Origin of the sequence: Chitinophaga sp. Cy-1792 (assembly GCF_011752935.1) — a bacterium.
GTDB lineage: Bacteria > Bacteroidota > Bacteroidia > Chitinophagales > Chitinophagaceae > Chitinophaga.
The window spans coordinates 2,190,749-2,652,121 of sequence record NZ_VWWO01000002.1 but is presented as its reverse complement, the minus strand read 5'-3'; the positions used below and the strand labels follow the sequence as shown (position 1 = coordinate 2,652,121).

The following is a 461,373-nucleotide window of genomic DNA, read 5'->3' as shown; positions in this document are numbered from 1 at the left end:
TTTATAAATATTTATAAAAAACAGGTCGCTGATTTATTACGTATTGCCACCAATGGTACAGGCATACTGCCACAGGGAGAGCTTCATCCGGACCTGGTAAACCGCCTCGCTGCAGAGGCAGCGAAAATTGCCAACCAGGTACTGCAAATGTGTATCCGGGCACTTGATTATTGTCCGCCGGTAGATATCACCTTCGGCGATTTTTTACGCGCCATCATAACGGCTGATATCGACCTGGTCGCGGATGATAACAGGAACTACCGGCTGTTCTTTATTGATGCATTCAGGCGCAGAGGCATTTATCCGGATGGTATCAAAAATCTAAGCGTTGATAGCTTGCGCCATTCCTTCAGACCATTTACCGATGATACTTTGCCAGGCTTGCTTAAAATCCTGGCTGATTTCCTGAGAGAATTCAGGGCCGACCTGATGTATGAGACTGACAGGAAGGAAATCTATTTAAGAACAAAAGGTTATATGGGGAAGTCTTATGACAAAAAAGATGAACGACATAAAAATCAGCTACCCTTACATGAACGCCTGGGTATTAAATTTGAAGGTTCTTCGGCATTTGAAAAATTAACAGGCCTCATATTTAACAATGGCTGGGAAAATTTGGGTATACGGACTTCCACAGTTTATGGTACGCGACAGCCTTCCTTTTATGTGCAGAACCTGAGATTAATTTCGCGGATAGGCCCGGATGGTAACCAGATCAATCAGATTATCTTTTCCATCATTCAACGGTCAGGGGTTTTACTGGACAGCGACGGAAACTTCAACGGTACCTATAAACGCACTGATGAAGGTACTACTCCTGAAAACGGATTCGAGCTGTATGGTGGATGCACCCTTATTTTTGACCTGGACACACTACAGCTCAAGTACGTTATCAGCAAACCGCTGCTGGATATGGAACTACTGGAACGTGGCGACAGGAAGATAGACCGTAAAAGAGTAGAAAGTCAACATCAATTTAAAGCAGATGCTTCCCTGAACATGACAAATGGTTTTTTTGGTGATACTATTGACCTTTTGTCGGAGCCATTTGCATTTTTACATCAACATTAACTTATAGTTATGCCAAAGAAAATAAGTGTTACAGTAAGAATGTATCGGATGGGTACCGGAGATTGCTTTATCCTGAAGTTTTTTGAAGGGAAGAAGGAAAAGTATAAAATGATGATTGATTGCGGTACCTGGTTAGGAAGTAAGGAGAAGCTGACGGAATATATCCAAGATTTGAAAGCCTACGTAGATAATCATATCGATGTACTGGTGGTAACGCATGAACACAAAGACCATGTATACGGATTCGATGTTTGCCGGGAATTATTGACAAAGGATTTTGAGATAGACCGGATCTGGATGGGGTGGACGGAAGATGATAAGAGTGCTAAAGTAAAGAAATGGCAAAAAGACTTTGGTGACAAGAAGAAAGCGCTGGCGATAGCCACCAATGAGCTTCAGCTGCTGATCAATGACCCACAGTATGCAGAAACAATGAAGAAGGAATATGATGGTAAGAATAGCCTTTCCTTGCGCCAGGGATTTGTTGCTTCCCTGAATCAGCTAAATGAATTACATAATGATATCAAAGAGGGAAATTATGTGGGTGGTTTGGCCGGTATGAAAGTAGTAAAAGATGAAATTGCTAAAAATAATATTGACTACTTAGGCCCGGGGGATATCATTGATATGGCACCGGATTTAGAAGGGATTAAAATATATGTGCTGGGACCGCCTCAAAATTGGGAAAAGGAAATAAATGTACAGACAGGGGGCAAAGGAGAATCATATGACCACAATAAAGAGTTGGATGAAGATGATGCTTTTGCTGCTGCTGTACATGCCATCAGCAACCCGGATACCTTCACGCAACCCTTTGATGCCGTATTTATCGCTGACAATAATGCTGCATTTACTACTGAGCTTTATGATAATCCGGCAGAAGCGTGGCGGAAAATAGATACCGAATGGTTAAATGCTGCAGGTGGCATGGCTTTAAGGATCAATAGTATCACCAATAACCTGAGCCTTGCATTGGCCATAGAATTTGAAGATAGCGGGAAGGTGATGCTTTTTCCCGGTGATGCTGAATATGGCAGCTGGGCCAGCTGGCATAACATTCCATGGGAAGTGCCCTGCAGGAATGGTAAACCACATTTTACGGAAGATTTGCTGAGTCGTACGGTTTTCTATAAGGTAGCCCACCACCTTAGTCATAACGGTACTGCCGAGCGGTTGGGAATGGATATGATGACACATCCCGACCTGGCAGCCATGGCAACGCTGGATTATACAATTATCAGCAAGCCCTGGAAAAATACAATGCCCAACAGTGCCCTGCTGAAAGACTTACTTACCAAAACCAAAGGTAGACTGATGGTTATGAACGAAGAAGGGTTGTACGCTGACCCCGGGAATAAAGTGCCGCTCACTGATAAACTGGCAGAGGCAAGGAAAAGGATGAGCAAGAAGGAACGGCAGGACTTTGAAAAGAATTATCTAAATCGTAAGCTATACCTGCAATATACTGTAGATCTTTTCTGATTTAAAACATAGATGAATGAAGTTTGAAATAGATATGTTATCTGTCGGTCGCGCTGACGCGATTATTTTACGATACTTTAATCGCTTTGATAAGGAAGTCGTTATTGTTATTGATGCCGGACGCTCCGGTGATGGTAAAAAGGTCCTGGAGCATATTGAAAACCATACTGATAAGAAAAGTATTGACCTGGCTATCTGTACCCACCCGGATAAAGACCATATTGGTGGCTTCTTTGATATCGTCGGGAAGGTGAAAATTGATAAGTTCTGGATCCATAATCCCGCCAATCATAGGAAGGAAGTAGAGAAACTTAAAGGAAAAATATCAAAGGAAAAGCCTATTCACGAAAGCCTGAGTGAGGCAGAAAGTCTGATATCACTGATCAAAAAAAATAGAATAGTTTATGAGGAACCATTTGCCGGTTTGAAATATGATAAAGCTCCATTAATCGTAGTAGGTCCAAAAAAAGAGTATTATCAGGAGCTGCTGAGTGATTTTAGGGATATTGGTACGCTGCTTAATGAAGGGCTTACAGCGGACTGGTTACAGGCTGATGATAAGTTACAAGAATCTGAAATGTCAGAAAAATTGGACCGGAAGAAGGATGAATCAAAAGAAAATAATAGTAGCGCTATTATTTTGTTTACCCCATCTGGATCTAATCATAAATATTTATTTACTGGGGATGCTGGCCCTATTGCTTTACGGAAGGCCGATGATTTCAGAGATCTGTCTGGATTATATTGGCTGGATGTTCCCCATCATGGCAGTGTTTATAATTTAAAACCAGACTTAATTAATAGATTCAAACCAAAGTATGCATTAATATCTTGCAAAAAATCGGATCATTATCCTATTGATAAAGTAGTGGATGCTTTAAGAGCAACCGGGTGTTTGGTCTATCCTACTTATGATTCCAGACTTCACTACTATGTTGGTTTGTCTTTAAGACCAGGGGAGTGCTCAGCCAGACCAATGTAATGGGTTGTATCAATATAGAATTTCGATTTGATACATAGACGTATTTTACCATTTGATGAAATGGATTAAAAAGGGTGGGTGCAATAGCCCACCTTTTTCATTAGCAACATTCCTGCCCCCTCCATCAAACAATCCGCTGGCTTTTACTGTTAAGTTTCCATTGCCATCAGGCGGCCATGCCGGATGGCTGTTGTAAGATCACGGCTGTGGTACGGCTGTCCCCGATAACTTAGCTGTTTGCCCCAACAGCATTGCGAAGAGAATACCTCGTTGTACCGGTAGTAAAATGAAAATCATTGTATGCGCTGTAATCAGCTGGCAGCAATGTTTTGTGTGAAAGCTTATTTTAATTGTTCTGCTTAAAAATGATTAAAGATGATGACACCGGAAAAATTATATGTTCAGTATGGCTCTGGCCCATTCTCCGCACCTGCAGGCTGGAAAAACTACGATGTATCGCCCACGTTAAGGCTCCAGAAACTGCCCCTGATAGGTAAACTCCTGCAAAAGCGCATGCATGTTGCCTTTCACCCGGATGTTATTTTGGGAGATATCATCAGCGGTTTACCCGGCGTCACCGCAAATTCCTGCGACGGCATTTATTGTAGTCATGTGTTGGAACATCTATCTTACCACGACTGCAAAAAAGCGTTGGACAATACTTTCGCGTTACTCAAGCCAGGTGGCTATTTCCGCTGTGTGGTGCCCGACCTGGAAAGTGCTGCCAAAAACTATATCGCACAGCTAAACCAGCAGGACCCCGAAGCCAACGTAAAATTCCTGGACGAAACATTGCTGGGTAAGCGGGAGCGCGTTCGTGGCGTGAAACAGCTAATCCAGGCCACCTATGGCAATAAGGAACATTTATACATGTGGGACCACCTTTCGCTGAGCAAAGCCCTGCAACAGGCAGGATTTAAGGAGGTACGCAGCTGCGCCTTCAACGACAGCAAAGACCAGATGTTCCAAAGAGTGGAAGAAGCATCCAGGTTCAATAATGCCGTGGCGCTGGAAGCCACCAAATAATCGCCGGCGCTTATTCCGCTATCATCTCCGCATATTTGCGTTCATACTTTTCACCGTAGATTTCCTGGTAATCTTCCTGGAACCGCAGGAATAATTTATGCGCGGAAGCATGTTGCTGCTGCTGTGCCAGCGCTTTACATTTATACATCACCGCCGACTCACATACCGGATCGAAGCGAAGCATACAGTCACATATCGCTACAATACGTGCCGGCGGCAACTGACAATGGTTATGTTGGAGGTACTCGTCCATATTACTGATCACTTCCTGGCAAATGGCTGCCCGGTAGCTATCCAGCCATTGATAGTCGAGACCCTCCAGTAGCGGCCCTTTCAGCAATTCGAGGTGCTGGTCCGGCGCCTGGCAGAAGGCAGGCAGCTGCCGCCATTGCAACAGGTCTGTCTTAATCTGTGTTTCATCTGCCAGCAATATCCATCTTCCTTTCTCTTTCTGCAATGAATATTCTCCGAGCTTGTCTAACAGGCTTCTCAGCTTGGCGATGTTCACCGAACGGTTGTTTTTGGCGGCAGCCTGTGTCATGCTGGGCCAGAGAATGTCTGTTAGTCGTGCAGTGGTAATGCCCTGGCCATCGGTAATATTGGGCAGGAGTATCAGCAGGAATAATTCTTTTACCAGCGGACTAAACTGCCGGCTGATATCTTTTCCGCTACTGTCCACTACTTTGAAAGTGCCAAACAGGCGTATCGATGCCTGTAAAGGAGCTGCTGGTATGGCGTTTACCGCTGGTTCGGGGATTACTTCTTGCGGCATCGGTATTTCAACCGGTGTTATATCAGGAATAAAATGAATAGGTTGTAGCACCGGCGCCGAAGTAATCATACGTTCCGGTAAAAGCAGTACCGGTTCTTTCCTTGTATCTGGTGTGGTAACGGTATTGCCTATACGGAATGGCCTCCATTCTGCCCAGATAACGATCAATAACATCACCAGGCAAGCCAGCACTTTCCAGGATAGCAATACCATATACCAGGGCGCATGTACAGGTGTAATTTCTGGTAAGATAACCGGCAGCAGCAGCGTGTATATCTTTACTTCACTGATTTTATTATCCGGCGAATAACTTGTTACTGCCAGCAGTTCACCGGTTTGTTCGCAATAATAAAGGGTGGCTCTGGACTTCACATCTACAAAGGGAAAAGCGATCGTATCGCCAATCAGTTCATGTCTGGGATGGTGCAGGTCTGTTTTCATTAACCGGAAGGCCGATTGAAGGCGGTCATTCGGATATATCAGCGTATAGGCTGCCTGCTGCTGTGCATCTATCACCAGGTTTCCCCCGAAGGCATAGGGGTGTTCCGGTTTAGGGAGTGTATATATTTTTGTATACCGATGATGACGTATATCTAATACCGTTAGATCATATAATTGATGTGGATTGAGTAATTGTTCGCCGTTCAGGCTGCCATAACCCCCAAGAATATACGCAGTATCTCCTGCACTGTTCATTCCTACAGCAGACAGATAACGGGGCGTGAACCGTTCCCCCTGTACCGCAGGTGTATCCCATTGCTGCGTATCTGGGTGGTAGCGGCGCAGCAGGTTTTTATACTGGTAATCGCCATAGCCGCCTATCTGGTAAATGGCGCTGTCATAGCTGGAATAGAATACGGTAGGATGCCAGAAATGCGTAACAGGGTTGCTGTCCAGCGCATGGGACCAGCGAAGCTGATGCGGATCATATGCTGCTACCTGCGGGCTGTCCGGGAAATAATTGTATAGTCGCTGGTGCTGTTCATCGAAGACGGTCTGGTTGCCCTGGGGTGCGCCGGTAGGCTGGAAGAGGAGCTGCTGCTGCATTTCCCTGCGGCCTGCATTCCATTGCAGCACTTCGTGCTGACCGGTAATATATAAGGTGCCGGCTTTGTTGTTGAATGCGAGCGCGGCATTACCTTTTACCTGCCAGGTGCCTGCCAGCTGCCAGTTATGATAGCGGGGCTGCAGCCATACCGGATGTTCGGTATAGGCTACTTTTCCTTTCACCAGGTCGGTATCGCGTGTGCCGGCATGTTGCGCCAGCGGGAAATGTAGTTGTAGTTCATCATCGCGGTACCATTGGATATCGCGCAGCCGCATCGGCGGCAGGTCTATGTTTCTGAAGCTGCCATCGCGGTTGGCGCCAAAAAGCAGGTTACCCGATTTTGCCGGCAGTAACTTTAAAGGTACCTCACCTACCTTTTCCTTATCTACCCAAAGGGATAACCGATGGCTGTTAACCCCTATGTTAACCCGGATGTTTTTCCATTTACGGGCCATGGTACCAGGTTCCATGGGATAGCTGATGCCGGAGAACTCGTTCCCGGTGACTATCTGTAACGCCCGTGCATGTACGTTGTATATCAGATCAATATTCTGTTCCCTGTCATCTATAAACCGGAAAAGGTATCCAAAATAGCTGGTAGATAATGGTGCAAATGAGAGCGAAAAAGATAGCGTGTAGTCGTAATCGTTAGATAGTGGCACAGTCGGGATAACCAGCGAGGTACGTTGTTCGGGCATAATGTTTTTGGCCCGGAATTCCAGTCCGTATCCTTCCTGGGCAGCCGCACGGTTTGTCAATGCTAGTATTAATATGGCCAGTATACGAGTAAATTGATAATACATCTTTGACAAAAATATTTCAATAAGCGTGGTTCTACTGTTAAGTTTATATTATCAGATCGGTCCCTTTTGATAGGGTTAATGGTTGATAATCCTTGTCTGTGGCTATTCTCTGTACAGCAAATGTTGGGTCTGTTAATCTTTCATTATCCCTCTTGTTAATCGCCGCTTATTTACTTCACGGCAAATCTTTCTGATTAAAATAAAATAATATTCTTAAACAACAAAAGCATCATGAGAAAATGGTTTTGTATGCTTTGCCTGGTAAGTGGTACAACTGCAGTGTATGCGCAGTCGCACCCCACTACGGGCAAGGTAACCGATGAAAGTGGCCAGGGCCTGCCTGGTGTTTCGGTGAAGGTTTTGGGCACCAGTCTTGGTACCAGCACAGACGCAAAGGGTGGCTTTAGCATTAATGCTGCTCCTGACGCGCAGCTGATCTTCACGTATGTGGGTTTCAATACGGATACGGTATTGGCCAGTCGTGCCGCACATGGAGTAAGGCTGAAAACAAAAGTAGCTTCCCTGAACGACGTGGTAGTAGTAGGGTATGGTACGCAAAAGAAAGCGAACCTGACAGGTGCTGTTGCACAGGTTACCGGAGAGGTGCTAAGTAACCGTTCTATCCCCAACATCACCCAGGGGTTACAGGGTACTATTCCCAACCTCAACCTCGTAATGGGTGATGGTAAACCTTTACAGTCACCTTCCTACAATGTGCGTGGTAATACTTCCATTGGTCAGGGTGGTAGTGCGCTGGTACTGATAGATGGGGTACAGGGCGATCCTTCGCTGATCAACCCGAACGATATCGCCAGTGTCACCGTACTGAAAGATGCCTCTTCGGCAGCGATCTACGGCGCCCGCGCGGCTTTCGGTGTGGTGCTGATCACGACCAAAAACCCTGCTAAGGGAAAAACAACCGTTACTTATTCTTCCAACTATTCCCTGAAAAGTCCGACTTCGGTGCCTGATATAGTAGACAATGGCTACCAGTATGCATCTATGTTTAATGAGGCCTGGTCGGCATGGAATGACTATTCACAGACCGCCCAGAACATTAACAAGACGCAGCCTTTCTCTGCGGCATACCTGGCAGAGTATAAAAAACGCAACGACGACCCTTCGCTGCCAAAGGTAGAAGTAGGGCCTAATGGCAACTACGTATACTATGGCAATACCAACTGGTACGATCTGCTCTATAAAAAACACAATTTCGCTACAGACCAGAACCTGGCTATTTCAGGTGCCAGCGAAAAGGCCAGCTATTATATTACGGGCCGCTACTATGGTCAGGAAGGCCTGTTCCGCTTCAATTCTGACGATTTCAAAGCCTATAACTTCCGCGCCAAAGGTAGTCTCCAGGTGTTCAAGTGGCTGGAGCTGAACAACAGCACGGACTTTGCTTACCGTAGCTACCATAACCCGCTGAACGTGGGCGAAGGCGGCGGTATCTGGCGTAACCTGGCCGATGAAGGCCACCCTTCTTCCATGCTGTTCAACCCGGACGGTACGCTGACTTTCACGGCGGCCTATACGGTGGGTGATTTCTTCTATGGAAAAAATGGTATCGATACCACCAACCAGCAGATTCGTAATACGACCGGCTTCGTGGCCAGGTTTAATAACGACCATTTCCGCCTGAAAGGTGACTTTACTTTCCAGCTGTTCAACAACGGAGAAACGCAGAAGCGTGTACCCGTTCCGTATAGCACGGCGCCTGGTGTAATCTCCTATGTGGGATCTGCCTATAACGACCTGCAAAACCTGACGGCACGTACACAATACATTGCCACCAACATCTATGGTGAATATGAAAACCGTTTCGGTGGCCATTATTTCAAAGTGCTGGCAGGCTACAACTTCGAACAGTCGGCGTACTCCGGCTTCTCCGCACTGCGTAACGGGTTGTCTTACCCGGGAGCTAAAAACCTGAACCTGGCACTGGGACAAAATATCTCTACCGCCGGGTATTGGGACAAATGGGCTATCCTCGGTGGATTTGGCCGGCTGAACTACAGTTATAAAGATCGTTACCTGCTGGAGTTCAACGGGCGTTATGATGGTTCTTCTAAATTCCCATCCAATCAGCGTTTCGCGTTCTTCCCATCTGTTTCCGGTGGCTGGCGTGTATCCCAGGAGCCTTTCTGGCATGTATCTCCACGGGCAGTGTCTGACCTGAAGGTACGTGGTTCCTATGGCTCGCTGGGTAATGGTAACGTTGCCTCCTATACGTACCAGGAGAACTTCAATATCACCCAGTATGGCCGCGTAATTGGTGGTGTATTGCCACAGAAAACAAGTCAGCCGGTGGTACTTCCTGATGGCCTGACCTGGGAAACCGCCCGTACTGCGGACCTGGGAATGGACATCGGCTTCCTCAGCGACCGCCTCAACTTCAGCGGGGATATCTACGAACGTAAAACAATGAATATGTTTACCGTAGGGCCCACCCTGCCGGATGTATTCGGTGCTGATCCGCCAAAAGGTAACTATGCCGACCTGCGTACCCGTGGCTGGGAAGCCAGCATCAACTGGCACGATAAATTTACTGTTGCCAATAAGCCATTTAACTATAGCGTAGGCGTGTGGATGTCTGACTATTCCGCAACGATATTACGTTACAACAATACCAGCGGTATACTCACCGATTATTATGTGGGTCAGAAACTGGGAGATATCTGGGGTTTGGTAAACGATGGCTTTATGACGCAGAAAGATGCAGATTATGCCAATGCCAACCAGACACAGACGCAGTATAAATCTTCCACCAGTGGCCACTGGATGGCAGGCGACCTCAAATTCAAGGACCTGAACGGCGACGGCAAGATCAACAACGGGACCAATACGTTGTCTAACCCCGGCGACCAGCGCGTGATCGGTAACAGCACCCCGCGCTATAACTTCGGTATTAAACTGGATGCCTCCTGGAACAACTTCTCCATTGGCGCATTCTTCCAGGGAGTAGGCAAGCAGGACTGGTACCCTGGTGGTGAGGCAGATGCCTTCTGGGGACAATATAACCGCCCTTACAACTATGCCCTGAAATATCAGCTGGGGAATATCTGGACAGAAGATAATCCGAACGCCTATTTCCCGCGTTACCGCGGCTATGTAGCCCAGGGTGGTAATGAGTTGTCTATCGCACAAACAAAATACCTGCAGAATGTTCGCTATATCCGGCTGAAAAATCTGCAGATAGGCTATAACCTTCCCGCACACCTGATTTCAAGAGCGCACCTCAACAGCATGCGTGTATATATCTCCGGTGAAAACCTCTGGACAGCTTCTCCATTGTATAAGCTGACCCGTAACATCGACGTGGAAAATATCGGTAAATCAGATGTGATCCTGACAGGTAACTCCAACAATGGTAACGGTAACAACTATCCGATCCTGAAGAGCTATACCATCGGACTGCAGGTTTCATTATAATTCTATTCAAAAATTTCAGAACAATGCATATACCCTTTAAAAAGCAATGTGCTGCAGTGATCATAGGGGCAGCTGTACTGGCAGGTTGTACAAAGAGCCTGGACCAGCAGCCGCAGGCAAGCGCTACCCGCGATGCGGTGTTTGGCAGTGAGGCCGGGCTGAAACTTTATACTACTTCTTTTTACGATATATTACCGGATATCAATACTCCTTTTCGTACCGATTGTAACCTCTCCGATTATGGTGCAGTCAATGCGGTGCCGGATTATATCCGTACTGGTGTTTACAGTGCGCAGTCAGAGGCTAAAGGCAACTGGAGCTGGACGGCATTGCGCAATGTCAATTATTTCATCGTAAATAACATCAACCCGACAGTGCCAGTGGCCACGCGTGATAACTACACTGCGCTGGCACGCTTCTTCCGTGCTTATTTTTATTTCGAGAAAATTAAGCGTTATGGAGATGTGCCCTGGCTGAGCAAGCCGCTGGCGGTAAACGACAGTCTGCTCTATGCAAAGCGTGATTCCCGTGTATTGGTGATAGACTCTGTCATCGCCGATCTGGACTGGGCTGCCAGTCATATTATCGCCGGGGAAGATGCTACCCGTAGTACCATCACCCAGAACGTCATCCTGGGCTTCAAGTCACGGGTATGCCTGTACGAAGGTACATACCGTAAATACCGTAACGATTCGCTGCCGGGTTCTACCGACCTGCTGACACAAGCCGCTGCCGCAGCAAAAGCCGTGATAGATGGTGGTAAATATTCCCTGAGTATGGGAACGCAGTCGTACCGCAACCTGTTCATCAATGCGGCGCCGGTGACGGCAGAAATCATGCTGGCAGACCTTACCAGTAGCTCGCTGGGAAAAATGAACGATGCCAACTGGTACTTCACCAGTGCCACCTACGGCAGCCGTTTCAGCTTTACCCGTGATTTCATCAACACCTACCTGCAACTGGATGGTACCGCCTTTACAGATGTACCCGGCCACGACACCATGACGCTGGCACATGAAACACAGAACCGTGACCTGCGCCTCGGACAAACGATCCGCCTCGCAGGATATACCCGTGTCAACAATGGTAAAACCATTGCGGCGCCACCGGTATTTTCGTATACCTATACCGGTTACCAGCCTATTAAATGGTGCCTGGACGATATGTATTACGATGCCGGCGCACTTAATACCAACAGTGTTTCCCTGATGCGTTATGCCGAGATACTGCTGAACTATGCAGAAGCCAAGGCAGAGCTGGGACAAATGGACGGTAGCGTATGGGCGCAAACCATTGGCGCACTGCGTACCCGCGCAGGTATCGCCAATGCCAACACCTTACCGGTTAACGTAGACCCATATATGAAATCGCGCTACTATCCTGATGTGACCAATGCCGCACTGATGGAGATCCGCCGTGACCGCGCCATTGAGCTTTGCCTGGAAGGCTTCCGCTGGATGGACCTCACCCGCTGGGCGCATGGCGACCTGCTGCTGAAGAAATGGAATGGTTTCTATGTGCCGGCACTGAACGTACCAATGGACCTCAACGCGGATGGTGTATTGGATGTATGCTTCTACCAGACAACCGCTCCGGCAAACCCTGTGGCAGGCGTTACCTACGTGAATGTAGGGCCTACCGTTGGCGGCGTTACCAATCCGCAGCAGCTGGCCAATGGTACCTACGGCGAACTGCACTGGCAGGATGCTACCCCGCGTACCTTCCAGCCGTTTATGTACCTGTACCCGCTGCCGATCACTGCGATCCAGTTAAATCCTAACCTCTCGCAAAACCCGGGATGGGGACAACCTTAATAACTATAACGTCTATACGATGATGATCAAAAGAAATATACTGCTCATCGCCATCTGCCTGATTACAGCGCAGGTGGCCATGGCGCAGCGTTTTACAGTTGGAACCTACAATCTCCGTTACGATAATAACGGCGATTCTCTCAAAGGAAACGGCTGGCAGCGCCGCTATCCGGTAATTGCCAGCCTGGTACGCTTTCATGGCTTCGATATTTTCGGTACCCAGGAAGGACTCAAACATCAGCTGGAAAACCTGAAAGATAGTCTGCCAGGCTTTACCTACATTGGTATTGGCCGCGATGATGGTAAAGAAGCCGGCGAACATTCTGCTATCTTCTATAATACCAACATGTTTACTGTAGTGAAGCAGGGGAATTTCTGGTTGTCTGAAACCGAAGATAAGCCCAACAAAGGCTGGGATGCGGTCTTGCCGCGTATCTGTACCTGGGGACTCTTTAAGGAAATCAAAACAGGCTTTACGTTTTATATGTTCAACCTGCATATGGACCATGTAGGCGTAAAGGCCCGTGCGGAGAGTTCAAAGCTCATCCTGAAAAAAATCAAAGAGATGACCGCAGGCCGCCCGGTAATACTGACCGGCGATTTCAACGTGGACCAGCATAATGAATCGTACCTACTGCTGGCCAGCAGCAACGTATTATTCGATGCATATACGACTACGAAGCTGCGCTATGCCAATACGGCTACTTTCAACAATTTTAAGGGAGATGTAGCTGCTGATACCCGTATCGATCATGTGTTCCTGACTAAGAACTTCGAAGTGCAGCGCTACGGTATCCTCGATGATACGTACCGCAGCCAGGAAAACGGCGTAGGTACTGCACGTACCCCTTCTGACCATTTTCCGGTTCTGGTGGAAGTGACGCATGGGAAATAAATCAGGCGCCTGCGGCGGGCTTTCTCGCAGAGCAGCATAAGCAGCAAAGCAGCAGAGATCTACATTTTGTTGTATAAATTTGATGCAATCTAAATAACATAATCCTTGGCTGCTTTGTTGCTTATGCTGCTCTGCGAGAGAGAACTGCGCCGAAGGCGCCTTTGCGGGAAAATCACAAATTTCCGCAACCAGATAATGCAATCAATCGCTTTACGTCCTGTACATATATCTTCCTGCCATTAGTGGTGATGATACCATCTGACTTTAATTCTGTCAGGAAGCGCACAATATTCTCCGTGCCGGTACCTACCATGTTGGCAAGGTCTGCGCGGGAGATATTGATGCCGATATCGGTAGCATCCTGGTGGTCTTCCTTAAACTTTTCCCTGAGCAGGATTAATGTAACAGCAAGGCGTTCCTTTACAGTATGTTGCGCAAGTAAGGAAATCGTATTGGAGAATACCACAAATTCGTGGCAAAGGTTTTTCAGGAGTCGCTGTGCCAGCCTGGGCGATTGTTCCATTGCCCTGAGGAACGACTCCCTGGGAATAAAGGCGATGGTGCTCTGTTCCAGCGTTGCGGCAGAATCGGGGTATCGTTCGTCCAGTACTACCGCATGGTAGCCTATTATTTCACCGGAGTTGGCCACATAAATAATCTGTTCCTTACCGGTTTTGTCGGCTTTATACTTTTTTACTTTCCCTTTCAGGATGAAGAATATGCCATAGGCGGCATTGTTTTCACGAAAGATAACCTCACCTTTCCCGTACTGCTGCTCGGTCATTCCCTGGAATAGCAGCTCCATGTCCTCCTCCGGAAGGTTTTTCAGAATAGAGTGCGATTTAAAACTCCATTTATCAATGGGAAAAAGACCATGCAGACTCATAACGGTTAAAATTCTTTTATGCGTTTTCAGGTATCAAAAAATTGATATTTTTCAACTTTTTACCTGAAAAGTATCAATGCTTTTTTACCAGCTCAAAGTTACCTTTGCAAAATGAAATTATCAACTATTTCATGGCTGGGTACAGCGCCGGATTTGCTGTACAGGTAATGTGCAGCAATGTAATACTATGTAATTGAAGGACCACCAAATAAATCGTATAATAGTAAGGATGACATATCAATGTTGTTAACAAATTGATTGTTATGATAACCGGGAAGTACTTCTGTGCTTCCTTTTTTTATGTGCTGTTTTTCGTAGAGAGATATCGTAGCAATTTTCTTATCCGGAGGCGGGAAATATCATACCAGATGGTAAAAGCCAGTATGCCAGCCGGCAGGTAAAAGGTATGGTATTTCAGGGTGATGAATGCGTAGCCACCCGTGATGCCACCTGCCAGGAAAAAGAGGATGATGGTAAGTCGGAGTGCGATCTTCTGTTTGAGTTCAGCTGTTTTTGCTGCTATAGAAAACCAGGTGTAAAGATCAATGCCCAGATCCGTGAACATACCTGTCAGGTGTGTGGTTCTGACAACCGATCCCGATATTTTTGAAACGAGTGCGTTTTGCATGCCCATGGCGAATAGCAGGCTGCCGGCGAAATATTCTGTTTTGATGATGGAATGGTCGTAGGTATAGCCGAAGATGGCCGTCAGCAGCAGGATACACATTTCTGCAATAATCGGAATGGTATAGGTGTAGCTTTTATTGGCTTTGGTTTTATCGATACACCAGGCGGTGAAGAAGGCGCCTGCCAGGAACAGGAATAGCCACAGCGCGATCATCCTGGCGGCCCTGAACTCACCCAATGCCAGCTCATGTGCCAGTAACGCCGCATGGCCGGTAACATTGGTGGTCAGTACAGCAAAGGCAAAAAATCCTGCTGCATTGACCATACCAGCTGTAAAACAGAGCAGTATGGCGAGTCGCAGGTTATGCCTGTAGGTTCGTTTTCTTCCTGTATGGCGTAACACAGCGTTACTGTTTGATCCACATTTTCAGTAAAAGGTCTACGGTGGTATCTACCAGCTGGTAAGACGGTGGTATCTCGTCTTCCATGCTGTGATAGGTTACCAGCCTTGTGCCGCGTGGTTTCTTGTCCAGCTCCCTGAACAGGTACCTGCAATAATAATGATAAAGGCTGCTGGAGTATTCGATGCTTTGGTCTATATGGCCGGTACTGACAAGGTTTTCAAAGAAAGCGTTATAGAAATAGAAGTTATCGAAATCCTGGAGATCAAGCTGGGTAAGGTTGCCATGAATGAAGGTGGCATTACGGATACCGGTCATGGCTTTCGCTGACAGGGCATGTTCGTGTAAATCTTCTCTTTGTTCTATGCCGTAGAAACTGGCCTCCGGATTGTGAAAAGCCGCCAGCAGCGCAAATTTCCCGACACCGCTTCCGATGTCCAGTATTTTAACATCCTTTCTGGAGGCCAGGAACCTGGCAGCTCTTAAAGCCACCGGCATCGGTGTCCAATGGCGTTTAGACAGCTGTTGGACAGGCTCAGGATATAACCAGTCGAATGATACATCATTTTTATTCCATGCAGGATGCGGTATTATACTTCCCATGTGCTCGAAAATGGCTGCCCGTCTCACTTACAGGCGGGTTAATGTTACAGTTGGTGTCGTTGCACAAAGGTAGGCCGATTGTTTCGCTTAAAAATTGATACTCTGCAACCGGTAAATTGAAAAAAATCAATTTTTGAAACGCAGATCCGGTGGCGCATTTGAAGGATGATAATTCTTATATAACTTTATGCGAAATTTACCTATGTCCAGAATACTATACCTGTTACTGTCTGTTGCATTATTCGCCTGTAATACCGGAACCCGTCCATCAAAGGCTGATCTCCGCGAAGAGCAGGCCATACAACACCTGCTTGCCCGATATAAAAAAGTCAGCTTCGATTCTTTGAAAGTCTATCCTGCTTCAGACCTGGAGGATGCGGCCTATAGATTTAAAGGCAAGGCACTGGATACAAACGATGTCAGGCTGTTGCCAACGGGAGATTGGTCAGGAGATACCGGCGTGTTTGGTTGCTTCAGGTTCAGACTGGATAGTACCCGCTGGGGGCTGCTTACCCGCGTACCTTCGTACTATGAATCCACTTCCATCAGAATATTCATCTATGATCAGGTTACAAAAAAAATTACTGACGGAACACAGCTGGCGGAAACCTGGGGAGACGAAGGCGATAGTTTTCAGCAGGAATCCTGGATCTATAAAGAGAAAACAAATGGCTGGAATATCTGCTCAAATTTATCCACGGGTTATGATCATTCAGTGAATGATGCCAATGATACAACTTATGAAACGAAGGAAATGTATTATCTCTTCCGTATCAACCAGCAAAAGGTAGACACCATAAGGCAGGAGGAAAGCCTGGTGGCAGAGAAATGGAATACCCTGAACCGCCATACAAAATTGTAAAGTTTTCATGTAGCGTAACAGCTAAAGGAACGGTTGGAAGAGGCATCTTTCAACCGTTTTTATTTTATCCAGTTGTGTATTGTTGTCATCAGCTGCTCTTCACTTACCACCCTGGGGTCAGCATATTGCTGCGGTGTTACCGGCCCGGTATAGGCGTTGCCGTTACGATCGCAGGTTACGCTGGATGCCAGGGATATAAAGGCACTATCTGCCAGGAATATATTGCTCTTGCCGGTGGCAACGCCATAGGTAGGCGCGCCGAAGGTTTTTACGTTGGGTAACCCCAGGAAGGCGATGAGTATCATTTCTCCGGCGCTGGCGGTGTAATTGCCCGTAATGATGGCAATGGGTTTTTCTGACAGCTTTAATGGTGCATAGTCGGTCAGGTAACCCAGGCGGGTAGTTTTGCTGCCGCTTTTGGTATAGATGCCATTTTTATAGCGGGTGATATAAGATGCATGTCCTTTGTTATCCACGTATTTCAGCAGTATGTCCTGGTTAATCAGCGGGGCAAAGGCTGTCAGGAAAGGTACGGTGGTGCCGCCTTCCATTTTACGGAAATCGATGATAAGCCCCCTGACGTTTTCCTGGTCCATTTTTTTCAGCGTGGCATACAGACTGTCTGCAATCCTGTGCCGGTCAGAGAGGTCGATGGCATTGTACGACTTTAATTCAATGAGCCCGTATGAATTGTTAATACTGGCATGGAAGGGAATGCTACCTGGTTTGGTACTTAATGAAGCGAGTACGGAACTGCCGGCAGCAGGAGGAGCCTTAAAAAAGCTATGCCGGTCGTTCAGGCCTGCAACCAGGTCTCTGATGGCGGGATAGGTATCGCTGCAGCTATCCGCATTTTTCATTTGCGTAACCGCCGACAGGTACAGTTGTTTGAAATCAATGTCTTTTTTGAAGTAGCTCTGGCTGCTGACTTGCTGAAATGCGGTATTGAAATAGTGTATGGCCACAGGCGAAATATGCTGCTGTGCAGCTTCACGGCTGGTCAGCAGGTAACTCCTGCTGCAGCCGGCTACTGCCATGGCGCCAATAAGAAACATGGACTTGCTATAGAAGCGTATCATGCGTACAGAGATCAGGTGTAGAAATAGTGGGTATACTTACGGTGATGAATATATGAAAATCATGGTCGTTTTCAAAAATCGAAAAATGGTAAAAATGAGATAAGGCATATTTACATCCGGCATATGACAAATATAGATAGCTATAACGCTTGTGGCCGGCTATGCTGGCGGGTTGTTTTAATAGTATTTAATGCTTAATTTCCTGCTGTTTTTCCAGCTATTAACAAAGACAGCTCATACTATGCAGGAGATAAATGCCAGCGACAGCAAAGCTTTGCGGATAAAACAGGTGGCCTGGTCATGCTTTAAGTTAGGAGTAATCGGTTTTGGCGGCATTGCCGGAATGGTGGCTACTATTGAAAATGAAATGGTAGTCAGAAGAAAATGGATAGATCATCAGCATTTCACAGACATTCTTAGTACTTCTTATATTATTCCCGGTCCCAATGCAGTGGAAATTATCATGCATTGCGGAAAGGAGCGTGGCGGCCGCTTAGGACTGGTGGTGGCAGGCATCTGCTATATTTTTCCGGCGATGCTGATTTGCCTGGTATTCGGCTATTTTTACCAGCGGTACAGCGCTATTCCTGATGTGCAGGATTTTATCTTTGGTATACGCCCTGCTACTACAGCGCTGGTGATTGGTGCGGTGATACGCCTGTCTAAAGGCACCATCAAAACCAACTGGCGACTGATTACATTGTGCCTCCTTGTATTTGCAGGGGCATTATACGGCATCAACGAAGTTTACCTGTTACTTGCTGCCGGCTTCATCAACTTACTCCTCTCCATACGAAAGCCTGCTATGAGCCTGCTGCTAGGGCTGGTGGCCACTCCGGCAGGAATGGCCGCAACAACATATTCCAATTCAAAACTCTTCCTGATATTCCTGAAAATAGGCGCCATCCTGTATGGTAGCGGGTATGTACTCTTTGGTTATATGGATGAATCGCTGGTGAGGCACCAGCACTGGATTACAAGGCAGCAGTTGATAGACGCCATCGCGGTAGGACAAATAACGCCGGGGCCTATACTCTCCAGTGCTACTTTCGCAGGATATCTCATCAATGGTGTTACCGGCGGCGTGCTGGCTACCGTAGCCATCTTTCTGCCTTCTTTTTTTATTTCCTTTTTTCTGCATAAAGTAATTACCTGGGCCAGGGGCAGCCAGCGGCTGCGTTACTTCCTGGATGGACTGAGTGCTGCATCTATAGCCGTAATAGCGGTGGTGGGTATACATTTGCTGGGAGAAAACCTGAGCAGTTATAAAAGTGCCATCATTTTGCTGATATGCCTGGTACTGAGTTTTTTCAGTAAGAAAATCACCAGTCTGGCGATAATACTGATCGGTAGTATAGGTGGGTATTTAATGCTGATTATCTGCCATGTGCTGGGGCGCTGACAAAAGCAAAGGGAATATGGGCTCCCTTTGCTTTTGGGGCACATTTGCAGCGTTTACGTTTATGCGACACTGTAAATTCTTACATCGGGAACGGCTTTCAGGAAGGGTTGCAGGCCATTCACAACGTCATTTACAAACAGGTCACTCTTTAAATAGGCTGCTGCATTGACAGTCGTGTCAAAGCCATGTAATACCTGAACGTCCTCGTCTCTGATCAGTAATTCCTTGGAAAGCGCACCTGTAATATGTTCCAGGAATGGCGCCTTGTAGGCGGCGTATATGCCTGCTGCTTTTTCTCTGTCGGCAGCATCAATAGTCAATGTAATTTCCAGGTAAGTTTTTTCCATTTTCAGATTATTTAAATTGATCTCACAAATGTCGGCAGGCATAAAAAAAATGAAAATGGACATATAGGAGAAGCTATGGTAAATTCCGGCAATAGCTATTTCTAACGAACAGATTTTCTGAATACGGAAGGTGCGGTCTGTGTATGTTTTTTGAAATATTTTACAAAATAGGAAGGGTCTTCAAACCCAAGATGATAGCCGATCTGGTTGATGTTCAGGTGCGAGTGCAGGAGCAGTCGTTTGGCTTCCAGTATGATGCGCTCCTGTATCAGCTGGGAAGGTGTTTTATTGACAACCATATGTGTGAGGTCAGAGAGGGTACGGGTAGAGATATGCATACGTTTTGCATAGTCGGCCACGCTCAGGTTTTTACTGTAATTTTCTTCTATCAGGTTAGATAATTGCAGCAATTGTAATCGCTTTTCATCTACCATAAAAGGTGTGTTGCCATTTGTTTGTTCATATTCGTATTTTCTGCGTTGTACCTGTATCAGGAAGGCCTTCAGATAGGTTTTGAGTAATTCCTTTTGTCCGAACTGGTCGACATGAGGTAATTCTGCTTTTATCTGCCGGAGGTATTCGTCCAGGGTTTTATTGACACTGGCCCCGACGCAGCAGGAAGGCAGCTGATAGGGATTGTTGAATAAACTGAATTTCAGGAATAAGTTCAGCTCATTACCTGACCCTGTGAGAAATTCTTCATTGAAGTGAATTAAAACACCCTCATAATGTTTGCCATGGTCGAAGTAATGGACCTGGTTTTTGGCAATGAAGAAAATGGCATTGTCAAATACTTCATATGCTTTAAAGTCGACATAATGCTTTCCTTTGCCGGATTTGAACCATATGATCTGGTAGAAGCTATGTATATGTGGCCGCGTTGTATTGGCCTGGTGTTCGTCCAGGTAAATATGCAGGTCGTGCACAGAAAATTGTAGCTGCTGTGGCTGGTCCTGGTGCAGATGATATTCCGCTATGTTTAATTGCTCCTTTCTGGCCATATATCCTGTGTTGTATATTGGAAATTAAACATTAAAAAAAGATGACTGCCGGAGATTGCCGGTTTTTACCAGTATTTTTCTTATATCTACCATACATTTTAATAACAACAACTGTTCATCATCTACCTGAAAAAAATGTTGACAATTGCCGGATATTACCATGATTATGCTGATTTTTACTAGCATAGGCAGATGATTATAGCGGACTTTTGCCGGATATGAATAATAAGGTTGTCATTATCGGAGGCGGACTCGCAGGCCTCACACTGGGCTATTTTCTTCAACAGCGTAATATCGGATGTACAATACTGGAAGCCGCAGTCAGACCCGGTGGCAGAATACAGACTATCTACGGAAATAGAGGCACACCTATGGAGCTGGGAGCAACCTGGTTTTCGGATATGCACCAGTCGCTGAACGAATTGATCGCACAGCTCGGACTTGAAAAATTCAACCAGTTTGCGGAAGGTATATCGTTGTTCCAGACGAAGTCCTTCGAACCACCACAGGCATTTTATGTACCCGAATCTTCGGCGCCTTCTTACAGGATCGCTGGCGGAAGTGCAGCGCTGATTGCCGCATTGGCGCAGGAGATAGGAGAGCAGCATATTCACCTGGGTACAAAAGTGCACCGTATAACGGAACGTCCGGACGGGATTACTGTTGCCTGTAACAATCACCAGGAGTTCCACGGACATATGGCCGTGCTTTGCCTGCCACCACAACTGGCAGCCGCCAGTATTAACTTTGCACCAGCCTTGCCGGAAAGTACCATGAAAGTATTGCCGGGTGTACACACCTGGATGGAAGGTGCAGTAAAGTTCACCATCGAATATGATCACTGCTTCTGGCGGGAGGCGGGCTACTCGGGTATGTTGTACAGTCATGCCGGTATCATTACGGAAATGTATGATCACACCAGTCAAGACGGGAAGCATTATGCTTTTACGGGATTTTTAAATGGTGCCGCGGCCGGATATACGCCAGAAACGAGGAAGACGCTGGTCATTGCCCAGCTCCGGCAGTTGTACGGTGAAAAAGCAGGCTTATTTTCATTTTATCAGGATAAGGTTTGGCTAGATGAATATATCGGGAAGGGTAGTCTTACCCCACTACGCCCGCATCAGCATAATGGTCATCCGGTATTGCATGAGGGCTATATGGGCGGAAAATTGTTTTTCTGCGGGACAGAAACGGCCGGTAAATATCCGGGATATATGGAAGGGGCAGTAATTGCAGCAAGGATGCTGGCAGAAAAGTTTTTTTTATTATTTTAGAGACGATAACCACTAAAATCCCGCTGAATGGAACATTATACCTTCAGCATATCAACCCATACCATTATAAACACAACCCTTGCAATGACAACCCAATCCCGTAAAACAGTATTCCTGGTGATGGCTTTCGTATGTACCGCCATCGCCTCCGGCCTGATCGGTTATAACCTGCACCCCAATGCTGTTGGTGCCCATCACGATGGACCTGCGCCCGACTCCACCTATTCCTTGTCTGTAACAACAGCAAAGGATTATGTCAGAAATTATGGACAATGGACAGATTCCGTAACGCGTTACCCCGGCCTGTTAGGTGACAACATTTCCACGAAAGGGGTAAAGTTCGAAAACTCCCGTTGCCTGTGGTTCCCGGCCTGGCGTATGCAGCGATTGCTGGACCAGATCAAGGCAGATTCAGGTTCTGGTGTGCGATTCTATTTTGCCGCCTATAACGTGGATTATGACCGGAAATTTTTTAACGGTCAGGAACCTGCGCCCGACAGCGCCTACTGGGGCCTGAAAACACTCCTGTTTGTTCCTACCAGGGATAAGGTCAGTGGCCGTGATACCATCCACGTCGATTACTATCCCGGTATGCCTGGAAGTCTTGCCAGAAGAGGGTTTATTATTGAGGCTTCTGCATATGACAACAACGGCGAAATGTGTCCGCCACCGTCTAATTGCTCGGCGTTAGGCGCTACACTGCTGGAAAAGTAATCCTATGCTGCCTTATATTACTGTTAATACCTTCATGGAATGGAGCTGCTTCCTGGCAGGAGTTGTTTGTCTGCGTAAGGATAAAGACCTTGTCTGGAGACTGTTTCCTATCTATCTTTTGCTGGTCTGCCTGGTAGAAACAACGGGTATATATCTGCGTTTATGCCATCACGTTAGTAATGCGTTTCTATACAATTATTACCTGCCGGCAGAATGTATTTGTATCAGTATTTTCCTGTTTCATCTGCTGCGGCCATCCGGGCTGAAACGTCTTTTCCTGCTGCTATGGCTGGGCATTTTTATAGTGCTGTACCTGGTGGAATCTGTTCACAACAACTTTGCGCAGTACAGCAGTCAGGTGGTGGTGCTGATGTCGGTGGTTTTTGTGCTGGCATCTTTATATTACTATTACCTGGTACTTAAAAGCGACCGCTATATCAGGCTGGGTAGCTATCCGCCTTTCTGGTGGGTAAACGGCGTGCTGATATTTTATTTTGGCGGCGTGGTGACCTACATTTTTTTCAATTACCTGCTACATACACCTGCTGTTAACAGTATCCAGTTTTCTTTGAGATATATCATTTTCAAGGTGCTGAACGTACTGCTTTATGGTAGCTGGATATACGCTTTTATATGTCGTTATCGTCAACAGAAATAATTTCCCTGATCGCATGGGTAAGTGCTATCTTCCTGATAGCACCCGGGTTTCTGATCGTATATGTAGTCGTATACAACCGTAGAAAGAAGCGGCATCAGGAGGAAAAGGAGCAGCTACAGCAACGCTTCCGGCATGAGCTGCTGCAATCACAGATGGAAGTGCAGGAGCAGACACTGAAAATGATTGGCAACGACCTGCATGATAATATCAACCAGTTGCTGGGCCTGATCGTCATCACACTCAGTGCGGTGGACATAGAAAATAAGCCGAAGGCCACAGAGCGGATCCAGGCTGCCGAAGCACTGGCCAGGCGTTCTATACAGGAAATCCGTGGACTGTCGCGGCTCCTGCATGGTGAAGAGCTGATCGGGAAAGGACTTCAAAACGCCATTACATTTGAATTGGAATGGCTGGAAAAGGCAGGCCACCACCAGGTGACACATACCGGTCATCTTGATGGAATGCCAGCCATGCCTGAGCAGGAGCTGATCATCTTCCGTATTTTCCAGGAAACACTGCATAATATCATCCGCCATGCGCAGGCTACAGCTATCACGGTTGAGCAGCAATATGAGCAAAAATTACTACGTATAGGCATTACCGATAACGGGACCGGTTTCGATGTAAATGCGGCACTGTCCAAAGGTACCGGCATGGGACTTTCCAGTATCCTCCGCCGTGCCGCCATGGTGGGTGCCAGCGTTGATATACGTTCTACGCCTGGTGCAGGTACCACTGTTATTATTACTTTACCCACATAATCCGCAATATGCAGGAAAATATTATACGCATCGCTTTGGTAGATGACCACCATTTATTCCGGCAGGGACTGATCAGTTTACTGTCGGAGTACGAAGAGATATCCCTTGTATTTGAGGCTGCCAACGGCCTGGAAATGCAGGAGAAGATGCGTGCCGGCGCCATGCCCCAAGTGGTGCTGCTGGATATTAATATGCCGCTGGCGGATGGATATGCCTCCGCGCAATGGCTACGGCAGCACTATCCTGGCGTGCATATCCTGGCGCTGAGTACCTTCGAAGATGATAAGCCTGTCATTAAAATGCTGAAGAGTGGCGCTGGCGGCTATCTCTTAAAAGAATCACGTATAGGCGATGTCGTTAGCGCCATAAAAGGCATTCACGAGCAGGGCTTTTATCTCAACGACCTGGTATCCGGGAAGATGCTCCGCAATTTACAGGGACATAACGGCACTGATAATCCGCTGGCATTGCTTAGCGATAACGAAGTCAGGTTTCTGCAGCTTTGCTGCTCCGAACTGACCTATAAGGAGATTGCGGCTGAAATGAAACTGAGTCCGCACACAATCGATAACTACCGCCAGGAATTGTTTGATAAGCTGGAAATAAAGTCCAGAACGGGGCTGGTACTGTTTGCGATCCGTCATGAATTATATGTTCCATAAAAATGCATTATTACGCACCGGCAGCAGCCATTGCTTTAAAACTGATGCTGGTTTTGAAACTGGTAGGGATAATTAGAACGGAACAGGAAGAAAGGCCGGTAACGCGAATGGGAATACGAAAAAACAATCTTGAAAACTTGGATATGCTTTTTTGGGTGAATGAATAAATTGCCGGTATAAAGATCGGATAAAGCGGGATCAGCCTCCTGGCTGAAAATAGCTGATAACTACCTGAAAATAGCTGCTGGCCGGGGTAAAAATAGCTGATGATTTTCCGTTATATTTAGTGGTTCAAGTAGTTTGTAATGGGACAAAGAGCTAATTATATTATCCGGCAAGATGGACAGGAGATAGTGCGTTATCATCATTGGCGGGCAAACAGGATAGCCGGAGATTTATACCTGGGAGAGACGGTATTCCTCAATTTTGTGAGAAGCTGCCCAATCAAAGAGTATATCCTGGACCACGTCTGGATGGAAGGTTGTGTATGTATCGATATGGATAAAAAGCAATTATTCTTTTGGTCAGGGGAATTTGCCTACGATACCTCTGACATAGAATACTATTTATCACAGTTGCCGCAAAAGTGGCCTGGGTGGGAAGTGGTCATGCTTCGAAACAGGATGTATGATGCAGAACGTGCCTTTGGGCTGGATTATCTGTCGTGGCAGGAGGCGCCGGAAGATCTTGATCCGGTTTCCGAAGACTATGTGATAAATGATATTACAGAGGAATGGTCTAATACATTGGTAATTGTCAGAAATCCAGATGGTTTGCTGATTACAAAAAGCGGTAATCTGTCGGTAGATCGGATACTGAATTATGGCGTAGATATTATTCCATTGTTCAGCCATTGGCCGGTAGCAGCATTACCGCATGAAGAAAAATATGATGTACTCGATACAATATTCATCGATACTATTACAAAAGAAATATTGATAAATGAAAGCACGTTTGGTGTATGGGAACGCTCCGGGCACCTATGGCCAGGCTATAACTTTACCATGGGTGATTACGGTTACATTGGTGTGTTGGAACTGGCTGGTATTGAGGCCGCACATTTGAGAATGTCAACAGAAAAAGTAATAGAGAATTTTAACTGGCTGGTAAAAGTTGATGATGGTTTTGATCCCAACGCCTTTGCTACAGCCTTCCTCAAGGAAAATAAAGATGTGGAATTTAATCCGGATTTTTTCAATAATGTAAAGCCACAATAAACGTACTGGATAAATTGAAGCATATCTTTAAAAAATAGCGAAGAAAAGCTGGAATTAATGCAGATACATTACACATGCGGTTAAAGGCGGCATTAGCTAAAGAAATCCCTCCTGCGGTAGTGAATAAATATTTTCAGGAACATTTTAATACAGACAAATAAGTTATGGGACATAGTGCAAATTATATCATCAGGGAACATAATAAACAGACCATATACTATAATCACTGGGGGGGAGTTGATATCGCGAAAGACATGCTGAAAGGAGAAAAGGAATTTCTGAAGTATGTCAGCAGCTGTACTGTAAAAGACCAACTGGTAAGTTTTCCGTGGTTGGAAGGCATTGTAATTATAGATATTGATGTCAGAAAGCTGTATTTCTGGGAGATAGAATTTACTGATACTGCTTCTGTTATGGAGTATTATATATCACAGCTGGCCAATATTTGGGCAGGCTGGGAAGTTATACAGCTTAAGAATGAGATGTATGATGCAGATAAGATTTTGCAACTAAATTACTTCCAGCAACAAGAAATGATGATTTTTGATGAACACATTTCAGAACAGGATATCATTAATGATGAAGAAGTAGGATTTGTTGATACATTGGTAATTATCCAGGAATCAACAGGGCTGTATGTCACCAAACTAATGTTTTTACTGGATCAGATTATTCATTATGGGGAAGCGATTATTCCTTTGCTGAAGAATAAGCCGCCAATTGAATTGCCCAGGGAAGGGGATGGACTGGATAGTAGATTGATAGTGATTGATGTTGTCAATAAGCGTATACTCGTTGACGATAGTTTATTCGGTGATTGGGAAGATGCATCGGCATTATGGCCGGATTACAGTATTATAAGAGGCCGGTATGGTTATATAGGTATCCTGCGTAAAGCTGGGATAATGTGTGAGCATCTGAAAATGACGGAAGAAGAAATAAAAAAAAGTTTTTCTTCATTCATGTCACATAATGATGATTTTGATCCGACGGTATTCGCGGCTGCCATCAGGGCACAGCATGAAGATATTCGGTTTAATCCGGATTTTTTTGACAGAAAGATGCCTGACTAATCATTTGATCAGGAAGAATTTGATTACTTTTTCTATACTTATTTCCATTGAGATAAACACCCGTTTCTGTTCAACAGAAACGGGTGTAATATTTATATCTCGATGATCGTTGGCTTATGCCCGGCATAGTCCAGGAAATCATGAATCACCCAGCTGGTATTCACTTTCATATAGCTGGTGGTGGTGCCATCGCTGCAGCCATACCAGGCTTCTGATAATATGTCTTTATCTACCACTACCTCTACTTTGTTTTCTGTATCCAGCAATACCCCAAAAACAGTTGCCGCACCAACATCCGTACCCAGAACACTTTGTAGTAATTCTACTGAAGCAAAGGATACACGCGGTATACCCATGGCGCTGCTCAGGTCTTTGGTGACAAATGGTTTGCCGGCAGTAGTAATATAGAGATAGAATTTCGTCTGCTGCCTGTTACAAAGAAAGAGTGTTTTGACAGTTCGCATATCCAGCTTTTCATCTATGCGGATGCAATCTTCCATGGTAATGGCAGGCGCAGTATCTACCCGTTCAAATGTTACCGCAAACTGTGCTAATGTGCTATATACCTTTTCCTGTAAAGGCGTCTTAAATGCGGCTGGCGCTTTATCTGTTACTTCACTTATAAAAAACATAATTTTCTCCTTGATGTTAGATAATGAATTCATCCTGTAGGTTAAACCATCGGAGGAGGTGTATTGGCAGCAAATAATCTATACATGAGTTTTTAATTGTGACTTGCAAAGTTAAGCAACGGGTGCGAGATTGTGTAGTATATTCAAATGGTCCGGAAGAAAAGAAATGCCAGACTTTACAATATCCCCAGTATTTTTTTAGGGAGAGATTTAAAGCGCATACCAGCGGTAAGCGACAGCGTCCAGTAAACACGCTGCATGTCCTGGATCAGCAGATGTGTGTTGAGGTTATACCAGTCTGAACTCAGGTAGATATAGTAATTATCGCCATTATAACCACCGTTGATGGTGGCCCGCAATTCCGTAACTACACGCACTGAATAATTGCCGGTGTTTAATTCCCGCAAGGCGCCAGCTCCTGCCTGTACGGTAGGGGCTAACAGCCATTTATGGTGAACCAGGTTATAGGCATATCCTGCCTTGGGGATCACGGAAATCCACTCCGGATTCGCGGAAAGTAAGGCATAGGTGGTGGAATCTGTAATCAGCTCTTTAGAAGGAGCAGGCCATCTTACCTTATTCCAGATCCCCGACAACGAAAAATATAAGGAACCTGCAGACCGGGTCTGGTCTTCAGAAAATGCATATCCTGCCTTGTGCGAAAAACGGCTGGCATTAACAAAGTAATAGCAGTCCAAACCGGCGCTCATAAAATCAATACCGCGAAAGGCATCATATCCGTTACGACTCGCCTGCGGAATCAGCAGCCCGTTATACGATTGATAGTACGGCTGAAATACAAACCGGTGGTTCCCCCAGCGAAATTTATAGTTCTGGTATTTGAACTTAATCCTGTTGTCTAATGAAGTACCTGGTATATTGAAAGCCAGCTGCACATACAGCCATTTGTAGCTGACGTCTGCACCAATATAGGCGTTGCTGTTAGCCCGCAATTGGTAACTGTTTTTATTACCGGTAAAATTGAAATTCGTATAGTAGAGTCCGGTATATACTTCAGCCATATTTCTTTTGAGGAAAGGCCGCAGGTAGCTGCTGTCGGGCCGCGACTGGCAATCTGCCAATGTGGGTATCAGCAGCCATAATACATTCACGAAGGAGAAATATGCAGTAATTCTATAACCCATGCATACAGTCAGGAATGATGACTATTAAATTTCGCATTTTTTTGTAACAATACGAAATGCCGGTCATATGCTGTTTTTTATCTAACTAAAAAAACAGCGGCATAATAAAAAGGTAGCTGATGCCTTTTTATTATGCCGCTTCGTACATGTACTTTGAGCTTAGAACAACTTCAGTCTTTGTATGGGCAATACCAGCCAGATAGAATACCGCAGGAGGTTGTACAGGTTTTTTTTGAGGTAACCGGAGCGGCTGCCCAAAAATGCAAAACGCTGATACAGCATCTGTAAAACGGAAGATGCGAGCACATGTGCACAGATCATATTCTGGTCCCTGGCATATTCAGGCCGCATGACGTCAATGATTAAAATAAGTCTCCTTTCACCTGAATTATTCCAGGCGGTATGCGTATGTGCATCACAGAAGGGCAGGGCCTTACCATTTTCCCAGGGCCGTATTTCCTTAGACACCTGAAAGCCGCAATCAGGCAGCGCCGCTGGTACCGATAATCCCAGGTGACAACGAATGATGGCATCTGTATCACCCTGGTGCGGATTGATATTGGAGCCCGGCTCCAGCACACTCAGCGAACACGAAGTAAGGTTGGGTATCTGCCGCATCAGCTTCACTGTTTCCGGGCACTTCTTGCAGTTGTCATGCATGGTGAATTTCCAGAAATACAGCCCCATCGTCTTCCATTTTTTAGGTGGGAAAGACATGGACTTATTGATAAAGTAAGGACGTAGTCTGGCCGGTTTCTCCTGCATGAGGCCTGTAACTTCGTCTCTGATGGTTTCCCAGTTGTTTTCGAGTACACCAATCCAGGGAAGTTCTGCTGTATTATAGAAGGGAGGCTGTTCGCCGGTATACCTGCCTCCGAAAACATTATACCAGGGTTTGCGCGTATTACTCATAATGTACTACTTGATTGCTGCTGAAATAATTTTGATCAGGTCTGTACTCTTTTGCTGCACAAGGTCATGGCCCGCCTTGAGATAGCAGATGGAGAAGTCGTTGGTGGAAAGTTCCATCCAGCGGCGTACTTCGGCAGGAGGAGCAAGCGGATCACTAACGCCGGCCACTACTGTCAGCGGAACATTGATGGCTGCGCCATTGGGCTCATAACATTCCAGTACCTGGAGGTCGGCACGGAGTAGCTCACTGGTATGCTGTAATGCTTTCCTGCGCTCGGCAGCTACGCCAGGATCACCGTAACTCTTGAGTACTTCTTCTATAAAAGCTGTTTCATTCAGCTGGTGCAAAGTGCCTGTGCCGGCTGCCAGTGGCGCACCGCAACCGGAGAGTATCAGTCCTGCCGGTAACTTCCGGCCGCTACGCTGCAGGGCGGCGTAAAACTCATAGGCTACCAGTGCACCCATGCTATGCCCAAAGAAATAGAAGGTTCCTTCAGGATCGGAATAGTCGTTCAGCAGGTCGGTGATCATGGCGGGTAGTGCGGTAAAGGCTGGCTCATGACTCCTTTCTTCACGGCCACGAGGCTGTACTGCGATGATTTCCAGGTCATCGCCAAAGGCATCTGCCCAGCGCGTAAAGGCGGAAGCGCCAGACCCGGCATACGGAAAGCAATACAGCCGGACTTTCGCCGCCTGCGGCCTTTCGTTCATGGATACAAAGGCTTTTGGTATTGCTGCCGGCTGGACGGGAGTTTCCTGCGTGATAACCGGATTAACCCCTTCCTTGTTTTCGTATATCTGAGAAAAAATAAAATCACTTACCGCCTCAATGGTAGGGTAGTTGTAAGCCAGTGTTGCCGGTAGTTTGCAGTGGAAATACTGCTCCAGCTTTGCTACAAAGGAGATGGCCATCAAAGAGTCCATGCCGAGGAAATTGAAGCGCTGTCTGGCATCGATGGTATCCATGGATTCTATGAGCATCACCATGCGCAGCTCCATTCTTACTACTTCTTCTATCTGTGCCCTGGCTTTTTCCGGCGTGCTGCCAAGGATATTGTCCAGGTTATTTGTGGCTGCCTGCGTGTTGTTACTGCCTTTCGTTACGGCGGTAAACAGCGAAGGTTGCAGGGAGAAGTCGGTGAATAAACGGAATTTCTCCCAGTCTATATCTGCAATTAATGACAGCGGCATTTTTTTGGCGATGGCGGTGTCCATACATGCCAGTGCCCTGGAATTGCTCATCAGCCTGAATCCCAGCTGTTCCAGCACATGCGTCTCCTGCTCGCCGGCACTCATGCCCGCTTCGGCCCACGGCCCCCAGTTGATGCTTGTTGCCGGCAACCCCATACCGGCTCTGTATTTGGCGAGCATGTCCATGTAATAGTTGGCTGCGGTATAATGACTGAGGTCTACCGAGCCCCAGAGCGCAGAAACACTGGAGAACAGCAGGAAGCAGTCCAGGTCCCTGTCTTTGGTGAGCTGGTGCAGCTGCCAGGAAGCATCGGTTTTTATTTTCAGTGTGGCGGACAGCTGACTGTTATCAAGGTCCATTACTTTAGCAAACCAGTTTACACCGGCAGCATGTAATACGCCACGAACAGGTATGTTACTGTTGTCAAGCTGCCGGAAAATATCTGCCATGGCGGCAGCATCGCGTACGTCTATACGATGGATATCCAGGTGTACCCCTTCCTGTTGGAGTTGCAGTAATTGTTTGATCACCGCATATTCCGGATGTGTATCACTGATTTGTGCCCAGGTATCAGCCGGAGGTAACTGGCGTCTGCCGGTAAGCACCAGATGGCTGACGCCTTTTCCGGCCAGCCATTGGGCACAGGCCAGGCCCAGCCCGCCGAAGCCACCGGTAATAATATAGGCACCATCGTTGCGGAGTGTAGCCGTAGCCGTTGGTACTTCCGCAAGTGGTTGCAGCTGCGTGATATATTGCTGGCCGTTGCGCAGAGAGACGCAGTGCTCTTTCCCCGGCTGCATAACTTTATATAGTAATGCGGGAACATCAGCAGCGCTGGCAATATCTATCATCCCACCTCGCCATTCGGGATGCTCGAGGAAGAGTGTTTTTCCGAAACCCCACAGCGTGGCGGCATTCAGCTGTAGCTGATCGCCTGCCGCCGGTACGGGCTGCGCCTGACGCGTCAGCAACCACAGCGGCATTACCAGCGCACTTTCCTTTACTGCCTGCAGGAAAGGTACCAGCATACTAACGCTAACGGATGAACTATTTTCTATAATATCTGCAATGCCTGCATCTGCATAAATGATTTTCCACTCGCGCTCATTTTCTTTCCGTTGCAGGTTTACGACTTTATCAAGTGCCCTGCGGTAATCGGCTTTAACAGAACGTGCGTCGAACTGGTAGTCTGCACGGTACTTACCGCTATCGCCTTCACCGGTGCTAAACCAGTATACGCTTTTCTGGGATGCCTTTAACTGCTGTAATAACTGCCGGGTAATATCTCCCGGCGGAGCGGCCACTATCCAGTTGATTTTTTTATGAAGTATTTCTTCGGGTATACTTGCCGGAATATTGCCGGCAGCATTCCAGTTGACCTGGTAAAAACAATTGCGTAATACCTGCCTGGAGGAATGCGGCTGCCGGGATGGATTGGCGAAGGCGGTTAACTGGTCAGGACTTAGTCCTTCCAGCCAGTAGCGTTTATGCTGGAATGCCTGTCCGGGTATACCTGCTGGCAGTGCCTGGCCCTGTATCACCTGTTCCCAGTGTACCTGTGCACCTGCGGTATACATTTTACAGAGTGCTTCCAGCAGGAAATAGGCTTCTGTTCTGTCGCCCTTGCGGAAATTAAGGGTACGTAGCAGTTGTGCATTGCTACAGTCTATGGTTTCGCTGACGGCCAACAAGGTATTGCCACCGGGCCCTATTTCTACGAATTCACGGATAGGCTCTCCTGCCAGCAGCATCAATGCCTGCCTGAAGTTTACAGCCTGCCGTGTTTGTTTTACCCAGTAGTCCGCATCCGGTGCCGTGGTCATCTCACGGCCCAGACAGGAAGAAACCCATCTGCGTGCAGGCGCACTGAATGTGAACTGTTGTAAGTATTCGCGATACGTTTCCAGCATAGGCTCCATGTAATGACTATGAAAGGCCTGGGATACCTTTAACTGGTAAATGCCTGTTTGCTGCGATTTGAAATGGGCTGCCAATACATTCAGTGATTCCATGCCCCCGGAAATGACGGTTTTAGCCGGGCTGTTGATGCCGGCGATACAGATATCCGGATAGGCGGCGATAGCGGCTGAAACGGTTTCTTTATCTGCAAAAACCGTTAACATGGAACCTCGCCGGGGAAGACTATACAGTAATTCTGTCCTTTTCTTCAGGAGCAAGATGCCTGTTTCAGGTTCGAAACAGCCTGCCAGACAAGCAGCGGCGTACTCACCGATACTATGCCCCAGGAGTATATCCGGTACACAGCCTGCTTCTTCCAGTAGTATGCCCAATGCATACTGCACAGCAAATAGTATCGGCTGATACTCATGGTCCATGATCGGACTTCCTTCGTCTTTGCCGTTGATCATAGCCGTCAGCGAATAGCCGGCAGCAGGATCTTCCGCAGCAGCGGCACAGCGGTCAAAGGCACGGCGGAATGCGGGAAAATGAAAATATAATTCTCTCCCCATACTCATATACTGATCTCCCTGACCAGAAAAAATAAAACATCTTAACCCTTCTGCGAGGAGCTCATTGGGCTGGTAAATCCCTTCCCTGAAGGCTTTCAGCTTCTGCAATAAAACGGCTTTGGTATCTGCCAGGAAAGTCAGGCGGTAACGTAGATCGGTACGCATGGTGGCCTGTGTATAACAAAGATCATGAATGCCTGCAACAGGTTCCCTGCCCAGGAAATCAATCCAGTTGTCAGCCTGCCGGTGCAATCCTTCCGGAGAATGTGCAGAAAAAACAAATGGCGCCTGAAAGAACGGCGTGCTGGTGGATGCCGGCGCAGCTGCTGTAGGTACGGCTTCTTCCAGAATGGCATGGGCGAGTGCCCCACCAAAGCCAAAAGAGCTCACCGCCGCACGCCTCGGGATGCCCGGCGCCCAGTCATTCAGCACACTGGCTATTTTCAACCTGCTGCCTTCCAGGTGAATCCGTGGATTTATTTTTTGCAGATGTGGCTGTGGCGGAATTTTTCCATGCTGCAACATCAGTACGGATTTGATGATGCCGGCAATACCGGCGCCGGCTTCCAGGTGCCCTATGTTGGCTTTAACAGCGCCTACATAGCAAGGATGACCGGATTGCCCGTATATCTTTACCAGCTGCTCCATTTCTACCGGATCACCCAAAGCAGTGCCGGTACCATGTGCTTCTATATAAGACACGGTAGCTGCGTCAATATTTCCTGCTGCCAGTGTTCTTGCGATCAGCCGGTGCTGTGCCTCGCCGTCAGGGGAGGTGATGCCGTTGCTTTTACCATCCTGTCCGGTGGCGGTGGCCAGTACAGTGGCCAGTATCGGATCGCCGTCCTGTACCGCTGCTGATCTGCGTTTCAGCATGACCAGCCCGCAACCTTCTGCGCGTACATATCCATCGGCGCTGGCATCAAAAGTTTTACACCTTCCTACCGGCGACATCATCCCAAACTGCGACAATGTAATGGTTGGCCCCGGAGATAATAACGCATTTACACCGCCGGCAATGGCCTGTGTACACTCCCCATCCAGAATAGCCTTTACTGCCAGGTGAAAGGCGGTAAGAGAAGAGGAACAGGCCGTGTCTACGGCTATGCTGGGACCTTTCAGGTCGTAGGTATACGAAATACGGTTCGCCGTAAGACTATTGGCATTGCCCAGCCCCGAATAGGCGTTGAAGCTCTCCATACCAGGGATGAGCTTTATTTTCATATAGAGGTAATCGTTAGTACTTACACCCAGGAATACGCCGGTATCACTGCCGGCCAGACTTTCCTTCTTCCATCCCGCATTTTCCAGCAACCGCCAGGAAGTTTCCATTAATAGCCGCTGCTGCGGGTCTATCTCCGGTGCTTCATAGGGCGAAATGCCAAAGAGTGCCGGGTCAAACTGATCGATATCTGTTACAAACCCACCCCAGCGTGTATTTACCTTTCCGGGTACTGCCGGCTTCTCATCGTAGAAAACATCGTTCTCCCATCGGCTCGCAGGTACTTCACTGATAGCATCCGTGCCCTGCTGCAACAGCTCCCAGAAAGCTTCCGGGGAATCCGCTCCGGGAAAACGACAGGCCATCGCTACAATGACTACATCATCGTTTGCTGGTGCAGGCATGGTGTCTGCTGTATGAAGCGTGTCGGAAATGATGGGTAATGTACCCTCCAGGTAGCTGTCCAGGCAAGCTTTCCGGGAAATCTTGTAGCTGCTGGTTCTTGGAATACAGCCCGACGGAACTAATACGATATTGTCGGGTATAATGCCGTAACCTTCTGCCAGCGAGCCTTTGATATGCGCAATGAGCTGTTCTTTTTTAGCAGCATCTGTATGCCGGTGTATTTCCTGGAAAACGATCAGTTCTTCCGTAGTATTAAAATACGTAATACACACGGTGCGGTCGTTCGTGGCCAGATCCGGCTGCTGGTAACGAATACAGCTCTCCAGGTCGTTAGCGGCATAATTTACACCGCGTACAATAATGATATCTTTTGTTCTGCCGGTGATATAAAGATGCCCACCTTGCAGAAAGCCGGTGTCGCCGGTTTTTAGCAGCGTCGTATCTGTGATCCCTGCTGTGGCTTTGTCTTCCAGGTAACCGCTGCTGTTGCCGCTGCCCTGAATGTAAATTTCTCCCGCTGCTCCATCTTCCAGTAAATCACCTGTGCTGATATCATGTATGGAAATGACCACTTCGGGGTCTGTACGATAGGGGAGCAGCGACCTGCTGCTATTACCTGTATTACGTGTATGCGTCAGCGGTAGCAGCTCATCCAGTCCTGCCGCACCTCCTGCGGCCAGCAGCGTAGCTTCTGCAAGTCCATATACCGGCTTGAAGGCATTTATGTCAAAGCCGGAAGATTTAAACTTGTCTGCAAAGCGTAGTAATATTTCGGGAGATACTGTTTCTGCACCTACATAGGCGTACTTCCAGGACGATAGCTGCAAACCTTCGGTGGTACTGATTTTGCTGCAACAAAGGTCAAATGCAAACGGTGGCGCTGCGGCCGCATTGGCCTGGTACTGCCCGATTATTTTTAGCCATAGTGCAGGTGTGGCCATAAATGCCTGCGGACTGATAAATACACCGAAACCATGTTCGAAGAGTACCGTCAGTAAGTGTCCGATGAGGCCCATGTCGTGGTGAAAAGGAAGCCATCCTGCCACCCGCACAGATTCACTGCGTTGAAAGGTGCGGTACATGAATGCCAGGTTTCGCATGGCATTGCAGTGCCGTATGATTACGCCTTTAGGTGTACTGGTAGATCCTGACGTATACTGGATATACGCAATATCATCTGCTGCAATTTCCGGCAGGGTGATTACACTGATATTTTGATGGTGTAAGCGTTCCAGCACAATAAACTGAATGTCGTTCAGTCCTGCTGCCTGCATCGCTTCCCTGAACAGGGGTAATTGCTCTTCCGCTATTAGCATGGTGCGGATAGTGCGTTGCTGCAACACACGGATGATCCGCTCCATGCCACTTTTGTCTTTGCTGTTACGCACCGGCGCCATGGGAGCAGGTATGATGCCTGCCATCATACACCCGAAAAAGGCCGTGGTAAACTCGGCCTGATCGCGTGCGCATAACAATACTATTTCTTTTGGTGTAAGATGATGGTATAGATTTTCTGCAATGGTAATACATTGCTGCTTCAGGCTTCGGTAAGTATATGACGTTGATTCGTTGCCGTTAGTATCCAGGAATACAAGTGCCTTTTCGTTGGCTTTGCCAACCGGGAACCTGGATATGAGGTCTACAATCGTTGTATGCTCCATGCATAATATTTTTCAGAATTTCCGTAGAAAGGGTTTCGTATATGGACTGCCGGTATTCCTGGTGGAATACCGGCACGGGGAAAGCGTTACCAGGTTTTGGTATTGAAATAGGTGCAATTGTTAGCTGTTTTTTTATCATATGCCCTGATTTGCCTGGTGTTTCCCGCATATTCGAAGTATATATCGTAAGAACCTCCGCGGGTGGCACAATTATCAATATCCCAGTTGTCGTTTGTTGTAAATCCCATAGCAGGCCCCAGCCCGGCAACATTGGTCACTTTCTTACCATTGATGATCAGGTTCTTCGTTTGTGGAAGCTGTGACCAATCCTGATTCCAGGTGCCAATGTCGCCGATGATAATCAGCCGCGTGCTATTACCTTTGTTGGCGAATATTTTATCACAGATATCTTTTAAGCTAAGCTGCTGGTCGGTGTTAAACATAACAACATGCCCACCATATCTTTTGCCATCTGCAAAAACGGCAGTAATAGACAGACAGCTATTGATGTTAGGGTATTTAAGAATGTCCTGACCGGTTGCCTGGCCTATTTCTCCTTCATTTACGCTAATTGTATTTGCCATAATAATTATTTTAATAAATGTTAACGTTAATGGATATACGAATGATAATAGTTTGTTGATGCCTGTTATAGTTTTTGTTTATGTAGATAGAAACCGGGCCGCATTGCTGCGAACCCGGCATGTTGACTATTTACAGGGATTATTCACATACGTAACAATCAGGATGTAACCGTCAGAATGCTGACAACAGTGCTGTTGTCAGTACCTACAGCTGTTAAAAGGTAGTCGCCCACCTGCCAGTTTTCCTTCAGCGTACCATAAGCAATGGCATTGGTAGGTACGTTATAGGTAGTTTTATCAGGTCTGGTAAGTACCAGCGATTTCACGTTTTTGCCTACCCAGCTGAAAGTACCATTGCTGCTATCTTTGGCCAGATTAAAATACTGTACCTGCGGATGTGTATCTGGTTCGCCGAGGTAAAGCACCACTTTGCTGCCTCCCGGCTGCGTTATGGTTAATATATTCGGCTGGCCGCCACCAGAAGAGAGTACCCTTGCTGGCCAGTCGTACGGTACTGTTTCAGCAATCATAGTGGATAAATTACCGTTTGCGTCTCTGTCTTTGTACTTGAAGTATTTAACCACCACCGGTTTGATCTTAAAGTGCAGCTCCTCAAATGGGTCCGGCTGCGGATTGAGCGGGTCCTGGTAACCGAAGACGGTCAGCCGGTAGGTAGCGGTATCCGGCATGCGGTCGTATTTGCCTGCATAGGCGGTTACCAGGTCCTGACCAGGGACGACCTGCGTTTTTACATAGTGCGCTGAACCATTGATAGGTCTGTCTGGCTTCTTAAACTGCCAGCTGGAAGCATATTGTACGGTCTGGGTGATGGTTACCGGTTCGTCCACGTCCAGTTGGGTGTTGTCCGGCAGCAAATCAGCCTTCAAGGTCAAAGCCGAACTGTAAGCAGAGAAATCAATAATCAGGGCGGCGCTTTGATACAACTGTACAGTAGTTCTCGGATTGCTGGGATCGTTGCCATTGCCGGTGTAGGCGATCAGGGTATAGGTGATTTCTTTATCCGTTTCACCAATATTTACCTCACATTCTCCCGGCGCAGGTGGAGGAACAGTCACATCAAAGATTTTTTCCCGTGGCGCATCAGGGAAACCTATCACCTTTACATGGGTGGCGCCCGTAGTATACCAGTGCAGCGTGGTTTTCTGATCTAACCCAACAACGTTTTCCTCGAGATAAGCCAGTATATCTAATTGCTTTTGTTCCTCTTTGGTCACTGTCACATATCCTGGGCCTGTCGGCTTATCGATGACGAACTCCGATATTTCTATCTGGGCAACACCTTCCGTTTTGTTGATGGACACATCCTTAAAAGTGACTTTAATGCTGGCGCCATTGGGTAATGGTGTCTGCATCGGATTACCATCGTTATCAAAGGGAGTGCCGGCAATAACAAAAAAAGATCCATTATAGTCACAGGTAAAGTCTGTAGGATCCGCGGTACCAGTGAAGTTTTCGTCCGTCACAAGGTCCGTATCCTTGTCGCCCATAGGAAAGCTGACATCGATCGTACTTTGGTCATTGCCGCCGTCAAAGTATACCGTATCACCTGTGTTATTGGTGATCGTCAGGATGAGCTGTGCCTTGGCATTCGTCGGTATAGTGGACGGTGTAATGGTATATTTAAAAATAAGTGGTAGTGTATCTGCCATAATATTTTTTTAATTGTTTTGTGGTTCCTGGCTATTGGCGCCGGAAAGTGTAATCCATCCTTCCGTAAGCCGAAGGTTATCCTGGTCTCCTGTAGCAATTGGGGTATACTGTTCTATCTCCTGTTCCGGGTTCCAGGAGGTAACATCTTTTCGGCCTACCCATCCCCATTTACCTTGTACTTCCGCTGGTGTAGGCATCTTGATCTTATCCGGATCAAGTAATAACGGCCCTGTACGGAAGGTGGATTTCAGATTGCCCAACGCATTGGACACCGGCCCTGTAGGCAGGGTAATGTTGAATTTCGGCTGACTGCCCGGGATGACAGGAATAACACCGGAAGGATCTACCAGCATTGTCAGTTTAGTATTACTACGTTTAGGTGTCAACGTTACCGTATGTCCCTGTTTGACATAATTGGAAGCGAAACGGCTACTGGTAAACGGCTTCGCTGCAAACCCTGCCAGATTGATCTTTCCCCTGGCATTGCGTGAAAACATTTGCAGCAAATCCCGGGTTTGCCCGTCTGCACCATACACGGCATAAAAACTATTGTAATCATCTCCCTGGAAATAACCAATGGTGCCATTGCCAGCGAGATAGGCATCGCCGATCCTGATGTTAAAAGGTGTATTCAGGTACGGCGGATCAGTAGGTTGGTACGCTGTGCCACTGGTATAATATTCCCCGGTATCTTTCCAGCTCTGGTTATACATAGGCGTGCCTGCGAGCTCCATTTGCACTTCTCCACGCACTACTGCCAGCGGTCTTCCGATCAGTATGCTCTGGTTGCCGGCCTGACTTTTGAAATTACTCATCGGCCACAGCGTTACGTCTATTACACTGATGAGGTCATCATAAGCATCGGCGCCATCAAAACCGGTTTTGAGGAGGCCCATTACAAAGTCCTGTAAATGCTGGTTCTCCAGCGCAGGTGGCGCACCCAATGCCGTATTGCTTCCTGGTACTGCATCCCAGCGAATCGTATACTGGAAGTCGTTCGCCTCATTGCCGTCTGTTATCTGCCGCTGTACTTTGATGATGGAGCCCTGGTTGAGCCCATTGGCATCAAATATCATGAGGGAGTTGTCCAGGTGGTTCGGCATCACCCAGCCACAGATAGGACTGGTGAGGTCAGAGGAATTCGTACGGATGTTATCGTTATTCTGTTGCAGCAGGTCCAGCCGGACGTTTACCGGTTGCGCTACTCTTGGCGACAGCTGTGCGAATGTTTTACTGTTGCTGTTCAGATAGTTAGGACTGCTGGTAGTGAGATTCTCAGAAAAATAGACATTGGGCAATGGGTCCAATGGCGCTGCCAATCTGGGCTTGGTCATTAATACCTGCCCGAAGGAATCTACCACCCAGAGGTCTACCAGCTGGAAATGCCCTGAACGGATAGGAAAGAAGCTTTGAGAGGTGGTGTAATCTGTTAACCGCGGCCGGAAATTCAGCTGAGAATCGCCTAACAGCCTTAAAATATTAGCATCTGTAGGTGCATAGCTGAGTGCCACCTGAGAGGTAATCAGCTGTCGCGTGAAACCACTCATGGACTGTGTCAGCAGATCTATCTGGCCTATCTGATCGGCAGCTGTTTTCAGGTCATCGAGAATGTACTGCGGCAATCCATCATACATAGGGTCGTTCTGGAAGGCAGCCATTTTTGTTTTGATGACCTGTGAAGATTTTGCATTCATAACGGCACGCCCGTAGAAGACGATGCCCGAGGTGCTCAGGCTGCTACCCGTCCAGTCGTAGTCTATTTCTCCCAGGGTCCAGTCTTTCAACGAATCTGTAGTGACCGCGGCCGAAGGAATATAATTCATTTTCCAGTCCATGTATATCGGTGTCCATGGCTGTTTGGTAATGAATGCTACTGCAAATGGTGAAGGAACAATGCCTTCCATACCTGCTACGGCTGTCAATGCCTGCGGATGTACTCCCAGGGAGTTACTGTCGTTCCATACAGCTGTCTGTTGTGTCTGTATCTGCAACGTCAGTTGACTCATCTGTGTATTCGTTGGCGTTACACCTGCTTTTTCAAACCATATTTTTGCTATCAGCGCTGCGCAGGAAGTATCTAATATCATGGCTTCTACCCATAGGTCCATGGCCTCTTTAGGGAAGATATTCCAGGAAGGAATGGTTACTTTATTCAGCAGATCTGTTCCATTCACCAAAAAAGTACGGGGTGAACCACTCACTGTAAAAGTGATATTGATGCCGGTAATGGTTTGCCCGGTAAATCGTACAAACAGTTCTGTAGTATCAGTATACTGTTCGGGAGAGGTCAGCTTAGGATCCATAGAAACGCCACCCACCATAATAACAGGGTCCACAGGAGCGGAGGAAGCTGGCTTGTCAATGGCTTTCAGTACGAAGTTTTTGTCCAGTCTGCCCGCCAGTGTCTGGGCATCGGTAGTGACTTCCGCCTGTTTGGAATCCCGTTGCTGCGTTGCCGTATCGAGGGCAGAAGTAATGGCAGCCATACTGTTGGTGACCAGCGTTTTGATCTCAGTAGGTACTGACCTGGTAAACAACGATTCTTTTACACTCAGCTGAAACATTTCCTGTCGTAATGTTAGCAGCTCTTCATTCAGGTTATTTAAATCCTGTTGTTTGTTATTCAACTGTGTGAGTGCGTCTGTATCTGCGGCATTCAGGGGGATGGAATGTTGTCCGCCGGTACCGAGGATATTGTCATCAGTACTTTCGGGCCTTACTACGATCCATTCCTGGCCGCTGTAGTGCTGTTCAAACCGGTCGGTATGAATGGCCATTTCCACTGCGGTAGGGTCGCTGTTGAGCTGTGCCAGCAAATCTTTCTGAAATGCTTCCAGCGCCCTTTCTATAATTGGAATGTCGGAGTCGGGCTGCCCATTCTGTTTCGCAACTGTGGTGGCCATATATACAGAAATGGCTTCCATGGCGTTATTACCAACGGCGATGCTGACGCCTCCCTGTGGCGTAGGTACGCCGGTGCCATAGGCTAGCTGGTTACCTTTCCATTCTACAGAAGCCATGGAATGACAGATGCATTGCTTTGGCAGGTCGGGCTGGTCTTCTTTTACGCCATGTTGTAAGCGCCAGCTGTTCCAGGCTGTCATGGCCGTTTTTATCTGTGCAGGCAACTGCGGGGAATAACTGCCTTTAAGGCCATAGTTCTGCTGCCATTGCTGCCAGGACTGTATCGCTTCCTGCAATGCAGCCACACCGCCTACGGACCATCCATACTGGCCTTCCAGTATGTTCATCCAGTTGGCTTCATCGCTGGTGTCCATTTTAGACAGCATATCATCATTGGGATCATCATACCAGCCTAACAGTGAATAGGTATATTGCGCCGTACCACTGCCTACATCATCGTGCAGGGTAAATACATTCTTCACATTGTCGTAGGCTACCGACCAGGATACATCACCCGGGCCCACTGCTTTGATCAGTGGCTGCCCGTCCTTTGCCTGCCCTGTCCAGCTGGCAAGCGGCATACTGTTACCAATTGCCCGCACGGGTAAATTGGGGTCTGTTGGATACGGGTACTGACTGGCTGTATTTCTGTTGTCGTTGTTGAGTCCGGCGAGTGCATCACTGCATACAATGGTGGCCTGTAATTCAGGAGGCGCCGGATTGGGATTGTCCTTATTGGGCACCGGGTATTTGAAACGTGTGATCAGCCAGCGGTTAGGTACATATGGAAATGTAACGTCGCCGGAAGGATTGTTCACGTCGGATTGTTGTCCCTGCCGCATGCTGTAGGGGAGTGTCCACATCAGGTGTATACCTACCGGTGGGCAGGTGCCTGCCTGAAAAGGTTGTGGATCTGCCACCAGCTTCATGTAGAGGTTGTAGTAGTTGTTTCTGGTAGATGCCCACGTAGTAGCAGCGTAAAAATCGGCCTGGCCTATACGGAGGATATCCATAGGAACAGGTACCATTACAACAGGGCCGGGCCATACGGGGATATAGTTAGTAGCCATGACTTAATTTTTTTTAAGATTGTGGAATAGGAGGGTCACATGCCAGTGAAGCTGCATCCAGGTTGTATTCCTGGTTTCCTGCTGCACGGACCAGCTGAATAGCCATAGCGCCTGGTGTCAGCTTTCCGTTGGGAAGCGCATTGGCAGGCATCGCGGCGATGATATTTTCCCGGAGAGTACTGATGTCTATCACCCCGGGTTCAGCGCCACTTCGCAGGCTGCCGGCCGCAGTAACCGGTGATGGACCATTCATGATCTGCTGCCCTGCAGGATATGGATTGTTTGTCGGGAAACCCAGCCCGCGTAATGCAATGGTAAAGGTGGTAGCGCCTGAATTACGCGTTACGCCAAACGCCAGGCCTTCAGAAGGTTCGATGACGTTCACCTTATCCGGTATGCCATCCCAGATGATGAGCAGTACATTGTCGGAAAGGCGATCCATCCGCAGGATGGTTACCGGTGTGCCACTGCTGGTAGCTTCCACTTCCAGTCCTGGCCAGCCAGCCACTACTTCCGATCTGAAGATCATGCCTGTCATACCGCCACCAACCATAGTGGTAACGGGTGGTGCCTCCTCTCTCAGCTCCGAACGAAGCAACAGCTGTTTGGCATCTATCTGCGCATATATTTCTTCATAAAAGGTTTCATTGAATACCTGCTCCTTGGAAGAGAGTACACCCACACTCAATGCTCCGTCTACAAGCCTGTCCAGCCAGTTCCGGTCTATATAGAAAAAGCGCATGGATTCTATTGGCAACATGCGGTTGTCTGCTACCATATATTCTACCGGCATACCATAGAGCAGTGTCAGCTGTGCCAGCCAGGTAGTCAGGTGATCCGGTAACTCCGGTGGCGGATAACTACCATCCCTGACAGATAACAGTCGTTGCATCACGTTGGTGCATAAGGCAGCCCTGTTTCCCCATGATTTCATATTATACGTTTTTTATTTTATTAACGAGCATCAGTAACGGGTCTGTGTCTTCTATTGCCATCGCCGTTTTTTCTTCTGAAGTAAATACTCCCGGCAATCCATCCTGCAATACAGCTGCTGAACGGGAAGTGATCTGCGGCCATTTGACTTTGCTGAAGCCGCCTGACATGAGCATCACTACCGCTTCGCGTGCGTTTTCGGAAGACTTATTGTTATTCATACTGCCGGCAATTGCGCTGAGCTTACTGTTGTCCAGTTGTCGTGAGCTGGCAAGGATACCATAGAGGTAGTTGTTCCGCCAGGTAAACATGGCCGACGAAAAAGAGGCATCCGACAACGCCAGTAAACGACCTGTCTGCCAGGCAGTGCTATAGGCATGATTGAATATGCCTGTTTCCGGATCATAATGGATGGCGTGGTCGCTGTAATGATAGGGCCCATAGGCCAGGTCACGCTTTGTAGGGGAAGCGATCAGCGGCCCCCTGTACCAGGAAGTACTTTCTTCTCCCTGGCGCATGTTATTCTGTAATGGTACATAGCCCATCTGCAATGCTTTCTCCGCATCGGCAGATATCTGGCCGGTGGCCGCAGACAGGGGCATCTGCAGCAGTTTCACCCCACCTCTGCCTGGTTCGCAAAGATTTGCCATCAACTGGATGAAACTGCCTTGCGCAGCTTTAGCCCTGAACTGCCAGGATCCCAGCAGTACCAATCGTATCTTCGTATAGCCGCCACTGATAGTGCTGCCATGTAAATGTTCCTGGTGCCCTTCGTAAGAAACCAGGAACATCGTGTTTTCTGCTGCTGCCATCGGCAGCCTGTTGCCAAATACCAGGGAAAAACAACCGTCATCTTCCATGCCCAGTAATATCTTTCCGCCGGTATTCACTTCTCTGCCATGTGCGAGAAAAGGCAATTCATCCAGACTCGGTGCAATGGCCTGAAAGTAAGCCAGGTCAATGTCGGTCACGGTTACCAGGGTGTCATCTGCCCCCAGTAAATCTCCCAGTGCCGGCGGTAGAATTTTGCTGTCTGCTGGTTTTACAACTTCCGATGCCTTCATTACCTGTGGTTCGCCCACTTTGTTTTTCAGGTCATCAGGGTATATGGTTAGTAGCCCTATCCATGGAATGGGGTTCTGGTCATTATCTACTGCAAGTGTGGCCATCCGCGTAGTGGTGGCAGGATCTATGGAACGTGCCCAGGGAAGGGTAAAGCTGGTGAATACCATATTGGGCATGTTGTTGTCGTACAGGCCTTCCGAATTGGCGGGAGGGTACACCATATGGATTTCCGCCGGGTTAATGGCAAACCTGGGCCCATCTACCACCAGGTCCTGCGTGGCTATGTACGGGGCAGGATTTTCACCTGGCAGGTCATTGATCTCCTGTTTTGCCTCCAGGGTATATATGCCTGCTTCCAGCGGATTCAGGATCGCGTCGTAGAAGCGGATCATTCCAGGACCAATACTGCCGGGGGTAGTGTCAATAGTGGATGTTGTCATAATGCCTGTTTTTGAGTGTTAATACTAACAGTGGCTGTTTGTATAGTGGCTGCCTGAAGGTCAAGTCCTGCCTGACGCAGCGGTGCATCTGCTGTAAATACCTGGTTGCTGTTACTGTACATACCTTTGATCTGCACCTTATTGTCTTTAGGAATGGCCAGGATGGCAATGTATGCATTGGTATCACCTGTCGGGCAATCATACACCAGCAGCGTGCCTTTCTCTGTTTCGCTGGTTTGCACCGGCTGCAGCTGGCTACCCTTTAATGGTAAACTGCCTGCGGCAATGGCAACATCCAGTCTGTCGGCACTGCTATGCTGGTCTACCAGCACCGCGATCTGCCGGGTACCTGCCGGGAATACTGCCTGTATCCAGCCGTTACGTGTAGTCTTGCCCGTATCAGTGATCCTGTTATTGATTACCAGGTCGGCAGCATCTATCAGGCCTGTATTGGCATGTGTACCGCGAACGCGTATACGCTGACTGTTCTGTACGCGTACCATCACGCCATCACCCAATGCCCATACAGTATTGGTTTTGAAGAGCTGTGAGGCCATATCCCAGCCTATGGTACCAGTAGTATCCGCCTCTTCGCCCTGAACGGCTACCTGCGCAGTGCCGGCTGCCAGTGTCAGCTGATGGGCGCCTGTGCTGACATGAATACCACTCAGGCGGCCATGTTTGTCGAAGGAGATAACACGCACAGGCAAACCACCGGTAAGCGAAAGGGTAGTAGTGCCTCTGCTGTCTGTAGACCATAATACGGCTGATCCGTCATACAGCTGCCGGATGTCGGTATTGACACGAGTGGCTGCCAGCCTGGTTTTGCTGCCCAGGTTAGGCGCCTGCTGATAATGACTTCTGACGCCTGCAGCGGTGTTACCACCACTGGTTCTGTACCGTTTAACCATGCCCGTAAGCTGTGGTGTTTTTATGGCTGCTTCGGGCGTTAATGTCACGGCCCTGGTCTGTGGCGCCAGTATTCTGCCGGCTTCCACGACACCATTGTTCTGATAGATGCCTATCCGTGCGATAACAGGTAATGCCTGCAGGATCATATCTGCGGAAGATGCCATCACACTGAGGTCTGGTCCGAGCGGCGCCACGATATCACTGGCGGCAATACCTTGCAGGATGGTGTTACGTTTGCTTATAATGCTTTCCGTCATGATGGAATGCATGATTACATTATAGGCATTGTTCTGGTCACTGACAGGGTACCTTGCTGCAGGAGGGAATTTGACAACGTTTTTATAGGGTAGTATGCGTTTGGTGCCAAACTCATACTTCAGCAGTGATATAGCAAATGCAGGTACATCTCCCCGGAAATTATATTCATCGGCATCCAGTATGATGCCATAGGAGGCGCCGGGTATCAGTAAATCGTCTGATTGAGGCGGTTTATTGCGGTTTAACGGATCTTGTGACCACATGGCTGCCGGTGCGCCGTTCTGGTCAATAATGAGCTTTATTTTGCGTGCAGTGAGGTCTACTTCGCCTTTGCTATTCCTGAGGGTGATGGTCAGCGGTGCATTTAAATTATCTACATAACCCATCGGCCTTACCCCCACGTTTACGCCTGGCTTGCTGAAATCGCTGCTGGCAACTGTGATAACAGAAGCCGGGATGGCGGATTTAGCGGTCAGTATAAACGGATACGGCTGTATGGTCCAGCGGTCGCCGTTATCGTTCAGCAACCCGGTTTCCGGATTGAGTTTCACCACCTGTTGTACCGGCTCGGTATTGCGTTGCTTTAACAGGGCATTTTTCATGGTACTGCCAGGAACTTCTGCCGGCGGCAGGAAGGCGTCTGCAAATTCTTGCCAGGTGATGTTGTTGTCGGTGGTCTCGGTTTTGCCGGAGCCGATAGGAATGGTGAAGGAGATCACGAACCAGTCTACCTTCACGGAACCATGGGTAGGAGGGCCTTCCAGCTTGAGGGTGGCGCCCAGCTCTGCACGCAGGGTAACAGATACGCCCAGGATGGTGGTGCCAAAGGAAGCGCCCACTGTAATGCTGATGCCTACATTGAAATAGAACGGATTCCATTCGATCAGGAAATCGGCAGAGGCATTCAGCCAGGCTTTCAGCGGACCTAGCTGATAGGCGACATTCAGGTAGCCACCGGCCATTACTGCGGTCGGACAAATCGCAAAGTACGCGCCGCCGCCAATACTGATGCTGCCCACGGAAATATCCATCTTCCACTGCATCCCCAGTCGAGGCACTTCCGGGTACCAGGCCGGCTTTTTGAAGTCGGGATGGTAACCTCCCAGCGAGATCACGAAATCACCCGCAGGAATAGTGCCCGCTGCGGTAGAAATATTTTTAAACCACAGGAAGAAGGCAAATCCGCCTGTTACTTTACAATCTTTGGATAATACAAATGAATTCGGCGTCAGCTGTGCTTCTGCTGAAAGAACGCCATAGGAAGGTTTGAAGGAGATCTTCAGCGCCAGCTCGAAATAGGCAAGGGCATACTGACGTGGTATCTTCGGTGGCAGCGACGTAAAGCTCAGCCCCAGCAGGTTCACCTCAAACTCTTTACCAAAGCTGATGAATAGCAACGCAGAAGTTGTCAGCAGTTCGAAGGAGGTGAACTTGATACCCGCTGCAAGCCAGTACTGGCCTACTTCCGGTTCTACTACTGAGCTAAGCGCCACTAGTGCCGTGCCTGGGTCTTCGCCATCTGCAAAGGTGCCGTCAGACAAGCCTTTGAGTAATGGGAAATCCTGCACCTGCGTTATATCAGGGATTTTCAATGAACGGTTGAAACTGAAGCCTGCTGCCACACCGGTGATGAAGAAGAATGGAGGGCCACCCAGCGGGGCTGTCAGCACGGCGAAAATAAACAGCGACGGTTGTTTGGAGGCATTAGGTGCGGTAGAAACAGCAATTTCTGCATAGGAACCTAACGCCATCAACGCAAAAGTACCTGCTTTAATTACGGCTACACCGTTGTACACAATCACATCCTGCCCGGAAACAACGGTGGTGGTTTTTACGAAGCCGCCGTTGATTTCTACGGCGCCGCCTTTGAAGCTGATATCCAGCCCCTGTAAATCGGCGCTGTACTTGCTGAAGTTGGTAGGGTCTGTAACGGGAACGCCTACTGTTAATCCAACAACAGATGCTTTCAGGCCCGCCAGCGCTACGCTGCCGGTAAACAGGAAATCCAGCAGCTTCTGCTGATCTTCCCAGCCTAAACCAAAACTATCTATGTACAATGGCCCGAAGGAGCGTTCTATCGGTACGATCACCTGCGACCCATTGCCGGTATTGCTTTTCAGGTTTACCCACAGCTTGCTGATATAAGCGGTGCTTACGGAGAATTCAGGGTTCACCGGCGGGTTGCCGCTGTCTTTTCCTGATCCGAGGATATTGTTGGCGATAGGGTTGGTGCCTGCTGATCCGGCGAGTTTATCCGGCGCCAGCGATAACCCGATTTTTGCCAGTGTAACACCTGCGCCAAATTGAAGGGTAGGGCCACCGCTGGCATTAAAGGTCAGTGAGAAGACTGTCCTTGGCTGTACAGCGCCAATCTTAAACCGTGGCTGGTCCACGATAGGCTTGCCGCCAGTACCTATGATATCAAAGCCCAGGTTGAACAGCAACATGCTGAATAACCTGAAGTCGACGGTGAAATCGCTTCCGTTTTTTGTTATAGGGAGATAGAACCCTATACCCGGATCTCCGGCTATATTGCCATCTCCGGCTTTATCGATCCAGTCGCGGTCATCAGCGCCAAGTTGTAATACCAGGTTGGGTAATGCCGCGATTTTCAGGTTTGGCGCAGCCACGGTAACACCAAAATAATTGGCTTTGCCGGTCAATGGCCCCACTACAATTTTACCACTGTTGTTGGTGCCAAATTGTAAGAGCGTGGTCTTCGTCTGCATCAGCGTATACAACAGATTGCCGAAGAAGGCCGTCGGTGTCAGCTTGAGCAGGTTATCAATGCTGTTGAGCTCATACTTGCTGCCTGTTTTCAGTATCAGCGAAGTGGCTTCCAGCAATACCGCCGGCGTTGGTGCATTGGCTACTATCGGTGCTTCCAGCCACGCCTTCACTTTATCCAGGTTCAATATCAGCAACGATACATAGCGTGGTAATACTACTTTCACTACCTGTAGCAGCCAGTCTGTAACGCTGGTGCCCATCGCCGCCGCTTCTACTGCTGATTTGCCGAAGAAATTAGGTAACAGCTCTATTGCAAGACTGGAATGCTGTGTGGCATCGGTGCTGTTGCTGATAGGGTCAAATAACAGCTTAAACCCTTTCTGCAGGTCATAGGTCATCGTAAGACCCGGCCCGCTGCTATCATCTACCGGTATTAATAAATCCATACCAAAGGAGAAGGTAACAGCGCCACTCGTGTTTACGCCTACGCCTGTTTCAGCGAGTTTTATTTTCAGTACCTGTGTATCCGGTAGCGTGAAATCTGCCCAAAGCCCTATGTAGCCTGCATCATTGAGGCCCGCGAGGATGGTAACAGGTATCTTGCTGTCTGGCGTAAAGGCGAGTCGCCCGCCCTGTGCCGACACGCCTGGCATTACATCCTGCAATAAGGTGATCAGGCCCTGTACGGTAGCAGGTGCGCCGGTGGTGGAGAATTTCTCTCTCAGCCATCCCAACGCTACACTTTCTATATCCGATAATATATCTTTCTGTGCTTTTACAGCAAATGTATTTGGGGTAAGTACGCCAATAATGGCATCTACCAACGCCGTTGTATTTACCTGTTTGCTGAAGTCCAGCATTTTCTTTACAAAGTCACCGGCGCCACTATCAGATAATTTCTGCAATACGGTAGGGACGAGGTTCTTGAGTACAGCTGCTGCTGCAAGTCTTGCGCCCTGCTCTGCCAGCGATCCCCATCCCAGGAATGGCAACAGCTGTAACGCTAATCCGCTGGCACTGTCCGGAGTTCCCTGTGATATCTTCAGGAAAAATTCTTTATTATATCCTGTATTGACGAAGAAAGATGCAGGTATCTTACTACCGGAAGAAATGGTCAGCTCTCCGCCAAAGGAAGGCTGGTAGTTGCCATCAATGCCTACCTGGAACGATAGCAGGTTTAAAGTTCCCCAGCTTTCGCTGATCACAAGATCTTTGGTGGTAAAGCCAAAATTGGCCACATCATCTTTCCCGCTCATCGCTATCTCAAAACCATATGGCATGCCGGTAATCGTCATGCCGCTGGCCGCTGGCGTCAGCCTGATGCCATTAGGAGCAGTGACTTCCGGCAGATGACTCAGCATTGCTACCAGTTTGGAAACACTGAATTTACCGTTAGTGCCTAATACATCGTCTGAAAGTAGCCATGCCAGCGGGTCGTAGAGTATGCCCATTAACGAAGGCATCTGCCACAGCAAATCTGTTTTGCTGAGCGCTACTACCGCAGTGCCGCTATTTAAGCGCTGTACGGCCAGGCTCTCCGTAGGCGCTTGATCTGCCAGCCCAAGTCCTTCAAATATCTGCTGTATCAGCGGGTATTTTTTCAACAGCTGTTCTTCAAAAACAGCATTTAGTAAGATATTGAGTGAGAAGGCCGGTGCTAGGTCCGCTACATCATCCAGGAAGTCATTGGTATGGAAAGGTATCAGCCGCAGTGCTTTGGCAGATGGCTTGCTGTTATCGCCCCAGGCAGCCACGGAAGTGAAGGAAGGTGATACACTGCCGTTTTGCAGTTGCAGCGTAAAACCGCTTTTCAGCGTCACGCCTACGTTTTCACAGTAGATGTCCAGTTCACCCTTCAGTACCTGGTTGTTTAAATCCAGCTGTATGCCGCCACTGACCAGCAGAAAGGACCCCAGCGGGAAGCTGTCTGCCGGCAATATGCCAAAGGAAATAACGCCGGTGGCATCTGTGCTGAACGTCCAGCGGCCCGCCTTGTATGGCCCCAGGTTCTTCGCCAGGTTGGCTGCCAGCTGCTTCAGGTTGTCGGCGTTTGCAACGGCAAACAACTGCCCGAACAGCTGCTGGAAGGTCTGGTAAGGATTGGAAATAAGTTCAAGTAACTTATACGGATATACGGTGTAACCTTCTTCGGCAGGGGCACAGATGCCCAGGCCTGTTAACAACTGCAACACCGGCACCTGGAATTCCGGTAATTTAAAACCAAGTATGTCCGACAGGAAAGAATATAGCAGGTCGCGCTCTTCCTGTACGGCCAGTAGTTTGTTGAACTGCGTTTGTATGTAGGTGTCGAAATTGGCGAGTAACCCGTTCCATCCGGCGGCGTTAATACCAAGCAGTCCATCCGGCAGATTATACAGCTCAATAAAACGAAGGTCTGTTTCGCCGTCAGGTGCTAATGTCAGGCCCAGCATAGATAACAGGCTATAGGCCTTCTGGAACAAAGGCTGATTTTTTACCTGCTGGAATGCTGCCTGCAATCCCTGGTTCAGCAGTAGCATAAACCCGTTTTGCAGACTGGAAGGGAAGGATGGACTCATAAAGTCCTGCAACGTCAGCTGGTCCTGCTTTTGCTGTCCTGGTAATGTAACATTGAGTAGTGTTACAATAGGCAGGAAATGGAATGATTGGGTAGTAGTATCGTAGGAGAGATTACAGCCTACAATAATTTTTTCTACGCTGCCCAGCGATTCCGGCAGGCTCACCAGCATGCCATCCGGATTGTAGAGGGTGCCGCTGAGGGTGAATGATGGTACTTGTCCGTCAAATACCAGTGTACCGGTACTCAGGTTGTATTTCAGCGCATGTGCACGCGCATGCAGGTCGAAATTGAATTTTGTACCCGAAAGGGTGTACGACCATGATTCGGATCTGCCGGCGCCGAGCCCCAGGATTTTTCCGGTGTTCTCAAACCACGACAGTCCTTCAAATCCTGCTGGAAGTGCAAACGTCCAGGGATCTTCATAACTGCCACTGCCACCTGTTGCCGGCGCCGCCGTGATGTCCGTATTTATTACATATGATAAGAGGGAAAGCAGACTTTTAGCATTTGCAGTATTGGCAAATGTGGTAGAAAGATGATTGCGTATATCCGGCCACGGATTGCTCAGGCTACTCAGTGATAGCTGCTGGAATCCGCTCCAGGAAAGCCCTGTAGGGAATACCGGTGATTTGGTGATGTCAGGTATCAGCCCCAGTGAGCCGATGGCAAAGAGCGCCGCCCTGTTTTCCACGCGCATCAGCAATGTACCTAAAGCGCCCAGCAGGAAAGGACTGAAGGTACTGGCAGATTGCTTCACCAGGTCTTTTAATGCCGTCTGGTTATTGAAATTCAGGTCCTGACCCAATACAATAGTGTTGCCATTGATGATCAGCTTAGGGGCTTTAATCAGCATAGACCATCCCCATCCTGTGCTCCGGTTCCATCCTGCTGAAAGCTGCGCGAGGTCTACGTTTACCGCAGCACCTCCCACATCCGGTGTTTTGAAACCCTGTGGCAGTTGGAGGTTAGCGCTTACTTCCGGCAACCATCCGGCCTGAATACTGCCGTTGGCGGCAAACAACAGGGACAATCCCTGTAAATTCAGCGATGGTTTGATATCTACGCCTGCAATGGTAATGGTAGGCATCAGCGACAATCCCATCACCAGTTCCAGGCTGTTATCCTTAGTATTGTTTACGGTATAGGCGGTGAGGTAGGCAGGCAGGGTACTGCTGCTAAGTGCAATGGCTGCTTTCCATGGATCATCCACGGTGCCACTACCGGTAACGGATATATTTAATCCTGTTACCGTTTGCTGCAGCAGGTTTGCCATCTCCTGGAGCAGATACGCAAAGGCCGACTTACCATCAATTGCAGTGGTATATTGTAGGGTATGCAGGTAGAAGTCGGACCATGCCTGCACCGGGTTAAGGATGGAATGCGCCATCTGTGTGCCCGCAAATGGCGGCGGCAGCGTTGCTGGCCAGCTACCTTTTGCGCTTGCAGGCGGAATCAATCCTATCAGTGCGCCAATACTTTTTGCAAAATCATTATCGTTGACACCTATCAGTGTGGCCAGTGCTGCGCTGAGTGCTGCGGCGCCGGCTTCGGCCAGCTCACCCGGCGAGAGCAGGTTTACACTGTCAAAGGAGGTAATGCCTGTTACCACCTGGTTCAGCGAGAAATCAGGAACGATCTTTCCATCACTGCCCAGTATCAGTCCGGCAGAGAGTGTACCCACACTGTTGCCATCATAGGCTACCAGCGGCTGGCCATCGGTCGCATTTTTCAATGCAAACCGGAAAGCGAATTTTATCTGCGGTGAGGCAGTCACGGCCTGTGCACTGAGTCCGAACTGTCCAAGTTCCAGATCGGCCTGTGAGGTGAATACGGCAGGAGAGGAGCCCAGCCTGATATTGTTGCCCCTGAAAGATAATCCGGGATAGAAATAGCGGATGCCGCCATCATCAACGGTGGTGGCCACACAGAAATCCAGGTTGCCTATATTGTTGACAGCAATGATACTCAGCCGGAACGGATCGATGCGTGTACCCGTACCCGTTATCTGTAAATTGGTATTGCCAAGGAAGCCGCTGAAGCTGGTGATCCAGCCTTTCAGCGCATCGGTATCACTGCAGAGTGCATTGAACCAGTTAAAGAATAAGGTTTTAACACCATCAGGATATTTAGATGGGTTTGCTGCCGCTTCAAATAGTTTGTACCACTCCATGACAGGCAGCTGTAGCTGCTGCAGGCCTGGTACTGCGGAGCTGAGACCCAGTAATGGCGGAATATAGTTGAGGTATTGCTGCTGGTTGGGGAATACATAGCTGAGTGCCCCGATAAACAGGTTGGTGGCTATTTCCAGTATTTCCTCGCCGCTGATGGCCAGCAGGTCGGCCAGCGATTTATTGGCTGCCGGCGCATTGCCCAGCTTCAGCGACAATACTTCCAGTGATACATTGAATGGGTCGCTGGCAGCAACATCTATTAATGCGCTGAACTTTACCCCATCGAAAGAGATACCATTGATATCTACCAGCGGAACTTTTTTATCGCCGCCTTCGGCAGCAACACCCAGACTGATCGGATATCCTGTACTGGTAAAAGTGATTTTGAAACTACCGTTGCCGATGGCCACAAAAGGCATCAGTCCCCATACGTTCACGGTAAGTGCCGCATTGGTGGGAGGGACCTTCCAGCTATGCAAAATACCCAGGCCCAGCACGGTTTCTGTGACCCCATTATCTTCTTTCTGGTAACTCACGATGTAAAATCCGGTAGGGTCGTTACCGTTTTTAATGGGGTACCAGGTGCCGAGCAAAGCGGCGTCCTGTATCGGGATTCCCAGGGCATTGCCCCCGATTTTTCCCAGTACTGCTGTCAGCAGTTGTTCAAATTGTTCCGGGCTGCTGGTAATACCTTTCTGTGTATTATCGATAGGGTTTGCAAACCAGCCGGGGTTAATACTGTAGGTATCTCTGTCGGGGTCCGGTTTGGTTAGTAGTCCTATTAATAGTCCCAGGCTGGCCAGCACGGGGTCCAGTCCGGAAAAGGAGATACCATTGTCGCCACTGAGGTTGTCTGTTCCGACGCGTTTTTTTCCCTGGGCAGTACTATATTCATTAATCATCTTACATGATTTGAAGGGGTCAGGAAATCGGGGGCTATGGGTAGATTACCAGGCGTTTTTAGATGTATCCAGTAAATTCTGATAGTTGAACAACGAGTGGTAATCCGGTTCTTCCAGCGACATAGCACCTCTCAGGTCCATGGTGTCGATGGCAAAGAATCCAAGTGCAGAACCATAGTACGGTATGTCGTCATTCGTTCTGTTTATCTGGAAGCTTTTGCTGCCCAGTTTCTCTTTGAAAGCCTGTGCGAATGTATAATCCATTGTCATCGGTGCGCCGAAGGTATATACCGCTTTAATGGCGCGTATAGGCGTCATTTCGTATTCGGATGCCGCTATATTGGCGAGGACACCGCCGAAGTCGTGGCCGGTGAAATAGATGTCTCTGCCGGAGTAGTCAGCGGACTGTAAGGTCGTTTTTAATTTAGCTCTGAAACCATCATAGATGGCCAGGGCGCCTTCATGCACATGTGCGGAAGGATTGGTGTTCCATGGTGTGCCTGATAACCCGGACAAGGCAGCATATGTATTGAACTCGGAAAAGTTGATAGCACCACGGAAAGCCACTACCACAGAGTTATTGAAGTCATTGGTAAAAATAAATCCCCAGGCATCGCCGGCATACAGCAGCTTATCTTTGTAGGTATAACCTGAAGGAGGAGTTCCATCGCTGCCATCCGGATGTTGCACTTTGTGATAGAGGAACATACACATCTTCGCAGCTGAAAAAGCGAAGTCCTGAGAAAAGAGTGCAGGCAGGGGTTTGGGGTAGATATCCGGACTTTCCGGTGCATTAGGTAATGGTTTGCCGCCTAATGTCTGGGTATAGAAAGTGGTAGCGCGTTCCCACCATGGATCGTCTGCAGTGGCCACTAAGCTGGCATCAATGGAGATATTGTTTCCGGGAACTACAAAGCCTTCGTCACTATCGGGCCATTGGTCAACATTGGTGTTTCTATTGGCTCTGATGGCGTTAACAGCTCCGGTTACGGTTTTATTGAAATAATCCTTGAAGGCATCATTGGCGTATCCGGCGGTAGAGAAGGTGTAGCATGCAGGCGTAGGTGAAGGTGCTACCGGCTGAATGCCGCCGGCATCCTGCGGGCCTCTGTTGCCGGTTCGGAGGTCCAGTGCTGCAATCTGTGCCAGCGGTGCGCCGAGGCCATGGCCGCAGATATACAGTGGATTTTTTTCGGAGTGAAGTTTAAGACTTTCCCAGAGGGGTTTACGGAGGTAGTTATAGGCTTTTACATATAATTTCATCAGCTGGGCGCTGGCAGGGGGATTTCCTGCTATATCTTTCACAAGGCTGTCCAGTAGCCATTCTCCATCATATTGATATTGGAAGTATCTAACCCAGGTACAACCTAATGTCAGCACATCTGTGTCTACGCCATTAATGCTCTTTGTAACGAGATAACCTTGTGTTGGGATAACAGGCATATCAGTGCTGGGGGCCTTTTCACTGGAGAATTTCGTTTGAACCCTGTAGCCGCCAGGTAAACTGGGGCCATTATCCACCATCCCGTAAACATTTGCCTGTCCGGCAATAATTTCAAGAGTAATACGGAGGGTCTCCTCGGTGGTTGCTCTGATCACTTGAGCAGCAGCAGTAGTAGTATGATCCATGATGATAATTTTTTTTGGCTCCGGAATGCATGTCTGTTGTTGTTTTCCGGAGAAGTAAAAATATTTTTCAGATAGATGGAGACCGGTGCAGGTTTCCTAATTTTCAGGTATAACTGAACCGGCTATGGGGTGTGCTATTATAATTATTTGTATAACAGTGAAGTATATACGATATGCTATTCCTGTCTTACATTGATGGTAGAAGCAGAGCCAGGGATACCAGGAAGACCAACGTCACCCGGGCCTTTATGAGAGCTGCCTTTTCCGCCAATACCAGCCTTTCCTTGCTTACCGGACTTGCCGCTGAATGTTATCGGAATGATCTCGGCGCCGGGTTCAAGCTCTTTATACCATAGGAAGACAGTATTGCCATTACCGCCATCGCCGCCTTTACCACCGTTTCCGCCTCTTCCACCAACTCCCTGGAGACCAGCTTTCGATTTCCCGCAATATTTTTCTACGTCTTTGTCTGAACCGGCATTGCCACCTTCGCCTCCATTACCTCCATTGCCGCCGTTCCCGGCATCCTGGCCATCGCCGCCGCCCACACGTACCTCTAATGTTCCGCGTATAGTGCCCAGATGTTTATCTGTTATCGGTACAGGGTTACCTTTTTCTCCATTGCTACCTTTTGTACCGGGGCAGCCTTCGCTGCCCATGGCGCCGTCTGTAGGATCTGTTGCACACGTGATGCCACAGTCATTCTTTTTGGTGGTGCCCGGACTGCCATTAGTCCCTTTGTTGCCATCATTGCCCTTGGTTCCGGAATTAGCAGGCGTTTTATGGGAGGGGCCTGTAACAACTATTATTGCCATAAGAATTGCTTGATGTCTGTAAAAATTATGCTTTCCTCATATAGACGAATGATGCCGATCCCGGATCATGCCAGGAAACAACATCCAGGTACTCAGCGTTCTTTTTCTATTCGGATTGTAGAATGTGAACCATTTTTTCCCTTAGCGCCTATTTTTCCTTTTTTCCCATTCCAGTAACCACTACCGCCCTCTCCACCAGCGCCAGGCGTTCCTGGGGAGGCCTGAACCGACGTGAACCTAATGTATTGATCGCCACCGGCATTCTTATAATAAGCGATTACGGTAGTACCATCGCCTCCATCGCCGCCTTTGCCGCCAGGACCACCATCACCGCCCCAACCCTGAAGCCCATCGCCGGCTTCGGGGCAGCCTTTTGGGCAGTAACCAGGATCTCCACCAGGCCCGCCTTTACCACCCTTGCCACCATCGCCGCCATCCTGGCCCGGGCCACCCCATGCTGCTATAGAAATTATGCTGGTAACAATGCCAAGTTTTAAATTAGTTGGAGGCGCTGGCAGGCCTTTGGCTCCTGCACCACCAATGAGTCCATCGTGACCATCGTCACCCTTGCCGCCTTTGTCGGGGTCGATGTCACATTTGTAGTTACAATTTTTGTCTAAGGAAGATTTCCCCGAACTACCTTTCGTACCTTGGGCGCCGTCACTGCCATCACCGCCATTAGGCGCCTTTTTGTTAGCTTTCGTACCTCCTTGTACTTCGATATTATATTTTTTGTTCATCGTCCATACTTTCTTTTTTGAGATAATAAATAGGATTATGCTGCGGCATTAAAAAACCATGTATGCAAACTGGTTATCCTGGTGATTCCCAGCTTGCATCCCTGTCTCTTTAGGTATATCGTATAACTGGTATGGTTATACGATATACTACTCCTTCCTTACATTGACGTAAGAAGCAGATCCCGGATTGCCGGGGCTACCTATACTACCAGGGCCAAGATTGGAGCTACCCTGTCCTGCACTTCCTCCAACTCCCTGATTACCGGGCTGGCCATAGAAGGTACTGGGAATGATCTGGCCGCCGTTTACGTATTCGGTATACCATACAGTAACAGATCTGCCATCGCCGCCATCACCGCCTCTGCCTCCGTTACCGCCTCTGCCACCACGTCCCTGCGGGCCAGCTTTTGAGGCGCCACAATAGGAGGCGACGATCTGGTCAAACATGGGAACCCCGGAAGTGCCTTTATCTCCACCTGGGCCGCCATCACCACCGTTACCGCCGTTGCCGGCATTCTGGCCGGTACCGCCACCCACTTTTACTTCTACCGGTCCGGATACAACACCCAGGTGTTTGTCAGTGATCGGAATAGGGTTGCCTTTTCCGCCGTTGCCACCACTGGAGCCGCTGGAGCCATCGCTGCCCATAGCGCCGTCTGTTGGGGGAGATTTACACCAGGTACCACAGTCATTGCTGTCTAAGGCTCCGATAGCCCCAGTGGCGCCCTTGTTGCCATTATAACCCCTGCTGCCGGAAACAGCAGGGCCTGAGTATGGAGCACCAGTAATAATAATAGCCATTGCTTATTGAGGTTGCTGTTTAAGGATATGGTATAACAGTGAAGTGTATACGTAGTACTATTCCTGTCTTACATTGACGTATGAAGCAGAGCCTGGGTTTCCGGGATAGCCAACACTGCCCGGTCCCAGATTGGTGCTGCCGTTACCGCCGCTGCCACCAGATCCCGGATTGCCGGGCTGGCCGAGGAAAGTACTGGGAATGATCTGGCCACCGGGGTCGATCCGGGTGTACCAAACGGTAACAGATCTGCCATCACCGCCACTGCCGGCATTGCCGCCGTTGCCACCTCTGCCGCCACGTCCCTGCGGACCTGCTGTGGAGGCGCCACAATAGGAGGCAATGAATTGGTCAATTGCTGGGTTGCCGGAGGTGCCCGGATCGCCACCCGGGCCACCGTCACCGCCATTGCCGCCGTTGCCGCCATCCTGTCCCTGTCCACCACCCACCTGTACTTCTACCTTTCCGGTAACAACGCCCAGGTGTTTATCAGTGATCGGAATAGGATTGCCTTTGCCGCCAGCACCACCAGCCGAGCCGCTGGAGCCATCGCTGCCCATAGCGCCGTCTGTTGGGGAAGATTCACACCAGGTACCGCAGTCATTGCTGTCCAGGGCTCCGATTGCGCCATTAGCGCCCTTGTTGCCATTATAACCTCTGCTGCCGGAAACAGCAGGGCCTGAGTATGAAGGGCCGGTAATAATAATAGCCATTGCTTATGGAGGTTGCTTTTTAAGGATATGGTATAACAGTGAAGTGTATACGTAGTACTATTCCTGTCTTACATTGACGTATGAAGCAGAGCCTGGGTTTCCGGGATAGCCAACACTGCCCGGTCCCAGATTGGTGCTGCCGTTACCGCCGCTGCCACCAGATCCCGGATTGCCGGGCTGGCCGAGGAAAGTACTGGGAATGATCTGGCCACCGGGGTCGATCCGGGTGTACCATACGGTGACAGATCTGCCATCACCGCCACTGCCGGCATTGCCGCCGTTGCCACCTCTGCCGCCACGTCCCTGCGGACCTGCTGTGGAGGCGCCACAATAGGAAGCAACGATCTGGTCTATAAGAGAATTGCCGGAGGTTCCCGGATCGCCACCCGGGCCACCGTCACCGCCATTGCCGCCGTTGCCGCCATTCTGTCCCTGTCCACCACCCACCTGTACTTCTACCTTTCCGGTAACAACGCCCAGGTGTTTATCAGTGATCGGAATAGGATTGCCTTTGCCGCCAGCGCCACCAGCCGAGCCGCTGGAGCCATCGCTGCCCATAGCGCCGTCTGTTGGGGGAGATTTACACCAGGTACCGCAGTCATTGCTGTCTAAGGCTCCGATAGCGCCGGTAGCGCCCTTGTTGCCATTATAACCTCTGTTGCCGGAAACAGCAGGGCCTGAGTATGGAGGGCCGGTAATAACAATTGTTGCCATTGCTTTTTGTTTGAAGTTGTTGTTTAATGACCTGATGTAACAGTGAAGGTTATACGAAATACTACTCCTGTCTGACATTGACATAAGAAGCAGATCCCGGGTTACCAGGAGCGCCAACAGTACCGGGTCCGGCACTGGAGCTACCTTGTCCGCCATTACCTCCTGTTCCCTGTTTGCCTACCTGACCAAGGAAGGTGCTGGGAATGATCTGGCCACCGTTTACCAGTTGGGTATACCATACGGTAACAGATCTGCCATCACCACCATCACCGCCTTTGCCACCATTACCACCTCTGCCTCCGGGACCTTGCTGACCTTTCTGCGGTGCGCCGCAATAATAATCTGCACTTCCCCCGGCTGCTCCGGCATCGCCACCAGGGCCGCCATCACCACCATTACCGCCGTTGCCTGCATCCTGGCCTTGCCCGCCGCCCACCTGTACTTCTACTCTTCCGGATACAACGCCCAGGTGTTTATCTGATATGGGCACGGGATTACCTTTTGCTCCACCGCCTCCACCTGAGCCATTGCTGCCGGCACTACCCATGGTGCCATCTGTAGGAGGGGAGGAACACCAGGTGCCGCAATCATTGCTGGATGTTCTGCCAGAACTACCAGTAGCACCTTTGTTGCCATTATACCCTCTGCTGCCGGAGACAGCAGAGCTGGTATAAGGTGCTCCCGTAATAACTATTGCCATAAAAATTTTTTGAAGTCAGTGAATACTATTCTTTCCGCACATCAACGAATGAAGCAGATCCCGGATTTCCCGGATAGCCGATGTCTCCCGGACCGAGGCTGGAGTTGCCATTTCCCGGATTTCCACCAGCCCCCGGCATACCCGGCTGGCCAAAGAATGTATCGGTACTTATCTGGCCACCTGATACAAGTGCGGTATACCATATCGTCACAGAGGCGCCATTACCACCATCACCTCCACGGCCGCCGTTTCCGCCTCTGCCACCGCGTCCTGGAAGGCCTGCAGCCGGTGCGCCGCAAAGTTTGTCTGCATCAACGTTGCTGGACCCCGCGTCACCACCAGGTCCGCCATCACCACCATTGCCGCCATAACCGCCGTCCTGGCCCGTACCGCCACCAACCTTTACTTCCAGCTGCCCGGAAACAATGCCCAGGTGCTTGTCAGTGATCGGTACAGGCACACCTTTCTGCCCATTGCCGCCATTACTTCCGTTGCTGCCGGCACTTCCGTCAGTACCATTGGTAGAAGGTGTGGCACAATAGATCCTAAGGGGTATGACAGTTACACCAATCTGGCCTGAACTGCCATGGGCCCCTTTGTTGCCCTTGTTGCCGTTATTACCGGGAACAGCAGGGCCGGCAAATGGGGCGCCGGTGATAATGATCGTTGCCATAAATAGAATAATCAGGATTCTCTGATACGCTGAATAGTAGAATCGGTGCCCTGTGCACCCGTAGCACCCGTAGATCCCTTGCTGCCTGCAGGATTGCCACTGCCTGGGTTACCACCATTGCCCGGGATACCAGGAGAAGCACGGACAGAAGTAAACTGAATGTACTGGTCACCGCCAGGATTGGTATAATAGGCATTGACGTTAGTACCATTACCGCCGTCTCCACTTCTGCCACCAGGACCGCCGTTGCCGCCTCTTCCCTGGTTGCCGGTGCTGGCATTCGAGCAGCCTGCTGCACTGTTGCCCGGATCTCCACCAGGGCCGCCAGTGCCACCGGCACCGCCGTCGCCACCATTCTGGCCAGGGCCGCCCCAGGCTCCGATAGAAATAGTCCTGGTTACATTTCCAAGATGTAAATCAGTAGGAGGGGCTGGCTGACCTTTTGCGCCCGCACCGCCGCCAACTCCACTTGTGCCGGTACCACCCGTACCGCCATTAGTAGGAGCACTATCACATACATCCTTACAGTTGCTATCAACATGGGATTGTCCGGCATTTCCCTTATTGCCTTTCACACCAGTACTGCCGTTACCCCCATTTGGAGCCTTGGGATTAGTATATGGATCGCCTTTAACTATGATATCATATGCCATTGTAACCTGTGTTTGAGGTGATGAATAGGATTAATCTTCTGCATTAAAATACTGTGTATGCAAACTGGTCATCGTGGTAATCACCAGTGTAGCACCGCGGCCTTCATTAATTTCTTCGAAATTGAATACCACAGGATCTTCACCTTTAATGGTGTATGTCTCACCTGCAGGGATGTCCAGGTCTTCACCGGTAAATACAGCAATTCTTCCAGGGAACATCAGGGAGTTGATCAGTGGTTCATATTCGGCTACCCTACGGGAATCGCCCATTACATAAGCATGTGCCGCCTGGCGCATCTTGTCATACAATTGCTCGTCCATCTTCTGTAAGAGTTCCGCCTTAGAGTGAACAGATGCTAACAGGTCGCGATGATTGACAGATAATGGGCCAGGATATTCGATGTCGTAATCATCATTGCCATCAGGGCGACCCACCATTTTTTTGAATTCAGCAATGGAGCCCACACTTACATGAATGGGAGGAACGTCAGATTCTAATGGATCAGAAGAGAATACCAGGTCTTTTTTCTCCTGCTGTATTGCCTTGATTTTGCTACTGAGTTGGAGATGTGCATCAGGCGCAAGTCCCAGACGTGAATTGACTAATGCGTAATTTTCTTTCTGTGCTTGAGTAAGTGTGTTCATAAGAGCATTTCATTTTATGGAATAATGAATAAAATAAGCAGCATGGTAAGGACAATACTAACCCACCCGGCTATACGCCAGGTATATAAAAGCATATAAAAAGATACAGGCCAGCGGATAACGAAATTGTTATCTGGCCACAGTCATAAGTAAATCAGAGATACCACTCCATAAACGATAGATGCCGGTTATTAAACAGTGATGTTAAAGGGGATTAAAATGGCGAGTTGATAGTTAACACCGATCCGATCTTTGAGGGTATATTCACATGATATCAGTTATTTGAGGTATGGACAGTTTAGTGTGATGAATAATTGTTTTACAACATTGATGCTGTCTAAATTAAATAAAAAAACAAATTTTCAATGCAAGGCACAGGGATCATTTTTCCACATAAACTATTTTTAGATGTATTTTAAAAATAATTTGAGCTACTGTATTGTTGGTTAGGATATCAAACTGGAAAAAACTATCGTAAAAAAATTTTCTTAAAATAAAAATGTTGCTCATCTCTATAAAGAAAAAAACGAGCTGATAAAAAATGCCGGATGTAATCCACCTTTAAAGGGTTACATCCGGCATTGTCTTATGATTTTCTTTTGAGTACATTTATAAAGCCTTCGTCATAGGCCATGGTAACGGATTTGATGTCGTCGGAGAAAATAATTTTTACATAATCGTATCCGTCCATTCTGAAAATTTTATCACTGACAGGAATCAGCGGCATATACTGGCCTCCCTGATTCGTAATAAATAACTGACCGTTGTCGAACTTTACCTGCCTGTTGCCATATTCACCGGCATATTTCTTCAGGGTATTCGCATTAACTTTAGATGGATGCAGCTGCGCAGCCGCCATGTCTCTGGCCCATTGGCGACTCCTTTTTAAATTTATGTCCAGTGTCTCCTCTAGTTTTTTGTCGAGGAAATCTACCATTGCCGTCGGGAGTGCGTCCTGGTTTTCCACTGCAATAGTAGGCGTGATGCCCTTACCTTCCCAGTTGGTATGTGTTACCGGATTTATAGACCGTGCAAACGGAATCAAACCGATGAAACCGTCTCCTAACTGAAACGGCTGTACGGGATGCGCACCGCCACCGGTATTTTCTCCTACTACCTGCGCATTACGCGAAAATTTCAGGTTGTAGGTACATTCTTCCGCGGCAGAATAAGTACGTGGACTCGTCAGTACATAAACCGGTATTTGCTGGAAATGTCCACTTGTGTCTACCAGCGTTGTAGTGAAAGACATCGTCTTGTTGGTCCTGCGCTCATAGATGTCGTTCAGATGGGTATTGGGAGGGAGAAAGAAACTGCAGATATATTTGACCATTTCCCCATCACCACCTCCGTTATTGCGCAGGTCAAGGATGAGGGCGTCTGTATGCTTTAATAATCCGAAAGCGGCATTCACCGCAGTTTTGGCTTCCTCGGTGATGTCTGCAAACTGGTTCAGCGATAGGTAGCCTATGTTACCATAGAGTACTTCCACCTTTTTCAAACCCCAGTTGCGATAGTCGTCGCCGGGAGTAGATTGCACCGGCTCAGATCCGGCACTGGTATCTTGTACCGGCTGTGGGCGAGGGTCATAGCGGACGGCCAGGTGACCATCGTGATAAATATGGTACAAGTCAGTAGATAATGCCTGCGCAAATTCCATCGGACTGCCAATCTTATCATAGGCACCCGATTTTAGCCGCTCGCCGATGTAGTTGCTCATACGTTGCGCGGTGTCCAGGAAGATGTAGTTTGCTACCAGCGATTCCTGCAACTGCTTTACTACAGCCTGTTTTGTGGTGTTGGTAAATGGTGTTTGTGCCCGGGAAAACCAGGCGCTCAATAAGATGATTCCAAGGATTAATAAACGTTTCATATAGCATGATTTAAGTTGCTGATGCAAAGTACGAAGATTTTCGTATCAAATACGAAAATCTTCGTAAATGCTTTTTTTGAGCAGATGACCGGTTATTTTTTCTGAAGAATGGGAGCGAAGGCCGGAAGCTTTACTTTATACCGGTGCATACGATCGCCGATACGGTCTTCTTCTTTCAGGCATTCATGGTTTTTGCAGCTGATCCAGAAGGTTTGTGTATACTTTCCCCGCTTGCTGCTGCCTTCGGTATAGAGCTTCCAGCACGTTACAGTGTGATTGTCCAGCGTAGCAATGGTTTCCGTGCCAACAACCCTGTAGGTTACATATGCGGGCGGATCGAAACCTGCATCATAAAACCGGACCACAAAGGTTTTGCCAGCGGCCAGCGGCAGCATTTCAAACGTTTCCAGGTCAAGGTTCCAGTTGTAGTTGGGGCCATCAAAGGCCAGGGTAAAGTCCTTCGCCTTGTTGCCATCGGTAGTGTCACCCCGGATGCCGGTGGCAGACCATTGATACGCACTAACGTTATCGCCTGAACGCTGTTGATGGTAAACAGGAGAGAAGTCCGTGGCATTATTAATGCTCAGGCTCTCATGAAATTTGGTACTGTCTTCATTATACCATTGTTGTTTGGTGGAGATGACCGGTGTGTTGTTAACCACCGTTTTACTGATTTCGCGATTCCAGATACTCATCCAGAGCTGTTTGTTCATCCCGTCAACTTCATAATAAACCAGGTACTGACGCAGGCCGGGTTTAAGGTTCCCGGTAGTGAGGGGGCGATGGGCAGGGCTGATGGTATCCTGCGCCAGTGTCCTGGTAAACCCAAAGAGCAACAGCATGATGATGAATAAGCAGTGCTTTCGGGAATAAAGTTGGCTATTGGTAATGAGGTGCCACATATGCAGAGTTGTTATTTAACACTGCAAAAATCCATCAGCGCAAAAACTTTAAAAAATGATTTCAACAGCAGCCGGCTGATTTTCAATGGCTGGGGGAATTGCGCACTATTGAAGAAAAGGGCTGTTTTGCTGAAGAAAGTCCTGTACTGATTGAAATTATTATTAAAGCGAAAATCCCATCGAAATCCTTTGTAATTTGGAGCATGCAATTTTTACGGGAAAACACAACAAGCACACGGTTGCAATGGATTTGCTGGATAGTCATATTTATTATGATGCTGTTCACCATGCTGCCGGAAGATGGTTTCGGACAGGCCCTGGTTTTTGCATCTGCCAATACAGCCTTCTACGCGCTGATCATCTATGGTAATATGAGTGTGTTGTACCCACGGTTATTCCAACGAAAGAAATATGCTGCGTACGTAATCGTTACATTGGTGTTCCTGATCGTGGCTGGTTTAGGCAGGGCTTATGGACTCAGCTATGTATATAATACCTGGTTTGCAGCTACCCGTGAGCCTTTGAGTAATAAAGCCGTCCTGCGGTATATGGCCGGCGTACCATTGTTGCTTATGTTAAGCTTCCTGGGGCGCATTGTGCTGGATTATTTCGAACTCAGAAGAACGGCAGCGGCATTGGTGTTACAAAACACACAGGCAGAGCTGAACCTCCTTAAATCCCAGGTACAGCCGCATTTTCTTTTCAATACCCTGAATAACCTCTACTATGAGGCCTACATGGAATCGCCCCGGACGGCCAACCTGATAGAACAGCTCTCCGAAACCATGCGCTATTTTGTGGATGAAAGCCATAAGGATAAAGTGCTGCTATCTGCAGAAATCAACTTCCTGGAAAATTATATGGCACTGGAATTAATCCGCATCCGCCATACCATCGACCTGCAGTTCTCCCGTAAAATGGAAACCGATTGTCACCTGCCACCCATGCTGCTGATGACTTTCGTAGAAAATATTTTCAAACATGGTATCGATAAAACCAGCAGGAATAACCGTATCATCATTCGCCTGCAACAGGAAAATGGCCGGCTGGAGTTTTCTACGGTCAATAACCAGTTCGGAGAAAATGCTGAAAATACCAATGGACGCGGTTCCGGTATAGAGAATTTGCGGAAACGCTTATCCCTGCTATATGGTAAAGACTTTATTCTTAGAACAGACCGCGAAGCGGAATCCTTTACTTCTTATTTATCTATTCCTGTATGAGTTTAAAATGCATAATTGTAGATGATGAGCCCAACGCAGTTAATCTCCTCGAACTGCATATTCAGCAGGCAACAGACTGGCAGCTGCTGGACAAGTGCTATAATGCCCTGGAAGCACTGGCGGCATTAAAAGTACATCAGCCGGATATCATCTTCCTGGATATTAATATGCCACGTCTCAATGGTATGGAGCTGGCAGGCCTGCTCCCTGCCGGCATGAAGATTATTTTTACCACCGCCTATACCGAGTACGCCGCCGTCAGTTACAATTTTGAAACGCTGGATTATCTCCTGAAACCTATCACCCTTACGCGTTTTCTACAGGCAAAACAAAAGGTGGACAACTACTACGCCGATAAACATCTGCCTAAAACAGCAGCAGCAACAGAAAGCAATGATTCCTTTTTTGTGAAATCCGGCAAAACCATTCAGCAGCTTCGTTTATCTGAACTCTGCTACTTTGAAGGTACCCGCGAATATGTTAAAATCGTCAGTACAAAAGGAGAGGTGCTGGTGTACAAGCGCCTGAAGGATATCGCCGCACAGCTGGACGCGCCATTTGTGCGTATCCATAATTCGTATATCGTCAATACTAATTTTATAGAAAAGATCCAGGACAACCAGGTGTATATCCAGGGGCAAATCATCCCGCTGAGTGAGAAGTTCCGGCCTGCCTTTATGGAGCTGATCCAGCAGCAGTTGTTGTAGGCAGATGATCAAAGCGATTGGCCCAGCTGTAGCATTTCCCATTTGCAGATTAATTGCCTAACTTCCTTTATCATTTTATACCCCTAAATCAGTAAATGATGAAACACCTGCAACTGCTAATGCTCGCGACAATGGTCGCAGGAGCAACCTATGGACAGGTAACCCCTTACCAGGCAAAGGAGATTAAGCCTTATACCGGAAGGGACCTGAGTACTGAGCAAAAGAAACCTGCTACTGTTCAACAGAAAGTAACCAGTCCCGCCTCGCTGCAATTCTTTATTCGAAAATGGAAGACGGGCGTTACAGATGCTTTTTATGAAGTTACTACTGCTGGTGTCAGAACGTTGGTTGTACAGGCCAATGCCCGCACCAAACCGCTTTACATCAACAGTAATGGTACCTATTACTGGGAAGCCTATGGTGAGCAGAAAAGTGGCCAGTGGGTGGCTACCGGCAAAACGGATTATCCTATTATGCTAAAGAATGCCATTGAAAACAAAAACTGGTATGTCGGGCAGCATAATAACGGTAAAAACGCCATCTATATCTGGGACCACAATGCGATCAGCTATACGGGTGTGCCACTGTAACTTCTAAAACTACGGAGACACTACGTATTGGCATATACGTAGTGTCTGCATGACAACTACTTGCCTTTTATACTTTTGGCAGACTATTGTAATCCTCTTCCGATACCGGTTCCAGCCAGGCAGCATTGACGCCGTCTTTAAAATTTGTGATGGCAATATGTGTCAGGTGGCTGTTGGCCGAAGCGCCATGCCAATGTACTACCCCGTTCGGAATCACCACTACATCACCTTTTCTGATAATCCTTGCCGGCTGGCCTTTTTCCTGGTAATAGCCGTTGCCTTCGGTAACCAGCAGTATCTGTCCGGCCGGATGTGTATGCCAGTTGGTCCTGCATCCCGGTTCAAACTGCACGTCGCCAATGGCATAGGTGCCGGTTTCATCTTTTGGTACCAGGATATTTACGGAAACATCGCCGGTGAAATAATTCGCAGGCGCTTTGTCGCCCCTGGGAAATAGCTGATCTGTATGCATGGTTGTCGGTTTTAATGGTAGCAAAATTAAGAAGGCCCTATATCCATTTCCTAACAGGAATCAAACCAAAAAGTTAACTAATCAAACAACATCATTTAGACACGATGCCGATGGCGTTCATATCCCGGAGGGTGAGCGACTGTACCATGCCTTCCACGGCGGCCTTGTATTTTTTGAAGTGGGCTGTCTGGATATGCGCCTGGTAAGCTGCTATGCTGGCATACGTTTCGAAAATAGTGATATGTGCCGGGTTGGATTTATCTGCCAGCGCCGTATAGGCCAGTACGCCGGGTTCCAGTCTGATGGCGGTGTTCATTTGTTCTTTCAGCGCGGCGTTGTACGCGGTCAGTTGCGTTGAATCGACTACGATCTCCGCTATACGGTAATAGGGCGCCGGCTGTTGGGCATGGGCCTGCCCGGAGGAAATGAGGGTAGTCATCATAAGAATCAGGTTGAGCAACAGGAATCTATAAATATGCATACAATTAAAATTTATGGTAGGAAGATAATGACAATCATCTGCATAAAATAAAAAACAGGGTATGCCCTTACGGACATACCCTGTTTTCAGCACAGTTTTAAGATTAGAGATTGATCGTAACGCCGAGTGTTGCATTTGCCCCGGAGCCTTTCACATAGTAGCGGCCTTCGGTAGTTGCCCCGCGTACTTCGGAATGGATAGGGTAATAGCTGGCATTAAAGAGATTATTGACCGCGAAGTTGATCGTAACCTGTTTGAGTTTATAGGATGTCAGCAGGTCGAACAGCGTATAGCCGGTAATAGGATATTTACCATAATTATATTGTTCTTTCGAAAACACGTCCCTGGCACCCAGGTGAACCATTTGTACCATGAGGTCCCAGCTTTTGGTGACTTTAAAGCCCGCGTTACCAGTGATTTTGAATGGACTGATGACGGAGTTGTCCGGTTTGGTATCGTAGCTGCCGTTATTCTTCGGGTCTTCACGTCCGTCCATATAGCTGACGGATGAACCCAGGTGCAGCCAGGAGGTAGCCTGCAGGCCTAAGATAGCCTCAATACCGTATATGCGTTGCGGTACGGCAGACAAAGTATAGTTTCCCGGCGTGCCTGTTTCTGCAAAGGTGAGTCCTTTCGGTGTAGTGCTGTAATAGCCGCTGACCTCATAGTTGAATTTGCCGGCGTTGCCATTAAAGCCCAATTCGTAGTTGTTGACCTTCACCGGTGAAACGTCCATGGCATTCAGCGAAACGCCGTTACGCAGTATCAGTCCTACATCGCCCACAGAAAATCCCTGTGAGAAACTAAAATAGGGCTGTAGCAGTTTCAGTTTGTTATAACGGAAGCCGGCATTGAATACGACGGCATCATAGGTATTATTGGCGGCTGGTGTTACTTTATTGTTTTTGGTCAGCTCACCCACTTTGAACAGCATATTTTCATAGCGCATACCAGCTTTGAAGATCCAGTCGTGGTGGATAACCAGCTTGCCTTGCACATAAGGCGCCATGCTGATCAGGTTCATTTCCGGCGTTACCAGCTTTTCGGCCATATCCTTCTGAACGGTATAGTCTTTCAGTACATCCAGTCCGTAGATCAGCTGCAGACTATTATGTCGTCCTGCCTGGAAAGGTGTGTTGAAGTTGATCCTGGCGCCGGTATGGTGGGAGTATACCTGGTTATAGGCTTCAAACACGGAATTGATGTCATCATAGTAAAGGGTCGCATTGGCATCTGTTCTGCCGTAGGAGCCGGTATATTTGACACTGAGCGTTTTGTTGTAGGGCGTGCCTCCCAATATGTTTGTATCACCCGGAACTCCGATGGCAGGCGAAACGCCATAGTTACCTTTGGTACCGATATATTTACTGTCCTGGATGCTGTTGAAATAATTCCCCATGACATCGATGCGGTGTTTTGGGGCGATATCATAGCCCAGTTTGACCAGTGCGTTGTAGGTGCGGGTTTCGCCCAGGCCATAGAACGGGCTGACAACCTCACCATCTGAAGACCTTACAACCCCTGTATTAGCGATTTTTCCCTGTACCAGGTAATCGAATTTGTTTGACCTGCCACTGAATACCTGCGAGATATTATAGCCGTAGGTACCGTCAGGTTTTGCCAGATTCAGACTGTTGCTGAGGTAGGTAGATGAGCTGAAGGGGCGGTTTTGCACGCTCTTTTTGGTGATGTAGTTGATGATACCACCAGCGGCGCCGTTGCCATACATGGAGGATGCCCCGTTGATGACTTCAATATGATCGATGGCGCTGACATCGATGGTACGGAGGTCGCGGCCACCGTTGCGTAACGGTGTCGACTGTGGCACGCCATCTATCAGCACCAGGAAATTGCGGCCACGGAGCTTTCCGATGAAGTTGTTCTGGCCTTCCTCGCTGGCCGACATCCCCGGAACCTTTTGCATCAGGATGTAGGGAAGGTTGGTATTTATCTGTGATTGCCTGTTTAATTCCTTGGCGCCGATAAGATTTACGGAAGAGGGTACCTCGTTGATACTTTCCGCTACCCTGCTGGCAGTTACTATTACTTCGTTTAGCTGGCTGGTAGTGTCGGTGATTGCTTTTCGTCCGCCGTTGTCCTGTGCCTTGCCTGCAAAACTGCCGCAGGTCAGCAAAGCAGCCATTGCTATTATCTGATGTTTCATTTACGGAAAAATATAGGTGATAGATCCGGCGCAAAGATAGTTCGGGGTGTATAGAAAGATTAATCGTATCGGGAATAATTACAGGGGGAGAATCTGAAACAAATCTGAATTTCCCGGTGTTAACTACACTGGCTCCACATTACGGGCATTCCACTTCGTATAGGCATGATTAGCATCTTCAAAGACCTTATCAACTTCTAAAGTTTTGTTATGAAGAAAACCATTCTGCCGTTATTACCTGTTTTTATAATGGCGGCCTGTAACAGTGCCGCGCCTACGAAAACCGGAAAAGGAGATAGCGCTGTTGTTGCCGGTGCTGAAGGTTATGAGTTTAAGGGTGGGTATCCTACAGATGCCACTATTGTGAAAGCTTATGACGATGCGGACCTGATGCGGGCGGTGCAGGCCTACAAGTTTTTCTATCCCACTGTTTCAGGAGATGCTATTCTGCAAGGAAATCTGGTATTGGGAATCAAGCCAAATGTGGTTTCCGGTACCCTGGATACAAAGCCGGAGCAGATTGGGTTTACGCTCAACTCAGACACGCCTTATGGTCCTTTGCTGGTAGATCTCTCGGATGGGCCATTCGTTATTGAGATTCCACCTGGGCCATTGATTGTGGTGGCTATGGACGTGAATCAGCGTTGGGTCGCCGATATGGGTATTCCGGGCCCTGATGAAGGAAAAGGTGGCAAGCACCTGATACTGCCACCGGATTATAAAGGCACCGTTCCTGCCGGATACCATGTCTGGAAGTCTTCCAGTAATAACCTTACGGTAGGAATACGTTCCCTTCCTGTTGGTGGCGATGTAGCGGCAGCCCTGGAGAAAATAAAAACGGTAAAATTTTATCCCCTCAATAATCCGGCATCAGCGAAGTCTGTTACCTTTCTGGACCTTACCGGCAAACCACAGAATACTACGCCGCTGGAATACGAAACCAGTTTCAAATACTGGGAGATGCTGAAAAAGATCATTGACCGTGAACCGGTATTTGAAGGCTACCGGAATAATTATGGTGACCTGGCAGTATTGGGTATTATCAAGGGGCAGTCTTTTAACCCTGATGCACGTATGAAGGGGATCCTGGAGAAGGCAGCAAAGATTGGTAATGCGCAGATGCGTGTACAGTCGTTTGCAGACAGGCGGCCAGATAAAGTGGTATGGAAAGACCGGCAGTGGGAATGGATAGGCCTGCGGCCAGAGAATGGAGATTTTGATGCCCCTTCCTATGTAGACCTCGATGCCAGGGAAGTATGGTTTTACCAGGCCATTGGTGCATCGCCGGCGATGTTTAGAAGAAAAGCCGGTTTTGGCTCTTTGTATTGGCTGGGACTCCGGGAGAAATCCGGTGCATATGTTGATGGCGGAAAAAATTATAAGTTGACCGTACCACAACCTGTTCCTGCCGGTTTGTTCTGGTCAGTAACGATTTATGATGCGGAAACCCGCAGCCAGATTAAGACAGACCAGGGCTATGCAGCTTTGCGTTCCATGTTTGAGCTGAAGGATATGGCCAAAGATGCATCCGTAGACCTTTACTTTGGCCCACAGGCGCCTGCAGGAAAAGAGAAGCAATGGATCAAAACGATCCCTGGAAAAGGCTGGTTTGCCTACATCCGGGTGTATGGGCCTGGCGAAGCCGCCTTTAATGGTAGCTGGAAACCGGGAGATATTGAGGAGGTGAAATAATATTGCAGTGCGGATCCGGAAATAATAGGATAAAAGTATTATTTCCGGATTTTTTGCTTCTGTATATAGAAGTACTGCTGCCATGGCATTGCTTCGAACGGGTCGCCGGCATTGAAAAAGCTGATGAAAAATTACGCTTCTGCTGAGGGTTATTTTTAGGCAAAAAGTTTGGCGGCTAAAGATTTTAATTTATATTGCTTTACATTCAAAGGATACTCAAAGTGCCATCTACCGATAGCGAAATACTCACAGCGCTTAAAGCCGGGCACAACCTGGAAGCGGTGTATAAAGAATTATACACGACATATTACAGGATGTCGCTGAATGTTGTTGTCTCTATTATAGACAATCAGGAGGAAGCGCATGACATCGTCCAGAACGTTTTCATTGAACTATTTACCAAACAATATTACAAGGATAGTAATTCTATAACAGCATTATTGCTGATGATGTGCAAACAGCGGGCACAGAATTATTTACGAGATAAAAAAACGGAACACCACTACCTTAAAGAATATGCTGAATTAGAGCGATCCCGCAACATACCGCATTTTGCAGCCGAGTTTCATACAAAATTTGACAACGCAGTAGAGCAGCTTCCCGAGAAGTTACGTACAATTTATATGGCCCATCTCGAGAAAAACAGGTATGATCAGATTGCTGTAGCTTTCCAAATGAATATCAATACAGTAAAATTCTCTTTAAAGAAGGCAGTAAAGTTCATAAAACTTCATCTTGCTAATGATGAATCCTAATCCTGACAGAGAGAACCTAAAGGAATTACTTTTACTGAAAATAGCTGGCTTCTTATCAGAAGAGGAGGATCGTGCATTGGATCACCGTATCAGTACAGAACCGGAAGTTGCCCGCTTATGGGAAGATATTCAACAGATAGATGCCCTGAATGAAAATACCGGTTACTTTTCTCCTGAATCCCGTATCAAGGGCTGGAATGAAATTCAGAAAGCCCTGAAAGCCGAAAAAAGGCATAAAGCACTCCACTATGTGTGGATTATCATCTGCTTAATTATCACGCTGTTAGTCATCTACGTCTACATCTTCAAAAATCTTTAGCATCACATTACCCTTTTTGTTTTTAGCCGTGTACTACTAATGCACGCTGCTGTTTTATTGCAGTAAGGAGGGGTAGGATAGGTTGCAGAAAATTTTTTCAAAAAAAAGTGAAGCAACATTACCCTTTTCTTTTTTAGCCGTGTACTACTAATAGCCGCTGCAATTTTGCAGCAAACGGACGGGAAAGAGGTTGCCGGAAAAATTTTTCAAAAAAAAGTACAGCAACGTTACCCTTTTTTCTTTGAGCCGTGTACTACTAATGTCGGGGGTTGCATTTTAGGATGCTTTTTCTGGCAAACAGGTTAGAAACAATAGAATTAAGTCATAAATGTGCGTGTTCGAATGCAAGTCATTCCAATACTCTTTAACCGGAATACTGAAGTTGGGTACAAGTAGCTAATGTGCCGTAACAGAAGTCCGACAGGTTATTTAGTTTGGGTTTTTGGCCCTAACTATGAAGATCACAACGGATCCCATGTGAATGAAATGATGAGTATAGAGCTTCGGGCAGGTCTTTTTAGTCCTGCCTTTTTCTTTTTTACCCGCCGATGAACAGGGCGTAGTTTCCTGATATTTCCCACATTCCTTTATAGAAAAACAGCCATTGCCTGGCTGCTGTTCCGGTAGGCCGGAAAAGGAGAAAATGCTTTCTTTGTCTTAAATTTTTTGGAAGATAATAGCCGGTTACCGATTGATAATCAGCTGGTAGTGTCTGCGGTTGTATCTTGTTGGATATAATGCAGCAATAGGATTTTTATTTCTTCTTTAATGCCTGTGAGGGATTCGCCGGAGAGTGTTTTGTATTGTTCCTGCGTCAGAAACCTGATAAAGAATGATTGGACGCTGGCAGAAGTCCCGCCAGGTTCCCGATCATATACATCGAGGATGAGGTTGTCACGGAAGCTCATATAAAATGTTTCCCATGCACGTTGGTTCCCTGCTTTTAACTGCGATACAAACTTAGCTTCTTCTTCAGTGAGCCCTGTGGACATTTTCAAAGGTTTTACTTCTTATAGATCTTTATGGTATTACCCACCTGCGTATAATCGAGCTGCTGGGTATTTTTGAGCATATTAATAAACGAAATTAGTGGAACATTCTTATTTACGGATGTAGTTAATTTCAGGTTTTTTGCATTGTCGGCCACCTGCAGGTCGAAGTCGTACCAGTTGGTCACCTGTTCAATGATATCAGAGAGCGGTGCATCCTGGAATTTGACGATACCATTGGTCCAGGAGATAACATCTTCGTTGTCGGAGGCCTGTAGTTGCTGGGTACCGTCTGCGAGTACGACGGACTGTGTACCTGGCTGGAGGGTATGGGCTTCGTTGCTGCTTTGCACCTTGATAGCGCCGGTAATCAGGGATACAACCGGATTGGCGTGGTAGGTGTTGACATTAAACGATGTGCCTAATACCTGTACTTCAGCGTTCCTGGTGGTGACGCGGAAAGGAGCCTTGTCATTTTTAGCGATCTTAAAGTAGCCTTCACCGTTATAGTCTACGGTACGTAGTTTGGAGAAGTTGTCGTTTAAGGTGATTTCGCTGCCGGAGTTCATTTGCACGGAGGAGCCATCAGGGAGGACCACGTTGAAGGTCAGCTGATTGGGCACTTTAATGCTTTTGAGACAGGCGAGGGGAGTGGCGGTGAGATCGAGCGTATTATCGGCAATTACATAGCTGCCACCTTTTACAGAAAGGGTGGTATCACCTCTGAAGGCAAACTGGTTGCCGTTTACATCGGTGATGACGATGGAATTTTTAGCCAATGCCTTGCTGACCGTTGTTTTGCGGTTTTGCATGACGCCTATGGTTGTACAGGCGACAACAATAGCAATACTGGCGGCTACGCCGATCCTTGTCACTTGTGCACGGGTTTCCTTTTGTTTCTGGTCCAGGTATGCCACGAACAGATGATCGATCTGGTCGTAGGGGATACGCTTTTTGGTTTTCTCGGTCAGGATGAACTCTTTGAATGCAGCATCCATTTTCCGGACCTGGTAGGATTCCTCGATTGCATTGTGCAGGCGGATCGCATCTGCGGTTCCTAATTGGTGCAGATACTTTCTAATGATCAGGCCTCGTAAATTTGCGACGTTGTTGTCCATTTTAAGATGCAACGGTTTGAATGTTACATACTAGAACGCTTCGCGAACAGCTGTTTGTTCCGGTGATTAAATGCCAGTCTTGAATGTCAGCTTCACAAGCTGTAAGGTGCGCTATAGCACTATTGAATTGATGAGTATATACGTTTCGTATGGTTTTCAAGGGTGGTAGTTTAAGAGTGCATTGTTCTTCAGGGCCAATATTTTCAGGTCTACATTCCTTCCACCCGTTCTTGTCTTTCCGCTTCTGAGAATATATCGGTTGATATTCCTTCTTCCGGTAACAGCTTAATCTATACTGTAAGCTACAATATTTTCTACAAAAAAAATACTACCGGTATTAAAATAATAACAGGAATCACCCCGGTGGGGTACTGCTTTTTTATCAATTATTTTAAAAACAACTTTATTAAGGACGGGAAATAACGGTCCTGCATATCCGTACGTCACTTTTGCCATACGCGCATCGACTGGGTTGCGGCATGTATGCGGTATGAATATGGTATGTACAGGTGTGGTGATTTAGCGGCAGCTATTTAAAGAAGGAAGATCAATAATTACAGAAGAAATGATGGAATAGGTAAAAGCCTTTATTAATAACGGTTAAGCGGGCGCAACAAGATAATTTGATTATCAAAATGAGAATGGCAATTAAGGGAAGATGGTGGGGGAGATACTGTAAGCAGCAGTTAATTGCTATTTGTTAGTTTTTGTTATGCAAATGTAAATCAGGTAAGATAGAAAAAAGTTATAGTTTAAAAAATAACACGAATTTTTCAAAAAAGGCGAAATCCGACAAGTACCTGTTGACCGTAAATATACTTGAACGCACATTCAGCTTTCAAATCGAGAATGATATTTTCAGATTGACATGTACCTTATACTTTGATAGTAAATACAGTGACAATAATGTGAATGCCTTTTTTTGATTGTGACCAATACCTTTATATCTATCGAATCTGATAAAGTAAACGTGGGATCAAAAATAGTAAATTTCCAGAACTTTCAATTGTATTTAGGATTTAAGTCGACCAAGCACTCGTCACTATTCACACTTTAATCACAATGAAGTTAAATCGCGTATTGATTGAATCCATTATCTTCTTGTACGTGTTGGTATTTTTCTATGCAGGACTTACGAAGCTACTAAACCATGAGCAGACTTACCGTCAGATGTTCAATCAGCCTTTCGACACGCGCTTTGCTGGTTTTATGTCGTGGTTTATTCCCTTACTGGAATTGAGTTTATGCGTATTGGTTTTTCTTGGCAGTACCCGTAAAATCGGACTTTGGGGTAGTACCCTGCTGATGTCAGTATTTACGGTATATGTAGGAATAATCTGGTTCGGAAGAAACAATTTTAAAGTACCATGCAGTTGTGGTGGCCTTATTGCCGCACTTGACTGGCCACAACATTTCTGGTTCAATCTTACCCTATCTCTTCTCGGCTTCATTGCAATCTTCCTTTTCTACAAATCAAACAGGGCCGACAAAGTTACCGTTGCCTGAATTATCTAATCATACTTTTCTTTGTCTGTTGTCCGTTAGCCCCTTTGAGTTACCAACTTTTATCCATAGCTTTGCTAGCGTTCCCCTTATCCAATTTAATTCCTTCGATCTTAATGGTATTCACACGCATTGATCTCGGTATGAGAAATGGGAAAGTCGTGCACTTTACACCCGGACAATGCAGCTGAAACACGTTAATTGCAAGTACCGCCATGCTTGCGCAGGGAATCCTATGTGTTATCAACTTCATTAATCTTGTTTTTATCTCTTAATTACCAATATTTTAACTAAACCAAAATCTTAATCCATGAAAAAACTCAAGATTAAGCTGTTCCTTGCTGCGCTCATGATTGCCGGTATCTTCGCATTTAGATATGCTGATGATACAGTATGTACTCAACCTGTGCCTGGATATTATAACGATCCTACCGGGCAAAAAGATCCGAATGTTTATCTTATAAGTGGTACGTATTCTATTAGCTACACCTGCCTTGCTTCACCAACTAATATTTGTCGTTATGTAAAGAACGCAAGTGGAGTTTATGTTCCTTGTAGTGGGTCTTATGCTGTACTTTAATGTGGATTACCAACAAATAGATAAGATGATGGCAGAAATTTAACTGCTGTCATCTGTCATTTTGTGGAATGCCTGACAAGTTTATTTCATCAGGAGGTATTGGGAGTGCATATTTTTTATCGTTAGGTAGGAGGGTATAAGTAAAGCCATTGGTAATTCTCGTAAGGACAATATTTGCACTATCCCGATTTAATCGTTTGATATCACTGAATCTAGTCCCTTTGAATACCATTTCCTTCCTTCTTTCTATAAGAATATATGCTAAGAGATCTTGACCATTGTTGAAATCCGGAATTTTATATAGACTTTGACCAGTATTTTTATTTCGTTTCCATCGGGACTGCATCAGCTTAATGATGGCAGCTTTTGCTGTAGGCAAATCCTGTAATCTTGCTGCTGATTCAGCGTAAATTAAGAGTGTTTCTGATATTGACAATCCGGTAAAAAAGTTTCCTAAACCTAGATAACCTCCTTTAGGGCCATAATCATTACCTCCAAGGTTCCTAAAGAAAAGCGTCTTCCTACAATCATTGCTGTTATAAGTATTATAAAGAGTCGTATCGACCAGTAGACCTGTGCTTAGTATAGTAAACCAACTACCATAACCAAACTTATCATAATATAAAATCTCTGGATTGTTACTGCCTGGGATTACTGGAAATGGCTTCAACGCAGTGGTGTCCCATACGGAATAGTCAAGTAATACTGATTTCAGATCCAGACATGCCTTTGAGTATTTCAATGCTTTTGTATAGTCCCCAATATATAGATATACTCTTGCAGCCAATGAATATAGTGATTCTATACCTGGTCTGTTAGGTTGAGTAATATCAAATGGAACAGTAAGATTTATTTCTGCAGCCTCTAAATCTGAAATTATTTGCTGGTAAGTATCTTGTAAATTAGATCGTAACACGGTATCATTAACATCGGGAGATAAGCGTAATGGCAATCCCATTATTTTAGCTGCAGTACTACTATCATAAACAGTGCAAAATACAGTGGCCAGATTGTGTAATGCATAGGCTCTAAGAAAATAAGCACTTCCTAATATTTTATGCCATTGTACTTTATTATTGTTTGTAACGGTGATTTTCTTTATTCCTTCAATAATGATATTGCAATAGAAGATTTGTTTGTAGGGATAGTCCCAATCAAATATCTGCGTATCCCCCTGATATATATCTGGAGCCCAGATATAACAGTTTCTGGTTTTAAGGATGGGCAATGAATTGTAAATAGCATCTTTAATATAGTAGTCGTCTGAGGATAGTTCTCCCATATCAGGGAAATTGCAGAAAGCGGATCCAACGTCATTAAGTATCAGATCAAAATCAGTTAGTGTTTCTGGTATGATCAGGTTATTGTTAGATTTTTTATTGAGAAAATCCTTTTTGCAACCACTGACTATTACCATTAATGCTATTGGTAGAAGTAATAATTTAAAAACTTTCATCATAAACTATTTAGAGAAATACTTTTACACCAATATTGTATGTTCTAATTGGTGGTATTCGTAAATAATTCCCTGGAACATAATCAGGATCAATATTATAATGCGTTTTTTTATAAAGAATACCTATATTATTGATATAGGTATATACTTTTATGACTTTTAATTTGCTGGATTTAGGTTGGATGGAATAGGAGAGGTTAATATCTTGAAAACGGATATGGTCTCCTGGTTCCACCAGTATCTCACTATACTGGTAGAGTGCTGATCTTGCGTCACTTTTGGGATAGGTTTGACTTGGCACATTGGTGTTTTTTTCATCGCCAGGTTTCTGCCATCTTAGGCTGTAGTCAGGGTTGTAAGGACTAATTCTCTGATCAGCAGTTAACATAGTTGAGTAATTTACTGATGTTCTTCTGAAGAAGTATAGAAATTTTCCAGTGATTAGGAAGGATAATTCCACATTCTTATAACTAAATTCATTTCTTATACTGGCTATGTAAACTGGATTGGCAGGTCCATTATATACTAATGTGGATAGGTCTTTTGTGCCTGTAATTGCTGCATAATCTGTAGATGGTTTACCATTAACGATCCCCTGTGGGTCACCCGTTTCAGGATTTAGCCCTGCCCATTTATAGCTGAATATGGAATAAACAGGTTTTCCTACCAATGGATTAATGCCTAGTTGTGTCATGTAATTATTGACAGCAGTAGCTTCAGCTTTATATTCCGTAACCCGGTCGGTAGCTTTACTTAACAGAAAAATGCTATTCCATTTGAACTTCTGATTTATTATTAATGTATTTAGTGAAATTTCGTAACCAGCTCCCTTCATATTAGCAACATTGCCTTTATAGGTCGAGTTCCCGGTGGATGGTGCTAAAGGTCCATATCCGATCAGGTCTTTGCCATTTTTCTTAAAGTAGTCAAAAGAGCCTGATATTCTTTTAGATAGAATACTGAATTCTACACCTAAATTAGACATGCCAATCTTCTCCCAACGCAGGTTGGCGTTTGGGGGATTAAGTATATATAAAGACGGCTGGCCGAAAATGCTTACAGATCCAGTATTAGCTGCGGTAGTGTAAGCTGTGATTGTTTTATCAACGTTTCCACTATATCCATAGGAGTATTTAAAGTTCAACCTATCAACCCAGGATATATTAAAGAATTTTTCATTGGAAAGGTTCCATGCAAAACCTAATGCATATAGTGGTACTCCTTTATTATTTGTATTTACACCAAATAAATTGGATTCATCTCTCCTCAAAGTAGAAGAAAATGTATACTTATTGAGGTAGGATAGACCCAAATGGCCATAATAGGATAAATTATTGTCGTAAGTTGATTCTTCCCTGATACCAAACGCATTATTCGGAATCCTTGTTTCTTGGTAAGGGGTAGGTAATATAGTATAAGAATTAGTAAAGTCGACAGGAATGGAAGTGCTATTGCCTGAATTATAGCCATATAGCCTATCATTTGGTTTTAACTGGGCATCCAGATTTCTACGCTCTACTCCAGCTATCCCTTTAACAGCAAATTTTCCAAAGTTATTAGCATAAGCAATTTCACCTCTGATATTATTAGATTCATAGGCGTATTTTAAATAATCGAGGATCCCGCCGGTTGGAATTGGTCTTATCGTTTGGCCATTTGCATCAAAATAGGAATAGCTATTGACAAGGTTTCGGGTATAGTAAGAATTAGGACTGTTATATATTTGAGTGGTTGTAGCGCCATTGCCATATTGGTAATATAGATTTACTGATAACTTAGGCAAGACAATATACTGTACACGAATATTTAATAATAAATCTACATTTTTAGTGGTAAGGTAGGGCATGTTTTGTTCATCTAAGGGAACATAATTCCAGTTTAACAATCTACCTCCACCAATAGTGTCCACATATGATTGCCGCCAATTACCAGGAACAATTGCATTGGTGCCATCATCATTTTTTAGTTTGCCATAGGGGAGCTGTGGTGTAAAGGGGGATGTAGCTTTACCATGATTCTCCATGTACATCATGCCACCAGAAACTGATAGTTTATCTTTGATAATGGAATAATTATCGTTAAAGGTAAATTTTGCAACATTGGTATTATAGTTTTTATTGGATTCTTTGTTCCTGTTATATCCTACCGATAAATAATACTGATTTTCTGCATTACCACCACTTGCCGATAACGAATACTGTTGTGTTACACTTGACTGATAATAATATTTCTTGAGATCTCCCCTGATATCTTCCTTGGAGATCTTGTCTAACGCATCGTTCAATTCCGCATCACTGATCTGTTTGTCCTTGTTCTTATATAGCAATTCCACTACTGGTGAAACAAAGTAAGCCGGACTTTGCTCCATATATAGATAATACGCCCCGGTATTAAACAGAAACTTCTCCGCATCAATGTAGTCCTTCACGCTCATCTGAGGGGTATAGAACAGGTTGGGTTTCTCTGAAATACTGATGTTGCTGTTGAATTCCAGCTTCAGTTTATCCTTTTTACTGCCTTTCTTGGTGGTAATAACAATGACGCCATTGCCGGCGCGGGCTCCCCAGATGGAAGCGGCGGCAGCATCTTTTAGAATGGTGACACTTTCAATATCATTCGGGTTCAAATTATCAAGTGTGCCATTGTATGGGAAATTGTCTACAACGATCAGCGGTTCCGCATTGGCGAAAATAGTACTACGACCCCTGATCGAAATAGATGGCTGGTTGTTTTTGCCGTCCGGATTGCGGTTGATGACAAAGCCGCTGGCTATCCCGTCCAGTCGCTCGAGGATACTGGAAGAGGGGTTCCGGTTGAAGAGCTCTGTGGAAATGGCGGTGTAGGCACCCGTTGCCCTTTCCGGTGAAATCTTCTGATAACCATCGGATAATACGTTTACCGTCTTGAGCTCCGCCATGATAGGGGTAAGCACAATGTGCACGTCGTCGGGGTTGTCTACCTTGACCTGCCGGGTTTCGTAGCCATAATAGCTGACCAGTAATACCGGGTGCTGCTCCGGTGTCATGATGCTGAACTGACCGGATTCACTGCTTTTACAACCTGCCGTGGAACCAACAATCCTGATGGTGGCCAGAAATAAAGGATTGCCTGCAGTATCCACCACACTGCCCCGCACCGTGGTGATGCCGGAACTAACGTTTCCGGACTGGGTGGTTGATGGCCCGGGCAAATCCTGGTACAACGTGATATAATCGTCGGAAAGCGTCCATTTAACTACACTGGGCAATACCGTTGCAAGAATAGCGTTTGCTGTGCCTTTTAGTTGTCTGGCCAGCACTACGCGCTGCTGATCATCCAGGACATTGGTGGCGTAAGCTACCTGCTTACCCGTATGCCTGGTGAGGATGCTGAAAATTTCTTTAAGGGTATAGGTGCCTTTCTTAATGGTAATGAGAATGGAATCCTGCGCTGGTTCCGCCTGGGCTCGGAACATCGACAATGTAAGAATAGAAAATAGGATTAGAAGAATAAGTTGTTTCATTTTCGCGCTAGGAATTATTCAGGCTTTACACACTGGTCTCTTTTGAGGTATCATCATTTTTGTTGTTTCTTTGGGAATACTCCATATGGAGTTGGCGGATAGAAATTTCACACGCAGTATTTTATAGTTATTAATCGGGAAATAAATAAAATAATCATTGTGAGATTGAGAAAAAGCCACATGATCCATGCATTCCGAACGCGTTGTTGTGATTTTGGTTTTAATTGTATTTTTCTCAAAATTCCTACGGTTCCCAAATATAGAAAATTTTGTTTTAACATGTGTGTAGTAATTTATCCTCTTTTACGCTTTTTAATACGCTTTTAATGCTACAGTAAACACCCGACAGTTACGCCTCACACCCGTTAGCGAACTGATATCAATCGAAGCTCCTTATATCTCTTTAAATATAAAAATGATACGGAGGGTACTAAGTTTTTATACCCATAAGCAGTAGTGAAATCCGGCATTTTAGCCGGGTGAAGCTATGGAGCTATTGCCTGTGGCTGATTACAAGATGCCGTACGCGTGAAAGGCAATATTGTTAAATATTTCAATCGTTTTATTAGACTAGTACTATCGTGCTAAATTTCGTATGACCGTTACCGTACCCCGCAGCCAGTATATACCCTTAATGAAGGAACCGTTCTCCAGTTGAATTACAATCGATTTCAGGTAAACGTAAATCCGTAGTTTTCCATACCCAATTTGTTATGCATGATAAATTTTCTATTTTTGTCTGCGGAACGATGGCTGTAAGCTGCCGCCCACCTTACGTTTCTCTCAAAATATACCGGGATTTAATTTTTACTTATGAGCCCTATATCCCTATTGAGTGCTATTAAACGTCTGGTTAATGCAGGCACTGCCAAAGTAGATGAAGCACAAGCACCCGCATTGCGGATTTTAAACACGTTATCCCTGCTGACTGGTTTCATGGTGTTTGCCTTTGGTATGCTGTTCTACGGGCTGGTAAAAAGTAAACTCCTCCTGTACGGTGTCATCTTTGAAGGGTCCGTTTTCTTCAGCCTGATATACATCACCGAATGGCTGGCCAGCACTAAAATAACGGCCTTCTGTATGCTGGCCATACACAGCTTCTCTGCCATTTATTTCGGGGCACTACTGGGAATGGCCATCAATACCAATGTAGTAGGGTTCTTCCTCCTGGTATTCCTGGTGCTGGGCTCGTACTTTATCTTCCGTGACCTGCGTATAATGGCCGCCAACCTGCTGGTTACCGTCTTCCTGCTCGCAGTCACCGCCTACAATAATCATTACCACATCATCCGGCCCATACAGCTGGACCATACCAATCTTTATATTTTCCGCTGGTTCAGCATCTTTGGGATGCTTGTACTCACGCTTACGGTATCGTCCGACTTTATCCGGATGGTCAATAACCTGCTCATCAGGATGCGGGAGGCGGATGCCAACAGAAGAAAATACCTCGTGGAAACCTCCCATGAGCTGAAATCTCCGTTAAGCGCCATCATCACACTGGCTTCTAATAATATCCATGATAAAAACCTGGACGACCGTACCGTGAAATTGCTGGAAAGTATCATAGATGCTGCCACCCACGGACTGAAAGTGGTCAACAACGTCCAGGAGGTAGCTAAAATAGAGGCAGGCCGCCCCTCAGAAATCGTAAAGGTGTCCTTTGAACTCAAACGCTTCATGGCCAGCATCTATAACATGATGGTGCTTTCTGCACGTAACAAAGGCCAGGAACTCCACATCAGCTATGCCAGCAACCAGGTGCCACGTCGCGTAACAACAGACGAGACCATGCTCCGCCAAATTATGCTCAACCTGATCTCAAACGCGGTAAAGTATGCACCGGTTAATTCACCTTTACGTATATACGTAGACTTTGAATGCCATGCCAATACGCTACTGATAAGTGTGGCCAACCAGGGCATCGCATTTGAAAATGACCGGGTGGGGGAACTCTTTACCAGCTTCGTTAGCACCGATTATACCGCTACCGGTGGGTCCGGCCTCGGCCTCGAAATCTCCAGGAAATTCGCCAGACGACTTGGCGGTGATATCCTCCTGCAGGCGGGGAGCCCGGGAGAGGAAATCACTTTTGTCGTGAAAATTCCGGTAGTGGCCAATGAAAAACTGCTGCCGTCGGCTTCTCCCGTGATTACAGCAACACGCCAGGATGCCGTCATCAGCGGAAAGAAAATCCTGCTCATCGACGATGAAGACATCAACTTTAAAAGTCAGCACCACCTTTTCCGTAAATGTGCCAACTACTACGCCCGGGAAGGTACCTCCGGACTGCGTATGGCCCGGGATATCCGGCCAGACCTTATCCTGCTCGATGCAGAACTGAATGCCGCTCAATCGGGGAAGGATATCCTGCTTTATATCAAAAGTACTGATGCGCTAAAACATATTCCTGTCATCATAGTGACGGCAACAAGTTTTAAGGAATGCCAGGAAGAATTTATGGAGATGGGCGCCAGCGCTGTATTGACAAAGCCGCTGGGCATGAGTGCGATGAAGGTTTTTGCGGATATTTTACAACAGGCGGCAGCACACCAGGCAAACAACAATGGATGAAACCGGAATTTTAATAATGGTAACCGTTTAAGAATAGCGGAACTTACTGCGCTGCGTTATTTTTTAACCATTGCAGCCTGCGTGCATCCGGCAGGTGCTTTACAGAAAATGATTCAAATACCGCATGGAAGCCATCGCCATCCGGCGAGGCTGCCATCAGACCTACCATCAGCGGCTGATTATCCTTCATAGGGGCATTCCTGGTCATGATATAATTTTTATCGTCATAGGAGTAGTAAATTTCTATGGCATCCAGTCTTCGTACTGCCTTTACCCAAATGAACGGCGGCGTCTTTTCCAGCGGCAGCACGCTCCAGTCGCTTGTATGGTGTGTCACCACTGTGCTTACATTGAATTTACCATCATAGAATTCGATACCTGTTTTGATGTAGTTTTCCTGGTCTGCCCTGATCATCAGGCCCATCTGATCGAAACGTGATTTATAGGCACCCGTCAGTTTTACTTTTACTTCAAACTCTCCGCCGTAGGTGGCATAATAAAACGGTGCGTCGTCAACGGTAAATCCATAGTGAGAAATCCGCCAGTAGTCGGTTTGTGGTGTTACCGACATAGAAAGTGCATTGTTTTTTACCTCCCATTTTGACGGTTCGTTAAACCATTGCATCTTTTCTAAAGTCTGGGCATATACCGTCTGCAATGCTGATAACGTCAGCGCTGTCAACAAAAATTTCTTCATATCTTGTTTCTGGTAATTGATTAAATATCCATGGTAGTATTGGCAGCACAAAGCTAGTGGCTACGCATTTTACGGACAATGGTTATTAATAACCATTTTTGTCGTAATTATTGCTGGTGGCGGTTTTGGCAGATGATCGCCCTGGGAAAAATATAACAGATGAAGGACAGAGCGCGCCTGAACGAAATACTTTTGCAACAGCACTTTGTTGATGCCGCAGATGAAACGGCCCTGCATAATGCCATCCTGGTAGCACAAATGTATGCGCAGGTAGAAAATGCCATCAGTGTTTTAAGTGACATGAAGGAAAACCGAAGCTACATCTATACCGGTGGTGCAGGAGAGGAGCTGGGAATACCTGCCCACAGGGAAGCGAAAGTCATTGACTCCATCTGGGAAGAGGAAATCTTCAGCAGGATACGGCCTGCCGACCTGCTGGAAAAATATTCGCTGGAGCACCAGTATTTTCAATTCCTTAAAAGTATACCTGTGGCAGAAAGGTCGGCCTGGCAAGTGCAGAGCCGTATGCAGATGCGCGGTAAAACAGGGGCTTTTGTACCGGTACAGCACAGAATATTTTATCTCAGCAGTACCATCCATGGTACGGTACAACTGGCATTATGTCTCTATAATATTGGGTCTGTTCATACGGAGCATCCGGGGTACCACGGCGCCATCATTAATACCCGTACCGGGAAGCTGGTACCGGTGGATGACCCGGAAGGAAATGAATTCCTTACCAGGCGGGAACTGGCGGTTCTGAAACTGATAAAGGATGGTAAACGTAGCCGGGAAATTGCAGACATATTATCTATCAGTCTCTTTACCGTCAATCGTCACCGGCAGAATATCCTGGAAAAATTACATGTAAGCAATTCCATGGAAGCCTGTCGCATTGCGGAGTCAATATTGCTGATTTGAGTGATGGAGATTGTGTAGATTTATATTTAGTACATTGCAGCTATCTCCCGGGATAAAATTTTAAAACATATGGCTAAAAAACAAAAGGCAGGTATCTCCCCGACAGCTTTTGAATTTCTTCAAAAACTTGGTCAGCATAATAACAGAGAGTGGTTTAATGAACATAAAGGGGAATTTGAGGAAGCCCGGCAGGCCATGGAAGTATTTGCAGAAGCACTATTGCAGAAAATGAATGAACATGATGTGCTCGAAACGCCATCCGGTAAAAACAGCTTGTACAGGATTTACAGGGATATCCGTTTCTCCAATGATAAGACGCCGTACAAAACGCATTGGAGCGGAAGCTTCAAACGGGCTACCAAACAGCGTAGGGGCGGATATTATTTTCATATAGAACATAATAACAGTTTTATTGGAGGTGGTTTCTGGGGGCCTTCGGCAGATGACCTGAAGCTGATCCGTGATGATATCGCTTTTGATGATACGCCGGTGCGTAAAATCATCACCTCAAAAAAATTTATCAAAACATTTGGGGAACTGGAAGGGGAGCAGCTGAAAACTGCGCCCAAAGGCTTTCCGAACGATCATCCTGCCATCGATCTGTTAAGGTACAAGCAATTTCTGTTGCGCAGAAGGTTCAGCGATGAAGAAGTGCTTAGTCCGGGCTTTCTGGAAGAAGCAGATAAAACTTTTCAGGCTATGCGGCCATTCTTTGATTACATGAGCGAAGTTTTGAGCAGTGATGGTAATGGTGTATAATTGATTTTTGATAACACCCCACCTATGGATGAAATAACAAGAAACTGGATAGACGTGGCCAAAGTGCTGGCAGCCGATCCTGCAGCAAAGGTGCAATGCCACCTCTGTCATGTAGGTTATTTCCAGATAATAGATGTTCCGATTGACGAGCATTACTGGGATAGATACATCTTTTGTGATCATTGCAGGGAATATGTGTCTATAACCAAAATGAGCAATTCTTAATCCCTGATAACGTATACACTTCCCCGTTATGCATATAATTTCAAGAACGATAGCCATTGGCGATATACATGGTGGACTGAGCGCACTGGAGCAGGTGATAGCACTATTAAATCCCCTGGGTGGCGACCGCCTGATTTTCCTGGGCGACTATGTTGACGGCTGGTCTGAATCTGCGCAGGTGATAGATTACCTGCTACAGTTAGAGCAGTCGGTTAATTGTATTTTTATCAAAGGTAATCATGATGTTCAGTGTGAACTATGGTTAAGCGGAGCCCTTCCTGACGAGGAATGGGCCGAGGGTAGCGGCGCTGCTACCATTGAAAGCTATGCCGGCTATTCCGATGAACAGCGCGGGAAGCACCTGGATTTCTTCCGCCGTACCCGCTATTATTTTGTAGATGAGCAAAACAGGTTGTTTGTGCATGGCGGCTTTACTGCCGATGATGGCCCTGCCGCCGAACCATTTCCGGAATTGCTCACGCGCGACCGTTCACTGCTGCAACTGGCCTTCACGCTGAAAGATATGGTGCTGGATGACCCTGCATGGCTGCCGGAAAAAATGGCGCAGTTTAAGGGCATCTACATCGGGCATACGCCCACCATCAACTATCATTCCTTTGAGCCGGTTCATGCCTGCAACCTCTGGGATATAGATACCGGCGCTGGCTTCTATGGCCCGCTCACGGCAATGGATATCGACACAGAACAGGTATACCAGTCCAAACCCCTGCCAGACCTATATCCTGACGAACAGGGACGAAACAGCTACCTCGAGTGGGAAGAGGAAGAAGCGCCCGATGAAGATGATTTCGAAGATTTTTAATAAATTTCTGTTGATCATCTGCCTGAAATAGCGGATCATATTTCCGGAAATGTAAAAAGCGTATATGCTTACCTGTTATGAGCATGATTTCAAGAACGATAGCGATCGGTGATATCCATGGAGGACTAAAAGCCTTGGAGCAGCTGATCGCTGTGCTGAAACCCACTGCCAGCGACCGGCTGGTATTCCTGGGCGACTATGTGGATGGCTGGTCGGAATCAGCACAGGTAATAGACTACCTGATACGGCTGAACCAGTCGGTCAATTGCGTCTTTATCAAGGGAAATCATGATGTGTTGTGTGAGTCGTGGTTAGGCGGTCAGTTACTAAAGGATGCCTGGTTGTATGGCCATGGCGCTTCCACCGTTAAAAGTTATGCGGGCTATTCTGCTGCACAGCGGATGGTACACCTGGATTTCTTCCGTAGTATGTCCTATTTTTTTACAGATGAGCAGAACAGATTATTTGTGCATGGCGGCTTTACTGCCGCAGACGGGCCGGCGTTTGAATTGTTGCCCGATATCCTGACGAAAGACCGTACCCTCCTGGAACTGGCCATCACTATGAACAAGCGGGTAGTTACGCACCCGGCGTTAATGCCTAAGAAACTGGCGCGCTTTAAGGCCATTTATATCGGGCATACGCCTACCATTAATTACGATTCCTTCGTGCCTATCCATGCCTGCAATGTCTGGGATGTAGATACCGGCGCGGGCTTCTATGGCCGCCTGACCGCGTTGGATATCGATGCAGAAAAAATATATCAATCCACCCCCTTACCGGAGTTATATCCGGATGAACCAGGCCGGAATAAGTACCCGGGCTGGTGAAACCGTATATCCTTATTGCGGAAGGGCTGGCAGACTGTTTATAAATTCCTGCTGGTCATCTACCCGGAAATAAATATGCGCAATATTTTTCTTCTCTTTAAACAGCAATTTTACGCTTACCGGCATATGTAGTTCCAGCCGCATATTATGTTGCTCCATGGCACTCAGCAGTGCCAGTTTGATATTTCCATTTCCTTTGGTGAAGGTCTTTTTATTCATGGCCACCTCCTTGATGGCCGTCCATGGGATTCTGACAGATGTCAGCAGGCCATATCGCAGCTGGAGGTATTCGCTGGTAAGCAATATGGGCCGCTGTTTCATGGCGCGGATATGTGCAATGAGAAACAGAACAGAATAGATACTGAGAAGTAACAGTGAGCGTTCTATCACCGGTGGTGCCAGTTTGTGCAGCAGTATGGTGGTGCCGGCACCTTCTATCAGCAACAGGAAAATAAAGACAATATATACAGCGGTGATGCCGCCAAACCGGTGATAGCTGAACCCTTTCGCCGGTTGATTACCCTTGTAGAGGTAATACATTACCCCGATCTCTGAAGCCAGCAGCTCGCGGGGCTTTTCGCCGGATATAACGCCTTTGAGCGCTACAGGCATCTTTTCCAGGAAGTCGTCTGCAGGAGCGGCCTTGCTAAGCGTGTTATAGTTGTGTACCGTCTGTTTCACGATCATGGCTATACGAATTACCAGTACCAGCATCACGGCGGCGGAGAGGTAATGGTTCAGGAGTATACTTTGGGCGGAATGGAACTGTAATTTGAGCAGAAAGGCACTTATTTTCAGTGAAAGGGAGAGCACCAGCAGGAAAGACAGCCATCGGAACGATTTTGCGGCGATCGTATCGCGTGCCCAGGTGATGGGCACCAAAATGGCAATGATGCCTGTAATGGTCCAGAAAAGGGTAATAGCAGGGTGCAGGAGGTATATGGTGCTGGTGATGATGGATAAGAGCACGGAAAGTATACTGGCAGGATAGCGTTTGGTAAGGGTCGTTAACGTCATAATACGGATATTATGTGAGGTAATCGGCCCCAAAGTTAACATAAAGGGGGGAATAGCTGCTGTTTTTCTGCCGGGAAGGGGTGGCTGGCCGGCATCCCTCCCGGAGCGGAAAATGCCGGCAATTTGGTTATGCGTTGCCGTTAGTGCTAGTACTGGATGTTGACGGTAAACCGGTCTTTCCCGAGGATGATAGTACCGCCGTCTACCAGTGGCACCGGCTCTTTACAGTCTGTCTGGGTGCCATCCAACTCGAAGAAGGTACCGGCCATGGATCCCAGGTCCTGTATGTAATATTGATTTTTACTGAGTTTGATCAGGAAATGTCTTCTGCTGATTTCTACATGTGGGCGGAAAAGAGTTTTGCCCATATGTTCTCTCCCGAAGAAGGCCAGTTCAAAAAATTTCAGGATGAAATTGTCATTACTTTCCTGGTTCGTAATGATAATGCCAACGGGCGTTTTCTGTTTCTCTGCAGGCAGTGAATCTGCGAGGGCGGCGCCACAATTCTTACATGCAGCAGGCCTGTTGGACAGTTTGTCGAATCCATTGTCCTGCTGACATTTAGGACAAACAATAATAAAGCGATTATTCATGCTGACAATAAATTACTATGGTCGATAAATATCGCATGAGATACTGTAATGAGGCGGCAGTAAAAGAAAAAGGGCCGGCCAGGAAAAGCAATGCTTCCTGGCCGGCCCCTGATTTAAAACCCTTAAACTACATCATGGATTGGCATTTTGCACGGCATTCAGCATGTCGTTTACATATTTTTTGAGTTTTTCTTTGTCTGCAGGATCGAGTTTATCTGCTTTTTTATCATATTCCTGTCTTAAAGCCGTTAGCTTGTCCATGTATTCACCGGCTTTTTTGCCGCTATTCGCATTCACCAGCTCGGAGAGGTATTTATGGAAGTCGTTGGCAAAAGATTTTGCGTTATTCTTCTTAAAATCCGGCATGGCGATTTTCGACATGGCATCGTTGATATTGGATTGGATGGCTGCTTTCACGGCATTCACCGCATTTGCGTCGCTGGCGGCCTGTTGTACTTCGGAGGCAGCGGCAGACTGAGCAGCTTCATTCGCCTTTGATTCAGCATTCCGTGCATCCTGTTTTTGTGGATTGCCACATGCTACAGCCAGTGAGCCGGCAAAAACGAGGTAACGTGCAAACTTCATAGAACAGTAGTTTTTAAGTTTATAAAAAAGGTTTGTTTATAATATTTTTTTAGCTGGATGATGACCTTGACTGCAAATCAAAACTGACAGTTGATACCAGCAAAGAGTTGCAGGGCGGGTTGTCCGGCGCCATAGTGTACTATGGTAAACTGTGGTTCCAGGAATATGTTGAATACAGCTTTACCGGCTTTGACTACTTTACCCAGGCCAACACCGATAGGTACATTGTAGGTATTTCCTTCTATGTTGATGGTGGAGAGTGCAGTGGAGCGGAGGTAGGTACCTTTCCCTAATTGAACCAGGAGGAAGGGTTGTATTTGCAGACCGCTGGTAGAGCTCCTGTCTTCCTGTCCGGCAATGGATCCCAGATAGGTAATCAGTGCTCCGTACTGTATTACAGCAGAGGCCATATTGAATATGATAAATGCGCCACCCAGCTGCCATTTACCTGCGCCGGTGTAATCTGAATTCGCCGTAGGAATAGACAGGGATGGTCCTGCACCTATCAGCAGATGCGAAGTCGGTTTTGTAAAGGTATAAGTCGCAAAAAAGCTGAGGTCGCCGGTACCAGAGGCGTATTTGGCAACGTCATTTTGCACGGTGGTAGGATTGGTATTAAAAGGCATAGTAAATCTTGTCAGGATTTTACCATTGGCAAACGGTAGAATGACCCGAACCAGCATACTATTGGCATGCATGTCTGCATTATCATAAATCGTAGGTACGTAATAGTTTTGCAGGTTGATGGCTTTGGCGTTGGCCAGCGGGTTATTGGCCTTTTTCATTTCATCTTCGCTGACTTCCTGCTGGGCCATGGCTTTGACACCGCCTAGCAGCAGGAATAAAAATAAAAGCTTCTTCATAAAGTTTCATTTTGGACGTTGAAAGCTTTGATGAAAGTGCTGGTGATGTTTATGCAGTCGGAACGTGGAAAATTATAAAAACTCTCTATATAACATAATCAGTTAATAAAAGGTTCAACAAAAAAATGGTAAAGGAGACGGCTAAACGTAATCTTTTTTGCCTTCCATATTGTTAAGCAGACAATAAGTACCCAAAATCTGTTTATATGTATCGTACGCTGCAATTAATTTTTGCGATGCTGCTCGCAATAACCGTATCTGCTCAAACACAGCCTGATATTGTTTTTAAAACCAATGGAGAACAACTTAGCGGCAAGGTAACAGCCATTAATGACGCCGACATCAGGTTCCGTTATACCGGTGAAACGTTGGACTACACCATTAAGAAATCAGATATTCAGAAGATCAGGTTTGCCAGTGGCCGGGAGGAAGTATTTAATCAGCCGGCCATCGTAAACGGCGCTGCTGCCACGGAAAATTCCGGGGATGCCGCACCCGCCGGGGACCCGCATAATAAGGTCGCTATTCTGCCCTTTTCCTTTATCAAAGATGGTCATCCGCAACCAGATGAAGCAGGGCAGGAAGTGCAGAACGAAATCTATAACATGCTGAGCAAACATGCAGGCGTATACGAAATCCTGCAACCCCGCCGTACCATAGTGATGCTGAATAAAGCAGGTGTCACCAAGGATACATATATGAATTTCACGATGGATGAAATCTGTAAAAAACTGGGCGTAGAATATATCCTTACCGGCAGTATCAGCGTCAATAGTACCACCGTTACCAGTACCGGCACCTCCAGCTATAACGATAAAACAAAAAATGAGGACGATAAAAAGAAGAATTCCGGTACCAGCAGCAGCTATTCTACCGCCAAACAGAATTATAAAACAGTAGTGGATATGAAAATTTACAACGACAAAGGCACCAGTATCTACAATCAGAACCGACAGGCATTCTGGAATGACCAGGATTCCTATAAGAGTACGGTGGAGTATTTGCTGAAGAGATGTCCGTTGTATAGGAAGTAAGATAATATAGGGAGAAAAAATCCCCTGCTGCCATTGGCAGCAGGGGATTTTTCTTTTCGGGAGATACGGCAGGTATCTCCCGAAAAGAAAAAACAGACGTGGTTTTTAATAAATCTGATCTGGTCAAAAAATAGTAAAACTGCATCTGTTTTGGTTGGATAATAAACTGGAATTTTGCAGCAGGTAAAAACAAGTTTTATGACGATTGTAAACAGCACAATGGCCGATATCGACAGGCTTTTTGAAATGTATGATGCAGCATCCGTTTATATGAAGGAGAAGGGCGCCCCTAGTCCCTGGCAAGGGTTTGAGCGCACTAAGGTAGCCGCAGAAATTGAAGAAGCCCGCCAGTGGAAGGTGGTAGAAAACGGGGAGATCACCGCTGTTTTTCTGACTACCTATAACGACCCGCATATCTGGCAGGAGAAAGATCAGGACCCTGCGGTATATATCCACCGGATTGCGACGCATCCTGAACACCGTGGCAAGGGATATGTGCAGGATATTGTGGACTGGGCCAGGGAACATGCACAGGAAAAAGGGAAGAAATTTGTGCGTCTGGATACCGGTGCAGGCAATAAACCACTGATCAATTACTATATACGTTGCGGATTTAATTTCCTCGGCGATGTCTATATCAATTCACCGGAGTTGCCGGCACATTACCGTGGTGGCACTTTCGCGCTACTGGAAATTGAATTGTAAAGAAATCTGATCCGGTCAGCAATCGTACATCTGCCTATTTTTTTATAGTAGAATAAATTAGATTTTTATGTAAAGTTAAAGCAGGCTTTATGATGATAGTAAACAGTACGATGGCCGATATGGATACTTTATTTGCATTTTACCGTGCAGGTGCCGTGTATATGAAAGACATGGGGGAGGTGCGCCCCTGGCAGGAATTTGAACGTACTGCCGTAGCGAAGGAAATTGAAGAGGGCCGGCAGTGGAAGGTATTGGACAATGGAGAGACCGTAGCGGTATTTCTGACCACCTATAACGATCCATTCGTATGGCAGGAGAAAGACCAGGACCCCGCCGTATATATCCATCGGATAGCGACGCATCCTGAACACCGCGGAAAGGGATATGTGCAGGGAATTGTGGATTGGGGAAGGGAACATGCGCGCGAAAACGGGAAAAAATTTCTGCGGTTGGATACCGGTGCCCGAAACACCCGCCTCGTCAATTATTATAAACGTTGCGGATTTAATTTGCTCGGCGAGGTATATCCCGATTCACCGGCGCTTCCTGCGCACTATCGCGGAGGTATCATTGCCCTGATGGAGATAGCTATATAGTTTTATTACAGCGGTAGTCCGGAATACAGCTGTATTTACCTATCCATTGAGATAAAGATGGTATGAAATTTGGCGGGCAGGCCTGCAAATACGCCTGTGCGTATCACCATATCACATCACCATATCTTTATTAAAACAGATGGAAAACCGTATCAATGCCCTCGACGGGTTTCGGTTCCTGGCGATCAGCCTGGTTGCCGTATTTCACTATTACAGCCGCTTTACGCTGCCACAGTCTCCCGTCAATTACTACCCTTATGGCAACAGCTTTAACAATGTATTTTCTGCGAATGCCTATCTTGGTGTACACTTTTTCTTTATCATTTCAGGTTATGTTATCTACTTCAGTATCCTGAGAAGCAGCCACCTAAAGGATTTCTTCCTGCGGCGCTTTATCCGCTTATTTCCGCCGTTACTGCTGGCTTCCGTGATCACCTTCGTTTTTGTGGCGGTAGCAGATCCGCAGCAGGCGTTTCCGTTTCATGTCAGTGTATTTTCCTTTCTGCCTTCACTGACTTTCACCGACCCGCTTTTCTGGCAGCCATTGCTGAAGGGGCATAAGATCGCCCTGATCGATGGGGCGTACTGGTCTTTGCTGGTAGAAGTGAAATTTTATGTGTTGATCGCCCTGATCTATTTTCTGCTGCCCAGGGAGAAATTTTTACGTAACTGGACTTCCCTGATGGCCGTACTGCTGGTCGTACATACCCTGGCAGCGTATGTTCATTTCCCGATGTCGGTGGCCATACGTAAGGCAATGGATATCTTTTTCTTCTATAACTATATTGCATTCTTTTCTGCCGGCATCTGCTTTTATGATTTTTATATTCATAGGAAATGGCGGCCGGAGTACCTGGTTACAGCGGTGATGGCGGGTATTACGCTATGGTCGCTGGGATGGGCAGGTATGGCCTTTATGGCGGTTTTCCTGGTATTATTTACCATGCTGGTAAATGGCAGCCACTTGTTGGGGTTCTTCGCTTTGCCGATGGTAAGAAGAATCGGCGTGATCAGTTATACACTGTACCTGTTGCACCAGTTCATAGGCCTGATACTGATCAATGCGATCTGTAAATGGGTGCCGGCGGAGGTATTATGGCCGGCAGTGCCCGTTTTCGTATATGCCTTGCTGATAGTAGTCACGGAATTGATTTACCGCTTTTATGAAGAGCCGGTAAGAAAGCTCCTGACCAATTACTATTTTCCAAAGCGTGTGCCGGTGCCTATGGTGGAGAAACAGGCCGCCTAATCCAGCGTATTCAGGATTTCCTGTATGGAGAAACTGGCCCCGCAAACATATTCATCCGCAGCGCCGTAATAAATGGTGAGCTGATCGCCATTGACCAGGTGGCCATTGGTGAATACAACATGCCCGAAGAAGCCCGTCAGTTCGTACGCAGCGCCTGGTTCCATAATAGGAAGGTGGGAGCGGGACAATACCTTCGCAGGATCTTGCAGATCGAGTAACAGCGCACCCAGACAATACCGGTGCATGGCATCGGCGCCATGGTAGATGGCCAGCCAGCCATGCGCCGTTTTTATAGGCGCAGCACCCGCGCCTACCCGGGCGCTATCCCACATGCCGGGCCTGCTTTTGGCAATACACTGGTGCTGGCCCCAGTGAATGCTATCCGGGGAAGATGCCAGCCATATGTAGTTGCCACCCAGCGTTGGACTGCTGGGCCGGTGAAAAGCATAATAGCTGCCGTTTACGCGTTCTTCGAAGATGGCACAGTCCTTATTGTGCGGCGGGAATATCAATCCTGCCGAATGATAGTTTTTCCAGTCGGTCGTTGTTTTCATACCTACAGCCACCCCATTTTCAGAAACAGCCGTATAGGTGAGGTAGTAAGTGCCTTCCAGGAATGATACCCTGCAATCCTCTATGCCAAAGGTTTCCAGGCTCCCCGTGCCATAAATGGCTGGATAGTCCGGGTCTTCTTTAAAATGAATGCCGTCGTCGCTGGAGAAAAGCCGCAGATGAGAAAGGGTGGTGAGGAAGTCGACCCCCTGGTAATTGATGACACGGGCATCTGTAGCGATAAGGTCCGGATCATTGAGGAGAATCTCCCGGATCATCATCTTCCCATCAGGTTGTAATACCGGAAAGGAGACGTGTATCTTGGACTGCTCGGGCCTCTCCGCCACCCGAACGATGAGCCAGGTTTTACCATTGAAAGAGAATACGCCCGGATTAAGCAGACAGGCTACTTTGAGTCCGGGCATACTGGCGGTGATGTCACCAGGCTTTAATAAAGGGTTTGCAGGAAATCTAGTTGCTAAATCAGGCATCTGCAGAAAAATTTATATGCTTCCCGATCAGGTATTTATCTCCTGTAAATACAATTTATCCAAACCGAATGTTTATCGTATTAACAACGGTCCTTATTTCGCGAAACCTATCGTTAGGGTCGTTACTTCCCATACCCAGCGTGCAGGGCGCTTTTCTCCGGGTACTACCAGCCGGTAAGGGCCTTTGCCGGAAGGTAATGGTTGTCCGTCGGACTCCATCGCCAGCAGGATCGTTTTATCGTTGAATGCGGGGTCAATTTCAGGAAGGGAGAACAGCACTTCATAACCATCGCCGGATTTTACCAGGAGGTATTTGGCCATGTTCTCACCACGGAGTGCAGTGCCGAAGGTGACACCGGCTGCCTGTAAAATATCGTAGAGTGCCACGCCGCTGTATACATGGGATTTACCGTCTTTATCCGCAGCAGTGACCGTGCTTTTCTTCATCTGTTGGAGCGTCTCGGGCGTGAGCGTCAGCGGGGTGGTAACTTCACCGGTAACGGTGATGGTAGCCGGTTTGGTTTGTGCAGTTGCCAGTATGCTGCCGGAGCAGAGTATAGCCAGTAGCCATGTTTTTATCATTGGTACAGCGATTTACAGATGTGGATCAGAGAAACGTTTGTCGTGAATAAAGGTACTATCTGTGAGCATATGAAGAAAGGCAATGATATCATTTTTTTCTTTTTCAGAGAGATGCAGTGTATGCGTGAGCGTATCATTGTAGTTGCCACGGATAGCCGGACTCAGCGTACTGCTTTGTTTGATATGATCGCTGTAGTGGTCGAGGACTTCTTCCAGTGTAGCAAAGCGGCCGTCGTGCATGTAGGGCGCCGTTAATGCGATATTGCGCAGGGTCACCGTCCGGAAGCGGCCGATATCAGTAGGTTGGCCGGTGATGGAAGCGCGGCCTTCATCGGCAGGGAAACTGTCGAGGCCATTGTTATGATATAGCTCTACGAATAGTTTCGGGCCGCCATGGCAATGGCCGCAGCCTGCGCCACGGATCCCTTTTTCCGGAGCAGGGTTGCCCATGAAAAGCGCCATACCGTTAGCTTCTGCGGTAGTAGGCGTGTATTGGTGCACGAGATATTTATCGTAGTTGGAATTGGCAGAGATCAGGGAGCGTTCGAATTGTGCGAGTGCTTTGATGATAAGTGTATCAGTAATGGTGGCGGTACCAAATGCAGCTTTGAACAGGGTAGGGTAATGCCTTGTTTGTGAGAGCTTATGCACAGATATAGCCAGCGGCTGCCCCATTTCATGCGGGGCGGTGAGTGGGGTAGCGGCTTGTGCTTCCAGCGAGGCCGCGCGGCCATCCCAGAAGAAGTTACGCACCCATAATAAGTTTGCCAGCGACATCGAATTACGTGTAGTCGTTACCGTGTCAATTCCGGTACTGAATTGCTTTCCGTCTGTAAATGCTTTTGATTGCTGGTGGCAGCTGGCGCAGGAGATGGTGTTGGTGCCTGATAGTAATTTTTCGTAGAAGAGCATTCTGCCGAGGTATACACCATTTACGGTGGCTGGATTATCAGGAGGTGTATTGATTCTGTTGGAGAAATAAGATGGATATATATAAGTATAGGTGGTGTCTTTTAAAACGATTGGCGCATGACTAAGATGGATGCCGGACACCGAAAATGTCAAAAATAAAAGAGTGGAAATTAAAACATTTTTCATCATCCTAAAAGTAGAAATATTTTATTAACGTTCAATGTATGTTAGAATCTAACATGTTTTTATAATATAATATTCTATTAATAATGAATACTTTATGATAATAATTTGTTAATCATTTGGACGCATTTGCTTAACAGTTGGCGGATAGATTTGCCGTCTAATTTTTGCGTATGCGTTACCTATTTATCCTTATTCCCCTGATATTTTGTTTTCTATCAACCAACGCACAATTTAAAGGTTTAGTAGTAAATGAATTTTCACAGGGAGATGCTGGCAACAAAGAATACTTTGAGCTGGTAGTTGCAGGTACAAGGACCTGCACAGAAACCACCGCAGATTTGCGGGGATGGATTTTTGACGATCAGAATGGATGGTATGGAGGATCGGGAACCGGTATTGCCACAGGGCATATGCGGTTTGCCAATGATCCTGCATGGGCGGCCATTCCGTTTGGGTCAATTATCGTATTATATAATAAAGATGACATTAACACGGCTATCACTACTGCCGGGTTAGCGGACGATCCTTTTGATGCCAACAAAGATGGCGTATATGTGATCCCTATCAGTAAAACAGCCACTTCGGTAAATGGCGTGATTGACATCAATACGACCTCACCGACTTCACCTTCTTCAGCTACATTTGTTTATGGTTCTGCCGGGAGCTATGCGAAACTTTCTACAGCAGGCGCTACTGCCTGGAATACTATACTAGGGTTAAGTAATTCCGGCGATGCAGTCATCACAGTAAATCCGGCAAAACCCGGACAACCATTTTGCTCCGTTGTATTTGGTTTTGTTCCGACAACAGGTAATACACCAACCGTAACATTGGGTGCCGTTGTTGCCAAGAAAAATGCTTACCTGAAAGATGGTAATGGAGACAACTATAATATTGCCGGTAATTGGGCCATCGGCGATGCAAATACTGACGAAACGCCGGGGCTGCCGAATACGCCCCTGAACAAGGCCTGGATCGATGCCATGAGACAGGATCCGCTGCCGCCAACTGCCAACACCGGTAATAATACTGTTTGCGTAGGTGCAACAACCGCCCTTAGCAACGCCACTACTGGCGGTACATGGTCTTCCGCTACTCCCGGTATTGCTACAGTAAACAGTACTACCGGATTGGTAACAGGTGTTGCTGCGGGTACAGTAGATATTATCTATACTATTGGTGGTTGTAAGGCTGTTACATCTGTTGTTGTTACTGCGGGTGCTACCACACCTGTTATCACCGGTCAGGCAGCCATGTGTACCGGTAGTACTGCCTTGTTCACTGCGGATAATCCTGGTGGTACCTGGAGCAGCAGCAATACTGCCATACTCACTGTAGATCCTGCCGGTAATGTTACCGCTGTTGCTGCCGGATCTGCCAATATATTATATACCACTACCGGCTGCGGTGGTGCTACCGGAACATACGCTGTTACAGTAACGGCTGCCGTTACACCTGGTGCTGTCAGTGGTCCTGACGATGTATGTAAAGGTACTGTGATCACGTTAACGAATACGGTTGCCGGTGGCGCCTGGAGCAGCAACAATACCGCTGCCGCCACTGTAAATGCTGCCACCGGTGAGGTAACCGGTGTTGCCGCTGGTACTGCTACCATTACCTATACACTGTCCGGAACCTGCCAGACCGGCTCTTCTTCTAAAACTATTACAATAAATGATAAGCCTGCAAAGCCGGTAATTACCGGCCCGACCAGTGTTTGTAAAGATGCAGATATCACCTTATCTGCCGATATTACCACTGGTAGCTGGACATCAGCCGATAATGCCATCGCCAGTGTAGATGCTACTACAGGCCTGGTACATGGAGTTGCCGGTGGCAATACCATTATTACCTATACTGTTTCCAATACATGTGGCAATAACGCTACCGACTATACGGTTTCGGTGAATGATATTCCTGCGGTACAAGCTATCCAGGGTGGCAGCAGCATCTGCGTCAGCACTACCGCTTACGCCTATACGGATGCAACTGCCGGTGGTACCTGGAGCTCCAGCAATACCAGCATTGCTACCGTTGACGCTGCAGGTAATGTGATGGCGTTGACAGCAGGTAATTTTACCCTGACTTACACAGTGCCTGGCACTTGCGGCAATGGCATTAAAACACTGGATATTACGGTGGGTGATGTGCCTGCCAACGCTACAGTTACAGGTGCTTCCAATGTTTGCATCAGCTCTGCTGTTGATTTAACCGCCAACATCGCGGGAGGCAAATGGACTTCCGGCGATGATAACATAGCCACGGTAGATATCAATACCGGAAAGGTTACCGGCGTGAGCGCAGGTACTGTAACCATTACCTATACACAAACCAACAGCTGTGGCAGCACTGCCAATACGCATGTTATCACAGTGGCTGCCGGTGCTACCGCCGCTGCCATAGCGGGTAACAACAGCATCTGTACCGGAACGGTTTATTCCTATACCAACGCTACTCCGGGCGGTGTCTGGAGCTCCAGCGATAATACCGTTGCAACCGTTGACGTCAACGGTAATGTAACGCCTGTCAAAGCAGGAACTTTTACCTTATCCTATACTGTTAGCAGCGCCTGCGGCAATGATACCAAAACATTAAATGTTACGGTAACGGCTACACCGGTAGATGCCACTATTTCCGGCCCAACAAGCGTTTGTACGGGAGCAACCATTTCCCTGACGGCTGATCAGGCCAACGGTACCTGGACCTCCGGTAATACTGCCCTGGCAACCATAAATGCTACCACCGGTGTAGTAACGGGTGTAGCTGCGGGTAATGTGGTGATCACCTATACACAGTCTAACAGCTGTGGGATCAAAGCTAATACCCAGACAGTAACCATTAACGCTGCACCTGTTTTAAGTACTATCGGTGGTAATACGGCTATCTGTACCGGCACCGATTATAACTACACGAATACGGTAACAGGCGGTACCTGGACATCCAGCGACCTTGCTGTTGCTACCGTAGATGTCAATGGAAAGGTGACGCCGGTTAAAGCTGGTACCTTCACCTTAACCTATACTGTCAGCAGCAGCTGCGGCAATGTTTCCCAGACACTGGGTATCACTGTTACTGCTACACCGGTTGATGCAGTCATTGCAGGTCCTGCTGCTGTATGCACCGGTTCCACTATCACACTTACTGCTGATCAGGCAGGTGGCAGCTGGACTTCCGGTAATACCGCAATCGCTACCGTAAACAATACTACAGGTGTAGTAAGTGGTATTACAGCTGGTAATGCTGTCATCACCTATACACAAGCCAATAGCTGTGGTACCAAAACCAATACACAGACAGTTACCGTAAATGCGGCTCCTGTATTAACTGCCATCAACGGCAATGCCAGCATTTGCATGGGTAACACTTATGCCTATACGAATTCGACCCCGGGAGGTACCTGGACGTCCAGTGATATTAATGTTGCCACCGTTGACGGACTGGGAAATGTAACCCCTGTTGCGGCGGGAAGCTTTACCTTAACCTATACTGTAAACAGTACCTGCGGTAATGTATCCACAACGCTGGCCATCACCGTAGGTGATAAACCATTAGTGAGCACTATCAATGGCGCAGGCAGCGTTTGTGCAGGCGCCACCATTTCTTTGAGCAACAGTACACCTTCGGGTACCTGGAGCAGTACAGATAATACCATTGCCACGGTGGATGTAAACGGCACCGTAACCGGTGTTGCCGGCGGAATGGTAAATATTACCTATTCCGTATCCAACAGCTGTGGAACATCTGCCCAGACAAAAACAATTACGGTGAATACCCAGCCTGTAGTGGCTGCCATTGCAGGTAGCAACAACATCTGTACCGGTGCTACTCAAACCTATACCAACGCTACGGCTGGTGGTACCTGGAGCAGCAGTGACAACAGTATTGCTACCGTAAGTGCTGCCGGTGTGGTTACACCGCTGGCCAAAGGCACGTTTATACTTACCTATACCGTAAATAGTGTATGCGGCAACGTTAGTAAAACACTGTCGGTTAATGTTGATGCCAAACCAGTGCTGAGTGCCACTACCGGTACCAGTACACTATGTGCAGGATCTGTTGCTACGCTGAACAACAGCTACCCTGGCGGTACATGGAGCAGCAGCAATACGGCTGTAGCCTCTATTGATGCTACCGGCAAGGTAACTGCAAATGCAGTGGGTACTGCTGATATGTACTATGCAGCTACTAACGGTTGCGGTACTACGCAGGTGCCATTCACAGTAACGGTATCGGATAAACCGCAGGTACCAGCGATTACCGGTGTTACTGATATCTGTAAAAATGCGCAAACGAATTTCTCGAATACTTTAGCAGGGGGGCAGTGGAGCAGTGCCAATAACAGTATCGCTACCGTTAATGCAACTACTGGCGCGGTAAGCGGTGTAAGTGCAGGTACTACCAATATCATCTATACTGTTACCAATACCTGTGGCAGCAGTGCACAATCACATGCCATTACTGTAAACGATATCCCTGTAGTACCTGCTATCAGTGGTATTGCAGATATCTGTCAGAATACCGGTATACAACTGAGTAATACGACAGCCAACGGTGTCTGGAGTTCTTCCAACAGCGCAGTGCTTACGGTGGACGCCAGCGGTTGGGCGACGGGCTTAACTATCGGAACTGCAGATATTACCTACACGGTGGATAACAAAGGTTGTGTGGCAAGTACCAAAGCTACCATCCAGGTGCAGGGACTCAAGCTGACGCTGAGTACCAGCACAGAAACACTGGTGGCAGGAAAGCCATTTACTGTTACCAGCACTGGTGATGCAGTATACACCGTTACCGACTGGAAACCGGCAGGTATGTTTACCAACCAGCAAGCCAAGCAGCAAACAGTCACCCTGTACGACCAAACGCCGGTAGTGATTACCGTTAATGGTAAAACCACTGCAGGATGTCTGGCTTCCGCTTCCATTACTGTAGCAGCTGTTCCTAACAGCGCCGACTTCTTCGTACCGAATGCCTTCACGCCTAATGGCGACGGCAGGAACGATGTGTTCAAAGCCTATGGTTCCGGCATCAGGGAGATCACGCTGCAGGTATATACCCAGTGGGGCGAGAAAGTATTTGAAAGCAATGATGCCACCCGCGGATGGGATGGTACCTATAAGGGTCGTCAGCAGCCTGTGGGCGTGTATGTATACGCGTTAAAGGCGGTTATGCTGGATGGTGCGGTAATTACTAAAAAGGGTTCTGTTAATTTAATTCGATAATTACGATGAAAAGAAATCTTGGTTTTTCATTAATGATATTTCTCCTGGCTGCACTTAAAGTGCAGTCAGGTTATGCGCAGGTAGATCCGCATTTCTCACAATATTATATGTACCCTATGAGTCTGAACCCTGCGCTGACAGGCTTGATGGACGGGGATTACCGGGTGTCGGCCATTTACCGCAGTCAATGGGGGAGTGTGGCCAGTCCTTATTCCACGGTAGGATTGTCGGGAGATATGACCACCAACAAGAACATTAATATTGGCGCAAACATATTTAACCAGAAGGCCGGTAATGGTGGTTACAACTACCTGAACGGCTATGTAACGGTAGCCTATACCGGTGTGAAGTTTGGTCCTGAGGGAGATCAGCATATTTCTTTCGGTTTCCAGGGAGGTTTGCTGAGTAGAAGATTTGATCCGGCGAAGTTCCAGTTTGGGCAGCAGTGGCTGCCAGGCACGGGGTATGATGCGGGCATTCCGAATGGAGAAAGCTTTCAGCAATCTAAGTCCAGCGTTTTTGACGCCGGCTTTGGGGTGGCTTATTATGATGCCACACCGGATAAAACAGTGAGTCTTTTTGGAGGGGTGTCTGCCTTTCACCTGACGCAGCCTAAGGACCCGTTCCTGAAATCGGGTAATAAGGAAGTGATGCCGGTACGGTACAGTGCACATATGGGGGCACGTATAGCTATGAACGAAACGGTAACTTTTGTGCCTAACGGCGTATATTCATTACAGGGAAATTCACAGGAAAAGATGCTGGGGGCGTATTTCCAGCTGATGGCCAACGAAACTACCGATGTGATGCTGGGTGCCAACTGGCGTATGAATGATGCGGTGTCGCCGTTTGCGGGTATTTACTTCAACGGTATGACCATCGGCCTGAGCTATGATGCCACCACTTCCCAATTGGGAAAGCTGGCGAATGCCAATGCCAACAGCTTTGAGCTGAGTATCTCTTTCACCGGAAAAAGACGCAACAGCATTAAAACGAACTATTTCAAATGTCCACGTTTATAATGCCAACATTTTAAGACCCTGATTTATCCTTATCAACGTAATGAAAAAGTATTACCTACAAATATCATTGCTGACAGTAGCCGCACTGGGTATAAGGCCGGTGATGGCACAATCGCCCCGGTCGGCAATCGCCAAGGCAGATGCCTTGTTCGGCCAGCAGGAGTATTTTGCTGCCGCACAGCTCTATGAGCAGTGCTATACCGGAAAGGCCTTGTCAGACAAGCACTATGCAGCCCCGTTCTCCGTAAAAAAGATCCGCAGGAAATCAGCTGCAAAAAAATATAATAATGCAGACCTGGCTTTTAAAGTAGCGGAAAGCTATCGCCAGTGTTTTCATTACCAGCTGGCAGCAGACTGGTATGCGAGGGCTATTGCGGAAAATTCGCACCAGCCGCAGCTACAGTATTGGTACGGGGTTACACTTCGCGCCACCGGCCATCCGGAAGAGGCTAACGCTGCGCTGACGAAATTTCGTACAGGCCTTCCCGATACCGACCTGTACAAGCAGGCTGCTGCCGCTGAGCTGGACAATATCTCCTTTGCTGCCACGCAGGCTGCCCATGAGGATATCCGTACGGCTATACTACATGTTGCCGGTGATTCCCTGACCGCTATCAGTGCGCTTTCCTGGAAAGACAATAATCATGTCATTTTCACGGGTGTGTCGCCGGATGGGGCTGTATTCGGCAATAAACTATATGAGGCCGTATTACAGGACGGGAAGCTAACAGCGGTAACGCCGTTAGGCATTGCGTCGGAAGGCGCACAGCTGGCCGCCGGCAGCTATACGCCCGATGGCCGCACCATCTATTTTACCCGCTGGGAAATGGTGGACAGCAAAAAACAGGCAGCTATCTACAGTACCACGCTGGCAGATGGTAAGTGGTCGGTACCTGAGAAAGCGCCAGCAGCCATCAACGCACCGGGTTATAATGCCATGCAGCCCTTCGTAACGGCGGATGGTAAAAAACTGCTGTTTGCGTCCGACAGGCCGGGAGGCGCCGGAAAATATGATATCTGGATAGCAGACCTCAACGGCACTAATGTAGCAGGAGCGGCCGTGAATGCCGGTACCAACGTGAATACCGCCGGAGATGAAGTGACGCCTTTCTATGATCAGGAGGCCCAGGTACTGTATTTCTCTTCTGATGGAAGACCTGGCATGGGCGGACTGGACGTTTACAGCAGTGCGGGCCCTCTGTCTGATCTGCGTGTAGCCGTGAATGTGGGTATGCCGGTAAATTCCATAAAACATGACAGCTATTTCACATTACGTCCGGGAAGTGGTGGTAAGGAAGCTACGCTGAGTTCCGACAGAAACTCAGATTGTTGTCTGGGAATTGTCTTTTTACAATTTCCACCGGAGCCGCCAAAGGTAATAACGGAAACGCCTGTTGTAGCCGTAACACCGCCACCACCTGTGGTTCAGGAGAAAAAAGATACCAGCTGGTTTATACATTTTGATTTCGATAAATCAATTTTAAAACCGGAAGCGATGACGATTCTGGATGAATTGGCAAAGATTTTGAAAGAAGATAATGCATTGAAAGCAGAAATTTTTGGGCATACCGATGGTAAAGGTTCGGATGATTACAACAATAAACTAGCCGACCAGCGCGCTCAGATATGTATGCAGTACCTGCTGAAACAAGGCATCGCAGCCGAAAGAATTAGTGGTAAGTCGTTCGGAAAGCATCAGTTACTAAAAGAAGAAAGTGGAAAGGATGATGCAGCCGCACGTGAAATGAACAGAAGGGTGGAGTGCAGGGTGTTCAGTAGCCATTAACTACGGGTGAATGACAAAAATGAATAACGGTAAAAGGATGTCTCAAAAGGAGGCGTCCTTTTTATTTTTATCAAGGTATGAATACGATTGCATAAAAATACTTTTTCCCAAAGGACTTCTTTTATGGAAGATGATAAAAGTACTGTCCACCTGGTAGTAGTAATCCCTTTCGTTACAGCATAGGGTCAGATGCTGAGGTGATCGCCTCATATAAAGTTATCAGCTATCCGCCGCAGATATTAATTGACCCGGAGGGAAAGATTGTATTGAGGACAGCAGGGATTCCTGGTGCGAAAGAAGTGGCGGGGAAGTTAAACGGGCTGCTCCCAGGGCATTGAATTCATGTAAGTTCTGCAATAAAAAAAAATGGAATGCCGTATGGCATTCCATTTTTTTTTATTGCAGACGGATCGTCTTATAATGCTTTTATCAGCGTAATGTATGTCGGGAAGTGATCACTGAACCCACCTGCGTAATTGTCAAAATCGTAGGTGCGTTTAGGATAGCCTTTATACCTTCCGGAAGTCTGAATCATATCTTCTCTCTTAAAAATATTGGCTTTATAGAACCTGAACTGTTCGTCTTTTTTAACCAGCAGATTTTGTGAGATAATGATCTGATCGAAGAGTGCCCAGGCATCCTGGTAGGCCAGTGTGCCGATTCCCCTGTTATAGAAAGCTACCCATGGGTTGAAGAGTTCCTGCGACTTCAGTTTGTCGGCGTTGCCACCGGCTTTCAGCACTTTGGTAACGCTTTCGTTGGTAGGGTTGTCGTTCAGATCACCCATTACCACCGCATTGACGTTAGGATCTTCTTTATACAATGAGTCGATGAACTTGCGGCAAACATCGGCAGCAACGGCGCGGTTAGGTGCGGAAGCTGCTTCGCCGCCAAGGCGGGATGGCCAGTGGTTCACGAAAATATGAATGATTTGTCCGTCGATACTGCCTTTTACCCAGAGTACATCGCGGGTTTTATGACGGTATCCGTTTGCATCCGGCGGGAGGTCTACGCGCAGCGGGCGGCTGTCGATGACGGTGAAATGGGCCGGATTGTACAGCAGGCCTACGTCTACACCGCGGGAATCCGGTGAGTCATAATGTACGATCTGGTAGTTCCTGGATTTGAGATAGTCGTGGTGGGTGAGTGCTTCCAGTACGCCACGGTTTTCTATTTCAGAAACACCCAGTACGGTGAGTCCTTCCGGGGAGATATCTGTTCCGATATCTTTAATAACAGAAGCAAGATTTTTTAATTTATCAAGATAAACATCTCCTGTATATCTTTTTTTTCCCGTAGGGAGAAATTCATAATCGTTGACACCTTCCTGGTGAAGGGTATCGTAGAAGTTCTCCAGGTTATAGAAACCGATGTTGACCACTTTGTATTGTCTGGACTGCGCAAAGGAGCTGGTATGCCAGCACGCCGCCAGGAGACCAATAAGCAGGAATATTCTGTACTGCATGTTATTTACAGGTGAAATAATCTGGTGATAGAATTTTATGTGCGTCATGATCGAATTACCTGTGGTAATTTTTTTGCCAGAGACCCAGTATTACGGATAACGCAACCGGTTAAACGAAGCGCGAACTTCGTAAAAATCTCTCAATTAATAAATCTAATTACAGAAAATGTCAGAATCTAACACGGATTTGCAAATTTCCTTTCCGAACGGGCGTTTCAGCCCTAAATTAATAATTTGGTAATAGTAGTTTCAAATCCCAAAGCTACTTTTGCGACTCGTGATTAAGGTGGACCCAGCCTGTTATATCAAGCGCCGATTAATCAACCGTATGCAACGAATATCCCTAGTGTGAATAGTTTGCTATGCCAGGAACTTTCCCATAGATGATATCACCTGTAAACAAACAACAATTGTTCAAATCATTAATGCATGAATAGATCTGCCAGGTTTTTTTCAAAAAGACTTTTTGCCGGGATAGGCTTTGTATTGGCCGCCCCTGCGGTGTTTGCGCAAGTCAAAAAAGACAGCGTGAATGCACTGGAGCTGAAAGATGATATTAAGAGTAACATCCCGGTAGTTGTACTGGATGAAAATGATGCCGACAATAACGTTGGTTCTTCCGGTCAAAGTATTTCGTCTATCCTTTATGGTGGTCGTGATCCTTACTATTCCGGTGTGTTTAACTTCAATGTGGCCAGGTTTAAACTCCGTGGGTACGATGCTTCCTATTTCGATACCTACATCAATGGTGCTCCGGTAAGAAACCTGACCAACGGGTATACATCCTGGAGCCTGTGGGGTGGACTCAACGACGTGATGCACAGCAGACAAACCAGCAATGGCCTGCGTCCTGTGGATTTTGCCTATGGTGATATCGGTGGTGCCAACTATATCGATACCCGTGCTTCCAAACAACGTAAGGAGCTGAGTGTAAGCTATGCACAGTCGAACCGTAACTATAACAACCGTGTAATGGCCAGCTGGAATACCGGCATGATGGCCAATGGATGGGCGTTTTCACTGGCAGCCTCTTTCCGCTATGCCGGCGAAGGTTATGTGCAGGGTACCTACTATAACGGCGCTTCCTACTTTGCTTCCGTAGACAAGAAAATTAATAAGAACCACCTGTTGTCATTTACTACGTTCGGTACCCCAACGGTTTCTGGCGGACAATCAGCCGTAACCCAGGAAATGTACGACCTGGCGGGTTCTAACTTCTATAATCCTTCCTGGGGTTATCAGCAAGGCAAAAAACGTAGCTCCAACTATACCTCCAGCTACCAGCCTTACTTTATCCTCAACCACGAATGGACGCTCAATAACAAAAGCAGCCTGAAAACATCCGCCAGCTATACCTTCGGCGAACGCGCCCGTACCGTGCTGGACTGGTACAATGCACCAGATCCACGCCCGGACTACTACCGCAACCTGCCTAGCTATGCTACAGATGCCGCTACCAAACAAATGCTGACAGACTATTACCACAATAATCCGGATGCATTGCAGGTAAACTGGGATAATCTCTATGATATCAACCGTCATGGTACCACTACCATCAACGGAAAAACGGGTAACCTTTCCCGTTATATCATGGAAGACCGTGTTACCAATACCAAAAAAGCAAACTTCAACAGCGTATACAATACCACTATCGGGAAAAGACAGGAATTCACTGCCGGTATCACCTACAGCCGCCAGGAAGACCGCAACTTTGAAAGAGTGAACGACCTGCTCGGTGGCGACTTCTTCGTAAACCTGAACCAGTTCGCTGAAAGAGACTTTCCAGGTAACGGCAATGTAAACCAGTACGACATTGATAATCCTAACCGTACTCTCCAGAAAGGTGATAAATTCGGTTACGACTACACGATGACGCTGAACGAAGCCAAAGCTTTCGCTCAGACAGTGGTGAAATTCGATCACGTAGACTTCTTCCTGGGTGCCAACTATACCTATACCTCCATGTGGAGAACCGGTAACGTTAGAAACGGACTGTATCCGGATAACTCAAAAGGTAAATCCGATACCTATACCTTCAATAACGCCGGTGTAAAAGGTGGTGTTACCTATAAACTGGATGGCCGCAACTACCTGTTTGCAAACGCTTCCTACAATACCAGGGCACCTTTCGTAGAGAACGTATTTATCTCTCCTCGTAACAGAAATACTGCACAGGCAGATCTTCGCTCTGAAAAAATCTTCACGGCAGAAGCAGGCTATGTGCTGAACTGGGAGAAACTGAAATTCCGCCTGAATGGTTACTACAGCAACTTCGCGGATGGAATGGATGTACTCAGCTATTACGACGACAGCTACCAGAACTTAGTGAACTATGCCCTCACCAACATCGGTAAAGAACATATCGGTCTGGAGATCGGTCTGGAAGCTCCTATCTATAAAGGACTGAGCCTGAAAGCTGCTGCCAACATCGGCCGCTACTATTACAACACCCGTCAGAATGCCGTGGTTACCGTTGATAACAGCTCTGCTATCCTCGCCAACGAAACCGTATATGCGAAAAACTACCGCATCGGACAAACGCCGCAGGAAGCATATACCGTAGGCCTGAACTACCAGGGCAAACGTAACTGGTTCGCCAATGTCAATTTCAACTACTTCGATCAGATGTGGCTCGACATGAACCCGATCAGACGTACAGAACGCGCTACCGCCGGTCTTAAACCAGGTACTGATGCATGGAACAACGTGCTGGCTCAGACACAGCTGCCTTCTCAGTATACCGTAGACCTCTATGGTGGTAAAACATTCTCACTCAGAACAGGTAAAATCAGATCTACACTGGTACTGACTGCTGGTATCAACAACCTGCTGGATAATAAGAAATTCGTTACCGGCGGATTTGAACAGCTGCGCTTCGACTATACTGATAAAAACGTAAACAAATTCCCTGCTAAATACTACTATGCTTATGGTCTGAACTACTTTGTCAGCGTAGGTTTAAGAATGTAATAGCAGTACCGAATATATCTAACTACATCTAATTAAAATTACTAAATAATACATCTGATGAACAAATTGTGTAAGCAATTCGTAAGGTTTTCCGGGGGAATGCTCTTCATGGGAGCATTGGCGATAACAGCTTGTAAAAAGACTTTTGACGAGCCTCCTTATAACAGCGGAGACCCTGCTATCAAGGTAACCAACTCTATTGCCGACTTACAGGCGCTCTACAAAGGCAGTCCTGTTACCATCACCAGCGATATGGTATTTGCCGGTGTTGTTATTGGAGATGATAAATCCGGTAACCTTTTCAAACAGATCGTTATTCAGGACAGCACCGCTGGTATCAATATCCAGCTGGACGCATCTAACCTGAACGCTAAGTACCCTGTTGGACGTAAAGTATTCGTGAAAGCAAAAGGGCTGACCCTGGGCGCTTATGGCGGATTACTCGAACTGGGCCTGGGTGTTAATGATCAGAACCAGCCGGTACGTATTACCCAGGCAATGATCGACTCTTTCCTGGTAGCAGGTAGCTCCAACAACGTAGTAGTACCACTGGAACTGACCATTGCGCAGCTGAACCAGAAATACCAGAACATGCTGGTAACGCTGAAAGACATGCAGGTAATTCCTGCTGATACCAGCAAAACCTATGCAGACAGCACTAAAGTAACTGCAAACGTAAATATCAATATGGCTAACTGCGACGGTGGTGCTATCGTGCTCCGTACCAGCAGCTACGCTAACTTTACCAATATTAAAGTTCCAAAAGGAAAAGGTAATATCACCGGTATCTACACCATTTTCAATACCACCAACCAGTTCGTTATCCGCGATACCGCTGACGTACGCCTGATGAATGGTGTTCGTTGCGAAGGCGGTGGCACCGGTACAGCAATCACCATTGCTGACCTGAGAAAAATGTATAAAGGCGCTGACCTGGTACTGCCTGCAGGTACTACCATCGTTGGTACTGTAGTTTCTTCTACTGCCAATGAATCTACCGGTAACGTACGCCTGGCCTCTGCTGACAACAGCTCCGGTATCCTGATGTACACCCTGAAAGGTTCTCCTGACTATACACTGGGTAGCATCCTGACTGTAAACGTAGGCGGCGGTACCCTGACTGCTTACCAGGGTGAGCTGGAACTGAAAAACGTTCCTATCGCACAGGTAACTGTTGGTGGTAACGGTACTGTTACACCACGCGTAGCTGATGTGAAAACTGTTGTTGCCAACAAAAGCAACTGGTCTTCTACACTGGTGACCATTAAAAACGTGAACATCGCGCAAACCAGCACCAGCAGCACCGGCACCAACTACGCTATCACTGATGCCACCACTGGCAGCATCGTGGCTTTCGTAAGAGATGCAAACATCAAAATCAGTGCTCCTGTTACTAACGCCAACATCACCGGTTACGTATCTGTATTCCTGGCAAACGGCGCAACAGATACCACTACACAGCTGGGTCTGCGTGCTACCAGCGATATCACCGGCGGTTCAGAAGTAGTAGCTACCAACATTGTACTGTCTACTTCTCCATACCTGATCGACTTTAACAACCTGGCTGCCGGCTTACCTGCTGGTGTAACTACCAAAGGTAAAGTAACCACTACTGCCATGGGTAATGATACCACGTTCAAGTCTGCCAACACACCATGGACAGAAACTGCCTTCGGATTTAAAAACGTTGCTTCTTTCCTGAATAGCAGCCTGACATCTGCTTCTGATGCTACTGCACAGGCAGCAAGCACAGACAGAGCACTGGCAGTTAGACAAACAAGTGCAGTAGAAGGTGTTGCCTTTGTATTTGAAATCAATGATACTAAAGGTAAATCCAACCTCTCCATGAGCTTTAACCTGCAAAGCCTGGATGTTTCATCTACTGTAGGCAGAACTACTACCTGGAACGTAGATTATGCTTTCGGTGATAATCCTACTTCTTTCAATAAGGTAACAACACCATCCGATATGACTACTGCTAATGGTTATACCGGTAAAGACTATACTGTTAATTTTGGCAGTGCACTGGATAATCAATCCGGTAAAGTATACATCCGTATCTATGCGACTGCTACCACTGGCGCTAATAGCCGCCCAATGAGTGCGATCGATAACGTGAAATTCAGCTGGTAATTCCGGTAATTGAAATAGAAATGAAAAATGGTCTCTCTCTACTTGTAGGGAGGGACCTTTTCAATTTATAAAATCTCTACTTCTTCCGGTATCACAAAAAATAGCGTACAGCCGGTGGTGGTAGTGACCGCATGTTTGTATCCCGGCGGCGTATACAGGTAATCACCTTCCTGCAGCAGCGTGTCGTTTATAAGCACTGTACCACTGAGTACGTAGATTTCTTCTCCCGCAGGATGGTTGTGGTACGGATAGGCTGCGCCAGGCTCAAATTTGAGCAGTATGGTCGTAGAGCGCTCTTTCGTGCTGTCATACAATAAAGAAACAACGGAGATCCCTTCATAATGGATCCCTTTTTCAATGAGTGGCTGAAAAGGTTTGGTATTTTTTCTGACGATATAGTCATTGATATTGGTAGATGCTTGCATGATATAAAAGTTTATAGATGAAATAATGAATCGAGGCTCCAGCGGCCGGCGGGCATGGTGTAGAGTAACAGTGCTCCGGCACTGAAGGCAAATACGGAATAGTCCAGCGGATCTTTGACGCTGCCGGAAATACTCATCGCGACGGCAAAAAGAAAGGTAAGTGCCGCAGTTCCTATGGCGGCATAAGGAATTTTAAACCCGGCCAGCAGCATAATGCCAAAAGCGGTTTCCAGGATGGTGGCGCCAATAGCCAGCGCCGGCGCCCAGGTATTGGGTAAAAAAGAATTGACTTCGGCAGTATACTTAACAAAGCCCTGCCACCCCGAAGAACGTTGCCCCCACAGGCCTAGTCTGCTTGCAACGGCCGATAGTAAACTCCCTGATAATCCGAGGCGTAACAGCAGGGTGGCGATGTCCTGATTTATTTTCATATGCTGTATGATTTACAGCTACAAAGTTGCACCAGAAAGGATCGCCGGAACATAGAGGATCCTCAGAAAAGCATGTAATATTTAGATTTCGTATTGTTCCCTGAACTGGGAAGGGGAGAGGTTCGTCTGTTTTTTAAAGAAATTGGAGAAATAGAAGGGATCATTAAAGCCCAGCTGATAGGCTACTTCCTTGATAGACAGGTTTTCGTATATCAGTGACCGTTTGGCGGCGGAGGTCATCAGGCTGTAGATGACGTTCTGGGCAGTTTTGCCGGTATGGAGTTTCGACAGCTCGTTGAGCTTGAGTTCTGTGGTAGCCAGTATCTCTGCATACTTCGCTACGGGATAATGATAGGTAGAATGGTCACGGATCGCCTCCAGGAAACGGAGAAATAAGGCATCCGGCTTCCAGATTTCATCGCCACGGCGCACCTTGGCCCTGTTAATGGCCACCAGTATAAGTTTGATCCTGCTATGAACGGATATGAGGTATTGATATGGCTGTTCCTTTAACTCGCTGCTGATGCATTCCAGTTGTTCTTCTACAACTTTTCTATCTACCGGAATAACTTCATTCATCCCAAAATGACAGAAAAGGCCATTATGAAAAATGAGTTCTATATCATGGTCATCTTTGACAAAATAATCGAGGGTGAAAGTGAGTAAATAGCCGGTAGCATGGGCTGATTCCCGGAACTGATGGATCTGGCCGGAGGTAATTGTTACGACATCGCCGCTGTGCAGCGTAAAAAGGGTGCCATCGATGGTGAGTGTCAGCTGTCCGCCGGTGCAGTATACCATGATATACTGCTGGATGCGTCTTGGGGCAGTCAGTTCATGAAGGTTGTCAAACGTAGATATTGCTACCATAATTACTATATCGGATATACTTCAAATATAGGGGTTTACCTGGCAGCTATAAAAAGATAAAGGGTCTTCCATGGTGTAGGAAGACCCTTATCGTGTAAATACATGGCAGCAACGCCACTATTATTATTGGTAAATTTTAGCTTTCAGCTGTGTTCTGATTCCGTCAGGAATATTTTTGAAGAGGTTCAGTGTTAAGCCTTGTGCCTGCAGATAGGTATTAGCTTTATCTTCCAGTGTTTTGACAGATACCAGGTAATTTTTCCAGGCAGCTTTACCGGCAGCATTGGTGCTGTACAGGGTATGGTCGTTTGGCATATCTACCGCCAGCACAGTGGTATTGGCATCGATACGGGAAAGGTCGTTATTGCCTTTTGGTAATATGATTACAACTTTCCATACTGATTTAGGAACCACTACGTTACCATTATCAACGGTATTCATGGCTACTTTGGCGGAGTTCACGCCACCCTGGCCGTAGGAACCCATTATGATATAGGCTTCATTACCAGAGCTTACAAGGGTATTTCTAATATAATCTTCCAGTCCTTCCCAAGGGCCCTGATTCAGATAAGGTGCCTGTGGGATCATGTTAGTCATATAGAAAGTGGTCTGATTGGCTGTCAGGGATGCAGTACGGTCAGCTGAAGGACAGTTGTGCCCACGGTCAAAACTACTGTTTCTATAGCTGGTTTCATTCACCTGGTACCATCCGGCAGGTACGTTTGGATCTGCACGGAAGGCATCTGTACGGCTTTGGCTGCCGATATCGTCAGACTGCAGGTGCCAGCTTACCCAAACAGGTGTACCACGGTTCTTGCTGTAAGATTCAACGAAATATGTTTGATCCATCAGGTAGTTTTCGATAAACACCAGATTCTTCTGTGCATCTGTAGGATTACCAAGTAACAGATGGGTATTGTCGCCCAGGGACGTACCGTTGTCCGTACCGCCGTTACCGTTATTGGTGTCACCAGGATTTTTTACGACGATGGTGTCAGGCGTCTGTTGGTTGGATGGTGGAGATGCTTTACGGATATCATCTTTGGCACAGGCAGCCAGCACTAACAGGGCAACATAAATACCCCATAATCTTAAATTCATTCTCATATGAGTTCCTCGTTGTGAATTGAGTTGTAAAGGAAATACTTTTATGTTAAGAAACTATTAAGGATTGTAACCTTCAGTCGTCAAAAACCGATCATAAGCAGGCAATTTTTTCTTGATTACTAACGTACGTTATCATACAGCGGTAGTGGTTGTTGTGGGTTGTAAATGGCTATGGTATTGACTTACAAAGAACTGAACAATTGAATTTCCGGAATTGAAAAATTCTTTTCCTGATCTGATATAAGGTACAAAGGCTTGTTGATTTAATATTGCATTATTGTTTAAATGCTGTTAGAATCTAACATTTCGATATAAAGTCAAACTAAAATTACGATGCTATGAAACACCCTATGATCATCTGACCCTACCCCAAAAACTACCAGTCAACACAAGCTGGTATATCCGGGATGAAGTGCGTGCATACATTTGCGTGGATACACAAAGCCGCCCGGGATACCGGTCAGGCAATACCCACTAACCCATTAGGTGGAACTGCTGCTGACTACATTTGTTGTTTGTTTACTCCAAAGCTAACTAAGTACAAGCACGAATACGGAAAGGGATAAACGCTCCCGTTTGTCCATCATAAAATACGGATGCCTCACCAGTTAACTTTCAGCTAACCGGTGAGGCATCTGTTTGTATATTAGTTTTTAAAGAAGTCCTGTGCAGTAGTAGTTTTCTCTACCCAGCAGCCGGTATTTTGCTTCATTACAAATTCACTCAAACCTACTTTGTTTCCATTAGGTGCCCAGTCGTAGGTATATCCCAGGCGTGTCCATGGGTAATGGAAGTCGGTAGCGGATGTGAGCGGATGGTAATAGGCATAGATGATATAATTATTGAACCATGTCAGGTAGTTATTGTCAGCAATACCTGGTACAGGTCCGGTGGTGGTGGCGGTGATATCGGGATTACCGGCAGGCCGGAACAGCTGACTGGTTGGCACCCACATCTGTGCGATATGCGTATTGGTTTTGGGGTTGATAGGCGGTAATCCCAGGAGTTCGCATACACGTAAAAGTGTGTCGGTGGAGGCGGTGAGCTGGGTACTCAGTTTCTGTTTCATTTGTGCCGGCACGAAGAGCCAGGCTTCTCCCCAGGTGGTGGTGATGCTGTCGCCCTGCGGATAGCTGGAAGGGAAACGCATAAAAGTGGCCATCAGCACATATTGCTGGCCATTAATGGTTTTCCATTGCAGGCGTGTGTTCGATGCCGTTATAGGCCACAGGGTGTCGATGATCTCGCTGCTGTCGGCTGTCATGGCATCTTTAATGGAGGCGGCATACAAAGAATTAAGATCAGGAGCGGGAGCAGGGGTGTCGTTGTTGTCTTTACTACAGGCAGATAGTACGAACAGGAACCACAAGACAATACCCAGTAACGGCAGGTTACCCAGACGGAAGTTTTTCATAGTGAATTTTTATTTGGTTTTATAGTATAATGGTTATCGAAGCGGGCGACGGTAAGGACGGTTAACTAAAAATTCATTGAGCTGCAATTAAGATAAATATTTCGAAATATCAAAATCTACACCCCACTGCTTCTATAATGCAGTCAAAATTTTTTTCTTGCAGATAGTACCTGCCGTTTGTTTTTACGACTACCATACGTGCAGCCCTGTACTGTGTATTGCAATCTGTCGCTTCTATCAACCCGAATCAAAATAACCCATATAGGTATACCTGAAAGACAGGCCTTTGTATCGCGTGGCATTTACCAGTGAACCCATAACCAATTTCTTAACCACCATTAGTCTAAACTATCTTTATGACTTGTAATTCTATTCGTACCAGCGGATGGCGGCTACTGTGCCTATGCTGCTGTCTACTATTGACGGGTATGGCCCATGCCCAGGTTAGCCCGAATGTTCCTGCTACCACCGCACAGCACAACAAACAGGTAATCGGATATATTACCCAGTGGGATGCCTGGAAAAACGTTTCCGGTATTGTACCGGCTGGGGGCTACAATCAGCTGAATGTGGACTACTCGCAGTACACCATCCTCAACTTTTCCTTCTTTGGTGTAGCCGTTGATGGCTCCCTGCACAGCGGCGACTACCGCAACAAAAATATCTATCAGGCCGGCCAGGTACAGCAACCTGCGCCGCTGGTAGATGAAGACATCTATAGCAGCTGGGATATGTACCTGCTATATGGTGAACTGGATATCCTCTACTATATCTCCGACGGTAGCAATGCCTATAATCTTGGCTACCGCAACAGCGGCAGCGGCTGGACAAACATCAATACCGGCGCCAGCGGCAGCTTCCCGTTATCAGTACATAAAGCCGGCGGCGCTCCCGGTGTGATCGACCTGGCTCACCAGAAAGGCGTGAAAGTACTGGCCTCCATCGGTGGATGGAGCATGTGCCGCCACTATCCTGAAATGGCCGCCGATACCACCAAAAGAAACCGGTTTATCGCCAGCATTCAAACACTCATGAGCATGGGCTTCGATGGGGTCGACTTCGACTGGGAATACCCCAACGATCCCGGTATGAATATCGTCAACTATAGCAGTGCCGACTATACGAACTTTGCCCTGCTGGTAGAGAAGGTCCGTGCTGCCATCGGCCCTAATAAACTGATCACCGCCTGCTTCTCCGCTTCCCCTTCCAAGCTGACAGGTTTCGACTGGCCAAGACTCAACAACAGCATGAACTATTTCGATATGATGACCTATGATTATAATGGCGGCTGGTCTAACAAGGCCGGACACAATGCACCATTATATGATTACCCTGGCGCAGAGTATGCAAATTTTTCCCTGAATGCCACTACCACGCAATTGAGAAGTCTGGGTGTTAACATGAGCAAAGTCAACCTGGGCGCTCCTTTCTATGGAAGGGGAGTGATTACCAGCGGCACCGCAGACCTCAACGCCGCCACCGTAAAACGTGCGGAAACCGTTCAGCCGGACGGTCCCATCCAAACCTGCGCCGACTATACAAACTGGGCAAAAGATGTATGGGATGGTACGCCCAACTACAGCTATATTCTGCAGCAAACGGGCAGTGGCAGCGGCTGGACAGACCACTGGGACAGCATCGCACAGGTGCCTTATATGACCAAAGGCAGCTACTTCCTGAGTTACGACAACCCACGTTCTATCGGTGCAAAAGCACAGTATATCAAAGATAACGGCCTGGCAGGTGTCATCATCTGGCAGGTATATGGCGATATGCTGAACATGACCAGCAGCACCACCGCAAAAGGTAAGCTGATCTATTGCCCCAATACCACCAGTCCGCTGGTAAATAAAATCAATGAAGTATTTGCTGCGGGTGGAGCTGCCAACAAACCTCCTGTTGTGAGTATTACATCGCCTGCCAATAATGCTACCCTGGCAGGGCCACTGAATATCACCATCACCGCCAATGCCAGCGATTCCGATGGTACGGTAAGTAAAGTGGATTTCTATAACGGCAGCACCTTGCTGGGAACCGCTACCACAAGTCCGTACAGCTATACCTGGAACAGCGTAACCGCCGGTACCTATGTACTCAAGGCTATCGCTACTGACAATAAAAATGCCAGCACCACATCTGCACAGGTAACGATTACTGTAACAGGTACAGCCAACCAGGCGCCAACAGTAAAGCTGACTTCCCCTGCTAACGGCAGCGTATATACGGCGCCGGCCACTATCTCCATCGCCGCTAATGCCGCTGATACCGATGGCACCGTGAAGCAGGTTACTTTCTATAATGGGAATACAGTACTGGCCATAGATTCAGTAGCGCCATATGCATACAGCTGGAGCGGCGTAGCCGCAGGTACCTATAAGATCCGGGCTATTGCCACGGATAATATGGGCGCTACCTCTGTTGCAGATAGTGTAAGCGTTACCGTTAATGCGGCCAACATACCGCCAACCGTAAGTATTACCAGTCCTGCCAATAATGCTTCCTTCACGGCGCCGGCCAGTATTACGATCAGTGCCAATGCCGCCGATGCCGATGGAACCGTAAAACAGGTGGCCTTCTATAACGGCAGTACCCTGCTGGCAATAGATTCCACGGCTCCTTACAGCTATACCTGGACGGGCGTAGGGGCAGGCAGCTATGTACTTACCGCCAAAGCTACCGACAACAGCAATGCTGTGACAACCAGTACCGCCGTGAATATTACCGTGAGCAGTGCCGGCGGCGATTGTAATGGTATCCCGTTATGGAGTGCTACCGCTGTTTACTGGGCCAACGATTCGGCCGTTTATAACGGTTACGTATATAGGGCAAAATGGTGGACACAGAACAACCGCCCCGACCTGAGCACCGGTGATGGCCAGCCATGGCTGCTGGTACGTCAGTGCAGTACCGCCAGTCTGGCTGCTGTCAATGCCGCCAGTACCATGGTGGAAGGAAGCGCTGCCCACGGAGATGCTACTGCCGATGAAGCGGTAGTCCTGTACCCTAACCCTGCCGTTACTTCCAGTGTGCAATTGCAATGGACAGCCAAAGCCGGTGACCAGGTGATGATTGAGCTGACAGGTGTCAACAGCAACACACCACTGTTACGCCAGATCTATACTGCCGGCGCCAAAGGCCGCCAGCAATTACAGCTCGACATAAGTAAAGTGCCTGCAGGTACCTGGATGATAAGGATCGTCAACCGCTTTAGCGGTAAGGTTTCCAGCGCCAAACTGGTGAAAATGTAGACATAAACTAGTATACTTATATGGTTTGAAAAGGGTGCCCATGGCTTAGCCGGGCACCCTTCTTCATTAATTTATTATTAACTGTTACCATCCGTCACAAAATCATAAATACCAAAAATATCTTTGCTACATTATAGATTCAAAGCCAACTTATATGACGGACAACAGACGGGACTTTATTAAAAAATCGATTTTGCTCTCAGGAGCAGCAGGATTTTCGTCCTTACTTCCTTCCTCCGTTCAGCGTGCATTAGCCATCAATCCAACACCTGGCAGCACATTCCTAGATGCTGAACACATCGTTATTCTCATGCAGGAAAACCGCTCCTTTGATCACTGCTTTGGTGCTTTACAGGGAGTAAGAGGTTTTAATGATCCACGTGCAGTCATACTGCCAGACGGAAATCCCGTATGGTGCCAGACCACTGAGGATGGTAACACGTTCGCGCCTTTCCGCCTGGACATAAAAGATACTAAAGTGACCTGGATGGGCTCCCTGCCGCATTCCAGACCCAGCCAGGTAGATGCCTTCAATGAAGGTAAATACGATAAATGGCTGCTGGCGAAGAAATCAGGGAATAAGGAATATGCCGCCATGCCACTTACATTAGGGTACTTCAGCAGAACGGACCTTCCTTTCAATTACGCCATGGCAGATGCTTTCACTGTTTGTGACCAGAACTTCTGCTCCGGCATGACCAGCACCACACCTAACCGTTCCTTCTTCTGGACAGGTAAAATTACCCACGAAGAAGATGGTCATATGAAAGCCAACATCCGCAATGATGACTTCAGTTATGGCAAACATCCCTGGAAAACATTCCCGGAACTGCTGAGTGAAAATGATGTCAGCTGGAAGTTTTACCAGAATGAATTGAGCTGCGGTGGCGGATTTAAAGGAGAAGAGCGGGCATGGTTATCTAATTTCGGTTGTAACCTCCTCGAATTCTTTGCCGCCTATAACGTTAAATTTTCAGAAAGATATATACAGAACCTGATCAAACAGGTAGATACCCTGCCTGCTGAGATCAATAAATTACAGGAAGCCAGTCCGTCTTCTGAAGAAGCAGCGCAGAAAAACCGTGCTGCCCTGACAAAGAAGCTGGAAGCGCTGGATAATGCGGCTTCTGAACTAAAGCAATGGAACAAGGAAAGCTATGAAAAGCTGACGCCTGCACAGAAAGAGCTCTACAACAGGGCTTTTGTTATCAATAGCGGTGATAAGGACTTCCGCAATATCACCACCCTCCGTTACAAGGATGGCGGCACCAAACGCGAGGTAACCGTACCTGCCGGCGACCTGTTCCATCAATTCCGGCAGGATGTGAAAGACGGTAAACTGCCCACCGTTTCCTGGCTGGCAGGCCCGCAAAACTTCTCCGATCACCCCAGTGCGCCATGGTACGGTGCATGGTACGTTTCTGAAGTGCTGGATATCCTGACGCATAATGAAGAAGTATGGAAGAAAACGATCTTCATTCTTACCTACGATGAAAATGACGGCTACTACGATCATATACCGCCATTTTCCATTGCCGATGCCAGCAAACCGGGTACGGGTAAGGTTTCTGAAGGCATCGATACGGAGATAGAACATGTCAGGCTGGAAGCGGAACTCAGACAGGGAATTCCGGAGAAGCAGGCCCGTGAGGCAGCTGTAGGATTAGGTTTCAGGGTGCCGATGATTGTGGCTAGTCCATGGAGCAGGGGAGGTAAAGTGTGCTCTGAAGTATATGATCATACCAGCACACTGCAATTCCTGGAAACATTCGTCAACAGAAAATATAAAAAGAACATACACCTGGAGAATATCAGCGCCTGGAGAAGGGCCATCTGCGGCGATCTGACGGCAGTATTCAGTCCATATGATGCTGCAAGTCCAAAGCAGCTGCCTTTCCTCGATCAGCAGCGGATGGTGGAAGATATCTACAATGCGAAATTTAAAGACCTGCCTACTGGCTATAAGGCATTAAGTAAAGCAGATATACAGGACATTGCAGCCAAAGGACTGAAATTGCAGGAAAAAGGGATCCGTCCGTCGAGCGCACTGCCTTACGAGTTATACGCAGATTTTAACAGAGACGCACAAACGAAACAACTGCAGCTGAAATTACGTTCCGGCATGAAATTCTTCGGCAAAGAAGCCGCAGGAGCACCTTTTACGGCCTATGCGCCGGGTGGCTTCGAAGGCAATAAATGTCGCAACTGGTCGTTTGCTGTAAAGCCAGGCGATACCATTGGCTATGAATGGCCGGTGTCGGGTTTTGATGGCGGTAAATACGACCTTCATCTGCATGGACCAAACGGATTTTTCCGGCAGTTCAGCGGTGATGGCAATGATCCGGGTGTACAGGTTACCCTGGCCTATGAAGCAGCTAACCTGGGCACCAAACCAACAGGAAATATTTTGGTAAAACTGGTGAATTCATCTAACCAAACCAGGAAAATAATTATACGCGATAATGCCTATGGTAACAACCAGGTGAGTCGCGACCTTGCGGCCAACGCCAACGAAGAAGTACTGTTGCCACTGGGCAAAAGCTTTGGCTGGTACGATTTTGCTGTTAGCGTGAAAGACTATGGCAACTTCGCTCAGCGTTATGCAGGAAGGGTAGAAACTGGTAAAGAAACTTTTACTGATCCGTTTATGGGCGGTATAACTGTTTAGTATAAACGTAGATTGATGAATAAGCAAGAAAGGCATCCCTTTTGGGAAGCCTTTTATTTTTTATACACCCCGATCATCTTAATAAGCTAAAACGATGGTTATGCTTAAATGCCGGCTCTCTATACCGGTTTGCTCACTGCCTGAATAATCAACAATAACCGGACTAAAAACAATTGATTTTTTAGAATAGCCTTCGGCAGATACCGAAATGGTGTCACCTGCCTTTACTTCGATCGGAGCGGCTGTCCCGGCTTCATCTGTAGCTACTTCCCCGTGCCGGCTGGTACTGACAATAGCGCCGTTTACCGGGATAGGAGCGGTAGCTGCGTTGCTCACCACATGGATGGTCACTGTGTAAAAAGAATCAGGTTCAGGTAAAGTTAATATTGGCTGTGAGGATACTGTGTAGGAAGTAAGTGTCAGCAGCAATATCTGGCAGGAAAAAAGTAGTGTTTTCATAACCGGTTAAAGTATTGAAGGTGATGAATTTATGCCGTTGTCGTGTACCGCTAAATAAAGAAGAAGTACTGCAATATGAAAACAGGGAGAACGTAATATTAAATACCTGTCAGGTATTATTTTTAAGTTGAATATTATCGGTAAAATCCTTGTTGAAATAAATAGAGAAGTATCCCGGAATACCATACACGGGATACTTTCTCTATTTATGGTAATCAGCTGCCAGACAATGACCTTGCAGGGTTATTACCTTCATTGATCAAAAATCGTTTTTTTACTTATTGCATTAACCTCACTTTGATATTAATAGGTGTTGGAACACTATTACCATTTATGTAATTGGATGTTCCCGGATCAAATGCAAAGCTTTTAGTTGGATAACCGAATGCAGATACCGTAATTATATCTCCTGCTTTTACATCAATTGGCGGTGCAATTCCGAGCAGATTAGTAAGCAAACTTCCAACCAGTCCGGAACTAACAACTGCCAGGTTGATAGGGACCTCTAGTCCGAGTATTTGTGCTACTACGGTAACAGTAACAGAATAGGTAGAGTCGTCTGTTGCTACGGCGGGTACTTTAATGCTATGGTCAGCTACAGTCGGGGTAGCAGCAAATGTTGTGCAGGCCGCGCCGAGCAATAACATCAGAGAGAAAAATAACTTTTTCATAGTAATGCATATTAGAAGGTGAAGAAAAATAGAATACTGTTTTTGTGTAACGTCAGAACAGTTATTGCTACCTAAATGGAGGCAGCATAAGTTGTATGGTCATTGGCTACAGCATGGATCATATCGCAGTTTTTTTCAAAGAAAAGTTGCATAGTGCACTTATACCAGTGCTAAATAAGGAATATACACTGCAAAGGGGCTACAGGGATAATTTGGGGTACGAACAAAAAAAGCGCAGATGCTTCTGTGTAGCATCTGCGCCTTAAGATATTTTTAAATGAAATATTACTGGTTGTTGGCAGTATTGGTAATCGCTGTTACCGGTTTGCCCACACAGCCGTTAGGCATCTGGATATGCAGCATGGCAGCCAGTGTAGCGGCGATGTCTGTCATATGGGTGATGTCGTTGGTAGCACCGTGCTGAACATGCCAGCCCATAAACACCATTGGAATGTGGATGTCGTAAGGGTTCCAGTTACCGTGGGTAGTACCTTTTGCTGAACCGGCAAACCATCCTGGTTCTGGAATGATCATCACCTGACCGGTACGTTTAGGGTTGTAGCCGTTGGCGATCATCATTTTGATAGGCTCAGGAACCGCGCTGTTACCGATATTGTCGATATCTACTGCAAACTGGATACCTGGTTGTTTAACGAGGAAATCAACTGTTGCTTTCTTGATGGCGGTAAAGTCCAGATTTTTATTGGCAGCGATCTTTGGCAGATCGAAGTTTACATGGTAGTTCTGGAAAGATTTAGCCAGATTGTCCTCGCCGAATTTATCTTTTAATACGGTGTTCAGTTCAGCCATTGTTTTTTTGTCCTGGCTGAGTCCTGCAGGGATATTGTGTTCTTTCATGAACTCGATGGCATGTGCGGCGCCATGGTCGGCGGTCAGGAAAACGAGGTAGTTACCTTTTCCTACTTTCTGGTCCAGGAAGCTGAAGAAGGCCGACAGGTCTTTATCCAGGCGGAGATAGGTATCTTCTATTTCGATGGAGTTAGGGCCGAACTGGTGTCCTACATAGTCGGTAGAGGCGCAGTTGATGGTCAGGAAGTCTGTCACCTGGTTATTGCCGAGGTCATAGCCTTCTACTGCGGCTTTGGCAAAATCGAGTGTCAGGGTATTTCCGAAAGGCGTGCTGCGTAAGCTGCCTGGGTCCTGTTTGTAAATTGCCGGCAGGTTATGCGGGAATACAGGACTGGTTTCTCCTTTATAGGTACCTTCCCAGCGGTTGTTATCTTCTGTGCTCTGCACATAGGTATCCATTGGGTACAGTGGTGTCCATGGTTTAGACATCAGCTGCTGTGGCTCTTTGCGTGCATTGAATTTTTTCACCCACTCCGGCAGGTCTTTCATATAGTAGGTGCTGGTGATGAAGCTTGCGTTGGCATCATCCAGCCAGAAGGCGCCGTTCGGAGTGTGGCCGGCCGGCAAAATAGATGCGCGGTCTTTCAGCGATACGCCTACTACTTTGGAGCGGAAATTGGTGGCCAGTTTCAGCTCATCGGTGATGGTGGAAGCCAGCAGGTTACGTGGCGACATCTTACCGGCATCACTGTTGCTACCTACAGGCGATACGGTGGTATCTTCTGTACAATACCATTTTCTGCCGGTCACCTGGTCTGTCCAGTCGTTGCCGGTAATACCATGAATGGCAGGTACAGAACCGGTATAAATGGTACTGTGACCTACCGCTGTAAAGGAAGGTAAGTGGCTGATATAGGCATTTTCACAAGAGAAACCTTCGCCCAGTAAGCGTTTGAAACCACCGCCTTCATAACGGTCATAATAGCGGTAAAGATAGTCCCATCTCATCTGGTCTACCACAATACCTACGATCAGTTTTGGTTTGGCGTTTACCTGTGCTGATACCGAAAAGCTCTGCATTACTGCAATAGCGCCCAGTACCAACGTGCTCACCATTCTTTTTCTTACAGTCATATCGTATTAAAGTTTTTTATTGGAGGGGTCAAACTTAACGTTTTTCTCATAAAGAGACACGCTTTAATGGATTAACGGTAATTGTGCTTAGGTGGAATAAGAGGTTAGGGGTGCCAGCGTTTAACTGCCGTGGTGCTGATGGGCACCGCTGTCATTACCCCCGAAGGATAGGTTCCCATCAGTGGCATTCAACTGCCGTGGTGCTGATGGGCACCGCTGTTATTACCCCCGAAGGATAGGTTTCCATCAGTAGCGTTCTACTGCCCTGCGTCCGAAGAGCGCCGCTGCTGCTAACCCGGAAATATAGGGCCCCGGCGCAGCCGGGGCCCTATATTTCGTTTTCGATCCGCCGAAGGCGGATCGAAAACGAAAGGAAAAATAAAATACAGGATATTATAAACCCGCTTCTGCAAAACGATTCGGATAATCAGAAATAATACCATCCACACCCATCTTACGCAGTTCCTGCATCTTCGCTACTTCCTGCACCGTCCATGGCACAATCACCATTTTCTGTGCATGGCATTGCTGTACCAGCTCCGGTGTCACCAGGTCTGAATAAGGGTTATAGAAGAATGGTGTGAAGCCTAGTCCTTTCATGTTTTCTTCAAAAGTGGCTTTTTTGTCACCGGTAAGGAATCCTAATTTAATATTAGGATAGCGGCGGTGCATCACCTGTAAGGGACGCATATCGAAAGACTGCACATAGAGGCGGTTGCCCAGTTTGGCCAGCTGTTTCACTTTCATCATCTGCGTAATAAATTCTTCCGGAGCAGGTTGTTCTGTTCCATCGGTTTTTTCGGAAGATTTTATCTCCAGCAGATAGTAAGGGGCGGGGAGATGGTGTTTTTTAGCATAGGCATCTACAGAATCGATCATTTCTCCCAGCAGGGGTGCATATGATTTCATGCGTTGCTGCTCAGGGAAGGCAGGATAAGGCTTTTCACCGATGATGAACGGACGGATGTCTTTATAATCCATCTGGTAAAAAGTATACTTAGCCCTTTCTGCTGCGGGAATATCGCTGCCATCGGGCATGGTGGTGTAGGAAGGGGTGAAGGAGGCGTCGTGGTATACTACTACCTGGCCGTCTTTGGTGATATGAATATCAAATTCTACGGTGTTGGCGCCTGATTCAAGGCCTTTGTACATGGCCGGGATAGTATTTTCAGGCATGAGGCCCCTGGTGCCACGGTGTCCTACTTTAAATACTTTCGGGTCCTGACCCTTTGCCGGCGCAGATTTCGCAAATACGAAGGCGCCGGTGGCGGCGATGGCTGCCAGCGACAGCACGGCCATTGCTAAGGAATTATTTTTTTTCATGTGAATGTGTTTCCGTAATAACAGGTGAAACACAACGGCCCGCTATGGCAGGCCGTTGCGAGCGTTTTATTTCAGTGCGCCATAGGCCAGTGCAGCCAGTACGCCGCCTGCCAGTGGCCCCAGAATAGGTACCCAGGCGTAGCCCCAGTCGCTGTCCGACTTACCATTAATAGGCAGCAGCTGGTGCATGATACGAGGGCCAAGGTCTCTTGCCGGGTTGATGGCATAGCCGGTAGTGCCGCCAAGGGAAAGGCCGATGGCCCATACCACGAAGGCTACCGGAATAGCACCCAGTGAGCCCATGCCCATTGGTGTTTTACCTTCTCCCAGTTCTGCGCCGGTGAAGTAAAAGACCGCAAAGAGTAATACGAAGGTACCGGTGATCTCACAGATCAGGTTACGCATGGTATTGCGGATAGCAGGTTCTGTGCAAAAGGTAGCGCGTTGTAAGCCTCCGTCGGGCGTGATATTGAGATGATCTTTGTAGTTGAGCCATACCAGGCTGGTGCCCACCATGGCGCCCAGTATCTGAGCGGCGATGAAGCCAGGGACCTGTGCCCAGGCAAACTTTCCGGCGACTGCCAGTGCAACGGTAACGGCAGGGTTGAGGTGCGCGCCGCTGTAAGGGCCGGCAATGACTACGCCCACAAATACGGCCAGTGCCCAGCCGGTGGTGATAACGATCCAGCCACTGCTGTTGCCTTTGGTTTTGTTGAGGACTACATTGGCTACCACACCGTTTCCTAGCAGGATCAGTATTGCGGTGCCAATAAATTCTGCGATAAAGGGAGACATAACGTGAATAGGATTTTAGGTTGATTAAAGTTGTGCCCAGGTTTTAGCGGTAGTAACGGCTTTGTTCCACCCATGAATCCACGCTGCACGCTCCTCGCCGAGATCTGCCGGAGAAAAACATTTCTCCATATTCCACTGGCTGCGTATCTCTTCCAGGTCCTGCCAGTATCCGGTGGCAAGCCCTGCGAGATAGGCGGCGCCTAAAGCAGTGGTTTCCGTTATACCAGGACGTACTACCTGTGTTTGCAGGATGTCGGCCTGGAACTGCATTAATAGGTTATTAGCGGTAGCGCCGCCGTCTACACGCAGTTCTGTAATATTCATGTTGGCATCAGCCTCCATGGCTTTCAATACGTCCATTGTCTGGTATGCGATGCTCTCCAGCGCTGCGCGGGCAATATGTCCGGCATTGGTGCCGCGGGTCATGCCTACGAGGGTGCCTCTTGCATGCTGGTCCCAGTGCGGTGCACCCAGTCCGGCGAATGCAGGCACCAGGTATACGCCGTCGTTTTGTGCGGCACTTGCTGCCAGCGCTTCCACTTCCGAAGAAGAACGGATAATGCCCAGTCCATCGCGGAGCCACTGTACAATAGCGCCGGCAATGAAAATGCTGCCTTCCAGCGCATAGTTCACCTGGCCATTTACTTTCCAGGCAACGGTGGTCAGCAGGTTATTTTTACTGAGAATAGGCTTTTCGCCGATGTTCATCAGCATGAAACATCCGGTGCCGTAAGTGTTTTTCACCATGCCGGGAGCGGTACACATCTGTCCGAACAGCGCCGACTGCTGATCGCCTGCGATACCCGCAATAGGGATCTGCGCAGCAAACATACCCGGGGTTGTTTGACCCACTACTTCGCTGGATTCCTTTACCTGCGGTAACATGGACGCCGGAATATCCAGCATGTCCAGCAGTTCCGTATCCCATTGCTGGGAATGGATATTATACAGCATGGTACGGGATGCGTTGGTGATGTCGGTGGCATGAACTTCACCATGGGTGAGGTTCCATATCAGCCAGCTATCTACGGTGCCGAAGGCCAGCTGACCTTTGGTAGCCAGTTCACGGGCGCCTGCAACGTTGTCCAGTATCCATTTTATTTTAGTGCCGGAGAAATAGGCATCGATCACCAGTCCTGTTTTTTCTCTTACCATCGCCTCTTTGCCGGCGGCTTTCAGGCTGTCGCAGAGGGCGGCAGTACGCCTGTCCTGCCATACGATGGCATTATATACCGGTTTGCCGGTAGTTCTGTTCCATACTACGGTAGTTTCACGCTGGTTGGTAATACCGATGGCAGCGATAGCAGTGCCATCCAGGCCTGCTTTGGCTATCGCCTCAGTAGCCACGCCTATCTGACTGCTCCATATTTCGGTAGGATCATGTTCTACCCATCCCGGTTGCGGGAAAATCTGGGTAAACTCTTTCTGGGCCACCGCCAGGATAGCGCCGGCTTTGTCGAAAATGATGGCTCTTGAGCTGGTGGTGCCCTGATCCAGGGCCATAATGTACCTGTTCATGTTTTTCGTTTTATCGTGGATTGTTATCAGTGTAAGGAATGTATTTTTCGTATAGTCAGCATAGTGATATCACTTTTTCATTGTCTTGGCAGTACGAGTTTACAGCTTTATGCCGGTACTTCCAATGACTGCGTTTGTTTTTCTCCGTTGAGCAGGTAATGGCGGGCCATTTCATGGAAGGCCTGTACCTGTTCCTGCTGCCACTGTTCATCTTTGCCGTTCACGCTGGCCATCAGTGCTGCTACTTCCGGCGCCATTTCCATAGCGGCGGCGGCGTCCAGGAATAATGCCCGCAGTCGCCTTGCCAGCACATCTTCTACGGTATGGGCCATTTCATGTTCTGCTGCCCAGATCACCTGTGCCCTGATGTACGGAAAGGCCGGGTGCAGCTGTTTGCCCATGTCAGGTTTGCGCATCACGTAACCACGGATGCTGATAGCCTCACTGCCGTAAACGTCCAGCGGTGCATATTCGGTATTGTTTGGCTGGTAGCCGTGTATGCGAAGGTCTTTTGTCTTGCAGGGTACGGGAGTCAGCTTTGCCTGGGTGATGGCCAGGTCTACGGTATCCTGGGCCATTCTGCGGAAGGTGGTCCACTTACCGCCGGTAATGGTGATGAGCCCGGATTCTGCTACCATCAGCTTATGACTGCGGGAAATTTCCTTGGTGCTGCCGGTATTTTTCTGTGGTGCCGCCAGTGGTCGCAAACCGGCAAACACACTCTTTACATCTTTGCGTGTAGGCGTCCGGGTTAGGTACTGTGCGGCGGTATTGAGGATAAAATTAATTTCAGATTCCAGTGCTACCGGCTCCAGACTATGCTCATTCAGCGGCGTGTCTGTGGTGCCGAGCAACACTTTATTATGCCATGGAACCGCGAATAATACGCGTCCATCGGAGGTTTTAGGGATCATAATGGCGCTGCTGCTGTCGAGGAAGTCGCTGTCGAGCACCAGGTGTACACCCTGACTGGGCCTCACCATATTGGGAGCGGTGGGGTTGTCCATCTGCAATACTTCATCTACAAAAACGCCGGTAGCATTGATCACTGCTTTGGCCTGTATGTCAAACTGCTCGCCGGTTTCTATATCTTCCGCGGCTACGCCGGTGATCTTTCCGTTTACCTTGTCCAGGGCAATCACTTTGCAATAGTTGAGCAGCACGGCGCCATAGGCGGCGGCGGTCTGTGCAACGTTAACGGCTAAACGTGCGTCATCGAACTGGCCGTCGTGGTATACGATGCCGCCTTTCAGGCCACTGGCCTTGATGTTGGGCAGACGTTCGGTAACAGCTTTTTTGCCGATATGGTGGGATTTGCCCAGGCTCAGTTTACCTGACAGCAGGTCATATATTTTGAGGCCGATGGTATAGAAAGGCCCCTGCCACCAGCTGTAATGCGGTATAATGAATTGTTGGTTATGTGCAAGATGCGGTGCATTGGCGAGCAGCAGCCCTCTTTCGTATAGGGCTTCCCGTACCAGGGCAATATCTCCCTGCGCCAGGTAGCGTACGCCCCCGTGTACCAGTTTGGTGCTGCGGGAAGAAGTGCCTTTGGCGAAGTCGGCCTGCTCCAGCAGCAGTGTTTTGTAACCTCTGCTGGCGGCATCCATGGCAATACCCAGTCCGGTAGCGCCTCCGCCTATGATCAATATATCCCAGACATTGCTGCCGGCTTCCTTTATGCGTTGTATGGATTCTAACCGCTTCATGTGGTCGCTTTCTTTTGTTTTATTTCGGATGTTTCTCTTTTCTTTTGCAAGATAGTAAAACGAAACATTTCGAAACCAAAATAGAAAATAAAATGAAAAAAGAAAAATTATTTCGATAACCGGCAAAACCTATATAATTTATTTAACTTGTTGATATATTATTGTTTATGTAGATGATTTGTGTAGATAGATTTTTTTCATATTGTTTCGTTATTTTTACGTTATGTCGATGATCAACATTGCCGAAAGGCATAAATATATACTGGGGAAACTTCATGAAACAGGTGCTGTAACAGTATTGGACCTATGTAAGGAGCTGGATGTTTCTGCCGTAACAATCCGAAAGGACCTGAAACTATTGGAAGATAAAGCCCTGCTTTTCCGCTCACATGGAGGGGCTACCATTGATAATCCCTATACAAACGATAAACCGGTCAACGAAAAGGAAAGCATCCGCCGCGAAGAGAAAAACACCATCGGACAGGCAGCAGCGGCGCTGATAGACCGTAACGACGCTGTCATCATCGCCTCCGGCACCACTGTGCAGGCACTGGCACGTAGCATCCATCCAAAAGGACAGCTGACAGTCATCACGGGCGCCCTGAACGTATCGCTGGAATTACTGCGCCACCCGGAGATTGAAGTGATACAGCTCGGCGGACATCTCCGCAACAGTTCCACCAGCGTCACCGGCCCCTATGCCGAGCGGGTACTGGCCGACTTCTCCTGTAGCAAACTTTTTCTGGGGGTAGACGGTATTGACCTGGAGTTTGGCTGCACCACCACCAATATATTAGAGGCGCACCTGAACCAGAAAATGATGGCCGCAGCACAGAAAACCATCGTGCTGGCCGATTCTTCCAAATTTGGAAAACGTGGCTTCGGCCGTATATGCGGCCTCGAAGAAGTAGATGAAATCATCACCGATAAAGGCGTGGCAGACCACCTGGTAGCGAAGCTGGAAGAAATGGGCGTGAAAGTGACGATCGTGTAGGGGGGTAAATAAAGCCTTCGGCTTTCTGATTCTTTTATCACGCAAAGCAGCATAAGTAGCAGAGGAGCAAAGACCTGCATTTTATTTTTAGACGAAAGAGTATAGATTATCTTTTAAGCAACATAACGTAAGCCTTTGCTGCTCTTCTGCTTTGCGTGAAAGATAAAAGCCGAAGGCTTTACAACTTCTGCTGCACCCTTCGCTTATACTCCGTCGGCGTTTCTCCCGTAACCTGTTTAAACAGCCTTGCAAAGTAATTGGGTGACTGAAAGTTCAGTTCAAAGGCAATGCCTGAGATATCCCGGCTGCCATCCTGCAGCAGCACCTGACTATGAAGGATATTGACCTCGTTGATCCATTGCTTGGGAGGTTTGCCCGTGGCTTGTTTAATAGTTTTGTTGAGATAATTTTCTGAGATATTCAGCTGTCGAGCATAGAAAGATACCTGCCTTTCTTTCAGATGATGTTGCTGTACCAGCTCCCTGAACTGAAGCGAGAGTTCCAGGGTACGGGTAATGGAGCCATGGGCTTCCCCTGCGGAGGCGATGATCTTTTGCAGGAACGGACGAAAGAGCCCCACGGCCACTTCCAGCGAGGAGTGTTCCAAGGCCAGTTCCTCTTCCAGTAAAGTGCTTAACCGCGATAACCATTTGACCGTTACCGCTTGCAGCTGTACAAAAGGGGCGGAAAAGAAAAAATTTAACAGCTGCCGGTTCAGGGCCAGACTCTCCACCACTTCATTCTCAAATACCACAAAAAATCCGGTAGCATCCTTTGATATCTCCAGCGTTGCCGTTATGCTGCCCTGCCTTATCAATAATAATGAGCCGGCATCGATCCGTTGGGAACCTGCCTCCAGTTGTTGTATTATATGCCCTTTAGTGATGAAAATGAGGAAGTTGAAGCTGGTGCGATAGGGAAGAACCGGGATGACGATGTCGCGCAGGTAATGCTCAATGCGGTATACCTGCAGTTGCGCATCATTTAATAATACCTTCCTGGAAATTCCCGGAAGGAATTGCTGTTTATATTCAAAATTTGAAAAAATTTTTACCGATGACCTCATAATTACAAAATTACCCGATTCTGGCTATATTAGTCATGATTTGTGCTAGCTGTATTTTTGATTAAAAAGTAATTTGCATCACGAAATCATGAAACTGTTTGTCAGATACATATTATTGTTTCTATTCCTGACAGGATTTACATTCACAGGAAAAAACAAGGGACCGCTGCAGGTCAGCAGTCAAAGGGCACAAATAGCTATGGCCCATACCATGCCAGACAGTGTGCATTCCGGGAAATCCTGTCACCAGTGTGGTGAAATTACTTACATCAATGATTCCGACAGCGACGAAGATAGCAACTTATTGTCGCACCACCAGCCTCGTACCTTACTTAATAACCTGATTATTTATTACGACTCCCTCATCGACAGAGCAGATCCGGTTATCGTAGATTATACCCGATTTGTGCACGCCCAGGTACCCGATATCATCGTGCCCAGATTCATTCGCTTCCACCAACTGTTAATTCCTTTTCAAGCTTAATTTTTTACCGCTCTTTCAGCCACTGTAAAGCAGTCCGGCTTCGTAAGCGCCTTTGTAAACCGGTGTGTTTTACCGGGTACGGCTGGCTTTGCGTCATATTAACACATTATAGGGTCGTAATCGTATATTCGTAAACATAATACGATATCCGAACGTATATCCTATTGCACTCTTCTAAAATTTTACTCATATGCATCTCACTCCAAGAGAAACAGAAAAACTGTTACTCCATCTGGCGGGCGAACTCGCGGCCAAACGTAAGGCCCGTGGTGTTAAACTGAACTACCCGGAATCTATCGCCTTTATCAGCAGCCACCTGCTGGAAGCCGCACGCGACGGGCGTTCCGTAGCCGAACTTATGCAGTACGGCGCCACTATCCTTACCAGAGAGGATGTCATGGAAGGCATTCCTGAAATGATCCATGACGTTCAGATCGAGGCCACCTTCCCGGATGGTACCAAACTGGTGACTGTTCACAATCCAATCCGATAACCTGCTAAACTAACCAAGATGATTCCTGGAGAATATATCATCGCCGATGGTGACATCACCTGTAATGAAGGCCGCGAAACCGTTAAAATAAAAGTCATTAACACGGCAGACCGCCCTGTTCAGATAGGTTCGCACTTTCACTTTTTTGAAGTAAACCGTAAAATGAGCTTCGACAGAGCAAAAGCATTCGGTATGCGACTCAATATCGCCGCAGGTACCGCCGTTCGCTTCGAGCCGGGAGAAGAAAAAGAGGTGACCCTCGTTACCATGGGCGGTAACAGAAAAGCCTTCGGTAGCAACAACCTGGTAAACGGAGACACCACCACAGCTGAAGCCAAAGCCGCCGCTGTCGCTAAACTGGAACCAAACCACTTTTCAAACAACGCATTATGAGTCTGCTGATCAACAAAACCAAATATGCAAATATGTATGGCCCTACCACCGGCGACAAAGTACGCCTGGGCGATACAAACCTCATCATAGAAATTGAGAAAGACCACAACATATATGGAGAGGAAAATAAATTCGGTGGTGGTAAAACCGTAAGAGACGGTATGTCGCAATCCAGCACCGCCCTCCGCGATGAAGGCGTCCTCGATTTCGTGATTACCAACGTGATCGTTATTGACCACTGGGGCATCCAGAAAGGTGACCTGGGTATCAAGAACGGCCATATAGTAGGCTTCGGTAAAGCCGGTAACCCCGATACCATGGACGGAATTGCGCCAGACATGATCATCGGCGCTTCTACTGAAGTGCATGGCGGCGAAGGACTCATCGCCACTGCCGGCGGTATCGATACGCATATCCACTATATCAGCCCGCAACAGATCGAAACAGCACTGTTCAGTGGTGTAACCACCATGATTGGTGGTGGTACCGGCCCTGCCGATGGTACCAACGCGACTACCATCACACCGGGTAAATGGTTCCTGGGCCGCATGCTGCAATCTGCAGAAGCTTTCCCGATGAACCTTGGCTTCTTCGGTAAAGGTAACTGCGCCACCGAAGGTCCTATTGAAGAACAGATCGAAGCAGGTGCGCTGGGAGTGAAAATACATGAAGACTGGGGCGCTACGCCTTCAGTAATCGACGCTTCCCTGAAAGTGGCCGACAAATACGACGTACAGGTTGCCATCCACACGGATACCCTGAACGAAGCGGGCTTCCTGGAAGATACCATGAACGCTATCAATGGCCGTGTAATACATACCTTCCACACCGAAGGTGCGGGCGGTGGCCACGCACCGGATATCATCCGCGCTGCTATGTTCCCGAACGTACTGCCTGCGTCTACCAATCCTACACGTCCATTCACTAAAAATACCATCGATGAGCACCTCGATATGCTGATGGTGTGCCATCACCTGAGCAAAAGCATTCCGGAAGATGTGGCCTTCGCGGATTCCCGCATTCGCCCTGAAACCATTGCTGCAGAAGATATCCTGCACGATCTCGGTGTATTCAGTATCATGAGCTCCGACTCACAGGCCATGGGCCGTGTAGGTGAAGTCATCACCCGCACCTGGCAGACCGCCGATAAAATGAAGCAGCAACGCGGATTTTTACCGGAAGATACTGTCGGCGGCAACGATAACTTCCGTGCTAAAAGATATGTATCCAAATATACTATCAACCCGGCTATCGCACACGGTATCTCTGAATATGTAGGTTCCATCGAACCTGGAAAATTTGCAGATATCGTATTGTGGAAACCAGCGCTGTTTGGTGCCAAATGCGAAATGATTATCAAAGGCGGTATGATCATCGCCAGCAAAATGGGTGACCCGAATGCCAGCATTCCAACACCGCAGCCTGTGATCATGCGCAACATGTTCGGCGCCTTTGGTAAGGCACTGCAACGCAGCTGTATCACTTTTGTATCTAAGGTGAGTATGGAAAAAGGTATCGTGGAAGAATTAGGCCTGGAAAAAATTGTATTGCCAGTGAAAAACTGCCGCAATATCGGTAAGAAAGACCTGATCCACAATAACAAAACGCCGGAAATTACAGTGAACCCGGAAAATTACGAAGTACGTGTAGATGGGGAGAAAATTACCTGCGAACCCGTTGCTACTGTGCCTTTGGCGCAACGCTACTTCCTGTTCTGATGTTTTTAAAAGAATTGTATGATAATAGAATCGGTACTTGGGAATATAGGGGAGATATCGGTAGATAACCTGCAGACAGACCTGCTGGAACTGGAATGGTTTGAAACAACCAAGCGTATCCAGCGTAAGAAAACACAACAGGGTCGCGAAATTGCCATCCGCTTCCTGAAAGAAGGACAGCGGTTACGCCAGGGCGACATCCTCCTGATGGATGATACTACTGCCGTAGTGGTAGATATTATCCCAAGTGATGCCATCGTGGTAACGCCGCGTTCTCTGCTGGAAATGGGAAGTGTGTGCTATGAAATAGGAAATAAGCATCTGCCGGTATTCATACAAAATGACCAGGTACTATTACCATTCGAGGAACCAATATACCGCTGGCTGCTGGCCAGCGGGTATGTTACCGAAAAACAACATACGCGCCTGACCAACCTGCTTAACGCGAATGTGCAACCACATAGCCACGGCAGCGGGGGCGGTAGTTCTCTCTTTTCTAAAATAATGGGCCTCGCTTCCCGCTAAATTGTAAGTATATGGATCTGCATTTATTGGGAAGTCTGCTACACATCAGTGATCCTACTTTGCCAATCGGTGGGTATACACATTCGAACGGACTGGAAACTTATGTGCAGCAGGGAATAGTACACCATCCTGCATCAGCGGCGGCTTATGTATCACAAATGCTGAGTGCCAACCTGCATTTCAATGATGCTGCTTTTGTGTGCCTGGCCTATAAGGCTGTGCAGGCCGCTGATTTTGATGAATTGCTTCGCCTCGATGAAGAACTGACAGCACTGAAACTGCCGGTTGAAATACGCAATGCCAGCCAGAAGCTGGGATTAAGGCTGATAAAGATTTTCCGCCGGCAAAAAGAATTTGCGATCGCCGCAGATTTCGAAAACGCTATCCTGCGTAAAGAAGCCAGCGGTAACTATGCCATCGCCTTCGGCGTATATACGTCGCTGTTAGCTATTCCATTACGGGAAGCACTATACGCTTTTTATTACAACGCCGCCGCCGGTATGGTGACCAACGCTGTTAAGCTGGTACCACTGGGGCAGCTGGACGGACAGGATATCCTGTTTAATATGCAAACAGTTATCGCTGGTCTGATTGATAAAACTATTACGCTGGACAGAGACCTGGTGGGTGTTTGCAATATCGGTTTTGATATTCGCTGCATGCAGCACGAACGCCTCTATTCCAGGTTGTATATGTCTTAAAAAAATTAATTTATGTCTCAGAGAAAATATGTAAAAATCGGTGTTGCAGGCCCTGTTGGCTCTGGAAAAACCGCACTGATAGAACGTTTATCCCGCCACCTGTTAAATACTTACAGTCTGGGTGTGATCACCAATGATATTTATACGAAGGAAGATGCTGAATTCTTAACGAAAAACAGCCTGCTCCCTAAAGAACGCATCATCGGCGTGGAAACAGGCGGCTGCCCGCATACGGCTATCCGCGAAGATGCCAGCATGAACCTGGAGGCTGTAGATGAAATGGCGGCAAGGTTCCCGGATGTGGAGCTGATCCTCATTGAAAGCGGTGGCGATAACCTCAGTGCTACCTTCAGTCCTGACCTCGCGGATGTAACGATTTTCGTTATCGACGTGGCAGAAGGGGATAAGATCCCGCGTAAAGGCGGCCCTGGTATTACCCGCTCCGATTTGCTGGTCATCAACAAAATTGACCTCGCACCATATGTACATGCCGATTTAGGCGTGATGGAACGGGATGCCCGCAAAATGCGCAACGGCAAACCTTTCGTATTTACTAACCTTATGTCACTGCAGGGACTGGATACTGTCATCGGCTGGATACAGAAATATGCATTGCTGGAAAATATTGAAGAACCAGCATTAGTGAGATAACGAAACTGCAAGAATGATAAACAGGCTGACAATAACCAGCGGTTTTAAAAATCACCGGTCGTACCTGAAAGATACCTTTTTTACGCCACCATTCAGGGTGGCCGACATCAGTGAACACAGGCGGGACCCTGCGCTGTACCTGATGGTGATGAGCTCATCACCCGGGATACTTGATGGCGACCGGTATGAGATATCCATAGACGTAGAAACGGGAAGTAAGCTGCAGTTGCAGACACAATCCTACCAGCGCCTGTTCAATATGCAGCATGGCGCTTCGCAGGAGCAACGCATCACTTTGCATCCGGGATCTACGTTCAGTTATGTACAACATCCGGTGGTACCGCATGAAAATGCCATCTTCAAAGGAAAAAATTTTATAGAGATGGCAGATGATTGCAGGCTCACATTCGGTGAAATACTCACCTGTGGCCGCAAGCATTCCGGCGAAGTATTCCGCTACCGCGAGTTTCATAACATTACGGAGATCAGGCATGGAAAAAAACTGCTGGTAAAGGATAATCTGCTGTTACAGCCAGGATTGATAGATATGGCTGCCACCGGCCAGATGGAAGGGTACACGCACCAGGGAACCCTGCTGCATGTAAGTACCGGCACACCGATAGACGACGATGTTGCCGATATCCTGCACACGCTGCTGGAGGAGGAAGAAGGGGTGGCCCTGGGCATTACACGCCCGTCGGCACAGGTGCTGGCAGTACGTATCCTGGGCAATGGGGGCGAGCAGCTGTTTAGTTGCCTGAACCGTATCGCTCATTATTTCTGGACTTTAACACCACAAACAGTAAACGCATGAACATAGAACTAATCACACTGGTGGTGTCGGCGATTACTATCAGTAGTTTACACACTGCCACCGGGCCGGATCACTATCTGCCATTTATTGTGCTGTCCAGGTCAAGAAAATGGAAGATGTCGAAAACAGTTGTATGGACGATCCTTTGCGGCTTCGGACATATATTCAGTTCTGTTTTGCTCGGACTGGCAGGTGTATTACTGGGCTGGCAGCTCTCGAAGCTGACGTGGTTCCAGGATATACGCGGGAATATGTCGGGCTGGTGCCTGCTGGGCTTTGGGATTTTATATCTCCTGTACGGCCTGCGTGCCGCCTGGATCAACAAGCCGCACAAGCATTTCGATGTTTACGGCGATGGTGATATTTACGTATATGAACATAAGCACGGCGAAGTTGTTTATCCGCAGAACCGGGTAAAGGTGACGCCCTGGATTTTGTTCGCCATCTTCGTGATGGGCCCCAGTGAGCCGCTGGTACCGTTGTTATTTTACTCCGGTGCCCATCGGTCCGCGACGGAAATCATTGTGCTGATCACGGTGTTCGCACTGTCTACCGTTGCCACCATGCTGGCGATGGTACTGATAGGATGTTATGGATATTCTTTCATTAAAACAGATAAACTGGAACGTTATGTACATGCCATTGGTGGTGCAGTAGTGACCATGTGTGGTATTGGCATGGTGTTTTTCAACTGGTAAGAAATAATCAATTATGCGAGAGAAAAAAATGTTTCCCATCGCCCCGTATTTCAGGGGTGTAGGGCAGATCATGCTTCAACCGAACGGTTGGACAGGCCTGCTGTTTCTGGTAGGGATCTTCTATGATTCAGTGATAATGGGTATTGCCGCTATGGTGGCAGTAGTGACAGGCACGCTGACAGCTAAGCTGCTGAAGTACGATGAAACAGAAATCAACGACGGCCTTTATGGCTTCAGTGCCACACTGGTAGGCGTTGCACTCACTTTTTATTTTGCGCCCGTACCCGTTATCTGGGTGGCCGTAGTGCTGGGCTCCGCGCTGGCAGCCATGTTCCAGCATGCGCTGATCGTACGTAAAATCCCGGGATTTACATTTCCTTTTATCGTAATTACCTGGATATTATTATTCGTTTTCAGACATCTGTACGTATTACCGGTTTCCAGCGAAGTAACCGAAGCACTGAACGCCTATGATGATTTCACCGTTTCTACACATGGCTTTGGAGAAGTAATCTTCCAGGGTAGTGTGCTGGCAGGGCTGATATTTTTCCTGGGGGTGTTTGTCAGCTCTCCGGTGGCAGCACTTTACGGCGTGGCCGCTTCTGTGCTGGGAGCCTATGTTTCCGAGCGCTTCGCAGAACCCATGACGGATATCCATATGGGACTTTTCAGCTTCAACGCAGTGTTATGTGCGATCACCTTCTCTGGTAAAAAGCCGGTAGATGGTATCTGGGTGCTGATTTCAGTGCTGCTGTCGGTGGCCATAGACCTGGGGATGCTGAGTATGCACTGGGCGGTACTGACTTTCCCGTTTGTGGCAGCCAGCTGGATTACACTCGCCCTGAAGAATGGCGCGAAGAAACTTATGCCCGCACTGGTAGAGTAATTCCCCGGCTTTTTATATCACCGGCACTATAGGTTGTTGAACAGCTTTATGTATTAGCTGTCTTTCACTAACTTTGCGACTGCTGTAGCAAAGATCAACCTATAAGTACCATGACAAATGGTGCAGCCAACAAGAATTTATTACATGCTTAGAGAGATTTTATTATTGAGTACCTCCCTGCTTGCACAAAAGGTCTACGCGGGAGAACCACAGGATACCATACCATTAAAGCAATCCCATTTATCACAGATCGAAGTGACTGCCCCGCGGGTAGAAAAGTCTATGTTAAAGGTGGACCTGAAAATGACACCGGTAAATACCGCACAAGACCTGCTGCGCAAGGTTCCCGGATTATTCATTGCCCAACATGCCGGTGGCGGTAAGGCAGAACAGATCTTCCTGCGCGGTTTCGATTGCGACCATGGTACCGATGTCAACATCAGTGCCGACGGCATTCCCGTGAATATGGTTTCCCATGCGCACGGACAAGGTTATGCCGATTTACACTTCCTCATCCCGGAAACCATTGAAGGTATCGACTTTGGTAAAGGTGCCTATTATGTGGATAAGGGAGACCTGAATACCGCCGGCTATGTTAGTTTCCATACCATGGACAGTCTGCCGGGAAATATGGTAAAGCTGGAAGGTGGTTCTTTTAATTATCTCCGTGGAGTAGGGTTGTTTAACCTGATACATAAAACAGGCCCCCGTGCAGAGAATGCCTATATCGCCGCTGATTACAGCTATACTGACGGGCCTTTCGATGTAAAACAAAATTTCCGCAGACTGAACCTCTTCGGGAAATATAATAAATGGCTGAATGACAAAAACTACATTTCATTACTGGTATCTACCTTTGGCTCCGACTGGAACGCCTCCGGCCAGATCCCGGAACGTGCCGTGGCGGAAGGGATTATCAGCCGCTGGGGTTCTATAGACCCTACAGAAGGTGGTAATACCAACCGTACCAACGCCGCTTTCACGTATAAGCATCTTTTTAATGATCATCAGTCAACAGAATCATTCTTCTACTATTCCCATTACGAATTTAATCTCTTCTCCAACTTCACTTTCTTCCTGAAAGACCCGGTAAACGGCGATGAGATCAATCAGCGTGACAACCGTAACCTGTTTGGTTTCCAGCAGAAATATACCCAAACCTTCGGTAATTTCCGCTGGGAGAGTGGCGCCGGTTTCAGACTGGATGACATCAACGACCTGGAGCTGAACCATGTATACCGCCGCGATTCCCTGCTGGGACGTGAGTCCTGGGGAAATGGGACCGAAACTAACCTGTACGCCTATACGGGATTAGACTGGCATAAAAACAGGTGGAGTATTGCGCCAGGTGTCAGGGTGGATCATTTTATCTTTAACTATAATGATAAACTGTTGGACGCCAGGAATAAAGAGCAGGCAACAAGAGTGAGTCCCAAGCTGAATTTCGGCTATACTGCCAGCAGTAAATTGCAGTGGTACCTTAAAACCGGTATGGGCTTCCACTCCAACGATATGCGTGTGGTAATACAGGAGAAAGGGAAGGATATCCTGCCTTTCTCTGCCGGCGCCGACCTGGGCGTTATCTGGAAACCTGCCCACAACCTGTTTATACAGCCTGCCCTCTGGTACCTGTACCTGCAGCAGGAATTTGTATATGTGGGAGATGAAGCAGTAGTAGAGCCCGCAGGTAAAACACGTCGTTTAGGCGTAGATGTTAGTGTGAGATACCAGCCATTGAGCTGGTTATATATAGATGCAGACATTAACTATGCCCATGGCCGTTCTATAGACGATCCTAAAGGTGAGAACTATATTCCGCTGGCGCCCGTGCTGACAAGTACCGGTGGTGTGGCGGTGAAGCTGCCGGCAGGATTTTCTGCCAATCTCCGTTACCGGTATATGAAATCCAGGCCTGCCAACGAAGATAACAGCGTGGTAGCACGCGGTTACTTTGTGAACGACCTGGCGCTGGCATATACCCGTGGCCGTTTCGACTTCACTGTTCAGGCGCAGAACCTCTTTAACGTAAACTGGAACGAGGCCCAGTTTGAAACAGAAACCCGCCTCCAGCAGGAGAAAAATCCGGTTACTGAGCTTTGTTTTACGCCTGGAACACCGTTTGCATTGAAGGCTGGCGTAACGGTAAGGTTCTAACCGGACTAGCAACAAATTTAAAACCGGCCTATACCGGACAGCAGCATCAGGCTTAGCTTTGCGACCTTTTTAGACCAATTGTCCAAATAAATGCGTGCTAACTTAATGATACTGCTGATGGGTATGGCCGGTACGGCTGCCGCCCAACAGCTACCCGATACCACCGCCCCTGTACGTAACCTGGGAGAAGTGATCGTCCAGGAAAACAGGTTGTCGGCCCCTTTAAAGCAATCCAACAGGAATATTACCATCATCAGCCGCAAGCAGATAGATGCTATGGCGGCAGTTTCCATCAATGAGGTACTGGCCTATGTTCCCGGACTCGATGTGCGTCAGCGCGGTCCTGGCGGTATCCAGGCAGATATCGGTATCGATGGCGGTACCTTCGATCAGACGCTGGTGTTACTGAACGGTATTAAAATCACCGATCCGCAGACAGGCCACAACATCATGAACCTGCCGGTTTCCCTGCAGGATGTAGACCATATAGAAGTCATCCGCGGGGCAGCTGCCAGAGTATATGGCATCAATGCCCTGAACGGCGCTATCAATATCATCACCCGTAAAGCCACACAGAGCGGGGGAGAAGTAAATGTCAGCGGTGGTAGCAGCTTTAAGAACAATGAAGATGGCCACCTCTACAATAACTACAATGCAGGCGCTACTGGTGCCCTGGTGAAAGATGGTAGTAACCAGTCTTTGTCGGCCAATGTGAGCGCAGGAAACGGCTACCGCTACAATACCGCTTTCCAGAATACCAAAGCCCTGTACCAGGGTGGTTTCCAGCTGAACGATAAGAATCAGGTCTCTATACTGGCCGGTTATGTAGATAATCAATATGGCGCCAATGCATTTTATGCGGCTCCTGGCGACAAGGAATCCAAAGAATACGTGAAAACTGCGCTGGCAGCGGTAAGCAGTAGTCACCGCATCAATAGCCACTGGCTGATGACCCCACGTATCAGTTACCGTTTTGCAGAAGATGATTACCGTTATATCAAAACAGATATTTCCAAGGCCCGTAATCTGCATAATACCAATATTGTGGATGCGGAGCTGAACAACAGCTTCGACACGAAAATAGGTCTGTTTGGTGCCGGAATTGAGGCAAGGTATGAGCATATCAACAGCTCCAATCTTGGCAACCACGAGCGTACCAACCTGGGCGCCTTTGCCGAATATAAAACCCGTGGCGACAAGCGCCTGAATTTCTCCGTAGGTGGTTACCTGAACTATAATACCCAATATGGCTGGCAGTTCTTCCCGGGTGCCGATGTGGGCTTCAACATCACCTCTGACCTGAAAGTATATGCCAACGCAGGTTCTGCCCAGCGTCTGCCTACCTATACCGACCTGTATTACAAGAGCCCGAGTATTCTTGGCAACGACCAGTTAGGCCCGGAGAAGGCTTTCTATACAGAGCTGGGTGTCCGTAAATATAGCGGCAAATTCAACTTTGCAGCCAGTGGCTTCTACCGCCAGATCTCTGATTTCATCGACTATGTGAAGGATAGCATCCCGCAGCCATGGCAGCCGATGAACTTCCAGCGTGCGGATACCAAAGGGCTTACCGCCAGTGCCGGGTATAATACTAATTTCAATGAAAAAGGCTTCTTTACCACCTTTGGCGCTAATGTAGGCTATAACTATCTGTCGCCCGATTTCAAGGGAGACGACACCCATAATAAAATTTCCAGATACGTGATTGAGAGCCTGCGCCATCAGTTTGTAGCAGGTGCCAATACCAGTTTCGCCGGACATTTCAATCTGAGTGCTACGGCGCGCTATTGCATGCGTATTAACTACAAGGATTATACGCTGGTAGATGCACGTTTGTCGTACCGTCAGTCGCGCTTTAAGGTATACGTTGACGCCAACAATATATTGGATGTAACGTATATAGAAGCGGGTGCCGTGCCGATGCCGGGCCGCTGGATGACGGTAGGGGCGAGTATTAAGTTGTAATATTTTTTATACAGAGATACCTGTAGATTATCGCGCAGCTGTTTGCTGCCGAAACACAAAAGGGAAGCCTGCGGCATCCCTTTTGTGTTTCGGGGGAGAAGAGATAGCCAGCCACAGGCTGGTGGCTGATTCTCCGGAGCGGTATTTAAGTTATAGGGGGGATCGTTATTCCCTGCGTTATAGAAGTATAACTAAATATTCTGTACTGTGCATTTTGGATTTGTGTCAAGGAGCTTGCGTATCCCTATAGCTGTACCCGCATTGCAATATCCGCAGGCGCCAACTACGAGGGCCAGACGCTATGCCGCAGTAATAGCCGGAGCATATCTGTTGGGCACACTTGTTTTATTCATACAGGCAGTGCTCACAGGGAAGTATAACAACTTCACCATCTTCAGTCATTCCTGGCAGCATCTTACAACACATCTTCCGTTATATAATTTGTATCCGGAAGAATATTTTGATTATTACCTCTATCATCCAACGTTTCCCATTTTATTCATGCCTTTCGCAATACTGCCTGGTCATGCAGGATTGCTTCTCTGGCTGCTGTTTAACAGTATGGTGTTTTTATACGCCGTGTATCAGCTACCGATGAACTGGCAGAAAAAAAACCTGATGGCAGGCCTGGTACTATTGGAGATCCTGAATGCCATTCAGTCGTCACAATCGAATCCGCTGATGGTAGCACTGATGTTGCTCACGGTGGTGCAGTTGGAGAAGCGGAATGTAAAGCTGGCGGCCTTATTTACGTGTATATTATTTTTCATAAAAGGTTACGGCGCTATTATAGGATTGTTGTTCCTGTTTTATCCTGGTAAAAAGAAGTTCTTAAAATACTGTTTTGCTTTTGGAATAGGTGGCTCCCTGCTGCCATTACTGGTAATATCCCCCGCGGAGCTGATACAAACCTATAAAGACTGGTTTCTGCTGATCACCAGCGCAACCATCAAAGAGGATGCTTCGCTGTATGGGATGTTCCATGCAATGCGGCATGAGTCATACTTAATTACAACCGGAATGGATAAAGCCATACTGGTATTTTCAATCATCGGATTGCTGGCAGCTATTGTCTGTACAGCGATTGCGGGTACACAGCAGAGCCGGTTTCTATTCGCTGCCTACCTGCTTATCTGGATCGTCATTTTCAACCAAAGTACTGAATCGCCGACCTATGCCATTGCCGCAACCGGCGCGGTAATGGCCCTGGTCATGTTTTCACAAAATATTATGAAATGGATATTATTGGGATTGCTTATATTTGTGACATCCCTGGCACCAACAGATTTAGTGCCGTCATCCATTAATCACCTTGCTGTAGACCTCCAACTGAAAGCACTTCCATGTTTACTTATCCTGTTATTCCTGCAATCAACGCTCTTTTTTCATAGGCGACAGGTTATAGGCTGACTACTATTAACTTGTCTCAGCAATGTGGGAGCCGGCTTTACCCCGGCCCCCCTTTGCTTATTTTTCTACAATCCAGTCTGCTGCAACCGTCTCTTCTCCTGCAACCCTATGCAGGAATACTGTATATATCTTCCCCGCTTCCAGCTTGATATTCGTCAAATTATTATTTTTTATAACCAATGATTTCAGATTGTTGGCAGGACTTACGACAATAGAAATCGTACCTGCGTTTACGTTAGTGAATGGCCCCAGCGAATAGGCACTGCCATTGATATCTCCATTGGCAGCACTGCCATAGCTTACTTTGGCGCTCAGCGATTTTGGGGTAGTACCATCGTAGAGACTTACCTGCAGGTCGCCGGTTTGTGTAGCCAGATGAACGAAGCGAAGCTTTGCCTGGCTGGCAGGAGGATCACTGAGATCATCATAGAATAATATCAGGGAATCTTTTGTGATATCGTTGGTAGAAGGCGCCGCAAATACAGTATGGTAATAGGTGGCTATAGGGCCGTTAGGGCCGCCACTGGCGGAATACGTGGCACTATTTCCAAACTGCCGGGATACCGTATAGCTGCTGCCGGTGCCTTCTGTAACATTGATCTGCACATTGCCGTAGGTGGTTGCGAGGTAAGGACTCGCCTGGCCGGGATAGAGCAAACTGGTAGTAATTTGCTGTGTGAATGTCCAGAATTGAATACCTGTATTGCTGGTGCGTGCATTTACAAAACTTACCTGTGCGCTCAGTGGTGGCCGGTCTGTGGCTTTGATGTCCAGGTAATCCGATTTCTTGCAGGCAGAAAAAATTATCAGCGAGGCAACCGTAAATAGATAAACGTATTTCATACAATTATTTTTTTCAGATGATCAGAGTTTTGCCAGTACCCGTACAAAGGGCTGTATGCCGGCGCTGCCGTTCTGCATCCCCACGATAGTAGGGTTTCTCAGTCCCGAAGTAGCAGCCGCTGTATAATCTCCCAATTCATTAAATACATTATTTACACCGATAGTGGCCTGCAATACCTTATTGAACCGGTATCCGATGGCTACATCTGCCACCAGGATAGGCCTTAACTCCTGCAGGTAATAATCTGGCTTTGGGAAACTGGCATTTTGTGCAGTGGCAGTGGTCACAGCGCCAAAGTAGACACCACGCAGCAGGAAATTGAACCGGTTGATGCTCAGACTGCCCTGCAACGTAATTTTCTGCTGTGGGATATTGGTAGTTACACGGGCCTGTTCTGATTGGCTGAAAATCACATACCGGTAGGCTTCCAAACCTTTCGGTGTATTCACCGACGTCACTTCATTTTTAGAAAAGTTGGCGCCTCCCAGGAGCTGTAAAGTGCCACGTTGCAGCGGAAACCTATAGCTGGCAGTTATTTCCAGGCCCTGGGTACGGGTACTGAAGGCGTTGTAAAAAAACTTCGCCTGTGTGGTGCCCGTGGCCAGTAGCAATGCGCGTACTTCCGCCGGGAGGTTGGCATCGGTGGCGGAGAAGTTGCCGGTGTTGCCTACCCGGTTTTTTATATCGATGAGATAGCCGTCTATAGAGATTTCTGCGTTGTTCACCGGCTGACTCGTGATGCCGGCGCTGTAGCCTGTAGACTTCTCCGGCGTCAGCGAGGGGATACCCAGTGCTCTGGTAGCAGCACTCTTGTTGGAGGCGGTGACTTGGTCTATGGCGCGGCCCTGCTGAAAGCTGGTACTGGTTTCTGTGTAATAGAACTGTGCCAGGTCGGGTGCACGGAAACCGCTATTGGCGGCGCCACGAATGCTCAGCCAGGGCGCAAAGCTATAGCGGGTGGCAATCTTGCCGGTAGTTACGTTACCGAAGTCAGAGAAGTTTTCTGCACGCAATGCTGCAGAGAGCAGCCACTGTTCTGTGATATTAGCCTCCAGGTCTATATAACCCGCTACAATGGCCCTGCTTACATTCACTTCATTGGAAGGCCGGAAGCCGGCATGTATCTGTGATCCCGGGCTGAGTCCGTTCAGTGCAAGCAGTCCGGCATCGGCTACATAGGGAATGCCGGCGGCGCTGGTGTCGATGCGGTAAATGGTACGGAGGTCTGCCTTTGTATAGGAGGCTTCTTCGCCGGCGATGATCTGGTAGGTCTCCGTTCTGTATTGGGCGCCAAAGGCTACGTTGATGCCATGTAAGGGCTTTTCGAAATACCGTGTCACCTCTATGCCGGCGGTATTCTGTCCGGCATTGTATTTACCGGCGTCGAAAGAAGTCGGGCTTTTCACGCCCATGCTGGCGTTGAGCGAATTGCTGATATTATTGCTGAAATCATTTCTGCCATAAACATTGGAGATATCCAGTTTCCAGCCCTTGATCCTTCCTTTAATGCCGATGGCAATGGATTTATCAGTAATGCCATTGTCCATGGCAGGCAGGAAGCCATCGGGATAGAGGGTGGTGTTGTTGCGTTCCGTCCACCCGGGAAGACGGTACACGGCAGTGAATTGCGAGTTGCGGTGACTGATGCCACCAAACGTATATACCTCTACGTTATCATTCACTGGTACGGCGGCATTAAAAAACAGCAACGCGTCTTTAGCCTTGTTGGCGCCGCCGCCTCGCTGGTCAAAGAAGTGGCGGTCTATGCCTCTGCTTTTCAGAATAGCATCATCGATTTCTTTCGTATAGATATTATCGTAGCCACGGGTATTGGCGCCGCCGCCGTAGATAGGGCCATTATAGAGTCCGGCGTCGTCGCGGCCGGGCTGCAATGCGATGGCCTGGGTGGCATATTCCACGGTAGCATTGAGGTATCCGCCCTGTTGACCCAGCTTTACCCCATAGTTGACGCTGGTGCGGGTGGTGGTACCATCGCCGCGGCGTCGGGTGCTGGCAGTGCTGCTGATCACACCGTTATCGGTTTGTTTTTTCAGTACGATATTAATCACCCCGGCGATGGCATCGGAGCCGTATTGCGCAGCGGCGCCGTCGCGCAGTATCTCTATCCTTTCGATGGCGGCTGTTGGGATGGCGTTGAGGTCGTAACCGGTGGCGCCATTTGCGAGTCCGCCCCAGTTGATATTGGCGCTTTTATGCCGGCGTTTGCCGTTGACCAGAACCAGCAGCTGATCGGCGCCAAGGCCTTTCAGCTGGGCGAGGTTCAGGGAGGAACCGGCATCACCGGCATTACTGCCGTTGACAGAGTGAAAAGAAGGAGAGATATACTGCAGCAGCTGCGTAATGCTGGTTTGCGGTGCCTGTTCCTGGATGGCTTTAATATCGATGATATCTACCGGTACTGGCGAGTTAAGCCGGGTGCGGCTGGCATTACGGGAGCCAACAATCTGCACTTCGTTCAGTTGCCGGGTAGTGTCCGGCCGGGGCCGTTGATCCTGTGCGGCAGCAGCCTGCATCAGTAGTAATGGGGTAATAGCGGGCAGTATAATTTTTTTCATGTGAAGTGTTTTCATGGTTTGCGGTGGATGATAAAGCGATCGTCCGTTAGTGCGATCAGAAAAGCTTCCAGATCGTTGAGTTCTGATTCGCTTAGTTGCAATGGCTTGCTGAGGGAAAGATCGCGGTGTATACCGCCGGGCAGCACGGAGTCGGGGTTGTTGTAGTAATGCAATACCTCTTTCAGCGTATGGAACATACCGTTATGCATATACGGAGCGGTGACGGCCACATTGCGCAGACTGGGAACTTTAAAGAAGCCCAGCTGTGAGCTGTCGTGCGTTATTTCGAAGCGGCCGGCATCATTGAGTTGTTTGCCGTTGAACAGGCCTATGTTCTTGAAACGGTCTGCGGTGAAGTCTTCCCCGGAGTGACAGTTGTTACAGTTGGCTTTGCCGATGAACAGCAATCTGCCACGTATAGCCGATGGTGTCAGTGCGTTGTCGTCTCCGTTGATATAGCGGTCGTATGGACTATTGGCCGTTTCGAGTGTTCGTTCATAGGCAGCTATGGCTTGCAGCAGATTTTTGCTGCTGACGGTATCGTCAAAAACCTGTTTGAATAGTTGCTGGTAGCCGGGGTTGTTGTTGAGGCGCTGTACTGCTTCAACGATGGGGAGCCCCATTTCTACGGGATTGATGATGGGCTGCAATGCCTGGTCTTCCAGGGTAGCGGCGCGGCCGTCCCAGAAATAGCTGGGGCGTCCGGAGAGGTTGGTGATACCAGGTGTATTCCTGCGTGTAGGCGTGCCATTTAGTCCGCGGCTGAAAGTCAGGGTATCGGCGAAGCCGAACTGGGGTATATGGCAGGAGGCGCAGGCAAGGGTGCTGTCTTTCGATAATTGTTTCTCGAAAAAAAGCTTTTCTCCCAGGGAAGCCTTGGTGGGCGGGCCTGCGGTATGGGTGCGAAAGCCTGCCACCATGCAGTAAAGGCATAGTATCCCCATTAAAATGAAGATCATTTTTCTGTGGTTCATGTCAGTAAATATTGGTGGTAAGGCGTTGCTGTGGGCTGTAAAGGGGTATAAAAAAGGCTGGCTAAAAGTTAATATAAGCATCTGCGTAAGCAAAACCGCGCGCAGCGCGATATACCTGCAGGTATGAATATAGTGCCTTTAGTCAGCCCTGATGGATTAGTAAGCAGTTATTTAGCGCTGGCTACCAGTTCTACGTTCAGGTCAAAGTTATCATAGATCGCTTTGTCGCCGATGCCTTCAAAGAAGCTTTTAGAGCCATACTTTATACTGTATTTGGTACGGTCTACGGTGATGCTGGCCTTTGCAGTGAGCTGTTTACCACTAACGGTAACGGTAGCAGGAAAACTGACAGGGTTGGTGATACCTTTAATGGTGAGATTGCCGGTAACATCATAAGTGCCGTTGCCCTTAGGTTTCAGGCTGGTGATCACGAAGTCGGCTTTCGGGAATTTCTCCACAGAAAAGAAGTCGTCACTTTTCAGGTGCCCCAGCAGTTTGGCATTACTGTCAGCATCTTTGATATCCGTTACAGCAATGCTGCGGGTATCGAGTGAGAAGTTGCCGCCGGACAGCTGGTTGTTTTCCAGTGTGAGCGCACCATTGGAAATATTAATGGTGCCGCTGTGTTCTCCGGCAACCTTTTTTCCTACCCAGTTCAGTTTACTCTGTTTTGCATCTACCTGGAAAGTGGTAGCCCTGGCCTTTGCGGGCGCTGTGGTAGCAGCAGCTGCTTTTTTATTGCCGTCTTTTGTTGTAGCGCCTGCCGTTAATGACAGCAGCAGGAATGTTCCGCTGAAAAATACTAAAGTTGCTAATTTCTGCATTTGTTTGTGTTTATATCAGGTAGATGTAAATGTGTTATTTTTCAGCAATGAGTTCGTCCAGGTCTTTGTTCCATTTCGCTACATAATCTTTGTAATATTGTCCTGTAACTTCGCCGGTATAACCGGTATGGATTTGTCTGACATTTCCCTTCCTGTCTATGAGGATCGTTGTGGGGAAAGCCATCATCCTATTGAGCGCCGGTAATTTTTCTGACGCCACTTTCTTATCAGCAATGCCACCAAAAAGAATATCATAATTAATGTTGTATTTCTCTTTTAATTTACCCAGCGTATAGCGGGCATAATCCAGGTCGTCTTTCTGTTCAAAACCAATAGCAATCGCTTCTACGCCACGGTCTTTATTTTTATTGAACCATGGGGAGAGGAAGGATGTCTGGTCGGTACAGTTAGGACACCAGGTGCCGATGATTTCTACAACGACCACTTTGCCTTTGTATTTTTCATCGCTGAGAGAAACATTTTTTCCGTTCAGATCGGGCAGGGTGAAATCCAGTTTGGAGTAGCCTTCCTTCAGATAGGTAAGCTTGTAAGGGTCTGGTAGTTCAGCAGCCGCATTTTTTTCGCCGTCGAATTTAATGTTGTTGTAGATGCCTAAAGATAGTTCTCCTGTCAATGTTTTGTCGTCGTTGACTTTTCCTTTGATGTAGATGGGGCTGGGGCCGGTGAAGCCTGACAGTTCAAATTCATCGCCGTGAATGGTACCTTCCAGTTCGCGGCTGTCGCCTACTACAGACATGATCACGCCGGTAAGTTTATTCCCCTGCTGATGTAATAATCCAATTCTGTCGGGGGTAGGTTCCTTGCTATAGATCTTCAGTTCCCATTTCCCATCGATATTAAACTTAGGTGCTTCTTCTGTGCCGGCGGGCGCAAAGCGGTAGTCCTGGCCGTATTCCGCTGTAAACGGCAGGGCGTTGCCCCGGAAATTTGGGACCAGGCTTCTGTATTCACCGCTGATATGGCCATCTGACTCGATTTTAGCTACCAGGGCTGCATCATAGGTATTCATCTTTATAAAAATAGAATCAGGGCCTATGCGCTGCACATGGAAATCATCGTGCCGCGAACCATTGATCAGCGTAAAAACAGCATGTTCGGCATCTTTACCTTTCAGCTGAAAATTAAATGGCACCTGCGATTCGCTGAGCGTGAATACACCACGCCAGATACCTTCTCTGATAAAGGGTCTGGCAGGGCCTTCCGCGTGGGCAGCACCGCCAATACCAGCCGCCAGCAAGGCGGAAAGAACAAATTTTTTATAAGATTTCATGGTTCAAATATTTGGTTGAAAAAAGAAAACAAGGGTGATCACTGTGTGCAGGAATTTATCTGCATACAGAAAAAATTTGACGTATATAACGTCTACGGTAGTACGAAATAATTATTCAGATTTCTCTCCGGCTGGTGGGAAATGCCGGATACCAGGGGATGGCTGCCTACAGCTTAGCAGCAACAATATGGACGGTATGTAACAGCAAAGTACATCATAATATTTCCGTGTTTTACGACCGGGAGAATGCAGCCTTGGTGGGTGATGATGCGCCGCGGTTATTTGATGGTGGTAAAACAAAGATAGTGGGGGCTGGATTAATTTCCAAATAAAACCCTATAAAAATTGTAGACTAATTGTAAGATGTAGTACAGTATTAGATTTGAAAGGAATTTTAAATGCGGATGGGTTGTCGTACCTTTGCGGTTTAAAACACCTGGTTTGAGTAAGACAGTCTATTTAATAACACCACCATTTACACAGCTGAACACGCCATACCCGGCTACAGCCTACCTGAAAGGATTTCTGAACACCAAGGAAATCAGTGCCTTTCAGTCTGACCTGGGCATAGAAGTAACACTGGCGCTGTTTTCCAGACAGGGGTTACAGCAACTATTTACTAAAATTAATACCGAACCTCCTGCCGCGGTATCGGAGAATTGCGCCCGTATTATCGCATTGCAGGATGACTATATCAATACCATAGACGCCGTTATTTCCTTTCTGCAGGGCAAAAATCCTACTATTGCCCACCTGATCGTGAAACGCGACTATCTCCCGGAAGCCTCCCGTTTCAAACAACTGGACGATCTGGACTGGGCATTCGGCTCCATGGGCAACCAGGACAGGGCTAAACATCTGGCTACTATGTACCTGGAGGACCTGTCAGACCTGATCATGGAATGTGTGGATGCACATTTTGGCTTCAGCAGATATGCGGAGAAGCTCAGCCGTTCGGCCAACAGCTTCGATGAGCTGTATGATAACCTCAATGCGCCCTATACATTTGTGGATCAGCTCCTCATCCAGCTGCTTCATCAGCATATGGAAGCGGTACAGCCGCAGCTGGTCTGCATTTCTGTGCCTTTCCCGGGCAACCTCTATGCCGGGCTGCGTTGCGGACAATATATCAAACAACATTTCCCGCAGGCTAAAATAGCCATGGGCGGTGGTTTTCCAAATACAGAACTGCGCTCACTTTCCGATGCGCGGGTGTTTGAGTTTATCGACTTCATCACCCTCGACGATGGGGAAGCACCCATTGAAAACCTCATCCGTTACGTACAGGGAAGCATTGCGAAGGAAGAGCTGAAAAGGACTTTCCTGCTCCAGGACGGCAAGGTGACTTACATCAACAATACCAGCTGCCACGATTATAAGCAGAACCAGGTAGGAACGCCGGATTACAGTGATCTCCTGCTGAACGATTATATCTCCGCCATTGAAGTAGTGAACCCGATGCACAGCCTTTGGAGCGATGGGCGCTGGAATAAGCTCACCATGGCGCATGGCTGCTATTGGGGTAAATGTACCTTCTGTGATATCTCGCTCGATTATATCCGCGTATATGAGCCCATTGCGGCGTCTTTGCTGGCGGACCGTATGGAAGCCATCATTGCACAGACGGGGCAGACAGGTTTCCACTTTGTGGACGAGGCTGCGCCACCGGCGCTGATGCGTGCCCTGGCACTGGAAATTATCAAAAGAAAAATGAACGTCAGCTGGTGGACGAATGTCCGCTTTGAGAAAAGCTTCACCAGGGACCTGTGTGTATTGCTGAAAGCTTCCGGCTGCATAGCAGTTTCCGGCGGACTTGAAGTAGCATCAGACAGGCTGCTGGGGCTGATACAAAAGGGAATTACCGTAGCGCAGGTAGCGCGGGTAAACCGTCACTTTACAGAAGCCGGCATCATGGTACATGCCTACCTCATGTATGGCTTCCCTACGCAGACGGCGCAGGAAACCATCGATTCACTGGAAATGGTACGGCAGATGTTCCAGGCAGGTATCCTGCAATCGGCCTTCTGGCACCAGTTTACCATGACGGCACATAGTCCGGTAGGACTGGAGCCCGCCAAATTCATGGTGCAGAAGGAATCGGAGAGCACCGGCAGCTTTGCCAACAATGATATCATGCATATCGACCCTACCGGTGCGGACCATGAGACCTTCGCCTATGGTCTGAAGAAATCTTTACTGAATTATATGCATGGTGCCTGTTTCGACTATCCACTGAGTAAGTGGTTTGAGTTTAAGGTGCCGAAAACCAGTGTGGTGCCGGATTATATTACAAAGGCACTCCTGGAAGAAGAGCCGGGAACGGTGAAACCTACATCCAAGGTAGTATTTCTGGGTAAGCAGCCGAGTATTGAGATCGTTACCAAATCTAAAAAAGGGAATACCTGGGAAACGGCTTCACTGACGTTCCAGGGTAAGAAGGAAGCTTTTAATATCAAGGTAGATCCGCCACAGGGCAACTGGCTGGCCGGTATGCTGAAGGAGCTGGACGTTAATAACGCTAAAGTATATACGCTACAGCAGGTAAAAGAAAATTATGAAGCTGCCGGTCTGGAAGATTTTGAGTTGTTCTGGGATAATAAGCCGGTGAATACCTTGTATAAACTGGGGTTATTGAAGTTATAATATTATATTATGCGTTGGGAAGCCCCATCGCTCGCCGAAGGCGAGAGATGGGGCTTCCCGTTTTCCGCAGTGCCGAAGACACTGCGGAAAATGGGAAGGGGGATATAGCGGCTATTTCTTCAGATATTTCCAGTTCCTGATTTTTCCTTCCGCCATCCATTCTACGGCGGTGGAGATCCTGGATTCCCTGGTGGCAGTAGTTTTGGCTTCTGTTATCCAGGAGATATATTCTTTCTTGTTAGAATTACTGAAATCCTCAAATGTTTGCAGGGCGGCTTTATTCTTTTTAAGTGCCGCCATCAGGTCGTCAGGAGCTTCGGCGGGTGGTGCCGGCGCTTTGACTTTCTTCGGTGCTTTGGCGCCATCGTCTATCAGTCTGGCCGCTTCTTTCAGGTATTTCTCCAGTATTTTATCCTTTGGCAGGTCTTTTAGGGAGGTGATTTTCCCCAGATGCCCCATGGCCGTTTCTCCCGTAGGCGTGAGGATGTTATCAGGATCAGCCATCAGGGGAGCTTTCCAGATATTTACCGCACAATGCTGCTTGAAGGCGGCGATGCTGCAAAGGATGCTGCCATTGTGTTCGAAGTGCGGGAATCCCCATTTGATGGTTTCTGTTACTTCGGGAAATGCTTTGTGTACCAGTGCTCTGAAGTGCACAAGCACCAGTTGTGCAAAATCGGCGGCCTTTTCGATATAGGCGTCGATTCTGGCATCGTAGGTGCCTGTATTTTTAGATGAACCGCGGGTCGTTTTCGTTGTCATACAGTTGTAGCGTGCCCTTTTTATTTTAATGACAGGGGCGAGGTCCGGTTGTAAATTTAAGTGCATAAATGCAGCTTCCAACTTTTTTTCCGCGGTGCGATCAGGTCATTAATTTATAAGGTAGTAGCCGTAGTAGTTTCGTTTTTTGCCAGGCGCTGATGGTATTGAGTCCTTTGTGAATGGAGTAAGCGCCGGTCAGGTAGCCGTTTTCAATGATCATCCAGTCGGTGATGGCAGATACCGGCATGATAATTTTCTCTTTTTTGCGGAAAGGTGCTAACCGGGTCCGGTTGGCGACGATGCCGGCAATATGGCCATGGTCATCGAAAGAGGGGTAGGTGATCCAGGTGTAGGCTTCGCGGCCTTTGCAGGCTACCCGTACTTTGACTGCAAACCCTTGCTGGTGAGGAGCTGGTGACAGCAATGAACTTTTGAAATAGGGTAAGGTACTGGCTACCCGATAGTGGATCCAGTCGGTATAAAGTGGATCTTCGGGTAATAGCAGGTGGCCGGCGTGGATTTCATCTGCCGGAAGGTCTAATGGTCTGTTGCCGGAGATTTTTGCAGAGAGATAAGACCAGCGGTGGTTTAAGGGAAACAGGAGTTTGGATAATACCATCAGGAGGTTAAGTTTTGGTTTATAATGTAATAGGTAATGTTGCGGGTATGGGGAAACAGGCTTATTTTTTTATATATACGAAGTCTTGTATGTTTTAGACTTTTTCGCCGATGGAAATTCGCCGGAATGCTGTTTTTACCGGTAACAATACTGTTTTGACCGAGTGTCCGGAAGTTTTCACCTTTTAGGCCGATGTCATCATTATATCGTGATATATATTTGTGTAACAATCAAACCTAATTCGCAACAATGAATTCTTTAGAGCAGGTTCCCATTTTGGATGTAGATCACATAAGCGTGTTCTATGGGCAGTTTCAGGCGGTAAAAGAAGTGACTTTTGATGTGCGGCCCGGAGAAATTTTCGGATTACTTGGTCCTAACGGCGCCGGGAAAACGAGTACGCTGAGTGCCATTGAAGGACTTATTAAACCGACAGCAGGTAAAATAAAGGTAGCTGGCTACGACAACGTTTCCCAGTCTCTTTATGCCCGTGCCAACATGGGAGTACAGCTGCAGGCCACCAGCTTTCAGCCGGAACTCACGATATCGGATATACTCCGTTTGTTTGCAGGAATATATGGTGTACGTCTGACAAAAGAAGAAGTACAACAGAAACTGGTAGAGATAAAGCTGGAAGATGCAGCGGAAAAGAAGTTTGGTCAGTTATCCGGTGGGCAACAGCAACGGGTATCTCTCCTGATCTCTACCATTCATAATCCTACACTGGTATTGCTGGATGAGCCTACGACAGGACTTGATCCGCAGTCGAGACGCCAGCTGTGGGAACGTATAGAAGCCATCCGTGAGCAGGGACATGGCGTACTGCTGACCACCCACAGTATGGAAGAAGCGGAGGCGGTATGTGACCGTATAGCCATCATTGATCATGGCAGGATAATAGCCATTGATACCCCTGACCGTCTGGTTGAATTGCACAGGAATGATCCGGAAGTGATCAGTGCTTCCAGGAAGGGAAGGATCACTTTGGAAGATGTATTTATTGGTTTAACCGGACGCGCTGTACGTTCATAAAATCCCTGTATGATGGAAACTAGAATTCCTGCAACAAAAGATGTTTTATCCGCATTGCTGCGTGCCGATTTCACCACTGTCTGGCGTAACCGTCGTTCCTTGCGACTGGTACTGCTGGTGCCTATAATTATCCTGGTATCCTGGAGGGGAGTGGTAGACAAGATAGGAGCTGTGGTGGTGTTGTCATCTGTCATTACCATTGGTCTTACGAGTATTGGCCTTATGGGGTATTCCAACAGTATGGCCCGCGACCGTGATAAGGGTGTGTTTCAGCGTCTGCGGGTCGCGCCGGTATCTTCCTGGACGATCATGTTCAGCAGATTGTCCGTACAGATTGCGCTCATTGCTGTAATGACCCTGCTGATTTTCGCAGTAGGATTTGGGGTAGATAAAATTGTGATCAGTACAGGAGGTTATGTCTTTGGTTTTCTGATGACATTGATAGCTGGCTGGTTGTACCTGGGATTGGGGCAGCTGATTGTTGGTTTGATCAAGAACCCTGATACGGTGAACTCGACGACGAGACTGGTGTACTTTGCCTTTATCATGATTGGCATGTTTGGTCAGTTTGGGGCTTTGGGAGAAAAGATGAAAGAAGTAGTGCAATGGTCGCCGTATGGTGTTGTACAGAAGGCTTTGGCAGGGAGTTTGCAACCTGGTTTATGGACGATGGACCATAGCATGGCCTTACTCGCCACCCTTGGATATACAGTTGTGTTTGTGGGATTGGGTATTCAGAAATTCAAGTGGGATAACAAATAAGCATAATCGCTCGTTTCATAATCAGGGTCCGCAGGTTTACCACCTGCGGACTTTTCTGTTTCAGGTAGATAAAGTTATCAGGATTTTCGTAATTTAGTGTAGCCGTGCCCGATATTGATATTTATTGAAGATGTTTTTCTGCCTGACACAATCTGGATCATCAACCTTAAATCCCTTATAAAATGAGTAAGAAACCCCTTCTCCGCTTTTTGGCGGTATGTATTGCTGTAGCTTTCATGTATTCCTGTAGTAAAGAAGGCCCTGCGGGTCCTGCCGGTGCTACCGGTGCTGCGGGTGCGAATGGTACCAACGGAACCAATGGAACAAATGGCGCTAAAGGAGATACTGGTGTTGCCAATGTTATATACTCCGCCTGGTTGGACGTGAAATATCAACCGGATACTGTTACGAAATCTAGTGGGGAATTTGATACCATTGGTTATTATAGTGTTATCAATGTACCAAAACTGACTACCGCCTTGCTTTCCAATGCGGACGTCAAAGTTTATATTAACACGAAAACACCGGATGCCCCTGTGATCGCTCCATTACCGTATGTAGGGTTAACAGGTGTGAACCTCAGCTTTGTGGCATATGCCGGGGCTATTCAGCTTTATTCCAACGGAGACATCAGTACTTATACTAATAGCGGTAAGAAGTATTATCAGTATCGCTATGTATTAATTCCAGGAGGAGTGGGAGCGCGTCAGTCGGTAGACTGGAATGACTATGCTACAGTGAAAGCTTACCTGGGGCTGAAAGACTAGTAACATCCGCATGATATTAGTAAACGGTTTCTACTGAGTAGAGACCGTTTTTTTATGCGTAAATTGCGTGTATGCAAGTGAATAAAACCAATGCCGCCAGAATACTTGATACGCTGCATATTGCATATGAGCTGATCACCTATGAGGTGGATGAAGAGGATTTGAGTGCTACACATATGGCTGCTGTAGCGGGTTTGCCGATTGACCAGGTGTTTAAGACAATTTTGTTACAGGGAGATAAGACAGGATATCTTGTTTGTGTAGTAGCGGGTAATATGGAGATAGATCTGAAAAAAGCAGCGGCAGCATCCGGAAATAAGCGGGTGGAACCAGTGCCGGTGAGTCAGCTGTTATCTCTTACAGGGTATATCCGTGGTGGTTGTTCACCGATAGGGATGAAGAAGCCGTACCCGGTTTTCATAGACGAATATGCGGAGTTGTATGATGAAATTTATGTGAGTGCCGGGAAGCGCGGTATGCAATTCAAAATAGCACCCGCAGACCTGGTGAGGGCTGTAGATGCTACGGTCGCAGGGGTTTCGGCGGAATAATGCTGGTTGTTATTTCGCCGGTTTAGCGCTGATTAATTGTTGGATAATATCGTAGGTGAAAGTCCATTGTTCTTCTACAGGTACGCTTTTGCGGTGTACTTTATTAATATCGCTGCCTTCTTTAGTATAAAGCATGGGGTAGCAGTTGATCACTTCATCGCCGGTCATAGTGGCAATTTCCTTTTCCCAGTTTTTCCATCGCAGGTCTTTGTAGAAGGCCTGGAGATCGCCGCAGAAGAAAGATACGATGAGTTGGGAGTAGGTAAGATCCAGGGCTTCCCACTGCAGGGTAGCGGGATCGAGGTAATAAGCTTTGCCGGCATCTTTACCCAGGCCGCCGCCATTGATGGCATAGTAGCCGCCGATGGCATCATCCGCTACGAGGATGTAACCGGTGTTTTGTCCGGTGTTATCGAAAGTTTTATTGGCATTCCATGTATGTAGGGTTCTTTTCATTTTCGCATTTCCGGAGCCCAGGATCCTGATCCATCCGTGGTCTACGAGAATACCTCCGCTGTTGAGGATGATAGCTCCCATGGGAGACCTGGTTGTTACCTGTGCATGGAGCAGTGTTTCGTTGGCCTGTGATGGTGTTGCATTCAGTACTTCTACCTGGTTGGAAGCATTTTTTATCCATTCCTGCACGAGGGGCCACGCCGGCTCTGTGGTGTTGATCAATTGTTCGAGTGAGCGTTTGGGAGCTTGCGCTGCAGCGTTGTTGATGGTCATGGTAAGTAGTGATAAAGCAAAAATTATAGAGCGGTACAGCATACAGTTACGTTGGTGCGTGCAAGTTAGTTCGTGAATTTTTCAAAAAATATTTTGAAAATTAAAATAGCTGCTTATCTTTGCAGCCCTGAAACACAAAATCAGTTGCCCAGATGGCGAAATTGGTAGACGCACTGTGTTCAGGTCGCAGCGCCTGCAAGGGTGTGCTGGTTCGAATCCAGTTCTGGGCACTAGAGGCTTTGTAAGTGATCTACTTACAAAGCCTTTTTTTATTTAGGCATGTTTGTTTTCCATATCTTTTTACGCTTTCTCTCACTATTTCCGACACATAATTGACACATCAGATGACACACTTAATCATTGGCGGGGAGATTACATTTAATTCAAGTCACCCTGTGCCACCAGCTCCTTGATCGTATGAATGGAGTTATTTACCAGTATTTTTAACAGCTTCAGATCGATCTCGTCCAATTGCTCCATAGCATAATTTACTTTTTGAAGCTCCAAAAATACTACTCAACAGCATAATTATCCAAAATAAATGACTTTTACAGAAATTCTGGTTGAATTATGGATGATTGTGCAGTTTTTATAACTGTTTTTATACCTTTGCGACGAGTAAATTACTCTGGTTCTTCACATATTTCAACGATCGGGAAAGGTTTTACTTAGCGGTGAATTAATAGGGAATCGTGTGCAAATCACGAGCTGTCGCGCAACTGTAAGTAACACAAAAAGCTTTACCAACAATGGTCACTGCGCAAGCGGGAAGGCCGGTAAAAGCCGTTACAAGTCAGGATACCTGCCTTTTCTTGATTGGTCGATACTTCCGCGAAAGAGGTTATCGGACAGATCAACGTATATTCTATGGTACCCAACATTACTGGTTAGGTGTGCCTTAGGCGGTCGTACGCCATTCTCTCCACTTTTTCCGCAAGCATTCTGAATTATCGAGGAACTTTTAAATGATTATTAACCATTTAAAAAGTTAACAGCATGCCAACGCAAAACCTGGGTCACCCGCGCATAGGTGGCCAAAGACAATTAAACAAAGCAAGCAAAAACTATTTGGCTGGCAAGATCGATCTGAACGAACTGAATCAGGTAGCAGGAAAGATCAGGCAACCGGATGCAGGCATCGCCCTCGTCGCCGGAAACCAAAGTCGCTTTGATCAATATGGTGACTGCTGCTAAAGAAGCACGCGAAAAGATCAGCGTAGAAGGAACGGTTTAATTGACAATCATAAAATGAAAGCGATCGTATCAGAAGATCCGGGAATAAACGAAAACAAATACATGCAAGATATCCAGCATACCATCAAGAATGATTTTGTGTTCACGCTAAAGAGCACTTGTTTAGATGAAAATTATCACCCCTCAAGTCAAACGCGTTTGACAACCAATTTTGCAAACCTGGCCAGAGGAGTTGATCGCCAGCAAAACTTACGTAATGCCTTGAATATGATTAACAATAGATTCAATGCATTGGCTCATTTGGATAATCCCAAAGCTGATCGTTACCATGTAGAACTTGAAATCATCACAGTAACGATGAGTATTGATGATAAAAATGGTATTAACGATCTGCCGTTGATCGAAGTTTTAAAAACGAATATTTTTGACCGTAAGACTAACCAGCGCATCGAAGGTATTGCCGGCAATAATTATTCATCCTATGTTCGTGATTATGATTTCAGTATTTTATTGATCGAGCATAATAAAAATCAATCTAATTTTTGTATTCCTGAAAATTTTGGTGATTTACACGGAAAACTTTATAAGTCCTTTGTGAGTTCAACTACTTATAAAGATCACTTTAAGATGTCACCGATAATTTGTCTAAGTGTATCTAGCAACAAAACTTATACTCGTACTGAGCATCAGCATCCTGTTCTGGGTTTTGAGTATCTGCAGGATCAGTATTCTATCACGGATGAATATTTCTCTAAAATGGGTTTGAAAGTTCGTTTTTTCATGCCTCCGAACAGTGCGGCACCGATGGCTTTTTATCATTCCGGAGATCTGCTTGCTGATTATACGGATCTTGGACTGATCAGCTCAATCAGCACGATGGAGACTTTCCAGAAGATTTATCGCCCTGAAATTTACAATGCAAATTCAGCGGCCGGAAAAATCTATCAACCTAGCCTTAAACACGAAGATTATTCACTGACTCGCGTGGTATATGACCGCGAAGAGCGTAGCCGACTGGCAGTAGAACAGGGTAAATATGCTGAAGAGTATTTCATCAAGCCTTACAAAAGCGTATTAGAACAGTGGTCTGCCAATTTCGCGTTTTAATTATACAACTCCTTAATATATTTTATGACAAAAAGATTATTGCCCACCTCGATCGTAGGAAGTTTGCCTAAACCAGCCTGGCTTGCACCACCTGAAAAATTATGGTCACCCTGGAAATTAGAAGGCGATCAGTTACTGGAAGGAAAACAAGATGCTTTACGTATCTCTTTGCAGGAGCAGCAATTGGCAGGGGTGGATATCATTAGTGACGGTGAGCAAACGCGCCAACATTTCGTAACCACTTTTATTGAGCATTTAAGCGGGGTGGATTTTGAAAATCGTAAGATCGTAAAGATCCGCGACCGTTATGATGCGAGTGTGCCTATGGTTGTAGGTGAGGTTACACGTCAAAAAGCAGTTTTTGTTGAAGATGCCCGGTTTTTACGTAAACAGACAGATAAACCTATAAAATGGGCATTGCCCGGGCCGATGACCATGGTTGATACCTTGTACGATGCCCATTATAAAAGCAGAGAAAAACTGGCCTGGGAGTTTGCGAAAGCACTCAATGAAGAAGCCAGAGCATTGCAAGATGCGGGGGTAGATATTATCCAATTTGATGAACCTGCATTTAATGTTTTCTTTGATGAAGTAAACGATTGGGGTATGGCCGCATTAGAAAGAGCCATTGAAGGGCTACACTGCGAAACCGCAATACATGTTTGCTATGGTTACGGAATACAAGCCAATACTGATTGGAAAAAGACATTGGGATCAGAGTGGCGTCAATACGAAGAGATCTTTCCTAAAATTCAAACTTCCAATATTGATATCGTGTCGTTAGAATGCCACAACTCCAACGTGCCCTTACATTTAATTGAACTTGTTCGTGGAAAGAAAGTAATGGTTGGTGCAATTGATGTGGCATCAAACACAATCGAAACACCCGAAGAAGTAGCTGATACCCTACGCAAAACGCTTGAATTCGTTGATATCAAAGATCTTTACCCTAGTACGAATTGTGGTATGGCTCCTTTGTCCCGAAGCGTAGCAAGAGGTAAGTTAAGTGCTTTAAGCGCAGGAGCAGAGATCATAAGGAAAGAATTTGGGATGTAGCCCAATTTATAAGACGTCTCCCCGAGTTACAGTTTTAGGAAAACTTCCTTAACCGTCAAATTGACTTTTAAAATTATAAACTAACATATCATAAGATCATATTGAAGAAGTTATTAGAAGTATTAAAAAAGGCAGGTTTTGACGGCTTCCTGTTAATGATAGGTACCATGATCCTGCTGGCCTATATTTTGCCGCAGCCAGGCATGGCCAAAGAACCTGTTTCGCTGGAAGAGATTGCTAACGCAGGCGTGTCGTTGATTTTCTTTTTTTATGGTTTGAGACTGAGTATTGAAAAACTAAAATCCGGGCTTGCCAACTGGAAAATGCACATTATTGTCCAGTTGACAACCTTTTTGTTTTTTCCGCTTATCGTTTTGGCATTCCGCCCCTTATTCGTTAACACTGACCTTGAATTGCTTTGGTTGGGTATATTTTTTCTGGCAGCGTTACCATCTACTGTTTCCTCTTCGGTGGTGATGGTTTCCATCGCCAAGGGCAACATTCCCGCAGCCATTTTCAATGCGAGCATTTCAAGTTTAGTCGGAGTAGTGGTTACGCCGATCTGGATTGGGCTGTTCATCGCTTCTGCAACAGGCCATTTTGATGTCACTAATATCGTAGTGAAGTTAGCTTTTCAAGTCTTGTTGCCTGTGATTCTTGGCATCTGCCTCAACTCCCGTTTTGGCGCTTTTGCCGAAAAGCACAAAAAACGACTCAAATATTTCGATCAGGCAGTTATACTCACCATCATTTATACGTCGTTTTGTAAGTCCTTCTCCCAACATCTTTTTGAAGGCTTCACCACTCTTGAACTTGCCGGGCTCGCGGTAGGAATGATGGCCTTGTTTTTTGTTGTATTTCTTTGCGTTGGACTATTCAGTCGCTTGTTTGGCTTTTCAGATGAGGATCGTATTACTGTCTTATTTTGTGGATCTAAGAAGTCATTGGTACACGGCACGGTCATGTCAAAAGTGCTTTTTCAGTACAGTACCATCACGGGCATCGTATTGTTGCCGCTCATGCTTTACCATGCCTTGCAATTGATTGCTGCCAGCATCATTGCGCAACGTATGGCCCGACGAAAAGAAGCATGATTTTTATTTATGGCCTGTGCCCATATTGGAGATCCTTTTCAGTACAGGATCTCCAATATGGGGCTAAAAACAGCAATATGAAGCTTTTAGAAAAAATACAGTTAGGCAGCATCAGCCTAAAAAATAGAATGGCAATGGCAGCGATGACCAGAGGCCGTACAGACATCAATGGCCTGGTGGGTGATATGACAGTAGAATACTATGCCCAAAGGGCAAGTGCAGGTTTGCTTTTTACCGAGTCCATCAGGATCAGTGAAGAAGCTACCGGCAGCCCGCTTACCCCGGGTATTTTCACGGATCAACAAATAGAAGCATGGAGGAAGGTTACAACGGCGGTACACAATAAAGGCGGTGTTATTATAGCCCAGCTTTGGCACACCGGTCGCATGGGACATTCTGCAGACAGGAACGGCAAGCTCCCTTTGGGGCCATCTCCCTTACCTATCCGGGGTATGCAGCATTTTACCTCTCAGGGGAAGAAGGATTACGAGATACCGCAGGAAATAACGATTCCCGAAATCAGGCAGACGATAAAGGACTATGGCCAGGCAGCAAAAAATGCCATAGCGGCAGGGTTTGACGGGGTTGCACTTCACGCTGCCAATGGCTATCTGCCCAACCAGTTCTTAGCTGAAAGTGCCAATCAAAGAACGGATGATTATGGCGGCAACATCCCTAACAAAGCCCGCTTCGTAGTGGAAGTGATGGAGGAATTAATCAGTGTGGCGGGTAGCGAAAAGGTGGGTATAAAAATATCTCCTTTCCATTCCTATGGTGATATGGTACTGGACGACCCTGCCGCTACCTATACCTACCTGATCGAAAAACTGAACGAAATGGACTTTGCCTATGTGGAAATCATGAGGCGCAATGCCAATTTCCCTTCGCCTGAGCATTGCTCCGCTGACGACGAAATTGAATTGTTCGGCAGAAAGATCCGCCAGACAGTTATTGCTAATGCAGGGTATGACAAGGCTTCCGCTGAGGCAGAACTTGAAAAAGGCATTGCGAAGCTTATTTCTTTTGGCAGGCTATACATCGCAAACCCCGACCTGTCTGAACGATTTGAGAAAAATGCTACGCTTAGTGAGCCTGACAGGGCAACAATGTATGGGGGTGGGCAACATGGATATATTGATTATCCGTTTTGGAACAAATAAAGTTCCACACGATTAAAACGTCACTTATTTGACACAGATTATTTACAAACCAACGCATAACCAGCGGATTAAGATTCCTGTTCTGGGTGCCAAAATCCCCTGTAAGTCATCGATTTACAGGGGATTTTTCTTTTGTTAAACCCCGCTTTTTACCAGTGTTTTCCGCTTATTTTGGAAACGGTACAAAAGAAACTTTCATAAACCTATGGAACATTGATTGCAATCTGGTTAACGTAGACTATACTTCGATCGTGCGCTGATTTAAAATATGTCAGCATGTAGTTTTTGTCATATCCAACTTTATCATCAAATACTTTCGTACCATTAACGAATACAACAATAGGTTTACTAATATTTACAATATCAGGATTGATGGCAATTTCAAAAGATTTTACTCTTGATGTCTGTACATTAAATTCATTGCCTGAATGCTCACAGGTAATAGCAGCACCCGGCTCCTGCGCATAAAATAAAGGAGCATTGAAATTTTTCTCAACTTTATTGTATCCGTTGAAATTCAGCACTTTGGACCATGGCTTTGCTGGCAGAGATAAATTGAGGGAGGAAATATGTAAATAGTCACAGCCAGTATTAGCCATATCAGTTTGCCAGTAGATTTTATTCCTGCCGGCTGATCTGGTATATTTGTCCATATAAACCAGGGAGTTGGGGTAATCTATCTCAAGATGGTGATCATAATGTTTATAACCTTTATATAATTTGTATTCCGCCTTTCCTCCAACAGATTTAAGTGCCTGTATGGCCGATTCCATATCCTGGTTTGGATTGATGTTGTCCTCGTCAGTATTAACCAGGTAAGGAACTGTATTTACTACATTATGCAGATAGATGTTGTTAAATATAACGCTTATACTACCATTATAACTTACGCAGCCGGCAAATGGGGTAGGGTCAAGCGCCTGGAAGCTGACAGCTGCCCTTCCTCCGTCAGAATGGCCATAAGCGAATACCCGCTGGTCATCTACATTAAAACGAGCTTTGGTAAATATTATCTGCGAAGCAAGAACGGGATATACGCTGTTATTTATGGCCCAGTTAAAATTAACTTCCTTGCCAGCCAGGGGTACCAGGATAATATATTTGTTTTCCTTCATTAGTCTTGAAAAAAGCAAATCATCTTCAATATACGGCTGTGCTGCCATTGAAAATGAGAATTGACCGGCAGCTCCATGCAGGTACATTATCATTGGATATTTATTCCTGGGATTATATCCTTTTGGTACATATACCTTGAATGGTACTGCGCCGAATTTATCAGTAGGGATTTTAAACAGAAATACCTGCTCCCCCGCAGTAGGGAGCCTGAAACTATTATACCCTTTAATCGCCTTGTAAACATCTTCTGGCGATCGATGTTGCATCGAAGACACAAAATCAGCCATATCCTGCTCAGAAGACAGGCCGTTAGATATTTGCAATAGTTGTTGTTCTCCGGATTTTTGACTGTCGGACATATTATTTCGCTTCTCAGATGTTGCCACTATAGTATTAGTAGATTGGGCAAAAACATGCTCAAAGCAAAAAACTGCTGCAATTAGATAAAAGATGGTTTTCATCATAACGTGGAGGATTATTATTTAAATAACAATGTATTAAATAGGCCTGATATTGTGTATATTTTTTCGATGTTTTCAACTGATGTTCGTATAATGGTTAGCGGGGAATTTGATCAGCCAAGACTTTATTCATCACAAAACGAAAATTAAAATGTAATCGATAAATTTCTTAATGTTTTCAAGTGTCAATGCGATTACTAAAAGGGCAATCATTCTGGATAATACTGGCACATCTCAAATATATTGGCTCACAGGCGGCAACCGCAGAAACGAACGGGCGATCAATAATATGCGAATCCAGTTCCGGGCACTAGAAAAGGTTGCCTCTACTGAGTAGAGACAACCTTTTTAATTTTTTCAAGTGTCAATTTTCACGTTTTCTCTCGCTATTGCTGACACACTAATTTGTTCAACATTTACAGGAATGCTGTAATTTAAGTGATGCAGAATATTAGCTCCGCGCGCCTTGTTCATAAAAGTTGTTAAAAATAATACGGTGCAGCCGTTTCGGAGAAACGCCGCCATTGGTTTTATTTCTGCCATGCATCCATATCCGGTCATGAAGCATATATCCTTGTCCTTTATTTAATTTGATATTGAATTTATGTTTATCAATTACCTGCTTTAATTTTTCAGACCAGGTATTATCTGCATCATATAGCAGGCTAAAAAATTCTTCATAATTATCCTGCCTGATATCTGTATAAATCAGCTCCTTAATTCTGAGGGTAACCTTTTTTGGCAAAGCGCTTACCTGCGGAAAAACCTGCTCAAATAAATCGTCGAGTCTTAAAAAAGCTGATGCCCCACTCTTATCTTTTGGCACACTTTCATATACATTGAACAGAATTTTTGGAATATACAGATCGCAGTGCATAGGGAAATCACTTTCTGTTTTTCCAGATGTCAGCGGCGAATACAATGCTCCCATTTTATCATTAGTAATCTGCGTTAACGTAGACCTAAACAGCGCAAATAAAAAATGAAATAACCTGGCATTAATCTTATTATCTATCAGATCTGAAAAAAAGATGATCCTCTCACCTGGATTAAAGTGATATAGTGCGTATGCAAAATTCCAGAAATCATGCAAAAAGGACTTGTCTAATCTGGAGAGCGGTACAGAGAAACTGTAATTATATGCTTTATACTTTTTCAGGTAAATAAAATCTACTTCTTTTATCTTTTTCAACTGTGTATCAAAATGCTTATAATCATTTCTAAAATTGTCACTCCAGGTCAACCAGGTAAGATTATTCACATTTGAAAGCTTTTTATGGTCGCCCTTAGGCTCAATTTCTTTAAAAAGTATCATAAATGGTATGTATTGGGGTTAGTGAAGATTATTCTGTAGGATAGCCAGGCTTGCAGTTTTTCCAGTTTAATTTAGAACGTATAAAGCGTTTTTTTGTTTTATAATATTCATTTTTTTTGTCCCATATAGGAACTCCTCCAGGAGCCAATTGTTCTTCTGATAACCCAAAGTCATTTATAAGACAATCGTCCATCCACTTTATGCTATCACATTCGTTCCTATCTTCAAAGAACACGCATAAAATATTGTTCGTAAAAAAAAGCAAATAAAGGAGTGGATTAATATTTTTAGAACAAATTCTTAGGTAGAAATCAGCGTTTAATTAAAACAAATACATATATTTATATAACAATGCTTTGCCCTGCAAACGAAGATCACAGCGATTTTATCTAGTTATCCCGTATGTAGCCTGATAGATAATAGATTATTTTATTAAAAAAAGTTACCCCTGGAATCATTTCCCCCAAAGCGGAAATACGATGATAGATGGGGGGGAGACAGTGTACAATTAAAATTAAAAGTTCAGTTAACTGCATTGATACCACGATTGCATTTACAACCCGACCCAATGACGCATAGACTGTAGCAGGAAATTTCCGAAGAATTATTTTAGTCCGTCGATACCATCGTTCGTATCATGATATCTTTTATCCACCAAATCCAAATCAATATCATGAAAAGTTATGCCCTTTTACTGCTAACGGCAGTTTTGCTTGTCGCATGTTCCAAAAACAATCCGGAAGCCCAATTAGAAACCCTTAAAAAGGGGACTTCCAGCGTTGCGGCTGTCACCACTCAAAGTAACTGTACTGAAGTTTTTTTTATACCCGGCGGCTCCAGCCTGGGGAGTCCCAATATTTTGACGATTAATGGTACGCCTTACCAGGTAAGGGTAAATTTCATTGATTTTTCCAATGTAACACCTGTTAATGGCGCCTATAAGGTATTTTCAAATTGTAATATTCCCAACCCTCAGGACCCTGTTAAGTTAAGATCAGATTCATTGGTAAATGACCTTGCCAACGCATTGGATAAAATATTTAAAGGGCCAGCCCCTCAGCCAGTTCCTCCAACAATTAGTGAAGCTGCTTATATGAATGCCTTTGGTACTACGCCATATGTTGGGGATGGGGCAGCGTTTGTCAGCAAACTTTACAATACTTATATTGCCCTGGATCCTAAGGTTCCAAAATTACCTGCTGAAAATGCATTGTTTACTGCTACAATGGTGGTAGCCAGTCCATATTTCAAAAAAGTCAAATTAGATTACCTGGTAGAAGAAATGAAAGATGAAGCAGTTTGTATTGTTTGCTTCTACGTTAGACAGGAACTGAATCTTAAGACTGGTAAAATAGAAGATATGGCAAAAATTACTTTAATTGATGGCAGAGCTTCGGCCCCTGGTAGTAATGGTTCCGGTGATCCGGCTTATTCCTTAGCTGTTGCATCTGCAAATGGCCCTACATCTATAAATAACTTTTTTAGTGGTCAGAGTGCTAAAGCTTTCTTTTACAAGTTCAGTCCCATTCCAAGAACATAATAAGTCAATTAATAAGTGGATGTATTAAAGGTAAATTCAAGCACCTGAAATTTGATATTTAAAAATTTTATCCATCAGGTATACAAATAAAGAGCGGCTAAATCATGCTTGTGATATAGCCGCCCTTGTCCGGCACGAACCTTAGCACCATTCACAAGTTATTTGTTTGAACTTGTCAAGAAGGCCGAAATCTGCCTTCTGAGATGGGATTACTGTGTTAATGAAGCAGAAACGTATACACATCACCGTATGTTATCAATATATTTGTATTATTAAATACTATCAACGCTCTTGAAGTAGTATTTTCATAAATTATCGTGATATATTGGATAGTGATACTTCTCTTTTTTTGAGAAAGTGGAAATGAAATGCTAAATGCTATAAATGAAACTAACAACCTATGGTGAAACCCAATTTCGGAAATATCATCTTATTCATCCTCGGCAAAAACATTTTATTTGCTTTGGCCTATAACTTTTTTGTTAGTGAATTTCTCTCCAATCTACCTGCGGCCAGTTCGGACTCATTTTTCCTGACTGTGATTTATGTAGTGCCATATCTGTTGCTGAATCTGTTGCTTTTTTCTTATCCTTTATATTATTCTTTTAAAGTAGACTTCCTGTTCGCGCTATGGATAAGATTCATGATTTTATCTTTGGAAGCCGTGATACTTATGGCCTTTGCTTTTCCATCAACGACATTGCTGAATGCGGGCGTTTCAGTAGTGGCCTTCGTACTTGCTTTTTGTATTAAGTGGAAACGGGGAAAACCTGGTATTGCAATACATGAGGAAGATAATATAGAAGAGCAGTCCTGGTAACTAATAGCTTCCATATATCGCCGATTGGTATTTTAATAGTTTGTAAATCATTTATTTACAAACTATTTTTCTTTTGAACAGAGTCAAAAATCCTATTCTTTTCTAGTCCGGCATATCCGAGCATAAGCACGGTGCCGATCAGGAATAACGGGAAGCTAAAACGTATGCCCATCACCGTATGTTATCAATAATATTTGTATTATTAAATACTATCAACTATCTTGAAGTAGAATAAAATTTCAGATAATGGCAATTAACTTACAAAAGGGACAACGAATTGATATCGGCTTATCAAAGATCAGCCTCGGCTTAGGATGGCGTCCGAATGAAAGTACTACCAGTGCCGCATTCGATCTGGATGCTTCTGCATTTATGATCAATGAGAACCGGTTGATCCCGCAGGAAGAATATTTTATTTTCTATGGTAATACCAACTCCCCCGATAATTCGGTACAGCACAGTGGTGATGATCCTACTGGTGGTAATAGCGAACAGGGCGACGATGAAACCATCGTAGTGGATCTTACAAAAGTGGATAGTGCCATTAAAGAGATCCTTTTTGTGGTTACCATTCATGATGCGGTGGGCAGAAGACAAAATTTCGGACAGGTACGGGATTCGTATATTCGTATTGTTGATGAAGCCACCGGCCAGGAAATTGCAAAATATGAACTGGGAGAGGATTTCTCTATTGAAACTGGTGTTGAATTTGGCAGATTGTATAACCGTGGCGGACAATGGAAATTTGAAGCGTCAGGAATCGGTTATAAAGAAGACCTGGCATTCTTTCTCTCCAGATATTTCAAAGGTCAAATTATCAAGTAATACCCTACTTATACCTAAAATCTAATTTATGGCAATCAGTTTAGTAAAAGGTCAGACGATCGACCTGAGAAAAAATGACAGTGGAGAGGAATATGACCTTTCCTTAGTAACCATCGGGCTGGGTTGGGATGTTCGACAAAAACCCGCCACCGGCGGCTTTATTGGCAAATTATTCGGTGGTGGCCAGAAAGAAGAAGAATATGACCTGGATGCTGTTGCTTTCCTGCTGGATGCAAACGGCAAGGTGGCTAACCTGGGCAGATCAGTGACCAGCCGGGATGGCAGAACTATTGGCCTGTACGAAGGAGACGTAATTTTCTTTAACTCCATGCGCCATCCATCAGGCCATATCTGGCTTACAGGCGATAACAGAACAGGTGCCGGCGATGGTGATGATGAACAAATCATCGTAAAACTGAACGAACTGGATCAACGATACCAGAAAATCCTTTTCCTGGTAACCATTTATAATGGCCGCAGCAATAACCAGCATTTCGGAATGATCGAAAACGCATTTATCAGGGCCGTTGACAGAAAAGGAAAAGAGATCGCAAAATTCAATCTTTCCGGAGACGCCACCTACAATGGTATGTGCTCTATGACTTTTGCTGAAATCTACAGAAAGGATGGAGCCTGGAAATTCAGAGCTATAGGCGATCCGCATCATTCAGATAGTTTTGTGGAAGAGCTGAAGAAACTGGCTTATTCCTGAGTCTGATCAGCCACCCAATTAACAGTAACCTGCTAAGCAACCTATATTCGTATACGCAACAGCGTATGCCTGTACTATTGTATCAACCCAAAGCACTGATATGCGAAAACTTCCTGTTTACCTGCTATTGGATACTTCCGGCTCCATGTTGGGAGAACCTATTGAAGCAGTAAAAAATGGCGTTCAGGTGATGCTAAGCTCTTTGCGCCAGAATCCCCAGGCGATTGAAACCGCTTTCCTTAGCATCATCACCTTCGATAGCTATGCCAGACAAATAACTCCATTAACTGATCTGGCATCTTTTCAAACACCGGATATTAAAGCTTCCGGCACCACCGCGCTTGGCGAAGCGTTGGAACTGGTTAGTCTCTGCATCGATAAAGAAGTGGCTAAAACCACCATGGAACAGAAAGGAGACTGGCGGCCCATCGTTTTTATCATGACAGATGGTGTACCCACAGATAACTGGGAGAAAGGCCTTGCCGCCTTCAAAAAATGTAAAACGGCTTTCACCGTGGCATGTGCCGCCGGGAGTAACAGCGATACGGCCATCCTTAAAAGGGTGACCGATAATGTAGTGAGCCTGGATACTGCTGATAGCCATAGCATCTCCAAATTCTTTGCCTGGGTATCAGCTTCTATCGGCGTGTCCTCCACAAGAGTGGAAGCATCTACAAAAGAAGTAGCAGGACTGGACGAACTACCGCCGCCGCCAGCCGAATTAAATATCGTTGTATAAGACCTCAATTTATTGCAGATGCGCAGATTGCCTGTATACTTTTTGTTGGATACCTCCGGATCTATGTATGGTGAACCTATTCAGGCGCTAAACAATGCTTTGAGCGGAATGATAAACACACTCCGTACAGATCCACATGCCTTAGACTCTCTGTGGCTTAGTATCATCACTTTCGACAGGGATATTAATGAAGTAGTTCCGCTAACTGAACTCGTAAGTTTTCAGCTACCTGAGATTGTTTGTCCGCAAAGCGGTCCTACACATACAGGTAAATGCCTGGAATTTCTGGTTGGTAAAGTGAAAAGTGATGTGAGAAGAGGTGATGCCAATCAAAAAGGTGACTGGCGCCCTTTGCTGTTTATTTTTACGGATGGAAAACCTTCAGATCTGCAGCTTTACCGCCAGATGGCACCACAGGTAAAAGCGCTGAATTTCGCTACTATCGTTGGTTGTGCTGCCAGCAAATCAGCTGATAATGACCTGCTGAAAGAACTGGCAGATACGGTTGTTCACCTGGATACTGTAGATAGTGCTACCCTGAAGCAATTCTTCAAATGGGTATCTGATACTATCGAACAGGGAAACAAAAGTATGGGCACCTCAGAAGTGATCGCATTACCACCACCACCGCAGGAAATAAACCTGGTGATCTGATGTTGTACTACGGCTGAATAATTGTTTAATAACCGAAAATATTCTTTGATGCGCAGGCTCCCTATATATTTTTTGATTGATGTCTCCGAGTCGATGATAGGCGAGCCTATCATGGCAGTGGAAGAAGGGATGGCTAAAATCATTCAGGCATTGAAAACAGATCCTTATGCTATTGAAACGGCATGGATCTCCGTCATTGTATTTGCCGGACAAGCAAAAACATTGGTTCCTTTACAGGAAATCATTAATTTCTATCCGCCCCGTTTCCCTATCGGTGGCGGAACTTCCTTAAGTAAAGGACTGGGGCATCTCATGTATGAGATGAGAAAGAACCAGGTGAAGACAACACCCGAACAAAAAGGCGACTGGAAACCGATCGTTTTCCTGCTCACCGATGGAACCCCTACGGATGATACAACTGCCGCTATCAGTGAATGGAAAAATAACTGGCAGCGTACCGCCAATATGGTGGCTATTTCCATTGGCGATGGAGCCAACCTGCACGTCTTGCAGCAACTCACAGAAAATGTACTGACCTTTAAGAATTCTTCTCCGCAGGCCTATAAAACGTTCTTCAAGTGGATTACTGATTCTATTAAAACAAATACGGAACGCCTGGATAGTAATCATGCAGGATTTGAGATTAACCTCCAGAAAGATAATGATGCTTTGTCAAAGATCGATTTGTCAAAGCCTTTAAAAGAGGAGTTTGGACAGGACACTAACTATGTAGTGCTACAAGGGAAATGCCAGCATACCCAAAGACCTTACCTGATGAAATACAGGCGTGCACTGGAAGAAGCTGCTATCTCCGGGTTGGACCTGCATACCTTGTATTACCGTTTGGTAGGTGCATACCAGGTAGACCATACTTATGAAGAGTTGTCTGAAAAAAATGCTGCTCCCGTAAAAATTAATACTGATGAATTAATTGGCAGTCCAACCTGCCCATGCTGTGGTAACCAGGTGGCTTTTGCTATGTGCTCCTGTGGTAAACTACATTGTATGGGAGATCAGGAAGTATGTACCTGCCCATGGTGTGGCGTAGAAGGGAGATATGGCAACAGCGGCGGTGGCTTTGATGTTCAGCGTGCACAGGGTTAATGATAACAACATGGAAGACGAATATATCCGGCAGTTATTCGCTGGACGTAAAATTGAAATTGCAGCGAACCAGCAACAATTGTTTACTGATTTCATTGCTGACAGTTTTAATATAAACCTGGTAAGTCTCATTCTCAAAAATCAACAGATACTAATGGAGCAATGGGCACTGAAAACCCGTATCGAAGATATTAACCTGCAACAGGTCATTATTCCTAATGCTACTGTAGGGAAGTCTTACGAATTCAAACTGGATATACAGGCGCTACAGTGGCAGGACCTGGCATTATTGCTGGTGGAAGGGTTACAATCCTGCGGGCTGGATTACGATACCACAAACGGTATGATCAGTGGTGTTCCAACTGTTAACGGTGATGCACAGCTGCTGCTGAAATATCGGCTTACCGTGGAACCGGAAGATACACCGCTGCACGAAAAAAGTATCCGGCTGGTGGTGAACGCGGACCCGAAAACACTATGGAAGAATATTCCAGGTGATACGACGGCGCCGTTCCGGAAAGAGGATGAAATGACGATTGCCGCAACGGTAGGGGCCAGGCGGGTAATCGCTGCTTCTAAAAGAGGGCGCTCACATGCCAATGTGGGTGGATTCAGGGAAGATGATTGCCTGGTGAAACACTGGGAACATAATGGCTGGTCGCTGTTTGCAGTTTCTGATGGCGCCGGCAGTGCACAATATTCCAGGGAAGGGTCCAGGCTTGCCTGTGTGTCCATCGCTGAATATTTTGATGGTGCCATGACGCCGGAATGGAGTACTGCTATTGATGGCCTTATACAGGCCTATAGTGATATGCCTGACGAGGAAACCGCTCAGCAGCTTAACAGGTTTATTTATGAAAACCTGGGTAATGGAGGGTTGTTTGTCCAGAAAAAAATAGAGCAGCAAGCTACCTCAATGGGTACTTCTGTAAAAGATTTCCATGCCACCCTCATTTTTGTGCTGATGAAAAAATATGAGGCCGGATATGCGTTTATGAGCTTTGGCGTGGGAGATTGTCCGATAGGGTTGCTGGATAAGGACGGGAGAGAACTTACCTTATTGAACTGGCTGGATGTGGGAGAGTTTGGAGGAGGTACCAGGTTTATTACGATGCCGGAGATTTTTAAAAGCGAAAAGTTTTCTACCCGGTTCAGCTTTAGGCTGATGCCGGATTTCTCTTATCTGATGCTGATGTCGGACGGGATCTATGATCCAAAATTTGAAGTCGAAGCTAACCTTTCTAAGGTTGTTTACTGGCAGCAATTGCTGGCAGATCTGGGTGGAGAGAATGAGGGGAACCATCAGGTGACATTCGGTAATCCTGAAACTGCCGCACCAGAACTGCTGTCGTGGCTCGATTTCTGGAGTATAGGGAACCACGACGACCGAACTTTAATGATTGTATACTGATCTTATAATGTATGACTACGAAAACAGTATCTTCTGCTATCAATGAGGGCAAATCATACCAGTATATTGATGATGGCGCCCCTATGCAAGGTGGAATGAAAGATGTATATTTTAGTCCTGACAGGTCCTATGTAGTGGCTTTCTACAGATCAGAACAGGATTTTAATTCGAAAGCGAGGTTGCGGAAGATAGTTACACAATACTATGACAGCTTTTTTAACCGGGAAGGAGGGGCATATTATAAAGACCTGTACTGCTGGCCTACAGATATGATTGAAGAAGGAAACAGGGTCGGGTTGATCGTCCCCTGCTACAATAAAAACTTCTTTTTTAGCAAGGGATATGCCGCCAATGACTTCATCCGGGGAAAAGAAAAAGAAGGGAAATGGTTTTCCTCTCCGAAATTTCGAAATAAAACATTTTCTTTGCGACTTGATGAGCAGGAATTAGGCAACTGGTTAAGCTATTTTCAGATTTGTGTAAATATAGCGAGAGGGGTGAAAAGGCTCCATGCTGCCGGGTTAGCTCATTCTGATCTTTCTTATAAAAATGTGTTGGTAGATCCAATTTCCAGGACTGCGGCAATTATTGACATCGATGGATTGGTTGTGCCAGGCCTGTTTCCGCCTGAAGTAATCGGGACGCCGGACTTTATAGCCCCTGAAGTATTGGCCACCAGGCATCTGGATAAGAAAGACCCAGAAAGAAAGCTACCTAACAGACTTACAGATCTGCACGCACTTGCGGTCATGATCTATTTATACCTGTTACATCGCCATCCCTTGAAAGGAGGGAAGGTGCATGATCTGGATACGGAGAAGGATGATCTCCTCACGATGGGAGAAAAAGCATTATTTATCGAACATCCACAGGATACCAGCAACAGACCGAAGCTGCACCTGGTACATCCTACGGAGTTGCCGTGGGCAGATGTAAATAAGCTGCCGTCGGGGATTGTGGGCCCATATCTGAATGAGTTATTTCATAAAGCCTTTATAACCGGGCTGCATCAGCCAATGGAACGCCCGCCTGCTGAAATGTGGGAACAGGCATTATTGAAAACGACAGACCTTATGCAACCCTGTGCCAACCCGGGATGTGAACAAAAATGGTATGTCTTCGATAATACGAATACACCCAAATGTCCGTTTTGCGGAACGGTCCATCAGGGAACTTTACCGGTGCTCGACTTATATTATGAATTTAAGCCAACGGTCTGGAAGTCCGAAAACCATCGTCTGATGGTTTATAATAACCAATATCTGTTTGAATGGCATGCGAATCGTAATATTATCCGGAATGAACGTACCACCGAAGCACAAAAAGTGCCTGTCGGATATTTTGTATTCCATCAGCAGCAATGGGTACTTGTGAACCAGCGGCTCACCTCCCTGAAGGATCTCACGGAAGATAAAGAGATACCTGTAGGAAGTATGGTAGCACTTACAAATGGTAAAAGGCTATTGCTTTCTAAAGAGGAAGGGGGAAGAGTAGTACATATAACAATGGCAAATCAGTAAAAACAACCTATAAACACACCATCAAATGAATGAACTAATTCAGCACATCATCAACAACCCGATACCGTCATTAATTGTGGTGGGGAATCTCGTGATTATCGAGAGTTTATTATCTGTAGACAATGCAGCAGTACTGGCAACAATGGTAATGGACCTGCCGGAAAAGCAACGCGATAAGGCACTGAAGTATGGTATCATCGGGGCTTATCTGTTCCGCGGGCTGGCGATGTTATTTGCATCCTTCCTCATTCAGGTATGGTGGCTGAAACCAATCGGCGGATTATATTTGCTGTATTTAACTTTCAACTGGTGGAAAGAGCAAAGAGAAAAAGCTAAGGCCACAGAAGAAGAGGAAGAAAAGCCAATCGATAAAGGTCAAAACTGGCTGTATAAGGCAACTGTTGGTGCTATGGGGCCTTTCTGGGCCACGGTGGCGCTGGTAGAATTGATGGATATGGCTTTCTCTATTGATAACATCTTTGCTGCTGTCGCGTATACGAACAATATTATTCTGGTTTGCCTCGGCGTGTTTATCGGAATCCTCGCTATGCGTTTTGTAGCACAGGCTTTCGTTAAATTGATGAGTAAATTTGCTTTCCTGGAAGGTGCTGCATTCGTAGTTATCGGTATCCTTGGGGTAAAGCTGACTTTATCTATCTATGAACATTTCTTCCCGGAATCCGGCCTGACCCATTTCCTGAAAAGTTCTGCTGCTGATATTATCACTTCCATTATAACGGTAAGTATTTTCGCTATTCCATTACTGACTTCCATGCTTTTCAACTTCCCTAAGAAGGCTAAAGCTGGTGCTGAAGTAGCAGCAGAAGCTACAGTAGAATCAGAAGCATAATTAAATAAAGGATATTTATAGAGATTGCATCAGTCGTTTGGCTGGTGCAATTTTTTTTGTGTCAGAGTATATCTGTATTCAGCATGGTTTTCAGGATATTTGTCTGCACATCGTAATTGCCGATCTTCTGCAGGAAATCCACTTCTTCAATTTTTGCGGCATACTCTCTCAGTACTTCTTTTACCTTTTGGGGGATGGCAATTTTTTCTACGCTGGCTTTCTGGTTTAGCTGGTAGTTCTTGTCCGTAAGATCTGCTATGATCCTTGCTTTTTTGGAAAGATGGTTTGTCAGGTCAATATCCTTGATACTGGCAGGGTCACAAAACAGGAAGAGATTTTTAGAAGGGAGATAAAGGAAGAATTTATCATTTTCCAGGAATTTATAGATTTCTGCTATAAGATATCCTGCCCTTAGCCCTATAAAGAATTCGGTCCTGAATTCAGTTTTACACAACCATCCCATTAATTTTTTTTCGATGATCGCATAGTTGTTTCTGTAGGTTTTTGCAGGATCATATTGCACCAGCGTATCCATCATTTCCGGGGTGATATCATAATAGAAGTCTTGCGCAAAGCGGGATGCAAAGGCATTGATATTTTTGGAAAAGGGATCTTCGTTGGTATCGTCAGAAAGGGATTGAAACAATTTCCGCAGCGAGAGATTGATTTTCAGTGATTGTTTTTGTTTGTCGAGGTCAAAATTTTTCTCTGAAAAAACGCTGGTATTAAGCTTTTCGATCAGGTCATTGTTGATCTGTATTTCATCGAAAAGCAGGCTTATGTTTCTTTCGTTGGTACTTTTGATCTTGCGTAGCAGCTCAATAACGGAGGCAGTATATTGTAAATGGAATAATTCCAGCTTATTGATATCTAATTCTACGTTATTCTCAAATAACTTATGGACAACCTGGCTTCGGAGATATATTTTATAAATAATCTCATCTTCAAAAAAGGCCGACAGTAACTGTAGTTTACTGATCGTTCTTCTTGATTCATTTAGTATGCTCGCCAGGTTATCCTCCATTATTCAGCTATTATTAGTTAATCCTGGTAACGTTCTTTTTAAGTTCTGTTTCCAGGTTTTTGAGTTCAGAATCCAGTACTCTTCTGCTTTCTGCTCCCTGTTCGTGGATCCTTTTCACTTCGTTGAGTGTTTCGATCAGCGACTGGGTGGTACGTTTCAATGTTTCAGAAGATACAACTGTTTTTTCATTTTCTCTGGCAACGTCGATGCTGTTTTGTCTCAGCAGCTCCGCATTTTTCTGCAGAATGGTGTTGGTAGTATCAGAGATTTTCTTCTGCATTTCTACGTTTGCCTTCTGCCTTTGTAATGCAACAGCGATCGTCAGTTGGTTTTTCCAGACAGGGATCGTGGTAGAAATAATAGACTGTGCTTTTTCAGCGATAGATGTATTATTGTTTTGTACTAACCTGATCTGTGCCAGCGATTGCAACATGATAAATCTAACCACTTTCATGTCGGCCAGGCGCTTATCCAGGCGGTTGATGAATTCGCGAAGGTCAGCGATCTCATAATCCTGGTAATTGGCGGCGTTAGCCTCCATTTCAGCCAGTTTCTGTGTCAGTTCATTATATTTCAGCTGTCCGGAGATGATAAGGTCCTCCATTTGCTTGATATAATTCACGTTACTGTCGAACATCGTCTGAAGAGAACTGTTGTCTTTCAGGGAGTTGATACGACCGGCTTTAATTTTATTAGTGATTTTATCGATATTATTTACAATAGTATCATATTTCTGAAACAATTTTTGTGCATCAAACACTAATTTTTTCAGAAAAGGTACTTTAGAGAGGAAGCTTTTGACACCGCTCTGGTTCAGTTCATCTACATCGATGTAGTTCAGTTCGGCCAGGAGGTCGTTGATCAGGCCACCTACTTCACCGGCCTGGTTGGTACGCACGGATGACAGAAAGTCGTTGGAATAGCGTTCCATTGAGTTCTGCACTTCCGTTCCGTAGTTTAAAACTGAGTTTACATCGCGGATGTCCAGCGATTTATTGATCTCATTGTATTGCTGCGTTTCAGCGGCTGTAAGCTGCGTTAAGTCGGTATTGCCGTCTTTATCGAGTCTTACTGCAGGAAGCGCAGGTGCTGTGATATTTGGGTTCGTTTCCATTAGGCACGTGATTAAATAGATTAATGATGACGTGGTTAGAAGGGTATATGTTCAATTACTACAGGTGGAACTGAGCGACTGTCTCTACAGTTTCCTGGAGTTTTTTATCTTTGGTAGGTTCACCGATGGCATTGAATTTCCATTCGCCGTTCTTTTTATAGAATACGCCCATGATCATGGATACATGGCCTGCGAAACTATTGCTGCCGCTGATATCATATTTGGCGAATACTTCGGTTACGCGGCTGGGAGTACCTTCGTATATGCGGATGGAAGCAAAGGGAATGGTACCGAAATCATGGCCTCTGAAGCTATTCAGCACAAATGCCACATAGTTGGTGTTGGTATTGAGTCTGGAGAAGTCCACCGTGATTACTTCGTTGTCTAATCCGTCATTTCCGTTCATGTCTCCTGTCAGATCGTCACCACTATGTTTGATGGCAAAGTCTTTTGAGTGGAGATTACCGAAATAAACAACTTCCAGTAATTTTTTATTTTCATCGAAAAGGGCGCAGCTGCCATCCAGGTCTACCGCTTCTTTAGATTTGGACAGGCCAAACATGGTTTTCTTTTCGATAGCACCCCAGTTAACGCCTACACAGATATTTTGAAGCTTGGTACCATTACTTTTTTCCAGGTTAATTCGCTGGCCTTTTTGAAGATTGATTGCCATTTTTTGTTGATTTTTTAGGATGATATAGTTGCGAATTAGTTGTATTTGTTGAGATAGTCCTGCAGTCCACCTTTCATGCCTACGCCTACTGCTTCAAATTTCCATTCGTCGTTACGTTTGTATACTCTGCCAAATTCCACCGCGGTTTCAATAGAGAAGTCTTCTTCGAGTTCATATTTCAGAATTACTTCATTTGTAACGGCGTCGATTATACGAACATAACTGTTTCTTACCTGTCCAAAGTTTTGTCTTCTGGCTTCGGCCTCATGAATGGTTACTACTATAGAAAACTCACTTACCCTGGCATCTGTTTTAGACAGGTCGATTTTAATTTGTTCATCATCTCCGCTACCTTCTCCGGTAAGGTTATCACCGGTATGTTCCACGCTGCCGTCGGGAGAGAGGAGGTTGTTGTAAAATACAAAATGCCCATCGGAGATCAGTTTTTTACTGTCATTCATAATGAATACAGAAGCGTCCAGGTCGAAGCTGGTTCCGGTAGTGGAGGAGTTAGCATCCCAGCCTAATCCGATGATGAATTTAGGTGCATTGATTGATTGGCGTTGTCCTTTTTGCAGATTAATTGCCATTTTCTATGCTTTTAAGTGTTATGTTAAATAAATAGTTATTGACAAAAGTAAAATTTTTATGATAGGCCTCAATCGTATGATACCCGTTACCGATGGCCATATTCAGTAAGAGCTGGATGAACTCCGGTTTCTGATTTTGAATAAAAATGCAAAATGCTTCATAGTCGTAGTTCAGTATATACTTGACAATCCTGGTATTAATAAAGAATCTGTCGCGCTGAATAATGGCAGTCAGATCAAAAATAGATTTGACGGCATGGTAATTCAGAAAGTTCTCAATATTTGGATGAATGGCATTATTCTTTAGCTCGGCATAATATAGCATATAAATGTCATTTTTCAGACCATATTCTGCTACCATTTTCAGGATCATTTTTTCATGACCGCCGGTAATCCTGATATCATCCAGGAAAATGACTGTTTTCCCTTCCAGGAAAGTGCTGTCGATATGAAAGGAATCATTGCCGATAAGCTGCATACGCTGTGCGGCATCCAGTTCTCCATAATCTTCCTTATAGGTAACGGTACGGTGTACTTTAGTTTCCTGGACTACAGGGTGGTTATGCGCAGCCAGCCAGCGATTGAGATGATACACGAAATAGTTTTTCATCGCAAAGGTAGCGGTGGGAATAAAAGCATAGGGACTGGGTACTATCACCAGCTGCCCTGGCTGTTTCCCTTTCAGGTGCGCATTTATAAAACCGGCAGCCAGTGCGGTGCCGAATTTTTCAGCTACTTCGTCATCTCCATATTTAAATCGGCTGTAATCATCCGGGCAAAACCCGAAATTCTCAGGATTCGTAATTGAATGCAGGGAATAGGTAATTCTTGTCATAGGTTAAATTACAGTTGATATACACACTTTATTTGAATTGATCAGCATCGCCGGAATACCGTAAGCCTCCGCCCCACGGATATCCGCAATCGGGTTATCTCCTATATGAACTATATGCTCCGGCGCTACAGGTTCCTGCCTGTGTGTTGTTACCGCTGCTACCATCTGCTCAAAAAACTTTGCATTAGGTTTGGAAATGCCAGCTTCATCTGAGAATAGCTGAATGTCCAGCAGGTGAAGGATTTCCAGCTGTTCGAGTGCTTTCCTGAGGGTAGCGCCCTTTATGAAGGCGGTATTACTGAGCAGGCCAACAGTTGTATCCGGTTGTGATCTGAGCCTTTCCAGGGTAACGGCTGTTTTACCGCAATACAGCAGGGGAAGGTGGTGCAGAAATAATTCCTCCATATCAGTGTATAGCTGCTCCAGATCTATATCCCTTAAGGATAAACGTTCCCCGTTTACTTCGCTGATGACCATCAGGTACAATTCGTCGGTATCCAGATTTTTTCCTGTACGCTCGTTGATGGCATTCGACATTACATCCACTCTTCTGAAAATAGCAGCTACTTCAGCTACTGTCAGCTGATGGCTGTTGAAGTGCCGATGGATATACTGCACGCGCTCACTTTTAAACAGGGGATTGGATTTTATAAGCGTTAGCCAGAGGTCAAAGGAATAATGTCTGAATTTATTCATTAAGAAAATTGAATGATTGTTATGCTGTTAATTTTTCCTGTATTACGCAGCCCTCCTGAGTATTAGCCAAGAGAGGGGACAAAACCTACCGACAAATATGTTATTTTAAATCGATGTGTTCATTAGTTCGTATTCTTATCTAGTGGCTGGAATTTTGTATTGTTTTGTTGGTGTTGTTCCTGTCAAAATCTATTCACTATTAAGGTTACCGGAATTGCAGGTTACATAGGCAATTCTAATGCCAATATACAGATATTTGCCGTTTATCTGCCATAGTTACAGTAGGTAACGGAAATTTAAAACTGGCCTACAACGTAACTGGTTAAACGAAAACAGGGGAGCGTTTATCTAACAGTACAGGAATACTTAATACGTCTTGTAATAGAAAAGATTTAACTTTCTGAATAAAGAAAAGAACTCCAAAACATAATTTATAACGATGAGGAATTCTAAGATAATATGCTTGCTGGGAATTATTTTGCTCCCCCTTGAAATTTTTGCTCAGAACGGATCGGCCGGCGGTAAAAAGAAGCTGACAGAAAACACAATGGGTATCCCTGGAAAATTATCCAGGTATATGCAGGCCCAGACAGCTATCAATGGATTTAGTGGTACTGTGCTGGTTATCAAAAGAGATTCCATACTCCTACGGGCAGCATACGGGTATGCTAACTATGAATGGAAGGTAAAAACTATCATCAATACCAAATACAGCCTGGCTTCCGTGAGCAAACAATTCACTGCTGCCGGTATCCTTCAGCTGGCAGACCATAAGCTGCTATCATTGGACGATAAACTTAGCAGGTATTTCCCCGGATTTCCGGCAGGGGAGCAAATCACCATCCACATGATGCTCTCCCATATTTCCGGGCTTCCTATGGACTTTGATGAACGCTATCTGAACGAGGTTTCCCTGACCCAGGATAGTGTATTGAACTATATAGGCCGAAAAGGGCTTTTGTTTACGCCAGGAACGCAAACAGCGTACAGTAATATCGGGTATTACCTGCTGGCACGTATTATAGAGAAAGTAAGCGGTAAAAGCTATGCATCGTATCTGAAAGAAAATATTTTTGATAAGGTGCACATGTCTGAAACAGGTGTTATGACGAATGAAGATGTTATCCCTTATATGTCAGACAGGTATATCAGGGAAGGCCGGGTGTACAAGAAAAATCCCTATATCAACTGGGCATTCAATATTGGGCATGATGGCATTTACTCAACAGTGGATGATCTTTTAAAATGGGATAGGTCACTTTATGGTACTACCGTTTTAAGTGAGCAAATGAAGCAGCTAATGTTTACATCTTACAATAATCAAAAATTCGGATATGGTTTTCTAATCAACCCTTTTTATAATCATGGTCACACATTGATTGCACATGATGGAGGCTTTTTTGGCGCGATGACCTCCCTCAACCGCTTTACTGACGACGGACTCCTTGTTGTTGTGCTTTCTAATAATCAGTCTCCGGCTTATATGCTGGCATACGGATTGGCTGCAATATGCTTTGGTAAAGACGTTGAGCTTCCCTATCACCATAACCGCGTCATAAATGACGGAGCGCTGTACCCATATTTTAAGGGCGATTACGGGGATATTAAAATTCTTGAAAATAACGGGAAGCTCTATTATAATAGCCTGGATATTGAATTACTGCCTGAGTCGGACCATAAATTCTTCAGGTCAGATGACGATAACAGAACAGTGGAATTTATTAAGGATGCTGATGGAAAATATACCATTATTAAGCTGACCAAGGCAGGAGTGACAGAAGAGCGAAGGAGAAAATAGCCAATAACCATCCCCTCCAACAATCAAATGGATACGCGTGTATGCCATGCCGTTACCTTACGCTGCAGGAGTTGTGTGATCAGCTGTACAGCTTGTTCGAAGCGCGCATCCCAACTGCCGGTGATTTCTTCGTATTGCAGCCCGTATTTATGAAGCGTTTGCCGGTGTGATTGGTCCAGCAAATCTCTTTCCGTTTCACTGAGCCGGGTACCGTCTTGTACATAAGGCACGTCGTTATTGAGGTAGAGGTACAGGTCAGCGCTATTGGCCGCATAGATGGCAGGATCGACCTGAAGGATTTCTCCAAAGGCATATTCCCCATAAGATGCCGTAATATGGATATCTGTATCGATGATGATCAGTGGGGAAGGGCCTGTTGCTGCACGGGTAATGCGTGCTGCATGTTCCTGTGCAATGAGGTAAAGATCAGCCACCGTAAAATGATTGGAGTCGGCCACAATATCGCGTCCTGCTTCCATGACGGCACTACAATTGAAATGCCTGGACAGCATACCGGTTAAAGTGGTTTTGCCGGTAGATTCTGTGCCCAGCAATACTACTTTGGTCACCAGGGAAGCTTTTACGCTGTCGGGTAAATATTCCCAGTTCTCAAACAGGTCGGCCCGTATTTTACTGGCGGATACCGGGTATGAATTTTTTCCGGGATCAAAGGGAATATGTTGTATACCCATGAAACCCGCCACCATATCGCCGTAAGGCTCTGAGGTAACTACTACCGTATAATCGGGAAACAGTTGTTTAAATCGTGCTGACCATAGCTCTGATACCGCAGCTGATGATTCCGAGGTGTTGGGTAACTCATCTTCCTTGTATTGAAAAGTGCGTATGTCAATGCGTGGTTCCTCCCGGAAAGTGGCTTCTATCCATGATTTCCTCACTGAGCATGGTAAGGTTTCCTGATCGCTGCAACAGATAAGCACCGATAAAAAGTCGCAATGCGATAAGGCAAAACGAATCATTGCTTCATGCCCTTTGTGAAAGGGCATAAACTTTCCGAATACAAATGCTTTGGTGATTTTCTTTTCCTGCATGACAATCAATATCAGAAGCTATATTTAATGGCAAGGTATGCATTCCGTGGAGCCTGTACAAAATATTTCCGGGTGCCGTCCGGGTCGACGCTACCGTTGTTGTAATATTTTGTTCCGGAGATATTGTTGAGATAGAAAGACACGATATAACGGTCAAGACTATATTGTATGCGGGCATTCAGTAATACATAGTTGCCAATAGCAGCCGTGTTGGCAAAGTCGATATAGGATTGGCTCTGGTACCTGCCGGCTACCGCAAATAACCAGTGCTGTTGCCGGTAGGCTACTTCCTGGTTAATGATCAGTGCGGGCGTAAGCACCGGGGTGAAGGTAGTGGTTTGTTCTTTGATGCGACTGTAGTTAAAGGAGGAATTGTTACTGAAGCTGAAAGCCCGGCTGAGCTGATAGCTGGCAGACAGCTCCAGGCCTGTTCTGAAACTACGTTTAACGTTGTTGGTCAATAGCAGGCCATTAGGTCCCAGTTGCCCGTTTAACACAATTTCATTGCTGAAATTCATGTAATAGCTGTTCAGTTGGAATTGCAGGCGTGGTGTATTGATTCTTATTCCCAACTCATGATCGGTAACGTATTCCGCATCGTGGTTGTAGAGGAGGGGTTTACCGGTGCTATCGGCGGGCAGATCGTCGTTGCCACCGAAAATATCGTTGCGTGTAGGTTCCCGACCTGTGCGGCCCAGACTATAAGAGAGGCTGATATGATCGTTCAATGCAAAATTTACACCTGCTTTCGGATTCAGGAAACGCCAGTGCATGGCCTCGAAAGGTACACTGCCGCTGTAGTTGAAAGAAGAAGCACGGTATTGCAGGTCGGCAAAAAAGGTAAATTGTTGCAGGTAATATTCCATTTTGCTAAAAGCACTGATTTCGTTTTTATAACCAGTGTTCCGGTACAGTTCTCCCGCATGTGTATCCGTTCCCGTATGCTGACGGTTGTAAATATTTCCATGCACGCCGCTGGTCCAGGTAAGGTGCTTGCCGGTGAGGGTATAGTTGCTGAAGAACCCTGTAAAATGGGAGCGGAAGCCATAGTTAAACAGGTCGCCGTCGGAGGGGAGTTCGCTGAAATTATTGACATCAAAATCGTAGCCGCCTTTCAGGTACGTGAAGTACACGCTGGAAGTCAGGGTAGAGCGTGCGCCCATCTGCCACCTGTTTTGCAGCTGCACCAACGCCTGGGAGAAGTGATCTTTTTCATCCCGGGTATTGGCGTTTGTTCTGGGGTCTTTCTGTATCAGGGAATCTGCTACAGGCAGCCATGCCATGCCGTTGCGCTGGTTGCCGGCCATGATGTTTATCTTCCAGGTGCTTTTATCGTAGTACAGTCCTCCGCTGATAAAAACAGACTGAGAATTATTGAAGGCATGGTATTTATAGCCATCGGTATATACCTGCGAGGCCCGTACATAGAGGGCTTTATGGTTTTTGATACCACTATTCCAGGCGCCAAAGGCGCGCAAGCTGTTGTAGGAGCCATACCCGACACCCAGTGTCGTGCGGGCTGAATCAGTTAAGTCGGGCGAAGATAGTAATACACTGCCTGCATAACTGGCTGCTCCGTTTTTGGAGGTGCCTACGCCGCGCTGTATCTGAAGCCGGCTGACAGAATTCAATATATCGGGATAGTTGGAAAAGTAGGCGCCCTGATCTTCCGGTTCGTTGAGTGGCATACCATCTAATGTAGTGTTGATACGGGTTTGATCTATACCACGTAAACGGTAGTACGAATATCCCTGCTGGCTGCCAGCATCGGAGTAGACGGTAATGGCCGGTGTTTCGGACAGCAGAAAAGAAGGTTCCTGGCCGGTATTTTTCTCTCCCAGCACTTTCATATCTACGTTATGGTACGTGACTGGCGTGGTTTTGCCGGCCTGGTAGGTCACCACTACTTCCTTTAAGTGTTGGGTACTGTCTTTTTTTTGTAGCAGGCTATCCTGGGCCCGGGTCAACAAAGGAAATAATAGCCAGGTAAAGGTGGCTGCAATATGCTGCTTCATATGGTGTACGCGTGTTATCCTGCTAATGTGCTGCGTGATGGCTGCTTTTACAGAATAAATATTAGTGTATTAGTTACACAAATATACAAGCGTAATTATCAAATAAGAATAACACGTTTGTGCTAGTGTTGGAGATTGCTAAGAGGCTGGGCAGCCTGAGTTCCGAAATTACTTTCTACTTGCTTTACTTACTATCGAATAGTAAAATCGTTCAAGTAGCGTCAGGTCTTTTGTTACAATTTCCGCCTGTGCTACCAGTCTATCTTTATAAATAATTTTTTTTCCTGAAATGGTAGTCAATCCATTGGGTAAAATAATTCTTGATAGGTAACCACTATCTGTTGCAATCTGAGTGATATAATCGACCTTTCCATTCACAAAGCCATACTCCTGAAATGGGTAGGCTTGGAACTTTAGGATAACGTTCTGTCCTGTCTCCACTTTACCAAAATTCAATTGAGGAATATGCGTTTCAACAAAGAATTGAATATTCCCCGCATTGATATAGCCAATTACGTCGTTAGCTTTCAACTGTTGATTCTCCTGCAAAAATGTTGAGAATACTATATTTCCATCCAGCGGCGAAATGATTAAATACTTTTTCTTCCAATCATCCAGCTGACTTTTTAATGTGTTAACTGCCGACTGAAAAACTGTCTTCTGTTGGGAGATTTTATTTTCTAACTCCAATATTTCCTTTTTCTTGTCGTTTTGAGAATTGTCGTTATTAATAATGGAAGATAAAGTCTTCGGTAATACCAGTTGTTTATTTATTAATTTACTTTTCTCATTTCTGTATTCCAATTCGGATATAACTTTTTCATTCTTTAGCTCTTCATTAAGTGCAAATGTTTTATTTGTCAATGCGAGGTCTTCTTCCTGCAATTTTTTTTGGTCACCTAATTTCTTCCTGTCTTCAATTAAATTTCCGAGTTCATTGTAAAGTATATTTTTCTTTTTTAGATAGTACCCATCGGAAAGATACCCTTTAAACTCCATGCAGGCTTGCTGAAATACCTGGTACGACTGCTGTAGCTCACCCAATGTCATATGCGTATTGGATAATTGGAAGATGACATTTTCGTAATCATTTTCTCTTAGAAAAAATGATATTGAGTCTACGGTTTTGGAAAGATTTAGTATCTGAGCATGATTCGCAAGGCTCTCCACAAATCCAATGATGTCTCCTTTTTTTATGTTTTGATTATTTTCTACACATAATTTTACCAGTTTTCCAGACATGTTTACTACCACTGGTTTAGGGGCATTAGTAGATATTAAAACGGCGCTGCTATTCACTGTTTCGGGATATTTAATCGTTGCTGATAATGCGATGATTATAACAAAGAAAAATAAAAAAAAGGTGTTTCCGTATCTGATAATCCAACGGGGAGGCCTGCCCATTATTTCTCTGATTGGCTCGTCGCTGCCGTCCAGCTCGAAAACTTTCGATTTTCCTTCCATAAGTTATTATTGACCTAGTTCCAACTGATTTTTAATGAGTGTATAGTAAGCTCCTTTTTTCTGTGTTAGTGAATGATGATCACCTTGTTCGATAATCCTGCCTTTCTCCAGTACTATTATCTGGTCTGCATTTTTCACAGTGCTTAATCTGTGTGCCACTATTAAAACCGTTTTGTTTCTGTAGAAATCTTCTAGGTTTTCCATTATAATGGCTTCATTATTGGCATCCAATGAACTGGTGGCTTCATCAAATAAGAGAAATGCCGGGTCTTTATATACCGCCCTGGCAATAAGTATTCTTTGTCGCTGGCCGCCACTGATCGACATTCCACTGGATCCTATTCTGGTTTTAAATCCATTGGGTAATTCCTCAATGAATCCTTCAATATTTGCAACTTTTATAGCTCCCTGTAGTCGTTCCCTGCTCAGAATACCATCGGAATCGGACTCTGTTACATTTCTTGCAATAGTGTCCGCAAATATGTAACCGTCCTGCATCACAACACCAATATTCCTTCGCCAGTGGTCACTATGAAAATTGTTCAGATTATGCGGTCCTACATAAATTCCTCCCTGATCAGGCGTATAGTATTGCAGGATGAGCTTAAGCAGCGTTGTCTTTCCACTGCCGCTTGCACCTACAATAGCAGTTACTTTTCCTTCCGGTATTATTAAATCAATATTATCCAATATCCAGGGGGAGGAATTAGCTCCATATCTGAAACAAACATTTTTTAAAACGATGTCCTTATTCTTGGGTAATTCTTCTAACAGGTTTGCATCCGGTAATACTTCATTCTCCTTATTGTGGATCTCTGCCAGTCTTTCCAAACTTATCCTGGCATCCTGGGAAGCCTGCATAAAGCCAATAAAGCTATTAATGGGAAGATTCACCTGCCCGATAATAAACTGAATGGATAACATCGTTCCTAATGAAAAGTCGCCGTAAATAACCTGTTTGGCTGCATAAAAGGTTATGAAAATGTTCATTAATTGCAGTACAAAACTTCCTCCGATATCCTGCATCTGGGATAATGATAAACTCTTCATGGAGAGCTTAAATAGACGTACCTGAATTAGTTCCCATTCCCACCTTCTCCTTCTTTCGGAATTATTCAATTTTATCTCCTGCATACCGTTCAAGAGTTGAATGGTACTGCTTTGATTTCCAGCAGCCTGATCAAATCTTTTGTAATCAAGTGCTGCCCTTCTTTTCAGAAATATTGCTACCCATAAGGAGTTGACGATAATAGCTGTTATTAAAATGATAAAAATCGGAATGCTGTAATAGCATAAGACGATGCCAAATATGATAATACTGAATGATGAAAACAGTACATTTAATGAGGTAGTGGATAAAAAGGTTTGTATTCTGGAATTGTCCTGTATTCTTTGCAATAGATCGCCTATGGTTTTTGTGTCAAAATAAGCAATCGGGAGTTTCATTAGTTTTCTCAGAAAATTTGACAGCAGAGAAATATTTACCCTGGTAGTGATATGCAGTAAAAGCCAGCTTCGAAGTATTTCAGTGAATGTGCGTGATATAAAAAGTACGAGCTGTCCCAGTAGTACCAGATTAATGAAGTTCAGATTGTTTTGATTGATGCCTATGTCTACAATAGCCTGCGTTAAGAAAGGGAAAATAAGCTGAATTATACTTCCAATGAATAATCCAATAAAAAGCTGTATTATCAACTTTCTATAGGGTGTAATAAAAGGGAACAGGAAACTAATTTTGCTCTTTTTTTGTTGCTCTTCTTCTGATTCATGAAACTCTGTACCAGGTTCAAGAACCATGAGAACGCCTTCTGACGTTTCCCGGCCCTGGGTGGGTGTAGTGAGCCATCCTTTTAGGAATTCTTCTTTTGAGTATTTAATCAGACCAAAAGCGGGGTCCGCGACATATACATTTTTATTGTCAATTTTATATACCACAATAAAGTGACGTTGCCGCCAAAAAGCTATGCAGGGTAACGGAATTTCATTAGCTAGCATTTCATAGTCAGAAAGCACTACCAGGCTCTGGATACCTAAATTTTCAGCAGCTTCGGCAATCCCTGCCATACTCACACCTGTTTTGTTAAGTGCTGCCTTCTCCCTTAGATAATCTCTGTCAATATTCTTGCCATAATAAGAAGTTATCATTTTCAAGCAAGTAGGCCCACAGTCCATCTGGTCCAACTGTTTAAAAAATGGAAACTGTTTACTCATAAACTACTTTGATTATCCTGTTAACTGACTCAATATAATTATCTACTAAAAAATTACTAATCTGATAAGGGTATCTTTCGTAAATAGCATTGTCCTCATTGATAGTATAACCGTTTTTCAGATCGTTTTGTGCTTCAAGCATCAATTTTAATGCTTCTTTATGTCTTCGGAGATTTGCTATACACAAGGATTTGTAAAATTTTGCATCAGAAAATGAAGTGTACTTAACCAGTGATTTATCAAAGTATTCGATTGCGGACGTATAATTTCCCTGCTCATATAAGGCAATGCCCATGTAAAAATTAACTAAGTGATGTACAGAAGAATCGCCATATAATTTTTCCTGACGTTCTATGCATGTATTAAAGTAATAGCCGGCACTATCAAACTTGTTCAGCTGAAGGTATGATAACCCAATGTAAAAATTGTACTCATGATCCATAACCCCTGCATCTCCATTTGCGTTCTTTGAAAGATTAAAATCATTAATGGCTGACCTGTAATCTTTTTTAAAGATGCAGTTAATGAATCCTCTATAGTCGATGTAACGTTTCAGATCATACTTAACAGCGCTATCCAGATAAGATAGCCCAACATCATACTTCATTTTCTTGAAGTAAGGCATTGCTTTTTGCTGCCACAGATAAGCGTCTTGTGGTAGAAGCATTAAGGCACTGTCAATGTAAATATTCCAGGATTGGGAATAAATAGGAAACAGGTAGGCGCCATTTTTAAGATATTTAGTAATAATACTGTCTCTTGATACCTGTTTCACCTTCTGCTTCTGCTGAGCAGTTGAACAGGATGTTATCGCAGTTAATAAGCAACAAAGTATGAGTGCGCCATAAATCTTTTTCATGTCCATTTACTGATTGGATTAAGCGTATTAAACGAAGAATAATTAAACAGATAATACTGATTACTGAAGTTCATTTTGCGGATAATGCTTTTATATTTTTCATACATCCTATCATATCCGGCTTTGAACATATCAAAATACTCAAAACCTTTATCCGATAATAGAAGAGGGTCATTCATGCTGGCTAAGTCCTTTCTGAATTTATCCATATAAAATGCCAGTCTGCCTAATGCCTCATGTTGCTGTTTCCCAGTAAAAATGTTTTGATCGAGGCATTCGTTCAGACAATGTAAGATAGTGGTATAAGTGAATAAACCATGAAAACACCCATAAATATCCCGTTCCTCCCATTCAACCTGGGTGAATTCCTTCATTGGTGTCCTATGATCGGTACTTAAATATTCCGTAAATGGCATTGATAATGGGTAAAATAGTATGTGTCCGCATTGATGCGCTATGTCGTCAATGAAAAAAACCTCGTCGTGCGGCTCATTCTGAACATTTAGGAAAGCTGTTCCAAAATAGCCAAATGCTGCCAGTGAGAACTTGTTGTAACAATTAATTAAGGCAATTTCCCTATTGGTTTTTTCAATATAGCTACAATATTCAGGTACTATTTTTTTCATTAAACTCCATGCACTATTTAATGCCGGAAGAAATCCTGTGATAGTAGCTGGTATTGGTTCAATAAATTTTGCGGGATCATCTTTCCAAAGCCATTCAGGCACATGCTGACAAACCCGTATGGAAGATCCATTAACATATATATCAGAGATGAACACTGGATTAACATGAACATTGTCTTCCATGAAATGAACTGTTTCTCCATCCCATAAAAGTTGAAGTGTTGACGCTGGTTTATATTTAAAATATCCATAATTAGGTAAATTAATAAAACCATTAACATCACTCCGTACCTCAATTATGCCTGGTTTTTTTTCATTTGTGATATATCCCCAGAGTAACTGCATTAAAGGAGTATTATGTATGGGCGCCTTTTTTTCTGAAAAATAGAAAAATAATGTTGGTTCAAGAAATATTTTATCGTCGTCAATATCGATTAAGTCAAAGATCGCTTCATCAGCCTGAAAGAGCAGTGTTTTTATCGTATTGGTATATTCAACCAGATTGTTATCCAATATCCTATTCTCTATTTCAAATGCAAGTAGTTTCATCACTAAATATATTTTTAGTTATTGTGGAACAGTACTTCTTCCTAAAAAAGAACCCACCGTGATACAGGTGGGCTCTTGGTGAGCTTTGTTGGAAAGCATTTCAAATGATTTCTTTCAGTACAGAAATCATTTCGTGATTACAGGTGACATTCGCTCATCAGCAGTTGGAGCATTTCTCCAATGCTTTTCTTTCCATTATGGCAGTTTTCTTCTGCACCACCATTAATAGCTTCAATGTTAGCAACGATGTTTTCGTTTGCTACTTTTGCCTTGAGTTCAGACAGTGATAATTTTTTCACTTCTTGCATGTTCTTGGATTTTATTTTTTGTTCTCTCCTTTCTATCGCCTTGGAGTGAATGTTCAGCGCCATGGCTGATTTTAATGTGATGCCATGAAATCACACAAAGCGTTCCCTATATACATGGACTTTTGCCATGTATACAGTTTGTTATTCCAGCTATTACCGGAATATTGATAGTATGGGAATATAAGCTAGCGATGATTAAGGTCCATCATCACGAGCTAGGTGTAAGAATGTTTATTTTCCTGGTGAAGCTGGGATTTGTTTTTACAATCTCTTTACTCCATAGTCGGGATAACAATTCGAGCATAACAGACTTAAATATTAAACAATGTAAATGAAATATCATTTGGTTAACGAGTGCTAATTCCCAGACATTTTGGGATATTAAGCTGACAGCAAACTAATCAATTCAGTTATCCAAACAAATTTTTTATTAATCTTGATAGTTTTAAATCTCTTGTACTTAACAGGTTTTCAATTGAAGACACTCATTTGTCCTTATTGAGCAATCTAATCAGTATCGGCTTGTATAGGGTTTGATGAGTATGTTTTTAAATGGCAGACATAATAGATTATAAGAAATAGAAGATTGAATATTTTTCCAGGAAATTATCCAGCGATGTAGAAGGATCCAATTCATTCCAGGAAATGAATATGTACTCATTTTTTGGTTCCTGTAATTTTTGCAAGAAAAGTAATGCCTGCAAAACAATAAAATGCATGAAGGTTGTTTGAAAATATTATTCTGTTTATTGCTGATATGATGCAGTGACAATACCTAACTTAGGTATTCACCTTAATTTTCACGTATGAAAAAGAAACAAGTACACCTCGAGAAAAAACTGATGCTGGAAAAAATGATCGTTGCTTCAATGGTTAAGCAACCGGGCAAAATCGTCGGAGGCGCTGGCCGTGATACCCAAAATACCGTATGCTACACTATCTGTGCTACTGTATGTCTGGGTCACGCCTGTGCATAATCTAACCTGATCGGAGGGTTGCGCTGTAAAGGGCAACCCTCACTACTATCCTTGCTTAAACAGCAACCCCATAATAATACCGCTGCGCTCCTCCACTAACTCCCTGAATTCTTTCTCCGATACCTGAAACAGCTTTTTATAGAGCGGCGCCATTATTAATGGATAGGAGAGTAATGAAAACAGGTTCATCAGGAAATGTACCGGATTCATTTTCCTGATTTTTCCTTTCTCCATTTCAGCTGCTGCTTCTTTCAGATATAGCTTTACCGGAGCGGATGATATATTGCCCATCAGTTGCTTGCCCAGGGTGTTGATCTCTGTGACTAAAAATGTCTCCTGGTAGGGGAAGGCCATCATATCTTTCAGGAATACGGCTATTATATTTTCTGTTTTGGCCTTGAAGGGAAGTTCGGCAGTCATGCAGCTGGCGAGGCGCTGGCTCAGGTCCTGCATGGCATCCTGGAAAATGGCTGCAATCAGGAGGTCCCTGGACCGGAAATAGTAATGCAGCGCCGTTCTGTTGACGCCGGCGGCATCAGCAATTTCCTGCGTAGTAGCATGGAGTTTTCCTTCTGCAAACAGCACCCGCTTTGCGGTGTCTTTAATATGCTGCTCTGTGCCTGTATTTTTTAATGGCATGCCTGTTAAGTTAAATGAATGCTATAGTCAATTCCGATTTCCCTGATAAAGTAATCATCGTGCGAAATTACTAAAAGTGTACCAGCATAATTTTTTACCGCTAATGTAAGTACTTCCAGGCTGGGGATATCCAGGTTGTTGGTAGGTTCATCGAGGATTAAAAGGTCAGGAACCAACGTATTTACCAGCAGGCAGCATAGCGATAATTTCATTCGTTCTCCACCACTTAACCTGTTACATTTTTTATCAAAATCTGCTGGTGTAAACTGCAGGTACAATAATAATTCCTGTATATTCTCTTCGAATAAGCCACGTCTGTTATGTTCCTGCACCTGCTCGTAAACAGTCAGTTCCGGATGGATCATCGAGTAGTGCTGGTCCAGGTAATAGTAGGAGAAGGCTGTACTGGTATACTTGCCTGCGGAAGGTTGCAGTGCCCTGGTGATAATTTTCAGCAAGGTCGTTTTGCCGCTGCCATTCTCACCGCTGATCTGTACTCTGTCGCCCGGTTTAATCCGGAAGCTGAGGCTGTTCCATAATAACTTATCACGATACCTGAAGTTGATGGCTTCCATGTCAATCAGCATTGTTTCCCTATCAATCTGTGGCGACTGAATATCGATTTTCAGGGTTTCATATGTCTGAATCTGTTCCCTGATGGTAGCTATGCTTTGTTGCAACTGCACGATTTTCTCTTCGTGCGTGTGCAGCATCCTGGCGGTACTACGTTCGGCTTTATTTTTTAAACCGCCTGCGATAATCCTTGGTATGGAACCACTCATGCCTGCCGACCTTGATTCCTGCTGATATCTGTGTGCTGCCATATCACCGGCTTTGCTTTCAGAGGCTTTCAGGGCCTTTGTCTGCTCAACTAAGCGGGCCTGCAAGGCAGCTACCTTTGCCATCTTTTTCTGCTGATAAAAATCGAAATTTCCTCCGAATACTTCCATTCCCTTTTCACTGAGTTCTGCTGTTTTGTTCATCAGGTTCAGCAACGTTCTGTCGTGGCTCACTATCAGCATAGTGGATTTACTTTGTTGTATCAGCGCATAAAGCTTTGCCCTGGTTCTGCTGTCCAGGTGATTGGAAGGCTCATCGAACAAAACCAGGTGAGGGCTGTTCATGTCCATGGCGGCAAGGAAAACTTTTGTTTGCTGGCCACCACTCAGGCTTCCTAATGTACGGGTTTCGTGAATGTCTGCCAGCTCCCATTTTTCGAGGACCTGCCGTACCTTGTTTTCTATTTCCCAGTCTTCATCCAGCTGTGTGAAATGCTCCAGCGTAGTATCCCCGCTAAGTATGGCATGGAGTGCTTCCAGCTTTTTGCTGATGCCCAGTGCCTGCGCAACTGTCCAGGTGTCAAACTCTCCCAGATGCTGAGGCACATACCATGGTGGCGTTGAAGTGATGATCGTTCCCGATGTCAATTCCTGTTTCCCTGCGGCCAGCCGTAGTAATGTCGATTTTCCGGCACCATTTATCCCGACCAGCGCGGCCTTTTCCCCGTCATTTAAGATAAAGTTCAGGTCATGGAACAGCACCGCATTATCTGCATGTATATAGCCCAGTGATTTTATTATTAAGCCCACGGGAATATTTGATTTTTATGATTAACACTTCTTTCTAAAAAAGACAAAGATTGTATTAAATATTCATTTTTGTTAGACAATAATGTTAAAATAAAAATCAAATGAGAAAATGTCTTATAAATAATTAATAATCAATATGATACAAGTAAGAAAGGTTATCACTGGCAGATAGTGATAACCTTTCCTGTTTGTATAGTTGTTGTAATTATTATTTCATTTGGGCGCTACCTGTGATCAGTAACCCGGGTTCTGCACCAGCGAGGAGTTTACGTCCATTTCCCTTTGCGGGATCGGGAATACCAGCATATTATCATTGTATTTGAGGTTGCCGACATTCAGTTGCAGGCGCTTTACTATCCAGTAGTTATCTCCTTCGAAGGCAAGCTCCAACCTTCTTTCCTGTACCACGTCATCGGCGGTAACACTATTCAGTAGGGTGGCTTTGGAACGGCTTCGTACAAGGTTGACATCATTGAGCGGATCATCACCTACGGCCGTACCTGCACGCAGATTTGCCTCTGCACGTGTGAGGTACATTTCAGCAAGCCGGCTAACGGGAATAGTACCATAGAGGTCTCTCCATTTGTTGGTGGTGATATTGGAGCTGTCGCTGCTGTAGCTGTAGAATTTCCCACGCTGATCACCGGGGCCGTACTGGGCTAGCTGGGCAGGCGAAATGTTAACATCATTGCGCTGGTCCAGTCCGTAAAAGGTGACTAATCCATTGTTGGCAGTACCTGCATTACTCTGGCTGGTTTGGAGTATCGCGAAGATATCTTCTGAAGAGAGCGCACTATTGTTAAATTCTGCATCAAAGGAGGATGCCAGGGTATAGTATCCTGACTCAATCACGGCATCGGCAGCTTTTGCAGCTTCCGGATAATTGTGCTGCGCCAGGTAAACCTTTGCCAGGAAAGCGTATGCGGCGTATTTGGTTGCCCTGCTTTTATTTTTCTTTTCAGAATATTCATCGGGGAGATTAGCTGCAGCTTCCTGTAAGTCGGCAATGATTTGCTTGTAGATATTGGTAACACTGGCCCTGGGTTGCTTGCTGGCAGGCAGGTTGGCAGGATCTATCACAGCGGTGGACACAATAGGTACGGTAGGGTTATTGTCTGTATTGCCGGCAGAATACGGAAGCCCGTAAAAACCGGCTAATTCGAAATAGGTGATCGCTCTTACGAATTTGGCTTCTGCCGACAGCGTAGCCTTGTTGGCGTCACTTACCTTATCGAGATTGGCCAGCACAATGTTGGCTGTATTGATGGTTACATATCCTCTTGCCCATACATCACTGGGGATACTACCGCTTTTCTGTATCTGCCTGGTATTTACCTGCGAATAATTCAGGAAAGTGCCCTGGTACTCAATAAAACCGGCATCCGCGAAGAGATCAGAAAGGAAGATGTATCGTTCTCCGAAGGCGCTGGCGTCTTGCAGGGAACTGTATGCACTTAGCATAATGGCTGTTACGTCATCTTCTGTCTGGATCTGTTCCGGTGATATCTGTGACCCTGGTTTTACATCCAGCTTTTTATTGCATGCGGTTGAGAAAACCAGCATTGCAGGTAAAACGATGTAGCTGATATATTTGGTTAGTGGTTTCATTGCTTTACTTTTTGTAATGGATATTAATGTCGGTCTGATGATGGTTTAGAATTTCACATTCAGTCCGACCGTTACTGTTTTCGCCTGTGGAACCGTATAGAAGTCTATGCCTCCGGTGATATTTCCCAGGGTATTACTGTTTACTTCAGGATCGCTGAAGTATTTGGTTTTGGTCCAGAGGTTATATCCTGCAACGAACAGGCGTGCGCCGTTCAGTTTTACAGGATTTAAGACAGATTTAGGAAGATTATATCCAAGTGTTACCTGTTTGAGGCGGATGTAGGAGCCGTCGTATATCCATTGTGAAGAAGGGGCCTGGTTGCCATTTCCGAAGAAGTGGGAGAGCCTTGGTATATTGGTGATATCACCAGGTTTTTGCCACCTGTCCATCTGGTCGATGGTCTGGTTATCGTAGCCGCCACCAAATCCTACAGACTGGTACTGGCCGGCTTGATTGTAAATCTGGTTGCCGGTGACGAAGGTGAATAATACGCTCAGGTCAATCCCTTTGTAGCTGAAGGTATTGGTGAAACCACCTGTCCAGTCGGGGTTTGATTTACCCACCACGCCTCTGTCGGCCTGGGAGTAATCATTTGTTTTTTTGCCGTCAGCAGTATAATATAACGCGTCTCCGTTATTAGGGTCTACGCCTGCATAGCGCTGCATATAGAAAACGCCGATAGGCTGGCCTTCCACTGCACGTTGCACACCGCTTTCAATAATCTGGCCTTCGATGGATTTAACCTTGTTCTTGTTGTATGCCAGGTTCAGGGAGGTAGTCCAGGTAAAGTTCCTGGTCTGAATATTCCTGGAGTTCAGTAATATTTCCACGCCTTTGTTTTCCATCGATCCTACGTTTTCGTATATCGTTCCGTAGCCACTGCTGGCTGGTACGTTTGTTCTCAGCAACAGGTCGGTGGTTTGTTTGTTATAGTAATCTATTTCACCGCTCAGGCGATTGTCGAACAATCCAAATTCCAGCCCTGCATCTGTCTGTTGTGTACTTTCCCAGTGTAGCCTGGGATCACCCAGCTGTGTTGGCTGAAAGCCCGGCAGCATTGGGTAGTTGGTGATGCTTAACAGGGTATAGAAGTTGTTTTCCCCGATCTCCGCATTCCCTGTTTTACCATAGCTGGCCCTTATTTTCAGCAAATTCACGGTCTTGCTTCCTTTGAGGAAGTTTTCATCTGATATTACCCAGCCCAGGGAACCTGCAGGAAACCAGCCATAACGGTCTTCTGGTCCGAAACGGGAAGAGCCGTCTGTACGTATACTGAAGGAGGCCAGGTATTTGCCTTTATAGTTATAGTTGGCACGGAGGAAATAGGAAAGGAAAGTATAGTCCTGGTCGGTAGAAGTACCACCGGTAATCGTTCCGGCGCCGGATAATGTTTTCACGGCGTCTGACGGATAGTTTTCGCCACTGACACCATTACCCCGGTTGTTATTTTGAAGGTAGCTCATACCCAATACGGCAGAGAAATTGTGTTTGTCGCCCAGGTGCGGCGTATAGGTGAAGTAGTTATTGGTGTTGAGGATAACGTTCTGTGTGATGTTATTACCTCCTCTGCCGATGCCACCGCCATCCTGTGTCAGCTTACCCTGGTAGAAATCTTCGTTAAGGGTATAGATATCTGTTCCTACCTCGGATCTGAAAGCCAGTGTGGGAATGAAATTGTAATTCAGGAAGGCATTGCCTATGGTACGGAAAGATACCTGCCTGTTATATTCATACTTCTTACTGATCAATCCATTGTAGTATAAAGTATTTGGATTAGGCTCTCCGGTAGAGTCGTAAGGACGCGTAAACGGTACCTGCGCTACCAGCTGACCTGGCGTGGAGAAGGCGTCGTCGTTGGAAATACGGTTCAATTCTGTACGGGAAATTCCCATATTGACACCAAAAGATAATTTTGAACTGGCGGTATGTTCGATATTCAAACGGGCGCCATATCTTTTGAATCTGTTGACGATTACGATGGCTTCCTGGTCTGAATAAGAGCCAGATGCGAAATATTTTGTTTTTTCGTTGCCACCGGAGGCAGAGAGGTCTATCTGGTTGGTATGTGCGCTATTCCGGAATTCCTGGTCCTGCCAGTCGGTATTGATAGCGCCGGTTTTCCAGCCATCACCGCCCGCAAGTGCCGTCATTCTTTTGTCTACACGGCCTTTGTAATAGGCGATGGCATCTGCTTCTGTTGCGAAACCACTTACCTGATTGGCGAAATCATATTTACCATCGTTAGTGGCTGCTTCTTCGATAAGCGTGGCATATTGCTGCGTATTCAGGAATTTACGTCTGATAGTAGGTTTGGCAACACTACTATTCAGGTTGAGTTCTATTTTGGTACCTTCACCGGCTTTCCCTTTTTTGGTGGTGATCAGCACCACACCGTTTGCCGCCCTTGCACCATAGATGGCAGCTGCGGAGGCATCTTTCAATATCTCTACTGATTCAATATCATTGGGGTTGAGGTCTACCAATGGGTTCGTAGGGTCGTTGCCGGGGTCGGACATACTGGTAGACATTACCGGCATTCCATCTATAACATATAACGGCTGACTGCTGGCTGATATGGAGGATGTACCACGGATACGGATCTTGAGACTCTGACCTACCTTACCGCTACCGGATTCTATTACCACGCCGGGGGCTTTACCCTGTATAGACGATTCGAAGCTGGATACCGGCTGGTTGGCAACTTCCTTAGAAGCAATTTTGCTGACAGAACCAGTCAGTTCCCGCTTATTCTGACTACCATATCCCACCACCACTACTTCAGATATATCTTTGGTGTTGCCGAAACCCAGTGAAATGTTGATCACCTGCCGGCTGCCAATCACTACTTCCTGGTCAATATATCCAAGAAAAGAAAATATCAGGGTCGTCGCTTTTTCCGGTACGTTGAGTTCATAATTACCGTTGATCAGCGAAATGGTACCAGTATTGGTGCCTTTGATTTTTACAGTGACACCTGGCAAAACAGTACCACTCTTTGCATCTGTAACCTGGCCACTGATACGCCTGGCCTGTGCGAATGATAAGGTACTTATGAGCATAAGCAAACTCATAAGCGAGGAGAAACGGAGCATAACAAGTAGATTTGGTTAATAAAATGATTACTAAAAGTTGACCTTCTAACAGCGGGTTATTTGGTTAATAAATGTTGGCCTTGCAATGATTGAACATTGTTCTGATTGGTTGAACAAAACAGCAGGAAATCTGAGTCTCAGAAATTATAACAAAACCGGGTACTTAACAGCTACAGCAAACAATATGGGCTAAACGACACAGGTGGTTCAGGTCTGATTTTTTCAATTCTTTCTCTAAGCAATTATATTTCTTTCATCCTTTTTGGTGAATCGCAAATCCTAAAGCAAAACTAATTGGCGTTCAATTTAGTGGATTTCTATGCGGGAATATCACAGTAGGTAAAAAGCATGGACGGCACGCGTCTGCTGATCAACGCCGGCAGCAATTAATCTGTTGACAGACAAGTAATACCGACTACGTGCAGCAGGGATATCATTAAGGCTGGCGTATTTGCTTTGCTGCTGAAATTACAGTATTATGCTGCCTTAAACCTATGCCTATGGATTTAAAGTATAGCGTCATCTGGAATGGCCATGCGGTCGGAAGCCTTTCGAATTACACGCAGGATATGTGGTACATCTGGGCTGACTGGAAGGGACTTGACACGCTCGAATCAAAGGAATTCGAAACATTGCTTAGCAACTTTGATCATAATCTATTCGCAGCAGACCCAGTCGCAAATTGTATCAAGGTAATTTTACAAGGGATATATTCACCTGAGAAAAAAACATATTGTCTGGCCCTTAAACTGGAGGATGGCGGCATTTCATTAAGAGAAGTAGTCGCCAAAGAAGCAATGGCCATGTTCTTTCCGGAGATTTAGGCCTATGTACTTTTTGAGACTGGTTTCAAAAATGAAAGTGTAATTTACATTAGTCTTCATTGAACATAAACCATCTGCTTATGCATCCAAAAAAGATATGGGCCAATTTTGCTGTACAGGACCTGGAGCGCACCACTGCGTTCTATTCCCGGTTAGGGTTTAAGCACAATGGCGCCTCTGATCAGCTGACCAGCTTCTTCTTCGGCGATGATAATTTTATCATTCATTTTTTTCTGAAAGATGTACTCGCGCCTGCTATGAAAGGGCCACTGGCCGCTACAAAAGAGGGCAATGAAATCATATTTACTATCGGGGCAGATAGTAAAGCAGCTGTAGATAGCTGGGCTGAGGAGATACGTAATGCTGGCGGTACGCTTGTGTCAGCACCGGAAACCTTCGGGGAAGGGTATTACGGCTTTGTGTTTACCGATCCTGATGGGCATCGTTTTAACGTATTTTACATGTAGGAATTAATAGCCTGAAAAGCAGAGGAGTACATCACTTTTCAGGCTACACGTTATTTTATAACATAAGGCTGGATTTTTTTTAGCTGATGAATATGCCGGGTCGTATGTACCACAAAGAACCCTATCAGCTCGTACCTTGTCAGGTAGCCCATCCCAGGCATTTCAAAATCAAGACAGGTAAGGGAAAGATCCAGCGTTTGCGCGGCAACGCTGATGCGCTGCCACCGTTCGCTAAGATCAGCCAGAAGCGCTTCTTTCTCATGAAACCGGCCCGAGGGAATAATGAAATCCGGTGATTGCATTTTGATATCAAAATTCAGAAATATCTTACGCAGCCCTTCCAGTTTATCTTCCTGTGCAGGCCTTTTTTCTACCTTGCCATAGAGCACGTCGGCATTCACTGACTTTTGTATGTGTTCTGCCACCTGTGCGGCCGTCCAGCTACCTTCAAAAGGAATGGTATTTAACTGTTCGGTGGTAAATGCGGCGAGTGTCTGCTGTAATTCCGCACTTAACTGGTCTATGGAGGCTACCAATGCTGCTGTATCCATTTTTTTTGCTGTTTAGTAGGATACAAACTTAACATGCTTCCTGCAATGATCCGGGGTACAAATACGCCAATCAAAGGGGTGATGCCGACAATTTATGCCAGCGTAGTAAGCGATAAAATATATTTTATACTTTTGCGTGTCTTTGCCAACAAGGGCATATTTCACAACGAGCCTAACCGTATATATCCGCCATGAAATTCAGGCAATTGGCCATTGCGGCAGCATTAGCGCAGACTTTAGCAGTAGCATGTAGCAAAAGTAGCAACGACGTTGCTGCACCCGTTCCGGCGCCGGTTTATCTTCCCAGTACGATATATCAGGGCAATATTCCGCTGGACAGCTTTTCCTATAGCAGCAACAACAGGATCGACAGAATTTATATTACCAACAGAACAGCGGAAGGTTACCTGAAGTATTACCAGTTTAGCTATAATTCCGCCGGACAATGTATTGCAGTACATGCATACCTGACCGGCAGCACAGCGCTTCATTCGGTGGATACGCTGGTATACAGCACGGATAGAGTAACCGCCTACCATTATGATCCCAATAGCGGGAAACCGTTTGTGATGGCCAATGGTCAGGAGTACAAACTTACCGCTGATGGCTTCATCCTGGAAGGCAGTAAAGATACCATCCGTAATCAGAATGGCACCAGGCTGAATTATACGGAATGGAACTATGGCAATGGCAACCTGCTTTCACAAAATTACTGCGGTTATGTAGTGTCCAGTTCCGGCGCCGTTAGCCAGAACCAGGCAGTTAAAGCTGCTTTTACCTGTGATACCAGAGATAATGGCATGAACTGGATAGCTAAAACAAATCCTTATGCCTGGTATCTCCTGGTAAATGCCAATAATACAGACCTGGTGGTCTTCTCCCCGGGAAAAAATAATTTTACACAGTTAAATCTCGATAGAAGTGATGCCGGTATTGGCGGTACCTACATCGTTAATTATATCAATACCTATGACCAGGTGAGCGGTTACCTGCAAACACAGCAACTGGTCAGCGACGGAGGTGCAGGGTTTGTATACCGGTTTAATTATATGAAATCGAAATAAATTTTTTCAGGAAGATAGTAAAGGCCTGTAATTGTTTACAGGCCTTTGTTTTTGCTGATAAATTTAAATCCCGCCAACTCTTTTTTATAGGGCTTTTTAAAGTCGTTGAGTACATCGATGATATAGCGTACATTTTTGTTTTCGAAAAGATGTATCAGCCAGATACCTATTTTCAGAAACCCGCTGTTCTTTATCAGACTTCCACCCAGTTCAGCAATTTCGCTGTCGCGTTGCGTGATACAATCATTCCAGGCAGTGCCTTGTTGTTGGGCAAGTACTTCTGCAAAACACCAGGAACCATCGCGGGCATTGCCCATACTAAACTGCACCAGCATTGAATTAGACCTTGTTCCCCGAAAACCCAGTACAGACATAAAGGGCGATAGGATATTCAGTTGACTGATGACGCCATAGGTCAGCGAGGAGAGAATCAGGTTGATGTTATTGTAATCTGTTCTGATAGCCTCCAGGTTGCCCGCTGCCACTTCACAGGTGGCGATACCCAGGTCCAGGTTGATATGCGCATTCATACCCAGTAGCAAATGCTGCAGGATCAGGCAGGAACGCTGCTTCGTTGCGTTGAGTGCCACTTCCCACGACTTAGTAACCGGCTTGCCCTGCTGCCACTGATCATAGGCCTGAAAATACCTGTTGGCAAACTGAACATCCAGCCGGGAGATGTTGGCGCCATCGCCAAACTGTCCGGCCGCTATGCCTTCCTTTACTTTTAAAGTTACCTTGTAATACAGTGCAGCAAAATATCCGCTGCGGTCTTTCTCTTTGATAGACCTGGCAATGATGCTTTCCAGTTTTGCCAGTACGTCGTCCAGCGTGTTAGCTACGATTGGGGTTGCAGACATAATAATTTTTGGGGTAGATGATTATCCAACTAATATATATGGATTATTTCTATCTCCCTAAAACTAAAATCTATTTAAATAATAATCAATTTATTATATATAGTAAATGTAAAATTGTTTTAAAACCCGATCATTTCGCACCGCTTCTGCGTCCAAAAGGAAAAGCATCCTGCATGGAAAACTTAAAAGACAAAATTGCCGTGGTATTTGCGGCTTCGGGAGAGATTGCAGCGGCAGTAGCCCGTGCCTTTGCCTTACACGGCGCCAGAGTGTATGTAACGGCTAAAAACCTGGAGAAGGTCAGCGCGCTGGCCAATGATATCAACGCCAGCGGCGGGTGGGCGGAAGCAGGTATGGTAGATGCCATGGATGAAACCCATATCGACAGCTACCTGCAACAGGTGGTGGCAGCAAACGGCAGACTGGATATGGTTTTCAACGGCATTGGATCTTACTATAAAGATGCCGGTAGTGGCACCCCTACAACCGTCGCCACTTTCGAACAGTTCCTGCACCCGCTGCAAAAGATTTGCGGATCGCAGTTTCTTACATCAAGAGTAGCAGCCCGTTACATGATGCAGACTAAATCTGAAGGAACCTTGTTGCTGCTTTCCGCCTCCATGGCTAAAACCAAAACGCCGAACATGGCGGGTTTTGCGGCTGCGTGTGCAGCGATAGAAGGCCTGACACGTGTGATGGCGGCAGAATTCGGGCAGTACGGAATCAAATCGATCTGCATCTGTTCGGGCGCACTGCTGGAAACTAAAAAAATTCAGGGAATGATCCACGACTTCGCGGCGCTGGCGGGTGTATCCACCGCGCAAATGTCGACCCGCTATACCCATTTCGATATACTGAAAACAACGCCTACACTAAAACAACTCGGCGAAACTGCCGCTTTCCTGGTTGGAGAAAATGGTGTTCTTTTTAATAGTCATATCGTTGACGTAGATTGCGGAAAGCTGAATGTATTATGATACTGCCTGTTTTACATCCTTTAGAAAACTCAAAAAATGGAAAGAGAAAACATACGGAAAGAGGCGCTGAATGGCAATATCAATGCCTTCCAGGCTTTGTTTGCCGAATTTCAATCCCAGCTGAAATCTTACCTCTATCGCCTGGTTACCGATCGTAATGATGTAGATGATCTGACGCATGATACTTTTATCAGGGCATTTGATAAGATAACCACCTTTAACGAGGCCTCTTCCCTGAAAACCTGGGTATTTAAAATAGCCACCAACCTGGCCTATGATCACCTCCGTCAGCTGAAACGCTGGCCTGTGGATGCGCAGGACCAGGGCGCCGCACTGGCCATCGGCAATAAGGAGGTGAGCGGCAGCTTCAGGGTCGTACACCAGACTTTCAACGCAGCGGCCTACGACATGAAGGAGCATATTGATTTCTGTTTCACCTGCATTTCTAAAACGCTGCCGATAGAAAACCAGGTAGCACTGATCCTGAAAGATATCTATGACTTTTCTTTAAAGGAAATTATGCTGATACTGGATAAGTCGGAAGGGGTGATAAAGCACCTGCTGAAAGATTCCAGGGATACCATGACATCGATATTTGATCACCGTTGTGCACTTGTTAATAAGAATGGCGTGTGTGATCAATGCAGCCAGTTAAATGGCATTTTCAATCCAAAGCAAAACCAGCAGGAAGCGCGCATGAAACTGGAGCTGGTAAAGCAATCAAAGAAATTTAACCGGGAAGAATTGTATGAGCTGAGAACCCAACTGGTGAAGGCGATTGATCCGTTGCGCAGTAGCGGCGCTGATTTGCAGGATATCATTATGCGCTGCACCAGGACAGCGGTAGGTGACGTAGATGATTTTTTTGCGGCGCCTGCGAGTAAGGCAAACGTATAACTTTTGTTGATGGTAAAGATTGATTTTTTGCAGGTCAAAAAACTGAATCTGAAGTTTTTACGTATAAATAAAGCGGGTGTCTGGTCAGACACCCGCTTTATTTTTTAACCCCTAAAAAATATGTATGGATACACTCCCTATTTTGACAGACCATAACTTCGAGAAGTATGTACTCCGTAAAGGTACGATTGTGCTGGTATCCTTTGTTGATAAGACAAACGTCTATGATCCTGAGCAGACGAAGAAAGTGCTCCAGGTGGCCACGAAATTTGAAGACAATGACAGGGTGCTGGTTGGTGAAATGGACGTGAGTGAGGGTACTCCACTTACGTATGGTGTTCTTAATTCAGGCTCTTACCTTTTTTTCGTAAATGGAAATATAGAGGAGGGGCCCAGTATTAATGGAGTTGAAGACATGCCTGTAGAAGACCTGTTAGAAGCTATTAACGAACTGCTGAAGAAATATCCAAATTAGTACCAGTGTATAAATGTATGGCTGATCGGCATCTTTTATTTAGTGACTGCATCAGCGGTAAATAAGTAGCATTAACGATTTGAATGGAGCGAAGTTCTTTTCAGATCGTTAATGCTTTAATCGATTATATATTATTTCTTATTTCTGATAAGATGTAACGTATCTATCATTCTCCAGGTGATACTATCCTGGCTTACTTCATAGCTCATTTTCAGGGGGCCTCCGGCAGGTAGCTGCTGGTAGATGAAATGCTCATAGTGTTTATTGCCATTCTTATCTAAGTAGGCATTATTGAGTAGCAGGCCATTTTCTGCTGAAAACTTCCCTTTAAACTGGCGGTGACCACCGAAGTTATCAAAGATGAATGCGATGATGTCGCCATTGGCTTCCATGCCCCACAAAGAATGGGCGTTGTATTGGTTGGGAGGCACATCTTTATGATCATATATAAGCCAGCTACTGTCCATGGCCAGATGGATTTCCGCATTAGCCTTTATGGGTTTGCCATTGGAAAAGGTGCCGGCGCCATTATAATAGCCTGCGAAATAGTTGATGAAGTTGGCAGAGAGTTTTTTAACTGGCTGCTGGGCGTTGGTGGTGAGGAACAGGCCCGCTAATGCCAGCGTCAGTAAAGATAGTTTTTTCATTATGCTTCGTTTATGCATAGCCGTGGGGTGCATGCTTGTAATTTTATTACAATTTAATGCTTTCCATTTATTCCGGGAAATTGGGGTAGGGGGAAACGGTGATGTGGATAGGTAGAACAGCCAGCGTTTGGCTACCGTGGCTGTTCCGTGGGAAATTATTTCACTATTTACTGAGTACTTTTTCGTAGGCTTTTCTTGCACTTCCTCTGAAATACACTTCGCCGCAGTACTGATAGCCCAGTTTTTCAAAGGTTTTAATCATGCCCGGGTTATCGAAGTTAGTATCTGCTTTAACGCTGTAGATCTCTTTGCTGCGGGCATAATCTTCTACTGCATTCATCAATGCTTTTGCCAGTCCTTGCCCGATAAATTCTTCCGCTATCGCTACCCGGTGTACTACGATGAAATCGCCGTTGGTCAGCCACTTTCCTTCGATGCCGGCATAGGCAGGTTCATCATTGATAATAACAGCGGTATAACCTGCGATGGTGTCCCCTTTCGTTAATACAAATCCGATGCCTTTGGCTACGTCTGACTGTACTACTTCCTCGTTGGGATATCCGTCCTGCCACTGGTTGCTGCCATCCGCCTTTCTGCGAAGGATGGCCTGTTGCAGGATTGCCCAGATGGCAGGGATGTCGTGGGTAGTTGCTATTCTAAAAGTTAATTCCATCTCCGGTGATTTTAATACTGCAAAGGTCTGAAGATAAGCGGGTATTTTAAAGCATTATTTTCTAATGGAAATGATCGGTAAAAGCGATTGAAAAGACAACGGCACCCTGTAGGGGCGCCGTCGTTCACACATCTACATCATCCATCAATATTATTGTTCTATCTGTACAACTTCATATTTAGAGGTACCATTAACCTGTACCGGCTGGTAATAGGTTTCACCTACCTGTACATATGTCTGGTCACCGTATCTGACTTCCTTGCCACCTTCCGGCAGGTTGGTAACAACTGCGCCGGCAGGAGGCGCTACTACCCTGTATTGTGAGCCACTCTTTTCATAATAGGAGCCACCATAATAATAGTTGGTGGTATTATTGACCACTACCGTTTCATACCCTGAAGGAATGGTAGTAACAGTACCGCCAACCGGTGCAGATACCACCGTGTAACCGCTTCCTGAAGGTTGGTACCAGACGCCCTGGTCATAGCGGTAAGCCTGGTTTGCTACGGTTATGGCAATAGCCGTTACAGCCAGGGTGCCGAGGAAGAACCCCCACGGATGCCATACCGGACCCCATACAAACGGACGGTACGGATGGTAGTAGTATGGATGGTAGGAGTAATACCGGCGTCCTCCATATACGTATGGCGGACGATGGTAGGTGTTCAGGTTATTTCTTCTTACCACCGTATTCCTGTTATTATAGGAATTGAAGTTGTGGCTGTTGTTAATATTTACATTGACATTATTGCCATGTGCATTGTTGATATGGTTTCTGTTATTGTTTACCCTGTTGTTGTTATTGTTTATCCGGTTATTGTTGCTGAACTGATTATTGTTGTTGTTAGGCCTGTTGTTATTGGGCCTGTTGTTGCCAGGGCGGTTGTTGTTATTGGGTCTGTTGTTACTAAAGTTATTATTGTTTGGCCTGCTGTAATTCGTGTTTGGTGGCCTGTTAGTGGGTGCTCTGTTGGGCCGGTTCTGACTTTGCGGCCGTGGTGCACTTTGCCTGTTGTTCATGGCAGGCTGCGCCCGTTGTGGTCTTGCGCCGCCACCGCCACCTCTGCCGGCACCACCTCTGCCACCACCGCCTCCGCGATGTTGCGCATAGGAAATATAGGGCCATTCGAATAATGTAAGCATTGTCAGTGCAATTGAAACAAGCCTTATGTGCTTTCTTACTATAGTAAACATGACCGCTGGATTTAATGAAAATATTATTTTCCGGGATGAAGTTGCTACCGTTGTTAAGCGAGGAAGAGAAGCCATCTATCTAAAGAAAAAAAACAAATACCTGCCTATATTGTTTTCCGGGCATAAAGAATCGGCGTGCTGAGCCAGTCATGCAAATGGTTGTAAGTGCTTACTTACAACCATTATTACCTGTCATTATCAACGAAGAATCTGCTCCAGCGGAAGGTCTGTTGTACCTCTCCAGGCAACGAACCCGTCGGGGCGTACCAGTAGTGCTTCTCCGGGCAGACATCCCGTATTGTCTTCCCACTGTTTTAAAATATTCCCGGTTAACGGGATGAGCTGTACAGGAATGCTATGCTTTGCCAGGGCTGCTTTCCAGGGCGTGGTATCCCCGTTTACAAAGAGTGTGAATTCCCCGCCAACTACGTCTAAAACAGAGGTGGCATGGGTTTCATCCATCCAGAGGTGCGGCAGCCGCGTACCTGGGATACCATAGAAAACCTTGCTGGCGGGCAGTTCAGGAGTTATACTGGTTATATTGACAGGGTACTGATAATCCGGTATGCCGAGCAACGTACGTAAATGGCGGGTTGCTTCCAGCTCGGATGGCTTTTCCTGGTGGTCGGATGGCCAGTGCTGGTATTGGGTTGCCGGTTGTCGCCGGAAGATTTCCTCTTCTTTCAGCATGCCTTGCGCATCGGCGAGGGTAGCAGATCGGAGGGAATTGGCCAGTCCTATCGGTTGCCTTTCGGTCGAGAAGGTATTGAGCAGGGAAGGGGCTGCATGTCCCTTCAATACAGCGGCCATTTTCCAGGCAATGTTTTGTGCATCCTGGATGCCGGTATTGGCGCCTTTCCCGCCGTATGGCGTCATAATATGGGCTGCGTCTCCGATAAGAAAAATACGACCCGATTGCATGGTATCTGTTACGCGGGCGGTCATCTCCCAGGGTAATACATTTAAGATTTTTACAGGAAGGTCGGGTATTCCTAATGCCGAATGGAGTATTCCCAGCAGCCTGGCTTCGGGATAATCGGCTGGTTGCTCACCTGCGGATGGGTGATAGCGCAGCTGGTATACCCAGCGGTTGCTGTTGTTAATGGAGCTGACAAAGCCCAATATTTCCGGCTTGTCGATAATACAGATGCTGAACTCTCTGTCGCGGACCAGGTCAGCCATATCTGCTTCGAAATAGATGTTGAGGAAATGGGCCAGCACACCGGGGCCGGTAAGCGGCAGGTTCAATTGTTTTCTGACAGGGCTGTTGGCGCCATCAGCAGCGATGAGGTAATCGGCTGTGATGGTAGTGATTTCGCCGGTTTCGCGGTTTTTCAGGGTGGCGGTGATGCCATGATGGTCCTGGGAGAAACCGGTCATTTCAGTACTAAAACGGAGATCTGCCCCACGTTCTTCTGCGGCGGCACGTAAAACAGGTTCGGCAAGGTCTTGTGTGCAGCGGGCACCTGTTTCCGGACTCATAGCGGCCAGGTGTTCCAGGCCTTTGAGCTGACTGGGATAGGTTATTTTGCCTCCTTCCCTGGGTTTTACGGGCGCCATGGCTGCTGCCAGCGTTTCGGCCCGCAGGATGCCCCATGCCGGCCCCAGCGCCTTGCCGGCCTCTCTGATGGCCTCACTCAGGCCCAGCTCCCTGAATAACTCCATGGTACGGATATCGAAACCCCTGGCCCGCGGATGGATGGAGGTACCGGGATGCCTTTCTGCCAGCAGCGGCCGGATACCCTGTTGTAATAAGAATAATGCCGCTGTAAGTCCTGTTATTCCTCCGCCGGCTATCAATACCGGTACATGTAGTTTTGCTGTTGTTTCCATGGTCATTGTTTACTGCAAAGCTCCGGTTTGGGTAAGGCAGGGGAGTGCACAAAACGGATTAATAATTACCATTTTTGAAAATCGCCGCTTTATATTTGTATACATGGAACCCTCCGCACATACTGCTGCCTTCAGCGACGTTTGGCGTATCCCGGAAGGGGAGATACACCAGTACCGGCTGCCATTGCCCGATGTGTCCGGGAGTGGTAAGTTTATTGTTTGCGGAGATATGGCGATTGCTGACGGCAATGTTGCTGCAGGCCCGTCGGAGTATTCCTGGCAGCACTACAATGAAAATGCTTTTGTAGAGCTGAATTTTGTGATGTCGGGGCAGTTGTATCAGACCCACGAAGGTTTGCTCCGCCGCCAGTTAATGGAACAGGGCTATTCCAATATGCTCTTTAGTCCCGGCTCCTGGGAAAAGAATGAGCTATCGGGCAATAAAGGCTTTCATAACCTGGGCGTACACATCAGGCCGGAGAAAATGATGGCATTACTCAGCAGTTATGCACCGGAGCTGGAGTCATTGGCTGCAAAAATAGACAAAGGAGAACCGTTTGTCATACATTCCCCGGCAGCGTATTTCAGTCCGCAGCTACAGCATGTCCTGGGCCAGTTATGGACCATGCCTGTTCCGCCGGGACTACGCCGCTTACATATTGAAACGCAGGTATTACAATTATTTTGTTTGCAATGTGCCGCGCTGATGGCAGCTGACCATGTTGTACCGCCAGAAACCCTGCGTAGTGCGGATCGTGAGCGCTTGCACCATGCACGTACCTACCTGCTGGAGCATCTGCTGTGCCCACCTACGCTCAGTGAGCTTGCCGGTATATGCGGACTGAATGAGTTTAAGCTGAAGAAGGGATTCCGTTTGTTGTTCGGCCAGAGCGTGTTTGGGTTTGTGAGTAATGAACGGCTGCATACTGCCCGCCAGCAAATATTGCAGGGCGATCATAATATTTCTGAAATAGCCTACGGTCTTGGCTATACGCATCCCCAGCATTTCCACCGTGCCTTTAAGAAGAAATTCGGTATGACCCCTGGCGCGTTGTTAAAATAACTTTTCTTAAAAAGGGGCGCCATTTGTCCGTTTCCCCTCCATAGATTCCCATCTTTCCCTTATTTTCGCGATTTGGCGTTACCGCCACTGTAGCATAACCTGTACAACGAAACCTATATGCAAAACACGCGTAAACATCCTGTTGCCTTGCCATTTCTGTTTCTTTCCGAGATGTGGGAGCGCTTTGGATTTTATCTGATACTGGGTATTTTCCAGTTATTCCTTACCGATACCACCAAGGGTGGCTGGGGCATGGACCGGGCCACTGCTGCTGATATCTTTGGTACCTTCATCGCCTTTGTATACCTGACGCCTTTCCTGGGCGGCCTCATTGCCGACCGTAAACTGGGGTATACCAAATCCATTATCATCGGTGGTATACTGATGGGCATAGGTTATATGGGACTGGCCGTGCATAACCTGACGGTTTTCTACCTGTCGCTGGGACTGATCTGCATTGGTAACGGCTTTTTCAAGCCGAATATCTCCACGCTGCTGGGAAATGTTTATAACGACGACCGATACCGCAGTCGTAAGGATACCGGCTATAATATCTTTTATATGGGTATTAATATCGGTGCTTTTATCTGTAACTTCTTTGCGGCCTTCCTGCGTAATACTGTGGGCTGGGGCGCGGCTTTCATCGCTGCCGGCGTAGGAATGTTCCTGGGTGTGATCATCTTTAGCATAGGTATAAAACACTATCGTCATGCGGATGTACGAAAACCGGAGCAGGAAGGAGATATGTCGCTGAGCAGAATTTTTTCTGTCGTTTTCCTGCCGGCGATCGTGGTGGGTGTGGGCGCCTGGTTTATTCCCGGCAACATCTTCGGGTCCGATTCTACCGATGCCTTCATATTCGCCTGTATCCCGATATTAATCTTCTTTGTGTCTTTGCTGGTAAAAGCTGATCCCAAAGAGCGTAAGCCGATTTCAGCGCTGCTGGCCATTTTTGCGGTATCGATCGTATTCTGGGCCGTATTCAAACAGAATGGAACCGCTTTAACTACCTGGGCACAGTATTATACAGACAGAGAAATACCTGCTGTTATAGAACCGGCAGCGAAAAAACTCTACCTGGTAGAAACCGTGCAAAATAAGGTGGACTCTGTAACGGCCTTCGACGGGGAGTTCAGAATGATTCGTACTGCCGATGGCAAGCCTGCAAAGGAATGGGGCAAGGTGCCTTACTTTAAGAATGTGGCAGCGGACAAGATGCCGGCCGAAGGCGCCAGTATCAGTTTGTTTAATACAGAATTATTCCAGTCGATCAACCCGTTTTTTGTTATTACGCTGACGCCTTTGATCGTCGCATTTTTTGCATTGCTGCGGAGAAGGAACAGGGAGCCGTCTACACCATCTAAAATTGCATGGGGGCTGCTGATTTCAGCGATGTCGACATTGCTGATGGTGGGCGCCGTATATGTTTGCAGCAATGGCGCCATCAAAGCATCGCCGTGGTGGCTGGTAGGATGTTATGGCGTCATAACAGTAGGTGAGTTGTTCCTGAGTCCGATGGGCTTGTCGCTGGTATCCAAGCTGAGTCCTGCGCGTATTACCTCCCTGATGATGGGTGGCTGGTTCCTGGCTACTTCTATCGGTAACAAGCTTTCCGGTATCCTGGCCACGCTCTGGGATACCTACGATAATAAAGCCAATTATTTCCTGGTAAACTGCCTGTTGCTGGGTGGGGCCGCGGCGGTCATCTTTTTGATGCTACGCTGGCTCAATGGGATATTTAAGGAATATGTGAAGTAGGATTTTTGCAGATGATTTATATAATTATCTGACCTGGTAAAAATAGTTGGAAAGATCTGCAGGCATCCTGCAGATCTTTTTGTTTATAGAAATGCAATCGCTGCACCGAGGCCGGTACCGAGTGCCAATATGAAATGATACAATGCGACACCTTTCCCCAGGCTTTTGTTGTCGAGCGTATAGAGGGTCAGATAATTTGACGCCAACATTAGTATGGCAAAGCCGACAGACCGATAAATTAGCAGCCAGTAAAGATCTGACCATGAAATGGTAAATGTCAGTACGAAACTGGTGATCATTATGGTGAAACCTGTTGCAAATGCATATTTCAGGTTGTTGTCATTCTTAATGACAAAGGCAGTTAACAGCAGTGTAACAGTCATGCTAAGAAGGCATGGTATTAATGGGCTTCCCGAAATATGTACCCCCTGTTTAGCCATTGATGCGAGTATAGCGCCATTGTCAGTAATAATTATGGTAGCTATTAAGGTGAGCAGCAACCCCTTTCGTAAATTGCTGTCCTGCCAGCTGCTATTGCCCGCCGCCGATGATAGCAACCGGTTTTGTCTGACTACATAAAGTATCAGGCCGGAGAGCCCAAGTATTAAAATGGTACATCTGTAAGGGTTGAACACCAAATTTTTCTGTGAGCCTGATCCCTGTGCCAGAAATATCATGATGATACTGATGACCAGCTGTAAATTTCCGCGCCAGTCTGGCTGGGTATCATATTTTCCATTACGTACACTAAGCATAACGAGAACGGCGGCAATAATTCCCACAGGAATATCTGCAAAAAATATATAAGCCCAGGAGTAATTATCTGTTATATATCCGCTGATGGCTGCTCCGTATGTCCGCCCTGCAAGTATGCCAAAGATGACCCATAACTGTGATATTACCCTGTTTTCTATCGTCCAGCTTTCAGTAAGGATGGTATGTGCTAATATCAGCATGGCGCCGCCGGCGATACCCTGTATGAACCGAAAGAGCAGCAGTTCGTAGTAGATAGTAGCATTGCCGCACAAAAAAGAGGCGATAATAAAAATGATAATAGCTAGTGATAACGCATTTCTTCTTCCCCAGAAGCCTGCAAACCAGGGACTCATAGGTATAATAAGAATATTGCCCATTGTATAGGCCATCGTCATCATGATTATCTCATTGGAAGAAAGGTTCAGTTGAGCGCTGATATCATGCCAGGCTACAGTAAAGACAGGAATATTCATGAACGCCAGGAGGATACAAAGTAGACAGCTAACGGTGATGATTATACGCCGAAAGCCCTTTTCGACGTAGGATGTTGTTTGCTCCATAGGAATGCTGGTATAGGAATTTAAGATCAAAGTTAATAATACAGCTTGTTTTTCCAGCAGGATGTAAAAAATCTAACTAGAAAAATTGAGTATTAATTAATTGAAAAACAATCTGCCTATTCTCATATCTGATAGCAGTTTATTGATAACTATCTCCCTTAAATAATAATCTGGCACAGGATTTTCTTTTTTGCAGATGATTGTTTTTTATTTAAACCCATAATCCCTTGTACTGTTATGAAAAAAATGTTCCTCCTCTTCGCTGTTTTGCTCTGTGGAATGCTGTCAAAAGCCCAGACCATCAAAAGTCACGATTATACTTCCAGGTATTCAGTTAACAGCGATGGCGTTATACGTAATAGCGGCGGTAGTACGGCTGGCTATATAAAAAGTGATGGCAGGGTGGAGAATGCAGGCCATGAGACCATTGGCTATGTAAAAGGGGACCGGGTAACTGACAAAGGATATTCTACTATTGGATATATTAAGAGCGATGGGAAAATCCAGAATAGTGGCTATGAGACACTGGGTTATATAAAAGCAGATGGAAAAGTACTGGACCGCAACTATTCAACTTTAGGGTATGCTTCCGGCGTTAAACGGGAATGGGCGGCGCTGATATTTTTCTTTTTTGATTTCTGATAGAGAAATCACATATACGACTACGTTAACTTATTTCGTTCGTAATAATATGCCCCGCAGGAGTAGTATACCTGCGGGCCATGTTATGTTTAGAGGGTTTACAAATATTATAGTTGTACATCAAGTAGTACAAGTTTAAGATCTAAACCATCTCCCTCGTTATAGATCCAATGTACAACACCAGCCGGAAGCGCAAGGATGTCACCTTGTCTTAGTTTTACATTCGCTGCTATTCCCAGGGAATTAGTAGTTGCCGCAGCTGCATTATTTACAAAAATGGTGGCAAAGGGTACAGGTACTTCCAGTCCCAGAACATTGGTTACTACCGTGATAGTAACAATATATTCAGGGTCATTGGCCGTCTGGGCAATCGGAGATGTTGGAGGATTTTCTGTGGGGGCGGCAAATGAAGCGTTGGCAGCTACCAATAACGCACAGCATAACAGTACTTTTTTCATGATGTAAGATTTTATGTTGAAAGAATGTCAGGCCGTATGTTTAAGGCCTGATTACGCATGGTTATAACTGATCTTTCAGTTGATGGTGAAATAACAAATACTGCCTGCTATATGGGTGCGGGAATAAAAGCATATAAAAGAATTAACCTGCACTTTTTTGAAAAATGATTGTAAAAAGAAATGGCCGGAGTATCTCCGGCCATTTCTTTTTACAATGCGTTCTATGATGATTTATTCTGTGACCAGTTTTCCTTCTTTCAGGATATTGATCCATTTTTCCATTTCTTCCGGCGAAACGGTTCTGTTTCTGGTCATGAAAGTGGTCATATGCATATTGGTTTTACCTTTGAAAAGACAGGCTACAGAGTATTCATTTGTTTTTGCGTCATTCATTGAGACAATGGCTTTGTCTGCTGTTTCGAGGATCTTCACGATTTTCATATTCCCATTCTCCTCTATTTTGCTCTCTGTAAAACTTTTTACAAGCGATTTAAGTGTCAATCCGGGAGGAAACGGGGAGCGAAGGAACCAGATGGCAGTTTTGTAGTTCTCCATGTTTTCTCTTTCCGGATGAACGTAATACATGGTGCCCATTTCCGGGTCTTTGACTTCGTCTGTTGCTACCCATACATTATCATCGGGGAGGTGAATGGTGAAAGCCTCCGGGGCTGGCTGCTGAAAACATTTAAATGATTTCGCGATGGCGTGGAAATTCGGTTTTAGCAGCTTATACCGCTCAGCAGTAGTAGTACAGGATATTACATAAACACGAAAACGGTTAGACATAACAAATACTGCCGAATATACACTGTCGAATGTTCCGAAAGGAGGAATGATATTATCAGCCCAGTATAATTTCTGACGGCCGGAGGTATACACCCCTTTTTCAATCGTCCGGTTATTGGTCTGACTCAGTTGCTCCTGCATCTTTGCAAAGGCTTCCTCGCTGTTCATACCCGCTATGGGCAATACGGTTACATTGAAAATATCCGGAACAGGCATGGTGTCAATCTTTTCCTTACTCCTTGCAGAAACAGCAATGGTAAGTGTATCAGGCTTTCGGTACGACCAGTTTTTGGGAATAGTAATGCTGAATTTATTAATACGGTCTTTAAATTCAAAGGGCAGCTGCTGCGCTTGGGCAGCAAATACAGTCAGAACACAGGCTACAAGAAAAATATATTTCATATGTATAAATTACAAGCCACAAATATATTGAATATAGTGATCGATAGGCATTTAGAAAAGCTGCCAGGGGATATACCCTGCCGGTTACCTTAAGTAACTTTTAATTGTAAAAAGCCCCTGAACAAAATGAAGGCTTCCCTGGTTTGAAATGATGCAACTGTAAGTACATAAACTTAAATGTAAAGCATTTTTTATGAGTAAGCTAAAACTGAAAGGTGGAACCGAAATGTATTATAAAGACTGGGGTTCCGGGCAGCCTATTGTATTTCACCATGGATGGCCGCTCTCCGGCGACGACTGGGATACGCAGATGCTATTTTTTCTACAGCAGGGTTACCGTGTGATTGCGCACGACAGACGTGGCCATGGCCGCTCCACCCAGACATCCGGCGGTCATAATATGGATACCTACGCCGCCGATGTGGCTGAGCTTACCACCGCACTCGACTTGAAAGATGCCATTCACATCGGGCACTCGACCGGTGGCGGAGAAGTGATCCGGTATGTATATAAGTATGGCAAAGGCAGGGTAGCAAAGGCGGTGCTGGTGAGTGCCGTAACGCCGGTGATGGTGCAGAGCGCCAGCAATCCTGATGGGGTACCGCTGAGCGTATTTGATGAAATACGTTTGAAAACCGCTACAGACAGGCTGCAGTACTTTAAGGATTTTTCATTGCCTTTCTATGGCTATAACCGCCCGGGCGCCAATATTAAAGAAGGCGTGCGTGATAACTGGTGGCGGCAAAGTATGATGGGCGCCATCAACGCACATTATGAATGCATCAAGGCTTTCTCTGAAACAGATTTTACAGAAGACCTTAAAGGCGTGGATATTCCTGTGCTGGTACTACACGGTGAAGATGATCAGATCGTGCCGTACCAGATCTGCGGCGTAAAGGCGGCTAAGCTGCTCAAACATGGAAAACTGATTACCTATCCGGGTTTCCCGCATGGCATGCCCACTACAGAGGCAGAAACGATCAATAAAGATATACTGGCGTTTATTAAATCGTAGGGGTTTAGACGTTACTATAAAAAGCAAAACGAGGACCGTTAAAGGCCCTCGTTTTGCTTTTTATATTTTTAGTAAGATAATTATTCTATCACGAGCTTACCTTTCATGAAAAGCTCCTGCCAGTGTTCTGCTTCGCCAGGATTGAATTGCGGACGATGCACCATATAGCCTATCATATGAATGCCGGCATCACCTTTCCTGATAAAGAAGAGGTTGGCTTCATTGGAGCTTTCGTTTGTTTCGATTTTTATCATACCGTAATTAGGATCATTGGCCAGTATAGTGATGGCAGGCGCCGTGTATTCTTTTTCTGCCTGCGCTTTCATGTTGGAAAGGATGGCGCTGATATCCGTTGCTGCCGCGGATTTTATAGTAGTGAAATTCAGTAATCTTGTCCAGTTTTTTAGTGACTCGCCTGCAGGCGCCAGCTGATAGCTGCTGACCAGTTCATTCCCGTTTTCTGCCACTTTTTCCCATTGGGTATCTCCTGATAAATCTATCTTTAATACTTCTACCGGTATAGGCAAACCTGTTTTGAACGTTTGGGCGATGCTATGGAAGAGTGGTTTTACCAGCTTGCGCCTGTTGGGAGTGGTGGCGCAGGTAAGCAGATAGGCCCTGTCCTTGTTGTACAGCAGGAAATTAAATGCAACTATGGTGTCAATTCCGGACCGGCCCAGATGTATGTCCTCGTACCAGCGGATACGCTTTCCATCCACCACATAGGTGCCGGTATCCAGCACTTTTAAGCGGTTGATGGACGTATAGTACATTAAGTGCGCAAAAGAAGAGTCTACATTGGAACCGGGGTCCATGACTACCGTTACATTATAGTTGTCGTGGATCTTTGGTGCGTCCGGGTTCTGGGCCAGCAGCAACACGTGGATGCTGTCAAGGTTTTTCCAGTACCGCCATTTTTCAGGTATAGACAGGGAGAAGTTATGAACATAATCATTATAAGGGTGGAGTTGCTGGGCTTTCACCATTATCTGCGTAAGCAGACAGGTCAGTAATAACAAATATCGCATATCGTGAATTAAACAGCGAAGATAGAATACGTTATATCATTCTCCGCCATTCGCGCAGGTAAATCTCGCTATATAAATCTATTTAAAATATTTTTATATATGTAGATGTTTGTACTTTATTTAACTATAGCAATCTTTACCAAACTTCAAAATTGCTTTAAATTTGCACTTGATTTTACAGGCAGTAATGCAGCTATGAAAGTATTAATTGTTGAAGATAATAAGGAACTGGCAGGCGGGATTGCGGAGTACCTCAGCGGGGAAAAGTACATCTGTGAGCCGGTATATGATGTGCAGACGGCCGCAGAGAAACTGGCTCTTTTTACCTACGATTGTATCCTGGTAGATATTATGCTGCCGGATGGCAACGGGCTGGAGCTGCTGAAGCTGATCCGTAAGGAGCATATCCGCAGCGGTATTCTTATCATTTCAGCAAAAGATGCGCTGGATGACAAGATCCTCGGGCTGGAGGAAGGCGCCGATGATTATGTTACCAAGCCTTTTCATATGTCGGAGTTACATGCGCGTATCAGGGCCATTTACCGGCGCAAACAACTGGAAGGGCCCAGCAACCTGGTTAATTTCAACGAATTTGCGCTCAATACAGACACCATCGAAGCGGCGGTCAATGACCAGCTGCTGGATGTGACCAGGAAGGAATTTGACCTCCTGCTGTATTTTATTGTCAATAAAAACCGGGTACTCTCCAAACAAGCCATTGCGGCGCACCTCTGGGGAGATTACACGGATAATCTTGCTAACTTCGATTTCGTATATCAGCACGTCAAAAATCTACGTAAAAAGATCAGCGCAGCTAAAGGAACGGATTATATAGAAACGGTGTATGGCCTGGGTTATAAGTTTAATACGTCCAAATCATGAAACTGCTCAATAAAATGTCGATCTGGTTTCTTGGGATGATATTCCTGGTAACACCTGTTACCATGGTTATTTCCAGGAATAATATCAAGAAGCACCTTGATCAGGCAGAGATTGCCCGTATGACAGCGGTAAATGACCACGTCTATAATCAGCTGCTGGCGGGAGACGTGCCCGATCAGTATACGCATGGCCGTGCCATTACTGTTAGTCTGTACAACGGCAAGATGCCGCAGGAGCGCGTGCAGACAATCAAGAGCAGCAACATAAAAGACGACCTGGTAGAAAATGAATGCCGTATTACGGTATCTTCATTCTATCCCTATGGCAACCAGATCTATAAAATATCTTCCTATAATTATGTGCTGAAGTCCAACGAGCTATTCAAAGACATGCTGAATACCGTCCTTTGGAAGATGCTGATCATGATCGCAGTTATTGTGCTGACGGCGAGGCTGCTATCGCGCATACTACTGTCGCCGCTGCACCGCAGCATGAGAATTATCAAGCATTTCGACCTGAAGAAGAAAGATAGCAAAATTGAATTACCGCATACCAGTACCACCGAATTCAAAGAGCTGAACGATTTCCTGAAGCGGATGACTACCCGCGCCAAGGCGGATTATGCGGCAGTAAAAGAGTTCAGTGAAAATGCATCGCATGAGCTGCAAACCCCGCTGGCGGTGGTGCGTAGCAAACTAGACCTGCTGAGTCAGACCGATATTGACGGCAAACAGGCCGAGCTGATTGGGGATATGCAGACGGCCATCGAGCGTTTGTCACATATCAACCGTTCCCTGGTTTTGCTCACGAAGCTGGAGAACCATGAATATAATGCCTCCGCCCATATTAAATTCTGTACGATCACGCGTAATGTACTCGCCATGTACGAGGACTGGATCAATCTGAAGGAGATAAAACTGCAGACACATTTTGAGAAAAATGTTTCACTGAAAATACATCCTGCGCTGGCAGAAATGCTGATCAGCAATCTGCTGAGCAATGCCATCCGGTATAATTTAGAAGAAGGTGGAGAGATGCAGGTAGAGCTGACGGCAGGCCACTTTAAAGTACGGAATACCGGTCATCCTCCTATATTGCCGACAGAAGAACTTTTCCGCCGTTTCAAGAAGACGAATCAGTGCAACGACAGTATAGGCCTGGGTTTGGCTATTGTAAAACAGATTTGTGAAGTAAATGACTTTACCGTGACGTATAATTTTGAAGATGGCTGGCATCAGCTGGATGTTTGTTTTGCATCCGTGAAACCAGCTACCATAGCCGGTCCTACGTTAGATGTGGCTACAGGTAAAGTAGCTTTCTCCTGATTTTCATTCAAATTTTTTTTCAATTCTGTAGTATCCTTCAAAATTACTTCAAAATGTGAGGGTCACTTTGCAGTAGAAATTCATTCAGACTTTCGGCTGTAATTTAAACCATCATTATGTGGAGTAAGAAACTATCGTTGTTGGCGCTATCTTTCATGCTGATGAATAGCTACCTGTACGCTCAGCAGGTGATCACCCTACAACAGGCCATCGATACGGCCGTCCTCAATTATGGAACCATCAAGGCAAAGGCCAGCTATACCGCCGCCAGCAATGAGCAGGTGAAGCAGGCACGCCGTGAGTACCTGCCAAACTTTAATATTGCCGCACAACAGGACTACGGAACCATCAACGGCCAGAACGGGCCACTGTATGGCTTCGGCGGACTCTCTGCCGCCTCTTCCGGCCTGCCCCTCGATCATCAGAACTGGAATGCCGCATTCGGCGCATTATACCTTACCAACGTGAACTGGGATTTCTTTGCATTCGGTCGTGCAAAAGAGAAAGTGAAAACTGCAATGGCAGCCGCTACTCAGAACGATAAAGACTGGCAACAAGAGATATTTAAGCACAAAATAAAAGTAGCGGCTGCTTATCTTAATCTCGTTGCTGCACAACAACTCACCCGCAGCTTTAAAGATAATATGGACCGCGCCGATACCATTCGTCGCATCGTCCGTACCCGCGTACTCAATCATCTTATCGCCGGGGTAGACTCCTCCCAGGCGAATGCAGAATATTCCAGCGCACGCATCTCCTGGACAAAGGCACTCGATGCAGAACAGGAGCAAAGCAACCAGCTGGCGCAGCTCATGGGCGTTACTCCCCGTCCCTTTGATGTAGATACCGATTTCGTAAAGCATATACCTGTATTAAATGCCGGCAGTAATGCAGCAGATAATCACCCGGTATTACAATGGTACAAAAGCAGAATTGCACTCAGCGAAGAACAAACGAAATACTATAAAACACTGTACTATCCGGCGTTTTCACTGGTGGGGCTGATACAGACCAGGGGGTCCGGATTTGGTAATGGCTATGCCGCCGATCAGCACGACTTCAGCCAGTCGTACTGGGATGGTATCAAACCTACGCGCACCAACTACCTTTTCGGTGTGGGCGTAACCTGGAATATCTCGCAGCCACTGCGTATATCCAAACAGGTGAAGGCCCAGCAGCAGATCAGCAAAGGCCTGGAGTATGAATATGAACTCGCCGGACAACAGATCCAGGCGCAGTTACAGCTCAGCGATACCAAAATAGAAAATGCACTCAGCAATGTGCGGGAAGTACCGGTACAGGTGAAAGCCGCATCAGATGCTTATCTGCAAAAAACAGTACTATATAAAAACGGCCTGACAAACCTTGTTGATGTAACCCAGGCAGCCTATGCACTCATCAGAGCGCAAACTGACCGCGATATTGCTTTTGTCAACGTATGGCAGGCATTATTGCTGAAAGCGGCTGCCGCAGGAGATTTTAACGTATTTGAACAATAACGGCACCGGCTAAACGGAAACCATGCTTCTTTTAATTAAGAAAGAATTACTATGAATCTAATAAGTTTTGCGCTAAAGAAACCGATTACCATTCTCGTATTGGTAGCAGGTTTGTTCTTTTTCGGCATCAAGGCAGTAACGACGATCAAGATAGATATCTTCCCTAAGCTGGATATGCCGGTGCTTTATGTGTCTCACCCATTTGGCGGATACACGCCGGCACAGATGGAGACCTATTTTGCCAAGCAATACATCAACGTATTCCTCTTTGTGAATGGCGTGAAAAGTATTGAGACAAAAAACATTCAGGGGCTTACCCTGATGAAGATTAACTTCTATCCCGGCACCAACATGGCGCAGGCGGCAGCGGAGGTGAGTGCCTTTTCCAACAGGATACAGGCCATATTTCCGCCGGGCTCCAACCCGCCGTTTATCATCCGCTTCGATGCCTCCACGCTGCCGGTAGGACAGCTGGTATTGAGCAGTGATAAACGCAGCAACAACGAACTGCTGGATATGGCCAACGTATATGTTCGTTCTTCCTTTACCTCCATACCTGGCCTGGTGGCCTCACCGCCGGTAGGTGGTAACGTGCGTACCATCGTTATCAAGGCAGATCCTGAATTAATGCGTCAGCACAACCTGACGCCGGACCAGCTGGTAGAAGCGATGCGACTCAACAACCAGACCGCTCCTTCCGGTAACGTACGTATCGGTGATAAAAACTACATGACACCGGCCAATACCACCATCAAAAATGTGAAGGATTTTGAGAACATTCCTTTATTCAAAGGCGATGTATCTAACCTTTACCTTCGTGATGTAGCCACGGTAGAAGATGGCGCCGACATCACCTCCGGCTATGCCCTGGTAAACGGCCGTCGTTCTGTATACCTGAGTATTGCCAAAAGTGCGGATGCCTCTACCTGGGAAGTGGTAAAACGCCTGAAAGCCGCTATGCCTAAGATTCAGGCGCAGCTGCCGGAAGACGTGAAACTCAGCTATGAGTTCGACCAGTCTACCTATGTAATTAATTCTGTAAAAAGTTTATTGTCGGAGGGTGCGATAGGTGCATTGCTCACTGGTTTGATGGTATTGCTCTTCCTGGGTGATGCCAGGGGTGCGATGATCGTAATCATGACCATCCCGACGTCCATTATATCTGCGGTGCTGTTCCTGAGTTTATTCGGGCAGACTATCAACATCATGACGTTGAGCGGTCTGGCGCTGGCCATTGGTATATTGGTGGATGAGAGTACGGTAACGATAGAAAATATTCACCAGCATTTAGATATGGGCAAACCCAAGGCCCTGGCCATATGGGATGCCTGTCAGGAAATTGCTTTCCCTAAATTGCTGATCCTCTTCTGTATCCTGGCGGTGTTTGCACCGGCCTTCACCATGGGCGGTATTCCGGGATCACTGTTCCTGCCGCTGGCACTGGCGATCGGTTTCTCCATGATCATCTCTTACTTCCTGGCACAAACCTTTGTACCAGTGATGGCTAACTGGATGATGAAAGTGAAACATCATAAGAAAGCCGACGGACATAATATGTCTGACGCGGAAGAATATGCCGCAGCAGGCATACCTGCCGGCAGCGAGCATAATACCTGGGACCAGAAAGAAATGCTGCTGAGGCAGGAAGACAGCAACCGTGATGGTAAGGTGAGCAGGTTTGAAAAGCTGCGCTACCGTTACCTGAACTTCCTGGAGCGCGTGATGCCGTATCGCCGTCCTATAGTGATCGGCTACCTCGTAGTAGTATGTGGCATTGTGGCGTTGCTGTTGTCGTCTATAGGCAGGGATGTATTGCCTAAGGTCAATGGCGGACAGTTCCAGGTGAGGATGCGACTGGCAGACGGTACACGTATCGAGAGCACGGAAGCCGCTACCATCAAGCTGACCCACGCCGTTGAAAATATAGTAGGTAAGGAAAATGTAGCCATTACTTCTGCCTATGCAGGTACACACCCGCAACAGTTTTCTATCAGCCCCATCTTCCTCTGGATGGCAGGTCCTCACGAAGCAGTGTTGCAGGTGGCGTTGAAAGAAGATTATAAAACCAACCTGGATGAGCTGAAAGATAAGATCAGGGATAGAATGGCCAAAGAAGAACCAGGCATGAAGCTATCTTTCGAGCCGATTGAACTGACCGATAAAATCCTGAGTCAGGGTTCTCCAACCCCGGTAGAAGTAAGGTTTTCCGGCCGTGATAAGAAGCTGAATGAAACCTATGCACAGAAGATGGTGGAAGAGCTGAAGAAGATCTCTTATCTGCGTGATGTGCAGATTGGCCAGGCGATCCATTATCCATCTGTAAACGTGGAAATCGACCGTGTACGTGCAGCACAGCTGGGCGTAGATATGAGCGATATCTCCCGTTCATTGATTGCCTCTACTTCGTCTTCCCGTTTTACAGAGAAAAATATCTGGGTAGATGAAAAAGGTAGTAACAGTTATAACGTACAGGTGCAGATACCGGAGAACAAGATGACTACGAAGGAAGATATCAGCGAGATACCGTTGATGAAAAACGCTTCCCGTCCGGTATTGGGCGATGTGGCTACTTTGACCAACAGTACTACCTATGGCGAGATCGATAACCTTGGCGCTATGCCGATGCTAACGGTAACGGCTAACCTGAATAAGAAAGATCTGGGGTATGCTACCCAGGATATCCAGAAAGCCATTAAGCGTTTAGGTCCGCTGCCAAGAGGATTGAATGTGGAGCCGATCGGTATGAGTAATACGTTAACGGATACACTGGATAGTTTACAGGGAGGTCTGATAGTGGCCATTGTGGTGATATTCCTGATGCTGGCGGCTAACTTCCAGTCGTTCAAGGTATCGGCGGTGGTACTGGCAACGGTGCCGGCGGTATTGCTGGGTTCACTGGCGTTGCTGATGATATGTCGTTCTACGCTTAACCTGCAGTCGTACATGGGTATGATCATGTCGGTGGGGGTATCTATTTCCAATGCGGTGTTGTTGATTACGAATGCGGAGCAGCTGCGGAAGGTGAACGGCGATGCCATCAAATCGGCGAGAGAGGCTGCGGCGCTGCGTTTGCGTCCGATCCTGATGACAGCCTTGGCGATGGTGGTAGGTATGATACCGATGGCCAGCGGCCTCGGAGAAGCCGGTGATCAGTCTTCCCCGCTGGGAAGGGCCGTAGTAGGCGGTTTGATTGCCTCTACCTTTGCAGCATTGTTTATCTTGCCGCTGGCATTTGCCTGGGGACAGGGTAAGGCGAGCACGCAGAGTGTTTCCCTGCATCCGAGAGATGAAGAAAGTATTCACTATATACCAGAAGACGACAAAAAATAAATCAGATCATTTTAAAATACATCATATGAATAGCGGTTTGCGTATTACATTTCCTTTTTTATCAGCGATGATCATCGGCATGGGGTTACAGAGCTGTAGCACTTCCGAGGCGAAGGAGGAAAAGAGTGCCGCAGTGGAAACGCCGGCATTGCAGACATTCAATCTATCCAAAGGAGCCCTGTCTTCCAACATAAAAATCCCTGGTGAGCTCGTAGCTTTTCAGCAGGTAGACCTGTATGCCAAGGTGAGCAGCTTTGTGAAGAAGCTCAACGCGGATGTGGGCACAGAAGTGAGTGCCGGCCAGGTGCTGGCAACGATGGAAGCCCCTGAGATCAATGCCCAGATGTCTGGCGCAGAATCGAGGCTGAAATCACAGGAAGCGATTTACCTTTCCAGCAAGGCCAACTACGACCGTTTGCTGGAAACCAGTAAAACGCCGGGAACTGTTTCCCAGAACGACCTGGACATCGCCTTTGCCCGTCAGAAGTCTGATCTGGCACAGCTGGATGCGGCGAGAGCTTCCGTGCGTGAGGTTACTGATAACCGCAACTATTTGGAGATCCGCGCACCTTTCAGCGGTGTGATCACTGCACGTAACGTGAGTGCCGGTGCCTATGTAGGTCCGGCAGGTAAAGGGTCTGAGCTGCCTATCTTCACATTACAGGAACAGAAGAAATTACGTTTAGTCGTGAGCGTGCCGGAAGCTTATACCAGCTATCTCAGCAACCAGAGCGAAGTTTCCTTTACGGTAAGATCTCTCAACAACAGGAAATTCACGGGTAAGGTAGTGCGTCTGGCGGGAGCGCTGGATCGCAAGCTGCGTTCCCAGCATATAGAAGTAGACGTTATTAATGCGGATAAAACCTTGCTGCCAGGCATGGTAGCGGAAGTATTGGTGCCGCTGAACAGCGCGGTAAACAACTTCGTAGTACCGAGCAGCGCTGTGCTGAACAGTACCAAAGGTGTGTATGTCATCCGCATACAAAATAACAAAACACAATGGGTACCTATCACCATCGGCAGAAGTGAAGATGGTAAAACAGAAGTATTCGGAGATATCGCAGACGGTGACCAGCTGGTGACTGTTGCCACCGAAGAAGTGCGGGATGGAGTAGGCGTACCGGCTACAAAAAATAATAAATAAGAACTTTCAATAGAAAATAGGTTGATAAATGTAAGGCTGATCTGTATCTACAGAACAGCCTTTTTTTGTCTGCTACCTGGAGGTTCTTCGTCCCGCCGCAGGCGGGACGAAGAACACCTACCCGCGATGCCGGAGGCATCGCTGAACTGGAGAAAATCTCCCTGGCGGGGGATTCTCTTCGGGAATTATAATTTCTCACCTTCGACGATGCTGACATCGTGGACTGCGAGATCGATGACTTTATTGAATTGCAGGCCGGCGGCTTCATACAGCTGTTTAAATTCCTCTGCGGTACGCTCTTTACCTCCGGTAACGGTGAGCATGGTGATATCCATTAATTTCCCGCGATGCGGGATATTAGCAGGTGGGATAACGGCATCAATCACGAGTAGCTTACTGCCGGACTTCATGGCGTTACTACAGTTTTTTAGTATACGTAAGGCATCATGTTCGTGCCAGTCGTGCATGATGAGTTTCATCATGTAGGCATCTGCGCCGGCAGGAACACTTTCGAAGAAATCGCCGCCCTGCGCCTGGCCGCGGTGGCTCAGCCCTCTGGCTGCGATGGCGATTTTCGTTTGTTCGGCAACGTAAGGCTGGTCGTATACGATACCCTGAAGGTTTGGTGCTGCGTTTAAGGCCGCCATCAGCAGCTCGCCGTTGCCGCCACCAACATCTACAATACTATTGAACTGAGTGAAGTCGTAGGCAGCTACTACGGCCTGATCGGTAAACTGTGTGAGTCTTGTCATCGACTCCATGAAGTTGAGCGCGTCGTCGGGGTGTTTGGTATAATATTCCCAGAGGTCCATCTGGTAGACATGATTAAAGGAGGCGTTGCCGGTTTGTGTGCTGTAGAGGAGGGCTCCCCAGGGTGCATAGAGCTCGCCCATGCATAGCTGATAGTATTGCTTCATGGTGCCGGGAGCGTTGGTGGTGAGGCCAACAGCAGCTTCCGTCATTTTAAATTCACCTGACGGGGTTTCTTCAAAGAAGCCTTCTCCCGCCAGCGCCCGCAGCACCCTGTACAGGGAAGGGGCGTGTGTTCCGGTGGTGATGGCCAGGTCGTCCAGACTTTTGGGTCCTTCCTGCAGTATGTCTGCAATATTGAGTTTGCAGGCCACATAAAGGCAGCAGGAGAGCCATTGCTGTGCCAGAATGTGTAGTAGTTTTTCCGTGTAGGGTTGGGTGTGGGGAGATGCCATAATCGTATATTTTTATAATGATGAGATAATAGCGTTTAGCCGGTAGGGTAGGATGCCGGAAGGGGTGAAAATAGGAGGCGTGACTGCGTTGGAATGGCAGTTGGGGGAGACTTTCGCTATCTTAATTTGTTGTGACAAAAGATAAGAATACCGGCTTCTTAGGAGAAGTCAGTATTCTTTATCCAGATGACGAGTTGTGTTATTAATATTCCAATGCTGATGAATATCATCAGGAAGCCAGTGTATATCGACCAGGTGGCGGAGTTATTATTCCAGGTAAGGACTTGATCGGGTCTGAATAGTGTTTGTCCATTGAAACTGCAGCCCATTAAATTCAGCTCCGACGTGCTGCTGCTGATTTTCCATTCGTCGACACTAAGCATTGTTATGAGTAGGCTGTCGCCGGTTTTGAGGGAGTGGAAAATATTGACAGTGTTATTGTCGGATTCCAATACAGAGAGCGAAGTTTCCTCAATGATGGGCGTGCATGAAATGGAGGTTGTTGGGAGTATGTATTTGGACCTCCTGGTTTTTCCTGAAGGAATGCTTTCATGGATAGGCGAATCAGATAAAACGATGGTGGCTTCTTTCAGGTCTGAAGCCCGGAAATATTTTTCTTTTTTTCTGCTGACACTCATCAGTACTATTATTACTCCAAAAAACAGCAGCAAAAAACCGAATTGAGCGGGACCACCTTCCCCGGTGTCAGGATTATTTTTTTTAATCAGATCTTCCATATGATGATGTTAGTTATCAGGCTACATTATTTTCCCTTAACCAGGAGTTAATTTTGGTAATCAATATTGCCATGCCTAAAAGAATGGAGCAGGCACCTATGTAAATCCATCTGGTAGCAACTTTCTTTTCCCAGCGGAAGAGTTGCTCCGGTGTGAAAAAGATTTGTCCTTTGGCTTCACAGCCAAGTATAGAAAGCGTTGTATAACTGCTGGTGAGCTTCCATTGGTCAATGGAGCGGAAATATATTTTCACGGTATCGCCGGCTTTTAATGCTTTAAAGCCATTTGTCAGCAGCGACTCCGCGTTACCTTTAATTACAGGTATGCAAGTGATGGATGAAGTTGGCAGCTGGTATTGTCTTTCGGTTTTTTTTCCATAGAGGTAGGCGATTGATGCGGGCTTATCCTGTAGGACAATCCTAGCTTGCGCCAATTCTGCTGTGGTAAAATGTTGCAGACTTCCCGGGACTGTTTTCATAATGATCATAATTATGCCAAACGCCACCAGCACTAGCGCGAACGGGGTTGCCATACTTTCCTTTTTGTCAGGCGGCTTTTTAACTGCTTCGTTGTTCATAGGCATAGTTGATAGTGGGAAGATATATTTATTTTATCTATACCAGATAAAAATCTCCTTTATTCTTTTATGCAGCTTTGGGTGGCAGATTTCCTGTGAATTATTCTTTACCTGTTTTTCTGTGTATAGCTATGTATCCAGCGTTTAAACTGTACCGCCTGCATTATCAGGCTTATGGTGAACAGTCCTGCGGCAATGTACATATTGACCCACCAGCTCCGCTTGTCCTTTTCTTCGACCTGGGTAGGAGTAAACAGCGACTGTCCATGGACCTCACAGCCTATTACCCTTATTTCCCTGTTATGCGTTTTCATATAACGCTCGTCACTGGCTTTTATCTGGATATTGACAGTATCACCTGTATGTAGCGTGCTGATAATATTTTCTGCCGGCTTATTCTTGATGATATCCAATGCACCATGAGAGATAATAAAGGAAGCGTGCTGGTTATAGGCTTCCAGCCGGTACACGGTCGTAGTGCCTTTGAACTTATTTGCAAGACGGGGAGTTCCCTGTACAATAAGCGAAACGGGTATCAGTTCAGTGGAGCTATAGCGTTCACTAAAAAATGCATTTCGGACAAGGCAGGCAATTCCTGCCAGCAGTAGCATGTATTTAATTTTGTTGTTACTGATTCGAGGAGTAACATGTTCTTTTTCTCTCAGAAGATAGTCGGCAACGGGCATGGTAATCTGATAAAATTGGCATTGGAGGCTATCCTGCGCTGATACGCTATACTTTAGGATAGTGGTAACATTTTGTATCGCTAAGGTAAGTAATTTTACAGGGATGCTTCCGGTAAGGTTTGCGGGGAGGTAACAGCTATTCAAAATCATAGTAAAGATAAATGGACCGGAAAAAATTTATATCACTGATGTCGTTACTGCCGCTGCTGAAAACAGCCAGGGGAGTGGAAAAGCTGTTGAAGTACCCGGATGCGCTGGCAGAAAGTGAAAAGATGCCGGTATTTTTTGTGGGCCACCAGGATTTCTCTGCTTCGCCGCATATAACACCCTTTACGCAATGTTTGCGGGATATGGGCAGAACGGTGAAACCCGGTGCTATATTGGTGATTTCTGCCCACTGGCTCACCCTGGGAGAAACTTATGTCAATATCTCTGAGCGGTTTGATACCCCTGAATATCCTGTCCATGGCTCACCGCAGACGGCCGCACTGATAAAAACGCTGGCGCATGTGAAGGAGGAACCGGCGCGTGACCTGGACCATGGTGCCTGGAGCGTGCTGCGTCACCTGGCACCCAATGCCGACATTCCCGTGCTGGAAATGAGTATAGACATGGAAATGCCACTGGACCAGCATTACCAGCTGGCCAGGCAGCTGAGCGCCTTACGTAACAGGGGAGTACTGATAGTAGGCAGTGGTAATATCGTGCATAACCTGGAACTGACAGCCCTCAGGTTCTGGACAGATAAGCCTTTCGACTGGGCGCTGGAATTTGAGGACTGGGCAAGGAAAAGGATTGCCGACAGGGACTTGTCGGGCCTGTTCCAGTATTACAAGCTGGGAAAAGTGGCACGCTATGCCGTGCCTACCATGGACCATTACCTGCCGATGCTGTACTGTATGTCGCTCTGTGACCCGGGCGAACCCATTGTTTTCACCCATGAAGAAGTTATAAAAGGTATGGCTTTTACCTGTTTCCGGGTAGGTTAGCAGGAATATGTAATATCCTGCGGTAATAGTTGTATTCGCCTGTAATCTGGTCTTTATAGGCCATGTCTTCGTCAAAGATATTGGGGTCCCGGGCATAGGTGGCCGCCGGGAAATAACCCAGATCCAGGCCTCCGCCGCCACAGATCGCACAGCCACCGTCGCCGCCCCGCAGGAAATATTCGCTATCCATCAGTATTTCACTATGGTAAGGGTTGTTGGCGATCACCAAGCCGAAGTGGTTGGGCATATCCAGGAAATAGGGTTCTTCTTTCGGGTGGCCTGTCTCAAAATGGTGGTATTTTTTCGTATAGTCCAGCTGGTTACCCCAGGGGTATAATGTTCTGGAGCCGCCACCAGCGAGGTATTCCCATTCATCTTCTGTCGGTATCCGGAACCCGGTGGCCACAACAGAGGCTACAAATTTATCGTAGTCCATACCTTCATATAGCTGAATGGAAATATTGCTGCCACGACGTTTAACACGATAGCTTTCATTTACGGTATAAGTATAGTTTTCCCTTTCTGATGCCTGTACTGCAGCCATTGTCTCCGGGAAGCTGTCAAAATCTGCCAGGCGGGGATCATCAGCCGCCACCTCAAACCAGCCAGTTTCCCGAGGGATACGTTCCACAAGCATTGGAGGAATAGTGACCGTCCTTACCGGAGAAAGGGCGGTGTGGAAGTATTCGTTCATAGCTGTTTCGTTGCCATCGAAAATTTCGAGGATATTTGCGAGGTTTTCACCGGAGAAGTTTACCTGATCGAGGCCCAGTGTAACGGTATCACCAGGTACAAAAACGAATTCCGTGCCCTGGAAATCGAGTATGGCCGAAAAAATCTTTTGTTCAAACCGGCCAAATTTTTCGAATTTTTTTATAGAAAATCCCTGGAACCAGCTATTGGTAATCTCTTGTAAAAGTCGGATTGCTTCGGCTTCGGTTAAGGTGTTCCATTGGCTGCGATATAGCATGGTAGCGGTATTCATATGGTTAACGTTTGTTGGGATACCGAAGGTAGGAATTAATAAATGAATAACATGGCCGATGTAGGAGTCCTTATGAAAAAATAAAAATTTGTATAGATTTGCAGTCATTATTATGATTAACCGAATATTGAAAAACAGTAAAATCCATTTACCCAAATGAAAAAAACGACTTGGCAGATCGCCGGTGACCGTATTCTGCTTTTCCCTGTAAGGGTGTACAAACCGCTGGCCATAGCGATGGCCGTTATTTTCCTGGTGATATGGTACCTGATGGTAATGACTTCACCGGAGTTGCAACAGGGCACTACCGCCATCAAGGGGTATGTTTTTATTACGCTTGTATCTGCACTGCTATTCTTCTGGGGAGGCACTTCTGTGGTATTTGACAATACTAAAAAGCGCATGTACAAGATGATTGGCGGCATGATCCCTACCAGTGGTATTTCCTTCGATGAAATCGCCGCTATCCAGGAGGTGACAGGCACGCATGGCCTTGTATTCAGAGCGTTCAAGCGTTCCGACAGGCATGGTAAAGGCATTGCCGTTTCTTCCTATTATGGCGGCTGGAAAAGCAAGGATGCCAACCAGTTTCATAATGAAGTACTGCCGAAAATCGGTGAAATGGTATTTGGGAAAGCGGAGGAAAGGCCTATCAATACTTATGTTCCCATTACAGATTTTACTTTCTATGAAGAGAAAAATAACCTGTATGTAATGAAACAGAAACGTACAGGCCTGGTAGTTTTCCTGCTGTTGTCGCTGGTTTGGTGCTACTATGCTGTTAAAAAAGAAGGAACGATTAACTTTGACAATGCCTTCCAGTACTGGGCATTCCTGGTGTTCCCTTTTATCATAGCCCTGGCTTGTCTGATAGCTTTGTTTACCAACTACAGTTTCGATAAACAGAACAGAAAAATCATCCGTTCCTATTTTGGTGGTATTTATAAGAAGGAAAGTAATTTTGATGATTTCATACGTTTTACTATCATCAGAAAATCGACCAACTTTATGTATTCAGGAACAGAGGTAAGAATGGAGCTGCGCCATCCTTCACAACAAGGCAGGATATTGTATGTGACGATGAGAAGGTTCAGTGGTACCGGTAAAATTCAACGCTTCCTGGAAGAAACGCATAATTTACTTGGTACGGTGGCACCGCAATAACTGATAACTGAAATATACCGCATGAAAAGGCTGTATCGAAAGTAGTTTTACCCGATTTTTTTCGGGCATCTGATGAAGAGAATTTACGTTTATGCAATTCTCCGCGCTTTCAGACTACTTTTGATACAGCCTTTTTTACTGGTTTTGTAATTAGCATATTATTGCTAATACAATATGCAGTAGTATCTGTCGGGATAATTTTTCACTGTTTTGTGATATATAAAATAGTATAATAATCGTCAAAACAATAAAATGTCAAATTCTATTGCTATTTTCTGATTTTCCAGGGAGATTTGCTTGTCTGGAAATTCATTCATCTGCTTAGCCTTTTGAAATATGCGAACTTCTGTAAAAGCAGGCTTAGTTTCTGATTACAGTACACATTAACAAGCGGCACTACCTCCTAAAAGCCCGCCACCAATCACACCTAATGCTATTCCAACAGGAATGCCTACAACGGTTGGTGTTGCATACGCCCCTCCCTGAAGACCTCCCATAATAGCTCCTCCAAGAATTCCAGCTGCACATTTTCCCCAGTAAGGCCACCAACCCTGATCATAGGTGTATGAAATTGGTGTGAAGGGACCTCCTGGAGTAGGAAGATCAATCTTGCCATTGGCTGCAGCCAAAGACTGCTGATAGGCTGACTCAAAATATCCCCCGTTTGCAACGAAGTTATCCATCATTTCCTGGAGAATGAGCATCCTTGTTTTTTCTTCAGTTGAGAGCGCCTGGTCATTTTTTGATTGATCTACCAATTGGTGAATATAATATTGGTAATCCAATTCAGAAGCAAAACGACTTGAATTCTGTACTGCCTGATAATAAACGTCAAAGGCAGGAGAAAGAACCGAGTCACTTCTAAGGTTTCTACTGGCTGCCACTCGTGCTTTATTTGCAATTGCATAGCTATCAAGACGGTGGGTCTGAATGAGATTGAACATTTGACTATTGACATCAGTCCAATAAGCCTTGATATCTTTTAACTGACTTTCAGATAATTTGACATCTTCAATTTTTTTTTCGACATTTTTAATTCCATGGTCATTTTTGCTACAGCTGGAAAGTAATACTACAGTAAATAGTACAACGAAAATGTTTACAATTTTCATAATTGATGTTGGGATTTAGAAAATGGGTTTCGACATTAAGTTTACAAACAAGGCCAATAAATCGTTAACATGACTATTGGTCAGGGAAAACATTTAAGGTTCATTTCAAAGGGTAACCAGCAATAAAATCTGAAATTTCCCGACAGATAATCTAATTTATCTGATTTGTGAATCGGGTGTATTTTGTTTTTTGAACCTGATAAGGTGAGGATGCTTAATTAATTGAAAATGACGAGGTATTAGCAAATTAACACCTGCTAATAAATTTGTCAAGGTTTGAAAACAAATATGGGGTTACAAATATTTGATTGGTTCTGGTTATTTTTTCTATCAAGCAGTAACACTCACTGTCTCCACTCTCTCGAATTTTCCTGCTTTTTGTTGGTATAGCAGGGGAGATACCGGATAAGCTTCTGTTTTATAAAGTTCGATGGCGAGTTTCATCATGGGTTGCAGGAGATCCAGGTGGTCGCTGCTGGAAACGAGCACACAATTCCTGTTGGAGATTGTTATGATCAGGTTTTTTTCCAGCGGGAAGTTTTCTTTTGTCCAGAAATCGTCCAGTAAGATCATGCTGCTTTCGTATACGTTATCGCACTTAACGGAGTACAGGCCTTCTTTTAGGAGGGATATACTTACCTCTTTCCGTTTCCTTCGGAGGTTGGCCAGGCTTACTTCATAAACGGTGTCGATATCCAGGCCCAGGTTGGGCAGTTCTTCCATGGAGAGGTAGCGAAACTGTGCCTCGGCATCCAGTACATACAGGATATTCAGGTCACTGTTGTATCTGCCTACTGCCAGGTTCTGGCCTTCAACAGCCTCTGATAAGGCTTTCATGAGGTGGGCAGTTTGCGATACATTTCGCACGATGGGCAGGATATTTTTAGTTTCCGGCTTGCTGTTATATTGGATTTTTGTCAGGTGTGGCATGATAGCTATCTGGGCTATCAGGCTATCTTTGGCAGCCGGATTTTGCAGGTACTGGCGATAGAGGTTACCTGTAAAGGTCTTGTAGCCTTGCCCGTCGTGTGTGCTGGCGATGGAATCTTCAGATTCCTGCATGAAGTTGTATTGTGGAAGTTCCAGCCGGAGTTTTTCCAGGCATTTGCGTGTAAATTCATCCTGACTGAGCGGGAGGCCACTGTTGTCCTGCTTTTGTTGGGAACGCTTCCAGAGGTATAAGGCTAATGCTGCTATAGCACAGAAACTAACGTAGTATACTACCATTTTGGTCGAATAAGGTACACAATAATACATCTTTTTTACATACGGGAAAATAGGGCTGCATACATTTTGGCCGCCCCGAAAACGGAAGGTCTGTCGCCCAGGTAGTGGCTGTTTCCGAAGCCATTGTCTTTCATCAGGTGTTGCAGGTCGGCGTAGCGGATGGGATAAGGCACCCAGGTGTTGGCGTTGCCTGTTTCATATTCCACGATAACAAATTGGGCATCATGGGTGATATGTCGTGCCAGCTGTCTTATTAAACCATTTTTATCTTTAACATAATGCAGGGAATTGGCCAGGAGGATGCCGCGGAAATCCCTGGCAGGGAGTGCTTCCTGCTGGAAATCGAGTTGTTTGGGGATGATATGGATATGATGCGGGTTATGTAATGGCTCCAGTCTTACCGGCTTATGATCTATGGCATAGATGGTACTTTCTGGCGGGAGTAGATTGGCCAGGGCAAAGGTAAACAGGCCGCTGCCGCAGCCCAGGTCTGCCCAGGTACCGCCGGGGTATGGGTGCCTGATTAAAGCGATGGCTTCCCGTAATTCCATGCTACTAAGTTACGGTATTGGTTTAAAATGGCGAGCTGTCTCAATAGTATTGAGCCGGCCCGCCGAAAAACGGGCCTTACCGTTATTTACTGGTGTTGTATGATTGAACAATAACGTCAATATTATCTTTGGTAAGCTGGCTGCCATTGATAAACTGCACTACACCGGGTTTGTCTGCCAGGTATTCGCTGAGTGCTTCCCGGAAGTTTTTATTTTTTGCAGGTACCACCAGGTGTCCTGGTATTCCTTTTTTCGTAAGAACAAAAGTGGTGGCGGGTATCCTCCTTGTTTTGTACGTGTCTCCGGGAACCTGAGGTGCGTCAAAAAAGCCCTGGGCCTGCTGGAAATAAACGACGAAGAGATTCAGGTCGCCCTGGATGCGGGTTTCAGCAAAGCATTTACTGATTGTTTTATTCGCCAGTGACTTCATGGGCAGTTTTACATTTTCCAGGACAGTGAATGTTGCTTTATCGCCATCTTCATAAAAACCAATGCATTCATCTGTAGAAATGGTGATGGCTTTACTGTTTACATCTTCCCGGAAGCGAAACCTGTCCGGCATATCAAAGTTGTATTTTATCAGGCCTTTCCTGACAGAAGAATCTTTAAGTATATAGTATCCGGTGCTATAATAACTTTCGGTATAGAGATTTTTTTTATCATTAAAAATGCCCTGTGCGTTGGTAGAGGTAGAGGATAGGTGGAAGGTTATCAGCGCAGCTACAGCGTATTTGAATTTCATAAGTACAACGTTTAGGCGTGTAAGTTACTGACTTAAACAGCACTGGCAAATAAAAAGCCGGTCCCTACGAACAGAGACCGGCATTTACCCTAATTTATGAATGTTTATGCAAAAACCAATTATCGGGCAGCCTTGAAGGTACCTGTAACGACTTCATCGCCGTTTTTATCTACTGCGAACAGATCTACCTGGGTATGTGCATCGTTTATGCTACGCACCAGCAGGTAGGGACTTTTGGTAGTTCTAATCACATATTGAGGAAGGGAGTAGACCATTGGCGTAGTTCCAAGGCGGCGCTCCGCATAGGTGAACATGGAATTTCTCGTTACATAATAAAGACTGAGGTTGTTCTGACTTCTGGCCAGAAATCCTCCAACAAGTGTACCGCCAAGGTTCCTGCCGCCTGCAATCTGTTGGTTGATAAATTCCATATCATCCGGGCCGAATTGTGTAAAGGCAAGGTACATCGTTGTAGAAGTACCGTTTTTAAATTTCAGATTTACCGGATTATCCAGCCATTGCGCCATAGGACTGTCGTCGTCGGTGAAGATGTTGAACAGATCATAATCTGCATCGAACCATTTAACCGGTGTTTTTTGTCGGAGCAGCAGAAGTATAGAACCTCCTTCTGAAGCATAGATGTTGCCTTTACGATATGACTGGAGCATAATCGTATCAGGTCTGGCATCCAGTACCTTGAAAAAATAATCTGAAACTCCGCCCAGCTCATACAAGGTACTGATGATAGAGCCACTGGCAAAGCTCAGTAATGGTGAGCCTGTAGCGCTGCTCAGCTCATATTGCAGTGGATTACCTGGTCCGGGGTAGGGAGATTTGGTAGTATATACTTTTTTGGCTGTATCAAAGCGGAAAAGTATAGGCGTGGCTGTTATAACGTTGGTATCCGGGTTGGGGATCAGCATCAGCCAGCCATTGGGTGCATCCGCAAGATAGGATTCAATTTTCCTGTTCAGCTCCGCCTGTTTGGCAGCGGTACGGTCCAGGTCAATATCTTTTTCGTATTTGGTACAACTCACCGCGCCGATACAAAGTAGCAATAAAGCGAGTATTTGATGGATTCTGCTCATTTTTCTTAATTTAAACATGATAGACTACTCAGGGGTGCAGGGTGTTGATCACTGAGTCCAGTTTGGTTTCCATGGCATGGAGGTCGATCCCTTTGCTGGTATAGAAGTCGTATATCATTTTATACTTTTTCATCAGCCTGGGATTTTGTGCAGCCATTGCCAGTACCGTAGCCTTTGGATAGCGGATCATGCTTTCCACTGTAGTAGCAAAATCTTCTTCCGGCATGTAGCCTCCATAGGCAGTAAAGAAGCCATCTTTAAGGGCCTGTGCATCGGTATGGCTCTGGAATTCCAGGTTGTAATAAGTGCCCTGACTTACCTGGTCATAGCCTTTAGGGCGGCCGTATTTATGGTCCAGCTGGTGTGCATGTTCATGGTACACCGTACAGATATGATCTCTGATCCAGTCGAGGTCAAAATCATAGCTGTCTACGTCTCCCATACCTAAACGGTAATATTGTCCGTTCAAGCCTGCGCCGGCAGCGAGACCGGAGTTGATAGAGTTGAAATGTACACCTGAACCGATGGTCAGGTATTCGATGGGCAGTTCGTTTTTACCAAAGGCCGGTGCAAATTTGGCGATAGGCTCCAGCCACATATGCTGTACTACGTTCCTGGTATAAGGCAGTACTTTTTTGTAGAGTGCCGGCACAAAGAAAGTAGTAGGATCGATCACGCGCGGATCGAATTTGTATACCACCGTTACTCCATAAGTATTTCGCAGCTGTAATATTATGGTATCCAGTGCATTTTGTGGTTTCCCGATAGGGAAATAATCGATGGTATCATTGATAACCGGCTGTTTATCCTTATAGCAGGAACTAAAGGTAATTCCTATTACAGCCGCTATTATAGAGAGTTTCAAATACTTTTTCATACGCAAATATGTTAACATTAACGAGGGTTCAGCTGACCGGCAATCGGCATGTTTCTTTCCTGTTCCAGTCGGGGAATCTGAATGGCTTTACGTAAATCTGCTGCATCAAGGGTTGCTGCAGGCGCTTCGTTTCTGGCCAGGCGGTGCAATACCTTGATCTTAAGACGTTTTACATCAAACCAGCGTAAGCCTTCGTTGACAAATTCTTTCCTTCTTTCCAGGAGTACCGTGTCCAGGAGTGCCGTCGCCGCGATGTTTACGTTTAATTTGGCATAAGGGGAATAGCGTTTGGAGCGTAATGTTTCCAGGTCGGTGAGTGCATCACTAACGGATCCATTGTTCCTGAGCAGGGCCTCTGCGCGGTTCAGCAATACTTCTTCCATATTGAAGTATGGTGTTTTGATAGGCGTATTGTTAGGGCTGTTAGGCTGGGTGGCGTATTTGATGGCGATCACACGCTGATCAATCACTGTACCTACCGAAGTGAATACCTGTTTGCGCAGATCATTGGTTTTGTACAATGCCATGATAGAATCGCTTGGGAAGAACCCACAAATACTGAAACCTGTTGGTACCAGCGGGCCTAAGGTGGAATTGTACGCGAGCATGAGGATATTTGGATGAGAGGCCGGGTCCATGAATCTGTTGGCGAAGAAAGGTATGCCGCTGGAGGTTTTATAAGGGATATCATCTGATAGAACCCTTACGCTACGGCCTTTTTCGGCAATAACAGCGTCGGCATATTTTACCGTCGACGTCCAGTCTCCCTTGTACAATTTAACTCTCGACAGAAATGCATTGGCGGCAGCAACAGAAAAATGATATGGGTTGGTGCTTACTGCATTGCCGGCTTGTTGTAGTAACGCCAGGCCATCAGTAGCATCCGCTTCTACCTGATCATATACTTCTTTGACAGTATTACGGGTATAGGTGTTGATATTCCCACGGGCAACCGCAGTTACCAGCGGTATACCCAGGCTGCTCCCGGCGGTGGCGGCATCATACTGTGCTCCGAAAATATTCACCAGCATAAAGTGGCAATAGGCACGTATCAGCTTTGCCTCTCCCTTGATGGCCGCTTTTTCTTCTGCGGTGCCACTGGCATTATCAATACCTTCCAGTGCCACGTTGGCAACATATATTTTGGCGTAGTATTCCGAATAGGCGCGGGCAGGGCCAGTGCCGATATTATCCGGGTAATCATCTTTCCAAAGGTACATGGGAAGATAGCTGCTGATATTGGAAGCCTGTGCCAGCCCGGCATGAAAATCGTAATCATCTGTAAGAATGTCTGTAAACAGATCATGTCTAACCGGGTAACCATTAACGAGTACCTGCGCAAATTCCCTGGCTGTAGTTAATGGCGCCCTGTTATCGTAAGGCTCCTGGGTAAACTTTTTACAACTGCTGAAAGCCAGGCTGGTGGCAGCGAGGATGACAGCGGCGTATTTTATGGTGCTTTTAAATTGTTTCATCACGGTTCAGTTTAGAATGAAGCATTCAGTTTCAGCGTATAGGTGGTAGGGTTAGGTAAGCTCACACCACTGATGATGCTCTGAGGATCTACACCTCTAAGGTCTTTGTCTGCCCAGAAATAAAGGTTGTTGGCAGCCAGTGAAAGCCTTGCATTTCTGATCACCTTACGTTGATTAGGTCTGTATCGTGGGATAAAATCGTAGGAGAGATTGATCTCACTCAAACGTAATACCGCCGCATTTACCACCATCAGGTCGCTTCTGTTGTATGCAAATTCAGGCTCGAAGAATGCAGAGCTGTAATAGGCATTCTGGATATTGGAAACCAGGCCGGGGATATTGGTGTAACCCTCGTCGCCAGGGATGCGCCAGCGTGCTGCCACATCTTTCTGGGTAGCCATGTTATCCGGATAGATACGTTTTACGATAGGGTTTCTGAATACTTTATTACCAAAGCTATAGGTAAAGAAGAAGCGCAGTTCAAAGGCTTTGTAGTTAAAGCTGTTGGTGAATGAACCGGTAACTGTAGGGTCACGTGAACCCATATACCTGATCAGACTGTCGTCCTGAGATGTCAGCTGAATATTGTTTTGGATAGTACCTTTGGCGCCGTAGAACCATGGCTGTCCGTATACGCCATCGAGTGTTGCAAATTTATAGGCATAGAGGCCGTGTAAAGGTTTGCCCTGTGCACCATAGCCGGCCGGCGCTGTTTTGTTGGTCAGGAGCGGAGAGAAGACACCGCTGGTAACGGTATTCTTCACCTGGCCTACGAGTACATTAAAGTTCCAGTGGAAGTCTTTGGTCTGAATAATATTTTTGATGCCGAGTGTTACGTCCACACCTTTGTTATTCATGCTGGCCCAGTTGATGGTTTTGGTGCCAAAGCCATCTTCATAGGCGACGTTACGGTCTGCAACGAGGTCTTTATTGTTGCGATTGTAGAACTCAGCAGTCAGGTTGAATTTATTCCAAAGACTGAGGTCAACGCCAACGCTGGTGGTATAGTCCCTTTCCCAGTTCAGGTTAAAGAGTTCGGGAGAGGCGATACGTAATCCCAGCTCATTGTAATTTACATCGCCACGATTATAGTTCTGGTATTTGGCATTGATGGCAGGAGAGTTCTGCCATGCGGTACCACGGAGTGCATAACTGCCGCGTACTTTCAGGTAATCAACCGCAGTAAAGGCTTCCATGAAGCTTTCGCGGTGAACGTTCCAGGCCACACCAACGCTATAGGTTGGCAGGAAGTGACTTTTGGTATCCGTACCAAACATGTTGCTTCCATCGATCCTGCCGGCTAAATCGAGCATGTATTTCTGCTTGTAGGCATAGCTGGTGTTGATGAAGAAAGCAGTTTTGTTTTCATGTGTAAAGCCTTCCTGGTAGTACTGGTCGCCTTTCTGTAAAGACTGGCGGATGGCCAGCTCACTAGGGGAGATGATACGGCCGGAGTAGTACTGGTAACCGTAGCCTCTAACTTTCGACCAGCTCACCTTATCCTGACCTATTTCAAATCCGCCGAACACATTCAGGTCGTGCTTACCGGCAAAAAGATGATTGTAGTTCAGTGCGTGGCGCATAGTAAGGAAAGTACCTCTGGTATTGCGCTGATCGAGGATACCTCCCATCGGCAGAATCGTTTGCGGGATAGCGTTGGGATCGTTCGGATCTTTATAGAGTTTTTTATTGAGATCGGCGACAGACTGCGGATTATCTGCGCGGTAAGATGCAGCCACGTTAGAGTTTTCTGTCATCACGTGATCATTGTCTGCAGCTATTTTGCGTACAGACAGCAAGGCTTCATAACGCAATCCGGGCATGATTTTGTAATTCAGGCGGAGTGCTGATCTGATTTCCTGTGTCTTCAGCGTATTGAAGTTTTCATTCAATTCTTTTAAGACGTTGAATGGCGCGTAGTCACGGAGATAGTATTTATAGTTGCCATTTTCATCATATGGCATCATGGCGCGGCTGGTATTGGAGGCGTAACTGAATGGGTTCAGTTCAAACTCGCGGGTAGGCTCGCCATTAGTGGTATCGCTGTCGAATGTACCTGGCGCCAGCTGGTCGCGGTAGGAGAAATTGGTAGAGAAGTCAATATCCAATCTCTTTGTAACGTTAACGGTAGTACGGAAATTGGCCGTATAGCGGTTGGTTTTATAACCGATTGCCTGACCATCATCGTGCAGGTAGCTACCGGAGAGGAAGTAAGTAGCTGTTTCGTTACCGCCACTGAGAGAGAGGTTATGTTCCTGTACAATATTATTGCGGAACAGCACATCAAACCAATCGGTGTTGACAGCTCTGGCCTTATTGAGCATGGCATTGGCCTGATCAATAGTAATTTTACGTTGTGTATACTGGTTGTAGATATCAGTAAATGCGCCGGTGCTGGATGGGTAGTTGAGTACAGAGAGATAACCGTAGCGATAGAGCTCTGCGGAGAGGTCCATCTGCTCTTTGGAGTTCATCAGGTTAAAGGTGGCTACCTGTGGTTTCATGCCCACTGTCCAGGCGGTACCTGCGTTTACGACCAGTTCTCCTTTTTTACCTTTTTTGGTGGTAATGGAGATAACGCCGTTGGCAGCACGGGTACCATAGAGGGAAGTAGCAGAACCATCCTTCAGTACCGCTATATCCTCGATATCGTTGGGGTTGAGGCCTGCAATGGCAGAACCCAGCAGGGCAGCAGGATCGCCGGAATACAGCTGGTTAGGCTGGATATTGGCAGGAGAGGTGATAGGCACACCGTCTACCACATACAGTGGTTCCTGGTTGGCGCTGATGGAGGCACTACCGCGGATACGTATCTTAGGCGTGGTACCGAAGGTAGAAGAAACATTTTCTACCGCTACGCCGGCAACAGCACCTTGCAGCATGTGCGACACATCGCCGACACCGGAGCGCTGGATCAGGGATTTATCTACCTTACCAACAGAACCGGTAAAAGTTTCTTTATTCAGCGACTGGAAACCGGTAACGATTACCTCATTCAGCGCTTTCTCTGCAGGGCGCAAAACGATGGACAGCGGTTTACCTTTGTGAACAACAATATCGCGGGTAGTGAAGCCTGGATTATAGATCACCAGTACATCACCTTCATTGGCCTGTATAGAGAACCTTCCTTCCGCATTGGTATTCTGGGCGGAAGTAGATTTACCTTTTACGAATACGGTAACGCCGGGGATAGGCGCACCACTCGAATCAGTGACCTTACCTGTGATGGGCTCCTGCTGTGTAACCACCGGCGTAGTGCTGGCAGGAACATGGTGTGAGGAGGCCGCTGAATCTGCATAAACAAAAACTGAGCTTTTGCCGATTGTATATTGCAGGCCCTGTTCCCTTAGGGTGGCATCCATTACGGTACGTAGGGGCATATCCGTTATATCCAGGTCTACCGGCTTCATTCCTTTTATCAGGGATGATTTGCATACTACGGCATAGGATGTCTGTTTTTTAATAGACATGAATACCTGTTCTACCGGGATTTTTTTTCCTGAAATGGTCATGTTCTGTGTACTTCCTCTTACGCTTATATGTAAGCAGGTCAGCAGAAATACAAAGGCCGCCAGTCTCTTCCATAGCGTACCTGGCCGGTCCTTGGGAGGACAGCCCACATAGGTGTGCATTTGCATAGATCGGGTTTAGTTTTGATTGATAAAATTCATGCTTAGGTTGTTACACGCAAGGCATAGTACTACATACTCCCTGCAGCAGGATTTTAGCTGCAGAGGCCAACGCAATTTTATTTGAAATTATTATTGCCTAACTAACTCTTTCTGACAATCAGCTTAGTACCATTGTCGTCGAATTTGTATTTAAGTCCGGATGCCGACATAAACTCCAGCACAGTTGACAGGTTTTCACTTCTGCTTATTTCTCCCCAGAAGGTGATATCAGGGATAGCGCCTTCATACGCTATATCTATATTGTACCATCGGGATATCTGTTTCATCACCTCCGACAGTGGCATGTTATGGAGGTTCATGATACCATTTTTCCAGGCCAGGGTCCGGGCTGTATCGGCGGGTAATACCGTCATGCCGGTGTTGGAGCCGTATTTCAGTGCTGCCTGTTGGCCTGGCATTAATATATTTTCATTGGTTGATGTAAGGGATGGTTTAACCATTACCTTTCCGGTGATCAGGGTTACTTTGGCGGCCATATCATCCTGGTAGGCGCTGATGTTGAAGCTGGTGCCCAGTACATTTATCAGCCCATCTTTATCATTGGCACTGTTGGAGGTAAAATGTACGCGGAAAGGTTTTCCGGCATCCTGGGCAATTTCAAAATAGGCTTCCCCACTTACTTCCACGCTGCGTTCGTTGCCGGTGAATGCTACCGGGTAACGCAGGGTGGTGGCTGCATTGAGCCATACGCGGCTTCCGTCGGGAAGTTGCAGGTGGTACTGGCGGCCACGGGGAGTAGTGATACTGTTATATACTACGGGGCCATTTGTTTGTTCACTTTTTTGCTCATAGGCCAGCTGGCCATGTTGCAGTACGGCGTTACCGGCTTTTTCCTGCAGCAGCTTACCGTCTTTCAGGCTATCCAGCACTACGGTGCTGCCATCGGAGAGGGTGAGTATAGCACCTTCACGGCCTGCCAGCATATCCGCTACAACAGCAGGTTTGCTGTTATTAGTCGGATGTGGTTGCATCCATCTGTAAACACCTACGCTGGCCACAATTGCAGCCGCCGCGGCAACAGCACGCCAGGATATTAACAGGGCCATCATCCGCTGACGGCGGCCACCAATAATATAACCGGCCATTTTATGGCGTTTATCCAGACTAAGAGAACCGTCATCTTCCGTTTGTTCCCAGCTGGCTCTCAGGAGTGCGTCTACCTGTGCAGCGGCTTCCGGAGCTTCCATCAGGGAATCCAGTTCCTGGCGTTCCGCGTCAGAAAGCGCCTGCTGGCAGGAGCGTTCAAATAAATATTCCAGTCTGGACGGTTGATGTTCCAATGTTTTGAGATTTTACACCATAAGGACAACCGAAATTTGAAAAAGGGGGTACTGGGGGTAGAAAAAAATAAAAAATATTTTCGGTTAGCCGTTAAGGTTAGCAGAGAGGAACCTGGCAATGGTCTGGTTGGCCAGTTGCAGATAGGTTTTAACTGTTTCCCGGGAGATATGCATTTCGTCGGCGATTTGTTTATAGGTAAGACCTTCGCGTCTGTTGAGCAGCCATACTTTTTGTTGCTGGGGAGGCAGTTTGCTGATGGCGTTGTCTACGAGGTTGTGCTGTTCTTCGATTGTCTGCTGATCTTCCTGGAGGGGGCTGTTGCTGGGTTGGTGGCTAATCCACTCCTGTCTTTGTTTGCGTTCCCTGGCAATTTTTTTCAGCTCATTGAGCATACGGTTGCGGGATATAACGTACAGGAAAGTACGAAAATTACGTATTTCTGCCAGTGTCTCGCGGGTTTGCCATATCTGTGTAAATACGTCCTGAACGATCTCTTCGGCCAGTGCATTGTTATCAAGATGCTTGCATAGGAAAGAATATAGCGGGCCTGAATGCGTTACCAGCAGGCGGGTGAATGCTTTTTCATCGCCCTGGGCAACATGCAGTAGCAGCACAGATTCTATGTATTCATTTCCAACGGGCAAGGGTCCTGGGTTTATTAATGGTATAGGGTACGAATTAACAAGATAAAACAATTTACGGGAGTATATAGCCTTATTCTATGAGTGGTTGGGCCAGGATGCTGAGATACTGCCGCAGTATTATTTGTTGGCATGATAGATTGCTTCCAGCATTTTCATCCTGCTTTCCTGGGGGAGTGCCTGGTTGAAGAGCATGAAGTTAAACAGCAGGTGGTTATTACATGCCATGAGGAAGGTATTGGCCACGGGGCTGTCGGATACTTCCGCTTCCCAGATGAGGAATCCTTTTTCAGGTGCCTGTTTCAGCATTTTAACGGTCATTTTGGGCTCTTCGCTGAGGTAGTCGGCCTGCCAGTGGTAATAAGCCAGGGCCTTTACGTAATCGCCCGGAACGTCTTTTGTTTCATCGAGGGCATTTTCATCGAGGATGGTAACGGCGAGGCCGGTTCCCCGTTCATCACGGAAGAATACCTGCCTGGATTCCTTGTTGACGCCATTATATCGCCAGTCGCCGGGCAGTGTAAGCATCGGCTTATTTTCGGAGAACTTGAAAGTAGTCGTGTCGTTGGTGGCCAGGAACTGGTAGCAATATTTCTGGGTGTTGCCGCTGTCGGCGAGGCAAAGCTTGCCATCATGAAGGGTGCCTTCGAGTATGCGGGTTTGTGCGCCTTCCAGTTTGGCATCAGGTGTGCCATCGTTGGATAGATGAACTTTCACGGAGCCGCCGTCGATATCATAGCGGCCACGCATACTGTATTTTCTTCCCCAGCCAAACCATTTGCTAACAGCGTGTGCATCCTCGCTGTTCACCGTCTGTTCGATGGCAGTACCATCGATGTAGAGGCGGAGATAGGTGTAAATTTTAAATTTGGTATTCGCAACGGTGCCTGTCTGGGCGTAGTATACCCCGCCGATGGTGGGTGTTTGCGCCTGACTATATTGAAAACCAACCGATAAAAATAGAAATAGTATACAAAAACGCATAAACGAATATCGATAATAAACCAGGGCGAAGATATCTTTTTAACCGATATTTTGCTGCTTTTTACCGATATAGGGTGGGGATCAACCGAAAGGCCCTTTTATTATCATGGCTATGAGCGCAATTTTGGGCACAATCCACGAGATATGCTGTACCTTGCTGCGATCATCCTGACTAATCTGCACCTGATCTACCATCAGCTGACAACCAACATGGACCTGTATCCGTTCAATAATATCCGCAATTATACCAGCAGAGAGCGTATTACGGAGGCGGGAGTAAACTTCCTGTCGATGGGGTTTCCGGTATTGGCGTTGCTGACGGGCTATAAGGAAATGGTGCTGGTAGCCTGTGTGGAACTGGGGCTGATGCTGGCAGGAGAGTTCTATACCTGGTGGACGGCCTATTTCTTCGGGCCAAAGTTTGCCTGGCAGAAAAACTGGCAGGAGCTCTATACCCGTACTTTCGGTCAGACGATCATCATTTTACCTTCCAGGGGTAAAAATCCTGTTCCCAACCTGGAGCATTGTATTCTCCACTTCCTGACATTGCTCTGCTTTATCGGTTGTTTGCTGTACTACGTGTATGGATAAACGATTGCTACAAGATAATTTTACTATTGAATGCCGTTATTCTCTATTTTACATACTTTGAAAACCAGGCAAAAAACAGGATATTTGATCCGAAAGATCTAATATGCGGATATTCGTTATTGTTACAGGCCTGCTTCTCTGCATTGGTATAGCAGTATTTGTATTTCTCCCCGGTAAAAACGCTGATAAATTCACCGATATCATCGACCTGCAATCACCGGTAAGCAAATCCCATTTATATATCAAGAAAAAAATATGGGGAATGACGGGAGAAGATCTGCTGATATTGATCTCTAATTCCCGGGCTAAAACCTATTCCATGGACCTGCAGACCGAAATGGCCTACTACAGGGTGAAACCTTTTCTGTATAAATTTGAAGCTGATACCTTGTCTGTTTACACACTCAAAACAGTGCCTGTTCCGCCAGGCTTTTACTCTGATATTAAGGTGGTGCAGCATGTCATGGATAGTGTGGCGCTGCATGCGCTGCTGGAGCATGGTGGGTATAAAAAATTGGGGATGCAGGTAGTGAGTGAGTAGGTGATTTTAGTACATTATATCTGTTTCATCAGGTTATGCTGGCGTCTTTGGAAATTAACCGAACATAGTGTGATTATATCGCAATACCCAATTGGTAATTTTTTAAAATGATTAATAATGAGCAGTTCAGGAAGTATAGTATTTTTTTTAGCTATGCTGATATTAGTATCATGTGGTAATAAAATACATCCAGAGGAATCTCCGCTAGCTATCGTTGCAAAGTTGATCTCCGCCGAATCTCTTGCTGATTTTGAGGAGGCAAAAAAATTTATTGATGTAGAAAAAGTGTATGCCAATCATCCAGACACATTATCAGCAGAACAAGCGTGGAAGACACAGGTGACTTTTTTCTATGATCTTGGAAGAGATAAGAAGTTTACCAATATTTTCAAATATTACAACTACACTATTAAGGAAGCGCAAAACGGAGAAAATGCGTCAGTTGTTTTTGAATCAAAAACGCCAGGGGATAGCATCGATAGGATAATTTATAAACTCAGATATTATAATAAAACCTGGGTGGTAGTTGGGATTGAATATCATAAAAAAGTTTAAATTTTATTCAGAAATGAAGAAGGCTGTAGCTGTTATATTTTTTGGGATATTATTGCAATCACTTTGTCTTGCACAGACACAGAATAGACGATTGAAAATTTATAGCATTACTGAATATATGGATGGCTATGTTATAAAAGGTATAGATACTTCAAATTATGATACACTTAATATTGTTTCTGTAAAAGATACTGTTCCGAAGAAGCAAGGGACTAAAAGATTGTGTGTCGGCAATATATACAATTTTAAATACGAAGATTATGTAAGTCAGGCTGCGGCAATGCCAGTAGAGAATTTTGTAATAAGAATAAAAACAACGGTAGTTTGGAACGGTGGAGATTGTATAAAAGATCGTCCTGTTTTTGGTAGAAATATTAAAGGACAATGGATGGAGGAAGAATAAGAATTCAGCTCCGTAAAGTTTTACATCCTGCCACTCAAATAAATTATGTTTTAAAACGTAGTTTTGAAATTACATCGATCTGCTGCTAAATCTTATACCTATTTCCAATCATGTTCATCTTGCAAAATAGCATAGTTGAAAATGGAAAACTCAATGTCCTTTAAGGAGCTAATTCAATCAAATATTTATCGGCAAGGGTATCATGTTACTGTTGTAGGAGGCGGTATTCAGCCGCGATTTGCTTATACAATCGGGCTATTCAGTCAAATGAATTTTGAGCTGGTTTTCCCTGGTGGGGTTTATTATTCGAAAGATGAAGTCCTTCAGATTTTTAGTACGATCATCGACAATTTTAAAATGAATGGGGGAAATTCGGGACAAAAAATAGTAATTGACTCCCTTGGGGAATTTTCATTCTTGCTGGCAGATCCAACCTGGAGCAAATTGATGTTATTAGGTGTTTTTGATTATTACAGTAAGACGGATATACCTGTATATCAAATTGTACCCGATGCCTCCCACTTCACGTACGATATTCCTGATATGTCAATAAAATGGAGTGTATTAACACAGCCGGTTTGGCAATGGTTAGACTGCAAATGGAAATATAAGGTGCCGGGGAAGTCGCAGGTGACCACAAATCTTGAAGCGTTGAAAGGAGCAGCAATTACAGAGTTGATGCGCTGGGAAGAGGATGAATGGGAAATGTTTGCTGGTTCCGGACCGGACATTGAAGAAAAAGATATTCGTGTTGTCTCTCTGGGAACAATGCTTGGCATCGATAATACACTGTTGCCGGCAGTAGACATTAAAATCGGGAAAGGTTTATGGAGAATAGACAATGGTGCTGAATGGAACGATTGGGGGTAGCCTATGTAACCTGGAGGTTAGGCAGAATTTGGTGCCCTCTGCTAAGTCAGTATGTTTATAGCCGGTGACGCACGGAGTATGATTTTACACCTATTAACAAAAATAGAAAATGAGAAAAACACTGTTTGTCCTTATTATCCTGGCATTCTCTCTAAATACCTATGCCCAGTCTATTTTCAAAGTCGTTGGGTCGGAAGGCAATATTGTCCAGCGAAATTGTGTTGATAAGAATGATGTTATTAAATCATATAGCATTGTCCTGGCTGCAGATAGTCCGGGGATTTTCCGTTCGTATCCTTTTTTTAAAAACCTGGTGATCGATTCGATGCGTGCCATAGCAGAGTTGTTGACCTTTCAGGGAGATACCAGGATTTGTACGCTGCCTGTTGTTGGCCACAATATGTTTTCTTCTCAGCTGTATATGGGTAAATTAGAAAACTATTCCATTCAGGTGGAGGCCCTTTTCTTAATTAATCAATTGGTTTTAGAAAGGCCGTTCAATTATTCTGATTATCCTGTTCTGGTAGATAAAGCAAGTGGAAAAGAAGCCACCATTTCCGGGGATATCATTGATCGGGCATTTGAAGCCTATCGGAATTGGTATGCGCTGATCAGCAAAGTGGGCCTGGAGAAAATAAGGGCCAATAATATCTATCCCTTGGATGGTACTAATCTGAAATGGCACTGAGTGTCCGCCAGACAAGATAATTATGTAGAAGGCTGGATAAATTGAAATATATGCGGATTGTTAATGCAAATTATATGGTAGGCAGCTAATCATCTTCATATAATATCTGGTATTTACAATGTTATATCCTTTGTAAAAGACTCCTGTGAATTTATAAACAGTTATGTTAGCGAATGTGGTAGTGATCCGGGAAAAATAATGAATCGGTTGCGACAGTATTTTTTAAATTGGCTAAATACTTACCTATGTTCCGAAAACTTTATATCATTTCTATACTTATCCTGACTGCTTGTTCCAATACTGCAACAAATAACGGTTGGACTAAATCAACATGTAATGGGCTGCCAAAGATGTATGCCGGGTTCAACTTCCTGGGAGTGCAGCATGACAGCAGTTTGTTTATTTCTGCAGAAGTTATGGATGTAAAAGATCCTGCCAACGCAGGGGGATATAAGTCAACATTATACCAGTCTAAAGATAATGGCCGTACCTGGACTGCATCCTTTAGTGATTCGGGAAGTATTACCGCGCTATCCGTCAATGCCACATCGGTTTATTGTGCCGTAGGTAAAAATCTATATAATCAGAATGCTCTTTTTGCTGATTCAGTCACCGTTATGGCAAATGTTGATGGTAAGGGATGGGTGCCCATATTCATGCGAAGTGATTTTTATATCAAGAATATATTGCCAACAGCTGACAGTGATTTAATACTGATTGGCAGGACTATTAGCGACACATGGGAACTACTCAAAGGAAATCCGCAGACAAGTGCATGGACAAGCTTAACAAGCTTGCCAATCGGATTTTACGGCCCAATGCTGGTAAATGATAAATTATGGTTCATTAATCGGGGAATGAAGGATAGCATTGGATATTATTCATTCAGTGCTGGTGCAATTTACAATATATCATTGCCACAAAACTTCAAAGCGTATGCTTTAGCTGAAATGGGCGGTAGAATTCTTATTGCATGTAAATCAGATCGGACAAGTATTATGAGCTATGACCCTATAACAGGGAAATTTAGGATAATGGTGACAATGGAAGACGCAAACCTTTATCCGGTTTCATTAACAGCAGATGGGGGTAAAATACTTATGCTGTTAGGGAATGGTCGGGAGGTATCTCCTGCTTATTGCATTTATAGCGGGGATATGGCTACCAATAAGGGGGATATTGAAAAACTGCCTAATGTTTATGTAACACCGTTCACCTTCTATAAAACAGCATTCTGGGGATATGAACATGAAACTATTTACACGAAGAAGATGTTTTAAATCTCCATTCCTGGAATTTAGATAATATGAAAGTGCCGGCCCGCTATTTTCCTATTCAGATGGATAAAGAAACGTCGCTAATTCCTTATCTGATGCTCCGGAGCTATTGTTTTCAACCCGAATCCATTGAGTTTTTATATAAGGATAACGAAATGTTCATCTATAAATTGAAATCAAAATCATTTCCGGAAGAATTCCTGGTGAAGGTTAATATATATGTTTGGGACAGCGTTGTATTCGAGCCCTGTGAACCGAAAATACTTCTTTGATCTGGTAGTTTAAGTACACATAAGTAAATGAAAAGAAACTGGAAATGAATATTTTGAAGATTCGTACTTTGTTAGCACTGTCCTTATTTGTACCCGGTAGCATAATATTACTGCTACGGATAGCTTCAGGGCATGAAATGGTGCTTAATTCGTTAATGGCAATATTCACTATAGTTGGGCCGCTATGCATGTTGATCTCATCACTGATGATTTTCTTTGGGGCAGATCGTAAATTGGGGCAGGTGGGGAGCATCATTCTTGTTGGGCTATTGTCTTTTTCAACGATAGCACTATTAAGCTTTATGTTTGATTTACTTTGTAATGGGCCTATAACAATAGATCGGGTAGTGATTGCCGTATGTTTGGGATTAACGATGATGTTAGTAGTGATATTCCTGCGGAGAAAACAGGAGCATAGGTCGGATAGATAGCCTTGTTTGCTCCCCAGATTTTAACAGCATTATAATTATGAATAGAAAGATTCCGGCAATGCTATTGATTTTATTGATGACTTGCCTTGCCAGCGCCCAGACAAAGTCATACAAAATAAATGTCAGCAAACAGGAGTGTCCTAATAAAAATGGTTTTTGCTTAAATGTAGAAGTATCCAGGTATGATACGGTGATTTCAAATTTGAATGAGCAATCGTTCTATAACTATGAGGAGATTTACATGTTGCCGGATGCTGTAAAAATAAAGGTGATTGAAGCACTGTTGCCATATTTGTCTGATTCCTCGCTATGCTGCCGAAAGGTGAGAACTTATGAAAATATGGAATATCCTGGTTGTTACAGAGAACGTCCTGTCTCGACTAATTTCCCAATTAATATAGAGACATTGTTTATTATTAATCGGGTAGCTTACAATCCTTTTACATTCAGAATTGGTTGCTATCCGGTGCTTTATAGTATGGGCCTGGAGCGTGAAATAAATAATGATCAGCAACAGATAAAACTAATGGTGGCGCACTACAAAGAATGGTTTAAACTGTATAAGTCGACGGGTGAATTGCCACCCAATACGATTTTGAATGCTGGTAAAATCAGATGGTGGGGACATCATTAAGACTGAAAATAATATTTGGTTCTTCGTTTTTGAATTTAGAATAACTCCAATAAAATCACTTCCTGGTCTGTAAATTGTATGAATATGCGAACGTTTTTAATGGCTGGTTTGATTTCTCTCGCAGGGTTAATCTTTGGTTGTGGTAATGCAGGTCTGAATAAGATAGGTGGCGACATTGATACTTCCGGGCTTTACAATTATTGCAATTCGTTTATTAAGGCCATTGCTACTAAAGACACTACCTTATTTTATAAAATGGTGGATAGTGATAAATTGGTGACTTATTTTAATAGTAAACATCCTCAGGACTTAATTAGTAAACAGGAATTATTTTTTCCTTTTTTCTTTGTGTATAGCCCATTAAAAATCAGGAAGGATTCTCTTATTGCTAATAGAAATGAGGAGTTGTTTCAGATGTTTAAAATCAGCACCACAGCGAATTTGTCCGGAAACAACGTGCGTGCTGACGTAGAATGGACCACTAGACTCTATTCAGCCAGGCAATCAATTTCATTGATATTAATAAAGAAAGATCATGAATGGGAAGTAGTGGGAGCTGATTGGGAGGAACTACAAAAATGAGGATGACAAGAAGGTTTTCCGCTGCATTTCCCAAATATTTAAATTGAACAAAAAATGAAATACCCGTTATTTTTGTTTTTTTTGCTCGGCTGTAGTTCCGCTTATAGTCAGACATTTAGTAAATGTAATTTGTTACATCAGATCCTGGTGTCTGCAGGAAAAAAAATCTTCTTTGATTTCAGAGATTCAGCAAATAGTCCAATTAATGCTATTGATACTTCCGGTTTCTTTGCTGGTTGCCATTTTGAAAATTTATATGATAAAAAATTGGTGGTCTTGACTGATAGTACTAAACTTTCTAAAGCCAATCAACGTATTTTTCAAATCCTCATACAAAAAAAGAAAGGCAGAAATTATATAATAGAAGTTTATTCATGAATCACACATGGACATACCGTGGCAACTGTAAAACAAAAAGGTAGCAGATTTTTATTGTTGAAGCAGCGATCAGGTTGGCTGGATTGAGGATATTGGGAGGTGCTTACAGCGCAGTAAAATAGTCTTTTTTTAGTGATAATATTCAGTGCTATTCGAATCTAAACGCATTAAAATTGTTTTATGGATAATTATAGCCTTAGCGTTTTTGCAGACTATAATCAGATTTTCGTAAATGACCGGAGTAAAGTTGAATTATATTTTCCAGTGTGGTCTGAAATGGATTATTTCGCCATGTTACACAATGATGCCAACGGCGTCGTTATAAGTACGCTGAGAAATATGGAGGTCGAAGTGTTTATAAATGTTTGTGCTGAAAGGCCTGGTATGAGCAATGCTGATTGGGACCAGGTCGTGGAGTCATATTTGTTTCTTCCTACCGGAAAGTTGGTGGTATCTGGTACTACGGATTTTCTGCAGGATTCATTTCAACTGGATGTTCCAATTGGAGGCTATCATATGCTGGTTTGTTTTTCCGGGTTGAATTCTATAAGTGAGAATGGACTTGACGGCAATGATCAATACCATGTTTTTTTATGGAAAGGAGAGAGGTTGATTGAAAATGTTATACATAAGCATAGAAGTGCCTGAGTTATTTTCAGAAACCAGTTCCTTATCAACTTATAAATAACCTAAACATACATCGTGATATCTAAACAAAAGTTTTTATTACCACATGGTAATCATTGCAGTATCCAGGTTTTTAGTTAAAACAGTGGCGCGCCTATCGCAAATTTCTTGTTGGATGGTTGAACTTATTGTTTCATATTTAATGAAAACGCATTCAATTTGATGATAATTGGATTTATTTTCCATCTTATTATAAAGCTGATGGGCTATAACAGACGATACTTTTTTTATAATGGAGCTATCTGCCTTACAGAAATCAGGATGCTTTGAATTACGTATCATTATCAAAAAACGACCATCTTTCCTGTTTTCTTTTGCGGCTCTGAAATCATGTTGCAGAAAAGCTTCGGCTTCGAAAGCTTTAGCTAATATTTCAGCATACTTGTTTTCTTCTGCAGAAAGAGGTATTTGTTGGGAATGACAGCCGCATAAGGATATTAGTAAGCATAAGAAAAGGATGGGGATAAATTTTTTTGTGGTCATATTTTCAAATGTTTATAAATATTAGATACCTTTTTATTAAATCTCGTCTTTAAATTTCAACACATTTAAATAGTAGATTAATGAAAAGTAGCTATTTAATAACTTATAAGGTAAGGTAAAAAATATATTAATTGACTATGGAATTGCGCCAGCTACCTCTGACGCGCGTTTTTCTTACGTTAATGCAAGTTGCTATATTTATCTTGTGTCTGGTGTACCTGGTGTCGGCAATCCAATCTTTTACAAGTGTGGGAACGTTCCGAAACAGGCATCTGGAATTACTTTATCTGACAAACGTATCTTTTTAATAATACTTAAACAAATATGTCCTGTATACTTACTATAGCCGGAGTAAATTTCGATATTGATGAATTTTTATATTTGTCGGGATTGGTGCCTAATAAAGTACGACGGAAAGGCGAACCGCGGTTTCGTACTAAGCCTGATGGCCCTAAAATAGAGCAGTCATTTGTAACTTTTCTGGTCAGTGAAGCAGGGTTTATGGAACTCACTGAACAAATATCAGATGCCATTACATTTTTAGAAAAAAATCAGGAAGCTTTATCCCGCCTGAAATTATTTGAAATTAATCATGCCTTTTTAGACTTTGGAACATCAACAAAAATTGATAATACAACTGTGTTATATGAAACATTCACATTTCCGGTGCCGTTACTTAAGTTAGCAGGGAATCTGGAATTAGAACTGCATCTGTCTGTCTATTCTGACCAGATGGAGGCCGTTCTGGAGAGCCGTCGCCATACATCAAAAAACTAGTTTTTTGATCATAATGTCCTTATCTTTAATAAGCATAATCTATGTTTGATAATAGTGCTATCCTCCTCAATGATCTGATAGATTTCCTGCAGCTGGAAACAAAATGTGACCGTGTTTTGATTGTTGAAACCGCACTGATAGAAGATGATCTCGGTATTACCGGTGATGATGGGGAAGAATTGATTGTTAAATTCTCCCAAAGATATCAGGTAGATATTTCCAATTTTGACATCACAAAATACTTTTATCCTGAACCCTTAATTACGCTTCATCAAATTAGCATACTGCCATTACGTGTTATAGATCTGCTAAATGCCATACAGATAGGAAAATTGAATGATGATAAAATCGGAAAATAAGAAGGTCCACGTCTATTTCCATATAAAACTGTTTTTATGTACCTCAAATGTATCTCTATCTTCCTGCTCACAACACTGTTGTAAACAACTGTCATTGCCCAGGTTAAAAAGCCTGTATGGAGAACTTGATAACTTCATCTGTTGCGCTATTTTTTTGGTATGCCTGTCAATTCAGTGCCTTTACTCTTCTATGAAAGCTATATGTATCGCAATTGCGTAATAAATTCCCAAATTGGCTTTATTTTAGTTCACCTGCGCCAAAACAAGCTCCCAAATCAAATGAATCGAATCCTGCTATTATTGCTGCTGTTTGCTTTAGTACCTTGCCTCCTGAAGGCCCAGCAGGTAGCTGCCATTGATACTTCAGATATCTACTATACAACATTGAAACGCTATTGTGAAGACAGGGAGCTTAAATCGACTGTAATACTGGTAGAGAAGGAAAGTGTTTTTACAGATAATATCCCTTCGGCTATTGGTACCGTTAAAGTTGAAGTAATTGACCTGGACAACCTGCATTTTAATAAAGGAGAAATTAAAATTGTTTTCCGCTTTTCTATGTTGCCTTATAAGCCAGGCAGGCACAATCGCTTCGATGTAATGTTGACGGAATATCATGTGACCTTGAAATCCAAAGGAAAGGATAAGGCTTTTGGGTTGAGGGATTGTGGCGGTGCAACTATGGGGTTTGATTTTGATTGTGAGCGCCAAAAATTAGTGCCGGCAAGTTATTATTTGATACAACATTGAGCCATTACGCGTTATAGATCTGCTAAATGCCATACAGATAAGAAAATTAGATGATATTAAAATCGGAAAATAAGAAGGTCCACGTCTACTTCCATATAAAACTGTTTTTATGTACCTCAAATGTATCTCTATCTTCCTGCTCACAACAATGTTGTTATCAACAGTAGCTGCTCAGGAGAAGAAACCTGCTCCTCCAAAGCATTTTACCATGAAAGACCTCACCGGTATCTGGCTGAGGGATATAAGTATGCCCGGCGACAACCTGGGACAGCGTTTCCAGTTTTCACCCAACGGGCAATTTGTTTTCTACCCCGGCGACGACAGAGACGACCTGCGGACCATCTTTAGTATCTATGGCAAATACAGGCTGGATACCAGTTATATTTATTTTACCGTTTTAAAAAAGAAAATTTGGGATGGCGACGAAATCGGTGCCGGTGAGCCTTTAGTAGGAAATATTTTTGAAATAAATACAGATAAGACCAGGGAAATACTGATTAAAAATCCACACGAACTGGATAATGGCTGCGTGATCGAAGTCGTCAATGCCAACCATATTATCCTTAATTATACCCATTACTATAAGGTAGCAAAGAAATACCTGTCTGAAGGAGACTATTACAAATTTCCCAAATAGGTTATACCAGCATATTACATGATAACTTTTATATAGATGTTCATCAATATCATGTCTGGATTAAAGGACTTGCTGTGCAATGGTTTATAGCGTTAAAGCGATCATGTGGTAATCGGCATGGTTGGTTTGCTGATATCTATTATTATTTTGAGCAACATACACTGATTTTCTGTCGACTCTCTATACGATATATGAAAAAGATCAATCTGACGTTTAAGGCGCTGTTTCTTCTCTATGCCTGCGGAATTGCTCCACTGATTTTGTTTTGTGGCATTCTTAGTGTTTTTGGTACAAAGGTCATCTATGTGAATGGTAACCCGGTAGTTGGAATCAATGGCTTTATATCTGCCATCTTCTTTATACCATTATTTTCCTTAATAATGACAGCACTAAGCTGGATGTTACTCCGGTTTGGATACTTTATCTATGGCCTTTGCTTTAAAAATGCCATGCACCATGTAGAACCATATGAAGATGACATCCTGATTTAAACACCACACAGGCAAAAACACTTTTATACGTTATTGGCTATCTTCGTAGCTTGATTAATCCATTCCGACCTGTATGAAGAAACGATTTTTACCGCTTACGCTGGTAATACTGGCTGCGTGCAACTTCGGCCGCCAACAGCCGACAGCAACCAGTACCAACCCTGTTGCGGATACCACCCCTGTATTAGCTGCGGATACAGCGGCCGACTTCCCGGAGATTGCAGCTATCCCTTCCGGGGATGATTTCCCCGGTACCCTGGCGCATATAGGAACCGTTCACCCCGACGAATTCAGTAAAGCCGACTCCGTTGCCACCTGGTTTGCTTTCTATAAAACTGATAGCAACTACTATTACAAACCGATTCAATTGCAGGTTACCCGGGTGCCAGACCCCGTGCTGGAAGATGAAGAAGGGTGGGAGATTGCAGCAGATGCCACAAAGGATACTGTTATCAGCATTGTCTACGGGGTGCCTGATCTGAAAGAAGGTAACATCGCTGCTGTAAAGCTGAAAAAAACTTCCTTGCAACCAGGCGACTCACTGACCTTCAGGTATAACGGTGCCGACTTTAAACTATATGCCACCGGACATGTCAGCGGAAAGCCCGACGATATCAGTATTCACCACTACAGGCTTTTCCTGGTAGGAATGAAGGATGGCGCCCGCATCACGCAGTTGCTGGTACAGCATACCTACCTGGATGATAATATCCCGGAAATATTGCTGGCAGGGGACCTCGACGGCGATGCCTTCCCTGACCTGCTGATTAATACTACCTATCATTATAACCTCTACAGACCTACGCTTTTCCTGTCGTCAGGCCGTGGTAAGAATGAACTGCTGCATGTGGTAGCCATGAACGATTTTGTGGGATGCTGATCAAACAATCATCGCTATAAAAACAAAATGCCATCAAATGAATGATGGCATTTTGCGCTTTTGTAACCGATGTAAAATTGTGTGTGTTGAAATAGATTACCCCGGTCAGCATTTTTACAGTTAACTGCTACATATTTTTTAGTCCTTTATAGTTCTCTTCATAGGCTTTATAAATCCCCGGATCTCTTAACAGCAGCTCTGTTTCGCAGTTATTCTGCAAAGCGTTCTGCGTGAAATTATGAGAGCCGGTAACAACCATGCGTACACGTTCATGCTGATATTCCCCATCTATCATCATAAACTTGGAATGGATGTTCTGACGCGGCCTGGACTTATCTTCCAGGTTCAGCATCTTTACATAAGCTCCTTCCTTCTCCATCTGTGCAATTTCATCAATGATGCTGTCGTCAATTTTGTTTTTGACTACCAGCTCTATGGTGGCGCCCTGCTTCAGCAGCGCATGTAGCTTCTGTGCTACATTCAGGCGGCTGTTTACCCAGTCAGACATGCCTACACGCACAGTAGTATGTGCAGGATCTGTTATATTATCCAGTATGTCGATGATAAAGTCATCTCCCGTAAATGCCCCATTACGGCGCATCGGCAGAAAACAGGCGCGGATACCGGCCGCCACGTTGTTATATTCGCTATACGTATAGTTCTTCATTCCTGCAACGCTACGGGATTCCAAATCTGTCCAGTAGTGGAGATAGGCATTGTACAGGCCTTCCTGTTGCAGTACCACTGCGTCCTGTACTTTTTTAGTATCCGCTTCCGTGAAATTGTGGGAAGTCTGGAATACTATATTGGCAGCAGTATCGCGGTCGGTAACCAGCCTGGAGAAAAGAATGAACTTATTGTGGTTGATGGCAGATTTGCTGGCATCATTATAAAATGGCTTTGCCACCAGGTTAGTACCTGCATGCTGCAGCTCCCGGATAACAGGCTTATTCTCTTCCTGTGTTTCTTCCCGGCTCACATCTACCAGTACAAATACATGCGCCCCTCTGGCAGCGGCGCGTTTGAGGGCGCTGATAATGCCACTGTGGTCGAAGCCATAGGCAGACATATGTATCTCCGCACCGGCAGGAGTGGCGTCTATCAGGGAGATAGCCCTGTCCATGATCAGCTGGGAAGACCGCCCGGCCCCCACTACATCTGGCGCCGTAAATACAGCGGATGGAAAATTGATATGTACCGGAACAACTTTTCCGCCTTCCAGGTACATCGCTTCACCTTCCCGGCAACCCAGGAAAGTGATAGCGAGTACATACAGACAAACTTTAATAATCTTCACAGTAATTAGTGATTTAATTTCTCATAAACTGCAATATCGTCGATGCTCAATCTTCCGTTCAGGATGTTGGTACCGTTGGTGGCGCCCAATCCCAGCTTGTTGATACGGAAACGAACCGGCTGCTGTAAGTCCATCAGGAAAGTTGCTTTTTGGGCCACAGGGCCTGCATTCCTGATGGTATCACCAACACGCTGCCACGTTGTTCCCTGATCAATAGAGCTTTCCAGTGTCCAGGAGGAGCTGGCATCGGTGAAATAGGAGCCATAGGATAATGTCACTTTGGAGGCGCCGTTAGGCAGGTCAAATTTCATCATCACATAAGCGGAAGTAGTCAGGTTCTGCTGCATACGGATACACTGCTTACCTGCCGGGTTAAAACGGTCCCTGTCTTTGGTGTCGCCCAGAATAGCCTGGTCGAGTCGCCATAAACCTGTTTTCAGCGTAACATCAGCTGCTGCATAGCTGCCTTTACTCGCGGCAGGCGGATTTTCGAAATCTTCAGGAAAAGTATTGTACAGCGGTCCGCTTTGATTGCTGACATCGGCAATGGTGCGTAAGGCAAACGTTTTGCTGGTGGTGCTGTCTGTTACATTGGCCTTGCTGTTGTAGTACATCGGAATACCAGTAAACGAGGCGCTGGCAGGTATTTTTTCGCCGGCAAAAACAGCGGTGCCCAGCGTTCTCAAAAAGAGCGTAGAGTCGATGCCATCTGTAATGGCTTTCATTCCGCTGTAAACATCCGTTGCAGCAGGACGCCATTGAAAGCCGCCATCTAACTGCACCAGCGTCGCCTCATAGCTGCTGAAGTTTTTAGAAAGTTCTGACATGGAAATACTCCGCATGGCAGGTTTAATATTTTGCTTTATCAGCTGGATCTTGTCTGCATTTACATTTACCAGCTGCAAAGCTCCCTGGAAATTGCGAAGGGTAGCTCCATCAACATTTACAATAAGTGAATCTCCTGCGGTATATTTTACGGCAGCGTTTTCACCGAGAGAAATAAATATGCCCCTCATTTTTCCGCGTCCATAGTTTTGCAGGGCGAAAGTACCGGCAGGCAGGTTATTACCCCTGTTGTCGGATACTACTACACCGGCAATCTGGTAAGCACCAGACAAATTATCGGTGCTTACCTGGATGTCCTGTCCTTTATATACACTGCGTAAAACCTCTATTGATGCCAGTGGACTAAGCGTTCCGTGGGCATAATTGGTATCTTTTTTCAGACATCCCATAAATGGCATGACTGCAAGTAATAGTGCCGGTATATAGAAACGTTTCATATTTTTCTTTTACTGAGAATGATTAATTTTTATTCCACCACATTTTGACATTGATGTCGTCGCCACCCATGGCAGCTACCGCAGCCTGATAATTGGTTTTGTTGAGCGACTGCACCGCTACAGGATATTTGAAACGGGAAGGCATCTCTCCGTTGTTTTTCAGGCCCGGGCCTTTAGGCAGCACCGGATGACCGGTACGACGATACTCTATCCATTGCTGGAAGTCGGTGAAAAACAGGCAGTAATATTTCTGCACCATAATCATTTCCAGTTTATTGTCAAGGGTCAGGTTGGTGTCCCATTTGATACCATCTTTGGTGAGATAGCCTGCCGGTAAGGCAAAGCCCCAGAGGGTAATACCCGCTTCCACACCGTTGTTGTAATAGTCTGCCGGGTTAGCGTTGATATAGCCTTTCAGCGCGGCTTCTGCCAGGATGAACTGCAGTTCGCTGTAGTTCATAATGTTGCCTAACAATGGTTCATCTTTCAGGGAAGCCAGGTAAAAAGATTTACGCTCTGGTATTACACCGCTGGCGTAACCACTTGGTGCACCTTCATAGGCGCCGTTTACGGTACTGGCCCATTTGGCAATACGGGGGTCATTCCATTCTATCAGGTTATTGATAAAGAAAGTAGTAAGACCATTATCACCGTTGAAGTCATAGTCTCTGTAGGTATTGAAGGCAGAGGTATATGGCGGCACGGTGGTGAAACGCAGGATCGCTGATTCTGCGTTGTTAGTAAAAATAGGGTAGGTAGCAGGCGTTTCTACGATCTGTTTGATTTTCGCTGGTGCATTCATTTCTGCTTTTGCAGATACGCGCATCAGTAAACGCAGGTAAAGACTGTTGCCAAATTTTCTCCATTTGGTAATATCACCCGCATAGAGCGGGTCCATGGATGCATTATCGGTAGGCAGCGCCTGACCGGCAGCCAGCAAGGTATTGGCTTCTTCCAGCCGGGTAAATAAATCCGCATAGATATCCTTCTGCGCATCAAATTTAGGCTGGAACTGGCTTTCACGGCCTTTGTTCGCTTCTGAGTAAGGTACGTCCCCGAATACATCGGTAATAAGAGATACTGTCCATACATCCAGGATTTCACCAATGGCCATATACGATTTGCTGTTAATGGTTTTGGCGCCGTTATAGATATCCAGGAAATTGGTGCGGTTAGTATACCAGTTAGACCACATGTTGTCTGATTCTGCCGGACGGACCACATATCGGTGTATCTCATCGGAGTTAATCATGGTAACATGGTCCTGCATCAGTTCATTGGTGAGACGCAATGCCCTGGTCTGGTTATTATTCACCATGGAGTAGAGATTTGGCGCCAGCAGTGTTTCTGGTGGCGCTACATCTGAAGTATTGGGATTGGTATTGAGTTTCGCAAAGTCTTTGGTGCAGGAAGTGCCTGCCATTATTGTCGCTGAAAAGATAGCGTATGTTGTTATCCTGAAATTTTTCATGATAATCCGTTTAATATTTTAGAATGAAGCGGTGATATTAATACCGAAGCTTCTTGTTGATGGGAACTGTCCGATTTCAAAGCCCTGGTTGATGTCGCCATCGCCCAGCGTACCGAATTCCGGATCGAATAATGGCCAGTTGGTAATCATAAACAGATCACGTCCGTAAATGCCGACGGTGCCTTTATTGAAGCCCATTTTGCGTAATACGCGTGGTGTGAAGGTATAGTCGAACCTGGCTTCCCTTACTTTGATGAAATCAGTGCGGAAGGTGTTGGATTCTACGTTGTCACGTGTATAGTGTGCATTGTAGTAAGCGGAGATATTGGTAGCGATGACATCATTTTTACGGTAAGTACCATCCGGGTTTTGGATCACACCATCACCGATAATACCGTTGTAACGGCCAGGCAGTGTTTTCTTTAACTTACCTTCTTCTGCAAGTACAGCATGGGTGAGGGAGTAGGCTACACCACCGGTTTGCCCGTCTACAAGGAAGCTGAAGCGGAATTGTTTATAGGAGAAGCTATGTCCCATACTGGCTTTCCAGCGTGGCATGGTGTTACCGAGATATTTGGTAGTCTGGTCCATGATCGGGTATCCCTGCTCGTTATAAACGATTTGTCCATCCGGAGAACGCAGGTAGCCAAGGCCGTAGAGGTCGCCCATGCGGCCACCGGGGCGTGCTTCGATAGAACCTCTGTTGGCTGGTCCGGTAGATAATACATATGTTTCAATACCATCCGGCATACTGGCGATGGAACTTTTGTTGGAACTGAATGTTCCGGTGATATTCCAGATCAGCCCATTTTTCTGCTTGATAGGTGTTCCATTGGCTTCAATTTCTATTCCTTCGTTGCTGATAGTACCTGTGTTCACAATCGCGCTATAGAACCCGGAAGCTTTATCTACCGGTGCTTTTACGATTTGTTTGGAAGTACTGTTTTTGTATACGGTCAGACCCAATCCCAATCTGTTATGGAAGAAGTTCGCATCGATACCGCCTTCCAGACTTTGCGTAAACATGGGTTGCAGGTTCAGGTTGGTTACTGAGCCCGGGTTGGTTAAACCACCCTGGAATTGAGTCGTCAGATACCCGAAGGAGGTCAGGTATGGGTTGGTACCACCACTGCCGACGCCGGCAAGAGAAGCCCTCACTTTCAGCAGGGATATCTCTTTTGGCATCTTGAAGATGTCGGAGAGGATAGCACTGGCATTCACGGAAGGGTAGAAGAAAGATACGTTACCTCCACCGGCAGGATTTGCCAGGGTACTGCTCCAGTCGTTACGCCCGGTGAAATCGAGGAACAGGTAACTATTGTAGCTGAAGGTGAGGAGGCCGTACAGGCTGTTTACAGCGTATGTCGACTGATAAGGATATGTGGTGAGTGCATTCTTCGCGTTCCCGAAGTTATATTTTCCAGGGAACTTCAGTTTATCGGCTCTTACTTCATCTTTATTGTAGTAGTTCAGCATACGGGAACCACCGAAGGAAATGGAGCTGTTAAATTTGTTGATGGTACGGTTATAACGCAGCAGGAAGTCACTGTTTACTTCTCTTGAATAGATATTCTGTGTACGGTACATGCCGTCTACATATTTCTGGGTATTTTTAGGACGTTGCTGAGAACGGCCTTCAGTACTGTAATCCAATGCTGTTCTTACCTGCAGGCTGAAATCTTTGGTAAAGTTATAGGTAGCAGATACGTTCCCGATAATACCATTTCTGTTCATCTTATTCAGCATTTCATATGCCTGCAGATATGGATTGTCCAGCAGACTGCTGAATGGACGTGTTTGCGCAATCTGTTCCTGGCCAGGTACCCAGTAGTCTTTAAACCAGTTGATATTGGCGTTTGGCACCATACCACGAATGAAATACATGATGGTCTGGTTATTATAACCGGTAGATGGCAGGTTATCGCTCTTCTTGTTGGTGTAGTTCACTTTGGTAGAGATCTGTAATTTGTCTGATACCTTGTGATTTAAGGAGAGTGCTACAGTATTTCTGTTATAACCGGTATTAGGGATGATCCAGTTATTGTTAAGATTGGTGTATGCCAGACGTACGTTGGTGTTGCTATTTCCTCCCTCGAGCGATACGCTGTTGGTAAAGGTTTTTGCTGTCTGGAAGAAATCTTTTCTGTTGTTTTTATAAGGTACCCATGGTGTTCTCACGGTGCCGCCGGTACGGGTATTGGGATCGTACTGGAAATAGCTCTGGCCGTCGAATTTAGGCCCCCATGCGGAGCTGGTACTACGGGTGCTGGCACCATCTTCTGTGGCACCATAGGAGTACCAGGTATCCTGTCCTTCTGCTCCCTGACCATATTCATATTGATAGTCCGGCCAGTGGTTAATGGTTTCAAAAGTAGAATTGGAGTTGACGGTAACACCAAGTCCTTTAACCATTGGTCTGCCGGCTTTGGTGGTAATGATGATGGCACCATTTGAACCACGTGCGCCATATAACGCAGCAGCTCCCGGCCCTTTCAGTACCGTAACGTTTTCAATATCATCCGGGTTAATGTCGTTCAGACTGGTACCATAATCGGTAGGACTGTCATCGCTCAGGTAAGCACCACTGCCGGTGCCGGTACGGCGGCCGCTGGAACCATTGATAATCACGCCATCCACTACTATCAGCGCCTCGCTGGAGCCGGTGAGGGAGTTTTCTCCGCGAAGGATGATTTTGGTAGAGCCGGCAGGGCCTCCATTCGCTTTGAGCATATTCAGGCCTGCTACCTTACCGGTGAGGGCATTGGTCCAGTTGTTACTGATGGCGTCTGTCAGCTGTTCATTGGTCACTTTAGTGGCAGCATAGCCCAGTGCTTTTTCATCACGACGTATACCCAGCGCCGTTACAATAACGCCGTCCAGCTGGGTAACATTCTGCTTCATGATGATTTTGAGGTTAGCTGCATCTGCGGTAACCGGATAGTTATAGGGATCAAGGCCGATTGCCTTGAAGGTAATAGTACTGCCTACAGGGGCTTTCACATCGAAGGAACCTGTTTCCTGTGTAACGGCCACTGTTTTGCCATTCACGGAAATACTTACACCAGGTAATGATCCTTCGTTGTTGGAGCCGGAAACAGTTCCTTTGAGTCGCACCATTTCTGCCTGCTGCTGTGTAGTTTGCTGTGCTGTGGCAGATTTGATGTAGATGTTGTTGTTCACCTGTTTCAATTCCATGCCGGTGCTGGCAGCTACCAGTGTAAGGAGCTTGTCCAGCGGCATTTTTTCCGAAGGAAGCTGCAATGTTTTGGAAGTTTGTAATGCATTGTCATCATACATTACAGATAATTTTTCCTGTTGCTGCAACACCGTAATCATTTCTTTTACGGTGATGTTTTTTTTCTGAAAAGAAATAACCCGGCTGTTGTTTTGTGCTACAGCGGCATTAAAGAGTAGCAGAAAGGTTAGTCCGCTCACCGTCTTTTTCATATAGGAATGTTTAAGCATTATTTCTGTTTGGATGTAAGGGATAGCACTATTTCATGCTGGTTCACTTTATAAGAGAATCCTGCCAGAAAGCCGAGGCCGTCCAGCACGGTATATAGGCCATTGTCCTCAATGCTGCCAGTAAAAGAAAGGGAGGTATGCGTATTGCCTGCGATACTGATTTTCACGTTATACCACTGTTGGATTTTAGCGGCAATCTGTTCCAGGTTATCTTTCTCAAACACCAGCCTGTTGTCTTTTACAGCGGTTACTTCTTCAACTGCAATGCTGTCGAGCTGAGAATGGCGGGTAGCCGGATTATAGGTAAGGCGTTGCTGTGGCAGCAGGTTTATGTTGACAGCAGCTGCGCTGACATTGATCTTTCCGGTAGCTACCGCTATTTCCTGTGGAAGATCAGCCCTGGAAACGATACTGAAGGAGGTGCCCAATACGGTAATATTGGAATGGTCTGTCTGAACGCGGAAAGGTTTTCCCGGTTGTCCCTGTACATCAAAGAAGGCTTGTCCGTCCAGTGTTACCAGCCTGTCGGTATCACCGAATGCTGTTGCGTTATAGGCCAGTGTAGAGTTGTACTGCAGCCATATTTTGGAACCGTCAGGTAATACTACCTGTTTCTTTTCTTTTTCGCCGGTATGGATATTTACCAGCATAGGTGCTACGGGTGCAGGCTTACGGAGGAGTCCCCAGCCAAGTCCGATGGCCAGTGCTGCTACTGCGGCGGCGGCGCCATAGCGCCACCAGGTACGCCGGTGGGTTAATTGTTGGGCTGCATCTTCTGCGGCCATTACCTGCATGACCTGTTCCCATGCCTGTGCGGCATGTTGTTGTACAGGAACTTTGTCCAGCTTATGTTTGCGCTGTTTTAATGCATCCAGTATCTGCTGGTTTTTAGGAGCGTCCTGTAGCCAGGCCTCTACTTCCAGTTTTTCTGTTGCAGTACATTCACCCTGCAGGTATCTTATTAAAAAATTAGCTTCCAAAAGTTTGCCGTTTACATATAGGAGGAAGCGGCGTCAGATTTTTCCTGTTAATTAATGTTAAGGAATTATGAACAGGATGTAAACCCTTTGTGGTAGCTGTTTCAGGAAGAAAAAAATTATTTCATGAGCAGGAAAAGAAGGCCTGCCAGTATGGTCAGGTCATAATCTCCGGAGGATAATTGCAGTTGTTTACTCTCGCCTTGCAGTTGTCTGATGGCGGCATTTAGTTGGTATTCTACTTTCTTGGGCGTAATCTGCAATACCTGCGCTATCTCGCGCTGGGTAAGGCCCAGTAGTTTCATGTCTATGATTTCCCGCTTCACCGGGTCCAGCCTGGAAAGCAGTTGCTGCAGTTTCTGCCTGGCTTCTTTATTTACCAGGTGAGTGGCCGGTGTATCATCGGTGGCGATGGATTCGGCCATGAAATCGGAATCGAGGATGTCGTTCTGTCTGCTGTTATTGCGCTTATAGCAAAGGCGTCTGGCGGATACCAGGAGGTAGTTCTTCAGGTTGGTGCTGACCCGTATATTGGCGCGGTTCTTCCATAAATCACAGAATAACTTCGCGGATATATCTCTTGCTTCCTCATAATCATCTACAAGTGCAAAACAATATCTGCAAATCAAATCAAAATACGTTTCATAAACACCCTTGAAGGTCTGCTGGTCCCATGCTACGGCATTGGTGTCTGTTACTATCTTCATAATCGCGGTGCAAATCTATGTTAGCGATTTGCTTTTAATTAAGCCCTGGATAAAGATTTAATGAAAAATTCATATTGCAGGCCGGACTCCTGACATGGCGTTGTTGGTTGTTTGTTCGCTTTCTTATTGGCTGATCCTTCTTTTTTCAGCAATGGCTGATCCGCTGTCAAATTATTTATTCTCCGGATTATTCTCTGAATATTTATTGCAACAATGTTGCGTTTATTTGGATTTATATTATCTTTGCCGGCGTGCATCACCACCACAGGAAATATCGTCTGCCGGCTTTAGCCATGCTCTTACTGTACCTATTGTATGGTATAGTCATTCCTGTTATTCACCAGCACCCAAGCCCCGACTTTTCCCGCAACGCCGGAAAAGTACAGCTCGAATCCTCATATATTCATCTGGTATCTGATCACCCGGAACATACCGCCATCCATGCACATTGTTATATATGTGATGATTATAATGTAACTTTTCTTCCTGAATACCCGCCCGTATATCTTCCCAAACCAACACTGATAACGGTATTACCTGTTCATCCATCATCATCACCTAATGCTTCACATATTTTAGCAGCCTCCAACAAAGGTCCGCCCGCTGCTTAATTCCCGTTTTTTACCTGCTACTATGTATCATCCTGCGGATGACCGGAAATGCTTTGTCTGTATGGCTTTGCATGAAATACCCGGCTCGCCTGCATTTACTGTTGCTATTTATTTTTTATGAAGAAATATGTTTTGCTGCCATTGCTGGCGGCATGCGGTCCCCTGCATGCCCAGCAACAACCGCCGGCAGCTAAAGACCTGGAGCCGGTTGTGATAACCGGCCAGGCACAACCTGTGACATTATCTCAGAGTCTGTACCCCGTGAAGTTATTGTCCACGGCCACTATCCGCGAAAAAGGCGCCGTTTCGCTGGCGGACCTGCTGGCTACGGAAATGAACGTACGTATCATCAGCGACAATGTACTGGGCAGTAATATTATTATGCAGGGCATCAGCGGACAAAATGTAAAAGTCCTGCTGGATGGTGTGCCCATGATCAGCGGTGAAGGCAATGAATTCGACCTGCAACAGCTCAACCTGAACCAGGTAGAAAGGGTAGAGGTGATAGAAGGCCCGCTCAGCGTGCAATACGGAACTAATGCCCTGGCAGGTACCATCAATCTGATTACCCGTAAAATGAAGCCCGGCGACAAATTACAGGGAGGCACTACCCAATACATTGAATCTGTAGGTCAATATAACGGTAACCTCTGGCTGGGAAAAAATATCCACCACTGGAACCTTATGGGAGGTGCCGGGTATACGTGGTTTAAGGGCTATAGTTCGCCTGAATACAAGGCAGGCGTTAATACCCCTGACGGTAATGTCAGAGGGCAAAACTGGAACTCCAAAGACCAGTTTACCGCTAATATCAAATTATACAGGCAGTTTAAAAACATCAATACCGGTATTACCTGGAATCAGTTTTATGAAGATGCACTGTCGCCCGGCAACGCCGACCCCGGAACGGCATATCTCACTGCCAGCGATTATAAATACCTGACCAACCGCAGCACAGTACTGCTATTTGCCAATGGTAGTCCCAAACCCGATACCTATCTTGATATTATCAATAGCTACAGTTACTATGACCGTAACAGCGAACAGTATATCGTCAACCTACAGAACAAATCATCGCAGCAAACCAGCGATGCCCGCACTGCCTTTCGCAGCTGGAGTTTCAGAGGTGCCTACAGCCAAAGTAATATTGGACGCGCCTTACTGAATTACCAGCTGGGCTACGATGTGAACCTGAACAGCAGTACCGGCGACCGCGTATCCGATGATGCCGGCCGCATCGATGATATCGGTATCTTTTCCCGTATAGGTGTTACCGTATGGAAACGCCTGGAAGTACAGGGGGGCCTGCGTTACACCTACAACAACCGCTATGATGCCAGCGCCATCAACTTCCTCGGACAAAAACTTCCCTTCATTTCCTCGCTGCAGCTACGCTGGAACATGACCGACCACTGGTATATGCGTGGCAGTTATGCCAGAGGGTTCAGGGCGCCGTCCCAACGGGAACTCTACTGGGATTTTAAAAATGCCAATCACTATATCATTGGTAATCCTGACCTGATGCCTGAACTGGCGCATAACTTTATTACCGGGTTGTATTATCAGCAACATAACAGCGCCAGTGGCTGGACGGCACAACTGACAGCCTTTCTCAATGATATCAGTAATAAGATTGAACTGGTAGAACTGGACCGTAGCGGGTTGCCACCGCAATACCAGTCTATCAACGTAGCCCGCACCTATAGCAATATCCCCGTATTCAAAACGAGGGGTATCAATATCGGTGGCGGTTATACGAATGCAGGCCGCTGGCACCTGAAACCCTCGCTGGGATACCTCACCCGCAGCGGCAGCAACAGTATGGATGCGCAGTTCGGCAGCTGGGAAGCCGGACTGAATGCGATGTACAACATCTTTCCTGTTAAAACAAAAATTAATCTCTTCTATAAATATAATGGCCCGATGGCCCAGTTCGGCATCACCGATGGTAAACTGGTAGACCGTACACTGGGCGGATATAGTCTGATGGATATCTCTGCCAGCAAAGACTTCCTTCAACATAAACTCCTGGTCACCATTGGTGCAAAAAACCTGTTCAACATAACGGACGTAGCACAATCCGGCGACGGAAAAGATGGACTGATGCTGCGATCCGGCTTTAAATCCGCGCTGCCGGTGGCCTGGGGCCGAACCGTCTTTTTAAGATCCACCTATAACTTTTGACATAATTACCAACATGAAGAAACCACTTATCGCCATGAGCGCAGGACTGCTGTTACTGGCAGCATGTAAGAAAAATGATCAGCCATATACGCCGCCTGTACTGGCGGAAGGCACACTGGTAGCAGGCATGGGCGCCGCTTATGATAGCACTGTATACGTAGATCTCAGCAGTGGCAAACTGACCGCTGTAGCTGCTGAATCCTGGGATATCGGCATCCGTAGCGGCGGCGGAAAAGCTATCATCAGCAACGGTGCAAAGAAAGCAGGCATCTATCGCATCCCGTCCGTTAATTTCGACAGTGTGCAGGCCATTCCGGATGCGGCTTCAAAAATTACGCTGACCTACGAAAATACCAGCTTCGATACTACTGCTACCAGCATAGGCGCCTGGGCAGATGAAAAAGGCAACAGCCGTAAGCTGGTATATATTATTGATCTGGGGAAAAATCCACCGAACGGCGCCGCCACTAATGGCTACCGCAAATTCAGCATCCTGGCAGCTAGCGCAACGGACATCACCCTTCAGTATGCGAACCTCGATAATACCGGCTATACGAAAATTACCATCCCGCTGGATAATACCCGCAACTTCACTTACTTCAGTTTCGGCAGCGGTAAAACTGCTGTGGTGGAGCCACCTAAAAATCAATGGGATTTTATGTGCACGGGTATTACCGTGCCAGGTGGCGGCCCGCAGGGATCTTATGTGGTAACAATGGGCGTACTGCATAACCGCCTGTCGGGCGCGATGGTGGCTGTCGATAATCCGGCCGCAGACCTCGCCGCCAGTGATGATCCTGCCGCTGCGATCAATAATTTTTCCAGTACCAATGGCCGTTATGTTTTGCTGACAAAAGCTGATTATACCACACTGAATCCCGTTGCTGCAGCTGATGCTATCGGAAAGGGATGGTGGCAGATATTGAAGCCGCATAGCGGTGGCAACTATAAGGTCTACGACTGGAAAACCTATCTCCTGAAAGACCCCGAAGGCCGCTTCTTCAAAATAAAATTTACTGCCTTTAAAAGTCTGGTTACCGGAACTCCCGGCTATCCTGCTTTTGAATACAAGGAAATGTAATCATCTCCCTAAAAGATAATGAATGAAAGAAATAATAAATAAGCGTGGCAGATGGATAGCAGGACTGGTACTGTTTTTTATATTGCTGGCAACAGCTGTCTGGTATTACCGGAAAAATATAGCGCCGGTAAAAATTGCGTTGGTCAACTATCCTTCCTTTGCTATGGCCAGAATACAGCAGGCCAACGACTCCCGATGGGTAGACCTCCGTGCATTACCGGAAGAAGATATAACAGCAAAGGCTACACGCTATGATGTGATTTTCCTTTTTGGTCGCGGGTTGCATCTCAGTAAATCACAGCAGGAAGCCTTGCAGGTAGCTGGAAACAAAGGGGTGAAAATCTATACGGAAGCTGCTGCTGACCCGCATACTGATGCCACTACAATCAAAGGCAAACAGCTGGAACAGGTAACAGCGTATATGCGTTTTGGTGGTACGGCCAACTTCAGTAACCTGTTACATTTTGCTCGTACAGAACTAGTGGCGCGTAGCTGGTTTAAATTGCCCGTGTCGCCACCGGTGCCTATTCCCGCAGATGTTTTTTTTCATATAGATGAAACACAAAACTTTCCTGCATTGCCGCCATTTGAAGCCTACCTCAGAAAGAAAGGCTTCTATAAAGAAGGTGCGCCGCGTATCGCGCTGCTGACAAGTGTTCCGGGACCTTTCAATGCTAACCGTGATCACCTGGATACAATCATTTCCGTATTTCAGCGCAAGGGCTGGAACGTATATCCTATCGCCGGCATGAAGAAACGCCTGGAGTTTTTACAGGCAGTGCATCCGGATATGGTGGTGGAAATGCCGCATGGGCGCATCTCTACCGGCAACTCAGCTGCGGTGTCAGCCTGGCTGAAGCAGCGTAATATTCCTTTGCTGAGTCCTGTTACGGTGTTTGCGCCTTTCGATCGCTGGATGAACGACCCGCAGGGACTAAGCGGCGGCATGCTCACGCAAAGCATTGTAGCGCCTGAACTGGATGGGGGCGTGGCGCCCTATGCTTTTGTAGCGCAATACCGCGACGCTGCCGGCTATGATATTTTCAGGGCTATACCGGACAGACTCGAAAAATTTACCGGTCTGATGGAAAAATGGCTATCGCTGAAACATAAGGCTAATAAGGATAAACGTATAGCCATATACTATTTTAAAGGGCCGGGAATGGCAAGCCTCGTGGCCGGCAACCTGGAAGTGGTGCCGAGTCTGTATAACCTGCTGGTACACCTGAAAGCGCAGGGATATACCGTCAATGATCTCCCTGCGGATGCATCGGCATTGAACCAACTGCTACAGCAAAATGGCGCGGTGCTGAACCCCTATGCTACGGGAAGCCTGGATGCCTTTTATAAAAACGGGCATCCCGCACTGATACCGGTATCTACCTATAAACAGTGGGCTGCACAGGACCTTTCACCAGTGGCCTGGCAGGCGGTGGTGGCCAGGTACGGCGAAGCCCCCGGCGATTACATGAGCCTGCGGCAAAAAGATACATCGTTTCTGGCGGTAGCACGGCTGACATTCGGCAATATTGTGCTGCTGCCACAGCCACTGCCTGGTATAGGCGATAATACCTTTAAACTGGTGCATGGCGCCAAAGTGGCGCCGCCGCACAGTTACATCGCCTCGTACCTGTGGATGAAGCATGGTTTCAATCCGGATGCGGTCATTCATTTCGGTACACATGGCAGCCTGGAATTTACACCAGGCAAACAGGTTGCCCTCAGTAGCAACGACTGGAGCGATGCGCTGATAGGTAATACACCTCACTATTACGTATATACAATGAGTAATGTGGGAGAGGCGATCATTGCTAAAAGAAGAAGCTATGCCACCATCATTTCCCACCTGACGCCGCCTTTCATGAAAGCCGGTGGTACTGATGATATGCGCCAGCTGGAAGAGATACTGCAAAAATACAGCGCCATGGAAGCCGGGCCGCTGAAGCAGGAATACCAACGGACAGCAGAAGAGAAGGCCCGGCAGCTGGGACTCCTGCAGGCACTGCACCTGAAAAACCTCGACAGCACAGCTATTGAAAAACTAGAAGCACTGGTGGAGGAAACGACCAACGAAAATGTAAATGCTGGTCTGTATACTATCGGTAAGGCATATACGCCGCAACAGGCTAAACGTACCGCTGCATTGATGAGCGGGGCGGATAGTAACGCCACCGCCTACACGGAGAAGCTGCTGGCCAGCACCGAAGCAGAACTGGCAGCGATCGACAATGCACTCAGCGGAGGATATACTTCCCCATCGGCAGGAGGTGATCCTTTGGGGAGTCCGGGTGCAATTCCTACAGGCCGCAATCTTTTTAGTATAGATGCAGAGAAAACACCAGGACCGCAAGCCTGGAACGTAGGTGTGCAGCTGGCAAAAGACCTTATACAGCAATACCGCGAACAGCATAGCTATGCCTGGCCACGGAAAGTGGCCTTCACGCTCTGGCCCGGGGAATTCATCCGCACCGAAGGCGCCATGCTGGCAGAGATATTTTACCTGCTGGGCGTAGCGCCTGTCAGAGACCCGCAAGGCCGTATCACTGACCTGGAACTGATTCCTGCGGCACAGCTGCAACGGCCACGTATAGACGTAGTGGTGCAAACAGCAGGACAGTTCAGGGACCTGGCCGCGAGCCGGCTGCAACTGATAGACAAAGCCCTGAAATTAGCAGCAAGGGCCGGCGATAACGAGCAGTTTGCGAATTATGTGGCCACTGGCAATACCGCTGCGGAAGAACTGCTGCGTAAGAAGGGTTTTTCTCCCAAAGAAGCCAGGGAGCTGGCGGCAATGCGGGTATTCGGGGGCATAGATGGCAACTATGGCACCAATATCATGAACATGGTGGAACAAAGCGACCGGTATAATGATAATAACGAAGTGGCAAAAGTTTACCTCAACAACATGGGGGCCGTGTACACGGATACTGCACATTGGGCCATGTTCAGGGAAGGCGTATTTGAGGCCGCACTGCAACAGACAGATGTAGTAGTGCAGCCGCGGGAAAGCAGCTCCTGGGGAGCCCTCAGCCTGGACCATGTGTATGAGTTCATGGGCGGCCTCAGTAACGTGGTCAGATATACGACCGGAAAAGATCCTTATGCTGTGCTGAATGATTATAGGAATCCGCAGCAGGCAACCGTCCGCGAGCTGAAAGCGGCCGTCTGGACGGAAGCGCAAAGCACCGTGCTTAACCCGCAATGGATAAAGGAAATGCAGGCAGGTCACAGCAGCAGCGCAGAAAAAATTACAGAGACCTTCCGTAATGTTTTCGGCTGGAACATAATGAAACCTGACCTCATCGACCAGCAGCTATGGAACCAGTTGCATGAAGTTTATATCAACGACAGGTATACCCTGAAACTGCATCAGTTCTTTGAAAGAGAGAATGCGCCAGCGCTGGAGGAGCTGACAGGCGTTATGATGGAGGCTTCGCGCAAAGGGTTGTGGCATGCCAGCGAAAAGCAACTCAATGAAATTGCCACATTGCATGCCACACTGGTCCGCGATCACGGTGCCGGCTGTACGCAGTTTGTATGCGGCAATACCGCCCTGCAAAGGGAAATGATGCAGCATCTGGCGCCAGGCATCGCTGCGGATTATACCACAGGTATAAACAAAGCCCTGAAAGCCGGAAACGCTGAGGGATCCAAAGCTAAAAGCGTCGTGTTGAAACAGGAAGTGGCAGCTATTCCCGATCAGCCTTCCGATAGCTGGTTTTGGTATGGAGCCATCGGCGCCGCTATTTTACTGGCAATTGTCATTATTAACATGCTCAGGAAATCTAAATAGTATGTACCAGATTGCGATCATCATAGCAGGACTGGTTATCCTCCTGCAAGCAGTACAGTTAACATACATCAACGACCGGCGCATTTTTGCGCTGGTCCTGCTTTTCGTGGGAATCATCACCTGGTACCTGCATCAGGTAGCGGTGTCGCTATCATTTATTACAATCTGGCAATGGCTGGATCGTAACAGCATGCATGAATTGCTGGCGGCCTTCATGCTGGCTGATGCTGTTGGCCGTTTCCGCTTTCCCCGTCTAGCGAAATACATACCGGTATTGCATTTTATGCCATCGGTGTTTTTCCTGGAAGTTGTCTTTTTCAGGCATTTTATGTTCGCGGATTTCGGTACCGGCGCCTGGGTGTTCACGATCATCCTGGTATGCCTGCTTTCTGGTGTATATCATTTTAAAAATATTTTTATAAAGACACAGCCGCTATTGTTATCCATGGAGATAATACTCGCGCTTTGCTGGTGTACAACACAAGCTCCTTTACCGGTAAGTATGCCAGAGATACCTCCCTTATTACCCTTACTGTATTTGCTGCTGTTTTGCATAACGTGTATGGTAGTGGGTTATATCATATTTAAAAGAAAACAAAAGAAGAAATTATGCAATATTTTGATCAGATAATTTTCCGGATGAGTAGTGGCCTGATGGTGCCGGTGATGCTGGCAGTTTTATACCTGCTGGTCCGGGCGCTGGTGCTGCTGGGGGGCTGCTACGGACAATACCGCCAGCGGAGCACTGTTCATCCTTTGCTGAATGAAAAACTGAATGTGCTAACGTATAAGGATACACGATATTTAAATCAATTGCTTCCGACATTACCCGGGCGGCTGCCTTTTGCGTTAAGTGAGCTGATCGCAGCGACTAGCAGTGAGCCACACCGCATCAGGATGCTGGCAGACTATGCCAACAGTTGTGAGAAGGATCTTGATAAATACAGGACCCTCAGTAAAACCGGTCCCATACTGGGTTTGATGGGGACACTGATACCTATGGGGCCGGCGCTCGGCGGCCTCGCAGCAGGAGACGTTGCCACCATGAGCCAGCAGATGCAACTGGCTTTTAACACAACAGTGATGGGGCTTGTAATTGGTACGATTGGCTTCCTGTTGTTGCAGACAAAGCAACGCTGGTACATCGCTGATCTTACTAAAATGGAATTCTTAAACGATATAATTCAGCAACAACATGAAACGGTACAGGCGGAGATATAAGGGCATCGGGAAATCTGATGACGACGTAAATCCTATCCATGCCATTGCCAACCTCTTTGATGTAAGCATTGTATTTGCCGTAGCATTGATGGTAGCGCTGGTTAGCAGGTATAAGATGAATGAGGTATTCAGTAAAGAAGATTATACTATCGTTAAAAATCCTGGTAAGGAAGATATGCAGATCATTACTAAAAAAGGTACCGTTATACAGAAATATAATGCAGCTGCTAACAGCGATAATTCGCCACAACGCAATAAAGGCAAGAGGGTAGGAGCGGCCTGGCAGCTGGAAAACGGAGAAGTGGTATATATTCCGGAGTAATATTAAAAGGCCCCGGTAACTGTCCGGGGCCTTTTAATATTTTTATTTATGCAGATAATAAGCTGCGCTGATAGAATACGTACGGTTTTTACCATAGTAAGTTTCCTTGAGTCCAAGGCCGTAATTCAGTGATAGCTGCAATTTGGAAGGAAACTCATATCCGGCGGTAAAGTTGATGCCGGTATCCCATAATTTGGCATCCGCCTGAGAGTTGGGGTAGAATGGTCCTCTCCGGCCTGAATATGCAATGTTAGGGGTGGTACCGGAATAAGGCAGATACTCCACGTGTTCAGGAGCTTCCCGCATCATAAAACCACCTTCTTTGTAACCATTGAGGTATAGGGCTTCAGCAATACCTGCGCCAGCGAGTAGCTGTCCTGGTCCGAGTTTTTGTTTATAAACAAAGTTGAGTGGCAACTCCAGGTAATTCAGGCGTGCATAGCCCTGGGTTTGATTGAAACCCCGGTAATCCGGGGAAGCCCATGATACTTTTACACCGGTACCACCGGCTTTTGAACTATATAGCAGTGATGGCTGAACGCTGAAGTGTTTTGTCAGCTGCCAGTCGGCGGTAATACCACCATAATACGTAATTCTATGTTCCTGCTGATAGTTGTCAGTGGTGGTGGTTAAACCTGGTGTGGCCGCCGCTTCATATTTTGAAAAATAGGATTGGCCCAGACCTGCTTTAACGCCTATACGAAATTGTGCTTCTGCATAACAGCAAGAGCAAACAGTGACAACAGTTAGTATGATCTTTTTCATGGTAAAAGATGTGGGATTATTAACAGCCTACAGTAGAAGATTTTTTAAAGGTAATAACTTAAGAACAGTGCAGATACTCAATTTTCAGCATAGAAAGTTGGTGAAAATAAGCGCTGAAATTCAATGAGATCTATTGTCCAACTGAATTTCAGCCGCTGTTGATTTGATTATTTGTACAGCAGGTAACTAACGCTGAGTGAATACACGCGGTTTTTACCGTATCGGGTTTCGTTGAAACCGAAATTATAATTCAGTGCTACCTGTAAACCCATCGGCAGTTCATAGCCTGCGGTGAAATTAGCGCCGGTGTCCCATAGTTTGGCATCCGCCTGCGCATTGGGGTATAAGGGGCCCCTTGGAGCCAAAAAACCAATTCCTGGCTTGTATGTAGGCTTTTCCCGGACCGCAAAAGTCCCTTCTTTGTGACCATTCAGGTACATGGCTTCATAAATACCTGCACCGGCCAGTATCTTTCCTGGTCCTAGTTTTTGCTTAAACACAATATTGAGTGGCAGCTCCAGGTAGTTCAAACGTGCATCGCCCTTGGTTTCTGTGTACTCTTGCGTTTCTATAGTATGCCATATCGCTTTTATGCCGGTACTTCCGGCTTTTGAACTGTATAGCAGAGAAGGCTGAACACTGAAGTGTTTTGTCAGTTGCCAGTCGGCGGTAATGCCACCGTAATATGATGTGCTGCGTCCTTGCAGATAGTTGTCAATAGAGGTAGTAGTGCCATTGCCGGACGGGTTTTCAAATTTCGAAAAATAAGATTGTCCGACACCAGCTTTTACGCCTAAACGTAATTGTGCCTGTGCATAGAAGCCGCTACTCAGTACTACAGCTAACAGTAAAGTTTTCTTCATAATGGGATGTATTATAGGTCATTTTGTTATTTGTGCAGCAGGTAACTAACGCTTAGAGAATACACGCGGTTTTTACCATAATAGGTTTCGCTGAACCCGAGACTGTAATTCAATGCCAGTTGCACGCCGAAAGGTAATTCATATCCTGCAGTGAAGTTGGCGCCGGTGTCCCCAAGCCTGGCATCTGCCTGCTTTCCGGGATATATGGGGCCCTGTCTGCCTCCAAAAACAGGCGGCCAATCGGCAGCAACCTGTTCTGGATTTTTTACCACAGGAGACTCCCTGATTAAAAAATCTCCTTCTTTTTGACCGTTGAGGTACATGGCGTCGTATATGCCTGCACCTGCAAAAACTTTTCCCCTACCAAGTTTTTGTTTGAAGAGTAATGTTACCGGCAGTTCCAGGTAGTTTAAACGATCTTCTCCACTATAATTGCGCGAGTAGTAGTAAGAACCTCCGGTTGAGTAGATCGTTTCCCCGTTTTTTCCTCCTTTGGTACTGTATAACAGCGAAGGCTGTACGCTGAAGTGCTCACTTATCTGCCAGTCGCCCGTAATGCCTGCATAGAAGGAATAAACAGCACCTTGACAATAGTTTCGGTGAGCCATAGTAGTATTATCCGAAGGGGGAGTGTATTTGGAGTGATAGGCAGCACCACTGCCGGCTTTAATCCCTAAACGAAACTGTGCCCGTGCAGCGAAACAGCTGCAGAATAATAGGTATACAAGTAAAATTTTTTTCATGAGAAGGGGTATTATTTGTGCAGCAGATAACTAACGCTGAGTGAATACACGCGGTTTTTACCATAGTAGGTTTCATTGAAACCGAGACTGTAATTCAATGCCAGTTGCACGCCGAAAGGTAATTCATAGCCTGCGGTGAAGTTGGCGCCGGTGTCCCAAAGCTTGGCATCCGCCTGATTGCCATCATACAAAGGTCCGCGTCTGCCTTCGAAAACATCGCCGCCATCCTGTGGAATAGGTTGCTTGTATTTAGGCCACTCCCGGATAGAAAAGTCCCCTTTCTTGCTGCCGTCGAGATACATGGCCTGGTATAATCCCGCACCGGCAAATGCTTTGCCTGAGCCAAGCTTGTGTTTATATAGCAGGGTGACAGGTAATTCCAGGTAATGAAGCCGGTCTTCTCCCTTTTGATCTACCGGCATAGGGTAATCCGCAATGGAAATATAATTGGTGATACCGGTTTTTCCGCCTTTGACACTATATAACAACGATGGCTGCAGACTCAGATGACCGGATAATTGCCAGTCGGCTGTTACACCTGCATAATAGGAGGCCTGATGCCCATTTAAATAATTATCCAGTGGTGGAAAAGAAAAGTAGGTGTCTGTTGTTTTAAATTTAGAATGATAGGATGCACCAACACCGGCTTTTACGCCCACACGGAACTGGGCTTGCGCGAAAGAACTGCAGCAGAGAACAGTAAGTACAAGTGTGATTTTCTTCATGCTTAGGGGATATTGATTTTGGTGTCTGTAAAGCGGTTCAGCAAAGAGATATGTTACTTATCTAGTTAAAAATAGCTTGGAATCAGCGGTACAGGAAGGATAAACAATCATGCATAAATAATTTTCACTCAGGATATTAACCTATATTTAGCTGCATAATTTTAACGCTATGAATAAAGCCCGGCTGGAAGCCTTCAGTGATGGCGTTATTGCCATCATCATTACCATTATGGTCCTTGAAATTAAAGTGCCGCATGGTGCAGAATGGTCGGACCTGTTTAAGAATTATCCTGTATTCCTGAGCTACATCCTTAGTTTCATGTACGTAGGCATTTACTGGTGTAATCACCATCATCTGCTGCATACGGTGAAACATGTTACCTCCGGCATACTCTGGGCCAATATGCACCTCCTGTTCTGGTTGTCGCTGGTGCCTTTTGTTACCGGCTGGATGGGAGAAAATCACTTCGCACCACATCCCATTACCGCCTATGCCATCGTGATGATCTGTTGCGGTACCGCCTTCGCCATTTTACAATACGCCATTAAAAAAGCGAACCCCGAACAGGGAGAACTCGGTATTGCATTGTCGAAGCTCCGTTTCAAAGCATGGATATCCGTTGGATGCTATATACTGGCCATCGGAGCGGCTTTTGTAAGTAATATACTCTCCGGAATACTATTCCTGATGGTAGCTGTTTTGTGGTTTGTGCCTTCGAAAGGAGTGGAGAAAGCCCTGGAAGAATAAGTGAAAGGGAAAACAGATGAATGACATAAGAGAACTGATTGAACTGTTAAAGCGGGATTGGGAAAAGCCCCGCATTACATTCGAAATGACAGGTGATCATCCGCCATTTACAAGCGAATGTTATTTTCCGGAAGAAATTGCCTGGGTACCTGATGGATACCCTGTGGTGGTGCCTCCGGATTTGCATTACTTCTGGAGAAGCACAAGTACAGCAAAGTTGTTCTTCTGCAGGAATTATGGCCAGTGGGGGCTTGAAATCCTGGACCCTGTGGCGGCGCTCAATGTCACCAGGAAAGAACAGGCGGATCTGGTATATACGCGGTACGTTAGCACAGACCTGATCATAGGCAATTTTTTGGGTGATAGCGACCGCTTGGTGGTAGACTGTTCCCCGGAAAATTTTGGAAAAATTATTGTTTCAACTGGTATAGGCAAACGTAAAGATTGGTTCCGGGTGGCTGATTCATTTAAAGATTTTTTCAACCGCTATGTTGCAGCAGAAGGAAGTAAGTATTGGGAAGATGAGTTAATCCCGGGCGTCGGCGAAAGATAATAGTTTCCTGAAAACGATCAGGATGTCGCAGGAGTTGTTTTACTGGCGGTAGCCAGCCGTCTCTATGCAGTAGAGAAAACACAACAACCGATCTCCACTAAGTAAAGATCGGTTGCAAATCCGGAAAACAAAATCTATAAAATTATTTCTGGAACATCTTTATTTTTTCTTCTTACCCAGCGATATATGATATTTATCCGGCGTACCTGAAATATTCAGATGCATAAACCTGCCTTTTTTACCCTTATCCAGGCTCTCAATGGCATCTACCTGGTCAGCGTCCACTTCTTCCTGTTTCTTGCCAAATAACGCCTGAAAACCTACAGAGGTGACCATTTTCATCGGCACACGCAGCTGGTAGGCCATGGTGAGGTCAAGCGCCTGCTTACCGCTGATTTCTATATAACCGATAGATGAATTAATACTCATATTCGGAATCTCCAGCATTGCCTTTTCGAAATTCAATTTATTACGTAAGGTATCGAAGCGGATCATACGCAGGTTTTTGTCCTTGAAATAAGACGCCATCGCCTGCATCGGTCCGAAGTCTATGAGCGAACCATTCCTGATTTCAATATCCATTACGGCCTTGGTTTCGTCCAGTCTTGGCGTCAGGTCCGGATGCAGTTTAATATTGCTCTTGATACGGCCAGACAAGGTTCCCTGCAGGTTTTTGTTCAGGATCATATCCTGCCCGAAGTTGTCAAATTTCAACAGCATTTTGCTGAGATTCACCGTGTCAAGTCCTATACTGCTTCTGAAATACAGTTTCTGCGGATCGCTGGCGTTGAGGACACCGCGCATGCCTATATGCCCGCCGGCCATCAGCAGGTCAATCGTATCGATCTTTATTTTCTGGTCTTCCTGCATATGGATATTGGCAGCAAGATTTTTGATCCATAGCTTATGGTACCTGATCTTTCCGACGTCTGCCGAAACATCAAAATTGCTGAACTTGATTTTGAAGATGTTGAACCCGGAGGCATGCAGACTATCATTTTCTCTCACCGTAGTAGTACGTACGGTGGTAGCTGCTTCCTCTTCCTTATGATCTGAAAAGTCATAGTTCATCATTTCATCTACATTCAGGTATTTTGATTTTATAGAGAAGAGATTATTGCGTTTGTTGCCTTTTCTGTCTGGGCCGGCGAAGAGTTGCAGGTTGATATCGAAATCACTCTGCCCGACTTTACCGGTAAGGGTATCCACCACCAGGTATTTGTTGGTGCCGTACCTGATACGGCCTTTAATATTTTCAAGCTGAATAGGATGCTGTTTCAATGTGCCGCTGATATTGGCGATATGTGCGTCTACACGTTTGAAAACAGTATCGTACTTCATTTGCAGTTTGGCGCGAAGCCAGAGGTTATTCGTTTGTTCGTACCAGTAACCCTGGGGAATAAACTGACGTCCTTTGGAGCTGATCAGGTCATTGACCGCTAACCTGTCCGATTTCAGGTCAAACGCGAATTCTGTCTGTCCCTTTTTAATTTTATCGAACCACAGCGCATAGTTGGTGAGCCGCCCTTTAAAGGCAAAGTTGCTGCTGTCGATATTTCCGGAGAAATTTTTTACCAAAAGGCTGGTATCTCCGATGGTAACATCGGCAGCAAAGTCGTGCAGACTATGCGGATACTGTTTAAAAGAAGAGGAGAGCTCTTCAATTTTAAACACGCCTTTAGGCAGTGGGTTGGGATGTAACAGTTCATTCACGCTGGTTTCGAATGCCAGCGCCAGGCGGAAACCACTGATAACTTCTTCCCGCAGGCGTTTATGCGTGGTATCTGCCAGCATCAGTTCCCCGGGCAGTACCTTGTTGGAATTCACCTGGAAGGTGACACGTACCGGCTTGGACTGTTTATGGAAAATCGCCGGAAGATCGCTCAGAGAGCCGCTGGCGGCCAGGTCGCTCTGTCCTATTTTGAAGTTGAGGGTATCCAGTTGCAGACTGCCATCCTTTACCATGGCATGTACGTTCATGTTCCGTACCGGCAATGGATAATTCGGGATGCGGAAAGCCAGGTTGGTAACGGTCAGCTCACTCTGCACGCCGTCTTTCAGTTTGGCCAGGCTCTTCTCCGGCACCTGCATATCTACCAGCTCCCGGAAGTTCATGTTAAGGCGGATATCCCCCTCGATCTGTTCCAGGTCTTTGATACCCAGGAATTCACCGATAAAACGGATATTCAGTTCAGAATACAGTTGCATGATGATATGCGGATCGGTAAAATCCTTCATGATGAAATTCCCTTTGAATACCCCTTTTCCCGGACGGGCATTCATGTCCAGTATATGCAGCTCTGAGGTTTTGAGAGAGTGCTCCGGGCCATTGGTATAGTAGCCCCTGAACCCAAGCGAGTCCAGTTTTCTGCTGACGTTCTTATTTTCGAACCACACATTTTCACAGCCAAAATGCACGTCTATGGCCGGCATATGCGTTTTGTCTACCTGCCCTTTGATGGTACCGTCAAAGAATACACGGCCATCGCGACGGTACTGTGTCATGCGCGATGCAATGTCTGCAGGCACCATGGCAAACAGCAGGTTGAGGTCAGGCCGGTCTCCTTTGATAGACAGGTCTACGTTGGTCTGTGCCGCCAGGGAGGCGCTGCCTTTGATATCCAGACTGGCATCTTCCAGTTTGATATTCGCCTTTTGCAGTTGCAGTAATTTTTTATTAAGATGGTAATCACCGGAGATATTCAGGGCAAGGTGTTTATTGCGGAACAGCGTAGTATCCGTTTTGCTGATGAAATCCAGCTCCATCTTACTCTCCAGGTCCAGTGCCATATGCTCCGCATTCATACTGAAGCCGGTGGTTACCTTGTCCAGGTGCGTTTTAACCTTATAGCCGCCGGCATCATCGTGGTAGGTGACGAGTATATTTTTCAGCACAATTTTACGCAGGTCAATGATCATTGCTTCAGCAGCCGTATCCGCAGGTGTGGTGGTTGCCGCAGGGAGCGTATGCGCCTCTACGATGTCCAGGTTGCCGTTCGTCTTCCTGTTGATATGTACTTCCCCGTTATTAAGAACAAGGATACGTACCTTATAGTGCTGCCGGAGTATATCGGGCAGACTGAAACCCACAAATAGCTTTTCCACCTGGTACATGGGTGGTGTGTCCATCTTTTTGTTTGCATAGAATTTTACATCATGCAATACGATGGAGATATAGGGGAAATGTGCGAACGGATTGATGTTGCTGCTTCCCAGCACCAGCTCACCCGTAAATTGTTTGTTTAGTTCCTTTACCGCCATTTGGGTAAGGCGCTGTTGCTGGCTATAGAGGATACCTGCTGCGATGGCTATTATTAGTAATAATGCCGCTAAAGTTATTCCTGCTATCCTTAAAATTCTTTTGCCTGTTTTCATGATATGGCCATTCTCCGGCAGTAAAAGTATAAAAATTACGCATATGTAATACTGGGTTTAAGTGTTACATAGTGTTAAAATTCTGTTTTATTTCAAATTGGCATGGCTGCGTTCCCGTTGCAGACACCCTGTTTATATTGCAGAACACCCGCAGGTCCTCAAAATTACCGAAGTATGCTGATATGGAATTCGTAGGCAACAGGTAACCGGGAAGATGTTAGCGCGGGCTGTTTGTAATGCCAGTAAGAGTAATTTTTATTTGTCATAAGCCTTACCATCATTATCCCCATGAGTAAAAAAGCAACAACGTCCGATGCCGGCCCTGTAACGGTTCCTGGTTCACTTGTCCCGGAAGGTGCCATTGATAGTGTTGATGCAGCAGAGAATTCCGGACTTACCCCAGACTATCTTTTCTACAAACAGCAGTTCTATGCCTACCCTGTTCAGTTAAACGCAGTGAATCTACGTAAAATAGGACTATGGGGAGCCATTTGCTGGTTATTCTCCTGGTTGAGAGTCTCGGTTTTCCCTCATAAAAAACCCAGTCAGCTGGAGTCGGCATTGAAATATAGCGTTGGCAGCTATGGCTTTAATAAGTTGTATAAAGATTATGCCAAAAAGATCCTGGACCGCCCTGCCAGAGAGATAGCCCTCAGCGCCCTGCCGGAAAACCGGCAGCTGGTAACCGTGAGCGTCTTACTCAAAAAGCTATCGCTGCTCAATAAAAAAACAGGGGAGTGGAAGCCCCTTAACCTCATCGATTGCAATATTGCACTCGCCCAGGCAGACATCAAGGCCGCCGACCTTGAAATCCGCAATGATACCGCCACCGGCAACGTTTGGGTGGCCCTGCATTACTATTCAAACCCGCCTGAAAACGGCTGGCATGAACCTGATGAGGCTTTCCAGCAACAGGCAGTGGCAGAACTGGAAAAGACAGGACTCGCCGCTGGTGCCAATGTACTCGATATCATCGTAGAAAGACAGGAAATTATTGTTGCTGATCATTTCAATTTCGCGAAAAGTCAGCTCGCCGATAAAAATTATGAGGATGCCTCACTGGCAGCCTTTATCTTTCAGAACCCGGCCAACCGCTGGTTTGTGATCATCGCAGTAGCCTCCATTATCATACAGTTCTGCGTATTTAAATATTTTTATCCATTTGCAGCATATATCCACGGAGATTCTTTTTCTTACCTCAACTCTGCCTATCATAATTTCGACATCAGTACCTACCCGATCGGCTATCCGCGGTTCCTTCGCCTTTTCAGTATATTCTGTAAATGGGATACCGCCCTGGTAGCTTTTCAGTACCTGTGCCTCGAAAGTAGCCTGCTGGCGCTGGTCTTCACGCTTTTCTATTTCCTGAAGCCCGCCAGGGGAACTAAGATAGTGCTGATCTGCTTCGTATTATTCAATCCTGTACTCAACTATCTCAGCAACTATGTTTCCAGCGACACCATGTTCCTGTCACTGAGCCTGACCTGGTTTACCCTGTTGTTCTGGATTATGTATAAACCTACCGGCAAGCTGGTATTCTGGCATGCTATCGTGCTGGCTGCTGCCTTTACGGTACGGTATAATGCGCTGTTTTATCCCGCCATTGCCCTGCTGGGGTTTTTCCTGGCCCGAAAACGCTTCCGGCTTAAAATGGCCGGACTCGGACTGGCAGTGCTGCTGATCGGATTGTTTATACAGTTCAATGAAAGTAAATATTACGAACTCACCAAAATACGGCAGTTTACGCCATTCTCCGGATGGCAGATGGCCAACAATGCCATGTATACCTACCGGTATATCGACAGCGCACACCGTAAGCCGGTGCCGGCAAGGTTTAAGACGCTGGACAGTATGATCACTACCTACTTCGACAGCACGCGGGATGTACGGAAATTCCCGGCAGAGGCATTGGTGGCCAGCACCGTGTATATGTGGAGTCCGGGTACGCCTTTGCATGTGTATATGAATAACCAATTCAAGAAAGACAGCACCGCCGGAGACCTGAAGCGATGGGCCAGTATGGGCCCGCTGTTTAAAGACTATGGCAGCTTTATCATACGTACCTATCCGATGGCCTTTGCGGAACATTATATCTGGCCAAATTTCCTGAAGTATTATACGCCACCGGTAGAGTTCCTGGAAAAGTATAACATGGGCATCGATAGCGTGCAGGAGATTGCCAAGGTATGGTTTAATTATAAAGATAGAAAAGTGAAAGTCCGCCTGAAAACCTACGATGCAAAAGTGCTGGATATCTATCCTACGTTGGTAGGCGTTATGAGCGTGTTGTTCCTCTTCGGGTGCATTTTCATGCTGGTGCTGGGGGCGCATAAGGAAGTAGTGCTGAGAAAAGCTTTGCTGTTAGCTTTTGCCCTCTGGAGCGTGAACCTCGCGTTCAGCCTGTTTGCTTCGCCCATAGCATTGCGCTTCCAATTGTTTCCTATACTCGTTTCCGGCGCATTTACCATATTGGTTTTAGGATATATAGTCGGTGCCGCTTTTACAAACCCACAAAACGCAAATAAATGAAAAAAGCATTCATTATTGAACTAGTATCGTTGCTCTTTGCAATCCTTTTTTTATATACAGGCATCATGAAACTAAGAGAATATGACGTATTCCGTTCAGTGATAGAAACAACACCAATACTGCGTCCGATAGCCGTGCCTTTAGCCTGGGGATTGCCAATAGCAGAATTGATCTTATGCCTGTTGCTGCTGATTCCGGCAACAAGAATTAAGGCATTGTATGGTTCGTTTGTACTGATGATACTTTTCACCGGCTATATCACTGCCTTACTGCTGTTTAGTCCACACCTGCCATGCAGCTGCGGCGGTGTTCTGGAATCAATGACCTGGACCCAGCACCTCATTTTTAATATCGTATTTATCTTGCTGGCAGGTTATGCCCTGCTGCTCCATAAACAGCTCAATAAGAATACAGTGGCGTTATAAATTGTTTTTATGAGATACTTGTTGCCATTATTGCTGGTAGTGCTCCTGGTGGCGTCCTGCCAGGAACCACCTGCGCCGCCCTTCAGCTCCGGAAAGGAAGGAGAACGGATACTGAATATCACCTATCAGCTGAAAGACAGCGCCAGCTATGCCACCGTGGATACCATGCCAGGGAAAGCCGCTGTTTTGTTCTTCCTGACCACTGAATGCCCCTATTGCCGGGCAGAGGTGCGGGCACTGACCGAACATGCTGATTCATTGAAACATATTCAGTTTTACCTGCTGACCATCGGTAAACCGGCAGATGTCAAGGCCTACTCGGATGAGTTTAAACTGGATAAATATCCTAATATCTCCATCGGTATCGACACCGGAAGAGTGATGATGAAGTATTTCGGTATCCGGGGAGTGCCATATATCGCGGTGTACAATAAACAGCATGTGCTCAAACAGGTGTTTAACAGTATTACACCATTCAGGGAAATTCGTAAAGTAGCTGAAGAGTAAGGAAAGCGGACATTGTTAATTACATCTTTAAACTGAGAGATTCACGAGTGATTAACAATGTTGTGCTTCGCTGAATTGAAAAAATAATCGATCATTGCATAAAGGATGAACAACTGGGGAGCATCGAAAGATGTTGTTGTTCTGCAATGCAATTTATCGCTTATTGTTTGAAGTGTTGCCAATTGTTGCTGTAACAGGTTAATCCATTAACCTTGATCAATGCAATAGTTATGGCAAAGCCAAAAAACCGTTTCAATTTAGTATCTAATTCCTACCTGGTACAACTCTTAGACCTGGGAAAGGAAAATGCCTTTACAGAAATTTATGACGTATGTTACAAACGCCTATACAAAGAAGCGTACTATGTAACACGTGACAAAGAACTGGCAGATGATGTAGTACAGAACGTTTTTATCGCTATCTGGAACAGAAGGGAATCACTTCCCCGTCCGCTGAACCTGAAAAGTTACCTGGTGGTTTGCTGCCGCCATGAAGCTTATAACCAGCTGCAGAAAGCCAGAAAAATAGATGAGTACAAACAGGTATACGATAATACCCGCCCTGCTATCATAGAGGAAAGGCTTATCGAAAACAAGGAAATCTATACCCAGATACTCAAAGCGATGCAGAAACTGCCTCCAAAACCTCGCAAGATTTTTGAAATGGCATACCTGCAACACTGTACCTACCAGGAAATTGTAGAAGAAAGAGGCATCTCCCTGCAGACAGCCAAAAATGAAGTCTGCAGCAGCGTGAAAGCCCTCCGCCAGATCCTGAAAGGCCATTATATCCAATAAAAATTCCGCTACGAAATAAGAATCCGGTGCACCTTAAATGCATCAGTTCCCTGTCAGTTGCTGGCAGGGAATTTATTTTTTTACCAAATAGCCAGCTTAGTTATGAAGAAATGCCGACTCCTCTTCACCCTGCTACTATTCCTGCAAGCAGTGTTAGCATGTGCCCAGCAATCATGGCATATGCAACCCACACCCATCAAAACACGCTGGGCGGCGGACGTCTCACCGGAGAACCCATGGCCCGAATACCCCCGCCCGCAGCTCCAAAGGCCCGCATGGCAGAACCTCAATGGCCTCTGGGACTACGCCATCACTCCCAACAATGCCCCCAGACCCAAAACCTGGCAAGGCAAAATCCTGGTACCATTCCCGCTGGAATCAGCCCTCTCAGGGGTGAAAAAGCCCCTCTTGCCCAACCAGCAACTGTGGTATAACCGCAACTTTAATGTTAATGAAAGTACCAAAGGAAAACATATTTTACTGCACTTCGGTGCGGTAGACTGGCAGGCAACTGTATACGTAAACGGTAAAAAAGCAGGTGCTCATACCGGCGGCTACCAGGCATTTACCCTCGATATCACCGCCCTCTTACAAACAGGCGACAATAACCTCACCGTTGCGGTATATGATCCTACCGATCAGGGCATCAATCCGCACGGTAAACAGGTGCTTCAGCCACAAGGCATCCGATATACCGCCAGCAGCGGTATCTGGCAGACGGTCTGGCTGGAAGCCGTTCCGGAAGTATATATCACCGACATAAAAATTACGCCGGCAGACAGCGCCCTGAAAATACAGGTCAATACCAATACCAACGCCACCGCAGCGATCGCCATTATGGATAAGGGCAAGGTGGTAGCCACGGCAACGGTGCCTGCAGGGCAGGAGGCATCCATCACCATCCCGCAGGTGCACCACTGGTCGCCGGAAGATCCCTTCCTCTATGATATCAATATCAAACTGCAAAATAATGACCAGCCCGGTGATGAAGTAAATTCGTATGCCGGTATGCGTACCATCGCTATTAAAAAAGATGAGAAAGGCCAGGAAAGAATTTTCCTCAACGGAAAATATACCTATAACCTCGGCGTACTGGACCAGGGCTTCTGGCCCGATGGTGGCTATACCGCGCCCACAGATGAAGCGCTGCGCTTCGATATTGAAGCAGTCAAAGCCATGGGATTTAATACCATCCGCAAACATATCAAACTGGAACCTGCCCGCTGGTACTACCACTGCGACAAACTAGGCATCCTGGTATGGCAGGATATGGTAACTGCCGGTGATGAAACACCCGCCGCAAAAAAAGAATTCGAAAACGAAAACAAGGAAAATATCGCCTTACTATATAACTATCCCAGCATCATCTGCTGGGTGCTCTTCAATGAAGGTTGGGCCAGGTACGACCAGCAGCGCCTCACGGAATGGATGAAAAGTACTGACCCTGGGCGTATCATCAATGGACATACCGGTGAAAACTACGATAGAAGGGCAAGTCAGGACCCCAACCAAAGATGGATTTCCAGTGACCTGACCGATATCCACGACTATCCCGGCCCCGGTATAGCACCTTCACTCCCCGGAAAGGCCCGCGTACTGGGCGAATGGGGCGGTGTACAGGTGCGCGTACGCAACCACCAGTGGAATGCTGCTGATGGATGGGGCTATATTTCCGTACTACCATCACAGTTTGCCTCCAAATATGCATTCATGGTAAAACACCTGAAAATATACGAGGAAGAAGGCCTCAGCGGCTCCATCTATACCGAACCTTTCGACGTGGAAACAGAGGAAAATGGACTCATCACCTACGACAGGGAGATTATAAAAATTCCGGTACAGCAGATAAGGGCAATCCATGAGCTGCTGATACCTCCAACGGCTGCACTGGCAGCTGATTTTAAGATCAGGGACATGGATACCTCCAACCCGGATAACCGCTATACTGCCATGTTGCAGGACTTCCTGTCCGGTAAACGGGATACCGGTTTTCTGAAGGAACTCGCCCCCATGGCAGCCCGACAGAACGATCCCGCCAATGCCAAAGCTATTGCCGCAGCTTATATGGGCCAACTAACGGCACCGTATACACGTAGTCAGTGGAATTTTATCTTTACCTATACCAGCAATACCGACGATAAAGGATTTAATTTAATCAATACCCACCGCGACGCGGCTAACCGGACGCTCGGCGGCCGGCAGGCAGACATAAAGCTGATGAATATTATTTACAGTGATAAGATCGCACCATTTATTACCGGAACGGATGAAAACCCCGACTGGACAAAGATGGCGGCCAGTATTAAACCATTTGGCCTGCCCGGAGCAGAAATCTATCTGCGTGCAAAAACTATTTATCACATGAATAATAAGGAATGGAAACATTTCGCCGGCACAGCCGATAAATACATTCAGCAATTTGCAGCTACTATCTCTGCGGCAGACCTTAACAAATTTGCATGGAGCGCTTTTACAGGTTATACCGATTCCACTACGTTGCTTACTGCTGCTACCTGGAGTAAGCTTTCCATGCGACAGGGAGAAGTGCCCGCGTATATGGATACCCACGCCAATCTGCTCTATAAGGCAGGCAAAAAAACTGCTGCGATAGCCATGGAAGAAAAAGCCCTGAAAATGGCACCGCCAGAAGAAAAGAAAAATTATGAGGATACACTCGGGAAAATGAAAAATAACCAGCAAACCTGGTAATCATCTGCATAAAATAAACGTCAGCAGTGATGCTTTAAACATGACTGCTGACGTTTATCAACCTAAGGAATTAAGCTTCCAGAAATTTCGGCAATGCATTATTGATAAAATGATCCCATCCCTCTGCAAAGGAAGACAGAGGATGTACGCCGGCAAAGGTTTCCAGGCCTGTATGTGTCAATACCAGCCGTGTTTTGCTGCCTTCCGGATGCAATTCCCAACTTACGGTGCTACTACCAGGAACACCTTCATAATTCCAGGTATAGGCCAGCTTGCGGCCAGGTATTACCTCTGTTACTTCGCAGAAATGCACATTGTCTACACCATCACAAGTACAGATAAAGGTAAACTGAAAGCCTTTCTCCGCCTTGAATTCCGGCAGCCGGAAATACCATTTCTGCAGCTTTTCATTGTTGGTAATTGCATCCCAGACGCTTTCTATCGGAGCATCGTATACACGTTCAACAACTAATGGAGTCGCGGTCGTTTCAACAACCAATGGAATGTTACCCATGATATTAAATTTAAAATGTAAAGAATAGATTTATTTTTTGCGCTTGTTCTTCTTTTCTTCTGCCAGAAAATCACCCAATGCATCCAATTTCTCATTCCAAAACTCCCGGTACTGATTCGTCCATTCGGCTACCTGCCTGAGTCCGCCCAGACTAACATGACAATATCGTTCTCTGCCCTCTGCCTGGATAATTACCAGGCCGCATTCGGTCAGTATTTTAATATGCTTGCTGATGGCCGGTCTGCTGATATCAAAATTGTCCGCAATGCTGTTGAGGTTCTGCGGCTTTCCCGCCAGCAGCTGTATGATATCCCTTCTTGTAGGGTCGGCTATCGCCTGGAATACATCTCTTCTCATAATTAATTATGTAACCGTTCGGTTACAAATATATGTAACCATTTGGTTACACAAAAATTTATTTTCTGAAAATCCTGTCTTAGCTGGGCAGCCATCGCCACCGCGTGAAGCGCAGAACTAACCAGCGGATACCTTCGGTATTAGTTGCAGAAGATCAGTGATCAGGCAGATAGTAAGGCGAAAACTTTCTGTAATTCCTCGGTATTGCCCGCAGGGTCGATGGGAGAGAGGTCCAGGTGCTTTTCTCTTAAAACATTCAGTACTGTAAAATTTAATATAGTCGTATCAGTGGCCAGCAAATAATAGACTACTATACTTTTCATTGCATTCGCCTTTATACGTAAGGTATTGGGCGAATACCGCGAAGGGTGCAGATGTACAAAGGGAGCAGCCGCATCGGCAATGGCTGGCTGTATTCGCAGTGTCCAGGAGCTATTGTCGGAAAGGGTGATCGTGCGGAACCCGCCATTGGTATTGACCCAGTTTTCGAAAGCATCGCGGTTGCTGAGGTCTTGGCGTATTAAATAGTGTAATACTTCCTGCGTGATTGTTTCGGTCTGCAATGGGCCGGTATAGATATCAAATTGCGATCCGCCAAAGGTTTTGATCGTATGTAGTTTGTTGTCTGTTGGGAGAGAGGATTGAATAAAATGTCTGACAGAGAAAAGATGATGTTTGAGATGGTGAAACAGGATTTGTCTGGTTGTCATGCCGGAAAGATAAGGTATTAATCTCCTCAGATCTCAATATCTGATCATCATCTGCATAAATAAAAACAACAAAACACAGGCCTTTGCTGTCTCTGCTGCGTAGATACGAGCAAGAAAACCGCCACAGGCGCCCCCCAACATTACCCCTGTTTTCGTTGTTATACCAGTTATATCCAGGCATAAGCATGTAGCACATCATCATACAGGGCAGTCTGTATACTGTTCATCTATTATAAAAAAATGCCTGATATGAAACAAAAACTTGCTTTTGCATTTTACTGTATGGTGTGCATATTTTGTTGGTTGCCGGCTATGGCCCAGGATATGGGCTGGCCCCGTCAGGTAACCAAAGATGGCGCTACCCTTATCTATTACCAGCCTCAGATCGATTCCTGGGATAATTACAAAACACTGGCAGGCCGGATGGCCTTTTCGCTCACCCCTTCGGGAGGCAATCAATCAGTAGGCGTTGCCTCTTTTACCGCGAGCACCGATGTCGATAAAGAAACCCGAACGGCTTACCTGACAAATATCAAAGTAACGGATGTACGAATTGCAGGACAACAGGGAAGTAGTACTGCCAACGAGGAAATGTTGTTCCGGAAGCTGCTGCCTGTCAATGAGCAGTCCATTGCGGTAGACAGGCTCCTGGCCGATATGCACCAGGATAAATCGGATGTAAAAACTGCCAATATCAAAAACGATCCCCCTAAAATTTTCTATAGCACTAATCCTGCGGTGCTCCTGCTGGTGCAGGGTAAGCCGGTATTGAGTCCCATTGCAAAATCGGATCTTCAGTTTATCGTGAATACCAACTGGGACCTGTTCTTCGATAAAAAGGACAATACGTATTATCTGCTCGCAGATAAAGGATGGTATTCGGCAAAAGATGTAAAAGGGCCTTATACCATGACGCGTACGCTGCCCAAAGATATGAGCAAACTACCGGCTGGTGAGAACTTTGATGAGGTGAAGAAAATGATTCCGGCCCCTGCAAATGCACAACCGGAAACCATTTTTTACAGCGATGAACCCGCAGAGCTGATCTTATTTAAAGGTGCGCCGGTGTATACACGTATCAATGGTACAGACCTGTTATATGGCGCCAATACCGACAATGATTTTTTTGTAGATAGCAAAACGCAAAAATTCTATGTGCTGTTATCCGGTCGCTGGTTTAGCGCCGGCAGTACCAGCGGGCCATGGGAATTTGCCACCAATAATTTACCGGAAGATTTTAAAAAGATTCCTTCAGGCTCGCCTAAAGCCAATGTGCTGGCCTCTGTGCCAGGTACGGTGGAAGCATCTGATGCCGTGATGCTGGCGCAGATACCCACCACCGTTACCGTCAATAAAGCGGAAGCAGCTGCTAAAGTACAGGTACATTACGATGGCACGCCTGAGTTCAAACCAATTGAAACCACCAACCTGCAATATGCGGTGAATACACAGGATAAGGTGATCAAAGACGGCGATATCTATTATCTCTGCTTCCAGGGTATATGGTTTATGTCTACCAGACCGGAAGGTCCATGGCAAACCGCGGATGCGGTGCCACAGGAGATTTACAGTATCCCGCCAAGTTCGCCTGTATACAATGTTACCTATGTGACCCAAACCGATGCTACTGCCACTACGGTGGAAAGCAGTTACACGGCAGGTTACCTCGGCATGTTTATTTTTGGTGCCGCTGTAGGCGCCTGTATTGCCTATGGTACCGGATGGTGGTACCCACCTTATTTTTACTGGGGTGCGGGCGCTATGTTTCCTATCTATCATCCATGGCCGATGACATATGGTGTAGGCGCCGTGTACAATCCCTGGACAGGTGGTTATGCGGTAGGCCGCAGGGCATATGGACCGTACGGCGCTGCAGGTTCTTCTGCCTGGTATAATCCTGCAACCGGCAGGTATGGCCGTTCTGCGAGCGTCCAGGGATGGTATGGTGGTCGTACCAGTGCTGCTGCTTATAATCCCTGGACAGGTGGTGCAGCAGCCACGCATCAGGGGCATAATGCGTATGCACAATGGGGGAACTCAGTGGCTACACGCAATGGAAATGCCATTCAGACGGGGCATATCAGTACCCGCAATGGTACCGTGGCAGGTTACAGAACCAATAATGGCCAGAGTGGCATCGTACATACCGGTGCCAATGGTACGGTAGTACGTAACAATAACGGTAACGTATATGCAGGTCATGATGGAAATGTATACAGAAAAGATGCCGGTGGCGGATGGAGCAAATACAATAATGGTAATTGGAATAATGTGCAGCATCCTGCGGGAAATAATGCCAACAGACCTAATCTCAGTGGTGCTACCAGGGATAATATTTCACCTGAAACCCTGCATGGGTTGAATCAGTCGGCCGCATCGCGGCAGCGTGGAAATTTCCAGACCCAGCGCTTTCAGAACTGGCAGCGTGGAGGAGGGGGATTTCAACGTGGCGGTGGTGGTTTTCACGGTGGCGGAGGACGGTTTCGCAGATAAGTAGAAATACGCTATTTCGTTAATCATTTGTTAGTAGCCTGGTAGATAGCACTACCAGGCTGCTTAGTGAAAGTGAGTCTGGTGTTGTGTTTTATGCCGATCGTTCAATTTGTTCGGTAATTATTTTTTGAGAGAGATCATTTCAGGAGTTGACAAACTGAAAAATATTGCTTTATCTTTACGCCCTCAACCATTCTTTCTTGATTTTCCTTTCAATTACTATTTATCCATACTAGGTTTGTCGTTACCCCCAGCTGAGGTTTTCCCCAAGTTGATGAGTATATAGCCAGATAGATTTTATATCGTATTCAGGACTACGTGAGAAAGAGAATTCCAATCAGTCGGTAATTTTACCATACCATTTATTCGAGACCACTAAATTTTATATCTATGGATCATTACCAGGGTATAGGAGCTGTATTTGGCTGCGTTTCTGTTGCCAATGCCTCCGGTACCACTAAGAGCAATGTTGTGCCATGTACTAACGTTAACGGCTATACGTTAATGTCGGTTTCGTGTATGAAGCAAAATCGCTGTGTAGTTTTAAACCGGCTGCCAGCGGGATTTTTATTGTATAAAATTAAATTACTGCATTAAACAAATTTGCTTTAAAAAAGTATCTGGTAGCAGATCATCAGCTGACCTGAACAATCGTTCGGGGGCATTAAGTCGGCATATGCAAAAACTATTTTTTTAATCCCAAAACAGGTATTTATGCTTGCTGCGCGGCGCATCTTTTACAGATGGGCCAACAGGAAAATATAGGTATCTGGCAGACTGTCCGCACTTCATATCAATCCGGAAATACATTACCGGGTTCCAACATCTTTCTTGATACGACCTCAAAAAAAATTATTTAAAAGAAAAAACTATTCCTGATTAAAATAAAGGTTCGCACGCTAATGAAAAGCATTGGGAAGATATCTTTCACAACCGCGTCTGTGGCTGCTAAACCTATTATGCGCATTTAAAAAAATAACATGAAAAAACGCTACTCCAGGTTGCTGATTATGTTGGCGCTTTTCCTTTGGGGATCTTGGTTTGTTCCCCGTGGGTATGCAATCAACCACAATAATCTGCATGTAACAAATGGAATTGACCCCGGCGATTTGCCGAACATCGGCAGGCCAGAAAAAGCTGCTGCATTTGCACCGCAAACCAAAGTGAATAATTATACGGTGCCTGCCGCCGGCACCTATACTGTTGGTCAGTGGCTAACCTTTACAGTCAAGTTCAACGGAACTGTATATGTCATCAATAGCCCCTCGTTGAAGCTGACTATTGGCGGTACTACACGTTATGCCACCTATTCTGGTGGAAGTAATTCGAATACACTCACTTTCAAATACCAGGTAGTTGCGGGAGACCAGGACATGAATGGTATCCAGCTGGGCCCGCAGATTATCGTGAGTAATTTTAACCAGATTTACGATGGAAATTATAATAATGTTGATCCTACATTAAATACGCCACAGGGCGATATTTCAAAGGTACTGGTAAATGCGGGTCAGCCAGCGCTTACCATTTCAATGACGGACCCGACCCCGGTTAAACAACCTTTTACCATTACTATCACTACGACTGAACAGCTGACAAGTTTAACGTCAGCTGGTTTTGCTGTAACTAATTGTTCAGTATCCAATATTGTTGCTACAAGTAATACTACCTATACCGCATTGGTTACACCTTCTACAGGTGGTACCGGTGCCGGTTCTGTAAGTATTCCCGCAGGAAAGGTTACGGGAGCTAATACCCACCTTAATAATACTGCGTCCAATACCTTAAACTTTACCTATGATAATACGCCGGTTGTCACCAGTGTGGCAGTACCGGCAAATGGTACCTATGGTATAAACCAGGTATTGAATTTTACGGTGAACTATAATAAGTTGGTAACACTGACTTTTGGTACTACACCTTATCTGGAGCTGAACATTGGCGGTGCCACTGTGAAAGCTAACTATACCGGTGGAAACAATTCCTCCGCCCTTACTTTTGCCTATACGGTGCAGTCAGGCGATCTGGCCACCAATGGTATCAGTATCTCCAAGAGTACTATCCAGAATGTAACTGCGCTTAAAGATGCGAACAACAACCCGGCTAACCTGACGCTGAACAATATCGGTAGTCTGTCCCTGGTTAATGTGGATGGTGTTAGACCGTTTATCAGCTCGGTAACCAATCCGGCTAATGGTGTTTATAATGCCAGCAATAATCAAACCCTGAAATTTGATGTGGTGTACTCAGAGCCAATAGCGGTAACGGGTATCCCTACACTCGCCATTGTGATCGGTAGCAGTACCAAAACGATGAATGGTACCTTAACCGGCGGTAATACCCTGCACTTTGAGTATACCGTAGTCAATGGCGACCAGGATATGGATGGTATTGCATATGGTGTGTTCAATGCTACTGTAAAAGACCTTGCGGGTAATGCTGCTGTTGCCGTTGATAACAGCAAATTTACCACGATGCCTAATGTGCTGGTGAATACCGCCACTCCTACAGTAATACTCACTACTAGTGCCCCTGCTAATACCAATCAGCAGTTTACTGTAACGGCGACCTTCTCTGAACCGGTAACCGGCCTGACAGCTTCCTCATTTTCAATACCAAATGGCGCTGTCACTAATCCGGCTACCACTGATCAGAAAACATATACTTTCACTGTTATTCCTGCAGTGGCAGGACAGATAAACCTGTTTTTACCGGCCAATAAAGTAGTGAACTCAGGTAATAATGGTAACACTGCTTCCAATACCCTCAGTGTCAACTATGATCCGGTTCCTCCTGTGGTGCAGAATGTAACAGTGCCTGCCGCTAAAACCTATAAGATCGGTGACCAGCTGAATTTTGTGGTGAACTGGTCCAAGTCTGTGACGCTGGATCCGGCTACAACGCCATATCTGGAACTGACCATAGGCAGTACGGTGCAACATGCAACCTACGTGGGTGGCAGTCCGGGTACCGCCTATACCTTCTCGTACACCGTACAGGAAGGTGATCTGGATAATAATGGCATTACCATCTCCCAGAATACTATTCAAAATGTAACTTCCATTAAAGATATCTTTACCAACGATGCAAACCTTACATTGAATAATGTAGGCCCTTTGACTGCGGTAAACGTGGATGGTGTTAAGCCTGTTATCAGCTCGGTGACAAATCCTGCTGTCGGCGTTTACAACACCGGCAGCAAGCCTACGCTGAAGTTCGATGTGGTGTTCTCTGAACCGGTTACTATCACTGGTACTATTCCTGCACTCTCCATCATTATCGGCAGCAGTACCAAAGTGATGACCGGTACTTTAACCAATGGTGGTACTACGCTGCATTACGAATATAATGTGGTAGCAGGAGACCAGGATATGGATGGTATTGCGTATGGGTCATTTGATGTAAGCGGAGCTACCATTACTGATCTTGCGGGTAACCCTGCGGTGATTGATAACAGTAAGTTTGGTGCGATGCCAAATGTGATGGTGAATACCACGCATCCTGATGTAATACTCAGTACTACAGCGCCTACGCTGACCAACAAACCATTTACAGTAACTGCTACATTCACGGAAGCGGTATTTAACCTCACCGCAGGAGGCTTTGCTGTAACTAATGGTACAGCAGGTAACCTGGTTGCTGTTGATCCGAAAACCTTTACCATTACGGTTACACCAACCACAGATGGTCCGGTGACGGTAAGCCTGCCGGCAAATAAGGCAGTGAACATCGGAGATAATGGTAACAACGCCTCCAATACCATCAGTCTGACCTATGATGCTACCCCTGCTGTGGTAAACAGTGTGGATGTACCGGCAGCTAAGACCTACAAAACAGGGGATGTGCTGACCTTCGTTGTACATTGGTCTAAGGTGGTAACCCTGGATCCGGCCACCACGCCATATCTGGAGCTAACCCTGGGAACCAAGGTACAGCACGCCACTTATGTGAGTGGTAGTCCTTCAGATGCCTATACGTTTACCTATACCGTACAGGCAGGTGATCAGGCTAACAATGGCATTACCATCTCTAAAAATAAAATACAGAACGTTACAGGTATAGCAGATGCTGCTACCAACCAGGCAGACCTGACACTGAATCACATCGGAAGCACCGCTTCCGTGAATGTTGACGGCGTGGCACCTGTGATCAGTACTGTATCGTATTATGCAGCTATGTATAATGCATCCAGTGCGCCTATGACTTTTGTGGTATCGTTCTCCGAATCGATCAAACTGTCGGGGCCTGTTACCCTCAAAATTAATATTGGTGGCAGCATTAAAACCCTGACTGCCTCTTCACTCTTTTTACCAAATGTTATACAGTTCCAATACCAGGTAGTTGATGGAGACCAGGATATGACTGGTGTCCAATACGCTGGTTATGATTTTTCAACTGTTACAGACCTTGCCGGAAATCCTGCTGTTATTAATAATAGCAAATTTGGTACAATGTCCGGCGTGTTGGTGAATACAACACATCCGGGTGTAACACTGACTTCCGCAGTGCCTGTAAAAACAAACAAACCATTCGTGGTTACCGCTACCTTCACCGAAGATGTATCGGGCCTGAATGTGAATGCCTTTACAGTAACGAATGGCAGTGCATCTGGTCTGACCACTGTCAACGCTAAAACGTATACCTTCACGGTTACACCGGCAGCAGATGGTCCGGTAACGGTATACCTGCCGGCAGGTAAAGCCCTGAATATTGGCAATAATGGCAATACCGTCTCCAATACGATCAGCACTGACTATAATGCTACTGTTCCGGTAGTAACCAGCGTGGATGTACCAACAGCGACTACCTATAAAATCGGTGATCAGCTGACCTTTGTGGTGCATTGGTCTAAAGTGGTAACACTGAATCCGGCCACTACGCCATACCTGGGACTGACTATTGGCAGTGCCGCACAACAGGCTGCTTATGTAAGTGGTAGTCCTTCAGATGCATATACCTTCACTTATACCGTTCAGGAAGGAGACCTGGCTAATAACGGTATAGCCATCGCTCCGGGTGCCATACAAAATGTAACGGCTATTACGGATGATTACGGCAATCTGGCAAACCTGGCACTGAATGGTGTCGGTGCGTTGACTGCCGTAAATGTGGATGGTGTTAAACCGGTTATCAGCTCCGTGACCAACCCTGCTGATGGCATCTATAATGCCGGTAGCAACAAAACCCTGAAATTCGATGTAGTGTTCTCAGAACCGGTAACAGTAACGGGTACGACTAAACTGTCTGTAGTGATAGGTAGCGATACCAAAGTGCTGACAGGTACCTTAACCGGTGGTAATACCCTGCACTTCGAATACAATGTAGTAGACGGAGACCAGGATAATGACGGTATTTCATATGCTGGCTTCGACGTAAGCGGTGCTACCATTGCTGATATCGCGGGTAACCCTGCGGTAATCGATAACAGCAAGTTTGGCGCCATGCCGAATGTGCTGGTGAATACCACACATCCTTCTGTAGTGCTCAGCTCTACAGCCCCTGCGCTGCTCAACCAGCCATTTACGGTAACAGCCACCTTCTCAGAAGCTGTGTCCGGCCTGGCTGCTACCGACTTCACCGTGAATAACGGTACAGCAGGTAATCTGACAACCATCGATCCAAAAACGTATACCATCACGGTTACACCAACCGCAGATGGTACCGTAGATGTAACGCTGCCGGCAGATCAGGCAGTGAACATCGGTGATAATGGTAATACGGCTTCCAATACCATCAGCCGCGATTACAATGCTACTGTTCCGGTAGTGACCAGCGTGGATGTACCAACAGCGACTACCTATAAAATCGGTGATCAGCTGACCTTTGTGGTGCATTGGTCTAAAGTGGTAACACTGAATCCAACCACTACGCCATACCTGGGACTGACTATTGGCAGTACCGCACAACAGGCTGCTTATGTATCTGGTAGTCCTTCAGATGCATACACCTTCACTTATACCGTTCAGGAAGGAGACCTGGATAACAATGGCATTGCCATCTCTCCAAACTCCATACAAAATGTAACGGCCATTACAGATGACCATAGCAATCTGGCAAACCTGGCACTGAACGGAATCGGTACATTAACCGCCGTAAATGTGGATGGTGTTAAACCGGTTATCAGCTCCGTGACCAACCCTGCTGATGGCATCTATAATGCCGGAAGCAACAAAACCCTGAAATTCGATGTAGTGTTCTCCGAACCGGTTACTATAGCTGGTACTATTCCTACACTCTCCATCGTTATCGGCAGCAGTACCAAAGTACTGACAGGTGCTTTAACCAATAATGGTACTACCCTGCATTATGAGTATAGTGTGGTAGACGGAGACCAGGATAATGATGGTATCACGTATGGTCCATTCGACGTAAGCGGTGCTACCATTACTGATATCGCAGGCAACCCTGCGGTGATCGATAACAGCAAGTTTGGCGCCATGCCGAATGTGCTGGTGAATACCACATATCCTTCTGTAGTACTCAGCTCTACAGCCCCTGCGCTGCTCAACCAGCCATTTACGGTAACAGCAACGTTCTCAGAAGCTGTGTCTGGCCTGGCTGCTACCGACTTTACCGTGAATAATGGTACAGCAGGTAACCTGACAACCATCGATCCAAAAACATATACCATCACGGTTACACCAACCGCCAATGGTACCGTAGATGTAACGCTGCCAGCAGATCAGGCAGTGAACATCGGTGATAATGGTAATACAACTTCCAATACCATCAGCCGCGACTACAATTCTACTGTTCCGGTAGTGACCAGCGTGGATGTACCAACAGCGACTACCTATAAAATCGGTGATCAGCTGACCTTTGTGGTGCATTGGTCTAAAGTGGTAACACTGAACCCAACCACTACGCCATACCTGGGACTGACTATTGGCAGTACCGCACAACAGGCTGCTTATGTAAGTGGTAGTCCTTCAGATGCATATACCTTCACTTATACCGTTCAGGAAGGAGACCTGGATGATAATGGCATTGCCATCTCTCCAAACTCCATACAAAATGTAACGGCCATTACAGATGACCATAGCAATCTGGCAGACCTGACACTGAACGGCATCGGTACATTAACCGCCGTAAATGTGGATGGTGTCAAACCGGTTATCAGCACGGTAACCAACCCTGCTGATGGTATCTATAATGCAGGAAGCAACAAAACCCTGAAATTCGATGTAGTGTTCTCCGAACCGGTTAATATAACTGGTACGACTATGCTGTCTGTTCTTATTGGTAGCGATACCAAAAAGATGACAGGCACCTTAACCGGTGGTAATACCCTGCACTTCGAATACAATGTGGTAGACGGAGACCAGGATAATGATGGTATTTCATATGCAGGCTTCGACGTAAGCGGCGCTACCATTACTGATATCGCTGGCAACCCTGCTATGATCGATAACAGCAAGTTTGGCGCCATGCCGAATGTGCTGGTGAATACCACATATCCTTCTGTAATACTCAGCTCCACAGCTCCTGCGCTGCTCAACCAGCCATTTACGGTAACAGCAACGTTCTCAGAAGCTGTGTCCGGCCTGGCTGCTACCGACTTCACCGTGAATAACGGTACAGCAGGTAGTCTGACAACCATCGATCCTAAAACGTATACCATCACGGTTACACCAACCGCCAATGGTACCGTAGATGTAACGCTGCCGGCAGATCAGGCAGTGAATGTCGGTGATAATGGCAATACGGCTTCCAATACTATCAGCCGCGATTACAATGCGACTGTTCCGGTAGTAACAAGCGTGGATGTACCAACAGCGGCTACCTATAAAATCGGTGACCAGCTGACATTTGTGGTGCATTGGTCTAAAGTGGTAACACTGAACCCGGCGACTACGCCATACCTGGGACTGACTATTGGCAGTACCGCACAACAGGCTGCTTATGTAAGTGGTAGTCCTTCAGATGCATACACCTTCACTTATACCGTTCAGGAAGGAGACCTGGATAACAATGGCATTGCCATCTCTCCAAACTCCATTCAAAATGTAACGGCCATTACAGATGACCATAGCAACGTGGCAGATCTGACGCTGAACAGCATCGGTGCATTAACCGCCGTAAATGTGGATGGTGTGAAACCTGTGATCAGCACGGTAAGCAACCCTGCTGATGGTATCTATAATGCCGGTAGTAACAAAACCCTGAAATTCGATGTAGTGTTCTCCGAACCGGTTAATATAACTGGTACGACTATACTGTCTGTTCTTATAGGTAGTGATACCAAAAAGATGACAGGCACCTTAACCGGTGGTAATACCCTGCACTTCGAATACAATGTGGTAGACGGAGACCAGGATAATGATGGTATTTCATATGCAGGCTTCGACGTAAGCGGCGCTACCATTACTGATATCGCTGGCAACCCTGCTATGATCGATAACAGCAAGTTTGGCGCCATGCCGAATGTGCTGGTGAATACCACATATCCTTCTGTAATACTCAGCTCCACAGCTCCTGCGCTGCTCAACCAGCCATTTACAGTAACAGCCACCTTCTCAGAAGCCGTATCCGGCCTGACTGCGGGAGGCTTCACCGTAAGTAACGGTACAGCAGGTAACCTGACGGCCATCGATCCTAAAACGTATACTATCACGGTTACACCAACCGCAGATGGTACCGTAAATGTTACCCTGCCAGCAGATAAGGCAGTAAACATCGGGAACAATGGCAATACGGCTTCCAATACCATCAGCCGCGATTACAATGCTACCGCTCCGGTAGTAACCAGCGTGGACGTTCCGGCAAATGCTACCTACAAAATCGGTGACCAGCTGACATTTGTGGTACATTGGTCTAAAGTGGTAACACTGAACCCTGCTACTACGCCATACCTGGGACTGACTATTGGCAGTACGCCACAACAGGCGGCCTATGTGAGTGGTAGTCCTTCAAATGCCTATAACTTCACCTATACCGTTCAGGAAGGAGACCTGGATAACAATGGCATTGCCATCTCTCCAAACGCCATACAAAATGTAACGGCCATTACTGATGACCATAACAACGTGGCAGACCTGACACTGAACGGAATCGGCGCATTGACCGCCGTAAATGTGGATGGTGTTAAACCAGTGATCAGCGTGGTAAACAACCCAGCTGATGGAATGTACAACGCCAGCAATTCCCTGCTTAAATTTGATGTAGTGTTCTCCGAACAGATAGCGGTAACGGGTACGACTAAACTGTCTGTAGTGATAGGTAGCGCTACCAAAGTACTGACAGGTACCTTAACCGGTGGTAATACCCTGCACTTCGAATACAATGTGGTGGATGGTGATCAGGATATGGACGGTATCACATATGGTCCATTCGACGTAAGTGGTGCTACCATTACTGATATCGCTGGCAACCCTGCGGTGATCGACAACAGCAAGTTTGGCACTATGCCGAATGTGCTGGTAAATACCACACATCCTTCGGTAATGCTCAGTACTGCAGCCCCTGCACTGACCAACAAGCCGTTTACTGTAACAGCTGTATTCTCAGAAGCAGTATCCGGATTGACAGCTGGTTCATTCGCAGTAACAAATGGCACTGCAAGTACATTGAACAGCGCCGATCAGATCACCTATACTTTCACTGTAACACCAGCAGCCGATGGAACGGTAACCGTTTCCCTGCCGGCAGATAAAGCAGTGAATATTGGTAATAACGGAAATACTGTATCCAATACGATCAGCCTGAGTTACGACGCTACCATTCCGGTGGTAAGCAGTGTAACAGTACCTGCACCTGGTACCTACAAAATCGGTGATCAGCTGAAATTTGTAGTGAACTGGTCTAAGGTAGTGACCCTGGATATGGCCACCACGCCATACCTGGAACTGACCATCGGCAGTACGCCACAACATGCTGCCTATGCAAGCGGTAATAACTCAAACGCCTATACTTTCGTGTATACGGTACAGGAAGGTGATCTGGACAACAACGGCATTACCATCTCCCAAAACACCATACAGAATGTAACGGCCATTACTGATGCGGCTACCAACGTGGCAGATCTTACATTGAATAATGTAGGTGCACTGACCGCCGTAAACGTGGATGGTGTTAAACCAGTGATCAGCGCGGTAAACAACCCTGCTGACGGAATGTACAACACCAGCAATTCCCTGCTTAAATTCGATGTAGTGTTCTCCGAACCGGTAACTGTAACGGGTACGACTAAACTGTCTGTTGTAATTGGTAGCGATACCAAAGTGCTGACGGGTACCTTGAACAATGGCAATACCCTGCACTTCGAATACAATGTGGTGGATGGTGATCAGGATATGGACGGTATCACTTATGGTCCATTCGACGTAAGCGGTGCTATCATCACCGATATCGCGGGCAACCCTGCGGTGATCGATAACAGCAAATTTGGCGCCATGCCGAATGTGCTGGTGAATACCACACATCCTTCGGTAATATTAACATCTGCCGCACCGGCACTGACTAATCAGGCTATCGTGGTTACTGCCACCTTCTCAGAAGCTGTGACAGGCCTCACCGCCGCTAAGTTCGGTGTAACCAATGGCACAGCAGGTAATTTAACTACTACCGACAATATCACTTACCAGGTTACCATTACACCGGTTGCCGATGGCGCAGTAGCTATTGCACTTCCGGCTGGTGCCGCAGTGAATGTTGGTAATAACGGAAATGCCGCTTCCAATACCCTCGCATTTACCTACGATGGCACTGCTCCGACAGTTACCAGCGTAACAATGCCGGCGGCTAAGTATTACAACGAAGGGTCTGTACTCCAGTTTGTAGTACATATGAGCGAACCGGTAATTGTAACAGGTACGCCTACGCTGAACTTCAAAATAGGCAGCACACCGGTATCGGCTGATTACACCAGCGGTACGCAGGATATGGTGTTTAATTACACCGTGTCTGCAGGTGAAAATGGTGTGGCTGATTGCTCGTCCGCTATCATCGGCCTCAACGGAGGTACCGTGAAAGATCCTGCCGGTAACAATGCCGTGCTGACCTTAACAGGTATCCCTGCGGTTACAGGTATTATTATCAATACTGCCCATCCAACAGTAGTAGTGGCTACAGCAGCAGCGGCAAGAGTAAATACGCCGGTGGATGCTACCATTACCTTCAGTGAGGCAGTAACCGGATTTACTACTGCTGGTATCACCGTAACCAACGGTACTGTAACCAGTCTGACTACTACCGACAACATTACCTACAAGGCTACTATCCAGGCTGTCGCAGATGGCAATGTAACTGTGATGGTGCCTGCTGGTGTTGCGGTAAATGTGAGCAACAATGCGAACCAGGCATCCAATACCATCAGCTTTATCTACGATGCTACCGCACCAGTGATTACCGCTACACAATTCAGTGTGAATGGTGATGCAGTGGCGAATACCCAGATAGGTGTACTGTCTGCTACTGAAGCTTCTGGTGTACTGAAAGGCTGGACGATCACCGATGATCCGACCAATGGCGCCTTTGCAATAGACGCAAATGGTAAGATCACTGTAAATGATGCCCGCGCACTCAACAATGCTTCCGGAACTACCGTTACCGTTAAGGTAACCGTAACCGACGGCCTCAATATGAGCCAGCCGGCACTCATTCCTATCAAGGTGATCTTAATGTACTTCAACCAGGCACCGACCCTCGATCCAATCAATGATCAGTCGATCTGTGTGGACAAGGCTACGCATACCATTCAGCTGACAAACATGTCGGCAGTGGAAGCAGACCAGACCTACGCCCTCACGATCAGCAGCGATCAGCCTTTATTCGACTTGTTATCTGTATCTCATAGCGGGTTAGTGACATATACGCTGAAAGCCGCTGCCACCAGCGCAGTAGCTCATATCACCGTTACGATTAAAGACAACGGAGGTACCCTTAACAATGCTGTGGACTCGCTGCAACGTACATTTACGTTTACCGTGCTTCCTACGCCGGCAGTTACGATCACTGCAGATAAGTCAACTACCTTGTCTAAAGGTGATGACATCGTACTTACCGCAACAGGTGGCGATATATACGCCTGGGCACAGGTAGATGGTATCATATCTGGTCAGTTTACAGACAAGTTGCACGCCAGGGTACAGGCAAATACCGTTTATACAGTAACTGTTACCAACATATTTAACTGTAGCAATACAACTGATATAGCAGTAACTGCCAATGTAGACTTCAAGGTAGATGCAAACAACATCCTTACCCCTAATGGCGATGGTATCAATGATAAATGGGTAATTAAAAATCTCGACAGTTACCCTGATAATGAAGTGATGATCTACGATCGTGCTGGTCGCCTGGTATATCAGCGTAAGAATTATAGTAATGACTGGGATGGAACTTCAGGTGGAAATCCGCTGGCAGAAGGTACCTACTACTATATTCTTACCATCCAGAAATCTACTAAAGCAACGAAAGGTTATATCACTATTGTCAGATAATTGCTCACAGCTGTTAAAATCAATACAATGAGTCGTTCATTATATTTAAGAGCAGGAAAATTTATAATCACTGTAGTGTGCTGCGCTGTATCCCTCCGGGGGTACAGCCAGTCGCTCAGTAAAACTGCTGCGCTGCTGGATCCTTCAGCAACTTCCTATTTTCAGAATCAGTACCTGGCCAACCCTGCCATGGCAGGCGTTGATACCGGATGGCACTTTAACGCCTCTTACCGCGGACAGATCAATGGCATCGAAGGGGCGCCGGTTACACAGTTCTTCTCTGGCGATGGCTATGTTGGTGCCAGGGTAGGGGCCGGACTCAATATCTTCAATGATAAGGCCGGCTTACTGGCAAGAACCCGTATAGCGGGATCTTATGCCTATCATCTGCCGTTAAATGACTATGGCGCAAAACTGAACTTCGGTTTGTCGCTGGCGATGAATTTCCAGCGCCTGGATTATTCCAAAATAAACGGTGATCCTAATGATCCGGCTGCCAGGCAGTACAACAACCGCGACGACTACTTTGAAGCAGATTTCGGGATGGCCTATACAGACCGCCACTGGACTGCACAGGCTTCGTTGCCTAATATCCGTGCAATGTTCACCGGAAAGAGCTATCCTGGTGTAGATGGTGGTACGGTATTCTTCTCTGCGCTGGCTTATAAGTTTGATCTCTATGGGGCTGTTTCTTCCGTAACCCCGAAAGCCTGCTTCAGAAGCATTAAGGGATATGACCCGATCATAGACGTAGGACTGAATGTAGGCTTCGTACAGAATGTACTCAACCTGACGGCGTTATATCATACCACCGGGAGTTTCGCTTTTGGGGTAGGCGTGTACGTGATGAATACCGTGCGACTGAATGCATTTTACAATACGCAGACCAGTGGTCTGAGGAATTATACAGACGGCACCTATGAAGTAGGATTAACAGTAGATCTGTTTAAATAATACGGTTATATTTTTTAGAAGCTCCTGCGGTTATTCAGCTGAATCCGCAGGGGCTTTTTTTATTTTAACCACGGTTACAAATTTTCCGTCCTGGAAAAACAGCAGGTAACCGGGATAGGTCCACATTTCCATTCCATGCTCCGCCTGGTATACTTCCAAAGGCTTACCCAGTTTTTCCCGGATGGCTGCCTTGGATGACTGTTGATCAATACCCAGTTCGTTCACCACAGGATCGTCTGTAGGGTCGTAGCTGGCCTGAGTTTCATTGTTTAAGTTTTTTGGGAGAGATGGCTCACGTTTGCCAAAAATAGCGCCCAGTGCTATGATCAGCATAAAAAGACCAATAATGCCCAGCTTTATAAATATATCTTTCCTGGTATCTGGCGGCAGGTCATCTTCCATATCATATTTATGGCGCCGCTGATATTCAGCGTCTGTTTCTTCCCTGGTATAATACTGCTGGCTGGAATACTGTTCCTGTTGCTGCTCAGTTTGCTGGTGACTGCCCGCTGTGCCTGTATTGGAGGTCGTCTGCTGCGATCTATAGAGGTTCAGTCGCAGTAGTTCGTCGTAATAGGCTTTCCTGTCGGGGTTGTTCAGCTGTTCATAGGCATGTTGTACCTGTTTGAATTTCTCCTCAGAAACGGCATTGCCTGGGTTAAGGTCCGGGTGATACTTCTTGGAAAGCCGGCGGTGGGCTTTTTTTACATCTTCGCTACCTGCGAAATAAGGAAGTTCCAATATGGAGTAATAGTTCATCATGGATAAAAGGGTCGCTGCCATCGGCTGCTTATGCTAAAATAAGCTAGTCTAATGTCAATATACTACTATTACTACAACTAATTTCTCTCATCTTGATAAGATAATTAAAAATTACAGGTTAATCAATATCGCTTTTTCTATCTTGTTAACCAGATTTACATTTTTAAGACCAATTCCACCAAACATGTCCTTCATTGCTCCGATGAAAAAAATCCTGCTGCTGGGGCTCCCTGCGGTATTAGCTGCACGTGTGGCTGTTGCAGATATCAGGCTGGCAAATTTATTTACTGATCATGCTGTTTTGCAGCGGAATACGGTTGTTCCCGTATGGGGAACCGCCACGGACGGAAAAACGATTACTGTTAGTTTCAACGGACAAAAGGTAAGTGCCGTAGCAAAAGATGGCCGCTGGATGGTCAGGCTACAGCCTTTAAAAGCCGGTGGGCCATATACGCTTACCGCCAGTGGCGATGGTATGGTAACGGTGACGGATATACTGGTAGGGGATGTCTGGCTGTGCAGCGGACAATCCAATATGGACAAGGAGGTAGGGCCACATAAGAACCAGCCCGATGTGGATAATTATCAACAGGAGCTGGCAAAGGCAAACCATCCGCAGATACGACTGTTTAAGGTGCCTGCAAAAGAAGGTGCTGTAACGCCGCAGGAAGAAGTGAATACGGCCTGGTCGCTTTGTGATAGCGCGCATGTACGGGCTTTTTCTGCTGCCGGTTATTTTTTTGGGAGAGACCTTCAACCGGAGATTAAAGTGCCGCTGGGACTGATACATTCCTGCTGGGGTGGCACCGCAGCGGAATACTGGCTGGATAAATCCGTTATGGCGGCAGATCCTGAGCTGCGGTCGCTGGTAACATCCTATGAGGAATCTATGCAGGGCTATGAAGAAAAAAGTGCCAGACTCCAGGAGGCCCTGAAGGCCGCCGCCGCTGCAGGTACTACTGATACCGCCAGTGTGAAAGCCTATAACCAGCTGAAGTTACTGAAACGTAACGGCGGTGGTTTGTATAATGCCATGATCTATCCGTTGCGCAATTTCCCGATTACCGGGGTGATCTGGTACCAGGGAGAATCTAACAGCGACCGTGCAAAGCAATATGAGACGCTGTTTCCGGCACTGATAAAAAACTGGAGAGATACCTGGCACCAGGACCTTCCTTTCCTTTTTGTACAGATAGCCCCGAATAAAAGCAAGGGCCCGGATCTGCGGGAGGCCCAGTTCCTCACCTGGAAACGTGTACCCAATACATTTATGGCAGTCATCACCGATGGCATCGACTCTACCTTTAACCTGCACCCCGGCAATAAACAGTTAGTAGGGGCGCGACTGGCACTGGCAGCCAGGGCGATGGTTTACAGGGAAAAGCTGGAATATTCAGGGCCGGTGTATGAAAGCGCCATTTTTAAAGGCAGCCAGGCTATCCTTTCGTTTAGCCATACAGGTAAGGGGCTGGTAGCTAAAAACGGCCCGCTGACAGGTTTCACCATTGCCGGTGAAGACAAAGTGTTCGTTCCTGCGAAGGCAACCATCAGCGGTAATAAGCTGGTAGTAACCGCCGAAGGAGTAAAAAGGCCTGTGGCTGTACGTTTCGGCTGGACGGATATTCCGCACGACAACTTTTATAACAGTGCAGATCTGCCGGCGTCTCCATTTAGGACAGATGTGGATTAACTAACCCAAACGGCTATATGAAAAAACGCCTGTTGCTATAAAACTTATAGTAACAGGCGCTTTTCCTTTTTGATACATGCATTATTTTAAGGTGCCATGTACTCCTCTCAGGTACATGGTATGGCTTCTGGCTGCTGAAGCTACCCATGTTTCATATTCTTCAATGGCCAGTAATCTTTCGTCCTCCGTGATGTAGTTGTCTGTCACCAGTTGTTTTCCCCTGAGTTTGGCCACTACCGCCCAGATATTGGCATGGGCATGGAAGCCGGGATCGCTGAGGGTGCCACGCTCAGACTCATCAGTAATGGTAATGTCTGAAAAGCCCTGTTCGGAAAGCAATGCAGAAAGATGATCTGCAATTTCATTATCCATGCCAACGTCCTGACGCCATTGCAGGAATTTGTCGTAGAAATGGACCATGCTTTGTGGCGGTTGCGGGTCCCAGGTGGCTTTGGTATGGTTGTAGTCCAGGATGCAGAGTATGCCACCGGGCTTTAGGAGTTGCTTGAGTTTTGCAATCACATCCACAGGATTGGTAAGCCACTGCAGTGTTCTGGCTACCGTGATGATATCAAAGCGTAGGGAGGTTTCATAGCGCATGATATCTCCGTGGATAAATTCCAGGTTGGGGATATGACCATATTTGTTTCGGGCGATGCCGATCAATTCTTCGCTGCTGTCGATACCATAAACTTTTCCTGAATTACCAACATACCTGGTGATGCCTTGTGTGATGGCCCCGGATCCCCCGCCAACATCCAGTACTGTCTGGCCGGGGCGAAGTACTGCCAGTAAATTATGATTGGAATTTTCGACACTTCTTTCTTCAAGTAATATCGCTGTGCCGCTGGGCATTTCGGCGCGTTTTGCCGCCTCGTTTGACATAGAACCAGAGTTTAAATGGATAAAATATTTTCGTGGAGCTGATTTTTTTCAGCTTCAGAAAAATAAACAAAAGGAAATTAAAAAGCCGGGAATATTATTGTCCGATGACCACCAGTGGAATTTTGGTGCTGTAGGCTAATTCTTTTGTTACACTTTTATGAAAGAGGTCTTCCACGAAACCATATTTTCCGGGTAGTGCCAGGACCAGGTTAGCTGCGGCAGTTTCAGCAAACTGTAAGATCTCTTTTGCCGTTCTTTTTTCCTGGATGGTGTGGTAGGAGATGTCGTTTAGCTGTAGCAGGCGCTGGAGCTCTTGTCTGACGCCGGTTCCTGGCTGTTCGTCTCCGATATACAATACTTCCAGGTGTGCGGCTAGTGTGGTTACCAGTTTATGAATATGGAGGCTCTGGCTGGATAGGAGGGCTTGCTCGCGATTATAGGCGAACAGTATTTTGTTGACGGATACCCAGGAGGCATCTGCCGGTACGATGATAACGGGGAGGGATATACGCGTAGTAGCTGCCAGGGTATTACTGCCGATAAGTGTTTTGCCCAGCGCGCCTTTGCCAGTGATGCCCATGATGACCAGGTCTATACCTCTTACATCGATGATTTCCTGCATACCTTCTATCAGCGGTAAAACATCCGTTTCGCAATGAATGCGTGTAGTCGCCGGCGTTATGTCCTCCATGCCTTCCACCAGTTTGCTCATCTCGTCCATGACGCTTCTGCGGAAGGTGGTGGTATCTTCCGGCAGCACGGGCATGGGGATACCGGAAAGATGTAATACGCTGTAGGAGTGGTAGAGAATAATTTCAGCTTCCCTGAACTGCGAAGAGAGTTGTACAGCATAGCGTACTGCATTTTTAGCAGTATCGGAGAAGTCGGTAGTAACAAGAATTTTCATCATAGCCGTATTGGGTTTGTTACAAAACAGGGCGCCTGCAACGAGTGATGCAGGCGCCTGTGAAGTATGACTGATTGTATGAGATTAAAGTTAAGAGGCCTGCTAGAAGCGTGTTGTCAGGGCAATACCCTGGAACTCATTGAGCGTGCCTGGTTCCATGAACATCACTTTACCACCTTTGGAGAGGATAATTTCGATGATGGGCAGGAGTACATCGTAGGAGAGGTCGCCGTTATAGGCTTCTTCCTGCGGGTGTAGGGTAATGATGCCATCATGGATGGTACCGGGCTGAAAGTAATTGCTTTCTACGTATAATGTATCGGCACTACCGTCTGCGGCTGCACGAAAAATATCGCTCAGGTCGACCAGCAGGCGTTGCTGGGAGAGTGCCTCCCTGATGGCTACCAGTGCTGCTTCCTGGCGTTTGGCCAGTACATCCGTGATAACAGGAGCGAGGATGCGGGGGATTTCATGGTCAACCGTATCGTCGTAGCTGCCGGGAACGGTGGCGATCACAATATTTTTGATGTCCATCTGTTCCTGGTAATAGGCCAGCATTTTCGTGTCGCCCATCAGTATTACCGGCAATGCCTGTTCATGGTAATATTTCTTAAAGCGTTTATCGGCCACGTTGAAATACTCTTTGATAAGATCATCCACCACGGAATCGTGCTGGAGTTTCATCGGGTCGGTGGTATAGTAGGTTGTATTTTCAAATGGGAAGTCATCATTTTTCACTTCACGGATAAGCGCATCGTTGGTGGCTTCCAGCAGCCTGATTTTCTTTCTGGAAACACTGATAACATAATAGTGTACGGCCTGCTGCAGCGCTTTCAGGAGAGGGCGTATTTCAAAGCGTTTGCCAATGATGATACGGTCTGTGGTAGCAACAGGCAGGTTATATAGTTTGCTGAAATTTTCGGAAGCATATAATACCAGACTATCGAGATTATATCGGTGGTCTACATTATTTTCCAGTTCTTTAATTTTTTCCAGTACAGGCCATACTTCACGTTTATCATACAGTTCGTATAATTGTTTTTCGGCTGCAGTCACCAGATTTTTCAGGTTGATACTATCCTGCTTGTTATCGGGGAATGTTCTGTGAGTAGATACTAAAACCGTTACTGCCGGGGCACCACGATACTGACTCAATTGAATAACATCTTGATCTTGCATAGATTTCTCTTTTGGTGGTTTAACAAAGCTAGGCCTTGTAAAGTTCACCAAAAATGAGGATCATCATGGAGCAGGGTGATAATTATCAGGTGAGGGTATTATTTTTCGGCTTGCCAGGTAGCGACACCCTTTTCTGTCAGGTAAGGGTAAAACATGTTACTGATCAGCTGAACGTAGTGGTCTACTGCAGCCTGGTCTTGGAGGCCGAGTTTGATTTCATTGTGTGCCAGCCAGAAATCGGAGGTGATATAAAGCAGGGATATGAGTTCTTTCCATATTTGTGTGGGAATATCATTTCTGAAGATGCCCATTTCGCGGTAGCTGGCAAACATGTGACTGAATTGTTGTCCGCGGAACTCGTCCATGCTGTTGTAGCGGGTTTTTATTTCGGGCACCCGTTGTACTATGGCGACGAAGTGCAGGAAAATAAACCTGTATTTATAGAAGATGGTAAAGGCTTTTTGGAGGTCTTGCCGGAAGGCATGAAAACTTGGAATGGCGGGCGCGGCAGCGGCGGTCATCAGCTGATCCATTTCCGAAGAGAGCTGTCCAAACAGGGCAAGAATAAGCTCTTCCGTGTTTTTATAGTGGTATTGCAGGTTACCATGACTGATACCGATTTCTTTAGCAATATGCCTGATCGTAATAACATCCGTTCCTTTCGCGTTGTATAGCTGTAGTGCAGCGCCCAGTATTTTTTCTTTAGTTGTCATGATAAAATGCTTAGGACGAATGTACTATTTTTTAGTTATACATAATTGTATGTTATTATTTTGATATATTTATACATAATTCCTTAATTTTATGGCGTTTATTCATTAATTTACCTCGTAACGGGTTTTAGTGAATTGGAGATAGCTGGCAATTGTGATATTATTTACCCATATCCTATGAGATCAATCCTGGTATTATTTTTTTGTTTATCGGCGTTTACTGTTTGTGGCCAGAGTGGCCCTAACCCTGCGCCGTCGGCAAAAAAATATGAGACAGAATTTATGATGAAGAATGGCAGTATCCTGGGATTTGCGCAGGTAAACCTGAGTTTGGGAGAGATAGGGTTTAAGGTAGAGGTCAACAAGATGACCAAAGACAAGGGTACGAAGCTGGAGTTCAGGATAGACATGCCCAGTGGCAGGAAAAGTAAGATCATTGGTACATTAGATATACCATATACAGGCGATACCACGTATGCCCTCAAGCTGACGGGCAATCTACGTCATGCGGAAGGGGTGCATGATTTGTTTCTGGTGGCCAAAGGGGGCTCACAGTTTAGCATTACTTCTTTCTCTTTTATTTTTAATTACTAGTTTTCGGAAGATGAGACAGTAGCTGGCAGCAGATTTTGTTGCGGGCGCAAAACTATTTTAAAAAAATCCGGAAATTTAAAATGTCTACTGACATACTGTTGTCACTTCAGGTATGGAAGTTTGTATTGTAATCAACATTCAAAAGCAAAAACCTTATTATTATGTCTGCAACAACGTTAAACGCGGCACCTGCTATTCTTACCCCTGAAGATTTACTGGCACACTGGCAGGGGCATCGTAAGTTAACCCGTCGTGTGATCGAGGCCTTCCCTGAGAAAGAACTTTTTGAATTCACTATTGGTGGTATGCGTACGTTTGCGCTGCTGGTAGCAGAGATGGCTACTATTGCTACCGGTATTGATGGTTTGGCTTATGGCAAGTGGAACAACTTTGAAGAGAAGCACAAGGAAGTAGAAGCCTTGAAAACAAAGGCAGAATTACTTGCTTACTGGGATGAGCTGACCGACCAGCTGAATGCAGCCTGGCCTGCACTGACACCAGAGCGTCTGCGTACGGTAGACAACTCCTGGGGTTTCTATGAAGGTCCGGTAGTATTTATCCTGCAGTATTTTGTTGACAACGAAATTCATCACCGTGGCCAGGGTTATGTATACCTGAGAGCACTGGGTATCGAGCCTCCTGCCTTCTATGAACGCTAATGCTTACGTTCTCAATTTCAGCTACTCCCTACGGGGTAGCTGAAATTTTATTTTAAAAAGATTTGGTGAATTGAATTGTATCCTTATCTTTGCAGCCCTGAAACACAAAATCAGTTGCCCAGATGGCGAAATTGGTAGACGCACTGTGTTCAGGTCGCAGCGCCTGCAAGGGTGTGCTGGTTCGAATCCAGTTCTGGGCACTAGAAAAGGTTGTATCTATGCAGTAGAGACAACCTTTTTTCTTTTATACAGGTACCTTATTTTTCTGCTATTTCATACTTCTTCCTATTACTTTTATGACAAATTAAAATCATTACTTACTATTAGTTTAAAATGTTTTCATTTAATTGCTTTTAAATTCCCCTAATCAGAAAGAAGAACCTGTTATGTTTTACTTTTCGTCTGAAAATAATGCCCGTTTTTTTGGGTTGCAGGAAGCTAACTCTTTAAGCTCTTATAATATTCCTATAAATTAATCCTGTAATACCCAATTTATTGCTCTACCTTTAACAAGGTCGCATTTGGCTTTTTCTGATTTAGTTTGGACTTTTAGTTGCTAACTAAGTCGCTGTTTTTTAAATAATATATATAACTAAAACTATATTTGTGAATATTTTTGTAGGAAATTTAAGTGACAAAACAACTGAAGATGAGATTTGGTCATTATTTGACCCATTCGGAGTTGTATATAGTATTAATGTGGCTTATGATAAATACAGTGGCCGTTCTAAAGGTTTTGCATTCGTTGAAATGCCAGACGATTCCAACGCAGTACTGGCAATTAAGGAATTGAATAATTCTGTAGTTGCTGGCCAGACAATAGTAGTGTATGAGGCTCGTCCAAAACCTGAAAGACCAGAAAATAATCGTTTCTCCAGATCCGGTCCAAGGCCAGGTGGATTTAGACCCAGGTACTAATAGCTGGAAGTTTTAAAACGCGGAATACGATAAATAGTCGATGATATTGTCAATCGTAATGGGTTGAAGATCTGTTGTTGTAGGCGCCATTCGGCTTACAACCCTACAGTAGTACAAGCTAAAAAATGCGGAAGCGCTGTAACCACCTTTCCATTTCTTTGGAATACCTTACACTCATTCGACACTAAAAGTATATTAGTAACTAAGTTTTAGTGCTGGTTTAATTCCGGTTCTAAGTACATCAACAGGTTGTCTCTACTCAGTCGGGACAACCTGTTTTATTTTCTACGAGTCCCGGATTTTACTACTATCTACACCTCTTCCCAATATTTACGGCACTCACAATAACACTCACTTCCGAACACCATTTTCTGCCTTTCAAAAGTTTCTTTGAATCATCTTAACATTGGAAAAAAGAAGATGGAAGAACAGGAGAAGCTGTTGCGCGACAAGAAATAAATACTTATCAAGCCGGCAAAAACACCTGACAAGATAGGCCTTTAAAATAGAGATTTTAATTTATAGTGAACCTGAGCTTCCTCTAAAAAAGAGTAACGCTGTAATATTGGAGATTGGCATAACAATCCGCCAAACCCAATGGTACCCTATAACGGCGTCTAAATTACCCCCAAATCCAAGCGCGGAATTTTGGGTGAACCTGCACTTGTATCATGTTAAAAGTATCTAGATAGTTTAATTATATTATATATAAAAAATATTAAAAACACATATTTTTATATATGTAAGTTGTTTGTAGTTTTGTTGAAAACCTACATCTATACTATGAAGAAAATTTTGTGCTTGTGCGTTTTGGCTGGCTTTATAAGTAAGGCTGAAGCCCAAAAAGTTAACCTGGACCGTTATGTCTACAATTTTAGTTACAAAGATTTACCTAAACACCCATTAGGACAGGAATACCAGACATATTCCATCAGTGGTTTAATTTCTCCAGGTGTAAAAAACAACTTCGGAGATCATGGCGTTGAAGAAGCAATTAATGTAGAGGGATTAAAACGAGTAGATGGATTTGCACACATCATGGTGAATATATCTGTTGGTGATTTCATGATCGAAAGTAATGATATAAACGAACGTGTGGTAGTCAACAAAGACAAAGACGGAAAGGAAACCAGCAGATCATATTACTATTCCGTAACAGTTGCTTATTCCTGGGAAGCTTCATGGTCTGTAAAGGACTACAAAGGCAAAACGCTTGTTAACTCAGTGCTCCGCTCCCGTGGCGACAGAAGTACCTGGACCAGCCAGGAATATGGCTCCCGCTCAGATGCCCGCGATTACTACAAAAACAACTATGCTGAAATCAAAGGTCAGCTGATTCGTAAGGAAGTAAATACACATATCGCTGCCATTAGCAGAGTGACAAGTTCAGAATATGGATTCCCTGTTAAAAAGGAAGTGGACTTCCTCTGGATCATGGATTCCAAAAAACACCCTGAACAGGATGCCCAGCAGGCTGCGGTAAAATCCTTCAGAAATGTAATCACCTCTGTTAGTCCGGAAGAATTCCCGGAAAGCACTAAGGATACTTTAAAGACCCTGATCACTTATTTTGATGGGATCCCTAAGAAATATCCTACTGACGATAAAGCCGACAGGAAATTACGTTATGGCAGCTATTACAACAAGGCAAAGATTTATCTGTACCTCGATAATCCGGAAGCTGCTATAAAAGAGGCCGAAGCACTCATCGCCAACGACTATGACGGTGGTGATGGTAAACGCCTGATAAAAGAAGCAGAAGAGCTGAGAGAAGCGCTGAAAAACAATAATGTAATAGCGCGTCACTTCGAAGATAAAACCAGGAATGCAGTTCCTCCTGTAAAAGGGTAAGTAACTGCAATAGTTAATATTTAACCTGATAAACAGCTGATTTCAGACCCGGAATCAGCTGTTTGTCTGATTATACGCGTATATAACCTTTCATGGCGGATTTATTCCTTGTATGCGTATAAACGCCATCCCCATCATGACTCCCGGCACTATTGGTGTTGCCTTCCACGGTATCAAGCCATTCTCCCCGCACTGCTGTTACAAAGCCGGTATGACCTTTCCCATTGCCACGATCAATTATAAATATATCCCCAGGTTGCGGATCCGTTACAGATAAGTGATGTGCTACGGCCCAATTCCATTGTTCCATTACACTGCCTGTACGTTTCAGCGGGTTGCTGACCATTAGTTCTTTTGCTGCATTTGCGGTGCACCAGTAGATAAATGCCATGCACCATGAATAACCTTTATTCAGCCCGACCGCCTTTAAATAGCCTTCTACTGCCGGACCATCGTTATGGTTGGTTGCTTCCCTGACGTTCAGTTGTGTCAGCGCAATACTTAATGCTTTGTTGCCTATCATAGGTATAGATGTTTTATTGCTACAATACTTTGAAGCAGGATGAAAAATATTTGTCTATGCAGACTTTAGTTAAGTTGCCTGGTAAAAAATCTTTGAAATATCCAGAATATATCCAATCTGGAACTGGAAATAATTATTCGCGTAATGCCTGGACGATGCACCTGCCCAGTTGGATATCAGGGTATATTTTATGAAAATGCAGGAGTTGCTCTTTGCAGCCTGTTGATTACCGTTGCTCCCGCTTCCCGTGTTATAGGAAATCCAGACATCGAACTGGTTGTATGGATATTTACCCTTATTCAGAAATGATTTTGTACTATTTGCCGGGTAATGGATCGAGGAAACATTGCTATTCTGAGGGTTTTCATTAGGATTAACGATGCTTGTACTAGGGGCGATCAATAACATTTTATACGCGAGTTCGATATTGAAATTAGATTTGAAAGCATCACTAAAACTTGCCTTAAGATTAAATCCATAGTAATTGCTCTTGATATTATACAGTTTATCTGTTGCGGGAGTGCTGGCTTTCAGGGTATCCGTAACATTGGTCACCGCCAGCCCAAAGATGAAATCCAGGTAGATATGAGCCATATCACCGCTGGGATTCGTATTCCAGTTCATAGGAACGATAAAGGATAGGGCGTTCAGATTGAATGTACCATTAAAATAGGCGTGTGCCAATAAATCCAAGCGGTTAACATACCTATTCCCTAACGTATCATAGGTGTACATTTTAAAACCGTCAGTATTGCCATACGTCATCTGGAGCGTGAAATTGCGCAGGAAGATAAATCGTTTTTTTCCCTTTGCATCGCAACTTATACCATCGGATTTATTCAATGGCTGACTTAACCTGGCGTAGAATTGCGCAAATCCTTTTGGGTCATCATCCTGAATCCCTGTGAAATTGGCATAGGCAGATCCGAAAAATTTTGTTACCTGTTTGGCAATCTTAGGATTTTCTAAAATAACTTTAATTTTATCAGTGTTCTCGAAGGTAGAGGGGGCATCAGTTTTATTAACCAGGAAATCATCATAAACACCTCCTGGCAGATTCCTGATTACAATGATGCCATTGGTATCAGTGGTGGCAATTATTGAGCGGGTTATTGAATCGTTAAAACGGTAAGAGATCGTGTAATTCGTTGAAATGGCAAGTCTGTATATCGTTATTGTTCCATCGCTTTGACCACAGGAGGTAGGGTTGGTGGATGTCGTCGTCTGACTGAAAGTATTAACAGAAAAGCCCAAAAAATAAATAAGAACGCTGAAAATGACAGCAAAATGTTTGTACTTGTTCATACGGAGTTTGATTTAAATCGCATATAGATTCAGGTAGAAATAGCGCGCAGTTTGTACGTAGGATTTCGGTGTATAAAGATCTACACCCATTTCCTGTAAAGGGACAGTTTTACTATCTATTAATATCCATAGGTATAATACTTATGCAGATGCCCATCGTATTATGAAAGCCAGGAAAGTACCGTGATTTTTAACCCTCCGGAAGGAACATACCGCTCCCATGAACGCCTATACGGCATTGGTACAATAATTCATTGTTAGATGCTATGTCTGTGCTCCTTCGACTCAATTATCAATGATCTAATGATCTCAGGCACCCTGTCCGGCTACCTTTACAGGATCCGGCTGCTTATTTTCCGTGACTTTTAAACCGGCATATACAGTAGAGCTGATACCCATTAGCCACAGTGCTCCGGGGGAAATTACAGGCAGTATTTTATTGGCATCCTGGATGGTACCCAGATTGACTAATACACCATGCACATACCATACGCCCAGGATTAGGTTGAATAGAACGGCCTGAAAACGATTGATGCCGATGCCTCCCTTATCAGTCAGAATATCATAGATCAGTGTTTTTCCGGGTGTGTTCTGGATAAGTGAAGCCCGGGGAATATCGGGGTTGGTAGCATCCATTACATCAATGGTACGCGCGGTTAGGGTGGTGGTGGCACTTATTCCGAGCAGGTAAAGTGTTTGTTCGTTTATGTCTGCAAGTACCCAGTTCTTGCAGAGCATGATGGCTATTATTGATGAGAAGATAATAGCAGTCCACCAGGCTATTTGTACCCTGCTGTAGCTATAAGGTTTTCTTGTCTGATCACTGTTATCGCGTAGCAGATTATACCTGACATCGCATCGCCAGATTGCTAACAGTAATACTAATAAGGGGATCCAGAAGTAAAGTGAATTGGCCATGTGATAACGTGTATTAATTAGGGGTTAGGGATCGGGCGTTAACTTCAGTTTACTAAGGTGTAATTTCTTTTGATGGAATTCAATAGCATTTATGGGGGATGATTTCCGGCCTTTTTAAGGGCTGATATATTGATTATCATTACAAAATTTATTTACTTCCACTGCGGTAATTATTACAGAAATAAAAAAGATCCCACTTTCACTGCAGTGGGATCTTTACCATACCAGGTATGAATTATGTTTACGGATGTAACCTGTAGTTCAAACCAATATTTATAGTGGTTGGTGCACCGGGAAATTTACCACCCCAGAAATCATATCTGTGTGTAAAATATTTTTCATTCAGCATATTATTAACAGTTGCGGAGATGCCCCAGTGACTCCATTTGTAGTTTACAGATAGGTTCAGCAGGTTATAGGCAGGAATCGCACCATTGTCTCCATTTTCTGAAGGTTGCTCCGTATTAAGGGCGTCATTATACTGTTTACCTGTAAAGGTATTATAAACATTGATCCCCAGTATCCCGGATTTAATATTGCGCTCATATTGTGCCCCAACTGTAACTAACTGTTGTGGTGCATAGGGGAGAAGATTGTTTTTGTATGGTCCACTATTGAAGGTTGCTTTCTGCAAAGCTCCTGTTACATATAGACGTAACCCCTTTGCCGGAAAAATATTCATCTCTAATTCCAACCCGCGGTGCAAAGCTTTGTCTGCATTGGAAAACTTACCACCCTCTTCTATCAATTTGTGATCGAAGTCAAGTACATATGCGCTCATGCTGATATCCATCCAGGTTGCCGGTGTGGTACGTATGCCGACTTCATAGTTCGTTGAGGTTTCAGCGCCCAGGCTATTTCCATTGGCTACGGTTCCCGGATCTAACGCAGCATACAGTACCGGAGGATTGTATCCCTTTGAAACAGTGGAATAAATTCTGAATCGCTCAACAGGCTTATATAACAGTCCAAACGAATATACTAATACATCTGTTTTGGTAGCTGATTTTTGCGCAGTTAAATAGTCATTCTGCCCATAGTTGATGGAAGTATAACGTAGTCCGGGTGTAAAACTGAGTTTATCGGAAAAATGAATTTCATCCTGAATGTATCCTTCCAGAACATTGGTTGGGATTGTAACTGAGTAAGTCGTTTTTCCGACGTGTTGCAGTGGATCAGAGCCAAGCACCTTTGTGCTGTTGGTTTGATCTCCGAGATATTTAAATCCGGCGATCAGGGAATTTTTCAGGTTAAACAGGTTGTTATTGCGGTTGTATTCTAACACGGTTCCTCCAGTAAAAATATCCCTTAGGTCGCCAAGGATAGATTTTTGATCTCTGTTAGTATCATACCACCAGTTTCGTTTGAAATAATTGGCAAAAACTGAAAGGGAAATGGTGTTGAGCGAATCAATATTCTTTTTATATACGGCAGAAGCAGAATAACGATTGGCATAAAACTGATCGTAAGGATTTACACTCTGTCTGTAATTATCCTTATACTGCTGTTCTGACAACCCCCCTGGTGTTTCTGCATTTTCTGTATAAATATTGCCGGAAAAAGTGAATTCATCTTTGTTATCCAGTTTTGTACCAACACGGAAAGTAACATCATTTGTTCCAAAAGCTGACCTGGATGTGCGGAAGCCATCACCTTGTCTGCGGTTGTAATTTACATAGTAGTTGAGTTTTCCATTATCGCCAAAAGCAGCAGCAGATGCGTTGAGGTATTTAAAACTGCCGACCTCTACGCTTCCTTCTACATTGGGCTGGCCATAACCTTTTTTGGTAATGAGGTTAATGACGCCACCAATAGAGCCAGCCCCGTACAATACAGGGGATGCGCCTTTTATTACCTCAATTCTTTCTATGGACGCAATAGGAAGCATGTAATATGCACCCAGCTGACCGTAACTTTGTCCTAATGGTATTTTTCCATCTACCAATACCAGCACATATCCGTTTCTTGATGGATCCAGTCCGCGTAAACCTATGCCAGGCTTTAGCCCGCGTCCATCCTCATCCTGATAGTTCGCACCCGGAATAAGCCTGATCGCATCGCCTACTGATTGGATGCCAAGATCTTTAATTTGCTTGCTATTGACGATGTTTACTGTGCTGGACAGGTTTTTTATTTTGCTGTTTAACCCATTAGACGTGACCGTCACATTCTCCAGGGATATGCTCCAAAGACTATCACGATTTTCTTTCTGTTTTTCCTTTGGCTGATCCTGCGCACCTGCATTTAAAGCGGCTGCCAGTAATGACATCGTGAGGATGCCAGTGATGCTAAAATTATTCATATAGCGTATATCTTGTAATTGTATTACAGTTAAGACTTAGCGAGGCGCAAAATTATGACTGACAATATTTTGTGGGTAATCGGATCAGGAAAATATTCTTTACCTGGAACTATCTATTCAAATTTTCTACAAAATGTTTTCTGACGGAATATTACGTCAACGGGCCTCCGTTGCAGGTTGGAACCATGTGATCTTCCTGCATGTTTAGCGGCAGATTTTTCTAAGGATAGGAGGGATGGGTATTTTTTTTCTGGTAGATCGCTCACTGCTTTATTACTATAAAAATTTTACTTATTTTAGTGTCGTTTCCTACGAGTACCACAATCGAATACCAGGTGCACCAGAGGCACTTAACTAACTAATAAGCATTAAATTAGCGTATCATATTACCTTTATAGACCATTAATTAAAAATTGTATCAACCGATTTTTTGAAGGCGAGGTACCTGAAAAATTTTTATAGCCCGCTTCACATGCAGATAGTTAGGGTTAATAGTTTATCTCTTTAAGAATTACTCATTATTTCGGCGCAAATCTATTAGCATTTGTGCAATATGTTTTTTTTGAAAATCCCATTGAATATGAAACTCATCATTGTACTAACCATTTCCTGGTTGATGATTGGATGTACCAAAGAGATGACAAAGGACACTCCAATAAATACGGGTGGAAGAAATTTCTTTAGCGATGAAATTATGGCAAATGTTGGCGGATTTACCACACAGTCAAAATTTGCAGTGAACGTCTCTCAAAAGGGAGATACTTTAAGCCTGCTACGTATTGAAGGTGCTTCCAATCCTTCTGATACTGATTATTGCAATAGCGTCCTGCGCCCGTATGCGGGCCTGCTATGTAACATGCTCAAATCCAAAAACAGCTTTATTCAACCTACCCAGTTCATGATTAACTTCCAGGTGTTCTCACCGGTGTGGATGAGCCACGGATGGGATTATGCAGAAAAGAATTTCTATTACCATATTTCTGTATCCTATAAAGACTATCCCAGCACTTTTGAAATGCTGTATGCCGTCGATTAGACGCAATGCTAAAAGGCTGTAAGAGAAAGGAATCGTTGCAAAGCGCCGGAAAGCTGCTCCCTGGCTTCTTTGGATAGGGTGGCCTGTTCCTCATCTTTCCAATTATTCAACATGGTTAAATGCTGATTATCTCCCGAAAAAAGATAAGCCCAGTTTATTTCTTCCCGGTTAAGTAGTTGCCTTGTTTTTAATAAGACTTTCGGTGATAATTTCGGTTGAACAAGACCATCCGCAACGGCTTTCACTTCCAACTGTATATTGTCTGCAGTATTTCTGATTGCAATAAGATCCTCACGATATAAAGCTCCGTTGCCGGAAAAATATTTCAGGATACGCTGTAATGCTATGTTTTCACGCCGGCAGAAGGCAGGGATATTTATTAGCCCGGACTTTAAAATATCACATAGCCGCTTTAGCTCGTCGGTTTCGGCGGCTGTTGTAATATTCTTGGGGAAATTATAGTATAAGTAACGGTCCGGGATCTTTTTCTTGAACCGCCAATTCAGAATGACCTTCGGATTTAACTTGAATACCTGTATTATCTCCCTGGCGGTTTCTTCGTAATATCGCATCGTCTTCCATTTTAAATATTGCGGAACGTGGTGGCTACCTTAAATAACTATACTCAGTTACGTGAAAAAACGATTACTGGTTTGGAACAATATGAAAAATGGCAGCAGATCAACATTTATTATCCCGTAATTCCTTCACTACCTTTTCCAGCCGCTTTTTCACCTGCTTCAATTGCTTAATCTTATCTTCGATTTCTTCAATTTTTGCAGTAAATAGCTGTACCTGCTCCTCACGGGAAGAAGTGGTACCATACCAGCTTTCGAGTAATTTTCTTATTTCAGCCAAGGTAAAACCAACCTCCTTTGCTTCCAGGATAATTTCAAGTCTTTCCGCAACATTGTCATCATAATGCTTGTAGTTATTGCTTTTTACCTGATCGTTTACGAAGCCCTGTATCAACCCCAGGTTCTCATAATACCGGATGGTATGGATCGTTACGCCTGTTTTTTTAGCTAATTCGTTTATCAGCATACTGTTTAGAAAAATTTAACAAAAAATATTAAAGTATAGAGTGTAGTCTATACTTGTGTGTTGTAAATGTATGCCATATTTTTGCATCAGCCAAGGAAAATAGCAGTAGTTATTACTGGCTCAACGGGTAATACCAGCCTGCGTCTGGTAAATTCCCGGATCATATTTTACATCTTAATAAACATCACAATGGCAGATAAAATAATCCTGATTACCGGGGCAACAGATGGTATTGGTAAAGCAACCGCTATGGCGCTGGCAAAGGCAGGTCATACAGTTATTATTCATGGCAGAAATGAAAAGAAGGCGGAGGCTGTAAAACAGGAGATAATGGCAGAGACGGGCAATGATAAAATAGATCTGTTAATTGCAGATTTATTGTCTTTGGCCGATACCCGCAAAGCAATAGACCTGTTTACATCCAGGTATAAACGTTTGGATGTATTAATAAACAATGCAGGTGCATTCTTTAATAAAGTAAGGGAAACAACCGCAGAAGGTTTGGAGAAAACAATTACCCTCAATTTATTTGCCCCGTTTTTATTGATGCAATCTTTGCTGGGCGTCTTGCAGAAAAGTCCGGCCGCCAGGATAATCAATGTTTCTTCTGCTATGCATAAACGAGGCGGCAAGCCTGACTTTACAGACTTTCAGTTGGAAAAGACCTATAAGCCTGACAGGGCTTACGGTTTGTCCAAACTCTACCTGATCTGGATAACCAGGTATTTTGCAAAACAACTGAAAGAAAATGGAATCAATAATGTAACCGTGAATGCCTGTCACCCGGGCGCTGTTGCTACCAATTTCGGACAGGATGCCGACAAAGGATTCTTCATTAATATGATTTTTAAAATTGCGCTCCGTTTCATGGATAAAGTAGAAGATGGTGCAAGAACAAGTATTTATCTGGCTACCGCTCCGGAAGTACAGGGTATATCAGGGGAGTTCTTCGGCAGCAGGGAAAAAATAGAAAAGGCGGATGATAAGTATTACTCAACTCAGCATGAACAGCTGGTTTGGGATTATTGTGCCAGCATAGTGAAGCCTTACTTGTAAAACAGGCTACAACATGGGGGAATAAACCCGGCATGTTGTAACCTGTAAACTAAACTATTCCTGTTATTTCATGGATTGATCATCATACGTCCGGTTTTTCCATTGCCTCTCTCCATGCCATCGCCACCACCGTCTTTTCCGGGGGTAACAGGCGCTGCATCCTTCAGCAGGCTGATTTGCATATCGTTACCTGCGGCATCAACAGGCAGCAGGATCATACAGGCGTTGCTGTTAGTGCTGCCCCAGTATATTCTTATACCGGTAATATCTGAACGTTGTGCCAGCAATTCCATTGCGTCGCGGTTAAACAATTCATAGGCGGGCAGGTTCAGGTTATTGACTGTGGCAATACTGGCTTTGAAGCTGGTTGAAAGTGCCTTTGCTGTGGCCAGTTCCATGCTTCCTGATGGCCCGATTATCCTGTTGGTGATATCAGACTGGTCTGCATCTGCAGCTACCATGAAAAGGGTAGTGCTGCCATCGGTTTGCCTGCCGGTATAGAAGCGGATGCCGGCTACACCTGGTTGAGACAATAACTGCCGTAATGCGCTGATGGGAAAATAGGTGCTGGGTGTTAAAGTGAGCGTACTACTGGCCAGCCGGCCCTGTGGTAAAGCTGCCATTCTTGTGGAAAGGGTAGACTTAAAATTGCTGATCTCATCAGCACTGACAACATGCACTGCTGCTTTGCTTTTGTCAATACTGTATTTTACTGCTGCAGCCTGGTCTGATTTACTACACTGATAGAAGAAGAAGGTGCTCAGTAGCAGTCCTGCCGGAATTAATACCCGGCTTTTTTTAGTGATAAATTTTCTCATAATATATGGGGGTTTGAAATTCTTTCAGAAGATATGGCATGCCCCTGCTATATTATGGCATGAAAAACAGTAGATAAGTATACCCGGTTTTAATGGTCTGTTAGCACTGCTAACAGACCAGATATACGAAATTAACTGGCTTACGGATTCGTGATTAATCCTCCGGTTGGGTCACCAGTACCTTTCTCCAATCCGTCGCCACCGGTGGTATCAGCTGCTGCCTCCCGGAGTAAGCTGATATGCATATCGTTACCGGCGGCATTAACTGGTAGGAGGATCATACAGCCTTTACCGCTGGTGCTGCCCCAATAAATTCTTACGCCGGCTACCTCCGGGCGCTGTATGAGCAGTTCGATCGCATCCCGGTTGAATAATTCATCAGCGGGGAGGTTCAGGTTATTTACGCTGGCGGTACTTGTCCTGAAGCTGCTGCTGAGCGTTCTTGCGGTAGCTAGTTCCATGCTGCCGGCAGGTCCCTGGATGTTGCCCGGAATATCCTTTTTGCCTGCGTCGGCTGCCACCATGAAAAGTGTGGTGCTGCCATCGGTTTGTCTGCCGGTATAGATATGGATACCCGCTACGCCTGGCTGATGCAGGAGGTCGCGGAGGGCGGTAACCGGGAAATAGGTGCTGGGAGTTAAATGAAGTGTGCCGCTGGCCAGCCGGCCCTGCGGTAAGGCCGCTATGCGTGCCGCCAGGGTCGTTTTAAAATCGTTGATCTCTCCGGCGCTGACCACATGTGCCGCCGCTTTGGTCTTATCAATAGGGTATTTTGCCGTTGTTGCCTGGTCCGGCTTACTGCATTGAAAAAACAGGCAGGTGCTCAATAACAGCCCCGCAGGCAGGAAAATGCCGCCATAATTAAATACTGATCTGCTCATATTGTAGGGATTTTAAATTTCCCCAGAAGATATATATAATTATGGTAATATTATGGCGGCCCGACAAAAAAAGATAGCGGGTATTTTTTACGCTGTTTTAAGCAGGCAGATGATAATTCCTCACTACAAAATCATCACTGAAGCCCATACGGCTATAGATGCCTTTTCCCAGCTGCGAAGCCTGCAGCGTTGCCAGGGTGGCGCCATTTTCCCGGGCAGCATTTAAAAGTACGGCCATGGCTTCTTCCGCAAAACCTCTCTTACGGAAAGCAGGAATAATGCCTAGTGCATGAACACCTATTATCTCGCCGGTACGTTTAGCTATGACAGTACCGATAACTTCCTGTCCGAAGTGAATAAGAAAGTAAGGAATTTGCTGCATCGTGCGGACAACCGTTTCCGCGGAAATCCTATAGCCAAAGCTTTGCGGGTACAAGGTTTCCCAGGTAGCTGCCTGTGATACATCCTGAATCCTTCTCAATTGCAACCGGCCCGGTTCAGGAAGGGGCGCCTGCAATGGCAGCGACATACCAACCTGCGTCGATTTCAGCGCCAGACCGGCATTTTCAAACAGCGATGGTTCGGCTTCATCGATACCACTCCAGTGACTGTACGTTAGTTTATGCGGAAGTGTTTTTACGGCTGCTATCGCCTGTAATACGGCTTCCTCGCCGGCGCCGGGAGATAACCATACCCTGTTTGGCCAGTCAGACCCGGGAACATAGCAATAATTGTATAATGTTTCTTTATGCAAGGTATTGAATGCAGTCCCTACCGTTTCCCATAGCGTAGTCAGGTTATTTATATTTCTTGTAACGTGATCCATCTGATTAGGTTTGTAAATGTTTGGCGCTGCTAAGTTCAGGAGAAAATAACGGTTACGGTTATATTATTTTAAATGTGATTTATAATATTTCAGGCAGAGATCATGTTGATGAAAAGAAATGCCGGAGATCATCTCCCCGGCATCTACAGTAAATATTTTATCTGTTAAATAATCAATCCGGAAGATCGGCAAATGGTTTTGCAGTATACATTGATGATGATTGGGCATAAAGCAGGAATGCCTTTGCGGGTGCCACTTTTAGCTTATACGTGGTAAAGTTGGTAAAACCTTTCTCTAAAAGCGTATTTATAGATACCGGGATTTTTTCATCTATACTAAAATCCCATTGCTTCGCAATGACAAGCTTATTACTGTCTGTTTTTTCCAGTTCCAGCCGCATCTGGTTTCTGTCTATGCCTTCCGGCCAGCCATCCAGTTTTGTTTTTTTAAGGCCTTTACCCAATTCCTCGAAAGCTTCGCAACGGCCCACGACAAAAGAATCAATTTGTATAACATTGGTCATTCCTGTTACCAGGTAGTCATAATTTTTTTCAGTTGAATATTTTATGGGGAATATTACAAACTCCTCATGTGCGATATTCAGGATACAACTGTCACTGATCTCAAATGTTTCCGGTTTACCGCCATCAATGGTGAGGGTGTGTTTTCCTGCAAATAGTGTATGGCTGGGATATAGCGTGTCTTTGACAGATTTGAGCAACAGGGTGTCATCGATTTTTACAGTGTGCTTGTCACAGAATGACCCTTTATAGCTGATTGCTACTTTGTCGGGGCCGCAGGCAGCCAACAGACATAGCAATGCAGGGAGCGCATAGGTTAATAATTTCATAGGGTATAGTTTTAATAGCTGTCAGCCAAATTAATATAATCTGTGATTTTACCCAAATGGCTATTCAGGTTATCAAACTGTTACTGCAGCAGTAGTACCATATTCAGTCTATACATTTATCGCTATGTAATAACAGGCGAAGCCGAAAACCTGCAAAAAGAGTAGGCATTTATTAAAACCACTTTTCCCTCATGAAAGCACTTAGATTCTTACTGGTTGCTGCCGGCCTGCTACTGTTGCAGTACAATGCACAGGCGGCCGCTAAAAGTGCCGCTGGCACGTCGCTTTGGTATCTTGATACCCAATTCTCCCATTTTACGCATCCATTGCCTCCGGGAGGTACCAATGTTCTCTTTACGGTGAAAGTAGTTTCTGTACTTGGAATTTCGCTGGATGTATGTTCCCCGGTAGCGCAGTTGCTGGTAACAGGTATTAACCTGTATGTGCAGCATATTGATGGCACGCTGGATGGTCCTGTGGTTGTTCAATGCTCTAATGGGGTACAGGTTCCCATCGTGTACAACTGCGTGGTGGGTGATGTGGTAAGTATCTGGGGAAGCGTGGCTTCTACTGGTGTACAGCTGGCCAATCACAAGACCTTAACAGCTGCTGATATTACAACCCAGTCTGTTGAAATAGGACTGGCGCTGTAAGAATATATGCAGCAACAGTTGGGATAGCACCGGGAAGTGCGGTCCCAACTGATTTCGTATAGTGGTAAATGTTATGAGTCATTTCAGGGATTCATCTTATCCAGTATTTCCTGCCATACCAGTCGGGCGACCTGTTCCTGCTCTGCGGTTTTCAGCTTTTCCTTCAGGGTCAGCTGCCCGTTCAGGTTGAATTCCAGGTGTGGTGGAACAAAGTCGGGCTCGGGATGCATATCTTTTGCCGGGTCCACCTTATAGGTGGTAGAATCTTTTTGTTCATCTACCTGTACCTGAAAACGGTAAGGTTTGTTATCGATATAAACAGTGATTTCTGTAGTAGTCATAAGACAGGTGTTTATATATATTACAAATTAACCGGGAAAGGGGTTCATGAGATGCCATTTCAGTGTAATCATGTTTCTTAATGGGACAAATCACTATCCTCATGTCTACCTCAGCCATTTTGAATTCCGGTAATTTTGTCATCAAGGCATTACAGGCGCATAAACTGGCCTGCTGCCTGCGGGTATGCGTAGAATTAAACCTCATCGACCTGCTGGCCAATGGCCCCCTGCACATTTCTGAAATAGCCAGGTCTACGAATACCAGGGAAGACCTGCTCTACCGCTTTTTCCAGGTACTTACTGCTGCCGGGCTCCTGCGGGAATCTTCCGGACGCGTCTTTGTATCCACGGAGCTGGCGGCTTCCCTGTCGCCCGGACAACCGGGCAGTATGCACGCTTTTATCACTTTCATCATGAAGGACCAGTACGATGCCTTCGCCAACATCCTTCATACGCTGCGCACGGGCGAACCGGCCTTCGATCTGGTGCACCAGTTACCGATGTGGGTATATTTCAGCGAGCATCCCGAAAAGGCGGCTACCTTCAATAAAGCCATGACGGGCATCTCCGAATTCCAGGTAAACGCCATCCTGGAAGGATATGACTTCAGTCCATACACTAAAATCCTTGATATTGCCGGTGGAAACGGCGCATTACTCACCGCCATCCTGCAACGTAATACAGATGCCGGCGGGGTAGTACTGGACCAGGAATCACTGTTGCCCAAAACGATGGAAAACATCTACCTGCAAGGACTAAAGGAACGATGCCACGCCATCGGCGGCGATTTCTTCGACAATATCCCGGCAGGCTTTGAGCTGTATATGCTGAAATATATCCTGCACGACTGGAGTGATGTGATGCACTACGTATTCTTAAAAACTGCTACCAGGCGATGTCTGCATCTGCCAGGCTCCTGATTATTGATCCGGTCATCATTCCCGGCGACCCTACCGCAGCAGACGCCGTCTATACCGACCTCATCATGCTGACCCTGCTGAAAGGCAAAGAGCGTTCCGCATTGGAGTTTGAAAGTCTGGCCAGGGAGGCGGGTTTCACCATCAATAAGCTGGTGCGCCTCAGCACCGCTACCATCAGTATACTGGAATTGCAAAAGGCTGATCTCTGAAAGTAGAGACCAGCCTTCTGCCATTATGTGGTTGTTATGCCTAGTATTTGGTAATGGTAAATTCTGTACGTCTGTTCTGCATATGCATTTCTTCAGAACATGGTACGCCATTGGCACATTTATTCAACAGTTTGGTTTCGCCATAACCTTTGGCGGTGAGTCGTTTTGCGCTGATACCATTTTTTACCAGGTAGGCAACGGTGGCGGCTGCACGACGTTGGGAGAGGGCCATGTTGTAAGCGTCGTTGGCCCTGGAATCGGTATGTGCGCCCAGTTCAATCTCCCAGCTGGGATTATCCTGGAGTAGCTCTACCAGTTTATCCAGCTCTTTGGCGGCATCTGGCCTGATATCCGATTTACCAAGATCGAAGTAAATGTTTTCCAGCTTGTACGGCTTATGCAGTTCCGGATGGTCCATTACTTTATCATGGGGTATATCTGCAGATGTGGTGTAGTTATGCAACGAAACTGTATCCCGTGCAATAGTGCTGTACTTAGGTTTGGTGAACGTCAGCTCATAAACAGCGTCGTTGGTTACCGGGATTTTATATCGGCCTTCCGTATTCGTTTGTACGATGACGTTAGTGCCCGTTGTTTTATTTAACAGTGTCACTTCAACAGCAGGTAGCGGTTTACCTGAATTTCTGTCTGTAACAATCCCTGTAATACTGAATACTGGCTTCGCGGGAATAAATCTATATATATCATCACTACCCAATCCGCCATCACGGTTAGAAGCAAAATACAGTCCGCTATCCAGCAGGGCAGGGGCGAAGTCGTCATGTGTGCTGTTTACCGGCACACCCTGGTGTACGATTTTCCAGCTGCCTGCATCCGGTGTAGCTTTGAAGATATCCAGTCCGCCGATACCGGGATGCCCGTCGCTGGCGAAATAGAGATTCCCGTTTTTATCAAATGCCGGCGTACGTTCGTTACCGGTAGTATTGATTGTTTTGCCCATGTTGACAGGAGCGCCCCAGGCACTGTCTTTCTTCACGGCGTAATAGATATCTGTTCCGCCCTGGTGGTCGGGCCCCTGGCTCGCAACAAAATACAGGGTATCTCCACTGGCATTTACCCATGGATCGCCAACAGAATATTGTAAAGTGGCGTTAAAAGGGATTTCCGGGTAGATGTCCCACTGTTGTTTATCATTTTTATGCAGCTCTTTAACAGAGATGTTCATGGTGAGAATGGAGTCTTTCCCCAGAACAGAGGCCGGTCGCATTTTCAGCCTGGTCACTGCCAGAAACATCGTAGATCCGTCGGCGTTATAGGTGGCATTGCTGCTGTGGTATTGCCCGTTGACGCCTGCCCGCTGCATAGGTTTTATATCTGCACTGTCGCCATTACTTTCGTATAAATGGAGATAGCTGTTGCCTGTCCAGGTATACATCTTCTTCCGGATATCCCGGTCGTTGCTGAAGAAGGGGGATTTTCGTATATCCCTGAACGGTCTGTCGGAGGCAAAAATATATTTATCACCCAGCTTCGTAATGCTCCAGTCGCTAAAGGGAGAATTGAGTGCTGCCATGTTTTCGAGCTGGCCCGGAACGGGGCTTGCCAGCACTTTAGCGGCTGTTTCACATCCGGTTACCATATTAAGTGCAAGCGGATCGCCCGGTTTACTTTGCAGGTAATGATGTAGATGAATAGCGGCTGTATCATATTTACCGTTGTTCATCAGGATGGCTGCATAGTGCAGTTCATCCAGCGGTGTATATTCTCCTGTTTGTAACAGGTGGCTGTACCAGATCTCTGCGTTCAGGTAATCTTTTGTCAGGCGGTAGCTCTCTGCCGCACCCAGCGCTGATTTGGCGCTGGGTTTTTTATTATAGGCCTTTTCAAAAAGTGGTTTGGCTTTTTCGAAGTTGTACAGCTTAAAGGCATTGTTGCCTTCCGTATAGGCGTATTGGGCGTGCGCAGAAAGTCCTGCTGCGGTGGCTGCCAGCAACAGCGCCAGTTGCGGTATATATTTTTGGAATGGAATCTTATTCATTGGGCATTAGGTTTTCTATCGTTAGAAATAGCGTGGCGACATCATTCTTGCATTTCTGCGCTTGAAGAAATAACCGATAGACAGCTCGTGGGTAGGGTAGCTGGTGGCTGCCGTTCCATTCATCGTCATATCATAGGCATATCCCAGGCGTAGTTTGTCGTTCACAAATATTTCTGCCATAAATACCAGTGCCGATGGTTTTTTGAGATTCGCTTCCAGGTTTGATTTTCTGAGGTAGGTAGACCTGTAGGATGCTCCCAGCCAGAGTTTCTGGCTGATGAGTACAAACGCGTTAAGGTCTACGCTGGTAGGGCCGGCCAGGTCTTCCTTAATTAACACACTGGGCTTCAGGAGCAGTTCTTCTGATAAGGGTACCAGTCCGCCCATGGTGAAATAGAGGTGTGGTTTTAAGGGAAGATATTCCTTTAAAGCCTGTGATTTCTGGAACGACTGCGAGAGCAGGTTAGAAGCAGAAATACCGGCATAGAAGCGTTCGCGGTTGTAGAAGATACCAAAGCGTGCATCAGGAACGGTGCGGTTGTTTTCCCCGTTTACCAATGCCGGGTCTACGGTAGATGAAGAGGTTGTCAGCAGGGAAACATCCAGGCGCTGCTGGAGGAACCCGCCGCTGATGCCTACTGCCAGCCGGGAAGAGCCATCTTCGTTCATGGGTATGCGATAGGCATAGGTAAGGTAACCGGAGGTGGTATTGGAGGCACCGAGTTTATCACTCATTACCTGAACGCCAAGGCCTACACGATCGTTATTGGCAGTACCTTCTGCCGCTACGGAAAAGGTTTTCGGCGCGCCGGGCAGACTGGTCCACTGGTTACGGTAAAAGGCGTGGATGTTCCATTGCTCGCGGTAGCCGGCATATGCGGGATTTACATAGATCCCGTTAAACATATACTGGCTAAACTGCGCATCCTGCTGTGCGGAGGCGGTAACTCCGCACAGGATGAAAAACAGGACAGTCAGGACTTTATTCATTGGTAATAGTTTCATTTTAAAGTTTTGCATACAGCTTCCTTCTTATCGTGGTTATCGTACTAATTGTACCCATCCTTTCAGGGATATTTTGCCATCATTGGAAGGACATATCAGTTCATAGTAGTAAGTCCCTTCATTGAGGCCGGAACCATCCCATCCGTTACGGTAGTCGTTGGAACGATATACCACGTTGCCCCATCGGTTCCAGATGATCAGCTGTGAATTCGGATATCTGTCTATACCCAGTATCACAAACTTATCATTGATACCATCGCCGTTAGGCGTGAAGGCCGTAGGAACAAAGATGTCGGCGCCTTTAACCGGTGCACTGACAGTCGCGGTGTTGTTGTCAGGATCAGGATCCGAATTTTTGCCGGCAACGGTAGCGGTATTGTTTACCTGTCCGCCGCTGAGGAGTTTAGCTGTCACCAGTAGCTTCACAGTCTGGCCTGGTGCCAGTGTATCTATCTTCCAGCTCATGGTTTTAGATACAGGATCATAGCCTTCTTTACCGTTATCTGTCTGTGTCTTGATCTCTGAGTCACCCACATTATTGGCAAGGATGTCTGTAACAACCACGCCACTGGCGCCTTTACGGCTGTTGTTGGTGACGGTGAGTTCGAAGGTTACGTTTTTACCTACTGCAATTTCTGCCGGAGGCGTAACAATTACCTTTTTGATAGAGAGGTCTACCAGGCGTTTGGTAACATCGATGGTAACCGTAGAAACATTGGACGCGAAGCCGGACTGGTCCTGGATATAGTACGTGAAGTAGTCCGTACCGCCGAAGCCGGCATCCGGTGTATACGTCACGGTACCATCGCCATTATCTGTAACTGTTCCATGGAGTGGTTTGTCTTTGATAAATACGGTATGTCCGGTATTTCCATAAACATCATTTTTCACTACATCAATCGTTACAGGATCTGGTTCTTCGGTACTGGCCGCATCATCGTTGGTATGCAGCGGTACTGGTACCGGTGTAACACTGGCGGTGTTGTTGGCCGTATTTCTATCTGTTTCATTTCCTTTGATAACAGCAGTATTGGTATATGGCCCTGTTTTGTTGACAGTGACGGTGATGGTCATGGTAGCTGTAGCACCTTTGGCCATGTTACCGATGGTCCATATGCCGGTAGCAGGGTCGTAGCTGCCGGTGGAAGTGGTAGCCTTAGGATGGTCGTACCCTTGAGGGAGTATATCCGTTACCGTTACACCTGTTGCATCGCTTGGGCCGTCGTTGCCGGCAACCACAGTAAAGGTGACATCGGAGCCATGTGGTGGCGCCATGTTGGATACTGTTTTGCTGACATGCAGGTCGGCGATAGGGTCAGGCGTAATCTTCACTTCCTGGCTATTGTTGGTAAGGTCCGGATCTTTCTCCGTGCCTTTTACGGTAGCAGTATTGATATAGATGCCGGTGGTATTCACCCATGCGTCTACCTGTAATGTGGCGGTTTCTCCTGCTGCCAGTGTACCGATCGTCCAGATGCCGTTGCTGCTGGTGAAGCTGCCTTTATCAACATCGGACTGCTGGTAGGTGAATCCGCTCTGCATCACATCTGTCACACTAACATTGGTGGCAGTGCTAGGTCCGTTGTTTTTCACCACTACTTTAAAGCTGACGAGGTCGCCGGTGCCAGGTACATTATTGCTGATAGTTTTGATTATGCTGAGATCAGCCACTGGTACCGGTACCGGGGGAACGATGCTGCTAGCGTCATCTCCTGGTGTTTTATCCTTTTCATTGCCTTTAATAGTGGCGGTGTTATTGTAATTGCCTGATGGCTGCACGGTGGCGGTGATCGTCAATGTGGCTGACTGACCGTTTGCCAGTGTGCCAATCGTCCAGATACCGGTGTTGATATCGTATGTACCGATGGAAGATACCGCCTTAGGCAGTTTGTATCCATCCTGGAGTATATCCGTTACCGTTACCCCGGTGGCATCGCTTGGGCCTGCGTTGGTAGCAGTAATCGTGAATGTTACTTCACTGCCTGCATCCGGCGTAGCATTGCTGATCGTTTTAGTTACACTGAGGTTAGCCACTGGCACCGGTATTGGTGTAACGTCCCTGGTATTATTGGTAAGGTCTCTGTCTATCTCAATTCCGGCGATTGTTGCCAGGTTTTTGTAGTTGCCCGTAGCCCTTACCTTAGCCGTGATCTTCATGGTGGCAGATCCGTCAATGTCCATGTTGCCGATGGTCCAGACGCCGCTGGTATAGGTTCCAACGGTAGGAGCGTCGCTTACATAGTCGTAGCCGTCTGGGAGTACATCTGTAACCGTTACACCGGTCGCCTTGCTGGCGCCATGGTTGGTGGCGGTGATGGTGAAGGTAACGTTGGTGCCTACATCAGGTGTATTGTTATCGACGGTCTTGGTTACTTCCAGGTCTGCCACTGCAGTACGTGTCACCGTTGCAGTGCCGGTGTTGTTGCCGGTGTTAGGATCATATTCCTGGCCGCTGATAACAGCGATATTGGTATAATCTCCTTCCGGATTAACCAGTACAGTGATGGTTAAAGTTTGTGATATACCACTGGCCAGGTTACCGATGGTCCATTTACCAGTTGTCTCGTCATAGGCACCAGATGTGCTGATGAATTTGAAACCGGTAGGAAGTGGATCATCCACGACTACATTGGTAGCATCGCTAGGGCCTTTATTGCCGGCTATCAGTGTAAATGTTACCTGTGTACCTGCATCCGTTGTTGATTTATCCACCGTTTTGGTAAGTGTCAGGTCTGTTACCGGACGAACCACCGGAGGTACAATAGGAGCGGTATTGTTTGTCAGGTCAATATCCTTCACAGGTGAAGTGATAGTGGCTGTATTGTTATAATTGCCGGTAGGTAATACTTTGGCTTCGATGGTCAGCGTGTTTTTTTGTCCATTGGCCATGGTACCGATCGTCCATACACCGGTAGTATTATTATATGTACCTACGGAAGGTGTAGCAGCGATAAATTCATATCCATCCTGTAATATATCCGTTACCGTTACATTGTCAGCCTCACTAGGCCCTGCATTGTTGGCGGTAATGGTAAAGGTTACGTTGCTGCCTGCGTCCGGTTTATCATTGCTGATGGCTTTAGTTACGCTAAGGTCAGCTACTGGCACCGGTACTGGCGTCACATCACGGTAATTGTTTGCAGGAACCCTGTCAATTTCATTGCCTTTGATGGTTGCCTCATTATGGTAATTGCCGGTGGCTTTTACTTTGGCAACGATGGTCATCGTGGCGAAACCGCCGATTTCCATGTCTCCGATCGTCCAAACGCCGGTGGTATAGGTTCCAACGGAAGGAGCGTCGCTTACATAGTCGTAGCCGTCAGGGAGTACATCCGTCACCGTTACACCGGTAGCCTTGCTGGCGCCATGGTTGGTGGCGGTGATGGTGAAGGTAACGTTGGTGCCTACATCAGGTGTATTGTTATCGACAGTCTTGGTTACTTCCAGGTCAGCCACTGCAGTACGTGTCACCGTTGCAGTGCCGGTGTTGTTGCCGTTGTTAGGATCATATTCCTGGCCGCTGATAACAGCGGTATTGGTATAGTCTCCTTCCGGATTAACCAGTACAGTGATGGTTAAAGTTTGTGAAATACCACTGGCCAGGTTACCGATGGTCCATTTACCAGTTGTCTCATCATAGGCACCAGATGTGCTGATGAATTTGAAACCGGTAGGAAGTGGATCATTAACGACTACATTGGTAGCATCGCTAGGGCCTTTATTGCCGGCTATCAGTGTAAATGTTACCTGTGTACCTGCATCCGTTGTTGATTGATCCACCGTTTTGGTAAGTGTCAGGTCTGTTACCGGACGAACCACCGGAGGTACAATAGGAGCAGTATTGTTTGTCAGGTCAATATCCTTCACAGGTGAAGTGATAGTGGCTGTATTGTTATAATTGCCGGTAGGTAATACTTTGGCTTCGATGGTCAGCGTGGTTTTTTGTCCATTGGCCATGGTACCGATCGTCCATACACCGGTAGTATTATTATATGTACCTACGGAAGGTGTAGCAGCGATAAATTCATATCCATCCTGTAATATATCCGTTACCGTTACATTGTCAGCCTCACTAGGCCCGGCATTGTTGGCGGTAATGGTAAAGGTTACGTTGCTGCCTGCGTCCGGTTTATCGTTGCTGATGGCTTTAGTTACGCTAAGGTCAGCTACTGGCACCGGTACTGGCGTCACATCACGGTAATTGTTTGCAGGCACCCTGTCAATTTCATTGCCTTTGATGGTTGCCTCATTATGGTAATTGCCGGTGGCTTTTACTTTGGCAACGATGGTCATCGTGGCGAAACCGCCGATTTCCATGTCTCCGATCGTCCAAACGCCGCTGGTATAGGTTCCAACAGAAGGAGCGTCGCTGACATAGTCGTAGCCATCCTGTAGTATATCCGTTACTGTTACACCGGTCGCCTTGCTGGCGCCATGGTTGATAGCGGTAATGGTGAAGGTGACGTTGCTTCCTGCATCAGGGGTAGCTTTGTCAACTGTTTTTATTACTTCCAGGTCTGCTACTGCAGTACGTGTCACCGTTGCAGTGCCGGTGTTGTTGCCGGTGTTAGGATCATATTCCTGACCGCTGATAACAGCGGTATTGGTATAATCTCCTTCCGGATTAACCAGTACAGTGATGGTTAAAGTTTGTGGTATACCACTGGCGAGGTTACCGATGGTCCATTTACCAGTTGTCTCGTCATAAGTACCAGATGTGCTGATGAATTTGAAACCGGTAGGAAGTGGATCATCAACGACTACATTGGTAGCATCGCTCGGGCCGCTGTTACCGGCCACCAGTGTAAACGTCACCTGTGTACCGGCATCTGTTGTTGATTTATCCACCGACTTGGTGAGCGTCAGGTCTGTTACCGGACGAACCACCGGAGGTACAATAGGAGCGGTATTGTTTGTCAGGTCAATATCCTTCACTGGTGAAGTGATAGTGGCCGTATTGTTGTAATTGCCGGTAGGCAATACTTTGGCTACGATGGTCAGTGTGTTATTTTGTCCATTGGTCATGGTGCCGATCGTCCATACACCGGTAGTATTATTATATGTACCTACGGAAGGTGTAGCAGCGATAAATTCATATCCATCCTGTAATATATCCGTTACCGTTACATTGTCAGCCTCACTAGGCCCTGCATTGTTGGCGGTAATGGTAAAGGTTACGTTGCTGCCTGCATCCGGGCTGGCGTTGCTGATGGTTTTAGTTACGCTAAGGTCAGCTACTGGCACCGGTACTGGCGTCACATCACGGTAATTGTTTGCAGGCACCCTGTCAATTTCATTGCCTGTAATGGTTGCCTCATTATGGTAATTGCCGGTGGCCTTCACTTTGGCAGTGATCTTCAGGGTAGCATTGCCGCCGATTTCCATGTCTCCGATCGTCCATATGCCGTTGCTATAGGTTCCAACGGAAGGACCATCGCTTACATAGTCGTAGCCATCCTGGAGTATATCCGTTACTGTTACACCGGTCGCCTTGCTGGCGCCATGGTTAATAGCGGTGATGGTGAAGGTGACGTTGCTTCCTGCATCAGGGGTAGCTTTGTCAACTGTTTTTATTACTTCCAGGTCTGCTACTGCGGTACGTGTCACCGTTGCAGTGCCTGTGTTGTTGCCGGTGTTAGGATCATATTCCTGACCGCTGATAACAGCGGTATTGGTATAATCTCCTTCCGGATTAACCAGTACAGTGATGGTTAAAGTTTGTGGTATACCACTGGCGAGGTTACCGATGGTCCAGATACCGGTAGTTGCATCATAGCCAGGATCAGCGCTGATGAACTTAAATCCGGTAGGCAGCGGATCATTCACGACTACATTGGTAGCAGCGCTAGGTCCGTTGTTAACGGCCACCAGTGTAAATGTCACCTGTGTGCCGGCATCTGTTGTTGATTTATCCACCGTTTTGGTAAGTGTCAGGTCTGTTACCGGACGAACCACAGGAGGTACAATAGGCGCGGTATTGTCACTAGGATCATTATCCTTCACCGAAGAGCTGACCACTGCCTGGTTGTTGTAATCGCCTGTAGGCAATACTTTGGCGGTAATGGTCAGGGTGGCAGTTACGCCGTTGTTTATAGTGCCGATTGCCCATATGCCGGTTATGTTATTATACATACCAGTAAGGGTGGATGCAGAGATGAACTCGTAGCCGCTCAGTAATTTTTCCGTTACTGAAGTAGCGTTGGCTGCGCTTGGGCCGGCGTTGGTGACGGTAATGGTAAAGGTTACGGTACTGCCAGCATACGGATTATCGTTGCTGATCGTTTTAGTAACGCTGAGGTTCGCCACTCGTACAGGTACTGGTGTAACGCTGCCGGTATTATTGGAATTGTCGCGGTCTGCTTCGTTGCCTTTGATGGTGGCGGTATTGGTGTAAGTGCCGCTGGCATTCACCACTGCTGTGATAGTGGCGGTTGCTGTTGCGCCGACACTCATATTACCGATTGTCCAGGTACTGCCGCTGATCGTGCCGGTGGCAGTAGTGGCGGTTTTGAGTGTATATCCACCTGGGAGAGCATCTGTTACATACACACCGGTGGCATTGCTTACGCCTTTATTTTGGGCGGTGAGTGTAAATGTTACGGTGCTGCCTACATCCGGAGTAGTATTATCAACGGTTTTGGTAATGGCGAGGTCTGCAACCGGTGCAGGCACGAAACTCACCTGCGATGTGTTATTGGCATCAACAGGATCATATTCTGTTCCGCCAATCCTGGCCAGGTTTAAAATAGCATTACCACCGGAATTCGGATTAACAGTGACAGTAATATCCAGTGTTTTGCTGCTGCTTGCTGCTAATGCTCCGATGTTCCAGGTGCCGGTATTTTTATCGTAGGCTGCACTGGCGGCAGTAGGTTTATAGGTAACTCCTGACGGCAGGAGGTCTGTTACCACCACATTAGTAGCGTCACTTACGCCCAGGTTCTGTGCTACGAGGCGGTATACCACATCTGTGCCTTCATCAGGGGTCGCATTGCTCACTGTTTTGGTGATCTGAAGATCAGCCACTGGTCTGACAACAGGATCTTTATAATCGCTGTTGTTCGACGGATCAGGATCTTTCTGTCCTGCGCTGATAGTGGCGGTGTTTTTGTAAACACCTGTTGGTTTCACCGTGGCTGAGATGGTAAGCGTGGTAGATTGGCCTACGTTTAAGGTGCCGATGGTCCAGATACCGGTGGTTGAGTTGTATTTGCCGGTAGGACTGGCACTAACAAAAGCATACCCTGTTGGTAAGAGGTCAGTCACTTTCACGCCAGTAGCGTTACTAGGGCCGGCATTGCTGGCTGTCAGTGTAAACTGTACATTGCTGCCTGCATCCGGGTTCATATTATTGATATCTTTTTTTACGGAGAGATCTGCCAGTTGCACAACACCTGGTGTTACAGACGCACTGTTGTTGCTCGTTTTCGGGTCTTTATCCGTAGTGGTAACTGAAGCGGTGTTCGTATAGGTCCCATTCGGTAACACGGTGGCATTGATCTTCAGGGTGACAGAAGCGCCTTTCGCCAGCGTTCCTATCGTCCAGGTACCGTTGCTGTAAGTTCCTACAGAAGGGGTAATCGTATTGAAAATATATCCGTTAGGGCTAGTTTCTGTAACGACTACATTACTTGCAGCGCTAGGCCCGATATTGTTAACCGTGATGGTGAAATTAACGGTCTGGCCTACCTCAGGTGCGCTATTGTCAACCGTTTTTGTTATTGCCAGATCAGCTACCTGTTTTACCGCCATTGAAGTGGAGGCAGTGTTGTTGGTCAGCGTCACTTCATCTTCCAAACCTGAAACATGTGCATTCAGGTCATAGCTGGCAGCATTTGGTAGCAATGTTCCTACAAGCGTAAGGGTCACACTGTTGCCTGCCGCAAGATCACCAATATCCCAGGTACCGAGGGAACTGTTATATCCTGCCTGGCTTTTTGAAACAAAGGTATAACCAGCCGGTAATAGCACATTGTCTAACCTCACCGTGGTGGCCGGACTCGGGCCATTGTTTTTCACTACAACATCAAAACTGATGTTGTTGCCTACTTCCTGGGTACCGTTTGGCGTAATCGTTACCTGGAGATCTGTAAGCGGTCTTACCGTAGGTGTAGCAATAGAGGCCGTATTATTGCCAGGATTGTTATCATTATCTGTTGTGGAGGTCGTGGCTGTATTGCCATAATCCACCTTAGCCGTGATAATGGCTTTAATGGTCATTGTTACTTCCTGGTCTTTCAGGAGAGTACCAATATTCCATACCCCTGTGCCTGGTGTATAAGTACCCTGTGGAATGGACGCGCTCACAAAGCTGTAACCAGTGGTGAGCAAGTCTGTAACATTGGCATCATAACAGTTGTTAGGGCCAAGGTTCTTTACTTTGATAACAAAAGAAACCGGATCCAATGGATGGAGCGGATCTGTAGTAGTAACAAGATCTTTTGTTACCTGCAGGTCTACTGCTTCTTTCGGTGTGATGGTAACACTGGAAGAGTTATTACTTGTTTTAGGATCGTGATCGGTGGTAGAAATCTTTGCCGTATTGGTAAAGTTGGCACGGTCAATATCTGCCTGCACCGTTGCTATGATCGTCTGGGACTGGCTGGTACCGGCTGTCATGGTACCCAGGTTCCAGGTGAATGTCCGGGTAGGGGCATCATAGGTCATGCCTGAAGGCAGCGGCGATGCCGGTTCTATCCCTGTCGGTAATTTATCTGTCACCACGGTATTGGCAGCATCACTAGGGCCGGCATTGGTGGCCTTCAGTGTATACGTTACCGTTGTCCATACATCCGGATTGTTTTTATCAACCGTTTTTACGATCTGTACATCAGCTGAAGGTTTAGGCGTCAGCGTAATAGTTGATTCATTATTACCTGGCGCAGGGTCATCCGGGTAATTGCTGGAAGCCTTATTGCTGTAAGGTCCGGTGGCATTTACCGTCATCACATAGGTCAGTGTCGCGTTGGCATTGGCATTGAACTGTGGGATGGTCCATGTTTTCGTCGCTGAATTATAGGTGCCCACAGAAGGCGTGGCCGACACAAAGGTAAAGCCATTGTCCGGCAGCTCTGTAATTATTACATTGACAGCATCGCCGCCACTGTTTTTGGCGTTGATGGTAAAGGTGACATTATCGCCTACAAATGGAGTCAGCGTTGGTGTTGTTTTAGTAACACCGATCTCCGCTGGTGAAATGGTTACCGGTGTTGGTGCGCTGTCGTCCATCGGTACCCCGTTGCCATTGGCATCAGGGTTGGTGCCATTGGCAGAAACATCCGAAACCGTGCCTGTACCTGCGGTGGCAGTAGCCGTAGCATTGGCATTGAAGGTGCCGTAAATATGATTGTTTTTCAGGTTGATGACCACTGTAACGGTAGCACTGGCGCCAGCCGCCAGCGTAGCGCCGGAAGCCAGTAACTGTTTGCCGCCAGTGCCGGTACCGGTAAAGCTGCTGTTGCTGCTGATACCGGAGCCACCAATGGATTTTATGGTAAAAGACATCGGCGCGCCGAAAGTGGCACTAAGGTCTGAGGCTACCTGTACACCCGTCAATGCGATACCCCCATAGTTTTTGAGTGTATACGTATACGTTATATTGTAAGATCCGTCAGACTGAATAGCCGGCGTTGATGCTGCCAGTGCTATCCCGATCATCGGAAACTGATAATTGGCAAAACTGATATCGCTCACCGGAACTGCGCCCAGCGAGGCGTCACCGTTAACGCCGGTGGTGTTTTTGTAGGTCCCCGACTGCGCCTGCAGGCCCGTAATACAGCATAGTAGCAGTATGGCAGTCAACCAATATTTTATAGCAAGGAATGTTTTCTTCGTCATAATAGTATCGTTGAGCTGCTAGAAGAATTTAACGTTAACAGTGATGGAAATCGTTGCGGTATCGCCAGCCTTGAGGGAAGCCGTATTGGCCTGCAGCAGGTTGATATCCGTGTTTCCGTTAAATGAACTGTTATAGGTGCCGATGTTGGTCAGCGTATGATTGGTAACGGTAAACGTTGCTCCGGCAGGTAAACTCGTTTTGATATTATCTGTCAGCATGATATTGTTGATCTTCACATTATTACCCGGATTGGTAAGGGTAAAGGTGAAGGTCATATCATAGGAGCCATCCGCATTCTGTACCGGCTGCGTAGCTGTTTTAACTACCTTGATACCGCAATCATCTACTGTAACCTGTGCATCGGAAATACTTGGAGGACAAGCACCATTACTGATCGTCCATCTGAAAACATAATTTCCTTTTGCAAGGCCGGTGATATCCGTAGCAGGATTATTCACGTCACTGATTGCCGGCGTCACTCCCGCAGGATTGCTGATCACGGTCCATTTACCGGTACCTGTTGCCGGAACATTCGCCCCAAGCGTGATAGGTGTATAGAGGCAAAGGTTTTGTGCTGCACCAGCTACCGAAAGTGTAGGTTGGGCATACACATTTATCGGAAGGTCGGAATGACTGCTACAGCTGCCATTGGTGATAGTCCAGCGGAACAGGTAAGAACCCGCAGGTACATTACTTACAGTGGTATGCGGATTGGCAGGGTCAAACGATAGGGTTACCGGAGAATTATCGGCATGCGTGATGGTCCAGGCGCCGGTTTCATCGCCTTGCGGCATGTTCGCTGCCAGCGTGATATCCTGTCCGGGACCGGTGGTGATGCACTGTTCACCCTTTACAATATCTCCAATGTTTGCTACTGCCGGATTAGGAGGAGTAGAGGAGATGGTTACATTTACCAGTGCAGTTTTTGATGCACAGACACCATTGGCAACTGTCCAGCGGAAAGTATAGGTGCCTACTATTGCATTCAGCACTTTGGTAGCTGGTGCATTGATACCTTCAATGATAGCAGTACTGCCTGCCGGGGCGTTTTCTATGCTCCAGGTACCTATACCACTAACCGGAGTAACCGCATTCAGCAGGATATTATCTGTACATGCATTGTTCTGATCAGCGCCTGGCTGGGCCGCAGAAGGGTCTGCGGATACAACGATGCGCATGATGTCGGAGTTGCTGGTACAGTAGCCGTTGGAAACGGTCCAGTTAAAGACATAGATACCAGGTACCAGGTTCTGGATGGCGGTAGTAGGAGAAGCCGGATTTACGATTTTCAGGTTGGTGGCTTCTGCTGGTTTGGTATCTACCGTCCAGGTACCTGTACCGTTGGTTGCCGGTGTGGCGTTGAGGGTGGTGTTGATCACTGTTGCCGGTGCCACAAGGCAGAAGGCCTGATCTTCTCCTGCATTGGCTGCTGATGGCAGCGCGCTGGTGATGATGGTGGTTTGTGCACTTGTGCTGGCGCAACCATCGATAGCGCCGATGGTATAATTAAATTGATAGGTATTGCCAGGTGTCATGTTGGTGATCACTGCAGCGTTGCCGGAGTTAGGCGTAATTACCGGGCCGGGATTGCCACTGGTTTGTGTCCAGGTGCCCATACTGCCTTCGTTTCCGCTTACTACTGCCGCTGTGGCGTTACATAATTGTTGTGTAGTGGTTTGCACTTTTGCATTTTCACGAACAGAGATGATCACATCATCTGTACTCACCGGGCAGTCAGGCCCGCTGTTGGCGGTCCAGCGGAGGGTATAGTCGCCGGTCTGTAATTTGGATATCGTGGTTTTAGGATCGGAAGGGTTGGCGAAAGTAGGGTTGGATGGCCCGTTTACTACGCTCCACGTACCGATACCGCTGGTGATGGTGTTGGCGTCGAGGATGGCAGAAGTAGCTCCGCAGATGACCTGCTTTTTGCCTGCATTGGCAGGTGTAGGAGGTGCGGAGATATTATAGGTTACTTCTGCGAAATTGGCTGCACAGGCACCGTTGCTGATCGTCCAGCGGAAAATATATCTGCCGCTGCTGAGATTATTGACAGCAGTGGTATTGGAAGCCGGGTTGCTGATGGTGATACCACCAGGGCCTTGTTGCTGTGTCCAGGTACCAATACCTACCGCAGGTTGATTTCCCTGGAGGTTGAGGGTGGTAGCACCGCACAGACTCTGGCTGCTGCCTGCTGCTGCCGCTGTTGCTCCTGCGGAGATAGTGTAAAGCACCGTATCGCGGGTCTGAGGGCAACCATTTTTGCTCAGACTCCATTCCAGCAGGTAGTTGCCGTCTGGTGCATTGGATACACCGGTATTATTTTTAGTGTTGTCGGCGAAAGTCAGTGTATTGCTGCCAACGATGCTCCACTTGCCGGTTTCGCCGGAAGCAGGAGCATTACCTGCAAGGCTAAACGAAGAGGTGCCGGAAGGCAGACATTTATCCGGGCCGGCATCGGCCTGCTGAGGCCCTGCCGTATTGGAAGTGGTAATATGTACCGACGCAGCACCGGTTCCGCAGCTGTTGCTGATGGTCCAGGTGAAGGTATAGGCCGTATTGGCTGCCAGTCCGTTCACGGTGGCAGCAGGATCATTGACATCGGAGAAGGTAACGCCTGTAGCCGGAGTTACCGTCCAGACGCCGGTTTCATTCAGTTTAGGAAGATTTCCCTGTAGTTTATACGGAGAAGAATTACAGATGGTTACATCCGGGCCGGCTGCCGCAGCAGTCGGGGTTTTATCCGAAACAACTACCTGTACATCGGCCTGTTGGTTCGGACAGCCGGTACCACCGGTGATGATCCAGCGGAAAATATAGGTACCGTTGAGCAGTTGCGATATGAAAGTAGTAGGATTTTTTACATCTGCGATGGTAGCAATGCCCGGGCCACTTACCTGCGACCAGCTGCCATTGCCGATGGCAGGGAGGTTACCTGCCAGGTTGGTGGAGGTAACGTTACAAGCCAGCACCTGTCTGGTACCGGCGTTCGCAGCTGTGGGCGACTGTGATAACTGCACATATACATCTGCGTACTGGTCCTGGCATCCACCCAAACCATTGTTGGTAGTACGTTTTAAACGTACAAGGTAAGTGCCTGGTATAGTATACTGAGGCAGGATCAATGGTTGTCCTGCATCTGCAAAATCCGTTGGCGTCACGCCGGCAGGAGCGCTGATCAGCGCCCACTGTGTTTTGTCGCCACCGGTATAGGAATAGTTTACCGTTACCATCGTGGCGTCGCAAGGCGCTATCAGTGGCGATGCGGCTGTTATAGTTGGAGGTGCCGTGTAGTTGACAGTGAAATCAGCAGCGGTATTGCAACCGGTATTTGGATTGCTGATCGTATAGCGAAATACACTTTTTACACCAGTAAGATTTTTAATTTCTGTAGTAGGACTATTGGGAGATATGATGTCGCCGGTGCCGGAAACGCGTGTCCAGGCAAAGGTTTCGCCTGCATAGGCAGGGGAGAGGCCGGTGATGATGGTAGAGGTGCGGCCATCGCAATAGGTAACGCCGGCATCTTTGGCAACGCTCACCGACTGTGTACCTACAGGTACTTCCAGCAGTACGTCATCCACGCCATTTGCACAGGGGCCCTGCACGGTCCATCTTAATTTGTAGGTGCCTGCCTGGAGGTTGGTCACCGTAGCCTTGTTATCATGGATGTCGCTGAACTTAGGCACAGTAGGGCCGCTGAGTACAGACCAGGTACCTTGCTGGCCGCTGGTACCATTACCGCCATAGGTGGCACTCATGGTGGCCGACTGCGTAGTGGTGTAACAGTTAGTCAGCACCTGGTCAGCGCCGGCATCCACCGGGGATACACCACCCGGTACGGTAATTACTATATCATCTGAACTACGGCAGGAGTTGGTGCTGGTGAGGGTCCAGCGCAGCGTAACGTTGCCCGATTTCTCCGGATCTGCCGTAATAGCCAGGTTCGGGTTATTGCTGTTGGCCATATTGAAGCTGACACCACGCGGATCACCAATAATAGACCAGGTACCGGTTTCACCGGCACCGCCCGCGTTGGCATGCAGCACACTACCGGGAGCGCATACACTGATGTCCGGGCCGGCATTGGCGATGGTAGCAGGATACGTGTTGTAGGTTACTTCATCATAGATGAAAGAACCGTCTTCACATTTCGCTGACAGCCTGAATTTATAGGTCATCCCGGGTGCGTAGCCGCTGACATCAGAAGTAAGACTGTTGGGTGTCTTAATCGTGACAGCCGGGCCGCCTACCTGCGACCATACAGGCTGGATCGCAATGCGGCCGCTGCTTGAGCCAGACAGCATAAATTTATCGTTCGGGCAAACTGAGGTGGTTACACCGGCGTTAATGGTACAGTTCTGTGCAAATAACGCATTTGTCGCTGACAGGCATAAAATGGTCAGGACGAAACTCCGTAGTATTTCGCGCATAGTTAGGAATAGGGAAATAAAAAATTATCTGCTATGTAAAATTATCTGCTACAAAGGTATACACGTTAAATAAAATATAATTCATTTAAGATATATATATTAATTAATGACTTATTTAGAAATGATATATGTAGTTAGTTGATCTATAGATAGATATAAAGTGAAATTATCAGGTTCTTGTTTGTTAGTAATATTATTATTATAAATAATAGATTGAATAATTTAATATGAATGCTATTTTGCTATTACGATTTTGCTATAATTTGAAATGATTTACATAGGAATCCAATCCGTTTTTCGTACCTCCGGCAACGTTAGAAAGCGGTTAAAATTTCGGCATAGACATCCGGTTGTCTGAGATTTATCCGGCTATCATCTGCCATATTATCAACAAAAATTGATCATCTATCTGCCAGCTGATAAAATATCGTCGATCATCTGCCATAATATATTAACAGTAAAAGGAGGAGAAGATACCATCGAAAAAAATATTTATCTATTTAGTCTATAAGACTTGTAGATTAAAAGATTGCGTATTACCTTTGTCCCGATATTGAAAATCAATTGTAGCTATTAATTGCCAAAATCAACAGTAGCGGAGAGAATAGACCATGCCGTAACAGCCATGATTTAAGTCTGCACAAAAAAATTCGAAATTAATATGATAAACCTGAAGAGGCTCATAGGCCTGGTGACAGCGCTATGCTGGCTGCAGCAAGCTATTGCCCAGGATGTACGGGTAAGCGGGGTGGTAACCTCCCGCAGCGATGCCCAGCGTATACCCGGCGCCGTTATCCGTGTGAAAGGAACAAGCACCGGTACACAAACCGACGCCGATGGCCGCTACGTCATCACAGCACATGAAAAAGACACCCTCCAGGTTTCCTTCCTGGGATTTGTTTCCTCCAACGTAGTGGTAGGCAGCAATCATGTCATCAATATATTCCTGGAAAATACAGACCAGAAGCTGAATGAAGTGGTGGTAACCGCACTGGGCATCTCCAGGGAAAAGAAATCTCTCGGATATGCAGTGCAGGAGCTGAAATCAAAGGATATCTCCGAGGCAAAGGAAACCAACCTGGTAAATGCCCTCTCCGGTAAAATTGCTGGTGTACAGGTAACCAACAGCCAGGGAAATATGGGTTCTTCCCGTATCGTTATCCGCGGCGAAACTTCTATTGCAGGCAACAACCAGCCACTCTTTGTACTGGATGGCGTACCGGTAGATAACAGCCAGCTGGGCGTAGGTACCGGCCGCGATTTTGCCAACGCCATCTCTGATATCAATCCTGACGACATCGCGGCCATCAGCGTGCTGAAAGGCCCCAACGCAGCGGCATTGTACGGTTCCCGTGCATCCGGTGGCGTTATCGTCATCAAAACAAAAACAGGAAAAGATACCAAAGGCGGTTTAGGCGTTACCGTTAACTCAGGCGCTACCTTCGACAAAGTACTGATCCTGCCCGACTTCCAGAACTCCTACGGACAAGGTACCGGCGGACAGTTCTCCTATGTAGATGGTAAAGGCGGCGGACTCAATGATGGTGTAGACGAAAGCTGGGGCCCGAAAATGGACGGACGTCTTATTCCGCAGTTCTTCTCTAATGGTGAAGCAGTACCATTTGTAGCACATCCCAACAACGTAAAGGATTTCTACGTGACCGGCTATACGCTGAATAACGGGGTTTCTGTTGGAGGTGCTACCGAAAAATCTGACTACCGCTTCTCTTATAATAATACCAAACAACAGGGTATCCTGCCTAATACCGGCATCACCCGCAATACCTTCGTTGCCAGCAACAACTTCCATATCACGCCTAAACTGACGCTCAGCACCTATGCCAACTATGTTAGCAGTGGTGCAGACAACCTCCCGGGTGTGGATGGTAAACGCGGTAACAGCGTGACCCTGCAGTTTATCTGGTTTGGTCGCCAGGTGGATGTGGAAAGACTGAAAAACTATAAGGCCGCTGATGGCACCGATTATAACTGGAACCACAGCTACTATAGCAACCCTTACTGGATCCAGAACGAAAATACCGCGGGTATGCAGCGTCACCGCTTCCTCGGAAATGCACGCCTGTCGTACGAAATACAGCCATGGCTGACAGCCGGTTTCCGCATTGGTACCGACTACTACCAGGACCGCCGTAAATACCGTGTGGCATATTATACCAATGGTACGCCATTTGGATCCTATACGGAGGATGCCTACGCTGTCAATGAAACCAATGGTGAGTTTACGCTGAACGCTAAAAAGAAGCTGGGCCGCGGATTTGATATCGATGTGCTGGCAGGTGGTAACCTCCGCACCAATCAGTTCGAACAAAACTACCAGCAGGCGCCACGCCTCGCAATGAAAGGCCTCTATACGCTGAACAACTCCCGCGATCCGCTGGTGTCTACGAACCTGCTCAACAGGCAGAAAGTATACAGTGCCTTCGGTTCTGCGCAGGTGGGCTACCGCAACTATGCTTTCGTGAACCTCACCGCACGTAACGACTGGTCATCAACCTTACCGGTATCTTACTTCTATCCGTCCGTGAATGCGAGCCTGGTACTCTCCGAAGCCCTGCACCTGGAAAGCAATACACTCTCGCTGCTGAAACTCCGTGGCGGATGGGCACAGGTAGGTAAAGACACCGATCCTTATCAGCAGGTGAATACCTATCCTTTCAGTACTCCATTTGGATCGCAGCCACTGCTGACGGTTTCAGATAAATATCTTATCAAAAATATCAAACCGGAGATCACCACTTCTACAGAACTTGGTGTGGAAGCAGGTTTCTTTAAAAACAGGGCGAAGGTAGATGTGACCTATTACAATACCCTCAGCCGCAACCAGATACTGCTGGCGGATGTAAGTGCTTCTACCGGCTACCTGAAGAAACTGCTGAACAGCGGTGAACTGAAAAATCATGGTATAGAAATCCAGCTGGGTGGCACACCATATATTTCCCGTTCCGGTTTTCGTTGGGACGTCAGCGTTAACTACGCCAGAAATGTGAGTGAAGTGGTATCGCTGGATAGCGACGGCTTCCTGAACAACTATGTACTGGGAAGTTCCGGTAATATCCAGGTGATAGCCACTACCGGACAGCGTTACGGCGCCTTGTTCGGTACTGCGTACGCACGTGATGCCCAGGGGCGTATCATCGTAGATGCCAACGGCCGCCCGCAGACAGACCCCAACAAAAAAGTGCTGGGCTATTTCACGCCGAACTGGACGGGAAGTATCAGCAACAACTTCTCCTTTAAAGGTTTTAGTCTGAGCTTCCTCATCGATACCAAACAGGGTGGTTCCATCTGGTCAGGTACCAATTCTACAGGTATGGGTACCGGCGTACTGGCCGCTACCATGCCGGGAAGAGATGCAGAAAACGGTGGTTTGCCTTATTACTATGATGGCAAACAGAATGTACAGCTGGCGTCGCATGATGCTACTGCCCCGAATGGCGCTGTGGTAAAACATGATGGTATCATCTTCGATGGTTATACAGTGGATGGCAAGAAAAATACGGCTATACTGTCGGCACAGGACTACTACAAAGCGAAATACAGCAGCAACCTGAATGAGAGTGCCATCTATGATGCATCTTTTGTTAAGCTGAGAGAAATAAAAATAGGATATGCCCTGCCACAGTCACTCGTAAAGAAATGGGGATTGCAGGCAGTAAACATTGCGCTGGTAGGCAGAAACCTTGGTTACCTGAGCAAGCATACCCCTAACATTGATCCTGAAACGGCCTTTAATACCGGCAACGGGCAGGGACTGGAAACATTACAGATCCCGACTACCCGCAGCTATGGTTTTAACCTGAATGTTTCATTTTAATTTTCCAATCATGAAGAAGTGGCTTATTCCATTTTATATACTCACAGCAGCCCTGGCATTTGCAGGATGCCGCAAAGACCTGGACCGTATCAATATTAACCCGAACGAGGCAACGTCGCCGGATATCGAATACCTTTTCGCCAATGGTATCAAAGCTAACGCTGATACCTACTGGGGTACAGATGCTACCATGGAAACGAGTCTGCTCTACGTGCAGTACTGGGCTAAAATCCAGTATCCCGATCCGGACCGCTACATTCCGGCCAGCACCAATATCCAGAATGTCTGGAACAACTTCTATTCCCAGGGTATCACGGATTTTACCACCGTTATACAACTGGGTGATAGTCTGAAACAGCCTGGCTACAAGGCAGCCGGTATTATCATGCGTTCCTGGATTTTTCAGGTGCTGACAGACCTTTACGGTGATATCCCCTATACACAGGCAGGCCAGATCGAAAAATATCTTACGCCTAAATATGATGCACAGCAGGATGTTTACAATGGCTTGCTCACGGAACTGAAGCAGGCGGTCACCATCATTGATGCCAATCCTGGGGCCACCATTAATGGCGACTCCCTGTTGGTAGGTAAGCTGCAAAGCTGGAAGAAATTTGCCAATGGCCTGCGTTCCCGCATAGCACTGCGTATCGCCGACCGTGATCCTGCCGGGGCTCAGAAAGTATTTGCTGACCTCCAGGCAGAAGGGAATGTTTTCTTTGCGGATGGCGACAGGGATGCAAGACTGAACTATCTGGCTTCTCCTTCTCAGAACCCGGTAGGCAAAAACCGTGAAACACGTAACGATTATCGTATAAGCAAAACCGTTATAGACTACCTGCAAAACCTGAACGACCCACGTTTACCGGTATACGCAGCCAAACCTGCCAACGGTGGCCCTTACCTGGGTGTTACCAACGGCCTTTCTGCTGATTCGGCATCCCGCCTTGGTTTTACCAAAACCTCAGACGTAGGTGCAGCCTTCACCGCCTCACAGGCGCCGGCATTGCTGTTTACCTATGCAGAGCAGCTGTTTATCCTGGCAGAAGCGGCACAACGTGGCCTGTATAACGGTGACGCAGCTACGCTGTACAACCAGGCTGTACGCGCTGCCTTCAAGCAATACAGTATCACTGGCGCTACGGTAGATGCCTATCTTGCACAACCTGCCGTACAGTACAATGCAGCAAACTATAAAAAATCAATAGGAGAGCAGAAATGGCTGGCGCTCTTCAGCGAAGGACTGGAAGCCTTTGCAGAGTGGAGAAGACTGGATTATCCGCAGCTGACGCCGGCATACACAGGCGTGCTGTCTGGCAAAATTCCTGTCCGGCTCACCTATCCTTCCAGTGAACAGGCCTTGAACGGCAAGAACTATAAAGCAGCAGTAGCGCACCAGGGTACAGACCTGCTCACTACTAAAGTCTGGTTCGACATGTACTAAGCAGTTAATAGCTATACATATACAAAGGACGGTACTTCTCAGGAAGTGCCGTCCTTTATCTTTTTGTGATGCGATAGGTTTTCAGGTTAATACGCCTAACATTGTTCTGACAGTGGATGACGATATTGCCAACGAGTAAAACCATGCGAACCCATGAAAATAGCAAACCTGGAAACCCAGCTGAAAACGCTGCACATTCCCCATTTCAGCCTTCCCTGGCAGCCAGCCATTTCCCCTTATGTGGAAAGCACAGAAAAAGATATGCTCTCCTGGGCGGCCAGCTATGGGCTCTTTTTAAATGATGACTATGAAAAACGGGTAGTACGCACCCGCTATGCCTGGCTGGCAGCGAGGTGTTATCCCAACGCCACCAGGGAGCTGTTGCAGGTGATCGCGGATTATTTTGTATGGTTTTTTCTGGTAGATGATCTTTTTGTAGATCGGGTAGAAACCCTTTCTGCGGATACCTTACCCCATCTCACTGCCATGATAGACGTCATGGATTTCAATAAAGCAGGCCCGCATCCGGTATACGGAGAACTCGCCTGGCTGGATGTTTGCCAGCGTTTACTCCGGCTACTCAGCGCCGAACATTTCGAACGGTTTGCACAAGGGATGCGCTTGTGGGCCACTACTGCCGGACTACAGATCCTGAACCACCTCAACGCCCAATCTGCCGACATGCGCCTGTATGAATCCATCCGCCGCCATACCAGTGGTATGAACCCCTGCATGGCCCTGAGTGATGTGGCCAATGCCGGACCGGTAGATCCCGCAATTTATCATAGCCCTGCCATACAGCAACTATGCCGGTATACCAATAACATCGTGTGCTGGAGCAACGACATACAAAGTGTTGGCATTGAAGCGCAACAGCCAGGTCAGTTCAGGAATATGGTTCTCATATACGCAGAACAGGGGCATACTTTACAGGAGGGCGTTGATTATACAGCAACACGTGTGTACGAAGAACTGGCACGCTTCATCATCAGCAGCGATGAATTGCTTGCCACCGCAGATGCACCACTAAAGGGCCTGATAGATGGCCTGAAGTATTGGATGAAAGGATATATGGATTGGGTTAACCTGGATACTTTACGTTATAGCGCAGTATTTGCCGCTGATGATGCAGATGACAGCGGTCTGTTATAAATCTTTACTATGAAAAATACTAACCCCGTAGAAAACCTGGCTGGGATTACTATTCCAGCTATAACAATACCCTGGCCTGGCGCTATCTCCCCATTGGTGGAAGACATAGAAACCGGTATGCTGCAATGGGCTGCCGAATTCGGACTGATTGTTAACCCAACGCATGCCGCACGTATCAGGCGGTCAAAATTTGCCTGGTTTGTAGCCCGCAGTTATCCCAATGCAGACATCACCCTGTTGCAAATGGCGGCTGATTATGGCATCTGGTTGTTTCTGGTAGATGATATGTTGATAGACCGTATGGAAATGAGCCCGCAGGAGAGAGTTACCAGCCTCAGTGCACTCCTGGATATACTGGATCTGGAAAAGGCCGGACAGCACCCTGTTTACGGAGAGCTGGCGTTGCTGGACCTCTGCCGGCGTTTCAGGAAAAACATGAACACAACATCCTGTAACAGGATGATGCAGGCCATCCGTTTATGGGCCGCTGCCGCAGGTTTGCAGATACTGGACCATGAAAGGGCAGAAACGCCTGCATTAAGTACCTATGTAACCATCAGGCGTTATATCGGTGCAGTAGAAACAACGATCTCCCTGAATGATGTGCTGAACTACAAGCCGGTTACTGATGCGGTGTACAATAGCCCTGAAGTTTATCAGCTCAGGTTGATCGTCAATAACGTGATAGCATGGGGAAATGATGTCCATAGTGCCATTATTGAGGCACAACAGCCTGGCCATTTCAGGAATATGCCATTAATCTATGCCTCGCAGGGCCACACGCTCCAGGAAGGAATCACTTTTACTGTTGATAATGTTTACCAGGAAATAGCCAGGTTTTCGGAGATTGAAGCCAGCATCAGTACCCATGCTGATGAAGCGCTCCTGAACCTGATACAAGGCTTTAAAGATTGTATTTCCGGGTACTACAACTGGGTGTTGCTGGATACACAGCGCTATTCAAAAGAACATATGGCCATGGATGCCAATGATAGTAAGTCGATATAACGAACAAAGTCTGGTTCGATATTAAAAAGGCCGGTCTCTCAGCAATAGAGACCGGCCTTTTTAATATTTTATAGTGGATGATTTTATGGAAGATAGGTGAAATTCAATGAGTCTGTACGAGAACTAGTTACTCCGTCAACAGCGTATACTTCGGCACTTACCGGGTAATTGCGATCATTGTATTTATATTTATAAAAAATCGATCCGGAATTTCCTCCGGTAGGATTACCTGCTTTTTCGTCTGTAATATTGTTGGCAGACAGATATCTCGCGGGGTCTTCCCATTTTTTGGTACCTACAGGTATATCTTGTTGTGGGTTGATTTTATTATCATACTTGTAGTTCTTGATAAAAAACAACTTACCATCTTTATCGTAACAATCTATTCTGGTCAGATTCATGCTGTCCCAGGTATATTTATTCAGTCCGGCATACATCTTATCGCTACCGATGTATATGCGGGCTTCAATGATCCTGTGCTGGTTATCAAATACATTCTTAGCATCATTGAAACTAAAGTTTCCTGCAGAATCATACATGGCATCGAATTTTACAGTCCCAAATGTTAAAGAGGAGAGTTTGTCATTGTTGTAAATGTACAGTGCATCCCAATTCAAGTAAGGTCCCATTGTCATAAAGCTGGCAGTTCGCTTAATGGTCATATCGGTATTATATTCCATCACGGTACTATCCCAATCTCCCTTTATTAAAGTAAGATACATTTTAGAAGGCTTGGCGGGACCATCGGAAGATTTGGAGCAGGATACAGCTACAGCTGAAATCATGGCCATGGCCATTAAGATTTTTTTCATAGGTTAAGTTATTTAAGACGGCGCGAAACTATAACATTTTATTATATTAAAAGAGTATTGTCCGACTAAAAAATGGTTTACAATAATTAAAAACAAAAACTACCAGATATACTATTTATCTTGTTATAGAAATTACAAGAAACCAGAATCAGCTTTACAGCCTGTCATGATAAGAATGTTTATACCCGTGCATTCCAGGCGAAAGTAACATACAGTAGCAGAACAATGAAAAGACTATTATTTGTCGTATCAGTGATGTTGGTGTTGACCCGTGGCGTAGCAGCGCAACAACTTTCAGGAAAAGTTACTGACAGTATCCATCAGCCACTGGCAGGTGTTGTCGTGAGCCTGTTCAGGGATACTGCATTGGTGACCTACCAGATTACCGATAACCAGGGAAATTATAGTTTTATGCAGATGACCACCGGCACCAGGTACCGGCTGGCATTGATGCATACAGGGTATGGCCGGATTGATACAAGTCTGCTATTTACAAAAGATATAACGTTGTCGCATATACTGAGCAGAAAGATCGTTGAACTGAAAGCGGTAGCCGTCAACAGTGACAAGCCGATGATAGAAAAACGGGCCGACCGGCTGGTATTTAATGTAAGCCAGTCGATAACAGCCTCCCGTGGCGATGCAATGGATGTGCTGGCCGTTGCGCCGCTGGTGCGGGTAGAGCAGGATCAGATAGCCATTGTGGGCAAAGGTGGTGTTGATGTGCTGATCAACGACAGAAGGGTACATCTTTCTGGTGCAGAGCTGGCGGACTACCTGAAGAGTATACCATCCACCAGCATTGAAAGAGTGGAAATTATTACTTCTCCGCCAGCGCGGTATAGTGCCGCCGGCAATGCAGGCCTGCTGAATATCGTACTGAAAAAGCCCATGAAAGACGCCTGGAATGCAGGCATACGTTCCACCTCAACGCTGACTACCTACCTGACGGAAAACCTGGGCCTGACCTTCAATATGCAAAGAAAGAAACTGGGACTCAGCGCCAGTCTCAATGGTAACTATGGCTCCATGAAATTTACCGAGGAGCCACTGATAAACTATACCGATGAAACCTGGAGTACCAGTAGCATCCGGCGCAGTTATGCGAAGTCGCTTAATGCCCGTGTACTGGGCGACTACCAGGTGAATTCAAAATTTGTACTGGGCTTCCAGGTGTATGCAAGTACCAATGCACCTGAGTCAAATGATATTACCAATACCTTTATCAGCGCGCATGGCCGCCCGGATTCGCTCCTGAATGGCGGTGGTACTACTTCTTCACAAACCAGCAGTGGCTCCGTAAATATTAATGGTACCTATAAACTGGGTAAGAACAATGATCGTATCCAGGTAGATATAGACTATTTTGGCAACAACCGGGATAACTACCGCGGTTATATCTCCAATGCCAGCGTACCCGCCATACAACACGATCTGGGCGAAGTATGGAATTCGCTTAATACGACGCAGAACCAGTTCGGTAACTACTCCCTGAATATAGACGTGGCACAGCATGCAGGCAAAACAGCTCTCAGCTATGGCGCCAATGCGATGTCTTCCAGAAATATAAACAGTCTGCAGGCGTTAGGTATAAAAGATAAAACCAATACTGTTATAGATGACAATGATAAATTTTCATTTACAGAACAGACATTGGCCCTGTTTGCAGATGCAGACCGGGAGTTGGGCCGTTTTGAAATAAAGGCAGGCCTGAGAGGAGAGTATACCTTCAGTAAAGGTGAATCTGCTTCGCTGGGCCAGGTAAGAAATAACCAGTATTTCAACCTGTTCCCTACGTTTTATACAACTTATTTTTTTGCAAAAGAGCAGCAGTTTTCGTTTAGCTATAACCGTAGGATAGAAAGGCCGGGCTATAATAGCCTGAATCCTTTTCAGCGATATATCAGCCAGAATTATTATTCCGTAGGTAATCCCTATCTCTTGCCATGGTACAGCAATAACCTGGAACTTGGCTATAATAAAGGCAACCTGGTGGTCCAGGCATTTCTCAATAGTGCTACTAACGGAATCGCGCAAACGGCAATCCCCATCCCGGCTACTAAAATGGTAGTAGACACGGCGCAGAATTTCTACGACGCCATTAATGCCGGTATATCTGGTTCCTGGTTTATAAAGCCTGTTTCCTGGTGGGAATGCAGGAATGATGTTAGTGGCTATTATGTGGGCATCAACCAATACCGGCCAGACCTGGTGGCTAATTCCAACTCCCTGACCTGGTATATCAGAACAGACAATACCTTTAAGCTGAATAGCCAGGTATACTGGAACCTCAGCTTTTTCTATTATTCTCCTGAAGTGATGGGTATCTTTTATAGAAGTAGCCGCTACAGCCTAGGCACAGGATGGCGTTACCGTCCTTCTTCATCCTGGGAGATTTCCCTTTTTGCCAGTGACATCCTGAGAACAGCACAGTCTACACTCAAAGCCAATGTAAACGGCGTCGCAGAATATTACAAAAACTATTACGATAACAGGAACCTGCGACTGGTACTATATTACAAACTGGGCAACGCGAAGATAAATACAAAACAACGCGGCCTCGCCAACGACACCGAAAAGCAAAGAGCGAATTAACCTAACGCCTATACGTTTTTCTCCGGCCTGTTAACAGGCTGTTAAGCAATGGTAGTCACCATCGCAGCGTATCTCTCTATGCTGCTCATTTTCAGCCATTCCCGTTTATTCAGCGCAGGAGCTCCTCAGTAGAGATCTGCGTTTTTTTACTATTTATCCAGTGGGGCATTCTCCAATTTTACAGCACTGGATAAAAATATGCATGATAGATCAATACTTGTCGTTCATAACCTACTTATGCCCTGATTTATGAACCCCGGAAAAGTTGTGTTTTTGTTTCTCTGTCTGTTTACTGTTCATACCATACAGGCGCAGGACCTCAGTACTATTGGAAAACAACGCCCTTTTACCATTCATGGTAATGTGGGCGCGGGTTTTAATTTCTATTCCTCAAATGAATCTGTTAAAACGCAGCCCCCGTTTGCGTGGAATATCTATGGCAATTTTACGCCTACCGTATATGGGATCGCGTTACCGGTTACTTTTATTGTCAACCAATACAGCAATAGCTATACGTCTCCGTTTACACAGTTCGGTATCAGTCCCACCTACAAATGGATTAAGCTCCATTTAGGCTACAGGAATATCAGCTTCTCCCCATTAACCTACGATGGGCAAAGCTTTCGCGGGGCAGGCCTGGAGCTAAACCCTGGAAAGTTCCGCTTCGGGGCATTTATCGGCAAGCTGAATAAGGCCGTGAATGAAGACACAACCAGCGGCAAATATACCATGCCGCAGTATAGCCGTTTGGGTTATGGTGTCCGCATCGGGGTAGGTACCAGCAGCAGCCACTTCGACCTGATGTATTTTCATGCGAAAGATGACAGCAGCTCCGCCATGGTGATCAATAAGCTGAGTAACCCGCCACCACAGGAGAATGCGGTACTGGGCGCCTCCTGGAAACTAACCTTTTTTAAGAAGCTGATCTGGTCCGCAGACCTGGCAGTGAGTGGTATTACCATGGACTTACATGCTGATAAAACAGCGGTGGATTCTACCAATGCCACACTCAAATTCATCGCTGGCCTGCTGCCTTACAACAACAGCAGTCAGGCTACCTGGGCCGGACAAACAAACCTGTCACTTAACCTGCCAGGGGCGAGTACAGCATTGGGTTTCAGAAGAGTGCAGCCCGACTTTAAATCACTGGGAACACCCTATATGATCAATGATGTACAAATCATTTCCCTGACAAACAGTGATAATTTTCTCAAAGGAAAAATAAATCTCAGCGATAATTTCAATCTGCAACATAATAACCTGACACATAAGCTGGCAGGGGAACTGCAAACATTCACCGGAAATGTAAATGCCAATTTTGTTGTCAATACACACCTCAACCTCAATGCCGGCATTTCAGGCTATCGCCTGTATATGGCCGATGGCGCCGCTCCTGTAAAGGATTCTGTGCGTACAAACCAATATATCCTGCAACTGAATTTTACTCCTTCCTATACTTTTATCAAGGGAACAGATGTACATACCATCAATTCCAATATCAATTATTCTACACTGAATGATAAAAATATAGTGACCTCTCCCCAGACTACCAGCAACAACCTGGCGGTATCCCTGAACTACAGCTGGGCACTTACCCAACGGAATATGAACCTGCTCTGCGGTGCGCAGTATTTCAGGTATAACCAGGCAGATAACGGCTACAATTCCCTGGGTATAAACCTCGGCGGTGGCGGGCAACTCCTGAAAGATAAAAAACTCAGTTTACAGGGAACATTGGGCTATCTGCACAGCCAGTATGCATCCGGCAGCAGTACGGGCAATTTTACGTTTTCCTTCAGCAGCGGCTATCATACGGGAGCGCATAGCTTCAATCTCTTTGCCAACTACGTGATTACGCCACAGAATAATATCAATGCGGCTATTAATGCTATCAACCATGTGCCATATGCTGTTACCACCAGTAATCTCGCCGGAGGTGCATCGTACAATTATAATTTCTAAATTATGAAACAGTTTTTAAGGTATATCATCCTGCTGGTTAGTATGACTTTTGCCCTCGAGACAAAAGCCCAGAACCAATACCCTGTGGTGATTACGCCTGTCGTGATACCGCCGGTGAGTCCTTACCTGGGGCAGATGCTGGCACAGGCCGGTGGCCGGCTGAGTGTGATGGTAAGGTATGTGAATAGCGGTACAATGGCCGTACGCATTGTAGGCCACCTGGAACGCTTGTCGCCAGCACCTTTCACCATCGCCCTGAACCCTTCGTTTATACCAAGGCAGCCCATCATTTTACAGGGCATGCAACCGATGATGCTCACCAATGACCTCATCAACCAAACCTTCGGCAACCTGACAGAAAGTAACCTGGTCTTCGATGGTATAACGTTATCGGCTATACGTGAAGGCGTGAACTATAAGCTGCCGGAAGGAATGTACCGCCTGTGTTTTACGGCCTATACCTATGATCAGTCCGGGCAGGGTCGCCTGGCTTCAGATCCCAACATGGGTTGTACTACATTCAATATCTGCTATAAGGCAGCTGCACCGCAGTTTACACAGCCGGTAAACGGGATGTCGGTCAGCAGCAACATCACCAACGTAAAACCGAATTCCCCCATGGTGTTCAGCTGGCTGCCGCCAGCAGCTACCTGCGGCGCCATCCCGCCGGGCGTGAATTACGATTTTGAAATCCGGGAACTCCTGCAAGGGCAAACGCCCACCGATGCCGTCAATAACCCGTATGTTTTTCAAAAGAAAGGGCTGCCTTCGTCCACGTTTGTATTGGATACAAACCTTTATAAACAGGTGCTGAAGCCTGGCAAACAATATGTGATGCGGGTGAAAGCCAATACCAATGTGGCTGCTGCGATAGCAGCCCTGGAGGTAGATAACCAGGGATATAGCAGGGTAGAGGCCTTTCAATACGGTGATGTGCCGGCAAAAGATACGAGTAAGAAAGATACAAATGATGATAACGGCAAATCGCCGGAACTGGCCGCCAACGCCTGCAGCGGCGTTACGCCACCATCTAATACGACCCCATTTGCAGGTACAGCCAACGACCTGCTCAACCAGGATGTTAAAATAGGAGAGTTCACATTACACACCGGGAAAATAGAAAAGAAAGGTAATGGTTACAGCGGCAGCGGCTACGTCACCTGGAGCCCTTTTGTAACCACACTACAGCTGAAAGTGAATTTCGACAGCATAAAAATCAATACCGATAAACAGGTATATGAAGGATTAGTCATTACTTCCACAGAACCGCAGCAATTCAGCTGGGGACCGCTGGCCAATGCACAGGATCTCCTGAAAGCCACTGGTATGGCAGATAACAAAACGGTGGCTGACCTGAACCAATACCTCAACAGTGGTGCGAAATTCCTCGATCAGGTAGCTGGCAACACCCCGATTGATATGCCGCTGGGCTGGACACATAACATTGACGGAACGCCGGTAACAGTAGCGATCATGGGCATCAGCTTTTCTCCGAAAGGTACCAACATGAACCTGCTGACCAGTGTAAATATTCCCGAAGCTAACGGCTGGCTAAGCCTTGCTGGTACTAATTTCTGCGTGCGCCCCGCTGGTCTCAGCATCAGTGATGGTACATTGTACCTTCCCAACGACAGGGATGTAAACCTCTTCAGTGGCGGCGATGCCATGAACTTTAAGTTCAAGGGCAGCAGCAGCGCGGATACTACCAAAGGTACTTATGTCAACCTGAAGAATGGCAAGCTGCAACGCTTTGTTGCCAGGGCCGAACTCTCGCTGCCACAGAATGCTGTATTGCCGGAAGATGACAAGGGAAATATAAAGGATGGTAGTGTAGTGGCAGCTCTCACATTTGATTTTGCCAGCTGGGAAGATTGGATGGCGAGTGTTACCATTCCAGCATTTCAGGTGAAAGGCCTGAAGGGACTGAGTTTTAAGCCGGGTACTGTTTTTTACGATCACTCTGCCCAACGTAATGCTACCGGATTTAAATATCCGCAGGTTGCCGGAACACAGCCTGGCAATGAGTTTGAGGGCCTATATATAAAAGAACTGCAGGTGTTGCTGCCCCCGGATTTTAAAACATTTAATTCGGGAGATGCCCGTACCGCCTTTGCAGCCACAGGTTTTATCATCGATGATAAAGGTATCAGCGCCGATATCTCCGCACAGCATGTAATAGACCTCAGTACCGGAAACCTGGGAGGATGGGCGTTTTCGCTGGACTCCATCGGTGTTCAGATCGTACGCAATACCTTCAAGGCCGGTGCAATGAACGGTAAATTCCTCCTGCCTGTGAGCAGCACACACCTGCAATACACCGGTGACCTGCATGTGGGCAACGGAGATTCCCTGCAATATGAATTTGTGATTAACCCCGAAGATAAAATGCAGTTCGATATCTGGAAGGCACAGGTGACACTCAGCAAGAACTCGGCCTTCCGCGTGAAACGTGATGAACATGGTGCTGCGGTATCTGTTGTGTTATCCGGCGGTATCAGCCTGAATATCTCTGACGAACCAGCCATCAACCTGGGTTTGATGCAGTTCGATAGTTTGGGCCTTGCCAATCGGGATATGAAAACCAATGCGGAGAAATTCTGGATCAGCCCGGGCCACTGGTCTTTTGGCAGCAATAGCGGTAATAAGAGTGCTTTTAACCGGTTCAATACAGATGCTGGTACGCCGTTGTATGCGCTGCGTGGCCCTAATGCCGGAGAAGATTATGCCGGCGATGGGGATGATGGGCAAAGTAAACTGTCAGGGTTTCCGATCAGTCTGACCAATATAGGCCCGTTGCTGGATGTCAGCGATATGAGCCACCTGAAGGTCGGTATTAAATTTAGCGTGAAAGTAGGGCTTGGCTTCGGTGATAACTCCGTTTTAGCTGCTACGGCAGGCGTGGGTATTTACGGTGAACTCAATGCGGCTATTACCAATATGGCGCCTAAACTCACCGCTACGGCAAAAGTAGAACTGGACACCCTCAAGGTGAACGGCAACGTAGGCCCAGTAAAAATAGACGGCAGCCTGTTCTTTTATCATCATGATGCCACCTACGGCGATGGCTTCAAAGGGCAGGTGGCTGCTGATTTCAAACTGGCCAAACTGGATGCTACTGCGCAATTTGGAAAGGTCAATGGCTACAACTACTGGTATGTGGATGGTAACGCCACCTTCGCAGCGGTAATGCCGCTGGTGACGGTAATAGGCCTCAATGGCTTTGGTGGTGGGGCCTATTACAATATGAAGATGCAGAACCAGCTACCAACGGATATCGGTACGCCTAAGTCGGCCAGTAACAGTACCCAGCCCGGTACCACGCCTTCAGGGATAACGTTTGTTCCTGCCCAGGGCGGCTTCGGACTTCGTGCATCCGTGATGGTGGCCCTGGTAGACCCTGCTGGTCCTAAAACCATGAATGGTAAAGTGACGCTTACCGCCGAAATGCTGAACGGCGCCTTTAGCGCCATCGCCCTATCCGGGAAGGTCTTCATTGTAACAGATCCTCCGGGCAATAACAATGCGATCGTCAAAGGCGCGGTGGATATGTCGTATAATGCAGTTACAGAAGAATTTAATTTTGTGGGAGATATCAACTGTAATTTCGCCAGTGTACAGGTAGATATCCCATTTGGTATACACGATGGTCATGACGGATGGTTTTTGAAAGTAGGCGACCCTGCGGGTAAACGCGCCTCGTTTACACTGCTGAGGGCGGAACAGAAAGGCCTGTATAAGGCCGTTGTGACAGGAGAGGCTTATCTCGCCATGGGATCATTGATAGACCCTTACCTGCCGGATTTGCCGGCTATTATCACCAGCCATCACCTCCAGCGCGACCCCTCCGCAGATGCTATGCTGGACCTTATCCGCAATGTTCCCGGCTCCGGATTTATGATGGGCGCCTATGTTTCCGGTGACCTGCGTTTTCAGCTGGCCTTCATGTACGCCAGTGCCACCGCGGTGCTGGGCTTTGATCTGGCATTGAAACAGTTCGACAGCACCTTCACCTGCGGCGGACAATCAGCCGGATGGAACAACTGGTACGCCATGGGCCAGCTATACGCCTACCTGGGCGTGGAAGTAGGCCTCTCTCTCGATACCTGGTTCTATAGCGGAGATATTACCATCCTCCGCGCAGATGTGGGCGCCTTACTCACCGGCGGATTGCCCAACCCAACCTGGATGGAAGGTAAGCTGACCGTACAGGCAAATGTGCTGGGCCTCTTTGAAATAGATGAAGAACCACATTTCACTATAGGCGATAAATGTTATCCTGCCTATAATCCTTTCGGTGATATAAAAATGATCAGCGACTGCGGGCCGGGAGGCAAAGGGAATACCTGGGATTATCCTTATGTGGTCTCCAATATTGGCTTCGATAAAGATTATAGCATCGTAGTGCCACCAAGTGATAAATTCCCGCAGGGAGATACACGTACCATCCGTTTCTATGTTGGGAAATTTACCTTGCGTAACCATAAAACAGGACAGACGGTAGAAGTGGCCGGTCCTCAGTTTAATACCGCCAAAGACGCTGCTAAACTCGTTCCGTTAAAATTACTCGATCCCAAAACTACCTACGATGTAGATATCTCCCTATATGCTAAACAATTCTATACAAACACAAACAGATGGGATGATCCGCTAAACGCAAGCGGCCAGCCCGGTGCGGTTTCGCAGGATACCAGCTTTAGCTTTACCACAGGGCTTAGTCCGACGAGCGTTATTGAAGACCGCATCCATGCCATGTACCCCGTGAAATACCAGCGTTACGTACTGAAAAATGAACATAGCGCCATGGGCAAAATTTCTATGCAGCAATGGCAGGACAATATCTTCCCGACAGATAAAAATGGGTTGCTGTCTACTGTTGACTATAAGGTCTACTTTATCACCGTGCCGGGGAATGATACGCTGAGAGCAGATTTTAGCATGAGTAACGGCGGTAAGGACCTCGACTTTCCACTGCCGGCAGGTTTAAAGAATAATACCGTTTACAGGACAGAGTTCTGGTGCCTGCATAAAAACCTGAACCAGGCGATTAAGAATGTATTCAGTACCACCACCTCTTTTGATACACGCACGATTGCTGGTGTGCAGACAACCTTCAGAAATACAAAAATGAGTAATGCCGGTACACCGCAGGAGCTGCCGCATCCGGTATATACGCTGTATTTCCGAACCAGCCAGTATAACAATTTCGCGGATAAACTCCAGACTTATGGCAACTGGAATGCATCCAGGCATGGCAATGATTACAGTATCAACAGCTCAGGATTTGGTGTGGAAAGATTTGATGAGCTGGAAGTAAATGGATATAAAGCGCCTGATGGAACACCTTTTCCGCCGATGTTGCAGACAGATATCCCCTGGAATGCAGCGCTGCAGAATGATAAATTTTCAGAAGATAATATCTATGCCAACAAGTTCCTGCTGGGCGTTTACCGAGTGTTCATGGATCTGGGCAATGCCGCTGTGAGAGAGGGTTCCGGAAAACCGGTGTATACAACAGGAATGGGCTCATTTAACAGCGATCCGCAGCTGGACCCGATAGAAAGTGGTGAAGTGTCCGCCATTGCTGCTGTACAGCAAAAAGGACTGGGCAAAATAGGCTCGGGTAGTTTCGCTACGTCCGTTACTGTACCGGCATCTTCAAATTCACTGGTAACGACCAGGAGTAGTGGCGCTATTTTACAGTTGCCGGTTACCGCAAAACTAAATACCAGTGCGCTGGTCACATCGGGAGGACTCGCAGGTATGTCGCAGATCGCCGCTGCTGCCAATAGCAGTTTCTCTGTGGGCCTTACAGGCATCAGTACTATTGTGTGGTACAGGGATTATTATATTCAGCAGGACTTTAACCTGATGAAACAGGTGGGCGCCAACTTCACCAACAACTACGTATATGTGTCGCAGAATCTGCCACCAGCGAAGGCGGAAAACATACTTGCCGGTTGGGATTCGGATATGTGGCTGGGCGACAATGGCACCGGTGGCACGGCTTCCATACCATGGTCGTCGTTTTATAAAGCCATGACCAACTACACGGTGATGTCTAAAATCAACTATATGCGTAACATGACCTGGCAGTCTATGCCTAAAGGTACGCGTACACTGGTGTTCAGGTACCTGGGTAATACTGTCAATAAAACATTTAATTATTAAAGCGACGTATATGCGTTTTGGTTATATATTATTTTGCCTGTTAAGTTTGATAAACGTGGCAGCGGCGCAGCAAAAAAATGTTCCCGGTCAGGCTGCCGTTAGGGTAGTGGCAAAGCCCTATGGCGACTCCGTTGTACTGCGCTGGGCGCCCACCACTGGGCTGGCCTGGGAAGCACTGAACCATAGCGGCTACCTGATCGAACGGCTGGAGTTGCATCCCGGGGCTGATCCCCTGAAACAGCTGCTGACATCAGTTCCGCTGAAGCCAAAGACCTTAGAACAGTTTAAGCAGTTGTTTGCGCCAGGCAATCTCTATGCCGCTACTGCCGCGCAATGCCTGTATGGGAAAAATGCCGCTGGCCATATCAGGCCCGGCGTGCCCGGTGTGGCAGATCAGGCCGATGTACTGACGAGTCGCTATGCATTTACCTTGCAGGTATGCGACTTTGATCCGCAGGTGGCCTCCGCTGCTGCATTGAGGTATGTAGATAAACAGGTGAAGCCGGGTGGCGTATATATCTATCGTATATATCCAGCTGCTGCATTGACGATGAAGGTAGATACAGGCATTATCATCGTGAAAGACAGCGCTGCACTGACCAGAACAACGCCGGTGTTGTCGGCGGTGCTGGGCCGCGACAGAACGGCTGAACTGCACTGGAGCCGTAGTCAGCCTGACTTTTATACCGCCTATGACATAGAACGAAGTGAAGATGGTCAGCATTTTATTAAGCTGAATAATAAACCATTTATCTCCCCAAAACCTGATCCGGCTATGGTGCAGCGTGATAGCATACAGGCGCGGATGTACCTCCTGCTGGAGCAGCAGATGGTGTTTATGGATAGTTTGCCGCAGAATTATCATACTTATCACTACCGGATCAGAGGCATCAACCCCTTCGGTGAATGGAGCGATTATTCCGCTACCCTGACCATACAGGGAAGGGATCTTACGCCGCCACCGGCACCAGTTTTGCAGAATCCGAAATATGTTACCGGCCGTAGTATCAGGCTATCATGGAAACAGCCAGCCGGCGCCCCTGACCTGAAGGGCTATTACGTTACCCGTGCCCATACGATTACGGGGCCATTCATAACGTTAACGGATAAACTATTATCTCCCGGTATAAATACCTATACAGATGATAGCGCTTTTATTCATGGCAGCAATTATTACATCATTGCCGCTATTGATACGGCGGGCAATATCAGTTCTTCGTTTGCCGGTATGGGCATTGTGCCGGATACCACGCCGCCGGCGCCACCAGTGGGCCTGGCGGGTACCATCGATAAACAGGGACATGTGAGGCTGCACTGGAATCGCAATAAGGAAGAAGATGCAGCCGGATATAAAGTTTATTTCGCCAACAATCCCCGCGATTATTATAGCCAGGTAACCGGTGTTGCGGTGGCCGATACGACCTATACCGATTCAATTACGCTGGAAACGCTATCGAAAGATATCTGGTATAAAATAGCAGCAGTAGATGAAAATGGTAACCATAGCCGGTTTTCGGCGGCGGTCAAATTACGGCGGCCTGACATTGTGCCACCAGTACCACCGCTGGCATCAAAGGTATATGTAGATACCGCCGGCGTACAGATCGTATTTATTGCCTCTTCCAGTCCGGATGCGGCGAGGTATATCATCTACCGTAAAACGGAAAAATCTGGCTGGGAACAGGTAGCTGCCATGCCGCATATTCCTGGTAAGGATACGCTTCATTTTACTGACAGACAGCTGAAACCACTGGTAGCGTATACATACTGTGCAGAAACCATTGATGAAGATAGTCTGCATTCTGCTAAATCATCGCCTGTAAATGCTATGATTAAAACCTTGCCGTTGTGGCCCGCTATCACTACATTACAGGTGAAATACAACGATAAAACAGGGGTAGCCACATTGCAATGGCAGCACCATGATCAGGGCAGTTACTTTTATGTGCTTTATAGAGCAAAAGAGGGTCAGCCGCTGGTGCGGTTTGCTTCGGCTGCCGGAGATGCTGCCGCATTTGCGGATGCTCTGGGGAAAGGTGTAAACGGTAATGTCCGGTATGCGATCCAGGTAATGTATAGTGATGGGAGAGGAGCCGGTGCTGTAAGTACGCCGGTTGTCGTGAAATAATTGAGCTAACGGTTGATCTCTGCTTATTGATTTCGGCTTCGATAGCAGCATGCTGTCGCGCTAGCTCCAGACCTTCGCCTGTTGATTTTGGCCACGATAGCAGCATGTTGTTGCGCTAACTCCAGACCTTCGCCTATTGATTTCGGCTTCGATAGCAGCATGCTGTTGCGCTAACTCCATGCCTTCGCCTGTTGATTTCGGCCGCGATAGCAGCATGCTGTTGCGCTAACTCCAGACCTTCGCCTATTGATTTCGGCTTCGATAGCAGCATGCTGTTGCGCTAGCTCCAGACCTTCGCCTATTGATTTCGGCTTCGATAGCAGCATGCTGTTGCGCTAACTCCAAACCTTCGCCTATTGATTTCGGCTTCGATAGCAGCATGCTATTGCGATAATTATATAGCTCCGCATATCTATTTCCGCTTCTATATCAGCGCCCGCGCGCGCAGCGCACCCCCCCCAGGCCGATACCGAAGGTATCGGCCCAAAATCCAATACTGCAAGTACTTTAGCGCAAACGTTTTGCTTTAATAATACTTTTTGATTTATGTCAATTTTATTTCCGTGAAATATTGATCATTTTTTCGATTTTACTTTTATATTTGATGAAGTAAGGTAGTTAGATGTCCTTACATTGTAAATCCTCCTTCATTAACCGTTATCCGATAATTATGAAACCATACGCCGTACTTTTAAACCCTTATTGTTACAGCTAAGCAGCAAAATTTTACTGACTTTTCTTACCATAATCCTATGTAATGGCATCCCCCATGACATGGGAGCATAGTACCTGTTGTTGTGTGGATACTACTTCTGCTCAGCAGGACAGGATATCTTTTGTTCATATATTAAACCTCGTCTCATGGAAAAAGCACCTATTGTTAAGCGTTCCGTCTGGTCGTACCGGAGTTTCTTCAACAACCCGGACCTGAATACTGGTTTGAAAGACCTCGAACTGGGTGATGGTACATTGAACCTCGCTATTTCTTCCGATGGTAAAATCACCGGTAAAATTGGTACTGCGGGCGAATGGAGCCTGAACCTTACCGGGAAATTACTTAACACAAATCCGCAGGGAATGACGCTGATCGGTACCGGGGTTAACAAGGCTGGTACTGGTACAGCATTGTGGGAGTATGGATATGAATTCTATTATCTCCCGAAAATCAATGGTGGCATCAACCAGGCAACGGTACTCGCGGGTTCTGTGGTAAGACTCAAAGATCATCCCGGCCTGGACGGTACCGGCGATCATAAGGCCGGCGTTGTAGGTACTGCCTACTGTGTACTGCATTAACAGCGTGTATGCACGCAGCAAGCTAAACCTCAATAACCTATTAATTATGACAACCCAGACAACCTGTAATTGTTCCAGCAAAACACCTGATGCTGACAACAAGTGGCAGCGGGTTTCCTCAAAATCAGCCAGGAGTCTTCCTTCCATATTACTAAGTATACTCATCGCTTTTTTTCCTAAATGCGCTGTCTGCTGGGCGGTGTATATGAGTATGTTCGGAAGTATAGGCCTGACGAAGCTGCCTTATCTTCCCTGGCTGCTGCCGGTATTTACCGGATTGTTACTGTTTCATGTGGCCATGCAATACAGGACTATCCGGCTGAAAGGGCCATTGCCTTTTTGTTGCAGCCTGGCAGGGGTAACCTGCCTGCTCCTGTCAAGATTCCTGTACCCAGGCATGAAGCCCCTGATGATAGCGGGGATGGCCTTCATCGTGCTGGGCTCTTTGCTGGCCTCTTTTGCAGCGCGTCCACTTAAAGTACAGGTACAAAACTGATTTTTCACCCGTTCAAAATCTGAGCTTTTTATGGCTAATAACAATGTAACTCGTGTTCGTCGTTCCATTCGTGAACTGGAAAAAATGTACAAGGATGGAAATAAGGAACCACTGGAAAAATTAATGCTCGCCTGGAAAGGCATCAAAGAACTGCACCCGGATAATATTAACTCCATGTTCAATATCGGCGGCTACCACGGCGAACCTTTCAGAGGACAAGGCGCTACGGATGGCGACTACTGGGGTGGTTACTGCAATCATGGCAATGTCCTGTTTCCTACCTGGCACCGTGCCTACCTATTCAATATCGAAAACGCATTGCGTAGCATTCCCGGCTGTGAAGATGTAACATTGCCCTACTGGGACGAAACAGAAGAGCAGTCTATTAACGGTGGTGTACCATTCTCCCTGACAGATGAAACCGTAAAAATCACCGGCCTGGGAGAAATACCCAACCCACTGCGTTCTTATCAATACCAGAAAAGAATTAATGATAATGTAGGTGGTGACGACAGTATCTACACAAAACCGGAAGGCACACATACCGTAAGATATCCGTATTCCGGCCTGTTTGGCACCCCAGCAGCAGAGAAGGCATCAAAAATCCATAACGACAAGATCACTCCCCGCAACGGTACGCTGATCCTGAATTCCAATGTATCAGGATGGATGAGAGCCACTATTACGCTGCCTGCTATTGCCGAAAGACTCAAGCTGGGTGGTGTAGCGAGATTATTTGAGTTATGCCTCAACGCACCTAACTATACCGTATTCTCCAATACTACTTCTGCCGCTCACTATAATACTACAACACCAGACCAGGTGATTGTGCCGCTGGAATCACCCCACAACGACGTACACCTTGCTGTGGGTGGGTTCGATGTGCCGGCTTTTACACTGAATGATTACTCGCCGTATAAAGGCGCTAACGGCGACATGGGCGAAAATGATACTGCCGGCTTTGATCCCATCTTCTTTTTCCATCACTGCAATGTAGATCGTATGTTCTGGGTATGGCAGAAAAAGATGGGCCAGAGAGATGCGCTGGAGATTATTGATAAATACCCGGGAACGATTAGCGGTGATAAGGCTAATCCTCCTTCTTATCCATACGGCATGAATGTGAAGCTGGATAAAAATTCAAAGCTGGACCCATTCATCAACCCTAAAACAAATGACACCTATATCTTCTCTGATGTGGTAAATATTGAGGAGCAAATGGGTTATACCTATTCTATTGGTTCGCTTGATAAAGAGAACTGGGGTACTTCCAATCTTGCAGCAGAACAGCCATTGACGACAAAAAAACTCCATGTATCAAATATAAACAGGGGAAATATCTTCGGCTCTTTCCTGATTACGGCGTATGCCAATTATGAAGGTAAGGAGTACTATATCGGGCATCATTCGGTATTGAGCCGCTGGAATGTATTGGGTTGTTCTAACTGTCGCGCACATATTAATGCAGAGGCACACTTCAACCTGGGTGACCTGGCAAATAAACTGAAACTGGAAGACTTCAGAATTGAAATCACTGGTCGCGACCAATTCCAGTCGCAGCTGGCTGAAACGCTGTCTGCCACACCGATACAGGTAAATATTATCTAAGTAATCTTTTGAACCATCCGTAGTTTGATAAAAAGGGTTTGCAGCAGTGATGCTGCAAACCCTTACTTTTTTGATTTTTGTGTGGCGGTTAATACCGTAAGGATAATACCCTTGCTGCAAGTTGCTTACCGGTGGTTTTGCCGGCTTCACTGTCAAAGTCGTAGTGAATACCGCCATAAATCCTGGAGATAGCGGCTTCGTCTATCATGGCATTGAAGGAAGTAAACCCGCGTGGCGCAAAGCCTTCCGGTACTTTCTGCCTATCCGTGAAAGTAAAGTTGTTGCCAAATACGCCAGCCATTACAGCGCCGGCAGCACCGGTAAAGGTGGCATGGCCGGAAGTAAAGGAAGGGAATGGAGGCGTGGCTATCAGTGGTGTCCAGCTACTGTCGATATGGCGGTTGATATAGGTTACCGGCCGTACCAGATTGTAGTGGTATTTATATTTCCAGCAGATAATACCGGCATCGTTCAGGCTGATACCTGTCTGGGCAAACAGTGCGGCGGCCTGTGTAAGTCCGAGGTGCTGATCTGTGGCCAGCTGTGCTGCTATGGCGATCAGGTGCCCCGGTGGGGTGAAGGTACCACCGCCATCTGCCCAGTATAGGGCAATCGTGGTTTCTTCCGGCGTAAGTGTGAGCCTTTTCTGGTATACCAGGTGCGCTGCCTGGTAGAAAGCAGCGGTGGTATCTGTCGAAAAGGCTGGTGGCAGCAGTGTTACGGAATCTGATGCAGCAGGCTTCAGTAAAGTACGGTTGTTGCCCCAGTAGGGCAGCATGGCCGACTGATATTGTGGTGGGGTAGGCACCCAGTAGGCAGGCCCCACGGGCGGAATATAGCTGGATGGAAAGTTATTCAGATAACCATCCTTTCCGCCATCAGTGGCAGACCACTGGTAAATACTGTCTGCCACCTGTTTACCGTATGCAACAGACCTGCTGAGTACCGCGCCGGTACAGCTATCTGTATAGGCGTTCTGGTTAGTGCTTTCCAGCTGTGCGATCAGTTGCTGGTTGGCAGCGCTGGCATTGGGGAACAGACTGCGGATCATCTGGGCCATGGCACTGTTGGCTACCAGTGGCCAGCTGTACTGCTGCTGACGGTTATAGGCAGGTACAGACCGCAGGGCGTTTAGCTGCCCGGCTAAAGACACGGCATACCGCGAATTGCCCAATACTGCCTCATGCAGCGTAATACCCGTATAGGCAATGGCACGTGCCGCCACCGGCGGCGTGAAGCCTGGTGTTTCCCTGATTAGCTTTAGTTCCAGCTGGTACCAGGATACCGGTACTGCAGTGGCATTGCTGCCGGCACCACCTGTGGCCAGCACCATGGCCCCGTTGCCGGAAATCGGCTGCAAACGGGTGTCCTGCTTGCTACAGGAAACTAATGCTGCCAACAGTACAACTCCCGGAAAGCGGGATAACAAACGAATTGGTTTCATTGAAGGTTTTTTTAGATGAGTTAAAAAAATGGAAAGAATGCAGTGCTATCGTACAGTTAAAGCTTTGCTGCCCGATAGCATTTACCGCTTTGAACCTGGTTATTTTGAGTACCTGAAATTAACAAGTGACTACGCATTCAATCAGCGTAATGAAAAAAATCACGGGTGAATTTTTTTGTTCTATTTTGCAACTGTTTCAAAAAAGATATGATGGCGAAATATACCTGTACCTGCTGCGGTAAAGAACATGACGAATGGCCTGCGCTCGGATTTGCTGCACCACTGGCCTATGCTATGTTGTCGGAAGAAGACAGAGCAAACGAAGATATATGCGAGCTGACGACTGACTTATGTGTGGTGCGTTACCCAAACCTCGATCGGGTAGATTATTATGTCCGTGCCGTACTGCTTCAAAAAGTTATTGATCACTGCGATGCATTGGAATATGGTGTTTGGACATCCCTGAGCGAAAAAAGCTTTATGGATTACTATGAGCATTTTGAAAACCAGGAGTATGAGGCAGGTTATTTTGGGTGGCTGGGAAATGCTTTACCAGACTACGAATTTAATGTAGCAATTCCTTTGGATGTAATTTACTCGGGAAAAGGACAGCGTCCTGAATTGGTACCCCATGAAAATGTTGATCATCCTTTTATAAAAGATTATTACAACGGTATCACCAAAGCTGAGGCGGAGCGCCGCATTGCAGCCATGCTGGCTAATATGTAAACTTAAATATTCATCCTTTCAGATGAAATGACAGCATAAAATAATAGGTGAATTTTTTTGTTCTATTTTGCAGCTGTTTCAAAAAAGATATGATGGCGAAATATACCTGTACCTGCTGTGGTAAAGAACATGACGAATGGCCTGCGCTCGGATTTATAGCTCCGGATGATTATGCGCAGTTACCGGAAGAAAAAAAGGCAGATGAAACATATTGTGAACTGACGCACGACTTTTGTACAGTCAATCACCCGGACCAGACAGACCGTTTTGTACGCGGTGTGCTTTTTCAGAAAATAACTGACCATTGTGATACGCTCGACTATGGCGTATGGACTTCCCTCAGTGAAAAAAGCTTCAAAGACTATTACGATAATTTTAATAACCCGGAACATGAGGCGGTTTATTTCGGATGGCTGTCAAACGATCTGGCAGATTATACTTTCGAGTCTTGCATTCCATTAAATGTAGTGTGTGCAGGAGACGGTAAACGTCCCGAATTTATCCCGCATGAAAGCCATGACCATCCTTTTGTAAGGGATTATTACAATGGTATCACCAAAGCAGAAGCAGAGCGTCGTATTGCAGATATGCTGGCTAAAACTACTCACGGTTGATTTGTCTTTTCAAATAAAATATGTAGTTTTGAAGGGTTGAGATTGCACTAATTCATTTTCTCATCAATATTCACGGGATATCTCACCCCATCAGGTGATTGAAAATATTGTCACAACGGTTGTAGGTCGAAAGACGTACAACCGTTTTTTATTACCAGTATGCAACGTTACCTCAAAAGGACGCAAACTATACTATGATAATCATCATCATCAACTAAAAATCTATTTATGAACCCCAAAGACAAATTCAGGGAAGTCCTCGGACTACTCTCTACCTTTATTGGACTTATAGTAGCCATTGCCGGTATGGTAGTGGATGATAAAGTCAGAAATTTTTTTGGTATCCTCCTTTATACAAAAAGGATTTTAACTGTAACAGAAATACTCAATCTTGCAATTTTGTTTCTGTCCTTCTACATGATTTATGCGATGCCATTGACCTTTGTAAATGAAGGTGAGCCAAAGATGCTGGCTAAAGCATTACATCTTCCGGAAAGTAAAATTGAATATAATAACAATAGGGCAAACTCGCTGGTCAGGCAGTTAGTGGCGCATACCCATGGATTTATTTTATGTATGATATTGTTCTATGCGCTATTTTTTGTGGTTGATTGTGAATCAATCTCTAGTCATATAGCGGATCAATGGTTGGATGTAATCAAGGTTTTAATAAATATTTTCAACCTGCTGGGTGGGTGTTTTATTTATCTGAGCTTTGTTACCTTATATAGGACTACCCTTGACGAAAATAATCAGCCACGGAATTATTACGGAATAACTGTGTTGTTCGCAATAGCCTATATTATTAGTTACGTGATCTGTTCAATGACAGTTGAAGGAGCTAAACGGGAGAATGTACATTTTATATTTTCAATAATTTGCGGAATGTATCAGGGATTGGCTATGGCACTGCTTTTTGGCAGATTTATTTCCCTGGAATACTACCTGAAAGAACTTACGGCAGGTGAGTCTAAACTCTCGCGATTGATTTACAATTACAGTGTAATATTTATTCTACCCTTATATGCACTGGCGCAGGCGTTGTACGGGGTTTTAGATAAAGCACAGAGTCATTTGGATGCACCACAAAGCCATGATCTGGCAGTTTTCAAGAGTATTGTTTTTCTGATTTGTTTTGTCGGCAAGACGTTCTACTTTATTGTGCTGTTCCATTTTATTGAGAAAAAGTATTTGCATGTCTGCCTGCACATGCTCCTGGCTAATTACAGGGTACCTGCCATCATTATTCGTTCGCTCGATAACGATAGTTATCGTATACCACACCCTCCGTTAACCGGTAACTTAACTCCATTGAACGGCAAAAAATTCAATTATAAATGTATTCAGATAATGGGAGGTGATCATAGCCATGGAGGAAACTGTGAACTGGAACTGCTGAACGTAAACGAAAATATGTTCCAGTGGCAGCTTACCGGAGAGCGGACCTGGCGGCAGGAAGGAGGGAACGACACCATTCAGCACAGAGTGCCCTTTAAATGGGGATCGCACAAAGGGATCATCTTTGATGATAAAACCTATATTTATCGTTTTACAATCACTGCAGATACAGAAGTGAATGAGGGTATCTCTTTTGGAAAAATTATCCTGGCAGATGATAATAAAAGTATTGTAGCCCTGAAAGGAAATTATTATCAGAATAGAGGCGGCAGCGTAGTCTGGGGACAGGAAACAATAGAACTGGTACCGGAATAATCCCTTCGATACTTTATAAGAACCCCGGCAACCTTGCACAGCAGTTGCCGGGGTTCTTATATCCGGTAATTTCTGACGGTCTCCCGGCGGATTCGGTGAAAAGTATTATATTTGTATAACCAGTTATATAATTATGGAAGATAGAGATTTTCTCAGAGAGCTTTCATATGAGGGTATCTCCAGCAGGATAAAGCGTTTAAGTGATACACTCCTGTATGGTACAAAGGAATTTTACAAAGAGATAGGTATAGACATAGAGCCAAACTGGTACCTTGTATTTCGATTATTACAGGAGTATAGGCAACTATCAATAAAGGAAGTAGCCGCGCGTATGCAGTTTTCTCATCCGGCAAGTATTAAAATTATCCGAAATATGCAGGAGAAAGGCTACCTGGAAGTAGCAACAGACCCTGCCGATTCAAGGAAACAGCTGATATCTTTGTCTGCAAAGGCAAGGAAAGCCATGCCGGAACTGGAAAAATACTGGGCGGCAGGCTTAGCTACGATGAAGGAAGTACTGGAAGATAATCCGGAATTTTCGGCTATGCTGGCAAAACTGGAGGATAAGGTACAGGAAATTGGATTTAAAGAAAGGGCATTAAGGAATCTAAAAAAAACACAACGGAAAAAATAACTTAACCAGTACTGGTGATCAGTATTATTTTTTTATACAGACAGCTATAAGATGGTGAGATATATTTTGATGGTGCTCGGTGGTGCTGTGAGTTTCGGTATCCTGTCATCTTTTGTGAAACTGGCCTACCAACATGGCTATAATACCGCCCAGATTTCGTTTTTACAGGCACTGATTGGTGCTATTGTACTCTGGATCGTTTTCGTGATTTCCAAACGTCCTGCTGCCAGCAGAAAGCAGGTTCCCTTGCTGCTCATGACGGGTGCCACCATCGGTGTAGCCACTTTCCTCTATTATCTTTCCGTAAAATTCATCCCCGCCTCTGTAGCCATTGTACTACTTATGCAGTTTACCTGGATTGGTATACTGATAGAATGGATTTTCTTTAAAAAGAAACCTTCGCTGACAGAATTATTCATCGCTGCAGTAATTCTCTCGGGTACAATTATGGCCAGTGGCTCGTCGCTGGCAGGTGGTATGTCGCTCTCTGTAAAAGGTGTACTCATTGTACTGGCGGCCTCCCTCGTATATGCCGCCTATATTGTTGCCAACAGCCGGATCGGACGTGACATCTGCTGGCAGAATAAAAGCGCCTGGATCATGACCGGCGCAGCTGCCGCCATCTGGATGATGAATATTAAATCTGTCAATGTTCACCTGCTCATGGAAATGGATCTCCTACGCTGGTGCATATTCCTGGCTTTCTTCGGTACCATACTCCCTCCAATACTCTTTGCGATCGGCATTCCAAAGGTTGGCGCTACTGTCAGCAGTCTGCTGATGACGGTAGAACTCCCGGTAGCGGCGCTCTCTGCACACTTTATTTTAGGGGAACAGATCACAGAACTGCAGCTGGCCGGCATCGCTATTATGCTGGTGGCCATTATGAGCATGAACTTTATCAGGTCTGCCCGGCAAAAGAAAGAAATGGCTGCAACCGCATAATCGTCTTCCTGTATTATTCTTGCTTTTTTAATGAACAGATGCAACTTTCAGGCACCGCCTGTTTCTTTGTATAATGCAATAATCTGTATGTATGAAGATATTAAGCTGTATACTGTTTTCTCTTACTGGTCTTGTTTTTCAGGCCGCCGGACAGGAACATCCGGATAGTATCATTAAAAGAGAAATGCGTATCCGCCGTATTCCCGGCTTACAACTGGCCGTGGTAAAAGGTGGCCGTATTGTTTACCATAAAAATTATGGTATCGCCAGCATTGAAAATAATCTGCCGGTAACGGATAGTAGTATATTTTCCATCAATTCCTGTACAAAGGCCTTTACCGGCGTTGCCATGATGCAGTTGGTACAGGCAGGGAAAGTAGACCTGCATGCACCGGTGTCTGCATATCTTGACAGTTTGCCGGATGCCTGGAAACCCGTTACCATCCTGCAGCTGCTGACGCATGTTTCCGGTTTGCCGGATATTCTGCGGATGCCGGATGAAACGGATGAAATCAAAGCATGGCAGGAAGTAATAGCGATGCCGATGGAATTCCCTACCGGTACACAGTTTAGCTATAATCAAACCAACTATGCCCTGCTGGCAAAAATCATTACCAAACTCAGTGGAAGACCGTTTGCTACTTATTATCAACAGGAAATCTTCCGGAAAGCAGATATGCGGCATACACTTTTTGGCGATTTTTTCAGTGTCATTCCAAATGCGGTGGAAACTTACCGTTTCACAAGGCGGATGTATGGCGCTGCACTGGATACGTCGGTACTGACTCGTAACTATGAAGTGTTTGCACCTTACCGCCGCGCCGCTTCAGGTTTAAAATCTACTGCTACAGACCTTGCCGGATGGATCATGGCGCTGCAACAGCAAAAACTGCTGACCGACAGCTCTCTGAAAACCTTGTGGACCGCAGGGAAATATAACAACGGACAGCCAACACAATGGGCACTGGGATGGGTTACAAAGCCCCGTCCGGAACATCCTGCCATAACCGCCAGTGGCGGTGGACGCTCCGCATTCTTCGTATACCCGGAAGATGATATGGGTATCATTGTACTCACCAACCTTGCCGGCGCCAACCCGGAAGATTTCATTGATGAACTGGCCGGTTATTTTAATCCCGCTATTCCTTTAGCGGACCCGGTTACGGTACTCAAAACCAGGCTGCATACCTTCAGCTTTGAAAATGCACTGGGCATTGTTCAGCAGGAGCAAAAGAAAAATAAGAACTTCCTGCTGAATGAACATGATCTCAACGACTGGGCATATCGTATGATGAGCAACGGCATGTTGCCGGAAGCTTCCGCCATCTTCCGGCTCGTCGTATATCTATTCCCCGATAGCTGGAATGCCTATGACAGTTACGGAGAAGCACTCATGCGAAGCAACCGTAAGAGTGAAGCCATTCAGATGTACCAGCATTCACTCCAGCTAAACCCGGATAATAAAAACGGTGCACTGATTTTGCAACGGCTGACAACCCCCTGATAGGTGCTGCCTGCATTCATATCTTTGGCCATTTCAGGAAAAGTCGTATATTAAATCTTTCTCTGTATAAAATACGGCATATATGAATGCACGAAGCATTACAGAAACCAGGTTTGGTTTGTTGAAAGCTGGCCAGGGGCCTGAAAATACTATTTTCTGGGAAGGGAGCTACGAGGCAGGCGATGATATGGTGATCGTATATATTCAATCCGGCAATGGAGGCATTTCCCCAGAAACCCTTCAGATGGCGGAAGAAGTGGTGCTGACTGCCGAATCATTTGTCCTGAAAGCCCGGGAACATATCTTGTCGGCCTTCACCGCAGATCCTGCGAAATACCTGGAGGAAGAAGAACACCGCTATCTCGAGGCGGATGCGGCGCAATTGCCGCTGGAAATGCCGGAGCTGATCTTTTATGATGGCGACGAAGAATGGATGCTTCGCTTTGCTGCCGGCGTATTCGCCATCTGCGACCCCTTCGGCATCGCTGTCAGCTTCAGAAATAAAGAAATTCTCCGCCTGGAAGACCTCTCCGACAGCGAAGAAATTGATCAGTAACTCCATGGAACGAAACTGGGACTACATAGAATCTTTCAGGGAATTCACCGCACAATATGGCGACTACTTCCAGCAGGATGAAGAAACGCCCGACAGTGCCGTAAGAAACGCCTATACGGCCTATGTACGCCGCCAGGAAGCACTTATTCTAGCTGATAAATTTTTTGAACTACCTCCCCACAATTACACAGATCTTAAAAGCATTCGCTTTTACTATAATTATTTTGATATTAAGTCTGCCGATGATGAACTGTATTTTCTTGTTCGCCCGCCGGAAGCCCCGGCTGTCTATTGCAGGTTAATACCCGTTGCCGGCGGTTATGAGGTAGTTGTCCGCTGGTGCCGCCTGTTCAACAGGGAAATGTCCGTGACCTTACCGCCTCAACAGGGTCAGGCTGTCTTTGAGCTGCTGGGTAACGTCCTGGATAACGCTATCCGCTCTTCTGCCGAAAGAATGAAGGTGAAAGGAACCTATTTTGATATTGCCCGCTGGCGGGTAGGCCAACAGCCGCAGGTAGCCTGCAAATATGCGCCCACTCCCGGGAGCCCGGCTGCCCGGATAACGGCCATACTCAACCTGCTGACGGAATATGCCGAAACCAAACAGCCTGCCACCATCGCATCGCTGATGGAGCTGGTCAGCAATCTTACATCCGGAAATGGTTAACTGCCCGCTTCCCCGGCAATTTTGCCCGGTTAATCATTCCTGCCTGATGCCAACACGCTTATTTCCCTATTTTTACGGTCGTGAAGAAAAACTATTGGTTACCGGGTTGTATCGTTTCGCTGGGCGTAGCGCTCATCGGCACCTCTCCGCGACTGGTAAAACTGGATGTCATCCCCTGGGATAAGGTCGCCATTACAGTGCTGTATAACTTTCTTTTCTCTATGTGTTGCTGGATCTCGCATATCTATATGCTCCGCAACATGAAAGATGTTACCGGTAAAGCTGCCCGGTTCTGGCTCATGCTGCTGGCGGTTTCTGTGATGGGCATCTTCCAGCTGCCTTACGACTGGGCATTCTCTCAGTTTACGGACAACATCCTGCTGTACCAGGAGCTGACCATCCGGCAAAAGCAGGAACTGCTGCTGGTACGCGGTTTCGAATTCTCCGCCCTCATCTTTCTTATCGTCAACTACCTGCGTATGATCCTGCTGCGCCAGCGACAGGCAGAAGAAATTGCACAGCTCAAAGAAACCCGCCTGGAAGCCTCGCTTTCATCCCTCAAGGAACAGCTCAGTCCACACTTCCTTTTTAATACACTCAACACCCTGCACTCCCTGACACAGGAAGAAGCCGCAAGGTCGTTTATCGACGCACTGGCAAATGTTTACAGGTACGTGCTGCAATATAAAAATATCAATCTGGCAACACTCAGACAGGAGCTGGAGCTGGTGGAGAATTATCTGTATATACTAAAAACAAGACTGGAAGATGCCTTTGTAGTAGATATACAGATTGCCCCTGCATTATTGAATACACAGATACCTCCGCTGACGTTGCAGCTGCTGATAGAAAATGCGGTGAAACATAATGTGGCCAGCGTGTCCAGACCACTAACCATTCAAATCACCAACGAAGGGAACGACTGGATCGTCATCAGCAATAATTTTCAGCTGAAATCGACCGTAGGAGCCACCACAGGGAATGGACTCAGTAATATCATGCAACGCTACCGCCTCCTCTGTGAGATGGATATCGTCATTGAAAAAACACCCGCGGCATTTACTGTTAAACTACCCGTGATAAGATGAAAGTACTGATTATTGAAGATGAAGCAAAAGCAGCGAGGGAGCTGGCATCCATACTCCAGGAGCTGGATGGGGAGATAACCGTGTTGGCTACCACTGATTCAATAGAACAAAGTGTCGCCTGGCTCCAGGGAAATCCTGCACCAGACCTGATCTTCTCCGATATACAGCTGGCTGATGGCCTGTGTTTTGACATATTCCGTCAGCAGGAAGTGCAAAGCCCGGTTATCTTCTGCACCGCTTTTGATGAATACCTGATGAATGCCTTTGATACCAATGCCCTGAGCTACCTCCTCAAACCAATCACCAGGGAGAAGGTGAGCAAGGCATTGCAGAAGTACCAGGATATGAAGGCGGTATTTCAGTCGCCGGTGGCGCAGGAACAACTGCAAAACCTGATGGGACAGCTGAAAGTAAGTTATAAATCAGCCCTGCTGGTATATGAAAAAGATAAGATCATCCCTGTACAGGTAAAAGATATTGCCTGCTTCTACCTGGATAAATCTCAGGTACACCTGACTACCTTTCAACACCATCACTACCTGCTGTCATCCTCGCTGGATGAGCTGGAGAAGATGATTGATCCGGCTTTGTTTTTTCGTGCCAACCGGCAGTTTCTGATCAACCGGCACGCGATCGCCAATGCTGCCAGGTTTTTTGCGCGTAAGCTAGTACTGCAGCTGACGGTAGAAACAGCCGAAACAGTGGTAGTTAGCAAGGCTCGTGCCGCGCAGTTATTGCAATGGATGGAAGCCAGCTGATGTCCGCTTTAGTGATCAAATTGCCCGCCTGACACATAAACTGTTTCCTGATAAATGAATATTGCCACAACTTTACGATATAAATAACAGGAGCCGCCAGCATAACAACAATGATTTTTCGTGCATTCGTTACTGTTATACAAACCAGCTGACGGCGCCTGTATTCCTTACATATGAAACGTACGCTATTTTTACTGGGTTGCCTATGCCTTTCCCGCTTCGCCGGCGCACAGGTCAGGTTCAATTCCCTGGAAGAGATATGGCGCTATGCCGACAAAAACAACATCCAGCTGCTGACGGCCGCTGGTAACCAAAGCATGGCGTCCGACAATGTAAAGCAGGCCTATGGCGCACTGCTGCCAACGGTGACAGCCACCGGCGGATTCACGGATAACGTGAAAATTCAGTCAACGCTGATACCAGCCAACCTGTTCAATTCGGCGGCACCGCCCGGAACCTTTACCCAGGTGGCTTTTGGGACGAAATATATTTATAATGGCGCCATCGCGGCACAGCTGAATATATTAAATACACAGGACTGGTTCCATATCAAAGCCGCCAGACTAAATGAGGAACTCGCTGCACAGAATATGGCCAAAACAAAAGCAGATCTCTATACTCAACTGGCAAATGCCTACTATTCTTACCTGCTCCTCAGGGAAGCCGCGCATCTCTCCCAGGAAAATCTTCGCACTACATCTGCTATTTATGAACTATCTGACAATAAATACAAAGATGGACAGATCAGCGAAGTAACCCTGAATACCGCAAAGATCAACAGGGAGAAGGCCGTGAAAAATCAGGATATCGCCCTGCAGCAACAGGCTGTACAACTCAATAACCTGAAACTGATGCTGAATATTAAGGATAGTCTGGCCCTGGCTACGGTACTCTCTGCTACTGAATTACAGGCTGCCGGTAAAAATGTTTTTGAAGAAGATCCTGCTATACGTATCGCCTATACGCAGTTGCAGCTTTCTAAGAATACCCTGCGCAATTCCAGGGCTGCACTGACGCCTGTGTTGTCGGCCTTTTATCAGTACAGTACACAGATCGCTGCCAACCAGTTCGTGAAGTTTGAAAACAGTAGTAACACGCCGGCACAATACTGGGGACTGCGACTGTCGGTACCCGTATTCAGCGGCAATACCAAACGCTATGAAATCGCTAAGAACAAAACAGATTACAGCAATAAGCAATTGTTATATGATAATGCCCGCCTGCAATCGCAGATCAGTGACGAAAACCTCCTGATCAGCTACCACAGCGCACAGCAGGCCTTTTTGCGGGCAAGAGATATCCTTGACCTCTACCGCAAAAATGACGAGCATGCCACGCTGCAGCTACAGGAAGGTATTATCTCCCTCGACGACAGATTAAAAGTATTCGCTGACCTGATCACCAATCAAAACGATTACCTGCAAAGTATGAGCGACTATTTCATACAGGAATATAATATGCAGGTACGTCAGACAAAATTTCAATAAACAATGAACCGGAAAATAATTACTGTTAGTGTTTTAGCTGTTGGAATCATTTCCTGTAAAGGGAAAACTGAAACCTATGTGTCGCCGGTGACGGCGCCAATAACAGAAGCGGTATTCGCACCCGGCCATATTGAGGCTGGTAAACAGTTTTCGCTGATGGCCTACTTCGATGGCTATATCCGTGAAGTGCCGGTAACGGAAGGCGACCTCGTAAAAAATGGTCAACTGGTGGTACAACAGGATAATACCACTTCGGCCATACAGCAGCAGGCCGCCACCGAAAACCTGCATATCTCACAGCAACAGGCTTCCGCAGCTTCCGGCGTGCTGCAACAATTGCAGGCACAGCTCCGTTCCGCAGAACAAACCCTGCTGAACAATCAAACACAGTACGACCGTATGGCACGGCTGCTGGCCACGCATTCCGTTTCTAAACTGGATGCCGACAATGCAAAGCTGGCCTACGATAACGCCGTTGCCAATGTAGAGGCGATCAGTCAGAATATTGCAGCAACGAAGCTAAACCTGCAGCAGTCGGTAGTAAACAGCCGTAGTTCACAGCAGACTGCCGCCGCCAATACCCAATACTATAACCTCGTAGCACCGGGTAACTATAAAGTATATACGCTGCTCAAACGCAAGGGTGACTTCGTAAAAAAAGGTGAAGTGGTAGCCATGCTGGGCAATCCTGACAGCATGATCGTGGTGCTGAATATTGATGAAACCAGCATCGCTAAAGTACAGCTGCAACAAAAAGTGCTGGTAGCGCTCAATACCGAAAAAAGTAATACCTATACAGCGCATATCTCCAGGATATACCCGCAGTACGATGATAACCTCCAGGCTTACAAGGTGGAAGCGATCTTCGACAGTCTGCCGGCCCGCCTGATCAACGGCACATTGCTACAGGCCAACATTATCGTTGGCAGCAAGGATAAAGCCCTGCTGGTGCCAAGGTCCTGTTTAAGCCCGGATAATAAGGTGATCGTACGCAACGATAAAAAGAACGATACCATACTGGTGAAGCCGGGCATCATATCTACTGATTGGGTAGAAATCCTGCAGGGTGTAAGTATGTCTGATAAATTATTAAAAGCATACTGATGTATGAAGCGAAATATTAATACAGAGATTGCGTTCACCTACCTTACCTCCAGGCCGAAACAAACGATCGTAGCGGCGTTGGGAGTAACCTTCGGCATCAGTATGTTTATCTTTATGAACTCGCTGATCAAAGGTACCAACGACTGGTCGGAGAAGATCATGCTGAACAGTACGCCGCACCTGCGTCTCTACCACGATAATGAAATGAGTAGTCCGGATATGCTGAATAAATACCTGGGCAAAAAAACGTATAACCTGATCAGTAATCCGCAGCTGGTATACAGCGATAACCGTATTACCAATCCTGATGCGGTGATGCAGCAGCTCCGCAGCTGGCCGGAGGTAACGGCTATCAGTAAACAGGTGAGTGCCAATGTGATCTATTCCAGTGGCAACGTACAGGAAAACGGCAGCGTTTACGGGATCAGTGTAGCAGAGCAGGACAAGATGTTTGATATCACCAGTACCATGATATCCGGTACAGTAAGGGATTTACAGGATAACCAGCAGGGTATCATGATAGGGTCAGGGCTCGCGGAAAAACTTAACCTGAAAAAAGGAGACTATATCACACTGACTGCCTCCAATGGTATCAGAAAACGTTTAACCGTTACCGGTATATTCAAAACCACCATCAAGGCGGTAGATAATACCAAAAGCTATGCTAATATCGCCATCTCACAACAGTTGTTGCAGAAAGACAGAAGTTATATAACAGACATCTACATCAACATAAAAGATCATAAGCAGACAAAAGATATTGCAGCCGCTATGCAGGCACGTACCGGCTATACGGTAGAGACCTGGCAAACCAGCAACCAGCAGGCACTTGCCGGGCAAATCATTCGTAATGTAATTGCCAATGCCATGGTGATCACGATCCTGGTGGTGGCCGGCTTCGGGATCTATAATATCCTGAATATGGTTATCTATGAAAAGATCAAGGAAATCGCCATTCTTAAAGCCACTGGCTTCCAGGGTGCACATGTAACGGGCATCTTTATACGTCAGGCACTCCTGATAGGGCTTATTGGCGTAATAACAGGTATGCTCTTCGGATGGCTCATTTCCCTGGCGGTTTCCAGGATATACCTCGGATTGGGCAGTGTGGCCTATCTGCCGATGGCCTTCGAATGGCCTATCTATTTCCAGGGTGGCCTGTTTGGAATAGTGACAGCCTTTTTCGCAGGCTATATCCCGGCACTCAAAGCCTCCAAAGTAGACCCTGTACAGATTATCAGAGGATAAATGAAAGCGTATGAACACGGCACTGAAAGCAGAAAAAATCAATAAATACTTTGATGCACCTGAGAAATTCAGGGCGTTGCAAGACCTCAGCTTTGAAGTCGATAAAGGGGAATTCGTATCCATCACAGGGAAGTCTGGTTGCGGTAAGTCTACGCTGCTGTACATCCTGTCTACCATGGATACCGACTATGAAGGTATGCTGAGCCTGAATGGTGAGCCTGTCACTGGTAAAGGACAGAATGCGCTGGCAGCTTTTCGTAATGAACACCTGGGCTTCGTTTTCCAGTTTCATTACCTGTTGCCCGACTTCAGCTGCCTGAAAAATGTGATGATCCCGGCATTGAGACTGGGGCATAAAACCCGGGAGGAGATAGAGCATAACGCTTATGAGCATCTGAAAAATCTGGGAGTGGGAGAGCAGGCCCTGAAGGCGGCTTCGCGTATTTCCGGCGGCCAGCAGCAGCGTGTAGCCATCGCCCGGGCACTCATCAACAATCCGGCTATTATTATGGGGGATGAACCTACTGGCAACCTCGACAGTAAGAATACGGCGGTTGTCTTCGATATTTTCAAGCGGCTGGCGGCAGAAGAGCACAAGACGATTATCACCGTCACCCATGATAACGACTTCGCCATGCGCAGCGACAGGGTCATTGAAATGATGGATGGTCATATCATCCACCATGGCCGGTAAACAGGGATTTCGTTAATTTTTGTTAACGACATAACAATTTACTGCGCCACTGCGTTTTTATGGCGGTGCGAAGTTTTCCTAAGCACAATTAGCAATCTGACATTTAGCAATTATCAAAGCGATAAGTCTCTATAAGGTAGAGACTTATCTTTTTATAAAATGCCAGGTGAATCCACCGGTGATCATCCGCCCTGGCTGTGCCGGCATCAGGTAATCTGTATAGCCGGTAACGTTATCAATGCTGCACTTCAGCTCCAGTTTATCTTTCCACAGTCGTTTCTGTACAGAAAAGTATAACAGCGTATAGCCCTTCACGAAAACATCGTAGCGATCGATATAACCGTTATTGTCGAGGTCCAGGAAGCCATATTTGCCCCGGTAGGTAGCCCGGAGAGAAATACTTAGCTTCCACGGCGCCCAGGTATAATAGGCCTGTATATTGGCCATATGCCTGCTTCTGTTCGGTAAGCCAAAATAGTCTCCCACAGTGGCGGCACGGATGCCATTCTCTGCCCGCACCTTTGCATAGGCCCCCGCACCCGCGCGGATGCTGTCTTCCACATCTTTATTCTTTGCTATCAGGTACTGGTAGCCTCCGGTGATTTTAAGGTCCTGTACCGGCCTGATTTCCATAGAGGCTTCGAGTCCGGTTGTATATGCCCTGCCCAGGTTGAGGTAGGAAAATAATTGTTGCCCGTTGCGCATAATGCCCACCTGTTCTGTATTGATGAGGTGACGGATGTTATTATAAAACCCATTAACGGCAACGGTTATACGCGAACCAGGCCGGAAGGTGGCCGTCAGGTTATAGCTGGTGGCTGTTTCCGGCTGCAGTGGTTGAATGCGGCCGGCATTGTCCCATACCGATTGCAGGAGTCCTGCCTTTTTCAGGTCGGCCACGGCCTGCGTGAATATATTGGCGCCCGCAACGGTATAACCCTGTGTGATATTGGTAAACAGCTGGTACGACTGTGCATAGGTGGGCGATTTAAACCCCTGCCCAACGGAGGCTTTCAGTTCCAGCCATTTCACCGGGGTAACGGTGCCGCCTATACTGGGATTGAACCGGCCGCCGTAAAAACTGTTGCCATCATACCTTACGCCTGCTACCAGTGCGTACCCCGACTTCCATTGGTAATTTGCCTGCACATAGCCGAAGTAATTCGTTTGTGCCGGCACCCGCTGCACCTGCACGAGTTGCTGTAGCTCTCCGCCTACGCCACCGGTAAACTGGAGTTTGTTCTCCAGGTAGTCGCTGCTCCCTTGTAGTTCCAGCCGGTGAATGTTTTGAGAGAAATCATTTTCCTGTAGCAGTTTTCCGCTATCGTTGATTTTGACCGACTGGTCTGTCTGGTACCAGGTGAAGTAATATCTTGTCAGTAATTGCGTATGCTCGTTTACGTTTGTATTCAATACCAGTGCTGCATTCAGGTCATTTTCCTGCAATCTGTCGCGGAAGGGCTGTGCGCCGTACGATCGGTCCATCACTGAATTGCGGCTGGCATACCTGCCGCTGAACTGCAGGGTGTTGTGTTGATTCAGCTGCCAGGAGCTCCTGCTTTGCAGCGTATAGCTGCTATAGGGTGGAGAGGTCTGTCCGCTTTGCAGGTATTGGTTATTGACATTAAATCCTGCGGTACGGTAGTAGTCTGCCTGGAGCTGCATACTGCCTTTCTGTTGTGCAAAAGGCATGGCTGCGCTGGCACTGATATCTGCTGTATGGAAGCTGCCATACAGGGCGGAAACACTGGCTGCGGCTGATGTTACCGTTGGCCGGGTAATGATATTGATCACACCGCCCAATGCTTCACTGCCATACAAACTACTTGATGCGCCTTTAATAATTTCAATACGCTGAATATCGTGTATGCTTAGCCGTGAGATATCAAAATTTTCATTGAAGCGGCCGGAGAGTGGGAGGCCATTGAGCAATACCAGCACGTAGGCAGAGCTGAAACCTTGCATTTGTATGCCTATGCTGCGGTTGCCGGCGCCAAGGTCGCTGACAACGGCCATGCCGGTTTGTTCTCTTAATACTTCATCCAGCCGGCGGCTGCCCATTTGTTGTATGGTTTTGGCATCGATCACCAGTGTAGGGTTGGCAATTTTTTTTATGTTGATGAGATCATCGGATTTTTTATAGGAAGATGCCTGCACCTGTATTCCCTTTAAATGGTGAATACCGATATTATTGGTGGTATCACCGGGAATAGCGGATGTCTGGCGGGTGCTGTCTGACAGAAAAGGCAGCAGCAGGAGTAATGTATGCAGCATCAGTATCTGAACTACGTTAAAATCGCAAAGGTCTTGTTTGCCGTTGGTCTGTCTTGGAGAAAGTCTTACCCGATACGGAGAATACAGGGCTGTGGCCGGGGTGCTGAGGGGGAAAATGTTTTACCATAAACGGAAATATAGTTTTGTCAGATGTAGCATGACAAAGGTTTTTCCCATATCGACAAAACAAGTTCCCGTTTGCGAAAGTGATCAAGGCTGCTAATCCCTTAATATTGCTGTGTTCACCTATTCTGTAATTAATATAAACACCATTGTCTGCAATTTTATCTGCCCAAACGATGCTATTCGATGCCTGCCCTTTTAATATCAGTGGAAGTGAAACGCTGCGCCAGCGTAAACATGCACTTACACAGGCGGGGCATACCGGTACTGTTCAGGAGGTTCTGACTCCTGACGGTATTAACCTGGGCTATTATAATATCCGTTCCGACAAGGACGGAAGCGTGGTGTTTGCCAATCAGCAGCCGTTCCTGCAACTGAGCTATACGCTGAGTGGGAGTAAGAGTTATAGGGTGGATAATGGTAGTCGTATATTGGCTACGGTCGGAAAACAACAGTATAACTATCTGTTTTTCCCCGAACAGGATATACAGCTTAGCTGGAAAGCTGATGAGCCGCTGGAGATCTTCGAGCTGGGCATGACGCCTGAGTTGCTGCTCAATATGATGCCGGAAGAACATCCGCTGTACCCCATTTTCCAGGAAAGCCTGCAGCGTAATATGCCGGTACAGCTGAGTGAAAACAATCTGCCTTTATCTGCCAATATCAGCACTATTTTGTATGATATGCTCAACTGCCCGCTGGACGGCCGTTATAAGCAATTGTACCTGAAGGCAAAAACAACGGAACTGCTGGCCATTCAGCTGACACATTACGAAGAAATAGCAGGATTGAAGAAAAAAGAAACGACGGCCAGGGCTTTAAAGAAAGAAGATATTGAAAGGATGCACCTGGCAAGGGATATCATTATCAGGAATATTAATAGTCCTTGTACCCTGATAGATTTATCTCATCAGGTGGGTACCAACGACGCTTACCTGAAAAGTCACTTTAAGCAGGTGTTTGGCACTACCGTATACGGCTATCTGCAAAATATTAAAATGACACATGCACGCGAATTGCTGACAGAAGGGAAGAGCGTTTCAGAAGTGGCTTACCTCTCCGGATATAAGCATACTGCGCATTTCACGCGTGCTTTCAAAAAACATTTCGGTTTCTCTCCAGGCATCATGAAGCGTTAACGATATACAAAATTGAAGCAACAAAAGTTGATCATCGGGCGAAAGCCACCGCGCGCCTTCAAAAACCATTTTGGATTCTCTCCGGGAATTATGAAGCGTTAACGATATACAAAATTGATGCATCGAAAGTTGATCACCGGGCGAAAGCCCACTGCGCGCCTTCAAAAAGCATTTTGGATTCTCTCCAGGCATCATGAAGCGTTAACGATATACAAAATTGATGCATCGAAAGTTGATCATCGGGCGAAAGCCCACCGCGCGCAGCGCGGAACCAACCAACTGATACCGAAGGTATCAGTTGCAAAAAAATAACACAGATAAACAATAGGCTATTGCAATCTGTGTTATTTTTTAACATTAATTAGATGAAATACTTTTGATACATCGATTTAAGAGAATAAACCCATTAAGCTCAAGGCACTTCTTTTGCTACCCAGTAGAAAAACACCAGCCATATCAATCCTTTGATCAGGAAGAACATAAATCCCCAGAATCCAAGGCGTTTCAGCCACAGGTATATTTTTTCCTTTTTAGTAGATGTAGACATTATTCACTTATTACCTGGTATATTTTAAAGTCGCTCCGCATGGGCGCCGGCTTGCCTTCTGCTTTGGCTTTTGCGAGGTCTTCGAACCCGCGTTTATGTCCGGCGATAAATGCTTCTGATTTTGTCCAGTCTTTAAATGCCTGTTCATTTTCCCAGTAGCTGACGATGAGGTAGTCATCGCCTGGCCTGGCAGGGCGCAGTACATGCATATTGATGAAACCCGGCATGGTGTCAATGGCGTGGGCACGGGAAGCAAACAACTGTTCAAATCTTGCGGTATATTCTTCGTTGCATTGTATGTAATTGATCGCTACAAAATTCTTATTCATTTTAAATTTTTTTGTTGAGATATCAAAGGTATAATTGTCATTTGAATGTCATGAACCGAATCCGGAATTTTCACTTACCATTTCGGGAGAAACAATTTTCGGCCTGAATAAGCGGTTCGCCCGTCCATCATTCCCGCTATATCAAAATCGGGGGATAGAGGGAGCGCCCGCCGTCAGGGGCTCAAATCTACACCAGGGCCGAAGTTCGCCGCCGCCATCATTTGCTCCTTTCTAAATCGGGGGCCGGGGGGTATCGCCCACTTTTCAAACCTGTGATGCCTTCGGCATCACAGGTTTGAAAAAAGAAAAATCGCGTTGATCCACAACAGGAACGACGTTTTCCTTAACGGGTTGCTAATTCTCCGAACATGGTCATCATAAACCCTCAATTTTGCATCATCCATTCAACTATGATCTCGCTGTATGAAGAATCTTATTTGCTTTTCACTAATCATCCTCTCACTGGCATCCTGCTCCAAATCTGCAGATAACACGCCACAGTCAACAGATCGCGCCATAACGGTCTCCGATCTGCCAGCCGATACTACCGCCGCTATGGGAGAAGGTGTGGATGGCAAACAATCAAGACCCTTCTACACGGTGACCTTTAACCTGAACACAAAAGAACATCATACCATTCATAACGCGGCCGACTCTACGCAGTACCTGAAAAATACCAACTGGGACATCGCCTTCTCCAAAGAATATAATTCCTATGTGGTTACCAATAACGGCACCATCGCCGGAACGCCCGGTTATGGCGGTCCAGGGGTTGGCAGACTGGTTATCGTGGAAAAACCCTTCGACCAGGTGACAACAGCCCCTTCGGAAGAAATATTCCAGTCGCAGGGACTGGCAGGAGTAGGGTGGGACAATGGCAACGGCTACGGCTGGTTCTTCTATTCCTTGAATAATCATATATGCGTGCCCGTCAGAAACCGCACGTTTGTAATAAAAACGGCCACAGGAAAGTTCGCCAAACTGGAATTGCTGAATATCTACAAAGGAAATCCGCCGGTGGTAACAGATTTGTTCTGGCCCGCGCCATACATCACTTTCCGGTATTTTGTTCAGGAAGATGGCAGCAGGGACCTGCGTAATAAATAACATCAGTTTTTATAGAAATTTTTTATGAAGCTATCGCGATTAAAATGGCGGTCTGCCAATGTTATGCTCATAGCAGTGCTGCTGAGTGCATGTTCGAAAGAAGATAAAGATAATAACGTATCTCCCGGACCCGCCGATGGTACGGTGAAAACAGGCGTGTACCAGGTGGTAAACCTGGTCGCTGATACCAGTGCATCCTCCGGAAGCAATGCCGAAGCATTGTACTACAGCCTCGAACAGAATAAGGTGATTCCTGCGGCACAACGCCAGACCAATAACTGGGACATCGTTTTCTACGGAATTTATAACAGCAGCATATATCCTAATAACGGTGCTGCTGCGGGTTCTCCTGGATTCGGTGGCCCCGGCAGCGCTAAAATTTATGTTGTCACAGACCGGAAATTCGATGCGCAGTATTATGACACGGTCAACTTCAAACCTAAGTCGCTGCCCATTCCGCGCGACCTGTGGACAACCGCTTTCAAAGCCCTGAAAACAGTACCTGTTACTGACGACAAACTACTTACCCGCGACGCTGGCCTCGACCATTTTCAAAATGAATTTGACGGCTGGGGGTACTACGACTTCTACGGTTCCCTGTTCCCGGGCAATGATAAAAAAACTCACGTCGTATATGCCTTGCCGAGAGTGATGATCGTGAAAACTACTAAAGGACATTACGCTAAAATCATCATTGAAAATATCTATAAAGATAATCCACAGGACCCCAGCCGCGACAATAAACCCGGCTATGTGACCTTCCGGTATGCCATCCAGATGGATGGTAGCACCAACCTGGATATACAATAATAAATAGCTCACAAATGATTATGAAACATTTATACCTGCGATGTATAGCTGGTATCGGCCTGCTATGTGCCTGTACGAAAACGGAAACAGTGCCTTATGAAGCAGCCGCCACTAACCTGATGCTGGAATATAAAATCGTAAATGTACAGGGAGATCCTATCTATGGCGCCATTCAGCATAATGATACCACGATCAGTCTTTATCTGCCCTTTTACAGGCAGCTGGCCACATTGGAGCCACAGATAAAGGTAAGCGCCGGCGCCACCGTTACGCCTGCCACCGGTACAATGATTGAAGACCTGCCTGCTGTTTTTCAGAATGGACGGGACATTAAATACACTGTAAAAAATACAGCTGGTAACGCCAGAGTATATACGCTGCATATCATCGCACAGCAACCAGACATGGAATTGCAGGAGCTTACCACCGACCCTGCTAACCCTGCCGAATATACGCTGGATATGAACGGTATTTATTCCAGTATCGGTATAAACCTCTATGGTAAAGGATTTGCTTCATCCAACGATATGATGAAAATCGTGCTGGTGAACGAACAGGGAAAAGAAACAGCACCGGTATATTTCTCCAGTACCAATACCAACGACCTGACTATGGTAGGTTTCAGTATCTCCAGGTACCAGGACCAGCAGGATCCCATTGTTAAAGACCTTGCTGCTACTGGATTGTATAAGGTGCGACTGTACAATTATGCAAAGGTAATCACGATGAAAAATCCTGTTCGTATCAATGTTCTCAACAAAAAATAAGTAGTACATGCACCATTCATCTACCTATATAAAAATTATGACCCTCGCAGCAGCAGCATGGCTGACCGGTTGCAGGAAAGAGACGGAATATGCGCCTTCTCCGTATAAGGAAATCGAATCGTTCAGTGTTGCCACATCGGCCAACACAATGATGTTGGGTGCTGTGGATGGCGATAGCATCCTGATATACTGGCCTTCCTATATCAGCCAGCCTGCCACGGTAATGCCTGAGATAAAAGTATCGGGAAAGGCCACCATTACGCCTGCATCAGGCACAGCTATCGCGCTGGCTACGGGCACAAAGTATACCGTTACCGCAGCAGATGGCAGTAAGAAAGCCTATTTCCTGAAGCTCATCATCAATCAACCCGGCATTCAGGTAAATGAAAATGCTTCTTATGCTGCGGTGAAAGGAGGGGTAATATCCATCAATACCAATAAAGACGTGAAATACCTGGTAGAAGATGCCACTGTTACAAAAGCAGCACTGGTTGGTTCGGATGGTAAGGAAACCTTATTGTCTGTGGCTTTTGCCACACGCAACAATGTTCCCTACATTGATCTCACCATACCCGATAATGAAGCGGTTAAACCGGGAGCCTATAAGCTGAAGTTTACCAGTGGCGCCGTTACTTTCACCACCGCTGCTGCAGTGGCCGGGGTATTGTACCCTGCCACGATGAAACCACAGGCCACCACGCTGAATGAAGCGGTGAGTATCAAACGTGGTGCGGAGATCACCTTTAAAGGCACCGGTTTTACGGACATGCAGGATGCCCGTGTATGGGCCTATTCGGCCACCTGGGCAGTTGTTGAGCTGGGAACGTTGAAAATGGTCAGCTTTACCGCTACTACGGCTACCTATCAGGTGCCGGCAAACTTCCCAACGGGCACCTACCAGCTGGGCGCCTATACAGATAAAGGTATGTTCATACAACTGCGTACCAGCGACTATTTCCCGGGATGGAACTGGATGAACGTGAAGAAGGTATATGCAGATGTTCCCGGCAGTGCAACTATTACAATTACAGACTGACAATAAATAACCCTTACAGCAGGAAACCACTTCTTTTTTTCAACACGATTAAACCCTATTATAATGATTACTTTTCCTAAAAACCTGACCCGTCTGACCTGGGTCGTTGTAGGTGCGAGCGCAATGTTCCTCGCTTCATGCTCCAAAAATAATGACGTTACGGCGCCTCAGCCGCTGAATGCGGGCGCAAATGCAGCTGTTGCCGGTGGCGTTACTGCATTTCTTACGGTGCCGGATGGCGGCAGCGCTGATATTACCAGCAATGGCGCTACCGGAAAAATCTACAGGGATGGTAGCATCTACCGTGTAGAGAATTTCCATCAGGCTTATTCCACAGGTTCCGGACAACCAGCAGATGGTAACTTCTACTGGAGCTTTACAGATAACGATGCCGCTAATCCGGGTACCTACAGCATTAAATTTTCTGGCGTAGCCACCGGCGATATCAGTGCCACCGGTACCAATGAGCTGCGATTCATTGACAAAGCCTTTGCCAGCGTAACTGCCAGCGACTGGACAACCGCCACTGTTCCGGATGCCAATACCATTGGCATGAACAACGTACTGGGCACTGGTGTACCACCTGCTGTGCTGGCCCTTGCCAACGGCAAAGGCTGGTATACCTATAACTGGAGTGCAGGCCACACCGTTACACCCGTTTCTGGCAGAACACTGCTATGGAAAAGTGGTACCACTGTTATCGCTTTTGATATCCAGTCTATCTATCAGAATCAGGTAACTGGAGGTACGTTTCCGTACTATCACTTCCGTTATAAAACCTTATAGTAGCATTTTGATACTGTAATTGTTGACTGCTGTGGCATAATGGCCGTTTCTACCCTGTAGATGCGGCTTTTATGCATTTCTGAATAAATAGAAAAGCACGTTTGTGAATGAATAATTTTCGTATATAGATAGGAGTAGATGTATTTATAATTTTATAATATTAAACTAATTTAATTTTCCGATGTTGGTATAGAAAAAATATTGCAAAGCATGTGCAATAATCGCTGTACTATCGTCGGTAAACTCCTGTTTATTTTTGTATCGTTGTTTCTTGTAGCTTTGGATGGTCAGGCCCAGTTTACAATAAGAGAATCTTTTGGAGGAAGTTCTGTCATCTCCAATAACCTTATTTTAGGAGGAAACGCCAAATTAACTGCCGCCACAGGTGAAGATCCTGAAGGCCTGGGCTGGTTACGGCTTACGGAAGATTCAACCAATAAGCTCGGCTATTGTTACGCGAATACCTCTTTCCCCTCTAATCTTGGTGTACTGGTAGAATTTGAATACATGGTATATTCTACCAATGCCAGTACTGTTGATGCAGATGGATTTTCCGTATTTCTTTTTGATGCTAACTATGGACCGGGCACCTTTGCCTTAGGCCAGGATGGCGGCGCATTAGGATACGGTGAAGTGGATGGAATCGCAAGGCCAACCGGCTGGACACTGGGCCCCGGACTTACTGGTGGTTATGTCGGATTAGGCATTGACGAATTTGGCAACTTCTCAGAAAAACAAACGCAATACGATAATTCCGCTCCCGGCATACGTGCACAAAGTATTTCTTTGCGTGGCCCTGTATCCGGACATACCGTCTATCTTGCAGGTACAGGTGTAAACCTCGGCGGTACACCGCTTGCCGGACAAAAAATAAGCTATGGTACCCCTTCCGCTACCCGGCCTTCGCAAGCTGTTTACTATAGAAAAGTCCAGGTAGTAATAGAACATAATGGTGCCAACTATGAGATTTCTGCCTATATGCAGATGTCTGAAACTGGTGTAATGACCAAAGTATTTGGCCCGGTTACGCTTACATCTCCGCCACCAGCCAACCTCAAAGTTGGCTTCGCGGCAACCACGGGCCTGTATACCGCCCGCCACGAAGTGAAAAACCTGCTGGTAACAACACCTGGTGCTGTCCGCGTGGAGAAAAGCGGACCTGCTTCCATTATTAACAATGGTAGTATGAATTATGAGGTGGATGTCTACAACGATAATATTAATCCGTTAACGGGCATCCCTGTGACGGATACTCTACCTGCCGGACTACAGGTTAGTAATGTCAGCTTCCGGAATAATGGCTATACCGGAAATTCCTATGATGGTGCCGGCTCAATTTCCAGCCAGGTATTTGCTGGCGGAAAAGTAAATCTCCAGGCCGCAAGCCGTGGTACATTTGTGTTTACGGGGAAATACACCGTTACCGACAGTCTGCCGCATATACTCAAAAATGTCTCATATGCCAAAGCTCCTTCCGGCTTTACTGACCCAGACCCCAGCAATGATACGGCTATTATCTATACGTATCGGCAGCCTGCAATTAGTGGAAATAATGTTACTGTATGTAGTAGTGTACCTGTAGGTTTAAACCTGCAAACAATGGCTGGCGCCAATGTCAGCTGGACAGTCACCACTACCGGTAATATTACCGGTGCTGCCAATGGCAGCGCCACCGCCGACGGAACCGGCAAACTGGCGTTTAACCCGGTATTGACAAATACTGGTACCGCCACAGCCACCGCAACATATGTATTCACACCTTCCTACACATACACCTCACCAAAAGATGGGACGCCGGTACCCATTACAGGCAATCCTGTAACCGTGGTGGTTACACTCAATCCTGCACCTAAGGTGACTGTTCCTTCAGATATCAGCGCCTGTGCCGGCGCAACAATACCTGCTATCACCCTGGGTAGTAATATCAATGGTTCCGACTTCAGCTGGACAAACTCCAACCCCATAAACATACTACTGCCGGCCACCGGTACCGGTGCCACCATCCCGGCTTTTACAGTACAGAATAATAATGGCGCCGCTGTAACAGGAAAAATCATTGTGACGGCTATGGCCAATGGCTGCGCAGGAAAAGATTCTTTTAATATCACCATAAACCCTAAACCGGCACCGGCGTTTACATTGAATAATAACTCACAGTGCCTGACCGGTAATTCCTTTGTATTCACCAATACAACTACCGGTACAGGTAATACTTATCTGTGGGACTTCGGCGACGGCACTACCAGCACCACCGCCTCTCCAACACATAGCTATACCAGCTACGGGTCCTACAGCGTGAAACTCAAAGTGACCAATGCAAGCGGTTGTACCGATTCAGTTACGCGTACCGCCGTAGTGTATCATACTCCCGAAGTCGCTTTCATTTATTCTGTAATATCTACCAATAATAACAGTACTTTCTCCTTTACAGATCAGTCTGTAGTAATACCTGCCACAGGGGCTACCTGGTTCTGGACTTTTGGCGACGGTACTACCAGTAGTCAGCAAAATCCAACGCATACCTACTCACAGGCAGGCACCTACACTGTTACGCTGTCCATTACCACCGCCAATGGTTGTACTGCTATCTATTCCACCACCGTTACTGTCAGCATAGATCCGTTTGTTGTTCCTGGCTTTACCATCAACAATAAAGAACAATGTCTGACAGATAATAATTTCATCTTTACCAATACCACCACCACAACAGGTGGAGTTACAATAACCAGTTATGCATGGAATTTTGGAGATGGAGGCACATCCGCCGCTACCAGTCCTTCACATACTTATGCAGCGCCTGGTATTTATACGGTTACACTCACTGTGACCACCAGTACGGGGCATACGGATGTGGTAACACAGTCTGTAGAAGTAAATCCGATACCTACAGTTAATAAGCCGGCAGATCAGGTACTATGCAACAACACTGCTACTACCGCCATTAACTTCACCGGTAGTAATGCCGGTACTGTTTTCAACTGGACCAACAACAATCCTGCTATAGGACTGGCTGCTTCCGGCACAGGTAACATACCGGCATTTACCGCAGTAAACACAGGTGCCACCAACCAGGTAGCCACTATAACGATAACACCTGTACGTGATGGCTGTACCGGTACCGCACAAACGATGACCATCACGGTAATACCAACACCAACAGTTACTACCAGCGGTAACCAGGTAGTTTGTGCCGGTCAGGCTACTGCGGTTGTCACCTTTGGCAGCAATGTTGCCGGCACCACGTTCGCCTGGATGAACGATAATACCAGCATAGGTTTGCCTGCCTCCGGAACAGGGAATATTCCTTCGTTTACAGGCATCAATATGACTGCATTGCCGGTTATCGCCAACATCAGCGTAACACCGGCTGCCAATGGTTGCACCGGCATTACCGCCGCGGCAACTATCACTGTAAATCCAACACCGGCACTAAATAACTCTCTTACACCGACACCTGTTTGTGATAATTCTGTATTCAGCTATGTACCTACCAGCGCTACACCAGGTGCCACTTTTACGTGGTCGCGCCCTGCTGTTGCAGGTATTTCAAACCCTGCAGCTTCCGGAACGGGTAACCCGCAGGAAACATTGCATAATACGACTACAGGAAATGTAACGGTACCTTATACATTTGTCGTTACTGCAAATGGTTGTAGTAATACCCAGATCGTCAACCTGGTCGTAAAACCTACGCCAACACTCAGTTCTCCACTCACGCCGGCAGATGTATGCAGTGGTATGCCTTTCCTCTATGAACCAGGATCAGCAACGCCCGGCGCATCCTTTACCTGGGCAAGGGCAGTGGTGCCTGGTATCAGTAATCCTGCCGCATCAGGAACGGGAAGTGTGAATGAAACCCTTGTGAATACAACTACCGCGCCTGTAACAGTTTACTATAATTATAGCATCAACGCGAATGGTTGTATGAGTGCCGCTAATGTTGCGGTGAAAGTAAAACCAACACCAGCGCTAAGCTCCTCACTCAGCCCTGATCCTATTTGTACCGGCGCACCTTTCGTATATACCCCGGAAAGCGAGATTCAGGGTACCACCTTTGCCTGGAGCAGAGCTGTAGTAACCGGTATCAGCAACCCGGCAGCTACTGGAACCAACAGAATAAATGAAACACTTCATGTAACCGATGGCGCGGTGCATACAGTACCTTATGTGTATACACTCAGTGCTGGTGGCTGTTCCAATGAAAACACAGTAAACGCTACCGTATATCCATTGCCGGTAGCAGGATTCACTGTAAATAATCCACTCCAGTGTCTGGATATCAATAGCTTTGTATTTACCAATACTTCTACCAGCCAAACCAGTAATCCTACCTATTCATGGGATTTTGGCGATGGTAATACTTCTACTGCAGTAAACCCGACGCATGTCTATGCTGCAACCGGTATATATACTGTTACGCTTACCATCACCGGTGGCATAGGCTGCCAGGCTACTACTTCACAGACGGTGAATGTAGTACCTCCGCCAGTTGCTTCTTTTGTTTATAAAGAAGTATCGCCGGCTGCATTTGATCAGATCCAGTTTACCAATACTTCCAGAAGTCTTGTCGGGTTTACACTGTCCTATCATTGGGATTTTGGCGATGGTAATACCGCTACGGATATTTCCCCGCTACATCAGTATAGCGCACAGGGAACCTATACGGTAACACTGACAGCTACCTCGCCGACAGGATGTGCTGCTGTATTTACTACTGTCGTTAAAATCGAATCTAACGTACAGGTAAATGCAGGAATGAACATTAATAACGAAGTACAATGCTTTAGTGTAAATAATTTTGTATTCACAGATGCTTCCGTAGTGGGCCGTAGCGGAGGGTTTATCACTGGTTTTTACTGGGACTTCGGTGATGGCGCTAGCTCCACCCTGCAGAATCCGGTACATGTTTATGGCGCACCCGGATTGTATACTGTAACACATGCTGTAATCACCTCGTTTGGCTATACCGATACCATCAGGGTTACCGTAGAAGTAGTGGAAAATCCGGTACTCATACAAGAACCCAATAAAACTGTTTGTGCCGGCCAACCGGTGGGAGACCAGAACTATCGTGCACGTTCAGGTTATGCTTTGTCTGTCAGCTGGACCAATAACCATCCTGAAATCGGCCTGCCTGCTTCCGGTACCGGACCTATCCCATCGTTTATCGCCCAGAATAATACTACCGCACCAATCGTGGCTACTATCACCGTAATCGCAACAGATAACGGCTGTAACAGCGCACCAATGATTTATACAATTACCGTTAATCCGGTACCTGATGTAAATGCTGTTAACGATCAGACCATCTGTGCAGGTACCAGCTCCACACCGGTGACCTTTACAGGAAGTATACCGGGAACTGTATTTAACTGGACAAATAATAATACCGCCATTGGCTTAGGAGCCAGCGGCACCGGAAGTATCCCTGCATTCACTGCTGTTGCTACGTCCTTATCTGCCGTGGTGACAGTTACTCCTACTGCCTTTGGCTGTACCGGCACAGCGCAGCAATTCAGGTTCAGGGCACTGCCTACTCCAGTACTTACCAGTACTTCCAATCCTGATGCAATATGCAGTGGCGCACCTTTCACTTATATTCCTACCAGCAATGTTGCTACAGCTACATTCAGCTGGACAAGGGCCGCTGTTCCCGGCATCAGTAACCCGGCAAATGCTGGCACCGATTCTGTGGAAGAAACACTGATCAATACGACCAATGCACCTGTAACTGTTACCTATATCTACCAGGTTACCTCTCCTGGCTGTGGTGTAAACAGTGCAACGGTTCAGGTAGTGGTGAAACCACTGCCACAGCTTTCCAGCACTACCACACCACCGGATATCTGTAACAATACTGTATTCAGCTATAACCCGACATCCAATGTGGCGGGGGCTACATTTACCTGGAGCAGAAATGCCAGCACTTCCCTGAGCAATCCTGCTGCCAGCGGCTCCGGCAACCCGAACGAAACACTGGTAAATATCTCAACTGACCTTGCCAGGGCGATCTACTCCTTCACGGTCAATGCAGCCGGATGTTTCAATAGTCAGAACGTAGTCGTGATCGTTGCTCCTTCTGTACAGCTGACAAGTAGCGCTACGCCACCACCTGTATGCTCCGGCGCTCCTTTTAGCTATAGTGTCAGAACAAACGCACCGGGCGCTACCACCACCTGGACAAGAGCCGCTGTCACAGGTATTACCCCGGCTACCGGCACCGGTACCGGTAATATCAGTGAAACACTGACCAATACCACCACTAACCCAATCAATGTCGTGTATACCTATACATTTACCTACCTGGGATGTACCTCTACCCAAAACGTAACAGTAACGGTAAGCCCGGCACCGCAAATCAATACCATTCCTCCAAACGTGGAAGTTTGTGCAGGCCAGACAGTGCCGCCTGTTTTGCTCAATTCAAGGGTGTCTGGCAGCCAGTTTACCTGGACAAATGACAACGTTAATATTGGTCTCGGCGCCTCTGGCGAAGGAAATATCCCGGCATTTGTAGCAACAGATGAATTCGGAACTCCTATCATAGGCACTGTTGCAATTAATGCTGTCTCTCCGGGAGGTTGTACATTACCTGCTCCAATTACATACACAGTAACCGTTCATCCAACTCCTTCAGGTGTTATCACTACTCCCGGCGGAACTTCCTTCTGTGCAGGAAACAGTGTACCACTGATTGCCAAAGGCGGAGATACCTACCAGTGGTACCGTAACGGAACCGCTATCGCCGGCGCAACCAGTGCTACTTACCTGGCTACGACAGATGGTGTATATACTGTCAGCATCTATACAAATTTCGGCTGTAATGTAATTCAGGCAGGAAGTATACAGGTAACCAGTACAACGAAGCCTGTAGCCGGGTTTACCGTTTACCCTACCTGTGAAAATATGCCGGTGATGTTTACCAATCAATCACAGGTAACCGGAACGGTCAGCTACAGCTGGACAGACAACATCGGTAATACATCCTCCGCATTATCTCCGATGTTCGTTTATCCTGCAGGCAGCTATAGTATGCAGCTCACTGTAACACCACAAAACTGTCCGATACTGGCAAGCAGTATTACCAAAACCTTTGATGTGGAAACCCCTGTTCCGGGCATGCGCCTGCCACAGGTAAATACTACCGCCAATAACCCGGTACAACTGAACGCAAGAAACATCGGCGCCGGCACCACCTACGCCTGGTTGCCTGTCACCGGACTCGATAACGCCACCATCATGACCCCAATGGCTACACTCACTGCCGATCAGCAATACCTGATCAATATGACAACCACCAACGGCTGTGTAACCACTGATACCATGCTGGTGAGAGTTCGGGGTAATGATATCATCTTCATACCTAATACGGTGACACCTAACGGAGACGGTAAAAATGATAAGTTCGTGATCGTAGGACTGGAAAAATATCCCGGATCCCCAATTTATATCTACAACAGATGGGGCAATCAGGTATACCAGAATAAAAACTATGATAACAGCTGGACAGGTGATGGCCTCAATGAAGGAACATACTATTACATACTCAAATTACGCCTGCCTTCAGGTGATACCAAAGATTACAAAGGCTGGATAGAATTACTCAGATAACTGCACACGATCAAAAGAAAAGCCCTCTCTGTTGTGTAGAGAGGGCTTTGTTATTTTACAGAGAGATATTATTTGGATAATTGCTGCAACAGCTTCTCTGCCACGGCATCCGAAGAAGCAGGATTCTGGCCGGTAATCAGCAGGCCGTCCTGTACGGAAAATGACTGCCAGTCGGGCCCTTTTTCATAGATACCACCCACTGCCTTCAGTCCGTCCTCCAGCAGGAATGGAACCACAGAAACCAGTCCTACAGCGGCTTCCTCGCTGTTGCTGAAGCCGGTAACCTTTTTGCCCCTGACAAATGGCTCACCATTGGCAGCCTTTACATTTTTTAAGGCAGCCGGCGCGTGGCATACAAAAGCAACCGGTTTGTTATGTCCGGAAAAATCGCTGATGAGTTTTGCAGAGGTGGCGTCATTGGCAAGGTCCCACATCGGGCCATGACCGCCAGGATAGAATACAGCGTCGTAATCGCTTTGATTTACTGTCGACAGTAACACGGTATGCGACAGTTTTTCCTGCGTAGCTGCGTCACCGTAATATCTTTTTGTAGCAGGCGTCTGTGCGTCAGGCTCCGTGCTTTTCGGATCGATAGGCGCCTGGCCGCCTTTAGGGGAGGCAATGGTGATCTCAACGCCTTTATCTGTCAGGTAATAATAGGGCGCGGCAAATTCTTCTATCCAGATGCCGGTTTTCTTGCCGGTATTGCCAAGATCGCTATGGGAGGTAACTACGAACAGTACCTTTTTTGAGTGCTTATTATTGTTGCTCATTTGTGAAAAACCTTTAATTGCTGAGAGAATAAGTATTGTATTTAACAGCAGCTTACTGATGAAGTTCATTCGTTCAATTTTATTTCTCCTCAAAGTTCAGGCAACTTTTCACAGCAGCACTTGACACAGATCACATTTTCCGCGTGATACAGCTCACATTTCTTTGGAACGGCCGTATAATCGGCTCAGCGTTTCCCTGCTCACGCCCAGGAAGGCCGCCAGGTCATGTTTGGGAACCCGCTGTATCAGGGCAGGGTATTGTTGCAGCAACTGTTCGTAGCGGTCTTTGGCATTGTTGGTGAGCATAGACAGGATCCGCTGCTGCAGTCCTATATACCCGTGCTGGTTTTTGATGCGGAAGAAATGCTCCATCTTATGCATCGCTGCACAGAGCTGGTCTTTATCAGCTTTTGTAATACACAGCACTTCAGTAGGCTCCACTGCTTCCAGGAATACACGTGCGGGAACGCCGGTATACAAGGCCAGATAGTCGGTGGTCCACCAGTCTTCCATGGCAAACTGCAGGATATGCTGCTTCTCTTCTTCGTCCAGTACATAGGCTTTCAGTACCCCGGAAACAACGAAATATTCATAGCTGACGTTGTCGCCTTCCTGTAAAAGGAGCTGCTTTTTGGGTACACGCCGTAACTTGAAAAACTGCATGACATAGTCATATTCAGCATCGGTCAGACTAATCAGCTTTTCAAAATGGTCTCTTAATATCTTCATAAATCCCTGGCTATTGATGCGACAATAAAGGTATTGTATTTCGGCCGTACCCGTCTGCCGGGATAAACCTTCCCCAACAATCTTTGTTTATCATATGCAGACATCATATTGATCATCTTACAATAAAAAAATATGAGCGACAACAGGAAGGCCTGGCCTATACTAAATTATAATGAATGGAAAGATACCCTGGCAACGGTGCATCTGTGGACGCAGATCGTAGGGAAGATACGGCTCCGGAAAATGCCCTGGCTCAATCATTCCTGGCATGTTACGCTGTATATCACCCCTAATGGGTTGTCTACCGGTAGTGTACCTTATCAGCACGGTATCTTCCAGATAGATTTTAATTTTATCCGGCATGAGCTGGTTATCGATACCAGCGAAGGAGGGAGGGAAACTATGAAGCTGGAACCGCGTTCTGTCGCTGATTTTTACAGAGAGATATTTGAGAAGATAGATAAACTGCAGATAGATGTGGCGATTTTTCCCATGCCCAGCGAAATCCCTGATGCAGTACCGTTTCCGGTAGATGTAACCCATCACACCTATAATGAAACCCAGATGCTGGCCTGCTGGCAGGCAATGGTGAAGATTTACAACGTTTTTGTACGCTTCCGGTCCAGGTTTACCGGTAAGGTGAGTCCGGTACATTTCTTCTGGGGTGCCTTCGACCTGGCCGTTACCCGCTTTTCCGGCCGTACAGCGCCTGTGCACCAGGGAGAAGCACCGAATATGCCTGCTGCCGTCATGCAGGAGGCATATTCAAAAGAGGTGAGTTCCTGTGGCTTCTGGCCCGGCAGCGACCAATATCCCCAGGCGGCCTTTTATTCTTATGCCTATCCGCCGCCGGAATCCTTTGCTACTCAACCGGTAAGGCCCAAAGATGCTTTTTACAGCCCCGAAATGGGAGAGTTCCTGCTCAATTATGACGTGGTGCAGCAGTCTGCCGATCCTGAAGGGGCGCTGACCGAATTCCTGGAATCTACCTACGAAGCGGCCGCCAATAGTGCCCGCTGGGATCGCCATGATCTTGAATGCGACCTGTCTTCCTACGAACACAAGTACGGCTGCTTCCGCGATTCCTGAAAAAATAATATTCTTTTTTTGGGAGATGACTTATTTATATCTACATTTACGTAACTAGTTACGCAATTGTTTACGTAAAATATATTCAAATGAACTTCTTCGATCAGGTAGGAAAAATGGCGATAGGCAGCAGGCTGAGATTTTTGACGGAACAGATCACCGCAGATGCGGAGCAGATTTATGTTTTATTCGGGGTGGCGCTGCAACCTAAATGGTTTCCGGTGTTTTATGTGCTCACACAGCATGAATCGGCTGCCATTACTGAAATAGCAAAGGAAATAGGCCATTCGCACGTTTCTGTCAGTAAGATTGTCAGGGAGATGATAAAGAAAGGCCTGATTAAAGAGCAGAAAGATAACGCCGATGGCCGCAAAACGGTGGTGAGCCTGACGCCGGAAGGCAGGGAAGTGGCTACCCGCCTGCAAGACCAGCTCCGCGATGTAGATACGGCCATCGAAGAGCTGCAGTCACAGACACAACACGACCTGTGGCGCGCCATAGGAGAGTGGGAATACCTGCTGGGACAAAAATCACTGCTACGTCGGGTGCAGGAGCAAAAGAAGCTGCGTGAAAGCAGTGGCGTACAGATCGTAGATTATAAACCCGAATACAACGCCGCATTCCGGGCATTGAATGAAGAGTGGATCAGCACTTATTTCAAAATGGAAGCGGCAGACTATAAAGCGCTGGATGATCCGGAAGGTTATATCCTGGCCAAAGGCGGGCATATCCTGGTGGCATTGCTGGATGGTAAGCCGATGGGTGTCTGTGCCCTCATCAAAATGGATGATCCGGACTATCAGTATGAGCTGGCAAAAATGGCGGTATCGCCGGAAGCCAGAGGGAAAAATTTAGGCTGGCTGCTGGGCAGTGCCATCGCCAATAAAGCCCGCGAATTGGGGGCCAGGGCTATTTACCTGGAAAGTAATACCATCCTGAAACCAGCTATCAGCCTGTATGAAAAGCTGGGCTTCCGCAAGGTAGGAGGAAGGCCAACGCCATACGAACGCGCCAATATTCAAATGGAACTGGTACTCTGATAACTTCGTATACACATCGCCGTTATAGCATCAAAAATGAATATTGGGCGAAAGCCCCCGCGCGCAGCGCGGAACCCCATCAACCGATACCGGAGGTACCGGTTGTAAATTCAACATTAGTCAAAATATTTTGGTCAGATCACGTGCAGGTTATTATCGATATTACTTATAATACACCCGCTTTCAGCAGTTTAGGGAATAACATGGATAGTTGCCACAGGAGAGAAGATAAGGATGCTCCTGTGGCGATGATGGCAAGTTGTCTGGTAGCACACTTTTTTTAATCTGCGGGTATTTCTTATTTGCAGATAAGAAAAATTATCTTACTTTGATGCCAGTAGTGACCGTAATAACAACCGAAATCTATTCCCTATAATATCGTGCATACCATGCCAGGATCGATAGTGAATATACTTGACGAAAAGGATTTATGGATTCGATTCAAATCTGGAGATAAATCAGCCTTCACGCAGATTTATCGGGGCCATACTGCGTTATTGCTTCAATACGGTATTCGTTTTTGTGATGACCAGGAAAAGCTGAAAGACCTTATTCATGACCTCTTTATTGAACTCTGGAATACCAGGAACCAGTTGTCTGATACAGACAATATCCGTTTTTATCTCTGCAAAAGTCTGAAGTACAAACTGATACGTGCCAACTATAATTACCGCAATGCTGCCGGTAAAATTCACCAGTACGCACAAACGCTGGAATCAGCAGGGAATGAGCTGACCGCGGAAGACCGTATCATTGATGCAGAAATAACCGGTTCCCGCGCCGATCTGCTGGACAAGGCCATACGCCGGCTTTCCCGAAGGCAGCAGGAAATTATTACCCTCCGCTTTTATATGAACTTCACCAATGCTGAAATTGCTGATATTATGCAGATGAAATACCAGTCTGTCAGCAATTTACTCTACAGCGCCCTTACCCGTATTAAAGAAACCCTTGAGTCGTCCGGGTTTGCTACGCGACTGCTGGAGACCTTCCATCTTTTTTTATAGTCCGGAAAAAAAGTTTAAAATTTTTGAGTATAAAAATAAAGTTGTTGTCATATACCTGTAGACGGCCACTTTAACGCCGTGCATAATTCACGTTGCATGAAGAATTTTGACGATGCCATCTGGAAATTTCTGCAGGATGACAGCTTTATTAAATGGGTAACAGCTCCCGATACGCACACCAGCCAGTATTGGAATCACTGGCAGGAGCAACATCCGGAGCAGCAGCAACAGCTGCTGGATGCCCGTGCTATCGCTGAACAGCTGCACCTGCATACCGCGGAAATTATTCCCGCAGGTATGGAAGCCGATATTCATCGTCGTATCGAAATGTCAATGGAAGCAAATGATTCACGGCCTGTCATTCCATTATCCCCCGTTATAGGAAAGCGTTATGCTTACCGCATTGCCGCCGCAGCCGCACTATTGCTGATAATTTCTGCTACTTTCCTCCTCCTCCACAGTAGCAGCAACAGCAAAAAAGGGCTGGCTGCGGCGGAAAATGATCCGCTGATCATCAGAACAAATACCGGTATGGCCAGTACCACTGCCTACCTGACCGATGGCTCCATGGTAATGCTCCAGACCGGCGCCAGTATCCGTCACCATAACTTTCTCCAAAATAAAACCAGGGAAGTATTTCTGCAGGGAGAGGCTTTCTTTGATGTAGCGAAAGACACTAAACATCCCTTCATCGTATTTACAGATGATATCGCCATTAAAGTGCTGGGTACCAGCTTTAATATCAGGAAGGATAATACCGGTAAAACAGTAGTTACCGTCGTCTCCGGAAAAGTAGCCGTATGCCCGAAGGCCGATACCGCCAGCAGCTATGTCGTTACTGCCAACCACCAACTCAGCTTTGATCCGAAAAATATTGCGTTCCACCGCGAACAACCCGTTACCGGCAACCTGAAATCATTCAATATTACCAACGATTCTACTTTTATCTTTGACGAAACACACGTCCTGGAAGTATTTGCCAGCCTGGAAAAAGCCTATCGCATTAAAATCCACGTAGATGAAAAAACTTATGCGAACGCTAAAATCTCCAGCAATCTTGCCAATCAATCTTTTGAACACAAACTGGACATCATCTGCGCTGGTATCAGTGCCACTTATACTATTACTGATGGAGAAGTATTTATCTCCCAGCCAAACAACAACTGATAATTAATAAGGAAATTAATCAACTACTCGTATTTATTAACCAAAATCAAGTAAAACGATTTATCAATGACGATTACCTGAGAATTCCATCTTAAAAAAAAGTGGCGATGCGCTAACACCGCCACCATTATTGGTTCCCTGTGAAGTATGGTCCACTTCACATAGGGCATGTTTTGCTCAATTAACGCTAATTAATCACTACAAAACATTCTGAAGTTATGCACAAATTTGCAAACTCCAACCGCTATGTCATATTTTTTATGAGGGTTGCACTGTTACAAATATCATTGCTGCTATGCTTTATCACCTGTGCCTTCGCCGATGGCGTGCGCGCCCAGGAGATCCTGAACACGCGGCTGTCCCTTAATCTGCCTCCGACAGAACTGAAAGGAGTGCTGAAGAAAATTACGGAAAAAACTTCCGTCAACTTTACTTATTCCAATACCACGCTTACCACCCATCAGCGGGTGGAACTGGTTGCCAGAGAGGAAAGACTGGGCGATGTACTGGAACGTATCCTGACGCCACTACACCTGACCTATGAAGTCATCAATGAACAGATAGTACTCAAGAAAGCGCGCAATCTCACCATTAACATGGACGCGATGGACGCCTTTCGCAAAAAGATTGCCGGGAAGGTTCAGGGAACCGACGGCTCCGCATTACCCGGCGTTACAGTGGTAGTGGCAGGTACCTCCAAAGGTACCACCACGGATGTTAATGGTAATTTTGAACTGGATGCGAAAGAAGGGGATGTGCTGGTGTTTACATTCGTGGGGTTTACATCCCAACGTATAACCGTAGGCGCCAATGCTAACCTGAGCATTACCCTGACCACTTCTGCCACTTCCCTCGATGGTGTTGCTGTAACGGCTTTGGGTATCAAAAGAAGTATACGTACACTGGGCTTTTCCCAGGAAGAAGTAAAAGGTACTGAACTGGCAAGGTCCAACGCACCGAACGTTATCAATGCACTGAGCGGTAAAATGGCCGGTGTAAACGTTACTACGCCAAACGGCGTAGATGGTGGAAGTACCCGCATCATCATCGGCGGAAACAACACGATTCAGCAGGATAACCAACCGCTTATCATCGTGGATGGTATGCCGCTGGCAAACGATGTGCCCAGTGCATACGATGTGCATTCGAATCCTGCCGGCAGCGCGCTCTTCTCCGGAGATAACGCAGATGCAAAAAATCCCAGCGCTCCTAAAGACTATGGTAGCCCGATCAATATGATCAACCCGGAGGATATTGAAACTATGACGGTGCTCAAAGGCCCTACTGCCGCAGCTTTGTACGGTGGTAAAGGCGCCAATGGCGTTATCCTCATCACTACTAAAAAAGGAGTGAAACGCAATGGCCTCGGCGTCGATTATACTTTTGGCTATAAAACTGTACAGCCTTACCGCTTCGTGAAATTGCAGAATGAATACGGCGCCGGTGGTATGACCAGCCTGAATGCACCTGATTATCCAAGGGATGCTGATGGCACACCGCTGCTGACAGATGGCTGGAATGGCTTGTTTGTAGACCCAAAAACAGGTACCGGCCCTTACGGTGTAGATACCTGGAACCAGGTAGGATGGGCAGGCTCTGGTCTTTCATGGGGGCCTAAAATGGATGGCACTAAAATCAAATGGTGGGATGGTACCATGCAGGCCAATACCCCGCAGCCGGATAATATAAAACTGCTGTTTGGCAACGGACAGCAATCAACGCATAACGTAGCCTTCAGCGGTGGTAATGAATGGGGTTCAATCCGTGGATCATTTACCCACCTGGATAATACCTCTATTCTCCCTAACAGTGGCTATAACCGTAATACCTTTAACCTGGGTACCAACATGCGCCTTTCAAAAAAGGTGACTGTACAGATTACCTCCTCCTATATCATCAACAGCTACCATAATCCACCGCAATTAGGTAACAATGATGGCAGCTCCTGGCAGAAAAGGCTGATCTATAACGCCGGCAGAAACTATAAAGGAGAAGATATCGGGGTATATAAAAATGATGATGGTTCACAGAACTCCCTCAGCGGTTTCCCTTGGGTAGGTAATGGCGGATATACGGTATGGAATCTCTTCCAGAATAATACCTCCTACGATAAACGCAAACTCCTGAGCTCCATCCAGCTGAACTATGAGGCAACATCCTTCCTGGACATCATGCTGCGCGGTGGCCTCGATAATAATACCAATGAGCTAACCACCAAAAACACCCCTACCGATGCCATTGGCCTCAAAGGTTATTATGGTCATGGTATGGAGCGTGATAATGCCAGCAATATGGACTTCATTGCCACGTTGCATAAAGACAAGCTGTTTAACACTGACTTCAACGCTAAATTTTCTGTGGGTGGTACCGCCTACAGAAGAGATATGTACGGCACATTCGGTTACAACGATAACTGGGCCATTCCTTTTGTATATTCGCTGAACACCGGTACCTACCTGGATAATCCACACCCGGTAACGGAAGGTATGCTGCAGAAACGTATGAATTCTTTATACAGTTTCCTCAACCTCTCTTATAAAAACTATCTCTTCCTGGATGTCACCGCACGTAACGACTGGTCTTCCGCATTGCCTAAAGGTGAGTGGTCTTATTTCTACCCGTCTGCTGCCGGCAGCTTCGTGTTTTCTGATCTGCTGAAAACAAACCCACATGTCCTGAGCTTTGGTAAACTGCGCCTGGCTTATGCGCAAGGTGCGGTAGATCCTCCTGCTTACCAGGTGAATTACAATTACAAGGTGTTCACTTCCGGCGGACAAACAGCTATTCAGCTGCCAGGATCATTACCGGCACTGAACTTCAAACCTGCGATCAATACTACTATAGATATGGGGCTGGTACTGGGTTTCCTCGACAACAGGATCAACCTCGATCTCCGCTACTACAAAGGAAAATCTGTTAACCAGATCCTCAATTCTCCATTGCCGGTGAGTAGTGGGGTGAATGCTATCATCGTTAACAGCGGTGAACTGGAAAACTCTGGCTTTGAAGTGATCCTGAATGCTAAAGTGATCAGCCAGAAAAACTTTAAATGGGATGTGGGTGTAAATCTCGCACATAACAATAACAAACTGATCGCCTTATCTGAAGGTGCTGACCGTGTAATCATGGGTAGTGCATGGAATGATAATGGTAGTCACGGACCACTGGTAGCCGCTAAGGTAGGTGACCAGCTGGGAACTATTTATGGCTATGATTTCAAAAGGGATGCACAGGGACGCCGCTTACTGGCAGATGCGCCATATGGCCACCCTGAAATGAAAGGAACTATTTATGAAGCCACAGACGACCTCGTTCGCATTGGTAACGCAACACCTAAACTGACCGGCGGTATCACCAATACCTTCACCCTGCCTAAAGGCTTCTCTGTAAGCACACTGGTAGATTTCAAAATAGGTGGTGATGTATGGTCTGGTACCTATGCTACTATCATGCAGCAGGGGCAGGCACTCGAAACCCTGAAGGAAAGAGATGGAGGCGGACTCCCGTACACTACCCCTGACGGAACCAAAACCAATTGGGGGGTTATCCTGCCAGGCGCCTACGCGGATGGAAAGGTGAACGACCAGGTAGTGCACTACTACTATAAATACATGCCTTACGGCGTTTGGAGCAGCACCGACATCGGTGGAGGTGCAAAAGGCAGCGACTGGATCAACTCTACTTCCGTATTTGAAAATACCTGGGTGAAAATGAGAGAGATCTCTATCAACTATCAGGTGCCGGATAATATTGTTAAACGTACCCGCGTATTCCAGTCTGCGAATATCTCCCTCGTAGGAAGAGACTTGTTCTACCTCTATACCAAACTTCCTGATAATATCAATCCGGAAGGAATGAATGGCGTTGGCAACGTGCAGGGACTGGAATTTATGTCGCTCCCAAGTACACGCTCATTTGGTTTCCAGGTAAGGGTTTCATTCTAACAAGTGTTGTTCATTCTTAAATGTGATCTCATGAAATTTTCAAATAAAATCTGGTTATATATTTCAGGCGCCGCCATGATGCTTGGAGCATGTTCAAAAGATTTCCAGCAAATAAATACCACGCCGTTTTTGCCGGTAACGGCGGCTACGGGGCCTTTGGTCAATGGTGTGATCAGCACGATGTTCCTGCTGGGCCAGGAGCAGGCCGCTGTTCATAATGAATGGTATTACCCGGCCACCCAGCTGGGTTCCATCGCAGGAAGCTCCGGCTACCTGGTGCAAAATGGCGCAAACGATATCTGGGCAGATTATTATAACACGCTGCAGAACCTCAACGTTATTCAGGACCAGATCAATGCCTACAGCGGGGATAAGGAAGAAATGAATAATATTCAGGCCATCGTTTATGTGCTGCGTGCCTACAAAACTTTCCGTGTTACCGACCAGTTCGGCGATATGCCTTACTTCAATGCCGGGAAATCCTACAGCAACAATGCAGCTTTCTTCCGCCCGGTATACGATGGCCAGGAAAAAATTTATGATAGCCTGCTGGTAAACCTGAAATGGGCATCTGAACACATTAAAACCGGTAATGCCGTAACCGCTGCCGGCAAACCTTATGCTTCCCTCGGCGCCAGCGAAACCTTCTTCAATAATAATATGCTGCTGTGGCAGAAGTTCGCCAACTCATTGCTGTTACGTCAGGCAATGCAGATGGTGGAAAAAGCCCCTGCTACGGCAACACCGTACCTTCAGTATGCGTTGAGCGGTGTGCCACTGGTAGAAGATGGTGAAGATGTAGGAATGTCGCCGGTTAAGATGGTGAAGGTACTGACTGATAGCCGCTTCTGGGCCTTTACTTCTCATAAGTTCCTGCGTGTGAGTACCACCGTTTGGAATATGATGGCTACCAACACTACAACGGCTGGCATTTTTGATCCAAGGGCATTACTTTTCTTCGAAACAAACCAGGCCGGCAAATGGGCGCCACTGGGGCCCGGAGCAGGTACCGATCCCAGCAATCCCTATACGGATAAAAGAGATGCTGACATTTCCAACAAGGATAATTGTATCTATTCCCCTTTTAATTACTACCTGGTAAGGGATATTAATTACCAGCCGGAGGTAATGCTCTCTGCTGCAGAAGTGCACTTCCTGAAGGCAGAAGCCAATGCCCGCGGATTAGGCGTTACCAAAAATATGACGACCGCCGGCACAGAATATACCGCTGGTATTAAATCTTCCGTAAACTTCTGGTATAATATCGCGCATAATACCAACGTAACCAATGATAACTGGGCTGCAGTAGCGCCGCCCAATCCTACAGATTCGGCCATGAATGTACTGCTGACGAATCCTAAAGTCGCCTTTACGGGTACAGATGACCAGCTGCTGGATAAAATCTACGCACAGGAATGGCTCAGCTATTTCCGTCAGCCCTGGCTGGCATACAACCTGATGCGCCGCACCGGTCGTACGCCACGCGACGGTAATCCGTCTCAGTACGTCAACTTCAACAGATTGCAATATCCTCAGACTGAATCTATTGATAATGAAGCCAACTATAAAACACAGGTGGCTGCCATGGGAGGAAATTCCGCTACCGTTAAGGTATGGTGGATGAAATAATAGACAGTGAGCAGATTCCTGATTGATACACAAAGCAAAACCCCTCCGGACCTGGAGGGGTTTGCTGTTTATGATCTATGATAGGACACTTACTCTTGTTCTGTTTTAGCTTTCTGTTTTTCTTCTTTACGTTCCTGGCGTTCTTTATACTTTTCTTTTGCCATCTCCCGTCTTTCTGCCTTGTTAGCTTCATATTTCTTATACTGATCATCTGTCAGTATCTTTTTGAGCTCACCATCTCTTTCTGCACTCAGCGCCTTCATCTTTTCACCTTTCTCTGGTTTGCTGAGGCTATTGTCTTTGCGGATTCCACCCATCTTTTCAGAGAATGATTTATTAATGTCGTAGACTTTACTGTATTGGTCATCGTTGAGAGATAACCTGCTTTTCATGGAGTCGGTCATTACTTTCACATAGTCAGGCTTATTTTGGGCGAATACATGATTGCCCGGTAGCAGAAGCCATGTCAGCAGTAATACCGGCACTAAAAATAACTTCTTCATGGCCGATAGTTTAATTTTTAAACACCGGGTAGAAAGTAATTGTTCAACAAACACAACGGCTTCCTGGTACCAGGAAGCCGTCGTAGTAAGGTCTTTAGTAAAATATTTTATTGAAGCACCAATATGCCACTGGCTGTATACCGGTATTCTTTCAACGGTTCAGTAATGGCATCGATCTCTGCCTGTGTTTTTTTAGCATCTTCGGCATAGTGGCGCTGTTCGGCAACAGAAGTAACATGCTGATAGGCTTCACCATCCAGCACAATTGTCTTGCCTTTTATGTCTAATGGTACGAAAAAGCCATAATTTTTCATCTTCACAAATGCGGTGGTACTGTCGTTTACCTGTAGCTTCATCCAGCAGCCTTTTTTCGGACATACATCCAATACCTTTGCCTGGATTTTTACAGCCAGTTTGCCGGTATCATTTTTCAGTAATCCGGGTAACCGGGATGCATCAACAGCTCCTGTTGCGGTTGTACCTGCACCATACCTGGTATTTGGATTGGCAGGACCTTTCGGAGGTTGGGCCACTGCAAGCGTCACAACCAGCAGCAATGCCAGGAGGGATATCATACTCTTTAGCATAAGTTATATAGGTTTGCAGCAAGATAAATAAAAAGCGGGAAACCAGCAGTTTACCAGCTGCTGATTTCCCGCTTTTTATTGGTAGCCGTTGTTAGTTGGTGCTAACTGGGGCGGCTACACGCTGAGGTTTGCGGATTTCTACTTTTCCACCGTATTTTAATACAGGAACCATTTTAGCCAGCTCCACTGCCTGTTCGTCGCTCTCAGCCTCCATATTGATAAAGCTGACTACACGTAGTGCATCCACCAATTCTTCCTGTGTTACACTTTGGTCGCTGCCACTGATAACTATTCCCGGTTGTGGCACCGGATTACCATACAGGTAATGGTTGTTCGCTTTCCATTCCTCCGTTACCTTTTCCCAGCCTGCACGGATGTCTAGAATGTCTTCGTGGGTTACCTGCTTAGGATTTACGCTTACGATAAATATATACTCTTTCATGGGACTATTGTTTTTGGGTGTGATGAATATAATTGTTGTGCCTACAGGTTTTTATATTAGAAACAATTAGTGACTAACAGGAGCGGCTACACGCTGTGGCTTGCGGATTTCTACTTTTCCTCCGTATTTTAATAATGGAACCATTTTAGCCAGTTCCACTGCCTGCTCGTCGCTCTCAGCCTCCATATTGATAAAGCTCACTACACGCAGGGCATCTGCCAGCTCTTCCTGTGCAACACTTTTGTTGCTGCCACTGACTACTACGCCCGGTTGTGGCACTGGATTTCCATACAGATAATGGTTGTTCGCTTTCCATTCCTGCGTTACTTTGTCCCAGTCTGCATGGATGTTTTTAATGTCTTCCTGGGTAAGCTTCTTAGGGTTTACGCTTACGATAAATACATACTCTTTCATGGTGCCATTGTTTTTCGGGTGAGCGGGAGACTGTTGGATTTGTTGCGCCTGTAGCGGGTTTTCTATTGCCAGGGCTGCAAAAAATATGACCATACTAATTATCACTGTTTTCATATAATTGTTATTTACAGTGTAAAATTAGGAAGGCAGGGCAGGGGAGAATTGTAAAAATTCATTTTTTTACCAATGACGCTCCGTGCGGAAGAAGTCGTGCGGGGCCAGACCGGTAAGTTGCTTGAAGTCTTTGGTGAAGTGTGCCTGGTCAAAATAACCAGATTCATAGGCCAGTGAGGTCAGGGATTTGGCCGGATCATAGGCGGAGATAATATGGCGTAGCCGTACTATTGCTGCAAACTGCTTGGGAGAAGTACCAACGGCCTGCCTGAATTTTTTCTCAAAGGGGTCTCTGCTGACGTATAAATCTTTCACCAGGTCGGTGATACGTATGTTACCTTTTCCAGCGGTAATGGCAGCAACGGCCTGCTGTACCATCCCAAAGTTGCTGATGGGCTGCAGTAACCCGGATAGCCAGTCTTCTATTATTTTTATCCGGGAAGATGCCCCAATGGTTTCCTGTAACTGTTCGCTGACATCACGTAATTCCTGCTGCGGTAATAACTCATGAAGACCCAGCATAAAACCATTCAGTTCATGCATGGGCGTGCGGAAGAATGCTGCGGCAGCGCCCTCTCTGAAGGCTACCAGCAACATACTGGTATGCTGCTGATAGGCGACTTCCTGCGCCGTTTTCCTGATACCGGCAATGCCAATATTCGATACACTGCGGGAGTCACCGTCACGGTTATGTCTGACATCTCCCGATAATTTGAAGCTAAGCGTAATACTGGTATCCGGCAATACATGGTTAACCACTCCTTCTTCACTGTTGATGATGAAGTAGTGTTTTATATATGGTTGTAATAATAAACCAGGAGAAAAATACTGTATGTCCATCGTCAGGTATTACTATATAAAGATATACATTATTTCAGGTTAATTCGCTGCAATGATTCCTGGCTTTAATGTATCATTTTTTTAGTGAAACAAGCCGGCCTTGTGGAAATGCGCCGGTGGATGCACAATGCCCCGGACCAATGCTTTCCATTGTATTTTGGAAAGCCCCGCCATAGCGCCGATACCCGTAATGAAATCGCGCACTTTGTCCAACACCCGCCTGGACTTTATATTCGGTTTTTCATTCCTGCCGTAGATGGCTGCACCAATGGTGTTACCCACTTTTGTTATTACAAAGGAACTGGTCACATCTTTTTCAAAGAAGTGCGCCGCTTGCGGTCCCGCATTTTCAGGGGCACGGTAAGGGCTGACTTTCAAGCCAAAATAGGCCAGCTCCTTATTGGCGTCAGCACCTCCTTCAATATGTTCGATCTTGACCCAGTCAAAGCCTTTGCCTGCTTTATTTCCCGGGCCGGGAATATTTATTCGGATACTATCGCCTTCCTGGGCCTCTCTTTCAACAATGCGGCCATTGGCTGCTACCAGCTGAAACCTTGCGCTCAGGTCACCACTGATTTTATGCCAGTTGTTGATGTCCAGTAAGCGGTGGCGCGCCATATCGTATAAGTCCTGCGCCTCTTTTGCATTGGCAGCGGTAATGCTGCGCATGGTATTGGACTGCCCACCTGCGGACTGATCAGGTACCAGCCCCGGAATGAAGATGTTTGTCCTGTGCATAGTTCCGTTTTTATTACAGCGCCAATAATAATGCCGGTACTGAAGCAAAGAAGAAGGCACATGCTGGCGTCTGTAAAGCGGGTGAGTGTGGACGCAGCATCCCGGCTTGTAGCATCATAACTACAATATTTTAGCGATATCATCGGCTACGGTAAAGAGAGGGAAAGCAGTTACAGCCGGGCAATTGCAGGCGGGTAGCACTCCCCGGGATTTAACAATATTTTGCTATTTGTGGGACTTATTTTGATGAGATATCAGCAGACGAAGAATGATGGCTAGTACAAAACAACATAAACAAATTAAACGGAAATGGTCGGCAAGGGTTACCAAAACGAGCGATGCATTGGATTTAGAAAAAGGAATCTTTACGAAGAACGATCCGATGGAAATTGCCCGCTCCTTGAAACGTTCGGCCCTAAGAAGCCGCCGGAGGAAAGGAACTCCTTACCAATCGGCCATGTCTATGCTTAACTTCTATATCAACAGAGCCGGTAAACATCTGCCGGAAACTACATTAAAAACCCTGGAAGATTTCAAGGAAAAGTTAAAGGAGATTTTTCATAAGGCAGCGATATAGAAAATCTTTCATTCTCTAAATTTTTATGATCATGCACAAAGGAAATCATTCCGGCAGACACCCGGAACAAAATCGCGAAAGGTCATCAACAAGAGAATCAAAAATGACCGATGAAAGAAAAAATCCTGAACTCGATAAGAAGGAAGGAAACATTGATCAGCAACAGTTCAATAAAGGCCATCAGTCTAAACGTAAAGGTGGACACTAGTGGTAATTATATTGCAGTTATTTAATTGAAATAAAAAATAATATTAACGATCATCAAAATTTAGCGTCATGGCAGAATAAAAGGGAATATCTGCCATGACGCTTTTTAAATGTTTGCCGGGGAAACTCCATCGGTCCCTTTCCGCAAATGCCATTGCCTGCTTGCCGCAGCTGGTATCTAATTGATTGTTGTGGAAAACCGGTGGTTTCTTCTCCGGAAATTTTTATTTTTAAGACCTGCAGCATTATAAATCACAGCAGTATATACCTGTAATCAGAAAAACACAGCAAACGCTGCATGTTGCTATATAAATTAATAAAATCTGGTGAGGCGTATCGCTTGGTCACCCGTCATATCAGCCTATGCTACCCGGATATAAAGGGTAATAATAAAAAACAGCTGTACTGCGTTACACTTGGTTGTAATTTTTCTTTAAAAACCAAGTCGATGAAAAAACTATTATTTTTTGTATTGATTACCACATCCTTCACTATTGGCTGCACAAAGCAGGATGCCATTAAAGACAAGCTGACAGATGCCAGCAAACAGATGAATGTGGCAAAACCTACAACATCCTATGTTCCTGTTGATTTCACCTTACTGGATATTGGGGCCCTGCATAATAAGCACGTAATAACGCTGCTGGACAATACACAGGGGCTTCCTCAGGTAGATGATATCATTGCAAATGGCCGGATTTTCTTTACCGGCATAGACTTCATGCCGATAGAATCGACAAATGGGGGGATATTTCAACGTGCATTAATTACTTCAAATGAGTTGGCGCATGTAGGTTATGATTTCAGAAATCTGCCTCATCCTAATGTGAGTGCAAATGTAAAACTGTATATCAACAACCTGCTAACAGCCCTGGACAATAGCAATACCTTTAGCGAAATGCTTGCTGCAATTGATGTCATAGACAATGATGCACAGACGAATCTAACTGATGCCGATCTGGACATCATAAAGGGCACCTGCATCATTGCAAGATACTCAGCTGCATTATGGTCGCCGGTTTCGGAAGGCGGCTTAGGATACTATGATAAAGCTATGCAGTTCTCTCCTGTAATGAGAGGGGGCGGCGGGCCTGGCCGGTTTGTGATAGGAGATGTTTCCGCTTCTGCACAATATTTTACCGGACTTGGAATAGCTGCGTCTCTAGGTTTGGGGGTGCCAGGGGCCAATGCTGCCATATTAGGCGGATGGGCGATATCAGCAGGCTTAGGTTCTTTGTGTACGCTGGTAGGAGCGGATACTGTACCCGCACCCGATCAGCCGGAAGACATCAAGTATGATCCGGTAAAGAAAACTTTAGTATTCGAGGTAACCCCTTATAAATTGGTTTTTTAATATGATGTTTATAAAGAAGATCAATATTAGGAACTTTCTGCTGCTAACCTTGATAGCCGCCGTTATCTTCTATTGCGTATATGGATTGCTGACAGATGGAAATTTATATTGGATCACCCGCAGAGCGATCATAAGCCTGGTCACTGGCATTATCACCTCCTTAGCCATTGGCTTCCTCGGCTTAAAACGCCCCAATAAGATAGTGCGATACTGATAGAAGAAACATATTGATACCTGGAATGCAGAGTGCTGTTCCGGTACTAAAATGGCTTGCAGATCGAATGATTTGCAAGCCATTTCTTTGTTCGCCATCCATGGCAATAAACTTGACGGTGCAAGTCCGTTATGGAGGGCGTGTAATCACCAACCATTAGCCGAGGGGAACAAGCCTGTCATTATGCATACAGTAGTAAAGGATATGTGCACCGTGGGTTTATCACTCACGGCCACCTATCCGATCGGTTTCCGGAAAGTAATCTGTGTCAGGCTACTACTTCATCTCTACTTCATATCTCCTGAAACCCATATCTATGGCAACTGTTGTGCATCTCTCCCGAAAAATCTGCTATTTTTATCTCCTATGAAAAAATTACTATTTCCATTATTGTTATTACTGAGCAGCTGGGCAGGAGCCCAGTCGCAATTCCACGTGATTGCTTTCTATACCGGCGAGGCAGACCAGGCTCATATCAGCTATGTACACGAAGCCAACAAGTGGTTTGCTGAACAGGCAAAAGCCAATAATTTTGAGTACAGGGCTACCCGCGACTGGTCTTTGCTAAACACCGATTCTCTCAAAAGTTATGAAGTGGTATTATTTCTGGATACGCGCCCGGAAAAACCGGAACAACGCGCTGCATTCCAGTCTTACATGGAAAATGGCGGCGCCTGGATGGGTTTCCACTTCGCAGCATTTGCGCTCACACCTTCTGCTGTGCCTGCAAACTGGGATTGGTACCATAACACTTTTCTCGGTAGCGGCTCCTATGTCAGCAATACCTGGCGCCCTACTTCCGCCGTATTGCGGGTAGAAGACCCGAAACATCCGGCAGTAAAGGGTTTGCCACATACCTTCAAATCCAGCCCCAACGAATGGTACCGCTGGAGCCAGGACCTGACTAAAAATCCTGATATAGATATCCTCCTGGCCATTGATTCCACCAGCTTCCCGCTGGGTACCGGCCCTAAGCAGTACGAAATATGGCATAGCGGCTACTATCCGGTGGTGTGGACGAATAGGAAATTCCGGATGGTGTACATGAATATGGGCCACAACGACATCGATTATGAAAACCATACCAATAAGGAATTGTCGTTTACGTTTGACAATCCTACACAAGGTAAGCTGGTGTTACAGGCTTTGCTGTGGCTGGGAAGAGGGAAGAAAAAATAGAAGTGAGTTATTTATAGCCAGCAAAACAAAAGATAATTATAATCTGATCTGGTCGAAAAAATAGAAACTGCATCTGTTTTCTATCTGTAGAAAAATAAACCTTTGTAACATAAATTTTTCGCACAATGGAATTCAGATTTTTTCAGGTAGATGCCTTTACCAACCGCCCGTTTGGCGGAAATCCGGCTGCTGTTTGTATTGCGGATCAATTACCGGCAGATGAAGTGTTGTCCCGCATAGGAAAGGAAAACAATGTACCGATGACTGCTTTCGTTGTGCGAAAGAACAATGACTTCATCCTGCGGTGGTTCCGTCCGGATGGGGGAGAAGCGCAGCTCTGCGGCCATGCCACACTGGCCAGTGCACATATTCTCTGGGAAACAGGAATGATGCTGGCTGACGAGGAAATCCGCTTCCATACGATTGCAGGACAGTTTACCGCTACTAAAGGCAGCGATGGATGGATCACCCTTAATTTTCCTGCTATCGGCAGCGAAGCCGCAACGGATACAACGCTGCTTGCTGTTTTCCCTACCGCTGTAGAAATACTCCAGGCAGGAGTAGAACGTACGCTGGTACTGCTGCCGTCGGAAGAAGAGGTCCGCAATTTCAATCCTACCCATGAACTGTTGCAGTCTTACAATTGCATCGTTACTGCCAGAGCAGATGCCGATAAACCCTACGATTTCGTATCCCGTTTCTTCGCAGCGCCACACGGCCTCACGGAAGATCCCGTGACCGGCTCTGCACATTGTGTACTGGCGCCTTACTGGGCCGCAAAACTGGGAAAAACGACTTTCAATGCTTTACAGGTATCTGCGCGTGGTGGTGAACTGCGTGTAGCCCTCCACGGTGATAAGGTAGCTTTAACCGGACAGGCACTCACGCTGATTGATGGCTGGTTCCGACTGCCGGAATAATATTGATTTGATAAAATAACGAGGTCGTCTCTACCTGGTAAAGACGACCTCGCTATTTTTATGATGGCCTGGTTTTAGTCCAGGAACAGGTCTTTATGCAATTTGCCTCCCGGATTGACGGCGTACTGATCAAAGTCAGTCACCCCGGCAGATTGAAGCACTTCTTCATCGATCAGCGTATGGCCCGTAAAGGAGGAAGGCTGACTGAGAATATAATGCACCGCATCTGCTATGATGGCAGGCGTACGGCTGATATTTATTAATGCATCACCTCCCAGCAGATTTTTGACGGCGGCAGTGGCGATGGTAGTAGCCGGCCATAACGCATTGGAGGCGATATTGTACTGCTCCAGCTCCGCAGCCCATCCCAGCGCAAGCATACTCATATTGTATTTGCTGATGGTATAGGCTACATGAGGCCCCAGCCATTGTGGCGCCAGATTAATGGGCGGGGATAACGTCAGGATATGCGCCTGATGGCCTTTTTTCAGATAGGGCAGACAATGCAGCGTCATCAGAAAAGTACCCCGGACATTGATATCATGCATCAGATCGAAACGCTTGGCAGACGTTTGTTCTGTATTGGTCAGCGAGATAGCAGAAGCGTTGTTGATGAGTACATCAATACCACCGAAGGTTTCCACCGCTTTAGCCACGGCAGCGGCAATCTGTTCCTCTTCACGGATATCAACCTGTACTGCCAGTGCTTTGCCGCCGGCTGCTTCTACTTCGGCCGCAGCACTGTAAATCGTGCCGCCCAGCCTGGGATCTTCTTCTACGCTCTTCGCTGCAATCACAATATTGTTGCCTTCTGAGGCCATTTTCAGTGCGATGGCCTTGCCAATACCCCTGGTAGCGCCCGTGATGAAAATTGTTCGTTGCTGTGCTGTCATAACTCCTGCTTTAAACGGATTGTTTTGATACAGGAATTTAGGAAAAAAAACGATAGCAACCGCAGCTTACAGGTCTACCGGTATAAATACCAGCGGGGTAGGCAGACAGGAAGCTCCCGGCGGTGACCAGGTCATTTTGATCGTTTGCGTTTCTCCGTTGGCAGCTGGCTTGAAAATCTGCACCAGCACTGCCTCAGGCGCCTTGCCAGTCGTTAGCTGGTCTGCCGGAAGTTGGATAGTACCAGGCTTGAATTTGCCTTCACTCACCACCATCGTGTTGGCCATGGCATCACACCATTGACCGCCGCCGCGTGCATTCCATGTTACCAGCGCCAATCCTTTGCCATCCGTACTTTTCCATTTCATTTCTATGTTGTACATCACGCCGTAGTTGCCACTCAGTTTAGCGACTGCATCTGAGCTGCCTTCTGACCCCAGTACCCATGGATCACGCACGCCGTCGGCCATTACCAGCTCTTTTACGCCATCTTTCGTATCGAGGGTATCTATAGCGATGATACGGTAATTGCTTACACCAAAAACGCCTCTGCCGGCGCCACTTTTGCTTTTGGAGGGAAGTACTCCCTTCAGTCGCGCTACTGCCGCGGGGCCGGAGGTTGCAGGATCTGTCTGTACCACGCTGATGAGGCCCGGCTGGTCTATCGTAAATTCATAAAAGCCATGGGTAAGCTGGTCGTATGTGACCACGTTTTTTTCCAGCTGAGCGTCAATGGCAACACGCTCTCCGGGTTTTATGGTACGTACTTTCGTTGCGGGTTTTGAAGCGAAATAATCTGCCAGCCCGTTTTTACCTACGAGGTAATAATTGGTGCTGGGTGGTTGGGAAGAATAGCGCTGCATGCGCAGCTGCATGTTGCTGTTGCCGGTATTTTCTATGACAGCACTTATTTTCCTCGGCATTTTTGCCGGTTCTGTCACGCCATTTACATTGTAAACATATAGTCGTACTGCGCCGGGAGCTACGCGTTCCTGCAAGGCAATGCCTTCCGGTACACGTATATATTCGGGATCGTCTGCGATTACATGCTGTGGCCCGGGCATCACTACCTGCTGATAGTTGATATAAGGAATCTTTTCTGATAGGAAATCAGGTAGTAATACGATGCTGCCCTGTCTGGCGCCTGTGAGGGCATTGTTCATGGCGGTGGTAAGTGTCTGTGCGCTGGCATAAGTACAGGAAAGGGCGAACAGGCCCGCTAATAAAGGTTTCCGCATTGATAATGCTATTATCTTGGTTGATTAAAAAAATAAATATTTTCGCTAACTTAAATAAAAATATTATTAAGTAGTATTAAGTAGGTAATAAAATTTAATAAAAAAGGATGAACGGCAATCGTTCATCCCTCACTAAAATGACTATATGAAAATACTAAGCAGCGGAGGCGGCTGAATTATTGGCAGACTCCATCGCATTGCTGCTGATTTCGGCTGCATGGCGCCTGCGGTAGTTAACAAAGGCTACCACCGCAACAACCCCGATAATCCCTTCAGCGAAAACGGTAAACTTAGGCCCGGCCACATTGGCCATCACACCGGCAAGTAAACTGCCCACGGGAATAATACCCTGGTAAGCCATAATATAATAACTGATGGCTCTTGCCCGCATCGCAGGGATGGCATGTGTCTGGATATAAGTATTGATGGCAGATGTTTGCGCCATCATTCCTACGCCAGAGAGCACCATGAACACCAGCGCCAGTGGCAGCCAGCCGGAATAGGCCAGCAGCATCAGGCTTAAAGAGAATATCAGGCTGGCGGTAACCAGTATCTTCACCAGGTCTTTACCGGCCTTGAGATTGGCCATATACATCGCAGAGATAATAGAACCCAGTCCTGCCGCACTTTCGAACCAGCTGAATGTTTTTGCGGTACCATTAAATACATCTTTTGCAAAAATCGGCATCAGTGTATTAAAGGGGATTACAAACATACTGCTTACTGTAAGCATCATCAGTAGTGAGCTTAGGTCTTTATCGTGGGAAATATAGTGGAATCCTTCGCGTAATTCTGTCCAGATGCTGGTATCTGTCTTTTTTAATACTGGCGTATCCAGCTTCATCATAAACAGGGAGATCAGCACGGGAATATAGCTGATGAAGTTCAGGCCAAAACAGACATCTTCCCCGAAGGCACTCAATAAAATTCCCGCCATGGCAGGCCCGGCAATGCGTGCAAAATTGGCCATGGTAGAATTCAATGCTATGGCATTGGGAAGGTCTTCCCGCTGGGTAACCATATCTACCATCAGCGACTGCCGGCAGGTAACGTCAAATGCATTGATGATGCCCTGTACCAGCGTCAGCAGGATAATGCCGGTAATGCTGTAATATCTGAAGAGGATCATCACCGCCAGTGCCAATGCCTGTAACATGGAGATGACCTGCGTTTGTACCAGTATCTTATATCGGTTATGCCGGTCTATATAACTGCCGGCATAGGGAGAAAGGATAAGAGAGGGGATGAGCCCCGCAAAGCTGACCACGCCTAACAGCAGCGCCGAATTTGTTAGCCGGTAAACCAGCCAGCATACTGCTGTTTTCTGCATCCATGTGCCTATCAGTGATACCGATTGTCCGTAAAAAAACAAGCGGAAGTTGCGGGATTTAAGCGACCGAAATACGTCCATTCCTGAGGTTTTTCTGTTATTGGCTCGCAGTATTTGTATACTGCCATTCTTCTGGATGCAAATTTCCGCTATATTTATATGTAAGCAAAATAGATTGTTTTAATCAAATCCATTAGTAAAACCGATTGATCGATGGAGCTACGCCAATTGAAATATTTCGTGAAAGCCGCTGAGATAGGCAACTTTACCGCTGCTGCCAAAGAGCTATATGTAACGCAGTCTACCTTATCCCAGCAGATCATGTCCCTGGAAGGTGAACTGAATACTTACCTGTTCGACAGGGTAGGCAAGAAGGTGTTGCTGACCGAAGGCGGACAAATCTTCCTGGAACATGCGCGCTATGTACTCGAAGAAGTGGAGAAAGGCCGCCAGGCTGTGGAAGAATTGCAGGGGCTGCTTACAGGTGAACTCCGCATCGGCGTTACCTATGCCTTCACCAGCATGCTCCTGCCACTACTGGTCAGCTTTCCGCAGAAATATCCCGGCATCCGCCTGCAGATTGTATACGGCTCCCCGGATGAGCTGGAACGTAAGCTCAGGGCACAAGACCTCGACCTGCTGCTTACCTTCCACAGTAAAGACCACGAAGACGGACTCCAGATGCAACCCTTGTTAAGATCGCGTATAGTCATGGCCGTTAGTAAGAAGCACCCGCTGTCAGGGAAAAAAAGCATAGGCATAAAAGCCCTGAAAGGCGTAGACATGATCCTGGCAACACCAGGCTATAGCAGTCGCGACTTCCTCGATGAAATACTTAAAAAGCATGAGGTAAGCCTCTCTATAAAAATTGAAATGAATGATGTACACAGCCTGTTGTCGCTGGTAGAAAAAGGCCACTGGGCTACACTCTTAAATGAAAGGGCTGTAACAGGATGGAAGAACATTATCGTAATCCCGCTGGAAGGGCAGGACTGGGTACGAAAATCCTATATCATAACGCTGAAGGGCATACGGCTAAAAAAATCTGCGGCCAGATTTATCCAGGAACTGGAAAAAGTGACCGCAGATCGTAAATGATATTTATAAATTCGGAACTATTCCTGTCATTGGTACTTTGAAATAGTCTTCCATATAAATCTTAAATAATGCTACATCTACATGGCCGGAATCATCCATGCCGATGCGGGTGATGTCTGCAACTGCTTCTATACTAAAGCCCGCTACAGCCAGCAACACATAGGCATGTAAATACACTGCCATCGTTACAAATTCCATCACAGACATTTTGTAATGGTTTTTAAAAACATATTCAATATCCACAAATTGCTGACCGGTTTTCTTCATTAGATAAGCCTGCAGGTCCTGAATTTTTGCGATATCTTTTATAAGATCAAATACTTCAACGGCTAAGTTTATTTCACGGTCCGTTAGCAGCTGGGAATATTCCTCCTCCATGCAGCGCAATGCACATAGGATATAATTAACGGAAATCCTTTGCTGGTATGGGAATATAAGCCCCTGGAATCCTGTTTGGTTGAGCATCCGCTCATCCATCCAGTCACTTATTTCATTCTGCCGGAAAGATACGCCTTCCAGTTTTTGTGTTTGCGTGATGGGCAGCAGCCAGAGTAAAGGATGTAAGTCATAAAATAGTGCTATCAAATTAGGAATGGCAGCCGTGTCGATGGAGAAAAAAGAAATCTCATGTATACCACCACCTGGAACAAAAGATACGTTTTTTCCTTTGGCTACTATAAACATATGATAATCCATAGCACTGGCATCACCTACCGAAATTAACTCCTGCGTTGGTACCAGTACTTCATGCTTTGTAGACCTGTTGATCGCAATGACATCGATGTTGCTATCAACAAAAAGTGTCTCATTCTCCTGAATCGCATAATGAACAAGGGCTCTGTAAATTCCTCCCATAACCTGGTACTGTTCCAGTATCCAGCCATTCTCAGTGACGCTGTATCGTACGATCGTAGCAGCCTTCAGCAAGTGTCTTAAATGTGCAGGTACATCGTTGCGGTTATCTCCTGCCGCATAGGTAAAATTCAAAAAGATGTGCATTTGAGTATAGTTTAATAATAATGGAATCATTCTGATTCTCGCGTTCTTATATTATTCCATTATTATTAAACTATCAGTGATAGACTATCGTCATGTTCAAACGTCTTGATTTGCGAATCGTTAACATAAGTAGGTAGCACTATAGTGCTTATTCAGCGGCCATTTCAAGCAATTTGTTGACGGTGGCCCAATTTCGGGTAGTCGCAAATATTTTCAATTTTTTCTCTAAAATATTGTTGGTAAACTTTGGCTTTAACATAGCCTTATCTATCGCGATATACAACTCCCGCTCATGGAAATGAAACTGTTCCTGTTCCGACTGCAACGCAATAAATTTTTCGAGGTCTGCCGTCGCAGGGGCCACTGGCAGAAACGCCACATATAGTTTGCGCGTTTCCTCCGCAGCGATCTTGCCATATGGATGTTTGTTAATCAGCCGCTTCAATTCGGCAGGTGTACGTAATACCACTTCTACCTTATATCCCAGTGCTTTTTCGAGTCCCTTATGCACCAGCTCCGACAGTTTTTCCTCATCTTTTATCGCAGATTTAAACACCACATTTCCGCTCTGGATATAGGTCCTGACATCTTTTAGCTGCATGGATTCAAAAATCTCCCGCAGTAATTCCATCTTAATAATTTTACTGCCACTTACATTGATGCCTCTCAATAATGCTATATATGTCTGCATATTAAATAAATTAAATTCCCTGCCCGTTGAGTGCCAGGAGATAGGCATCTAAGTTAAATTTTCCGGGCGATATACGCGTGATGGCCGCAAAGGATTTTATGAAATGCGCCTGATCATAAAAACCATGTTCCAACGCCAATCCCGTGAACCCCGGACTGTTGCTGCGCTGCTGATAAGCATCTATCAGGCTTCTAACCCGGATGATACCTGCATAATCTTTTGGGGTAATACCCAGTGCTTCCCTGAATTTTTTTTCCAGGTACCGGTTGGATACGCCCATATTAGCTGCAATATCAGTAATGCGCAGATTACCTTTTTCTGCACGCAGCAGTGAGCATACAGCCATCGTTACATGCCCTGGTGCATTCAGTAACGGCAGAAAAGAACGTTGTACTGCTGCCAGTATAGCAGGCTCGTCCCATAACTCGAAATCCAGGTCCAGCATATGTTGCAGGTCATGAATGTCCAGGAACCTGTCTGCCGTTCCTGCCAGTCCTTCCTTCATAAAATTTACCGGCGCCCAGGGGTACAACTGTACCAGTACTATTTTCGTATAGGCGTGCAGGTGTATATCGATTGCACTGGTCAGCTGACCACAAAAATAAATACCTTCTTTAAGAACAGTATGGTGAAGTCCTGCAATGGCTATTCCCTGTCCGGATATAATAGCCAGGTTGAAACACCCGTTGGGAAGCACTTTGCGCCCGGTAAGCGCCAGTGGGTTCTGGGAATTGTCCAGCACCCAGCATTTTTTTATATAGGTAGATAATGGGGCGGCTACAGGATATTCTCTATAATAGAACATAAAACAATATACAGTAAGATATAGATACCCGTTCGCTTTTTTACAAGGCTGGTAATTAGATGGGATGTATGTTTAAACCGTGGATTTTTTAAAAGCAAAATTTTAGTTAATGGACAGAAGATTCTTTCTTAAAAGCGGTGGTCTCGCAGCTGCCGGCAGCCTGTTCCTTCCACGTTGGGTACAGGCTAAAAGTTTCAATTATCCGCTTGGATTACAACTCTACTCCCTCAATGCACAGATGAAAACCGACCCTGCCGGCACACTCAGACAGGTGGCTGCATTCGGTTACCAGGACCTCGAAACCTATGGATTCAACCACGGTGGCAACAAATTTTACTGGAACATGGACCCCAAAACCTTTAAGGCCATGCTGCAGGATAATAACCTTACTACTTCCAGTGGCCATTACGACATCGACAAGTTCCTGCTGAATGGCGTCAGCACTGATGAGCGCCGAAAATATGTAGACCAGTGTATCGCCGGTGCACATGTACTCGGGCAGGAATACATTGTGTGGCCATGGCTCGACCCGCAGCTGCGCAACCCGGAAAAGTTTCACCTGCTGGCAACCACGCTCAATGAAATAGGAGAGCAGGTAAGTAAGGCCGGATTACAGCTGCTCTATCACAACCACAACTTCGAATTTGAGCAGATGAACGGACAGCTGGGTTATGATATCATCCTCGCTGAAACAGATCCGCAACTGGTAAAACTGGAGCTGGACCTTTACTGGTCTATCCGCTCCGGCCAGCAGCCGGAGAAATTATTCCGTAAACAGCCAGGAAGGTTTGCTGTATGGCATATCAAGGATATGGACAGAGAAAACCCTGACCTGCACACCTACGTAGGCAACGGTACCATCGATTTCACGACGATTACACCATTGGCAGGCGTTTCAGGACTCAAACGGATTTTTGTGGAGCAGGGAAATAATTACGTGCCGGATGCACTCACCTGCATAAGCAGAAGTGCCGGTTTTATGAAGGAGCGGATATTGAAATAGACAAAAAAACAAAAGGGTCTCAAACGGGCTGAGACCCTTTTGGGCTTTATTTTTTACGCTTAGGTTTGGCGCCTCTTTTCTTAGGCTTACCATATTTCAGCATCATTTTGTCTTTATGGCTGACCTTTACGTTTGTCTTTTTATTTTTCGCCAGCTTTTCATGGAACGCAGGCCCTGCATCCTCGCGGGACGGCGCTTTCACCAGCGTATTACGCATAAATACCTTCGGCTTTTCATCCTCTGTTAATTCGGTTGAAAACTGCAGGTCTGCTGGTAATGGTTGTTCTGGTATGCTATAGTTCATCAATCCCTCGATGGCTTCCAGTTGCGGTACCTCGCTGTCTTTCGTCAGTAAGATCGCAATACCTTTTTTGTCTGCTCTACCGGTACGGCCTATACGATGTATGTAATTTTCTGCTGTATCCGGTGTATCAAAATTGATCACATGCGTGATATCCGTGATATCCAGGCCGCGGGCAATGATATCCGTAGCGATCAGGAAGCGGGTATTGCCTGCCTTGAATGCGTTGATGGTGTTGAAACGATGGTTTTGCTCCTTGTTGCTGTGGATGATGCCTACCTTTTCCGGGAATGCCGGCGACAGCAGTTCAAACAGGTCGTCTGCCAGTTGTTTGGTACCTGCGAATATCAGGGTTTTGGTCATCGTCTCATCGTTGGTGATGAGATTTTTAAGGAGATTTACCTTCGTATAGAAGTTAGGAATGCGGAACAGTCGCTGATCAATGTTTTCCAGTGGTGTACCTACAGGTGCTGCCTCAATTCGCACAGGATTATCAAAATGTGTTTCAATAAGTTTCTCCACATCTTCTGTAATGGTAGCAGAAAACAGCAGGTTCTGGCGTTGCTCCGGCAACAGGTCCATGATGTTCTGGATCTGCATGCGGAAGCCCAGGTTCAGCATCTCATCCATCTCATCAATTACCAGTCGCTTGATGCCTTTCATTTTCACGGCACCACTCAGGATAATATCATATAAGCGGCCTGGTGTGGCTACTATAATATCTACTTTGTTTTGTACGGCAGCGGCCTGCGGGTTCATATTTACGCCGCCATACAGCCCGATTACCTCCACGCTCATGTAGGTAGTCAGTTTTTTGATAGATTCGATTACCTGTACCACCAGCTCCCTGGTAGGTACTAAAATCAGCATCTGCGGATGTTTCTCCCTGGAGAATTTAAACATACGTAATGCAGGTAAAAGATAGGCGAAGGTTTTACCGGTACCGGTCTGTGCAATACCGCAAACGTCCTGGCCGGACATGATCACGGAAAAGGCACGTTCCTGTATAGTAGTAGGTTGCTGAATGCCCAGATCATCCAGTGCATTCAGTAAGGAAGAATTCAGATTTAATTCACGAAAAGTCATGACGCTGCTATAAAATGAACGGCAAAGGTAATGTTTTCGCCCGTTATACCCGAAACCGGGCTGAGATCCTAACGCAGCGACTTCCGAAAACGCGTAGCTTTGTAATATAATATACCTTGTTATGGCACTCCTCAAAAGAATTAACCCCTTCTCAAAGGTCAATAACGACACTGGCTTTGGTATCAATGCTGCCGGCTATGGCGGCCGCTTCATCAATCGCGACGGAAGCTTTAATCTGCGGCGGGAAGGCGCCCCCTTCTGGCACCGTTACAGTGTATATCACGCGCTATTGAATATTTCAGCATGGCAGTTCGTCCTTTTCCTGCTGTTTTTCTTTTTTACCGTCAACCTGCTCTACGCAAGTATATACTGGATGGTGGGCCCGCAGCAGCTCCAGGGGGTAATAGGTACTACCTTCTGGCAGCGATTTAAGGAACTATATTTCTTCAGCGCAGAAACGTTTACCACAGTGGGTTATGGCCGTGTAAACCCGGTAGGGGACGGCGCCAACCTGGTAGCTACTATAGAAGCCATGACAGGCTTTCTCAGCTTTGCAGTGGTGACGGGTCTTATCTATGGCCGCTTTTCACGCCCGCGTGCGCACCTGCTCTTCAGCGATAATGCACTGATATCTCCCTATCGTGGCCATACCGCGCTCATGTTCCGCATGGCTTCGCACAAGGAGTACCATACACTGACGGATGTTCAGATACAGGTAAACCTGGCTTTGCTGGTAGAAGATAACGGACATCTGATCTATAAATACTATGAACTGGCGCTGGAAAGAAAACGGGTGGATAGTCTGTCCATGAACTGGACGGTAGTACATCCTATCGATGAGAATAGCCCGCTGAATGGCTTTGGCCAGGAGGATATGCGGATTGCTGATGTAGAAGTATATGTGCTGGTAAGAGGATTTAATGAGGTGTATTCCAACCTGGTACAACAGCGTACTTCCTATACTTTTGAAGAGATTATTTTTAACCGCCGTTTCCTTCCAATGTACAGGGTCAGTAAGAACGGGCGCACTACAATATTGGAGCTGGACAAGCTAAATGCCTCCATAGAGGCGGATTCCGAAGCTTAAAGTGCTTCGGAACCCGGCTTGCGGGAGATCATTAATAATCCTAAGTAGGTAATAAAACCATTGATCACCAGCAGTTCCAGCCCGATCTGGAAGTCGCCAAACAGGCGCTGCTGGTTGTTATCGATTACCAGGCAAACTAACGGCGCCAGCACACAAACTACCGGTACCAGTTTATCATTAACGATACGTTTGGAGAAGATACCAAAGGTAAACAGCCCCAGCAACGGACCATAGGTATAAGTCGCAATTTTAAGAATAACCCCGATCATGCTCTGGTTATTGATCCATTCAAACACCATCACAAATACCAGGAAAGTCAATGCCATTCCTAAATGCACGCGCTGACGTACTTTCTTCTGTTTTTCCTGTGTCCAGCCTTTGCGCTGTATGCCCAGGATATCGATACAGAAAGAAGCCGTTAAGGCCGTCATGGCGCCGTCTGCACTTGGGAACAGGGCAGATATCAGGGCAATGATAAAGATTACGGATATCACCGGCGGCATATGATGTAATGCCAGCTCAGGGAAGAGTTTATCACCGGTGGCAGTAACGCCCTGCTGTGCGGCATAGAGGTACAGGAGTCCGCCCAGGAATAGGAACAGCCCGATGACCACCAGCATGATAAAGCCCAGCGATACGAGGTTCTTCTGAGAGTCTTTCAGGGTGGTTACAGAAATACTTTTCTGCATCATTTCCTGGTCCAGGCCGGTCATGGTAATGGTGATAAAGGCCCCGGCAATGATCTGCTTGACGAAAAACAGCTTGCTGTTGGGGTCTGCCACAAAAATATTGGTAAGGCCTCTTTCAGACATGGCGGTAATGCTCTGTCCGAAGCTCAGGTCCATGGAATGCAGGATATACCACACACAGATGACCAACCCTGCCAGCATACAGGTGGTTTGAAGGGTATCTGTATAAACGATGGTTTTTACACCACCTTCATAGGTATACACGAGGATCATAAAGAGGATGATAATCGTGGTGACCGCAAAAGGAACCCCGAAGTTCTGCAGGATGGTTTCCTGCAATATGCGTACTACCAGGAATAACCTGGCAGTAGCTCCCAGGGTGCGGGAAAGGATAAAGAAAGAGGCGCCTGTTTTGTAGGAATCTCTCCCGAAACGTGTTTCGAGGTAATTGTAGATAGATGTCAGTTGTAAACGGTAGTACAGCGGAATAAGCACATAGGCAATGGTCAGGTACCCGATCAGGTAGCCCAGGGTTATCTGGAAATAGGTAAAGGCATCTTTACCCACGGCACCCGGCACACTCACAAATGTTACCCCACTCAGTGAAGTACCGATCATACCGAAGGCAACCAGCATCCAGTTACTGTTCCTGTTCCCGATAAAAAACGACTCGTTGTTTGAATTCCTGCCGGTATACCAGGCTACGATCAGCAGAACGACGAAATACGCAACTACAAATGAAAATAATAATACTGGCGACATGTATCCGTTTTAAGTAGGTATCAAATATATGGAATCGGGCTTAGCTTTTCCATAAATAACACGAATTACATTGCTTGCTGCCGTCAAATAATAAATTTGCTTTTGTCAAATTATATTTCAATTTTTATTGATAAACAAGTTACTATGCCTGACCTGAATAGCCTGATCGACTCGGTAGCCAGCTTCCATCAGTTTTATGAGCGGTTCAATAGCCAGCTGAGCCGTTCCCGCAGTAAACACCCGCTTTCCAATGCCGAACTACGTATTTTGTATGAGCTGGGGAAAGAGGAAAACCTCCCGGCCGGGCGCCTCGCTGCTGTTACCGGAACAGACCCCGGTTACCTCACCCGTATCCTCCGGTCACTGGAAAAGCAGGAGCTGGTAATCCGCCAGCCATCGCGCCAGGATGGCCGCAGTTTCTCTGTTATGCTCACCACGGCAGCAAAGCAGCTCCTCCAGACGCTGGAAATGGAAGCTAAAGACGATATCACTGCCCTGCTCACCGGCTTGTCCGACAAACAACAGGAGCAACTGACTACTGCCATGGGCACTGTTCAGCAGGTATTGTCCGGCGAAAATACCCCCAACGGGGCCATTACTTTCCGTCAGCAGTTGCTTCCCGGCGACGTGGGGTACCTGATTCATCTGCATGGAGAGCTGTACGCAAGAGAAATGGGCTATAACCTGGAATTTGAAGGGCATGTATGTAAAACCTTCCATGAAATGCTTGCTACCTACTCCCTGGCAAAAGACCGCGTTTTCCTCGCCATCAGCGGAGGCAAAATTGTAGGTTCGGTAGCTGTTCTCGGCTCTACCCGCTACCTGGCGCAGCTACGCTGGTTCCTGGTACATCCGGATTTCCGCGGAAAAGGCCTGGGCAAAAAATTACTCAGCGATGCGATCGCATTCTGTAAAGAGAAAAATTATCAGACCGTCTACCTGATGACGACCAGTATGCAAACAACAGCCATCACCCTCTACAAACAGCTGGGGTTCAGGAAATCGGGTGAGAAACTCCTCCAGCAATGGGGGCAGCAGCTTTATGAACAGCGTTATGATCTGGACCTTGTCTGATCAGCGCCTGGTTTTCATGCAGGCGTCAACGTTAGATCAGGCATATTTGTGTAACAGCACGATCTGGCCAAGGTGATAGGCATCGTGCTCCGCTAGTCCCTGTAAATAATAAATGGCCGGATTATCGGTGCCGGGGAAGGCATCGAATAGTTCTGCTTCAGGGAAAGCACGGATAGTAGCGGCAGTATCCCGGAAGGAATGTTCCAGCCGCCCAAGGGTAGCATGCCAGTTATCCGGGCCGTGATTGTCGGGAAGATAGAAATCAGGAAGATCGCCATCCTGTTCCGGGGGATCATTGTGCATGTATCGTGTTACCCGCTGATGCCAGTAAATCACATGACTTACAATCTGCCAGATGCAGTTGGACTCACCGAATCGCTTAACTGCCAGATCTGCATCGATACGCACCAGGTGCTCCTTGTAAGTGACCCCCATCCAGGGCTCACCATTGTAAAGACTTTCCAGAGAATTGGCTACATGTTTGGTAAATGACATACCTGAAGTTTAAGGAATTCATATTCGTTATTCGTAATTTACAAAAAAACCATCGTTATGAATCAACAGGAATTGGAAAGCAACAAAAATGAGGATGCCATACGTCTGGCTGTTAGTACAATGAAACAGCGCCTGGGAGTCATTGAACAGGGCGGAGGAAAAAAAAGTCTGGAAAAAGTTCGGCAACGCGGTAAGCTGACAGCCCGCGAACGAATTGAATACCTGATAGACAAAGACTCCGTTTTTACAGAGATAGGCGCCTTTGCCGCCTATGAGATGTATCCGGAATACGGTGGTTGCCCGGCTGCCGGTACTGTTGGCGGTATCGGATATGTCAGCGGCCGCCAGTGCATGATCGTAGCCAACGATATGACGGTGAAAGCCGGTGCATGGTTCCCGCTTACCGGCAAAAAAAACCTGCGCCTCCAGGAAATCGCCATGGAAAACCATTTGCCGGTCATCTACCTGGTAGACAGCGCCGGCGTATTCCTTCCCATGCAGGACGAGATCTTCCCGGATAAAGAGCACTTCGGCCGTATTTTCCGCAACAACGCCCGAATGAGCGCCATGGGCATCACCCAGATCGCCGCCGTAATGGGCAGCTGCGTTGCCGGCGGGGCATACCTCCCCATCATGAGCGATGAAGTACTGATGGTAGAAGGCAACGGCTCCATCTTCCTGGCAGGGCCCTATCTCGTGAAAGCCGCTATCGGCGAAGACGTAGATGCGGAAACGTTAGGAGGCGCCGTTACCCACACCGAAATCTCCGGTATCGCCGATTACAAATTCAAAACAGATGAAGAATGCCTCGACCAGGTAAAACGTATCGTCAGCAAAATCGGTCATACTCCCGGTGCCGGCTTCGACAGGGCAAAACCCGTTGCGCCTAAATTCCCGGCTGAAGACCTGTACCAGATCATCCCGGCAGACAGTACCAAAACCTACGACATGCTGGACCTCATCGCCCGAATTACAGACAACTCTGAGTTCGACCAGTACAAACAGGACTATGGTAAAAGCATCATCTGCGGTTATGCCCGCATAGACGGATGGGCCGTAGGTATCGTTGCCAACCAGCGTAAGATCGTCAAAAGCCGCAAAGGCGAAATGCAGATGGGAGGCGTTATCTACAACGACAGCGCCGACAAAGCCGCACGCTTCATCATGAACTGCAACCAGAAAAAAATTCCACTGGTATTTCTCCAGGACGTAACCGGGTTCATGGTAGGCAGCAGAAGCGAACATGCCGGTATCATTAAAGACGGTGCCAAACTGGTGAATGCCGTGGCCAACTCCGTTGTACCAAAAATCACCATCATCGTAGGTAATTCCTATGGCGCAGGTAACTATGCCATGTGCGGAAAAGCCTATGACCCCCGCTTTATCTATGCCTGGCCCACTGCTAAAATCGCAGTAATGGGAGGGGAGCAGGCCGCCAAAACATTATTACAGATCCAGGTTGCATCGCTGAAAGCCAAAGGGGAAGAAATTACCCCGGAAGCTGAAAAAAAATTACTCGCCGCCATCACGGAAAAATATAACGCACAGACATCTCCATACTACGCAGCAGCAAGACTTTGGGTGGATGAGATCATCGACCCCGTTACCACACGTTTACGCATATCCGAAGGTATCAAAGCCGCTGAACATGCACCAGTAGAAGAACATTTCAATGTAGGTGTTTTCCAGGTATAGCTTCCTGCATCAATCATAAAATTTAAGTCTGAAAAAAATAAGGGTGCCGAAGGCACCCTTATTTTTTTCAGACTTTTCCCGGCCGCCGAAGGCGGCCGGGAAAAGTCTGTTATGCCAAAGAAACAAATAACAAAACCCTTATCTTCGCCCAATGGCTGAACTCATAATTTACACAGATGGATCATCCCGCGGTAACCCCGGCCCCGGCGGTTATGGTGTGATTCTCATCTGGGGGAACATCAGAAAGGAAATGTCCCAGGGATACCGGAAAACAACCAATAACAGAATGGAACTGCTGGCTGTAATAGTCGGGCTGGAAGCACTCAAACGGGATGGACTGGAAGTGAATATTTTTACAGACAGTAAATATGTGGTAGACAGTATCGAAAAAGGCTGGATCTGGGGATGGGTAAAAACAGGATTTAAGGATAAGAAAAATAAAGACCTCTGGATGCGCTTTATCCCGCTGTTCAGAAAACATAAAGTGAAAATGAACTGGGTGAAAGGACACGCCACCAATCCTTTCAATAACCGCTGTGATGAACTCGCAACAGCTGCCGCAGACAGCGGCAACTGGCTGATCGACACCGGCTTCGAAGCTTCCAACGGATAATAAAGTACATTAACAGGTAGAACCAATTCAATAGTTGAATTGTAATTATGACGACAATTCAACTATTGCATTATGTTCAACTGGCTGATACTAACACTCCAGAAATATCCCGAAATAGCCGTCATGCTTACCCTGATGATAGGGTTTTATGTTGGAAAGATCCATATCAAGGGATTCACCCTTGGAACGGTAACGGGGGTATTGCTGACCGGTATTTTCATCGGCACCTATCATATCCCCATCCCCGACGGGACCAAATCAATTTTCTTTCTCTTCTTTTTGTTCTGTACCGGCTATGGTATTGGCCCCCAGTTTTTCGCTGCACTAAAAAAAGATGGCGCTCCACTGGCTGCGTTCTCATTTATAGTCTGCGTCAGTAGTTTGCTGCTTTGTTGGGCTATATCCTCATTATTGCATTTTGAAGTAGGAACAACTGCCGGGTTTATGTCCGGCTCCAATACCTGTTCTGCCATTATAGGCGTAGCCTCCAATAGTATTAAAGACCTGAATATTTCTGACGACCTGAAAAACCGTTATCTCGATCAGATACCGGTCGCTTATGCCGTTACCTATATTTTTGGTACCGCTGGTACTTCCTGGTTCCTGTCTGTAATAGGACCCTGGTTTATGTCGGGCAGCCGTGCAAAGCTGATCGAAGAAACCAAAGCCCTGGAAGCACAGCTGAGCGAAACCGGCGCCGGTGAAGAAGAACATGATATCACCAACGCTTATGATGAAGTGGCCTTCAGGGCCTACCTGCTTAGCAAGGAAACCATCGGCGACGGCAAAACAGTGACTGAACTCGAACATGTGCTGAAATCTAAAGGACGACTGCTCTGGATACTCCGCGTAAGAAGAGAAGGGAAGCTCATACCCATTACCCCCGACTTTCCCCTGCATGCCGGTGATATTGTAGCTGTCAGTGGACAACGTGTATCCGCCATCGGCGCCGATCCCTTACTGGGAAAGGAAGTAGCCGATGTGGAACTGCTTACCTTCCCCGTACAGGATGTGGTAGTGTACGTAAAAAATAAGAAAGTTATCGGACACCATATACGCAGACTCGATGCTGATCCCGCATTCAGAGGAATCAGTATCCGTAAACTAACCCGCGCAGGTATTGAGATTCCGTTATCACCCCTTACTTCGCTGGTTAAGGGAGATGTGCTCGAGCTAGTAGGTATTCAGGTAGATTTAGACCGGGCCATACCGCTACTGGGCTTCAAGGAAAAAACCGGTGTGGAAACAGATATCGTATACCTGGCAGGTGGTATCGTAGTGGGTACGTTAGTTGGTGCGTTGTCCTGGAAAATTGGAGCAGTGCCTATAGAACTCAGCACCAGCGGCGGTTCGCTTATTGCAGGGTTGTTCTTCGGATGGCTGCGCAGTGCCAGACCTACCTTTGGATTTATACCACCGTCTTCTCAGTGGGTACTTACCAAGTTAGGACTACACGTGTTCATTGCCATCGTCGGACTCACCTCCAGTGAAGGATTCCTTACCGGATTAAAACAGGAAGGCCTCACACTATTTGTTGCAGGTATCGTACTTAGCCTTTCGCCTATGGTGCTGGCATTGTTCCTGTCTAAATATGTGTTCAAATTCCATCCTGCCATAGGCCTGGGGGCCTGCGCCGGCGCCCACGATGAATCCGCGCCGTTGCTGGCGGTACAGGATGCCCTCAATAGTAAAGTGCCCGCATTGGGATATACTGTAGCCTATGCAGTAGCCAATATTACACTGACTACTTCAGGCGTGATCATCGTACTGCTAATGACCCATGGAAAATAAATCCGACAACTTTTTAACATTTCTTTTTGTTGATAACATAAATACCACTAGCTTTGCGTCCCAACAGTCTATAGGAATAATAGGGTAATAAATAGAAACAAATGAAAAGGAAGTATTTCTTAAAAGACCAGCCATTCAGTTTTGTATGTTCGTCGTGTTGTGCCACCGCGCGAATGTATTGTTGATCGACCACACAAAATCGCTGTCTGCAATCACATAATTAACGGGACCATCGCTCAAAACGCCTGACCATTACCGGTATCAGGGATGACATCGCTTTGCCCATATAAACCGCATAAACCTCCAATTCTCCTCTTATGCTACAACGTCTATTACTTGTTCTCGTGCTGTTAGGACCCCTCTTGGGTTTCGCGCAGATACGCACCGTAACTGGTACCGTCTATTCGGCCAGGGAAAACCAACCATTGCCCGGAGCGACCATCGTGGTGGCAGGCACCACACAAGGGGTGACCTCTGCCGCTGATGGTACCTTCAAAATTGAAATCAGCAACCCGGCTGCTACCAAACTTATTGTTAGCTATATCGGTATGAAACAACAGGAAGTAGCTATCACTACCACGCCTATACGTATTGCCCTCGAATCCGGTGGCAAGGATATCGACGAAGTAGTGGTTATCGCCTATGGTACCGGTAAAAAGAACTCCCTCACAGGCTCTGTTGCGCAGATTAAAGGAGCTGACCTGGCAGACAGGCAGATCTCCAGCGTATCCAGAGGCCTGCAAGGACAAGTGGCCGGCGTACAGAGTACCGCCCAGAGCGGACAACCAGGAACAGATGCCACCATCCGTATCCGTGGTATCGGCTCTATCAACGCATCTGCTGATCCGCTTTATGTAGTGGATGGTGCGCCATACTCCGGTAGCATCAACGCTATCAACCCTTCTGATATTGAATCTATCTCCGTACTGAAAGATGCCGCCTCCAGCGCATTATACGGTTCCCGTGGTGCCAACGGTGTCATCATCATCACCACCAAAAAAGGAAAAGGTAAAGGTAATATAGGCGTTCGCGTTGCACAGGGCTTCTCTAAACGCGCAGTGAAAGACTATGCACAGGTAAGTACCGACGATTATTTCCGCCTGTACTGGGAAGCACTCCGCAATACCAACGTGACCAACGGCATGACGGCTGCACAGGCCGCAGCCAGTGCCAGCGGCAATGTTGTCGGCGACCTCGGCATCAACCCATACGGTACAGCCATCGATGAACCCGTAGGCACCGACGGTAAGTTGGTAGCCGGTGCTCACCCGCTCTGGAACGACAACTGGGACAAAGCCATGCAGCAAACAGGCCAGCATACCCAGGCAGATCTCAACATCAGCGGCTCCAGCGAAAAATCAAGATATTATATCTCCGGCAGCTACCTCAACGATCAGGGTATCTATCTCGCTTCTGGTTTTAAACGTTATAACGTTCGCGCAAACATAGAAGCTGACGCCAAAAAATGGCTGACAGTAGGCTTGAACCTCTCTGGTGCACATTCCGAGCAGCAGGCGCCTCCTTCAGACGACAGCCGCTCAGACAACTACGTGAACTATGGCCGTCTGATGCCTTCCTTCTATCCGATCTACGAACGTGACCCTGCAACCGGTGCCTATATCCTCGATGCCAAAGGCAACAGGATTTTTGACTATGGCGATTATCGCCCTTCTGCAAATAATCCTAATACCAACCTGGTTCAAACGGCAGGCATCGATCTTCATAACGTAATGAGAGATGATGTGTCTGCCCGCACCTTCGGACAGGCAACCATCTGGGACGCACTGAAATTTAAAACTACTTTCAGCGTCGACTATTCCCAGTTAATGAACCACGACTATACGAACCCTACGCTGGGCTTCGACGCACCAATTGGCGGTACAGTAGATCGCGGTAGCTTCCGCACCTTCAGCTGGACATGGAACAACATCTTTACCTACGAAAAAACATTTAATCAGATACACCACATTAATTTGCTGGCAGGCCAGGAAGCGTATAAATACAATTATACCTTTATCGATGGTAACCGCTCCGGTTTCTCTCTGCCAGGACTTACAGAGCCTGCTGATGCAGCAGTACTGCTGGGTTACACCGGTTTCTCTGACAACTACACCCTGAGTAGCTACCTGTCCCGCGCAGAATACGACTATAAAAACAAATATTTCTTCTCCGCATCATTACGCCGCGACGGATCCTCCAGGTTCTCTCCTGATAAACGCTGGGGTACCTTCTGGTCGCTGGGTGCTTCCTGGAAAATGAATGAAGAAAGCTGGCTGAAAGAGAAAGACTGGCTGGATGCCTTAACCCTCCGCGCCAGCTACGGTGCACAGGGTAATGATAACCTCGGTACTTTCTATACCTATCAGTCGCTCTATGTTGTAAACAGTAACCTGGGTGAAGGTGGTACTTATCGTGATACACTCAGCAACCCTAACCTGAAATGGGAAACTAACCTGAACCTCAACGTGGGCGTAGATTGGTCTATGTTCGACAACAGGTTTGGTGGTACCGTGGAATTCTTCCAGCGTAAATCCCAGGACCTGCTGTTCGCATTACCTAAAGCCCCATCTACCGGTTATGCTTCCATCAGCCAGAATATCGGCGCTATGCGTAATAATGGTATAGACGTAACCCTGCGCGGCGTACCGGTTAAAACAAAAGACTTTAGCTGGACGGTGAACCTGAACATGACCCACTATAACAACAAGGTTACCTCGTTACCACAGAAAGAAATTATCAGCGGTACGAAAAAATTAATGGTAGGTAAATCTATTTATGAATTCTACCTGCGCGACTGGGCAGGAGTAGATGCCAAAACAGGCGCCCCGCTGTGGTATGTAACAGATCCTACCACCGGCGCAAAAACAACGACATCCAACTATAGCGCTGGTACACTTTACTATTCAGGCTCTGCGCTGCCGGATGTTTATGGAGGTCTGACCAATACGTTTACTTATAAAAACTTCGCGTTTAGCTTCCTCTGGGCTTATTCCCTGGGTGGTAAGGTACTGGACAACGATTACGTTTACCTGATGCATACCGGTAACAACCCTGGTCGTTCCTGGTCTTCAGAAATCCTGAACCGCTGGACACCGGACAATACCAACACCAACGTGCCGGCACTGACTACCAACAACACCAACTGGACATCCAACTCTACCCGCTGGTTATATGATGCTGCCTATGCACGCCTGAAAAACGTGAACCTGAGCTATTCATTCCCGGCTACACTGATGGACAAGGCGCACCTGCACGGGTTAACTATCTATGTACAGGGAGAGAACCTGCTGACCATCTACGGTCATAAAGGTATGGATCCTGAACAGAACGTTAACGGAGTTACCTATTACCGCTACCCGGCTTTGAAATCATTGTCTGCCGGTATTAACCTGAATTTCTAAAAACTGACCCATGAAAAAGAACAGATATATACTTACCGCTTTACTGGGTACCGTGTTGCTAAGTGCTTGCAGCAAGGACTTTCTGAAGCAGGATCCTACCAATCAGGTGCCTGATGATCAGGTATTCACTACCGCCGACAACGTGGAAACCGTTATCAATGGTACATGGGCTTATGCCATGGAAACATTCTTCACCTATGCTGTTCCGGGGTATAATTCTATTGCCCGTGCCAGTGATGCCATGGGAGATGATATCGCCGTTACCACCAAATACGGATTGCGTGATGCATATACCTTTGTGGAGATGGTAGACAATACCAAAAACCGCGTGAGTGCTTACTGGACGATTCTTTATAAAGTGATCGATAATGCCAACAGCATTATTACCAGGGTTGATGGCGTGAGCGGCGATGCTACGCAGAAAGCACGTCTGAAAGGACAAGCTTATGCATTGCGTGCCATGTGCTACCTGAACCTGGCTTCTTTCTACCAGTTTAATCCGATCGTTGATCCGAACGCACCGGCAGTGCCTATTTACCTGGAACCTACCACTGCAGCAACTGCAGGCAAGCCTCGTTCTACTATTAAACAGGTATACGACCAGGTGATCGCTGATCTGCTGGCTGCTGAACCACTGGTAAAAGGTTATGACCGTGGAGATGCCAGCAAGAAATATAAAATTGATTATAATGTGATAGAAGGACTGCTGGCACGTGCTTACCTGCAAACGCAGCAATGGGGGCTCGCACAGCAGAAAGCTGCTGCCGCTCGCCAGGGCTATCCGCTAATGTCCGGTGATGACTATCAGAAAGGCTTCAGCGATGTGAGCAATGCAGAATGGATCTGGGGCCACCCGCAAACACCTAACCAGAGCAATGCGAGCTACAACTTCCACTTCCTCGACGTGAGTGATCCGGGCTCTTATTACTATAGCTTCATGGCGGATCCTTTCTTCAAAAATTTCTTTGATAACGGTGACATCCGTACGAAATTATTCGACTGGGATACACTGCCATCACAGGAAGGTTACCTGCGGTACAAGAAGTTCCGTTTCCGCGATCAGACGGCGCTCATTGGCGATTTCGTACTGATGCGTGCTGCCGAAATGGTGCTGATAGAAGCGGAAGGTTATGCACGTGCCGGCGATGCTACCAACGCAACCCTGCGTCTGAATGAGCTGAGAGGTGCACGTAGCGCATATCTCTACAAGCAAGGCACCGGTAACATCATTGATTCTATTATGATCGAGCGCAGGAAGGAACTATGGGGCGAAGGGTTCTCTTTGTCTGACATCATTCGTACCAACGGTACGGTAGTGCGTAAAGCCTTTACATCCTACACCGGTGGCGATTCTATTATCAATGTGCCCCGTGCAGACGGTACTTTCAAACAGGTGAAGGCAAAAGGCCACAGAACATTGAAATTCCCTGATGGTACTTCTTTTGTTCCGCAGAGTAAATATTATCTCTTTGCGATTCCTTTGTCGGAAGTACAAAACAATCCTAACTTATAATTGGAGTAACATATAAAAAAACGTAGGGCCGGTCACGTTAGTTGACCGGCCCTATATTTTTTATGTTTGCAGATGATTAGAAGATATATGGAATAAAGCGCTTGGTGTGCTGCATATAGTCTGCATACTCCTGGCCAAACTGTTTTAGCAGGGCTCTTTCTTCAATGCGGATACGATAGATAAATACGAAGAATACAGGTATTACCACCGCAAAGAAGCTGTACCAGCTATTGGTGGAAATGCCAAAACCGATAAAGGAGAGGAGGGAGGCCGAATAGGAAGGATGTCTAACCAGCCGGTACATGCCATCTTTTTTTACCTGGTGGCCTTCCCGTATCGTCACCATTACGGTGAAATACTTTCCTAGCTGGGCAACTGCGGCAAAACGGATCACCACGCCAATCAGGATAATAATCAGGCCGCCATAATGTACGGTGACACCATCCGGTGCGATCCTGGCGCCTGGCTTACCAGATAGCCATACAGCGGCACTGATACCCGCTGCGATGACGACCCAGATGGCTGTCAGACTGCCACGGTCCTGGTTTTGTTTGTCGGTATTGCTGCCGCGAAGCGCGCGGTTGAGCCAGATTTCAGATGCCAGCCACAGGCAATAAATTACAATAGTCAAGGGATGCATAAACAGGAATTATTGGCTTAATATACGTTTTTTCGTGGATACTAAATACCCTTTCACTGGCTTTGTCAGTTTTGCCTGCAATATCTTACATTGCAGTAAAATTAGGTGCTATGGAAAATCTGCAAGCGTTAATCCAGTCTTCAACTCCTTTACTGATAGATTGTTATGCTGTCTGGTGCGGCCCCTGTAAAATGGTTCCGCCGATATTAAAAGAGGTGAAGGATAAGATGGGAGATAATCTCAGAATTATTAAAATTGATGTAGATAAAAACCCGCAGTTTTCGGCCCAGTGGCAGATCAGTAGTATTCCTACATTGATGCTGTTTAAAGAAGGTAAACTATTGTGGCGACAGGCAGGCGTAGTGCCGGCACATCAGTTGTTGCCGATCATTCAGCAGAAAATTGCTTAAAATAACGGACATAAAAAAGCGGGTCTCTACACAGTAGCGACCCGCTTTTTTTATATAGATAATATTGTTGGCTTACATCACACTGTAAAACGTTTTCAGTTCGCGTTCCATGTCCACATAAATCGGTTTGGTAAATTCCAGGAACAGCTGATCGGGTGGAGGAGGGAGTAGTTCACGTCCGCCCATCATTTTCTGGTCTTCTTCAGATAGAGCGCGGTTGTCGCCACGGTAGGTGCCGAACTGATTTACCCAGGTATAGCTGCCGGGAATCCGGTTCTGGCGCAGCACCTTACTATCCATGGTGTTGATGATACGATAGTCCAGCATACCTTTGGATACTACTGTTTGCCGGGTAATAAAGACGGTTGCCTTTACTGTTTTATATTTTTTAATTTCTTTTCCGGTAGAATCTTTACTGGTACTTTCTACGATTTCTTTTGAAACATCGCGCTGGGTGCGGTCTACATAGGTCTGACCAACGATGAAGTCAAAGAAATGCAGTTCCAGGTACTGGTCTACAGGCACTTTATTGGCGTTGGCGAAGCTTTCATCGTAGAACTGTACGAATGTATTGATATGCTGGCTTTGCACATTGCGAACAAGGAAGTCCCTGAACTGATCAGCAGAGAACTGGAAATAAGGGGATCTGATATCGATCTGGCTGATAGCGACGTTGATAACGGCGCGCTGATAGGCCAGGTTTTTCAGGTCCTGGGCATTCCGGTAGTTCTTTACCAGTTTCAACGCTTCATCAAACTCGTAATAGGCGTTGCGTGCGCTGGCTTTGTCGCCGGCATCCAGGAGGTAGGTGCCGCGGTCGTAGCGCTCCTGTGCTGCCATTTCCAGGGCGCCTTTGATAGCGGCGGAATAATCTTTGGGTGTTACCACTGCCAGGGCAGCAGGACTGTTATGAATGGCGTTAAAGAGCGTTTGCATGGAGCGGTATTCCATGCGGATCTTTTCCCATTTCAGCTCATTGTTTTCCTGTATCAGGCGGGTAGCATTGGCTTCATGGTGTTGGAAAGACTGCTTATACGCATCAGGGAGCAGGCGCAGGGCGGTGGCATCGTGGGGCCTGCGTTGCAGCTTTTTTACAAATGCCATTACTGCTTCATCGTAGCGGCCTTTGTTATAAAGCTTTTCGCCGGATTTACAGGAGAAAATGAATAACAGCGCCAATACACAGCATACAGATTGTATCCTTCGGGATAATAGGTTGTTGGAATGCACCTGGGTAGATTTTAGGGATATGTTGACTGACTATTTAAATTGTCTCCTCAACTCTCTGTCCGACTCACGTTGTTTGATGGATTCGCGCTTATCATGGAGCTTCTTACCTTTACCAATGCCGATTTCCATTTTTGCCAGGCTCTTTTCATTGATAAACATTCTCAAGGGGATGATGGTATAACCCTTTTCCTTGATTTTGTTTTCCATTTTTTTGAGTTCTTTCCTGGTGAGTAACAATTTTCTTTCACGCAATGGCTCGTGGTTGGCGGCAGTGCCGTGGGAATACTCTGCGATATGCAGGCTTTTTACAAACAATTCTCCTTTGTGGAAATAACAGAATGCATCATTAAAGCTCACTCTGCCAGCACGGATGGATTTAATTTCCGTACCGGTTAATACGATACCGGCAATATACTTGTCTTCTATTGCGTACTCAAAATATGCCGATCTGTTTCTTAATTCTGCCATAGATGTGTGATTACAAAAATGCTTTATGAGTATAGACCATGCCTATAACCCATAAAGCACTTTACGTAATGTTTATTTTTTGAACAGTGAAAGTACTGTTCCCAGTTTGGTCTTCAATTCTTTTCTGTCCATGATGAAATCCAGGAAGCCATGTTCCAGCAGGAACTCTGCGCTCTGGAATCCTTCAGGAAGGTCTTTTTTAATCGTTTCTTTGATGATCCTCGGACCTGCAAAGCCGATCAGTGCACCTGGTTCCGCAATGTTGAGATCGCCCAGCATGGCATAGGATGCAGTAACACCGCCAGTGGTAGGATCCGTCATCAGGGAGATGTAAGGTAATCTTGCATCAGCAAGCTGTGTCAGCTTGGCAGAAGTTTTAGCCATCTGCATCAGCGAAAACGCGCTCTCCATCATACGGGCACCACCTGATTTAGAGATAATCATCAGTGCGCTCTTGTTTACGATACAGTAATCAATCGCTCTGCTGATCTTTTCTCCCACCACAGAACCCATAGAACCACCGATAAAGTTGAAATCCATACAGGCTACTACCAGATCATATCCGTCTACTTTACCGGCACCTACTGTCATGGCGTCTTTCAGGCCAGACTTCTTCTGCGCGTCTTTCAACCTGTCAGCATATGGCTTCAGGTCTTTAAAGCCCAGAAAATCGGTTGGGTAGATATTGGGGAACAGCTCCTCGAACTGTTGGTTATCAAAGATGATCTCAAAATACTCAGCGGAGTTGATACGATTGTGATAGTTACACTTATCACAAACATAAAAATGCTCCTTCAGATCCTTAACAGTGGTGGTTTTCTTACAGTTAGGACATTTGTGCCACAACCCATCCGGTGCTTCTTTTTTCTCACTGGTGGTAGTGGAAATGCCTTGTTTAATTCGCTTAAACCAGCTTGACATATTCTGCTATTAGATTAGAAAATAGTGGTGCAAGATACGAATTAATGTATTACGTTTCACCCTAATTTTTTGCTAAATAGCAGATTGAGCAAGAAATCAGCCACTACAGTGATTTTGTATATGTTAAAAAGACAGGGAGTTATATTTAATATTTTATTTATATGCATCTGACTGTCAAAAATCTCATATCTGCAAAAAAATAAAACCCTGCCAATGGCAGGGTTTTATCATAAGGTCCGTAAACGGCTCACTTCAATGCTTATGCATTTCTGTTGATACAGTTCAGGTCCTGGAATGCTTCTTCCAGACGCTTAACAAAGGTTTCTTCACCTTTACGCAGCCAAACGCGTGGATCGTAGTATTTTTTATTAGGTTTATCTGCGCCTTCAGGGTTACCCAGCTGTGCCTGCAGATAGTCTCTCTTAGCTTCGTAGTAATCGTGGATACCTTCCCAGAATGCCCACTGCATATCTGTATCCAGGTTCATTTTGATAACGCCATAACCCAGGGACTCAGCAATCTGGTGTTTTGGAGAACCGCTACCACCGTGGAATACATAGTATACTGGTTTAGCTTTGGTGTTGAATTTCTGCTGGATATGATCCTGGCTGTTCTGCAGGATGATAGGACGCAGCTCAACATTACCCGGAGAGTATACACCGTGAACGTTACCGAAAGCAGCAGCAACAGTAAAGCGGCTACCAACTTTATTTAAGGTTTCGTAAGCAAAGGCAACATCTTCAGGTTGAGTATACAGTTTAGAGTTGTCTACACCAGAGTTGTCTACACCATCTTCTTCACCACCGGTAACACCCAGCTCGATTTCGATGGACATACCCAGTTTGTTCATTCTTTCGAAGTACTTGTGGGAAATTTCGATATTCTCTTCCAGCGGCTCTTCGGAAAGATCCAGCATATGAGAGCTGAACAGTGGCTGACCGTGCAGTTTGTGGAATTCTTCACCTGCATCTAATAAACCATCGATCCAAGGCAGCCATTTTTTAGCAGCATGGTCGGTATGCAGCACTACAGGAACACCATAGTATTTAGCAACTTCGTGTACGTGTTTTGCACCAGAGATAGCACCTGCAATGTTTGCCTGCAGTTTATCGTTAGGCATCCCTTTACCTGCGAAGAACTGAGCACCGCCATTCGAAAACTGTATAATTACCGGTGAATTCACCTTTGCTGCTGTTTCCAGTACTGCGTTTACTGAGTTAGTTCCTACTACGTTCACGGCAGGCATTGCAAATCCGTTGTCTTTGGCATCGTTATACAGCGCATCCAGCTCTTCGCCGAATAATACGCCAGCTCTGTATTTTCCCATACTCTAAAAGAAATTTGTTTTTAGGAAGGCAAATATAAGGAGTAAATAAGAAGATTTATAGCGAAATAAGAATTTACAACAATCCTTTAAAATACAAAGGGATAATTGTACTTTGTACGCCACTACTTTTATTACATACACATCCTGCCCGCAAACCCTTACGGGTATACGTTCCTGTTATTAATTAATATGCTTTGCGCAAACCGGCCATCAGCCCGGAAAAATATGCAGTGGCTTCGCGCAGCCTGCTGCCATACCAGCTAAACATTTCCCCGTTTACCAGCTGCACATCCGCATCCGGCACCATTTCCCGGAATTCGGTTAAGTGCTTATCCTTAAAAGGGTAGGGTTCTGAAGACAGTAGTATCAGCCTGCAGCCGCTGTTCCTGATATCGTCAGGCGTTACAGCCGGGTACCGTGTAAGGTTGCCAAAAACATTGTGCAGTCCGCAATGCTGCATCATCTGGTGAATAAACGTATCGCCGCCGGCCGTCATATATGGCTCGCGCCAGATGAAGTAGGCGGTAGGAACAGGCGTCACCAGTGGCTTCAAGGCGGAGAAATCACTCCTGATCTCGGCTATCAGGGCCGCCGCACGGGCAGACGTCTGTGTGATGGCGCCCAGCCCCGCAATCATTTCCAAGGCATTTTTCAGGTGATGTACATCGCTGACCCATACCGGGTAATCGGCCATCAGCGCTGCTACATCTTCCCGGGTATTCTCCTCTTTATTGGCAATGATAAGGTCGGGTTGCAACTCCCGGATCACATCAAAATTTACTTTCTTGGTGCCGCCTACACGTACTTTGGTCCTGAACCAGCTGTCGGGGTGCACGCAGAATTTAGTAATGCCTACCACCCGTTCGTCCAGGCCCAGACTATATAGCAGCTCTGTCTGGGAAGGCACCAGCGACACAATGCGTGCCGGTGCCTTATCCAATATAATCGTACGTTGGAGCTGATCGGTATATTCCATGGTTTATCTGCCCAGTGCCTGAATAATGTCGTATTTGGTAATGATATGATGGTCGCCGCTCTCGTCTCTGGTGAGCACGGCCCCGTTCTCCTTGTTGATATACATCGAGAGCTTTTCTATCGGTGTATTTTCATTTACTACAGGAAAAGGCGCCTGCATGACTTGCTTTACCAGTGCGTCTTTCAGATTGGCATCATCTATCAGGCGGTTAAACAGCCCGTTTTCAGATACCGAACCGATCATTTCGTTATTATGCAATACCGGCAGGTGTTCTATATCAAATTTTTTCATTTTTGCGATCACATCGCTTATTTTTTCATCCGGTGAGATGCTTACCAGCGGCTGATTACGGCGGGAATTAACGACATCCTTCACCGTTTTTACATCCAGGAAGCCACGTTCCATCATCCATTGGTCGTTATACACTTTTCCTACATACCTGCTGCCGTGATCATGGAAAATAACCACTACCAGGTCGTCAGGTTTCAGGTGTTCTTTTAGTTGTATAAGTCCGGCCATGGCTGATCCGGCGCTATATCCAACGAAAATGCCTTCTTCCTTGGTGATACGGCGGGCCATTACGGCGCCATCCTTATCGGTTACTTTTTCGAAGCGGTCGATCACGTCCATATCATAATTCTGTGGAACGAAATCTTCTCCTATACCTTCGGTAATATAAGGGTATACTTCGCTCATATCGATCCTGCCTGTTTCAAAATATTTCTTCAGTAAGGAGCCATAGCTATCTATTGCCCATACCTGTATGTTTGGATTTTTTTCTTTGAGATACTTGCCAGTGCCGGTAATGGTACCGCCTGTGCCCGTGGCTACTACCAGGTGGGTAATCTTTCCGTCGGTCTGCTCCCAGATTTCAGGGCCGGTTTGCTCGTAGTGGGCATCCCTGTTGGCCAGGTTATCGTATTGGTTTACATAAAACGAGTTGGGTATTTCTGTTGCCAGTCGTTTCGATACGGAATAATAGGAGCGGGGATCTTCGGGTTCTACGTTTGTCGGGCATACGATCACTTCTGCGCCAACGGCCTTCAGGATGTCGACCTTCTCTTTGGATTGCTTGTCGGTAGTCGTGAAGATACATTTATAGCCTTTGATCACGGCTGCCAGGGCCAGTCCCATACCGGTATTGCCGCTGGTTCCTTCAATGATGGTACCGCCGGGTTTCAGCAGTCCCTTTTGCTCGGCTACTTCCACCATTTTAACCGCCATACGGTCTTTGATGGAGTTGCCCGGGTTAAAGAACTCTACTTTGGCCATTACTGTACATGGCAAGGTGGCAGATACACGATGCAGCTTGACTAACGGGGTGTGTCCGATCGTTTCGAGGATGTTTTCACAATATTTCATATGTCAATGAGGTTGTACCTTCGTAAGTTAGGTTTTTTCCCGGGAAGAACCGCATGCAAAACAGCCTTATCTTTGCCCCGATGAACAACAGGATATTTATTACAGGTACAGGAACCGGCGTTGGCAAAACCGTCACTTCCGCCTGTGTAACGGAAGCACTGCGGGCCGACTACTGGAAGCCCGTACAGACGGGGCTGGCAGAAGGAACTGATACTGATACCATACGCAATCTGCTCACTAATAATATTTCTCAGTGCCATGAAGAAGTTTATGCGCTGAAAGAACCAGCATCGCCACACCTGGCGGCACGGCTGGAAAATGTTACCATCCGGCCGGAAGCCATCCTGGCACGACTGGAATCCTTTGATCCCGCCAGGCCACTGGTCATTGAAGGCGCCGGCGGACTGATGGTCCC

Annotated in this window: 365 protein-coding genes, 2 tRNA genes, 2 pseudogenes and 1 riboswitch (2 of these 370 only partly in view); of the genes and pseudogenes, 194 read left to right on the top strand and 175 right to left on the bottom strand. The window is 46.4% G+C overall.

What is annotated here, in order from left to right; genetic code table 11:
- The 4 genes from F3J22_RS24835 to F3J22_RS24820 form a co-directional block, all read left to right on the top strand.
- Positions 1–1,071, top strand: partial view of a hypothetical protein gene (locus F3J22_RS24835; RefSeq protein ID WP_205195551.1) — the 3' portion only. Its footprint begins 960 nt before the window's first position; the window shows 1,071 of its 2,031 coding nt (coding positions 961–2,031); its start codon lies beyond the left edge, outside the window; its stop codon occupies positions 1,069–1,071.
- Positions 1,072–1,080: 9 nt separating this feature from the next.
- Positions 1,081–2,553 (top strand): hypothetical protein, encoded by a 1,473-nt coding sequence (locus tag F3J22_RS24830; protein ID WP_167020613.1) that lies wholly within the window; start codon positions 1,081–1,083, stop codon positions 2,551–2,553.
- A 16-nt stretch (positions 2,554–2,569) separates the two neighbouring features.
- Complete coding sequence (locus tag F3J22_RS24825; RefSeq protein ID WP_167020612.1) at positions 2,570–3,535, top strand: ComEC/Rec2 family competence protein; 966 nt, start codon at positions 2,570–2,572, stop codon at positions 3,533–3,535.
- A gap of 375 nt (positions 3,536–3,910) precedes the next feature.
- Positions 3,911–4,561, top strand: coding sequence for a methyltransferase domain-containing protein (locus F3J22_RS24820; protein ID WP_240155167.1), 651 nt, complete (start codon positions 3,911–3,913; stop codon positions 4,559–4,561).
- A gap of 10 nt (positions 4,562–4,571) precedes the next feature.
- On the opposite strand, the gene F3J22_RS24815 is transcribed toward F3J22_RS24820, so the two are convergent.
- Positions 4,572–7,184, bottom strand: coding sequence for a hypothetical protein (locus F3J22_RS24815; protein WP_167020611.1), 2,613 nt, complete (start codon positions 7,182–7,184; stop codon positions 4,572–4,574).
- A 231-nt stretch (positions 7,185–7,415) separates the two neighbouring features.
- Between F3J22_RS24815 and F3J22_RS24810 the strand changes: the two genes are divergently transcribed.
- Genes F3J22_RS24810 through F3J22_RS24800 form a run of 3 tightly spaced genes read left to right on the top strand, consistent with a single transcriptional unit; the run spans position 7,416 to position 13,325 of the window.
- Positions 7,416–10,616: a TonB-dependent receptor gene (locus F3J22_RS24810; RefSeq protein WP_167020610.1), complete on the top strand. Its 3,201-nt coding sequence runs from the start codon at positions 7,416–7,418 to the stop codon at positions 10,614–10,616.
- Positions 10,617–10,639: 23 nt separating this feature from the next.
- Complete coding sequence (locus F3J22_RS24805; protein WP_167020609.1) at positions 10,640–12,430, top strand: RagB/SusD family nutrient uptake outer membrane protein; 1,791 nt, start codon at positions 10,640–10,642, stop codon at positions 12,428–12,430.
- Between the two features lie 19 nt (positions 12,431–12,449).
- Positions 12,450–13,325 (top strand): endonuclease/exonuclease/phosphatase family protein, encoded by an 876-nt coding sequence (locus F3J22_RS24800; protein ID WP_240155166.1) that lies wholly within the window; start codon positions 12,450–12,452, stop codon positions 13,323–13,325.
- Positions 13,326–13,497: 172 nt separating this feature from the next.
- Here F3J22_RS24800 and F3J22_RS24795 read toward each other — a convergent pair whose 3' ends face one another.
- The 3 genes from F3J22_RS24795 to F3J22_RS24785 all read right to left on the bottom strand — a co-directional run bounded on the left by F3J22_RS24795 (position 13,498) and on the right by F3J22_RS24785 (position 15,842).
- The gene (locus tag F3J22_RS24795; RefSeq protein ID WP_240155165.1) at positions 13,498–14,130 is read right to left on the bottom strand and encodes a Crp/Fnr family transcriptional regulator; all 633 of its coding nucleotides are present in this window, start codon (positions 14,128–14,130) and stop codon (positions 13,498–13,500) included.
- A gap of 379 nt (positions 14,131–14,509) precedes the next feature.
- Positions 14,510–15,241 (bottom strand): YoaK family protein, encoded by a 732-nt coding sequence (locus F3J22_RS24790; RefSeq protein ID WP_167020607.1) that lies wholly within the window; start codon positions 15,239–15,241, stop codon positions 14,510–14,512.
- A 4-nt stretch (positions 15,242–15,245) separates the two neighbouring features.
- A complete protein-coding gene (locus F3J22_RS24785) occupies positions 15,246–15,842 on the bottom strand; it encodes a class I SAM-dependent methyltransferase (protein WP_167020606.1) in 597 nt (198 codons plus the stop codon).
- Positions 15,843–16,044: 202 nt separating this feature from the next.
- On the opposite strand from F3J22_RS24785, the gene F3J22_RS24780 reads away from it, so the two are divergent.
- Positions 16,045–16,704 (top strand): hypothetical protein, encoded by a 660-nt coding sequence (locus F3J22_RS24780; RefSeq protein WP_167020605.1) that lies wholly within the window; start codon positions 16,045–16,047, stop codon positions 16,702–16,704.
- 59 nt (positions 16,705–16,763) lie between these two features.
- On the opposite strand, the gene F3J22_RS24775 is transcribed toward F3J22_RS24780, so the two are convergent.
- Positions 16,764–17,783: a S41 family peptidase gene (locus F3J22_RS24775; RefSeq protein WP_167020604.1), complete on the bottom strand. Its 1,020-nt coding sequence runs from the start codon at positions 17,781–17,783 to the stop codon at positions 16,764–16,766.
- A gap of 241 nt (positions 17,784–18,024) precedes the next feature.
- On the opposite strand from F3J22_RS24775, the gene chrA reads away from it, so the two are divergent.
- Positions 18,025–19,185: a chromate efflux transporter gene (gene chrA / locus F3J22_RS24770; protein ID WP_167020791.1), complete on the top strand. Its 1,161-nt coding sequence runs from the start codon at positions 18,025–18,027 to the stop codon at positions 19,183–19,185.
- 59 nt (positions 19,186–19,244) lie between these two features.
- Here chrA and F3J22_RS24765 read toward each other — a convergent pair whose 3' ends face one another.
- Together F3J22_RS24765 and F3J22_RS24760 are read right to left on the bottom strand one after the other, a co-directional pair.
- Positions 19,245–19,532, bottom strand: a complete 288-nt coding sequence (locus F3J22_RS24765) for a hypothetical protein (RefSeq protein WP_167020603.1) — start codon at positions 19,530–19,532, stop codon at positions 19,245–19,247.
- Positions 19,533–19,633: 101 nt separating this feature from the next.
- Positions 19,634–20,533 (bottom strand): AraC family transcriptional regulator, encoded by a 900-nt coding sequence (locus F3J22_RS24760; protein WP_167020602.1) that lies wholly within the window; start codon positions 20,531–20,533, stop codon positions 19,634–19,636.
- Between the two features lie 218 nt (positions 20,534–20,751).
- Between F3J22_RS24760 and F3J22_RS24755 the strand changes: the two genes are divergently transcribed.
- From F3J22_RS24755 to F3J22_RS24725, 7 genes are all read left to right on the top strand, one after another.
- Positions 20,752–21,810 carry an NAD(P)/FAD-dependent oxidoreductase gene (locus F3J22_RS24755; RefSeq protein ID WP_167020601.1) on the top strand — a complete coding sequence of 353 codons (1,059 nt, stop codon included), beginning with the start codon at positions 20,752–20,754 and terminating at the stop codon, positions 21,808–21,810.
- A gap of 84 nt (positions 21,811–21,894) precedes the next feature.
- A complete protein-coding gene (locus F3J22_RS24750) occupies positions 21,895–22,524 on the top strand; it encodes a hypothetical protein (RefSeq protein ID WP_167020600.1) in 630 nt (209 codons plus the stop codon).
- 4 nt (positions 22,525–22,528) lie between these two features.
- A complete protein-coding gene (locus F3J22_RS24745; protein WP_167020599.1) occupies positions 22,529–23,182 on the top strand; it encodes a hypothetical protein in 654 nt (217 codons plus the stop codon).
- The gene (locus F3J22_RS24740) at positions 23,158–23,943 is read left to right on the top strand and encodes a sensor histidine kinase (RefSeq protein WP_167020598.1); all 786 of its coding nucleotides are present in this window, start codon (positions 23,158–23,160) and stop codon (positions 23,941–23,943) included. The genes F3J22_RS24745 and F3J22_RS24740 overlap by 25 nt, the downstream gene beginning before the upstream one ends.
- An 8-nt stretch (positions 23,944–23,951) precedes the next feature.
- Positions 23,952–24,605, top strand: coding sequence for a response regulator transcription factor (locus F3J22_RS24735; RefSeq protein ID WP_167020597.1), 654 nt, complete (start codon positions 23,952–23,954; stop codon positions 24,603–24,605).
- Between the two features lie 305 nt (positions 24,606–24,910).
- Positions 24,911–25,822, top strand: a complete 912-nt coding sequence (locus F3J22_RS24730; RefSeq protein ID WP_167020596.1) for a hypothetical protein — start codon at positions 24,911–24,913, stop codon at positions 25,820–25,822.
- Positions 25,823–25,986: 164 nt separating this feature from the next.
- The gene (locus F3J22_RS24725; RefSeq protein ID WP_167020595.1) at positions 25,987–26,895 is read left to right on the top strand and encodes a hypothetical protein; all 909 of its coding nucleotides are present in this window, start codon (positions 25,987–25,989) and stop codon (positions 26,893–26,895) included.
- 92 nt (positions 26,896–26,987) lie between these two features.
- Here the strand turns inward: F3J22_RS24725 and F3J22_RS24720 are convergent, their stop codons facing one another.
- From F3J22_RS24720 to F3J22_RS24615, 22 genes are all read right to left on the bottom strand, one after another.
- Positions 26,988–27,560 carry a prolyl-tRNA synthetase associated domain-containing protein gene (locus F3J22_RS24720; protein ID WP_240155163.1) on the bottom strand — a complete coding sequence of 191 codons (573 nt, stop codon included), beginning with the start codon at positions 27,558–27,560 and terminating at the stop codon, positions 26,988–26,990.
- Positions 27,561–27,703: 143 nt separating this feature from the next.
- Complete coding sequence (locus F3J22_RS24715) at positions 27,704–28,672, bottom strand: DUF4421 family protein (protein ID WP_167020594.1); 969 nt, start codon at positions 28,670–28,672, stop codon at positions 27,704–27,706.
- Between the two features lie 159 nt (positions 28,673–28,831).
- Positions 28,832–29,584 (bottom strand): aspartyl/asparaginyl beta-hydroxylase domain-containing protein, encoded by a 753-nt coding sequence (locus F3J22_RS24710; RefSeq protein WP_167020593.1) that lies wholly within the window; start codon positions 29,582–29,584, stop codon positions 28,832–28,834.
- Positions 29,585–29,590: 6 nt separating this feature from the next.
- Complete coding sequence (locus F3J22_RS24705; RefSeq protein ID WP_167020592.1) at positions 29,591–36,535, bottom strand: type I polyketide synthase; 6,945 nt, start codon at positions 36,533–36,535, stop codon at positions 29,591–29,593.
- Positions 36,536–36,621: 86 nt separating this feature from the next.
- Complete coding sequence (locus tag F3J22_RS24700) at positions 36,622–37,119, bottom strand: hypothetical protein (RefSeq protein WP_167020591.1); 498 nt, start codon at positions 37,117–37,119, stop codon at positions 36,622–36,624.
- Positions 37,120–37,277: 158 nt separating this feature from the next.
- Entirely contained in the window at positions 37,278–38,789 is a 1,512-nt protein-coding gene (locus tag F3J22_RS24695) for a hypothetical protein (protein WP_167020590.1), read from the bottom strand.
- 9 nt (positions 38,790–38,798) lie between these two features.
- Positions 38,799–42,764 carry a hypothetical protein gene (locus F3J22_RS24690; protein WP_167020589.1) on the bottom strand — a complete coding sequence of 1,322 codons (3,966 nt, stop codon included), beginning with the start codon at positions 42,762–42,764 and terminating at the stop codon, positions 38,799–38,801.
- Between the two features lie 13 nt (positions 42,765–42,777).
- Positions 42,778–43,698 carry a hypothetical protein gene (locus F3J22_RS24685; protein ID WP_167020588.1) on the bottom strand — a complete coding sequence of 307 codons (921 nt, stop codon included), beginning with the start codon at positions 43,696–43,698 and terminating at the stop codon, positions 42,778–42,780.
- 1 nt (position 43,699) lies between these two features.
- Positions 43,700–45,202 carry a hypothetical protein gene (locus tag F3J22_RS24680; RefSeq protein WP_167020587.1) on the bottom strand — a complete coding sequence of 501 codons (1,503 nt, stop codon included), beginning with the start codon at positions 45,200–45,202 and terminating at the stop codon, positions 43,700–43,702.
- Positions 45,199–54,735, bottom strand: a complete 9,537-nt coding sequence (locus F3J22_RS24675) for a DUF6603 domain-containing protein (RefSeq protein WP_167020586.1) — start codon at positions 54,733–54,735, stop codon at positions 45,199–45,201. The genes F3J22_RS24680 and F3J22_RS24675 overlap by 4 nt, the downstream gene beginning before the upstream one ends.
- Positions 54,736–54,780: 45 nt before the next feature.
- On the bottom strand, positions 54,781–56,364 hold the full coding sequence (locus tag F3J22_RS24670; RefSeq protein WP_167020585.1) for a hypothetical protein: 1,584 nt from the start codon (positions 56,362–56,364) through the stop codon (positions 54,781–54,783).
- 176 nt (positions 56,365–56,540) lie between these two features.
- Positions 56,541–57,179 carry a hypothetical protein gene (locus tag F3J22_RS24665; protein WP_167020584.1) on the bottom strand — a complete coding sequence of 213 codons (639 nt, stop codon included), beginning with the start codon at positions 57,177–57,179 and terminating at the stop codon, positions 56,541–56,543.
- A 92-nt stretch (positions 57,180–57,271) separates the two neighbouring features.
- A complete protein-coding gene (locus F3J22_RS30755; RefSeq protein ID WP_167020583.1) occupies positions 57,272–57,919 on the bottom strand; it encodes a hypothetical protein in 648 nt (215 codons plus the stop codon).
- 147 nt (positions 57,920–58,066) lie between these two features.
- Positions 58,067–58,720 (bottom strand): hypothetical protein, encoded by a 654-nt coding sequence (locus F3J22_RS24655; RefSeq protein ID WP_167020582.1) that lies wholly within the window; start codon positions 58,718–58,720, stop codon positions 58,067–58,069.
- A 57-nt stretch (positions 58,721–58,777) separates the two neighbouring features.
- Positions 58,778–59,431, bottom strand: a complete 654-nt coding sequence (locus F3J22_RS30715; RefSeq protein ID WP_167020581.1) for a hypothetical protein — start codon at positions 59,429–59,431, stop codon at positions 58,778–58,780.
- A 57-nt stretch (positions 59,432–59,488) separates the two neighbouring features.
- Complete coding sequence (locus tag F3J22_RS30710) at positions 59,489–60,145, bottom strand: hypothetical protein (RefSeq protein WP_167020580.1); 657 nt, start codon at positions 60,143–60,145, stop codon at positions 59,489–59,491.
- A 61-nt stretch (positions 60,146–60,206) separates the two neighbouring features.
- A complete protein-coding gene (locus tag F3J22_RS24640; protein ID WP_167020579.1) occupies positions 60,207–60,845 on the bottom strand; it encodes a hypothetical protein in 639 nt (212 codons plus the stop codon).
- A 25-nt stretch (positions 60,846–60,870) separates the two neighbouring features.
- The gene (locus tag F3J22_RS24635) at positions 60,871–61,518 is read right to left on the bottom strand and encodes a hypothetical protein (protein ID WP_167020578.1); all 648 of its coding nucleotides are present in this window, start codon (positions 61,516–61,518) and stop codon (positions 60,871–60,873) included.
- 11 nt (positions 61,519–61,529) lie between these two features.
- The gene (locus tag F3J22_RS30705) at positions 61,530–62,171 is read right to left on the bottom strand and encodes a hypothetical protein (RefSeq protein WP_167020577.1); all 642 of its coding nucleotides are present in this window, start codon (positions 62,169–62,171) and stop codon (positions 61,530–61,532) included.
- A 30-nt stretch (positions 62,172–62,201) separates the two neighbouring features.
- Positions 62,202–62,816 (bottom strand): hypothetical protein, encoded by a 615-nt coding sequence (locus F3J22_RS24625; RefSeq protein WP_167020576.1) that lies wholly within the window; start codon positions 62,814–62,816, stop codon positions 62,202–62,204.
- Between the two features lie 586 nt (positions 62,817–63,402).
- Positions 63,403–64,689, bottom strand: coding sequence for a S41 family peptidase (locus tag F3J22_RS24620; protein WP_167020575.1), 1,287 nt, complete (start codon positions 64,687–64,689; stop codon positions 63,403–63,405).
- Between the two features lie 92 nt (positions 64,690–64,781).
- Entirely contained in the window at positions 64,782–65,591 is an 810-nt protein-coding gene (locus F3J22_RS24615; RefSeq protein ID WP_167020574.1) for a DUF3108 domain-containing protein, read from the bottom strand.
- A gap of 272 nt (positions 65,592–65,863) precedes the next feature.
- On the opposite strand from F3J22_RS24615, the gene F3J22_RS24610 reads away from it, so the two are divergent.
- The 3 genes from F3J22_RS24610 (at position 65,864) to F3J22_RS24600 (ending at position 68,111) form a co-directional block, all read left to right on the top strand.
- Positions 65,864–66,814 (top strand): sensor histidine kinase, encoded by a 951-nt coding sequence (locus tag F3J22_RS24610; RefSeq protein ID WP_167020573.1) that lies wholly within the window; start codon positions 65,864–65,866, stop codon positions 66,812–66,814.
- The gene (locus F3J22_RS24605; RefSeq protein WP_167020572.1) at positions 66,811–67,521 is read left to right on the top strand and encodes a LytTR family DNA-binding domain-containing protein; all 711 of its coding nucleotides are present in this window, start codon (positions 66,811–66,813) and stop codon (positions 67,519–67,521) included. Before F3J22_RS24610 ends, F3J22_RS24605 begins: the two co-directional genes overlap by 4 nt.
- A gap of 98 nt (positions 67,522–67,619) precedes the next feature.
- Positions 67,620–68,111 carry a hypothetical protein gene (locus F3J22_RS24600; protein WP_167020571.1) on the top strand — a complete coding sequence of 164 codons (492 nt, stop codon included), beginning with the start codon at positions 67,620–67,622 and terminating at the stop codon, positions 68,109–68,111.
- A 67-nt stretch (positions 68,112–68,178) separates the two neighbouring features.
- On the opposite strand, the gene F3J22_RS24595 is transcribed toward F3J22_RS24600, so the two are convergent.
- The 3 genes from F3J22_RS24595 to F3J22_RS24585 form a co-directional block, all read right to left on the bottom strand.
- Complete coding sequence (locus F3J22_RS24595; RefSeq protein ID WP_167020570.1) at positions 68,179–68,583, bottom strand: cupin domain-containing protein; 405 nt, start codon at positions 68,581–68,583, stop codon at positions 68,179–68,181.
- Between the two features lie 91 nt (positions 68,584–68,674).
- Positions 68,675–69,064 carry a putative quinol monooxygenase gene (locus F3J22_RS24590; RefSeq protein ID WP_240155162.1) on the bottom strand — a complete coding sequence of 130 codons (390 nt, stop codon included), beginning with the start codon at positions 69,062–69,064 and terminating at the stop codon, positions 68,675–68,677.
- A gap of 103 nt (positions 69,065–69,167) precedes the next feature.
- Positions 69,168–71,228 carry a TonB-dependent receptor gene (locus F3J22_RS24585; RefSeq protein WP_167020569.1) on the bottom strand — a complete coding sequence of 687 codons (2,061 nt, stop codon included), beginning with the start codon at positions 71,226–71,228 and terminating at the stop codon, positions 69,168–69,170.
- Between the two features lie 210 nt (positions 71,229–71,438).
- Here F3J22_RS24585 and F3J22_RS24580 point away from each other — a divergent pair, with 210 nt between their 5' ends.
- The 3 genes from F3J22_RS24580 to F3J22_RS24570 all read left to right on the top strand — a co-directional run bounded on the left by F3J22_RS24580 (position 71,439) and on the right by F3J22_RS24570 (position 73,994).
- Positions 71,439–72,920 carry a DUF1254 domain-containing protein gene (locus tag F3J22_RS24580; RefSeq protein WP_167020568.1) on the top strand — a complete coding sequence of 494 codons (1,482 nt, stop codon included), beginning with the start codon at positions 71,439–71,441 and terminating at the stop codon, positions 72,918–72,920.
- A 221-nt stretch (positions 72,921–73,141) separates the two neighbouring features.
- Positions 73,142–73,675 (top strand): sigma-70 family RNA polymerase sigma factor, encoded by a 534-nt coding sequence (locus F3J22_RS24575; protein WP_167020567.1) that lies wholly within the window; start codon positions 73,142–73,144, stop codon positions 73,673–73,675.
- On the top strand, positions 73,662–73,994 hold the full coding sequence (locus F3J22_RS24570) for a hypothetical protein (RefSeq protein ID WP_167020566.1): 333 nt from the start codon (positions 73,662–73,664) through the stop codon (positions 73,992–73,994). Before F3J22_RS24575 ends, F3J22_RS24570 begins: the two co-directional genes overlap by 14 nt.
- A 698-nt stretch (positions 73,995–74,692) precedes the next feature.
- On the opposite strand, the gene F3J22_RS24565 is transcribed toward F3J22_RS24570, so the two are convergent.
- Both F3J22_RS24565 and F3J22_RS24560 read right to left on the bottom strand, forming a co-directional pair.
- Positions 74,693–74,986 (bottom strand): hypothetical protein, encoded by a 294-nt coding sequence (locus F3J22_RS24565; RefSeq protein ID WP_167020565.1) that lies wholly within the window; start codon positions 74,984–74,986, stop codon positions 74,693–74,695.
- Between the two features lie 11 nt (positions 74,987–74,997).
- Positions 74,998–76,101 carry a FecR family protein gene (locus F3J22_RS24560; RefSeq protein WP_167020564.1) on the bottom strand — a complete coding sequence of 368 codons (1,104 nt, stop codon included), beginning with the start codon at positions 76,099–76,101 and terminating at the stop codon, positions 74,998–75,000.
- 1,062 nt (positions 76,102–77,163) lie between these two features.
- Between F3J22_RS24560 and F3J22_RS24555 the strand changes: the two genes are divergently transcribed.
- Together F3J22_RS24555 and F3J22_RS24550 are read left to right on the top strand one after the other, a co-directional pair.
- The gene (locus tag F3J22_RS24555) at positions 77,164–77,607 is read left to right on the top strand and encodes a MauE/DoxX family redox-associated membrane protein (protein WP_167020563.1); all 444 of its coding nucleotides are present in this window, start codon (positions 77,164–77,166) and stop codon (positions 77,605–77,607) included.
- Between the two features lie 307 nt (positions 77,608–77,914).
- Positions 77,915–78,184, top strand: a complete 270-nt coding sequence (locus F3J22_RS24550; RefSeq protein WP_167020562.1) for a hypothetical protein — start codon at positions 77,915–77,917, stop codon at positions 78,182–78,184.
- A 49-nt stretch (positions 78,185–78,233) separates the two neighbouring features.
- Here the strand turns inward: F3J22_RS24550 and F3J22_RS24545 are convergent, their stop codons facing one another.
- Both F3J22_RS24545 and F3J22_RS24540 read right to left on the bottom strand, forming a co-directional pair.
- Positions 78,234–79,640, bottom strand: coding sequence for a RagB/SusD family nutrient uptake outer membrane protein (locus F3J22_RS24545; protein ID WP_167020561.1), 1,407 nt, complete (start codon positions 79,638–79,640; stop codon positions 78,234–78,236).
- A gap of 10 nt (positions 79,641–79,650) precedes the next feature.
- Positions 79,651–83,094, bottom strand: coding sequence for a SusC/RagA family TonB-linked outer membrane protein (locus F3J22_RS24540; protein WP_167020560.1), 3,444 nt, complete (start codon positions 83,092–83,094; stop codon positions 79,651–79,653).
- 861 nt (positions 83,095–83,955) lie between these two features.
- On the opposite strand from F3J22_RS24540, the gene F3J22_RS24535 reads away from it, so the two are divergent.
- Entirely contained in the window at positions 83,956–85,716 is a 1,761-nt protein-coding gene (locus F3J22_RS24535) for a hybrid sensor histidine kinase/response regulator (RefSeq protein ID WP_167020559.1), read from the top strand.
- A gap of 43 nt (positions 85,717–85,759) precedes the next feature.
- On the opposite strand, the gene F3J22_RS24530 is transcribed toward F3J22_RS24535, so the two are convergent.
- Complete coding sequence (locus tag F3J22_RS24530; RefSeq protein ID WP_167020558.1) at positions 85,760–86,413, bottom strand: DUF1349 domain-containing protein; 654 nt, start codon at positions 86,411–86,413, stop codon at positions 85,760–85,762.
- 159 nt (positions 86,414–86,572) lie between these two features.
- Between F3J22_RS24530 and F3J22_RS30750 the strand changes: the two genes are divergently transcribed.
- From F3J22_RS30750 to F3J22_RS24505, 5 genes are all read left to right on the top strand, one after another.
- Entirely contained in the window at positions 86,573–87,334 is a 762-nt protein-coding gene (locus tag F3J22_RS30750) for a helix-turn-helix transcriptional regulator (RefSeq protein WP_167020557.1), read from the top strand.
- 69 nt (positions 87,335–87,403) lie between these two features.
- Positions 87,404–88,093: a DUF2461 domain-containing protein gene (locus F3J22_RS24520; RefSeq protein WP_167020556.1), complete on the top strand. Its 690-nt coding sequence runs from the start codon at positions 87,404–87,406 to the stop codon at positions 88,091–88,093.
- A 24-nt stretch (positions 88,094–88,117) separates the two neighbouring features.
- Positions 88,118–88,318, top strand: coding sequence for a hypothetical protein (locus F3J22_RS24515; RefSeq protein WP_167020555.1), 201 nt, complete (start codon positions 88,118–88,120; stop codon positions 88,316–88,318).
- Positions 88,319–88,346: 28 nt separating this feature from the next.
- Complete coding sequence (locus F3J22_RS24510) at positions 88,347–89,141, top strand: metallophosphoesterase (protein ID WP_205195549.1); 795 nt, start codon at positions 88,347–88,349, stop codon at positions 89,139–89,141.
- A gap of 77 nt (positions 89,142–89,218) precedes the next feature.
- Entirely contained in the window at positions 89,219–89,971 is a 753-nt protein-coding gene (locus F3J22_RS24505) for a metallophosphoesterase (protein WP_240155161.1), read from the top strand.
- Positions 89,972–89,983: 12 nt separating this feature from the next.
- Here the strand turns inward: F3J22_RS24505 and F3J22_RS24500 are convergent, their stop codons facing one another.
- The 4 genes from F3J22_RS24500 to F3J22_RS24485 form a co-directional block, all read right to left on the bottom strand.
- Positions 89,984–90,988 carry a hypothetical protein gene (locus tag F3J22_RS24500; RefSeq protein ID WP_167020554.1) on the bottom strand — a complete coding sequence of 335 codons (1,005 nt, stop codon included), beginning with the start codon at positions 90,986–90,988 and terminating at the stop codon, positions 89,984–89,986.
- A gap of 146 nt (positions 90,989–91,134) precedes the next feature.
- Positions 91,135–91,581, bottom strand: a complete 447-nt coding sequence (locus F3J22_RS24495) for an FHA domain-containing protein (protein WP_167020553.1) — start codon at positions 91,579–91,581, stop codon at positions 91,135–91,137.
- A gap of 132 nt (positions 91,582–91,713) precedes the next feature.
- The gene (locus F3J22_RS24490; protein ID WP_167020552.1) at positions 91,714–92,166 is read right to left on the bottom strand and encodes a hypothetical protein; all 453 of its coding nucleotides are present in this window, start codon (positions 92,164–92,166) and stop codon (positions 91,714–91,716) included.
- 77 nt (positions 92,167–92,243) lie between these two features.
- Positions 92,244–93,029, bottom strand: coding sequence for a hypothetical protein (locus tag F3J22_RS24485; RefSeq protein ID WP_167020551.1), 786 nt, complete (start codon positions 93,027–93,029; stop codon positions 92,244–92,246).
- 206 nt (positions 93,030–93,235) lie between these two features.
- Between F3J22_RS24485 and F3J22_RS24480 the strand changes: the two genes are divergently transcribed.
- The 4 genes from F3J22_RS24480 (at position 93,236) to F3J22_RS24465 (ending at position 96,613) form a co-directional block, all read left to right on the top strand.
- Entirely contained in the window at positions 93,236–94,063 is an 828-nt protein-coding gene (locus tag F3J22_RS24480; RefSeq protein WP_167020550.1) for a hypothetical protein, read from the top strand.
- A gap of 198 nt (positions 94,064–94,261) precedes the next feature.
- Positions 94,262–94,768, top strand: coding sequence for a GNAT family N-acetyltransferase (locus F3J22_RS24475; protein WP_167020549.1), 507 nt, complete (start codon positions 94,262–94,264; stop codon positions 94,766–94,768).
- An 89-nt stretch (positions 94,769–94,857) separates the two neighbouring features.
- Positions 94,858–95,364, top strand: a complete 507-nt coding sequence (locus tag F3J22_RS24470; RefSeq protein ID WP_167020548.1) for a GNAT family N-acetyltransferase — start codon at positions 94,858–94,860, stop codon at positions 95,362–95,364.
- 139 nt (positions 95,365–95,503) lie between these two features.
- Positions 95,504–96,613: an acyltransferase gene (locus tag F3J22_RS24465; RefSeq protein ID WP_167020547.1), complete on the top strand. Its 1,110-nt coding sequence runs from the start codon at positions 95,504–95,506 to the stop codon at positions 96,611–96,613.
- On the opposite strand, the gene F3J22_RS24460 is transcribed toward F3J22_RS24465, so the two are convergent.
- From F3J22_RS24460 to F3J22_RS24450, 3 genes are all read right to left on the bottom strand, one after another.
- Complete coding sequence (locus F3J22_RS24460) at positions 96,610–97,656, bottom strand: glycoside hydrolase family 130 protein (RefSeq protein WP_167020546.1); 1,047 nt, start codon at positions 97,654–97,656, stop codon at positions 96,610–96,612. The genes F3J22_RS24465 and F3J22_RS24460 overlap by 4 nt on opposite strands.
- Positions 97,657–97,749: 93 nt before the next feature.
- Positions 97,750–98,238, bottom strand: coding sequence for a molybdopterin-dependent oxidoreductase (locus F3J22_RS24455; RefSeq protein WP_167020545.1), 489 nt, complete (start codon positions 98,236–98,238; stop codon positions 97,750–97,752).
- A 12-nt stretch (positions 98,239–98,250) separates the two neighbouring features.
- Positions 98,251–99,303, bottom strand: a complete 1,053-nt coding sequence (locus F3J22_RS24450) for a cytochrome-c peroxidase (RefSeq protein WP_240155160.1) — start codon at positions 99,301–99,303, stop codon at positions 98,251–98,253.
- Between the two features lie 203 nt (positions 99,304–99,506).
- Between F3J22_RS24450 and F3J22_RS24445 the strand changes: the two genes are divergently transcribed.
- The 3 genes from F3J22_RS24445 to F3J22_RS24435 are packed head-to-tail and all read left to right on the top strand — an operon-like array spanning position 99,507 to position 107,366.
- Complete coding sequence (locus F3J22_RS24445; RefSeq protein ID WP_167020544.1) at positions 99,507–104,558, top strand: Ig-like domain-containing protein; 5,052 nt, start codon at positions 99,507–99,509, stop codon at positions 104,556–104,558.
- A gap of 5 nt (positions 104,559–104,563) precedes the next feature.
- Positions 104,564–105,580 (top strand): PorP/SprF family type IX secretion system membrane protein, encoded by a 1,017-nt coding sequence (locus F3J22_RS24440; protein ID WP_167020543.1) that lies wholly within the window; start codon positions 104,564–104,566, stop codon positions 105,578–105,580.
- Between the two features lie 40 nt (positions 105,581–105,620).
- A complete protein-coding gene (locus F3J22_RS24435) occupies positions 105,621–107,366 on the top strand; it encodes an OmpA family protein (protein WP_167020542.1) in 1,746 nt (581 codons plus the stop codon).
- A 415-nt stretch (positions 107,367–107,781) separates the two neighbouring features.
- On the opposite strand, the gene F3J22_RS24430 is transcribed toward F3J22_RS24435, so the two are convergent.
- Positions 107,782–108,879: an endonuclease/exonuclease/phosphatase gene (locus F3J22_RS24430; protein WP_240155159.1), complete on the bottom strand. Its 1,098-nt coding sequence runs from the start codon at positions 108,877–108,879 to the stop codon at positions 107,782–107,784.
- Positions 108,880–109,260: 381 nt separating this feature from the next.
- On the opposite strand from F3J22_RS24430, the gene F3J22_RS24425 reads away from it, so the two are divergent.
- The gene (locus tag F3J22_RS24425) at positions 109,261–111,801 is read left to right on the top strand and encodes a TonB-dependent receptor (protein WP_167020541.1); all 2,541 of its coding nucleotides are present in this window, start codon (positions 109,261–109,263) and stop codon (positions 111,799–111,801) included.
- 57 nt (positions 111,802–111,858) lie between these two features.
- A complete protein-coding gene (locus F3J22_RS24420; RefSeq protein WP_167020540.1) occupies positions 111,859–113,934 on the top strand; it encodes a DUF5689 domain-containing protein in 2,076 nt (691 codons plus the stop codon).
- 65 nt (positions 113,935–113,999) lie between these two features.
- Here F3J22_RS24420 and F3J22_RS24415 read toward each other — a convergent pair whose 3' ends face one another.
- From F3J22_RS24415 to F3J22_RS24395, 5 genes are all read right to left on the bottom strand, one after another.
- Positions 114,000–114,359: a dimethylsulfonioproprionate lyase family protein gene (locus tag F3J22_RS24415; protein WP_167020539.1), complete on the bottom strand. Its 360-nt coding sequence runs from the start codon at positions 114,357–114,359 to the stop codon at positions 114,000–114,002.
- An 11-nt stretch (positions 114,360–114,370) separates the two neighbouring features.
- Entirely contained in the window at positions 114,371–114,790 is a 420-nt protein-coding gene (locus tag F3J22_RS24410; RefSeq protein WP_167020538.1) for a DoxX family protein, read from the bottom strand.
- Between the two features lie 81 nt (positions 114,791–114,871).
- Complete coding sequence (locus F3J22_RS24405) at positions 114,872–115,660, bottom strand: AraC family transcriptional regulator (RefSeq protein ID WP_167020537.1); 789 nt, start codon at positions 115,658–115,660, stop codon at positions 114,872–114,874.
- A 123-nt stretch (positions 115,661–115,783) separates the two neighbouring features.
- Positions 115,784–116,761, bottom strand: a complete 978-nt coding sequence (locus F3J22_RS24400) for a DNA/RNA non-specific endonuclease (RefSeq protein WP_167020536.1) — start codon at positions 116,759–116,761, stop codon at positions 115,784–115,786.
- A gap of 652 nt (positions 116,762–117,413) precedes the next feature.
- Positions 117,414–118,181, bottom strand: coding sequence for a hypothetical protein (locus F3J22_RS24395; RefSeq protein ID WP_167020535.1), 768 nt, complete (start codon positions 118,179–118,181; stop codon positions 117,414–117,416).
- A 356-nt stretch (positions 118,182–118,537) separates the two neighbouring features.
- Between F3J22_RS24395 and F3J22_RS30595 the strand changes: the two genes are divergently transcribed.
- Both F3J22_RS30595 and F3J22_RS24385 read left to right on the top strand, forming a co-directional pair.
- A complete protein-coding gene (locus F3J22_RS30595) occupies positions 118,538–121,429 on the top strand; it encodes a glycosyl hydrolase family 18 protein (protein ID WP_167020534.1) in 2,892 nt (963 codons plus the stop codon).
- Between the two features lie 154 nt (positions 121,430–121,583).
- Positions 121,584–124,097, top strand: a complete 2,514-nt coding sequence (locus tag F3J22_RS24385; protein ID WP_167020533.1) for a phosphocholine-specific phospholipase C — start codon at positions 121,584–121,586, stop codon at positions 124,095–124,097.
- Positions 124,098–124,175: 78 nt separating this feature from the next.
- Here F3J22_RS24385 and F3J22_RS24380 read toward each other — a convergent pair whose 3' ends face one another.
- From F3J22_RS24380 to F3J22_RS24350, 7 genes are all read right to left on the bottom strand, one after another.
- Positions 124,176–124,556 (bottom strand): hypothetical protein, encoded by a 381-nt coding sequence (locus tag F3J22_RS24380; protein WP_167020532.1) that lies wholly within the window; start codon positions 124,554–124,556, stop codon positions 124,176–124,178.
- Between the two features lie 278 nt (positions 124,557–124,834).
- Positions 124,835–125,227, bottom strand: a complete 393-nt coding sequence (locus F3J22_RS24375; protein WP_167020531.1) for a hypothetical protein — start codon at positions 125,225–125,227, stop codon at positions 124,835–124,837.
- Between the two features lie 285 nt (positions 125,228–125,512).
- Complete coding sequence (gene pafA / locus F3J22_RS24370) at positions 125,513–127,171, bottom strand: alkaline phosphatase PafA (RefSeq protein WP_240155158.1); 1,659 nt, start codon at positions 127,169–127,171, stop codon at positions 125,513–125,515.
- A gap of 393 nt (positions 127,172–127,564) precedes the next feature.
- Positions 127,565–128,494, bottom strand: a complete 930-nt coding sequence (locus F3J22_RS24365) for a glycerophosphodiester phosphodiesterase family protein (RefSeq protein ID WP_205195547.1) — start codon at positions 128,492–128,494, stop codon at positions 127,565–127,567.
- 66 nt (positions 128,495–128,560) lie between these two features.
- Positions 128,561–129,289, bottom strand: coding sequence for an MIP/aquaporin family protein (locus F3J22_RS24360; RefSeq protein ID WP_167020530.1), 729 nt, complete (start codon positions 129,287–129,289; stop codon positions 128,561–128,563).
- Between the two features lie 24 nt (positions 129,290–129,313).
- The gene (gene glpK, locus F3J22_RS24355) at positions 129,314–130,807 is read right to left on the bottom strand and encodes a glycerol kinase GlpK (protein ID WP_167020529.1); all 1,494 of its coding nucleotides are present in this window, start codon (positions 130,805–130,807) and stop codon (positions 129,314–129,316) included.
- A 107-nt stretch (positions 130,808–130,914) separates the two neighbouring features.
- Positions 130,915–132,516, bottom strand: a complete 1,602-nt coding sequence (locus F3J22_RS24350) for a glycerol-3-phosphate dehydrogenase/oxidase (RefSeq protein ID WP_167020528.1) — start codon at positions 132,514–132,516, stop codon at positions 130,915–130,917.
- Between the two features lie 223 nt (positions 132,517–132,739).
- Between F3J22_RS24350 and F3J22_RS24345 the strand changes: the two genes are divergently transcribed.
- Positions 132,740–133,510 carry a DeoR/GlpR family DNA-binding transcription regulator gene (locus F3J22_RS24345; protein WP_370459459.1) on the top strand — a complete coding sequence of 257 codons (771 nt, stop codon included), beginning with the start codon at positions 132,740–132,742 and terminating at the stop codon, positions 133,508–133,510.
- 178 nt (positions 133,511–133,688) lie between these two features.
- Here the strand turns inward: F3J22_RS24345 and F3J22_RS24340 are convergent, their stop codons facing one another.
- Positions 133,689–134,576: an AraC family transcriptional regulator gene (locus F3J22_RS24340; RefSeq protein ID WP_167020527.1), complete on the bottom strand. Its 888-nt coding sequence runs from the start codon at positions 134,574–134,576 to the stop codon at positions 133,689–133,691.
- 88 nt (positions 134,577–134,664) lie between these two features.
- On the opposite strand from F3J22_RS24340, the gene F3J22_RS24335 reads away from it, so the two are divergent.
- The 13 genes and pseudogenes from F3J22_RS24335 to F3J22_RS24275 all read left to right on the top strand — a co-directional run bounded on the left by F3J22_RS24335 (position 134,665) and on the right by F3J22_RS24275 (position 147,468).
- Positions 134,665–135,060: a hypothetical protein gene (locus F3J22_RS24335; protein WP_167020526.1), complete on the top strand. Its 396-nt coding sequence runs from the start codon at positions 134,665–134,667 to the stop codon at positions 135,058–135,060.
- A 190-nt stretch (positions 135,061–135,250) separates the two neighbouring features.
- Positions 135,251–135,553 (top strand): urease subunit gamma, encoded by a 303-nt coding sequence (ureA, locus tag F3J22_RS30590; RefSeq protein ID WP_167020525.1) that lies wholly within the window; start codon positions 135,251–135,253, stop codon positions 135,551–135,553.
- 18 nt (positions 135,554–135,571) lie between these two features.
- A pseudogene (ureB, locus tag F3J22_RS30585) lies at positions 135,572–135,871 on the top strand (urease subunit beta); the annotation flags it as partial.
- Positions 135,872–135,942: 71 nt separating this feature from the next.
- The gene (ureC, locus tag F3J22_RS24320; protein ID WP_167020523.1) at positions 135,943–137,664 is read left to right on the top strand and encodes an urease subunit alpha; all 1,722 of its coding nucleotides are present in this window, start codon (positions 135,943–135,945) and stop codon (positions 137,662–137,664) included.
- An 18-nt stretch (positions 137,665–137,682) separates the two neighbouring features.
- Positions 137,683–138,189: an urease accessory protein UreE gene (gene ureE / locus F3J22_RS24315; RefSeq protein ID WP_167020522.1), complete on the top strand. Its 507-nt coding sequence runs from the start codon at positions 137,683–137,685 to the stop codon at positions 138,187–138,189.
- 11 nt (positions 138,190–138,200) lie between these two features.
- Positions 138,201–138,890, top strand: a complete 690-nt coding sequence (locus F3J22_RS24310) for an urease accessory protein UreF (protein ID WP_167020521.1) — start codon at positions 138,201–138,203, stop codon at positions 138,888–138,890.
- Positions 138,891–138,902: 12 nt separating this feature from the next.
- On the top strand, positions 138,903–139,541 hold the full coding sequence (gene ureG, locus F3J22_RS24305; RefSeq protein ID WP_167020520.1) for an urease accessory protein UreG: 639 nt from the start codon (positions 138,903–138,905) through the stop codon (positions 139,539–139,541).
- Positions 139,542–139,554: 13 nt separating this feature from the next.
- Positions 139,555–140,355 (top strand): urease accessory protein UreD, encoded by an 801-nt coding sequence (locus F3J22_RS24300; RefSeq protein WP_167020519.1) that lies wholly within the window; start codon positions 139,555–139,557, stop codon positions 140,353–140,355.
- On the top strand, positions 140,352–141,053 hold the full coding sequence (locus F3J22_RS24295) for a hypothetical protein (RefSeq protein WP_167020518.1): 702 nt from the start codon (positions 140,352–140,354) through the stop codon (positions 141,051–141,053). The genes F3J22_RS24300 and F3J22_RS24295 overlap by 4 nt, the downstream gene beginning before the upstream one ends.
- A gap of 13 nt (positions 141,054–141,066) precedes the next feature.
- Complete coding sequence (locus F3J22_RS24290) at positions 141,067–141,939, top strand: urea transporter (protein ID WP_167020517.1); 873 nt, start codon at positions 141,067–141,069, stop codon at positions 141,937–141,939.
- A gap of 144 nt (positions 141,940–142,083) precedes the next feature.
- A complete protein-coding gene (locus tag F3J22_RS24285) occupies positions 142,084–144,093 on the top strand; it encodes a TonB-dependent receptor (protein WP_167020516.1) in 2,010 nt (669 codons plus the stop codon).
- 90 nt (positions 144,094–144,183) lie between these two features.
- The gene (locus tag F3J22_RS24280) at positions 144,184–146,058 is read left to right on the top strand and encodes a TonB-dependent siderophore receptor (RefSeq protein ID WP_167020515.1); all 1,875 of its coding nucleotides are present in this window, start codon (positions 144,184–144,186) and stop codon (positions 146,056–146,058) included.
- A 222-nt stretch (positions 146,059–146,280) separates the two neighbouring features.
- Positions 146,281–147,468: a glycosyltransferase family 87 protein gene (locus F3J22_RS24275; RefSeq protein ID WP_167020514.1), complete on the top strand. Its 1,188-nt coding sequence runs from the start codon at positions 146,281–146,283 to the stop codon at positions 147,466–147,468.
- A 57-nt stretch (positions 147,469–147,525) separates the two neighbouring features.
- Here F3J22_RS24275 and F3J22_RS24270 read toward each other — a convergent pair whose 3' ends face one another.
- The 5 genes from F3J22_RS24270 to F3J22_RS24250 form a co-directional block, all read right to left on the bottom strand.
- Positions 147,526–148,311 (bottom strand): DUF4397 domain-containing protein, encoded by a 786-nt coding sequence (locus F3J22_RS24270; protein WP_167020513.1) that lies wholly within the window; start codon positions 148,309–148,311, stop codon positions 147,526–147,528.
- A gap of 21 nt (positions 148,312–148,332) precedes the next feature.
- Positions 148,333–150,888, bottom strand: coding sequence for a TonB-dependent siderophore receptor (locus F3J22_RS24265; protein WP_167020512.1), 2,556 nt, complete (start codon positions 150,886–150,888; stop codon positions 148,333–148,335).
- Between the two features lie 11 nt (positions 150,889–150,899).
- Positions 150,900–151,862, bottom strand: coding sequence for a cytochrome-c peroxidase (locus F3J22_RS24260; RefSeq protein WP_240155157.1), 963 nt, complete (start codon positions 151,860–151,862; stop codon positions 150,900–150,902).
- Between the two features lie 167 nt (positions 151,863–152,029).
- Positions 152,030–152,686, bottom strand: coding sequence for a YceI family protein (locus F3J22_RS24255; RefSeq protein WP_167020511.1), 657 nt, complete (start codon positions 152,684–152,686; stop codon positions 152,030–152,032).
- 34 nt (positions 152,687–152,720) lie between these two features.
- On the bottom strand, positions 152,721–153,977 hold the full coding sequence (locus tag F3J22_RS24250) for a peroxiredoxin (protein WP_167020510.1): 1,257 nt from the start codon (positions 153,975–153,977) through the stop codon (positions 152,721–152,723).
- 441 nt (positions 153,978–154,418) lie between these two features.
- Here F3J22_RS24250 and F3J22_RS24245 point away from each other — a divergent pair, with 441 nt between their 5' ends.
- On the top strand, positions 154,419–156,620 hold the full coding sequence (locus tag F3J22_RS24245) for a radical SAM protein (protein WP_167020509.1): 2,202 nt from the start codon (positions 154,419–154,421) through the stop codon (positions 156,618–156,620).
- Between the two features lie 111 nt (positions 156,621–156,731).
- On the opposite strand, the gene F3J22_RS24240 is transcribed toward F3J22_RS24245, so the two are convergent.
- Together F3J22_RS24240 and F3J22_RS24235 are read right to left on the bottom strand one after the other, a co-directional pair.
- Positions 156,732–157,448 carry a YdeI/OmpD-associated family protein gene (locus tag F3J22_RS24240; protein ID WP_240155156.1) on the bottom strand — a complete coding sequence of 239 codons (717 nt, stop codon included), beginning with the start codon at positions 157,446–157,448 and terminating at the stop codon, positions 156,732–156,734.
- Between the two features lie 34 nt (positions 157,449–157,482).
- Entirely contained in the window at positions 157,483–158,001 is a 519-nt protein-coding gene (locus tag F3J22_RS24235) for a DUF2314 domain-containing protein (protein WP_167020508.1), read from the bottom strand.
- Positions 158,002–158,250: 249 nt separating this feature from the next.
- Between F3J22_RS24235 and F3J22_RS24230 the strand changes: the two genes are divergently transcribed.
- The 4 genes from F3J22_RS24230 to ybaK all read left to right on the top strand — a co-directional run bounded on the left by F3J22_RS24230 (position 158,251) and on the right by ybaK (position 161,113).
- Positions 158,251–159,033 (top strand): ABC transporter ATP-binding protein, encoded by a 783-nt coding sequence (locus F3J22_RS24230; RefSeq protein ID WP_167020507.1) that lies wholly within the window; start codon positions 158,251–158,253, stop codon positions 159,031–159,033.
- A gap of 12 nt (positions 159,034–159,045) precedes the next feature.
- Positions 159,046–159,795: an ABC transporter permease gene (locus tag F3J22_RS24225; protein ID WP_167020506.1), complete on the top strand. Its 750-nt coding sequence runs from the start codon at positions 159,046–159,048 to the stop codon at positions 159,793–159,795.
- A gap of 182 nt (positions 159,796–159,977) precedes the next feature.
- Entirely contained in the window at positions 159,978–160,562 is a 585-nt protein-coding gene (locus F3J22_RS24220; RefSeq protein WP_167020505.1) for a hypothetical protein, read from the top strand.
- 71 nt (positions 160,563–160,633) lie between these two features.
- Entirely contained in the window at positions 160,634–161,113 is a 480-nt protein-coding gene (ybaK, locus tag F3J22_RS24215) for a Cys-tRNA(Pro) deacylase (protein WP_167020504.1), read from the top strand.
- A 9-nt stretch (positions 161,114–161,122) separates the two neighbouring features.
- On the opposite strand, the gene F3J22_RS24210 is transcribed toward ybaK, so the two are convergent.
- Positions 161,123–161,842, bottom strand: coding sequence for a DUF2625 domain-containing protein (locus tag F3J22_RS24210; protein WP_167020503.1), 720 nt, complete (start codon positions 161,840–161,842; stop codon positions 161,123–161,125).
- Positions 161,843–161,988: 146 nt separating this feature from the next.
- On the opposite strand from F3J22_RS24210, the gene F3J22_RS24205 reads away from it, so the two are divergent.
- The 6 genes from F3J22_RS24205 (at position 161,989) to F3J22_RS24175 (ending at position 167,453) form a co-directional block, all read left to right on the top strand.
- Positions 161,989–162,072: transfer RNA gene (locus F3J22_RS24205), tRNA-Leu, on the top strand.
- Positions 162,073–162,484: 412 nt separating this feature from the next.
- A riboswitch (cobalamin riboswitch) is annotated at positions 162,485–162,667 on the top strand.
- 171 nt (positions 162,668–162,838) lie between these two features.
- The gene (locus F3J22_RS24195) at positions 162,839–163,036 is read left to right on the top strand and encodes a hypothetical protein (RefSeq protein WP_167020502.1); all 198 of its coding nucleotides are present in this window, start codon (positions 162,839–162,841) and stop codon (positions 163,034–163,036) included.
- A gap of 54 nt (positions 163,037–163,090) precedes the next feature.
- Positions 163,091–164,143: a DUF1852 domain-containing protein gene (locus F3J22_RS24190; RefSeq protein WP_167020501.1), complete on the top strand. Its 1,053-nt coding sequence runs from the start codon at positions 163,091–163,093 to the stop codon at positions 164,141–164,143.
- A 24-nt stretch (positions 164,144–164,167) separates the two neighbouring features.
- Complete coding sequence (locus F3J22_RS24185; RefSeq protein WP_167020500.1) at positions 164,168–165,199, top strand: methionine synthase; 1,032 nt, start codon at positions 164,168–164,170, stop codon at positions 165,197–165,199.
- Positions 165,200–165,300: 101 nt separating this feature from the next.
- Positions 165,301–166,293, top strand: coding sequence for a bile acid:sodium symporter family protein (locus F3J22_RS24180; RefSeq protein WP_167020499.1), 993 nt, complete (start codon positions 165,301–165,303; stop codon positions 166,291–166,293).
- Positions 166,290–167,453 (top strand): alkene reductase, encoded by a 1,164-nt coding sequence (locus F3J22_RS24175; protein ID WP_370459458.1) that lies wholly within the window; start codon positions 166,290–166,292, stop codon positions 167,451–167,453. The genes F3J22_RS24180 and F3J22_RS24175 overlap by 4 nt, the downstream gene beginning before the upstream one ends.
- Positions 167,454–167,656: 203 nt before the next feature.
- Here the strand turns inward: F3J22_RS24175 and F3J22_RS24170 are convergent, their stop codons facing one another.
- Both F3J22_RS24170 and F3J22_RS24165 read right to left on the bottom strand, forming a co-directional pair.
- Entirely contained in the window at positions 167,657–168,928 is a 1,272-nt protein-coding gene (locus F3J22_RS24170; protein ID WP_167020497.1) for a dienelactone hydrolase family protein, read from the bottom strand.
- A gap of 553 nt (positions 168,929–169,481) precedes the next feature.
- Positions 169,482–170,345: a hypothetical protein gene (locus tag F3J22_RS24165; RefSeq protein WP_167020496.1), complete on the bottom strand. Its 864-nt coding sequence runs from the start codon at positions 170,343–170,345 to the stop codon at positions 169,482–169,484.
- A gap of 673 nt (positions 170,346–171,018) precedes the next feature.
- On the opposite strand from F3J22_RS24165, the gene F3J22_RS24160 reads away from it, so the two are divergent.
- The 10 genes from F3J22_RS24160 (at position 171,019) to F3J22_RS24115 (ending at position 180,520) form a co-directional block, all read left to right on the top strand.
- On the top strand, positions 171,019–171,885 hold the full coding sequence (locus F3J22_RS24160) for a hypothetical protein (RefSeq protein WP_167020495.1): 867 nt from the start codon (positions 171,019–171,021) through the stop codon (positions 171,883–171,885).
- Positions 171,886–172,285: 400 nt separating this feature from the next.
- Positions 172,286–172,705, top strand: a complete 420-nt coding sequence (locus tag F3J22_RS24155) for a hypothetical protein (protein WP_167020494.1) — start codon at positions 172,286–172,288, stop codon at positions 172,703–172,705.
- Between the two features lie 246 nt (positions 172,706–172,951).
- The gene (locus tag F3J22_RS24150; RefSeq protein WP_167020493.1) at positions 172,952–173,530 is read left to right on the top strand and encodes a TerD family protein; all 579 of its coding nucleotides are present in this window, start codon (positions 172,952–172,954) and stop codon (positions 173,528–173,530) included.
- Positions 173,531–173,558: 28 nt separating this feature from the next.
- Positions 173,559–174,242, top strand: a complete 684-nt coding sequence (locus F3J22_RS24145) for a TerD family protein (RefSeq protein WP_167020492.1) — start codon at positions 173,559–173,561, stop codon at positions 174,240–174,242.
- Positions 174,243–174,342: 100 nt separating this feature from the next.
- A complete protein-coding gene (locus F3J22_RS24140; RefSeq protein WP_167020491.1) occupies positions 174,343–174,981 on the top strand; it encodes a VWA domain-containing protein in 639 nt (212 codons plus the stop codon).
- Positions 174,982–174,999: 18 nt separating this feature from the next.
- Complete coding sequence (locus F3J22_RS24135) at positions 175,000–175,635, top strand: VWA domain-containing protein (protein ID WP_167020490.1); 636 nt, start codon at positions 175,000–175,002, stop codon at positions 175,633–175,635.
- Positions 175,636–175,683: 48 nt separating this feature from the next.
- A complete protein-coding gene (locus tag F3J22_RS24130) occupies positions 175,684–176,739 on the top strand; it encodes a TerY-C metal binding domain-containing protein (RefSeq protein ID WP_167020489.1) in 1,056 nt (351 codons plus the stop codon).
- A gap of 10 nt (positions 176,740–176,749) precedes the next feature.
- Positions 176,750–178,150, top strand: a complete 1,401-nt coding sequence (locus tag F3J22_RS24125) for a PP2C family serine/threonine-protein phosphatase (protein WP_167020488.1) — start codon at positions 176,750–176,752, stop codon at positions 178,148–178,150.
- 11 nt (positions 178,151–178,161) lie between these two features.
- Positions 178,162–179,670 (top strand): helix-hairpin-helix domain-containing protein, encoded by a 1,509-nt coding sequence (locus F3J22_RS24120; RefSeq protein ID WP_167020487.1) that lies wholly within the window; start codon positions 178,162–178,164, stop codon positions 179,668–179,670.
- A 25-nt stretch (positions 179,671–179,695) separates the two neighbouring features.
- Positions 179,696–180,520: a DUF475 domain-containing protein gene (locus F3J22_RS24115; protein WP_167020486.1), complete on the top strand. Its 825-nt coding sequence runs from the start codon at positions 179,696–179,698 to the stop codon at positions 180,518–180,520.
- 61 nt (positions 180,521–180,581) lie between these two features.
- Here the strand turns inward: F3J22_RS24115 and F3J22_RS24110 are convergent, their stop codons facing one another.
- Genes F3J22_RS24110 through F3J22_RS24085 form a run of 6 tightly spaced genes read right to left on the bottom strand, consistent with a single transcriptional unit; the run spans position 180,582 to position 185,452 of the window.
- A complete protein-coding gene (locus F3J22_RS24110; protein WP_167020485.1) occupies positions 180,582–181,544 on the bottom strand; it encodes a hypothetical protein in 963 nt (320 codons plus the stop codon).
- 13 nt (positions 181,545–181,557) lie between these two features.
- On the bottom strand, positions 181,558–182,658 hold the full coding sequence (locus tag F3J22_RS24105; protein WP_167020484.1) for a toxic anion resistance protein: 1,101 nt from the start codon (positions 182,656–182,658) through the stop codon (positions 181,558–181,560).
- A 58-nt stretch (positions 182,659–182,716) separates the two neighbouring features.
- Positions 182,717–183,331 (bottom strand): TerD family protein, encoded by a 615-nt coding sequence (locus F3J22_RS24100; RefSeq protein ID WP_167020483.1) that lies wholly within the window; start codon positions 183,329–183,331, stop codon positions 182,717–182,719.
- A 35-nt stretch (positions 183,332–183,366) separates the two neighbouring features.
- Positions 183,367–183,921: a TerD family protein gene (locus F3J22_RS24095; RefSeq protein ID WP_167020482.1), complete on the bottom strand. Its 555-nt coding sequence runs from the start codon at positions 183,919–183,921 to the stop codon at positions 183,367–183,369.
- Complete coding sequence (locus F3J22_RS24090) at positions 183,911–184,756, bottom strand: phosphoribosyltransferase family protein (RefSeq protein WP_167020481.1); 846 nt, start codon at positions 184,754–184,756, stop codon at positions 183,911–183,913. Before F3J22_RS24090 ends, F3J22_RS24095 begins: the two co-directional genes overlap by 11 nt.
- A gap of 3 nt (positions 184,757–184,759) precedes the next feature.
- A complete protein-coding gene (locus F3J22_RS24085) occupies positions 184,760–185,452 on the bottom strand; it encodes an HAD family hydrolase (RefSeq protein WP_167020480.1) in 693 nt (230 codons plus the stop codon).
- A 439-nt stretch (positions 185,453–185,891) separates the two neighbouring features.
- Between F3J22_RS24085 and F3J22_RS24080 the strand changes: the two genes are divergently transcribed.
- Positions 185,892–187,250 (top strand): serine hydrolase, encoded by a 1,359-nt coding sequence (locus F3J22_RS24080; RefSeq protein WP_167020479.1) that lies wholly within the window; start codon positions 185,892–185,894, stop codon positions 187,248–187,250.
- A 23-nt stretch (positions 187,251–187,273) separates the two neighbouring features.
- On the opposite strand, the gene F3J22_RS24075 is transcribed toward F3J22_RS24080, so the two are convergent.
- From F3J22_RS24075 to F3J22_RS24045, 7 genes are all read right to left on the bottom strand, one after another.
- Positions 187,274–188,302: an AAA family ATPase gene (locus F3J22_RS24075; RefSeq protein WP_205195545.1), complete on the bottom strand. Its 1,029-nt coding sequence runs from the start codon at positions 188,300–188,302 to the stop codon at positions 187,274–187,276.
- A gap of 11 nt (positions 188,303–188,313) precedes the next feature.
- Positions 188,314–190,317 (bottom strand): TonB-dependent receptor, encoded by a 2,004-nt coding sequence (locus F3J22_RS24070; RefSeq protein ID WP_167020478.1) that lies wholly within the window; start codon positions 190,315–190,317, stop codon positions 188,314–188,316.
- 168 nt (positions 190,318–190,485) lie between these two features.
- Positions 190,486–191,781, bottom strand: a complete 1,296-nt coding sequence (locus F3J22_RS24065) for a hypothetical protein (RefSeq protein ID WP_167020477.1) — start codon at positions 191,779–191,781, stop codon at positions 190,486–190,488.
- A gap of 6 nt (positions 191,782–191,787) precedes the next feature.
- Positions 191,788–193,992: a peptidase domain-containing ABC transporter gene (locus F3J22_RS24060; RefSeq protein ID WP_167020476.1), complete on the bottom strand. Its 2,205-nt coding sequence runs from the start codon at positions 193,990–193,992 to the stop codon at positions 191,788–191,790.
- Positions 193,985–194,851 (bottom strand): tetratricopeptide repeat protein, encoded by an 867-nt coding sequence (locus F3J22_RS24055; RefSeq protein WP_167020475.1) that lies wholly within the window; start codon positions 194,849–194,851, stop codon positions 193,985–193,987. Before F3J22_RS24055 ends, F3J22_RS24060 begins: the two co-directional genes overlap by 8 nt.
- Positions 194,848–196,026 carry a hypothetical protein gene (locus F3J22_RS24050; RefSeq protein ID WP_167020474.1) on the bottom strand — a complete coding sequence of 393 codons (1,179 nt, stop codon included), beginning with the start codon at positions 196,024–196,026 and terminating at the stop codon, positions 194,848–194,850. Before F3J22_RS24050 ends, F3J22_RS24055 begins: the two co-directional genes overlap by 4 nt.
- Before the next feature lie 137 nt (positions 196,027–196,163).
- Positions 196,164–196,334 (bottom strand): hypothetical protein, encoded by a 171-nt coding sequence (locus F3J22_RS24045; RefSeq protein ID WP_167020473.1) that lies wholly within the window; start codon positions 196,332–196,334, stop codon positions 196,164–196,166.
- 806 nt (positions 196,335–197,140) lie between these two features.
- Between F3J22_RS24045 and F3J22_RS24040 the strand changes: the two genes are divergently transcribed.
- A complete protein-coding gene (locus F3J22_RS24040; RefSeq protein WP_167020472.1) occupies positions 197,141–197,311 on the top strand; it encodes a hypothetical protein in 171 nt (56 codons plus the stop codon).
- Between the two features lie 45 nt (positions 197,312–197,356).
- On the opposite strand, the gene F3J22_RS24035 is transcribed toward F3J22_RS24040, so the two are convergent.
- The 4 genes from F3J22_RS24035 to F3J22_RS24020 form a co-directional block, all read right to left on the bottom strand.
- Positions 197,357–197,950 carry a TetR/AcrR family transcriptional regulator gene (locus F3J22_RS24035; RefSeq protein ID WP_167020471.1) on the bottom strand — a complete coding sequence of 198 codons (594 nt, stop codon included), beginning with the start codon at positions 197,948–197,950 and terminating at the stop codon, positions 197,357–197,359.
- Positions 197,951–197,955: 5 nt separating this feature from the next.
- On the bottom strand, positions 197,956–199,539 hold the full coding sequence (locus tag F3J22_RS24030) for an ATP-binding cassette domain-containing protein (protein ID WP_167020470.1): 1,584 nt from the start codon (positions 199,537–199,539) through the stop codon (positions 197,956–197,958).
- Positions 199,540–199,773: 234 nt separating this feature from the next.
- The gene (locus F3J22_RS24025) at positions 199,774–201,147 is read right to left on the bottom strand and encodes a RagB/SusD family nutrient uptake outer membrane protein (RefSeq protein ID WP_167020469.1); all 1,374 of its coding nucleotides are present in this window, start codon (positions 201,145–201,147) and stop codon (positions 199,774–199,776) included.
- Between the two features lie 45 nt (positions 201,148–201,192).
- The gene (locus tag F3J22_RS24020) at positions 201,193–204,207 is read right to left on the bottom strand and encodes a TonB-dependent receptor (RefSeq protein WP_205195543.1); all 3,015 of its coding nucleotides are present in this window, start codon (positions 204,205–204,207) and stop codon (positions 201,193–201,195) included.
- Between the two features lie 533 nt (positions 204,208–204,740).
- Between F3J22_RS24020 and F3J22_RS24015 the strand changes: the two genes are divergently transcribed.
- Together F3J22_RS24015 and F3J22_RS24010 are read left to right on the top strand one after the other, a co-directional pair.
- Complete coding sequence (locus F3J22_RS24015) at positions 204,741–205,064, top strand: hypothetical protein (RefSeq protein ID WP_167020467.1); 324 nt, start codon at positions 204,741–204,743, stop codon at positions 205,062–205,064.
- Positions 205,065–205,144: 80 nt separating this feature from the next.
- Positions 205,145–205,531, top strand: a complete 387-nt coding sequence (locus F3J22_RS24010; RefSeq protein WP_167020466.1) for a VOC family protein — start codon at positions 205,145–205,147, stop codon at positions 205,529–205,531.
- Between the two features lie 50 nt (positions 205,532–205,581).
- On the opposite strand, the gene F3J22_RS24005 is transcribed toward F3J22_RS24010, so the two are convergent.
- Entirely contained in the window at positions 205,582–206,082 is a 501-nt protein-coding gene (locus tag F3J22_RS24005) for a DinB family protein (RefSeq protein WP_167020465.1), read from the bottom strand.
- Positions 206,083–206,273: 191 nt separating this feature from the next.
- Between F3J22_RS24005 and F3J22_RS24000 the strand changes: the two genes are divergently transcribed.
- On the top strand, positions 206,274–207,146 hold the full coding sequence (locus tag F3J22_RS24000) for a hypothetical protein (protein WP_167020464.1): 873 nt from the start codon (positions 206,274–206,276) through the stop codon (positions 207,144–207,146).
- 35 nt (positions 207,147–207,181) lie between these two features.
- Here the strand turns inward: F3J22_RS24000 and F3J22_RS23995 are convergent, their stop codons facing one another.
- Positions 207,182–208,006 carry a DUF5995 family protein gene (locus F3J22_RS23995; protein WP_167020463.1) on the bottom strand — a complete coding sequence of 275 codons (825 nt, stop codon included), beginning with the start codon at positions 208,004–208,006 and terminating at the stop codon, positions 207,182–207,184.
- A gap of 173 nt (positions 208,007–208,179) precedes the next feature.
- On the opposite strand from F3J22_RS23995, the gene F3J22_RS23990 reads away from it, so the two are divergent.
- The 3 genes from F3J22_RS23990 to F3J22_RS23980 all read left to right on the top strand — a co-directional run bounded on the left by F3J22_RS23990 (position 208,180) and on the right by F3J22_RS23980 (position 210,355).
- On the top strand, positions 208,180–208,983 hold the full coding sequence (locus F3J22_RS23990) for an SDR family oxidoreductase (RefSeq protein WP_167020462.1): 804 nt from the start codon (positions 208,180–208,182) through the stop codon (positions 208,981–208,983).
- Between the two features lie 36 nt (positions 208,984–209,019).
- On the top strand, positions 209,020–209,880 hold the full coding sequence (locus tag F3J22_RS23985; protein ID WP_167020461.1) for an RNA polymerase sigma factor: 861 nt from the start codon (positions 209,020–209,022) through the stop codon (positions 209,878–209,880).
- Between the two features lie 124 nt (positions 209,881–210,004).
- Positions 210,005–210,355, top strand: a complete 351-nt coding sequence (locus F3J22_RS23980; protein WP_167020460.1) for a hypothetical protein — start codon at positions 210,005–210,007, stop codon at positions 210,353–210,355.
- Positions 210,356–210,486: 131 nt separating this feature from the next.
- Here the strand turns inward: F3J22_RS23980 and F3J22_RS23975 are convergent, their stop codons facing one another.
- The 4 genes from F3J22_RS23975 to F3J22_RS23960 all read right to left on the bottom strand — a co-directional run bounded on the left by F3J22_RS23975 (position 210,487) and on the right by F3J22_RS23960 (position 214,702).
- Positions 210,487–211,002, bottom strand: coding sequence for a hypothetical protein (locus F3J22_RS23975; RefSeq protein ID WP_167020459.1), 516 nt, complete (start codon positions 211,000–211,002; stop codon positions 210,487–210,489).
- A 163-nt stretch (positions 211,003–211,165) separates the two neighbouring features.
- Positions 211,166–211,675 carry a GNAT family N-acetyltransferase gene (locus tag F3J22_RS23970; protein WP_167020458.1) on the bottom strand — a complete coding sequence of 170 codons (510 nt, stop codon included), beginning with the start codon at positions 211,673–211,675 and terminating at the stop codon, positions 211,166–211,168.
- Between the two features lie 150 nt (positions 211,676–211,825).
- Positions 211,826–212,818 carry a DUF6515 family protein gene (locus F3J22_RS23965; protein ID WP_167020457.1) on the bottom strand — a complete coding sequence of 331 codons (993 nt, stop codon included), beginning with the start codon at positions 212,816–212,818 and terminating at the stop codon, positions 211,826–211,828.
- 249 nt (positions 212,819–213,067) lie between these two features.
- Entirely contained in the window at positions 213,068–214,702 is a 1,635-nt protein-coding gene (locus F3J22_RS23960; RefSeq protein WP_167020456.1) for an FAD-dependent oxidoreductase, read from the bottom strand.
- Between the two features lie 103 nt (positions 214,703–214,805).
- Between F3J22_RS23960 and F3J22_RS23955 the strand changes: the two genes are divergently transcribed.
- Together F3J22_RS23955 and F3J22_RS23950 are read left to right on the top strand one after the other, a co-directional pair.
- Complete coding sequence (locus F3J22_RS23955; protein ID WP_167020455.1) at positions 214,806–215,765, top strand: AraC family transcriptional regulator; 960 nt, start codon at positions 214,806–214,808, stop codon at positions 215,763–215,765.
- A 117-nt stretch (positions 215,766–215,882) separates the two neighbouring features.
- A complete protein-coding gene (locus F3J22_RS23950; RefSeq protein WP_167020454.1) occupies positions 215,883–217,523 on the top strand; it encodes a peptide MFS transporter in 1,641 nt (546 codons plus the stop codon).
- 83 nt (positions 217,524–217,606) lie between these two features.
- On the opposite strand, the gene F3J22_RS23945 is transcribed toward F3J22_RS23950, so the two are convergent.
- Entirely contained in the window at positions 217,607–218,839 is a 1,233-nt protein-coding gene (locus tag F3J22_RS23945) for an MFS transporter (protein ID WP_167020453.1), read from the bottom strand.
- A gap of 237 nt (positions 218,840–219,076) precedes the next feature.
- Here F3J22_RS23945 and F3J22_RS23940 point away from each other — a divergent pair, with 237 nt between their 5' ends.
- Positions 219,077–219,481, top strand: coding sequence for a 5-fold beta-flower protein (locus tag F3J22_RS23940; protein ID WP_167020452.1), 405 nt, complete (start codon positions 219,077–219,079; stop codon positions 219,479–219,481).
- Positions 219,482–219,588: 107 nt separating this feature from the next.
- Here F3J22_RS23940 and F3J22_RS23935 read toward each other — a convergent pair whose 3' ends face one another.
- The gene (locus F3J22_RS23935; RefSeq protein ID WP_167020451.1) at positions 219,589–219,939 is read right to left on the bottom strand and encodes a cupin domain-containing protein; all 351 of its coding nucleotides are present in this window, start codon (positions 219,937–219,939) and stop codon (positions 219,589–219,591) included.
- 231 nt (positions 219,940–220,170) lie between these two features.
- The gene (locus F3J22_RS23930; RefSeq protein WP_167020450.1) at positions 220,171–221,127 is read right to left on the bottom strand and encodes a hypothetical protein; all 957 of its coding nucleotides are present in this window, start codon (positions 221,125–221,127) and stop codon (positions 220,171–220,173) included.
- Positions 221,128–221,320: 193 nt separating this feature from the next.
- Here F3J22_RS23930 and F3J22_RS23925 point away from each other — a divergent pair, with 193 nt between their 5' ends.
- Positions 221,321–222,142, top strand: a complete 822-nt coding sequence (locus F3J22_RS23925; protein ID WP_167020449.1) for an alpha/beta fold hydrolase — start codon at positions 221,321–221,323, stop codon at positions 222,140–222,142.
- An 80-nt stretch (positions 222,143–222,222) separates the two neighbouring features.
- Here the strand turns inward: F3J22_RS23925 and F3J22_RS23920 are convergent, their stop codons facing one another.
- A complete protein-coding gene (locus tag F3J22_RS23920; RefSeq protein ID WP_167020448.1) occupies positions 222,223–223,170 on the bottom strand; it encodes a hypothetical protein in 948 nt (315 codons plus the stop codon).
- Positions 223,171–223,365: 195 nt separating this feature from the next.
- Between F3J22_RS23920 and F3J22_RS23915 the strand changes: the two genes are divergently transcribed.
- From F3J22_RS23915 to F3J22_RS30695, 6 genes are all read left to right on the top strand, one after another.
- The gene (locus F3J22_RS23915; protein ID WP_167020447.1) at positions 223,366–224,052 is read left to right on the top strand and encodes a response regulator transcription factor; all 687 of its coding nucleotides are present in this window, start codon (positions 223,366–223,368) and stop codon (positions 224,050–224,052) included.
- Positions 224,049–225,377 (top strand): HAMP domain-containing sensor histidine kinase, encoded by a 1,329-nt coding sequence (locus F3J22_RS23910; RefSeq protein WP_167020446.1) that lies wholly within the window; start codon positions 224,049–224,051, stop codon positions 225,375–225,377. Before F3J22_RS23915 ends, F3J22_RS23910 begins: the two co-directional genes overlap by 4 nt.
- A 116-nt stretch (positions 225,378–225,493) precedes the next feature.
- Positions 225,494–226,876, top strand: a complete 1,383-nt coding sequence (locus tag F3J22_RS23905) for a TolC family protein (protein ID WP_167020445.1) — start codon at positions 225,494–225,496, stop codon at positions 226,874–226,876.
- Between the two features lie 51 nt (positions 226,877–226,927).
- Positions 226,928–230,206: an efflux RND transporter permease subunit gene (locus F3J22_RS23900; RefSeq protein ID WP_167020444.1), complete on the top strand. Its 3,279-nt coding sequence runs from the start codon at positions 226,928–226,930 to the stop codon at positions 230,204–230,206.
- 25 nt (positions 230,207–230,231) lie between these two features.
- The gene (locus F3J22_RS23895) at positions 230,232–231,350 is read left to right on the top strand and encodes an efflux RND transporter periplasmic adaptor subunit (RefSeq protein WP_167020443.1); all 1,119 of its coding nucleotides are present in this window, start codon (positions 230,232–230,234) and stop codon (positions 231,348–231,350) included.
- Between the two features lie 65 nt (positions 231,351–231,415).
- Positions 231,416–231,541: a hypothetical protein gene (locus F3J22_RS30695; RefSeq protein WP_255492078.1), complete on the top strand. Its 126-nt coding sequence runs from the start codon at positions 231,416–231,418 to the stop codon at positions 231,539–231,541.
- Here the strand turns inward: F3J22_RS30695 and F3J22_RS23890 are convergent.
- The 4 genes from F3J22_RS23890 to F3J22_RS23875 form a co-directional block, all read right to left on the bottom strand.
- Positions 231,536–232,555: a methyltransferase gene (locus tag F3J22_RS23890; RefSeq protein ID WP_167020442.1), complete on the bottom strand. Its 1,020-nt coding sequence runs from the start codon at positions 232,553–232,555 to the stop codon at positions 231,536–231,538. The two genes, F3J22_RS30695 and F3J22_RS23890, sit on opposite strands and share 6 nt — an antisense overlap.
- 158 nt (positions 232,556–232,713) lie before the next feature.
- Complete coding sequence (locus F3J22_RS23885) at positions 232,714–233,292, bottom strand: hypothetical protein (RefSeq protein ID WP_167020441.1); 579 nt, start codon at positions 233,290–233,292, stop codon at positions 232,714–232,716.
- Between the two features lie 16 nt (positions 233,293–233,308).
- On the bottom strand, positions 233,309–233,770 hold the full coding sequence (locus F3J22_RS23880; protein WP_167020440.1) for a hypothetical protein: 462 nt from the start codon (positions 233,768–233,770) through the stop codon (positions 233,309–233,311).
- 206 nt (positions 233,771–233,976) lie between these two features.
- Entirely contained in the window at positions 233,977–234,480 is a 504-nt protein-coding gene (locus F3J22_RS23875; protein WP_167020439.1) for a hypothetical protein, read from the bottom strand.
- A gap of 236 nt (positions 234,481–234,716) precedes the next feature.
- Here F3J22_RS23875 and F3J22_RS23870 point away from each other — a divergent pair, with 236 nt between their 5' ends.
- Positions 234,717–235,544 (top strand): dioxygenase, encoded by an 828-nt coding sequence (locus tag F3J22_RS23870; RefSeq protein ID WP_167020438.1) that lies wholly within the window; start codon positions 234,717–234,719, stop codon positions 235,542–235,544.
- Here F3J22_RS23870 and F3J22_RS23865 read toward each other — a convergent pair.
- Positions 235,522–236,529, bottom strand: coding sequence for an SUMF1/EgtB/PvdO family nonheme iron enzyme (locus tag F3J22_RS23865; RefSeq protein ID WP_167020437.1), 1,008 nt, complete (start codon positions 236,527–236,529; stop codon positions 235,522–235,524). The genes F3J22_RS23870 and F3J22_RS23865 overlap by 23 nt on opposite strands.
- Before the next feature lie 156 nt (positions 236,530–236,685).
- Between F3J22_RS23865 and F3J22_RS23860 the strand changes: the two genes are divergently transcribed.
- On the top strand, positions 236,686–237,693 hold the full coding sequence (locus F3J22_RS23860; RefSeq protein ID WP_167020436.1) for a hypothetical protein: 1,008 nt from the start codon (positions 236,686–236,688) through the stop codon (positions 237,691–237,693).
- A 383-nt stretch (positions 237,694–238,076) separates the two neighbouring features.
- Here F3J22_RS23860 and F3J22_RS23855 read toward each other — a convergent pair whose 3' ends face one another.
- The 11 genes from F3J22_RS23855 to F3J22_RS23805 form a co-directional block, all read right to left on the bottom strand.
- Complete coding sequence (locus F3J22_RS23855; RefSeq protein WP_167020435.1) at positions 238,077–238,805, bottom strand: hypothetical protein; 729 nt, start codon at positions 238,803–238,805, stop codon at positions 238,077–238,079.
- Between the two features lie 330 nt (positions 238,806–239,135).
- Complete coding sequence (locus F3J22_RS23850) at positions 239,136–240,032, bottom strand: DUF1444 family protein (protein WP_167020434.1); 897 nt, start codon at positions 240,030–240,032, stop codon at positions 239,136–239,138.
- 35 nt (positions 240,033–240,067) lie between these two features.
- Complete coding sequence (locus F3J22_RS23845) at positions 240,068–240,583, bottom strand: class I SAM-dependent methyltransferase (RefSeq protein WP_167020433.1); 516 nt, start codon at positions 240,581–240,583, stop codon at positions 240,068–240,070.
- Positions 240,584–240,665: 82 nt separating this feature from the next.
- On the bottom strand, positions 240,666–241,325 hold the full coding sequence (locus F3J22_RS23840) for a hypothetical protein (RefSeq protein ID WP_167020432.1): 660 nt from the start codon (positions 241,323–241,325) through the stop codon (positions 240,666–240,668).
- 119 nt (positions 241,326–241,444) lie between these two features.
- The gene (locus F3J22_RS23835; RefSeq protein WP_167020431.1) at positions 241,445–242,413 is read right to left on the bottom strand and encodes a DUF4302 domain-containing protein; all 969 of its coding nucleotides are present in this window, start codon (positions 242,411–242,413) and stop codon (positions 241,445–241,447) included.
- 28 nt (positions 242,414–242,441) lie between these two features.
- Complete coding sequence (locus tag F3J22_RS23830) at positions 242,442–243,290, bottom strand: putative zinc-binding metallopeptidase (protein ID WP_167020430.1); 849 nt, start codon at positions 243,288–243,290, stop codon at positions 242,442–242,444.
- A 17-nt stretch (positions 243,291–243,307) separates the two neighbouring features.
- The gene (locus tag F3J22_RS23825) at positions 243,308–244,765 is read right to left on the bottom strand and encodes a RagB/SusD family nutrient uptake outer membrane protein (RefSeq protein ID WP_167020429.1); all 1,458 of its coding nucleotides are present in this window, start codon (positions 244,763–244,765) and stop codon (positions 243,308–243,310) included.
- 11 nt (positions 244,766–244,776) lie between these two features.
- Positions 244,777–248,403 carry a SusC/RagA family TonB-linked outer membrane protein gene (locus F3J22_RS23820; RefSeq protein ID WP_167020428.1) on the bottom strand — a complete coding sequence of 1,209 codons (3,627 nt, stop codon included), beginning with the start codon at positions 248,401–248,403 and terminating at the stop codon, positions 244,777–244,779.
- Positions 248,404–248,537: 134 nt separating this feature from the next.
- Positions 248,538–249,737 (bottom strand): FecR family protein, encoded by a 1,200-nt coding sequence (locus F3J22_RS23815; protein WP_167020427.1) that lies wholly within the window; start codon positions 249,735–249,737, stop codon positions 248,538–248,540.
- An 84-nt stretch (positions 249,738–249,821) separates the two neighbouring features.
- Positions 249,822–250,382: an RNA polymerase sigma factor gene (locus tag F3J22_RS23810; protein ID WP_167020426.1), complete on the bottom strand. Its 561-nt coding sequence runs from the start codon at positions 250,380–250,382 to the stop codon at positions 249,822–249,824.
- Between the two features lie 117 nt (positions 250,383–250,499).
- Positions 250,500–251,363, bottom strand: coding sequence for a hypothetical protein (locus F3J22_RS23805; protein ID WP_167020425.1), 864 nt, complete (start codon positions 251,361–251,363; stop codon positions 250,500–250,502).
- A gap of 144 nt (positions 251,364–251,507) precedes the next feature.
- Between F3J22_RS23805 and F3J22_RS23800 the strand changes: the two genes are divergently transcribed.
- From F3J22_RS23800 to F3J22_RS23750, 11 genes are all read left to right on the top strand, one after another.
- Positions 251,508–251,954, top strand: coding sequence for a hypothetical protein (locus F3J22_RS23800; protein ID WP_167020424.1), 447 nt, complete (start codon positions 251,508–251,510; stop codon positions 251,952–251,954).
- 103 nt (positions 251,955–252,057) lie between these two features.
- Positions 252,058–252,495, top strand: a complete 438-nt coding sequence (locus F3J22_RS23795; RefSeq protein ID WP_167020423.1) for a hypothetical protein — start codon at positions 252,058–252,060, stop codon at positions 252,493–252,495.
- 117 nt (positions 252,496–252,612) lie between these two features.
- Positions 252,613–253,050, top strand: coding sequence for a hypothetical protein (locus F3J22_RS23790; RefSeq protein WP_167020422.1), 438 nt, complete (start codon positions 252,613–252,615; stop codon positions 253,048–253,050).
- 13 nt (positions 253,051–253,063) lie between these two features.
- Entirely contained in the window at positions 253,064–253,453 is a 390-nt protein-coding gene (locus tag F3J22_RS23785) for a hypothetical protein (protein ID WP_167020421.1), read from the top strand.
- Positions 253,454–253,594: 141 nt separating this feature from the next.
- The gene (locus F3J22_RS23780; RefSeq protein ID WP_167020420.1) at positions 253,595–254,323 is read left to right on the top strand and encodes a DUF4262 domain-containing protein; all 729 of its coding nucleotides are present in this window, start codon (positions 253,595–253,597) and stop codon (positions 254,321–254,323) included.
- Between the two features lie 109 nt (positions 254,324–254,432).
- Complete coding sequence (locus F3J22_RS23775) at positions 254,433–255,011, top strand: hypothetical protein (RefSeq protein ID WP_167020419.1); 579 nt, start codon at positions 254,433–254,435, stop codon at positions 255,009–255,011.
- Between the two features lie 245 nt (positions 255,012–255,256).
- Positions 255,257–256,291 (top strand): hypothetical protein, encoded by a 1,035-nt coding sequence (locus F3J22_RS23770; RefSeq protein WP_167020418.1) that lies wholly within the window; start codon positions 255,257–255,259, stop codon positions 256,289–256,291.
- A gap of 737 nt (positions 256,292–257,028) precedes the next feature.
- The gene (locus F3J22_RS23765; protein WP_167020417.1) at positions 257,029–257,625 is read left to right on the top strand and encodes a hypothetical protein; all 597 of its coding nucleotides are present in this window, start codon (positions 257,029–257,031) and stop codon (positions 257,623–257,625) included.
- A gap of 84 nt (positions 257,626–257,709) precedes the next feature.
- A complete protein-coding gene (locus tag F3J22_RS23760; RefSeq protein WP_167020416.1) occupies positions 257,710–258,207 on the top strand; it encodes an SAM-dependent DNA methyltransferase in 498 nt (165 codons plus the stop codon).
- Positions 258,208–258,354: 147 nt separating this feature from the next.
- Entirely contained in the window at positions 258,355–258,585 is a 231-nt protein-coding gene (locus tag F3J22_RS23755; protein WP_167020415.1) for a hypothetical protein, read from the top strand.
- Between the two features lie 180 nt (positions 258,586–258,765).
- Positions 258,766–259,233 (top strand): hypothetical protein, encoded by a 468-nt coding sequence (locus tag F3J22_RS23750; protein ID WP_167020414.1) that lies wholly within the window; start codon positions 258,766–258,768, stop codon positions 259,231–259,233.
- Between the two features lie 78 nt (positions 259,234–259,311).
- Here the strand turns inward: F3J22_RS23750 and F3J22_RS23745 are convergent, their stop codons facing one another.
- Entirely contained in the window at positions 259,312–259,755 is a 444-nt protein-coding gene (locus F3J22_RS23745; RefSeq protein WP_167020413.1) for a hypothetical protein, read from the bottom strand.
- Positions 259,756–260,079: 324 nt separating this feature from the next.
- Here F3J22_RS23745 and F3J22_RS23740 point away from each other — a divergent pair, with 324 nt between their 5' ends.
- The 6 genes from F3J22_RS23740 to F3J22_RS23715 all read left to right on the top strand — a co-directional run bounded on the left by F3J22_RS23740 (position 260,080) and on the right by F3J22_RS23715 (position 263,649).
- Positions 260,080–260,532, top strand: coding sequence for a hypothetical protein (locus tag F3J22_RS23740; RefSeq protein WP_167020412.1), 453 nt, complete (start codon positions 260,080–260,082; stop codon positions 260,530–260,532).
- 41 nt (positions 260,533–260,573) lie between these two features.
- On the top strand, positions 260,574–260,891 hold the full coding sequence (locus tag F3J22_RS23735) for a DUF1493 family protein (protein WP_167020411.1): 318 nt from the start codon (positions 260,574–260,576) through the stop codon (positions 260,889–260,891).
- A gap of 279 nt (positions 260,892–261,170) precedes the next feature.
- Complete coding sequence (locus F3J22_RS23730; protein WP_167020410.1) at positions 261,171–261,641, top strand: hypothetical protein; 471 nt, start codon at positions 261,171–261,173, stop codon at positions 261,639–261,641.
- Positions 261,642–261,750: 109 nt separating this feature from the next.
- Positions 261,751–262,278, top strand: a complete 528-nt coding sequence (locus F3J22_RS23725; RefSeq protein WP_167020409.1) for a hypothetical protein — start codon at positions 261,751–261,753, stop codon at positions 262,276–262,278.
- A gap of 191 nt (positions 262,279–262,469) precedes the next feature.
- Entirely contained in the window at positions 262,470–262,769 is a 300-nt protein-coding gene (locus F3J22_RS23720) for a hypothetical protein (protein WP_167020408.1), read from the top strand.
- A 73-nt stretch (positions 262,770–262,842) separates the two neighbouring features.
- Entirely contained in the window at positions 262,843–263,649 is an 807-nt protein-coding gene (locus F3J22_RS23715; protein ID WP_167020407.1) for a hypothetical protein, read from the top strand.
- A gap of 127 nt (positions 263,650–263,776) precedes the next feature.
- On the opposite strand, the gene F3J22_RS23710 is transcribed toward F3J22_RS23715, so the two are convergent.
- The 6 genes from F3J22_RS23710 to F3J22_RS23685 all read right to left on the bottom strand — a co-directional run bounded on the left by F3J22_RS23710 (position 263,777) and on the right by F3J22_RS23685 (position 272,849).
- Positions 263,777–264,946: a phospholipase D-like domain-containing protein gene (locus F3J22_RS23710; RefSeq protein WP_167020406.1), complete on the bottom strand. Its 1,170-nt coding sequence runs from the start codon at positions 264,944–264,946 to the stop codon at positions 263,777–263,779.
- 5 nt (positions 264,947–264,951) lie between these two features.
- Positions 264,952–266,229 (bottom strand): DUF5689 domain-containing protein, encoded by a 1,278-nt coding sequence (locus F3J22_RS23705; RefSeq protein ID WP_167020405.1) that lies wholly within the window; start codon positions 266,227–266,229, stop codon positions 264,952–264,954.
- A 22-nt stretch (positions 266,230–266,251) separates the two neighbouring features.
- Positions 266,252–267,700: a SusD/RagB family nutrient-binding outer membrane lipoprotein gene (locus tag F3J22_RS23700; RefSeq protein ID WP_167020404.1), complete on the bottom strand. Its 1,449-nt coding sequence runs from the start codon at positions 267,698–267,700 to the stop codon at positions 266,252–266,254.
- A gap of 18 nt (positions 267,701–267,718) precedes the next feature.
- Positions 267,719–271,147 carry a SusC/RagA family TonB-linked outer membrane protein gene (locus tag F3J22_RS23695; protein WP_167020403.1) on the bottom strand — a complete coding sequence of 1,143 codons (3,429 nt, stop codon included), beginning with the start codon at positions 271,145–271,147 and terminating at the stop codon, positions 267,719–267,721.
- A 17-nt stretch (positions 271,148–271,164) separates the two neighbouring features.
- A complete protein-coding gene (locus tag F3J22_RS23690) occupies positions 271,165–272,145 on the bottom strand; it encodes a FecR family protein (protein WP_167020402.1) in 981 nt (326 codons plus the stop codon).
- A 116-nt stretch (positions 272,146–272,261) separates the two neighbouring features.
- A complete protein-coding gene (locus F3J22_RS23685) occupies positions 272,262–272,849 on the bottom strand; it encodes an RNA polymerase sigma factor (protein WP_167020401.1) in 588 nt (195 codons plus the stop codon).
- A 293-nt stretch (positions 272,850–273,142) separates the two neighbouring features.
- Between F3J22_RS23685 and F3J22_RS23680 the strand changes: the two genes are divergently transcribed.
- The 7 genes from F3J22_RS23680 to F3J22_RS23650 all read left to right on the top strand — a co-directional run bounded on the left by F3J22_RS23680 (position 273,143) and on the right by F3J22_RS23650 (position 282,061).
- A complete protein-coding gene (locus F3J22_RS23680; protein WP_167020400.1) occupies positions 273,143–273,460 on the top strand; it encodes a hypothetical protein in 318 nt (105 codons plus the stop codon).
- 117 nt (positions 273,461–273,577) lie between these two features.
- The gene (locus F3J22_RS23675; RefSeq protein WP_167020399.1) at positions 273,578–275,644 is read left to right on the top strand and encodes a TonB-dependent siderophore receptor; all 2,067 of its coding nucleotides are present in this window, start codon (positions 273,578–273,580) and stop codon (positions 275,642–275,644) included.
- Positions 275,645–275,657: 13 nt separating this feature from the next.
- A complete protein-coding gene (locus F3J22_RS23670; protein WP_167020398.1) occupies positions 275,658–276,725 on the top strand; it encodes an HmuY family protein in 1,068 nt (355 codons plus the stop codon).
- Between the two features lie 22 nt (positions 276,726–276,747).
- Positions 276,748–280,518 carry a cobaltochelatase subunit CobN gene (locus F3J22_RS23665; RefSeq protein ID WP_167020397.1) on the top strand — a complete coding sequence of 1,257 codons (3,771 nt, stop codon included), beginning with the start codon at positions 276,748–276,750 and terminating at the stop codon, positions 280,516–280,518.
- A gap of 1 nt (position 280,519) precedes the next feature.
- Complete coding sequence (locus F3J22_RS23660) at positions 280,520–281,149, top strand: hypothetical protein (RefSeq protein ID WP_167020396.1); 630 nt, start codon at positions 280,520–280,522, stop codon at positions 281,147–281,149.
- Entirely contained in the window at positions 281,128–281,739 is a 612-nt protein-coding gene (locus F3J22_RS23655; protein WP_167020395.1) for a MotA/TolQ/ExbB proton channel family protein, read from the top strand. The genes F3J22_RS23660 and F3J22_RS23655 overlap by 22 nt, the downstream gene beginning before the upstream one ends.
- Entirely contained in the window at positions 281,714–282,061 is a 348-nt protein-coding gene (locus tag F3J22_RS23650) for a DUF2149 domain-containing protein (protein WP_167020394.1), read from the top strand. Before F3J22_RS23655 ends, F3J22_RS23650 begins: the two co-directional genes overlap by 26 nt.
- 42 nt (positions 282,062–282,103) lie before the next feature.
- On the opposite strand, the gene F3J22_RS23645 is transcribed toward F3J22_RS23650, so the two are convergent.
- The 4 genes from F3J22_RS23645 to F3J22_RS23630 form a co-directional block, all read right to left on the bottom strand.
- Complete coding sequence (locus F3J22_RS23645; RefSeq protein WP_167020393.1) at positions 282,104–282,826, bottom strand: outer membrane beta-barrel protein; 723 nt, start codon at positions 282,824–282,826, stop codon at positions 282,104–282,106.
- Positions 282,827–282,993: 167 nt separating this feature from the next.
- The gene (locus F3J22_RS23640) at positions 282,994–283,689 is read right to left on the bottom strand and encodes an outer membrane beta-barrel protein (RefSeq protein ID WP_167020392.1); all 696 of its coding nucleotides are present in this window, start codon (positions 283,687–283,689) and stop codon (positions 282,994–282,996) included.
- A 26-nt stretch (positions 283,690–283,715) separates the two neighbouring features.
- Positions 283,716–284,432 carry an outer membrane beta-barrel protein gene (locus F3J22_RS23635; RefSeq protein ID WP_167020391.1) on the bottom strand — a complete coding sequence of 239 codons (717 nt, stop codon included), beginning with the start codon at positions 284,430–284,432 and terminating at the stop codon, positions 283,716–283,718.
- Positions 284,433–284,443: 11 nt separating this feature from the next.
- Entirely contained in the window at positions 284,444–285,157 is a 714-nt protein-coding gene (locus F3J22_RS23630) for a porin family protein (protein WP_167020390.1), read from the bottom strand.
- A 169-nt stretch (positions 285,158–285,326) separates the two neighbouring features.
- On the opposite strand from F3J22_RS23630, the gene F3J22_RS23625 reads away from it, so the two are divergent.
- Entirely contained in the window at positions 285,327–285,905 is a 579-nt protein-coding gene (locus tag F3J22_RS23625) for a TMEM175 family protein (RefSeq protein ID WP_167020389.1), read from the top strand.
- A 16-nt stretch (positions 285,906–285,921) separates the two neighbouring features.
- Entirely contained in the window at positions 285,922–286,458 is a 537-nt protein-coding gene (locus F3J22_RS23620) for an SMI1/KNR4 family protein (protein WP_167020388.1), read from the top strand.
- 159 nt (positions 286,459–286,617) lie between these two features.
- Here F3J22_RS23620 and F3J22_RS23615 read toward each other — a convergent pair whose 3' ends face one another.
- Complete coding sequence (locus F3J22_RS23615; RefSeq protein ID WP_167020387.1) at positions 286,618–289,833, bottom strand: AsmA-like C-terminal region-containing protein; 3,216 nt, start codon at positions 289,831–289,833, stop codon at positions 286,618–286,620.
- Positions 289,834–290,121: 288 nt separating this feature from the next.
- On the opposite strand from F3J22_RS23615, the gene F3J22_RS23610 reads away from it, so the two are divergent.
- From F3J22_RS23610 to F3J22_RS23590, 5 genes are all read left to right on the top strand, one after another.
- The gene (locus tag F3J22_RS23610) at positions 290,122–292,362 is read left to right on the top strand and encodes a hypothetical protein (RefSeq protein ID WP_167020386.1); all 2,241 of its coding nucleotides are present in this window, start codon (positions 290,122–290,124) and stop codon (positions 292,360–292,362) included.
- Complete coding sequence (locus tag F3J22_RS23605; protein WP_167020385.1) at positions 292,359–292,787, top strand: MauE/DoxX family redox-associated membrane protein; 429 nt, start codon at positions 292,359–292,361, stop codon at positions 292,785–292,787. Before F3J22_RS23610 ends, F3J22_RS23605 begins: the two co-directional genes overlap by 4 nt.
- 9 nt (positions 292,788–292,796) lie before the next feature.
- Complete coding sequence (locus F3J22_RS23600; protein ID WP_167020384.1) at positions 292,797–293,294, top strand: TlpA disulfide reductase family protein; 498 nt, start codon at positions 292,797–292,799, stop codon at positions 293,292–293,294.
- Between the two features lie 230 nt (positions 293,295–293,524).
- Positions 293,525–294,091 carry an RNA polymerase sigma factor gene (locus F3J22_RS23595; RefSeq protein ID WP_167020383.1) on the top strand — a complete coding sequence of 189 codons (567 nt, stop codon included), beginning with the start codon at positions 293,525–293,527 and terminating at the stop codon, positions 294,089–294,091.
- Positions 294,092–294,193: 102 nt separating this feature from the next.
- Positions 294,194–296,800 carry a glycoside hydrolase family 2 protein gene (locus F3J22_RS23590; RefSeq protein WP_167020382.1) on the top strand — a complete coding sequence of 869 codons (2,607 nt, stop codon included), beginning with the start codon at positions 294,194–294,196 and terminating at the stop codon, positions 296,798–296,800.
- A 70-nt stretch (positions 296,801–296,870) separates the two neighbouring features.
- Here the strand turns inward: F3J22_RS23590 and F3J22_RS23585 are convergent, their stop codons facing one another.
- The 3 genes from F3J22_RS23585 to F3J22_RS23575 form a co-directional block, all read right to left on the bottom strand.
- Positions 296,871–297,314: an SRPBCC domain-containing protein gene (locus F3J22_RS23585; RefSeq protein ID WP_167020381.1), complete on the bottom strand. Its 444-nt coding sequence runs from the start codon at positions 297,312–297,314 to the stop codon at positions 296,871–296,873.
- Between the two features lie 30 nt (positions 297,315–297,344).
- Positions 297,345–297,671, bottom strand: coding sequence for a helix-turn-helix transcriptional regulator (locus tag F3J22_RS23580; RefSeq protein ID WP_167020380.1), 327 nt, complete (start codon positions 297,669–297,671; stop codon positions 297,345–297,347).
- 161 nt (positions 297,672–297,832) lie between these two features.
- Positions 297,833–298,381 carry a hypothetical protein gene (locus tag F3J22_RS23575; RefSeq protein ID WP_167020379.1) on the bottom strand — a complete coding sequence of 183 codons (549 nt, stop codon included), beginning with the start codon at positions 298,379–298,381 and terminating at the stop codon, positions 297,833–297,835.
- 249 nt (positions 298,382–298,630) lie between these two features.
- Here F3J22_RS23575 and F3J22_RS23570 point away from each other — a divergent pair, with 249 nt between their 5' ends.
- The 3 genes from F3J22_RS23570 (at position 298,631) to F3J22_RS23560 (ending at position 314,265) form a co-directional block, all read left to right on the top strand.
- Positions 298,631–300,874, top strand: coding sequence for a hypothetical protein (locus tag F3J22_RS23570; RefSeq protein WP_167020378.1), 2,244 nt, complete (start codon positions 298,631–298,633; stop codon positions 300,872–300,874).
- A 980-nt stretch (positions 300,875–301,854) separates the two neighbouring features.
- A complete protein-coding gene (locus F3J22_RS23565) occupies positions 301,855–313,311 on the top strand; it encodes an Ig-like domain-containing protein (RefSeq protein ID WP_167020377.1) in 11,457 nt (3,818 codons plus the stop codon).
- Positions 313,312–313,338: 27 nt separating this feature from the next.
- Positions 313,339–314,265, top strand: coding sequence for a PorP/SprF family type IX secretion system membrane protein (locus F3J22_RS23560; RefSeq protein ID WP_167020376.1), 927 nt, complete (start codon positions 313,339–313,341; stop codon positions 314,263–314,265).
- A 30-nt stretch (positions 314,266–314,295) separates the two neighbouring features.
- Here F3J22_RS23560 and F3J22_RS23555 read toward each other — a convergent pair whose 3' ends face one another.
- A complete protein-coding gene (locus F3J22_RS23555) occupies positions 314,296–315,048 on the bottom strand; it encodes a J domain-containing protein (protein ID WP_167020375.1) in 753 nt (250 codons plus the stop codon).
- 163 nt (positions 315,049–315,211) lie between these two features.
- Between F3J22_RS23555 and F3J22_RS23550 the strand changes: the two genes are divergently transcribed.
- Complete coding sequence (locus tag F3J22_RS23550) at positions 315,212–316,717, top strand: sialate O-acetylesterase (protein ID WP_167020374.1); 1,506 nt, start codon at positions 315,212–315,214, stop codon at positions 316,715–316,717.
- An 81-nt stretch (positions 316,718–316,798) separates the two neighbouring features.
- Here the strand turns inward: F3J22_RS23550 and F3J22_RS23545 are convergent, their stop codons facing one another.
- From F3J22_RS23545 to F3J22_RS23530, 4 genes are all read right to left on the bottom strand, one after another.
- Positions 316,799–317,602 (bottom strand): methyltransferase domain-containing protein, encoded by an 804-nt coding sequence (locus F3J22_RS23545; RefSeq protein WP_167020373.1) that lies wholly within the window; start codon positions 317,600–317,602, stop codon positions 316,799–316,801.
- Positions 317,603–317,696: 94 nt separating this feature from the next.
- Positions 317,697–318,512: a universal stress protein gene (locus tag F3J22_RS23540; RefSeq protein ID WP_167020372.1), complete on the bottom strand. Its 816-nt coding sequence runs from the start codon at positions 318,510–318,512 to the stop codon at positions 317,697–317,699.
- A gap of 99 nt (positions 318,513–318,611) precedes the next feature.
- The gene (locus tag F3J22_RS23535; protein ID WP_167020371.1) at positions 318,612–319,688 is read right to left on the bottom strand and encodes a hypothetical protein; all 1,077 of its coding nucleotides are present in this window, start codon (positions 319,686–319,688) and stop codon (positions 318,612–318,614) included.
- A 98-nt stretch (positions 319,689–319,786) separates the two neighbouring features.
- Complete coding sequence (locus tag F3J22_RS23530) at positions 319,787–320,401, bottom strand: TetR/AcrR family transcriptional regulator (RefSeq protein ID WP_167020370.1); 615 nt, start codon at positions 320,399–320,401, stop codon at positions 319,787–319,789.
- Positions 320,402–320,578: 177 nt separating this feature from the next.
- On the opposite strand from F3J22_RS23530, the gene F3J22_RS23525 reads away from it, so the two are divergent.
- From F3J22_RS23525 to F3J22_RS23505, 5 genes are all read left to right on the top strand, one after another.
- The gene (locus tag F3J22_RS23525) at positions 320,579–320,995 is read left to right on the top strand and encodes a carbohydrate-binding protein (RefSeq protein ID WP_167020369.1); all 417 of its coding nucleotides are present in this window, start codon (positions 320,579–320,581) and stop codon (positions 320,993–320,995) included.
- A gap of 161 nt (positions 320,996–321,156) precedes the next feature.
- A complete protein-coding gene (locus F3J22_RS23520; protein ID WP_167020368.1) occupies positions 321,157–321,654 on the top strand; it encodes a DinB family protein in 498 nt (165 codons plus the stop codon).
- A 116-nt stretch (positions 321,655–321,770) separates the two neighbouring features.
- Positions 321,771–321,854, top strand: a tRNA-Leu gene (locus F3J22_RS23515).
- 406 nt (positions 321,855–322,260) lie between these two features.
- Positions 322,261–322,572, top strand: a complete 312-nt coding sequence (locus F3J22_RS23510; protein ID WP_167020367.1) for an RNA-binding protein — start codon at positions 322,261–322,263, stop codon at positions 322,570–322,572.
- Between the two features lie 810 nt (positions 322,573–323,382).
- Positions 323,383–324,423: a hypothetical protein gene (locus F3J22_RS23505; RefSeq protein WP_167020366.1), complete on the top strand. Its 1,041-nt coding sequence runs from the start codon at positions 323,383–323,385 to the stop codon at positions 324,421–324,423.
- Between the two features lie 70 nt (positions 324,424–324,493).
- Here the strand turns inward: F3J22_RS23505 and F3J22_RS23500 are convergent, their stop codons facing one another.
- The 4 genes from F3J22_RS23500 to F3J22_RS23485 all read right to left on the bottom strand — a co-directional run bounded on the left by F3J22_RS23500 (position 324,494) and on the right by F3J22_RS23485 (position 329,471).
- Positions 324,494–324,946, bottom strand: coding sequence for a CHAP domain-containing protein (locus F3J22_RS23500; RefSeq protein WP_167020365.1), 453 nt, complete (start codon positions 324,944–324,946; stop codon positions 324,494–324,496).
- 69 nt (positions 324,947–325,015) lie between these two features.
- A complete protein-coding gene (locus F3J22_RS23495; RefSeq protein ID WP_167020364.1) occupies positions 325,016–326,251 on the bottom strand; it encodes a hypothetical protein in 1,236 nt (411 codons plus the stop codon).
- Between the two features lie 309 nt (positions 326,252–326,560).
- The gene (locus F3J22_RS23490) at positions 326,561–327,169 is read right to left on the bottom strand and encodes a hypothetical protein (protein WP_167020363.1); all 609 of its coding nucleotides are present in this window, start codon (positions 327,167–327,169) and stop codon (positions 326,561–326,563) included.
- Positions 327,170–327,410: 241 nt separating this feature from the next.
- Positions 327,411–329,471 carry a TonB-dependent receptor domain-containing protein gene (locus F3J22_RS23485; protein ID WP_167020362.1) on the bottom strand — a complete coding sequence of 687 codons (2,061 nt, stop codon included), beginning with the start codon at positions 329,469–329,471 and terminating at the stop codon, positions 327,411–327,413.
- A gap of 580 nt (positions 329,472–330,051) precedes the next feature.
- Here F3J22_RS23485 and F3J22_RS23480 point away from each other — a divergent pair.
- Positions 330,052–330,507 (top strand): hypothetical protein, encoded by a 456-nt coding sequence (locus F3J22_RS23480; protein ID WP_167020361.1) that lies wholly within the window; start codon positions 330,052–330,054, stop codon positions 330,505–330,507.
- Between the two features lie 8 nt (positions 330,508–330,515).
- Here F3J22_RS23480 and F3J22_RS23475 read toward each other — a convergent pair whose 3' ends face one another.
- A complete protein-coding gene (locus F3J22_RS23475; protein ID WP_167020360.1) occupies positions 330,516–331,079 on the bottom strand; it encodes a hypothetical protein in 564 nt (187 codons plus the stop codon).
- 109 nt (positions 331,080–331,188) lie between these two features.
- Positions 331,189–331,551, bottom strand: coding sequence for a MerR family transcriptional regulator (locus tag F3J22_RS23470; protein WP_167020359.1), 363 nt, complete (start codon positions 331,549–331,551; stop codon positions 331,189–331,191).
- A gap of 189 nt (positions 331,552–331,740) precedes the next feature.
- On the opposite strand from F3J22_RS23470, the gene F3J22_RS23465 reads away from it, so the two are divergent.
- Positions 331,741–332,607, top strand: a complete 867-nt coding sequence (locus tag F3J22_RS23465; protein WP_167020358.1) for an SDR family oxidoreductase — start codon at positions 331,741–331,743, stop codon at positions 332,605–332,607.
- Positions 332,608–332,675: 68 nt separating this feature from the next.
- Here F3J22_RS23465 and F3J22_RS23460 read toward each other — a convergent pair whose 3' ends face one another.
- From F3J22_RS23460 to F3J22_RS23445, 4 genes are all read right to left on the bottom strand, one after another.
- Positions 332,676–333,425: a hypothetical protein gene (locus F3J22_RS23460; protein WP_167020357.1), complete on the bottom strand. Its 750-nt coding sequence runs from the start codon at positions 333,423–333,425 to the stop codon at positions 332,676–332,678.
- A 140-nt stretch (positions 333,426–333,565) separates the two neighbouring features.
- Positions 333,566–334,306 carry a hypothetical protein gene (locus F3J22_RS23455; protein WP_167020356.1) on the bottom strand — a complete coding sequence of 247 codons (741 nt, stop codon included), beginning with the start codon at positions 334,304–334,306 and terminating at the stop codon, positions 333,566–333,568.
- Positions 334,307–334,403: 97 nt separating this feature from the next.
- Positions 334,404–335,132 (bottom strand): GNAT family N-acetyltransferase, encoded by a 729-nt coding sequence (locus F3J22_RS23450; RefSeq protein WP_167020355.1) that lies wholly within the window; start codon positions 335,130–335,132, stop codon positions 334,404–334,406.
- Positions 335,133–335,304: 172 nt separating this feature from the next.
- Positions 335,305–335,982: a hypothetical protein gene (locus F3J22_RS23445; protein WP_167020354.1), complete on the bottom strand. Its 678-nt coding sequence runs from the start codon at positions 335,980–335,982 to the stop codon at positions 335,305–335,307.
- 191 nt (positions 335,983–336,173) lie between these two features.
- Between F3J22_RS23445 and F3J22_RS23440 the strand changes: the two genes are divergently transcribed.
- Entirely contained in the window at positions 336,174–336,635 is a 462-nt protein-coding gene (locus F3J22_RS23440; protein WP_167020353.1) for a hypothetical protein, read from the top strand.
- 83 nt (positions 336,636–336,718) lie between these two features.
- Here F3J22_RS23440 and F3J22_RS23435 read toward each other — a convergent pair whose 3' ends face one another.
- Positions 336,719–336,976 carry a hypothetical protein gene (locus F3J22_RS23435; protein WP_167020352.1) on the bottom strand — a complete coding sequence of 86 codons (258 nt, stop codon included), beginning with the start codon at positions 336,974–336,976 and terminating at the stop codon, positions 336,719–336,721.
- A gap of 80 nt (positions 336,977–337,056) precedes the next feature.
- On the opposite strand from F3J22_RS23435, the pseudogene F3J22_RS23430 reads away from it, so the two are divergent.
- Positions 337,057–338,105, top strand: a pseudogene (locus F3J22_RS23430) (methyltransferase).
- 40 nt (positions 338,106–338,145) lie between these two features.
- Here F3J22_RS23430 and F3J22_RS23420 read toward each other — a convergent pair.
- Genes F3J22_RS23420 through F3J22_RS23405 form a run of 4 tightly spaced genes read right to left on the bottom strand, consistent with a single transcriptional unit; the run spans position 338,146 to position 355,377 of the window.
- Positions 338,146–340,104: an OmpA family protein gene (locus F3J22_RS23420; protein ID WP_167020349.1), complete on the bottom strand. Its 1,959-nt coding sequence runs from the start codon at positions 340,102–340,104 to the stop codon at positions 338,146–338,148.
- A 21-nt stretch (positions 340,105–340,125) separates the two neighbouring features.
- On the bottom strand, positions 340,126–341,109 hold the full coding sequence (locus tag F3J22_RS23415) for a type IX secretion system membrane protein PorP/SprF (protein WP_240155153.1): 984 nt from the start codon (positions 341,107–341,109) through the stop codon (positions 340,126–340,128).
- 36 nt (positions 341,110–341,145) lie between these two features.
- Positions 341,146–350,946: a gliding motility-associated C-terminal domain-containing protein gene (locus tag F3J22_RS23410; RefSeq protein WP_167020348.1), complete on the bottom strand. Its 9,801-nt coding sequence runs from the start codon at positions 350,944–350,946 to the stop codon at positions 341,146–341,148.
- A gap of 18 nt (positions 350,947–350,964) precedes the next feature.
- On the bottom strand, positions 350,965–355,377 hold the full coding sequence (locus tag F3J22_RS23405; RefSeq protein WP_167020347.1) for a hypothetical protein: 4,413 nt from the start codon (positions 355,375–355,377) through the stop codon (positions 350,965–350,967).
- Between the two features lie 661 nt (positions 355,378–356,038).
- On the opposite strand from F3J22_RS23405, the gene F3J22_RS23400 reads away from it, so the two are divergent.
- From F3J22_RS23400 to F3J22_RS23385, 4 genes are all read left to right on the top strand, one after another.
- The gene (locus tag F3J22_RS23400) at positions 356,039–359,212 is read left to right on the top strand and encodes a SusC/RagA family TonB-linked outer membrane protein (RefSeq protein ID WP_167020346.1); all 3,174 of its coding nucleotides are present in this window, start codon (positions 356,039–356,041) and stop codon (positions 359,210–359,212) included.
- Positions 359,213–359,222: 10 nt separating this feature from the next.
- Positions 359,223–360,656 carry a SusD/RagB family nutrient-binding outer membrane lipoprotein gene (locus F3J22_RS23395; RefSeq protein ID WP_167020345.1) on the top strand — a complete coding sequence of 478 codons (1,434 nt, stop codon included), beginning with the start codon at positions 359,223–359,225 and terminating at the stop codon, positions 360,654–360,656.
- Between the two features lie 153 nt (positions 360,657–360,809).
- On the top strand, positions 360,810–361,808 hold the full coding sequence (locus tag F3J22_RS23390; protein ID WP_167020344.1) for a sesquiterpene cyclase: 999 nt from the start codon (positions 360,810–360,812) through the stop codon (positions 361,806–361,808).
- 9 nt (positions 361,809–361,817) lie between these two features.
- A complete protein-coding gene (locus tag F3J22_RS23385; protein WP_167020343.1) occupies positions 361,818–362,816 on the top strand; it encodes a sesquiterpene cyclase in 999 nt (332 codons plus the stop codon).
- Between the two features lie 83 nt (positions 362,817–362,899).
- Here the strand turns inward: F3J22_RS23385 and F3J22_RS23380 are convergent, their stop codons facing one another.
- On the bottom strand, positions 362,900–363,628 hold the full coding sequence (locus tag F3J22_RS23380; RefSeq protein WP_167020342.1) for a hypothetical protein: 729 nt from the start codon (positions 363,626–363,628) through the stop codon (positions 362,900–362,902).
- 225 nt (positions 363,629–363,853) lie between these two features.
- On the opposite strand from F3J22_RS23380, the gene F3J22_RS23375 reads away from it, so the two are divergent.
- From F3J22_RS23375 to F3J22_RS23345, 7 genes are all read left to right on the top strand, one after another.
- The gene (locus tag F3J22_RS23375) at positions 363,854–366,223 is read left to right on the top strand and encodes an outer membrane beta-barrel protein (protein WP_167020341.1); all 2,370 of its coding nucleotides are present in this window, start codon (positions 363,854–363,856) and stop codon (positions 366,221–366,223) included.
- 249 nt (positions 366,224–366,472) lie between these two features.
- Positions 366,473–368,185, top strand: a complete 1,713-nt coding sequence (locus tag F3J22_RS23370) for a hypothetical protein (RefSeq protein ID WP_167020340.1) — start codon at positions 366,473–366,475, stop codon at positions 368,183–368,185.
- A 3-nt stretch (positions 368,186–368,188) separates the two neighbouring features.
- Positions 368,189–374,353 carry a hypothetical protein gene (locus F3J22_RS23365; RefSeq protein ID WP_167020339.1) on the top strand — a complete coding sequence of 2,055 codons (6,165 nt, stop codon included), beginning with the start codon at positions 368,189–368,191 and terminating at the stop codon, positions 374,351–374,353.
- Between the two features lie 10 nt (positions 374,354–374,363).
- Entirely contained in the window at positions 374,364–376,481 is a 2,118-nt protein-coding gene (locus tag F3J22_RS23360) for a fibronectin type III domain-containing protein (RefSeq protein WP_167020338.1), read from the top strand.
- An 861-nt stretch (positions 376,482–377,342) separates the two neighbouring features.
- Entirely contained in the window at positions 377,343–377,777 is a 435-nt protein-coding gene (locus tag F3J22_RS23355; protein ID WP_167020337.1) for a hypothetical protein, read from the top strand.
- Between the two features lie 46 nt (positions 377,778–377,823).
- Positions 377,824–378,273, top strand: coding sequence for a hypothetical protein (locus F3J22_RS23350; protein ID WP_167020336.1), 450 nt, complete (start codon positions 377,824–377,826; stop codon positions 378,271–378,273).
- Between the two features lie 30 nt (positions 378,274–378,303).
- Positions 378,304–379,881 (top strand): tyrosinase family protein, encoded by a 1,578-nt coding sequence (locus F3J22_RS23345; protein ID WP_167020335.1) that lies wholly within the window; start codon positions 378,304–378,306, stop codon positions 379,879–379,881.
- An 88-nt stretch (positions 379,882–379,969) separates the two neighbouring features.
- On the opposite strand, the gene F3J22_RS23340 is transcribed toward F3J22_RS23345, so the two are convergent.
- Positions 379,970–381,325, bottom strand: a complete 1,356-nt coding sequence (locus F3J22_RS23340; RefSeq protein WP_240155152.1) for a vanadium-dependent haloperoxidase — start codon at positions 381,323–381,325, stop codon at positions 379,970–379,972.
- A gap of 210 nt (positions 381,326–381,535) precedes the next feature.
- Here F3J22_RS23340 and F3J22_RS23335 point away from each other — a divergent pair, with 210 nt between their 5' ends.
- The 14 genes from F3J22_RS23335 (at position 381,536) to F3J22_RS23270 (ending at position 395,066) form a co-directional block, all read left to right on the top strand.
- Positions 381,536–382,054, top strand: a complete 519-nt coding sequence (locus F3J22_RS23335) for a DUF2199 domain-containing protein (RefSeq protein ID WP_167020334.1) — start codon at positions 381,536–381,538, stop codon at positions 382,052–382,054.
- Positions 382,055–382,146: 92 nt separating this feature from the next.
- Positions 382,147–382,668, top strand: a complete 522-nt coding sequence (locus tag F3J22_RS23330) for a DUF2199 domain-containing protein (protein ID WP_167020333.1) — start codon at positions 382,147–382,149, stop codon at positions 382,666–382,668.
- 306 nt (positions 382,669–382,974) lie between these two features.
- Positions 382,975–384,381 (top strand): hypothetical protein, encoded by a 1,407-nt coding sequence (locus tag F3J22_RS23325; protein WP_167020332.1) that lies wholly within the window; start codon positions 382,975–382,977, stop codon positions 384,379–384,381.
- A 133-nt stretch (positions 384,382–384,514) separates the two neighbouring features.
- A complete protein-coding gene (locus F3J22_RS23320; protein WP_167020331.1) occupies positions 384,515–385,015 on the top strand; it encodes a MarR family winged helix-turn-helix transcriptional regulator in 501 nt (166 codons plus the stop codon).
- 51 nt (positions 385,016–385,066) lie between these two features.
- Positions 385,067–385,960: a DMT family transporter gene (locus F3J22_RS23315; protein WP_167020330.1), complete on the top strand. Its 894-nt coding sequence runs from the start codon at positions 385,067–385,069 to the stop codon at positions 385,958–385,960.
- Between the two features lie 91 nt (positions 385,961–386,051).
- On the top strand, positions 386,052–387,464 hold the full coding sequence (locus F3J22_RS23310; protein WP_167020329.1) for a serine hydrolase: 1,413 nt from the start codon (positions 386,052–386,054) through the stop codon (positions 387,462–387,464).
- Positions 387,465–387,546: 82 nt separating this feature from the next.
- On the top strand, positions 387,547–388,020 hold the full coding sequence (locus F3J22_RS23305; protein WP_167020328.1) for a hypothetical protein: 474 nt from the start codon (positions 387,547–387,549) through the stop codon (positions 388,018–388,020).
- 4 nt (positions 388,021–388,024) lie between these two features.
- Positions 388,025–388,687: a hypothetical protein gene (locus F3J22_RS23300; RefSeq protein ID WP_167020327.1), complete on the top strand. Its 663-nt coding sequence runs from the start codon at positions 388,025–388,027 to the stop codon at positions 388,685–388,687.
- 80 nt (positions 388,688–388,767) lie between these two features.
- Entirely contained in the window at positions 388,768–389,775 is a 1,008-nt protein-coding gene (locus F3J22_RS30880) for a histidine kinase (protein WP_167020326.1), read from the top strand.
- A complete protein-coding gene (locus F3J22_RS23290) occupies positions 389,772–390,533 on the top strand; it encodes a LytTR family DNA-binding domain-containing protein (RefSeq protein WP_167020325.1) in 762 nt (253 codons plus the stop codon). Before F3J22_RS30880 ends, F3J22_RS23290 begins: the two co-directional genes overlap by 4 nt.
- 173 nt (positions 390,534–390,706) lie before the next feature.
- Complete coding sequence (locus tag F3J22_RS23285; protein ID WP_167020324.1) at positions 390,707–392,020, top strand: TolC family protein; 1,314 nt, start codon at positions 390,707–390,709, stop codon at positions 392,018–392,020.
- Positions 392,021–392,023: 3 nt separating this feature from the next.
- Positions 392,024–393,124, top strand: coding sequence for an efflux RND transporter periplasmic adaptor subunit (locus F3J22_RS23280; protein WP_167020323.1), 1,101 nt, complete (start codon positions 392,024–392,026; stop codon positions 393,122–393,124).
- Between the two features lie 3 nt (positions 393,125–393,127).
- Entirely contained in the window at positions 393,128–394,372 is a 1,245-nt protein-coding gene (locus F3J22_RS23275; RefSeq protein WP_167020322.1) for an FtsX-like permease family protein, read from the top strand.
- 10 nt (positions 394,373–394,382) lie between these two features.
- Complete coding sequence (locus F3J22_RS23270) at positions 394,383–395,066, top strand: ABC transporter ATP-binding protein (RefSeq protein ID WP_167020321.1); 684 nt, start codon at positions 394,383–394,385, stop codon at positions 395,064–395,066.
- Positions 395,067–395,210: 144 nt separating this feature from the next.
- Here the strand turns inward: F3J22_RS23270 and F3J22_RS23265 are convergent, their stop codons facing one another.
- Complete coding sequence (locus tag F3J22_RS23265; protein ID WP_167020320.1) at positions 395,211–397,340, bottom strand: TonB-dependent siderophore receptor; 2,130 nt, start codon at positions 397,338–397,340, stop codon at positions 395,211–395,213.
- A 272-nt stretch (positions 397,341–397,612) separates the two neighbouring features.
- Between F3J22_RS23265 and F3J22_RS23260 the strand changes: the two genes are divergently transcribed.
- Positions 397,613–398,602, top strand: coding sequence for a helix-turn-helix transcriptional regulator (locus tag F3J22_RS23260; protein WP_167020319.1), 990 nt, complete (start codon positions 397,613–397,615; stop codon positions 398,600–398,602).
- Between the two features lie 412 nt (positions 398,603–399,014).
- Here F3J22_RS23260 and F3J22_RS30690 read toward each other — a convergent pair whose 3' ends face one another.
- Together F3J22_RS30690 and F3J22_RS23250 are read right to left on the bottom strand one after the other, a co-directional pair.
- Positions 399,015–399,149, bottom strand: a complete 135-nt coding sequence (locus F3J22_RS30690; protein WP_167020318.1) for an alanyl-tRNA synthetase — start codon at positions 399,147–399,149, stop codon at positions 399,015–399,017.
- The gene (locus F3J22_RS23250; RefSeq protein WP_167020317.1) at positions 399,149–399,478 is read right to left on the bottom strand and encodes an antibiotic biosynthesis monooxygenase; all 330 of its coding nucleotides are present in this window, start codon (positions 399,476–399,478) and stop codon (positions 399,149–399,151) included. Before F3J22_RS23250 ends, F3J22_RS30690 begins: the two co-directional genes overlap by 1 nt.
- A 423-nt stretch (positions 399,479–399,901) precedes the next feature.
- On the opposite strand from F3J22_RS23250, the gene F3J22_RS23245 reads away from it, so the two are divergent.
- The 6 genes from F3J22_RS23245 to F3J22_RS23220 all read left to right on the top strand — a co-directional run bounded on the left by F3J22_RS23245 (position 399,902) and on the right by F3J22_RS23220 (position 411,595).
- On the top strand, positions 399,902–400,585 hold the full coding sequence (locus tag F3J22_RS23245; protein ID WP_167020316.1) for an HmuY family protein: 684 nt from the start codon (positions 399,902–399,904) through the stop codon (positions 400,583–400,585).
- 24 nt (positions 400,586–400,609) lie between these two features.
- A complete protein-coding gene (locus F3J22_RS23240) occupies positions 400,610–401,395 on the top strand; it encodes an HmuY family protein (protein WP_167020315.1) in 786 nt (261 codons plus the stop codon).
- A gap of 20 nt (positions 401,396–401,415) precedes the next feature.
- On the top strand, positions 401,416–402,162 hold the full coding sequence (locus F3J22_RS23235) for a hypothetical protein (RefSeq protein ID WP_167020314.1): 747 nt from the start codon (positions 401,416–401,418) through the stop codon (positions 402,160–402,162).
- 7 nt (positions 402,163–402,169) lie between these two features.
- On the top strand, positions 402,170–403,198 hold the full coding sequence (locus F3J22_RS23230; RefSeq protein WP_167020313.1) for a hypothetical protein: 1,029 nt from the start codon (positions 402,170–402,172) through the stop codon (positions 403,196–403,198).
- Between the two features lie 63 nt (positions 403,199–403,261).
- Complete coding sequence (locus F3J22_RS23225; protein ID WP_167020312.1) at positions 403,262–403,984, top strand: hypothetical protein; 723 nt, start codon at positions 403,262–403,264, stop codon at positions 403,982–403,984.
- Between the two features lie 210 nt (positions 403,985–404,194).
- Complete coding sequence (locus F3J22_RS23220) at positions 404,195–411,595, top strand: PKD domain-containing protein (protein WP_167020311.1); 7,401 nt, start codon at positions 404,195–404,197, stop codon at positions 411,593–411,595.
- A 68-nt stretch (positions 411,596–411,663) separates the two neighbouring features.
- On the opposite strand, the gene F3J22_RS23215 is transcribed toward F3J22_RS23220, so the two are convergent.
- Together F3J22_RS23215 and F3J22_RS23210 are read right to left on the bottom strand one after the other, a co-directional pair.
- Positions 411,664–412,368 carry a type 1 glutamine amidotransferase domain-containing protein gene (locus F3J22_RS23215; RefSeq protein WP_205195541.1) on the bottom strand — a complete coding sequence of 235 codons (705 nt, stop codon included), beginning with the start codon at positions 412,366–412,368 and terminating at the stop codon, positions 411,664–411,666.
- 153 nt (positions 412,369–412,521) lie between these two features.
- Positions 412,522–413,097 (bottom strand): Crp/Fnr family transcriptional regulator, encoded by a 576-nt coding sequence (locus tag F3J22_RS23210; RefSeq protein WP_167020309.1) that lies wholly within the window; start codon positions 413,095–413,097, stop codon positions 412,522–412,524.
- Positions 413,098–413,229: 132 nt separating this feature from the next.
- Between F3J22_RS23210 and F3J22_RS23205 the strand changes: the two genes are divergently transcribed.
- The 6 genes from F3J22_RS23205 (at position 413,230) to F3J22_RS23180 (ending at position 422,973) form a co-directional block, all read left to right on the top strand.
- Positions 413,230–414,186: a DUF5996 family protein gene (locus F3J22_RS23205; RefSeq protein WP_167020308.1), complete on the top strand. Its 957-nt coding sequence runs from the start codon at positions 413,230–413,232 to the stop codon at positions 414,184–414,186.
- Positions 414,187–414,275: 89 nt separating this feature from the next.
- Positions 414,276–415,226, top strand: a complete 951-nt coding sequence (locus F3J22_RS23200) for a helix-turn-helix domain-containing GNAT family N-acetyltransferase (RefSeq protein ID WP_167020307.1) — start codon at positions 414,276–414,278, stop codon at positions 415,224–415,226.
- Between the two features lie 389 nt (positions 415,227–415,615).
- Positions 415,616–416,233 carry an RNA polymerase sigma factor gene (locus F3J22_RS23195; RefSeq protein WP_167020306.1) on the top strand — a complete coding sequence of 206 codons (618 nt, stop codon included), beginning with the start codon at positions 415,616–415,618 and terminating at the stop codon, positions 416,231–416,233.
- Between the two features lie 96 nt (positions 416,234–416,329).
- Positions 416,330–417,400: a FecR family protein gene (locus F3J22_RS23190; protein ID WP_167020305.1), complete on the top strand. Its 1,071-nt coding sequence runs from the start codon at positions 416,330–416,332 to the stop codon at positions 417,398–417,400.
- 218 nt (positions 417,401–417,618) lie between these two features.
- Positions 417,619–421,344 (top strand): SusC/RagA family TonB-linked outer membrane protein, encoded by a 3,726-nt coding sequence (locus F3J22_RS23185; protein ID WP_167020304.1) that lies wholly within the window; start codon positions 417,619–417,621, stop codon positions 421,342–421,344.
- A 30-nt stretch (positions 421,345–421,374) separates the two neighbouring features.
- Positions 421,375–422,973, top strand: a complete 1,599-nt coding sequence (locus F3J22_RS23180) for a SusD/RagB family nutrient-binding outer membrane lipoprotein (protein ID WP_167020303.1) — start codon at positions 421,375–421,377, stop codon at positions 422,971–422,973.
- Positions 422,974–423,062: 89 nt separating this feature from the next.
- On the opposite strand, the gene F3J22_RS23175 is transcribed toward F3J22_RS23180, so the two are convergent.
- From F3J22_RS23175 to F3J22_RS23150, 6 genes are all read right to left on the bottom strand, one after another.
- Positions 423,063–423,476, bottom strand: coding sequence for a hypothetical protein (locus tag F3J22_RS23175; protein ID WP_167020302.1), 414 nt, complete (start codon positions 423,474–423,476; stop codon positions 423,063–423,065).
- A 107-nt stretch (positions 423,477–423,583) separates the two neighbouring features.
- Entirely contained in the window at positions 423,584–424,063 is a 480-nt protein-coding gene (locus tag F3J22_RS23170; RefSeq protein ID WP_167020301.1) for a DUF4920 domain-containing protein, read from the bottom strand.
- Positions 424,064–424,154: 91 nt separating this feature from the next.
- Complete coding sequence (locus F3J22_RS23165; protein WP_167020300.1) at positions 424,155–424,505, bottom strand: hypothetical protein; 351 nt, start codon at positions 424,503–424,505, stop codon at positions 424,155–424,157.
- 66 nt (positions 424,506–424,571) lie between these two features.
- Complete coding sequence (locus tag F3J22_RS23160; protein WP_167020299.1) at positions 424,572–425,033, bottom strand: hypothetical protein; 462 nt, start codon at positions 425,031–425,033, stop codon at positions 424,572–424,574.
- Positions 425,034–425,099: 66 nt separating this feature from the next.
- Positions 425,100–425,873 (bottom strand): helix-turn-helix transcriptional regulator, encoded by a 774-nt coding sequence (locus F3J22_RS23155; RefSeq protein ID WP_167020298.1) that lies wholly within the window; start codon positions 425,871–425,873, stop codon positions 425,100–425,102.
- An 81-nt stretch (positions 425,874–425,954) separates the two neighbouring features.
- Positions 425,955–426,611, bottom strand: a complete 657-nt coding sequence (locus F3J22_RS23150) for a hypothetical protein (RefSeq protein ID WP_167020297.1) — start codon at positions 426,609–426,611, stop codon at positions 425,955–425,957.
- A gap of 268 nt (positions 426,612–426,879) precedes the next feature.
- Between F3J22_RS23150 and F3J22_RS23145 the strand changes: the two genes are divergently transcribed.
- The 5 genes from F3J22_RS23145 (at position 426,880) to F3J22_RS23125 (ending at position 431,062) form a co-directional block, all read left to right on the top strand.
- On the top strand, positions 426,880–427,188 hold the full coding sequence (locus F3J22_RS23145; protein WP_167020296.1) for a DUF3175 domain-containing protein: 309 nt from the start codon (positions 426,880–426,882) through the stop codon (positions 427,186–427,188).
- A gap of 31 nt (positions 427,189–427,219) precedes the next feature.
- Positions 427,220–427,396 (top strand): hypothetical protein, encoded by a 177-nt coding sequence (locus F3J22_RS23140; RefSeq protein ID WP_167020295.1) that lies wholly within the window; start codon positions 427,220–427,222, stop codon positions 427,394–427,396.
- Between the two features lie 447 nt (positions 427,397–427,843).
- On the top strand, positions 427,844–428,749 hold the full coding sequence (locus F3J22_RS23135) for a hypothetical protein (protein ID WP_167020294.1): 906 nt from the start codon (positions 427,844–427,846) through the stop codon (positions 428,747–428,749).
- Positions 428,750–429,146: 397 nt separating this feature from the next.
- On the top strand, positions 429,147–430,142 hold the full coding sequence (locus F3J22_RS23130) for a ThuA domain-containing protein (RefSeq protein ID WP_240155151.1): 996 nt from the start codon (positions 429,147–429,149) through the stop codon (positions 430,140–430,142).
- Between the two features lie 125 nt (positions 430,143–430,267).
- The gene (locus F3J22_RS23125; RefSeq protein ID WP_167020293.1) at positions 430,268–431,062 is read left to right on the top strand and encodes a PhzF family phenazine biosynthesis protein; all 795 of its coding nucleotides are present in this window, start codon (positions 430,268–430,270) and stop codon (positions 431,060–431,062) included.
- A gap of 74 nt (positions 431,063–431,136) precedes the next feature.
- On the opposite strand, the gene F3J22_RS23120 is transcribed toward F3J22_RS23125, so the two are convergent.
- The 3 genes from F3J22_RS23120 to F3J22_RS23110 form a co-directional block, all read right to left on the bottom strand.
- The gene (locus F3J22_RS23120; RefSeq protein ID WP_167020292.1) at positions 431,137–431,955 is read right to left on the bottom strand and encodes an NAD(P)-dependent oxidoreductase; all 819 of its coding nucleotides are present in this window, start codon (positions 431,953–431,955) and stop codon (positions 431,137–431,139) included.
- Between the two features lie 66 nt (positions 431,956–432,021).
- Complete coding sequence (locus tag F3J22_RS23115) at positions 432,022–433,191, bottom strand: copper amine oxidase (protein ID WP_167020291.1); 1,170 nt, start codon at positions 433,189–433,191, stop codon at positions 432,022–432,024.
- Positions 433,192–433,345: 154 nt separating this feature from the next.
- Entirely contained in the window at positions 433,346–434,602 is a 1,257-nt protein-coding gene (locus F3J22_RS23110) for an MFS transporter (RefSeq protein ID WP_167020290.1), read from the bottom strand.
- A gap of 132 nt (positions 434,603–434,734) precedes the next feature.
- Between F3J22_RS23110 and F3J22_RS23105 the strand changes: the two genes are divergently transcribed.
- Positions 434,735–435,619, top strand: a complete 885-nt coding sequence (locus F3J22_RS23105) for a LysR family transcriptional regulator (RefSeq protein WP_167020289.1) — start codon at positions 434,735–434,737, stop codon at positions 435,617–435,619.
- Positions 435,620–435,622: 3 nt separating this feature from the next.
- On the opposite strand, the gene F3J22_RS23100 is transcribed toward F3J22_RS23105, so the two are convergent.
- The 3 genes from F3J22_RS23100 to F3J22_RS23090 form a co-directional block, all read right to left on the bottom strand.
- The gene (locus tag F3J22_RS23100; RefSeq protein WP_167020288.1) at positions 435,623–436,618 is read right to left on the bottom strand and encodes a hypothetical protein; all 996 of its coding nucleotides are present in this window, start codon (positions 436,616–436,618) and stop codon (positions 435,623–435,625) included.
- Between the two features lie 148 nt (positions 436,619–436,766).
- Complete coding sequence (locus tag F3J22_RS23095) at positions 436,767–437,309, bottom strand: DUF1697 domain-containing protein (RefSeq protein WP_167020287.1); 543 nt, start codon at positions 437,307–437,309, stop codon at positions 436,767–436,769.
- A gap of 10 nt (positions 437,310–437,319) precedes the next feature.
- On the bottom strand, positions 437,320–438,114 hold the full coding sequence (locus F3J22_RS23090; protein WP_167020286.1) for a helix-turn-helix transcriptional regulator: 795 nt from the start codon (positions 438,112–438,114) through the stop codon (positions 437,320–437,322).
- A gap of 109 nt (positions 438,115–438,223) precedes the next feature.
- On the opposite strand from F3J22_RS23090, the gene F3J22_RS23085 reads away from it, so the two are divergent.
- Positions 438,224–439,117, top strand: a complete 894-nt coding sequence (locus F3J22_RS23085; RefSeq protein ID WP_167020285.1) for a sugar phosphate isomerase/epimerase — start codon at positions 438,224–438,226, stop codon at positions 439,115–439,117.
- A 46-nt stretch (positions 439,118–439,163) separates the two neighbouring features.
- Here the strand turns inward: F3J22_RS23085 and F3J22_RS23080 are convergent, their stop codons facing one another.
- The gene (locus F3J22_RS23080) at positions 439,164–440,504 is read right to left on the bottom strand and encodes a DEAD/DEAH box helicase (RefSeq protein WP_167020284.1); all 1,341 of its coding nucleotides are present in this window, start codon (positions 440,502–440,504) and stop codon (positions 439,164–439,166) included.
- 121 nt (positions 440,505–440,625) lie between these two features.
- On the opposite strand from F3J22_RS23080, the gene F3J22_RS23075 reads away from it, so the two are divergent.
- Positions 440,626–441,591 carry an ion channel gene (locus tag F3J22_RS23075; protein WP_167020283.1) on the top strand — a complete coding sequence of 322 codons (966 nt, stop codon included), beginning with the start codon at positions 440,626–440,628 and terminating at the stop codon, positions 441,589–441,591.
- On the opposite strand, the gene F3J22_RS23070 is transcribed toward F3J22_RS23075, so the two are convergent.
- Positions 441,588–443,042 carry a sodium:solute symporter gene (locus tag F3J22_RS23070; RefSeq protein WP_167020282.1) on the bottom strand — a complete coding sequence of 485 codons (1,455 nt, stop codon included), beginning with the start codon at positions 443,040–443,042 and terminating at the stop codon, positions 441,588–441,590. The two genes, F3J22_RS23075 and F3J22_RS23070, sit on opposite strands and share 4 nt — an antisense overlap.
- 144 nt (positions 443,043–443,186) lie before the next feature.
- Between F3J22_RS23070 and F3J22_RS23065 the strand changes: the two genes are divergently transcribed.
- Positions 443,187–444,116 carry a bifunctional helix-turn-helix transcriptional regulator/GNAT family N-acetyltransferase gene (locus tag F3J22_RS23065; protein WP_167020281.1) on the top strand — a complete coding sequence of 310 codons (930 nt, stop codon included), beginning with the start codon at positions 443,187–443,189 and terminating at the stop codon, positions 444,114–444,116.
- 36 nt (positions 444,117–444,152) lie between these two features.
- Here the strand turns inward: F3J22_RS23065 and F3J22_RS23060 are convergent, their stop codons facing one another.
- Complete coding sequence (locus F3J22_RS23060; RefSeq protein ID WP_167020280.1) at positions 444,153–444,611, bottom strand: DinB family protein; 459 nt, start codon at positions 444,609–444,611, stop codon at positions 444,153–444,155.
- A 57-nt stretch (positions 444,612–444,668) separates the two neighbouring features.
- Between F3J22_RS23060 and F3J22_RS23055 the strand changes: the two genes are divergently transcribed.
- The 5 genes from F3J22_RS23055 (at position 444,669) to F3J22_RS23035 (ending at position 453,624) form a co-directional block, all read left to right on the top strand.
- Complete coding sequence (locus tag F3J22_RS23055; RefSeq protein WP_167020279.1) at positions 444,669–446,306, top strand: acyl-CoA carboxylase subunit beta; 1,638 nt, start codon at positions 444,669–444,671, stop codon at positions 446,304–446,306.
- A gap of 151 nt (positions 446,307–446,457) precedes the next feature.
- On the top strand, positions 446,458–446,919 hold the full coding sequence (gene rnhA, locus F3J22_RS23050) for a ribonuclease HI (protein ID WP_167020278.1): 462 nt from the start codon (positions 446,458–446,460) through the stop codon (positions 446,917–446,919).
- A 72-nt stretch (positions 446,920–446,991) separates the two neighbouring features.
- The gene (gene aspT, locus F3J22_RS23045; protein ID WP_167020277.1) at positions 446,992–448,710 is read left to right on the top strand and encodes an aspartate-alanine antiporter; all 1,719 of its coding nucleotides are present in this window, start codon (positions 446,992–446,994) and stop codon (positions 448,708–448,710) included.
- A gap of 317 nt (positions 448,711–449,027) precedes the next feature.
- Positions 449,028–452,111, top strand: coding sequence for a TonB-dependent receptor (locus F3J22_RS23040; protein ID WP_167020276.1), 3,084 nt, complete (start codon positions 449,028–449,030; stop codon positions 452,109–452,111).
- Between the two features lie 10 nt (positions 452,112–452,121).
- A complete protein-coding gene (locus F3J22_RS23035; protein WP_167020275.1) occupies positions 452,122–453,624 on the top strand; it encodes a RagB/SusD family nutrient uptake outer membrane protein in 1,503 nt (500 codons plus the stop codon).
- A gap of 76 nt (positions 453,625–453,700) precedes the next feature.
- On the opposite strand, the gene F3J22_RS23030 is transcribed toward F3J22_RS23035, so the two are convergent.
- On the bottom strand, positions 453,701–454,264 hold the full coding sequence (locus tag F3J22_RS23030) for an isoprenylcysteine carboxylmethyltransferase family protein (RefSeq protein WP_167020274.1): 564 nt from the start codon (positions 454,262–454,264) through the stop codon (positions 453,701–453,703).
- A gap of 110 nt (positions 454,265–454,374) precedes the next feature.
- Here F3J22_RS23030 and trxA point away from each other — a divergent pair, with 110 nt between their 5' ends.
- Positions 454,375–454,674: a thioredoxin gene (gene trxA / locus F3J22_RS23025; protein ID WP_167020273.1), complete on the top strand. Its 300-nt coding sequence runs from the start codon at positions 454,375–454,377 to the stop codon at positions 454,672–454,674.
- Positions 454,675–454,746: 72 nt separating this feature from the next.
- Here the strand turns inward: trxA and F3J22_RS23020 are convergent, their stop codons facing one another.
- The 6 genes from F3J22_RS23020 to F3J22_RS22995 all read right to left on the bottom strand — a co-directional run bounded on the left by F3J22_RS23020 (position 454,747) and on the right by F3J22_RS22995 (position 460,958).
- A complete protein-coding gene (locus F3J22_RS23020; RefSeq protein WP_167020272.1) occupies positions 454,747–455,904 on the bottom strand; it encodes a hypothetical protein in 1,158 nt (385 codons plus the stop codon).
- Between the two features lie 30 nt (positions 455,905–455,934).
- Positions 455,935–456,372, bottom strand: coding sequence for an SsrA-binding protein SmpB (gene smpB / locus F3J22_RS23015; RefSeq protein WP_167020271.1), 438 nt, complete (start codon positions 456,370–456,372; stop codon positions 455,935–455,937).
- 72 nt (positions 456,373–456,444) lie between these two features.
- Positions 456,445–457,293, bottom strand: coding sequence for an acetyl-CoA carboxylase, carboxyltransferase subunit beta (accD, locus tag F3J22_RS23010; RefSeq protein WP_167020270.1), 849 nt, complete (start codon positions 457,291–457,293; stop codon positions 456,445–456,447).
- Between the two features lie 259 nt (positions 457,294–457,552).
- The gene (gene fbaA / locus F3J22_RS23005; protein ID WP_167020269.1) at positions 457,553–458,620 is read right to left on the bottom strand and encodes a class II fructose-bisphosphate aldolase; all 1,068 of its coding nucleotides are present in this window, start codon (positions 458,618–458,620) and stop codon (positions 457,553–457,555) included.
- Positions 458,621–458,804: 184 nt separating this feature from the next.
- Positions 458,805–459,596: a helical backbone metal receptor gene (locus F3J22_RS23000; protein WP_167020268.1), complete on the bottom strand. Its 792-nt coding sequence runs from the start codon at positions 459,594–459,596 to the stop codon at positions 458,805–458,807.
- 3 nt (positions 459,597–459,599) lie between these two features.
- On the bottom strand, positions 459,600–460,958 hold the full coding sequence (locus F3J22_RS22995) for a pyridoxal-phosphate dependent enzyme (protein WP_167020267.1): 1,359 nt from the start codon (positions 460,956–460,958) through the stop codon (positions 459,600–459,602).
- Positions 460,959–461,038: 80 nt separating this feature from the next.
- Between F3J22_RS22995 and bioD the strand changes: the two genes are divergently transcribed.
- Positions 461,039–461,373, top strand: the 5' portion of a protein-coding gene (gene bioD / locus F3J22_RS22990; RefSeq protein WP_167020266.1) for a dethiobiotin synthase. The gene runs 304 nt beyond the window's last position; only the first 335 of its 639 coding nucleotides appear in the window; its start codon is at positions 461,039–461,041; the stop codon falls past the right edge of the window.

What these genes read in the sequence shown, in the direction of transcription:
- F3J22_RS23265 (WP_167020320.1), bottom strand. Translation starts at nt 397,340, where the DNA reads ATGCTGCATACATTACTCCTGCTGCTGCCTTTTCTGTCAGACAGCACC.
- F3J22_RS24665 (WP_167020584.1), bottom strand. Translation starts at nt 57,179, where the DNA reads ATGGCAATAATAGTTGTTACAGGCCCCTCCCATAAAACGCCTGCTAAT.
- F3J22_RS23835 (WP_167020431.1), bottom strand. Translation starts at nt 242,413, where the DNA reads ATGAGCAGAATCCATCAAATACTCGCTTTATTGCTACTTTGTATCGGC.
- accD (WP_167020270.1), bottom strand. Translation starts at nt 457,293, where the DNA reads ATGTCAAGCTGGTTTAAGCGAATTAAACAAGGCATTTCCACTACCACC.
- F3J22_RS23485 (WP_167020362.1), bottom strand. Translation starts at nt 329,471, where the DNA reads ATGAATAATTTTAGCATCACTGGCATCCTCACGATGTCATTACTGGCA.
- rnhA (WP_167020278.1), top strand. Translation starts at nt 446,458, where the DNA reads ATGGCTGAACTCATAATTTACACAGATGGATCATCCCGCGGTAACCCC.
- F3J22_RS23190 (WP_167020305.1), top strand. Translation starts at nt 416,330, where the DNA reads ATGAAGAATTTTGACGATGCCATCTGGAAATTTCTGCAGGATGACAGC.
- F3J22_RS23930 (WP_167020450.1), bottom strand. Translation starts at nt 221,127, where the DNA reads ATGAAATATATTTTTCTTGTAGCCTGTGTTCTGACTGTATTTGCTGCC.
- F3J22_RS23885 (WP_167020441.1), bottom strand. Translation starts at nt 233,292, where the DNA reads ATGGAAGATCTGATTAAAAAAAATAATCCTGACACCGGGGAAGGTGGT.
- F3J22_RS23880 (WP_167020440.1), bottom strand. Translation starts at nt 233,770, where the DNA reads ATGAAAACAGTCCCGGGAAGTCTGCAACATTTTACCACAGCAGAATTG.
- F3J22_RS24685 (WP_167020588.1), bottom strand. Translation starts at nt 43,698, where the DNA reads ATGAAATCATGGGGAAACAGGGCTGCCTTATGCACCAACGTGATGCAA.
- F3J22_RS23125 (WP_167020293.1), top strand. Translation starts at nt 430,268, where the DNA reads ATGGAATTCAGATTTTTTCAGGTAGATGCCTTTACCAACCGCCCGTTT.
- F3J22_RS23185 (WP_167020304.1), top strand. Translation starts at nt 417,619, where the DNA reads ATGCACAAATTTGCAAACTCCAACCGCTATGTCATATTTTTTATGAGG.
- F3J22_RS23850 (WP_167020434.1), bottom strand. Translation starts at nt 240,032, where the DNA reads ATGGTAGTATACTACGTTAGTTTCTGTGCTATAGCAGCATTAGCCTTA.
- F3J22_RS24810 (WP_167020610.1), top strand. Translation starts at nt 7,416, where the DNA reads ATGAGAAAATGGTTTTGTATGCTTTGCCTGGTAAGTGGTACAACTGCA.
- F3J22_RS23775 (WP_167020419.1), top strand. Translation starts at nt 254,433, where the DNA reads ATGAGAAAAACACTGTTTGTCCTTATTATCCTGGCATTCTCTCTAAAT.
- F3J22_RS23910 (WP_167020446.1), top strand. Translation starts at nt 224,049, where the DNA reads ATGAAACTGCTCAATAAAATGTCGATCTGGTTTCTTGGGATGATATTC.
- F3J22_RS24120 (WP_167020487.1), top strand. Translation starts at nt 178,162, where the DNA reads ATGACTACGAAAACAGTATCTTCTGCTATCAATGAGGGCAAATCATAC.
- F3J22_RS23945 (WP_167020453.1), bottom strand. Translation starts at nt 218,839, where the DNA reads ATGGAGCAAACAACATCCTACGTCGAAAAGGGCTTTCGGCGTATAATC.
- F3J22_RS24040 (WP_167020472.1), top strand. Translation starts at nt 197,141, where the DNA reads ATGAAAAAGAAACAAGTACACCTCGAGAAAAAACTGATGCTGGAAAAA.
- F3J22_RS23615 (WP_167020387.1), bottom strand. Translation starts at nt 289,833, where the DNA reads ATGAAAACAGGCAAAAGAATTTTAAGGATAGCAGGAATAACTTTAGCG.
- F3J22_RS23760 (WP_167020416.1), top strand. Translation starts at nt 257,710, where the DNA reads ATGCGAACGTTTTTAATGGCTGGTTTGATTTCTCTCGCAGGGTTAATC.
- F3J22_RS24010 (WP_167020466.1), top strand. Translation starts at nt 205,145, where the DNA reads ATGCATCCAAAAAAGATATGGGCCAATTTTGCTGTACAGGACCTGGAG.
- F3J22_RS24145 (WP_167020492.1), top strand. Translation starts at nt 173,559, where the DNA reads ATGGCAATCAGTTTAGTAAAAGGTCAGACGATCGACCTGAGAAAAAAT.
- F3J22_RS24015 (WP_167020467.1), top strand. Translation starts at nt 204,741, where the DNA reads ATGGATTTAAAGTATAGCGTCATCTGGAATGGCCATGCGGTCGGAAGC.
- F3J22_RS23825 (WP_167020429.1), bottom strand. Translation starts at nt 244,765, where the DNA reads ATGAAACAATTTAAAAGCACCATAAAATACGCCGCTGTCATCCTCGCT.
- F3J22_RS23155 (WP_167020298.1), bottom strand. Translation starts at nt 425,873, where the DNA reads ATGGACATACAGTATTTTTCTCCTGGTTTATTATTACAACCATATATA.
- F3J22_RS24825 (WP_167020612.1), top strand. Translation starts at nt 2,570, where the DNA reads ATGAAGTTTGAAATAGATATGTTATCTGTCGGTCGCGCTGACGCGATT.
- F3J22_RS24260 (WP_240155157.1), bottom strand. Translation starts at nt 151,862, where the DNA reads ATGAACCACAGAAAAATGATCTTCATTTTAATGGGGATACTATGCCTT.
- F3J22_RS23985 (WP_167020461.1), top strand. Translation starts at nt 209,020, where the DNA reads ATGGAAAGAGAAAACATACGGAAAGAGGCGCTGAATGGCAATATCAAT.
- chrA (WP_167020791.1), top strand. Translation starts at nt 18,025, where the DNA reads ATGCAGGAGATAAATGCCAGCGACAGCAAAGCTTTGCGGATAAAACAG.
- F3J22_RS24270 (WP_167020513.1), bottom strand. Translation starts at nt 148,311, where the DNA reads ATGAAATACGTTTATCTATTTACGGTTGCCTCGCTGATAATTTTTTCT.
- F3J22_RS24530 (WP_167020558.1), bottom strand. Translation starts at nt 86,413, where the DNA reads ATGAAGAAATTTTTGTTGACAGCGCTGACGTTATCAGCATTGCAGACG.
- F3J22_RS23270 (WP_167020321.1), top strand. Translation starts at nt 394,383, where the DNA reads ATGAACACGGCACTGAAAGCAGAAAAAATCAATAAATACTTTGATGCA.
- F3J22_RS24340 (WP_167020527.1), bottom strand. Translation starts at nt 134,576, where the DNA reads ATGAGGTCATCGGTAAAAATTTTTTCAAATTTTGAATATAAACAGCAA.
- F3J22_RS24185 (WP_167020500.1), top strand. Translation starts at nt 164,168, where the DNA reads ATGACAAAAAGATTATTGCCCACCTCGATCGTAGGAAGTTTGCCTAAA.
- F3J22_RS24300 (WP_167020519.1), top strand. Translation starts at nt 139,555, where the DNA reads ATGATAAACAGGCTGACAATAACCAGCGGTTTTAAAAATCACCGGTCG.
- F3J22_RS23995 (WP_167020463.1), bottom strand. Translation starts at nt 208,006, where the DNA reads ATGTCTGCAACCCCAATCGTAGCTAACACGCTGGACGACGTACTGGCA.
- F3J22_RS24785 (WP_167020606.1), bottom strand. Translation starts at nt 15,842, where the DNA reads ATGGGAAGTATAATACCGCATCCTGCATGGAATAAAAATGATGTATCA.
- F3J22_RS23570 (WP_167020378.1), top strand. Translation starts at nt 298,631, where the DNA reads ATGAAACAAAAACTTGCTTTTGCATTTTACTGTATGGTGTGCATATTT.
- F3J22_RS24505 (WP_240155161.1), top strand. Translation starts at nt 89,219, where the DNA reads ATGAGCATGATTTCAAGAACGATAGCGATCGGTGATATCCATGGAGGA.
- F3J22_RS23555 (WP_167020375.1), bottom strand. Translation starts at nt 315,048, where the DNA reads ATGGCAGCGACCCTTTTATCCATGATGAACTATTACTCCATATTGGAA.
- F3J22_RS24695 (WP_167020590.1), bottom strand. Translation starts at nt 38,789, where the DNA reads ATGGCAGATACACTACCACTTATTTTTAAATATACCATTACACCGTCC.
- F3J22_RS23695 (WP_167020403.1), bottom strand. Translation starts at nt 271,147, where the DNA reads ATGAAAAAGACGGTGAGCGGACTAACCTTTCTGCTACTCTTTAATGCC.
- F3J22_RS23490 (WP_167020363.1), bottom strand. Translation starts at nt 327,169, where the DNA reads ATGGCCAATTCACTTTACTTCTGGATCCCCTTATTAGTATTACTGTTA.
- F3J22_RS24020 (WP_205195543.1), bottom strand. Translation starts at nt 204,207, where the DNA reads ATGCTCATAAGTACCTTATCATTCGCACAGGCCAGGCGTATCAGTGGC.
- F3J22_RS24375 (WP_167020531.1), bottom strand. Translation starts at nt 125,227, where the DNA reads ATGAAAAAGTTATTTTTCTCTCTGATGTTATTGCTCGGCGCGGCCTGC.
- F3J22_RS23110 (WP_167020290.1), bottom strand. Translation starts at nt 434,602, where the DNA reads ATGGACGTATTTCGGTCGCTTAAATCCCGCAACTTCCGCTTGTTTTTT.
- F3J22_RS23915 (WP_167020447.1), top strand. Translation starts at nt 223,366, where the DNA reads ATGAAAGTATTAATTGTTGAAGATAATAAGGAACTGGCAGGCGGGATT.
- F3J22_RS24780 (WP_167020605.1), top strand. Translation starts at nt 16,045, where the DNA reads ATGTCCAGAATACTATACCTGTTACTGTCTGTTGCATTATTCGCCTGT.
- F3J22_RS24580 (WP_167020568.1), top strand. Translation starts at nt 71,439, where the DNA reads ATGAAGAAAACCATTCTGCCGTTATTACCTGTTTTTATAATGGCGGCC.
- F3J22_RS23745 (WP_167020413.1), bottom strand. Translation starts at nt 259,755, where the DNA reads ATGACCACAAAAAAATTTATCCCCATCCTTTTCTTATGCTTACTAATA.
- F3J22_RS24620 (WP_167020575.1), bottom strand. Translation starts at nt 64,689, where the DNA reads ATGAAACGTTTATTAATCCTTGGAATCATCTTATTGAGCGCCTGGTTT.
- F3J22_RS23855 (WP_167020435.1), bottom strand. Translation starts at nt 238,805, where the DNA reads ATGAAAATTGTAAACATTTTCGTTGTACTATTTACTGTAGTATTACTT.
- F3J22_RS24035 (WP_167020471.1), bottom strand. Translation starts at nt 197,950, where the DNA reads ATGCCATTAAAAAATACAGGCACAGAGCAGCATATTAAAGACACCGCA.
- F3J22_RS23075 (WP_167020283.1), top strand. Translation starts at nt 440,626, where the DNA reads ATGGCACTCCTCAAAAGAATTAACCCCTTCTCAAAGGTCAATAACGAC.
- F3J22_RS24480 (WP_167020550.1), top strand. Translation starts at nt 93,236, where the DNA reads ATGTATCGTACGCTGCAATTAATTTTTGCGATGCTGCTCGCAATAACC.
- F3J22_RS24495 (WP_167020553.1), bottom strand. Translation starts at nt 91,581, where the DNA reads ATGAATAATCGCTTTATTATTGTTTGTCCTAAATGTCAGCAGGACAAT.
- F3J22_RS24280 (WP_167020515.1), top strand. Translation starts at nt 144,184, where the DNA reads ATGCGTGCTAACTTAATGATACTGCTGATGGGTATGGCCGGTACGGCT.
- F3J22_RS24805 (WP_167020609.1), top strand. Translation starts at nt 10,640, where the DNA reads ATGCATATACCCTTTAAAAAGCAATGTGCTGCAGTGATCATAGGGGCA.
- F3J22_RS24075 (WP_205195545.1), bottom strand. Translation starts at nt 188,302, where the DNA reads ATGCAGGAAAAGAAAATCACCAAAGCATTTGTATTCGGAAAGTTTATG.
- F3J22_RS23580 (WP_167020380.1), bottom strand. Translation starts at nt 297,671, where the DNA reads ATGAGAAGAGATGTATTCCAGGCGATAGCCGACCCTACAAGAAGGGAT.
- ureC (WP_167020523.1), top strand. Translation starts at nt 135,943, where the DNA reads ATGAGTCTGCTGATCAACAAAACCAAATATGCAAATATGTATGGCCCT.
- F3J22_RS24725 (WP_167020595.1), top strand. Translation starts at nt 25,987, where the DNA reads ATGGGACATAGTGCAAATTATATCATCAGGGAACATAATAAACAGACC.
- F3J22_RS23595 (WP_167020383.1), top strand. Translation starts at nt 293,525, where the DNA reads ATGGCAAAGCCAAAAAACCGTTTCAATTTAGTATCTAATTCCTACCTG.
- F3J22_RS23680 (WP_167020400.1), top strand. Translation starts at nt 273,143, where the DNA reads ATGCTCTTACTGTACCTATTGTATGGTATAGTCATTCCTGTTATTCAC.
- F3J22_RS24085 (WP_167020480.1), bottom strand. Translation starts at nt 185,452, where the DNA reads ATGAATAAATTCAGACATTATTCCTTTGACCTCTGGCTAACGCTTATA.
- F3J22_RS24570 (WP_167020566.1), top strand. Translation starts at nt 73,662, where the DNA reads ATGATGAATCCTAATCCTGACAGAGAGAACCTAAAGGAATTACTTTTA.
- F3J22_RS23235 (WP_167020314.1), top strand. Translation starts at nt 401,416, where the DNA reads ATGAAACATTTATACCTGCGATGTATAGCTGGTATCGGCCTGCTATGT.
- F3J22_RS23540 (WP_167020372.1), bottom strand. Translation starts at nt 318,512, where the DNA reads ATGATGAAAATTCTTGTTACTACCGACTTCTCCGATACTGCTAAAAAT.
- F3J22_RS23305 (WP_167020328.1), top strand. Translation starts at nt 387,547, where the DNA reads ATGAATGCACGAAGCATTACAGAAACCAGGTTTGGTTTGTTGAAAGCT.
- F3J22_RS23365 (WP_167020339.1), top strand. Translation starts at nt 368,189, where the DNA reads ATGAAACAGTTTTTAAGGTATATCATCCTGCTGGTTAGTATGACTTTT.
- F3J22_RS24250 (WP_167020510.1), bottom strand. Translation starts at nt 153,977, where the DNA reads ATGAAATCTTATAAAAAATTTGTTCTTTCCGCCTTGCTGGCGGCTGGT.
- F3J22_RS23740 (WP_167020412.1), top strand. Translation starts at nt 260,080, where the DNA reads ATGTCCTGTATACTTACTATAGCCGGAGTAAATTTCGATATTGATGAA.
- F3J22_RS23650 (WP_167020394.1), top strand. Translation starts at nt 281,714, where the DNA reads ATGAAACGGTACAGGCGGAGATATAAGGGCATCGGGAAATCTGATGAC.
- F3J22_RS23070 (WP_167020282.1), bottom strand. Translation starts at nt 443,042, where the DNA reads ATGTCGCCAGTATTATTATTTTCATTTGTAGTTGCGTATTTCGTCGTT.
- F3J22_RS24150 (WP_167020493.1), top strand. Translation starts at nt 172,952, where the DNA reads ATGGCAATTAACTTACAAAAGGGACAACGAATTGATATCGGCTTATCA.
- F3J22_RS24425 (WP_167020541.1), top strand. Translation starts at nt 109,261, where the DNA reads ATGAATAGATCTGCCAGGTTTTTTTCAAAAAGACTTTTTGCCGGGATA.
- F3J22_RS24735 (WP_167020597.1), top strand. Translation starts at nt 23,952, where the DNA reads ATGCAGGAAAATATTATACGCATCGCTTTGGTAGATGACCACCATTTA.
- F3J22_RS23310 (WP_167020329.1), top strand. Translation starts at nt 386,052, where the DNA reads ATGAAGATATTAAGCTGTATACTGTTTTCTCTTACTGGTCTTGTTTTT.
- pafA (WP_240155158.1), bottom strand. Translation starts at nt 127,171, where the DNA reads ATGACTGTAAGAAAAAGAATGGTGAGCACGTTGGTACTGGGCGCTATT.
- F3J22_RS23440 (WP_167020353.1), top strand. Translation starts at nt 336,174, where the DNA reads ATGAAAGCACTTAGATTCTTACTGGTTGCTGCCGGCCTGCTACTGTTG.
- F3J22_RS23670 (WP_167020398.1), top strand. Translation starts at nt 275,658, where the DNA reads ATGAAGAAACCACTTATCGCCATGAGCGCAGGACTGCTGTTACTGGCA.
- F3J22_RS23330 (WP_167020333.1), top strand. Translation starts at nt 382,147, where the DNA reads ATGGCGAAATATACCTGTACCTGCTGTGGTAAAGAACATGACGAATGG.
- F3J22_RS30755 (WP_167020583.1), bottom strand. Translation starts at nt 57,919, where the DNA reads ATGAACAAAAAATATAATATCGAAGTACAAGGAGGTACGAAAGCTAAC.
- F3J22_RS24565 (WP_167020565.1), bottom strand. Translation starts at nt 74,986, where the DNA reads ATGTCCACAGGGCTCACTGAAGAAGAAGCTAAGTTTGTATCGCAGTTA.
- F3J22_RS30715 (WP_167020581.1), bottom strand. Translation starts at nt 59,431, where the DNA reads ATGGCTATTATTATTACCGGCCCTTCATACTCAGGCCCTGCTGTTTCC.
- F3J22_RS24125 (WP_167020488.1), top strand. Translation starts at nt 176,750, where the DNA reads ATGGAAGACGAATATATCCGGCAGTTATTCGCTGGACGTAAAATTGAA.
- ybaK (WP_167020504.1), top strand. Translation starts at nt 160,634, where the DNA reads ATGCAAGTGAATAAAACCAATGCCGCCAGAATACTTGATACGCTGCAT.
- F3J22_RS23705 (WP_167020405.1), bottom strand. Translation starts at nt 266,229, where the DNA reads ATGAAACGTTTCTATATACCGGCACTATTACTTGCAGTCATGCCATTT.
- F3J22_RS23620 (WP_167020388.1), top strand. Translation starts at nt 285,922, where the DNA reads ATGAATGACATAAGAGAACTGATTGAACTGTTAAAGCGGGATTGGGAA.
- F3J22_RS23550 (WP_167020374.1), top strand. Translation starts at nt 315,212, where the DNA reads ATGTCCTTCATTGCTCCGATGAAAAAAATCCTGCTGCTGGGGCTCCCT.
- F3J22_RS23095 (WP_167020287.1), bottom strand. Translation starts at nt 437,309, where the DNA reads ATGCAGACATATATAGCATTATTGAGAGGCATCAATGTAAGTGGCAGT.
- F3J22_RS24520 (WP_167020556.1), top strand. Translation starts at nt 87,404, where the DNA reads ATGGCTAAAAAACAAAAGGCAGGTATCTCCCCGACAGCTTTTGAATTT.
- F3J22_RS23060 (WP_167020280.1), bottom strand. Translation starts at nt 444,611, where the DNA reads ATGTCATTTACCAAACATGTAGCCAATTCTCTGGAAAGTCTTTACAAT.
- F3J22_RS24225 (WP_167020506.1), top strand. Translation starts at nt 159,046, where the DNA reads ATGGAAACTAGAATTCCTGCAACAAAAGATGTTTTATCCGCATTGCTG.
- F3J22_RS23925 (WP_167020449.1), top strand. Translation starts at nt 221,321, where the DNA reads ATGAGTAAGCTAAAACTGAAAGGTGGAACCGAAATGTATTATAAAGAC.
- F3J22_RS23385 (WP_167020343.1), top strand. Translation starts at nt 361,818, where the DNA reads ATGAAAAATACTAACCCCGTAGAAAACCTGGCTGGGATTACTATTCCA.
- F3J22_RS24545 (WP_167020561.1), bottom strand. Translation starts at nt 79,640, where the DNA reads ATGAAAGTTTTTAAATTATTACTTCTACCAATAGCATTAATGGTAATA.
- F3J22_RS23170 (WP_167020301.1), bottom strand. Translation starts at nt 424,063, where the DNA reads ATGCTAAAGAGTATGATATCCCTCCTGGCATTGCTGCTGGTTGTGACG.
- F3J22_RS22995 (WP_167020267.1), bottom strand. Translation starts at nt 460,958, where the DNA reads ATGAAATATTGTGAAAACATCCTCGAAACGATCGGACACACCCCGTTA.
- aspT (WP_167020277.1), top strand. Translation starts at nt 446,992, where the DNA reads ATGTTCAACTGGCTGATACTAACACTCCAGAAATATCCCGAAATAGCC.
- F3J22_RS24690 (WP_167020589.1), bottom strand. Translation starts at nt 42,764, where the DNA reads ATGGCTACTAACTATATCCCCGTATGGCCCGGCCCTGTTGTAATGGTA.
- F3J22_RS23315 (WP_167020330.1), top strand. Translation starts at nt 385,067, where the DNA reads ATGGTGAGATATATTTTGATGGTGCTCGGTGGTGCTGTGAGTTTCGGT.
- F3J22_RS24610 (WP_167020573.1), top strand. Translation starts at nt 65,864, where the DNA reads ATGATGCTGTTCACCATGCTGCCGGAAGATGGTTTCGGACAGGCCCTG.
- F3J22_RS24290 (WP_167020517.1), top strand. Translation starts at nt 141,067, where the DNA reads ATGCGAGAGAAAAAAATGTTTCCCATCGCCCCGTATTTCAGGGGTGTA.
- F3J22_RS24455 (WP_167020545.1), bottom strand. Translation starts at nt 98,238, where the DNA reads ATGATAAAAACATGGCTACTGGCTATACTCTGCTCCGGCAGCATACTG.
- F3J22_RS24100 (WP_167020483.1), bottom strand. Translation starts at nt 183,331, where the DNA reads ATGGCAATCAATCTTCAAAAAGGCCAGCGAATTAACCTGGAAAAAAGT.
- F3J22_RS24655 (WP_167020582.1), bottom strand. Translation starts at nt 58,720, where the DNA reads ATGGCTATTATTATTACTGGTGCTCCATACTCAGGCCCTGCTGTTTCC.
- F3J22_RS23875 (WP_167020439.1), bottom strand. Translation starts at nt 234,480, where the DNA reads ATGCTACTGCTGGCAGGAATTGCCTGCCTTGTCCGAAATGCATTTTTT.
- F3J22_RS24025 (WP_167020469.1), bottom strand. Translation starts at nt 201,147, where the DNA reads ATGAAACCACTAACCAAATATATCAGCTACATCGTTTTACCTGCAATG.
- F3J22_RS23065 (WP_167020281.1), top strand. Translation starts at nt 443,187, where the DNA reads ATGCCTGACCTGAATAGCCTGATCGACTCGGTAGCCAGCTTCCATCAG.
- F3J22_RS24635 (WP_167020578.1), bottom strand. Translation starts at nt 61,518, where the DNA reads ATGGCAACGATCATTATCACCGGCGCCCCATTTGCCGGCCCTGCTGTT.
- F3J22_RS24230 (WP_167020507.1), top strand. Translation starts at nt 158,251, where the DNA reads ATGAATTCTTTAGAGCAGGTTCCCATTTTGGATGTAGATCACATAAGC.
- F3J22_RS24415 (WP_167020539.1), bottom strand. Translation starts at nt 114,359, where the DNA reads ATGCAAGCATCTACCAATATCAATGACTATATCGTCAGAAAAAATACC.
- F3J22_RS23145 (WP_167020296.1), top strand. Translation starts at nt 426,880, where the DNA reads ATGATGGCTAGTACAAAACAACATAAACAAATTAAACGGAAATGGTCG.
- F3J22_RS24705 (WP_167020592.1), bottom strand. Translation starts at nt 36,535, where the DNA reads ATGGAGCATACAACGATTGTAGACCTCATATCCAGGTTCCCGGTTGGC.
- F3J22_RS23405 (WP_167020347.1), bottom strand. Translation starts at nt 355,377, where the DNA reads ATGCGCGAAATACTACGGAGTTTCGTCCTGACCATTTTATGCCTGTCA.
- F3J22_RS24405 (WP_167020537.1), bottom strand. Translation starts at nt 115,660, where the DNA reads ATGGTAGCAATATCTACGTTTGACAACCTTCATGAACTGACTGCCCCA.
- F3J22_RS24475 (WP_167020549.1), top strand. Translation starts at nt 94,262, where the DNA reads ATGACGATTGTAAACAGCACAATGGCCGATATCGACAGGCTTTTTGAA.
- F3J22_RS23465 (WP_167020358.1), top strand. Translation starts at nt 331,741, where the DNA reads ATGGCAGATAAAATAATCCTGATTACCGGGGCAACAGATGGTATTGGT.
- F3J22_RS23780 (WP_167020420.1), top strand. Translation starts at nt 253,595, where the DNA reads ATGGAAAACTCAATGTCCTTTAAGGAGCTAATTCAATCAAATATTTAT.
- F3J22_RS24140 (WP_167020491.1), top strand. Translation starts at nt 174,343, where the DNA reads ATGCGAAAACTTCCTGTTTACCTGCTATTGGATACTTCCGGCTCCATG.
- F3J22_RS24285 (WP_167020516.1), top strand. Translation starts at nt 142,084, where the DNA reads ATGCTTAGAGAGATTTTATTATTGAGTACCTCCCTGCTTGCACAAAAG.
- F3J22_RS24095 (WP_167020482.1), bottom strand. Translation starts at nt 183,921, where the DNA reads ATGGCAATTAATCTGCAAAAAGGACAACGCCAATCAATCAATGCACCT.
- F3J22_RS23920 (WP_167020448.1), bottom strand. Translation starts at nt 223,170, where the DNA reads ATGCGATATTTGTTATTACTGACCTGTCTGCTTACGCAGATAATGGTG.
- F3J22_RS30710 (WP_167020580.1), bottom strand. Translation starts at nt 60,145, where the DNA reads ATGGCAACAATTGTTATTACCGGCCCTCCATACTCAGGCCCTGCTGTT.
- F3J22_RS24060 (WP_167020476.1), bottom strand. Translation starts at nt 193,992, where the DNA reads ATGAGTAAACAGTTTCCATTTTTTAAACAGTTGGACCAGATGGACTGT.
- F3J22_RS24345 (WP_370459459.1), top strand. Translation starts at nt 132,740, where the DNA reads ATGTCGATGATCAACATTGCCGAAAGGCATAAATATATACTGGGGAAA.
- F3J22_RS24560 (WP_167020564.1), bottom strand. Translation starts at nt 76,101, where the DNA reads ATGGACAACAACGTCGCAAATTTACGAGGCCTGATCATTAGAAAGTAT.
- F3J22_RS24130 (WP_167020489.1), top strand. Translation starts at nt 175,684, where the DNA reads ATGCGCAGGCTCCCTATATATTTTTTGATTGATGTCTCCGAGTCGATG.
- F3J22_RS23400 (WP_167020346.1), top strand. Translation starts at nt 356,039, where the DNA reads ATGATAAACCTGAAGAGGCTCATAGGCCTGGTGACAGCGCTATGCTGG.
- F3J22_RS23250 (WP_167020317.1), bottom strand. Translation starts at nt 399,478, where the DNA reads ATGAATAAGAATTTTGTAGCGATCAATTACATACAATGCAACGAAGAA.
- F3J22_RS23380 (WP_167020342.1), bottom strand. Translation starts at nt 363,628, where the DNA reads ATGAAAAAAATCTTAATGGCCATGGCCATGATTTCAGCTGTAGCTGTA.
- F3J22_RS24595 (WP_167020570.1), bottom strand. Translation starts at nt 68,583, where the DNA reads ATGCATACAGATCAGCTATTTCCCAGGGGCGACAAAGCGCCTGCGAAT.
- F3J22_RS24500 (WP_167020554.1), bottom strand. Translation starts at nt 90,988, where the DNA reads ATGACGTTAACGACCCTTACCAAACGCTATCCTGCCAGTATACTTTCC.
- F3J22_RS23410 (WP_167020348.1), bottom strand. Translation starts at nt 350,946, where the DNA reads ATGACGAAGAAAACATTCCTTGCTATAAAATATTGGTTGACTGCCATA.
- F3J22_RS23115 (WP_167020291.1), bottom strand. Translation starts at nt 433,191, where the DNA reads ATGCGGAAACCTTTATTAGCGGGCCTGTTCGCCCTTTCCTGTACTTAT.
- F3J22_RS23955 (WP_167020455.1), top strand. Translation starts at nt 214,806, where the DNA reads ATGGAACCCTCCGCACATACTGCTGCCTTCAGCGACGTTTGGCGTATC.
- F3J22_RS23935 (WP_167020451.1), bottom strand. Translation starts at nt 219,939, where the DNA reads ATGAAAAAAGTACTGTTATGCTGTGCGTTATTGGTAGCTGCCAACGCT.
- F3J22_RS23565 (WP_167020377.1), top strand. Translation starts at nt 301,855, where the DNA reads ATGAAAAAACGCTACTCCAGGTTGCTGATTATGTTGGCGCTTTTCCTT.
- F3J22_RS23685 (WP_167020401.1), bottom strand. Translation starts at nt 272,849, where the DNA reads ATGAAGATAGTAACAGACACCAATGCCGTAGCATGGGACCAGCAGACC.
- F3J22_RS23675 (WP_167020399.1), top strand. Translation starts at nt 273,578, where the DNA reads ATGAAGAAATATGTTTTGCTGCCATTGCTGGCGGCATGCGGTCCCCTG.
- F3J22_RS24240 (WP_240155156.1), bottom strand. Translation starts at nt 157,448, where the DNA reads ATGCACTTAAATTTACAACCGGACCTCGCCCCTGTCATTAAAATAAAA.
- F3J22_RS23080 (WP_167020284.1), bottom strand. Translation starts at nt 440,504, where the DNA reads ATGACTTTTCGTGAATTAAATCTGAATTCTTCCTTACTGAATGCACTG.
- F3J22_RS23320 (WP_167020331.1), top strand. Translation starts at nt 384,515, where the DNA reads ATGGAAGATAGAGATTTTCTCAGAGAGCTTTCATATGAGGGTATCTCC.
- F3J22_RS24615 (WP_167020574.1), bottom strand. Translation starts at nt 65,591, where the DNA reads ATGTGGCACCTCATTACCAATAGCCAACTTTATTCCCGAAAGCACTGC.
- F3J22_RS24670 (WP_167020585.1), bottom strand. Translation starts at nt 56,364, where the DNA reads ATGGATCATACTACTACTGCTGCTGCTCAAGTGATCAGAGCAACCACC.
- F3J22_RS24585 (WP_167020569.1), bottom strand. Translation starts at nt 71,228, where the DNA reads ATGAAACATCAGATAATAGCAATGGCTGCTTTGCTGACCTGCGGCAGT.
- F3J22_RS23700 (WP_167020404.1), bottom strand. Translation starts at nt 267,700, where the DNA reads ATGAAAAATTTCAGGATAACAACATACGCTATCTTTTCAGCGACAATA.
- F3J22_RS24765 (WP_167020603.1), bottom strand. Translation starts at nt 19,532, where the DNA reads ATGGAAAAAACTTACCTGGAAATTACATTGACTATTGATGCTGCCGAC.
- F3J22_RS23205 (WP_167020308.1), top strand. Translation starts at nt 413,230, where the DNA reads ATGAGCGACAACAGGAAGGCCTGGCCTATACTAAATTATAATGAATGG.
- F3J22_RS24135 (WP_167020490.1), top strand. Translation starts at nt 175,000, where the DNA reads ATGCGCAGATTGCCTGTATACTTTTTGTTGGATACCTCCGGATCTATG.
- F3J22_RS24090 (WP_167020481.1), bottom strand. Translation starts at nt 184,756, where the DNA reads ATGACAAGAATTACCTATTCCCTGCATTCAATTACGAATCCTGAGAAT.
- F3J22_RS24070 (WP_167020478.1), bottom strand. Translation starts at nt 190,317, where the DNA reads ATGAAGCAGCATATTGCAGCCACCTTTACCTGGCTATTATTTCCTTTG.
- F3J22_RS23230 (WP_167020313.1), top strand. Translation starts at nt 402,170, where the DNA reads ATGCACCATTCATCTACCTATATAAAAATTATGACCCTCGCAGCAGCA.
- F3J22_RS23860 (WP_167020436.1), top strand. Translation starts at nt 236,686, where the DNA reads ATGAAAAAAACGACTTGGCAGATCGCCGGTGACCGTATTCTGCTTTTC.
- F3J22_RS23350 (WP_167020336.1), top strand. Translation starts at nt 377,824, where the DNA reads ATGACAACCCAGACAACCTGTAATTGTTCCAGCAAAACACCTGATGCT.
- ureE (WP_167020522.1), top strand. Translation starts at nt 137,683, where the DNA reads ATGATAATAGAATCGGTACTTGGGAATATAGGGGAGATATCGGTAGAT.
- F3J22_RS24440 (WP_167020543.1), top strand. Translation starts at nt 104,564, where the DNA reads ATGAAAAGAAATCTTGGTTTTTCATTAATGATATTTCTCCTGGCTGCA.
- F3J22_RS23990 (WP_167020462.1), top strand. Translation starts at nt 208,180, where the DNA reads ATGGAAAACTTAAAAGACAAAATTGCCGTGGTATTTGCGGCTTCGGGA.
- F3J22_RS23035 (WP_167020275.1), top strand. Translation starts at nt 452,122, where the DNA reads ATGAAAAAGAACAGATATATACTTACCGCTTTACTGGGTACCGTGTTG.
- F3J22_RS23980 (WP_167020460.1), top strand. Translation starts at nt 210,005, where the DNA reads ATGGATACACTCCCTATTTTGACAGACCATAACTTCGAGAAGTATGTA.
- F3J22_RS23560 (WP_167020376.1), top strand. Translation starts at nt 313,339, where the DNA reads ATGAGTCGTTCATTATATTTAAGAGCAGGAAAATTTATAATCACTGTA.
- F3J22_RS24360 (WP_167020530.1), bottom strand. Translation starts at nt 129,289, where the DNA reads ATGTCTCCCTTTATCGCAGAATTTATTGGCACCGCAATACTGATCCTG.
- F3J22_RS24400 (WP_167020536.1), bottom strand. Translation starts at nt 116,761, where the DNA reads ATGAATTTAAGATTATGGGGTATTTATGTTGCCCTGTTAGTGCTGGCT.
- F3J22_RS24005 (WP_167020465.1), bottom strand. Translation starts at nt 206,082, where the DNA reads ATGGATACAGCAGCATTGGTAGCCTCCATAGACCAGTTAAGTGCGGAA.
- F3J22_RS24430 (WP_240155159.1), bottom strand. Translation starts at nt 108,879, where the DNA reads ATGACGCACATAAAATTCTATCACCAGATTATTTCACCTGTAAATAAC.
- F3J22_RS23130 (WP_240155151.1), top strand. Translation starts at nt 429,147, where the DNA reads ATGCATACAGTAGTAAAGGATATGTGCACCGTGGGTTTATCACTCACG.
- F3J22_RS23225 (WP_167020312.1), top strand. Translation starts at nt 403,262, where the DNA reads ATGATTACTTTTCCTAAAAACCTGACCCGTCTGACCTGGGTCGTTGTA.
- F3J22_RS23500 (WP_167020365.1), bottom strand. Translation starts at nt 324,946, where the DNA reads ATGATAGGCAACAAAGCATTAAGTATTGCGCTGACACAACTGAACGTC.
- F3J22_RS23665 (WP_167020397.1), top strand. Translation starts at nt 276,748, where the DNA reads ATGAAAGAAATAATAAATAAGCGTGGCAGATGGATAGCAGGACTGGTA.
- F3J22_RS23370 (WP_167020340.1), top strand. Translation starts at nt 366,473, where the DNA reads ATGAACCCCGGAAAAGTTGTGTTTTTGTTTCTCTGTCTGTTTACTGTT.
- F3J22_RS23820 (WP_167020428.1), bottom strand. Translation starts at nt 248,403, where the DNA reads ATGCAAATGCACACCTATGTGGGCTGTCCTCCCAAGGACCGGCCAGGT.
- F3J22_RS23840 (WP_167020432.1), bottom strand. Translation starts at nt 241,325, where the DNA reads ATGAAATTCAAATACGCTGTAGCTGCGCTGATAACCTTCCACCTATCC.
- F3J22_RS23000 (WP_167020268.1), bottom strand. Translation starts at nt 459,596, where the DNA reads ATGGAATATACCGATCAGCTCCAACGTACGATTATATTGGATAAGGCA.
- F3J22_RS23300 (WP_167020327.1), top strand. Translation starts at nt 388,025, where the DNA reads ATGGAACGAAACTGGGACTACATAGAATCTTTCAGGGAATTCACCGCA.
- F3J22_RS24175 (WP_370459458.1), top strand. Translation starts at nt 166,290, where the DNA reads ATGATTTTTATTTATGGCCTGTGCCCATATTGGAGATCCTTTTCAGTA.
- F3J22_RS23165 (WP_167020300.1), bottom strand. Translation starts at nt 424,505, where the DNA reads ATGAAAGAGTATATATTTATCGTAAGCGTAAATCCTAAGCAGGTAACC.
- F3J22_RS23525 (WP_167020369.1), top strand. Translation starts at nt 320,579, where the DNA reads ATGAGATCAATCCTGGTATTATTTTTTTGTTTATCGGCGTTTACTGTT.
- F3J22_RS24160 (WP_167020495.1), top strand. Translation starts at nt 171,019, where the DNA reads ATGAAAAGTTATGCCCTTTTACTGCTAACGGCAGTTTTGCTTGTCGCA.
- F3J22_RS24380 (WP_167020532.1), bottom strand. Translation starts at nt 124,556, where the DNA reads ATGAAAACACTACTTTTTTCCTGCCAGATATTGCTGCTGACACTTACT.
- F3J22_RS23215 (WP_205195541.1), bottom strand. Translation starts at nt 412,368, where the DNA reads ATGAGCAACAATAATAAGCACTCAAAAAAGGTACTGTTCGTAGTTACC.
- F3J22_RS24625 (WP_167020576.1), bottom strand. Translation starts at nt 62,816, where the DNA reads ATGAACACACTTACTCAAGCACAGAAAGAAAATTACGCATTAGTCAAT.
- F3J22_RS24410 (WP_167020538.1), bottom strand. Translation starts at nt 114,790, where the DNA reads ATGAAAATAAATCAGGACATCGCCACCCTGCTGTTACGCCTCGGATTA.
- F3J22_RS24820 (WP_240155167.1), top strand. Translation starts at nt 3,911, where the DNA reads ATGATGACACCGGAAAAATTATATGTTCAGTATGGCTCTGGCCCATTC.
- F3J22_RS30595 (WP_167020534.1), top strand. Translation starts at nt 118,538, where the DNA reads ATGACTTGTAATTCTATTCGTACCAGCGGATGGCGGCTACTGTGCCTA.
- F3J22_RS23790 (WP_167020422.1), top strand. Translation starts at nt 252,613, where the DNA reads ATGAGCAGTTCAGGAAGTATAGTATTTTTTTTAGCTATGCTGATATTA.
- F3J22_RS24640 (WP_167020579.1), bottom strand. Translation starts at nt 60,845, where the DNA reads ATGGCAATAGTTATTACGGGAGCACCTTATACCAGCTCTGCTGTCTCC.
- F3J22_RS23735 (WP_167020411.1), top strand. Translation starts at nt 260,574, where the DNA reads ATGTTTGATAATAGTGCTATCCTCCTCAATGATCTGATAGATTTCCTG.
- F3J22_RS23895 (WP_167020443.1), top strand. Translation starts at nt 230,232, where the DNA reads ATGAATAGCGGTTTGCGTATTACATTTCCTTTTTTATCAGCGATGATC.
- F3J22_RS23890 (WP_167020442.1), bottom strand. Translation starts at nt 232,555, where the DNA reads ATGGCATCTCCCCACACCCAACCCTACACGGAAAAACTACTACACATT.
- F3J22_RS24420 (WP_167020540.1), top strand. Translation starts at nt 111,859, where the DNA reads ATGAACAAATTGTGTAAGCAATTCGTAAGGTTTTCCGGGGGAATGCTC.
- F3J22_RS24775 (WP_167020604.1), bottom strand. Translation starts at nt 17,783, where the DNA reads ATGATACGCTTCTATAGCAAGTCCATGTTTCTTATTGGCGCCATGGCA.
- F3J22_RS23765 (WP_167020417.1), top strand. Translation starts at nt 257,029, where the DNA reads ATGAATAGAAAGATTCCGGCAATGCTATTGATTTTATTGATGACTTGC.
- F3J22_RS24760 (WP_167020602.1), bottom strand. Translation starts at nt 20,533, where the DNA reads ATGGCCAGAAAGGAGCAATTAAACATAGCGGAATATCATCTGCACCAG.
- F3J22_RS24210 (WP_167020503.1), bottom strand. Translation starts at nt 161,842, where the DNA reads ATGACCATCAACAACGCTGCAGCGCAAGCTCCCAAACGCTCACTCGAA.
- F3J22_RS24490 (WP_167020552.1), bottom strand. Translation starts at nt 92,166, where the DNA reads ATGAAGTTTGCACGTTACCTCGTTTTTGCCGGCTCACTGGCTGTAGCA.
- F3J22_RS24195 (WP_167020502.1), top strand. Translation starts at nt 162,839, where the DNA reads ATGCCAACGCAAAACCTGGGTCACCCGCGCATAGGTGGCCAAAGACAA.
- F3J22_RS24795 (WP_240155165.1), bottom strand. Translation starts at nt 14,130, where the DNA reads ATGGAGCTGCTATTCCAGGGAATGACCGAGCAGCAGTACGGGAAAGGT.
- F3J22_RS23960 (WP_167020456.1), bottom strand. Translation starts at nt 214,702, where the DNA reads ATGGAAACAACAGCAAAACTACATGTACCGGTATTGATAGCCGGCGGA.
- F3J22_RS23770 (WP_167020418.1), top strand. Translation starts at nt 255,257, where the DNA reads ATGTTCCGAAAACTTTATATCATTTCTATACTTATCCTGACTGCTTGT.
- F3J22_RS23040 (WP_167020276.1), top strand. Translation starts at nt 449,028, where the DNA reads ATGCTACAACGTCTATTACTTGTTCTCGTGCTGTTAGGACCCCTCTTG.
- F3J22_RS23630 (WP_167020390.1), bottom strand. Translation starts at nt 285,157, where the DNA reads ATGAAGAAAATCACACTTGTACTTACTGTTCTCTGCTGCAGTTCTTTC.
- F3J22_RS24115 (WP_167020486.1), top strand. Translation starts at nt 179,696, where the DNA reads ATGAATGAACTAATTCAGCACATCATCAACAACCCGATACCGTCATTA.
- F3J22_RS24470 (WP_167020548.1), top strand. Translation starts at nt 94,858, where the DNA reads ATGATGATAGTAAACAGTACGATGGCCGATATGGATACTTTATTTGCA.
- F3J22_RS23100 (WP_167020288.1), bottom strand. Translation starts at nt 436,618, where the DNA reads ATGCACATCTTTTTGAATTTTACCTATGCGGCAGGAGATAACCGCAAC.
- F3J22_RS23715 (WP_167020407.1), top strand. Translation starts at nt 262,843, where the DNA reads ATGAAGAAACGATTTTTACCGCTTACGCTGGTAATACTGGCTGCGTGC.
- F3J22_RS23360 (WP_167020338.1), top strand. Translation starts at nt 374,364, where the DNA reads ATGCGTTTTGGTTATATATTATTTTGCCTGTTAAGTTTGATAAACGTG.
- F3J22_RS24605 (WP_167020572.1), top strand. Translation starts at nt 66,811, where the DNA reads ATGAGTTTAAAATGCATAATTGTAGATGATGAGCCCAACGCAGTTAAT.
- F3J22_RS23090 (WP_167020286.1), bottom strand. Translation starts at nt 438,114, where the DNA reads ATGTTCTATTATAGAGAATATCCTGTAGCCGCCCCATTATCTACCTAT.
- F3J22_RS23785 (WP_167020421.1), top strand. Translation starts at nt 253,064, where the DNA reads ATGAAGAAGGCTGTAGCTGTTATATTTTTTGGGATATTATTGCAATCA.
- F3J22_RS23120 (WP_167020292.1), bottom strand. Translation starts at nt 431,955, where the DNA reads ATGACAGCACAGCAACGAACAATTTTCATCACGGGCGCTACCAGGGGT.
- ureA (WP_167020525.1), top strand. Translation starts at nt 135,251, where the DNA reads ATGCATCTCACTCCAAGAGAAACAGAAAAACTGTTACTCCATCTGGCG.
- F3J22_RS24155 (WP_167020494.1), top strand. Translation starts at nt 172,286, where the DNA reads ATGGTGAAACCCAATTTCGGAAATATCATCTTATTCATCCTCGGCAAA.
- F3J22_RS24050 (WP_167020474.1), bottom strand. Translation starts at nt 196,026, where the DNA reads ATGAAACTACTTGCATTTGAAATAGAGAATAGGATATTGGATAACAAT.
- F3J22_RS23150 (WP_167020297.1), bottom strand. Translation starts at nt 426,611, where the DNA reads ATGCACAGGACAAACATCTTCATTCCGGGGCTGGTACCTGATCAGTCC.
- F3J22_RS24295 (WP_167020518.1), top strand. Translation starts at nt 140,352, where the DNA reads ATGAACATAGAACTAATCACACTGGTGGTGTCGGCGATTACTATCAGT.
- F3J22_RS23345 (WP_167020335.1), top strand. Translation starts at nt 378,304, where the DNA reads ATGGCTAATAACAATGTAACTCGTGTTCGTCGTTCCATTCGTGAACTG.
- ureG (WP_167020520.1), top strand. Translation starts at nt 138,903, where the DNA reads ATGTCTCAGAGAAAATATGTAAAAATCGGTGTTGCAGGCCCTGTTGGC.
- F3J22_RS24675 (WP_167020586.1), bottom strand. Translation starts at nt 54,735, where the DNA reads ATGATTAATGAATATAGTACTGCCCAGGGAAAAAAACGCGTCGGAACA.
- F3J22_RS23395 (WP_167020345.1), top strand. Translation starts at nt 359,223, where the DNA reads ATGAAGAAGTGGCTTATTCCATTTTATATACTCACAGCAGCCCTGGCA.
- F3J22_RS24465 (WP_167020547.1), top strand. Translation starts at nt 95,504, where the DNA reads ATGGAAAACCGTATCAATGCCCTCGACGGGTTTCGGTTCCTGGCGATC.
- F3J22_RS23285 (WP_167020324.1), top strand. Translation starts at nt 390,707, where the DNA reads ATGAAACGTACGCTATTTTTACTGGGTTGCCTATGCCTTTCCCGCTTC.
- F3J22_RS24080 (WP_167020479.1), top strand. Translation starts at nt 185,892, where the DNA reads ATGAGGAATTCTAAGATAATATGCTTGCTGGGAATTATTTTGCTCCCC.
- F3J22_RS23480 (WP_167020361.1), top strand. Translation starts at nt 330,052, where the DNA reads ATGAAACTCATCATTGTACTAACCATTTCCTGGTTGATGATTGGATGT.
- F3J22_RS23520 (WP_167020368.1), top strand. Translation starts at nt 321,157, where the DNA reads ATGTCTGCAACAACGTTAAACGCGGCACCTGCTATTCTTACCCCTGAA.
- F3J22_RS23730 (WP_167020410.1), top strand. Translation starts at nt 261,171, where the DNA reads ATGAATCGAATCCTGCTATTATTGCTGCTGTTTGCTTTAGTACCTTGC.
- F3J22_RS23610 (WP_167020386.1), top strand. Translation starts at nt 290,122, where the DNA reads ATGAGTAAAAAAGCAACAACGTCCGATGCCGGCCCTGTAACGGTTCCT.
- F3J22_RS24235 (WP_167020508.1), bottom strand. Translation starts at nt 158,001, where the DNA reads ATGGTATTATCCAAACTCCTGTTTCCCTTAAACCACCGCTGGTCTTAT.
- F3J22_RS24750 (WP_167020600.1), top strand. Translation starts at nt 21,895, where the DNA reads ATGACAACCCAATCCCGTAAAACAGTATTCCTGGTGATGGCTTTCGTA.
- F3J22_RS24730 (WP_167020596.1), top strand. Translation starts at nt 24,911, where the DNA reads ATGGGACAAAGAGCTAATTATATTATCCGGCAAGATGGACAGGAGATA.
- F3J22_RS24535 (WP_167020559.1), top strand. Translation starts at nt 83,956, where the DNA reads ATGAGCCCTATATCCCTATTGAGTGCTATTAAACGTCTGGTTAATGCA.
- F3J22_RS24110 (WP_167020485.1), bottom strand. Translation starts at nt 181,544, where the DNA reads ATGGAGGATAACCTGGCGAGCATACTAAATGAATCAAGAAGAACGATC.
- F3J22_RS23200 (WP_167020307.1), top strand. Translation starts at nt 414,276, where the DNA reads ATGAACTTCTTCGATCAGGTAGGAAAAATGGCGATAGGCAGCAGGCTG.
- F3J22_RS24220 (WP_167020505.1), top strand. Translation starts at nt 159,978, where the DNA reads ATGAGTAAGAAACCCCTTCTCCGCTTTTTGGCGGTATGTATTGCTGTA.
- F3J22_RS23590 (WP_167020382.1), top strand. Translation starts at nt 294,194, where the DNA reads ATGAAGAAATGCCGACTCCTCTTCACCCTGCTACTATTCCTGCAAGCA.
- F3J22_RS24055 (WP_167020475.1), bottom strand. Translation starts at nt 194,851, where the DNA reads ATGAAAAAGATTTATGGCGCACTCATACTTTGTTGCTTATTAACTGCG.
- F3J22_RS23085 (WP_167020285.1), top strand. Translation starts at nt 438,224, where the DNA reads ATGGACAGAAGATTCTTTCTTAAAAGCGGTGGTCTCGCAGCTGCCGGC.
- F3J22_RS24255 (WP_167020511.1), bottom strand. Translation starts at nt 152,686, where the DNA reads ATGCAGAAATTAGCAACTTTAGTATTTTTCAGCGGAACATTCCTGCTG.
- F3J22_RS24715 (WP_167020594.1), bottom strand. Translation starts at nt 28,672, where the DNA reads ATGGGTTATAGAATTACTGCATATTTCTCCTTCGTGAATGTATTATGG.
- F3J22_RS23435 (WP_167020352.1), bottom strand. Translation starts at nt 336,976, where the DNA reads ATGACTACTACAGAAATCACTGTTTATATCGATAACAAACCTTACCGT.
- F3J22_RS23450 (WP_167020355.1), bottom strand. Translation starts at nt 335,132, where the DNA reads ATGGATCACGTTACAAGAAATATAAATAACCTGACTACGCTATGGGAA.
- F3J22_RS23795 (WP_167020423.1), top strand. Translation starts at nt 252,058, where the DNA reads ATGCGGATATTCGTTATTGTTACAGGCCTGCTTCTCTGCATTGGTATA.
- F3J22_RS24680 (WP_167020587.1), bottom strand. Translation starts at nt 45,202, where the DNA reads ATGACAACATCCACTATTGACACTACCCCCGGCAGTATTGGTCCTGGA.
- F3J22_RS23455 (WP_167020356.1), bottom strand. Translation starts at nt 334,306, where the DNA reads ATGAGCAGATCAGTATTTAATTATGGCGGCATTTTCCTGCCTGCGGGG.
- F3J22_RS24350 (WP_167020528.1), bottom strand. Translation starts at nt 132,516, where the DNA reads ATGAAGCGGTTAGAATCCATACAACGCATAAAGGAAGCCGGCAGCAAT.
- F3J22_RS23180 (WP_167020303.1), top strand. Translation starts at nt 421,375, where the DNA reads ATGAAATTTTCAAATAAAATCTGGTTATATATTTCAGGCGCCGCCATG.
- F3J22_RS24105 (WP_167020484.1), bottom strand. Translation starts at nt 182,658, where the DNA reads ATGGAAACGAACCCAAATATCACAGCACCTGCGCTTCCTGCAGTAAGA.
- F3J22_RS24815 (WP_167020611.1), bottom strand. Translation starts at nt 7,184, where the DNA reads ATGTATTATCAATTTACTCGTATACTGGCCATATTAATACTAGCATTG.
- F3J22_RS23325 (WP_167020332.1), top strand. Translation starts at nt 382,975, where the DNA reads ATGGTAGTGGATGATAAAGTCAGAAATTTTTTTGGTATCCTCCTTTAT.
- F3J22_RS30750 (WP_167020557.1), top strand. Translation starts at nt 86,573, where the DNA reads ATGAAGGACAGAGCGCGCCTGAACGAAATACTTTTGCAACAGCACTTT.
- F3J22_RS23210 (WP_167020309.1), bottom strand. Translation starts at nt 413,097, where the DNA reads ATGAAGATATTAAGAGACCATTTTGAAAAGCTGATTAGTCTGACCGAT.
- F3J22_RS23220 (WP_167020311.1), top strand. Translation starts at nt 404,195, where the DNA reads ATGTGCAATAATCGCTGTACTATCGTCGGTAAACTCCTGTTTATTTTT.
- F3J22_RS23335 (WP_167020334.1), top strand. Translation starts at nt 381,536, where the DNA reads ATGGCGAAATATACCTGTACCTGCTGCGGTAAAGAACATGACGAATGG.
- F3J22_RS24170 (WP_167020497.1), bottom strand. Translation starts at nt 168,928, where the DNA reads ATGTCCGACAGTCAAAAATCCGGAGAACAACAACTATTGCAAATATCT.
- F3J22_RS23600 (WP_167020384.1), top strand. Translation starts at nt 292,797, where the DNA reads ATGAGATACTTGTTGCCATTATTGCTGGTAGTGCTCCTGGTGGCGTCC.
- F3J22_RS23800 (WP_167020424.1), top strand. Translation starts at nt 251,508, where the DNA reads ATGCTGTACCTTGCTGCGATCATCCTGACTAATCTGCACCTGATCTAC.
- glpK (WP_167020529.1), bottom strand. Translation starts at nt 130,807, where the DNA reads ATGAACAGGTACATTATGGCCCTGGATCAGGGCACCACCAGCTCAAGA.
- F3J22_RS24435 (WP_167020542.1), top strand. Translation starts at nt 105,621, where the DNA reads ATGAAAAAGTATTACCTACAAATATCATTGCTGACAGTAGCCGCACTG.
- F3J22_RS24310 (WP_167020521.1), top strand. Translation starts at nt 138,201, where the DNA reads ATGGATCTGCATTTATTGGGAAGTCTGCTACACATCAGTGATCCTACT.
- F3J22_RS23970 (WP_167020458.1), bottom strand. Translation starts at nt 211,675, where the DNA reads ATGGAATTAACTTTTAGAATAGCAACTACCCACGACATCCCTGCCATC.
- F3J22_RS23390 (WP_167020344.1), top strand. Translation starts at nt 360,810, where the DNA reads ATGAAAATAGCAAACCTGGAAACCCAGCTGAAAACGCTGCACATTCCC.
- F3J22_RS23240 (WP_167020315.1), top strand. Translation starts at nt 400,610, where the DNA reads ATGAAGCTATCGCGATTAAAATGGCGGTCTGCCAATGTTATGCTCATA.
- F3J22_RS23175 (WP_167020302.1), bottom strand. Translation starts at nt 423,476, where the DNA reads ATGAAGAAGTTATTTTTAGTGCCGGTATTACTGCTGACATGGCTTCTG.
- F3J22_RS23725 (WP_167020409.1), top strand. Translation starts at nt 261,751, where the DNA reads ATGTACCTCAAATGTATCTCTATCTTCCTGCTCACAACAATGTTGTTA.
- F3J22_RS23645 (WP_167020393.1), bottom strand. Translation starts at nt 282,826, where the DNA reads ATGAAAAAGATCATACTAACTGTTGTCACTGTTTGCTCTTGCTGTTAT.
- F3J22_RS23865 (WP_167020437.1), bottom strand. Translation starts at nt 236,529, where the DNA reads ATGAATACCGCTACCATGCTATATCGCAGCCAATGGAACACCTTAACC.
- F3J22_RS23750 (WP_167020414.1), top strand. Translation starts at nt 258,766, where the DNA reads ATGGATAATTATAGCCTTAGCGTTTTTGCAGACTATAATCAGATTTTC.
- F3J22_RS23445 (WP_167020354.1), bottom strand. Translation starts at nt 335,982, where the DNA reads ATGAAATTATTAACCTATGCGCTCCCTGCATTGCTATGTCTGTTGGCT.
- F3J22_RS23245 (WP_167020316.1), top strand. Translation starts at nt 399,902, where the DNA reads ATGAAGAATCTTATTTGCTTTTCACTAATCATCCTCTCACTGGCATCC.
- F3J22_RS23830 (WP_167020430.1), bottom strand. Translation starts at nt 243,290, where the DNA reads ATGAAAAAGTATTTGAAACTCTCTATAATAGCGGCTGTAATAGGAATT.
- F3J22_RS23900 (WP_167020444.1), top strand. Translation starts at nt 226,928, where the DNA reads ATGAATCTAATAAGTTTTGCGCTAAAGAAACCGATTACCATTCTCGTA.
- F3J22_RS23290 (WP_167020325.1), top strand. Translation starts at nt 389,772, where the DNA reads ATGAAAGTACTGATTATTGAAGATGAAGCAAAAGCAGCGAGGGAGCTG.
- F3J22_RS24000 (WP_167020464.1), top strand. Translation starts at nt 206,274, where the DNA reads ATGAAATTCAGGCAATTGGCCATTGCGGCAGCATTAGCGCAGACTTTA.
- F3J22_RS24045 (WP_167020473.1), bottom strand. Translation starts at nt 196,334, where the DNA reads ATGCAAGAAGTGAAAAAATTATCACTGTCTGAACTCAAGGCAAAAGTA.
- F3J22_RS23530 (WP_167020370.1), bottom strand. Translation starts at nt 320,401, where the DNA reads ATGACAACTAAAGAAAAAATACTGGGCGCTGCACTACAGCTATACAAC.
- F3J22_RS24065 (WP_167020477.1), bottom strand. Translation starts at nt 191,781, where the DNA reads ATGGAAGGAAAATCGAAAGTTTTCGAGCTGGACGGCAGCGACGAGCCA.
- F3J22_RS23975 (WP_167020459.1), bottom strand. Translation starts at nt 211,002, where the DNA reads ATGAAAAAACTATCTTTACTGACGCTGGCATTAGCGGGCCTGTTCCTC.
- F3J22_RS23805 (WP_167020425.1), bottom strand. Translation starts at nt 251,363, where the DNA reads ATGCGTTTTTGTATACTATTTCTATTTTTATCGGTTGGTTTTCAATAT.
- F3J22_RS24550 (WP_167020562.1), top strand. Translation starts at nt 77,915, where the DNA reads ATGAAAAAACTCAAGATTAAGCTGTTCCTTGCTGCGCTCATGATTGCC.
- F3J22_RS23475 (WP_167020360.1), bottom strand. Translation starts at nt 331,079, where the DNA reads ATGCGATATTACGAAGAAACCGCCAGGGAGATAATACAGGTATTCAAG.
- F3J22_RS23635 (WP_167020391.1), bottom strand. Translation starts at nt 284,432, where the DNA reads ATGAAAAAAATTTTACTTGTATACCTATTATTCTGCAGCTGTTTCGCT.
- F3J22_RS24190 (WP_167020501.1), top strand. Translation starts at nt 163,091, where the DNA reads ATGAAAGCGATCGTATCAGAAGATCCGGGAATAAACGAAAACAAATAC.
- F3J22_RS23355 (WP_167020337.1), top strand. Translation starts at nt 377,343, where the DNA reads ATGGAAAAAGCACCTATTGTTAAGCGTTCCGTCTGGTCGTACCGGAGT.
- F3J22_RS24710 (WP_167020593.1), bottom strand. Translation starts at nt 29,584, where the DNA reads ATGAGTAATACGCGCAAACCCTGGTATAATGTTTTCGGAGGCAGGTAT.
- F3J22_RS23415 (WP_240155153.1), bottom strand. Translation starts at nt 341,109, where the DNA reads ATGAAACTATTACCAATGAATAAAGTCCTGACTGTCCTGTTTTTCATC.
- F3J22_RS24395 (WP_167020535.1), bottom strand. Translation starts at nt 118,181, where the DNA reads ATGAAAAACTTCCGTCTGGGTAACCTGCCGTTACTGGGTATTGTCTTG.
- F3J22_RS23140 (WP_167020295.1), top strand. Translation starts at nt 427,220, where the DNA reads ATGCACAAAGGAAATCATTCCGGCAGACACCCGGAACAAAATCGCGAA.
- F3J22_RS23460 (WP_167020357.1), bottom strand. Translation starts at nt 333,425, where the DNA reads ATGAGAAAATTTATCACTAAAAAAAGCCGGGTATTAATTCCGGCAGGA.
- F3J22_RS24445 (WP_167020544.1), top strand. Translation starts at nt 99,507, where the DNA reads ATGCGTTACCTATTTATCCTTATTCCCCTGATATTTTGTTTTCTATCA.
- F3J22_RS24515 (WP_167020555.1), top strand. Translation starts at nt 88,118, where the DNA reads ATGGATGAAATAACAAGAAACTGGATAGACGTGGCCAAAGTGCTGGCA.
- trxA (WP_167020273.1), top strand. Translation starts at nt 454,375, where the DNA reads ATGGAAAATCTGCAAGCGTTAATCCAGTCTTCAACTCCTTTACTGATA.
- F3J22_RS24385 (WP_167020533.1), top strand. Translation starts at nt 121,584, where the DNA reads ATGACGGACAACAGACGGGACTTTATTAAAAAATCGATTTTGCTCTCA.
- F3J22_RS23655 (WP_167020395.1), top strand. Translation starts at nt 281,128, where the DNA reads ATGCAATATTTTGATCAGATAATTTTCCGGATGAGTAGTGGCCTGATG.
- F3J22_RS23845 (WP_167020433.1), bottom strand. Translation starts at nt 240,583, where the DNA reads ATGGAATTACGGGAAGCCATCGCTTTAATCAGGCACCCATACCCCGGC.
- F3J22_RS23135 (WP_167020294.1), top strand. Translation starts at nt 427,844, where the DNA reads ATGAAAAAACTATTATTTTTTGTATTGATTACCACATCCTTCACTATT.
- F3J22_RS24800 (WP_240155166.1), top strand. Translation starts at nt 12,450, where the DNA reads ATGATGATCAAAAGAAATATACTGCTCATCGCCATCTGCCTGATTACA.
- F3J22_RS23660 (WP_167020396.1), top strand. Translation starts at nt 280,520, where the DNA reads ATGTACCAGATTGCGATCATCATAGCAGGACTGGTTATCCTCCTGCAA.
- F3J22_RS23105 (WP_167020289.1), top strand. Translation starts at nt 434,735, where the DNA reads ATGGAGCTACGCCAATTGAAATATTTCGTGAAAGCCGCTGAGATAGGC.
- F3J22_RS23495 (WP_167020364.1), bottom strand. Translation starts at nt 326,251, where the DNA reads ATGAACAAGTACAAACATTTTGCTGTCATTTTCAGCGTTCTTATTTAT.
- F3J22_RS24510 (WP_205195549.1), top strand. Translation starts at nt 88,347, where the DNA reads ATGCATATAATTTCAAGAACGATAGCCATTGGCGATATACATGGTGGA.
- F3J22_RS24335 (WP_167020526.1), top strand. Translation starts at nt 134,665, where the DNA reads ATGAAACTGTTTGTCAGATACATATTATTGTTTCTATTCCTGACAGGA.
- F3J22_RS23870 (WP_167020438.1), top strand. Translation starts at nt 234,717, where the DNA reads ATGGACCGGAAAAAATTTATATCACTGATGTCGTTACTGCCGCTGCTG.
- F3J22_RS24555 (WP_167020563.1), top strand. Translation starts at nt 77,164, where the DNA reads ATGAAGTTAAATCGCGTATTGATTGAATCCATTATCTTCTTGTACGTG.
- F3J22_RS23585 (WP_167020381.1), bottom strand. Translation starts at nt 297,314, where the DNA reads ATGGGTAACATTCCATTGGTTGTTGAAACGACCGCGACTCCATTAGTT.
- F3J22_RS24755 (WP_167020601.1), top strand. Translation starts at nt 20,752, where the DNA reads ATGAATAATAAGGTTGTCATTATCGGAGGCGGACTCGCAGGCCTCACA.
- F3J22_RS23375 (WP_167020341.1), top strand. Translation starts at nt 363,854, where the DNA reads ATGAAAAGACTATTATTTGTCGTATCAGTGATGTTGGTGTTGACCCGT.
- F3J22_RS23055 (WP_167020279.1), top strand. Translation starts at nt 444,669, where the DNA reads ATGAATCAACAGGAATTGGAAAGCAACAAAAATGAGGATGCCATACGT.
- F3J22_RS23275 (WP_167020322.1), top strand. Translation starts at nt 393,128, where the DNA reads ATGAAGCGAAATATTAATACAGAGATTGCGTTCACCTACCTTACCTCC.
- F3J22_RS30705 (WP_167020577.1), bottom strand. Translation starts at nt 62,171, where the DNA reads ATGGCATATGATATCATAGTTAAAGGCGATCCATATACTAATCCCAAG.
- F3J22_RS23625 (WP_167020389.1), top strand. Translation starts at nt 285,327, where the DNA reads ATGAATAAAGCCCGGCTGGAAGCCTTCAGTGATGGCGTTATTGCCATC.
- F3J22_RS24265 (WP_167020512.1), bottom strand. Translation starts at nt 150,888, where the DNA reads ATGAAAAAAATTATACTGCCCGCTATTACCCCATTACTACTGATGCAG.
- F3J22_RS23950 (WP_167020454.1), top strand. Translation starts at nt 215,883, where the DNA reads ATGCAAAACACGCGTAAACATCCTGTTGCCTTGCCATTTCTGTTTCTT.
- F3J22_RS23535 (WP_167020371.1), bottom strand. Translation starts at nt 319,688, where the DNA reads ATGCAAGATCAAGATGTTATTCAATTGAGTCAGTATCGTGGTGCCCCG.
- F3J22_RS23605 (WP_167020385.1), top strand. Translation starts at nt 292,359, where the DNA reads ATGAAAAAAGCATTCATTATTGAACTAGTATCGTTGCTCTTTGCAATC.
- F3J22_RS23720 (WP_167020408.1), top strand. Translation starts at nt 262,470, where the DNA reads ATGAAAAAGATCAATCTGACGTTTAAGGCGCTGTTTCTTCTCTATGCC.
- F3J22_RS24700 (WP_167020591.1), bottom strand. Translation starts at nt 37,119, where the DNA reads ATGGCAAATACAATTAGCGTAAATGAAGGAGAAATAGGCCAGGCAACC.
- F3J22_RS23420 (WP_167020349.1), bottom strand. Translation starts at nt 340,104, where the DNA reads ATGAATAAGATTCCATTCCAAAAATATATACCGCAACTGGCGCTGTTG.
- F3J22_RS23940 (WP_167020452.1), top strand. Translation starts at nt 219,077, where the DNA reads ATGAAAAAAATGTTCCTCCTCTTCGCTGTTTTGCTCTGTGGAATGCTG.
- F3J22_RS23340 (WP_240155152.1), bottom strand. Translation starts at nt 381,325, where the DNA reads ATGAAACCAATTCGTTTGTTATCCCGCTTTCCGGGAGTTGTACTGTTG.
- F3J22_RS24830 (WP_167020613.1), top strand. Translation starts at nt 1,081, where the DNA reads ATGCCAAAGAAAATAAGTGTTACAGTAAGAATGTATCGGATGGGTACC.
- F3J22_RS24165 (WP_167020496.1), bottom strand. Translation starts at nt 170,345, where the DNA reads ATGATACTTTTTAAAGAAATTGAGCCTAAGGGCGACCATAAAAAGCTT.
- F3J22_RS24600 (WP_167020571.1), top strand. Translation starts at nt 67,620, where the DNA reads ATGAAACACCTGCAACTGCTAATGCTCGCGACAATGGTCGCAGGAGCA.
- F3J22_RS23470 (WP_167020359.1), bottom strand. Translation starts at nt 331,551, where the DNA reads ATGCTGATAAACGAATTAGCTAAAAAAACAGGCGTAACGATCCATACC.
- F3J22_RS23965 (WP_167020457.1), bottom strand. Translation starts at nt 212,818, where the DNA reads ATGCTTACATTATTCGAATGGCCCTATATTTCCTATGCGCAACATCGC.
- F3J22_RS24485 (WP_167020551.1), bottom strand. Translation starts at nt 93,029, where the DNA reads ATGAAGAAGCTTTTATTTTTATTCCTGCTGCTAGGCGGTGTCAAAGCC.
- F3J22_RS24365 (WP_205195547.1), bottom strand. Translation starts at nt 128,494, where the DNA reads ATGAAAAAAAATAATTCCTTAGCAATGGCCGTGCTGTCGCTGGCAGCC.
- F3J22_RS24460 (WP_167020546.1), bottom strand. Translation starts at nt 97,656, where the DNA reads ATGCCTGATTTAGCAACTAGATTTCCTGCAAACCCTTTATTAAAGCCT.
- fbaA (WP_167020269.1), bottom strand. Translation starts at nt 458,620, where the DNA reads ATGGGAAAATACAGAGCTGGCGTATTATTCGGCGAAGAGCTGGATGCG.
- smpB (WP_167020271.1), bottom strand. Translation starts at nt 456,372, where the DNA reads ATGGCAGAATTAAGAAACAGATCGGCATATTTTGAGTACGCAATAGAA.
- F3J22_RS24720 (WP_240155163.1), bottom strand. Translation starts at nt 27,560, where the DNA reads ATGAATTCATTATCTAACATCAAGGAGAAAATTATGTTTTTTATAAGT.
- F3J22_RS23640 (WP_167020392.1), bottom strand. Translation starts at nt 283,689, where the DNA reads ATGAAGAAAACTTTACTGTTAGCTGTAGTACTGAGTAGCGGCTTCTAT.
- F3J22_RS23030 (WP_167020274.1), bottom strand. Translation starts at nt 454,264, where the DNA reads ATGCATCCCTTGACTATTGTAATTTATTGCCTGTGGCTGGCATCTGAA.
- F3J22_RS23160 (WP_167020299.1), bottom strand. Translation starts at nt 425,033, where the DNA reads ATGAAAACAGTGATAATTAGTATGGTCATATTTTTTGCAGCCCTGGCA.
- F3J22_RS24745 (WP_167020599.1), top strand. Translation starts at nt 22,529, where the DNA reads ATGCTGCCTTATATTACTGTTAATACCTTCATGGAATGGAGCTGCTTC.
- F3J22_RS23280 (WP_167020323.1), top strand. Translation starts at nt 392,024, where the DNA reads ATGAACCGGAAAATAATTACTGTTAGTGTTTTAGCTGTTGGAATCATT.
- F3J22_RS30690 (WP_167020318.1), bottom strand. Translation starts at nt 399,149, where the DNA reads ATGTCTACATCTACTAAAAAGGAAAAAATATACCTGTGGCTGAAACGC.
- F3J22_RS23905 (WP_167020445.1), top strand. Translation starts at nt 225,494, where the DNA reads ATGTGGAGTAAGAAACTATCGTTGTTGGCGCTATCTTTCATGCTGATG.
- F3J22_RS23575 (WP_167020379.1), bottom strand. Translation starts at nt 298,381, where the DNA reads ATGACAACCAGACAAATCCTGTTTCACCATCTCAAACATCATCTTTTC.
- F3J22_RS24740 (WP_167020598.1), top strand. Translation starts at nt 23,158, where the DNA reads ATGTCGTTATCGTCAACAGAAATAATTTCCCTGATCGCATGGGTAAGT.
- F3J22_RS24540 (WP_167020560.1), bottom strand. Translation starts at nt 83,094, where the DNA reads ATGTTCCGAGCCCAGGCGGAACCAGCGCAGGATTCCATTCTCATTACC.
- F3J22_RS24590 (WP_240155162.1), bottom strand. Translation starts at nt 69,064, where the DNA reads ATGCATATTTATAGATTCCTGTTGCTCAACCTGATTCTTATGATGACT.
- F3J22_RS23195 (WP_167020306.1), top strand. Translation starts at nt 415,616, where the DNA reads ATGCCAGGATCGATAGTGAATATACTTGACGAAAAGGATTTATGGATT.
- F3J22_RS23545 (WP_167020373.1), bottom strand. Translation starts at nt 317,602, where the DNA reads ATGTCAAACGAGGCGGCAAAACGCGCCGAAATGCCCAGCGGCACAGCG.